Below are 449,398 nucleotides of genomic sequence, written 5' to 3'. Positions count from 1 at the left end.
ATCTATCTCGTCTTCGTCTGCATCCTGCCGGAAATTCTGGTGTCGCAAACCGGCATCCCATTATCCCTTGGTGGCACTTCGCTTTTGATCGTGGTTAGCGTAACTCTCGATACGGTCGCACAGATCCAGGGCCACCTGATCGCGCAGCAGTACGAAGGCCTGATCAAGAAGTCGAAGTTGCGTGGAGGAAAGAGGGGGCGATGAGGCTTATACTTTTAGGACCGCCGGGCGCGGGTAAGGGGACCCAGGCTCAGCGGATCGTGGAGAAGTACGGAATTCCGCAACTCTCCACGGGCGACATGCTCCGTGCAGCCGTCCAGGCAGGCACAGAGGTAGGCAAACGTGCAGACGCATTGATGAAGGCAGGCAAGCTGGTTCCGGACGAGGTGGTGAACGCCATCATCTCCGAGCGGCTCGATCAGCCTGACTGCGCCAAGGGCTTCATTCTCGATGGCTTCCCGCGCACCCTGGTGCAGGCCGATGCCACAGAGGCGATGTTGAAAGACAAGGGCCTCGAGCTCTCCGCGGTCATTCAGGTTGCGGTCGACGATGGAATTCTCGCGCATCGCGTTTCCGGTCGTTATACATGCGCAAACTGTGGCGCCGGGTACCACGACTCAGATAACAAGCCCTCGGTCGAGGGGGTCTGCGATCGTTGCGGATCCACCCACTTCAAGCGTCGTCCAGACGACAATGCCGAGACGGTGGTCACCCGCCTTCAGGCCTATTACAAAGAAACATCTCCTCTGATCGGCTACTACTATGCCAAGGGCAAGTTGCAGTCGGTGGATGGCATGGCCGATATCGATCACGTTACCGGCGAGATCGAAGCGATCCTTTCGAAGCTGTAAGGCTTTGGAAATAAAACTTGGCGGGAGCGGTTGCTTTTGGGCACTGATTCCGCTAAACACCGCGCCAACTCGCGACATATTATGCGATCGGCGCGGACTTCCCATCGGAATTCCGGGTTCGGTCGTGTTGACTTGTTGAGAACCTGAATTGTAATTGCGGCCTTCCCGGGCCGTGTAACGAGACACCACTTGCCGGATGGCAACTGGAACGCAAGGAGAATAGGCGTGGCACGTATCGCTGGCGTCAACATCCCGACTGCAAAGCGCGTTGTTATTGCGCTGACGTATATTCACGGGATTGGCTCGAAATTCGCACAGGAAATCGTCGAGAAGGTCGGTATTCCGCTTGATCGCCGTGTCAATCAGCTCACCGATGCTGAAGTCCTGCAGATCCGCGAAACCATCGACCGCGATTATCAGGTTGAAGGCGACCTGCGTCGCGAAACCTCGATGAACATCAAGCGTCTGATGGACCTGGGCTGCTACCGCGGTCTGCGTCATCGCCGTGGCCTTCCGGTCCGCGGTCAGCGCACGCACACCAATGCACGCACCCGCAAGGGTCCTGCAAAGGCAATCGCTGGTAAGAAGAAGTAATTTCCGGGAAACCGGGGATGAGGGGGCTGGCGGTATTCGCCGGCCTCTTTTGAGTTTCGGGCAGGGCCGCAAGGTCTCGTTCCGGTGTAGCCGCTGGTATTACGGCGGTGCAGAGATCCAAGAAAGGGATTTTAAAAATGGCCAAGGAAGCCGTACGCGTTCGCCGTCGCGAACGTAAAAACATTTCGTCGGGCGTTGCTCACGTCAACTCGACCTTCAACAACACGATGATCACGATCACCGACGCACAGGGCAACACGATTGCCTGGTCGTCTGCTGGCGCCAAGGGCTTCAAGGGCTCGCGCAAGTCGACGCCGTTCGCCGCTCAGATCGCCGCTGAAGATGCTGCCAAGAAGGCGCAGGAACACGGCATGAAGTCGCTGGAAGTTGAAGTTTGCGGTCCGGGTTCGGGTCGTGAATCTGCTCTGCGCGCCCTCCAGGCTGCTGGTTTCATGATCACGTCCATCCGCGACGTGACCCCGATCCCGCACAATGGTTGCCGCCCGCGCAAGAAGCGTCGCGTCTGATCATCGCCACTCACAACACCGGTGAGCGGGTTATCGCTCCCGGTGCTTCTCAAGCTCGGTTGTCACGATTGGATGGTGACAACGAACGGAAGGCAAAAATATGATTCAGAAAAACTGGCAGGAACTGATCAAGCCGAACAAGGTTGAGTTCTCGTCGAGCTCGCGCATCAAGGCAACTCTGGTAGCAGAGCCGCTTGAGCGTGGTTTCGGCCTCACCCTCGGCAACGCGCTTCGCCGCGTTCTGCTCTCCTCGCTGCGCGGTGCTGCAGTGACGGCAGTGCAGATCGATGGCGTGCTGCATGAGTTCTCGTCGATCCCAGGCGTCCGCGAGGACGTGACCGACATCGTTCTCAACATCAAGGAAATCGCCATCAAGATGGATGGCGACGACGCAAAGCGCATGGTCGTGCGTAAGCAGGGTCCTGGCGTTGTAACGGCTGGCGACATTCAGACGGTCGGCGATATCGAAATCCTCAACCCCGAGCATGTGATCTGCACGCTCGACGAGGGTGCCGAAATCCGCATGGAATTCACCGTCAACAACGGCAAGGGCTATGTTCCTGCCGATCGCAATCGTGCGGAAGATGCTCCGATCGGTCTCATCCCGGTCGACAGCCTTTATTCGCCGGTCAAGAAGGTGTCCTACAAGGTTGAAAATACCCGTGAAGGACAGGTTCTCGACTACGACAAGCTGAACATGACCATCGAAACCGATGGTTCGATCACCGGTGAAGATGCCGTCGCTTTCGCGGCTCGCATCCTGCAGGATCAGCTTGGCGTGTTCGTCAACTTCGACGAGCCGCAGAAGGAAACCGAAGAGGAAGCAGTCACCGAACTCGCTTTCAACCCGGCGCTCCTGAAGAAGGTAGACGAGCTCGAACTGTCTGTTCGTTCGGCAAACTGCCTGAAGAACGACAACATCGTCTACATCGGCGACCTCATTCAGAAGACCGAAGCAGAAATGCTCCGCACGCCGAATTTTGGTCGCAAGTCGCTGAACGAAATCAAGGAAGTTCTCGCTTCCATGGGCCTGCACCTCGGCATGGAAGTGCCAGCATGGCCGCCTGAGAACATCGAAGATCTCGCCAAGCGTTACGAAGACCAATACTAACCATCAAACGGCGGGCGAGATGCCTGCATGTGAAGGAGAATAGCCATGCGCCACGGTAAAGCCGGCCGCAAGCTGAATAGAACTGCAAGCCACCGTAAGGCAATGTTTGCCAACATGGCGGCTTCGCTCATCCTGCATGAGCAGATTGTAACGACTTTGCCGAAGGCAAAGGAAATCCGTCCGATCGTTGAAAAGCTCGTCACCCTTGGCAAGCGCGGCGACCTGCATGCTCGTCGTCAGGCGATCTCGCAGATCCGCGACACTGCCATCGTTTCGAAGCTGTTCGACACGATCGCTTCGCGCTACGCAAACCGCCACGGCGGCTACCTGCGTATCATGAAGGCTGGCTACCGCCAGGGCGACAACGCTGCTCTCGCCGTCATCGAATTCGTCGACCGCGACACCTTCGCCAAGGGCGCAGCCGACAAGGCTCGCGTCGAAGCCGAAGCAGCTGCTGCTGAAGCCGCTTAATATTTTCCGGTCCGCCGGAAACAAAACAGCCGGGCTGCAAAGCCCGGCTGTTTTCGTTTGTGGGGTAGGCCATTAAGATGACCGCTTCGGTCATTGACCTGTTTGATTGAATAGCTGGAGTCGAGCGAGCTGCGCGCTCAACGGCGCCACCGAAAGCAGCAGCGGGCCATCTTACCGAAGGCGCCAACCGCAATAGACGCCGCTGACGACATCAGGCGGAGTAGCGGTAACGGATCAGCCCGCAGCCCCCGCGGTACGCGTCCCGCTGCCTCGACGTTCCTGGCTGCGCTTCCTGCTTCGCGCAATCGGCCGATACGAGCGGTAAAGGATCATCAGGATCAGCAGCCCGACATAGATATACTGCTCGAGATCCAGCAGCTTCGTCGAAAGCGCGAAATGCACCGCGCCGCAGGCGGCAACGATGTAGACGAGCTTGTGCAGCCAGATCCACTTCGATCCCATCTTGCGGATCGACAGATTGTTCGACGTTACCGTCAGCGGCACCAGCAAGACCAGCCCGGCCATGCCGAACATGATGAAAGGCCGCTTCAGCACGTCGTCCACCACCGCAGCGACGTCGAGTGCCTGGTCAAGCACCATATAGACCGCGAAATGCATCGCCACGTAGTAGAAACAGAGAAGCCCGAGCGCGCGTCGATAGCGCAGGTAGTTCCAGCCGAGCAGATCACGCGCTGGGCTGACGGCCAGCGTCAGGATCAGGAAGCGGATCGCCCAGAGCCCGAGGAACAGCTCGAAGGTCTTCACTGGATCGGCGCCGAGCCCACCGGTGGCGCCGAGGTAGAAATACCAGGCTGCAGGCGCAAGGCCGACGACATAGAGCAGCCAGACGGACGCCGGCTGCCAGCGCTTCGGCAGGCTGAAGGACGGTATCGCCATCAGAAGTTCGCCTTCAGGTCCATGCCGGTATAAAGGCTTGCCACCTCGTCGGCATAGCCATTGAAGGGGAGCGTCGGATGACGGCTGGCGCCGAAGAAACCGCTTTCGCCGATCCGGCGCTCGGTTGCCTGGCTCCAGCGCGGATGATCGACGGCCGGATTGACGTTGGCGTAGAAGCCGTATTCCTGCGGGTTTGTCACCTGCCAGGTGTTCTTCGGCTCCTTGTCGGTCAGAGTGATGCGGACGATCGACTTGATACCCTTGAACCCGTATTTCCACGGAACGACCAGCCGTATCGGCGCGCCGTTCTGGTTCGGCAGCGTTTCGCCATACAGTCCAACGGCCAGCAGCGCCAGCGGATGGTTGGCTTCATCGATCCGAAGGCCCTCGACATAAGGCCACTCGAGCGACTGGAAGATACCCTTCTGTCCCGGCATCTCTTCCGGGCGCACGACGGTCTCGAAAGCGACGTACTTGGCGCTACCGAGCGGCTCGGCCTTGCTCAGCAGGGACGCCAGGGGAAAGCCTTCCCAGGGGATCACCATTGACCACGCCTCGACGCAACGCATGCGATAGGTCCGGCTTTCGATCGGGAATTCCTTCATCAGCGCCTCCAGATCGAAGGTGCCGGGCTTGTTGACCATGCCATCGACCTTGATCGTCCACGGCATCGGCTTGAAGTCGCCGGAGAGGGCCGCCGGATCTGCCTTGTCGAGGCCGAACTCGTAGAAATTATTATAACTCGTCACGTCCTTCAGTGGCGTCAACTTGTCATCGACGGTATATTTGCTCTCGACAGCGGTGAGCGCAGCGGCACTGGCTTTACCGGCGCCGTAGAGCGCCATGGCGCCGAGCGCTGCAGTTCCGAGGAATTCCCGCCGCCCCATGTAGACCTGGCGTGGCGTGATTTCCGAAGAAGCAATTTTCGGTGGGCGATAGCTTGGCATCCGGAACCTCCTGAGCGGGATCGCTCGGTATGAAACTACAACGCATTGGCAGCGTATTTGGATCACTGTCTATGCCTTGCAATCTACCTGCGAAAAGCCAACTTTTCGTGTACTGACTTGATGGAATAGCCGGTAACAAAGTCCCTGCTGCGTTCGTATAGGCTCGATGGGTCGGTGAGAGCAGGGGCGTACCCGTTTCGGCCTTCCCGGTAGTGACAGTAGATGCCGTTTGGATTAGGACAATTCCAAAAAGCAGCGATTGCCGGCCAGCAGGCATGTCCAACACGGTTTGCGCCACGCATCGCCAATGATTTCCGACAGGTTGAGGAATACACCCATGCCAGCTTATCGTTCCAGAACCACCACCCACGGCCGCAACATGGCAGGCGCACGCGGCCTTTGGCGCGCCACGGGCATGAAGGATTCGGACTTCGGCAAGCCGATTATCGCGGTGGTGAATTCCTTCACCCAGTTCGTGCCCGGTCACGTCCACCTGAAGGACCTCGGCCAGCTCGTCGCCCGCGAGATCGAAGCGGCCGGCGGTGTTGCCAAGGAGTTCAACACCATCGCTGTCGATGACGGCATCGCCATGGGCCATGACGGCATGCTCTACTCGCTGCCTTCGCGCGAGCTGATCGCCGATAGCGTCGAATACATGGTCAATGCCCATTGCGCCGATGCCATGGTCTGCATCTCCAACTGCGACAAGATCACCCCCGGCATGCTGATGGCCTCGCTGCGCCTCAACATTCCGACGGTCTTCGTCTCCGGTGGCCCGATGGAAGCCGGCAAGGTGGTCATGCACGGCAAGAAGGTCTCGCTTGACCTCGTCGATGCCATGGTTGCCGCCGCTGACGACAAGATCAGCGACGAGGACGTCGCCATCATCGAGCGCTCTGCCTGCCCGACCTGCGGTTCCTGCTCCGGCATGTTCACCGCCAACTCGATGAACTGTCTGACCGAAGCGCTCGGCCTGTCGCTACCCGGAAACGGCTCCACGCTCGCCACCCATTCGGATCGCAAGGAACTCTTCCTCGAAGCCGGCCGTCGCGTCGTGGCCTTGGCCAAGCGCTACTACGAGCAGGACGATGAAACGGCTTTGCCGCGCACCATCGCCAGCAAGGGCGCCTTCGAAAACGCCATGGCGCTCGATATTGCCATGGGTGGCTCGACCAACACGGTGCTCCACATTCTGGCGGCAGCCCATGAGGGCGAGATCGATTTCACCATGGACGACATCGATCGTCTGTCGCGTCGCGTTCCCTGCCTGTCGAAGGTGGCACCTGCCAAGTCCGACGTTCACATGGAAGACGTCCACCGCGCCGGCGGCATCATGGCCATTCTCGGCGAACTCGACCGCGCCGGCCTGCTGAACGTCGACTTGCCGACCGTACACGCCCCCACGATGCGCGACGCGCTCGCCCAGTGGGACGTGGCCGTCACCGACAACCAGGCAGCCTTCGACCTGTTCAGCGCCGCTCCCGGTGGCGTCCCGACGCAGGTGGCCTTCAGCCAGAGCTCGCGCTGGGAAGAACTCGATCTCGACCGCGAAAACGGCGTCATCCGCGATGCCCAGCATCCATTCTCCAAGGATGGCGGTCTCGCTGTTTTGAAGGGCAATCTGGCGCTCGACGGCTGCATCGTGAAAACGGCTGGCGTCGATGAATCGATCCTGAAGTTCTCCGGCCCTGCCAAGGTGTTCGAAAGCCAGGACGCATCCGTCAAGGCGATCCTGTCGAACCAGGTGGTCGCCGGCGACGTCGTCGTCATCCGCTACGAAGGCCCGAAGGGCGGCCCCGGCATGCAGGAAATGCTCTATCCGACCAGCTACCTGAAGTCGAAGGGCCTCGGCAAGGCCTGCGCACTGATCACCGATGGCCGCTTCTCCGGCGGCACCTCGGGCCTCTCGATCGGCCACGCCTCGCCGGAAGCGGCCAATGGCGGAACCATCGGTCTGGTGCGCGAAGGCGACATGATCGACATCGACATCCCGAACCGCACGATCAGCCTGCGCGTCGACGATCAGGAACTGGCAACCCGCCGCGCCGAACAGGACGCCAAGGGCTGGCATCCGGCCGAACACCGCAAACGCAACGTCACCAAGGCGCTGAAGGCCTACGCGGCCTTCGCCACAAGTGCTGACCGCGGCGCTGTCCGCGATCTCGGGGATCACTGAACAGCACGCGCTGCTGATTGAAACCTAGTTGTTCAATGAACCGGTCGCCTCAAAGCGGCCGGTTTATGTTTTTGTAGCTCTCGGCCAGTTGCTTCAGCCGTGCGTCATAGGCTGCCTGGATGCAGGCGACATCTGCCGAACATTCCTGGCGCTTTTTCAGCCAGGCCGTCTGCTCGTCCTGCATCGTGCCGCGCGAGCCCATGGCCAGCAGCCCGGAGAGCAGATCGAAGGTGGTCACCATCTTCACGTCGGCATCGTTCAGCGAGCGGTTGTCGCAGATTGCCTTCTCGTCCGGCTTCAGCTCCTTGGCCTCGCAGTCGAAGCTCGCTGCATGGCCGATGCCTGCGGTTGCAAGCAGGAAGGCTGTGGCGGTGAAGAGAAGGGGCTTGCTGTATCGCGTCATGCATTCGTTCCTGTTCGATCTAGCCGGCTCTCGTGAGCGCTGTAGCGACGAAGATGATGCAGCAAAGCCAGATGGCAAGGACGAAGACCAGTCCGGTGCGGCTGGACGGGCGTTTCAGCCGTTTGGCCGCAGCCAGGCGCAGCTCGGCCATCAGCGGCGCCGGAATAAGACTGACGGCCAGCATGATACCGAGAGGCACGATGATCAGGTCGTCGAGATAGCCGAGCACGGGAATGAAATCCGGGATCAGATCGACAGGCGAAAGCGCATAGGCGGCGACGCCACCGGCGACTGCCTTGGCGTACCACGGCACCCGTTTGTCGCGGGCGGCCAGCCACAGCGCCACCACGTCGCGCTTTAGTGATTTTATCAAGCGTTTGGCCTTTGATATCAGTTGCATGCCTGTCGTTCCTGACTCAGTTTGGCAAGTGTCTTCAGCATCGCGTGAGCCGTCTCGTCCGTCCATGCTTCTGCCCTCTTTCCTTTCTAGCGTCCGGCACTACAACACTCTCTCAATATTGTTTCAGAAGGGATTCTCATGCACGACCTGTTGAAGCGCGCTTCACTGCCGCTGCTCGCTCTGGTGCTTGCACTGCCGATCAATGCGAATGCACAAAGTTCCAAGACCGTGCCGCAGAGCCAGATGGAAATGCAGCTGTCCTTTGCGCCGCTGGTCAAGCAGACCGCGGGTGCGGTGGTCAACGTCTACGCCGAAAAGACCATCCGCCGTCAGTCGCCCTTTGCCGGCGATCCTTTCTTCGAGCAATTCTTCGGCCAGCAGATGCCGAACCGCACCGAGAAACAGTCCTCGCTCGGCTCCGGTGTTATCATCGAAGCCAACGGCACGATCGTCACCAACAACCATGTCATCGAGGGTGCCGACGACATCAAGATCGCGCTGTCGGATGGCCGCGAATTCCCTTGCAAGGTCGTCCTCAAGGACGATCGCCTCGATCTCGCCGTGCTGAGGGTCGATACCAAGGAGACCTTTCCGGCGCTCCCGATCGGTAATTCGGATGCCGTCGAAGTCGGCGACCTCGTGCTTGCCATCGGCAACCCCTTCGGCGTCGGCCAGACGGTCACATCAGGCATCGTCTCGGCGCTCGCCCGCAACCAGGTCGTCAAGAACGAGTTCGGCTTCTTCATCCAGACCGACGCCTCGATCAACCCCGGCAACTCCGGCGGCGCGCTGATGAACATGAAGGGCGAGCTGATCGGCATCAACACCGCAATCTTTTCGCGCGGCGGTGGTTCCAACGGTATCGGCTTCGCCATCCCCGCCAATCTCGTCAAGGTCTTCCTCGCAGCCGCAGACGCGGGCGTAAAAACCTTCGAGCGCCCCTATGTCGGCGCCACCTTCGACGCCGTGACATCGGATGTTGCCGATGCGCTTGGTCTCGGCAAGGCCCGTGGCGCTATCGTTGTCAAGGTGACCGAGGATGGCCCCGCAGCAAAAGCGGGCCTCAAGGCCGGTGAGGTCATCACTGCCGTGGATGGCGTGTCGGTCGAACATCCCGACGCGCTGCTCTACCGTCTGACCACGGCTGGCCTCGGCAAGGCTGTCGATCTCGCCGTCATCGACAATGGCAAGGAAGAGCACCTGAGCATCACGCTCGGCAAGGCGCCTGAGACGACACCGCGCGATCAGCGCACCATCGACGGGCGCTCGCCCTTCACCGGCGCCGTGATCGAGAACCTGTCGCCGCGCGTCGCCGACGAGTTGCGCATGACCAGCGAAAGCACCGGCGTCGTGGTCGCCGAACTCAAGGACGGCTCGATTGCCGCCCAGCTCGGCTTCCAGCCCAAGGATATCATCGTCTCGGTCAATGGCGCCGAGGTGAAGACCACCAAGGAGCTGGCCGCCATGGCTGCCAAGGACCCGAGCTTCTGGCGCGTCGAGATCGAGCGCGACGGCCAGCGCATTCGGCAGTTCTTCCGATGAGCAACGATCTCTTCGCGCCGCGTATACCGGAAGGGGTCGCCAACAGGCGGCCGCTTGCCGATCGGCTCCGCCCGCAGACCGTCGCTGAAGTCACCGGACAGGATCACCTGACCGGTGCGGATGGTGTTCTGCGGCGGATGATCGAAAGCGGCTCGTTGGGATCGATGATTTTCTGGGGCCCTCCCGGCACCGGCAAGACCACCGTGGCCCGCCTGCTCTCGGGCGAGGCGGGTCTCGCATTCGAACAGATCTCCGCGATCTTCTCCGGGGTCGCCGATCTGAAGAAGGTCTTCGAATCCGCCCGCCTGCGCCGAATGGACGGCCGCCAGACGCTGCTCTTCGTCGACGAGATCCATCGCTTCAACCGTGCCCAGCAGGACAGCTTCCTGCCTGTTATGGAGGACGGCACCGTCATCCTCGTCGGCGCCACCACCGAAAACCCGTCCTTCGAACTCAACGCCGCTCTTCTGTCACGCGCCCGGGTGCTGACCTTCAAGTCGCATGACGACCAGAGCCTGGCCGAATTGCTGACGCGCGCCGAGGCGATCGAGGAGAAGCAACTGCCGCTGACGCCGGAGGCAAGGATCAGCCTGCTGCGGATGGCCGATGGCGACGGTCGCGCGGTTTTGACGCTGGCCGAAGAGGTCTGGCGCGCCGCCCGCAAGGACGAGATATTCGACACAGAGGGACTGACCCGCATCGTCCAGCGCCGGGCGCCTGTCTATGACAAGGCCCAGGATGGCCACTACAATCTGATCTCTGCCTTGCACAAGTCTGTCCGGGGGTCTGATCCTGATGCAGCGCTTTATTATCTTTGCCGGATGTTCGATGCCGGCGAAGACCCGCTTTATCTCGGCCGACGGTTGGTGCGCATGGCGGTGGAGGATATCGGCCTCGCCGATCCGCAGGCGCTGGTGATCTGCAACGCCGCCAAGGATGCCTACGACTATCTCGGCTCGCCCGAGGGGGAGCTGGCGCTGGCGCAGGCCTGCGTCTATCTCGCGACGGCTCCGAAATCGAACGCCGTCTACACCGCCTTCAAGGCCGCCACCATGGCTGCCAAGCAGAATGGCTCGCTGCTGCCGCCCAAGCACATCCTCAACGCCCCGACCAAACTGATGAAGGACGAGGGCTACAACGAAGGCTATCGCTACGACCACGACGAGCCGGACGCCTTTTCAGGCCAGGATTATTTTCCGGAAAAGATGGGCCGCCAGACGTTTTACGATCCACCCGAGCGCGGCTTCGAGCGCGATATCCGCAAGCGGCTGGACTGGTGGTCGAAGCTCAGGAAAGAGCGCAATCCGCGCTGATCAGGACGCCCGCTTCTGCCCGGCAGGAGCAGCGATGATCTTGACCGAAGACTCCGCCAGCCCGTGATGGCCTTCCATATCGACGACCAGATGCCAATGGCCGCTCTCGGGCACCGGGATGCGTATCGGCGATTTGCGCGCAACGCCGCCGGCATACTTGAAATCGAGAACCTCGGTGAAGCGCTGGAAGTTCGGCGCTGTCATCAGCCGCACGTTGGCAACGGCGTTGAGCGCTACCTCGATCACCGTTCCGGCGCGCTGTTCCTTGAGATCGTAGTGGGTAAAGCGGAAATTCGGTTTCGGCATCGGGTTTTACTCGGGTGTCTATGTGCCGATCATACGAAACGCCAGTTAAGGAACCGTTTGCCACGCCTGCGGGAGCGCCCGGTGGCAGCTCCCGTCTGGGTGGACCAATATCCCATTAATGGACGTTGGTGCTGCTGTCGAGCGGTGCAAAGGGCAGCACCGTGCCGTCGCCGGAGATGACGATCTGGGCAGCATCGTGGTCGCACTCATCGGCTGCGAAGTGGACCGCCGCATGCTCGCTGATGAAAATCCCGCCAACCCGCCCATCGCGATCCTGAACGACCCAGCGCCCCGCCTTGTTGCGACCGATCGTAAAGCGCGGCGAAGGCTCTTGGTTGGCGCGCGCGGTTCGGTTGCGCGGTTGAAGAGAGGGCATGGTCTTTCCTTTCGGGTTGTGTTTGGGGTGTCAGCGTCCGGTAATGGCAAAGGTTGAGGACGTCAGGTCGCCCGTACGACGGCGCTGATGTCGGAAATACCGGTAAGGGCAGCAGACAGCGCTGCTCGCTCAAAAGGTTCAAATGCGACCATCGGCAGACGAACGTCTGCATTTGTGCCCAGCAGCATATGCAGTGCGTATTTGATCGCGGTTGGGTTGCCTGCCAGGGCATCGATCAGCGGATACAAACGGTCCCCAAGCGCCAGCGTTGCGGCGGTATCGCCGTTGCGTGCCGATCGATGAAGCGAGGCAAACAGGTGAGGGTGGACGTTTGCACCGCTGGAGATGACGCCGTCGGCACCGCCGGTGAGGGCGGCGGTCGCGGTCTGGTCATCGCCTGCGAGAAACAGCAGGCGCTGTTGCAGATGTGCGCAAGCAGCGTGTGGCCCGGTGCCTGTCCCCGTTCCGGCGATGCCGATGATCGATGGAATGGCGGACAGCATCTCGATGCTCTCCAATGTGAGGCCGCTGGCGCAGCGGGAAGGGTTATCTTCGATCAGCAACGGCAGACCGGTCGCAGCGGCGACCTCCTCGAAATGGTGGATAATCCCCTTTTGTCCGGGCTTGGAATAGTATGGCACCGTCACCAGCGCTGCCATGGCGCCGAGCTCCTCTGCCTGTCGGGTGAGAGCGATCGTGCTTGCGGTGGCGTTTGTGCCGGTCGCGGCGATCACGGCCACGCGGCCGGCAGAGGCGCGAACGCAGGTGCCGATCACCGCCGCGCGCTCGATCGGTGAGAGTGTCGGGCCTTCGCCCGTTACTGTGCAGACGGCAAGGCCGTCGATGCCCGAACGGATCTGGCGCTCAGCGAACCGCTCCAGTGTCGGCAGATCAACGGCGCCATTGCGAAATGGCGTGACCAGCGCGGTGATCACCGGCCCTGGCGGCAGATGTGGTTGCTCGCGCATCATCGCCTCAGAAGCCGCCGAAGATCACGTAGAGTTCGACGGCGGCCAGCACCAGACCGAAGACGGTCAGCGCCTGTGCGGTTCTTCGTTCGCGGATTTGCCGCTTGAGGGCCGGGCGCTTCTGACGCCCGGTGTGAAGGTTGGAAAACAGGAAGTCTCTCATGGCGTTTGCCTCTGTAGGATAGGCACACGCTACCGCCGAAGAGCGTATGAAATCCATTCGGAGCATTTCCGAAAGAAATAGAGATTGCATAAAGGCAACGCACCACAGCAATGGTGCCCGGCGCCAAGATTCACTCTGAGATCAGCGACTTGGCGCGGCTTTCGGACTCAATTTACGAGGCCGTTGAATCAAAGTGTCAGCCGGAGCGGCCACTTTCCCTTGTCGCCTGCCAACGGTCTGAGCCACACCGCTCCGCAGGGCCTGGGCCGGACAACTGGTCGTCACGGCAGAAAATAAGCGGCCATGTCGGCAAGGCACCTGTTGATCCGCCCTTGCAGCAGAGGCTGATCTTCGCTGCGGTCTTCATCATGGCGCTGGCATTCAAATTCGCCGACATGGCATCGACCGCGACATTCATCGCCGCCGCAGGTTTCCCGTTCTCGCTGTTCCTCGCCTGGGCCTCGGCCTTAGCAGGACCCAAGGATTACGAGGCGAGCATCAGGTCCATGTTCTGCACGGCGGCACCCGAGGCGCCCTTGCCGAGATTGTCGAGCAGGGCGACGAGATTGACCTGCGATGCGCCAGGCGTGCCGAAGACGAACAGCTTCATCGTGTCCTTGCCGGCCAGTTCGACGGCGTCGATGCGGCCAAGCTTGCTGCTATCTGCGAGCGGAACGACGGTGACGATGTCCTGCCCGGCATAATGCGCCGTCAGTGCAGCATGAAGGCTCTCCATCGTAGCGCCGGACGGGAGATCGTCGAGGTGGAGCGGTACCTGCACGATCATCCCCTGTGCGAACTTGCCGACCGATGGCGAGAAGATCGGCGCGCGGTCGAGCAGGCCGTGGATCTTCATTTCGGGCACATGCTTGTGGGTCAGCGGCAGGCCATAGAGGAAGTGTGGGGAGCTGATCGCGTCGTCGCGGCTCTGGTCCTCGATCTGCGCAATCATCTGCTTGCCGCCGCCGGTGTAGCCGGAAACGGCGTTGACCGTGATCGGATAGCCGTCCGGCAGCAGGCCGGCAGCGCGCAGAGGCCGGATCAGCCCGATGGCGCCGGTCGGATAGCAGCCCGGATTGGCGACGAAGCGCGCCGACTTGATCTTGTCGGCCTGTTCCTTGTCCATTTCCGCAAAACCGTATGCCCAGGAAGGATCGACGCGGTAGGCTGTCGAGGTGTCGATCACGCGGACATTGTTGTTGGCCGACACCATCTGCACGGCTTCCTTCGACGCATCGTCGGGCAGGCAGAGGATGGCGATGTCGGCGCTGTTCAGCATGTCCTCGCGGATCGTCGCATTGCGCCGCTCGGCTTCCGGAATGGACAGAAGCTCGACGTCGCGGCGGCCGGCCATGCGCGTGCGGATCTGCAAGCCCGTTGTGCCGTGTTCGCCATCGATGAAGATCTTCGGTGCCATTGTCTTGCTCACACTTTCAATAGGTTAGAAAGAAGTCCGGAATCATTTTGCGAGATGGATAAGTCAGCCGTGCGACGCTGTCGCGCGTCGCTCGGCATGCAGCCCCAGCATATACATTGCGACCGTCGCCCCGGCAATGGCGGTGATATCGGCATGGTCATAGGCAGGCGATACCTCGACGACGTCGGCGCCGCGGATATCGAGCTGATGCAGCCGCTGCAGCACCGAGAGGATTTTCGCGCTCGACGGACCACCCGAAACCGGCGTGCCGGTGCCGGGCGCATAGGCAGGGTCGAGGCAGTCGATGTCGAATGTGAGGTAGGCGGGCGCCCCACGCGTGTGCGAGATGATCGTCGAGGCGATCTCGGCCGCCGTCATGTCCTCGACCTGGTGGCCATAGAGAATGTTGATGCCGAAATCATCAGGCGCATGCGTGCGGATGCCGATCTGGATGGAACGATCGGGGTCGATGATCCCATCGCGTGCGGCGCGTGCCACGAAGGAGCCGTGGTCGATCCGCCTGTTGTCATCGAACCACGTGTCCTGATGCGCGTCGAATTGCACCAGCGCCAGCGGCCCGTGCTTTTCGGCATGCGCCTTGAGGATCGGCCAGGTGACGTAGTGATCGCCGCCGAGCGTCAGCATGAAGGCGCCGCTGTCGATGATCGCTTTCGCCTGCCGCTCGATCGCCTCTGGCGTTTCCTGGTGGTTGCCGTAATCGAGCAGGCAGTCGCCGTAATCGATCACCGCCATCTCGGCGAACAGGTCGCGATTGAACGGATATTGCGGGTCATTGTCGAAGATCGCGGATGCGCGCCGGATCGCCTGCGGCCCGAAGCGCGTGCCCGGCCGGTTGGAGGTGGCGGCATCGAAGGGGATGCCCCAGACCACCGCATCGGCACCGGTCAGATCCTTGGTGAAGCGGCGGCGCATGAAGGATAGTGCGCCGGCGAAGGTGGGATCTGATGCGGCGGAGGTCAGGCTGGTTGCCGTGAAGGCATGGTCGATCGACTTGTTCGCCAAGAGTGTCTCCTCGGAGATGGAAGCAAGGCCGGTACATTAGAACCGGCCACATCGGCTGTCGATGCTAGCCGGGCAGGCGATCTGCCAGCACCTCGGGCATCTTGATCTGCGGCGGTGTCTCGAACAGCTCGTCGGCACGAGCCATCAAGGCAGCTGCCACCTTGCCGTTAAGATGAGCCTGCCGGCCGGCATCATTGTCGAAGGCATCGAAGATTGCGAAGGTGTTGCGATCGAAACGCACCGCAAACCAGACGATGGTCTCAGGTTCTGCCGCCACCAGCGACTGGGCGCTCTTCAGGAATTCTGCAACGTCGTCTTCTTTACCGGATCTGGCTTTGAGTTCGACGTAGAGTGCAAGCTTGGTCATCATCGTCTCCTCTTGTCGGCGGTCGCAGGATATCTACGCTGCGCAACAGGAGTGAGTAACTATGCCAATTCCCCAAAAGAAAAGGCCGGGCAAAAGCCCGGCCTCTCCAAAGTCCGTAGTCCGAAGCGATTAACGCTTGGAGAACTGGAACGAACGGCGGGCCTTGGCCTTACCGTACTTCTTACGTTCAACAACGCGGCTGTCGCGGGTCAGGAAGCCACCCTTCTTCAGAACTGGGCGCAGGCCTGGTTCGAAGTAGGTGAGAGCCTTGGAAACGCCGTGACGAACAGCACCGGCCTGGCCGGAAAGACCGCCACCGGCAACGGTAGCGATGATGTCGAACTGGCCTTCGCGGGCAGCAGCAACGATCGGCTGGCGCAGAATCATCTGCAGAACCGGACGTGCGAAGTATTCCGCCATTTCCTTGCCGTTGACGACGATCTTGCCGGAGCCCGGCTTGACCCATACGCGGGCAACAGCGTTCTTGCGCTTGCCGGTCGCGTAGGAACGGCCAAGCGAATCGACCTTGCGGACGTGAACCGGAGCGGAAGCTTCCGAAGCCGTGCCGAGATCCTTCAGGGAGGAGAGGTCAGCCATTAGGCGCTCCTTACGTTCTTTTTGTTCAGCTTGGCGACGTCGAAAACGACAGGCTGCTGTGCTTCATGAGGATGGTTGGAACCGGTGTAAACACGCAGGTTCTTCATCTGGCGACGACCGAGCGGGCCACGGGGAACCATGCGCTCAACAGCCTTCTCGAGAACGCGCTCCGGGAAGCGGCCTTCGATGATCTGGCGAGCAGTACGTTCCTTGATGCCGCCGGCAAAACCGGTGTGCCAGTAGTAAACCTTGTCGGAATACTTCTTGCCGGTGAATACGACCTTGTCAGCATTGATAACGATGACATTGTCGCCGTCGTCAACGTGAGGCGTGAAGGTAGCCTTGTGCTTGCCACGCAGACGCATAGCGATAACAGAAGCGAGACGACCAACGACAAGCCCTTCGGCGTCGATGATGATCCACTTCTTCTCCACCTCTGCAGGCTTCTGGGAGAAGGTTGCCATAGTAGTTACTCTCTTTTGGATCCCTTGGCCCGAAGGCGAAAGGGCGTTTCTTGTTGCTTGAATTGGCAGCCCGAAGGCACACCAAAAAGAAAGCAGCCGGTAAGGGCTGCGTTCTGGAGGTGTGTATAGAGGCTAAGGCCTGGAGCGTCAATAATGGCGAACGGGCTCACCGCAAAAACAATCAAGCAAAATCAACAGCTTAATTGTGTGGTATTTTGATACCTCAAATTTATCGTGGTGGAATCGAGTAAGTGGCCGTTGCGTGCGCCACCAACGCATCCGGGTCGTCCTGGAAAATCGCCGCCTCGATGACCGCAAGACGCTTGCCCAGCTTCAGAATCCTGCAGGTGCAGGTCGTTGGCTTGAGCTGCGGCAGGCGCAGGAAATTGATGTTGAGACTGGTGGTGACGGCAAGCGCCACTGGGCCGATATGGACGATCACGGCCACATAGGCGGTGACGTCCGCCAGCGCAAACAGGGCAGGGCCGGAGACAGTGCCGCCGGGCCGCAAATGTCGATCGGTGGGGTCGAGCCGCATCGAGACATGTCCGGATGAGATGTCGGTCACGGTCATCACGCGGCCATCGGTATGGATCTGCGGGAAGTCGGTCTCCAGAAACCGGTGGACCTCGTCGATCGTCATCACCGGCTGCATCGCTTCTCCTCGAAATTGCTGATCTGTTGTGGCAGAACTGATAGCACGAAATAGACATGCAGGAGTTAGACCATGGCCGAAGTCCTATCCTTTCGCACCGATGCCAGCAAAGCCCATGGCGGCTCGCTCGTCCTGCGCCAGCTTGCCGATGGCATCTTGCGGCTGACGCTGAACAACCCGCCCGCCAACCTGCTCTCGACCGCGATGCTGGAAACCCTGATGGGTGAGTTGCAGAATGCAGCCGAGGACGAGGCGGTTCGCGTCGTCATCATCGCCTCCACCGGCGACGTCTTCTCCGCCGGCCATGATCTCAAGGAACTGACCGGCCATCGCGCCGATGCCGATGACGGCGAGGCCTTCTTCGAGGAGACGTTTGCGCTGGCAGCCGATCTGATGATGGAAATCACCCGTCTGCCAAAGCCCGTCATCGCCGAGATCGACGGCCTTGCGACCGCGGCCGGTTGCCAGCTCGTGGCCTCCTGCGATCTCGCCATCTGCACCGATACCGCGACCTTCTGCACGCCGGGTGTCAATATCGGTCTGTTCTGCGCCACGCCGATGGTGGCGATCACCCGCGCCGCACACCGCAAGCAGGCAATGGAGATGCTCTTGACCGGTGAGACCATCGACGCCTCGACCGCCAAGGATTTCGGCCTGGTCAACCGCATCGTGCCGAAGCAGTACCTGACGCAGGTCGTCACCAAATACGCCGCCGTCATCGCAAGCAAATCGCCGATGGCACTCAGGATCGGCAAGGAAGCCTTCTATCGCCAGGTCGAAATGCCGCTGGAGGATGCCTATAGCTACGCCGCCGAGGTGATGGTCGACAGCATCATGACCACTGACGCCGAAGAGGGGATCGGTGCCTTCCTCGACAAGCGCATGCCGGATTGGACACGGGAGTAATCAATGGCTCGAATTACTAAGTTTGAACTAGCATCCATGCAGCGGTTTCAACTGCATGACCCGATAGACGCCAAGATATTTACGCATGAATACGATGGACGCCGTCTCGTACAGATATCAACTTACGGAAGGAACAGCCGTCAGGAGCACGGAAAGCTAAGTCAAACCATTCAGCTAGATGAGGAGGCGGCAAGGCAGCTCTTTGAGCTATTGGGCAACCAGTTTGGCTTTAAATAAGCCGGCTACGCCAGCTTCAGCATCAATCCGCCGAGCGCGATAATCACGCCGGCGAGATAGCGCCAGGGGCTGGCCTTCTCCTTCAGGAATACCACCGAGATGATCAGTGCAAACAGGATCGACGTCTCGCGCAGCGCCGCGACCGTCGCGACCGGTGCCTTGGTCATCGCCCACAACGCCAGCCCGTAGGAGCCGATCGAGCCGGCACCACCGATCAATCCGCGCCACCAGTTGACCTTCACATGCATGGCGACGGCATAGAGACCACGCCGCGAGATCGCCCAGCTGAGCAACAAGACCGGCGGCATCTGCGCCATCCACAGCGTATAGGACACCGAATTGCCTGATATACGCGCACCGATCCCATCGACATAGGTGTAGGTGGCAATGACAACGGCATTGGCGAGCGCCAGGCGAATGGCATGCCCGCTGCCGCGCTTGGCCTCGAAGGCGAGCGTCAGGATGCCCCCGCAGATCGTCATGGTTCCGAGAAGTGCGCCACCCGACAGTGTCTCGTTCAGAATGAAGCCGCTTGTCGCCGCCACCAGCAGCGGCGCGCAGCCCCGCATCAGCGGATAGACAAGGCCGATATCGCCCGCCCGATAGGCGCCGGCGACCAGCTGGAAATAGATGAACTGCAGGATGGCCGATGCCGCGATGTAGGGCAGGGATGCCGAGTCCGGGAATGGCATGAATGGCAGAAACGGCAACGCGGTGATCGCCCCACCCGCCGCAATCAGGCTCGCATCGAGCGACTTGTCCGTTCCGGCCTTGATGAGCGCGTTCCAGGTTGCGTGCAGAAGCGCGCCGAAAAGGACCAGCAGGATGACGGTGATGGACAAAAGAACTACCTGACGGTGTAGGGAGGGAACGTCAGCAAGCTTGTTACGCCGTCGCTGGAGAAATGCAATATCAGCGGCATTGGAGTTGCGCCACGCAATGCGATGCTGCTTAATCGATTTTGCAACTTTCAGACGATTTCGACCTTGCGGGGAAAACATGAATATAGGCCGGAAGTTTTAAATCGAATTTCCTCATTCAACTATGAGCTGTTTCTAACATGCCTATGAACAAATGGGGACATAAACAGGATATACAGTGAACATGCTGTTGTTCTTCCGCATACGCTAGTGTTTTTGTGCGCCGCAGCGCAGTCGCGACCGGCCAACCGCCGTCCGCTGCGTGAGCTGAGGGCGTGCTTCAGCGGCATTCACTCAACCGCGTGAACCCGATCGATATCTCGATTACAGCGAATTATCGGGCACGAAAAGCATCCCGTCCAGGTTGTCTATGTTTTGGCAATTGAGAACCCTGCACTTGGGGTTGTCCTTGGTGGGAATGGTGGTCCATTCCGCATATTCATTGCCGTCGCATTGCCGGCTGTTGCGCACGTAACGGTCGAACAGCGTCATGCCGCGGACGCGGGGCGAGGGATAGCGCAGGATGACTGCGCCTTCGTTGTGGATGGCGGCTCGCGCCTTGTCGCAGCTGATCGTCTGCGAATTGTATCGGGAAATTGCCAGGGCCGGCGACGCTGCCAGGAGTGCAGCGACAAAGACAAGCATTTTTCTCACGGCGATACCCTCCTTCGGCATTGCTCATGCCTATATACGACCAGAAGGGCCATTGGTTTCAAACAATTCGAAACAGTCATGGCGCAATCGGGAAAGAAGGTGACATGGATCACGATCACTATGGTGACGATTATATCCTCGATATCTTGCAATCGGTGAAGACCATTGCGCTGACGGGCGCATCGCCAAATCCGGCGAGGCCAAGCAACGGCGTTATGGGCTATCTGCTATCGCGCGGATACCACGTGATCCCCGTCAATCCCGGCCAGGTCGGCAAGCGGATACAGGGGCAGGACGTATTCGGTCATCTTTCCGACGTCCCGGTGCCGGTCGACATGATCGACGTCTTCCGCGCCTCGGCCCATCTGCCCGAAGTCGTGGACGAGGCGCTGGCGATGAACCCGCGCCCGAAGGTGATATGGGCGCAGCTCGGCGTTCGCGACGACGCTGCGGCCGCCAGAGCCGAAGCCGGTGGCATCAAGGTGGTGATGGACCGCTGCCCGGCCATCGAATATCCGCGCCTTGTTGCCTGAAGAGGGGCAAATTTTTCTCCAAACGCGTCTTGGTTGAAACAGTTTGGCGATTAACTTTTGCCGGTCGTCGGTTATGCTCCCCGCCATAAACTTCAAATCAGAACGGGAGGACCTCATGACTGCGAATGATCCGGGTTTCAATACTTTGGCCGTGCACGCTGGCGCAAAGCCTGATCCGGCGACCGGCGCCCGCGCCACGCCGATCTACCAGACCACGGCCTACGTTTTCAACGATGCCGACCATGCCGCCGCCCTGTTCGGCCTGCAGCAGTTCGGCAATATCTATACCCGCATCATGAACCCGACGCAGGCCGTGCTCGAAGAGCGCGTTGCTGCGCTCGAAGGCGGCACGGCAGCGCTCGCGGTTGCTTCCGGTCATGCCGCCCAGATGATCGTCTTCCACACGATCATGCGCCCGGGAGCGAATTTCGTGGCCGCGAGGCAGCTCTACGGCGGCTCGATCAACCAGTTCGGCAATGCCTTCGATAATTTCAACTGGCAGGTCCGCTGGGGCGATGCCGGCGATCCCGCGAGCTTCGAAAGCCAGATCGACGAGAATACCCGTGCCATCTTCATCGAGAGCCTCGCCAATCCCGGCGGCACCTTCGTCGATATCGCGGCGATCGCCGATGTCGCCCACAAGCACGGCCTGCCGCTGATCGTCGACAACACCATGGCAAGCCCCTATCTGATCCGGCCGATCGAGCACGGCGCCGACATCGTCGTCCACTCGCTGACCAAGTTCCTCGGCGGCCACGGCAACTCGATGGGCGGCATCATCGTCGACGGCGGTACCTTCGATTGGTCCAAGTCCGGCAAATACCCGATGCTATCGAGCCCGCGGCCGGAATATAACGGCGTCGTGCTACACTCGACCTTCGGCAACTTCGCCTTCGCCATCGCCTGCCGCGTTCTGGGTCTGCGCGATCTCGGCCCGGCGATCTCGCCCTTCAACGCCTTCCTGATCCTCACCGGCATCGAGACGCTGCCGCTGCGCATGCAGCGCCACAGCGAAAACGCCGCCACCGTCGCCAAATGGCTGAAGGCTCATAGCAAGATCGCCTGGGTCAATTACGCGGGCCTGGACGACGACCCCAACCACGCTTTGCAGCAGCGCTATTCGCCAAAGGGGGCAGGGTCCGTCTTCACCTTCGGCGTCAAGGGCGGCTACGAGGCCGGCAAGTTGCTGGTCGAAAGCCTGCAGCTGTTTTCGCATCTGGCCAATATCGGCGACACCCGCTCGCTGGTCATCCATCCGGCCTCGACCACCCACCGCCAACTGACCGACGACCAGAAGACCGCCGCCGGCGCCGGCCCCGATGTCGTGCGTCTCTCGATCGGCATCGAGGATGTGAAGGACATCATCGCGGATCTCGAACAGTCGCTCTCGAAGGTCTGATGACGTCCGCAACAAACGTCTGCCATTTCGCAAACTACCTTTTTCAGCTGCAACCGATGGGCGATTCGGGTTTTATTCGAGATCAGGCGCGCGTTTTCTCGCTAGAGGGCTAAAAAGCCGCTCAACGGGTAAATTAATCGATGAAATGTTTTGATGTTGTAGCGCGGTAGCATGACAAAATGTCATCCAAATAGGGCGTAACCTCGCTACTACGTAAAAGGTATCTTAAAGAAAACCCCACCGGTGATTTCTCACGGGTGGGGTTTTTTGATTCGTTGTCACTGACAAACGTCGAGTTCGGGGCGCTCTCGGAGGGACCCGTTCACGCCTGCGAGGTCTTTCGGATTAAATGAACTCGTTAATCGCGCGGCGCTCGGCGTCTTAGCCGACCGCCGTCACTTTTGGGGCGGCCAAGATGGTGTCGTCTTCCTTTCCTGCGGCCGCACTCACGATGGCCAAAACCTGCGGGCCGGTCAGATGCCCCACCTGGAGTAGTCTGGTGGCAACCGCCTCGACGGCATCTCGATGTTCAATAAGAAGACTCTGAGTACGCTCGAATTGGTTCGACAGGAGCGCGTCGACGCGATCGGCGAGGTTCTGATTATTCCGTCGCAGCCGCGACAATCGAAGCGGGTCCGTCCCGATCTCGGAGACGAAGCTTCGCCCCATTCCCCACGGCCCCTCGATACAGGTCGCGATATCCGTCGCCATCACCAGATCGGAACCTTCCATTCCGCCAGCGCCGTCCGACCGATCTCCCAGGCAAACCTCCTCTGCCGCGATCCCGCCGAGCATAATGGCGATGCGATCAAAGTAGAAAGACCTCGTTCTCGCAACGTCGTAGGCCGGCTTCATCATCACTGCGCCCAACGTGCGCACAGGGGCTCCGTTGTTGTCCGCTACGCTGACAGCAACGGAGCCGACCTCGGTAGGGCAAAGCAAGACGCCGATCACCGCGTGTCCCGCCTCGTGGATCGCGATCACTCTCCTTGTGGCGGACGAGAGCGCACGGGGCTTCGGCAGGAGATCGGCGAGATCGGTCAACGCCATCTCGCGTGTGCCTCGTCGCGCTACCCTTCGCGCTCCACGGACGATCTGCTCGATGTCCGCGCCCGACAGCCCATCGCTTGCCGCCACCACCGATGCCAGATCGAAGTCTTGCAATTGGCCCCCGAGATGCCATCGGAAGATCGCGCCGCGATCCGTCTCGTCTGGGAGCGGGATTCGGATGTGGCGATCGAGCCTTCCTGGCCGCGTCACAGCGGGGTCGAGAAATTGCGGGAAATTGCATGCGCCCACAATCACGACTCCATCCCGCTCCTCCGAGCCGTCCAGGCATTCCAGAAGTCCGGCGATGACCTGCCGCACATAGTCCGAATTGTGGTCGGATGCGCGCTCTCTATCCCCGAATGCGTCGATCTCATCGATGAACAGAACACACGGCGAAAGACTCCGAGCTTGTGCGAAGGCCCCGCGCATTGCCTTGAGCATGTCGCCCATGTGACCCTTGGCCTGCCAGCTCGCAGCGGAGCCGACAACCAGATCGACACCGCAGGTCTGGGCGAGGGCGGAGGCGAACGTGGTCTTTCCGGAACCCGGCGGACCCGAGAGCAGGATGCCGCGATCCACGTCATCCCACTGGATGCGGCCGGCCTGCCAGTCGGCGAGGTCGCGCGCGAGTTCAAGACCCCAATCCTTGGCTTCGCCGTAGCCGCTGAGGTCTTCGAGCCTCGGTCCGGACACAGGAGCTTCCATCGGTTCGACTGGATGGGCAGGCCGATGGGACCGCAGTCTGTGGATCGCTTGCTCGACCGAACGGTGACGACGGAACGCCAGCTTGATGCGAGACCAAGGCTCGGCAACGAGAAACTCGGCATCCTGCTCGCCGATCGGCGTCTTCAATTTCCATGCCGCCCTGCGGACATGCCTCGCCGTCGGTTGCGGCAGTGATCGCACGATGTCAGCCACCAAACTGACCTCGTTCGTCACGAGGTCAGGGCTCGCGAGGAACATGATCACACGTTTCGCGGATTTCAGCCGACCGAGAGTCGCCGGGAGACCGCTGAGCTTTTCATCGAGGAAGATGACCTCGAGGTCTTCATCGGAGGAATACGACCCTCTTTTGCGACCGAGGATTTCGTCGGCCGCGCGAGTGTAGCTGCTGAGCATGTCCAAATGCGGAAGGATCAAGGCGGCGACGAACGGGCGCGACTTTCGGCGGATGAATGGCCGAAGCGCCGACGCCAGTCCGCAATAGGCGATGAAGTCGGGAACCGAACGAGCGGAGTTCTCAAGCTTGAAGACTTTATATTGCTGCATTGGATAGCCTCGATGGATAGGGAAGACGGCGGGCCGGGGCTGCCGTCACGCTATCCGACGGACTGTGGTCTCAGGACCGATCAGCGCGTCATCGAGTTCGATCTCAACGAAATCGTTCAATACCATGGAGGCGAGAGCCGCCATCGGGTTGCCCTCACGGAATACAGACAAGGAGTCTGCAACGGTCAGCGTTCCGTGCTCGTCAAGCGCCGCGAGCAATCGCACCCGGTCGCCGAGCGGAGTCGTGTATTCGCCGTAGCGAAGGAGGTCACGGGCATTCCTAAGCCGGAACCCGTCGTAGATTTCATCCCTGTCGAAGAGCCTGTAGCGCCAACCCGATCTCTCGGACGCGACTTGGACTTCGCCATCTGGATCGGATCGGTCGCCGGCATCTACAAGGGTGACATCATTGGTGTCGTTGAATACAGCGAAGTCGGGGATATAAGGAGCGCCGTTGACCTGGAGCGTGGTGGGCATGCAGACCCATGACGAGATCGCGTGGTTCATATCGAACAGGCACGCGAGATCACGGGCGGTCTGCGAGCGGAAGAATTTCCTGCCTTGCAGCTTCACCGTGGAATTCGGAGCGAAGAGATGACCGCCTGCGCGGCGACGTGCGAAAGCAATAGCTGCAGCGTCATGCTTGATACCCATGAGACCCTCTCAATACAAAGACGTCAGACACAGCGCCGATTCATTCGGCGCACGGCGTCAACGTATTCGCGATGAGTGGGTCAGGATTTTCTGCATTCGGGAACATATAGAGAACGAATTTGACTCCGGCAAGTGGGGTCCATGATTTTTTCATTAAGAAAATGTCGCTGGAATAAATCGCAAGAAATCCGGAACTCGCTTTCCATAAGGCTGATAGGCGACACCGGAAATCCCGTGCCCTGAAACTGGCCATCCGATTCGTCGCCGGAGCTTGGCTGGCAATCCGGCTCGACGGGGGACTGGTTGTGCGTTGACGCTATCATGCACCCATGACGCGCACATGCATATTAGGGGACCCTAACTAATTCACCTTTTCGTAACGAAGCCACGGCAACCTCGGGACATCGAAAACGCCGAGCACGGCCCACCCCCGAATGTGGGAGCCGCAGCGACCATGAGAGTAAAAACGAAAACGGGCCGCCAGAGGCGACCCGTCGTGGACCAGTCCGAATGATTTGAGCGTCGCGAAGACCGATCCACTCTCCAAAGGATAAGGAGGCTTACAGGATGACCCGCAGAGGTTAACAAAACACCGGCGAAGACCGGATACCAGACCTATGGCGAAAATAATGAGGGCAGGTCCACAAAAAGGACTTGCAACCGATGATCTCGTTCGCTATTTGTTCACGTTATCCGGGAAAGCGTTGAGAAATCCGCGTTCCGGTTGAAACGAGGATAACCGTTATGCGTCAGGTTTTGAAGAAGCTGAGCCGAATATAAATCCCACGCGGGATCGCTCACGCTTGCCTTCTACCGACGCTACCGTTGTTCTCTAACCAGGCAGTCACGCCATGGATCGCATCTCCCCAGCGCTCGAGTTTCGAATAGGACCCTAACGGGTCCTACGCAGTCATACGCATTCACACATCAACTCATGTGACCTCGCCGCGAGCGGGGCAGGAGACCCACGTCATGTTCCTCCGCGATCTCGATCTCAACAAAGCCTATCCAGTCACCGTCTACGATGCTGTCTCCTTCGGCATGCCGGTTTCGACGCTGGCCGACCTCGAAGATGAATTCCCTGACCTGTTCCCAGTCCTGGGCGGCAAAGACACCGAAGGTGTCTACTCGATCTAACCGCTCGACCTCAACAGCGGGTCAGAACTGCCCGACACCCAGTCGGGCAGCTGGCGACGCCTTTCTAAGGAAATATCCCTGTGAAGAAGGAATTGCTTCCCGAAAAGCTCGGGTTCGCCCCCGACCATGTCCCGGTCTTCAAGGTTCCGTGGCGTGCGAAGTTCAAGACGGTCCCGACCGTCTTTCCGACGGCGAAAGCAGCCGGCGGTCATGTCATCGTCAGTAATCCACTGACTGCCGATCTGATGATCCATTTCGACACCGATCCGGCGATCACGAAGATTTCCGCCTATCCCCGAAAGGTCATCTATCCGACGTACGACCGATACGGCCTTTCCGAGGTCAAGGAACACTCGCCGGCCCTGGGCATCCTCGACGAGGACGGTGTCATCACCTACGCGGACTGTATTCCTTATGTCATTCAGAAGGAGCGACCGGGAATCGAGCGGCGAACTGAGGCGTTGCAGACGGCGCTGTGGGACGATTACGGCATTCTCTACACGGTGTTCGACGAACGCGACATCCATATCCAGCCTCGACTCTGGAACCTGCGCCTCATCTGGCGACATCACCGCGACAATGATCCGGAGCATGTCTCGGCTATCCGGCGCGCGTTGGATGTCCTCGAACTGCCCGCCAAAATTGGTCAGGTTCGTGCCGCGGTGTCGTTTCGAACGCCCATTTGGAGAACCTCGACGCCCCAAGGATCGTTCGAAACGCCACTCGACGAGGTCGACCCCGTGTTCTCGGCGCTGATGAGCCTCGCATTCACCGGCTCGATCGAACTCGATACGTCTCGCCGTTTCTCGGACGAGACGATCATCAATCATCGCCAAAAGTGGAGTGACGACTAATGTCCATCCAGAAGCACGGCGCATTCCTCCAACGCGCCAACATGCCGGTCGCAATGAGTGCCTCCGAACTCGATATCCCGCCCGATCCGAAAGATTCTCCTGTTGTCCAAGGGTATCTTCTCCCCGCGCGCAGCCGTTTCCAGATTCTGAATGCGCGGAAGAACAAGATTGGCCACTTTCAAGTTGAATCGTATGCCGACCACGATGGTGTCGGGGGGCGCTTCACCTGCCAGAACGTCATCAGCCAAGGGCTTATGACGCTCTCGAACTGGCAGATCGCTCAGCTGGAGCAGCAGAGCCGCTTTGTCCCGGCGGAGGACGCGCGATCAGGTGCGGTGATCGACAGCGACATCGCGCTGGACGATGTTCGGCGCGCCGCTGCCAAGCGTGCAATGGGTTACGCCATCGCGATTATTGGGGAAAGCGATGACGGTGTTTCGCTCCCGAGCAAACCGATTATCCTTCGAACAGCTGAAAAGCATGCGGCGGCTGTCGGAGAGAAGCGGGCTCCTACCTATGCCACGCTCAAAAAGTATCTTGCCGCGTACCTGAATAATCCGTTCAGCCGCCTTCTGGCTCTGGCTCCAGGCATCACCCGTGGCAACACGGTCAAGAAGTTCTCGATCGCCTTCGAGGAACTGGTGACCGCCGCTGTCCAGAAATCTTATGAGGAGGGTGGCGGTTGGCAGAAAGCTCAAAAGGTCTTCCACGATTATCTCGCCATGCCCGAACACGCGGCACTACGAGCCGAAGCGTGCGACCAAGATGGCAACCTAGTTCGTCCTAGCCCGCGTACGTGGCAGTATCGGCGCGCGGCGGTCGATCACTTCTTGCGTGACCTATGGACACTCGGGCCTGACATTGCCACCCGCAAACACGGCATCCGCTTCCCGCAGATGTTGCCGGACGCTGCGCTCGACGTCGTCGAGATGGACTACACCCAGCTTGATGTTGTCGTCTTCGACAACGTATTCGAGTTCATTTATGGGCGACCATGGATCGGCTTGATGCGGGACCGAAAGACCGGCGTCGTCCTCGGCTTCACGATTTTCTTCGGCAAACCGAAGTTCGAAAATTTCGTCGATCTGCTGAAAACCGCGATTTTGCCCAAGGATTTGTCAGCGTACCCAAACATTCCCAACGACCACATCTGGGGCTGGCCTCTGGTCATCGTGGTTGACTGCGATCCGCATCTTGTAAGTGCACACATGGTCTCGCTATGCGAAGAGTTGGGCATTCAGTTGCGGCCGATGCGACCCGGCGAGCCCAACATGAAGGGCGGTGTCGAACGCCACTTCGGACTCATGCAGAGCAGCACAGTCCACCCCCTGCCGGGAACAACCCTCTCTAATCCCACCCGCCGCAAGGAGCGCAGCGAAGAAGACCAGCTTGGTTTGCCGAAGCTGACCATGCATGAACTGGAGGGGTATCTCCACGGCTTCCTTCATGATTACCACCGCCAGAACCACAAGGGACTGGGCTTCTTGCGGACACTTCCAGATGCGCCTTTGCGCCTGTGGAACAGCCTTGTCAAAGAAACGAAACTTCGCCGCCCAATTGACACTGACATCCTCGCTGAGCGTCAGGGACTTGTCCATTATGCTGTCATCCGCAACGGTTGCTTCGTGTGCGAACACATCACCTATCATCACGAAAGCCTTTTGGCTTTGAGTACCGATCCGGAGAACAACTGGCGTGAAACGGGCGTAGAGACCACCAAATACAAGATCGTCCGGGACGGCTTCGACCTCGGACATGCTTACGTCGTTGTTCCGAAACTCGGCATCAAAATCGAGGCGTTCGCGATCAACGCCGACAGGGACTATGCGAGCAAGCTCACGCTCGTGCAACACCGCAGAATCTTGGCCGAATGGCGGAGGAGGACCAAGGCTCCCCTCAAGCACGTCTCCGAACTGCAGCCATTGCTTGGGCAATACCACAACGACTTGCGAGAACTGTATATCTCTCGGAAACGGCAGCGCGACGGCGAAGCGTTCGCCCAGTTCTACGCTGGCATGGGCAAGCGGACGCGTCGTAGTCAGGTCGTCAATGTGGCGCACAGTGAGGCCGCAAGTTCGGAGCGCATGGACTACGCCAATCCGCGCAAGTCCCGTCCGGTGATGACGCGGTCTCCCAATGACCCGACGCACAATACCGATGACAGCCCAGCATTCCCGCACCTCCGCGATGAGGAGGGCAGGCTTGTCCCTGCCGATCCGCTTCTCCAAGAAAATCCTCATCACAAAAGGGGAAAAGGCAGACCAACGGGCACGGGGAAATCCGCACCCGAGACCGAAACGCGTCCTATCGCAAACGACGTGTACGACGACCCAGACGACATTCAATCCATTATCGACAGATATTCAGGAGACGCCGAATGAGTCCCTTTCCGAAATTTCACACTACCGAATACAATACTCCCGAAGAACGTCTGGCCGTGTCGTTGAGGGACAAACGCGAGCGCCAGGTGATGATCAGGGACTTACTTGTTCCGTATCCGCAATTCCAACGCGTCAAGGACCACGTCGCCAAGTTTCATCTTCCAGTGGCGGGCGGCACGCACGGCATCGGCTGGATCGGTGGCGTCATCGGCTCTTCGCGGACGGGCAAGTCCTTCATTGTCCTATCCCATGCCGTCGAGAACCCGCCTATCCAAACAGAGTTCGGCTTCGATCATCCTGTCGTCTATCTTGAAGCACGTGCTGAATGGGACGCTTCTGAATTCGGCCGGCAAATTTTCGGCAAGACGGGGACACCGGCCCCTCGAATGTCGATCGCGGCACTCAACACCTTGGCTACCGAGCGCGTGAAGCAGACCAACGTCCAACTTCTCATCATCGATGATGCCCAAGTTCTTTTCGAGACATCGGGGCGGCGACAGACGGCGTTCATTTCGTTGATCAAACATCTTGCCGACCAACGCACATGCAACATTCTCCTCGTCGGCAAGCATAGCGTCGAAACGGCGGTCGAAGGCATGCCCGATATCTTGAACAGGGGCGGCTTTCCGCGTTTCCGGGTCAGGGATTTCGACCGCCATACACCAAATGATCGCGGCAGGTTCCGGTTCTTTCTGATCGAAGTCGACAAGAGATTGCCGTTCGCCGAACTCTCCAATTTGGGACGAAAGGAATACGTGGAGGACTTTCTCAACGTCAGCGAAGGATCGATTGGCAAAGTCATGAACATCATCATTTCAGCCGGCAATATGGCAATCGACGAAGGTAGACGCAGTATCTCGGCTCAACATCTTCGCAAAGCCACCGAAATCCGACTGATGAAGGGCGTGAACTACGTTCCGTTCGCAGGCTTGGATGGCAAAGAATGAGGCGGCGAGCCTTTACGCGATGGGATTTCCGCCCCGAACTCGCCGAGCCGGCCCACGGATATTTCCTCCGCCTCGTCCGAGCCCACGGGATCGACACCACACGAACCTTCAACATCTGGAACGGCATCGAAAACGAAAGGATCGATCCCTCGCGCTCTCTTGCCATCATCGAAGATCACCCGCTTCCGGAAGAGTGGAAGACCGCGCTCCGGGGGGCGACACCGATCGTAAACGGAGAATACGTCGAAATCGGCGGCCAAACTGTCTGGAGTGCACAAGTCTCATATTATCCGCGTCGCTGGTGCTCCGCCTGCATTGCGGAGATGCCGTATCATCGTGCCTGGTGGGACCTCGTGCCGATGCGTTGGTGCCCGCTGCATGGCATGGAAATCATCCACGCTGATGGAGAAGGAGGCAAGGTCCCTTGGTCGTGGACGGATTTTCGCGTGTCCCGCCACGGCCTGCCGCTCGGGGCGTTTAAAGAGCGATCCAAGGTCGAAAACAGTTTCGGACACTATGTGCTTGGCAGGTTGGGAGCCGGACCCTTGTTGTCCGTTCCCTTGCTCGACGGAGCTATGCTTGGGGATGCCATCACTTTCTGCGAGACGATCGGCAAGTTCCTTTCCAATTCCCGCTCCATTGCGGTGCCAGACATTCGAGCGGGTGACGCCGAGGCGGGGTATAAGGCTGTCTGCTTGGGGAAAGTTGGTATCGCCGAAGCCCTCAGGAGTTGGATCGGCGACAACAATCCGCATTACAAGACCCGCACGTCACTTGGATGCGTGTTCGGTTGGATCGTCAACAAGGCCTGGGCGATCCGTGACGAGGAATTGAACGCCGTCCTTCGCAGGGCTCTCCACGAGGCGCGCGCCTTTTACCGCACTCCATCGTTGGCAATCACGGACGCGAGCTTCGAGGTTGAGTACATCGCGCCAAAGGTAATGGCGGCGAAGCTAGGCATGGACGTGCTCGGGGTCAAATTGATCGCCCGCGAAATCGGCGTTTATCACGCAGCCAGGCTGAAGCGTAATCTGTCACGGGAAGATGCGGAGGCGATCCAAAGCTTCGCGAGTTCGCTGATGACCCCGAGCGAGACAGAGCGGCAGTTGGGGCTCCCAAGTGACGCCCTTCGCCATCTTGTTCATGCCGGCCACCTCAAAGTTTTTAGAGGGCTCGACAAGGGGCAGCGCAATGGCGCGCGTTTCGATCAGGCCAGGGTAGACAATATCCTGCGCATGATCGAAGCACTTCCCGTCGAGGGCGCGCCGGAATACGGGATCACCTTCAATGTACACCGAGTACGCGAAAGGCTGCCTGTGGGCGAGCTGGCGGTCGACATCCTGAAGGGGAAGGTCGCGATCTCGGAAAAGCGAACGGGCGTCCATGGCTTCAAGGGACTCATGATCCAGACGAAGAAGCCACGGCAACGGGCTGATTTCGGGAGATCGCCGGACTTGGTCAGCATGAAGGAAGCTCAAGCGATCCTCAATCTTTCAAACGTCACTGTTAGGGCACTTCTCAACAAGGGAACGCTCGGGGAGGTGAGGCGAATGCCGCGGTTTGTGCTTCTCGAAAGAGCAGAGGTCGTGGAATTCGGTCGCATGCACGCGAAGATCGCCGACTTTTCGCGGACACTCGATCTTCATCCCATGATCATCCACAAGAGCCTTATGGCCGCAGGGGTCAAGCTTGCCGTCTACCCGGATCACAACCACGATGGACCGAGGTTGGAAAGCGTGGTCGCCAAGGCCGATGTCATGAGGGTGTTTGGTATCGACGAAGACCCGACCGTCCTCCACGACGCCAGGCTCAACGGTTTTTGGACGCGCCTCGTCGCGCACGGCCGGCAGCATTGCCCCTATGTCTACTTCCCGGATCGGCTCCCGGCGGAGGGACAGCGTGTGTGGCAGAGCGCCGGTATCTTTTCGGCGGTCTTCCGCTTCGATCTCGACGAATACATGCTCGATGTCCTGCTTGTTCCCGCGGGTGGGGATCGGCAATCGTTGAAGCTTGCAATCACCGACGACGACCAGGACATCCTCGATCTGATGCTCCTCATGACGAGAACAATTGATGGCGCACTTGCTGAGCTGGCCGAAAAGAAGCGTGCGAGCTACGTCGCCAAGGGGCCGCCTGCGCGGGACGAGCGGGGACGGATCAAGAGGGTGTGATCAACGGCTACTTGACGTGGTGTTCAAATGACGACGTGCGCTGCGATTATTGAAACTTGCTGATCGCAGCGTCCCTATCCCCAAACTCGAACTCGATCCAATCGTCGTTCCCAGTTTCCCCGGTATGGATCACCGAAACTTTGGCCGGCAGTCGGCCGGCTCTGAGTTCCGCGAGAAACTCACGTGTAATTGGGTGTTGCGGCCCAGGTACTTTCCGAACTGCCTCGACGTTTAAAGCACCGCCATCGTCGAAGGTTCGGATGCCAGCAAGAACCTCCATCATCTCTCTTGCGCTGACGCGTATCTTCCCAGAGCCCATCTCATAATCCCCATGGTAGCCTAGATCGAAGCCTTTTTCCGCAGCTCTGAGCGCGCCATTGCTCGATGAATTTACAGGTTCAGGAAAATCAGCGATAGCGTTTTTGAACACCAAGGCAAGCGCGCCTCGCCTTTCATCACCGTCCCGCATCACGAGCTTGGGGTGGAGGCGCACGACCGTGTGGGCTGGTGGCTGTGCACCAATGCCCTCGCGGACCGCTAGGAGGAGGACGAAGTCCACCGAGGTAAATTGCCTCAAGAACTCTTCTGCAATCTTTTCCATTGAGACTGTGTCGCGACCGATTCGGTCGTCCGCGAAAGCCGCACAATCGCCATCGGCTGCGATGACGCCCGTGATCCCGCCTGCCTCTCGCAACTGGGCAGCCTTGGCCTTCAGTGCTTTGTACAGCGGATTTCCGTCTTTGATGGTCGGAGTGCCGTAGGCCGCAAAGCTACCCGAATTAAATTCTCCGCCCGCCGGATCGATTATGATTTCAAGCCCGGCCGTTTCGTCGTCAACCACTACCCTTAGAGGCGAGCCTCCAGCTTGCAGCTGCGCAGCCAGCCGCGGCACGATTTCGCCTCTGATGAACTCATTCAGCCGCTTACGGTGAGGTAGTCTCAACACCGAACGCTTTCCGCGGTTGGATTGGAGAACCTTTCGATAAGGCCGAATATCGAGCCCCCCGCTCGGGAGGCCAAGCTTCTTTTGAACGCGCGTCAGCAATGTTAGCAACTCGAAGAAGGGATTTTCCTCATCCAGACCTTCGTCGGAGACAGAGGTAATGTCCGCGGTAAACGAGATGGCACCATTGTCGAAAAAGACGTCTGGCCGCGATCCGTTGAAAAGAGGCACCTCGTGCGCTAAGCTTCCGTATCCAGCCAGTGCATGGAGGATTACGACCTCCCACATGGCGGCGGTTCGGTCCTTCCCAAGTAGGTTTAGCCGATGAACAAGGTCATCGACGGACTGGTTGTCGATGACCTTGCGCAGACCATCCAGCCTTTGCTGCATCGCGCGCCTGGCGAAAATCATGATTGCTTCCTCTTTGGCCGCAGACGCTTCAATCTGTAACTGCCCGCCAGAACACGCGTGTGCTCGAGCCGACATATGGATATGAAATACCAGATCGAAGTCGACAGTGCTCGCATCTGAAGTGGGGTATCAGCTTTAGGTGAATTAGAGCGAAAGCGACTCCGTTGGAAGCCTATTCGAAGCGGAAGATTGGCGTGCATGTGGGGACGTCATGTATTGTAACATTGGCTCCGCCAAACGGCTGGATTTCACGGTCATTGGTCCGGTGGTAAATATCGCCTCAAGTTTGGAAAGCCTGACCAAAACGATCAATCGCCCGATCCTGCTATCGGCCGACTTGGTCGAGATGGTCGGACGCTCGAGTGAGTTGGTAGACCTGGGGTTTCACAAGCTCAGAGGATTGGATAGGTATGTTCAGGTGTTCTCATGCTCTGATCCAGAGCCGACATAAGCCTGCTTTCAGTCATCGCACGCCGCAACGTCATATAGCACCGGGAGAATGGGTCGATGCCAGTGAAACCATATGAGGTCAGGTTCATCTGCTGGAAATGTAAGGTGGAACAGACAGCGAAGGGCAATGTCACCGTTGGACAGGACATCGGCCTGTTGAATATGCGGGTGAAGCCTTCAGTGACTATCGAATGCAAAAAATGCAAGGCCTCAAATTCTGTGGTGGTTGATGTCTGAAGGCAAAACCACCAAAGGCGAAGGCAAGACGCTTTCCGTTCAAACTGGAACTGAACCACCCGCTGATCCGGAGTTCTTTTTGAAATGGGGACAAGAGAATGCGAAGGAGTTTATCAAAACTGCCAACGCGGCACTAGCACAGCTTCTCACCCTCAGCACAGCGTTGTTCGGAGGCGCGATCGCTCTATGGAACAATATTCCGATACCGACACCCTATCGGATCGTCGTATTGGCTCCACTGCTCTTCACCGTTTTCGTCTGTCTGTTTTCCGCGATGCCAAAAGCGGAATCTATCGATCCGACAGACGCTAAGGGCATTCAAACATACATGGAGAAAGTCTTCGCATACAAACAGAAGCGACTGGCCCTTGCCAAATGGTCGCTTGTGGTTGCAATGGTTTTTATAGTCGCTGCGCTCGTCGCAGCGCAATACCTATTGCCTCCTATCGCCCCCTCACTTCCGAAGCCAACGCCTTGATGCCCGCCTGCCTCTCGGCGGTGGCGGGCATCTAACGGGCAAACAAAAAGCATTTACGATTTGCGCGAGCGCTTCGTGTTTTCTCTGTTTTTCTGAAAAGCTTCGTAGTCCTCGTTCAGTTCCTGGGTCCGACGGTCGGACGCCTCGATCATATCGGCTGACATCGTCTCAGCGAAAACATCATCGGCAGGAATGGACATTGCTTATCTCCTTGAGCTTCCCCCACCGCACGTGAAGGCAGTCTCCGACACCTAACAGGCCAACTGCGCCTGGGAGGCCAGCCTTAGGCGGAGCTGCTGAAAAAGGTAACGCACCGGAGAGCCTGAAGTCAAAAGTTCACGCGATCAGGCGGGTGGAGATAGGTACTCGACCCGGCCCATCGCCTTAGTGGCGCTGTGTGTAACGAGGTCAGCTGTCCCAGTCCGAACCCATGATCGCCTCCGCAAAATTCCAAGGCACGTATGCAGGGTCCATACGGGACAGGCATCCTTAAAGGGAACGTTCGATTGCAGTCGGATCAGCTGATGCGGCCACGAACTACGCTGTATGTCCCGGCCATCCCGCGCGCCGCGGCCGTCATCTTCTCGATGGCCGGTCGAGCGCATGAACACAAGTGCCTGTCCCCGGGGGCGACGTGATCGAACGAAACGAATTCGAAGCCTTGGATGCCGTGACTGTAGCCCTGCGACCGAGGCCCTGGCCGTGGATTGGCGACGTAAGGCTGCTCCAATGCCGGCATCGCGCCCAAGCAGTGAAGCGTGTTAGCGAAGACAGCCGGCGGGATGACGACGTGGTTCAGCCGGATAACGTGGTTGGCCTGACTCTTGAGCCTCTTGGTCGAAAAACGATGGGCTCGGCTTTCGAACCCATAGCTTATCGGCCTCAGCTCAAGGCCGACAGCAACGACGTTCAAATCATCCAGCGCATTCTCGAGCGCGGTCGAGAATGCCAACTCAACGTGCCACGTCGCATATCCATCAATTGCGAGGCGCGCGAGTGTTGCGCCGCGATCAGCGTAGTACATCGCGTGAAGCTTGATGGCGGGAGCCTCGAGCAGCTGCAGGTCCGGCGAGGTCGTGAGGTTTTGGATGAAGGTCTCAGTCAGAAGTTGCTCGACTGCATCGACGGGTCGAACGCCGGGTGTCGAAACCTTTACGGCAAGCGTCTCCGCGAAGGTGTCTAACAATCCGATAGATAAACTGGCAGCCATCGCACCCCGTTTTCTAGAGCGCGTTAGCGACGCTCCTCGCTGTGGGCCTACCCTTCCTCGGTCGCCGAGGAATTGAACATGCCGTCCGACGAATCGCGTAGCGGCGTCTCATTTTGTTCGCCAGAGTCCGAATTTTTATGCATTTACCTACCCTATCAGCCCGTAACTTTGACCGAGGCGATGCAGGACATCAATCGTGTGGTCTATTTGTTCGAAGGAATGCGATTCATTCAGAATAAACCGGAAGCGGACCTCTGAATGCTTCACTACTGGGTAGGCCACGGCAGTGGTAAAAATGCCGTTTTCAAACATATCCTGGCCAAGCTTCAGGAGTGTATCGGAATCACGAACAAATACGGGAATAATCGGGCTCGTACCATTTCCGACATCAAACCCAAGATTGCGAAGCCGACGGCGCATGTAGTCGACTTTACCCCATAGCGACATTAGAAGGTCCGGTCTGCTCTCTATGACATCCATGGCGGCTAGGATCGCGGCGGCGTCAGCGGGAGGGATTGCAGCTTGGAAAAGGTAGGCGTTCGCCTCGACTTGCAACATGGTTTTAAAGGCGTGGTTGCAAGCCACGACGCCGCCGATTGATGCGGTGCTCTTCGACAATGTTGTCATCACAAAATCGACCTGATCAGATAAGCCGAGCTTCGAGCAGAGCGTTCGTTCTTCGTAAAGACCGAAGGAGTGCGCCTCGTCGACGAAAAGCAAAAAATTGTGGTGGCTCTTGAGGTCGCAGATTTCTTGCAGGCACGCTTCCTCACCGGACATTGAGTACACGGACTCAACAATGACCAAGATGTTCTCGAAGCCTGCCGCGTGTTTTTCGAGCTTTCGAGCGAGGTCGCGGGCGTCGTTATGTCGGAAGGGCAGGTACTTGGCACCGGAGAGCTTGATGCCATCAATAATCGATGCGTGACATTCGCGATCAAACAGCACAAAACAGGACGGCCCCTTTGCAAGGCCCGATATTGCGCCGACGTTCGCGCTGTAGCCTGTAGGGAAGAGCAAGGCACTTTCTTTGCCAAGCCAAACCGCGAGTTTTTTCTCAAGTTCCTTGTGAAGACGATTGTGCCCGCCGCTCATTGCGGACGTTCCGCAACCGGTGCCGAATTCTCTAACCGCTTCGATGGCGGCCTCTATGACTTTCGAGTGGCGATTGAGACCAAGGTAGTGGTTGATTGGCCACACGATGCACTCTCGTTCATCGGAGTGAACATCGCTTTTGACGATCCCGGATGAGTTGCTGCCTGCGACGGTGAAATTGTCATAGCACCAGACCTTGGAGGCTGTCTGCTGCTGCTTCAATTCGTGGTACGCGGCGGCAACAGACGCTATATCGCGCACTCCCATTTCGAGGCACTGCTTGCGCACCAAACCAATCTGGCGGTTTGCTCCCGCGAGTTCTGCTTCTAGATTTTCAGATGCTGGAGACAGCGCTGTCACAGATAGATCGTCCACGGAGGTTCCTTTCAACACGTCGGGCGAAGTGTTTGGCTGTGAAAGTCAAGCAACACCCGAAGCTGTTCACCTCGGGCGTCGTTGACTATCTAGCGATCACTTCCGGACGAGTTCTGCCTCAGCCGATCCCCTGTCGGAGCGGTATGAAGCGTGGGCGGTGTTTTTGCCGGTGAGAGTGACCTTCACGGTATATCCCGACCCAAACGAGACGCCGGTCTTGGAGGCTTTCGTGGAGCCGATCTTTTGAGGGCTTCCTTGGTAGTAGTAAGACGTCACCTTGTCTCCGGAGACGCTGACTTTTGCAGAGGCCTTGTCGCCCCATTTGCCCGTCCATGTCCCGTCGAGATCACCCGCAAACGAGGCGGATGCCGAAAGAATTGCTATAGCGGCGATTACCAGTGCGGAAAATCTCATTGCCCAACCCCTTGGCTTTACTGACACGTGAGAGATGTAAGGCAACTCAATGGGTTGGCGCTTCACCCAAATGGGTCAGTTCAGACCCAAGGCTGTTTTACGAGGTCGCTAGTGCCTGTAGGCAGAGCTATCGAGCGTGCACATCACGGCGAGCTAGGGTTTCAAGGACACCGGCAGCACGGTAACGCGCGGACCTACCTCACGACGTTATGAATTCGGAAGCATAGCGCTACAACTTCGCTCTGCCTGCTGCAGCCAGTCTTGGTGAAAATCGTCTTTACATGATGCCGCACGGTCTCGTTGGCAATGCCGAGAGTCGCCCCGATCTCTTGAACCGTCTGCTCTTCACCAAGGAGGGTCATCACAGATGCTTCTCGGTTGGTCAGATCGAATGCCGACTGGAGAACGTCGACGGGTAGCCTCACCTGGGAGTCGAGATCGCTGAACATCAGGATCGCCCCCGTGAACGCGACAACGTCCGAGGCCGTTCGACGCAACGGTGCCGCCGTTACCATCAGGCGACCCTCCTGGTCGGCATTTGACAGGATGAAAGGGCGGAGCTGCGGCATCGCGCTTGTGAAGCTGCTCGCGGCAGCGCAGGCCTCATCGATCAATGTCTGCAGTCGCTTATTGTCCGACAGGTGGGTCGCAATCAGCTTCTGTCGCCGGAGCGATAGGCGTCCACCCAAGAGCGCCTCGGCGGCAGGGTTGATATAGGCGACAATTCCATTCGGCCTGAGGAGGACGGATGGCTGCCGCGCGAGCTGCAATCCCTCCATCAACGCCTTGCCCTTCATGTCTGCCAGTCGACTTGCCAAGACCATACTGGGCTGCAGGCGCGGTAGAAGCCTATTCAGCCCTGAGATTTCCGTAAGTCCGAATGCTCCCTCGCTTGCGTTTCGCTGTAACGAGATTGAGATAGCGTCACTGGTTAACTCGCCCATCAAACGACCTGCTGCAAACCACGGCACGTCGGCGGTACGGGCAAAGTCCTCGTAGTAGTCGCTCTTTGCCATCTCGGCATCGGTGAATAAGGAGTGGTCACTGAAGAAGCCATTGCGCCAGTGATGCGGTTTGACGGCAGAATTGCGAAGATCGCTCTTGTACCAGCCCTGTTCGAAGAACTGCTCGACGGCCTCCCGCAAGCTACTGGTGTGCACCAATCCGCCAGGCACAAAGACCGGCGTTGTCAACAATGCGCCGCGACAACCGACGGCAGCGGACAACGTTTCGAGCGCCTCGGACCACATATCCGGGTTGGCAGCCGCTTCATAGAACTTGCCAATAGCGTCAGTATATTCCAATGGAGGGCCCCGGCTCCTGAAGTGTCTAGCAGGAGCTTACCAATGGTTAAATATAATGCATATCAGCAAATTGGATGTGTCCGTTTAATCTATTTTAACCTTAACCCGGCCGCCCCAATTGGAGCCCTTTACTTGATCGCGGCTGCGCTCGTCGCGTAATCATCGGTGAATGTTCGAATTCGAGGAAGGTCGAATCGAATTGGTCGAATCCCGCACTCGCCAATTAGCGACTCCTCAGTGAAACACCTCACTGTTGGTTTAGCCGTATTTCTGGCCTAGCCCGCCCTTCGGATAGCCGAATCGTTAGCCCGGACGAGCGACATCAGCATTGGACCAGAAGTTGCGCGACGGCATCGGCGATCGAACGCCAGGTGTTGAAACCTTAAAGGCAAGCCTCTTGGCGAACGTGTCGAACAGTCGGATCGAAAGTTTCGCAGCCATTGTGCCTCGTTTTCTGGGAACGCACGCGGCGGCTCTTCGATGTCGGCTCACTCTACCTCGGTCGCCGAAGAATGAAATATGCCGTCGATCCGTTCCCAGCCTGAGAACTCGGGATCAAAGCGCCGGGGTTCGACTACGAACCCTTCACGCTCGGTGTGTGTGATGACGACATAGCTTCCGTCGTTCAGATACCGGTAGTCGCCAGGCGTGGCGCGCTGCCCTTTCTTTTCAACCATAACTTTCTTGTCGAGAGCGCTGACGTTTACGAACCGCTGCCCCCGATAAGTGACATCCTCGAAACGATGGATATGACCGAACAGGCAGAGCGGGACACCCGGAAGGAATGTCTGTGTCCTGGTCAGCCTATAGTGGCTTACGACGATTGCCCTCTCTGGTCGGTGGGCGGCGACGATGGCTGACAGCTTGGCACGCTGGCGGTCAAAATGGAGCTGTCGGGCGGCGGCGATGGCTCCGGGGTCATCTCCCCGATCAACGCCATCCCAATCAGGATCGAGGCCGTCGATCGTTTCGCCGACAATGCTGAGGTCGCCAACCGGGTATGGCGACAGATGTATGTGATGGCAGCGCTCGCCAAAGCTCTCTCGATATCCGAGGCGGCGATCCCAGTTTCCGAAGACATAGAGAACCGGGCAATCGAACGTCTGGAACACTTCGAAAATCTCGCCGGTCTTTTCGCTTCCGATATCGCCCGCCACGATCACGGCGTCGAAGTCGTTCGCTTCTCGAGCCCGCAGCTGCTGGACAGCTTTGACGTTGTTGTGGATATCGGAACAGGCCAGAATTCTCGTCACCCGACGACCTCCGTATTGATGGGTCATTCCTCCCTCGACGGCCGAGACAGGAATAGTGGACGCCAGGTCTTTTCATCCTCCGGAAATCATTCAACAAATCTCGTTGACATGGTCATGTGTTCTTCATATGTTCTCATTGCTGAGGACGAGGTTGATCACCTGTTCGAAGCATGGCACCTCGCCATGATGCACGGTCGGCGGCGCTCGAGCGCAACCGATCTCCCGTCTGCCGCTTCGGGCGTGTCAAAAGAGGCCTACGTGCACGCAATCACTGTGACTGGCCTATGACCTACGGGTCATAGGCCGCTTTCGTACGTGTTTTCTTAATTGGCCTCGAAGAAGCGAGCGTATGTATCTCCAAGTTCGTCGTCCTCAGCCTGATAGGCTGCCGCTCTTCCTTCAAAATGCAGAAGGGTCAGCTCGAATCCGTACTTGTCGGTCTTCATGCACATTTCGACTACAGGCTCTGGGAACCAAACACCGGCGCGCTGTCGAACGCCCGCAAGGGCTTCTTCTGGCTGGACGTCGCTGACTGCAAGCGATTGCGAAGGCATCTCAAATGTTTCCGCCTTCGTCCGTATGTAGCGGCCCGACTTCAGCGCTGCGGCGCTTGGCTTCGCCCATTTGGCGAAACCGTCGTTGGAGGAAATCAGGATTGCTCGAGTGTTGGTGTAGTCGAGCCAGCGTAGGGCCGCCGCCGTCAGGGAGACGCCATACCTAGTCGCCGCGTCGCTAATTCGCTGGAGGTCGGCCAGTTCGTCGGACGGGATCGTCCGGCGAAAGTCGTCAAAGGGCATCAGTAAGTTTGCTGCGAAGTCATTCGCCTCCTTCTCGATGTCACGTCCGACACCGAGTTCCACCGCCTCCTTGGAGCAACGGAAGCCACCGTTGAAATCTGGCTCGTCGTCAACTAGCTGGCGGTGGAGCATGAAGTGCCCCAGTTCGTGTCCAATGGTATACGCACGCCGGCCAGGGTTCTGCTTCTTGTCGAACATGATGCCCCACCTGCGCGGCAAGGTCTCTCCGGGCACGAGCGCGCCTTCGAAACCAACAAGGTCGTAGCCTTCAACACGCTCGATGTAACTGTCCGGGGAGATGCTCCGCGTATATTCCAGAGCAAGCTGTTCGACGTTTACCGGCCCGCGGTCGAACCTGTTCGCTCCGAGCACCTGATTGAGCATGAGCGTGATGTTGTTGGCGACCGCGCGGGGCGACTTGATCATTCCGACGTTTTCCCGCTCAGAATTTTGGCGAATTGCCGTAGCTGGTCGCGGGTTTCTTCGGGCATATTGCTGTACTCGCGGAAGAACGCTTTGTCCTTGGCGTCTTCCAGCGTGACTGCTTCGCGGCCGATAAGGTAGTCGGTGGTAACGCCTAGAACGCTCGCGATCTCAGCAAGCTTTTCAGCGGACGGTCGGGGCGGGTTTTTGTTCTCAAGTTCCCAGATATAGCTCTTGGACGAGCCGGTAGCCGCCGCCAACTGATCGAGCGTCATGCCTTTTTGGGTTCTTAACTCTTTGATGCGGCTTCCAAAATTTACCGTGGCCATGGGGTTTTCCACTTTTTTGTTTTTGTTCGGAGTAGGAGAACTTTAGCCCCCTTGACAGCGAAACGCAATACGCCCATCTTGTTCGGAGTAGCGAGACTTTTAGTAAAAGGCGCGCGAACCTGGAGGGAGCCGTAATGACGAAAGCAACCATGAAGACGATCCTGAAACCACCCTTGAAAGGTAACCTGCATGAACATGAATATTCCGATGGGTATCGACCCGTTCCTTGATCCTGCCGATCGCATCCTCGCTGAGATTGCGGTCTCGATCCAACTTCCCCCCTCGTTGCACGCGAAGGCCGTTGGTCGCTACGAAGCGGTCCGCAAGCACCTCGAAGCGACGGCTTCGTTCTACGGCGACATCGAACATTTCTACCCGCAGGGTTCAATGGCGATCGACGCCACGATCTCGACGCGCGGCACCGACGACGAGTACGACATCGACATTATCGCCCAGGTGGGCGGGCGTTTCCGGACTATGTCTCCGCTTGATGTCCTTCTGACTCTGGAACGCGGGCTCGTGGATTGCCACGGCCTCAAGGTTACTCGGCAAACCCGCTGCATCACTCTGCACTATGCCGACAACATGCATCTCGACATCAGCCCTGTGATCCGGGACTATGGATACCCTGATCGCCAAAGCCACATCATGCATGCTAAGGGTCCGAATGCCTCTAGCGAGGATTGTCGCGTCCCGACCAACGCCTATGCGTTTGTGGAATGGTACAAGCGGAATACGCCGAACGAGACCGTCGTCCGCGATGCCTTTCAGAAGCGCTGGCAGGAGACCATGGGCTTCGCGGCGGACGCAGACGTGGACAACGTTCCCGACCAAACCCATTTTGGCGTGAAGAGCATGGCGACACTTGCTCTGCAACTGGTCAAGCGCTACCGCAACATCCGATACGACGACCCACGCCGAACCGGCCGCATGCCACCATCGGTGATGCTCGCGTACTATGCAGCGAAGACCTCGCGTCCTGGTCAGAAGCTGACCGATGCCTTGATCGGCCTCTGCAATTCCATGGTCGTGGACATCGCGTTCGCTAGTGCGAGGGGTCTCAAACTCCATATGACGAATCCTGAGTATAGCGATGACGTTTTTACGGACCGTTGGCCAGAGAGCGTTCAACAGCAGAATCTGTTTGCGAGCGATCTTCGTGAACTTGTTGGCGAGCTTGAGCTTTTGCGTGCTCACAAGGCTGATCTCAACCAGATGCCGGAATGGCTTCGAAACACATTTGGCGACCGCGTTGTGACATCGGTCATCGATCGCATCGCCAAGACGAACGGTGCGGCAATTAAGACCTCGACACAGCGCTACACGTCAGCGGGCGGGCTGCTGGCAGGGGGTTCGGCGCTCGCCACGCCGGCGATGGCGAAGACATCTTCAATCATCAAGCCGTCATCCCATACCTTCTTCGGTGACAAGCCATGAGCGGGGTCCTTCCATTGACCATCCGCGAGCAGGACGCTGAGCTTCGACAGGACTGGCCGAAATTTCGCACCGTACTCTTCGAACCCAAACGCCAGCGCGTCGTTTGGCGTGGCAACGTCCGACCTGGAATCAACAGCTACCTGATCGAGATCGCATATTCGATGGATAGGGTGATCACAGGTCCGATGGTGCGTGTGGTGTCGCCCAAATTGACAAGGCTTCCGGGTAATTCCGAAGGCAGCCTGCCGCACGTCTATCATCGAGATACCGATCCGTATCTTTGCCTATTTGATCCTCGGCGGGCTGAGTGGACGGGCTGGATGTCGATCTCGAAAAAGATTGTTCCTTGGACCCTGGACTGGCTGGTTTGTTACGAGGACTGGCTGCTGACGGGTGTCTGGCACGGTGGCGGTAACCACGTGACCGAAGCAATCGGAATGTCCTTCAATTTGGAGCAGGCGCAATGAACTACATTCCCCCCAGACGTTCCGATGGAACGATCGAGCATACTCGTGTGAAGCTGCCGTGGCCGAAGGGTCGTCTGTTTCGCATCCTCACGATTGATGGTGGTGGCATCCGAGGCCTTTTTCCGGCGGCATACCTCGCCGAGATCGAGCGCAGGTATCTTGGCGGGGCTTCGATCGCGAGCTATTTCGACCTGGTGGCCGGCACGTCAACGGGTGGCATCATCGCCCTCGGCCTTGCTCACGGCAAAACGGCAAAAGAAATCTCGGCAATCTACGACGAGCGCGGCGAGTTCATCTTTCCGAAGCCACGGAAGATGACGCGATGGTTGAAGTGGTGGCGCTCGATGCGGTCTTCAAAATACGAGCGCGCGACATTGCAAAGCGAGCTTCTCCGGGTCTTCGGTCAGGATGTTCTCGACGGCGCGAAAACGCGGGTCGTCATTCCGTCGTTCGAAGGTGAGTACGGTGAGCCTTTCCTTTACAAGACCCCGCATCATCCCGACTACCAGAAGGACCGGCACAAAGCGCTCGTGGACATCGCCCAGCATACAGCGGCCGCACCCTCGTATTTCGCCGCCGTGGAAAACCATGGCTACCAGATGCTCGACGGCGGCATCTGGGCGAACAATCCGATTATGGAGGCGCTCGTCGATGTTCTTGCCTGCTATGACGTCCCCCGCGAAAATATTCGCATTCTGTCTATAGGCACTGGCGACGAGACGGTTGAGCTTGCGAAACGCCACTTGTCAGGCGGCAAAATCGACTGGGGTGTCTCCACGCAGGTGCCGCTGCTGTTTCGGTTGGCGGCGCGCGCGCAGTCCAAAAACGCCCTCGGCCAAGCCTTTCTGCTCGTCGGCAAGCCGAACGTTATCCGCGTCGATATGGACGAGCGGGAAAAGCACATTGACCTCGACGACGTCACGCGTGCCAAGGCGGAACTGCCCAACTTTGCCCGTGCCCATGCAGAATCCAACGGCCAGCTCATCAAGCAGATGTTCTTGGGCGACCGAGTGGACGAATTTGTCCGCTGCCCTCACCAGTAATTTAGAGACAAACCAATGACAACAAGGGGAATGACGGGATGACCAACCAACTAACTTTCACCGCACCTATCTACCGGGAATTCGCCGCCGAAACGGTATTGGAAGGCGCACAGCGGTTTCTTGAACCCATCGCCGAGGCCGTGCTCGGCTGGGTACGCGGTATGTCAATCGGTGAAGCGGAATGGATTTCATGGAATAGAGGCAAGCACCATCACGATTTCGGTCGTGGCGCGGTCCGATCTCATCCTGGTGAAATTGACGCCCATGATCTGCTTACAGCGTTTCACGATCGCCTAGATCGCATCAGCGACGAAACCCACTGTGAGGAAATCCGCCGCATTTTCGCGCAGATCGTAGGAGTGAAGAAGGTGTGCGACGGCGATATCGTCACACTCTGCGATCTCCTGGAGCTTTACATCCCAATTTTCGCTGACGAGATTGCGCCAGAACACGGTATATCGGCTTGGGAGGCGGAGGCGATCATCCAGCAACGTCTCGATAGCGGTGACCTTCTTGCGTCAAAGCGCATGCAGGGCCTCTACGACCCGAGTTTCGACCTGGGGGACTATACCCGGATCGATGTACGCGATGGCGTTATCCTCGTTAAATGCTCTGATCTCGACCTCGACGCGGAGTTCGGATCATTTCAAGCGAGTTTGCGGGAAACCGGGGTGATGAACAGCATTGTGCACGATGGAGGCCTATTCGATCTTATCAGCATGGCTCCCCGCACTGTAAACGGTGTCCTGACGTCGCACGACGCGCTAAGGTTTGTTCGCCTTCCAAGCGTTGCCTCCACTCTTGTCAGGATGGCTCAAGGCAAAAAGTGCATCGTAGATGAGGAAGTTCGGCTTTTGGCTTTGAAAACCGATCATGATTTCGAGCCGACACCCAACCTGTCGATGCAGACACTACCCCAATTGAGTCAAGGTCCTTCGGCATAGGTTTACGAGCCGTCCGTAAACCTTTGTCAGTCCTGCTACTTTGAGAGCTGCTTGCCGATTGCTCCCAGGCAGCCGGCAAAATCCTCTACGATCTGCTCGCTTCGTTGGCGCTGTCCGTTTTCGTCGGTGGCGACGACATCGAGATCGAGAGGGAGCCTGATGTCGGAGCTGCCACCCATCTGGTTGAAGGCTACCGTAATCTTGCGCGTCTTCATCGATCCGATAACCATCGCCAGCGTTGGATTGATCTGGAAGATCGAAAACAGACCTCCTGGAACGTCCGACTGAGCCGCACTGACAAGGCTGTCCAGATTGGTGGTGTAATCAGGACCAATCAGGTAGGCGCGGGTAGGGGGAGACGGGGTCGAAGCGAGACTACCGTTCGCCTCGGCGATCTCGCTGACCACAACTTTCACTATGGTTCCGATTGGAGTTTCCGGGCCGCCACTGTGCATTACCCCGATCGCGCCGGACACCTTGATGAAACGCCCTTGCCTATAGGAGTAGTCGCGGACCATGGCATCGAATACGAGTTGGCAGCCCGACAGCTTGCCTTCCTTCATATATGGCATGCTCGATACGTCCAGCGTGCCGGCGATCCTGTCCAGCATGACATCGAGCTGCGGGGACTGCGCATGCGCCGGAAAGCCAGCCAGCGTTGCGGCGATCACTAGAACCAAAGAAAGAAGGTCTGCTTTCACGGTCAGGGCTTCTCGGGTGTCTTGAGGTCCATCATCGCCTTGTCGCGCAAAAGGCGCGCCAGCTCCTGCTCGTCGTGGATACCGAACTCGAACCAATCGACCAGCATCCTCGCTGTGACCTGACCTTCGTCACTGCTTTTATCGCAAGAATGCTCCGCGCACCACTCGGAGAGGATGCGGTCGAGTACCTGCATCGTGTCCGCGGTTATAGGCTCTCTCGGCCAGTCGGTCTTTGCCATATCGTACCCCCAGGTGCACTCAACCTATCGGTTGCGGGTCGATGCGCTATAGCGAGAGAGCAACACTCGACGCCAAACGGATCAGGCTTTCGGGGATCGATTGATATGAGGTCGAGCAGAACGGGGTGAAGTCCGAATAACCAGGCGTTTGGCCGCCGGCACGAACCCGATCTTGTCTAGCGCCGCGCCAAGCGAGTTGCCCCCGACCGATTTCGGCGGGGATGACGCTTTGGGGTTTTCGCGATCGCTCTTTTCCATGGCGACGTCATAGCATGGAACCCGCCGACCAGGTACCATTCACCCGGCCTTCTTACGCCCCTTGAGATCGGCTTCGACGCTCTTCCTCAGCGCATCCATGATATTGACGACGTTCGAAGCCGCAGCTTTTTCCGATTTCGCGCCGGTCTTTTTCGGCGGCTTCAGTGCCTTCTTCTTCTCGGCGATGATCTTGAGCAGACTTTCCTGAATCGGGTCTGAGACCATCGTCGGCGACCATTTCGAGGTGTTCTGCTTGATCAGCTGCTGCACGAGCGGCACGAGGTCGGGGTCGGCTTTGTCGTGAATGTCGTCAAAATAGCTTTCCTCGGGCCGTACCTCGTCGCCGAACCGCAACGTCCAGAGGACAATGCCTTCTCCACGTGGTTCCAAAACAACTGCACGCTCGCGCCGACCGATCACCAAGCGTGACACGCCGAGAACGTTATCCGCGGCCATGGCATCACGGATGACAGCGAAAGCCTCGTGGCCGACCGGATCGTCCGGCGTCAGGTAGTGGGGCTTCTCCAGATATACCCACTCGATGCTGTCACGGGGGACGAACTTGTCGATGTCGATGGTCTTGACCGTGTCCAGCGCCACGGCATCCAGATCGTCATCGGTCAGGATGATGTAGTCGTTCTCGCCGCGGGCATAGCCCTTTGCCTCGTTATCGTCCGTCACGGGCTTGCCCGTGACGGAGTCGAAGTACTGGGAGACGACGCGGTTGCCGGTTTCCTTGTTCAGTGTGTGAAAACGGACCTTTTCGCTCTCGCTCGTCGCAGGAGCCATCGCCACGGGGCAGGTGACGAGTGACAGCTTGAGATAGCCTTTCCAGTATGGTCTCGGCATTGTCTATCTCCTCAACCCGCTTTGCGCTGCGGAGCAGCCTTCGAGGAGGCGGCCTTTCCAGCCGCTCCGCGCGCGGCGCGCTGCCTTACCGTGCCAGTATTGGCATTGGCGGCAATGCGTTTTGGTTTAGCAGCGGTTGCCATCATGCCGGCGCTTTCACGAAGAGCCGCGAGCAGGTCGTTCGGCTTGGATACCTTGACCTCCTTGCGCTTGGGCAGCGACTTGCCTTCGATCTTTGCCTTCACCAGGTCGGCGAGCGCGGCCTCGTAGCGATCGTCAAACTCGGCTGGATCGAAAGACCCCTTTTTGGTGGCGATGATATGCTTGGCGAGTTCGAGCATCTCGCCCTTGATACGGAGCTTGGGGATTTCCTCGAATGCCTTCTCAGATGACCGGACTTCGTAGTCGTAGTTCAGGGTCGTGGCGATCAGCCCCTTACCGTGGGGGCGGATCAGCACGCTGCGTACCCGACGAAAGAGGACCGTGCGAGCGATGGCCGCGACCTTAGATTTCTGCATGCCGTCACGCAGGGCGGCGAAGGCGTCACCTGACACCCCGTCGGTTGGGACCAAGTAATACGGCTTGTCGAAATAGACATCGTCGATCTGGGAGCAGGGGATGAAGGTCTCGATCTCAAGCGTCTTGTTGCTCTCGGGTATTGTCGAGGCGACTTCTTCTGGATCGATGATGATGTATTGGCCGTTCTCGATCTCGAAGCCCTTGGTCTGGGCTTCGCGCGACACGGCTTCATCTGTCTCACTATCCACGAAAACGCGATTTACCCGGTTTCCGGTCGCTTTGTTGATCGTGTTGAACGTAATGCGGTCCGACGTGCTTGCCGCAGTGTAGAGACCGACCCCGCACGAAACCTCGCCGAATTTGATGAAGCCTTTCCACTGCGCTCTGTGGGCTGCCATGACGCTGTACTCCGACTCACTGATTCGCGACTCAATCGTTACGGACGCGATTCGTTCCGAGTCGAAACGAATCAATTTTCAACGGGTTGGCCGCACTTCATGAATCACATCGTCAGCCGTGGTTTCGGGTTTCGCACACGACCAGGAACGGTTCTTGCACGGTTTCCATTCTGTAAAGGGATTGGAGGACAGGTGTCATGAATCGGGACAGCTCGCACGAGTTTTCGACGCTGATGTTGGTGCTGGAGGACCGCGAGGCGTACAAGATCAAGACGCTTGATGACATGGCGACGGTCCTACTGAACCTCTGGCCCGACGAAGACGGTGAAGCCTACATTGTGGCGATCAAGGCGTGTCTGGACGCGAAGCTCGGAGAGGTGGCCCCTGAACTCGCTAGGTGGGCGCTCATAAAAGCCGCGGAAGAGGTCGGGGTCGGGGTGATCACGATCGTGCATTGAAGCAGTTTACCCCCGAGCGGAGAGGTCTCTACGAGCGCGCCTTCACTACGGCCGAGCAACGGTCGCCGCCGTCATCGCACCGCATGCGGTCGCACACGCCGACAAGTCCCCGCCTGACGCGCAGGACCGATGCGCTTGCTTTGAAACGCTTGATGATGACTTTGCGATCAACCTACCCGAGGATTTTGCATCGCCGGCACTCGACGATGATGACTGACCCCTTGAGTGACCGCAGGGTCGTTACCTTCGCCTCGTCTGCCATATTCCTGGCCATCCCAACCTTTCGTCATAAGCATTTTAGAATGCCGGCATGAGCATGTTGACTCCGGTGGCTTATCGGAACAAAGAATGAACATCAAGATTATCGAAGGCATTGCCAGCACAATTCCCAAGCGCGAAAGGATCGTGATCGATGACGCATGCTCCCAATCCGGTCCTCGACGATCTTCGTGAGCGCATCGCCAAGATCGAGGGAGAGGCAGTGCGGCGAGCCGGCTGTCTCTCTTTCGGTGTGCCGGAAATTGATAATCGTTTGCCCGGCGGCGGTCTCGCTTATGGGGCTATCCACGAAGTTGCCGGGGGAGGAGCTGGAACGTTGGACGCGGCCGCGCCTGCACTGTTCGTTGCAGGCGTCGCGGCGAGGACGACGGGCAAGATCATTTGGTGTCTGAGCCGACCGGACCTGTTCTTCCCCGCGCTCGTACAGGTCGGCCTACAAGCGGACCGAGTGATCTTCGTCGAAGCTGACAAGGAAGAGGATATCCATGGCGTCCATGGAAGAGGCTCTGTCGTTCGGCGGCCTTGGTGCGGTCGTGGGCGAGCTGGTGCGCCTTCCTATGACAGCGTCACGCCGCCTGCACCTCGCAGCCGAGAAGACCGGCACGATGGGCCTGATCATTCGCCGTTGGCGCAGGCAGACGGAAGCAAACGACTTCGGCAACCCGACCGCAGCGACGACAAGATGGCGGATAAGCGTGCTTCCCTCTGAGCTGCTCCCGGTTGAAGGCGTCGGGCGACATCGCTGGCTGGCCGAGCTGATGCGTGTGAAGGCCGGCGAGAGCGCCGAATGGGAGATCAGCGCGTGTGACGGAAGCGGCCGCGTCGGGATGGCCCGCGCGACCGATGCTTTGTCCATGATCTCGCGGATGGCATAGAGGCTGGCGGACTTTCCCCAGTTCTATATGCTTCGCAGCATGGACAGCGATACTTACCCGAACCCGACATTGCGTGACCTTGCCTGCGAGATCGGGCAGGTCCAAATCTATTGGTGTTTCCTCGAGAACGAGATGCGCCGCCACCTCAAAGAGGCTGGTTTGCAAGAGCAATCGGCCAAAGGGGCCGTGATCACGCATTGGCGATCGTATATGCTCGATATGGCCAGCAAGTCCGAAAACGGCGCGCCTCGCAATTGCCTGCTCGAAGTGGAGGAGGTCGCCAGGGTGCGGAATCTTCTCGCGCACGGCATTCGATCTGTCGCTGCGGACCCGTGGGAAGCCAACACCGCGGCGGCGGCCTGCGTAGGTCCCGATGGTTTACATCATCATCTAAGCGTTGAAACGATACGCGGGCTGGCGGAAGAAATCGACAGGGTTCGGCGGTCGCTGCGCTGGATCAAGCCTGCCTAGGAAATTTCCGCAATTAGGTCGCGTCACCACCAGACTCCTAGCAATCGGGAGCGCATAAGATCGCGACGATCCTGGAGTGGTTCGAGAATGGTTTTTGTTGCGGATGAGTTGAAGCGGAAGCGGGCCGACAGGAAAGATCAGTCCGACGAAAATTTGAGCGGACCTGTAGCCGGATCGTAAATTCCATACACCTCCACGACGCCCTTACTGAAACCGAAGAAGGCGTTATAGTCGCGATAAGAGTAAAATCGTGCACTTCCATCTGGTTTTTCACTCTTGTCCGATGGCTCACCAAGCTTTCCGTTTACCAAACCAAGCCGCGTTCCGTCGGAGAAGCCAAAAGGGTACTCTTTGTTGGGATCGTACCCGCTCGGCGCATAGAATATGTATCGGACTTTGTGATCTCTAAACCCCACTTGATAGGCGGCAATGGAGCGACCGTCCGAGCTATCCTTGATCTCGTATGTCCAAGTTCCGTCTTGCTCCTTCTTGGTGGGCTCGCCTTTCATGAACATTACGTCTTGCTCGGATGACCGGAGCGCAATACCGAAAAAGCTTTCGATTGGCATTGGCTGATCCTGCCATCGAAACACGGCATAGCCAATTCCGGAGACTATAAGCAGGACGACCAACGGCCCGAGAGTTCCCCACAGCGCGACCCGACGCCAATTCCATCGATCTCGCGTCACGGAATAGATTATGACGAGCGACAGCACGAGCGCCGAAAGAAAAATACCCGTACCCAGAGACATGCCATCCTCCATCATTGGCATTTTATTAAATATGATTCTGTTTTCCTGTGGATGGGTTGAATCGATTTCCCAACCGATTGCGTTACTTCCCTGAACAACAAGGGGAACCGAGATGCAGAAGCCAACTCGAATCGTACTCGTCGTAGAAGATGAGCCGCTCATCCGCCTCTTCTTGGCTGACGTACTCGAGGACGCCGGCTTCGCTGTTCTCGAAGCCGGCTCGGTTCTCGAAGCGGTTGGCGTCCTCGGCCTGCGCACCGATATCGACGCGGTCTTCACCGATGTCGATATGCCTGGCGGGCTGTGCGGCATCGACCTCGCCAAGATGGTGGCGAGTACGAGCCCTCACATCGGCATCGTCGTCACGTCGGGTAGGGTGGATGTTGCACGAGGCGAATTGCCCGCGGAAGCGCGGTTCCTGCCGAAGCCCTACAACACGATGACGGCAGTGAGCACCGTCCAGAGCGTTATCCAAGCGACCACCGATGTCCGTGCTGACAGAGCTTCGTGATCAATGTTGATCGACCGCCGCCGGCCTCATAGTTTGAAGGTCGGAGGATAGCCTCTTCCCATGTCAGCGTATGCTTGCTCGCCTTCCGTGTGAACGAACATCAGCGATGACGGCTCCAAGGCGACCGTGGTGTAGAGATCAATCCCGCCGCGGTATTCGGTGAGCCCGAGTTCAGCCATCCGCAGGTCGACCAAGCGGCCAGCGACTGCTGAGGCCGCCATGCCTTTCATGGCGGTGCTGATCGGCATCGCAATCTCCAAGATGCGCGGTCGGCCAATCGTCGGCAATCCCAGAGCCTCTCCGTTATCGCTCAACGTCCATGAAGCAACCTCGCCACCCCAGATCGCGAGCAGACGCTCCACCCCGCTGTTGTCTATCGGCAACGGGAAGGCTGATGTCCAGAATAAGCAATCTCTTGTCCCGTAGGTCTCCCCGGCGTTCAGGGCGCTTTTCGCGAATACCTCATCTGCTTGGATGATATTCAGGTATCCCGCCGCGACAAGTCCATCGACGCGTTGCCGCAAGAATGCTTTGGAGGTCGGGACTATGCCAGCTTGGGAAATCGCCTCAATTTCCTCGTCAATCATCCGTGAATAATGGAAACCCCTGACCTCTTCATTCTCAATAAGGGCAGCCAAGTCGGCTTCCAGTGCGGCCTTTCCGGCGGCGAAAGCATTCGGGCGGCGCTGCCAGAAAACGTGCTCTGTAGGCCGAGAGGCCGCGATTTCGAGTTCATCCGCGCGATAGTCGCGCAAAAGACCGTCTCCTGCGATGAGGAGGTCCCTGGCCGCTCCCGGGAGCGTCTCGTTATCCCAGATGTCTATGACCATGCGAGCCTGTCCGTTGGTTGCCCGCAAGGTAACAATCTGCCCTCAAGATGTCTATTGAGTTGCCCGTCTGCCCTGCCTGGGAATGGCCAACTGGGCAACCTTAGTGCTTGTAGCGTTGCGGCCGGTGAGAAAGACGATGATCCTAGATTCAGCACTGGAGCCGTACATGTCCACTCACTTCTCTTCCATCAAAATCGCAAAGATACTTGTCGAGATGGATGTCGCTCGTGAGATTGGGGCATATGAATCTCTAAGCCGCATGATCGAGATTTTTGGCTCGCGTATACTTGGCACGAACAGTGACGAAAACACCGCAAAACTTCGCGAGCACATGGAAGTTATAGCGGAAGCAAGGCTTCAAGCTCGTTTCAATGGCCGCCACGACATCCGCGAGCGGGGCGGTGCACTACAGCGGCGGAAATTCCACTTCCTGATGGATACGGCGGCAATGGATTATGTTGCCGCTACACTCTATCCGCAGGTGCAAAACACTCCACTGGAAAGCCTTCGCCGATATCACGAGGTTGGAAACGTCGCGGTTGTGAGTGACATCCTCAGCGAGAGTGCGGGGTTTTTCGACCAGCTTGCAGGTGAACCTGCTGTCGAGGTAGAGAAAATCAAACAAGACTTGGAACAGTGGCGGAAAATCGAGGGTGAGCACGGGAAAGGCGCGATGCTAAACCTCGATCACCCGTTGAACGTCATGCTTCAGAGGCTTCACCGGGTTTCCCCGATCATAGACGAGGAAAAATTCGAGAACGCTGCCCGTTACGGCGCAGGACTGTGACCGCCGTCTCGTATGGATCGTTCTAGCTCCTCGGGTGAACTTCTGAGCAGCGGGCTGTCATCGAGGGCGTCGTCCAGACCTACGCGGATCATCTGACTGTTTTCGATATTCATTCGCAGCCGCGTGTTTTCTGCCATCCAGTTCGCGAACAATGTCAACCGAGCTTTAACCTGCGACACAGCTACACCGTCATCGACTGCCACAAGGATTCTGTCTAGCCCGGACTTTCCCACTTCCGACATTTTAGTTCCGTCTGGGAGAACAGCCCAGAAAATGGTTAGATCGCCCAGTTTGTAGGCCCCGATGTCGTAGTTCATGTTCGCTCCTTTTCAAGCGGTAAATGGACTACGACATCGTTCCTTTAATTCGGGTGAACGTTGCGAAAATCGCGAGCGGGAACAGCCTCAGCCCAGCCACAAAAACCATAGTTTTCAAAACGATCCACAGCCGCGACTCTTGGCTGTGGTGGTGTGCAGACGTATGTTGCGAAGGCTGCCGAGATGAACAGCGGTATGCTGCGAAAGTGAACAGCGTATCTTGCGATACGCTCGAAAATTGTGAACAAAATCAACATCTAGCGAACAGACGTTTGCTGCGACCGACATTCACTGTCCTTCGCAGCATACGTTTGCATTTTCGCAAACCGATTTGTACGGGTGCAACCGATGAGCGAGGCGGTCAGTAGCGTCACCGGGGAGAGGGATTTCGGGGAATAAAAGTTGGGAAAGGGCTCTAAACGCCTCAACTTGACGACATGAACGGGCTTGATCTTTCGAGATTGGAAACAGAGATCAGGTTCGGTAAAAAAATCAGTCTACTGACGATCCGTGGAGAAGATATCGACGGCGTTGAGGAGTTTACTGATCCGGCGCTGTTTCTAGATCGGTTGGCGTCGCTTCGGCAGCCCAAGCCAGAATATTGACGCGTTCCGCAGACGGGGCGCTTTGAGCGGCAGCTATTTCATCAGGATCAAACTGTCCATTGCACGTGTCAGCGATTTTCAGCAGCTCGGGCATCTCAACGTTCAAACAGCTTCCAATGCCATATTTTCTCTCGAAGTCTTCCATCACTTCTAGGGAGGCCTGAATCCGTGCAAATTGCAGACGCTCCTCTGTAGCGAATCGTCTATGTTTGTAAGCGACATTCACACGCTCGCGCAACTTCGCAGTGCGCCCGAGGCGTAGAAACGTCATCATCCATCGGATGTCGGTCTCTAGAGATGTTGTAACTCTTTGGCTCATCAAAACGCTTCCTTTTAGAAGAGGATAGCCGACTGAACCACCGGCGCAATTACGGCACCGCAGCATGCGCTATTGCGAAACAGAGAGCCCCTGCAAACCGCAACTTCAGCCTCATACCATCTACAAAAGCCATAGTTCTCAAGTCGAATTCCTTGAGCGTGACCCTTGGTTGTGCGGCAGTACAGACGTATGCTGCGAAGCGGGGGCAGCTGAACAACGGTATGCTACGAAGGTGAGTAAGGTATCTTGCGATCAACTCAAAATTTGTGAACAAAAACAATGGTAATTAAGCAGACGTTTGCTGCGACCGACATCTGATACGTGATGGCAAACCAGCTCATCATCGACATCACAGGCGCCGAGCCGGAGGTCGGCGCCCCTCCGGCGGAGCGGATTATCTCCGGCGACCCGCAGTTCAGGACGTGGAATCTCGAGGAGGCGTCTGGTGGTCTCTATGCCGGCATCTGGGAGGCAACGCCGGGCAAGTGGCGGATCGCCTATGACGAATGGGAGTATTTCAACGTTCTGTCCGGCTACTCCATCGTCACCGAAGATGGCGGCGAGGCGGTGCATTTGCATGCCGGCGACCGGATGATTCTACGACCGGGCTTTAACGGAACCTGGGAGGTTGTTGAAACGACTCGCAAAGATTATGTCGTCAGGCTGTGACGGCACTTGCCTGACCTTGATCAGGTCAGGCGCTCGGCCGCCTTTATTCCTCGACCGGCCGAGCCGCATTGAAGGCTGTGGCAAACGCTGGCGAGGCCAGCAGGTCCATGGTGCGGCGCAGATTGTCCGACGCCTCCTTGCCGAAAGCCGCATCGAAACGCGCCTGTGCGTCCAGCCACAGGCTGTGGGCCTCGTGCCACAGCTGCTCGCCCTTGTCGCTTAACCGCACGCGCTTGACGCGGCGATCGCGGTCGTCGGAGATCAGCTCGACAAGGCCGTCGCGCTGCAGCGGCTTCAGCGTGTGGCCGAGCGCCGAAAGATCCATCACCATCGTCTTGGCAAGCAGCTTCAACGGCGTCGCCCCGCCGAGCTTGATCTGCGTCAGCAGCGCGTATTGTGTGATCGTCAGCCCGCTTGGCGCCAGCACGTCTTTGTAGAGCTGGCTGAGTTGTCGGGAGGCGCGCTTGAGCGCGCTGCTGCTGCAATAGTTCCACGCGCCGAGCGGGCTGGTTTTTTCATTCATGTCGTTTTCTCCGTCGCCAAGTCTTCCGATTGGCGGCGATCAGTCAACCGAGAAAGCACAACTTCTTTCGCGCTCCTCTTGCACACCTCGGAGGACAGCCTAAATATAGCGGCATATACCACTAAGCTGACATCGAAAGGAATGCTGTCATGTCCAACACCTCTCTCGGAACTGCCCTTGTCACCGGAGCCTCTTCCGGCATCGGCGCAACATATGCCGACCGGCTCGCCAAGCGCGGTTATGATCTCGTCCTCGTCGCCCGCGACGCGGCGCGCCTTCAGTCGCTGGCCGATCGGTTGACCAGCGAGACGGGCGTGACGGTCAACATCCTGCCTGCCGATCTCACCCAGAGAGCCGACGTGCGGGCCGTCGAGAAGCGTTTGCGGGAGGACGAAAGCATCACCCTGCTCGTCAACAATGCCGGCATCGGCCCCAAGGGCGCGCTGCTGGATGACGACCTCGATTATCTAGAAACGATGATTGAGCTGAATGTGGTCGCCGCCAATCGGCTGGCTGTTGCCGCAGCCCAGGCTTTGTCGGAGCGGGGCAGGGGTGCGATCGTCAACGTCGCCTCGGTGGTCGCCTACATCCCGGAGAGATTCCACGGCACCTACAGCGCCACCAAGGCATTCGTCCTCAACCTGACGCAGGCCATCCACTCGGAAGTGGCTGATAAAGGCGTCAAGGTGCAGGCGGTTCTGCCCGGATTGACGCGCACGGAAATTTTCGAACGCGCTGGCCGCTCGGTCGATGACCTGCCGCCAGCGATGGTGATGGATGTGAGCGACATGGTCGATGCGGCTCTGGCGGGGCTCGATCAGGGCGAACTGATCACGATCCCGTCGCTGCCGGACAATGCCGACCTGGACGCCGCAAACGCCGCCCGCTACGCGCTCGGCCCGAACCTTTCCCACAACAAGCCGGCGGCACGCTACGGGGTGGCCGCAGCCTGACGTCGGCGAGGCGAACGCCTGAAGCGGGGACCGATGGACGTTGACGCGTCCATCGGATGAAGCTCAGCCACGCTCGTCGTTCGGCGCAAAGTCGGCCCTGACGATGCCATGGCGCTGCAGCTTGTCGTAGAAGGTTTTGCGCGGGATGCCGAGCTCGGCGATCGTCCGTCGAACATCGCCGTCATTGGCATCCAGCACCTCGCGGATGATGCTGGCCTCATACCGGTCAAGCCGATCGGGCAGCGGCAGGTTTTCGCCGCTGCCGTCGTTCTTCGAACTCGACGCTCCCGTGTGAAGTTGTTCAACCCCAAGCACGAAGCGCTCGGCAAAATGCGACAGCTCGCGCACATTGCCGGGCCACTCGTGATCGTGCAGATGCCGGTGAACGGCCGATGACGCGACCGGCATGTCGCGCTTGAAGCGCTTTGCCGCCCGCTCGGCGAAATAGCCGAACAGCAGCGGAATGTCGTCGCGCCGTTCCCGGAGCGGCGGGATGGAGATCGTCACCACGTTCAGCCGGTAATAGAGATCCTCGCGAAACTCTCCACGCTGCCGGGGATCGGCGAGATCGACCTTGGCTGCCGCCACCACGCGCAGATCGACCGGCCGCACCTCGTTGGTTCCGAGCGGCGTCACCTCGCGCATTTCAAGCACTCGCAGCATCTGCACCTGCGTCGATGGCGCCATGCTTTCGATCTCGTCGAGAAACAGCGTGCCGCCGCTCGCGTGCTCGATCCGTCCGACGCGCTTCTTCTGCGCGCCGGTAAAGGCGCCGGGCTCGTGCCCGAACAACTCGCTTTCGATCACCGTTTCCGGCAGTGCGCCGCAGTTTAGCGCCACGAAATTCCCCGATCTCCGCCGGCCCCACTGATGCAGCAGGCTGGCGACGACTTCCTTGCCGCTGCCGGTCTCTCCGGTCACCAGCACATCGACATCGGTGTCGGCGATCTGCCGCAGCGTATGCCGCAGCCGCTCCATGGCCGGCGTCTGGCCGATCAGCGGCAGGTCGTCGCGCACCTGTTCGCTGGCTTTGCGCAACAGGCGGTTCTCCAGAACCAGGCGGCGTTTTTCGACGGCACGCCGTACGCTCTGCACCAGCCGGTCGGCCGGGAAAGGCTTGGTGATGAAGTCGTAGACGCCTTCCTTTATGGCCTTGACCGCCATCGGAATATCGCCGTGGCCGGTCACCAGGATAACCGGTAGGTCACGGTCCTGCCGTTGCACGCGGTCGAACAGTTGCAGACCGTCGATCTGCGGCATGCGGATATCCGAGACGATGATACCCGGAAAATCCGCTGTCAGCGCTGCCAGCGCCTCCAGGGCAGCGGGGAAGGCGGAAACGGCAAAGCCGGCCAATTCCAGCGTCTGCTTGGTCGCCCTCAGCAGATCCTTGTCGTCATCGACAAGGAAGATGGGTGCGGCTGATGTCATGGTTTCGCTCTCACGAGATGGACGATGAAACTGGTGCCGGCGTCGGTGCTGGAGACCTCGATCCGCCCGCCGTAATCGGCAACGATATCCTTGGAGATGACCAGTCCAAGTCCGAGGCCCTTCTCTTTCGAGGTATTGAAAGGCGTAAACAGCGAAGCGAGAATCTCTGCTGGTATCCCCGGGCCGTTATCGGCAACGATGACCTCGACCGCGTCGTCGGTGGCCACGGCCGATATTTCCACCTTCGCATCCGCTCGCCCCTCCAGGGCCTCCAGGGCATTCTGGAACAGATTGATCAATATCTGCTCCAGGCGAACGCGGTTGCCGAGCACCCTGAGGCCGGGCGGCGGCAGCCGGATGACCAGCGCCTGCAACTGCCCGGCAAACCGGCTCTTCAACAGCACGACGGCGCCATCGATGACGTCGCGCAGTTCGACCGGCTCCGGCGCTGTCCGGCCCTTGCGCGCAAAGGCTTTCAGTTCCTCGGTGATCGCCCCGATCCGTTCCGTCAGCGCGGCGATGGCGCCGAGGTTTTCCTTCACCGGTTCGGCTTGATCGCGGTCGAGGAAGACGCGGGCATTGTGGCATAGGCGCGAATGGTTGCCACCGGCTGGTTGATCTCGTGGGCGACGCCGGCAGCGACCTGGCCGAGAATGGCAAGCCGGTTTGCCTGTACCAGTTCCTGCTGCACGACCTGCAGTCTCGATTCGGTGTCGCGATGGTCAGAGATCTCCGCCTGCAGGCGGTCGCGGGCGCGGCTCAGATCTTCGGTACGGGCCACCACCCGCCGCTCCAGCTCCTCGCGCATCGACAGTTCGACCGCAATCCGCATCGCAGCCGCCTGCCGCCGGCGCAGCAGAAAGGCGGCGATGGCCAGAATGGGCACCAGCACGGCAAGCGAGAGCAGCCGCATTTCCCTTACAGACGAGGCGATCGGCGCCTCGGTCGGCACCAGGTATTCGAGCCGCCACGGCGTCGTCGGCACCGACGCGAACAAGCGCAGATATTCCGTTGCTCCATTGCCTGGAAGCACCGCCGAAACCAGCGATGTCTGGGCATCGATGATATCGGGCCGCATGATCGGCAATGGTGTCAGCGACGCATCGCCGAACTGCAGGCTGTCGCGAATGGCCGCAAGGTCTGTCTGCGGCACCGGCGCTGCGGTCATGAAGCGCCAGGAGGGGATGCTGGTGATCAACACCACGCCATGCTCGTCCGTCACGTAGACCGGCCGCCGTGCATCGCGCCAGTCGGTCTCGAGCTGGTCGAACTCCAGCTTTACCACCACCACGCCGAGCGGTGTCTCAGCGCTGCCGACACGCCGCGAGATATAGAGCCCCGGACGCTTGCTGACGCTGCCGAGCGCAAAATGCTCCGCGGTTCCTTTCTGCATCGCCCGCGTGAAATACTCCCGGAACGTATAGTCGTTGCCGACGAAGCTGATCGGCTCGCGCCAGTTGCTCGAGGAAATCGCCAAGCCGTCCTTGCCGATCACATAGAGGACGGCGGCCTGCGTACCCGATACCAGCCGCTCCAGCTTGCGGTTCAGGATGTCGATATCAGTGACACTTTCCGATGACAGCGCGTTCAGAACCTGCTGGTCCTCGGCAAGCAGCAACGGCAAGGCGCGGGGGCGTTCGAGAACGGCGGTCAGCAGCGCCACTTTCAGGCTCGCATCCGTCTGGCTCTGTGCTGCCAGGGCATTGATGGAGGAGCTTCGCCCATAGAGCTCAGCGCCGATCAGGGCGGCGGCCAGCAGCACGGCCGACAACATCACGAAAAGGATCCATCCTCGTTTCGCCTGCCGATCGACGTCGTCAACGGTCTGAAATCCAGCAATCGCTGTTGTGCTTGTCATGGCCCATGATGTGCGAAATTTCGCACGCTCGTCAAATAGATTTGTGCGAAAAGCCGCTCACTTAATTTATTTTAGCGTTCTGATTAAGAAAAAAGCGTTTTAAATCATGGCGATATTGCGGCGAAGGTGAACTGGCATAGGCATTGCTAAGTAGTCTCAAACAGCCGTGTCGCTGTCGATCTAAAACGCAATTGCCCCGGGAGGCCGGACTGGTTTGGGGCTTTATGGAGGACGCCATGAACGTTGCAATTCCAGCCGCCGAGCCGCGCGGCAAACTTCCATTCTATCGGCACCTGTATTTCCAGGTCGTCTGTGCCATCATCGCCGGCATGCTGATCGGCCATTTCTGGCCTGATTTCGGCGCCAGCCTGAAGCCGCTCGGCGATGCCTTCATCCGCCTCGTCAAGATGATCATCGCGCCGGTCATCTTCCTCACCGTCGCCACCGGCATTGCCGGCATGTCGGACCTGAAAAAGGTCGGCCGCGTCGCTGGCAAGGCGATGCTCTATTTCATCATTTTCTCGACGCTGGCGCTGATCGTCGGCCTGATCGTCGGCAATGTCCTGCATCCCGGCGCCGGCATGAACATCGATCCGGCAACGCTCGATGGCAAGGCCGTCGCCACCTACGCCACCAAGGCGCATGAAACGACGATTACCGGCTTCCTGATGAACATCATCCCGGAAACCATCGTCGGTGCGTTTGCTCAGGGCGACATCCTGCAGGTGCTGTTCTTCTCGGTCCTGTTCGGCGTCGCGCTCGGCATGGTCGGCGACAAGGGCAAGCCGGTCACCGACTTCCTGACCGCTCTCACAGCCCCGGTCTTCCGCCTCGTCGCCATCCTGATGAAGGCTGCCCCGATCGGCGCGTTCGGCGCCATGGCCTTCACCATCGGCAAGTACGGGATCGGCTCGGTCGCCAACCTCGCCTACCTCATTCTCACCTTCTACATCACCGCCCTGCTGTTCGTGCTGGTGGTGCTGGGTGCGGTGGCGAAATACAACGGCTTCTCGATCCTGTCGCTGATCCGCTACATCAAGGAAGAGCTGCTGCTCGTCCTCGGTACCTCCTCGTCTGAAGCAGCCCTGCCGGGCCTGATGCAGAAGATGGAACGCGCCGGCTGCAAGCGCTCCGTCGTCGGCCTGGTCATTCCGACCGGCTATTCCTTCAACCTCGACGGCACCAACATCTACATGACGCTGGCCGCCCTGTTCATCGCCCAGGCCACCAATATCGACCTGTCGCTGTCGGACCAGATCCTGCTGCTTCTCGTGGCGATGCTCTCGTCCAAGGGTGCAGCCGGCATCACCGGCGCCGGCTTTATCACGCTGGCCGCGACGCTGTCGGTCGTTCCCTCGGTCCCGGTCGCCGGGATGGCGCTGATCCTTGGCATCGACCGCTTCATGTCGGAATGCCGCGCCCTGACCAACCTGGTCGGCAACGCGGTTGCCACCGTCGTTGTCGCCCGTTGGGAAAACGAACTCGACCAGACACAGTTCGCAGCTGCGATGGCCGGCACGCTGCCGGTAGAGATCGACGCGGCTACCCCGGCTCTGCAGGCGGCAGAATAAAGCGCCAGACAACACGCTCGCCATCCACGCGAGCGGTTTGTATCCTCCCAAGGAGATATCCGCGCTGCCATAGGTAGCGCGGATATTTTTTTGACTACCAGCTGAGTTCCAGCCGGTCCAATCCGTGGAAGTGGTAGACGTCCTTCACCTCGGGCGTCCTCGCCAGCTTCAGGCCGGGCAGGCGCTCGAACAGGATCGGCAGCACCACTTGCAGTTCAAGGCGGGCCAGCGGCGCGCCGATACAGAAATGGATGCCGGCGCCAAAGGACAGGTTCGGCGCCTCGCGACGACCCGGCTGGAAGGTCAACGGGTCGGTGAATTTCAAGGGGTCGAGATTGGCGGCGGCCAGGATCAGGCTGACCTTGTCGCCGCGCTTGAAGGAGATGCCGTCTATCTCGGCCGGCTCAAGTGCCCAGCGTTGGAAGATATGAACAGGCGCGCAGATCCGTAGCGATTCCTCGACCGTCCGCTCCGTGGTTGCTTCATCTCTGAAAAGCTCGGCCGGCGCGTAACCGCTGTCGAGGATCATCCGCACCGAATTGCCGATCTGGTGCACTGTCGCCTCATGGCCGGCGTTCAAAAGCACGATCGTCGTTGAGACCAGCTCGTCCTCGGTCAGATACTGACCCTTGTGCTCGGTGTGGATCATGTGCGTCAGCAAGTCGTCGCGTGGATTGGCACGACGCTCTGCGATGATCGTCTTCACATAATCGGAGAATTCCTTCGACGCCTTCTCCGCGCCGTCCTCGTCTGCCCGCGTGCGGCCAAACAGATACATGCGGATATAGGCATGCGACCACTTCAACAGCTGCGGTCCCATCTCTTCGGGAATGCCGATCATCCGCGCAATCATTGTCACCGGGATGATATCGGCGAAAGCCGACAGCAGCTCGACCTCGCCCTTGTGCGCGAACTGGTCGATCAGCGTGTTGGCGAGTTCGGCAAGCTCCGGCTTCATCTTCTCGACATGGCGGGACACGAAAGCGCGGTTGACAAGGGTCCTGAGGCGCGTGTGTTCCGGCGGCTCCAGTTCCAGCAGGGAATACCGCTCGGCAAGATCGAAATTGGCAACATGCTGGTCGGGCTCGGGCAGGCCGAGTTCTTCGCGGCTGGCGATATGCAGGATCTGCCGGCCGAACCGGCGATCGCGCAGAAGCGCGTTCACATGGTCATAGCCGGTGAAGAACCACTGCTTCTGCTCTTCCCAGTAGAAGGTTGGACAATGCGCGTGTAGCGCCGCGTAGGCGGCGTTGGGGTTGCCGTAGAAGGCGCGATTGCGGGCGTTGAGGGAAACGCGGCGCGTGGCGGGGTCAATGGAGATGTATGGCAATGTGATCATATTTCGAGGCTTAGCGGATTTGCCAAGCCTCGAAAAGAGAGCGCAATCTGTTGTTAGCCTCGACCGAGAGATCCGACGCGTCGAAGAGCGTGGATCTGGTCATCCAGCGTCGGTACCAGTTCGCCGGTGGTGTGATCGGGCTCGACCTTCGGTGGGGCCGCCGCCTCAGCCTCGCCGAAGATCACCGTGCAGTTTCTGCCCGCGCCCTTGGCTGCATAAAGCGCCCGGTCCGCCGCCGAAACCAGCTTGTCCATGTTGGCCTCAAGCGGCGAGGCCAACGCAACGCCAACGCTGACAGTTGCCGGAACGATGGCATCGCCGGTGCTGACAGGAACACGGCAAAATTCGGTTCGGATGGATTCAGCAAGCGCCTCGGCCTCCGTCTGATCGGCAACGCTGGCAAATGCAGCGAATTCCTCGCCACCCATACGGCCGAACACGCCAGATGGCGTAAACTGCCGCGCCATACGGGCAAACACGGTCAAGACGGCATCACCGCCCTGATGGCCGAAGCGGTCGTTGATGCGCTTGAAATTGTCCAGGTCGAACAGCAGCACGGCGACCTGTCGCTTGTCGTCAAAGGCCTTCGTCTGGATTCGCGTGAACTGCGCAAACAGCCCTCGGCGGTTGAGCACGCCGGTCAGCGTATCGGTGATGCTGAGGATGCGAAGCTTCTGTTCGGAGCGCTCCATGATCAACCGGAACGTCAGGGCGCAGGCAAACGTCAACAGGAATGCGGTCCCCATGGCCGCCACGCCCGCAAGGTTGGCTGCGTCCTTGTCACCAGGCGAAATCAAGCCGATCGCGCCTGCCGCGGCAAAACACACGCAGCTCTGAACGATGAAGATGATCGCCAGCTTGGCGCGCGCCGCTTCGCGGTTCAGGCCCGGAGAACTCACGGCCATGGCCAGCGCCGTCGCTCCGGTCGCCGAGGCAAGGTTGTAGAGCGCAACTCGGTTGGGGTAGTCGTCATTCACCCAGGGCAGGAAAATTCCGGCGAGCCAGACGATCGGCGGCAACAGCACCCACCATTCCATCCTGCGCTTGTCCAGCGCCAGATATCCGGCAACCCATGCACTTTGCCCGGCAAGCGCTATGGCATTGCCGGCCTCGATCGACAGAATGTCGGGGATATGGTTGCGCAGAGCCACCATGGCAAAGCCTACGCCACTCAGAAAGAAACCGATACCCCAATAGAAATAAGTCTTATCCCGAACATTATGGCGCCAGGCAATGAACGCGACCAGCGCGAGCGTCATAGCCTCGGAGCACCAAATGGCCAGACCTGTCGTAACATTGAACACGGCAATACCCCTTGTATCGGCGCATACTCGCTAAGAAATCTGGTGACTTCCTTAATCGCCGGCGAGGATGCGATGGTCGCTACCGGATATCTCGCGATAGGCTTTCCACGAGGTAAATGCTGGAGGCGGCATGATGGCCGAATTTAGCATTTCTTCATCTTGCCGAAGAGAAAAGCTGTGCGCGGCGAGTAAGACGCTTCGCCGTTAATGACGGTTTCGAACAATCTCCCTACAGAAAGACTAGGAAAACAGACATGGAACCCCGCCCTCTTAACGTTATCCGTAGGCGCGTCTTGAAGAGGAGGGTAGGGAAGTTCTATGTAGGGATAAGGCATTTTGTTTGATTCCCGGCGTCGGGCCGGAAAGACGTTGACAAAGGACGCACATGAGAAACCCAGTCGATACCGCTATGGCCCTCGTGCCGATGGTTGTGGAACAGACCAATCGCGGTGAACGCTCCTACGACATTTATTCGCGCCTGCTCAAGGAACGCATCATCTTCCTGACGGGGCCAGTCGAGGATCACGTGGCGACGCTCGTCTGCGCCCAGCTGCTTTTCCTTGAGGCCGAAAACCCCAAGAAGGAAATCGCGCTCTACATCAATTCGCCGGGTGGCGTGGTCACCGCCGGCATGGCGATCTACGACACGATGCAGTTCATTCGTCCTGCCGTATCGACGCTTTGCATCGGTCAGGCCGCATCCATGGGCTCGCTGCTTCTCGCCGCCGGCCACAAGGACATGCGGTTCGCAACGCCGAACTCCCGCATCATGGTTCACCAGCCATCTGGCGGCTTCTCCGGCCAGGCGTCCGATATCGAGCGCCATGCCCGCGACATCATCAAGATGAAGCGCCGTCTGAACGAGGTGTACGTCAAGCACACCGGCCGGACTTACGAAGAAGTTGAAAAGACGCTCGACCGTGACCATTTCATGGATGCGGCCGAAGCCAAGGACTGGGGTGTGATCGATAAGGTCCTCACGTCTCGTGCCGAGATGGAAGGCGATGCGCCTAGTCAGAACTAGGGATGGTGTTTTATCCGCCACAGTTCTATCTCATTTGTGATCGAACTAGGGAATAAACCCAGTGGCGGGTGAACCAATCTCAAGTATTAATGCTATGTTGAATTTTTATGACATAGCATTTGGCTTTGAAGGGGAATTCGTTGCCGCCGGGGCCAGGACGGCCTAGTCTTGACCCGGTTCGTACCCTTGAAGGCCTGTAGCTCCACGTGGGGCAGGCCAATGAGTTGACCGTCATTTCACCTTGAAATGCGGCGTGCTGGAAGGAAAGTGATATGAGCAAAGTCAGCGGCAGCAACGGCGGCGACTCTAAGAACACCCTGTACTGCTCCTTCTGCGGAAAGAGCCAGCACGAAGTCCGGAAGCTGATTGCCGGACCGACAGTTTTCATCTGCGATGAATGCGTCGAATTGTGCATGGACATCATCCGCGAGGAAAACAAGTCCTCGATGGTCAAGTCCCGTGATGGCGTCCCCACGCCCCAGGACATCATCAAGGTCCTCGATGAATACGTCATTGGCCAGCGTCAGGCGAAGAAGATCCTGTCCGTTGCCGTTCACAACCATTACAAGCGCCTCGCGCACGCCACCAAGAACGGCGAGATCGAGCTTGCGAAGTCGAACATCATGCTGGTCGGCCCGACCGGTTGCGGCAAGACCTATCTTGCACAGACGCTCGCCCGCATCATCGACGTGCCGTTCACCATGGCTGACGCAACGACGCTGACCGAAGCCGGCTATGTCGGTGAAGACGTCGAAAACATCATCCTGAAGCTTCTGCAGTCTGCGGATTACAACGTCGAACGCGCCCAGCGCGGCATCGTCTATATCGACGAAGTCGACAAGATTTCCCGCAAGTCGGACAACCCTTCGATCACCCGCGACGTGTCGGGCGAGGGTGTGCAGCAGGCGCTGCTGAAGATCATGGAAGGCACGGTTGCCTCGGTACCGCCGCAGGGCGGCCGCAAGCATCCGCAGCAGGAATTCCTGCAGGTCGACACGACGAACATCCTGTTCATCTGCGGCGGCGCATTTGCCGGCCTCGACAAGATCATCTCTGCCCGTGGCGAGAAGACGTCGATCGGCTTCGGTGCTTCGGTCAAGTCGGCTGAAGATCGCCGCGTCGGTGAAGTGCTGCGCGAACTGGAGCCGGAAGACCTGGTCAAGTTCGGCCTGATCCCCGAGTTCATCGGTCGTCTGCCGGTCCTGGCAACGCTCGAAGATCTTGATGAGGATGCGCTGATCCAGATCCTGTCGGAACCGAAGAACGCGCTCATCAAGCAGTATCAGCGGCTGTTCGAGATGGAAGACGTGGAACTCACCTTCCACGAGGACGCCCTTCGCGAAATCGCCAAGAAGGCGATCACCCGCAAGACCGGTGCCCGCGGCCTTCGCTCGATCATGGAAAAGATCCTGCTCGACACGATGTTCGAACTGCCGACGCTGGAAGGTGTTCGCGAAGTGGTCATCTCGGACGAGGTCGTCAGTGGCTCGTCGCGTCCGCTCTACATCTATGCGGATCGCCAGGAGGAAAAGGCCAACGCTTCGGCCTAAGTATCCCTGTGATACGAACCGTGAATTTTAGGGGCTTGCCGTTGGCAGGCCCCTTTCTATTTGCAAAACGGTGTACCACAGCGGTAAATGCCGATAAAACTTGCTGATGAAGCGCGAAACCACGTCCGTTGCCGTTGCGAATTCATTCGCCCTTGGCGATTATGCTATGATTCCGTTGGTGTGTTTCGGTGTTGTATTTTAGCCGGTTCGGAAGTGGTCAGCGCTGGTCCAGCTTGGCGCGCCATAGTGAGGTGTTCCGTTGTAGCATAGCTGTCATGTCCAAGCGGACACGGGCCATGTGGCAGCTTGAAAAGCATAGTCAGAACCTCCACTTGTTACTCAAGTGAGAGTGCAGCCGGTCTTGAAAAGGCTGCGCCAGAAGAGCCCGGAAACGGGACGATGGAAAGGAAATAAAATGACGAAGAAAACGTCAGTTGCGAGCACCGCTTATCCTGTATTGCCCCTGCGCGACATCGTGGTCTTCCCGCATATGATTGTGCCGCTCTTCGTGGGCCGGGAAAAATCAATCCGCGCTCTCGAAGAAGTCATGGGGTCTGACAAGCAGATCATGCTGGTCACACAGATCAATGCCAGCGACGACGATCCCGAACCATCTGCGATCCACAACGTCGGCACCGTCGCCAACGTCCTGCAACTGCTGAAGCTGCCAGACGGCACCGTCAAGGTGCTCGTCGAAGGCCGCGCGCGTGCTGAAATCGACGCCTACACCGACCGCGAGGATTTCTACGAAGCCCTCGGCCATATGCTCGAAGAGCCGAACGACGATCCGGTCGAACTGGAAGCGCTGAGCCGCTCGGTCGTGTCCGAATTCGAGAGCTACGTGAAGCTCAACAAGAAGATCTCGCCGGAAGTCGTTGGCGCTGCCAGCCAGATCGACGACTACTCGAAGCTTGCCGATACGGTTGCGTCGCATCTGTCGATCAAGATCACCGAGAAGCAGGAGATGCTGGAAACCACCAGCGTCAAGGCACGCCTCGAAAAGGCGCTCGGTTTCATGGAAGGCGAAATCTCGGTCCTTCAGGTCGAGAAGCGCATCCGCTCGCGTGTCAAGCGCCAGATGGAAAAGACCCAGCGCGAATACTACCTGAATGAGCAGATGAAGGCGATCCAGAAGGAGCTTGGCGACGGCGAGGAAGGCCGCGACGAGATGGCCGAACTGGAAGAGCGCATCACCAAGACCAAGCTCTCCAAGGAAGGTCGCGAGAAGGCTGATGCCGAGCTGAAGAAGCTGCGGCAGATGAGCCCGATGTCGGCCGAAGCGACCGTTGTCCGCAACTATCTCGATTGGCTGCTCGGCATTCCATGGTCGAAGAAGTCGAAGATCAAGACCGATCTCAACGCGGCCGAACAGGTGCTTGAGAACGATCATTTCGGTCTCGACAAGGTCAAGGAACGCATCGTCGAGTATCTCGCCGTGCAGGCCCGCGCCACCAAGATCAAGGGGCCGATCCTGTGCCTCGTCGGCCCTCCGGGCGTCGGCAAGACCTCGCTTGCCCAGTCGATCGCCAAGGCGACCGGCCGCGAATACGTGCGCATGGCACTCGGCGGCGTCCGTGACGAAGCCGAAATCCGTGGTCACCGCCGCACCTATATCGGTTCGATGCCCGGCAAGGTCATCCAGTCGATGAAGAAGGCGAAGAAGTCCAACCCGCTCTTCCTGCTCGACGAAATCGACAAGATGGGCCAGGATTTCCGTGGTGATCCGTCATCGGCTCTGCTGGAAGTGCTCGATCCGGCCCAGAACTCGACCTTCATGGACCACTATCTGGAAGTCGAGTACGATCTGTCCGACGTGATGTTCATCACCACGGCGAACACGCTCAACATCCCGGGCCCTCTGATGGACCGCATGGAGATCATTCGCATCGCCGGTTACACCGAAGATGAGAAGCGCGAGATCGCCAAGCGTCACCTTCTGCCGAAGGCGATCAAGGAACATGCGCTGCAGCCGCAGGAATTCTCGGTCAGCGACGATGCCCTGATGGCGATCAGCCAGCAGTACACCCGCGAAGCCGGTGTTCGTAGCTTCGAACGCGAACTGATGAAGCTCGCCCGCAAGGCGGTCACCGAAATCATCAAGGGCAAGACGAAGTCGGTTGCGGTCACCGCTGCCAATATTTCGGACTACCTTGGTGTTCCCCGGTTCCGTCACGGCGAAGCCGAAGGCGAAGATCAGGTCGGTGTCGTCACCGGTCTGGCCTGGACCGAAGTCGGCGGCGAGTTGCTGACGATCGAAGGCGTGATGATGCCGGGCAAGGGTCGCATGACCGTGACCGGCAATCTGAAGGAAGTGATGAAGGAATCGATTTCGGCTGCGGCATCCTATGTCCGCTCGCGCGCCGTCGATTTCGGCATCGAGCCTCCGCGCTTCGACAAGTCGGACATCCACGTGCACGTGCCGGAAGGTGCGACGCCGAAGGATGGCCCGTCGGCTGGCGTCGGCATGGCAACCGCGATCGTCTCGATCATGACCGGCATTCCCGTCCGCAAGGATGTGGCAATGACGGGCGAGATCACGCTTCGCGGCCGCGTCCTGCCGATCGGTGGTCTGAAGGAAAAACTGCTCGCCGCACTGCGCGGCGGCATCAAGACGGTTCTGATCCCGGAAGAAAACGCCAAGGATCTGGCGGAGATTCCTGACAACGTGAAGAACAACATGGAGATCATCCCCGTGTCCCGCATGGGCGAGGTGATCAAGCATGCTCTGGTCCGCAGACCAGAGCCGATCGAGTGGGATGGCACGGTGGAAACGCCTGTTGTCGCAACGGTCGAAGGGCTCGACGAAACCGGTGCTGCAATCGCTCATTGAGCCTTGTTTGCCACATTCGTGCCCCATTGCTTAAAAACCCTGAAAAGGCTGGCATTTTTGCCAGCCTTTTTTTGTGAAAACAGCCCGGAGGCGCTTGCTTTTCCTTGATTTGCAGGGTCTTTGGGGGTCGGCGGGCCTGATGCACCATATTCCGTGCCCGGCTTTAGATTTGAGTCGTTTCGAACCATTTAGAAAGGGGTGGAAACATGAACAAGAATGAACTCGTGTCCGCAGTTGCCGAAAAGGCAGGACTCTCGAAGACTGATGCTGCTTCGGCAGTGGACGCTGTATTCGAAGTTGTCCAGGCTGAACTTAAGGGCAAGGGCGACGTTCGCCTCGCTGGTTTCGGTAGCTTCACCGTTTCCCATCGCGCTGCCACCAAGGGCCGCAATCCGTCTACCGGCGCTGAAGTCGATATCGCGGCTCGCAACGTGCCGAAGTTCACGCCCGGCAAGGGCCTGAAGGAAGCTGTTAACAGCTAATCGGATTTGCTTGGCTGCCGGACAACGAGACCGGCAACACAAGTATTCGAAGGGTTCGGCGAAAGCCGGACCCTTTTTTAGTTTATGCTATCCGTCGGCGCGGAAATGTCACCGGCAAAAGATATTGCAGAACCGATCAGGGGGCCGCGTACAAACGGCATCAAGTGGCGAGTAGCACCTGCCTCCGTCATCGTCCGATTGCGTGTAGCATACGCTTGGCAGTTCCCTTTAGGCGGAGAAGATCCTCCGGCGAAAGTGTCGCCTCGATCCACTGCATGCCTTTGTACAGCAGCAGCACCGGGCCAAAATTTGCGATTCCTCGCGCGGTTAGCAGGAGAAAATGGCTTGCACGCTTTGAGGATTGATTGGCCCAACGCTCCTTGTATTCGGATTTCAGCGTCCGCATGTCGAACACGAGTTGCCGCTCAAATCCCCACTGTGCCAAATCCTGTATCATCAGGTTGCCCGGCGAAAAGCGCGAGTATGCTGGGTCGAAGGTGGTTATCTGCATTTCGATAGAGGTACGATCGACCGTACACAGAGCGGCTGCCAGCGGCACCCCGTTCAGCTTCAGCGAGAACAGAGCCATACGGCCAACGTCATCTTTCAGGGTTGCTGCGTCGAGGAGGAATGCGCGGGTTTCGGGTTTGTGAAACCAGTGGTGGGACTTGTCCTTGCGTTCAAGCCACGCTTGTTTCTGATCCAGTATCCAATCGATCACCACGGCTTGGTCTTCGGCGCTTTCCGCCAGCTCGAACGTAAGGATACCCTCTTCGCTCAGGTGCTTGCGGCGACTGCGCAGATTGGCCCTGAACTTGCTCGGATAGGCGCTCATGAAGGCATTCCAGTTCGGCGCGCTGCGGCGATCGGTCTGGAAAGACTCGATCGGAACAGCATGATGGACGCGCCTGGACACTTCTATGGCTTTTTGCATATTGGAGCCCTCCACTAGGAACTGCACATGCAAGATGTCGGACCCGCGCATCAGGGCCTGCAGGATTTGCTTGCAGGTCTCCAGATTGTCTGCGATCGGCGCGAGGAGGGGGTCGGCATATTCCTCGTTCAAGCCGCAGCCTATCGGGTCGAGCCGTCTCGGCTTGCCCGATTTCCGCCGCTGGATAAACGGCCAGACAGCGACCAACTTTTCCTCTTCCCAGGCTGTGACGCAGCGGAGCTTGTCATTCGGGTGTAGCACGCGACGCTCCCACCCCAGACGGCACCAATCATAGGTTTGAGTAAAATGGCAGTCGGGGATTTCCGATGCCAGCTTTCGCCATGCTCCCGCTAGAGCCGTGAAGGTCTGTACGGTTTCTGCTATCTCGATACGCAATGTTATCCTCCCGTCGTTTTTTCGCGCCCGGAAGTTATTGATCCGGACAAGGTTTGCTTCCCGGAACGCAACCGGGCAACAAACATTTAATTTTTCTAAGCAAGTATATAATAATCAATCGGCTGTCCATTAGACTATAAATATATATTTATACGATTTGCGAACGGTGAGTTGTTTGTGGAGAAGCTAGATTTGGCGACTGTACATGCCGATCCTGGCCTCCCAGAAAATCTGATGTTCGTCAGCACTGGCGGCGCGCTTGGTTCGCCTGCGTCGGAGCGGCACCGGACGATCAGCTGCGTTAAAATGTCGTCCTGTCATGCCGCTGTCATAGCCGTCCCGCAAAACGCCCTTGTTCGATTTTCGATACTTTGGGGGACTACATGACAATCTTTTCGCGCAACGCAGCGCTTGCGGCCGTGCTTCTCACATCGGTTGCCCTGCCAGCTGCAGCAGAGCCGGTTTTCAACCGCATCGCATCCTTCCCGGTGGCGTCAAACCTGCCGGCTGACAAGGACAAGCTTTCCACCACCTCGGCAGAGATCATCGCCGCCACCGATGATGGCATGACGCTGATCTACAGCGACAGCCCGCTCGGCGCGATCGGCTTCGTTGATATATCGGACGCCAAGGCGCCGAAGGCCGGTGGCGCATTGATGATGGACGGCGAGCCGACATCGGTCACCTCCGCATCGGGCAAGGCACTGGTCGCGGTCAATACCTCGAAGAGCAAGGCCAAGCCGTCAGGCAGCCTGAGGACCGTCGATATCGCCTCGAAGAAGATCGAGGCCAGCTGCGATCTCGGTGGCCAGCCGGATTCGATCGCGCTGAACAAGGACAAGACGCTCGGTGCCATCGCCATCGAAAACGAGCGTGACGAAGACCTCAACGACGGCAAGCTGCCGCAGATGCCAGCGGGCGATCTCGTGATCTTCCAGCTGAACAACGGCATGGTCGATTGCGGCACCATCAAGCATGTCGATTTGACCGGCATTGCCGGCATTGCGCCGGAGGATCCCGAGCCCGAGTTCGTATCCTTCAACAGCCAGAACGAAATCGCCCTGACGCTGCAGGAAAACAACGAGATCGTCATCATCGATGCGACGACGGCCAAGGTGAAGACCCACTTCACCGCCGGCACCACCGATCTCACCGGCATCGACACAAAGCGCGACGGCGCGTTGAAGTTCACCGGTGAACAGAAGAATGTCGTCCGGGAGCCCGACGCCGTGAAGTGGCTTGACGACGACCGCCTGGTTATCGCCAACGAAGGTGACTACCAGGGCGGGTCGCGCGGCTTCACCATCTTCGACAAGACAGGCAAGCTTCTGTTCGAATCGGGTGCGTCGTTCGAGCATGCCGTGGCAGACATCGGCCACTACCCGGACAAGCGCTCGGGCGCCAAGGGTATCGAGCCAGAGGGCCTCGAGGTCGCGACGTTCGGCGGACAGCGTTATTTCTTCGTGCTGGCCGAGCGTGGCTCGGTGGTCGGTGTTTACAAGGATACCGGTGCCGAGCCTGAACTGACGCAGCTGCTGCCTTCCGGCGTGTCGCCTGAAGGTGCCGTGGCTATTCCGGGTCGCAATCTGCTGGCAACGGCGAACGAGGCTGATTTCGGCGAAGACGGCGGCCCACGATCGCATGTGATGATCTACGCGTTTGCCGAAGGCGAAAAGGCTTATCCGCAGATCGTTGCTGCCGAAAAGGACGGCAATCCAGTCGGCTTCGCAGCGCTCTCCGGCCTGACTGCCGTGCCGCAGAAGCCCGGCCAGCTGTTTGCTGTCAGCGACAGCGTTCTCGGCATGCAGCCGACCATCTACACGATCGACGCCACCAGGAAGCCGGCGGTGATCACCGAGACCCTGACCGTCAAGCGTGATGGACAGCCGGCACAGAAGCTCGATATCGAGGGCGTCGCCGTCGATGAAAAGGGCTGGTTCTGGCTGGCGTCCGAAGGCAACAGCGAAAAGCTGGTGCCGCATGCACTCTACCACGTGAACCCGAAGGGCGAGATCAAGGATGAAATCGCCCTGCCGAAGGAACTGACCGCCAACGAGATCCGCTATGGCTTCGAAGGCGTCACGATCATCGGTTCCGGTGACGATGCCACATTGTGGATGGCCGTTCAGCGCGAATGGAAGGACGACAAGAAGGGCTTCGTCAAGCTCGTCTCCTACAATCCGAAGAGCAAAGAATGGGGCGCCGTCAGCTACCCGCTCGACAAGTCCGAAGCCGGTTGGGTCGGTCTCTCCGAAATCTCCGCGCACGGCGACAGCGTCTACATCATCGAGCGTGACAACCTGGTCGGCGACACAGCCAAGCTGAAGAAGCTCTACAAGGTGGCGATTGCGGACCTCAAGCCAGCCAAGCTCGGCGGCGAACTGCCCGTCGTCAGGAAGGTCGAAGCCCACGACTTCATGAACGACCTGAAGACCGCCACCAACGGCTACGTGTTGGACAAGATCGAAGGCTTCGCTTTCGATGCATCTAGCAAGGCCTTTGCCGTCACCGACAATGACGGTGTCGATGATTCGTCCGGCGAGACATTGTTCTTCCCGGTCGATCTGGTCGGTACCAACTAAGATCGGCCCCCCAAAATGAGAAATGGCCGGGTCAACGCCCGGCCATTTCCGATTCGGTCTCGCGTTGCGCGCCTACCAGCGCTGGTGCACATGCGGTGCGATCAGCCGATCGTAGAGCTCGCGGCTTGCGTCCATCACATCCTGCGACAGTGGCGCAAGGCTGGCGGCCGCAGCATTGGCCTTTGCCTGCTCGCCATTGCGTGCGCCGGGGATGACAACCGTCACCGCATCGCTCATCAAAATCCAGCGCAACGCGAAGGCGGCCATCGTCGCGCCAGCAGGCACCAGCTTGCGAACCTCTTCGACAGCCTGCAGCCCGACCTCGAAGGGAACGCCGGCAAACGTTTCGCCGACATCGAACGCTTGGCCGTTGCGATTGAAATTGCGGTGGTCATCGGTTGCGAACGTCGTGTCGCGGCTGATCTTGCCGGAGAGAAGACCGCTCGCCAGCGGCACGCGTGCAATCACCGCGATATTCTTGCGCCGCGCTTCCTGGAAGAACAGGTGATCCGGCCGCTGCCGAAACATGTTGTAGATGATCTGGATGCTGACGACACCCGGAAACTCGATCGCCTTCAGCGCTTCCTCGACCTTCTCGACGCTGACGCCATAGCCACGGATCTTGCCGGCCTTCTGCAACTCGTTCAGCCCGTCGAACACCTCTGATCGGTAAAGCACCTCCGTCGGCGGGCAGTGCAGCTGCACGAGGTCGAGGCTGTCCACCCGCAGGTTCTGCAGGCTGCGGTCGATGAAGCCCTCGAGATTGGCCTTGGTGTAGCCGTCGGCCACATGCGGATTGAGCCGGCGGCCAGCCTTGGTCGCCACCATCGGGCGCTCTCCGCCGCGGCTCTTCAGCACGTCTGCGATGATCTTTTCCGAACGGCCGTCGCCATAGACGTCGGCGGTGTCGATGAACGTCATGCCGGCATCCAGCGCCGCATTGAGTGCAGCGCGTCCGTCAGCCTCACTGACATCGCCCCAGGCGCCCCCAATCTGCCAGGCACCGAAGCCGATATTGGTGACAGTGTGGGGCAGGTGGCCGAATGAATGCTGCTTCATGAAAAAATCCTCCTCGTGATCCTATGCCCCGGCACTACCAGCGCAGCAGGCAAGGGACAAGCGTTCACCACAGGAGATAGGGCGGCATGCAGCCCGCGTCGCTTCTATTTCTTGGTAAAATCCACCCGCACCTTGGCGATCGGAAAGGCGAACTTGCTGACCCAGGCGGTGTTGAGCAGGGTCCCATCAGGCATCAGACGCAAGGTGTCGTGAAAGCGGACGATATTCTCCTTGGCGCTGGGATCGATATCGACGAGATAGGCGTAGCGCGCCACGTTGCCCTCGACCTTCACCATGGCCTCGCCGACAACGTCCTCGCGCGTACCGGTGTATTGGCCCGGTGCCGTCTTGGTAAACCGCCATGTCTTCCGGTCGCGTTCGCCGTCTGCATAGGCGAAGTCCTCGCGCAACGTCAGCACCTTGCCATTCCAGCGCCCGGTCAGCGCCACCTTGAAGCTTCGATCGACGCCGTTTATCGCCTGGAAGCGTCCCACGGCGACGCTCTTGCCGGCAAAGAAGTCCTCGAGCCGGAAATCGCGCGCCGAGGCCAGGCCTGGCATCATGACGGCGGAGAACAGGGCGCTGGCGATGAACAGATGGCTTTTGCGCATGATCGATTCCTTACTGGGCCCGACGTGGGTTGATGCAAGGCTTACGCTCGATCATGCCGAACAGATCAGTTGTGGCCGAACGCCGAGGCCGTCCCGGCGCTGTTGTGGACATGTTGAGCGCAGGGCCGAAGCGGATTGCGCCACAGGCTCGCGCAAGCGCGGATGCGTCCACAGGCTGGCCATTCCGCCCAACTGCCGCTCAAGGCTGCCTGAGCGCCAGCATGGCTGCGGCAATTGTGTGCAGGTCAGCGTGGGCGCGGATTTAGAGCCGCTTCAGGCAAAAGGAGAAATGCGCGTGTGATTCGACGGTGAGGAATTCGAACTGCCAGCCATAGTCCTTGCAGAACTTGTTGACCGCCTCGACGACGCCATAGACGATCGGCTTCACCGTATTGCCGGTGCAGAAATCATGCCCGGCGATTCTCCCTGTCCGCTTCACCTTCTTTTCGCAGAGCAGAAGCTCCTGCCAGGTGAGTTCGAACGAGTGATCGGTGTCGATATAGGCCCAGTCGAGGAAATCGTCTTCGAATTCCGCCAGCTTTTCCAGAGACGTGCCCTGCATCAGGTGCAACTGTCCGCTTTCGATCTGCTTGCCTAACTGCGTGTGGATCTGGTCAAGGCCGGAGCTGTAGCGATCCATGCTCCACGGATCGATCAGATAGAGTTGCGCCGGGCGATTCTTCTCGAGAATCTCGGCGGTGTATTCGCCAAAGGCCGCACCGATCTCGACCCCGACCCCGCCATTCGGGATTCGATAAAGCAATTCGCCGCGATCAGGCAGAAGGCGCGCGTTCTCCATATGATGCGCTGCAAGCTGTGTCCGCGGCATGCTCGCCCGTTGTGCCTGGCGTTCTTCGCGTGTTTTCATGATGCTATCTCTGCCCTGGGCACAAAAAGGTGCCGTTCGATTTGGCCGGAACCTAATCGCCAAGGCAAAAAATGGCAACCGCAACAAACGCTGTGCCGCTGTAACGATCAATCACTAAATCGGGAAAAATGGTGGGCGATGACGGACTCGAACCGCCGACATCCTCGGTGTAAACGAGGCGCTCTACCAACTGAGCTAATCGCCCGTCCGCTGACCGGATCATGTCCGCCGCGTCGGTGGCCGTGATCTATGCGGATCGCGGGGAAACCGCAAGAGTGTTTGTGAAAGTTTTTTGATTTTTTTGCACCGCAAGCAATCGCGGCCCCGGTTTGCCGGGATTTTCGCGCTGTGGATAAAAAGCCGGGCAGGGCGGGGCCCCGAGGATGAGACCCCGAACTGGGAAAGCGTCATCGGCCCTACATATAAGAGGCGGATTTCGGCTTTGATTTCATTCACCCACAAACAAATCGCAGCCTGTCATCGTTTTGTCTCCAAACCTGCTTGACACTCAAATGCGAACCCCTTAGTTAGCCGCTCATCGAAGCGGCACCGCTGCTTTGACAAGGATGCGAAAGCCTCCGGATTGCTTGAAATGAATGCGGGTGTAGCTCAGTTGGTTAGAGTGCCGGCCTGTCACGCCGGAGGTCGCGGGTTCGAGCCCCGTCACTCGCGCCATTTCAATGCAGATGCTGAAAAGCATGGTCCGGTATCGTATCCATAATGCGCGGGTGTAGCTCAGTCGGTTAGAGTGCCGGCCTGTCACGCCGGAGGTCGCGGGTTCGAGCCCCGTCACTCGCGCCATTTTCAACTCCTCCACTTCACAGAATACGTGGCAAACCGCAATCAGGTCGCATCGCTGTCCTGTTTCGATGATCTTCCGCTCATGGCCGAGCGCACGGTCTTGCTGATGGCATCGATCTCAAAGGAGCGGCGCAACCGCTGCCGACGAATCGCGATGCTGGCGTTCGAACAATCTGCGTCTGGAACAGACGCTGTCATGCCGATTTTGCGGATGCACTGCCCGGTGCCAATCCTCCGTCACCGCGCCCTTGTGAGCGTGTACGGCCCGAGATCCGGCGCGCCGACGTGCGCGCGGCTCCAGATGCTCTCTGCGTCGGCTGTAGGTCGGTCTGATACCGCAACCATTGGCATTGTCGAGCGCCCCTGCTGCCGAAAATGCGCCGGCGCCTTCGATAGGTTCCCGCAGCGCCATGGCCGGTCGGGCAGCGCGTTGAATTGCGAGTCGCGCGCTGTCGTCGGCGAAGAATGTTGCCTGCAAAATGTTCGATATCGGGCCGCTTTGCCTGCGGCATAACAGCTTCACTGACGGCATTATGAGGGGAATTCTCAAGTATGAGATGCGGCCGCCCGTGGGGCGGGTGATTGGCTTGGTCGCCTCAGGCTAAACAGGCAGAGCATGTCCGGACAAATGTTCAGCTCACCCGCGAATCGGAAGTCATGAAATCACCGCACCCGCACCCCGGGTGTTGTACGAGCATAAAAATATCTATGAAAATCAGAATGATAAATCTGATATCACGTCCCGGTCGCGGATGTGCCGGGGTACGACCGCGCCTGTCGCCGCCTCTCGGTGGGTGACTGTCCGGCATTCCAAGGCGCATCGAAATTGCCTCTGTTGAGGCCCGCATTTCCCCCCTGCGACGCTTATCTGGCATGCAACAGGTGACGGGCTGGCATGCAAGATCATGTGTCGTGCGTTGATTTGTCGCAAAAACACTGTGCATGGCTAATAATGTCGCACGCTCACGTTTGGAATTGACACGCTAAAACTCTTGCGCATTGGCTGTGGCTGCGCTAACCACGGCTTGTTGCAACGCACGTTCGCTTGCCGGGCAAATGCCCAAACCGCGCCTCCCGGCGTCGGCGGCAAGCAGGGATGAACCTGATGACTGGACTTCTCAGTTCCTATATTCCGATCGCCATCTTCATAGCCATCGCCCTTGTTATCGGCCTGTCGCTTCTGATCGCGCCATTCGCCGTTGCCTACAAGGCGCCTGATGCGGAAAAGCTTTCGGCTTTCGAATGCGGTTTCAATGCGTTCGATGACGCCCGTATGAAGTTCGACATCCGCTTTTATCTGGTGTCGATTCTCTTCATCATTTTCGACCTCGAAGTCGCCTTTCTGTTCCCGTGGGCCGTTTCATTCGGCGCGATCGGCTGGTTCGGCTTCTGGTCCATGATGGTCTTCCTCGCAGTGCTGACCATCGGCTTTATTTACGAATGGAAAAAGGGAGCCCTGGAATGGGAGTAGCCCCAAGCGACAAGGTGCTCGTCGCGCCACACCCGAAAGGCGTTATCGACCCGGCAACGGGCAAGCCGATCGGCAGCGACAGTGCATTTTTCGGCGAGATCAACGACGAGCTGGCCGACAAGGGCTTTCTTGTCACCTCGACCCGCGACCTGATCACCTGGGCCCGTACCGGCTCGCTGATGTGGATGCAATTCGGTCTGGCCTGCTGCGCCGTCGAAGGCCTGATGCAGGTGTCCGGGCCGCGCTACGACATGGAGCGCTTCGGTGTTGCTCCGCGCGCTTCGCCGCGCCAGTCGGACGTGATGATCGTCGCCGGCACGCTGACCAACAAGATGGCGCCTGCGCTCCGCAAGGTCTATGACCAGATGCCGGAACCGCGTTACGTCATCTCGATGGGCTCGTGTGCCAATGGTGGCGGCTACTATCACTATTCCTATTCGGTGGTGCGCGGATGCGACCGCGTCGTGCCCGTCGATATTTACGTGCCGGGCTGTCCCCCCACGGCCGAAGCGCTGCTCTACGGGGTATTGCTTCTGCAGAAGAAGATCCGTCGTACCGGAACGATCGAACGCTAGGGAACGGCGGGGAGGGCTATCATGAGTGAAGTTTTGAACGAGTTGTCTTCGTATCTTCGTGAGATGCGCGGCGACCTTTTTCTCGATGCATCCATCAGCTACGACGAGCTGAACGTCATTGCGACGCCGGAAACGATTCTGGCGCTGTTGACGTTCCTGCGCGACGACCCACGCTGCGGGTTCATCAGCATGATCGATATTTGCGGTGTCGACTGGCCGCAGCGCGAAAAGCGCTTCGATGTCGTCTATCACCTGATGTCGCCGACCAGGAACCTTCGCATCCGCATCAAGGTCGCTGTGGCCGACGGCGTCGCCGTGCCATCGGCAACCGGCGTATACAAGGGTGCCGAATGGTTCGAGCGTGAAGCCTGGGATATGTACGGCATTCCGTTCTCAGGCCATGCCGACCTGCGCCGCCTGCTGACCGATTACGGTTTCGAAGGCCACCCGCTGCGCAAGGACTTCCCGACGACAGGTTATGTCGAGGTGCGTTACGACGATGCTGCCAAGCGCGTCGTTTACGAACCCGTCGAGCTGAAGCAGGAGTTCCGCAATTTCGATTTCACGTCCCCCTGGGAAGGTACCGACTACGTACTGCCGGGAGACGAGAAGGCTGCGAATTAAGATGAGGCTACTCTGTCCTGAAGCCTCTCTGTTCGCCGTCTCATGCCAATTGCCAGCGCGGAGCGCGTCGCTATGACTGAACATAACGTTCGCAACTTTACGATCAACTTCGGACCGGAACATCCGTCTGCACACGGTGTTCTGCGTCTGGTGCTTGAGCTCGATGGCGAAATCATCGAGCGCGTCGATCCGCATATCGGCCTCCTGCACCGCGGCACCGAAAAGCTGATCGAGACCAAGACCTATCTCCAGGCCGTTCCCTATTTCGATCGCCTCGACTACGTCGCACCGATGAACCAGGAACACGCTTTCGCGCTTGCCGTCGAAAAGATGCTCAAGCTCGAGATTCCGATTCGCGGTCAGCTGATCCGTGTTCTCTATTCTGAAATTGGCAGAATTCTGTCGCACATCATGAACGTGACGACACAGGCCATGGACGTGGGCGCGATGACGCCGCCGGTCTGGGGCTTCGAAGAGCGCGAAAAGCTGATGGTGTTCTACGAGCGCGCCTGTGGCGCCCGCATGCACTCGGCCTATTTCCGTCCGGGTGGCGTTCACCAGGACATCCCGCATGAACTGGTCGAGGATATCGGCAAGTGGTGCGATCCGTTCCTGAAGATCCTCGACGATATCGAAGGCCTTCTGACCAACAACCGCATTTTCAAGCAGCGCAACGTCGATATCGGTGTCGTGTCGCTGGAGGATGCATGGTCGTGGGGCTTCTCGGGCGTCATGGTTCGCGGTTCCGGCGCTGCCTGGGATCTGCGTCGTTCGCAGCCTTACGAGTGCTACAACGACATGGAATTCGACATCGCCATCGGCAAGAACGGCGACTGCTACGATCGCTACCTGATCCGCATGATCGAGATGCGCCAGTCGGTTCGCATCATGAAGCAGTGCGTCAATCGCCTTCTCGGCGATGCCAAGGTCGGCCCTGTGTCGTCGATCGACGGCAAGGTCGTGCCGCCGAAGCGTGGCGAGATGAAGCGCTCGATGGAAGCGCTGATCCACCACTTCAAACTCTACACCGAAGGCTACCACGTGCCGGCCGGCGAAGTGTATGCGGCCGTCGAAGCGCCGAAGGGCGAGTTCGGCGTCTACGTTGTCGCCGACGGTTCCAACAAGCCTTACCGTTGCAAGATCCGCGCCCCGGGCTATGCCCATCTTCAGGCGATGGACTTCCTCTGCAAGGGCCACATGCTGGCCGACGTGACCGCCGTACTCGGTTCGCTCGACATCGTGTTCGGCGAGGTTGACCGCTAATGAAGCTGCCGTCGCTCGTTGCTGTCGTTCTCCTCTCGGCCTCAGGAGCATTTGCTCAGGATGCCGGTGGGTTTGGTCCAAAGTTGGGCCAGGAACCAGTAACGCCGCCGGCAGGCAATGCGTCCATGGGCGATCTTTTGTCCAAGGGTTATCAAATCAAGGCTGCGGTGCCCAACGGAAGCAAGTTCTTCGTTGTGTTTCTGCAGAAAGACCAGTCGGCCTACGCTTGCGAGATGAAGTCTCTGACTGCATCGCAGTGTGGCGCCCTAAACTGACAAGGCGTGAGGAAGAATGTCCGTTCGTCGATTAGCCGAAGATCAATTCCAGCCGGCCGCGTTCGCCTTCAATGACGATAACGCGACCTGGGCGGATAAGACGATCCAGAAATACCCCGAGGGCCGTCAGCAGTCCGCGGTCATTCCGCTGTTGATGCGTGCGCAGGAACAGGACGGCTGGGTCACCCGTGCTGCGATCGAAAAGATCGCCGACATGCTGGACATGGCCTATATCCGCGTTCTCGAGGTTGCGACCTTCTACACGCAGTTCCAGCTCGGCCCGGTCGGCACCCGCGCCCATATCCAGGTCTGTGGCACCACGCCATGCATGCTGCGCGGTTCCGAAGGCCTGATGTCGATCTGCAAGAGCAAGATCCATCACCACCCGTTCGAACGCAATGCCGAGGGCACGCTGTCCTGGGAAGAGGTCGAATGTCTCGGGGCTTGCGTCAACGCGCCCATGGTGATGATCGGCAAGGATACCTACGAAGACCTGACGCCTGAGCGTCTCGGCGAGATCATTGACACGTTCGAAGCCGGCAATGGCGCAAGCGTCACGCCCGGCCCGCAGATCGACCGTCACTTCTCGGCACCCGAAGGCGGCTCCACGACGCTTTTGAGCGAAGAGCCGAAGGCGAAGAAGGCTCCGGCCAAGAAGGTTGTGTCCGATACTGCAACGGCCAAGGTTGACGCCGCACCGGTTCCTCCCTCCGAGGCTGCCCGCCCGAAGAGCACCGACGCCGAAACCAACGCTGCCTTGAAGACGCCGGTCACGGCGCCGAAGGCTGCCGCGAAGAACGCCAAGGCCGTTGAAGAACAGCCAGGTGTCGCTGCACCCGTTCCAGCAACGGCAAAGCCTGCACTGACCGACAAGAACCGTCCGGCCGGCATCGAAAGGCCTGCTGCGATCGACGACCTGAAGCTGATCTCCGGCGTTGGTCTGAAAATCGAAGGCACGCTCCATGAACTCGGCATCTTCACCTTCTCGCAGGTCGCGGGCTGGAAGAAGGCCGAACGCGAATGGGTCGATGGCTATCTGAATTTCAAGGGCCGCATCGAGCGCGACGACTGGGTCAAGCAGGCCAAGGCGCTCGCCAAGGGCGGCGAAGCCGAATACATTAAAGTCTTCGGTAAGAAGCCGCGGTAAGGGGTAAAGCATGTTACAAGATAAAGATCGCATCTTTACCAATATCTACGGCCTCAAGGACAAGTCCCTGAAGGGCGCGATGAGCCGCGGCCACTGGGATGGCACCAAGCAGATCCTCGAAAAGGGTCGTGACTGGATTATCAACGAGATGAAGGCCTCCGGCCTTCGCGGCCGTGGTGGCGCAGGCTTCCCGACCGGTCTCAAGTGGTCCTTCATGCCGAAGGAAAACGACGGCCGTCCGCACTATCTCGTGGTCAACGCCGACGAGTCCGAACCCGGCACCTGCAAGGACCGTGACATCATGCGTCACGATCCACACACGCTGATCGAAGGCTGCGTTATCGCCAGCTTCGCCATGGGTGCGAACGCCGCTTACATCTACGTTCGCGGCGAATACATCCGCGAGCGCGAGGCGCTGCAGGCGGCAATCGACGAGTGCTACGATTTCGGTCTGCTCGGCAAGAGCAACAAGCTCGGCTACCCGATCGACATCTACGTCCATCACGGCGCTGGTGCCTACATCTGCGGCGAAGAAACCGCACTGCTCGAAAGCCTTGAGGGCAAGAAGGGCCAGCCGCGTCTGAAGCCGCCATTCCCGGCCAACATGGGTCTCTACGGCTGCCCGACGACGGTCAACAACGTCGAGTCGATCGCTGTCGCCCCGACAATCCTGCGCCGTGGCGCCGGCTGGTTCTCGGCGCTCGGCCGTCCGAACAATGTCGGCACCAAGCTGTTCATGCTCTCCGGTCACGTCAACAAGCCGTGCACCGTCGAAGAGGAAATGGGCATCACCTTCCGTGAGCTGGTCGACAAGCATGCCGGCGGTATCCGCGGCGGCTGGGACAACCTGCTCGCCGTCATTCCGGGCGGTGCATCGTGCCCGATCGTTCCCGCCAAGGACATGATCGACGTGCCGATGGACTTCGACGGTCTGCGTTCGGTCGGTTCGTCCTTCGGCACGGCTGCATCGATCGTCATGGACAAGTCCACCGACGTCATCAAGGCGATCGCCCGCATCTCGGCCTTCTTCAAGCACGAAAGCTGCGGCCAGTGCACGCCGTGCCGCGAAGGCACAGGCTGGATGTGGCGCGTCATGGAGCGCATGGCCAAGGGCAATGCCCAGAAGCGCGAAATCGACATGCTGTTCGCGGTCACCAAGCAGATCGAAGGCCACACTATCTGTGCGCTCGGCGATGCTGCCGCATGGCCGGTGCAGGGTCTGATCCGTAACTTCCGTCACGAGATCGAAGCGCGCATCGACCAGTATACGGCGAGCGCCATGGATCATGGTGCGGTTCTCGAGGCTGCTGAGTAAGACGATGGCAAATGCATCCGACGGCAAGGACAAGGAAGGGGTCGCCGATTTCTCGGCCGACTTCGGCCGTCTTGCTGCCGAGATGCTGGAAAATGCCCGCGCCTTGCCGCTGCCGCCGCTGATGGTCAATCCGGCCGCAGCGATGGCCGCAGCAACCGCAATCGGCTTCGGCTTCTCCACCCAGATGGCCGGCGCCTTCTTCGGAGCCCTTCAGGGCGCCATGGAAGCGTCGAACAAGCTGGCGGCGGTTCTTGACGAGACGCCGCCGGATGAGGCCAGACCTGAAGTCGATGTGAAGCCGGAAAACGTTCGCCCGACTTCGATTAAGGCGGAACAGGCAAAGCCGGTGCCGACGAAAGTGAAGCTCTCCGTTGCGCCGGCAGCTGAGCCGGTTGGCAAGGCAAAGGCTGCAGCGGCTGCCAAGCCTGCAACACGCGCCCGCAAGGCTGGCGATCTCAAGCAGATCGCCGGCATCGGTCCGAAGCTGGAGCAGGTACTGAATGCCAAGGGCATCCGCACCCTTGCAGAGATTGCCGCATGGACGGACGCGGATATTGCCCGCGTCGATGCGGAGCTTGGTTTCGACGGACGCATCACCCGCGATGGCTGGGTGGCAGAAGCCAGGGCGCTGACGGCCAAGGGTCGAAAGCCGACGTAATGATGTTCGATCGCGCACGGCGGTCGGAGGAGAGACAGGACTGAGCGGCGCGGGGAGGGTCCCAATGCTGCAGATGTCGAGACCGGTTCCCGGGCCACGGGAAGCGGAGACGAGAATTGGGACGACACCGGTGCTAGCGGGATCGAAATCCGGCCTGGCAGTGGAAACGTTGCAGAATAGGTTTGTTTGCCGGCATCCGGTGAACGGAAAACAGGACTGAGTGACGATGGCAAAACTGAAGATTGACGGAAACGAGATCGAAGTCCCGGATCATTACACCCTCATCCAGGCGTGTGAAGAAGCTGGTGCTGAAGTTCCGCGCTTCTGCTTCCACGAACGCCTTTCGGTTGCCGGCAACTGCCGTATGTGCCTCGTCGAGGTCAAGGGTGGCCCGCCGAAGCCGCAGGCATCCTGCGCCATGGGCGTCCGCGACATCCGTGGCGGCCCGAATGGCGAATTGCCGGAGGTCTTCACCAACACGCCGATGGTCAAGAAGGCCCGCGAAGGCGTGATGGAATTCCTGCTCATCAACCATCCGCTGGATTGCCCGATCTGCGACCAGGGTGGTGAGTGCGACCTGCAGGACCAGGCCATGGCCTTCGGTATCGCCGGCTCGCGCTATCAGGAAGACAAGCGCGCCGTCGAGGACAAGTACATCGGGCCGCTCGTCAAGACGGTCATGAACCGCTGCATTCACTGCACGCGCTGCGTTCGCTTCACCACCGAGGTCGCCGGCATTGCCGAGCTTGGCCTGATCGGTCGCGGCGAAGACGCAGAGATCACCACATATCTCGAGCAGGCGATGACATCCGAGCTGCAGGGCAACGTCGTTGACCTTTGCCCGGTCGGCGCGCTGACCTCCAAGCCTTTCGCCTTCACGGCCCGCCCGTGGGAGCTGAACAAGACCGAAACCATCGACGTCATGGACGCTCTCGGTTCGGCGATCCGTGTCGATACGCGTGGCCGCGAAGTCATGCGCGTCATGCCGCGTGTCAACGACCAGATCAACGAAGAGTGGATCTCGGACAAGAGCCGCTTCATCTGGGACGGCCTGAAGACACAGCGCCTCGACAAGCCTTACGTCCGCAAGGATGGCCGCCTGCAGGTCGCAACCTGGCCTGACGCTTTCGCAGCGATCAAGTCGGCCGTTGCCTCGACCTCGGGCGAAAAGATCGGCGCCATCGCCGGCGACCTCGCTTCCGTCGAGGAAATGTACGCGCTGTCCGAGCTGGTCAAGTCGCTCGGTTCCGAGAACCTCGACTGTCGCCAGGATGGGGCGGCACTTGATCCGTCGCTCGGTCGTGCAAGCTATCTCTTCAATGCGACCATCGAAGGCATCGAACAGGCTGACGCGCTGTTGATCATCGGCGCTAACCCGCGCTTCGAAGCAGCCGTCCTCAACGCTCGCATCCGCAAGCGCTGGCGCCGTGGCAACTTCCCGATCGGCGTGATCGGTGAGGCCGGCGAACTGCGTTACAGCTACGACTACCTCGGCTCCGGTCCGGATACGCTGAAGGATCTGGTCGATGGCACCCACAGCTTCGCCAAGGTTCTCGGCGACGCCAAGAAGCCGCTGATCATCATCGGCCAGGGCGCTCTGTCGCGTGCTGATGGTGCCGGCGTTCTCGCCAGCGCTGCCAAGCTTGCCGGCACTGTTGGTGCAGTCGTCGAAGGCTGGAACGGTTTTTCTGTCCTGCACACGGCAGCTGCCCGCGTCGGCGGCCTCGACCTCGGCTTCGTACCGGGTAGCAAGGGCGTCAATGCAGCCGAGATGCTGACCTCGATGGACGTTCTGTTCCTTCTCGGCGCCGACGAAATGAACTTCGATGCCAAGAAGGCGACGTTCACCGTCTACATCGGCTCGCATGGCGACCAAGGCGCACAGAATGCCGACGTCATTCTGCCGGCAGCTGCCTACACCGAAAAGTCGGGCACCTGGGTCAACACCGAAGGTCGCGTGCAGATGGGCAACCGCGCCGGCTTCGCGCCTGGCGACGCCCGTGAAGACTGGGCGATCATTCGTGCGCTGTCCGACGTGCTCGGCAAGAAGCTGCCATTCGATTCACTGAGCCAGTTGCGCGCCAAGCTTTATCAGGCATTCCCGCATTTTGCGGCCATCGACGAGATCGCGGCAAGCGACAGCGCCAAAATTGCTTCAGTTGCCAAGAAAGCTGGCAAGATGAACAAATCCGGCTTTGCTTCGCCGGTGAAAGACTTCTATTTGACGAACCCAATCGCGCGTGCGTCGGCTGTGATGGCCGAGTGCTCGGCATTGGCCCGCAACAACTTCAAAGTCGCGGCAGAGTAAGGGCAGGGGACTATGGAATCGTTTCTTTCAACATACGTCTGGCCAGGCCTTCTCATGGTCGGTCAGTCACTTCTCGTCCTCGTCTGCCTGCTCGTCTTCATCGCCTACATTCTGTTGGCCGACCGCAAGATCTGGGCAGCCGTCCAGCTGCGCCGTGGACCGAATGTGGTGGGTCCGTTCGGCCTTTTCCAGTCCTTCGCCGACCTTTTGAAGTTCGTCTTCAAGGAGCCGGTCATTCCGGCCGGCGCCGACAAGGCCGTCTTCCTGCTTGCGCCGCTGGTGACCGTGCTTCTGGCACTGGCCACCTGGGCCGTCGTGCCGTTCGCCGATGGCTGGGTAATCGCCAACATCAACGTCGGCATTCTCTACATCTTCGCGATCTCGTCGCTGGAAGTCTACGGCGTCATCATGGGCGGCTGGGCCTCGAACTCGAAGTATCCGTTCCTCGGCGCACTGCGCTCGGCGGCGCAGATGGTGTCCTACGAAGTCTCGATCGGCTTCGTCATCGTCACCGTGCTTCTCTGCGTAGGCTCGCTGAACCTGACCGACATCGTCCACGCTCAGCAGAGCGGTATCGGCACACGCATCGGCCTGCCGTCGTCCTTCCTGGACTGGCATTGGCTGGCGCTGTTCCCGATGTTCATCATCTTCTTCATCTCGGCACTGGCTGAAACCAACCGTCCGCCCTTCGACCTTCCGGAAGCTGAATCCGAACTCGTCGCCGGCTTCATGGTCGAGTACGGTTCTGCCCTCTACATGATGTTCATGCTCGGCGAATACGCGGCCATCGTTCTGATGTGCTCGCTGACGACGATCCTGTTCCTCGGAGGCTGGCTGCCGCCGGTTGACGTCTGGTTCCTGAACTGGGTCCCTGGCATCATCTGGTTCATGCTCAAGTCGTGCCTGGTGTTCTTCATGTTCGCGATGGTCAAGGCATTCGTGCCGCGCTACCGCTACGACCAGCTGATGCGCCTCGGCTGGAAGGTCTTCCTTCCGCTGTCGCTCGCCATGGTCATCATTGTTGCATTCGTTCTGAAGCTGATGGGTTCGTGATCATGCCGACCCTCGTTTCAAGCAATTTTGGAGGTTGAAGATGGCAGGCTTGTCCAACGCTGTCAGTTCGTTGTTCCTGAGGGAGTTCATCAGCGCGTTCTGGCTGACCTTCCGCTACATTTTCAAGCAGAAGGCAACGGTCAATTACCCCTTTGAAAAGGGACCGGTTAGCCCGCGCTTCCGCGGCGAACACGCCTTGCGTCGTTATCCCAACGGCGAAGAACGCTGCATCGCCTGCAAGCTGTGTGAGGCCATCTGTCCTGCTCAGGCGATCACCATCGAAGCCGGCCCGCGCCGCAACGATGGCACCCGCCGCACAGTCCGTTACGATATCGACATGGTGAAGTGCATCTATTGCGGCTTCTGCCAGGAGGCATGCCCTGTCGATGCGATCGTCGAAGGCCCGAATTTCGAATTTGCCACGGAAACCCGCGAAGAACTCTACTTCGACAAGGCGCGGCTTCTGGAGAACGGCGACCGTTGGGAGCGTGAAATCGCCCGCAACCTGACGCTCGACGCTCCGTATCGTTGATTGAAATTGAAATGCCGGGCGGTGCCAAGCGCGTCGCCCAGTCAACATGCACCAGCGCTTCGCGGTAAACCAACGCGAGGCTTCATCGGGCGGGGGGAGTTCCCGACAGTCCGGGGGAAGATGAGTAAGGCACGAACATGGCTCTGCAGGCTATATTTTTCTACATTTTCGCCTTTGTCGCGATAGCGTCGGCGTTCATGGTCATCTGGTCGAAGAACCCGGTTCATTCGGTTCTCTTCCTGATCCTGGTATTCTTCAACGCGGCTGGCCTGTTCCTGCTGCTCGGGGCTGAATTCCTGGCGATGATCCTGCTCGTCGTTTATGTCGGCGCCGTGGCGGTTCTCTTCCTCTTCGTGGTGATGATGCTCGACATCGACTTCACCGAATTGCGCTCAGGCGTGCTCGAATATGCGCCGATCGGCGCGCTGATCGGGGTCATCCTCGCGGCTGAGTTGATCGTCGTGGTCGGTGGCACCGTGATTTCGCCTCAGGTTGCCAAGTCGATCGCCATGCCGATCCCGGCGATCACCGAGCGCACCAACACGGCCGCTCTCGGCGACGTGCTCTATACGAATTACGTCTACTTCTTCGAAATTGCGGCGCTCGTACTGCTGGTCGCCATGATCGGGGCAATCGTGCTCACGCTCAGGCACCGCACCTACGTCAAGCGGCAGAACATTGCAGACCAGGTTGCCCGCAACCCGAAGACCGCCGTCGAGGTGATCTCGGTGAAGCCGGGCCAGGGTCTTTGAGGCAGGCGCGAGCTTAAGGAAAAAACACAATGGTTATCGGACTTTCCCATTACCTGACGGTCAGCGCCATCCTCTTCACGCTCGGCGTCTTCGGCATCTTCCTCAACCGGAAGAACATCATCGTTATCCTGATGTCGATCGAGCTCATTCTGCTCGCCGTCAACATCAACATGGTCGCCTTCTCGTCGTTCCTGAACGACATGGCCGGCCAGGTCTTTGCATTGTTCATTCTGACCGTCGCTGCTGCTGAAGCCGCTATCGGTCTCGCAATTCTCGTCGTCTTCTACCGAAACCGCGGTTCCATCGCGGTGGAAGACGTCAATATGATGAAGGGCTGATAAGGCTATGTTTTTATATAAGGCTATCGTCTTTCTTCCCCTGATTGGCGCGATCATTGCCGGCCTTTTCGGCCGCGCGATCGGCGCCAAGGCATCGGAATTTGTGACCACCGGCTTCATGGTGATTGCCGCACTGCTCTCCTGGTATGTTTTCATCACCGTCGGCATGGGCCACGTTGAGGGCGGCCCGATCAAGGTTGAAGTGCTGCGCTGGATCCAGTCCGGCGGCATCGACGTCTCCTGGTCGCTGCGCATCGACACGCTGACCTCGGTCATGCTGATCGTGGTCAACTCGGTCTCGACGCTCGTCCACCTCTATTCGATCGGGTACATGCATCATGACCCGCATCGCCCGCGCTTCTTTGCCTATCTGTCGCTGTTCACCTTTGCCATGTTGATGCTGATCACCTCCGACAACCTTGCCCAGATGTTCTTCGGCTGGGAAGGCGTGGGTCTGGCGTCCTATCTGCTGATCGGTTTCTGGTTCAAGAAGCCGACCGCAAATGCCGCCGCCATGAAGGCCTTCATTGTCAACCGCGTCGGCGACTTCGGCTTCATTCTCGGCATTGCGAGCGTCTTCGTTCTGTTCGGTGCGATCAACTTCGACACCATCTTCGCCAATGCCGCGAGCTTTGCACACGCGGAAGCCGGCGGCGAAAATCACGAGATCGTTCTCAATCTCTTCGGCATGCACCTCGACAAGGCCCACGCGCTGACCGGCGCCTGCCTGCTGTTGTTCATGGGCGCGATGGGCAAGTCGGCGCAGTTCCTGCTGCACACCTGGCTGCCTGACGCCATGGAAGGCCCGACGCCTGTGTCGGCGCTCATCCATGCCGCAACCATGGTCACCGCCGGCGTCTTCCTTGTCGCCCGCATGTCGCCGCTGTTCGAACTGTCGCCAGATGCCTTGACCGTCGTCACCATCATCGGCGCGATCACCGCCTTCTTCGCGGCAACCGTCGGCCTGGTGCAGAACGACATCAAGCGCGTCATCGCCTACTCGACCTGTTCGCAGCTCGGTTACATGTTCGTGGCTCTCGGCGTCGGCGCCTATGGCGCTGCCATCTTCCACCTGTTCACGCACGCCTTCTTCAAGGCCCTGCTGTTCCTTTGCGCCGGCTCGGTCATCCATGCCGTCGATGGTGAGCAGGACATGAGAAACATGGGTGGTCTGCGTCCGCACATCAAGGTCACGTTCCTGATGATGCTGATCGGAACGCTTGCCATCACCGGCGTCGGCATTCCGTTCACGCCATTCGGTTTCGCCGGCTTCTTCTCCAAGGACGTCATCATCGAGGCAACCTACGCGTCGCATTCGCCGGTCGCAGGCTTCGCCTTCGCCATGCTGGTGATCGCGGCTCTGTTCACGAGCTTCTATTCCTGGCGCCTGATGTTCCTCACCTTCTTCAACAAGCCACGCGCTTCACACGAGGTCATGCACCACGTGCATGAATCGCCGCAGGTCATGCTGGTGCCACTTTACCTCCTGGCACTCGGCGCCGTCTTTGCCGGCTGGTTCTTCGAAGGCCATTTCTACGGCGAGGAATATGCCGAGTTCTGGAAGGGCGCGCTGTTCACCTCGGAGCACAATGAACTCGTTCACGAGTTCCATCACGTTCCGGTCTGGGTTGGGCTCAGCCCGTTCATCGCCATGGTCGTCGGTTTCGTCACCGCCTGGTACATGTACATCAAGTCGCCATCGACGCCGGCCGTGCTCGCACGACAGCATCGGGTGCTCTATCAGTTCCTCTTGAACAAGTGGTACTTCGACGAGCTCTACGATTTCCTCTTCGTCCGCTCGGCAAAGGCCCTTGGCCGCTTCCTGTGGAAGAAGGGTGACGTCGGCGTCATCGACACCTACGGCCCGAACGGCGTTGCCGCCCGTGTCGTCGATGTCACCAACCGCGTCGTGCGCCTGCAGACCGGTTACCTCTATCACTACGCGTTTGCCATGCTGATCGGTGTCGCAGCGCTCGTTACCTGGATGATGCTCGGGAGTGCCCTTTGATGACCGATTGGCCTATTCTTTCCACGGTCACCTTCCTGCCGTTCGTCGGCGTGGTGCTCCTGCTGCTGATGAATGAGAACGGCCCCAACGGCCGCCGCAACATCCTCAACATCTCGTTGCTGACGACGGTGGTGACCTTCGTTCTGTCGCTGCTGATCTGGATCGGTTTCGACAATGCGAACCCGGGCTTCCAGATGGTCGAGAAGCACGGCTGGCTCGGCACAGGCATCAGCTATCACCTTGGGGTAGACGGCATCTCGATGCTGTTCGTCATCCTGTCGACCTTCCTCATGCCCTTCTGCATCCTGGCCAGCTGGTTCACGATCGAGAAGCGCCTGAAGCAGTACATGATCGCCTTCCTGGTGCTGGAAGTGATGATGGTCGGCGTCTTCGTGTCGCTCGATATCGTCCTCTTCTACGTGTTCTTCGAAGCCGGCCTGATCCCGATGTTCCTGATCATCGGCATCTGGGGTGGCAAGGATCGCGTCTACGCCAGCTACAAGTTCTTCCTCTACACGCTGCTTGGCTCCGTTCTGATGCTGCTCGCCATCATGGCGATGTACTGGCAGGCCGGCACCACGGATATTCCGGCGCTTCTCGCCTTCAATTTCCCGCCGCAGATGCAGACATGGTTATGGCTGGCCTTCTTCGCCTCGTTTGCGGTCAAGATGCCGATGTGGCCGGTTCACACCTGGCTTCCGGACGCCCACGTTCAGGCGCCAACGGCAGGTTCTGTCATCCTCGCCGGCATCATGCTGAAGCTCGGCGGTTACGGTCTGATCCGTTTCTCGCTCGGCATGTTCCCCGTGGCATCCGACTTTTTCGCACCGATGGTCTTCGCGCTGTCTGTCATTGCCATCATATACACCTCGCTGGTGGCGCTGATGCAGGAAGACATCAAGAAGCTGATCGCCTATTCGTCGGTCGCCCACATGGGCTACGTGACGATGGGTATCTTCGCGGCCAACGAGCAGGGCCTGCAGGGCTCGATCTTCCAGATGCTGTCGCACGGCATCGTCTCCGGCGCGCTCTTCCTCTGCGTCGGCGTTGTCTACGACCGCACCCACACCCGCGAGATCTCGGCCTACGGCGGCCTCGTCAACAACATGCCGAAGTATGCGGTGGCGATGATGATCTTCACCATGGCCAATGTCGGTCTTCCCGGCACCTCCGGCTTCATCGGCGAATTCCTGACGCTGATCGGCGTCTTCCGGGTCAACAGCTGGGTTGCACTCTTTGCCGCGACCGGCGTCATCCTCTCGGCTGCCTATGCACTCTGGCTCTATCGCCGGGTGATCTTCGGCACGCTCGATAAGGAAAAGCTCAAGGCTCTGCTCGACCTGTCGCCCCGTGAACAGCTGATCCTCTATCCGCTGATCGCACTGACAATCTTCTTCGGCGTCTATCCGGCTCCGGTCTTCGATGCGACTGCCGCATCGGTCGACCAGCTGATCCATAGCTATTCGGCCGCAGTCCAGGCAGCGCATGATGTTGCGCTGTCGATGAAATGATGACGGGACTTTTGTGATATGACCTCTGAAACACTACTCGCAAGCCTGCATCTTTCAATTCCGGAACTGATCCTGGCGATCGGTGCCCTGGTTCTGCTGATGATCGGCGTCTTCTCCGGCGAGCGTTCTGGCCGCATGGTCAGTATTCTCGCGATCATCGTGCTGGCGGCGGCAGCGCTCTGGCTGATCTTCATGCCGAGCGAAGGTCTCGCCTATGGCGGCGTCTTCCTTTCGGACGGCTTCGGCCGCTTCATGAAGGTGACGGCGCTGATCGGCTCCATCGTGGCGCTGTTCATGTCGCTCGGCCTTGCCAAGGAGAACCAGCTCGACAAGTTCGAGTTCCCGGTTCTGCTCGTGCTCTGCACGCTCGGCATCCTGCTGATGATTTCGGCCAACGATCTGATCGCGCTCTATCTCGGCCTTGAGCTGCAGTCGCTGGCGATCTACGTCATCGCTGCAATCAATCGTGACAGCGTCAAGTCCACGGAAGCCGGCCTCAAGTACTTCGTGCTCGGCGCGCTGTCCTCGGGCATGCTGCTCTACGGCATGTCGCTGGTCTACGGCTTCACCGGCCACACGCACTTCGGCGACATTGCCCAGGCGCTGATGGTCGATGGCGCCCGTTCGCTCGGCCTGATCTTCGGCCTGGTGTTCATCCTCGCCGGCATCGCCTTCAAGATCTCGGCCGTTCCGTTCCACATGTGGACGCCAGACGTCTATGAAGGCGCGCCGACCCCGGTCACCGCCTTCCTGGCGAGCGCCCCCAAGGTTGCCGCCATGGCGATGATGACGCGTATTGTCATCACTGCCTTCCAGCCCGTGATGGCGGACTGGCAGCAGGTCGTGGTGTTCATCTCGATCGCTTCGATGCTGCTCGGCTCGTTCGCGGCAATCGGCCAGACGAACATCAAGCGACTGATGGCCTATTCGTCGATCGGCCACATGGGCTACGCGCTGGTCGGCCTCGCAGCCGGCACGCAGGTCGGCGTCTCTGGCGTCATGCTCTACATGCTGATCTATATGGTCATGACGCTGGGCAGCTTTGCGATCATCATGTCGATGCGCCGCAAGGATGGCACGGTTGTCGAGAACGTCGCCGATCTGGCCGGTCTTTCGGCCACCAATCCGTTCATGGCAACAGTGCTGACCATCCTGATGTTCTCGCTCGCAGGCATCCCGCCGCTGGCAGGCTTCTTCGGGAAGTACTTTGTCTTCATCGCGGCGATCGAAGCCAAGCTCTATGCGCTCGCCATCATCGGCGTTCTCGCATCCGTTGTCGGCGCCTACTACTATCTGCGCGTCGTCAAGCTGATGTGGTTCGATGATGCCACCGGCGAATTCGCCCGGGTCTCCGGCTCGCTGCGTCTCGTCTTCGGTGTTTCGGGCCTCTTCGTTCTGGGCTACGTCCTGATCGGCGGTCCGATCGGTGGTGCCGCCGAGCTTGCTGCTGCGACACTGTTCTGATGAGCTTCGACCCACGGCGCCGGATATCGCTCGACGATATCCGGCACGAGGCTCTGTCGGAGACATCGTCCACCAATAGCGAATGCCTTGCCAGGGCGCGGGCAGGCGACCGTGGCCTCCTCTGGGTGACGGCGGAAAAACAGACTGGCGGTCGCGGCCGTCGGGGACGTCTGTGGGTCTCGGAACCCGGCAACCTCTACGCGTCCCTTCTGCTGATCGATCCTGCGCCGATGGAGCGCATTTCGTCTTTGCCATTGGCGATTGCCGTGGCCGTCCATCAGGCGGTGCGCATGGTACTGCCGCCGAGTGCGGAGCCGCTCGAGGTCAAGTGGCCGAACGACATCCTGATTGGACGCAAGAAGACCTGCGGCATTCTCGTCGAGGGCGAGACGTTGCCGGATGGCCGTTATGCGCTGGTTGTCGGTATCGGCATCAATGTCGCTTTCATGCCGGATAACCCGCAATATCCGGTGACGTGCCTGCGTGAGCAGGGGAGTGCAGCATCGCCACAGGAACTGTTTGCGCATCTGTTCGCATCGATGGCGGATGTGCTATCAGCCTGGGACCGCGGCCGTGGTATTCGCGAGATCACCGCGCGCTGGCGCGAGGTTGCCTGCGGCATCGGTGAAAAGATAACCGTGAACCTGCCGGACCGGTCGATTTCCGGCCACTTCACCGGAATTGATGATAATGGCCTGTTGCTGCTCGATACTGGGGCAGGCAAAATGATGACGATCGCCGCCGGCGACGTCTTCTTTGGATGATTGGAAAAACAAGCAATATGGCGAAGCAGGACGAACTGGTATTTCTGCCTTTGGGCGGCGTCGGCGAAATCGGTATGAATCTCGCCCTTTATGGCTATGGCCCGCCCGAGCATCGCCAGTGGATCATGGTTGACGTCGGCGTTACCTTCCCGGGCCCCGATCTGCCGGGCGTGGACCTCGTCCTGCCCGACATTCGTTTCCTCGCCAAGGAGCGCAAGAACCTCAAGGCGATCTTCATCACCCACGCGCATGAGGACCACTACGGCGCGCTGGCCGACCTCTGGCCGGGGCTCAATGTCCCCGTCTATGCATCGGCGTTTACAGCCGGCCTGCTGGAAGCCAAGCGCAGCTACGAGAAATCGACAGTCGTCGAAATTCCGATCACCCCGTTCACGGCAGGCACCGTCGTCAATGTCGGCCCCTTCAGCGTCGAGGGCGTGGCCGTCAACCACTCGATCCCCGAGCCGATGTCGCTGATGATCCGCACGCCGCTCGGCAATGTCATCCACACCGGCGACTGGAAGATCGACCATGAGCCGTCGCTCGGTCCTTTGACCGACGAAGCCCGCTTCCGCCAGCTTGGCGACGAAGGCGTGCTGGCGCTGATGTGCGATTCGACCAACGCCCTTCGCGATGGCGTCTCGCCGTCGGAAAAGGATGTGTCCGAGAGCCTTCGCAAGATTATCGAGAATGCCGAGGGCCGCGTCGCCATCACCACGTTCTCCTCTAATGTCGGCCGTATCAAGACCGTTGCGGAAGCGGCAGAAGCCGCTGGCCGCGAAGTGCTGCTGCTCGGCAGCTCGCTGAAGCGCGTCGTCGGCGTATCGCGTGACCTCGGATTGCTCGATGGCGTCAAGCCGTTCATCGCCGAAGACGAATACGGCTATATCCCGCGCGAAAACGTCGTCGTTATCCTGACCGGCAGCCAGGGCGAGCCGCGCGCAGCCCTTGCCAAGCTCTCGCGTGACGAGATGCGCAACGTGGCGCTGTCGGCAGGCGACACCGTGGTGTTCTCCTCGCGCTCCATTCCCGGCAACGAAAAGGCCATCCAGGACATCAAGAATGGCCTGGTTGAACAGGGCGTCCACATCATCACCGACAGCGAGGCGCTGGTTCACGTATCGGGCCATCCCCGTCGCAACGAATTGCAGAAGATGTATGAGATGACCCGGCCGAAGGTCGTGGTTCCCGTGCATGGCGAGCCGACGCACCTGACAGCGCACAAGCTGCTGGCCGAACAGTCCGGCATCTCGATGGTCCCGCGCGTCCGCAACGGCGACATTCTCCGCCTTGCCCCCGGTCCGGTCGAAGTCATCGGCGAGGCCCCACACGGCCGCATCTTCAAGGATGGATCACTGATCGGCGACTTCGAGGAAATGGGCATCGGCGATCGCAAGAAGCTCTCCTATGTCGGTCACGTCGCGCTCAACGTCGTCATCGACGGCCGCTTCGACATCATCGGCGAGCCCGACATGGTGGCGATCGGCCTGCCGATCTATGACGACGAGGGCGATGAGCTCGAAGACACGCTTTACGACGCCGCGATCAGCGCTTTTGAAAGCATCCCGCGCGCCCGCCGCAAGGATCTCGACCTGCTGCAGGAATCGATGCGCCGCGCGGTCCGCTCCACCGCCAACCAGGTGTGGGGCAAAAAGCCGATTGTGACCGTCTTCGTCACCAAGGTGTGACCCGATGCTCGGCCGCGTCAACCACGTTGCCATCGCCGTTCCCGATCTTGTCGCTGCGGTGGCAAGCTATCGGGATACGCTTGGCGCAACGGTATCGGCGCCGCAAGCCTTGCCCGAACACGGCGTCACCGTCGTGTTCGTCGAACTGCCCAATACCAAGGTCGAACTGTTGGAGGCGCTCGGCGACGGTTCGCCCATCGCAGCCTTCCTGGAAAAGAACCCCTCCGGCGGCATGCACCACATCTGCTACGAGGTTGCAGATATCATCGTAGCGCGCGACCGGCTTGTGCAGGCCGGGGCGAGGGTGCTTGGCAACGGCGAGCCCAAGGTCGGCGCCCACGGCAAGCCTGTGCTCTTCCTGCACCCCAAGGATTTCTTCGGAACGCTGATCGAACTCGAACAGGTTTGATCCCGCTGCGGCAGAGTGACCCGAAAGCTGCAAACCGCGTGAAAGCGCGCTGAGGCGGCTTTCCGTCTCTGCCCGTTCCGGCTTATAACAATGTCGGTGGTAGAGGCCACCGGGGTGGAGATCTTATGCTGCAGACATTTCTACAGGGCTTTGCCGTCTACTTCATCGTCTGGTGGATGACGCTCTTTGCCGTGCTTCCGGTCGGCCTGCGCACGCAGGCGGAAGACAACGACATCGTGCTTGGCACCGTGCCCAGCGCCCCGACCCGCTTCCGGCCGGTCTTCGTGTTTACGATGACGACGCTGGTTTCGGCGGTGATCTATGCGCTCTGGTACGTTTCTTCGACTTACTTCGGCTGGGGCTTTGATGCGCTCCCGCAGTTCGGGCCGACATTTTCGAACGTCTGAGGGCGATTGCCCAGCTTTTGGGCAGATGCAGACTGAGGGCTTCATACGGCTGTCATCATCGTCAGGCATGGAGATGCCGTAACGGAATGGCAGCTGACGCTGCGGAAGCTAAAGCGCTTTGAACATGAAGCGGGGAAGCAAAAAGCCAAAAAAAAACAAGGCTAAAAGCCTTGTTTTAAGTATCGCGTGATCCTTAACCGTTGCCGGGGCTGCGACTAGCGCGCCTAAGATCTGATCCTCCCAAGACTTGACCGCGAAATTGGTAGGGATTTGAACTCCCTGCCTGTTTTGTGGGCTAAAACTAGCTCAAAGATTGTGCTTTGTCATCAGGTTTTTTTGCATTTTTGCTACACTCTAGCAATTTTTTTCTGTTGATAAGAATTTCGCGCAAGCCATTATAATTCCGTATTTTTCTTGCTCTTGCTGTTTTCGGGGGCCGAACTTGCTTGTGCGGGAGCCTGTGGAAACCTCTCGCGGGTTTCCTTCCTGCCGCGAAGCAGTTATGAACGCTGCCAATATTGTGATTGCCTTCGATTCCGCAATTTGCGGTGTCTCAACAGCTCTGGAATTCGCCATGCGTCTGTCTCGCTACTTCTTGCCCATCCTCAAGGAAAACCCCAAGGAGGCGGAAATCGTCTCCCACCGGTTGATGCTGCGCGCCGGCATGATCCGCCAGCAGTCGCAGGGGATCTACTCCTGGCTGCCGCTGGGCAAGCGCGTCCTCGACAAGGTCAACAACATCATCCGCGAGGAGCAGAACCGCTCCGGCGCCATCGAGCTGTCGATGCCGACTTTGCAGTCGGCCGAGCTCTGGCAGGAAAGCGGACGCTACGACGCCTATGGCAAGGAGATGCTGCGCATCAAGGACCGCCAGGATCGTCCGATGCTGTATGGCCCGACCAACGAGGAAATGGTGACGGATATTTTCCGCTCATCCGTTAAGTCCTACAAGGACTTGCCGCTCAACCTCTATCATATCCAGCTGAAATTCCGCGACGAGATCCGCCCGCGCTTCGGCACCATGCGCTCACGCGAGTTCATGATGAAGGATGCCTATTCCTTCGACCTGACGCGTGAGGGTGCCGAGCACTCCTACAAGAAGATGTTCGCGGCCTATCTGCGCACCTTCGATCGTCTCGGCCTGCGCGCCATTCCGATGCGTGCCGACACCGGCCCGATCGGCGGCGACCTCAGCCACGAGTTCATCATCCTCGCCGACACCGGCGAATCGGAAGTCTACAGCCACAAGGATTTCGTCAATTTCGACATTCCGTCGGCAGACACCGATTTCGATGACGTCGCTGGTCTCGACGCGATCTTCAGGAAGTGGACGTCCGTTTATGCGGCCACCTCGGAGATGCACGACGAGGCCGCTTTCGACGCCGTTCCGGAAGGTGATCGCCTTTCCGCGCGCGGGATTGAAGTCGGACATATCTTCTACTTCGGCACGAAATATTCCGAGCCGATGGGTGCCAAGGTGCAGGGTCCCGACGGCAAGGAACACGCCGTCCACATGGGATCCTACGGTATCGGCCCGACACGCCTTGTTCCCGCCATCATCGAAGCCTCGCATGACGAGAACGGAATCATCTGGCCGGCCTCTGTCGCGCCGTTCGATGTCGTCGTGATCAACATGAAGGCCGGTGACGCCGCTTGCGACAGCGCCTGCGAAAAGATCTACGCGGAGCTCTCCAAGGCCGGCGTCGATGTGCTTTATGACGACACCGACGATCGCGCCGGAACCAAGTTCGCAACCGCGGATTTGATCGGCGTTCCCGTACAGATCATTGCCGGTCCGCGCGCGGTCGCGAACGGCGAAGTGGAAGTCAAGGACCGCAAGACTGGCGCCCGCGAAACGATGACCATCGAAGCGGCAATCAACAAGCTCTTGGGCTAAGAAAGCGGGAGGCGAAATGGCAGACGCAGCGGTGGGCCAGCGGGGTTCTGAATCCGGCTCGGCTCCGGCCAGCAGGCCATTTTCCGGCTTCGAACGACTTGTGGCGTGGCGCTATCTCCGCGCGCGTCGCAAGGAAGCCTTCATATCGGTGATCGCGGGCTTTTCCTTCATCGGCATCATGCTCGGCGTGGCAACGCTGATCATCGTCATGGCGGTGATGAACGGCTTCCGCACCGAGCTGATCTCGCGCATCCTCGGCATCAACGGTCACATGATCGTTCAGCCGATCGATGGCCCATTTACCGATTACCCGGCACTGACGGACCGGCTCGGCGCCGTTCCTGGCGTCAAGGTGGCGCTGCCGCTGGTCGAAGGCCAGACGCTGGCCTCGGGTGCTGGCGGTGCCGGCACCGGTGCGCTGGTGCGTGGCATCCGTCCCGAAGACCTGACCAAGCTGAAGACCGTCTCCGACAACATCAAGTCCGGCGACATGGTCGGCTTTGCAGCCGGGCAGGGCGTCCTCATCGGTTCGCGCATGGCCGAGCAGCTTGGCCTGCAGGCGGGCGACAACATCACGCTGATATCACCGGAGGGTGACGTCACGCCGATGGGCATCAACCCGCGCGTCAAATCCTACAAGGTCTCGGGCATCTTCGAGATCGGCATGTCGGAATATGATGCGACGATCATCTACATGCCGCTTGAGGAAGCCCAGCTTTATTTCAACGCCGAAGGGCTGGTGCAATCGATCGAACTGTTCGTCGACAATCCCGACGATATCGATCAGCTGCGCCCCAAGGTGGAGGCAGCCGCCGGCCGCCAGATCGCCATCACCGACTGGCGCCAGCGCAACCAGACCTTCTTCTCGGCGCTGCAGGTCGAGCGCAATGTCATGTTCATGATCCTGACGCTGATCGTGTTGGTCGCGGCATTGAACATCATCTCCGGCCTGATCATGCTGGTGAAGGACAAGGGCAGCGACATCGCCATCCTCCGGACCATGGGAGCCACATCGGGCGCCATCATGCGGATATTCTTCATGACGGGCGCTGCGATCGGCCTGGTCGGTACCTTTGCCGGCGTGCTGCTCGGCGTGCTTGTCTGCGTCAACATCGAGAAGATCCGCGAGTTCTTCTCCTGGGTGTCCGGCACCGTGCTCTTCGATCCGCAGCTCTACTTCCTCAGCCAGCTGCCGGCCAAGATGCAGGTCAGCGAGACGGTCTCCGTCGTCGTCATGGCGCTGACGCTCTCCTTCATCGCAACGATCTTCCCTGCATGGCGGGCTTCCAAGCTCGATCCCGTGCAGGCCCTGCGCTACGAATAAGGAATGCTCATTTCATGAAGCGGAATACCGTTCTCAAGCTTTCCGGCGTCGAGCGTCATTATGGCCAGGGGGATACGCAGCTTTCGATCCTGAAAAAGGCCGATCTGACGCTGAACAGCGGCGAGATCGTCGCCCTCGTCGCTCCGTCGGGCACCGGAAAATCGACCCTGCTGCATCTCGCCGGCCTGCTGGAGCATCCTGATAGCGGCGAAGTCAGCATCAACGGCCACGACTGCAATGGCCTGTCCGACGACAAGCGCACGGCGATCCGCCGCAGCGAAATCGGCTTCGTCTATCAGTTCCACCATCTGCTGCCAGAGTTCTCGGCGCTCGAAAACATCATGATGCCGCAGATGATTGCTGGCCTGCCGCGCAACGAAGCCAAGCAGCGCGCCAGTCAGTTGCTCGACTACATGCGCATCGGGCACCGCGGCGCGCACCGTCCCGGGGAACTCTCCGGTGGCGAACAGCAGCGCGTGGCGATTGCCCGGGCCGTTGCCAATGCCCCGAGCCTGCTGCTCGCCGACGAACCGACCGGCAACCTCGACCCGGAAACGGCAAGCTACGTCTTCGAGGCGCTGGAAGCCCTGGTGCGTCAGTCCGGCCTTGCCGCGCTGATTGCCACCCACAACCACGAACTGGCACGCCGCATGGACCGCCGCGTCACCATCGTTGACGGCAAAGTCGTCGATTTCTGAGGGACAATAGCGGCGGCGGTCAGGGCATGATCAGGCCGTCGCGAAATTCCCTGGCTGTAGTAGAAAAATCACTCGTCCTCCCCACAGGCCTTACGACCGACGGCGTCGTCCCAGTCGGTGATTGCGATCGTCTTGCCATCGACCTTTGAAACCTTGCCATCGCGCGAGACCCTGCCTGTCAGCACGTTGTAGTCGCATTGGCCGTTGTCATCGTTGTCGATCGTGTCGTAGTCGCTGTAGGTATAGCCGGCGACCACGAACTGGTCGTTGCGATAGGCAATCGTCAGTGTCTGCTCCCAGCGGTTTCGGCCGATCGCCGAATTCTGCGAGTGCACCGCGATTGACCCGCCCGGCAGCGCCTCGATCGACGGATCCTGGCCATACATCCCATCCAGCCTGCCATTTCCCCAGACCTTGCCGGGCGCTGTCGTTACCAGCCTGAGCAGCGCATGCTCCTTGTCCTGCAGGTAGAGAAAGATGCCGATGTCGTCGCCGGCCTCCGGTGGCGCCACCAGCAGGGCGAGGTCGCTCTCGCCATCGCCGTTCCAGTCGCCGGTCACAGCACGGATGATCGATGCCGGATCGATCCGTTCAGCCGCGGCAGCGCTGGAGACGAGCGTAAGCGCTGCCGTTAGGACAAACTTAATCATGCCTTCCTCCGTTTGATCTCGATCACAAGAGCGGAAAAGAATCCTGTTGACAATAGAACAATAGCGGAACAAATTAGAAACATAACAGCACAGGAGAGCCAAATGACTGATATGATCCGCGATATCGCAGCATTCACCTCCATCGCAATGTTTATTGCCAGTTTCTCGTTGATCTGCATGGCAATGTAAGAATAACGGGGACCGCATGGCTACCATGCGGTCCGATTGCATGCGCCTCTCTGGACATCGTCTCCGTCAAATCCGACAATGCATCCGATTCATGTGAATGCGCGGAAAGGCATATTATGGCGGGGATGGAAAAGGACGGCGCGAGCGACTTCATCGGCGGGACGCCGGGCTTCGTTCATCTGCGTGTCCACTCGGCCTACTCGCTGCTCGAAGGTGCGTTGCCGCTCAAGAAGATCCTCTACAAGGCATCGGGCGACAGCCAGCCGGCCATCGCCATCACCGACACCAACAACCTATTCGTTGCGCTGGAATTTGCGCAGAAGGCGATGGACGACGGCGTACAGCCGATCATCGGCTGCCAGGTGTCCATCGATATGGAAGATGGTGTCGAAACCGAAAGACGCGGTGGCCAGCAGCAGCTGGTGAAGCTGCCCTCGATCGTGTTGCTGTCTGCCACCGACGCCGGCTATGAACGACTGGTCGATCTGGTCAGCCGTGCCTATCTCGGCGACGAGGGTGGTGGTCAGGCTGTACATATCAAAGCCTCCTGGCTGGATGAAATCGGCACCGAAGGCCTGATCGCGCTGACCGGCGCATCGACCGGCCCGATCGACATGGCAATGCGCGATGGCCATCACACGCAGGCGACGGCCCGATTGCTGTCGCTGAAGCAGCGTTTCGGCGACAGGCTCTATATCGAGCTGCAGCGCCAGGGCACCTATGACAAGCGCCACGAGCAGAAGGTCATCGGGCTTGCCTACGAGCACGAGATCCCGCTGGTCGCCACCAACGAAGCCTTCTTCCCGACCCGCGACGACTACGATGCCCACGATGCGCTGATGGCCGTGGCGCACAACGCCATCGTTTCCGACGATACCCGTTTTCGCCTGACGCCGGATCACTATCTGAAAAGCCGCGCCGAAATGGTGAAGCTGTTCGAGGATCTCCCTGAGGCGATCGACAACACGCTGGAGATCGCCCGTCGCTGCTCTTTCGTGTTGCAGACCCGCAAGCCGATCCTGCCGCGCTTTACCGGCGCCAGCGAAGATCCTGATGAGGCAGACCGCGAGGAATCGCTGGAGCTTCGCCGTCAGGCCGTCGAGGGCCTGAACAAGCGCCTGGAGACGCTCGGCATGTCGGCGGGCTATGAGGAAAAGGATTACCGCGACCGGCTGGAATTCGAGCTTAGCGTTATCGAGCGGATGAAATTCCCGGGTTACTTCCTGATCGTTGCCGACTTCATCAAATGGGCGAAGAACCAGGATATTCCGGTTGGTCCGGGCCGTGGTTCGGGTGCGGGTTCGCTGGTCGCCTATGCGCTGACCATCACCGACGTCGATCCGCTGCGCTTCTCGCTGCTCTTCGAGCGCTTCCTCAATCCCGAACGCGTGTCGATGCCCGACTTCGACATCGACTTCTGCCAGGATCGCCGTGAAGAGGTGATCCGGTACGTGCAGAAGAAGTATGGCCGCGAACAGGTGGCGCAGATCATCACCTTCGGTTCGCTGCAGGCCCGTGCAGCCTTGCGCGACGTCGGTCGTGTGCTCGAAATGCCCTATGGCCAGGTCGACAAGATCTGCAAGCTGGTGCCGAACAATCCTGCCGCCCCAACGCCGCTGTCGAAGGCGATCGAGGAGGAGCCGAAGCTGCAGGAAGAGGCGGCCAGGGAGCCGGTCGTCGCCCGCCTGCTTGATATCGCCCAGAAGATCGAGGGTCTCTATCGCCACGCCTCGACCCATGCCGCCGGCATCGTCATCGGCGACCGTCCGCTGTCGAAGCTGGTGCCGATGTACCGCGATCCGCGCTCAGACATGCCGGTCACCCAGTTCAACATGAAATGGGTCGAGCAGGCCGGTCTGGTGAAGTTCGACTTCCTCGGCCTGAAGACACTGACCGTGTTGAAGGTCGCCGTCGATTTCGTCGCCAAGCGCGGCATTTCGGTCGATCTCGCCGCCATCCCGCTCGATGACAAGCCGACCTACGACATGCTGTCGCGCGGCGAAACGGTCGGCGTGTTCCAGGTGGAAAGTGCCGGCATGCGCAAGGCGCTGATCGGCATGCGGCCCGACTGTATCGAGGACATCATTGCGCTGGTCGCCCTCTATCGTCCGGGCCCGATGGAGAACATCCCGACCTACAATGCCCGCAAGCACGGCGAGGAAGAGCTCGAATCCATCCATCCGACGATCGATTATCTCTTGAAGGAAACCCAGGGCGTTATCGTCTACCAGGAGCAGGTGATGCAGATCGCCCAGGTCCTGTCCGGCTATTCGCTCGGCGAAGCCGACCTTCTGCGCCGCGCCATGGGCAAGAAGATCAAGGCGGAGATGGACCAGCAGCGCGAGCGTTTCGTCGATGGTGCCATCAAGAACGGCGTGTCGAAGCCGCAGGCCAACAACATCTTCGAACTTTTGGCGAAGTTCGCCAACTACGGCTTCAACAAATCGCACGCCGCAGCCTACGCCATCGTCTCCTACCAGACCGCCTACATGAAGGCGCATTACCCGGTCGAGTTCCTCGCCGCCTCGATGACGCTCGATATGTCGAACACCGAAAAGGTCAACGACTTCCGCCAGGATGCCAAGCGTCTCGATATCGAGGTCATCGCTCCATCGGTGCAGACCTCGTTCCGCCACTTCCAGACCGGTGAAAGCCGCATCTACTACGCGCTCGCCGCCTTGAAGGGCGTCGGCGAATCGGCTGTCGATCATATCGTCGAGGTGCGCGGCGACGTTCCCTTCGCCAGCCTCGAGGATTTCTGCCTGCGCATCGATCCAAAGCAGGTGAACCGTCGCGTGCTGGAAAGCCTGATTTTTGCCGGTGCCTTCGATTGCTTCGATCTCGATCGCGCGCAGCTCTCCGGCGGCCTCGATCGTGTTCTCGGCTATGCCCAGCGGGCCCAGGAAAACAAGCTCAGCGGCCAGTCGGATATTTTCGGCGGCGCGCTGTCGTCAGGCCCGGAAAAGATCTCGCTACCGGCATTTTCGCCGTGGCTCGCCTCCGAGCGGCTGCTGAAGGAGTTCCAGGTCCTCGGCTTCTACCTGACGGCCCACCCGCTGGATTCCTACAATGCGGTGCTGCAGAAGATGCGCGTCCAGACCTTTGCCGATTTTTCGGCAGCGGTGAAGCAGGGCGCCACCAATGCGCGTCTCGCCGGCACCGTGATCTCCAAGCAGGAGCGCAAGACCCGTACCGGCAACAAGATGGGCATCATCGTCTTCTCCGACTCGTCAGGTCAGTTCGAAGCCGTGCTGTTCTCCGAGATGCTGAACCAGTATCGCGACATGCTCGAGTCGGGAAAATCCTTCGTCATCACCGCCACCGGCGAGGAACGGCCGGAAGGTATCGGCCTGCGCATCCAGACGATCCAGTCGCTGGAGGAGAAATCGCTGCAGATGCAGAAGGCTTTGCGTGTCTACGTCCGCGATTCCGGCCCGTTGCGCGCAGTTGCGGCTCACTTGAATGCCAGGGGCGATGGTCTTGTGTCGTTCATCGTCATCAAGGAAGACGGCAAACGCGAGGTCGAGGTCGAACTGGCGCAAAAATACCGGATCACGCCGGAGATTGCCGCAGCGATGCGGGCAGCCCCCGGTGTCATCGATGTGGAACTTGTCTGAGCCTTAGCCGCGCGTCAGCGTGATGAAATCGGTGCCCTGACCGGTCTCTGGTCCGAGACCGGTGTCGGAGATCGTCAGCGTCGATCCCGGCGTCAGCATCGCGTCGATTTTCCGTCGGGTCTCCTCGGGTATATCGATGCGGCTGAGTGCATTCATGATCGGCGTGCCTGAAACGATCGAGCTTTCCGTGCTGCGGATGCCCAGACGTTTCATTGTCTGGCTGGTCAGCGTGTTCGGCAGCGTCACGCCCAGCCACTCCGTCGTGCCTTCCGTCAGATCGACATCATGGGCGCTGAAGAAATGCGTGCCGAGTGCCAGTTCCGGATTGGCGATGATGACGGGCGCCTCGAACACCGGCCGAAAGCCTTGGCGGAGCATGATCACGCCGTTCGGCGGCTCGCCCTTGCCGGCAGCGGTATAGACCGCTCTCAGAAGCGCGTCACTGAGGAGTGACTTGCTGCTGGCAGCGTCCAGCGGATGCTGGGTCTTGAACGCGCCGATCGCCTGTATCGTCGCCGGCCCGAGATAGCCATCGGCATTGCCGACATCAAATCCCAGCTGTGCGAGGTAGGTCTGCAGGTCGATGATCGTTTCGCGCTGGGTCCGGCGGGTGATCAGCATGCGCACCGGCTCGTCGTTGACAGGCGCCACGATCGGCTGCACCTGCAGCCGCGGCATCGCCGCGACCTCGTTCATCGCCACCTGCACAGGCAGCGCACCGAACGATGGCCGAAGCTCGACGTCGGAAAGCAGCGGCGTCGGCTCGGGCGCCTCCGGACGGAACAGCATCGGATGATCGATCGGCCGTGGCGCCAGTTGTGCCTCGGTGATGATGACGGGCACGCCCATCTCGGTCATCTTGTAGAGCTGCTTTGCAAAGGCGTCGGGCATGCGCACGCAGCCGTGCGAGGCCGGATAGCGTGGCACCGAGTTCGACTGGTGCAGCGCAATGCCTGACCACGTCAGCCGCTGCATGAAGGGCATCGGCGCGCCGGAATAGATGTTTGACTCGTGATAGGTCTGCTTCTCGATCACCGAGAAGATGCCGCTCGGCGTCGTGTGCCCGGATTTACCGCTTGAGATCTTCGATGTGGCGATGACCTCGGTGCCGTCATAGACGGCAAGCTGTTGCTTGTCCTTGGACACGAAGATCTGCAGCATCCGCGCGTCCGTTGCGAACGCAGGATGCACCAGTGCGGTGGCCGACAGCAAGCCGAGCCCGAAGACGAGACGCGAGAACATTGAACCCAACCGATACGCAATACTACGAGACCAAGCGTAAAGCGGGAAACTTAAGGAAGACTTGAAATGGCCGATGGCGAGGCCGGCTCACATATTATTGACCGCGTTTGCCGCCGAATGTGTAGCCTGTCTCCACCGTCCCCTTGCCGAACTTGTCGCGCAATTTGTCCATCGCAGCCTCGGCCGCCGCTCGCCGTCCGGATTGTACGTCGATCAGATCAGGTGGGTCGGCACGCCCTGGGTCGCAAAGGTCAGTGACGCCGATGCCGATCAGCCGGAACCTGGTGCCATCCGTTTCCTTCTGCAGAAGCTCGATGCCGGTGCGGAAGATCCGGTCGGCCAGCTGCGTCGGGTCTTCGAGCTTGCGGTTGCGGGTCCGTGATTTGAAATCGGCGGTCTTCATCTTCAGCACCACCGTATGGCCGGCGATAGCGCCCTTCTTCAGGCGCCAGGCAACCTTTTCGGACAGGTTGCGCAACACGGGCACAAGATCGTCGTAGCGGGAGATATCGTCGAAGAACGTCGTCTCTGCCGAGACACTCTTGGCCGCATCGTTGAGATGGACGTCGCGATCGTCGATGCCGCGTGACAGACGCGAAAGCCTCTGCCCCATAACGCCATAGCGGCGCATCAGGTCGGTCTCGTCCATGCCCTGCAACTGGCTGATGGTGCGGATGCCGTCCGCCTCCAGCGTCGCCGCAAAGGCTTTGCCGACGCCCCAGATGGTCGTCACCGAACGCGGTGCCAGAAACGCCACCGCTTCCTCGCGGCCGATCACCGAGAACCCGCGCGGCTTCTGCAGGTCGGAGGCGACCTTGGCGAGGAACTTGCAATAGGAAAGGCCGACCGAGACGCTGATGCCGATCTCCTTCTCGACGCGTCGGGCGAACTTGGCGAGCGTGCGCGCTGGCGGGTCGTGATGCAGCCGCTCGGTGCCGCCAAGCTCCAGGAACGCCTCGTCGATCGACAGTGGCTGCACCAGCGGTGTCAACTCCTGCATCATCGCCCGCACCTCGCGCCCGACCTTGACGTATTTCTCCATGTCAGGACGGATGACCACCGCCTGCGGGCAGGCTTCCAGCGCCTTGAACATCGGCATCGCCGAGCGCACGCCATGAATGCGGGCGATATAGCAGGCCGTCGAGACCACGCCGCGCTTGCCGCCGCCGATGATGACAGGCTTGTCGGCAAGATCCGGATTGTCGCGTTTTTCCACCGAGGCATAGAAGGCATCGCAATCGATATGCGCCAGTGTCAGATCGTAGAGTTCATTGTGTCGGACGAGGCGGGGACTGCCGCAGGATGCACACCGACGCGTCTCCGCCTTCTGCTCCGCAAGGCAGTCGCGACAGAAGCCGGGTGTTTTGGCGAGTGTGGGGGTCATCGGCGAGAACAAAGGTTGAACATCGCGACATTACGCTCTAAGCTTTGAAGTCTCAAGAGAGTGGCTGCGGTTATGCGCCGGATATCTCGCGCGTATTCCTATCACTCTATGCGAGCGACGTGGCGGTCTTCGATGCCATGGCCGAGAAATGTCCGCGCATCAGGTCGCCGGCGTGGCTCCAGTCTGATGCAGCCAGGATGCCGCTGACGGGTGCCGGCGCAAACGGCTTGAAATCTGCATTGGCCATCATCGTTATCAGCAGGCATTCCGGCACATGATCGGCCACCGAAAGGAGATTGCGTTGGATATCGTCGATAAACGCAACAGGCAGATGTCTTCGGTCGTGCAGCGCAGCGACGATCGGCCCCTTGGGCTGTTCGGAGGCGATCATGTCGAACGACAGGTCGAACCGATCGAGAAGTTTGCGGCGAATACCATGGTGGCGGGGCGGCATCGCTGTCAGGAAAACGATATCGGCCTCGGCAGACAGCGCATGCAGCGTTTCGACGGCGCGTTCCGCCGGCCTCTGCCAGAGATCCTGGCGTTCGAAGAACATGTCCTCGAAGGCATCGAACTGCTCGTGGCTCATCTCGCTGCCGTCAAGCAGCGACACGATGTTGCCGTGCAGACGGAAGGAGCGGGGCAGCAGGTCGTAATTGTGCGAGCGCAGGAAATGGGTGAGGGGCGACAGAAACTCGAGCACCACTTCGTCGATATCGCAGACGATCAGCGGGCGCTCGCCCAGTCGAACCTGGCCGGGATCGGTGACCACACTCATTCTCAATACTGCCCCGAATCGAGGCCGGCAGGCGAAAAATGCTGCCATGCGGCGTTCAGCGCCTCGGGCGCGGTGCCGGTTGCCTGGCAGAAGGCCAAAGCCGTCGGCTCGTGCTGCATCAGGAAATCCATCATGCCGGTGAGGAACCCCGGATCATTGATCGCGTTCCTGACCTGTGCCGGTTCCACCCCCGTGAGTGCCAGGAAACGACTGAACAAATCCGGCTCGTTGGCCAGCCATGCGAGAACAGCGATGGCGATCTCTTGCGGGTCTGTGGCGTGTTGCTTGGAAGTCTTGAAGTTGCTCTGCATTTCTTGCGGTAAATTACCTATTTTTCAACCAAATACCGATAGCTTGCCGCAATCGGTTTCATGGGCTGGTGCGCTCACAGGTGTTTCCTGTGCGGTGAAACGGTTTTCATGACGGACTTAGGATCGCGTTCCATGCCCAAACAAGTGATGATTGTAGAGGATAATGAGCTCAACATGAAGCTCTTTCGCGACCTCATCGAGGCGTCCGGCTACCGGACGATCCAGACCCGCAACGGTATGGAAGCGCTCGATCTTGCCCGCAAGCATCGGCCGGATCTGATCCTGATGGATATCCAGTTGCCGGAAGTGTCGGGCCTTGAAGTCACCAAGTGGCTGAAGGAAGACGATGAGCTTCACGTCATTCCGGTGATTGCGGTCACCGCCTTCGCCATGAAGGGCGACGAGGAGCGTATCCGCCAGGGCGGCTGCGAAGCCTATGTCTCCAAGCCGATCTCTGTTCCGAAGTTCATTGAGACGATCAAGACCTACCTGGGCGATGCCTGATAGATCGGAAAGAAGCCTATGACTGCGCGAATCCTCGTCGTTGATGATATCCCGGCAAACGTGAAGCTGCTCGAGGCGCGGCTGATTGCCGAATACTTCGACGTGCTGACGGCGGCCGACGGCTATCAGGCGCTGGCGATCTGCGATCGGCATCAGGTTGATCTTATTCTGCTCGACATCATGATGCCCGGCATGGACGGCTTCGAGGTCTGCGAGCGGCTGAAGTCCAACCCCAAAACCTCGCATATCCCCGTTGTCATGGTGACGGCCCTCGATCAACCTGCCGACCGCGTACGTGGCCTGAAGGCCGGTGCCGACGATTTCCTGACCAAGCCGGTCAACGACCTGCAGCTGATTGCCCGCGTCAAGAGCTTGTTGCGCCTGAAGACGCTGAGCGACGAGCTGCGTATCCGTGCGCAGACAGCACACAATATGGGCATCGACGAGTTGTTGCGCGCTGACACGCGCGGCGAAGAGGCCGGCCAGATCATGCTGGTCGATGGTCGTGCCAATTCGCAGGAGCGCATCGTCAAGGCGCTGAAGCCGATCGGCAACGTGTTCGCCATCTCGGATGCCCAGGCGGCGATTTTCGAAGCTTCCGAGAACCAGTTCGATCTGGTGATCGTCAATTCCAATATCGACGACTACGATCCGTTGCGGCTGTGCTCGCAGCTCCGCTCGCTGGAGCGCACCCGTTTCCTGCCGATCCTGATCATCACCGAACAGGGCGACGACGAGATGGTGGTCCGCGCGCTGGATCTCGGCGTCAACGACTATATCGTCCGCCCTGTCGATCCGAACGAACTGGTGGCCCGCAGCCTGACCCAGATGCGCCGCAAGAGCTATAACGACCGCTTGCGCGCCAATGTGCAGCAGACGATCGAGCTTGCCGTCACCGACCCGCTGACCGGCCTCAGCAACCGCCGCTATCTCGATAATCACATCAGCACGCTGTTCAACCGCTCGATGGCCCGCGGCCGTCCGTTGTCGGTGCTGATCGCCGATATCGATCGCTTCAAGCAGATCAACGACACCCACGGCCACGACGCCGGCGATGATATCATCCGGGAGTTCGCCAACCGTGTCCGCTCGACCGTGCGCGGCGCCGATCTTGCCTGCCGTTATGGCGGCGAGGAGTTCGTTGTCGTCATGCCCGATACCTCGCCCGAGATCGCCGCCTCTGTCGCCGAGCGTCTGCGAAGCGTCATTGAAACTGTACCCTTCGTGGTGAAGGGCTCGGGTCAGGAGTTGCAGGTGACCGCATCCTTCGGCATCGCCTCGCGCACGCCGCAGGTCATCACGCCGGGGCATCTGATGAAGCAGGCGGATGTCGCGCTTTACGAAGCAAAGAACGCTGGGCGCAACCGAGTCGTCGCCGCGGCCTGACGATGGCGTCCGCCGTCCGCCCTCCGCCCTCCGCCGCCTGCTTGCGGGTCTGCTCATCCACAGAAAGTTTGATATCGCTTTTCCGGCGATGGCGGCTGGCTAGCCCCAAGTAGTAGTGTCGCGGTCGGTGCTGGAACCGGTGGATCGCGGCTGATCGCCCAAGCAGAGCTGCGGCCCGGGCGAACAGAGAATGTGACGCCGCATCATCTTTCTTGGTCTCTGGCCCGGTTTTGGAGGTTTCCAGGCCGTGCCGCCGGCACCGCGGGCCAAAGTTTACTGGCCTATAGTGTCCGTCTATTCTTCGTCTCGGATGTTATTCTAGTCCCAACCGGCTGTCGATTGATCAAAAAGGTGTCCCAAAGCAGGACTTTTAACCATAAAATCAAGCTAATAAATCTTACCATTAAGAATTTGTTGATTTTCTTTCGGTTTCGCGCAAATGATCAATTCATAAAAGACAAGCACTCCACATAGGGGTGCGCTGATACCCCATGATGCTCAGGTCCGCCGCATCTCCTGGGTCGTGGGGTCGGTCGGCTGGTACGCAACATTCGCGGTTCCTCGTGCCGCGTTGCTTGCTGGCCGACCCCCTTTAAATGAAACGCCGTCCTATCCGTTGAAACGGGCAGGGCGGCGTTTCTGTTTGTGCTGCATGGTGGTCACGCCTGATGCCTGCAATCGGCTGCGTCTGGCGTCACTTGGTCACGGAACAACAAAAAAGCGCGCAGCCGGATGGCGCGCGCTTTTTAAGCGGTCTGCAGGATCAAGTGATTACTTGATCTTGGTTTCCTTGAACTCGACGTGCTTGCGCGCAATCGGGTCATACTTGGTCTTTGTCATCTTGTCCGTCATCGTACGGCTGTTCTTCGTCGTGACGTAGAAAGAACCTGTGTCGGCTGTCGACAGCAGCTTGATCTTGATTGTTGTAGCCTTGGCCATGGTCGTCCTGCCTTTAATGAAATGAAAGCCGTAGGAATCCGGATAGGCGCCACGGCTAATTCTGGCGCGAAACTACGAATCTAGCCCGAAAAGTCAACCCCGCTTTCCAATGAAAAGCAGCCTGGCCGATGAAAGCAGGGCATAAACGCCGAAGAATCCCGCAATTGCCCAGGCAAAACCGTTGTTCCCGGCAACGTCGATGGCCGCGCCGATCACCTGCGGACCGGCAACCGTGCCGACCGCATAACAGAAGACGAAGGCGGCATTGGCAGCCGCGAGATCCGAGCCGGTCAATCGTGAACCCAGATGGCTCAAGCCGACCGTATAGAGCCCCGCCACACAGCCGCCCCAGAAGAGCAGCACGCCCGCCATCATCACCCAGCTATGAACCAGGAACGGCAGCATCAGCGAGCCGATAAGGCCCATGAAAGCCATGCCGGCGAGCAACGGTCGCTTGTCTTTCATTCTGTCCGACAGCAGGCCGACCGGAATCTGGAAGATCATGTTGCCGATGCCCATGACTGTCAGCAGAAGCGCCGCCTGGGTTTCGGTGAACGAGGCCCGCACGGCATAGATCGGAAACAGTGCCAGGCCACCTGCTTCCACGGCGCCGAAGATGAACACCGCGGCTGTGGCGCTGGGTACAAGGAAGACATAGCGCATGAAATGCAGCTCCGGCTTCTCGTCGAGTACAGGGCTTTCGTTGCGGGCAATGAAGATCGGTATGGCGGCCAGCAGGATGGCACAGGCGCCGACCGCAAACGGCAGGATGCCATCGCTGCCGAGGATCGAGAACAGCAACGGACCCGCGGCGAAACCGAGCGATAGCACCGTCGCATAGATGCCCAGCACAAACCCGCGTTTGGATGGCGGGGAGGCGGCGTTGATCCAGAACTCGGAGAGAATGAACAGCGTGGTCGTGGCGCCATGAAAGGCAAAGCGCAGCGGGAACCACATCCAGAAATCTTGCGCATAATAAAAGCTGACAGCACTGATCGCCGAAATCACCACCGCCCAGATCATCGTCTGTGCCACGCCGTAGGCGTGAGCGAGCCTGGTCGTGATCGGTGCCGCAACCATGGCCGCGACACCTGCCATCGCCGTGTTGAGGCCGATCAGCGTCGAAGGAATGCCACGTTTCTCGAGAATGATGCTCAGAAGCGGCAATCCCAGCCCGATGGCGATGCCGACGGCGGAGATTGAAGAAACCGCGGCCACCAGGGACGGCCAATGGATTTCTTCGACATCGCCCGGTGTGCCGTTTCGCGGCTGAGACATATATCCACCCCTACAGAACTGCTGCGCAGAATCGCGAACTGCGAGCCAAATGGTGTGGCACATCAGTGCCAAACCCAAGTGACGGGTGTGCTTTACAAGATGAATGGCGCTGGCGGCAATGACCTGATTGCGGTGGAATAGATTCAGTCAAGAAAAGCCTGCCATCTCGCGCGTTTGTTTCGTGCTGTGAACGCAAGGCTCACAGCGCACCCGGCGCTGCTACACGCCAAATATGTCGTGATGGTGAAGGTCGGAAGAAGTCTAGCGGCGACGGCCGGGGATCTCGTACTGATCATGCTCGTCGCTATGCCCGCCGAAGCCATGCATCTTCAAGGCCCACTGCAGCCCGATGACGCCGCCCTTGATCGGTTGGATGATCGCAAGCGTGGCCAGCAGTGTCAGCGGCGTCCAGATCGCAAACGTTAGCCAGAGCGGCATCGGCCATATCAGGTCGGTCATCATGTAGCCGGCGATGATGATATGGCCGACGATGACGATGGTGATGTAGGGCGGAAGGTCGTCGGAGCGGTGGTGATGCATCTCTTCACCGCAGGCGGCACAGTTGTCCACCGGCTTCAGGTAAGCCCTGAACAGCCTGCCGCTGCCACAGGCCGGGCAACGGCAAAGCAGGCCGCGCTTGATCGATCGGCCAAGCGGACGCTTGGTTTCCTCGACATCGCCGTACTGGATCGCCTGGCTGCCTGAAATGTTCGTCATTACAGCACTTCCTTCCGGCGTCCCTACACGCCTATCGACGCCCTCTCGGGGGTCTTGTCCCTGCCTTCTTGCGCGCGTTATTCGCGTCGCGCCGGCCGCCCTTGTGGAACGACCGTGTCGCGGTGGGCATCTTGCGCCCCTCGCTCACCATCTCGAACCGAAGCGCGCCCGCCAGCGGAATGGCTTCCACCAGCTTGACCCGGACACTGTCCCCCAGACGATAACCGAGACCGGTCTTTTCGCCAGACAATGCCTGATGCGCCTCATCATAGATGAAGTAGTCCATTCCCAGTGTAGATATAGGAATGAAACCGTCGGCTCCATAGTCCGGAAGAGCGACAAATAGTCCTGATTTCGTCACACCTCCCACGCGTCCATCGAATTCCTCGCCAACGCGGCCGGCAAGGTGATGGGCGATCAGGCGATCGACGGTCTCGCGCTCGGCCGCCATGGCGCGGCGCTCGAATGTCGAGATCTCGGCAGCGATATCGTCGAGCGTCGCTTCCTCGTCAGGCGTGATGCCGCCTTCGCCGAAGCCGAGCGAGCCGACCAGTGCCCGATGCACGATCAGGTCGGCATACCGGCGGATCGGGGAGGTGAAGTGGGCGTATTTCATCAGGTTGAGGCCGAAGTGCCCGATATTCTCGGGACTGTAGATGGCTTGGCTCTGCGAGCGCAACACCATCTCGCTGACCATCGTTTGATGCGGCGTGCCTTCGGCCTTGGCGAGAATCCCGTTGAAGTTGTTGGCGCGCATGTTGCCGCCCTTGGCAAGCGTGATCTCAAGCGTTGCCAGGAACTCGCGCAGGATCTCCTGCTTGGCCAGCGACGGGCCGTCATGGATGCGGTAGATGAGAGATTGCTTCTTCTTCTCCAGCGTCTCGGCGGCCGCGACGTTGGCCTGGATCATCATTTCTTCGATCAGCTTGTGGGCATCGAGACGCGGCGGCACGATCACCCGATCGACGGTGCCGTCGGGCTTCAGCTGGATCTTGCGCTCCGGCATGTCGAGCTCGAGCGGCTGGCGCCGCTCTCGGCCACGCTTCATCACCTCATAAGCATGCCACAGCGGCTTCAGGATCGGCTCCAGCATCGGTCCGGTCTTGTCGTCGGGATTGCCGTCGATCGCCGCCTGCGCCTGCTGGTAGGAAAGCTTGGCGGCACTCTTCATCATCACTCGATGGAAGGTATGCCCGGCCTTGCGCCCATCCTTGGAAAACACCATCCGCACGGCCAGCGCCGGGCGATCCTGCGCTTCGCGCAGCGAGCAGAGGTCGTTGGAAATCCGCTCCGGCAGCATCGGCACGACGCGGTCGGGGAAATACACCGAGTTGCCGCGCTTCAGCGCTTCGCGGTCGAGCGGCGAGTTCGGGCGGACATAATAGGACACGTCGGCAATCGCGACGGTGACGATGACACCATCCGGATTGTCGGGCGAGGGGTCGAGCTCGGCATAGACAGCGTCGTCGTGGTCCTTGGCGTCGGCAGGGTCGATGGTGATCAGCGGAACGCTGCGCCAGTCCTCGCGATGCGACATGGTCGCGGGCTTGGCATCGTCGGATTCGGCAACGACGGCAGGCGGGAAGATATAGGGAATGCCGTGCGCATGGATGGCGATCATCGAGATCGCCTTTTCGGACGACACCGAGCCGACCACCGACAGCACCTTGGCGCGCGGCAGGCCGAAGCTGCCGAGGCGTGCAACCTCGACTTCGACCAGATCGCCGTCCTTGGCGCTGCCCTTGTAGTCGGGGTCGATCAGCATCTCCTCGCCGCGCCGCTCGATCGGCAGCAGGCGTCCGCCACCACCCGGTGCATCCTTGAAGACGCCGAGAAGCGCACCGCGGCGCTTGTCGAGGATCTTGATGATCCGCGCCGTGTAGGACGGGCCGCCGCGTTCGGTGGCCGGGAAGATCTTCGCGAGAATACGATCGCCCATGCCGGCGACGGGGGCCTTCCCCTTGCCGTTGCGGCCGGCTGGAGACGAGGACTGGCGGATGGCGACGGCGGGTGCGACGCCCATTTCATCCGGCCACTCCGCCGGACGGCCGATCAGTCCGCCATCCTTGTCGCGGGTGGTGATGTCGAGCACCGTCACCGGCGGCAGGGCGCCGGGGCGGATGAGCGACTTGCGCGTCTTCTGCAGCATGCCTTCCTGCTCGAGATCGCGCAGCAACTGCTTGAGCTCCACCCGGCTGTCGCCCTTCAGCCCGAAGGCCTTGGCAAGCTCGCGCTTGGAGGCTTTCTGCGGATGATCGGCAATGAACCTCAGGATCACTTCGCGTGAAGGAAGGGCGCCTTGCTGGATGGCGAGCGGCTCGGCTGTTGGCGCCTTGCCGGGGCGTCCTGATTTCTCGGGACGCTGGCCCATGCCCTTCGAATGGTCACGCGGAATTCTGGTCACTCTTCGCTCTTCTTCTTTTTGGCAGGAGCCTTGGCTTTGGCTTTCGCCTTTGGCTTGGCAGAAGCCTTCGCAGGCTTGTCACCGTCGGCTGCAGCAGCCTTGGCCTTGGCCGGGGCTTTCGCCTTCGCCTTGGCCTTGCCCTTGGCGACAGGCGCCTTGCCGGCCTTGGCCGCGATCAGCACCAGCGCTTCCTCGACGGTCAGCGCCTGCGGATCGGTGCCCTTCGGCAGTGTCGCATTGACCTTGCCCCAGTTGACATAGGGACCATACTTGCCATCGCGCACGGTGATCGCACCGCCACCATCCGGATGATCGCCCAGTTCCTTCAGTGCGGCAGCAGCCGTGCGGCCACGACCGCCGGGACCTTTGCTCGCCTTGTCGGCAATCACCGTCACGGCGCGGTTGAGGCCGATGGTGAACACGTCTTCGACGGTCTCCAGATTGGCATAGCCGCCATCATGCAGCAGGAACGGACCGTAGCGGCCGATGCCCGACGAGATCATCTTGCCGGATTCCGGATGCTTGCCGATATCGCGCGGCAGCGCAATCAGCGCCATCGCCTTCTCGTAGTCGATCTCTTCAGGCTTCCAGCCCTTCGGCAGCGAGGAACGCTTGGCTTCCTTGCCATCGCCACGCTGGACGTAAGGCCCGAAGCGGCCCGAACGCAGCGTCAACTCTTCGCCGGTCACCGGATCGGTGCCGAGAGCCTTCGGCTCGCTCGATGCGCCACCTTCCGCATCCGCACCGCCTTCAGCCGAAAGCTGGCGGGTGAAGTTGCACTCCGGATAGTTCGAGCAGCCGACGAACGCGCCATACTTGCCGAGCTTCAGCGACAGGTTGCCGGTGCCACAGACCTGGCAGATCCGCGGATCGCTGCCGTCTTCGCGCTTCGGAAACACCAGCGGCGCCAGCGATTCGTTGAGCGAATCGAGAACGTTGGTCACCCGCAGTTCCTTGGTGTCTTCGATCTGTGCGAAGAAGTCCTTCCAGAAGTCGCGGAGAACCTGCTTCCAGTTCAGCTCGCCGGCTGAAATCCGGTCGAGTTTCTCTTCGAGGTCGGCCGTGAAGTCGTATTCGACATACTTGGTGAAGAAGCTCTCGAGGAACGCCGTCACCAGACGACCCTTGGAATGCGGGATCAGCTTGCGCTTGTCGATCGTCACATATTCGCGGTCGCGCAGCGTCGCCAGCGTTGCCGCATAGGTGGACGGGCGGCCGATGCCGAGCTCTTCCATCTTCTTGATGAGCGTTGCTTCCGAATAGCGCGGTGGCGGTTCGGTGAAGTGCTGCGTCGAATTGATCTTCTGCTTGGCGAGGTTTTCGCGCGCATTGATCTCCGGCAGGCGGCCATCCTCGTCGCCGTCGTCGCTCTGCTCGCCGTCTTCCTTCTGATCGGTATAGGCGGCAATGAAGCCGTCGAAGCGGATGACCGAACCGGTGGCACGCAGGCCAGCCGTCTCGCCGCCCTTGGACGCGGTGATCTCGGCCGTGGTGCGCTCGATCTCGGCCGACGCCATCTGGCTGGAAATGCCGCGCTTCCAGATCAGGTCGTAGAGACGCAGCTGGTCCGAATCGAGGAACTGGCGAACCTGGTCGGGCGTGCGGTTGAAGTCGGTCGGACGAATGGCTTCGTGCGCTTCCTGGGCATTCTTCGCCTTGGTCGAATAGAGGCGGGCCTTTTCCGGCAGATAGCGCTGGCCGAACTGGTCGACGATGGCGCTGCGCGCCGCATCGATTGCTTCAGGGGCCATCTGCACGCCGTCGGTACGCATATAGGTAATGAGACCGACGGTCTCGCCGCCGATGTCGAAGCCTTCATAGAGCTTCTGCGCTACCTGCATGGTGCGCGATGCCGAGAAGCCGAGCTTCGAGGAAGCGGCCTGCTGCAGCGTCGAGGTTGTGAACGGTGGTCCCGGGTTGCGCTTGACCGGCTTTGCCTCGACGGTATCGACGACATAGGAAGCGCCTTCGAGCAGCGTCTTCAGCTTGCCGGCTTCTTCGCCGTTGCCGATCGCGCGCGGCTGCAACCGCTTGCCATTGGCCGCAACCAGCCGGGCTTCGAATTCGTCACCGCGCGGTGTCTTCAACAGTGCCGAGAGGTTCCAGTATTCTTCCGAGATGAAGCGCTCGATCTCGCCCTCGCGGTCGCAGACCAGGCGCAGCGCCACCGACTGGACGCGGCCGGCCGAACGGGCGCCCGGCAGCTTGCGCCACAGCACCGGCGACAGGTTGAAGCCGACCAGATAGTCGAGTGCGCGGCGTGCCAGATAGGCATCGACCAGCGGGACGTCGATGTCGCGCGGCTCGGCCATGGCGTCGAGCACGGCCTTCTTGGTAATCGCGTTGAAGACAACGCGCTTGACGGTCTTGCCGCCGAGCACGCGCTTCTTGTTCAGCATATCAAGGACATGCCAGGAGATGGCTTCGCCTTCGCGATCAGGGTCGGTCGCGAGGAACAGGGCGTCGGAGGACTTCACCGCATCGGCAATGTCCTTCATGCGCTTGGCCGAGGCCGTATCGACCTCCCAAAGCATTTCGAAATCCTGGTCGGGCAGCACGGAGCCGTCCTTGGCGGGGAGATCGCGGACGTGACCGAAGGAAGCGAGCACCTTGTATCCGGGACCCAGATACTTGTTGATCGTCTTGGCCTTCGAGGGCGATTCCACCACTACAACATTCATGATGATTCTCTAAAAAATGATGCCGGGCGGCCTGTATCAGGGCAGAGGACCTGCCGTGTCACGGTCGCCGGTTCTCCGACATGGACAGGGAATTCGTTTCGGTCAAGTGTTTTGCATGCATTTTTACGCAATGCAACGCGTTGCAACCATTGGACGATGAAAACGATATTGCAATTTCTGATTATTGCGATATCGTTTTTTACGTGTGGTCTAGGCTGCGTTGATCAACCCTTCCCAATCAGGGCGCGAGTGTCTTTATGACGGCTAAGTACGCAAGAAAAGACACCGGCCGATCCGGCTCCCGCGAGAACATCGCCTTCATCCGGCAGATGCTGGCAGAGTTGCGTCAGGTGGCGGAAAAGGAAAAGGCCGATATGCTCTGCTACCTGATCGAGATGGCCTATGTCGAGGCCGGCGATCTTCATTCCCGTATGTAAGCGTTCAGATTTCCATTGCAATGGACACCAGTCCACCGGGATGCCGATGCAGGCGCCCGGCAAGATCCAACTCCAGCAGAACAAGATAAACTGCGGAGGCGCTGAGCCCCGTATGCCTGATAATGTCGTCGATCTCGACCGGCGTCGGTCCGAGCGCATCGACGATCTGCGCCCGGTCCGTTTCGTCAGGCGGCAGCAGCGACGAACCCGCACCGTGTTCCGGCTCCTCCGCCATGGGTGTGCTGAACATGTCGAGTTGCGATAGCGGCGCCAGCGTGACGATCACATCCTCCGGCGAGGTGACGATCATCGCGCCCTCCTTCAGCAGCCCGTTCGTCCCGTGACACCGCGGATCGAGCGGCGATCCCGGGACGGCAAAGACCAGCCTGCCGAACTCTCCGGCAAGCCGCGCGGTGATCAGCGACCCCGAGCGCGTCGCCGCCTCGACCACCACGGTCCCGAGCGAGATACCAGCGATCAGGCGGTTGCGCCTGGGAAAGTCGCGCGCCCGCGGCTCCCAGCCGAACGGCATCTCGCTGACCGCAAGACCATTGCCGTTCCAGATTTCTTCCAGCAGTCCGGCGTTTTCGGGCGGGTAGGGACGGTCCAGCCCGCCAGCCATCGCAGCGATCGTCCCGGTGTCAAGGCTTGCCCGGTGCGCCGCCGTATCGATACCGCGCGCAAGACCGGAAACGATGACATAACCGGCACGTCCGCATTCACGCGCGATCATCGCCGCGAACTTGGCGCCGCTGATCGAGGCATTGCGCGAGCCGACGATGCCGATGGCCGGTTGCGCTGTGGCCGACAGGTTGCCCTTCACCGCCAGCAGCGGCGGCGCGCCGTCGATCTGCTTCAGCGCTTGCGGATACTCGGGCTCGCCAATGCCGACAAAGCGCGCCCCGAACTTGTTCGCAGCGTCCAGCTCCTGCAGGGCTTCGCTCTCCGTGGCGATCCGGATCGAGCGCGTGGCGCCACCGCGGGCCGACAACCCGGGCAGGGCGGCCAGTGCGGCCTCGGCAGAGCCGAAATGATTGATGAGATCGCGAAAGGTGGCAGGCCCGACATTGTCGGAACGGATCAGACGCAGCCAGGCAACACGTTGCCGGTCCGTCAGCGCAATTCCCTTTGGCCTTGCGCTGCGTGCGTCCATCCAGCCTATCCCTTTGCCCCGATCTTGCTTTCCGCGCCGCGCATCAGGCGGGCGATGTTCTCTTTATGCTTCCAGTAGGAGATCACCGTCATCACGGCCATGACAGCTGCAACCTTTTCTGCACCCAGTATCCACAATGCAACCGGAATAACAAGCATGGCTACCAGTGCTGAAAGCGACGAATAGCGCGTGGTGAAAGCGATCGCCAACCAGACGGCGGCAAATGCCAGCACCATCATTGGCGCGACACCGAGCAGCGTGCCGATATAGGTGGCGACACCCTTGCCGCCCTTGAAGCCGATCCAGACAGGAAAGAGGTGGCCGATGAAGGCGAAGAAGCCGGCGATCAGCGAGGCCTCGTAGCCGAAGACGTAGCCGACGATCCAGGCCGCCGCTGCTGCCTTCAGCGCGTCGAGCAGCAGTGTCGCGGCGGCAAGCTTCTTGTTGCCGGTCCGCAGCACGTTGGTGGCGCCGATATTGCCCGAGCCGATGCTGCGCACGTCGCCGAGACCGGCGGCCCGCGTCAGCAGTAGCCCGAAGGGTATGGAGCCCAGCAGGTAGCCGATAACGGCAGCCGCCAGCGCGATCGGCAGGGTGATCTGCCAGGTCATGAGATCAGAGATCATTGCCCCTCCAGGCTTGGTCCGGTCGTCTTCTTATACGGTCTAGCGATTACAAACTGTGCACGCACTGGCCGGCGACATAGGTCGCGACAGCCCGTCCGCTGAAGCGCGCATCCTCGAAAGGCGTGTTCTTCGAGCGTGAGAGAAGCATGTCTTTGGCGACAAGCCAAGGCTCGTCCAGATCGATCAGGGCGATATCCGCCTTGGCGCCCGGCTTCAGCGTGCCGGCATCCAGCCCGAAGATCTGCGCCGGTCGCGTCGACATCGCATCGATCAGCCGCATCAGTGTGACATGGCCGCTGTGATGCAGGCGAAGTGCTGCCGCCAGCATGGTCTCGAGACCGACCGCGCCATCGGCTGCTTCGCCGAACGGCAGGCGCTTGGTATCGACATCCTGCGGATCATGCGAGGAAACGATGATATCGATCGCACCCCGTGCCAGCGCATCGACCATTCCGACACGATCGGCTTCCGAGCGCAGCGGCGGGTAGAGCTTGAAGAAGGTACGGTATTCGCCGATGTCGTTCTCGTTGAGCGCCAGGTTGTTGATCGAGATGCCGCAGGTGACATTGGCACCGCGGCTCTTGGCAAGCTCGATCACCTCGACCGATTCTGGCACCGAGATCATCGCCGCATGGTATTTCCCACGTGTCAGCGCGGCAATGCGCAGGTCGCGCTCCAGCGGGATCAGTTCGGTTTCCTTGGGAATGCCGCCAAGGCCGAGCCAGCTGGCAAACAGCCCCTCATGCATGACGCCGGTGGCGCCGAGATGCTGGTCGCGGGTTTCGCAGGAAATCACCGCGCCGAATTCGCGCGCATAGGTCATCACCCGGCGCAGCACCTGCGCGTCGTGGATACTCGAGCGGCCATCGGTGAAGGCGACGGCCCCGGCTTCCATCAGCATGCCGATCTCGGTCATCTCTTCGCCAGCCAGGCGCCTGGTGATCGCCGCTGCCGGATAGACGTTGATGAGCGCCTTGTCCTTGGCCGTCTTCTTGACGAACTCGACCAGCGCGATGTCGTCGATCACGGGATCGGTATCCGGCATCATGATGATCGAGGTGACACCACCCGCTGCCGCCGCACGGCTGGCCGACGCGATCGTTTCGCGATGTTCGGCACCCGGCTCGCCGATATGCACCCGCGCATCCACCAGGCCCGGTGCCGCGACAAGGCCGGTGCAATCGCGAACGGCAGCACCCGCAGGCACGGCCTCATCAGCGGCATCCTTGCCCGATGCGGCGATCACGCCGTCCTTGACGATGATCGTCCCGACCTCGTCGAGATTGCGCGAGGGATCGACGATGCGAACGTTCTTGAAGACCATCGAGTTGCTCATGCGCCGGCTCCTTCGCTGCGGGGCCCCTGGTTCTGCGAGATCAGCAGCGTCTCCATCACGGCCATGCGCACGGCAACGCCCATCTCGACCTGTTCGGCGATCACGCTCTGCGGTCCGTCGGCAACCTCGGAGGCGATTTCCACCCCGCGGTTCATCGGACCGGGGTGCATCACCATCGCATCCTCTTTCGCCGCCTTCAGCGTTTCCGCGTCGAGGCCGTAGAAGTGGAAATATTCACGCACCGACGGCACGAAGGCGCCGGACATTCGCTCGCGCTGCAGCCGCAGCATCATCACCACGTCGGCGTCCTTCAGCCCTTCCTTCATCGAGTGAAACACCTCGACACCCATGTCGGCAATCCCGGCCGGCAACAGTGTCGCCGGTGCCACGACCCGCACCCGCGCGCCCATCGCGTTGAGAAGCAGAATGTTCGACCGCGCCACCCGCGAATGCAGCACGTCGCCGCAGATCGCCACGATGATGCGCGACAGCTTGCCCTTGGCGCGGCGGATCGTCAGCGCGTCGAGGAGTGCCTGTGTCGGATGCTCGTGCTGGCCATCGCCGGCGTTGACCACCGCGCAGGAGACTTTCTGAGCGAGCAGCGCTGCAGCGCCAGCGCTGGAATGCCGGATCACCAGCACGTCGGGGCGCATCGCGTTCAGCGTCATCGCCGTATCGATCAGCGTCTCGCCCTTTTTCACCGAAGAATTGCCGACCGACATGTTCATCACATCGGCGCCGAGGCGCTTGCCGGCCAGTTCGAATGAGGCCTGCGTGCGCGTCGATGCTTCGAAGAAGAGATTGATCTGCGTCAGGCCTCTCAGGGTCGACGTCTTCTTCTCTCGCTGTCGACTGATCTTCACGGCCTCGTCGGCCTTGTCGAGGAGAAAGGTGATATCCTGCTCTGTGAGCCCTTTGATACCGATGAGGTGGCGGTGGGGAAAGAAGACCATGAACCTGCCTCTAAGCTGTCGTCAGCGGCTCTATAAAGAGTGCATGCGGCGGCGGCAAGCATGGGCTGTGGGCAAAGGGCACTCTCCCCCTGCAATTTTGTCGCAATTCGGCTAAAGCAGGAGCAGCGCGAAATCGAAACTTCCGGTTTCCCTTTGACTGCCTCATGCACTAGAAGCGATTCATGACACCCGCCGAAGAAAAACTCGCCGAACTCAATCAGCCGAGCCTGTGGTCCGGCATCAATGCCTACAGGTCCGATCCGCTGATCGTCGACCTGACCGGCGCCTTGCCGCGCGGCATCCGCGATGATCTCGACAACATCGGCCGCTACGTGACCTCGCCCGAGGCGCAGGAGCTGGCGCGCATGGCAAACCAGGGCGTGCCGCAGCTGCGCACCCATGGCCCGCGCGGCGAGCGGCTCGATGTCGTCGAGTACCATCCGGCCTGGCATGCGCTGATGCGTCGCTCGATGTCGGTGGGGCTGCACTCGTCGGTCTGGGACCCGCAGGCCGATTCCGACGCCAAGGACCAGGCGCACAAGATCCGTGCCGCCCGGTTCTATCTGTCGGCGCAGCTGGAAACCGGTCACCTCTGCCCGATCACCATGACCAGCGCATCGGTTGCCGCGCTCTCCGCGTCGCCGGCGGTCCAGAAGGACTGGGCGCCGAAAATCCTGTCGCGCAAGTATGATTCGTCCAACAAGCCCGCGATGCAGAAATCCGCCGTCACCATCGGCATGGGTATGACCGAAAAGCAGGGCGGCACCGACGTCCGCTCGAATACCACGTCCGCCGAAAAGGTCAGCGACGGCATCTACCGTCTGTCCGGCCACAAGTGGTTCATGTCGGCGCCGATGAGCGACGCCTTCATCATGCTGGCGCAGACCAAGGAGGGCATGGGCTGCTTCCTGGTGCCGCGCCTGCTCGAAGACGGCTCCGCCAACGGCCTGCAGTTCCAGCGCCTGAAGGACAAGGTCGGCAACCGCTCGAATGCGTCTGCCGAAGTCGAGTTCAACGACACCTTCGGCTTTATGCTCGGTGGTCCCGATGCCGGCGTTCGCACCATTCTCGACATGGTCACCCTGACGCGCCTCGATTGCGCGCTGGCATCGTCCGGCATCATGCGCGCCTCGCTCGCCGAAGCCGTGCACCACACCCGCGGCCGCAGCGTGTTCGGCAAGATGCTGGTCAGCCAGCCGATCATGACCCGCGTCCTTGCCGATATGGCGCTCGACGTCGCAGCCGCAACCGCTTTGTCCTTCCGGTTGGCTGATGCATTCGACCGCGCCCGCGGCAGTGCCGAAGAGGCAGCCTATGCCCGCGTGATGACCCCGGTCGCCAAATACTGGTGCTGCAAGATCGCTCCCGCGCTCATCTATGAAGCGATGGAGTGCATCGGCGGCAGCGGCTACATCGAGGAACGTCCGATCGCCCGTCACTACCGCGAAGCGCCTGTGAATGCGATCTGGGAAGGCTCCGGCAATGTCATGGCGCTCGATGTGCTCCGCATTCTCAACCGCGGCAAGGACCTGTTCGAGACCGTCTTCGCTGGCCTCGCCCGCGATCTGGGCCCGGCCGGCAAGAAGACCATCGATGTGCTGCGCGCCGCCATGGCGCTCTGCGAACGTGACGAGGGTGCCGCACGCCTGCTGGTCGAACAACTGGCGCTCGCCGCCGGTGCTGCCGAACTCTACCGGCTGGGGGCAGGGCGCATCGCCGATGCCTTCATCGAAACCCGTCTCGCCGGCGGCTGGCGCTCCACCTATGGCATGCTCGATAGCCGCTTCGATGCTGGCTACATTGTCGACCTCCTCTATCCGCCGGCAAGCTGATGACGATCCTGCGCCCCGCCCATGCCGACGATATCGAGCAGATCTACAACATCTCGCTGGTCACAGGCGATGCCGGCGAGGACGCCTCGCCACTGCACCGCGACGGCAAGCTGATCGGCCACATCTACTCAGCACCCTATGTGGCGCTAAGCCCGGAGACCGCTTTCGTGGCCGAGGATGAAGACGGCGTCGCCGGCTATCTCGTCGGCGTCTACGACACCCGGGCCTTCCAGGCAAAGCTGGAACGCGACTGGTGGCCGAATCTCCGCAGCGCTTATCCCGAACCGCAAGGCGACCCCGAACTCTGGGACGCCGACCAGAAACGCATCGCCGCGATCCACCATCCGGAGATCGCGCAGGCCGCTCTGGTCGAAGCCTTTCCGGCCCACATCCATATGAATCTGCTGTCGCGCTTGCGCGGGCAGGGTATGGGCACCAGGCTGCTCGACATGTGGTTTTCGCAGGCGCGTCGTGATGGCGTGAAAGCCGTGCATCTCGGTGCCAGCGCCACCAACGCCGGTGGCATCGGTTTCTGGAGTTCCCGCGGCTTCACGCGGCTGGAACCGCCGCTGGTCGAGCCGTCCGACCGCACGGTCTGGTTCGGGCAGACGCTTTAAACCGATCCCGGGGCGCTCTCAGGGCGGCGGGCAAAACTATCCACAATCTTTCAAGGGTTTGGCCGTTGCCGGTTGAACGCGGCGTTGTTACTCACCGATGAGTGACAAATAAAACCGAGTCCCTGATGCTGAATGATCCCATGGTCCTGACCCCGATCTCCGACGCCCCGCAGGCCGAACCCGAAAAGCGTGTGCGGGATCGTGGTGCAACGGAAAAGGCCATCCTCAATGCCGCCAAGGCGCTGCTGGCGGAAGAGGGCTTCCAGAATTTCGGCATCAATGCTGTCGCCCGCAAGACCGGCTGCGACAAGCAGCTGATCTATCGCTATTACGGCGGCCTCAATGGCCTGGTCGATGCGATCGGCGCCGATCTCGGCACCTGGGTCAAGGACCGTATTCCGGAAGATACCGGCGGTATGTTCCTGCTCACCTATGGTGACCTGATGGAGCGCCTGTCGCTGCTCTTCCTCCAAGCCTTGCGCGATGACCCGCTGATGCGCCGCATCGTCGCTTGGGAAGTGTCGGAAAACACAGAGCAGGTGAGGCGGCTGTCCGAAGCACGCTCGAAGGCGCTGGCCAACTGGCTGGAGCGCATGCGCGGATCGCTGACACCGCCGAAGGGTGTCGATGCCGTCGCCGTCAATGCGATTCTGATCGCCGCCATCCAGCATATCGTGCTCTCGGCGTCGGCAGGCGGGCAGTGTGCCGGTCTGGCGCTGAAGACGCCGAAGGACTGGGAGAAGGCGGAAACAGCGCTGAAACGCATCGTTCGCGGCGTTTACGGCTGATCGGCCATCCGTGTTTCCACAGGAAGCGGCCATGCTGTTAACCTTAACAAATGGTTTACATTGCGTCGCGAAGGTTAAGGGGTCAGGTTGCCGGACAGTTTCAAAGTTTTGAGTGTCTGGAACCATGGGAACCAAAATCGCGAGAATCATGTTCCTCGTTGCCGCGATGATGTTCTTTGCCGTGCTTGCGCTGGATATCGCGGTGCCGGCCCTGGTTCTCAGTTTGATGGCATTGTCGACATGGCTGGTTTCGCTTGAGCGGCCATTCGCAAAAAGACAAAGAGGGGCGACCGCATGAAGTGGTTCCTGATTTTCTGGGCGGGTCCGATCGTCTTCCTGGCGGGCTGGTACTGGCTTTCCTATTACGACATGAGCTTCGGCATCTTCATGCTGACGCGCCAGGCGCATGACCTGACCTTCCAGGTCTATGCCAATGTTCTCGGCATTCCGCCGGAAGTCATTCCGCCGCTGGTCGCCCGCGCTATCGCTGTCGACAGCTTGGTCGTCTTAGCCATCATGGCTTTCCGCAAACGCAGGAAGATTTTTGCCTGGTGGCAGGCACGTCAGGCGTCCAAGTCGTCGGACGCCGCTCTTGCCAGCGACGAGAGCCTGTCCAGGGCTCCCTGAAGAATGAAACTTGCGGCCGCCGAATCGATGCGTTCGGCCCGCTTGGCGCGCGATACGTCCATCTCCAGCAGCGCCCGTTCGGCAGCCACCGTCGATAGCCGTTCGTCCCAATAGACGAAGGGCAGGGCGGTTTTCTGCTCCATGTTGCGAACAAAGGCGCGAGTCGCCTGCACACGCGGTCCAGCGGAGCCATCCATGTTCATCGGCAGGCCGATGACGAGGGCAGCGACCTTCTCCTTGGCCGCAAACGCCAGCAGCACCTGCGCATCTATGGTGAATTTCTCGCGCTTGATCACCGTTCGCGGCGTCGAGAAGCGTCGCCCGAGATCCGACATCGACAGCCCGATCGTCTTGGTGCCGAGGTCCAGCCCGGCAATGGCTTGTCCCGGCTGAAGGGCTGCCGCCAGTTCTTCGATCGTCAGCACCGTCATCGTCGTTTCATCCCGTCAAAACAAATTGAAGCCGCCACCGCTTTTCTTTGCGGCTGCATCGGATATGTCCATAGCGATCGAAACAGGTTTTTGCATCACATAATACAAGGAGACATTTCATGAAGATCACCTGGCTAGGGCACGCAGCCTTCCGCATCGAGACCGCAAAGGCGACAATTCTTCTCGACCCGTTCCTGACCCACAATCCGAGCTTTGCCGGGCAGGACATCAAGGAAGCGACCAAGGGCGTCACGCACATTCTCCTGACCCACGGCCACGGCGACCATGTCGGCGACACCATCCAGATCGCCAAGGAGACCGGCGCGTCGGTTCTCGCCAATGCCGATCTCTCGGCCTGGCTCGGCCATCGCGGCGTCGAAAAGCTCGAAATGGCCGGCACTGGCGGTACGGTCAGCTTTGACGGCTTCACCGTAACGCTCACCCAGGCGCATCACTCCTCTGCCCAGATCACCGAGGACGGTGTGTCTCATTCGCTCGGCAGTGCCAATGGCCTGATGATGCATTTCGATGGCGAAATGTCGGTCCTGCACATGGGCGACACCGATATCTTCACCGACATGGGCCTGATCAACGAACTGCATCAGCCCGATATCGGCATCGTGCCCGTCGGCGATCGTTTCACCATGGGCGGCGCAGTGGCAGCGCTCTCCTGTCAGCGTTTCTTCAACTTCAAGCAGGTCATTCCCTGCCACTACGGCACGTTCGGGCTGCTCGAGCAGACGCCGGACAAGTTCGTGAAGGGCATGGAAGGCTCCAAGACCGCTGTCGAGGTGATGAAGTCGGGCGGCAGCGTCTCTGTCTGATCAGCCGATCGCAATCGCCCCGATCTGAGGGCGGAAATCTGCGCAATCGAAACGCCATGCCCGTTGCACACAGCGGGCATGGCCTTTATAGCGGGTGGGAAAATCCCATCCGGAGAAGACCATGTCCGTCGATCTTGCCACCGTTAAGCGCGTTGCGCGCCTTGCCCGTATTGCCGTCTCCGAAGACGAGGCAAACCGCATGGTTGGCGAGTTGAACGGTATTCTCGGTTTCGTCGAGCAACTATCGGAAGTGAATGTCGAGGGCGTCGAGGCGATGACCTCGGTCACGCCGATGCTGATGAAGAAGCGCGCCGACGCCGTGACCGATGGCAGCAAGGCTGCCGATATCGTCGCCAATGCGCCGGTCACCGATCAGAATTTCTTCCTGGTGCCCAAAGTCGTCGAATAAGGCCTCTCGCCGCTTTCCGACTCCGTTGCCATTCCAGATTTGAAGCGAAACATCATGAGCGAACTCACCAGCCTGACCATTGCCGAAGCCCGCACCAAGCTGCGCGCCAAGGAAATCAAAGCAACCGAACTGACCGAAGCCTATATCTCGGCGATCGAGACGGCTAACGACAAGCTCAACGCCTATATCAAGGTCACGCCTGAAAAGGCGCTGCAGATGGCGGAAGCCTCCGACGCGCGTCTTGCCGGCGGCAAGGGTGGCGATCTCGAAGGCATTCCGCTCGGCATCAAGGACCTGTTCGCCACCGAAGGCATCCACACCCAGGCCTGCAGCCACATCCTCGACGGCTTCAAGCCGCATTACGAATCGACCGTCACCCAGAACCTCTGGGACGACGGCGCCGTCATGCTCGGCAAGCTCAACATGGACGAGTTCGCCATGGGCTCCTCCAACGAAACCTCGTTCTACGGCCCGGTGATCAACCCGTGGCGCGCTGAAGGTTCCAACCAGCAGCTCGTTCCGGGCGGCTCGTCGGGCGGTTCGGCAGCCGCTGTTGCCGCCCACCTCTGCGCCGGCGCCACCGCCACCGACACCGGCGGCTCGATCCGCCAGCCGGCCGCCTTCACCGGCACCGTCGGCATCAAGCCGACCTATGGCCGTTGCTCGCGCTGGGGCACGGTTGCCTTCGCATCCTCGCTCGACCAGGCCGGCCCGATCGCCCGCGACGTCCGCGATGCCGCGATCCTGCTGCGCTCGATGGCATCGGTCGATGCCAAGGACACCACGTCGGTCGATCTGCCTGTTCCTGACTACGAAGCCGTGCTCGGCCAGTCGCTGAAGGGCATGAAGATCGGCATTCCGAACGAATACCGCGTCGATGGCATGCCTGAGGAAATCGAGACCCTCTGGCAGCAGGGCATCGCCTGGCTGAAGGACGCCGGCGCCGAGATCGTCAACATCTCGCTGCCGCACACCAAATACGCGTTGCCGGCTTATTACATCGTCGCACCCGCCGAAGCCTCGTCCAACCTCGCGCGCTACGACGGCGTTCGCTACGGTCTGCGTGTCGATGGCAAGGACATTGCCGACATGTACGAGAAGACCCGCGCTGCCGGCTTCGGCAAGGAAGTCAAGCGCCGTATCATGATCGGCACCTACGTGCTCTCGGCCGGCTACTACGACGCCTATTACATCCAGGCACAGAAGGTCCGCACGCTGATCAAGCGCGACTTCGACCTCGCCTTCCACGCCGGCGTCGATGCCATCCTGACACCCGCCACCCCGTCGTCTGCGTTCGGCATCGCCGACGAGGATCTGGCCGCCGATCCGGTCAACATGTACCTCAACGACATCTTCACCGTCACCGTCAACATGGCAGGCCTGCCCGGCATCGCCGTCCCGGCCGGCCTCGACCACAAGGGCCTGCCACTTGGCCTGCAGCTGATCGGCAAGCCGTTCGAAGAGGAAACCCTCTTCAAGACGGCCTATGTGATCGAACAGGCAGCCGGCAGGTTCACGCCTGCCAAGTGGTGGTAAGAAACTCACCGTCATCCGCTTGATATGCGGACAGTACCCCGTGCAATTTGCTTGTGGCACTGTCCGCGTTTGCTTGCCGCTGGATTTTGATTTAGCGACCTGTTAGGTGCGTTCAGGTTTTTTAAATGGATCACGCTGTGCCGGCAGGACGAATCTCGATTATCGCTCCGACTTTTAACGAGTCCGGAAATGTCATCCCTTTCATCGAGCGCACCAAGGCTGCGCTTCGCGATGCCGATTGGGAGATCATTTTCGTCGATGACAATTCTGCCGATGGAACCGCGCAGAAGGTTTTCGACTATGTGGTTGACGATCCGCGCGTGCGCATCATCACCCGTCTACAGGATCGTGGCCTGGCAAGATCAAGCATCCAGGGCATGTTGTCGGCAAAGGGCGACCTGCTGTGCGTGATGGATGTCGATGGTCAGCACGACCCGGAGGTCGTCAAGGAAATGGTCGATCGCCTGCAGCAGGGCGATTTCCATATTGTCAGCGCCGCACGCAAGCTTGGCGATGAGCGCCAGGCGGATGCGCTTTCGCCGCTGCGCAACACCCTTTCAAAGGTCGGCAATTGGCTGAGCAGCTTCGTGCTCGGTCGCCGGTTGGTCGATCCCTTGACGGGTTTCTTCATCATTCGCCGCGAGACCTTCCTGAATGTGGCGCCGCGTCTTGGCGATCCCGGTTTCAAGCTGCTGCTCGACATCCTCTACTCCCACAGGGAATTGCGGCACGCAGAGGTGCCTTTCGATTTCGGCGCCCGCCTCAGCGGCGAATCGAAGCTCGATAGCTACGTCATCTGGAAATTCGTGACGTTCCTGCTGAGCAAGATGACCCGCGGCGTGCTGCCGGCCAGTCTGATTTCCTTCCTGTTCGTCGGTGGGTCCGGCCTCTTCATCCATCTGGCGGTGCTCTACACGGCGCTTGCGCTCTCCGTGCCCTTCATCGCGGCGCAGACAGTGGCGACGCTGGTTGCCGCCACCAGCAACTTCCTCCTCAACAACCTGCTGACCTTCCAGGACCGGCGACTGCGTGGCTGGAACAAGTTCTGGGGCTATGTGAAGTTCCTGCTCGTCTCCTCCGTCGGCATCATTGCCAACGTATCGGCTGCAACCATCGCCTATGAACGACTTGTCCATGTGGTCTTCCTCGCAACGCTCGCTGGCATCGCCATTGATACGGTCTGGAAATTCGTGATTGCCAGCAGGTTCATATGGAAGTGAAGCGTACACGGCCAAGCCCGGCCCTCCCTGACGCTACATCCAGTGACGTCGCGAAGCCTCTCTGGATCATTCTCGCAATCGTGGTCTGCCTGCTGGTGATGCGCCAGATGATGCACCAGTCGGTTTTCTTCGACGGTGCTATCTATGCCAGCATAGCGCGCAACCTGTCGGAGGGGACCGGCTCGGCTTGGCAATTGCAATTCTCCAAGACCTTGTTCTCGGTTTTCTCCGAACACCCGCCATTGATGATGTGGCTGGAATCGATCGCCTTCCGTCTCTTCGGTGATACGATCGTCGTCGAGAAATGCTTCTCGTTCGTCACCCTGCTTGCCAGCGGCTTTATCCTGCTGAAAATATGGCAAAGCCTGCACGCCGATGATCCGGAGCTCCGCGCTGCCGGTCCCTTGGCTTTGACCATGGCGCTGGCTGCAGGCCGTGTCAGCTGGGCCTTCACCAATGGGATGATCGAAAACCTCCTGATCGTTTTCACGTCCCTTGCCATCTATTGCATCGTCAAGTCTTACGGCCAATCCGGCGTTCGCAAAGCGGCGTCGCGTTTGATCGTCATGGCGGCGGCAGGGTTTTTGATCGCATTGGCACTGTTGACGAAAGGTCCGGTGGGGCTCTTTCCGCTCGCCATGCCTGCAATCTATTGGATCGCGTTCCGCCGGCCGACCCTGGTAGGCGTGGTGCTCGATACGTTGATCATGACAGTAACCGTCGCTGCTTTCTTTGTTGTGCTCTGGCAATTCGATGGCGCACGGGATGCGATCCAGCGCTATTTGTCGATCCAGTTGCTGCCGAGCCTGAGTGGTCAACGCGGAACTGGGGGCGGCCATTGGGACGCCGTGCGCGCATTCCTGCGCGTCAACGCCTATCCCGCCATCATCACTCTGGTTGTTTTGCTTTGCGACAGGCGTTGGGGAATTGCGGCTGCGAAGGACGAGGCCCGCAGGCGTTTGCGGTTGCGTGCCGCGACCTTTTTGGCGCTTGTCGGATTTTCGGCATCGCTGCCGCTGCTCGTCAGCCCGCGTGTCGCCAGCTTCTATTTCAATCCCTCGCTTGCCTACTTCGCATCGGCGTTCGCGGTCGCCTGCATACCTGCTGTCATGCGGGCCCTGCGCGGGCTCGATGGGGTGGCCCGTCGGCGGCTTTTATCCGGCCTGTACGTCTTGCTTGCGCTTAGCCTCGTGCTTGTCGGTGTGAATGTCGGACGGCCCGGCGTTGACGCAAACACCATCGCCAACGCATCGGCCATCGCCTCCCGCATTTGCACGTCCGCGAATGCATGCGAGGAGATTGTCACGGTCTGCGGCGCCGGCGCCGAGGATTGGGCGCTTTACGGCTATCTCGAGCGCCGCCACAAGGTCAGTCTTGCCGATATCAATTCAAGGACAGGCAGCTACCTGTTGGTCGATGACAGTTGCGCAACTGACATCTCCGGCTACAAGGACACCGGCATCGCCCTGACTAAGTACCGCCTGCTGCAACGCTGACCAAGCGAACCGGCGCCCATGGGGCGCCGGTCCTTGTTCACCGGTTGTCGGGTTGCGACCGCACCAGTCGCAGTCCGCGTTCGGTGATCCGGTATGGCTGGCCGGTTTGCGACCTGATCGCCCTCAACCGTTTGAGCTTGCGAAAGAGTTCGAGGTCGAAGTCCGGGTAGGTCCAGCCGTCGCGGGTAAAGCAGCTGACGACTGCGATCTTTTTTCTGTCGTCTCGTTTGATTTCGATGCGGCCGCCTTGGGCCAACAGGTGCAGAACGCGCTGCTCCGTGCGTGAAATATCCATGGAGATGTTGATCCGGTCTCGCGTCGTTCGAAGACGCACAAAAACTGTCTGGCGCCCGCAGTGGACGTCAGGGCTTCGTTTTTGTCGGGCCCATGCGCGCAAGAAAACTTGCGGGCAGGGCCTCTACCGGGTCTCTGATGACGAGTTCAACATCCGGATTTGATAGTGCTCCACGCCACGGCCGTCAAGCATTCCGCAGCCTGCGCGGTGGGGGATAAGCTGGGCGCTGCGCAACGGAATGCTTTGAAAACGTGCCGATTCGGTGTTTTACTGCCTCCCTGTCCCGGAGGTATGGTTGATCAATATTCGAAATGCCCACGAAGGCGAAGCCGAGGTCTTGAGTGAGATCGGGCTGCGTGCCTGGCAGAAGGCGATGGCGCCGATTGGCGAGGCGGATGCGATGGCGTCTGCGGCCCGCGCCGCTTTCCTGAATTTCGCCGAGACGCGGTGGTTGACGATCACGGTGATCGAGTGGAACGGTCACGTTGCAGGTTGGGCGGCCCGCGAGGATCTTGACGAGACCATTTCCGATTTCTGGATCGATCCGTCCTTCACCGGTCACGGTCTCGGCTCCGCCCTACTCGGATCGATCGAGAAGGAGGTGGCCGAGCAGGGGCTCGACAAGGTGACGATGCACACCCATGCAGAAAACAACGAGGCGATCGGCTTCTTCAAGAAGAACGGCTATGCCATCCACTGGCTCTCCATCGCCTATAATCCCAAGCTTGATCGCGACGTGCCATCGGTGGGCCTGTCGAAGTTGGTGGTATCAGGCGGAGATGACACCTACGGCGCTTTCTAGATCAGCCCGAGTGCTCTGCTCGCGCAGGCGCAGATCAGCGCCACGGCGATCAGCAGATGCAGCACGGCGATGGCGACCAGCATCGATCGAAACGGCTCTTTCTGCGTTTTGTGACGCAGCAGTTGCTGCGCCGCCACCGCGCCTGGGCTTCCCGCAACGAAGGCCAGCGTCAGGAGCGTTTTTTCACTGATCCGCCACTGGCCGTGGCGCGCGGCCCGCTTGTCGAAGAAATAGATCGCGAACACGAATGCGTTCCACGCCATGAGCAGAGCGATGATTTTGATGATATCGTTGGCCAGCATCCGCAGACGCTAACAGGCGCCCGTTAACAACCGAAAAATCGGCGCTGCCGGCCGTGCCGGCACCTCCAACGCGCCGAAACCCTTGCACCGGAAAGCCATTTCCGTTACCTCACCAGTTGAAAAGAATAGCCTCAAAAGAGCATCCCATGACCCTTGTCGACGTTCGCACGCCTGATCCGAAACGCTTCATTCCCGGCGCCACCGGCGATTGGGAAGTCATCATCGGCCTGGAAGTCCATGCGCAGGTGCTGTCCAATTCGAAGCTGTTTTCCGGCGCGTCGACCGAATTCGGCAAGCCGCAGAATTCCAACGTCTCGCTGGTCGATGCCGCCATGCCCGGCATGCTGCCCGTTATCAACGAGGAATGCGTTGCCCAGGCGGTCCGCACCGGTCTCGGCCTGAAGGCGCAGATCAACAAGCGTTCGATCTTCGACCGCAAGAACTACTTCTATCCCGACCTGCCGCAGGGCTACCAGATCTCGCAGTTCAAGGATCCGATCGTCGGCGAGGGCACGATCGTCATCTCGCTCGGACCGGACCGTCAGGGCCAGTTCGAAGACATCGAGATCGGCATCGAGCGGCTGCATCTGGAGCAGGACGCCGGCAAGTCGCTGCACGACCAGCATGCCACCATGTCCTATGTCGATCTGAACCGCTCCGGCGTGGCGCTGATGGAAATCGTTTCCAAGCCCGACATGCGCTCGTCTGACGAGGCGAAGGCCTACGTCACCAAGCTGCGCTCGATCGTCCGCTACCTCGGCACCTGCGATGGCAACATGGACGAAGGCTCGATGCGTGCCGACGTCAACGTCTCCGTGCGCCGTCCGGGCGAAGGCTTCGGCACGCGCTGCGAGATCAAGAACGTCAACTCGATCCGTTTCATGGGTCAGGCGATCGAATACGAAGCCCGTCGCCAGATCGCCATCATCGAAGATGGCGGCACCATCGATCAGGAAACCCGCCTGTATGATGCCGGCAAGGGCGAGACGCGCTCGATGCGGTCCAAGGAAGATGCGCACGACTATCGCTACTTCCCCGATCCCGACCTGCTGCCGCTCGAATTCGACGATGCCTTCGTGGCAGCGCTGAAGGTCGACCTGCCGGAACTGCCTGACGACAAGAAGGAGCGCTTCGTGCGCGAACTCGGCCTGTCGATCTACGACGCCTCGGTTCTGGTGTCGGAGAAGGCGATCGCCGATTACTTCGAAGCCGTTGCCGAAGGCCGCGATGGCAAGATGGCCGCCAACTGGGTCATCAACGACTTGCTGGGCGCATTGAACAGGGTCGGCAAAGATATTGAAACGACTCCGGTTTCTGCTGCCCAGCTCGGCGGCATCATCGATCTCATAAAGGCCGAGACCATCTCCGGCAAGATCGCCAAGGACGTCTTCGAAATCGTCCTGACCGAGGGCGGCGATCCGGCCGAGATCGTCGAATCCCGCGGCATGAAGCAGGTTACCGACACCGGCGCCATCGAGACGGCTGTCGACGAGATCATCGCCGCCAATCCGGATCAGGTGGCCAAGGTGCTGGCCAAGCCCGCTCTTGCCGGCTGGTTCGTCGGTCAGGTGATGAAATCGACCGGCGGCAAGGCCAACCCGCAGACCGTCCAGGCGCTGGTCAAGGCCAAGCTCGGCATCGTCGAGGAATAGGCCTTGTATTTCGTCCGCACCGCCAGCGAGCGCGATCTCGACAAGGTTCGCGCTCTTCTGACCGAGACCTTTCATGCGACCTACGACGCGCTGCTCGGCGCGCCGAAGGTTGCGGAACTGGTGGCGACGCTGTTTTCGCAGGCGGCGCTGAAGACGCGTCTCGCCAACAAGAACGCCGAATTCCTCGTTGCCGACGACGGCAAGGAGATTGGCGGCGTCGGCTATGCGGCGATGTCCGGCGAAATGACCAAGACGGCCACGCTGCATCTGCTCTACGTCCGCCCATCGCTGCAGCGTCAAGGCATCGGCCGCGATATCTTCGCCGAGCTCGAGACCTGTTTTCCCGCAGCGGAGATCATGCGGCTCGAGGTCGAGCCGCGCAACGAGCCGGCGATCACCTTCTACCGCAGGCTTGGTTTCGCCGATGTCGGCAAGAGCGACAACAATGGCCCGGGTCAGTCCGGCATTGCGGCGCTGATCCTTGAGAAGCCGCTCACCAGCTACTGAGGCGATCGTCATGCCGGCCGAGATCATCATCCGCCAAGCCCGCAGGGACGATCTTGCCGCCTTGATCGCGATGTTCGCTGCCGATGATATCGGCGGTCACGGCGATACGGTCGCTGCCGACGCGCTGCCAGATTATCTCAGGGCCTTCGATACGATTGCAGCATCGCCCGATCAGACGCTCTTCGTGGCGGACTTGGCCGGCGAGGTGGTCGGCACCTTCCAGACATCGATCACCACCACGCTGGCCGGCCGCGGCGCCTCGTTCATGATCATCGAGGCGGTGCAGACGCGGGGTGACATGCGCGGCAGGGGCATCGGTGCGCAGATGATCGAATTCTGCATTGCCGAGGCGAGGCGCCGTGGAATGCCGCGCGTGCAGCTCATCTCCAATGCCAAACGCAAGGATGCCCACCGCTTCTATCAGCGGCTTGGTTTCGAGCCGTCGCATCTCGGCTTCAAGATGGCACTGAAATGAGCCGCTGTGGCTCTGGAATCACTGGACAATGCGCTCCGCTGGCGGCATAAGCGAAGGATCAAATTCTGGTCCCGCTCGCCATCCGGCAAGCTCAAGGAAAAGACATGAAAACTCTCCTCCTGCAAATCTTCACCTGGTGGAACGGTCAGACGATCGGCACACGTTTTGCGACCTGGCGTTTCGGCAAGCGCGTCGGCGAAGATGAATTGGGCAACGTCTATTATGAAGGCGGCACCACCTCGTTTGGCCTGCCGCGTCGTTGGGTGATCTACAAGGGCTATGCGGACGCCTCGGCGATCGCGCCCGGCTGGCACGGCTGGATGCACTATCGCACCGACGTTCCGCCATCCAAGGAAGACTACGTTGCCAAGGAATGGCAGATTGCCCACCGTGCCAATCCGACCGGTTCGGCACAGGCTTACCGTCCGCCGGGTTCGCTGGCCGTTGCAGGCGAACGCCCGCGCGTTACCGGTGACTACGACGCCTGGACACCGGGCAACTGATCGGGCCGTCCGGCCCCGTTTTTAGCCACATTTGACCTATACCCGCAGGATGGCCGCAGACACTGCGGCCTTCGATTTTGAGATGCGGTGGAGACGGAAGATATGAAGCTTTTCACGCGGAACCCAGTCCTGCGTGCCGCCGGGATCGCCCTGGCGCTTGGCTCGTCCTTCCTGCCGCAGACGGTCCTTGCCGCCCGGATCGACAACCCCGTTGCCGTGTTTTCCGGCCTCGACAAGATCACCGGCCGCATCACCACATTCGATGTTTATGTCAACGAGACCGTCCAGTTCGGCGCGCTGCAGGTGACGCCGAAGGCGTGTTACTCCCGCGACCAGACCGAAGTGCAGAAGATCGACGGCTTCGTTGAAGTCGACGAGATCACGCTGGATCGCAAGATCCGCCGCATCTTCACCGGCTGGATGTTTGCCGACAGTCCCGGCCTCAATGCCGTGGAGCATCCGATCTACGACGTCTGGCTGAAGGATTGCAAGGCGACATCGGACGTACCGGCACCCGACAAGGCCGCCAAATAATTTCAGAATTTGAGATGCGGCGAATCCATCGCTGCTGCGAGCATATGCTCGTACTCGTCCTTCGGCACGTCGATGGCGCCGAATGTCTTCAGATGCTCTGTCGTGAACTGGGTGTCGAGAAGGGTAAAGCCGCTGGCCCGTAGCCGATCGACCAGGTGCACGAGGCAGATCTTCGAGGCATCGGTGCGCCGCGAGAACATGCTCTCGCCGAAGAACGCCGAGCCGAGCGAGACCCCGTAGAGCCCACCGACCAGCTGATCGCCATCCCAGGCTTCGACCGTGTGCGCATGACCCATCTGGTGCAGCGTCGAATAGAGCCCTTTGATCGTCTGATTGATCCAGGTGCTGGGTCGCCCCTGTGTTTCCTCGCCGCAGGCCGCGATGATCGCATCGAAATCATGATCGAAGCGGATCTCGAACGGTTGTCGCCGGACGGTCTTGGCCAGGCTCTTGGAAATATGAAAATCATCGAGCGGCAGGACGCCGCGAAGGTCGGGCTCGACCCAGAAAATTTCAGGGTCGTCTGCCGACTCGGCCATCGGGAACAGCCCGATAGAATAGGCGCGCAGGAGAATTTCCGGTGTGATGCCTGGAGATTTCCTGCGCGACCCTGCCATCTCGGTTAAGCCGGCTTGCTGGCCAGATACTCTTCCAGCCAGTGGATGTCGTAATCGCCGTTGGCGATGTCCTGATTATCGACCAGATCCTGGAACAGCGGCAGCGTCGTCTTGATGCCATCGACCACGAACTCGTCAAGCGCACGGCGAAGACGCATCATGCATTCGACGCGGGTGCGCCCATGCACGATCAGCTTGCCGATCAGGCTGTCGTAGTAGGGTGGGATCTTGTAGCCCTGATAGACGCCCGAATCGATACGGACGCCAAGGCCACCCGGCGCATGGAAATGCGTGATGGTGCCGGGCGAGGGCACGAAGGTGCGTGCGTCCTCGGCATTGATGCGGCATTCGATGGCGTGGCCATGAAAGTGCACCTCGTCCTGCGTCACCGAAAGACCGCCGCCGGAGGCAACGCGGATCTGTTCGTGCACGAGGTCGATGCCGGTGATTGCTTCGGTGATCGGATGCTCGACCTGAAGACGGGTGTTCATTTCGATGAAATAGAACTCGCCGTTTTCATAGAGGAACTCGATCGTGCCGGCGCCGCGATACTTCAGCTTGCGCATCGCATCGGCGCAGACTTCGCCGATCTTCATGCGCTGCTCGACGTTGAGTGCCGGCGAGTTGGCTTCTTCCCAGACCTTCTGGTGGCGGCGCTGCAGCGAGCAGTCGCGTTCACCAAGATGGATGGCATTGCCTTCGCCGTCACCGAACACCTGAATTTCGATGTGGCGCGGCTTGCCGAGATATTTTTCCATGTAGACGGCTTCGTTCCCGAAAGCGGCAGCCGCTTCGGTACGCGCCGTCGACCAGGCTTCGATCACGTCCGCCTCGGACTTGGCAACCTTCATGCCGCGTCCGCCGCCGCCGGCAGTCGCCTTGATCAGCACCGGGTAGCCGATTTCGGCCGCCGTCGTCAGCGCTTCTTCTTCGGTCTTCACTTCGCCGTCGGAGCCGGGAACGACGGGGATGCCGAGTTCCTGCGCCGTCGTCTTGGCCGTGATCTTGTCGCCCATGATGCGGATATGTTCCGCAGTCGGGCCGATGAAGGTGATGCCGTGGGCTTCGAGGATTTCCGCAAACTTGGCGTTCTCGGAGAGAAAGCCGTAGCCCGGATGCACAGCGTCGGCACCGGTAATTTCGCAGGCAGCAACGATCTGGTGAATGTTCAGATAGCTGTCGCGCGAAGGCGGCGGGCCGATGCAAACGCTTTCGTCGGCAAGCCGCACATGCATGGCATCGGCGTCTGCGGTCGAGTGAACGACGACGCAGGGAATGCCGAGCTCCTTGCAGGCGCGAAGCACGCGAAGGGCAATTTCCCCTCGGTTGGCAATGAGGATTTTCGAGACCATGACGTCCGCCTTATTCGACGACCACGAGAGCTTGGCCGTATTCGACGGGGCTGCCGTCCTCGACAAGAATTTCGACGACCTTGCCCGACTTCGGCGCAGGGATCTGGTTCATCGTTTTCATGGCTTCGATGATCAGCAGCGTCTGGCCTTCCTTGACCGTCGCGCCGACTTCGATGAAGGCGCGAGCACCCGGCGCAGGCGCCATGTAGACGGTGCCGACCATCGGCGCGCTGATCGTGTTGGCCGGGTTGCGGACCGGTGCAGCCGGAGCAGCAGCAACAGGTGCGGCAGCTGCTGCTGCCGGAGCAGGCGCGTAGCCCTGTGCCATCGGCGCCTGGACATACTGCACGTTGCCGGCGCGTGAAACGCGGATGCGCAGATCGTCCTGCTCGACTTCAATTTCAGTCAGGTCCGTGTCGTTGAGGATGTTCGCGAGATCGCGGATCAGTGCCTGATCGATACCGTTTTTCTTCTCAGCCATGAGTGTTTGCCCTGTCTTCTTTTTATGCCGTGATGTTCTTAAGCGCATGCAGCGCCAGAATGTAGCTATATGGTCCGAAGCCGCAGATGACGCCCTTAACCGCAGGCGCAATCATCGACTTGTGGCGAAATTCTTCCCGCGCATGCACGTTGGATATATGGAGCTCGACCACGGGAATGGAAATGGCGCGGATCGCATCATGTAGCGCAACGGATGTATGCGTGTAGGCGCCGGCATTGATAGCGACACCGATTGCCTTGTCGCCGGCTTCGTGGAGCCAGTCGACCAGCACGCCTTCATGGTTGCTCTGACGGAAGTCGATGTCGATACCGAGCTCGCGCCCGGCCGACTTGCACTCCGTCTCGATGTCCTGAAGCGTCTTGCCGCCGTATATGCCAGGCTCTCTTTTGCCGAGCATATTCAGGTTAGGCCCGTTCAGGACGAAAATGGTTTGCGTCATCGAGTGTTCCGTCAAATGTGCGAGGGCAACCTATAGACTCACCAAAGGACTAAAGAAAGCCCTTTGGATAAGGCATCAGGAATAGCGCCGCATTTGTCCACATGGCTGAAACACGTCGATTTTGGCGATTTGATGGGTGGTGCCTCAGCAGCTCGTCTTGCCGCAGCTGCGCATGTTCTTGACCTTGGTTTCCAGGTCGTCGAAGCCAACGGCGCCCTGCACCAGTTCATTGCCGATCACGTAGGAGGGCGTGCCCGTGATGCCGAGGTTCTGGGCGAGCGAATAGGTCTCCTGAACGGACGCATCACTCGGGCTCTTGGCCATTTCGGCGCGGATCTGCTTTTCGGTGACGCCGAGCGATTGCGCAGCTTCGATGGCGCTCGCTTCGTCGGCGCGGCCGTCGCTCGTCAGGAGCGCGACGTGGAACTTGCTGTACTTTTCAGGTGCAAGCTTGCGGAAGGCGTCGGATACCTTGTGGGCCGCGACCGACTCCGGTCCGAGGATGGGGAATTCCTTGAGCACGAAGCGGACGTTCTGGTCCTTCTGCAGCATGGTCTGCATGTCGGTCAGCGCGTGGCGGCAATAGCCGCAATTGTAATCGAAGAACTCGACGATGGTGACGTCGCCCTTGGGGTTGCCGATCTGCATGTCGTACTTGGAATCGAAGATCGTCGCTTTGTTGTCCGCGATCGTGGCGTTGGCCTTCACCAGCCGCGCCGACTCCTGCTTCTTCTGCAGCGCTTCCTGTACATCGAGCATGATCTCGGGGTTCTCGATCAGGTACTGCTTGATGAACTCGCCGAACTCCTTCTTCTGCGCGTCGTCGAGTGCTGCGGCCGGCTGCGCGGAGGCAACAGAGGCAGTCAGCGCCAGCGCTGTGAAGATTTTCGGGAGAAGGGCCATGATATCCTCGTCTTTTACAGATGATGTCGGTCGTTCGGTGCTTCGGATATCACACTCTCCGGAAGGAGACGCAATGCGAAGCGCCAAAATACGGTGCGTCGCGCCGTGTTGAAACAGGAATTTTCGCATCCGTGATGTGATCGCGGGATTGTGAAGACCTCACCAATGCGGCAATTGTCGGGCCGCTAACCGAGCCGAAAGAGAAGAGATCCGTGTTTTCCATTTCCAAACGCAGCGAAGTCGAGCCCTTTCACGCCATGGATGTCCTGGCGGAAGCGACGAAGCGACGCGCAAGCGGCAGGCCGGTGATCTCCATGGCTGTCGGACAGCCATCCCATTCGGCACCGCAGGCAGCCCTTGAGGCGGCAAGGGCCGCTCTTGCTGAAGGCAAGATCGGCTACACGGATGCGCTCGGAACGGCGCGACTGAAGCATGCGCTTGCCTGGCATTACCGGGACAGGCATGGCCTGGAGATCGATCCTGCGCGTATTGCGATCACGACAGGATCGTCTGCCGGGTTCAATCTCGCATTCCTGTCATTGTTCGATGCGGGCGATGCCGTGGCGATCGCCCGGCCGGGTTATCCCGCCTATCGCAACATATTGGGTGCGCTGGGGCTCCAGGTTCTGGAAGTTCCGGTGACCGCGGAAACGCAGTTCACCCTGACGCCCGAGAGCCTTGAAGCCGCACAGAACGACAGCGGCATTCGTCTCAAGGGCGTGTTGCTGGCAAGCCCGGCAAACCCGACCGGGACAGTGACCGGCCGCAAGGCGCTGACGGCACTTGCCGACTACTGTTCGGCAAATTCGATCGCCTTCATCTCAGACGAGATCTACCACGGCCTGACTTTTGCCGGCGAAGAAACCAGTGTGCTCGAACTGACCGACGAGGCGATCGTCATCAATTCCTTCTCCAAATATTATTGCATGACCGGCTGGCGGATCGGCTGGATGGTGCTGCCGGAGCGTGTCGTTCGCACGATCGAGCGCGTTGCCCAGAGCCTCTACATCTCGCCGCCCGAACTCTCGCAGATCGCGGCGACCGCGGCACTCGGCGCTGCCGCCGAACTCGACGTCTACAAGGCAAGCTATGCCGCCAACCGGGACTTCCTGATGCGCCGCCTGCCGGAGATGGGCCTGTCGATTGCCTCGCCGATGGACGGCGCTTTCTACGCCTATGTCGATGTCACGCGTTTCACCAATGACAGCATGGCATTCGCCAGGCGGATGCTGGCCGAGATCGACGTCGCCGCGACGCCGGGCCTCGATTTTGATCCGCTGGAAGGTCATCGCTCGATGCGCATCTCCTATGCGGGCTCTGAAGCCGAGATCGTCGAGGCGGTCGATCGAATGGGCAGCTGGCTGAAGTAAGTCCTATTTTTTCAAGGCACTGAAGGCGTTTCCGGACTCATTTTCTGAGCGTCTTGAATCAGATCGGCAGGATTGGACATAGTGTAGGCAGCCGCGATGATCAGCGGTCGCAGAAATCAGGATGCCGGCTTGCAGTTTTCGCGATCGAGCTGTGAGACCATCGCGAGCAGGGTTTCCGACACCGGTGTCGCAACCGACGTCAGTCTGCCGAGCGCGACCAGCATGCCGACCAGCGGCGTGATCTCCAGCGATTTGCGGGCGAGGAGATCCTGCAGCATCGAGGTCCGGACCGGGCCGATCTGCTTGGATTGTTCCAGGCGATCCTCCACCGACATGCCGACATTGGCGCCCAGTGCTTCTCCAACCGCCTTGACCTCCCTCATCACCTTGCCGATCTGGTCGCTGACGGCGGGATCGGCCATCAGCTCCGCCATCGACGAACGGGTGAGCGCGCTGATCGGGTTGAACGAAGCGTTCCCCATCAGCTTGTTCCAGATGTCGTCGCGGATCCGCGATGACAGCGTCACGTTGATGTCTGCCTGCTGAAGCAGCGCCTGGATAGCCTGGAGGTCGGCACTGATCTCGCCCGACGGCTCTCCAAGGATGAAGCGCCCCCTGTTGCTCAGCCTGATCTCGCCGGGCTGGCTGACTTCCGCGCCCTGATGCGCGACGCAGCCGATCACGCGTTGCGGGCCAATGAGGCTCCAGAGCGCACCGCCCGCATCGAGCTCCTCGAACTGCAGCTCGGCAAATTCCGGGTGTTCGTCGCGGTGGAAATACCACCATGGAATCCCGTTCAGGATCATCACGACGCGGGTCTCTTGCTTCAATAATTTTGCCATCCCTTTCGCGGCCGGGCTGAGTTGATGGCCTTTGAGCCCTGTGATCACCAGATCCTGCGGCGGTAGGTCGGCAGGATTATCGGTTGCCGTTACCTTCACGTTGATCGGCGCCTCGGCACCAGCCTCATGCAGCGTCAGCCCATGGCGAACGATGGCCTCCAGATGAGCGCCGCGCGCAATCACCGACACAGTGACATCATCGCCGAGCGACGACGCGATCTTGGCTGCGATGGCACCGCCAAGCGCACCCGCACCGAAAACGCAAATATTCTTGATGGACATGAAAAAAACAGCTCCGCAATCACCAGACCGCGGTAGAGATAGGCCATCTCGCTTTCAAGGCGAATGATTTTTTATTGACCCGGCGTCTCAGTGGTGGTCCGGGATAAGCTCACTGCGGCGCAGTTGGTCGATGGCGCTCACTGCGTCTTCGGCCGACCAGCCGGCCTGTAGCGCTGCCGCAACCATCCGCAACTCGGCTTCCGCCTCGATCTGCAGGAACAGCGGCTCGAGCGCCTCCTGAGCGGTCAGAATGTGGTCTTTTGGAGGGGCGATGGACTGGTGTGCTGCGAGCATAGGCATCTGCGCGGTACTCCTCTCGTTGGGCAGGCTTGTTCTTTATTGCTGAGGGCTTGAATCAACCTAATGCATCGATATCAAAAAAGGTTCCGGATAAACTTTAGAAAAGCCTGCATCTTGTTCTTTCGCCCCGGCTCTGCCTTCTTGCGCCCTTAGGCTGATGCGCGATTCGGGACCCGACAGATCGGCGAGCCGACAGCAGACAAGCGCACGAAGGAGATTGCGATGACGAACGCCAAGAACGGGATTTCCGAAATGCGGCCAAGAATTACGGTGATCGGCGTCGGTGGCGGCGGCGGCAACGCTATCAACAACATGATCGCGGAAAGCCTCGAAGGCGTTGAATTCATTGCGGCCAATACCGATGCGCAGGTGCTTGCCACCTCCAAGGCCTCGCGCCGCATCCAGCTCGGCGCCCAGGTGACCGAAGGCCTCGGCGCCGGCTCGCTGCCGGAAATCGGCCGCGCTGCTGCCGAGGAATCGATCGACGAGATCATGGATCACCTGGCAGGGTCGCACATGTGCTTCGTCACTGCCGGCATGGGCGGCGGCACCGGAACAGGTGCGGCACCGGTGATTGCACAGGCGGCCCGCAATGCCGGCATCCTGACCGTTGGTGTCGTCACCAAGCCCTTCACTTTCGAGGGCAACCGTCGCATGAAGACGGCCGATGCCGGCATCGAGGCGCTGCGTCAGGCTGCCGATACGGTCATCGTCATCCCGAACCAGAACCTCTTCCGCATCGCCGACGCCAAGACCACCTTTGCCGATGCCTTCATGACCGCCGACCGCGTGCTGTTTGCCGGCGTCGGCTGCATCACCGACCTGATCGTCAAGGAAGGCCTGATCAACCTCGACTTCGCCGACGTGAAGTCGGTCATGCGCGGCATGGGTCGGGCGATGATGGGCACCGGGGAGGCATCCGGCGAAGAGCGCGCGATGAAGGCTGCGGAAGCAGCCATCGCCAACCCGCTGCTCGACGACATCTCGATGCGCGGCGCCAGGGGCGTGCTGATCTCGATCTCCGGCGGCTCCGACATGACGCTGTTCGAAGTCGATGAAGCCGCAAGCCGCATTCGCGACGAAGTGCAGGACGATGCGGATATCGTCGTCGGTGCGATCTTCGACCGCAATCTGGATGGCAAGTTCCGTGTCTCCGTCGTCGCGACCGGCCTTGACGGGCCGGAAGCCGGTACGGGGGCTGTCCAGCCGGGCGCGCAGATGGCGCAGGGCCTGCCACCCCGCACACTGCAGTAGGCCAACCCTCCGATCCGGTTGACCTGATCTTGGTCGATCATTTTGAGCCGCGTGCTTTCACGAGCGCGCGGCTTTTCATGTGCGCAGGTCCCTGGAGCGGTGCGTCATCGTCATCGTCATCGCGGTTGAAGGTCGATGATGATCCCGGCGCTTGCGTGATCCGTACAGATCGGCAAGGATTGCGCAGGAGTGAGTGATATGGCGAAATTGGTGTATGGCCTGGCGGGGCTGCTGGTCTTGATCGGTTTGATCTGGATGGGGCAGGGCAGCGGTTACTTTCCCTATCCGGCAGAGAGTTTCATGATCGACCAGACACCGTGGATCTACTGGGGCGCCCTGGCTGTCGTGGCAGGGCTGGTCATCATCGTCGTGACGCGGAGCATGCGCGGCAGATCATGATGGCTGCGGCAACGCGGAAACACCCATTGTAAGGCCGCCTGAAACAGTTTCGCCGGCGGGGGCATGGAGTGCCTCACCAACCGGCGAATGTAGAAGGTTCAGGATAGGCTCAGGCGCGGCGCAGACGCTGCTCCGGCATCTCGGGGCGGGTGCCATCAGGCGCGCGCAGGCCGCGATGCTTGCTGGTGAAAATCCATTCGACATTGCCGGGCTCGAAAGGACGGCGCGGATTGACCAGTGCCAGACGGCGTTCTGCGAGGCTGCGCGGCAGCGTGTCCATCATGTCGTTGATGAACGTATCCATGCTGTCTTTCCAGCGGGGTGCGACAGAAACATCGACGCCGCCGTAGCGATTGAAATCCGGGTGTTTGCGGGAATAGCATGCGCCGAGCATCCAGGCATGCTGCTGTTTCAAAAAACGTTCTTTAATGGTCATTCGCAGTCTTTTTCATTCCTTGGCGTCAACGACGACATGGGCGTCGGAGCGATCGTCTTGGGCCGATCATTCCGTTGTCCAGGTGCCGTCTGCACGCTGATATATTGTTCGCAACCTGGCTGCCGAGCTGTACGCTCTGCGGCAATTTAGCCGCTGCCAGTGCCTCTACACGAGTAGGGAAGGTGGCCGGCCAGATATCATCGAAGCGGTAAACTTCGACGCCATCATGTTCGGCGACGTGCTACCTAGTCGACATTGATTGTTCCTTCAAGGATTTTTCGCAACAATCTGCACGGCGATGCCACGCAGGCCCCAAATAGCCAGCATCGCCCGCAACCGCTTGTTCCAAGACGGTTTGTTGTCGGCTGGCTGGCCTGAAGCTGTATTGGTTGTGGCAGGCGCGAGCGAATGTGCCGATTGAGCTTGCGCCGGAGTGGAACGCTTCATAGGGTTGTCGCGTTGATGGATTCGTTCAACGCATTTCAGTAGGAATCATATGCGCGCTCAGTCGAAGCCGTTCGTTGTTGAAATCAAGTCATCCCGCCGTACAGATCGCAGCCAGCCGAAATCAATTTGGGGAAATCTCGATCTCGCTGCCGTTGCAGAACAGGTCGCTGATGACGTGCCGTCGCCGGCAACCGCTGCGCCCGCTGACGAGAAGACTGCTCTTTAGCAGGCTCCATAGAGCGCGAAGCTTTATGCGGTCGCGCTCTATTGAAGACCTAGGCTGGATTACAGGTCATGCCGTTGCGTCGTGCATTGTCGATGCAGTCGCTTCGGTTGGAATAGCCTTGGAGCGACGCTCCGACAATGCGCCCGTTCGATGCTGTGCATCGCCAACGCCAGCCGTCGGTTCCGCTGTAGATTTCCCATTTGTCACCATTACTCGCGAAGCAACTCGCCATTTCGCTCTCTCCCATTGGTGTTGACGAAAAAGCGCTAGGCGATTCGCAGAACATGCTCCACGAATTGGCTGCAATCTGCAGGCGGTGGAAATCGGATTTCCGGTTGCATTGATCTCATCGCCGGCAAAACTCATTGCGAACCATCTGCCAGTTGAGACGTTCTCTTTTCAGCAAACGTTGAAGGAGAACCGCAATGGCTATGGATGACGACCGAAGGAAATCCCTGTCGCGCGAAGAGGATTACCGCGACTTCGAGGAGCGCAACACCGATGAAGGCTGGCCCTATTCGGATGCAGGCTCTGACGCAAAGGCAGCCGCTGCAAATCCCGGTTACGGTGAAACACCCGCAAATTTTGACAGTGACGACAACTCGGGCTTTCGCCTTGATGGGATCGACCGAGATGGCAACGAGAACGGCCTGCGGGATTCTCTTCGCCCCGACACGATCGACCGCGATGAAAGCGACGATCTGGAGGCACGCGTCTCCGACAACATCGAGAACGTCCCCGAAGTCGATATGAACAGCATTGACGTCCACGCAGACGGCCACACCGTCACCGTAGAAGGTTCGGTGGAAACCATCGGCATTGCCCGCAAGGTCGAACTCGCCATTGCCTCCGTCGATGGCGTCCGCAACGTCAGGAACCTGCTGCACACCACGGGTGTCGATGCCCACTGACAATGCGTGCGTGGGAAATGCAGTCAACCTATGGCGTCTGCCCAGCAACGGAAAAGGCCGCCCGCTCTGATGAGCGGACGGCCTTGCTTTTATCGGGTCTCTTCAGAGGCTGATCAGCTGCAACCGCTGGTCGCGCCACAAGTGTCGCACTTTTCGCAAGTGCCGTTGCGCACCATCGTGAAGTTCTGGCACTCCGAGCAAATGTTGCCCGTATAGCCCTGCATGATCGAGCGCGCCCGGCGTTCGGTCTCCAGCTTCTTGGCTTCCGTCTTGGCCGATGCGGCGTCTGCTGCGGCCTTGTCGGAGAACAGAGCCGTTGCCTGCTGCAGGCCTTCGGTGGTGATCTCTTCCGTTACTTCCACGGCGATCTCTTCCGCCAGTTCCTTGGCGCGTTCTTCGTATTCGCGCTTGAAGGAGACGATCTCGGAGGTCGAGATGGCAACGGTCGGCTCGATCTTGCGGGCGGCAGCGCCTGCAAAGGAGGTGACCGTCGCACCGGAAGAGGCGCGGGCAGGGGCAGCCGTTGCCGAACCCTTCGGCTCGCTGGATGCCTGGCGTTCGTTGTCGGAGACCAGCGTCGGCTTGTAGCCGCGTGTCCAGCCTGTCGAAACGAGGTTGGTCTTGCCTTCCTGGATGCCCTTGCCGAGGGCTGTCTGCGAGAAGTCCGACGTATCGACATGGGCGAGGTCGTGGCGGCCGAGGTAGGAGACGGCCAGTTCGCGGAACACGTAGTCCAGGATCGACGTGGCGTTCTTGATCGCATCGTTGCCGATGACCATGCCTGCCGGTTCGAACTTGGTGAAGGTGAAGGCCTCCACATATTCTTCGAGCGGCACGCCGTACTGCAGGCCAAGCGAGATGGCGATGGCGAAGTTGTTCATCATCGCACGGAAAGCAGCGCCTTCCTTGTGCATGTCGATAAAGATCTCGCCGATACGGCCATCGCCGAATTCGCCGGTGCGCAGATACACCTTGTGTCCGCCGACGGCAGCCTTCTGGGTGTAGCCCTGGCGGCGGTTCGGGAGTTTCTCACGCTCGCGGGTAACGCGTTCGACCACACGCTCGATGATTTTCTCGGTGATGGTGACGGCCTGGGCTGCGACCGGCTGCTGCAGCAGATCGTCGAGTGCATCCTCATCGTTCTCGTCTTCGATCAGCGAGGCGTTCAGCGGCTGCGACAGCTTGGAGCCGTCACGATAGAGCGCGTTTGCCTTGAGGCCGAGCTTCCACGAGAGCATGTAGGCGCTCTTGCAATCGTCGACCGTCGCATCGTTCGGCATGTTGATCGTCTTGGAGATCGCGCCCGAGATGAACGGCTGTGCCGCTGCCATCATGCGGATGTGGCTATCGACCGAGAGATAACGCTTGCCGATCTTGCCGCATGGGTTGGCGCAATCGAACACGGCGAGGTGCTCGTTCTTCAGGAACGGCGCGCCTTCCAGCGTCATCGCTCCGCAAACGTGAACGTTTGCAGCTTCGATGTCCTTACGAGAGAAGCCGAGGTGGTCAAGCAGGTTGAAGCTCATGTCGCCGAGCTGTTCGTCGGAAACCTTCAGGACCGTCTTCAGGAAGTCGGTGCCGAGCGTCCACTGGTTGAACACGAACTTGATGTCGAAGGCCTGCTTCAGCGCGCCGTTGACAGCTTCGATCTTCTCGTCGGTGAAGCCCTTGGCCTTCAGCGAGCCTGGGTTGATCGCCGGTGCCTGGTTCAGGTTGCCGTGGCCGACAGCGTAAGCTTCGATCTCGGCGATCTGGCTTTCGGAATAGCCGAGCGTGCGCATGGCTTCCGGAACCGCGCGGTTGATGATCTTGAAGTAGCCGCCACCAGCAAGCTTCTTGAACTTCACCAGCGCGAAGTCAGGCTCGATGCCTGTTGTGTCGCAATCCATGACGAGACCGATCGTGCCTGTCGGCGCGATGACGGTTGCCTGGGCGTTGCGGTAGCCGTGCTTTTCGCCGAGTTCGATTGCCTTGTCCCAGGCGCTCTTGGCATGGGCCACGAGGGTCTGGTCTGGATTTTCGGAGTGGATCAGCGCAACCGGGTTGATCGACAGGCCTTCATAGCCCGTGGTCTCGCCATAAGCCGCACGGCGATGGTTGCGCATGACGCGCAGCATGTTGTCGCGGTTCGGTGCGAAGTTCTTGAACGGGCCGAGCTCGGAGGCCATTTCGGCCGACGTCGCATAGGCGATACCGGTCATGATCGCGGTCAGCGAGCCGGCAATCGCACGGGCTTCGTCGCTGTCGTAAGGAATGCCCGACGACATCAGCAGGCCGCCGATGTTGGCATAGCCGAGGCCGAGCGTGCGGTATTCGTAGGAGCGTTCGGCGATCTGGCGCGATGGGAACTGCGCCATCATCACGGACACTTCGAGAACGACGGTCCACAGGCGAACGGCGTGTTCGTAGTCGGTGATGTCGATGCGCTTGGTGGCCGCATCCTTGAACTGGATGAGGTTCAGCGAGGCAAGGTTGCAGGCCGTGTCGTCGAGGAACATGTATTCCGAGCACGGGTTGGAGGCGCGGATCGGGCCTTCAGCCGGGCTGGTGTGCCAGTCGTTCATCGTCGTGTTGAAGTGCAGGCCCGGATCGGCCGATGCCCATGCGGCGTAGGAGATCGATTCCCACAGGTCGCGTGCCTTCAGCGTCTTCATGACCCTGCCGTCCTTGCGGGCGGTCAGGTTCCAGTCGCCGTCGTTTTCGACTGCGCGCAGGAAGTCGTCCTTGATCGAGACCGAGTTGTTGGAGTTCTGGCCTGAAACCGTGAGGTACGCTTCCGAATCCCAGTCGGTGTCGTAGGTCTTGAACTGCAGGTCCTTGTAGCCCTGGCGGGCGAACTGGATGACGCGGCCGATGTAGTTTTCCGGAACCTGGTCCTTCTTGGCAGCGCGCACTTCGCGCTTCAGGGCAGGGTTCTTGTTCGGGTCGTAGCAATCGTCATTGTCGCCTTCGCAATTGACGCAGGCCTTCATGATCGCCTTGAGGTGGCGATTGACGATCTTCGAGCCGGTCACAAGGGCTGCAACCTTCTGTTCTTCCTTGACCTTCCAGTTGATGTACTCCTCGATATCGGGGTGATCGATGTCGACCACCACCATCTTCGCCGCACGGCGCGTCGTGCCGCCCGACTTGATCGCACCGGCTGCCCGGTCGCCGATCTTCAGGAAGCTCATCAGGCCTGACGAACGGCCGCCGCCGGAAAGCTTTTCGCCTTCGCCGCGCAGATAGGAGAAGTTGGAGCCGGTGCCGGAGCCGTACTTGAACAGGCGTGCTTCGCGAACCCAAAGGTCCATGATGCCGCCTTCGTTGACGAGATCGTCTTCAACCGACTGGATGAAGCAGGCATGCGGCTGCGGATGTTCGTAAGCCGACTTCGACTTGGTCAGCTTGCCGGTGAAAGGATCGACATAGAAGTGGCCCTGGCCGGGGCCGTCGATGCCGTAGGCCCAGTGCATGCCGGTGTTGAACCACTGCGGCGAGTTCGGGGCAACGCGCTGAGTTGCCAACATGTAGGCAAGTTCGTCGCGGAAAGCAGAGGCATCTTCCTCTGATGTGAAATAGCCGCCCTTCCAGCCCCAGTAGGTCCAGGTGCCGGCAAGACGGTCGAAGACCTGGCGCGCATCGGTTTCAGAACCGTACTGCTCGTCCTTGGGAAGTTCCTTCAGCGCCGCTTCGTCGGCAACAGAACGCCACAGGAAGGAAGGAACGTCGTTTTCCTCAACCTTCTTGAGGCGAGCGGGAACGCCTGCCTTGCGGAAATACTTCTGTGCCAGAATGTCGGCGGCAACCTGCGAAAACTGCGCAGGAACGTCGATGTTCTCGAGGCGGAATACGATCGACCCGTCCGGGTTCTTGATTTCGCTGGTCGCCTTGCGGAATTCGATAGCCGCGTAAGCGCCCTGATCTGCCTTCGTAAATCGGCGTTCTATGCGCATGTGCCTTAACCTCTAGATCGCGCGCCCCGTCCTCGTAGACCAAGGCGCAAGTTTCCTCGTCCGGTCGCGCCGGTAGGAGCGCAGCCAGTTCTCGTTTCCGTACCGTCACAGGAGTGTCATCCGGAGATGTGCTTCCTGTATCTTGTGGTGATGGTGGCTGCAATCACTAAATATAGTGTTAACAGCTTATTATCGCCAGCCCCGGATGCCAATTTTTCGTGCGGCAAATCGCGCAAACAACCCACACGGCGACTTACCCCTCATAGGTACAACGCCCTGATCACATGCTCGATTTTTGATGAGAACCGGCCTCGTTACGTCCGGTTCAGTTGCCGCCGCAACATCGAAGCCCATTAAGTTGAAAACAGGCGATTCCGTCAAGGGGTTGTTCTTAATGAAGTGTTCACCACAAGATATTGTGGATCGGCCTGTGGAGACTGGGGAAAAGCCAGTTGGGCAAGCTTTTCAATGGCTTGCTGCCGGATGCGCAAGGTAATTGCCAAAACGAGATAAAAATCACGGTTTTTTGAGATTTGGTGGTGGCATTTGGAGCGCAAATGAGCCTTGCGATTCGTCGGCCCTGAAACACTCTCAAAGTGCGTCGATGGCGATGGTCACCGTCGCTGTGCCGATGGCTTCTCCGCCTTCATCCCGAACGATAAAGCTTGCCTGCGTCTGCAGCAATTGTGTCGCATCGTCACGATCGGCACGGTCGATGAATATCTCGTCGGTGTTCCTGCCGAAGGTCCTCAGGAACTTGCTTTCGTCGCCCTGCCAGTAATCGTTCGTCACCGTGCTCTGGCCGACGTTGAGGCCGTGGCGGTCGGTCACAAAGATTTCCACAATCGTTCCTTGCGAATCATCCTGCTCGGATTTGAGGTAGCGTGACACGGGATTGTTGAGCAGTCGTGACACCATCTGCCATTGGCCGCTCTTGATTTCGCTTCGGTAGGTATTGTCGAGCACCTGGATATCCATGCTGCTGACGTCGCTGAACTTGGCGTTCTGCTCCTTGATCGCCGCGCGAATCATCGGCTTGGCGATCATTGGCCTGACGAGGCTGTCCACATACTCGCGCACGACGGACATATAGGCGGGCTCCGCCGATACGGCACACGGATACGAAGTCAAGCACAGCCCGAGAGCCGCGATCACGCCGATGAACCGCCAACGATGCATATTCGTTCCAGTGTCGCGCCCGCGACCGCCTCAGACCCAATCATCACGCTGCGCCCTTGCCGCCTGATGTGGTGCCCATGATACGGCGGACGGCGAGGGTCTGACAGCGAATTTCGTGATGTTAGTAAACAAAGATTGGAACAATTTAAAGTTGTTTCTGGCTTTGGTCTATCAGGCGCGCGAGAAATCAGCCGCGGCTGTTCTTGGCAATCGGCTCCTGGTAGCTGAATCCCATATCCCACGGGAAGTAGATCCAGGTGTCCTGGCTCACTTCGGTGACGAAGGTATCGATCGTCGGTACACCCTGTGGTTTGGCATAGACGCAGGCGAAATGCGCTTTCGGTAGCAGCGTACGCACCTCCGAAGCGGTCTTGCCGGTGTCTGTCAGATCGTCGACCACAAGCACGCTTTCGCCGCCATCCGTGAGAAGTTCGGCCGCAATGCCCTTGAGCAGCATCATCTCTCCCTGGTTCACATAGTCATGGTAAGAGGCGACGCAGACGGTCTCGATCAGGCGGATGTTCAGTTCGCGCGAGATGATGGCCGCAGGGACCAGACCGCCACGCGTGATGCAGACGATCGCCTTGAAATCACGGTTGAGGCCGGCAAGCCGCCAGGCGAGCGCCCGGGCGTCACGGTGGAACTGATCCCAGGAAACGGGAAAGGCTTTATCGGGAAGGGACATTGGCTCGCTCCGAGGCATGAATGATGACACGCCGTTTGCCGGCGGCCGGACGCTTTTCCGTTCATCTGGTCAAACGCAAATCGCGCAGCCGAGACTGCGCGATGGAAGGACCGAAGCCGGAGCTCGTCGTCGGTCGTGGCAATTAGCGGAATTTGGTCGCAAAACGCAAGCCCCCGCGTGCCCCCGCGTGCCATTGCCTCCTCTGAGCGGGAGCGCTTACCGCGAAAGCAGCGTCATTGCTGTCATCGATTGCAGCAGCGACTTGGTAGTCCCGCCGAAGATCATCTGCCAGAGCCTCGAATGGGTGTAGGCGCCCATGACCAGCAGGTCGATGCTGCTGTCCGACAGGCGGTTCTCGATCAGGGCTGAAATATTCTTGTCCGGCGTGGTCGCCATCGTCGCAAGCGTCACCTTGACGCCGTGGCGTGCAAGCGTCGCAGCAATCTCGGCGCCGGACATCGACGCGGACTGCAGCCCGTTATCCACCGGATCGACGGAGAAAACCTCGACTTCGTCAGCAGTCTTCAGAAACGGCAGTGCATCGAAGGTCGCACGCGCGGCCTCCTTGGAGCCGTTCCATGCGATCAGCACACGTTTTATCGGCTTAGGCTGACGGATGATAAAGGGGATCATCAGCACCGGCCGGCCGCTTTCCAGCAGGAAGCTGTCTACATCCACGTGGCTGTCGGATGGTCTGCTGGGGTCTGCCTGCGATGCAATCAGAAGGTCGGCGCTGCGTGCGCTTTCGATGATCGTTGCAGAGCCATATCCCGCCGAGGATGTGAAGCTGCGCCATTCGAACGAAGCCCCTTCCGCCTCTGCCTTGCCGCACACGATCCGTGCGACCTCGAGCGTTTCGGCGTGCGCCATATCCTGCAATGCCTGTACCGCGATGGGATCAGGGATCTCCATCGGCGCCACAAGCGGGACCACGGCGATCGTTTCAGCATGAATGCCGATGACGTGGGCATCGTTTTGCGCGGCGATCATAAACGCGAACTCGGCCACAGCGGCGCAATTGTCAGCAGTATCGAGAACGGCAACAATGGTTTTATATGACATCTCTATCTCCCTGCGCGGGTAAAATGGTCCGTAAGCTATGCAATGCACGCGGTGGCTGTTTGTTTCCTTGATCTATGTCACGGCCCCAAGAGCTGGGCAGTTTTCGCTAGGCTTCCGCCGAATGGTTTTCCGCCACATCGCGTTCGCATCGAATGGTCTCGATCATCGCTTCCACATCGGCACCTGCGGCATCGATGACGTCTTGCGCGCGACCGCGGACGACGATCTCGGTCGAGAATTTCTGGCCGACGTACCGCGGGTAGGAGCCGATGCTTGTGTCGGGATGAGCCTTCTGGATCGCCGCCAGCGGCGTGCCGATATCACCTTCGCCATAGGGGCACGAGACCGCCAGAGACAGAACCGGCGTTCCGCTGCGAAGGGTAGGGATCACCGCATCCACCATGGCCTGGAAGACCTGCGGCACGCCGGCCATGACGTAGACATTGCCAACGACGAAGCCGGGTGCTGTGGAAACCGGATTGGGGATGTGGGTCGCGCCAACAGGCATCCGCGCCATCCTCTTGCGGGCATCGGTGAACTCCAACTCGCGGCGCTTGTACATGTCGGCGAGCATGACCATCGCCTTTTCGTCGTGGTGGCAGGCGACGCCGAACGCCTTGGAAACGGCGTCGGCGGTAATGTCGTCGTGGGTCGGTCCGATGCCGCCCGAGGTGAAGACGTAGTCGTATTTCGCCCGCATCGCATTGAGCGCCTCGACGATCGCGTCTTCCTCGTCCGCAACGATCCGAACTTCCTTCAGGTCGATGCCGGCCAGAAGCAGCATGTCGGCGAGATGGCCGATATTCTTGTCCTTGGTGCGTCCAGAAAGAAGCTCGTCGCCGATCGCCAGTATGGCTGCTGTCACAATCTGTTGGTTCATTGCAGGTCTCTGTCGTTTCTCATTGTTTGGCATCGAACTTATACCAAATAGGGCAGACGGGAAGCCCGTGCGTTGGCTTACGGAAAAGTGAATGCAAGCCGAAAACATGCGATAAGATTGAACAGTCCGTTTCCGATGGCGTGGCTGGCACCTGACGTGCGCATGCAATAGCTATGGGGCATACGCACCATGCGTTGCGAGGCATTCTTTATGTTACCCGAGTTCATCAAACGGATTCTGTTCGGCGCGCCAAACCCGGCGCCCGTGGCATCCCAGCAAGAGGAAACTGCTAAAATGGCTAAGGTTCTGGTACTTTACTATTCGTCTTACGGCCACATCGAGACCATGGCCTATGCCGTTGCCGAAGGCGCAAAGTCGGCCGGTGCCGAAGTCACCGTCAAGCGCGTGCCGGAACTGGTGCCGGAAGAGGTCGCCAAGGCCTCGCATTTCAAGGTCGATCAGGCTGCACCCGTCGCCACGCCGGACGAACTGGCAGATTACGATGCGATCATCGTTGGCGCCGGCACCCGCTTCGGCACCGTTGCCTCGCAGATGCGCAATTTCTGGGATCAGACGGGCGGCCTCTGGTTCGCCGGCAAGCTTGTCGGCAAGCTTGGCTCGGTCTTCACCTCGTCTGCCACGCAGCACGGTGGCCAGGAATCCACCATCCTCGGCTTCATCCCGACCTTCCTTCACCAGGGCATGGTCGTAGCTGGTCTGCCCTATGCTTTTCAGGGTCAGATGGGCGTTGACGAGATCAAGGGCGGTTCGCCTTACGGCGCTTCGACCATCACCGACGGTGACGGTTCGCGCCAGCCTTCGGCTGTCGAACTGGAAGCTGCAAAGTTCCAGGGCGCACACATTGCCAAGCTTGCTGCCAAGCTCGCCTGATCAAGCAAATTTATCGCTAGAAAGCGCGGCCACCGGCCGCGCTTTTCCCGTTTCTGGCGTCGGAAACGCCGTTTTGAATAATCAGAAGTTGTTGTCTGTCCGATTTGGTAATTCGCTCAGCCGTAGAGCCCATGAAGCTTGGCTGTGTAAACGAACAGCGGTACCCCAAATACCGCAAGTCCAATCAAGAATGCCGTGCCTGCACGAAACAGTCTGAGGCGCCGAGTTCTAGCGCCATCCCAGTCGTAAACCATCGTCTTACTCCCACAACAAGACAAGCTTTACAAATACACGCCCAGAAGCCGTAGCTTTACTGACGAAGACATAGAAACACATTCTAGCGTTGCAAGAAAGACGCTTGTTAATGGGTTTGTAATATGTATTCAATTGTGGCCGATTCGCATCACGTAGGCCTATACGCGGCGCCGGAAGCACTTGACTGAATCGCTGCAGTCGTTGATTGAGGTGCCTATTGCGGGCGTGGCGAAACTGGTAGACGCAAGGGACTTAAAATCCCTCGGCCTTGGCTGTGCGGGTTCGACCCCCGCCGCCCGCACCAGCCGCCAAAAACTTAGCCTTCGCTCGGTTTTGCTGGACGGAACCGGTTGACGAGCGTGCCGGCGAATACCCCGAGACATGCACCGGCAGCCTTCACACCGGCATCGTGCAGGCGCGCATGCCGGCTTGGCGAGAGATACTGCATATATTCGATAGCCACGGCTCCGACGACCAGCAGGCCCGCCACCACGAGCCAGTGCCTGGGATAAGCAACGGCGAAGGCCAGGCCGACGACCAGATAGGCAAGCGCCCTGTCAATGTTGACCGAGGTGATCGTGTGCGGCCGCAGGCCGATCGGAGAGACCGTCACGAAGATAATGCCCGCGAGAAGCAGCCAGGCGAGCGGCTTGGAAAATTTGTCAGCTGTCATAAAACCTACAATAACGATGTCACCGGGCGTTTCCAGCGCACAACTGCGTTATCGCCGCGATTTTCCGCAAGCGCCGGTGAGACGCTTTTGCCGGCCGAACGGTTGTGGTCGAAAATGGGCTTCTTTCGATGGGCCGCCTATGGCATAGCGTGGAGCGAGAACACAAGGGACCGAGACCGTGACCAGACAGAATGTCGAAGCTGCCGAGGAGGCCTTGCGCAGCCTATTCCCGGCAACGCCGCTGCAACTCAACGAACATTTGTCCGCCCGCTACGGCGCCGATATCTGGTTGAAACGCGAAGATCTGTCGCCGGTTCGTTCCTACAAGATCCGCGGCGCCTTCAACTTCTTCCGCAAACGCATCGCTGAAGGTGCTTCCGACAAGATTTTCGTATGCGCCTCTGCCGGCAATCACGCCCAGGGCTTTGCCTTCGTCTGCCGCCATTTCGGCGTACATGGCGTCGTCTTCATGCCGGTGACCACGCCGCAGCAGAAGATCGACAAGACCCGTATCTTCGGCGGCGAATTCATCACCATCAAGCTGACCGGCGACTTCTTCGACCAGTGCTACAAGGCGGCGCGCGATTATGTCGAAACCATCGACGGCGTCATGGTGCCTCCCTTCGATCATGCCGACATCATCGAGGGCCAGTCGACGGTTGCTTCCGAGATCATGCAGCAATTGCCTGAGGGCACCGTGCCTGATCTCGTCGTCATGCCGGTCGGCGGCGGCGGGCTTGCGGCGGGCACCAGCGGCTTCCTGAAAGACATCGTGCCGAGCACGGGCTTTGTCTTCGTCGAACCGGCCGGTGCACCAAGCCTCAAGCGCAGCCTCGAGGCCGGCGAGGTGGTCACTCTCTCAAAGGTCGACAATTTCGTTGATGGTGCCGCCGTGGCGCGGATCGGCGACCTGAATTTCGCGGCCCTCAAGGCCTTTCCGACCGATCAGGTCATGTTGATGCCGGAGAACGCCATCTGCGTCACCATCAACGAGATGCTCAACGTCGAGGGCGTCGTTCTGGAACCTGCCGGCGCGTTGTCGCTGACGGCGATCGCTGCCATGGATCCGGAGGCGATCCGCGGCAAGACGATCATTGCCATCGTCTCGGGTGGCAATTTCGACTTCGAACGTCTGCCTGACGTAAAGGAGAGGGCCATGCGCTATGCGGGACTGAAGAAATACTTCATCCTGCGTCTGCCGCAGCGCCCCGGCGCCCTGCGCGACTTCCTCAATCTGCTCGGCCCCGAGGACGATATTGCCCGTTTCGAATATCTGAAGAAAACGGCGCGCAACTTCGGCTCCGTGCTGATCGGCATCGAAACGAAGTCGCCGGAGAATTTCGCCGATCTCTTCGCCAATTTCGAGACGGCTGGCATCGGTTTCGAGGACATCACCGAAAATGAGATCCTGGCCAACCTCATCATTTAACTTTGGCTGAAACGGCCCTATTTACCGATGACGGCATCGGCCCTCATGACAAAGGCGTATCATGGCTTCGATTTTCTCCAGTATTCTCTCCATGTTCTCGGGCGGCGCAAAGCAGCCTGGCGCATCGGCATCCGTTGCATCCGATCCGCAGCCCTATGCCGATTGCACGATCTATGCCGCGCCGCAGAAGGAAGGCGGCCAGTACCGCCTTGCAGGCCGCATCGAGAAGGTTGTCGGCGAAGAGGTGCTGGTGCGCAATTTCATCCGAGCCGACATGTTCTCATCGACCGATGATGCGATCGAATGCACCGTGCGCAAGGCGCAGCAGATCATCGACCAGAACGGTCCATCCCTGTTCAGCGACGGCGCCAAACAGCGCCAGGTCTGAGATTTTCAGACTGTGCCATAATGCTGTTCCTTGGCCCGGCTACCACAGCCGTCCGCTCACGCTATTTTAAAGTATTCCGGCGATGTTGCGGTTAGCAGATTTTGCAGGATCGTCGCGTGCTTCATAACACTGGCAGACCGACCGCCATACCTCTCGCAGACAAGCGGGACGCAACGACATATGGTCATGCCGTCCACTCTGCCACCCGGTCGTGTCTTCCAGGCACGCGGCGGTGTGGTTGATGGCAAACATCAATCTCCTGCTGTTCGTCATCGAAGCCATCAGCTATTTCACGCTCATGGTGATGCTGCTGCATTTCCGCCATCGCATCGGCCTCGGGATGTTTTTGACCGCGCTTGGCGTCATGCACTTCATGGAGACCTATCTCGCAGCGGTCTTCTATGTCGAAGTGCCCTTCGGCATCGTGTCGCCGGGATCGTCGGTATTCTTCACCGGCAAGCTGATGATGATCCTGATGCTCTACCTTCAGGAAGACGCCGCGGTCGTGCGTCAGCCGATTTACGGCCTGTTTCTCGGCAATCTCCTGACGGTCGGTATTGCCTGGCTGTTGCAGTGGCATGTTCCGGTCGAACTTTCCCCGAGCCGCGCTCCCAGCGATGAATTCCTGCAAGAGATGGGCTGGCTGATGATCTGGGGAACGGCCATCCTCTATCTCGACGCGATCGGCATCATTCTGCTCTACGAGCGGCTTGGCCGCTATCTGAAGCACAAGATCGTCCTGCGCTTCATGATCTGCGGATTTGTGCTGCTCACCTTTGATCAGATCGCCTTCTTCGGCGCACTCCATTACGTCGTCGGCGTGCCGCTGGCCGCCTTCTGGGGCGGCTGGAAGGCCAAGATGTTTGCGGTCTGCATCTATACGGCGCTGTTCGCCATCTACGAGCTATGGATCGGCCGCGCCGTCGTCACACCGAACGCCCGCCCGATCAGCGACATCTTCAGTGATTTGACGTTTCGCGAGCGTTACAACGATCTTCTCAGCCGCACCGGCAGAGACGTGCTGACCGGCCTTTACGATCGCACGCGCATGGAACTCGAGGCGCCGATCATGATCCGGGAATCGCTGCGCCAGGGACAGTACGCCACGGTGATGATCATGGACGCCGATCACTTCAAGGGCGTCAACGATCAGTTCGGCCATCTGCAAGGCGATGAGGTGCTCAGGGCAATCGCGCTTCGGCTGGGCACCATACTGCGGGCGGCCGATCGAATGTACCGCTTTGGCGGCGAAGAGTTCGTCGCCATATGCCCGGCGACGGATCATGGCGAAGCGCTTCGGTTGGCGGAGCGGTTGCGCTGGACCATCGAGACCAGTGTGATGACACCGGATGCCAGGCCGGTGACGATCAGCATCGGCGTCGCGACTGTCGGTGAGGATGGCGACGACTTTACGTCATTGCTGACGGTTGCCGACCAGCGGCTGTATCAGGCCAAAAAGAACGGTCGCAACTGTATCGTCGGCGGCCCTGCCATCGACGATATCGCCGCCGCACACTGATCCAACTCTCACCCCACAAAAAAACGGCCGGCAAGCCGACCGTCCTTTTTAGTCGGATTGGCCTCGATTAAGCGGCGAGCGCCAGTTCTTCAGCACGCGCCTTGGCAGCACCGACCGCCTTTTCGGCAGCTTCAGGACCAAATGCCAGGCCTTCGACATAGATGGTTTCGATGTCGCTGATACCCATGAAGCCGAGAACGGTCTTCAGGTAGGGCACGGCATGGTTCATGCCGGCGGCAGGACCCTGCGAGTAGACGCCGCCGGACGCCAGAACCACGTAGACCTTCTTGCCGGTGGCGAGGCCGACAGGGCCGCTTTCGGTGTACTTGAATGTCAGGCCGGCGCGCGCAACGTTGTCGATCCAGCTCTTCAGCGAGGAGTAGATGTTGAAGTTGATCAGGCCGGTGCCGATGACGATTGTGTCGGCAGCGAGCAGTTCGTTGACGAGTTCGTCGGAAATCTTTGCAGCCGCATTTTCTTCGGCTGTGCGTGCGTCGGCCGGCTTGCGGATGGCGATGGAGAACAGGTCGTCCATATGCGGGAGCGGGTTGGCGGCGAGGTCACGGCGAACCAGCACGCTGCCCGGCTGCTGTGCCTGAAGCTTGGCTGCGAGGTCTGAAGCGATATCGGTCGACAGAGATTCAGCGCGCGGGCTGGAGGTCAGAAGCAGGATGGACGACATGATTGTTATTCCTCTGGTATTGGCATTGCCGGGATCATCGGGAGTATCGAACCACGGCTTCAGGGAGAGAAATAGATCTGGCGGCCTATCGAAAAAACTGGGATAATGTAGATCGAAACTATCGATGGATTGGATGGATGTGATGTTGCCGAACCCGACACTGGACCAGTTGCAGGTGTTCCTGACCGTTGCTGAAACCGGCAGCTTCTCGGCGGCCTCCCGTGCGCTCAATCGCGCCCAATCGGTGGTCAGCTACACCATCGCCAATCTCGAAGCGCAGCTTGAAATGCAACTGTTCGAACGCTCCGGCGCCCGCCAGCCGAAGCTGACCGAGGCGGGCAAGGCGATGCTGGAGGATGCGCGCCGGCTGATGACAGATCTGCAGGTGATGCGCGCCCGGGTTAAGAGCCTTAAAGAAGGGCTGGAGGCCGAAGTCGCGGTGGCGATCAGCGTCATGGTGCCGCCGCAGGCAGTCGTCGCAGTGCTGCGTGAGTTTCGCGACCGGTTTCCGTCCGTGACACTGAACCTGAGCGCTGGCGAACTCGGCATGGTCATGGAGGCGGTGCTGTCTGGCAAAGCGACGATCGGCATTGGCGGTGCCGTGCTGAAGCAGGACGATGCGATCACTGTCGAGAAGATCGGCCACTCCTTCATGATCCCCGTCGCGTCCAGCACCCATCCCCTTGGAGAACTGGGTCGGCCGCTCACCCTGGCAGATGTCCGTGAGGAGGTGCAGCTGGTGGTCACCGACGCATCGGGCCTGACCAAGGGGCGCGATTTCAACGTGCTGTCCTACAAGACCTGGCGCGTCAGCGACATCGCCACCAAGCATGCGCTGATCCGCGGCGGCCTCGGTTGGGGTGGTTTGCCGGCATCGATCATTCGCGAGGATCTGGCAAACGGCACGCTCGTTCATCTCGATCTGCAGGCCTACGAGCAGGGCGAATACCCGATCTACGCAATGCGCCGCATTTCCAATCCGCCCGGACCAGCCGCCGCATGGATGATCGAGGCGTTCCACAGGCTGCTTTCGGCCTGCCCGAACCATGCCGATTTTACAGCATCACTGGACGATATCCGCCGGCCGGATATGCCGCTTGCCGCGGAGTAGGCGAGGCGCTTGCGCCTCGCCATTGTCGATGATCAGAGCACCAGCCTGAATTTCGCGAAGCCGTCGGTGCCTTCGCCGGCATCCTCGATCTTCGCGCCTTTCACCTCGGCGATGAACTGCTTCGCCTTCGGCCCGCTCTGGAACGTGGCGGTCGCGCCGTCCACCGGCTTGAAGGTCCAGTTGCCGTCGGCCGATGGATTGATCGTACCCTGTTCGTGGACGTAGCGCACGATCACGTCGCGGTTGGTATCCGGCGCCTGGAATACCACCTTGTCGGCCGCGATCTCGGGGAACTTGCCACCACCGCCGGCGCGATAGTTGTTGGTCACCACCACGAACTTCTGCTTCGGATCGATCGGTTTTCCATCGAACTGCAGGTTCTGGATGCGGCTCACATCGGCATTGATCGCCATGCCGTCATTGTCGTATTTGCGCGGCTGGGCGAGGTCGATCTGATAGGTGACGCCATCGATAACGTCGAAATTATAGGACGGGAAGTCGCTGTTCAGCAGTTCGGCATCCTTGGTTCCGGGCTTCACCTCGTTGAACATCCCGGCCGACATTTCCAGCCAGTTCTTCACCTGCTCGCCATTGATGACGACGGCCTGCACCGTGTTCGGGTAGAGATAGAGATCGGCGATGTTCTTGATGGCGAGATCGCCAGCCGGAACATCGGTGTAATAATCGGCACCACCGCGACCGCCTGACTTGAACGGCGCCGCAGCCGACAGCACCGGCAGATCCTTGAACTCGGTATCGGCGAGCATCTGCTTGATGTACCAACTCTGCGCCTGGCTGACGATCTGCACCGAGGGATCGTCGGCAACGAGAGCGAAGTAGGAATAGAGCGGCGCCGATGTCTTGCCGACGGGCGTTCTGACATAGGCGAGCGTCGCCTCGTGCTCGGCCTTGGCGGCGTCGATCACGTCCTTCTTGTCGGCAACATCGGCCACGACCTTCTTCTTGTCGTCGCGGTGATAGATTGGCCGGGCTTCCGATGTGAAGTCGACGATCTTCCAACTCTTGCCGTCTTTTTCGAGCAGAAGGTCGATCAGCCCGAGATGAGAGCCCCAGAAGCCGGCCATGACGGCTGGTTTTCCGTGCAGCGTGCCCTTGACCGGATCGGCATTCTGGATGCCGTCCCAGGTCTTCGGACCGGGAAACACCAGATGCTGGTGGCCGGTAAAGATCGCATCGATGCCATCGACGGCGGCCAGATGCAGCGATGCGTTTTCCATTTTTTCGGAAGGGGCGGTTCCATCGATGCCTGAATGAGACAGCGCAATCACGATATCCGCACCTGCCTCCTTCATCGCAGGCACCCAGGCCTTGGCCGCTTCGACGATATCGCGGGTCTGCGCCTTGCCTTCCAGGTTCTTGATATCCCACTGCATGATCTGCGGCGGCACGAAGCCGATGAAGCCGATTTTCACCGGGCTTTCGTTGCCCGAACCGTCCTTGATCATTTTCTCGACGATGATGTAGGGCTTGAAGAACAGATCGTCCTGCTTCGGATCGGAGGCGAGCTGTCCCTTCGTCAGGTTGGCGCAGACGAACGGGAAGTTGGCGCCGTGAACCACCTTGAACATGAAGTCGAGGCCGTAATTGAATTCGTGATTGCCGAGCGTGCCGACGGTGTAGCCGAGCGTGTTCATCGCCTTGATAACGGGGTGAACATCGCCATCCTTCAGGCCGCGCTGATAGGCCATGTAGTCGCCCATCGGATTGCCCTGCAGCACGTCGCCATTGTCGATCAGCAGCGAGTTGGTGGCTTCCGCACGAATGTTGTCGATGATCGTCGCGGTGCGCGCCAATCCCATCGTGTCGTTCGGCTTGTCTGCATAATAGTCATACGGGAAGACGTTGACGTGAATATCCGTCGTCTCCATCAGCCGCAGATGCGCCTGGTTGGCGCTAGCGCGTGCGGCAAAGGGATGAAGCAGAACCAGCGCAGAGGTGGCAGCAATTCCCGTGAGCAGGGAACGCCGGCTCATCGGTGGCAGATCAAAAGTGGAAGACATGAACACTCCTTCGAAAATCACGCGTCGCCTCGCCCGATGGCGAGACTAGGATGATTTGCGAAGGAGTAAACCCCGAAAATGACAGGGGAATATACGATTGATGTCGTGGCGAGGTTGAAGCGGTTACCGCGCCAGCACGGGCTTCACATCCTTGTGGAAGAACCTGAAATACGATGACACCTGCGCGCGGGCGTTGGAGTTCGGATCGAACTGGATGCCGACGCGACCGTTATGGCTCCATCGGATAACGCCGTGCAGCACGCCGAGGTCGTCGGCGAGAATCTGGACGCGGCTGCCGGAGGCCGCATGCAACGGAGAGCGGACTTCAAGTGCAATGCCGTTGATCGACATATCGAGGATGCGCGCATCCACTTCTTTTGTCAGGTAACGAACCTTGCCAAACATCCGGCACGGCTTCCTATCGGCCTTGCGGGTGACGATGTTGAGATTGTGCATCTAAGCGTGTCCCAATTTGAACATGAGACGAGCATATCGAGCACAGATTGAAATGCTTTTATGGTTTTCGTTAAAATTGCAGGCGGATGCTTTACTGTCTGGTTGCTTGCCTGCGCCCGACCACATGCTCACGCCATATCGTGAATATCCCGGAAGCGACGACGATCATCGAGCCGATAATCGTATTGAGGCTGAGTGTTTCATTGTAGATCGTCACGCCGATGATCGAGGCATAGACAAGTTGCAGATAGGTCAGCGGCTGCACGGCCGCGGCATCCAGCATGTCGTAGGCGCGGATCAGGAAATAGTGGCTCGATATGCTGGTGATGCAGACGAGCGCCATCCAGCCCCAGTCGCCCGCAGACATCCACGTCCAATAAAACGGGCCGACAAGCGTCATCGCGGCGGCGCCGACAACGCCGGTATAGAAGAAGCTGGTCATCGACGAATCGTCGCGGCTGACCAGCCGCGTGGCGATCACGTAGAAGGCGAACAGGAAGCAGGACAGGATTGCCAGCAGCAGCTTGTAGTCGAACATTCCCCCATCGGGCTTCAGGATCAGCAGCACGCCGATGAGGCCGGCGCAGATTGCCGTCCATCGCCGCCAGCCGACGCGCTCGCCGAGCAGCGGCATGGAGAGCAGCGCAATGAGAATGGGTGTGGCAGAGAAGATCGCCTGCGAATGCGCCAGGCCGATCACCGCAAAGCAACTGATGACGGCGACCACCTGCGAAGCCAGCAGCAGCCCGCGGATCACCTGCAGCACCGGCCGCTTGGTGCGTGCCGTGGCCATCAGGCCGCCGCGCATTTTCGACGCCAGCAGGATCGTGAACAGGCCGAAGGCCCAATAACGGATCATCGTCACGAAGACAGGCGGATAGGCACTGCCGAGATGCTTCGAGATTCCGTCCTGCAGCGAGAAGATGGTGATCGCCAGAAGGACGAAAATATAGCCTTGAGTCTTCGGTTTCATGATCTCGTCTTATCGTGCAGGTCTGGCCGGTGCCATCGAAACTTCCGCCAGGAAGGCATCAATTCCGGCCCGCACTCACAGGCCGACATTCGGCCGGTCGATCACCTCGCGCAATGCGAAGCTCGAGTTGATCTTCACCACATGCGGAAGGGCCGAAAGCCAGTCGCGGTGGATGCGCTCGTAGTCCTCAAGATCGCGGGCGGCAACGCGCAGGATGTAGTCGTATTCGCCTGACATCAGATAGCAGACCAGCACATTCGGACAGAGTTTCACCGCGATCTCGAATTCCGTCAGCGTCTTGGCGAACTGGCCGGACAGCGAAATATGCACGATGGCGATCATCTTGTAGTCGAGCGCCTTCGGAGAAACATGCGCGTGGTAACCGAGGATGACGCCGCTGCGGTCCAGTATGTCGAGGCGCCTGGAGCAGGCGGATGCCGACAGCCCGACCTTTGCGGCGAGGTCGGCATTGGTCATCCGTGCGTTGGATTGCAAGGCCTTCAAAATCGCATGATCGATGGCGTCGAGATCGGACATTCGAAGAACTTTCGATTATTTTCCTATATACGCAATAGTCGTCGAAAAATGCCGTCCATGCAAATCCTCTTTGCAAGGACATTTCGTCCGTCAGGTGATTGGATTCCTCTTGCAAACACTCCGCTGGACGGAGCTGAAAAAACAAAAGAGAGGAACGCTCAAATGCGTGTCGGTTGCCCGAAGGAAATCAAGAACCACGAATACCGTGTCGGTCTGACGCCTGCGTCCGTTCGCGAATATGTCGCTCACGGACATGAAGTCTGGGTCGAGACGAAGGCTGGTTCGGGCATCGGCGCGGATGATTCCGCCTATGCCGCAGCCGGCGCCAGGATCGCGGCGTCCGCCAGGGACATTTTCGAAAAGTGCGACATGATCGTCAAGGTCAAGGAGCCGCAGCCGTCGGAATGGGCGCAGCTTCGCGACGGCCAGATCCTCTACACCTATCTGCATCTGGCGCCGGACCCGGAACAGACCAAGGGTCTTCTTGCCTCGGGCGTGACTGCAATCGCCTACGAGACGGTGACCGATGAGCGCGGCGGCCTGCCGCTACTGGCGCCGATGTCGGAGGTTGCCGGCCGCCTGTCGATCCAGGCCGGCGCGACAGCTCTGCAGAAGGCCAATGGCGGCCTCGGCATTCTTCTCGGCGGCGTGCCCGGAGTCTTGCCGGCCAAGGTCACCATTATCGGTGGCGGCGTGGTCGGCCTTCATGCCGCCAAGATCGCGGCTGGCCTCGGCGCCGATGTCAGCATCCTCGACAAGTCCCTCCCACGCCTGCGCCAGCTCGACGATATCTTCGCAAGCCGCATCCACACCCGCTATTCCAGCATCCAGGCGCTCGAAGACGAAGTGTTCTCCGCCGATCTCGTCATCGGTGCCGTGTTGATCCCGGGTGCCGCAGCCCCCAAGCTTGTTACCCGCGAAATGCTGTCCGGCATGAAGAAGGGCGCCGTCATCGTGGACGTCGCCATCGATCAGGGCGGCTGCTTCGAGACATCGCATGCGACGACACATTCCGATCCGACCTTTGAGGTCGATGGCGTCGTGCATTATTGCGTGGCCAACATGCCGGGCGCAGTGCCGGTCACCTCGGCGCATGCGCTCAACAATGCAACGCTGGTCTACGGCCTCGCTCTGGCCGATCGCGGCCTGCGCGCCATCGCCGAGGACAAGCATCTGCGCAATGGTCTCAATGTCCACAAAGGCCGGGTCACCAACAAGGCCGTCGCCGAAGCGCTGGGTTACGAACCTTACGCTGCGGAAAGCGTTTTGAATGTAGCCTGAAGCGCGTAACGCAACGTCAGTTGAAGCCGGTCGCGGACGTTGCAGCCGGCTTCTTGCGTCGCTATCCGTCGATTCGGCACTGATAGCAGTTGTTGCGCGCCGAGCGCACATGCACATAGGAGACGTCGGGCCGCTGCAGCAGCGTTGCGGCATAGGCCGGAATTTCCGCAACCGAAGTCACCGAACCGGTGCCGTAGACGATCCTGTTGTTTTCGCCGTAGCCGCGCAGGATGAAGTCGGGGCTGGTGATGAGGACCGGCGGCATGATCTCTTCGGCGGCATAGCGTTCGCAACGCCGCTTGTGCAGGAACACGGGTCCTGTCTCGGCATAGGGCTGCAGTTCGGCAAAAGGCCGGTAGGCGAAGACATAAAGCTCTTCGTCCGCGTCGATATTGCCGAGGCAATGGCGGCAGGGATGGCCGGGGCCATCTGATACCATCGTCTCTGGCGGATTGTCGTAAGCGTCGCGCCCGCCGTTCCAGATGTGGTCGGAGTCAGCGGCTGGCATGGCAGTGAAATGAAGGGTTGGCATGGCAAGTCTCCTTTACGAGCCTGCCTTGAATGCCTCGTCAACAGCCTTTGAACCACCCGATCCTTGCGGGCTACGTTCTTTTTGCGAACTCCAGCAGTTCCTTGTCGCTGAGCGGACGGACGATCGCCGTCCCCGTGGAGACGGGAGAGAAGCCGAACATCTGGTAAAGCTGCAATGCGCGCGGATGATCGAGATTATTGGTGGTCGTCGTCACGCGCATCGGGCTCTGCGTCCAGATCGCATAGAGCGCCTGCAGCAGGAACCACTTGCCGATGCCCAGCCCGAGCGCATGCTCGATCAGCCCGAAATGGCTGAGCTCGACCGTGTCTTCGTCGATCGTCAGATACTCGTAGAAGCCGGCAGGTGCGCCGTTGACATAGAGAACGCTGATTGTGTTGCGCTTGTCGTAGAGCGCTGCGGTTAGTTCTTCGTCGCTCATTCGCAGCCGATCCACCCACTGCCATCGGGCGCCGACCTGGCGGTAGAGGTAGCGATAGAACGGCAGCGGAATCTCCGGCGTACGCATGATCGCCGTCTGGATGTTGACGGGCACCGGAAGACTGGTCTTCGGCGGCGCCGTCATCTCGAGATGGGTCACGTGGGCCTGGAGTGAGGAGGGTGCTTTTGCCATGATCACGCTTTAACCGATTCTGCCGGGCCGGTCACAACGGGCGTGTCTTCCCGGCTACCCCATTCGCTCCACGAGCCATCGTAAAGCGCGTTGTCGTCGTGGCCGACCGTCGCCAGCGCCAGCATGATGACGGCAGCCGTCACGCCCGAGCCGCAGCTGGTCACGACAGGCTTCGAAAGGTCGATACCGGCGTCGGCAATCATCGTCTTCAGCGTTGCCACATCCTTGAAGTGGCCATTGGCCGAGAGGCTGGTCGCAGGCAGGTTGCGGGCACCCGGCATATGACCGGAGCGCATGCCGGCGCGGGGCTCGGCTTCCTCGCCTGTGAAGCGACCGGCGCCACGCGCATCGGCCACCTGTGCGGAGCCATCATCAACGATGCCGCGCATCGCCTCGAACGAGATCACCTTGTCGGCACGAAACGTCGGGGTGAACACCGCTGCCTGCGGTGTCGCAGTGCCGCTCTCGGTCGCACGTCCCTCGGCCTTCCAGCCATCCAGCCCGCCATCGAGAAGATAGACCTCCTTGGCGCCCATCGTCCTCAGCATCCACCAGACCCGCGGTGCCGAGAAGAAGCCCATGCCGTCATAGACGACGATGGTGTCGCTCTCCGCAATGCCGAGCTTGCCGACTTCGGATGCAAACAGTTCAGGCGAGGGCAGGGAATGCGGCAGGCCGGTCGAGTGATCGGCAATGGCGTCCTGATCGAAGAACACGGCGCCGGGGAGATGGCCCGCCACATACTCATCCTTGGCGATGCGCTTGTGCGCAGGAAGATACCAGGAGGCATCTACCACCGTGAATCCCGGCGTGCCCAGCTGCTTTTCGACCCAATCGGCCGAAACGACGAAGCGGCTCGTGGTCTCGCTCATGCTGCTCTCTCCAATCAATGCTTATGCTTCGGCAATGCTTATGCGTCGTCGCCGGGAGCGCCGAAACGGATACGGAAGCGGCGGTTTTCCTTGCCCTTCTTCTCGATCTTGGCGATGTGAATCTGTCCGACATCCTTGGTTTGCGACACATGTGTGCCGCCGCAGGGCTGGCTGTCAATCGCTGAGTTTTCGCCGATGCAGACGAGGCTGACGCGTCCGAGGCCAACAGGCGGACGCACATTCTTGGATTTCACGATGCCGGGATTGGCTGCCAGCTCCTCGTCGGTTATCCATTGCAGATAGACCGGATGGTTCTGCTCGACCAGCGCCATCAGCTTGGTCGTCACCTCGTCCTTGTCGATCGTATCGGTCATGTCGAAATCGACGCGGCTCTCGTCTTCGCCGACGGCGGCACCGGTGATCGGATAGGAGCAGACGACGGACAGAAGGTGGCAGGCTGTATGCATCCGCATCAGCTTGTGGCGACGCTCCCAATCGAGATGCATCACCAGCTTTTCGCCGACAGCAGGCTGTGCCTGTCCCTCGATCGGCACGTGGATGATGATATCCTTTGCAGCGCCATGCCTGGTCTGCCCAAGCGTGATCTTGCTGCCATCGGCGCGTTCCAGAAAGCCCGTATCGCCCGGTTGCCCGCCTGATGTGGCATAGAAGCAGGTCTGGTCGAGCTCTATGCCACCGTCGTCGTGAATGGCCGTGACGACGGCCTCTGTTGTCGAGAGATAGAAGTCGTCACGGTAAAGGGCATTGACGGGCATTTGGCCTCACGCAGCGGGTTCGTAGGGGATGTTGACATCCACCGGCGACGTCAGCCATGCCGGAACCGGGAGGGCCTTGGACGTCAGGAAATCGGGGTTGAAAAGCTTCGACTGGTAGCGGTTGCCGTAGTCGCAGAGGATGGTCACCACCGTGTGGCCCGGGCCGAGATCCTTGGCCAGGCGAACCGCGCCGGCAATGTTGATCGCCGACGAACCGCCGAGGCAAAGACCTTCGTGCTCGACCAGTTCGAAAACATAGGGCAGGGCTTCCGCATCCGAGATGTTATAGGCGAACTCGGGGGTGAACCCCTCCAGGTTGGCGGTGATGCGACCCTGGCCGATGCCTTCGGTGATCGACGAGCCAGAAGATTTCAGCTCGCCGTTCTTGTAGAATTCGTAGAGTGCTGCACCATCCGGATCGGCGATGCCGATCTTGATATTCTTGTTGAAGCTCTTCAGGCCCATCGCCGTGCCGGCAAGCGTGCCGCCCGAGCCGACCGAGCAGATGAAGCCATCGACCTTGCCGTCGGTATCGGCCCAGATTTCCCGGGCCGTGGTCTCGATATGCGCCTGCCGGTTGGCAACGTTGTCGAACTGGTTGGCCCAGATTGCGCCGTTCGGCTCGGTCCTGGCCAGCTGTTCGGCCAGACGTCCGGAGACCTTCACGTAATTGTTCGGGTTCTTGTAGGGAACAGCAGGCACTTCGACGACTTCGGCGCCGAGCAGCTTCAGCGCGTCCTTCTTTTCCTGGCTCTGCGTCTCCGGGATGACGATGACGGTGCGATAGCCGAGTGCCTTGGCAACCAGCGTCAGTCCGATCCCGGTGTTGCCGGCCGTGCCTTCGACGATGACGCCGCCCGGCCGCAGCAAGCCCTTCTTCTCGGCGTCGCGGATGATGTAGAGCGCCGCACGATCCTTCACCGACTGGCCGGGATTGAGAAATTCCGCCTTGCCGAGAATGGTGCAACCGGTTGCATCCGACGCACCCTTGAGCTTGATCAGGGGCGTGTTGCCGATGGCTTCTAGGACGGAAGGATAGACGGTCATGGAATCTGCCTCTTTGGAACACTTAGTTTAGGAACGGTCTTTTCTCTTCACAAGGCTAGGTTGGCAAGAAATGCTATTCCATGCCTTTGGCCGCGGCGATAAAATTAGACTTTATCTCTCAGAATATCCGCCGGCGCCCGGATCGAGCCGCGTCGGGTGATCTGAAGATTGACTTTCATCGTATGGACGATGACAAAGCAATCACCGAAAGCGGAAACGACCGAAACCATTATGGTTCACGAGCATGTCGACACGGTCGATGCATTGATGGCACATTACGTTGCAGGCTCTCTTCCTGAGCCGGCACGGGTGCTTGTCGAATCGCATCTCGAAATGAAGCCGGATCACCGCCTGTTGGTGCAGGATCTGGAGCTGCTGGCCGGTCAGGCGCTGGAGCAGACACCCGAAACCGAAATCGACGACCGCAATGCGCGGCTGTCGCAGATCTTTTCATCGTCTCCGCCTGCCGAACGTATTTTGCCGGTCGCAGCGGAGCAAAGGAAGAGCGTCTTTCCAAGCGCGCTCCGCAGCCTCGTCGGTTTCGACGCCGATACCGTGCCGTGGAAAACCAAGCTTCCCGGCTTCAAGGAGTACTCGATCGACATCGACGGCTGTGAAGTCAGCCTGATGTGGATCAAGGCAGGCCGCGCACTGCCGGCGCATACCCACAAGGGCATGGAGCTGACACTCATCCTCGACGGCGCCTTCAACGACAATCGCGGCCGCTTCGGGCCTGGCGACATCTCCGTGGCCGACGAGACCATCGACCATCGGCCGGTCGCCGAAAAAGATCGCCCCTGCATTGCATTTTCCGTTCTCGACGCACCGGTCAAGCTCACCGGTTCGTTCCGCCAGCTGATCGGCGACCTGATCGGCTGAAAGCAGCCACAATAGCGTGATAGAGACATTATCCCGGAAGCTCCTGAGGAACTTCCGGGCCTGTTTCGACGTTTCTGATACAACCGGAGGAATTGCGCCATGCAAGATTTTGTCGCCCGTCCCGAACATGGAATTGCATGGATTTCAGGCGCAAGCTCGGGCATTGGCAGGGCTCTGGCGCTCAAGCTTGCCGGTGAAGGTTACAAGGTGGCCGTTACCGCCCGCGATCACGAAAAACTCGCTGAACTGCAGGCCGAGGCCAATGGTCTTGGCAGTGGTCTTGGGGGCAGCATCATCGTGCTTGATGGCGATGTCACCAATGCCGAAGACATGGAGCATGTGCTCGCATCGATCGAATATGAGCACGGTGCGCTGGCGCTTGCGGTCTTCAACGCTGGTGTCTACCTGCCTGTTCATGCGGAAGAACTGCGGCGCGAAGATTTCGAGCAGAGCTTTGCCGTCAATCTGCAGGGCGTCGTCAATTGCCTCGTGCCTGCCGTTCGCCACATGAAGCACAAAGGGCAGGGCCAGATCGCCATCGTCTCATCCGTGACTGGCTACGGCGGCCTGCCGACTGGGGCTGCCTACGGCGCCACCAAGGCGGCGTTGATCAACATGGCCGAGAGCCTGAAATTCGACCTCGACAAGATGGGCATCCGCATCCAACTGATCAATCCCGGCTTCGTCGATACGCCAGCCACCCGCAAGAACGAATTCCCGATGCCCTCTCTGGTATCGGTGGAGGAAGCTGCGGCGCAGATTTCAGCCGGCCTCAAGCAGCAAAGCTTCGAAATCACTTTCCCGAAGCGCTTCACCTTCGCGCTGAAGGCCCTGAATCTCCTGCCATACAGCCTGTATTTCTGGCTGGTGAACCGGGCGACCGGCTGGCAGGAGCGGCCACGCGCCGATCATCACCGCCCGGTGACGCCGCATCCCGCTGAATAGCTATTGCGCTCGGATGCGCATCTGCAGCGCTTTCTGCGCGGATTCATCCAGCGGGAAATTCCACATCAACCCGACGGCGCAAAGTTTCAGTGCGATCGGTATCCATGCATAGGTGACGGCAAGCGCCGTCAAGGCAGCGGGTGCGTTCTGCGTTCCCTCAGAGGCTTCGAAACCGAAGGCCGCAAGGATCGGAAATACCAGCCCGACGCCGGCCGCAAGCGATGCCTTCGTTGCGAGCCCCCAAGCAGCGAAATAGAGACCGCCGCGCGCTTCGCCCGATGCCGCCGTATCCACGTCGATGACGTCTGCTTGAATGGATGGCGGCAGCGCCAGATCGAAGCCCAGCATCAATCCGGTGAACACGCAGATTGCGCCGAATGCGTAAAGCGAACCAGGCGCGAGCAGCGGCGCAAGCGCAAACGCCGCGCACGCCGCTAGCATTGCCCAGCACCAGGCGCGGTGCTTGCCGAGCCGGCCCGCCACCCATGTCGCCAGCGGGATACCCGCAATGCCGGATAGGAAATAGACGAACAGCAACGGCCCGCGTGTCTCTGGAAGCCCCAGGCGGTCGGAGACGAAATAGAGGAACAGCGTCGCCGGAATGCCATTGGCAAAGCCATTGAGGAAAAAAGCGGTCAGCAATCGGCGAAAAGGACGGTTGCCGGCCAATAGCCGCATGCCCGCGCCAAACGCTATCTGTGTGGCGGAATGCTGCTTCGGTTCGGGCACCTTCCAGATTGCCAGCAGCCCTGTCAGCGGCAGGGCGATCGCCACGAACACGCCGAGAAACCCGAGGCCAGGTAGACTGGTGCCGGCTCGCGCCCCGACGGCAAATGGCAGCACGATGGCGACAAGCGTTCCGATAAGTGTCAGCGCTTCGCGCAATGCCGCAAGCGAGGTGCGGCCGCGATAGTCCGCGATCAGCTCGGCGCCCCAGGCGGAGTAGGGTACGACCGCCAGTGTGAAACCGAGCGATAGCACTGTGCCCCAGAGCCCGAGCCAGAGCGTCGTCGCATCGTCAGGCGGCGCATAGAGCATGATCGCGGCAATGGCGGCGACCGGCAGCGACAGGCCGAACCAGAACTTTCGCCGCCCGATGCGCGGCCGGATGCGGTCGGCAAGCACGCCGACGACAGGATCGCAAACGGCATCGAACAGCCGCACGATCAGCAACGTGAAGCCGACCGCGGCCAGCGGCAGCCCGAGCGTCTCGGTGTAATAGGTCGGGACGAATGCGTAGAGCGGAAGCCCGAGAGCGGCCAGCGGCGCCGCGGGCAGCGAATAGACGAGGCGGATGGCGACCGGGACAGGAGGTCTACTGTCTGGTTCCGCCATCCGCTCTCGTCAGCTCCGCGAAAAGACGACCTGACGGACGTCGATGTTTCGGGCGCGGAAACCTGCTTCACAGTAAAATAAATAGAATTCCCAGAGCCGCTTGAAGCGCTCGTCGAAGCCCAAAGGGCGAACTCGTTCCCACACGGACCAGAAACGCTCTCGCCATTCGGCAAGAGTACGAGCGTAGTCTAACCCGAAACCAAAGTCCCTGACCAGTGACAAATTCACTTTTCGGCCAAGTTCGGCAAGATGCTCGCGGGTGGGTAGCATTCCACCTGGGAAAACGTACTTCTGGATGAAGTCGGGATTGTTCCGGTATTGCTCGAAGGATTCCGGCCGAATCGTTATGATCTGCAGACCGGCGCTGCCGCCCGGTTTCAGGCATTGCTCGAGCTTGGAGAAATAGGCCGGCCAGTATTTCTCGCCGACCGCCTCGAACATCTCGATCGAGACGATCTTGTCGTAGACGCCGGTTTCGTCGCGATAGTCCTGGAAGCGGAAATCCACCTTGTCGCTGAGACCCGCCTTGCGGATGCGCTCCTCGGCGAATGCCAGCTGCTCGCGACTGATGGTGAGACCGGTGACGCGGCAGTTCAGTTCGCTGGCGGCAAACTCGGCAAATCCGCCCCAGCCACAGCCGATCTCCAGCACGTGGTCGCCGGGCTTGATCCCGGTCGCCTCGGCCAATGCTCGATATTTGGCATTCTGTGCCGACTGCAGATCGTTGGCGCCGGTCGAATAGAGCGCCGACGAATAGGTCATCGTCGGATCGAGCCACTGCTTGTAGAAATCGTTGCCGAGGTCGTAATGCGCCGAGATGTTGCGCTGAGAACCCTTCTTGGTGTTGGTGTTCATCCAGTGGCGGACGCGCTCGACAATTCGGGTGATGCCGCCCTTGCCGTTGGCGTATTCCTGGATCGCTTCATCGTTGACGAGGAACAGTTCCAGGAAGGCAGCAATATCGGGGCTGTCCCAGTCGCCGTCCATGTAGGTTTCGGCAACACCGATCGTGCCGCTGGAAAGCGCCCGATAGCAGATGTTCCAGTTCTTCAGGTGGATCTCGGCAGATTGTCCGGGAACGTTGCCGGTGACCAGCACCACGCGGCTGTCCGGCAGCACGATCTTCAACGATCCGTGCTGCATCCGAAGCATCGCCCGCAGCGCCAGCTTGGCGCGCAACGGCAATCCCTTCGAAACCTTGCCGATATTCTCGTGCGTCAGCTGGATCGCCTCGCGCGCCGAAGTGGTCAAGTCTCTAGCATCACTCATTGTTCTCTCCTCCGGCAATCTTTGGCCGGCTCAGGACGACGATGCGCTGAAACACTCCGCCCCCCGGCGATTGGCTTGAACGCTATCTTAAAAATTGGAAAATCCAAGCGAATTTCCAGTGCTGTCTTGTGCGCAATCGAACCAATGCCCGGTCATTCCGCGGCCTCGGCCATCTCGCGCGGCACCACCACGCTGACAGGCGCAGGCGGCTCCGGTCGCGATATGTATTTGGCGCCCTTCAGCCACAGCTTCAGAGCCTCCCAGTGAATGCCGCCGACGATCTTGATCGGAAGGAGCGGGATGGCGGCTGTCAGCCGGGCCAGGGTCGCCGTACTCAGGCTGACCTGCCGACCGGAAAAGGTCGCGGCCAGCAGCGGTCCGCTCGCATCGGTTTCGAGAATCCGCCAGCGAATTTCGTCACCCGGCGGCAGCATCCGGAAATTGTAGCGCATGCCCATGCCGATGAATGGCGACACATGGAAGACCTTGTCGCAGCTCTGGCGCACGCCGGCTTCGCAGATCTCGTCGGCACCAACAGGGCAGACATAGGTATGGCGCTCGCCGAACGTATTGCGCACTTCGTAGATCATCGCGGTCAAAGCGTCGTCTTCGCCATAGGCATAGTAGACCGACAGCGGATTGAACACGTAGCCGAGGATACGGGGATAGCAGACCAGCACGATGCGCTTGGCGTGCAGCCCGGCTTGCGCCAGCAGTGCGTCCGCATGCGCCCTGACACTCTTGTCGCCACCGTGATCGCGCTCATAGAACGACACTGCGTTGCGCCTGTTGACGGAAAAGAGCATTGACAGCCCGTTCGCCTCTTCCAGCCGGTCGAGATCGATCGCCATCGAAAATACCCGGTAGCGAAAGCGATGGCCGAACGGCTTCATCCGCTGATGCATGACGTCGCCGACATAGAGCACAGCCGCAGCCTCGGGCGGTGGCCCGTTGCTCGTCATGCTGACACCCTGTCGTCCGCGTCGTTGCTTCATGCGACGGCATCCAGCTCCGGTTCGATGTCTTCGGAGCCGATCGTGCTCCACGGCAGCACAGCGCCGAGCGCCGTTGCAGCCTTCAGGCCGGACGAAAGTCCGTCCTCGTGGAAACCATAGCCCGTCCAGGCTCCCGCAAAGTAGCAGTTGTTGCGTCCCTGCATATTGGCCAAAGCACCTTGCGCCTGCACGCTCTCGGCCGAAAACTGCGGGTGGTCGTAGCTGAATTCGGCAAATACCTTGCGCGGGTCCGGCTCGCGATCCGGGTTCAGTGTCACGAACAGCGGGAACCGGTCGTCGATCGCCTGCAGCCGGTTCATCCAGTAGGTGACGGCCACGTCGGCATTGCCGTCCTCGGAACTGGAACGCAGATAGTTCCACGAGGCCCAGACCTTCCGGCGCTGCGGCATCAGCTTCGGGTCGCGGTGCAGCACGACCCGGTTTGGCTGATAGGGAACGGCTGCAAGAAGCCTCTGCTCCTGATCGGTCGCATCGGCGAGCATATGGCGGGTCTGATCGCTGTGCGCGGCAAAGATCACCTTGTCGAAATGGGTTTCCTCACCGCTGTCGTCGATAACAGTCACGCCCGCCTGGCTGCGGACCACGCTGCGCACGCCAAGCCCGAGCTTCAGCCTGTCGCCGAGCGGCGCCAGCAGCTTGTCGAGATAGGTGCGGCTACCGCCGGTGACCGTGCGCCACTGATGCTGCCTGCTATAGATCAGCCGGTGATTGTCGAAGAAGTTGACGAAATGCTCGGCCGGGAATTGCATCATCTTCGCCGCCGGCGTCGACCATATCGCCGCTGCCATCGGCACCAGGTAATTGTTGGTGAAGCCGGGCGAAAAACCGCGCCAGTCGAGATAGTCACCGATCGAGCGCGAGGCGAGGTGGCCCGCGGCACGATCGAGCAGGCATGTCTTGTTGAAGCGCAGGATCTCGCGGATCATCAGCAGGAAGGAGGGCCGCAGAAGATTGCGCTTCTGCGCGAAGATCGAAGACAGACCAGCACCGCTCCATTCCAGCTTGCCGTGATCGAGCGACAGGGAAAAGCTCATGTCGCTGGCATGCGTGGCAACGCCGAGTTCGGAAAACAGCGCCGTCAGGTTCGGGTAGTTCGGCTCGTTGTAGACGATGAATCCGGTATCCACGGGAATGCTGAGGCCGTCATAATCGACATCCACGGTGGCAGTATGCCCACCGGCACGGCTTTCCTTTTCGTAGAGCGTGACGTCATGCAGCGGGTTGAGCGCCCAGGCGGCGGATGTCCCCGACACGCCGGAACCGATGATCGCGATCTTCAGGCGGCGATGCGGGTGAGGGAAGTGCGCGTTCATGCTGCGTCCTTTACGGCGTTGTAGGCTTTCAACGCCCGGTCCCGGGCGGCTGCGTGGTCGACGATCGGCTTCGGATAGGTTTCACCCAGTTCGATGCCGGCCTTGTCGAGCACGCTCGGAGGGGCAGCGAAGGGTTTGTGGATGTATTTGTTGTCAAGGTCGGCAAGCTCGGGAACGAACTCGCGCACATAGTCGCCGTCGCGATCGAACTTTTCGCCTTGAAGGATGGGATTGAAGATCCGGAAGAATGGCGACGCATCGGCACCGCAGCCGGCGACCCACTGCCAGCTTGCGGCATTGCTGGCCGGATCGGCATCGATAAGCGTGTCGCGGAACCATGTCTCGCCGCGCCGCCAGTCGATCATCAGGTCCTTGATCAGGAACGAGGCGGCGATCATCCGCACCCGGTTGTGCATGAACCCATGCTGCCACAGCTGCCGCATCCCGGCATCGACGATCGGGTAGCCGGTCATCCCGCGCGTCCAGGCGTTGAATTGCGCGCTGTCATTGTTCCAGCCGAAACCGTCGAAACGGCCGTTCCAGTTTTCGTAGGGCAGCTTTGGGAAATGATAGAGCAGGTGGTAGGAGAACTCGCGCCAGGCGAGTTCCTTGCGGAAATGCACGAGATCATCCGCGGGAACATCAAGGCCGCGTGTCTCTTCCCATATGCGGCCGGGCGATATCACGCCGAGCGCCAGATAGGGCGATAGCATCGACGTCGTCTGCTTGGCGGGAAAATCACGATTGGTCTTGTAACCGGAAAGGCTCTGGTCGAGGAAATCGGAAAGCTTTTCGCGCGCGGCGTCTTCCCCGGCATGCCAGACCTGCGAAAAATCTTGCGCCCAATCCGGTTTGGTCGGCAACAGGCCCCAGGAGCCGAGCGTCTCGCTCGTGTCGAGAACCGGAGCAAATCGAACGGCATCGGGTGCGTCGAGCGGACGAGGCGGCTCGCCGGCATTTTCAAGTGCGCGCCAGAATGGCGTATAGACGCGATACGGCGTGCCGCCACCTGTCTTCAGCCGCGATGGTTCGTGCAGCAACTGCCCTGCAAAACTTTTGGCTTTGATACCCTGCAGTTCCAGCTCGCGCTTGATGCGGGTGTCGATGGCAATACCGGCCGGATCGTATCGGCGGTTCCACATCACGGTATCGGCGCCGCTGCTCTTGATCAGGCCGACGAGCACATCCAGCGCATCGCCGCTCGCAAGGTTGAGCGACCCGCCAAGCGCTTCGAGCGATGCGCTCAAGGACACGACGGAGTGGTGCAGCCACCAGGCCTGGGCACCGCCGAGCGGGCCGGTTCCAGCGGAAGAAGGCTCGCGAACGAACACCGGAATGATCGGCCGTCCAGTTGCGCACGCGCCATCCAGTGCATGATTGTCGTCAAGGCGAAGATCCTTGCGAAACCAAAGGATAAGCGGCTTTTCTGCATCGTCCGACAATGAACACGGTCCCCGTTTTTCTTTTGTGCTTCTGTTACGAAACTACGAGGGAGGTGGATCAAAAGTTTCGGCATCTGTGCAGATTTAAAACAGGCATTGCGCAGCGAGGAACTGGGGTGAGCGGACACTGCCTTGTCGCGCTCTGATTGCGGGCGCCGCGCGGCGCGCACATTCGGAATTTTTTACCCTTTCATCCAAGCGTGGTCGGTCATTCCTTTAATCTACTAAAAATATAGACAATACTGCCCCATGAGATGGCCGCTATCGAAAGACGGCTACACAGGAGCGGACGACCATGAGCATCATGCGGCATTTCGATCGCCTTTGCACCCTCAGGGATCAGCTGGAATCCAGGCTGGAACTCCACGAAGCCAGATACTGCTTCGGCAGCGAGGACATCGACGATGGTACAGGGTCCGAGTTGCGCGAGCGGATCACGCAGATGACAGACTAGATATCGGCACTTCTGCACAGCCCGCGTCACTCCGGCTTTTAAGGATAGGGTGATGACGGCAACATTGATCATCCCCGGCCTCAACGGATCGCAGGAGGGCCATTGGCAGCGCTTCTGGCTCCAGGACGATCCGGACAGCGTCCTTGTTGAGCAGGAGGATTGGACCAACCCGCTGGTCGATCGATGGGCGGACCGGCTCGAGGCCGCTCTTTTGCAGCACGGCGAAGCCTATATCGTCGCGCACAGCCTTGGATGCCTGCTGGCGGCCAAGTTCGCCGACCGGCCGTCGGCGCGCCGGATCAAGGGTGCGCTGCTCGTTGCCCCCTGCGACCTGCGCCCGACTGAAAAGCGCCATCCCGACACCATCCGCTTCGGACCGATGCCAACGCGGGCGCTTCCCTTTCCAAGCATCACTGTCGGCAGCCTGAATGATCACTACATGGAACTCGACCGTCTGACGCTCTATGCCCATCTATGGAAGACGGAGCTTCGAAATATCGGCCTCGCCGGACACATCAACATATCAAGTGGCTTCGGCCGGTGGACCGGCGGCTCTGCTCTGCTCGATAGCGTCAAGCAGAAGGCAAAGGCACCGCGGCGCTACGCGTAGAGACATCAGCCAAACGGTGAAGCGCGGTTGCCGTCGCAATGTTGTATTGTATGTGGCATCGATAGCATGTGACGGATGGGAGGCCGGTTATGTGGTATGATGTTGCCTTGGCCATGACGCTTTTGGCGGTTGCCCTGACCAGTTGTCAGACGGTGGTGAGAAACATGCCGACGCAGGTGTCGCAAGCGAAGCTGACATGCGATCCCGCCACCAATCGCTGCCAGACGCCGGAATTCGGCCTTCGCGAGAAGGCCAGACAGGGCCAGCGGGTCTCATGGAGACTGGAAACCCCGGCAGGCTGGCAACTGACCGGCAATCCGAATGCTGTCTTCGCCGGCAAGGGCGTCAATGATGTCAGCGTGACGGCGTGGGATGCCAATTCCCTGACCTGCCAGTGGCACGCGGAGGGCAATGCCAAGCTGTTTGCGCAAGGCGGATGGGTTGCGGGCTACTGCTATGCCGAAGCCGCGCTGATACCGCCGCCAAAGCCGACCAAGGTACGCCCTGCCGGCAAGAAAAAATGACCTTCCCGATTGGATCGCCGCCGCTCCATTGACGAGGCGCGTCGATCACTCCTGCGTGTTCTAGCCGGAGCGAACGGAAAACGGTCCTGCTGCAGTTGACAAGGACATCCGTCCGGGCGGAAACCGTTGCAGCAACAACCCTCAGGGGTACGCTGTCGATGGCGTGCCGGACAGTCTTCTCCCATGGATAATTATAGAGTTCAGCAGGATAGCGTCCTCCGCCATCCAGGCTATCTGAATTTCGCAGGCTCGCGCGTTTTCTCCTCACTGTCATTTCAGTGCGTCGCCATCGCAATGGGCTGGATGATCTACGATCAGACCCACAGCGCGTTCGCGCTGGCACTGGTGGGCCTCTGCCAGTTTCTGCCGATGGTCGTTCTCACCTTCATTGTCGGGCACGTCGCGGATCGCTTTGACCGGCGGCGCATCGGCCTTGTCTGCCAATTGATCCTCGCAACCGTATCGGCAGTGCTGGCCGTTGCCACCTGGCAGAACTGGCTGACGCCGGCGGGCATATTGGTTGCTGTTACCATCATGGGAGCAACCGTCGCCTTCGAGCGGCCGACCATGGCAGCGCTGCTGCCAAGCATCATGCCCGCTTCCATGCTGCAGCGTGCGGTGGCTACATCGACGTCGATGATGCAGACGGCCCTGATCGTCGGACCATCGCTTGGCGGTATTCTTTACGGCGTCGATCCCGTCGCCCCGTTTGCCGTCGCCGCCGTCCTGTTTGCGGCGGCAAGCCTCAACGTCATCTCGATCAAGATGAAATGGACGCCGACGAAGCGCGAGCCGGTGACGCTGGCCTCCGTCTTCGCCGGCGTCTCCTTCATCAAGAGCCGCCCGGTCATGCTTGGCACCATCTCGCTCGACCTGTTCGCTGTTCTGCTGGGCGGCGCAACGGCACTCCTGCCGATGTTTGCGAGCGATATCCTGCACGCCGGCCCCTGGGGACTCGGCCTGCTGCGCGCAGCACCGGCAATTGGTGCACTCACCATGTCGATCGTTCTGGCAAGGCGTCCGCTGACAAGCCAGGTCGGTGCCAAGATGTTGGTCGCCGTTGCGGTCTTCGGCGTAGCGACGATCGTCTTCGCTTTGTCCACCAACATTGCGCTGTCGATCGCCGCTTTGCTGGTCGTCGGCGCTTCCGATACGGTCAGCGTCGTGGTGCGCAGTTCACTGGTTCAGCTTCTGACCCCTGATACGATGCGTGGCCGCGTCAATGCGGTCAATTCGCTGTTCATCGGCACCTCGAACCAGCTGGGCGAATTCGAATCCGGCATGCTGGCCGGCGTCATGGGCCCGGTGGCAGCCGGTGTTATCGGTGGGGTCGGGACGATCGTCGTGGTTCTGCTCTGGGCGCGGCTGTTCCCCGATCTCCGCAAGGTCAACAGTCTCCAGGGATGAGGCAGGTGGTTATGGCGTGAAGCCGCAAGCCCGCGCCATAACGGCCCTGTTCGCCCGAAAGTCTTGCATTATATTATCCATTGCTGCCTTTAGCGCTCAACAGTCTGTGCTTTGGGCTTGCTGCAAATGATGCTTCCATCGAGAGATGGGATGATTGTTTGCATTCCATGGGCCGTTTCAGGGAGAATTACGGATGAACCGCTTTTTTACGCTTTTGACGGCGGCAGCGCTGATCAGCCTTTCGGCGATCTCATCAGGCTGTAACAGCGTCCCGACGTCGAGGGGTTCCGCATCCGGCTACGTTCCGGGTGACTCCATGAACCGGGCCTGCTCGGACGGCTTCAGGCCCAGCAACGGCCGCTCCTGCGCCTATTGATAGAGCCGGGTCATTCCCGCTCTGCCCGGCCTGAGGCCGGCAGGAACCGGTCGATGATACGATTACCCGACATCGGTCGTGATCAATAGTATCGCTTTGATTTCGGAAAAGAAAAAGGCCTGCATTTTTCAATGCAGACCTTTTAGAATTTGGCTCCCCGGGCCGGATTCGAACCGGCGACCTGTCGATTAACAGTCGAATGCTCTACCGCTGAGCTACCAGGGATCACCGCTTGCCGCGGTGTGAGTGGGCTAATACAAATGCTTGCTCGATTTGCCAAGCGGTTTTTTCAAAAAAATGACATCTACTTGCAATCATTCAGGTTATCCCCATCTCATAAGGATGACTGAAAGCCACGATAATACCGCAAAACCAGGCGTTAGGCGCTTTGGCATCGATCATTCGACCGGCCACATTATTATGGGCCCAACACGCATCCGCCTGCCTAAATCCCGCGCGGCCCGCCTTTCGATCGGCGGACTTCTGGTTTTTGGCGGTTTTCTGGGGTTTCTGCCGATTCTCGGCTTCTGGATGGTTCCGCTCGGCGTGCTGGTCCTGTCGCACGATCTGCACATCGCGCGGCGGATGAGGCGTCGATTTGCGGTGTGGTGGCACAGGAGGCGGAAGCCCGCCTCCTGATCAGGCCCTTGGTCGGGCCGGTCGGTCGTCGATCAGGCGAAGATATCGGCGATCCAGTAGAACGCCGCGGAAATCAGCGCTGCGGCGGGCAGGGTGACCACCCAGGCGATCACGATATTGCCCGCAAGCCCCCAGCGCACCGCAGACAGCCGCTTGGCGGCGCCGACGCCGATGATCGCGCCTGTGATCGTATGCGTCGTCGATACCGGGATGCCGAGCCAGGTCGCGCCGAACAGCGTCAGCGCCCCGCCGGTTTCCGCGCAAAACCCCTGCATCGGGTTCAGCCGTGTGATCTTCGAGCCCATCGTGTGCACAATGCGCCAGCCACCGAACAGCGTGCCGAGCGCCATCGCCGACTGGCAGGACAGCACCACCCATAGCGGCACATGGAAGCTGCCGCCGAGATAGCCCTGCGAATAGAGAAGAATGGCGATGATACCCATCGTCTTCTGCGCATCATTGCCGCCATGTCCCAGCGAATAGAGCGACGCCGATGCGAACTGCATGATGCGGAAGGTGCGATCGACCGCGAATGGCGTCTGCCGCACGAAAATCCACGACACGCAGAGCACGAGAAACAGCGCCAGCAGGAAACCGATCATCGGCGACATGACGATGGCGCCCGCCGTCTTCAGGAGGCCGCTCCAGACGATCGAGCTGAAGCCCACCTTGGCGAGACCTGCGCCGACGAGACCGCCGACCAGCGCATGCGACGAACTTGACGGAATACCGAACACCCAGGTGACGATATTCCAGATGATGGCGCCCATCAGTGCCGCGAAGATGACCATCGGCGAAACGATGGCGGGATCGATGATCCCCGTGCCCAGCGTCTCGGCCACATGCAGGCCGAAGAACAGGAAAGCGATGAAGTTGAAGAAGGCCGCCCAGGCAACGGCATATTGTGGCCGCAGCACGCGCGTCGACACGATTGTCGCGATCGAATTGGCGGCATCGTGAAGGCCGTTCAGGAAGTCGAAGAACAGCGCGACCGCTATCAGCCCGGCAAGCAGCGGGAAGGCGAGGGTGGCATCCATCAGACGTTCTCGATCACGATGCCGCTGATCTCGTTGGCGACGTCCTCGAACCGATCGACAACCTTCTCAAGTTCACCGTAGATCTCGCTACCGATGATATAGGCCATCGGATTGGATGCGCCATGCCTGCGGAACAGATCCTTCAGTCCCCGGTCGTGCAACTCGTCGGAGCGGCCTTCGACGCGGGTCACGGCTTCTGCGATGGCGGTCAGGCGCGGAGCGTTGGTGTTGATCCGGTCGAGCAGCGGAATGGCCTCGGCCACCAGATTGGCGGCTTCCACGATCGTCTTGCCCATCTCCTGCATGATCGGGTCGAAGCTCTTCTGCTCGAATAGCCGAATGGTCTTCACCGTCTTGTGCATCATGTCGATCGCATCATCCATCGACTGGATGAGATCCTTGATATCGACGCGGTCGAAGGGGGTGATGAAGCTGCGGCGCACGGCAAGCAGAACTTCCCGGGTGATATCGTCCGCCTCGTTCTCGAGCGTCACGATGCGCGCGCAATGGACCTCGGTGTCATTTCCGGAAAGCAACGCGTCGAGCGCTTCGGCAGCACCGACGACAGTGCGCGAGTGCTGGGCAAACAGATCGAAGAACCGGTCTTCGCGTGGCATAAGTTTTCGAAACCAGCTCAGCATGGTGTCCATCCGTTGAAAGCGATTGTCATGCGGCTGTCATAAAGCAGCTGCGAAACCAAAGGAAGTGTGGGCGAGCGCATTTGATGAAGCTGACAAAAGGATTGAAAAGACTGCGATATCCTCTGCAGAATGCGCAATAAAACCAATTGATTGGAACGAATAGGGTGCGACTGCGTTTTGAATTCACAAGATCAAAGATGATGATCTGTCTGAATTGTGAGGTTCCTGCCATGAAGAAATTGGCGATTGTCGCCTTGGCGCTTATGACGTGTTTGGGGAGCATTGCTCCGGCAAGCGCGTTCGATGTGCGTTACCCCCGGGGCAAGGCGGTGGATGGACTGACCGGATTGCCGAACACGCCAAAGGGCGGTCATGTGGATCGGTGCGGCCCTTACAGGAACTGCAACGGTGACCGGAACAGATACCGCTACAGTGATCGGGACCGTGATCGTTATCGCTACGACCGTCGCGACTATCGCCGACATAGTGATAACACCGGCGCCATCATTGGTGGGCTCGCAGCTGGCGCGCTCATCGGCGGTGTCTTGGCATCGCAGCCGCGTGCGCAGTCCGGCGACAGCCATATAGACTACTGCTACAGCCGCTACCGGTCATATCGCGCATCCGATAACACCTATCAGCCAAACTCCGGCCCACGCCGGCAGTGCGCCGGCCCCTGATTGCAGGCTGTCACTTTTTCTCTGAGTTCCACGTTGCGACCGTCCTGCCTTTGATCGGGCAGGACGGTCGATTGCGTATGGAATGGCGGCAAGTCGGCGGACGCACCGGCGCGCATCGTGAAATAACGACGGATCTGCCATCAGAGGCAACAATGTGAACTTTAGGTAGGAAAGGGTTGCCGCCCGGCAGGGCATGCTGGCGTCGCTCTATTCAGGCTGACAGCTCAGGATAAAGAAACGTTTGGAGGCCTCGCCCGGAATTGAACCGGGGTACGAGGATTTGCAGTCCTCTGCGTCACCACTCCGCCACGAGGCCTCACAACGCTTACGCTTTCGAAGCGTTGGCGGGGATTTAGAATGAATAGAAATCGAGCGCAAGGGGGTTGTTTAAAAACCTGCCCGATTTCAAACAACAAATATTCAAGTAAAAGCTTTGGTTCAACAATCGCTCCGCTGCGCGGGAAACGCGAGCCTCACAGCCGGCAGGATCAGACGAGATTTGCGGAAACGCCAGCAGGCAGGCCTGAGCCGATAGCAAGGCGATGTGGGCGATTTAACACAGATTGAGTTGCCGGACAGAATTGATCTGGCTGGGGGCGATCAGTTGATCCGCTGCAAGGACACCATCGGTGAAAGGCCGTTGGTCGCAACGCCCGGAGCGCTGGCATGCACCAGCGGTATCATCACAACGATAGCCAAGAGGCCGCCGATAAAGAGCCCGCCTAAAAGAGCCGATCTATTCAATGAATTCCGCCCGTCAAATCATCATCGACGAAAATCATCGCCTAACAAGCTGACACCAACCTGAATGGGCCCGATTTGGTTAGAGACTTAACCGACGTCGCCGTTCAACTTGCCTCGCTGCCGAGAAATCCGCAGCACACGATGCCAAGCAATGCTGCGACGATGAAAAAATCGAACAGCGAGAAATATTCAGCTATGAATGACATGGTCTTCTCCTCCTTATTCCTCCGGTTGCAATATTATCACATGCTTATGGTTTGTTCCATTGATTATTGGAGACGACTGGGCCGCGACGTCAGGGCGGTCCGAATTCTTGCTGCAGTCGCTCAGGAAGCCTTGAAAGCCTGTTGCCCTGCGATTAAGACACGATGAGCTATAAGCGCTTTTCATTGGGCGAGAGGACACTATGAATTTCGATACGGCACGCGCCAACATGGTCGATAACCAGATCCGCACCACGGATGTCACCTCGCATTCCGTGCAGGCGGCATTTCTCGCCGTACCGCGCGAGGCTTTCGTCCCGGAAAAGTCGAAGGCAATTTCCTATGTCGACAGCGATGTCGAAATCTGTCCTGCTGCACCCGGCAAGCCGCCGCGCTTCCTGATGCAGCCATCGCCGCTCGCCAAGCTTCTGCAGCTTGCTGCCATCAACAAGAACGACGTGGTTCTCGATGTCGGCTGCGGCACAGGTTATGTCTCGGCACTCCTCTCCATGCTGGCCGGATCGGTCGTCGCTCTGGAAGAGGACGAGGCTCTTGTCGCAGCGGCGACTGCCAATCTCGCAGCTTATGCCAACGTCTCAGTGGTCAATGGATCTCTGGAAGCTGGCAGCACGACGGGTGCACCCTACGACCTGATTTTCGTCAACGGCGCGGTCGAAGACGTTCCTTCAGCGCTGTTCGCGCAGCTTCGCGAGGGCGGGCGCCTGGTGACGGTGCAGGGATATGGCGGCTCGGCACGCGCGAAGGTGTTCGTCAGCGAGCGTGGTGCAGTCTCCGAGAACGAGTTCTTCAACGCCTCTGTGAAGCCGCTGCCGGGCTTTGCCAAGGCCCGAGAATTCGTCTTCTGAGCAAGCTGGCCCGGACGGTTTTTTTTGAATGCGGGCGCTCATGGCGCCCGTTTTCTTTGGTGGGATGTCGACTGGCGATTGACCTTGGAGAAAACTGTGCACAGCAGCATTCATTTGATTCGCGATGATTTTTTTCCCCGATCGGCTATCCTACAGTCTGGGTGATTCGGATGCCGACACCACGCAATCCGGTCGTTGTTTGTGAATAACGGGGATAGATATGGCTCAGCCAAGCGTAGCGCGTGAACCGTCCATGGAAGAAATCCTGGCTTCGATCCGCCAGATCATCGAAAGCAATGAGCCGGGCGCGGGCAGGGCACTTTCCGCTTCGCTGCCGCCTGTTTACGGTGATGATGACGAAGACGATCACGGCTCCGAGATTCAGTTGACGGTCGATCAGGCCTATGCCGGCGTGGAGTTCCCCGATCCCGCGCCGCAGTCGGACCCGCGTTTCGTTGCCGCCAATTCGGCTGGCTCCGCGCCCGCACAGGAAGCACCTGCGCGTGCCATGTCGCTGGCCGATGTCGCAGCCCGCGTCCGCGCCGCCTCCGAACGCAACACCGTCGCGCCGCAGCGCGAGCCGCCACAGGAATTCCGCCAGCAGCCGACCCCGGCGCACCTTCTGGAAGGGCAGCAGGTCTTGGCCGAGGCGCAGCGCCCTGTCGCCCAGCAGCCAGCGCCGGCCCCGCAACTGGTGCCCGAGCCGGTTGTCATGGAAGAGCCCGCTGAAATCCACTTCGAAACGCCGAGCCATGCATCTGTCGCTGAGGCCGATGTCATCAGGATCGCGCAAGCGCCTTTGGAGGCTCCGGTTTCCGTTGCGGCCCCGATGTCCGAGCGCCTGCTGCCGAGCCTGATGGAAGAGACCCAGCAGTCACTTCTGTCCCAGGATGCCGGCCTCCAGATCGCCCGCTCATTCGAAGAACTGGCCGCCGCCATCGATGGTGCCGAGCGCCGTTCGCTGGATGAGATCGCCGAGGATATGCTGCGCCCCATGCTGCGCGACTGGCTTGACGACAACCTGCCGACGCTGGTCGAACGTCTCGTGCGTGAAGAGATCGAACGCGTCGCCCGCGGCCCGCGCCGCTGATCGGATCTGCCTTGTCTGACAAGCCGCTCCGGTCTCCGGGGCGGCTTTTTTATTGACTTGCTGGCAGGCATCCTATTTACAACCCATCATCATAAAACCTCCAGATCTGGTCCCCAAATGCTCGAAAAGACCTACGATTCCACCGCTGTTGAACCGAAAATCGCCGCGAAATGGGATGAGGCGGATGCTTTCCGCGCGGGCGCCAATGCCAAGCCGGGCGCAGACAGCTTCACCATCGTCATTCCGCCGCCGAACGTGACGGGCTCGCTGCACATGGGCCACGCGCTGAACAACACGTTGCAGGACATCATGGTCCGCTTCGAGCGCATGCGCGGCAAGGACGTGCTGTGGCAGCCCGGCATGGACCACGCCGGCATCGCCACGCAGATGGTTGTCGAGCGCAAGCTGATGGAACAGCAGCTGCCGGGCCGTCGCGAGATGGGCCGCGAAGCCTTCATCGACAAGGTCTGGGAGTGGAAGAACGAGTCCGGCGGCCTGATCTTCAACCAGTTGAAGCGCCTCGGCGCCTCCTGTGACTGGTCGCGCGAGCGCTTCACCATGGACGAGGGCCTGTCTGAGGCCGTTCTCGAAGTCTTCGTCACCCTCTACAAGCAGAGCCTGATCTACAAGGACAAGCGCCTGGTCAACTGGGACCCGAAGCTGCTGACCGCGATTTCCGATCTCGAAGTCGAGCAGATCGAGGTCAAGGGCAATCTCTGGCATCTGCGCTACCCGCTGGAAAAGGGCGTCACCTACGAGCATCCCGTCGCTTTCGACGAAGACGGCAAGCCGACGGAATGGGAAACCCGCGACTATCTGGTCGTCGCCACCACCCGCCCGGAAACCATGCTCGGCGACACCGGTATTGCGGTCAATCCTGACGATGAGCGCTATAAGGGCATCATCGGCAAGCATGTCATCCTGCCGATCGTCGGACGCCGTATTCCTGTTGTTGCTGACAGCTATGCCGACCCGAGCACGGGAACCGGCGCCGTCAAGCTCACGCCCGCGCATGATTTCAACGACTTCGACGTCGGCAAGCGCACCGGCTTGCGCGCCATCAATATCCTCAACATCGATGGCACCATCACCATCAAGGAAAACGAGGACTTCCTCGAAGGCCTCGACAACCCGGCAGCCCTGCACGGCGCCTGGGATCGTCTCGAAGGCCAGGACCGTTTCACCGCCCGCAAGATGATCGTCGAGATCTTCGAGGAAGCCGGTCTGCTCGACAAGATCGAGCCGCACAAGCACATGGTCCCGCATGGCGACCGTGGCGGCGTGCCGATCGAGCCGCGCCTGACCGAGCAATGGTATGTCGATGCAAAGACACTCGCCGAACCGGCGATCGCCTCGGTTCGCGAAGGTCGTACCAACTTCGTTCCGAAGAACTGGGACAAGACCTATTACGAGTGGATGGAAAACATCCAGCCGTGGTGCATTTCCCGCCAGCTCTGGTGGGGACACCAGATCCCGGCATGGTACGGCCCCGATGGTCAGGTCTTCGTCGAGAAGACCGAGGAAGAGGCGCTGCAGGCTGCCATTCAGCATTACCTCTCGCACGAAGGTCCATGGAAGGCCTGGGTCGAGGAAAAGCTGGAGAACTTCCAGCCCGGCGAAATCCTGACGCGCGACGAGGACGTGCTGGACACCTGGTTCTCGTCGGCGCTGTGGCCATTCTCGACGCTCGGCTGGCCTGACAACACACCGGAACTGGCACGCTACTATCCGACGAATGTCCTGGTCACCGGCTTCGACATCATCTTCTTCTGGGTTGCCCGCATGATGATGATGGGCCTTCACTTCATGAAGGACGAAGACGGCGTTCCGGTGGAGCCGTTCAACACGGTCTACGTTCACGCGCTGGTTCGCGACAAGAACGGCCAGAAGATGTCGAAGTCCAAGGGCAACGTCATCGATCCGCTGGACCTGATCGAAGAATACGGTGCCGACGCGCTACGCTTCACGCTGGCGATCATGGCGGCGCAGGGCCGTGACGTGAAGCTCGATCCGTCGCGCATCGCCGGCTACCGCAACTTTGGCACCAAGCTCTGGAACGCGACGCGTTTTGCCGAGATGAACGGTGTCACCAACGACCCGCACTTCATTCCGGAAGCCGCCGAACTCACGGTCAACCGTTGGATCCTGACCGAACTCGCACGGACGGAGCGCGACGTCACCGAAGCGATCGAAGCCTATCGTTTCAACGATGCCGCCAGCCTGCTCTATCGTTTCGTCTGGAACCAGGTCTGTGACTGGTACCTCGAATTGCTGAAGCCGATCTTTATCGGCACGGACGAGGGCGCCAAGAAGGAGGCTCAGGCCTGCGTCGCTTATGTTCTCGAAGAGATCTACAAGCTGCTGCATCCCTTCATGCCGTTCATGACCGAAGAGCTATGGGCGCACACGGCAGCCGAAGGCACAGAGCGCGATGGACTTGTCTGCCACGCCGATTGGCCGTCGCCGTCCTATGCCGATGATGCGGCTGCCGACGAAATCAACTGGCTGATCGACCTTGTCTCCGGCATACGCTCGGTTCGCTCCGAGATGAACGTGCCGCCTGCGGCACTGGCGCCGCTCGTTCTCGTCAATGCCAACAGCCTGACGCGTGAGCGTGTGGCACGCCACGACGCCGCCATCAAGCGGCTGGCGCGTGTCGATGGCATCTCGCTCGCAGCCCAGGCGCCGAAGGGTGCTGCGCAGATCATCGCCGGCGAAGCCACGGCTTGCCTGCCGCTCGGGACGCTGATCGATCTCGGTGCGGAAAAGGCCCGTCTCGAGAAGGCGATTGCCAAGGCACAGGCTGAAATGGACAGGATCAACGGTAAGCTGTCGAACGAAAAGTTCGTTGCCAATGCCAATCCCGAGGTCGTTGCGGCCGAGCGCGATCGTCTCGAAGAGCTGACGAACCAGCTTGCGAGCCTTCGAACGGCGCTCTCGCGTGTAGCCGAAGCGGAATAAGATCAACGCTTGGTAGTATTAAATTCCAAGGCGCCTGATGAGGAATCAGGCGCCTTTTTTAGGTCCGTGATCGCATCTAAGGTGTTTTGGAGCAAAATTGGGTCGTCGAAATGGTTGTTTTCGGTGATGTCACAGATTTTTCACGGCACACCGGCGAAAATTTGGACTGTTGTTTCAAGGTTACAGAGACGTGATCTCATAGAAATATCGCGCTCCCATTCGCCGTTTTTCGTGGGAGTCGTAGATTCTTTTTCTAAACCCGTAAAATATTGACGTGTCCGTCAATATTTTACGTAAATCATCCGTTAGCTCACTTTTCAATCGCACCCCTTCACGAAGTTGCCATTTTAACTTCTCGTCGTCACAGTCCCGCCATCGCAATTGCCTCAGTGGGGGAGACACATTGGCATCTCGTAAGTTTTTGGCAGCATCCCTGCCGCTTGTTACGCTTTCAACGCTCGTCCAGCCGGCCTTCGCAGGTGGCCTCGATCGTGGCGGCTACAATATCGATCAGCTGTTCGATGCATCGCAGTTCTCGATTCAGTCAGGGGTGATCTATTTCATTCCGCAGCGGAAATTGAAGAATGCGAAGGACACTGACGCGACCGACGGACGTGGCAGCAACGGTATCGGTGGTGGGACAACCACGGCGGATGAGACCGAGAACTACGCAATTCCGTATGGCGGCATCAAGGCTGGATTCGGGGACGTCGATTGCTTGGTCGATTATTCCGAGCCTTTCGGTGCCCATACAAATCCAGGCGCCAACTGGGTTGGTGCCCAGAACAACATCGAGACGAAGGTCACGAGCCGCAACTACGGTGGCACCTGCTCCTACAAGTTCGACGTCGGTCCTGGACAACTGCGCCTGATCGGCGGCGGTTTCTATCAGGAGATTGAAGGTTCCAAGGAGCGGCTTGTGTTGGCGCCAGCAGTGATGGGGGCCCTCAATCCCGCGCTTGCTGCCTACACCGGTATCGGCCGGCTTGATCTGGAAGACAGCGCCTGGGGTTGGCGCGCTGGCGTGGCCTATGAGATCCCCGAATACGGCCTGCGCGCAAGCCTCGTCTATAACAGCCGCGTCAAATACGACAACTTGACGGGCACCGTGGACCTGACCCAGGCACCGATCGGTGCTGCGCCATACAGCGGCAAGGTCACCAACGTTTACGGGGCAGCGGAAGCGCCAGATTCGCTCGAGTTGAAATTGCAGAGCGGCATAGCCCCGGATTGGCTGGCCTTCGGCTCGGTCAAGTGGACGAATTGGAGCGTGCTGCAGTCGATCGCCCTGTGTCCGACCGCGACTCGTGGCACCAGCTGCACCTCGAAGAACCAGCTGACCTCTCTGGATCTGCTCTATCAGGATGGCTGGACCGTCACCGGCGGTATCGGTCACAAGTTCAATGATCAGTGGAGCGGCGCCGTCAGCGTCACTTGGGACCGCGGCACCAGCCATGGTTACGGTTCGCAGACGGATACCTGGCTGCTTGGCGTTGGCGCTGCCTATAGCCCCACCGAAAATATCGAATGGCGCCTGGCCGGTGCGGTCGGCATCCTGACCAGCGGCTCTTCGGGCGTTGTGACACAAAACGGCGTAACCTACGGTGACGACGTATCCTACGACTTCGGCAATGATCTGGTGGCGGCCATCTCCACCAGCATCAAGGTCAAGTTCTGAAACGCCAAGATCAGCACAAGTGAAAAGCCTGGCGAAATGCCGGGCTTTTCTTTGCCTTGGTGGCGTTAAGCATGCTCTCGCCACGTGTCATTTTGTGACGATTCAGCAACAGTTTTTTTCCAGTGTTCGCGTACGATCAGCTGTGAGGCAATTTGTCCATTTCCCGCCACAAACTAGGCGCAGCGGTAACCTCGGGCAAGGGAATGGCAGGCGTAAGGTGCGTGTAAAAGAGTAAGATGGGTCGTTTTTCGTTGGGTGTAGAAAAGACGGACTTTGGGGGCGGCAGTATTGGTGCTGCTTCGCTGGTTTCGCCTTTGTTGCAGGGTGTTTCAGCCGAAAGACGTCGTTTGAACGTAGCGTTCTCAAGCCTTTCATTCTCTTCACTTTCGCTGCTGATGCGGATGCCTGGAAAGGCTTTCGGTAACGTTCGCTCGGCTTTTGTCACAATTGGTGACTACGTATTTTCTGAAGGCGAAAAGCCGCTCCGCGGGTTCGCAGCAATGAGACGGATAGCATCGCAGACAAGCCGCGCCGGCAAGCGGGTGGTGGAGTTCGATGCGCTTGGAATGACTGCTTTCCCAGGAGAGCAAAAGGCTGGATGCGACGCGGGCAAAGGGGTCTTTGAACTCACCGCGGGATCGCTCGCCGAAGGGATTTTATCTGCGGGCCGCAGGGACAGGATGTCCACAACGGCTCGCATGGGTGGAAACGAAAGAAATCGAGTGAAATGCTGACGTTTGAGTTCAGACCTTTCAGATTGATGCTTATGGGGCTTTCCGTCGCTTGCTTTGCGGCGATCAGCTGTCCGGCGGGCGCGTTCGACATCAAGTCGGGCGTCAGCAAGGAATCCGGTCCCTTCGACCTCTTCAAGTTCGGTTTCAAGGCCTACAAGAACGGCCAGAAGGAAGAGGCTGTCGAAGCCTATAAATACGCCGCGGAAAAGGGCCACACCGGTTCGCGCTGGGCTCTTGCGAACATGTATGCGGATGGCGACGGCGTTGCCCAGGATGATTTCGAAGCTTTCAAGATTTACAGCGAGATCGCGCAGCAGGGCGTCGAGCCAGGCTCCGAAGACACGGGCTTCTTCGTCAACGCGCTGCTGTCTCTGGCAAGCTACTACAAGCACGGTATTCCCGGCAGCCCGGTGAAGACGGATCTGAACCAGGCGCGCCAGCTCTATTTCCAGGTGGCTTCCACGTTCGGCATACCGGAAGCGCAATTCCAGCTGGCACAGATGATGCTTGCCGGCGATGGCGGCGCCACCAGCACGCAGCAGGCAAAGAAGTGGTTGAACCAGGCCCGTAAGGCCGGCCACCCCGGCGCCATGGCCGTGTTCGGCAATATCCTGTTCCAGGAAGGTCAGTCGGCCAATGGTCTGGCGCTGATGACGGCAGCGCTCGATCGCTGCAAGCCGAAGGATTGCAACTGGATGGAATCGCTGCAGGAGCAGGCGTTTTCCGTGGCCAGCGAAAGTGATCGCCGCAGCGCGGTCACGCTGTCGCACAAGATCGGCACCAGCAACACCGATTGAGAACCGATGTCGCAGTCCCGTGGGACCCGACATCGATCGGGTTCGGTCAGGCCGCGAAGTCGAAATAGGCAACCACGGGCACGTGGTCAGACGGCTTTTCCCACGCACGCACATGCTTTTCGATCGCGGTCGAGGTCATCTTGTCGACAGCCTCCGGCGACAGCATCAGGTGGTCGATGCGAATGCCGTTGTTCTTCGGCCATGCGCCGGCCTGATAGTCCCAGAATGTGTAGGCAGGAACCGCATCCGTCGTGGCGCGCACGGCGTCCGTCAGCCCCAGGCTCTCCAGACGGCGAAAGGCCTGGCGCGTCTGCGGCAGGAACAACGCGTCGTTCTCCCAGACCTTGGGGTCGAAGCAGTCATGCGGCTCGGGAATGACATTGTAGTCGCCGGCGAGAATGAGGATTTCCTCAAAGGCAAGGCGCTCGGCCGCAAATTTGCGCAGCCGCTCCATCCAGGCGAGCTTGTAGGTGTATTTCTCGGTATCGATGGGGTTGCCGTTCGGCAGATAGAGGCAGCAGACCCGCACCACGCGGTTGCCGGGGATCGAAAACACCGCCTCGATAAAGCGGGATTGCTCGTCGAGCGGATCGCCGGGCAGCCCCCGGGTCACTTCGTCGGGCTTGGTCTTCGACAGGATCGCAACGCCGTTGAAGCCCTTCTGTCCATGCGTTTCCACATGGTAGCCGAGGGCCTCGATCTCCAGCCGCGGAAAACCCTCATCGACCGACTTGATCTCCTGTAGGCAGGCAATGTCAGGGCTGGAATCCTTCAGCCATTGCGTGAGATTGTCGATGCGCGCCTTGACGCCGTTGATGTTCCAGGTCGCGATCTTCATGGCAATATCCCGTTCCGCTTTGACGCCTTCTTCTACCGCGCTCTTTGAAGGCGCGACAAGACGATAAACCGGCCGGAAGCTAATCTTCGGCCGGTTCGATGTGGATAGACGAGCGGGTGGGGTTTAGATCGAGAAGCTGGTGCCGCAGCCGCAGCTGGCGACCGCGTTGGGGTTCTTGATCTGGAACGACTGGCCGAGAAGGTTGTCGACGAAATCGATCTCCGATCCGGCCATGTAGATCAGCGACATGCTGTCGATCAGCACCTTGGCGTCATGCTTTTCGACGATCACATCATCGTCCTGCACGCCGTCGGTCAGGTCGAACTTGTAGGAAAATCCCGAACAGCCGCCGCCTTCGACGGACACGCGGAGCGCGCTCTTGCCGGGGTCGGTGCCGACGATCGCCGCGATTCGTTTTGCCGCCGCGTCGGAAAGGGTTACACTTGGTTCAGTCATATCTGCTCCTGCCGGGGTCAAGATCCGGAGAGAATAGTTGTCCAGCCATCAATACAAGCGGCTGTTTTCAAAGGCACTTGCGCCTTATATCACGACAAGGCGGCTTTCGGCAAAGCGGATGAAATGTCGTCTCTTTGCCGTTTACGCTCTCTATAGGTATGAAGAGCAGATAGCGGCGTCAATGGGCAGCTGCCGCGACATGATGAGTGACGGTGAAGAATGACGATCGATAGGCGTGCATTAGGCTTCGGCAACAGCGACAGGGCGATCTATGCGGCTGACCCGTGGACCACGCGTGGCCGGCTCTACCCCGAAAATTCCAGCCCGACCCGCTCAGACTTCCAGCGTGACCGCGACCGCATCGTCCACACGACCGCCTTCCGTCGCCTGAAGCACAAGACGCAGGTTTTCATTGCCCAGGACGGCGATCACTATCGCACCCGCCTGACCCACACGATCGAAGTGGCACAAATCGCCCGCGCGCTGGCGAGAGCCCTGAAGCTCGATGAGGATCTGGCGGAAGGCGTGGCGCTGGTCCACGATTTCGGCCACACGCCCTTCGGCCACACCGGCGAGGATGCGCTGCACGAAATGCTGCTGCCCTATGGCGGCTTCGATCACAACGCCCAGTCGCTGCGCATCGTCACCAAGCTGGAACGTCGCTATGCCGAATTCGACGGTATCAACCTGACATGGGAGAGCCTCGAGGGGCTGGTCAAGCACAACGGTCCGCTGCTCACGAAGGATGGAGTCGGAACGCACGGCCCCGTGCCGCAGCCCATCCTCGACTATTGCGAGATCCATGACCTTGAGCTTGTCACCTTCGCCAGCCTCGAAGCCCAGGTGGCGGCGATCGCCGACGACATTGCCTATAATACCCATGACATCGACGACGGTCTGCGCTCCGGCTACCTGACCTTTGAGATGCTGGAGGAAATCCCGTTCCTGGCCGGCTTGATGGAAGAGGTGAGGGCGCGCTATCCCGGTCTGGAAGCCAGCCGCTTCACCCACGAGATCATGCGCCGGCAGATCACCCGCATGGTGGAGGACGTCATTTCGGTGGCGCAGGAGCGTCTGTCCGAGGTCAAGCCGCAGAGTGCTGATGACGTCAGGCATGCCAGCCGCGTGATTGCGACGTTCTCCGAGGCGATGGCCGAAACCGACAAGCAGATCAAGGCGATGCTGTTCAAGCGTATCTATCGCCATCCCGAGATCATGCGCATCCGCGCTGGTGCAGCCCAGATCGTCACCGATCTGTTCGGAGCCTACATGGTCAACCCGAAAGAGATGCAGAGCCACTACTGGGTCGATCACATTGCCGGCCTTGCCGAAGCGCCCAAGGCGCGCCACGTTGGCGATTATCTCGCAGGCATGACCGATACATACGCAATCAGTGCCCACAGGCGATTGTTTGACCAGACTCCGGATTTGCGCTAGGCAGCGGTCGCTCGGCATAGGCCGGGACAATGCCGTGTGGCACAGCATATGCATGGAAGAGTGCGATGAACCTTTTTACCGATTTCGAAGCCAGGATTAAAACCGCCCTTGAACAGATTGATCTGGTCAAGGAAAAGCGATCCGAGCTTGATTTCGACCGCATCGCCATCGAACCGCCGCGCGATCCGAGCCATGGCGATGTCGCCACCAATGCCGCCATGGTGCTGGCAAAGCCGTTGGGCACCAACCCGCGGGCGCTGGCCGACATTATCGCTGCAAAGCTCAAGGAAGACCCTGACGTTGCCGACGTCTCGGTTGCCGGCCCGGGCTTCATCAACCTCAAGATTGCCGTCGGCTACTGGCAGCGTCTGCTCGCCTCGATGATCGAAAGCGGCACTGATTACGGCCGTTCGACGCTCGGCTCCGGCCGCAAGGTCAACGTCGAATACGTCTCGGCCAATCCGACCGGCCCGATGCATGTCGGCCATTGCCGTGGCGCCGTTGTCGGCGACGCACTGGCCAACCTATTGTCCTTTGCCGGTTTCGACGTGGTCAAGGAATACTACATCAACGACGCCGGCTCGCAGATCGACGTGCTGGCGCGTTCGGTGTTCCTGCGTTACCGCGAAGCGCTGGGCGAAAAGATCGGCGACATCCCGGCCGGCCTCTATCCCGGCGACTATCTCGTTCCAGTCGGCGAGTCACTGGCGCGTGACTACGGCGTCCGGCTGCACAATATGCCCGAGGATCAGTGGATGCCGATCGTCAAGGATCGGACCATCGATGCCATGATGGTGATGATCCGCGAGGATCTGGATGCCCTCAATGTCCATCACGATGTCTTCTTCTCAGAGCGCACGCTGCACGCCAACGGCGCTGCCGCCATCCGTACGGCGATCAACGACCTGACCTTCAAGGGCCACGTCTACAAGGGCACGTTGCCGCCCCCGAAGGGCCAGTTGCCGGAAGATTGGGAAGATCGCGAGCAGACGCTGTTCCGCTCGACGGAGGTCGGCGACGACATGGATCGTCCGCTGATCAAGTCCGACGGCTCCTACACCTATTTCGCCGCCGACGTTGCCTACTTCAAGAACAAGTACGACCGCGGCTTCAACGAGATGATCTACGTGCTCGGCGCCGATCATGGCGGCTACGTCAAGCGCCTGGAAGCGGTTGCGCGGGGCGTCTCGGAAGGCAAGGCAAAGCTTACCGTTCTGTTGTGCCAGCTCGTCAAGCTGTTCCGCGACGGCGAACCGGTCAAGATGTCGAAGCGCTCCGGCGACTTCGTCACGCTGCGTGACGTAGTCGAAGAGGTGGGTCGCGATTCGGTGCGGTTCATGATGCTATATCGGAAGAGTTCCGAGCCGTTAGACTTCGATTTTGCCAAAGTAACGGAGCAATCGAAAGATAATCCGGTGTTCTACGTACAGTATGCGCATGCGCGTTGCATGTCGGTATTCCGCCAGGCGAAAGAAGCGTTCCCCAACCTGGACGTGTCGCCGCAGGCCCTTGCCAAGGCAGCCTCCGGCATCTCGGATCCGGCTGAATTGCAGCTGATTGCCAAGGTTGCCGAGTTCCCGCGGCTGGTCGATGCTGCTGCCCAGTCGCAGGAGCCGCATCGCGTCGCGTTCTACCTCTACGATCTGGCCAGCTCATTCCACGCGCATTGGAATAAGGGCAAGGATCAGGTAGACTTACGATTTATTAACGATAAGAGCCGAGAATCGAGTATTACCAGACTAGGGCTGGTGTACGCCGTTGCGTCCGTTTTGAAGTCGGGTCTTGCCATTGCAGGGACGGCAGCGCCGGAAGAGATGCGGTAGGCGTCACCATTTACCCACAATGCGCTGGCACGAAACCTTTGCATTTGCGAGTGGATGAGTATGGCAGATAAACAGCGAGCGTATGATACGCGTGACAATGCGAACCTCTTCGCTGACGACGATCCCCTTGCAGAACTTGCACGTATCGTCGGCTTCGAGCCTCGCGTAGCGGCAAATACTGTCGATACGGCGCCACGGCAGGAGCCGGCTTTCAATCTGGAAGACGAATTGCTGCGCGAGTTCGAGCGTTACGACGCTCCGACTGCGCCGGCGATCGTCGATCATCCGGTGGAGGCGGCATTCGTGGAGCCGGTCTCTTACGCTGAGCCGGAACCCGTTGCTTACGCCGAGCCAGAGCCGCATCACGAAGCCACGCCTCACTACGAAGTCGAAGCTGTCCAGTACGAAGCACCCGTTGTTCCGGAGCAGGCCGTCGATTATCGGGCGCCTGCTGCCGAGCAGCACGACGCCAGCTCCATTCTGCCGTCAAGCGATTGGGCGTCGGGCGTTTCCAGGCCTGCCGAGCCCGTCTCCGGCGGTGCCCGCGACCTGATCGAGGAGCTTGAGCTGTCCATCAGCGCCGCACCGGCGCCGTTGCAGCCTGCAAAGGCGCCGCAGTGGTCCGCCGCAAGCATCCGGTTGCCGATCGCCAATTTCCATCCTTCGCGCCGCGACCAGCCTGTTGCTGCTGCACCGGTGCCGGAGCCGGTTGCTGTGGCTGCCGCCGAACTGCTTTTGCCTCAGCCTGAGGTCGAGTTCGAGATGCCAGCCGCTGCCAGCTTCCCGGCCGAGATCGATCGTCATGAGCCGGCTTTCGTCGCCGAAGCACCAGTCGTGGAGCCGGTCGCTGACCCGACCGTCGATCACAGCGCTTTCGATCTGGCGGCTGCTGCAAAAGACGGTGACATCAAGGCTGATGCGGCTCTGACCGAAGCTGTGCCAGAATTCGACGATATCGCCTTCGATATCGATGATCTGCTCGCAGACGTGTCGCAGTATCCCGTTGCCGGACGCGAGCCCGCACCTGTGCCAGCGGAGCCATCTGCTCCGGCCTACGTGCCGGAGGCACCCGTCGCCGTTGCCGCGCCCCTGTATGTGCCTGAGCCGCAGCCGGTCGTCGCCAAGGCAGCGCCCGAGGCGGAAGACCCGTTTGCGGGCCATGATTTCGAACTGGACCTCGAAGGTATCGAGCTTGAGCTCGCAGACCTCGATTTCGTTGAGCCTGTCGTCGCGCAGGAGATCGAACAACCGAAGCCAGTAATACCTGCTGCCGTCACCTATCAGCCCGCAGCTTACCAGCCTGAGCCGGCTCCGCGTCCGACGCCAGCGCCAGTGTATCAGGCCCCTGTCTATCAAGCCCCTGTCCATCAGGCGCCAGCACCGGTCTACCGGTCGCCGGAGCCCGTTGCTGTCGCCGCACCTGCGGCCCCGGCCTACAGGGCGCCGGCGTTCGTCGGCGACACGGCAGAAGAGCTTCCTTTCGACCCGTCGATGATCTCGGACGCCGAATATCAGATGGAAGCCGTCGAGATGCATGTCCCGACGCTGCCGCCGGTCGAAAAGCATGAGCCGGTTGCCGCCATGTCCGACTTCGATTTCGACGTCGATTCTGAAATCGCCAATCTGCTGGCGCCTGCCAAGCCTGCCGAAGCATCGGCAAAGCCATCCGCCGAGGAATGGCGTGCGCGCAGCCAGGCCGCCGTGGCGTCGACCGCAGCTGTTTCCATGCAGCAGCCGTCGCAGCCGCAGGCCCAGAGCTTCGATGAGTTCGAGCGCGCGCTGGAAGAAGATTTCCGCCGCAGCGTCAACGAGCCCGTGCAGCAGCGTCGCGAGACGGTGTCCGAAGTTCAGATCCAGTCGGCGAGCGATGCCGAGGACATGAGCCGTGCCCGCTCGATGAAGCGCATGCTGGCCGGCGCTGTTGCCGTCGTCATTCTGGGCGGTGTTGCCTCTGCCGGTTATTCGTTCCTGGCCCGCGATGGCGGCCTCGGCATTGCCTCCGGCGAGCCGCGCGTCATCGTTGCAGACAAGGACCCGGTCAAGGTCGTTCCGGAAAATCCGGGCGGCAAGACGGTTCCGAACCAGGACAAGGCTGTCTACGACAGCGTTGGTGGCGCCGCCGCCGAAGCACCGAAGCAGAAGGCGCTGGTCTCGAGCGATGAGCAGCCTGTTGACGTTGTCCAGCGCACGCTGACCCCGGAAACGCTTCCCGAAGACAATGATGCGCCGATGCCATCCATGGCAACGCCGGTTGGCGATACCCAGGACCCGCGCTTGCTGCCGACCAACACCGCGAATGATACGGCCGTTGCCGACACGTCGGACGCTGATCGCTCGCCATCGGTCTCGGCCCGCAAGGTTCGTACCATGATCGTCAGGCCGGACGGCACGCTCGTCGCCCGCGACGAGCCGGCACCGGAAGCTGCAGCGTCTTCGCTGCCGAAGCCGACCTCGGTTCAGACGCAGAAGATTACGGCAGGATCTGCAGCAGCACCGACGATCGAACAGTTGGCATCGGCCGACATTCGATCGACACCGGTGGAGGGCACTACGCCTTCGCCGCAGCAGGCGTCCGAAAACGTCCTTGCGAAGGCCGCCGCGGCAACGCCTGAAAGCGTCAACCCGCCGGTCAGAGCCGTGACCAGCACCAAGACCGACACCGCTCCGGTTCCGGCCGCTCGTCCGACGGCTGCCGCACCACTGGCACCTGCTGCACAGACACCGAAAGTACCGCAGGCATCGAAGGAAGTGGCTGCGGTCTCACCGGCGGCAACGCAGGCACAGCCGACGACAGCCGCTGCGGGCGGCTATGGCGTCCAGATCGCCTCGCTGCCGTCCGAAGCCGAAGCCAAGAAGTCCTATGCCAGCCTGTCGAAGAAGTTCGCGGGCGTGCTGAGCGGTCGTTCCTACGAAATCCGCAAGGCCGACATTGCAGGCAAGGGCACCTTTTATCGTGTCCGTATCCCGGCAAGCTCCAAGGATGAAGCTGCGGCGATCTGCGAAAAGTATCGCTCTGCCGGTGGCTCCTGCCTGATCTCGAAGTAAGCTTCGAAGACCAATCGATCCGAGAGCGGCGGGCACAATGTCCGCCGCTCTTTTTTGTGCCCGCACTTCTTTTTTGTGCCCGCACTTCTTTTTTGTGAATGGCAATTGACGCTGCTCGCATTTCGCCGGGGCGCCTCTATGATTCGGGTATGACCGAATCAAAAGCAATGATCCTGGGCTGTAGCGGCCTGTCCCTGACGCCCGAAGAAAAGGCCTTCTACAGGGCCGAGCGCCCCTGGGGCTTCATTCTCTTCGGCCGCAATATTTCCGAGCCGCAGCAGATCACCGATCTTGTTGCCGAAATGCGCGAGAGCGTCGGCTGGCATGCGCCGGTGCTGATCGATCAGGAGGGGGGTCGCGTTCAGCGCATCCGCCCGCCGATCCTGCAGCACTATCCCTCAGGCCAGCAGCTCGGCGATCTCTATCGCCAGGACAAGGGCAGGGGCAAGCGCGCCGCCTGGCTGATGTCGCGCCTGCATGCTTTCGATCTCTCGAGGTTCGGCATCAACGTCGATTGCCTGCCCGTTCTCGACGTGCCCGTCGAAGGCAGCAGCAACGTCATCGGCAACCGCGCCTATGGCGCCGATCCGGTGACCGTCACCGAAATGGGCATGGCGGCGTCCGAGGGCCTGAAGGCTGGCGGCGTGCTGTCTGTCATGAAGCATATGCCGGGCCACGGTCGCGGTTTTGCCGATTCCCACCACGAACTGCCGGTCGTCACCGTCTCGCGCGAAGAGCTCGAAGCCCACGATTTTCCGCCCTTCATCGCCATGAAGGACGAGCTGATGGCGATGACCTGCCATCTGGTCTTCACGGCGATCGATCCGGACAATCCGGCGACCACGTCGCGCAAGGTCATCGACGGCATCATTCGCGAACAGATCGGTTTTACCGGCCTGTTGCTGTCGGATGACAGCTCGATGAACGCTTTGGCGGGGACAATCGGCGAGCGAGCCGCAAATATCATTGCGGGCGGCTGCGATATCGTGCTGCATTGCAATGGACATATGGACGAGATGCAGCAGGTCGTTGCCAACGTGCCGCTGCTGCAGGGCAAGCCGCTGGAACGCGCAAGGCGTGTGGAGCAGGGCTTCCCAATGCCTGACGCCGCCGACGAGGCTGCCATCAGGGCCGAATTCGATGCGATGTTTGCGACGGTCTGATCGCGAAAGGAACAAGACGGGGTGAACACGATAAAGGCTCAGGATCGGCCACATCAGGCGGGAACGCCGATGGACAAGCTGTGGCAGGATACAGGCGCCGAGCGCGCCTCCAATGATCCGGCATTGCTGATCGATGTCGCCGGCTTCGAAGGCCCGCTCGATCTGCTGCTTCATCTCGCCCGCACCCAGAAAGTCGATCTGTCGCGCATCTCGGTGCTGGCACTGGCCGAACAGTATCTGCTGTTCATCGACAGCGCCCGCCGCATCCGCATCGAGCTTGCAGCCGACTACCTCGTCATGGCGGCATGGCTTGCCTATCTCAAATCACGCCTGCTCATTCCGCAGCAGGCCAAGGACGACGGTCCTTCCGGCGAGGAGATGGCCGCATCGCTGGCATTCCGCCTGAAGCGCCTGGAAGCGATGCGCGAGGCGGCTGGCGGCCTTGTCAATCGCAACCGTCTTGGCCGGGATGTTCTCGCCCGTGGCGCCCCGGAGCATATCCCCGATCGCAGGCAGTCTGCCTATGACGCCAGCCTCTATGACCTGCTGACCGCCTATGCATCGCTGCGTCAGCGCCAGGCTGTCACCCAGGTCACCATCGCGCGCCGTACCGTCTGGTCGCTAACCGACGCGCGTGAACTGTTGACCCGCCTGATCGGCGAGGTGGTCGATTGGACGGCGCTTGAGCAGCATCTGCTTGCCTATATGGTTTCGCCGGAAGAGAGGGTGACGGCGATTGCCAGCGCCTTTGCCGCTTCCCTCGAGCTGGTGCGCGAAGGCAAGATCGAGATTCGCCAGGAAGGTGTGTTCGAACCGATCTATATGCGGCGCGGCCCAAACCACGCGACACTGCAGGTGGTCGAACAGGAGCTGCCGGCTTGAGCGATCTGGAAGACGACGACATCGAGCGCGACGAGGAACCGACGGCAGACGAAGATCTGCGCGACGAGACCGAAGCCACCCGCATTGCCGAGGCGCTGGTATTTGCCTCGGCTCAGCCGGTGTCCGAAGGCTTCATCGCGGATCGCCTGCCGAGAGCGTTCGACGTTCATGCCATCATGCTGCGCCTGCAGGAGCAATATGCCCACCGTGGCGTCAATCTGATCAAGGTCGACGATGCCTGGGCGTTCCGCACCGCCGCCGACCTGTCTTTCGTCATTCGCCGCGATGAGAACGAAGTCCGCAAGCTGTCGCGCGCAGCGCTCGAAGTGCTGGCGATCATTGCCTATCACCAGCCGGTGACGCGCGCCGAGATCGAAGACATCAGAGGCGTGCAGACCTCGCGTGGTACGCTGGACGTGCTGATGGAGGCGGGCTGGGTCCGTTTCCGTGGCCGCCGACGCACACCGGGACGCCCCGTGACGCTCGGCACCACCCGCGACTTCCTCGATCATTTTGGTCTGGAGGAGCTGCGTGACCTGCCGGGTCTGGAAGAGTTGAAGGGGGCAGGGCTGCTGTCCGGCCGCATTCCGGCGAATTTCAACATCCCGTCGCCGCTGATGAGCGACGAATTGACTGAGGACGAGGATCCGATCACGCAGATGGATCTGGAGGAACTGGGCCTTCTGGCGCCGGGCGGCGCGTCGGATGAATAGTAGTTCCGTGTCTTTGTTTCGCCACTCCAAGCGAAAACAATGCTGATCACGACTTTTCGATTGCGGGATGACTTGTCACAACGGTCAAACCCGTGACATTAAGCGTCAATCCAAGGGGAATTTAGATGTTGGATTTGGTGTTGGGCATTCTTACATCAATAGACATCACAACAGGGAGTTAGCGTAATGGGTTCTTTTAGCATGTGGCACTGGCTGATCGTTCTGGTCATCGTGCTGTTGCTCTTCGGTCGTGGCAAGATTCCGGAACTGATGGGCGATGTTGCCAAGGGCATCAAGAGCTTCAAGAAGGGCATCACCGAAGACGATGCTCCTGAGGCGACGACCACCACCACCACGCCAGTTGGCAAGACCGTCGATCACAAGGCCGACGAAACGAAGTAATCACGTCCGGGCAGCGCAGCCCCCGCGTTTCCCGTTCAGGAGCCTTGAATGTTCGATATTGGCTGGACCGAGCTGCTTGTCATCGCGGTCGTATTGATTGTTGTGGTCGGTCCCAAGGATCTGCCGCCGATGCTTCGCGCCTTCGGCAAGATGACGCAGCGTGCCAAAAAGGTCGCTGGCGAGTTCCGCGCCCAGTTCGACGAGGCGCTTCGCGAAGCCGACCTCGACGATGTGCGCCAGACATTGAGTGACGCGCAGAAGCTCAACCCCGTCAACTCGCTGCGCGAGGCGATGAACCCGCTTCGGCAGATGGGCAACGACATCAAGGCCGATCTGCAGAGATCGACCTCGGTTGAAACCAAGACCGAAGTGCCGCCTGCTGTCATGGAGGCCCCGGTTCCTGCGATGAGCCTATCGGAAACGCCGCCAGTCATGGCGCCGCCGACACCGGAGCCTGCTGTTTCCGCTGTCATGCCAGGCACGCCGGTTGCTGAAAAGGCCAAGGCTGCTCGCAAGCCGCGCGCCAAGGCCGCCGATAAGGCAGACGCCGTTGCTGCGATTGCTGTGACCCCGGCACCGGCCGAGAAACCCAAGCGCGCTGCAGCCAAGCCTGCGACGCCCAAGGTCGCCTCCGCCAAGCCCGCCGGCGTGAAGGCCGCAACGGCCAAGCCAGTGCCTGCACAGTCAGCGCCTGCAAAGCCTGCCGCTGTCGAAACGCCGACGCTCGTGGCAACCGAGACGATCGCCGCTCCGAAGAAGCCGGCAGCGAAGAAAAAGAAAGATGAAGCATGAGCGGTGATATAGAAGACAAGCCGCAGCCCTTGATCGAGCACCTGATGGAGCTGCGCACGCGGCTGATGTGGGCGATCGGTGCGTTCTTCGTTGCCTTCATCGGTTGCTTCGTCGTTGCCAAGCATCTCTTCAACGTTCTGGTCTACCCGTATAAATGGGCGGTCCAGTGGGCGCATCTCGATGTGTCCAAGGCCCAGCTGATCTACACAGCACCCCAGGAATTCTTCTTTACCCAGGTGAAGGTCGCGATGTTCGGCGGCCTGGTGATCGCCTTTCCGATCATTGCCGCGCAGATCTACAAGTTCGTGGCTCCCGGCCTCTACAAGAACGAGCGCTCCGCCTTCCTGCCGTTCCTGATTGCCTCGCCGATCCTGTTTCTGATGGGCGCGGCTCTCGTCTACTTCTTCTTCACGCCGATGGTCATGTGGTTCTTCCTGACCATGCAGCAGGCGCCTGGCGAGGGCGATATCGCCATTTCGCTGATGCCGAAGGTCTCGGAATATCTCAGCCTCATCATGACGCTGGTGTTTTCCTTCGGCCTGGTGTTCCAGCTCCCCGTGATCACCACGCTCCTGGCCCGCGTCGGCCTGCTGACGTCACAATGGCTGCGCGAGAAGCGCAAGTTCGCGATCGTGCTGGCCTTTGTCGTCGCAGCCGTCCTGACGCCGCCCGATCCGATGTCCCAGATCGGTCTTGCGCTGCCGACTATCATTCTCTACGAGATTGCCATCTACGCGGCACGACTCGTGGAACGCAAGCGCGCCAGCGAAGCGGTCAAAGAGGCTGATGGGTCCGCAGACGTTGCCAAGACGGACAACGTCTGAGCGATCACTAAAATCCCTCGATGAACGTTTTCGAATATCCGGTCGAGGCCCGGTCAGGCTTTGGCCGGGTCATCCCTTTTGCAACGACCTGGAACGACGATGCTCGATATCAAATGGATCCGTGAGAATCCCGAAGCCCTCGACGCGGCACTTGCCAAGCGTGGTGCTGAGCCTTTGTCCGAAAGCCTGATCGCGCTTGACGAAAAGCGCCGCGCAGCCGTCCAGAAGGTCCAGGACATGCAGTCCCGCCGCAACACCGCCTCCAAGGAGATCGGTGCGGCGATGGCGCAGAAGAACGCCGCGCTTGCCGAAAAGCTGAAGGCCGAGGTCGCCGATCTCAAGGTGCTGATGCCGGCTGCCGAAGAAGATGATCGCACGCTTTCCGAACAGCTGACCGACGCGCTGTCGCGCATTCCGAACATCCCGCATGACGATGTTCCCGTCGGCAAGGACGAGCACGACAATGTCGTAACACGCATGAGCGGCGAGAAGCCGCGCTGGAACCATGCGCCGAAGGAACACTTCGAAATCGGCGAAGCGCTCGGCTACATGAGTTTTGAAACGGCAGCCAAGCTCTCCGGTTCGCGCTTCACGGTGCTGACAGGTCCGCTTGCACGTCTCGAACGTGCGCTTGGCCAGTTCATGATCGACCTGCACACCAGCGAGCACGGCTATACCGAAGTCAGCTCACCCCTGATGGTGCGCGCCGAGGCGCTGTTCGGGACCGGCAACCTGCCGAAGTTCGAAGAAGACCTCTTCAAGACGACCGATGGCCGTTATCTGATCCCGACCGCTGAAGTCACGCTCACCAACCTCGTGCGCGAAGAAATCCTCGATCAGGAAAAGCTGCCGCTGCGCTTCACCGCGCTGACGCCGTCGTTCCGCTCGGAAGCAGGATCGGCCGGTCGCGACACCCGCGGCATGCTGCGCCAGCACCAGTTCTGGAAGTGTGAGCTCGTCTCGATCACCGACGCTGAAAGCTCGATCGCCGAGCACGAGCGCATGACTGCCTGCGCCGAGGAAGTGCTGAAGCGTCTTGGCCTGCATTTCCGTACGCTGACGCTCTGCACCGGCGACATGGGCTTCGGCTCGCGCAAGACCTACGATCTCGAGGTCTGGCTGCCCGGACAGGACACCTACCGCGAAATCTCGTCCTGCTCGGTCTGCGGCGATTTCCAGGCGCGGCGCATGAACAGCCGCTACCGCGGCAAGGAAGACAAGGCGACGAAGTTCGTTCACACGCTGAACGGCTCCGGTACCGCTGTCGGCCGCTGCCTGATCGCGGTTCTGGAAAACTATCTGAACGAGGACGGCTCGGTGACGATCCCGGACGTTCTGCTGCCTTATATGGGCGGTCTCACGAAAATCGAACGGGCGGCTTGAAACCATGCGCATTCTGCTCACCAACGACGACGGCATTCACGCGGAAGGCCTTGCGGCGCTGGAGCGGATTGCGCGCACGCTCTCCGACGACGTCTGGATCGTCGCGCCCGAAACCGACCAGAGCGGCCTTGCCCATTCGCTGAGCCTGTCGGAGCCGCTGCGCCTGCGCAAGATCTCCGACAAGCACTTCGCCCTGCGCGGCACGCCGACCGATTGCGTGATCATGGGCATCAAGCAGGTGATGGACCTCAAGCCTGATCTCGTTCTGTCAGGCGTCAATGCCGGCTCGAACGTCGCCGACGACGTCACCTATTCCGGCACCATTGCCGGCGCCATCGAGGGCACCATGCAGGGCGTGCGCTCGTTTGCGCTGAGCCAGGCCTATATCCGCGAGGGTGACCAGCGCATCCTCCCCTGGGAGGTCTGCGAGACCCATGCCCCGGCGCTTCTGGGTAAGCTGATGTCGATCGATCTGCCCGAGGGCACTTTCCTCAATCTGAACTTCCCGAACTGCGCGCCTGAAGAGGTCGAGGGAACGGAAGTGACGGCGCAGGGCAAGCTTGCCTTCAATCTCGACGTCGATGCCCGTGCCGATGGCCGCGGCTTTCCCTACTACTGGCTGAAGTTTGGCGAGCGCGCCGGTGCCTTTGTCGAGGGTACGGATGTCAACGCACTCAAGAATCGAAAGATTTCGGTAACGCCTTTGAAACTGGATCTGACTGATTATTCCGTACAGGACCGCGTAGCGCGGGCGCTTTCGGGTACGGAGTAAATCGCATTGACGTCACGTCTGGTGGAGAAGGAAGAGTTTGCGGCACTCGTTTTACGGCTGCGGGCTGAAGGCGTGTCCGATCTCGACCTGCTGACTGCGGTCGAGCAGGCGCCACGATCGCTGTTCGTGCCGCCGCAATTTTCCGAGCAGGCCTATTCCAGCCGCACCATTCCGATCGAATGCGGCTCCTTCCTCGAAGGCGTCGATTTCGCCGTTCGCGTTTTGCATCAATTGAAGGTCAAGCCCGGCCAGCGTGTGCTTGAAGTCGGCACCGGCAGCGGTTTCATGACCGCAGTCATCGCCCGCATGGCCGAGCGCGTGCTCAGTATCGACCGTTACAAGACCCTGACAACGAACGCCCAGAAACGCCTTGAGACGCTCGGCATCCGCAATGTCATCATCCGTCAGGCGGATGGCAGTGCCGGTCTGCAGGGCGAGGGTACATTCGACCGCATTCTGGTGACGGCGGCTTTCGAAAATATGCCGCGCTTCTACGCCGACCAGCTGGTCTCTGGCGGGTCGATGATCGCGCCGTTGATGATTTCCGAAACCGAATGCCGCCTTGTGCGTCTGACAAAGACCGGCAGCCGCTTCGAGCGTGAAGAGTTATTCAACTCCCCATACCTGCCGATTGTTCCGCGCGTCGCTTCGCAGCTCTGAGCGAAACACGCGCTATGGTTAGCAATTTCTCAAAAAAATAGCGCGGGTTCCGCTGCCTTAACCGGGTGGTAATACTAACGCGCTTTAATAATCCCCACAAATGGTTGCGTTATTAGTGGGTCGAGTCATGCATTTCAGTCTTTCGCCAAAGTTCGGGAAGTCGGCCGGTAATGCCCTGGTTGTGGCTCTACTGGCGAGTGCCGCGTCAGGCTGCAGTTCCGATGTGACACGTTTCGGTGGTCTGTTTTCATCGTCCGGTCAGGATCAGGTGACGACCAATTCCATTCCTCGCCGGAACATGAGCGGTCTCCGCGCTGATCCTGTGCCGCAGGCAGACATGCAGGGCGGCGCGATGCAGCCCAACTATGCCAGCAACAATCAGGCGATGAACCAGCCATATCCGGCGCAGCAGCCGAACTATGGCTCGACCGCCCGCATGGCGTCGGCTCCGGTCTCTATCCAGCGTTCCGAACTCGCAGCGCCTGGCGCCGTGTCGCAGGCGCCAATGTCGCCGGCCCGCGAAAAGCAGGTGGCCCTCGCTCAGCCATTCCCGGCAGCCGCCGCGCCGCAGCACTCGGCTCAGGTCCTGACGCTGCCGAAGCGCGATGCGGACGCAATCGTAACAGGCTCGACACCAAAGGTTTCCGGCTGGTCCGCAAACAATGCGCCATCGGTCACCATGCGCCCCGGCGAAAGCATTGCCATTCTCGCCAACCGCTACGGTGTTCCCGAGAAGGAAGTGCTGCGCGCCAACGGCCTGAAGACCGCTTCTGCGGCAAAGCCCGGCCAGGTCATCCTCATTCCGACCTACAATGGCGGCAATGCAGCAAAGGCATCGGCACAGAGCAACGATCTCGCCAAGGGTGGCCAGGCGCCGCAGCCGGGCAAGCCGCAGGAACAGAATCTCGCCGTCATCCCGGGCTCCAACGCTGCCCGCGACAAGCAGATGGCGAGCGCCGATCAGGCCGGCAAGGCACCTATGGGTGCCGGCAAGGGTCCGAAGGGTGCCGGCGGCAGCTATGTGGTCAAGTCGGGCGACTCGCTCGCCAAGATCGCCAAGGCGACCGGCAACAGCGTCGATGACATCAAGGCGGCCAACAACCTGACAGCCGGCTCGATCCGCATCGGCCAGGAACTTCACATCCCGAATGGCGCCGGCGCTGCCGACACCATGAAGACCGCATCGATCCAGCCAAAGGCCGAGCCAAAGCCAGTCGCCCAGCCGGTCTCTGCACCAGCAACGGCTGCCGCACAGCCCGCCACCTACAAGGCGCCAGACGCGACCGAAAGCGTAAGCGATGCCGCCAAGAAGCAGGTGGCATCTGCGGCACCCGAAGCAACCGGCATCGGCAAGTATCGCTGGCCGGTCCGTGGTGCTGTGATCGCTGCCTATGGTGCCAACGTCAACGGCAGCCGCAACGACGGCATCGATATCTCGGTACCGCAGGGCACGGCGATCAAGGCCGCTGAAAACGGCGTGGTCATCTATGCCGGCAACGGCCTCAAGGAACTCGGCAACACCGTTCTCGTCCGTCACGACGATGGCACAGTCACTGTCTACGGCAACGCCGACACGCTGAGCGTCACCCGCGGCCAGAAAATCCAGCGCGGCCAGACCGTGGCGGTTTCAGGCATGAGCGGCAACGTCAAGCAGCCGCAGGTTCACTTCGAAGTCCGCAAGGACGCGACACCGGTAAACCCGATCACGTTCCTCGAATAGATCCCGATTTCCTCGATCAGGTCCAGATTTCCTCGAACAGGTAGTGCGTCTCGAGGACCACGCAAAAGCCCGGCTGAACGCCGGGCTTTTGTCGTTTCAGGCTATATGGTCCGAGCCTGTCAGGCACGATCGAGATGAATGCGCATCCGGCCCGCGAAATCCTGGATATATTGCCACGCGACGCGACCCGAACGCGCACCGCGGGTGGTCGCCCATTCGAGCGCTTCGGCATGCATCTTCTGGCGGTCCAGCGTCAGCTTGAAGTGATCGGCATAGCCGTCGATCATTGTCAGATAGTCTTCCTGGCTGCACTTGTGGAAGCCGAGCCACAGGCCGAAACGGTCCGACAGCGACACCTTCTCCTCGACCGCTTCAGACGGATTGATCGCCGTCGATTGCTCGTTCTCCATCATGTGGCGCGGCAAGAGGTGACGGCGGTTCGAGGTCGCGTAGAACAGGACGTTGTCCGGTCGTCCCTCGACGCCGCCGTCGAGCGCTGCCTTCAAGGACTTGTAGGCGGTGTCGTCATGGTCGAAGGAGAGGTCGTCGCAGAATACGATGACGCGGTGCGGTGTGTCTTTCAGGAGGTCGAGCAGAACAGGCAGGCTGGCAATATCCTCGCGGTGAACCTCGACAAGCTTCAGCGAGGCGCTGCTTTCCACTCTGACATCTTCGTGAACGGCTTTGACCAGCGACGATTTCCCCATGCCGCGGGCGCCCCAAAGCAGTACGTTGTTGGCTTCAAAGCCTTCCGCGAAGCGAACCGTGTTTTCATGCAAAATGTCGCGCACCCGATCGACGCCACGGATCAGGGTCAGGGCGACGCGATTGGGCCGCGCCACCGGCTGCAGATGCTGGCGGGCAGGGGACCACACGAAACAGTCCGCAGCCTCCCAGTCGTTGACGGCGGGGGCAGGTCCGGCGAGCCGTTCGACGGCGTCGGCCAGACGTCGAAGTTCGCTCAGAATGCTGCTGTTGAAGTCTTCGGCCATGGCGTGTCCTCCTTCAGGCGCTTGCGGCTGTGTGCCATTCGCTTTTCGCAGCGGGGTAGCATGGCCTTTTGCTCACGGAAAGGTTATGAGGCAGCGGAATCGGTACGGTTTTCGGCTGTTTCTGTTGCAATCGCAAAGACCATAATTATAGTCCGGCCACCGAGAAAAAGGCGACGTTTCGCCTCCGGAAAAGTTTTGAGGAGACTAACATGTTCATCACCCCGGCATTCGCCCAGGCTGCAACCGACACTGCGGCATCGCCCTTTGGTTCGGGCTTCGAAATGATCATCCTGTTCGTGCCGCTGATGGTCGTCTGGTATTTCCTGCTGATCCGTCCGCAGCGCGCCCAGGCCAAGAAGCGCGACGAAGCCCTGAAGGCAATTCGTCGTGGCGACCAGGTCGTCACATCGGGCGGTCTCGTCGGCAAGGTTACCAAGGTCATTGACGAAAAAGAAGTCGAAGTCGAAATTGCTGACGGCGTTCGCGTTCGTATCGTCCGCACCGGCGTTGCCGAAATCCGCGTCAAGGGCGAGCCCGTCAAGGCAGACGCCGCGTAGTCATCAAGCCGATACCCCCGCGAACCGGATCGCCCGGATCTGACATAGTCGAGAGAAAATGCTTCATTTTTCCCGCTGGAAGACCCTTCTGATCTGGTTCGTGGTGCTGGTGGCCGTGTTGATCGCGGCCCCCAATTTTATGCCGGGCAATTGGTTCTCCGCCTTGCCGTCCTGGCTGGCGGACAATCGCGTGGTGCTCGGTCCCGATCTCCGGGGTGGCACGCATGCGGTCTTCCAGATCGAGCGCGCCGATATTTCAAGGCAACAACTGGTCGCAACGGTCGGCGATATCAGCCGCACACTGCGCCAGGCCAATATCCGCTACACCGGTCTCACCGGCAACGACCAGACCGTCACCGTCAAGATCACCGATCCCAACCAGGTTCAAGCGGCCGTGGCCGCGCTGCAGGATATCACCGCCAGCACCAGGAGCGGCCTGTTCGGCAGTACGACACAGAATGTCACGCTGAAGCAGAGCGACAGCGGCGAACTGACGCTCGAAATCCTGGATGCGGCCATCGACCGCGCAATATCGGTCGCGCAAGCCCAGTCCGTCGATATCGTCAGCCGTCGCATCGCCGGCCTTGGCAATCCCGACTTCACCGTCAGGACGGAAGGGGCCGATCGCATCGACGTCCAGGTCTTTGGCACCGTGGATGCCGAGCGGCTGAAGGGCATTCTCAACGAACCGGCCAAGCTCTCCGTCCGCATGATCGACGGGAGCATGTCCGGGCAAGAAGCGATCAACGGCCGCTGGCCTGCCAGCTCCGAGGTTCTCTATTCGCTTGACGATCCGCCGGTGCCCTATCTCGTCGATCGCACCGACTTCATCACCAGCAACAATATCACCGATGTTCAGTCGTCAGCGGATGCGCAGGCCGATACCGTCTCGATCACCTACAAGCTCGACGCCGAAGGCACAAAGCGGCTGGCGGAGAAGACCCAGCAGAATATCGGGCGCCATCTGGCGATCATCTTTGATGATCAGGTTATGGCATCGCTGCCGATCACGGCGCCAAACCTCGACGGGACAGGTGTCATCCCTGTCGCCTATACCGAAGACGGCGCCAGGGATCTCGCTTTGATGCTGCGCGCCGGCGCTCTGCCTGCCACGCTCACCACAGTCGAGGAGCGCACCGTCAGCCCGTCTCTCGGCGCGGAATCAAAAAGGGCAGGGCTTGTCGCCGGGATCGTTGCCGCGATCCTGGTCATCGGCCTGATGTTCGGCTTCTACCGCGGCCTCGGCATCATCGCGGCACTGTCGCTGCTGCTGAACCTGATCCTGATCCTTGCGGTGCTGAGCCTGATCGGTGCCACGCTGACCTTGCCCGGCATCGCCGGCATCGTGCTGATCATGGGCATGGCGGTTGATGCAAATGTGCTGATCTACGAGCGCATCCGCGACGAGGCGAAGACCGGCCGACCGTTCTTCGAGGCGATCGACTACGGCTTCTCCCGGGCAATCATGACGATCCTCGACGCCAACGTCACGATCTTCATTGCCGCCGTCATCCTCTATTTCCTCGGCAACGACGCGGTGCGCGGTTTTGCCGTGACGCTTGCTGCGGGCATCCTCACGACCGTGTTCACGGCCGTCACGCTGACCCGCTGGATCGTCGTCACCTGGCTGCACCGGCGCCACCCGAAGCACTTGCCCAAGGATGTCCAGACCGGCATTTTCGACCGCGCCAACATCCGCTTCATGGGCATCCGCCGATACACCTTCACCGCCTCCGCAGCCGTCTGTATCGCCGCGATGATCGGCTTTGCCACGGTCGGCCTGCATCTCGGCGTCGATTTCGCCGGCGGCTCGATCGTCGAGGTCAAGGCCAGGCAGGGCGCCGCCGACCCCGAGGATATTCGCGCGCGTCTCGGCGATCTGAACCTTGGCGACGTTGCCGCCCGCCGCTTGATCGATCCCGCAAGTGCGCTGATCCAGCTTGAATCGCAAGGTGGCGGCGAGAACGCCGAGCAATCGGCGATCACGCTGGTGCGCGATGAACTCGGCAACGACTACGATTTCCGCCGCGTCGAGGTGGTCGGTCCGGCCATCTCAGGCGAACTGACGCGCGCCGCCACGCTCGGCGTGCTGGCATCGCTGGTGGTGATCCTCGTCTACATCTGGAGCCGTTTCGCATGGCAGTTCGCCGTCGGCGCCATCGTGGCGGCGCTGCACGACATCATCCTGATCCTCGGGCTCTTTGTGCTGACGGGCATTGAGTTCAACCTGACCAGCGTCGCAGCACTGCTGACCATCATCGGCTACTCCCTGAACGATACCGTCGTGGTCTATGACCGCATGCGCGAAAACCTGAAGCGCTATCGCAAGATGCCGCTGCCGATCCTGATCGATGCGTCGATCAACCAGACGCTGTCGCGCACCGTCCTGACGGCCGCGACCACGATGCTGGCGCTGGCGGCGCTTGCGCTGTTCGGCGGCGAGGTTATTCGCTCCTTCGCCTTCATCATGCTGGCAGGTGTTGCCGTCGGCACGTTTTCCTCCATCTACATCGCAGCGCCGGTGCTGATCGTCTTCAAGCTCCGCCCCGATGCGCTCAACAACGACAAGAAAGCAGCGGAACCGGAAACCCCAACCGGCAATCCGGCAGTGTGAGAATATGGCCAGAGGCATTGAGATCCGCGAAGCGCACTTCCCCGGACGCGCTCCGCTCGACACCTACGGGAATGGCGGCTTCCGCTTCGCCGACATGTCGCATCGCGGCTCTATCCTGTGCTTGCCGTCGGGCATTCACGGCTGGGAGATGGATGAGACCATGCCGCTGTCGATCGACAATCTGCAGCGTGTCATCAACGAGGCCTCGGAAATCGAGTTCCTGCTGCTCGGCACCGGTGTCGATATGCGTCCGATCCCGGCCGATCTCAAGGCAGCGCTGAAGGCCGCCGGCATTTCGTCGGATTCGATGGGCACCGGTGCTGCTGTCCGAACCTTCAATATCATGTTGCTGGAATCCCGCGCGGTCGCAGCGGCGCTGATCGCGGTCTGAAGCATGGCTGATACCACCTCGACCAACCAGGACATCTGCCTGGCGATGCTGCGCGACAGCGATCGTGATCGCTACCTCGCATGCCTCCTGTCTCCCGAAGACAAGCGCGGCGCGCTGGCGGCACTCTATGCCTTCAACGCTGAGCTTGCCCGCATCCGTGATCTCGTGCACGAGCCGCTTCCCGGCGAAGTGCGCATGCAATACTGGCGCGATCTGCTCGACGGCAATGCTCACGGCTCGACCGAAGCCAACCCGCTTGCGGCAGCGCTGCTGTCGGCCATCGAGACGCACCGCTTGCCACGCGAGACCTTCGCCAACATGATCGACGCCCGGATCTTCGATCTCTACGACGATCCGATGGAAACGCGCGGCTCACTCGAAGGCTATGCCGGTGAAACGGCTTCGGCGCTGATCCAGCTGGCAAGCCTGATCCTGTCGCCGGAAGAGGCCACGAGATCCGCCGAGGCCGCAGGTCACGCCGGCGTGGCGCAGGCGATCGCCGGATTGCTGTTGCTGATGCCGCTCCACCGTCACCGCGGCCAGCTCTATATCCCGCTGGAAATTCTTGCCGCCACCGGCCTTGACCGCGACACGTTCCTGGCCGGCGCGGACAAGACCCGGATATCGGCCGCGATCGAGGCTTTTGCCGGGCTCGGGCGAGATCATCTTGCCAAGGCACGGACGGTTCCGATTGCGCAGACTGTCTTTCCGGCCTACCTGCCCGCCGCGCTCACCGGTTCCGTCCTGGCCGGGGGCCAGAAAGCCGGCGCTGCACTGTTTGATAAATCGGTTCAGCCGCCGCAATGGCGCCGGCAGATCAGCATGACGCTGGCTCTTATGCGCAGGAAAATCTGAATCCGTCCAAACTCGCGCAAGCCTTATGCGCTATACCTGTCTTCATTGCTTGTTTTGAACGGAGAGTGACGTGAGCATTATGGTCTGGGCGGCTCTTTTCGCCATGCTCGTCATCATTGCCTTTATCGCCGTGCGCATGGCTGCCAAGCACGAGGAAGACGGCTTGCACGATACGGGGCTCGCCATCATCGAGTTCAACCGTGCCTTCCCGAAGGAAGCCATCCGGGCGCTGCAGGCGACAGCCGATGGTCAGGTGGTGTTCGTGCGCCTGCACGACAACAAGGCCGGCTTCATGCGCAACATGCAACGGCATTATTCCTGCCAGGTTATCCAGCCGGGCAGGGTACGCGTCTTGAGTTCGCAAAGCGGCAAGGGGCTGGTGATCGAGTTCCTCGATGCGGCCCATCAGAACGGCACCTTCGAGTTCGCCTCGCCGAAGGAAGCCTCGGAAGTGGCGCTGTGGCTGCTTGGCAATTACGTCGCCGAGCCGGACCGTGAACTTCCGGTTGCCGATCCGACAGCCGCCAATCAACGTTAGTATCTCCAAGCTATCCGGCTTGTTTGAAGCCCGGCGGGCAGCTGGGCCCCAGCCGTTTGCAGATTGCATCTGCAACGCCATTTCGTATTGCCTAATGCATCAAACTGGAGCATGTTTCGCGCATTCAGCGAATTCTATGATTTTTTGTTGCAACTTATTGGGAGTGTACGACAGTGCTTGCGATCAATGACATTGCCCCGGATTTCGAAGCGCAGACGACGGAAGGGACCATCGGTTTCCATGACTGGATCGGTAGTTCCTGGGCCGTTCTGTTCTCGCACCCGAAGGATTTCACTCCTGTCTGCACGACCGAGCTTGGCTACATGGCCAAGATCAAGCCGGAGTTCGACAGGCGCGGCGTGAAGATTATCGGCCTCTCCGTCGATCCGCTGGAGCGCCACGATGGCTGGATGAACGATATCGAGGAGACGCAGGGCACACGGCCGAACTATCCGATGATCGCCGATGTCGATTTCAACGTGTCGAAGCTCTACCACATGCTGCCGGCCGCGATATCAGGCGATCCCACGGTGCGCACCGCCGCCGACAACCAGACGGTCCGCAATGTCTTCGTTGTCGGCCCCGACAAGAAGATCAAGCTGATTCTGGTCTATCCCATGACCACCGGCCGAAACTTCGACGAAGTGCTGCGGGTCATCGATTCCCTGCAGTTGACGGCAAAGCATAAGGTGGCGACGCCCGCAAACTGGCAGATCGGCGGCGACGTGATCATTGCCGGATCGGTTTCCGACGAGGACGCGAAGAAGCAATACCCGGATGGTTGGAAGGCACCGAAGCCCTATATCCGCATCGTGCCGCAACCCGGCGAGTAGCCGATTACACCGAACGTCCGATTTTGGCTGGAAGCAGGAGGCGAAGATGATCTTCCGTCAGCTTTTTGATCCCGTATCGAGCACCTACTCCTATCTGATGGCGAGCCGGCGCGGCGGCGAGGCATTGATCATCGATCCGGTGTTGGAGAAGGTCGATCGCTACCTGCAACTGGTTCATGAGCTTGACCTCAAGCTGGTCAAGGCTGTCGATACGCATCTGCATGCCGATCATATCACCGGCCTCGGGGCGCTGCGTGACAAGACTCACTGCGTCACCGTCATGGGCGAGCAGACCAAGGCCGACGTCGTTTCGATGCGGCTCTCCGACAACGACCGGCTGACGATCGAGGGCCTGTCCCTCGACGTCATCTACACGCCCGGCCATACCGACGATTCCTACAGCTTCGTGCTGCCCGACCGGGTGTTCACCGGCGACACGCTGCTGATCCGCGGGACCGGCCGCACCGATTTCCAGAACGGCGATCCGCGTGCCCAGTTCGAATCGATCTTCGGCCGCCTGCTGAAACTGCCGGACACGACGCTGGTTTATCCCGCCCACGACTACAAGGGCGACACCGTCTCCACCATCGGCGAGGAGAGGGCTTTCAATCCGCGCCTGCAGGTCGGCTCTGCCGACGAATATGCTGACCTGATGAACAATCTGAAGCTCGCCAACCCGAAGATGATGGACGTCGCCGTCCCCGCCAATATGAGGGTCGGCATGGATCAGCATGATGTCGATAGCCACGGTTGGGGCCTCAGCGTAAAGCAGGCCTTCGAATTGCTGGGCAGGCCGGATATTGCGCTGATCGATCTACGTGAAAACAGCGAGCGACAGAAACACGGCACCATCCCCGGATCGCTCCACGTTCCTTATCCGTCGTTGGAGGAGAGCATTGACGCGGGTGGCATGCTGCATGAACTGGCGATGTCGACGACCAAGCGCCTGGTGTTCTATTGCGCCTTCGGCGAGCGCTCGGCGATGGCGGTCCAGGCCTCGCACGATGCAGGTCTGGCATCTGCATGTCACATCAACGGCGGTATCGACGCCTGGAAGAAGGCGAATGGTCCGGTGACGCACTGAGAGCCAGGCAGGCGCGCAAGCGCCCACCTGCTGCCATCACACAGTCTCAGCCTCAGCCTCGATCACCGGCACGCTCTGCGCGAGCCACTCGGCACAGGCGGCAAGCGCCCGCTTGGCGACCAGCTGCCGCTTCATGATCGTCTTGTCCTTGCCGCGAAAGCGCTTCACGCCCTCAGGCTTGACGATCGAGCCCGGCTCAAGCTCGGGAAATAGCCCGAAATTGATGTTCATCGGCTGGAACGAGCGCTTGCCCGGCTCCTCGTCTGTCACCAGATGGCCACCGGTGATATGTCCGAGCAGCGCGCCAAGCGCCGTCGTTGCCGGCGGCAGCGACACTGCTTCGCCCTTGCGCTCGGCAGCGGCGAACCGGCCGGCCAGCAAGCCGATGCTGGCGCTTTCGACATAGCCTTCGCAGCCGGTGATCTGGCCGGCGAAGCGCAGGCCGGGGCGCGATTTCAGCGTCAGCGAGTGGTCGAGCAGCGTCGGTGAATTGATATAGGTGTTGCGATGCAGCCCGCCGAGACGCGCGAATTCGGCATTCTGCAGCCCTGGGATCATCCGGAAGATATCCGCCTGCGCGCCATATTTCAGCTTCGTCTGGAAGCCGACCATGTTGTAGAGCGTGCCCAGCGCATTGTCCTGGCGCAACTGCACGACCGCATAGGCCTTCACCGTCGGGTTATGTTCGTTGGTCAGGCCCATCGGCTTCATCGGACCGTGGCGCAAAGTTTCGCGGCCGCGCTCGGCCATGATTTCGATCGGCAGGCAGCCGTCGAAATAGGGCGTGCCTTCCCATTCCTTGAAGCCGACCGTATCGCCATCGATCAGGGCGCTGACAAAGGCGTTGTACTGCGCCTCGTCCATCGGGCAGTTGATGTAGTCCTTGCCGGTGCCGCCAGGCCCGACCTTGTCGTAGCGCGACTGATACCAGCAGATATCCATGTCGATGCTCTCGCGGTAGACGATCGGCGCGATGGCGTCGAAGAAGGCGAGCGCATCGGCGCCGGTCTCGGCCTGGATCGCCGTTGCCAGATCGGGCGCCGTCAGCGGGCCGGTGGCGACGATTGCCAGATCCCATTCCTTCGGCGGCAGACCGGTGACTTCCTCGCGAACAACCGTGATCAGCGGATGATTGTCGATCTCCTTGGTCACCGCAGCGGAAAACCCGTCGCGATCGACCGCTAGCGCGCCACCGGCCGGCACCTGATGCCGGTCGGCGCAAGCCATGATCAGCGAGCCGGCCATGCGCATCTCGGCATGGATGACGCCGACGGCATTGGCGGTGGCGTCGTCCGAGCGGAACGAATTCGAACAGACAAGCTCGGCCAGATGGTCGGTCTTGTGCGCATCGGTACCGCGGACGCCGCGCATCTCGTGCAGGATGACGGGGACGCCGGCGCTGGCGATCTGCCAGGCGGCCTCCGAGCCGGCGAGCCCGCCGCCGACGATGTGGATGGGGGAGTGGGAAGAGGTCTTGTTCATGCGCGGCTGATTATCATGCCGCGCCGAGACAGGAAACCGGAGATTTGCGTTGCACGGGTCAGATCCTGCCCGCGCCCAACGCGTCTAGAGATCAAGCTCTAGCCGCGTGTCGCCTGCCGCCGGAACCGAACAGCAGATCAGCGCCTCGTCGTCGGCAACTGCAGCTGTCGGCGTTCTCGTATAGGCAACAGCGCCGGAGAGAACCTTGGTGCGGCAACTGCCGCAATTGCCGAGCCGACAACTGAACTCCGGCTGTAGGCCGCGCGCTTCCGCCAATTCCAGCAATGTTCCGGCACCGGGTTCCCAACGCGCTTCCTTGGCCGATCGCATGAAATAGACAGGAACCGCCACCTCCGCCGCTGGGTGGGATGGAACCGCGGCGGCAACGCCATCGCCTGACCGCGCAATCGAGGCCACGCCGAATGCTTCGGCATGGATTCTGGTATCCGCCACGTTCAGCCCGCGCAATCCGTCATAGACCGATTGCATGAATCCGGGCGGGCCGCAGAGATAGAAGTCGTAGTCGTTGAACGGCAGCACGCTGCTCAACAGCCCCATGTCGATCCGTCCCTGCCGCTCATAATCCTCGCCTGTTGCAGCCCCTGAAACATCACCAAGCAGCCGCACCAGCCGGATCACGCCGCCGGAAGCCGCCACGAGCGCCTGGATTTCTGCGTCGAAGGCGCGCTCCGCCTTGCTGTGGGCGGAGTAGAACAGCCATGTCGGCCGCATCCGCCGCTTGCGAAATCCCTCGTAGACGACATGCCGGAGCATGGCGAGCAGCGGCGTGATGCCGATTCCCGCTGCCAGCATTACCGCCGGCCGAGCCTCCGCCTCGTCGATGGTGAAGGTGCCGTCCGGCGCGCGGGCCTCGACGATGTCGCCGATGCGGAAGGCGTCGTGCAGATGCGAGGAAACAAGGCCCTCGCGCTTGACGCTGATCCGGTAGCTTCCGTCCGACGGTGCCGCCGATAGCGTATATGTCCTGATCACCGGCGTGTCCGCGCCCGGTATAGTGAGGCGGATTGGCAGGTACTGGCCGGCGCGATGCGGGACCAGCCCGCTGCCATCCGCAGGCTCCAGATGAAAAGAGCGGATGTTGGTGCTTTCATCGGTGATCCCTGTCACCCGCAGCGGCCGCCAGCTGCGCGACAGCTCGGCAGCGCTGATCCGCCCGGCCGCCTCTTGCCAATCGCCGGTCATCTGTGAATTCGGCGATTGCCCGTCGATGCGCGCCTGCCACCGGAGCGGCAGCGCATCGGCGCGGTAGACAACTTGCCGCGGCCGAAAACGCCACAGCCGCTCGGCACCCTGAAAGGCCGCGATCTCGGGCGAAGCGAGGATCACGTCGGCTTCGCCCGATAGCTGCAGCAGATCTCCGCTCTCGAAATCGGCGAACACCAATCCGGCCCGCCGGTTGGTCAGGATGTTGCCAAGCGTGTTGAAGAACAGGTTGCCGGCGAAATCGGGAATGGTCAGAACGCCGTCGTCACCAATGCGCACGAACCCCGGCTTGCCGCCGCGGTGCGATACATCGACCTGCCGTTCGCCATTGTCGCGATCGACATAGGAGGCGACGAAGAACGTATCCGCCTTGGCGATCAGTGCCTTGGCCCAGTCGTCTAGGCCGTCCAGCACCACGGAAGGCTGCGCTGGCGGCTGTTCTGCTTCACGGGCAAAGCCGAAATCGCGCAGCTGGATATATTGCGGGCAATTGCCATAGGACTGGCCGACGATCACATCGAAGCCATCGGCGGTCCGGTGTGCGATCTTGCCGTTCAGCCGGTTGCGCCGGCGCGTCTGCAGCTCGATCCCGAGCATGCCGATGGCATCGCCCTCGTTCATGCCGTTGTCAGCGGGATCGCCAGTCTCGCGCGAAAGGCGGACGCTGAGGCGGTGCGGATCGGGGCTATGCAAGAAGCCCGGATAATTGGCCCGCAGCGTCGCCCACGCATGGCCGTCGCCGTCCACCGTGCCCAGCACGATGAACGGCAGCTGCGGGTAGAACTGCCGATGCTGATCGATCAGGTAATCGCGCAGCACGCGAGCACCCACATCCTTCATCCGTGCTGCAACGCCCGCCTTCTGCTGAAGGATGATCTCCCCGGCGTGCCAGGGAGAGTTCCTGGTTGCCTGCTCTGCCATGTCTGCCTGCTGTTGATCCAACATGACGTTCTCCTTCGCGGATGCTTGATCCGCTTGCGTTTTGCAGCTGTTCCGTCAGGCGGCGTCGGCAATGCCGATTGCCGTCTTCTGGAATGGATAGAAACCCGGCAGGCTTTCGACCCGCTTCAGCCACGCTGTGATGTTGCCATACTGGGCGCGATCGACATTCCCCTCTGGTGCACGGGCAATGTAGCTGTAGAGCGCCACATCAGCGATCGTCGGCCGATCTGCGGCAATCCAGTTCCTGCCCGCCAGCTGTGCGTCGATCAGCGCCAGAATACGGTGCGCCCGCGCGATCACTTCCTCGGTATCGAATTTCGCGCCGAACACCGTGACAAGCCTTGCCGCACAGGGCCCGTAGGCGATCTCTCCCGACGACACCGACAACCAGCGCTGAACCGCAGCGGCTCCGGCCGCGTCTTCCGGCAGCCATTCAGGCGCATGCTTCTTTGCGAGGTAGACGAGGATGGCATTCGAATCCGCGATCACCAGCCCATCATCCTCAAGCACCGGAATCTGGCCGAAAGGGTTGAGCGCCAGGAAAGCAGGCTTCTTGTGTTCGCCGCCGGCCAGATCGACATCGACGATCTCGGCATCGACGCCGACCAGCGATGCGAAAAGTCTGGCGCGGTGGGCATGGCCGGAAAGGGGATGAAAATAGAGCTTCATGGGTCTGATCTCCGTTGCAATTGACGAGACGATAATTGTTTCTGATTTTGTATAGAATTACGATTATTGAAAAGAGACTGTTTCTCTGGCTGGAATAAGAGGCGATTATGGATCGGCTTCAATGCATGAAGGTATTCGTCCGGGTTGCCGAGACAGCGAGCTTTGCCGAGGCATCGCGCCAGCTCCACATGAGCCCTCCGGCCGTCACGCGTGCCATCGCCTTTCTGGAGGACGCCACCGGCGCAAGGCTGTTCGTGAGATCGACCCGCTCGGTCAATCTCACCGCGGCAGGGCAGCGCTACGCCGACGATTGCAGGCGGATCCTGTCGGAGATCGACGAAGCCGAGGCATCGGCCGGAGGACAGCACGCCACGCCGTCGGGCATGCTGACCATCACCGCCCCCGTGCAGTTCGGGCAACTCCATCTCATACCCGTCCTGACCGCGTTTCTGGAGATGCATCCGGGTGTGACCGGCCGTATCCTGTTGTTTGACAGGATCGTCAGCCTGGTGGAGGAGGGGATCGATGTGGCGATCCGCATCGGCCGGCTGCAGGATTCCGATCAGACGGCCATCAGGGTGGGCAGTGTCCGCCGGGTTGTCTGCGGCGCCCCATCCTATTTTGAGCGTCATGGCGAGCCGCAGGTGCCGGGCGATCTTGCTGCCCACGCAACCATTGTCAACACCGGCTCATCGGCACCGCTGGATTGGCATTTCGGGCCTGACAATGCTGCAGCGACGCTTCACCCGCGCCTCTATTGCAACACGCTCGAAGCATCCATTACGGCTTCGATGACCGGCTGGGGGCTGTCCCGACCATTGTCGTATCAGGTTAGCAGCCATGTTGCCGCTGGCCGCCTGCGTCTGGTGCTGGAAGCCTATGAGGGAGAGCCACTGCCGATCCACGTCGTTCACACGGAAGGGCGGCACGTATCGGCCAAGACCCGCGCGTTCGTGGATTTTGCTGTCGATAGCTTGCGAAGGCTGTCACTGTAGGCAGTGCTTCAATGCCGTCCCGCGCCAGGTCTTATCTCTGGCTGGCCTGATGCGTCATGGACGCCATCCGGGATACTTCAGGAAACGGCAGCACTACCTGCGGCGACGATCGCGCAATGCATCGATCAAGCGATGCACCTTCTCCGTCGCATAAACGATGTCCTCTCGGGGCAGGTGCACCGTGATTTCGATCTCTTCCCAACGCCCGCCATGATCTTTCGCGTAGCGGACGGCGGCTTTGAGTGAGTTGAATTCAACGGCGGGAGCATCGGCGATCCAGAACTGCACGGTGCATTTCGCTTCACCGTAGTCAGACAGGGCTTTGATTGGGTCTAGGGCCATGCGCGAGCTTTACACCGTCGGTTATTGCTTGGCTACTGCCGGCGCGGCGCCTGCACAGCCAATCCTGTCAGGTCCGTCCATCTTGATGAAAATGAAAAAGCCCGGTGCGGACTAAACCGTCGCCGGGCTTCTTGAGGATGGCATTGGGCGATGCATCCAGGGTGCAACATGGATTTCAAGGCGTTGCGATGGTTAAACCGCCAGCCTCGCTGTTCGTTCCATCACTATCGCCGATTTCTTTCGGCGAATGACCAGCCTGTCAGCCAGCCAATCAGATGGTCAACAATGCCTGGCAAACACATAAGCAGGCAAATTCAGGCGTCCAAACGCGAAAACGGCGCCATCATGGCGCCGTTTTGGATGCCTGACGCGGTCCGCTATTAGCGGAAAGCGCGCGAAGCGATGTTGCGAATCTGGTAGCGGTTTACACCGATGTCAGCCAGCGTCTGGTTGGACAGGCTGCCAAGTTCGCTAAGGGTACGGCGGTAGCTGAGCCAGCTCTTTGCAATGCGGATCGGGTTCATGATGGTATTCCTCAGAATGATCTTAGTGAGCGGCGCGATTGCCGTCTCAGTGATTGACCCTGATATAAGCGATCCCTGTCATATTGTGCAGTGCAATTATTAGGCGCCTGCCATGCAATTGTGCACTACGATGCACAGAGAAGATGCATCCGTTATTTTTTGAGCAGAGATCGCAGTGCGGAATCTGAGGCTGTCAAAAGCGCCATTGCAGCGCTTCGGACAAAAGAAAACGCCCGCTGCCAAAGGCACCGGGCGTTTTGTGTAAGCGTTCGCTTGGGAGGAGGCGGACCGCCTGAATATTAACGGGTTGCTTCGCGAGCAACGCGATGGATGTCCGAACGGTCGATGCCGAGGTCATGCAGTTCGCGGTTGGTCATGCGTCCGAGTTCAGTGATCGTCTGACGATACTTGCGCCAATTGTTGAACGAGCGAGAAATGTTCATGTCGGTCCCCTTTCCGAGGGTTGTATCTGCCAGCTGCCGTCCATCGGCGCTGAGCTCTATCTGATGGGCTGAATATATATTGCAGTGCGAAGAGCTAGCAGACACAAGATTTCAACGCACCTATGCGTAAATTGCATCTCTCAAGCTGTAAATTACACAGTTCAGCCACCTTCTGGTCAATCTATAGGCAGAATGGGCAGACTGCTGGCCACCTCGGCAATAAAGCAAGGCTTGGCTTGATCGCCTGAGTGCGACAGATGGGCCGGCACGTCTTCCGCGGGGCGTCCGGCTGGCGGCATTGTTGCCGGCGGCTCATGTGTGATGCAGTCCACTTGTCGCGAACAAGTCCCTGCCGGCAGGCAAGGCAGCACCGGCCTAAGTCATTGTATTAGTGAGATTGCATGCCTGTATCGGGCGTACGGTCAGGATGTGAAAACGCCCACCGGAGGAGGCTCCGGTGGGCGTCGCATGTGTCTGACTGGCAACCGGGAGGAGGATGTTGTCAGTCGGCCGAAGGCGCGCCGGGAGGATAAGTGCGTGTCTTCGAATTTTATCGACGGAAATCATGTCCGAAACCCCGGTAAACCGGGCAGGGTACATCCCCTGGTCTGCTCGTATATCTAACGGAACTGATGGAAATCCTGCAACGCAATATCGTGATGTTGTCCATGCGAAATATGCATGGCTCCTCACATGTTATCGTGTAAGTCTTGAATATTCGTGAATGCTGGCGATCCGGCTATGCCGCCAGGAACTTGCGCCACACCATTTCCTCAATCGTCAATCCGCGTCTATAAGGTTGAAAACTCAGGCGCAACGTTGCGCATATTGCGGGGTAGGGCATGTATCGAGGCCGTCTGGAGAGGGATTTGTCGCTGTGGGTCGGCAAGGGGCTGCTCACCGAGCAGACCGCCGGTTCGTTGCTGCAGGAATACGACAAGCGCCCGGCGAGCTTCAGCCTCGGCAATGTACTGATGATCCTGGCCGGCATCTTGCTGGCTGCGGCCATCCTGCTGGTCGTCGCATCGAATTGGGAAGCCATCCCGCGCCTCGTCAGGATGTTCTTTATCCTTGCGCTGATCTGGGCCGTGCATCTCGGCGCCGCCGGCATGCTGGTCCGTGGTGCAATCGCCTCCGCCAATGCGCTGCTGGTCATAGGCACGCTCTCCTTCGGCGGCGCGATCTCGCTGGTCGGTCAGATGTATCACCTGTCCGGAGACGAGCAGACGGTGATGTATCTGTGGTTTGCGCTGGCGGTAATCTCGGCTGTGTTGTTCCGTTCCGGTGTCGTGGCCGGCGTCGCCGGGTTTCTCTCCTGGGCAAGTTTTGCCGTCTATCTTGAAAATTCCAACATGCAGTGGCTGACCCTGGATGCATGGATGGTGCCGGTGATGGCGCTGGTGGTCATCGCACTGGTTCGCTACACCGGCGCCGATCGTGTCCGCCATCTCGCCTATCTGCTGATCCTCGGCTGGTTCGCATGGCTCTACACGCTGCACGCCGATCTCAGGCTGGCATTGGTCTATGCGATCGCCGGCATGGCGGCCTTCCTCCTCGTCAGCCTGCCCGTGGCGCGGCTATCGACCTTTGTAAAAGGCGCCGGCGCCGCTCCGGCCTTCTATTCCTTCCTGCTCGCCGCCATCGGTCTCTTCTTGCTGCACATCGATATTGATCAGGGCATCCGCATGATCGTCCTTGGCGTCGTCACGCTGGCGGCATCGGTTCTGGCGATTGCGTTGCAGGGACGCGACAATGGTGCCGTCCGCTATCTCGCCTACACCGTCTTTGCCGTCGAGATGCTCTATCTGGCCTCGGTGACGGTCGGCTCCATTCTCGGCACGTCGGGCCTCTTCCTCTGCTCCGGCCTGTTCGTGGCCCTTGTTGCCTGGGTCGTCATCCGCCTGGAACGGCGCTTCTCCCACAAGGCAGAGGAGGTCGCGTCGTGAGCATCTTTTCCTTCAAGGGCTATTCGAAGCGCCGTTGTGTCACCGCGGCCGTCACCGTCGCGCTGCTGCAGACGGCTGTCCTCGGCTATATTGTCCAGAGCCGCGCCTCTATCCTGCAGAACGGAACGCAGGTGCTGCTGAAGACTGCACCCGTCGATCCGCGAGACTTCCTGCGCGGCGATTACGTGGTGCTGAACTACGATATCTCCTCGGTTCCGGTCGTGTCGATATCAGGCGGCGTTCCCAAGGAAGCGGCCGAGCGTAGTCTCTGGGTGCGGCTGAAGCCGGGTGAGGGCGGCTTCTGGCAGATTGCCGAATCATCCTTCGAGATGCTCCCGCAGGCGGAAGGCTCTGTCGTTATGCACAGCCAGCCCTTCTACAGCTACGGTTCGACCTACCAGGCCGACACCATCCATGTCGAATACGGCATCGAGCGCTATTACGTGCCGGAGGGTACCGGACGAGCACTCGAGCAGGCGCGGCAGGATGGCGAAGTGTCAATTGCCGCAAGCGTTGGCGCCAATGGCACGCCGCAGATCAAAAGCCTGCTGGTGGACGGTAAGCCCGCCTATGAGGAGCCGCTTTACTGAGTTTGGCAGGCAGGTGGCGCAAGCTGGCGCAGGCGCAGGAAAAATCGCTGTCATCGGACCTTCATTTTTCCTTTGCCTCCTCCAAATCGGGTGATATAGAGACGCCGCGCTCCGGAAGGCCTCATGTGCAGGCATATGCATGCGGTTTTTGAGAACGCGGGTATGGTGAAATTGGTAGACACGCCAGATTTAGGTTCTGGTGCCGCAAGGCGTGGGAGTTCAAGTCTCTCTACCCGCACCAAAGCTGGCTTGCAGGCGAGGGACCGGAACCGGTGCCCCTCGATTACCCGGCAGCAAGCGCCGTTCCGCTTAAGGCAGAACGAACAAGAATTGAGAACAGGCCACGCCCGGCAACTTTCCGGCGTCGTGCTCATCGAAACGAACGGCGTCTGGGCACGGCCGCCACGAATTGAAGGTAGGAACAATGCAGGTTATCGAAACGCTCGCTGAAGGGCTGAAGCGCGAAATCAAGGTCGTAATCCCGGCCAAGGACATGGAAGTCAAGATGAACGAGCGTCTTGCCGACGTGAAGGACAAGGTCCGTATCAACGGCTTTCGTCCTGGCAAGGTGCCTGCTGCACACCTGAAGAAGGTTTACGGCAAGTCCATCATGGCTGATCTCGTCAACGAGATCGTCCGCGAACAGCCGACCGCCATTCTGGCCGAGCGCGGCGAAAAGTCCGCTACCCAGCCTGAAGTCGCGATGACTGAGGACAAGGACGAAGCGGACAAGATCCTCGCTGCAGAGCAGGATTTCGAATTCACGCTCTCCTACGAAGTTCTGCCGCCCATCGAGCTGAAGTCCGTCAAGGGCGTCAAGATCGTCCGCGAAGTCGTTGATATCTCCGACGAGGAAGTCAACGAACAGGTTCTGAAGGTCGCCGAAAGCGCGCGCACTTACGAAGCCAAGAAGGGCAAGGCCGCCGACGGCGACTGCATCACCATGGACTACGTCGGCAAGGTTGACGGCGTTGCCTTCGAAGGCGGCACCGATCAGGGCGCCGAACTGGTTCTCGGTTCCGGCCGCTTTATCCCGGGCTTCGAAGAACAGCTCCTCGGCACCAAGGCTGGCGACGAAAAGACCATCAACGTGACGTTCCCGGCGGATTACCCGGCCAAGAACCTCGCAGGTGCAGAAGCCACCTTCGACGTCACCGTCAAGGAAGTTGCTGCTCCTGCCGAAGTCGAAATCAACGACGAACTCGCCAAGAAGCTCGGCCTCGAATCGGCTGACCGTCTGAAGGAAATCGTTCGCGGCCAGATCGAATCGCAGTACGGCTCGATGACCCGTCAGAAGGTCAAGCGTCAGATCCTCGACCAGCTCGACGAAATGTACAAGTTCGAGACCCCGTCCTCGCTCGTAGAAGCCGAATATAACGGCATCTGGAACCAGGTCGCCAACGATCTCGCCCAGTCCGGCAAGACCTTCGCAGACGAAGACACGACGGAAGAAGAAGCCCGCGAAGAATACAAGAAGCTCGCTGAGCGTCGTGTTCGCCTCGGTCTCGTTCTCTCCGAAATCGGCGAAAAGGCCGGCGTCGAAGTCAGCGAAGACGAAATGCAGCGCGCCATTTATGAGCAGCTGCGTCAGTATCCTGGCCAGGAAAAGCAGATCCTCGAATTCTTCCGCAGCCAGCCGGGTGCAGCCGCTTCGATCCGCGCGCCGATCTTCGAAGAGAAGGTCATCGACCATCTGCTGACCGAACTCGACGTCACCGACAAGAAGGTCACCAAGGAAGAGCTGCTCGCCGAAGAAGAAGGCGAAGCCTCCGAGAACGAAGCCAAGAAGGCTCCGAAGAAGAAGGCTGCCAAGGCCGAAGTTGCTGAAGGCGAAGAAGCCGCAGCACCGAAGAAGAAGGCCGCTCCGAAGAAGAAGGCTTCCGAGGAAGGCGCCGAGTAATCTCCGGCCATTCGATGTTACTGAAAACCCCGCTTCGAGCGGGGTTTTTTGTGTCTGGTGTTCAGCTTGATCGAAAACGTCCGCGGCTGATCAGACAGCCCGGTGCGCATGCGTCAGCGCGTTGACCTTCTTGATATGCGACACCGCCGCCTGTCCGCCCGCCGTCTTGGTGAACAGCTCCAGCGTTTCGTCCTCATGGTCACCGACCGGTGTCAGCGCCTGATCCATGTAGCCCTTGGCGTTCTTGTCGCGGGCGATGAAGAACGCGCTGATCGCCAGCTTGGCGATCGTGCTGCCGAGCGACAGGTGCTTGACGACGGTCTCGCCGACGAAGCGCGGCCAGAAGGTGAGGGCGCTTTCCCTCGGCAGGTCCGGCCGCCGCTCCGACGGGTGTTTGAGCCTCAGCAGCCCGCTCTGCAGCGGGTGCACGTTTTCCAGCGGCACGGTGGTCGCAAACGACACGAGGATCTTGACGAGGCTCGCCAGCGGCACGCCGGTGGCCACCGCCCGGCGTAGCAGCGTCTTCATATGCGCCGGCGAATAATAGAGCGACCACGCCTCGTGATAGATGCTCTCCCATTCCTGCTTGCTCATCTTCGGATGGCCGGTGCAGACGTGCTCGACATCGTAGATGTTGAGATCGGCGTCCATCTCGACGCCTTTCTTCCACAGGGTCTGGTGGTCCTCCGAGCCCGGTAGCGGCGTCAGCACGAAGAACTCGATGACATCGACTGGCAGCTCGTGCTGGATGATCGCGATGTCGCGGCGGATCGATTCCGGCGTATCGGCCGGGAAGCCGAGGATGTATCCGGCCAGCGTCATGATCCCCTGCGCCTTCCAGGCGAGCAGCATCTTGCGATATTCGGTGATCTTGTTCTGGTTCTTCTTGGCCGCCGTCAGATTGTCGGGGTTGACGTTCTCCAGCCCGATGAACACCCGGGTCACCCCGGCGCGCTTCGATTTCTCGATGAAGTTGGGGATCTTGTGGCACAGCGTATCCACCTGGATCATCAGCCCGAGCGGAATGCCATCCCTCTCGCGCAACTGGATCAACCGGTCGTAAATCGCCTCCCAGTCCTTGTTGCGGGCGAAATTGTCGTCGGTGATGAAGAACTTGTGGATGCCCTGTGCCCAGTTCATCCGCACGAGCTTCTCGACATCGTCGGCAGTCCGGAACCGCGACTTGCGACCCTGCACGTTGATGATCGTGCAGAACGAACACTGGTAGGGACAGCCGCGCCCGGCATCGAAGCTGGTGCTCAGCCCCAGCGTCTGCGCGACGTTGCTCTTGGGCAGGAACGGCACCGACGCGCCCTCGATGCTCGGCAGGTCGTTCATGAAATTGTAGAGCGGTTCCAGCGTGCCGTAGGCCGCATCCTGCAGCACCTTTTCCAGCCGCCCCTCGACTTCGCCTGCGAACATCGAGATCCCCATCAATCGGCAGGCGTCGAGCCCGACGGCCTTGCCGTCGAGCATGGAGAGACAGCCCGAGACGTGAAAGCCGCCGATCGCCACCGGGACGCCGGCGTCACGGAACGGCTTGGCAATATGCAGTGCGCGCGGGTACTGGTTCGATTGCACGCCGACCAGCGCCACCATGCCGAAATTGTCGTGCGCCTTGAGCAGGCTGAGCAGCGACGGAACGTTGACACGGGTATTGGTCTCGTCGATCACGGTGATGTCGATGCCGATATTCGGCCCGAGTACCTGCCGCGTGGCGCAATCGGCAGCAATTCCGTAGAGCGCTGCGAGCGAATTCGACGGGATCATCGCCCGCCACCAGCGGATGACATAGCCATCGTCGTCATAATGCGACGGCTTGATGAGGATGAGCTGGAAATTCCGGTCAGTCGTTTCGGATAAATCGCGCACGGTCACTCGCTGCAAGAGAGAACCCCATAGGGAACGCTATCAGACGCAGCCGATTATACAAGCAAAGGTTTGCAGGGGGATTTTCGAACGAAGTGGTCGCAGTTCGGCATCGTTGTGAGCGCATCGATGCCGTTGTTTTCATGGACGATATCGACCGGCTGCGCTGGCGTAGCCGGTCGAGCGCAGTGTTAAAGTTCCGACTTGATATCGCCCATCCGGTTGCCGGCATCGAGACCGGCAATCTTATAGGCCTCGGCGAGAGTCGGGTAGTTGAAGGTGTTCTCGACGAAGTATTCGACGGTACCCTTGAGGTTGAGAACGGCCTGGCCGATATGCACCAGCTCGGTTGCACCTTCGCCGACGATGTGGACGCCGAGCAGGCGCCGCGTCTTCAGTGAGAAGATCAGCTTCAACAGGCCGGTATCGAGACCCATGATATGGCCGCGCGACGTCTCGCGGAAGCGGGCGATGCCGCATTCGTAGGGAATGCCGCGTTCCTTCATTTCCTCTTCGGTCAGGCCGCAGGTGGAAATTTCAGGCACGGCGTAGATGCCGTAGGGGAAGTATTTCGGCGGCTCCTTGGCCACCGCGCCGATGGCGACGCGTGCCGCGATGCGGCCCTGTTCCATCGAGGTCGAGGCAAGGCTCGGGAAGCCGACCACGTCACCGGCGGCATAGATGTTCGGCACCGAGGTCTGGAAGGTCTCCGGATTGACCTTGAGGCGACCGCGGCTGTCGGCTTCGAGGCCCGCAGCCTTGAGATTGAGCGCATCGGTCGCGCCCATGCGGCCGGCGGCAAACAGCACCATGTCGGTCACCAGTCGGCGACCATTGTCGAGGATCAGCTCGACCTTGCCGTCGTCGAGCTTCGTCACCTTGTCGGCCTTGGTGCCGAGCATGATCTTCATGTTGCGATCACGCAGCTGGTAGGTGAAGTCCTCGACGATTTCCTTGTCGATGAAATCGAGCATCGTCGATTTCGGATCGATCAGGGTGACGGCGGTGTCCAACGCGCTGAAGATCGTCGCATATTCGATACCGATGACGCCGGCACCGATGACCACCATCGAGCGCGGCAGCTCTTCGATCTCCAGCAGCTCGTCGCTGTCGAGAACCGTCTTGTGGTCGAAGGGAATGTAATCCGGGCGAAACGGCTTGGTGCCGACGGCAAGCAGGATGCTCGCCGCGGTGATCTTGACGAGCTCGCCATCGTCCTTGACCACCTCGAGCGTCGACGCATCGACGAAGCTCGCCTTGCCGCGCATATGCTGGACGCGGTTGCGGGCGAACTGGTGTTCGAGAACCTCGACTTCATGATCGAGGGTGATCAGCAGGCGGCGGCGCAGATCCTCGGCGCTGATCTCCTGCTTGACGCGGTAAGCCTTGCCGTAGAAGCCGCGCTCGCGCCAGCCCGACAGATTGAGTGCCGTTTCGCGCAGTGTCTTCGAAGGAATGGTGCCGGTATGCACCGAGACGCCGCCGACCCGTTTGCCCTGCTCGATGACGAGCACCTTCTTGCCGAGCTTGGCGGCCTGAATGGCGCCGCGGCGACCGGCAGGGCCGCTCCCCACAACAACGAGATCGTATTGAAACATTGAGTCTGGCCCCGGTTGAAAAGCTGGAATCATTTTGCGATGCAAAATGGCGCTATCACGGGTATCTGGTCAATGTTGCAGATTGATTTACGGCCGAATATTAGGAATCAGGGAAGCCAAGTACGGGTTCCATCATCTCGAAGGTGCGATCCATGGCGAACGCGGCAGAGAGCGGCAATCCGAGATGGCCGTAGAGGATCGACATCTGGCCTTCCGCCGTCTTCTCGCTCGTCTTGGCAATCGCCGCGAGATAGAGCGCCGAAGCAAGGCCGGTGCGATCGGCACCGGAACGGCAATGAATGAGGATCGGCTTTGGCGCGTCGCGCATGATCCTGATCAGCGCCTCGGCCTTCTCCTGCGTCAGCTGCTTGGCGGCCGACATGCCGAAGTCGATATGGGTGATGCCCAGTGCCTTGGCTTGCGCCACTTCCTCGTCATACCATTGCGGCTTGCCGGAATCGCCGCGCAGATTGAGGATCGTCTTGATCCCGTAGCGCTTCTCGATATCGGCAATCGTCTCTGCCGATGGCTGCGACGAGCGGTATACCTCGCCGGGAACGACAGTGTGGAAGTTGTCGGTCGCCGCGAGATAGGACGAATAACCGCCAACGATGAGAAAGAGCATGCCGGCTGAGCATAAGGCCATTTTACGGGAGCGGGTAAGTTTAAGCGCGGCAAGTTTCTTCAGCATCGAAAGGTCCTGGGCAGGAGTGTTTCAGTGACTGCGCTTTGACACCGAATCCTGACGGGCACCTGAAAATGGGAAATGCTCTCAGATCAGCCGCAAGCCCTTGAGGCTGGCATGGCCATCCTTGCCGATGATGATGTGGTCGTGCACCGTGATGCCGAGCGGCTTGGCGGTATCGATGATCATCTTGGTCATGTCGATATCGGCCCGCGATGGCGTCGGGTCACCGGAGGGGTGGTTATGGACGAGGATCAGCGCTGTCGCAGAAAGCTCAAGTGCCCGCTTGACCACCTCGCGGGGATAGACCGGCGTGTGATCGACGGTGCCCAGCCCCTGCACCTCGTCGGCAATCAGCGCGTTGCGCTTGTCGAGAAACAGGATACGGAACTGCTCGCGGGTCTCGTGCGCCATCGCCGCGTGGCAGTACTCGATCACCGACGACCATGAGGACAGAACCTGCTTGCCGCGCAGTTCGCTTTTCAGCGTTCGGTGCGCGACGGTCGAGATCAGCTTGAGATCGAGCGCCACGGCCTCGCCGACGCCCTTCACCTCCTGCAGCAGGCCTGTGGGGGCACCGAAGACGGCAGCGAGCGACCCGAAGCGGTCGAGCAGCGCCTTGGCGATCGGCTTGGTATCGCGGCGCGGTATCAGCCGGAACAGCAACAGCTCCAGCAATTCGTAATCGGCCAGCGCCGTATCGCCGTGGTCGCGGAAACGCTGCCGCAGCCGCTCGCGATGGCCGTGATAATGCTCTTCCTTGGCCGGATGGGCATGCAGCGGATTGGATTTCCCTGCCTGCTCGGCAAAGAAGGACCGCTCGTCCACGCCGCTGTCCTCGGCCACCGCAAATGGCAGCTGTTGGTCTTCGGAGTGCGGAGCGGGGCCTTTTGTCATCGGCGGCTCATCGGGTCAGGGGCGGCAGCCCCGGCCGGTCGAGCCCGCCCGGAGACAGCGTGAAGATCTCGCATCCATCGGCGGTAACACCGACCGTATGCTCGTATTGCGCCGATAGCGACCGGTCGCGGGTGACGGCGGTCCAGCCATCGGCCAGCACCTTCACATGCGGACGTCCGAGATTGATCATCGGCTCGATGGTGAAGATCATCCCCTCGCGCATCTCCGGTCCTTCGCTGGCGCGGCCGTAATGCAGGATATTCGGCGAATCGTGGAACAGCGCACCAACCCCGTGGCCGCAGAAATCACGCACCACCGAGCAGCGCTCGGCCTCGGCATAGGTCTGGATCGCCTCGCCGATGGCACCGGTCCGGGCACCGGGGCGCACCGCGGCAATGCCGCGCAGCAGCGATTCATAGGTGACCTCGAGCAACCGCTCGGCCGCCCGCTTGACGGTGCCGACCGTATACATCCGGCTGGAATCGCCATGCCAGCCATCGACCACATAGGTAACGTCGATATTGACGATATCGCCCTCGCGCATCGGCTTGGCATCCGGGATGCCGTGGCAGACGACGTGGTTGATCGACGTACAGGTCGATTTGGTATAGCCGCGATAATTCAGCGTCGCCGGCACGGCGCCGTTCGCAAGCCCGAAATCGAACACGAAGCGGTCGATCGCATCGGTGGTGACGCCCGGCTGGACGATGTCGGCCAGTGCATCGAGGCAGCGCGCGGTCACCTGGCACGCCTTGCGCATGCCCGCGAACGCATCCGCGTCGTACAGCCTGATGGCACCGGTGTTCTTCGACGGTGCGGAGGAGGCTTCGATGTAATTTACCATTGCAGGGCCTTAGCAGAAATTGTCTTTATCGTTCATAATGCAGCTATGCCGGGTTCGTCCATTGCGATCAATGGGGGATATGGATTTTGGGGTGAGGGACGTATCGCCATCGCTGGCGATCCTGCTATGCGACTCCGCTGACGTCGTACCGTGTTGCCCCCTCATCCGCCTGCCGGCACCTTCTCCCCGCTGGGGAGAAGAGATGTGCTGCGGCGTCGCGGCGATCTCCCTTCGCCCCGACGGGGAGAAGTGCCCGAAGGGTCGGATGAGGGGCGACTCGGCACGACTTTTCTATAGACACACCAAAACCCCACGCAGTCCGAAAACCCGTGATCCAACCATGCCATTTCACTCGGACGGGGCACTGGAAATTGCCGCGATAGAGTAGAATGTATATGGCGCTTCCCAGCGCCCCGTTCGGCGGTTTATGCCCGCAACTCAGGGTCTCTCTGCATCCACACCCAACTTCGCGATGGGGCCTTGTGTGCCGCACAGGCACGTCCGGAGCTCAACTCGGGGCTATGCGCCCTGCCGTCTCCAGAGGGGACCATTTCTGCGAACCCCGGATGAGTGGACTTGCGTCTTTCCCAAACACCCGGCGCCGATCCCGTCTCGCCGCAATCGCCTCGCGGTGTATCCGATGACGGGACGAGATATTTTAGGCATGATGGAGAGGACGGGGAAAATTCGCGTAAAGATTTCTCGTAAGCTGTTGTTTTTAAGCGAAACGGCCGACCCCAATTTCCCTCATTCCTCTGCTAGGCTACGCCTGAGCGATGTCAAAGGAATCCAGCGCACCCAAGTCCTTGGTTGCAGACGATACGTCACCCGAAGCGAAGTGCGTCATTCACGGCGCAGACGCGCCGTGGCTGGATCCCGCCACAAGGGCGAGGATGAGGGTGGGGAGGGGTGCGGCACGTCGGCGCGTTGGGAGCTGCTTTTGCGGCCGATCGTTCACTGCCAGCCGCAAAGCCTCCGCGTCCATCACAAAACGCGCGCAGCATGTTGCATCGCAACGGATATGGCGGATATAACAGCCTTACTCACCACGGACCCGGTGAAACTCCGGGTGGCTCTTCTGGCCGCCGATCCGCCAGACAACGCAAAACCTGCACGCCATCGATGAACCGCTCGACCGGGCGCGTTCGGCCACGCTTTGCGAAAGACCTCAACACATGCACGTATCCTCCATCCGCAGGGATTGGTTCGCCAGTCCGACGCGCGAAATGCTCGCCGGCGCCGTCGCCACCTTCGCGCTGATCCCGGAAGTCATCGCCTTCTCCTTCGTCGCCGGCGTCGATCCGCAGGTCGGCCTGTTCGCCTCCTTCGTCATCGGCATCGTCATCGCCTTCACAGGCGGCCGCCCGGCGATGATTTCGGCGGCTGCCGGCTCCGTGGCGCTGGTCGCGGCACCCTTGGTGCACGCCCACGGGCTGCCCTATCTCTTCGCCGCCGGTCTGCTTGCCGGCGTCATCCAGATCGTCTTCGGCCTGCTCAGGCTCGGCGTCCTGATGCGCTTCGTCTCGAAATCGGTACGCACCGGCTTCGTCAACGCGCTGGCGATCCTGATCTTCGGCGCCCAGCTGCCGCACATCATCGGCGGCGACTGGATCGCCTACGCAATGCTCGCAGCCGGTCTCGCGGTGATCTACATAACCCCGCGCATCACCACCGCCATCCCGTCGCCGCTGATCTGCATCCTGCTCTTGACCATCGTTTCGGTCGGCCTGCACCTGCCGGTGCTGACCGTTGCCGATCTCGGCAAGCTGCCGGAAACGCTGCCGGTGTTCGGCTCGCCGTCGGTGCCGCTCAATCTCGACACGTTGAAGATCATCGCCGGCCCGGCGCTGGCGATCGCCATGGTCGGCCTGCTGGAATCGATGATGACGGCGAGTGTCGTCGACGATCTTACCGACACCACGAGCAACAAGAACCGCGAATGCACCGGCCTCGGCATCGCCAATGCCGCCGCCAGCCTGTTCGGCGGCATTGCCGGTTGCGGCATGATCGGCCAGACCGTCAGCAACGTGAAGTATGGCGGCCGTGGCCGTCTCTCGACGCTGTTTGCCGGCGCGCTGCTGCTGATCCTGATGGTGCTGCTGAAGCCCTGGGTGTCGCAGGTGCCGGTTGCCGCCCTGGTGGCGATCATGGTCATGGTCTCGATCGATACCTTCGACTGGTCGTCGCTGAAGACGATGGTGGTGCACCCGAAGATGTCGAGCATCGTCATGCTGGTCACCGTCGTCGTCACCGTCTTCAGCGCCAACCTGGCGCTCGGCGTCACCGTCGGCGTGCTGTTGAGCGGTGTGTTCTTCACCTTCAAGGTCGCCAAGCTGCTGACCATCAGCACCGAGACGGACGAGGCGGAAAATCGCGTCACCTACCGGGTTTCCGGCCAGGTGTTCTTCGCCTCGGCCGATGTCTTCATCGAGGCCTTCGATATCGCAGAGGCGCAGGGCATGGCGGTGACGATCGACGTTTCGCAGGCGCATTTCTGGGACATCACCGCTGTCGCAGCGCTGGAGCGCGTGGTGCAGCGCTTCAAGGCGCATGGCGTCGCGGTCGAGGTGATCGGGCTCAACGAAGCCAGCGCGACCCTGATCGGCCGGCTCGACAACGCCAGCCCTCTCAAGGAGATCTGAGCGGCCGCACAAGCAAGAAGGCCAGCCGTGGTTCACACGGCTGGCCTTGATGAAGAGATTGTTTCGCTCGGGCTTAAGAGCGCGACGAGAACAGCGACGCGAAGGTCGACTTCGGCTTGTCCGGCATGCTGGTGACGACCACCAGCTGGCGGATGTCGCCGCGCTTGAAGGCGGCGAGGAAGCGCTTGTAATCCTTGAACGACACGCAGCCGTTGGAATCGCCGCGGGCACCGAGCATATAGGTGTGGGCGAGCAGGCCGACGCGGTTATAAATGTTGCCGGCGCCGCCGAGCGGGTTGAGGCGGATCGCCTCGACGCCGTGGAACAGGCTTTCTCGCATCGTCAGCTGATAGGTGTGCGGTGGTGTCGGGCCACGGTTCTTCTCATGCACGAAGCGTGGATTGTCGCGCATCTTGCCAAGGCCGGAATGCGCTTCCAGACGCTCGCCGTTCGGCAGGTAGACGATGTTGGCGGAGATGTCGTAGATGGCAACGCCGTTGCGCGCGACCGGGCTTGCCTGGCGCTTCGGCACGACAGGGATCTCGCCCTCGTCATCGCCGACATCGGGGCTTGCATAGGCGAGAGCCGGCTCAGCCGGGCGGGCGGCGCGATCGTTTACCGGTGCGCGCTTGCTCATCCCGTCGGGACGCGCCATCGGCAGCGGCACGGAGGCGTCGTTGTCGTTGAGCACCAGGCCGAACGGCTGCCTGTTGTCGTCGCTGTTCGCATCGGCCCCGATCGCAACACTGGCGACCTCGACGGCAGCCTGCCTGGCGGGAATGGCGGCGGCGCGGTTTGGCTCGGTCGGCGACGGGACGGCAGTGCTTGGCATAACGGTGCTGGGCGTGGCAGTGCTGGGAATGGCAGTGGTGGGCATGGCAGCGAGTGCCAGCAGGGCAGGGCCCTCGACCGCCGCGATCTCGGCCTTTGACGGAATGATGATGCGGTCAGTGGCGGCAGCGTTGGCGATGTTGGCTGCGGTCGGCACGGTGTCGTTCCTGGCGCGGGCAGGCGCCGCGTTGGCCACGATAGTCGCAGCAGGCGCCGGTGTCGCATCGGCAACCAGCGGCCCGGATTGACCGACCAGCGCTTTCGCCAGCGCCGAATGCGCATTGGCGCGGCCGCGCTCGGCGATCACCTGCAGATCTTCGGCTGACGGCGTTCCCAGTCGCGAAAACTTCGCGATGTGGATGTTGCGCTCTTTCGCAGGCGCCACGGCGGCAAACCTCGATGTCAGCGCGATGTCGCGGATGGCGCTCTGATAGGGGGACGGTGCGATCGCATGCATCGTTGCCACCGTCGTGACGACCCACGCCGAAGCGGCAAAGCCGGCACCAATGAGACCTGCAGCCGATATAAGGCGGGCATTCGAGATAAGGCGGAATGAGCGACTGAAACGAGATATGGACGTACCTATTGGCCTGGTATTGGCAAACACATCGACCGCAAACGCCATAACACTCGTCTTTCACAACTCGTTACTAGGCCGGCGGTACTGACAGATGGATACTTCTTCGCCGGGGCCGGTAATGCAGCAACCGGGCCAAAATGCGGCCCGGGCGTCATTTCCGATTGGTTCCTACAATGCCGAATTATGGTAACCAATTTCTTTACATGAGCGATTGCTGTGCCGGAAAATGTCGGCTCGGTCGCTAACCCCCTTGATGTTCTTGGGGTTTTTGTCCGGCGCATTTTCCGCCAGAGACCAGATCGCCGCGCGGTCGATTTGAAATAAATATTAGCAAGTAATTACATTCAAGTTCTGCTATGGATGGCGGCACCGGTTTTTGACGGGCCAACCGCTGTTCGGGGGAGATGTCCGATGGCTGCCGTACAAAGTGCATCCAGCACCGAGATTTCTCCGGCGCTTTTGGTCGATGCCATGTTCGCCGTCCGCAAGACGGCGGCAATCAAGGCGGCGATCGAGCTCGACCTGTTCACGATGATCGGCAGCGGCCGAACGGCGAAGGTGCTCGCTGCGGAAGCAGGCTGCGCCGAGCGCGGTGTGCGCATCATCTGCGACTATCTGGTGGTCGCCGGCTTCCTGACCAAGAGCGGCGAGACCTATGTCCTGACGCCGTCGAGCGCAGTCTTCCTCGACAGTCGCTCTCCCGCCTATATGGGGGCTGCGATCGAATTCATCGCAGCGCCTGAAATGATGTCGCTCTTGTTGCAGGGCGCCACCGAATCCGTGCGCAATGGCGGCGCCACCGGGCTCGCCAATATCGCGCCCGACAATCCGGTCTGGGTGAAGTTCGCCCGTGCCATGGGCGCCTTCACCGGCAGCGCCGCGCGTGTGCTGGCCGCCGAGGTGGCGGCATGGTCCAATCCGCCGCACAAGGTGCTCGATATCGCTGCCGGTCCTGGTTATTTCGGCATCGAAATCGCCAGGATCATCCCGTCGGCCAATATCGTGGCGCTCGACTGGACATCGGTGCTGGAACTGACGAAGCAAAATGCCGCGGCATCTGGCGTTGCCTCCCGCTACAGCTTCATCGCCGGCAGCGCCTTCGAGGTCGATTGGGGCAAGGACTACGATCTGGTGATGCTGCCGAATTTCCTGCATCACTTCGACATGGAAGGCTGCGTCGCGCTTCTGAGGAAGGCGCGATCCAGCCTGACGGCCAACGGCAAGCTGATCGCCGTCGATTTTGTTCCGAACGAGGATCGCGTCTCGCCGCCTTTCCCGGCCGCCTTCGCCTTCGAAATGCTGGCGACGACGCCGAAGGGCGATGCCTACACGGCAAGCGAGCTTGGCGAAATGGCGAGGCAGTCCGGATTTCGACAGGCCGCCGTCACGGCCCTGCCGCCGACGCCGGCAAGCCTGATCGTGTTTGTCTGATCAAATCGCCGGACTGTCGACGGATAGCCGCTCAGGCCCGCTCGAGCACGTAGCTTCCCGGGGCTTCCTCGATGGCGTTCAGCGCTTCTCCGCCCGGCTTGCGGGCCGGCACGCGTCGGCCGTCCTTGGCCTCGATCCACGCCTGCCAATGCGGCCACCACGAGCCTGCGGTTTCCTCGGCGTGGCTGAGCCAGTCATCATACTCGCCCTTCACGGGGCCGCCGGTCCAGTATTGGTATTTGTTCCTGTCGGGCGGGTTGACGACACCGGCGATGTGGCCGGAGCCGGCCAGCACGAAATCCACCTTGCCGCCGAAGAACTGGCTGCCGAGGAACACCGATTTTGCCGGCGCGATATGGTCCTCGCGGGTGGCGAGATTGTAGATCGGGATCTTGACGCTCTTCAGTGATACCGTCTGCCCGTCGAGCACCATCTCGCCCTTGGTCAGCGCGTTCTTCAGATAGCAATTGCGCAGGTAGAAGGCGTGGTTGGCGGCGGCCATCCGGGTCGAATCGGCGTTCCAGAACAGCAGGTCGAAGGGCATCGGCTCCTGGCCCTTCAGGTAGTTGTTGACCACATACGGCCAGATCAACTCGGAGGCGCGCAGCATGTTGAAAGCGGTGGCCATCTTCGAGCCGTCGAGATAGCCGATCGCATCCATGTGCGTTTCAAGCCGCGCCAACTGCTCCTCGTCGACGAACACCTTGAGGTCGCCGGCATGGGTGAAGTCTACCTGCGTGGTGAACAGCGTTGCCGTCCTGATCCGCTTGTTCTTCTCCTTGGCGTGCAGCGCCAGCGTTGCCGATAGCAGCGTGCCGCCGACGCAGTAGCCGATGGCGTTGACATCGGTCTCGCCGGTGGACTTCTCGATCGTGTCGAGCGCGAAATCGATGCCCTCGCGGGCATAGGCCGCCCAATCCTTGCCGGCATGGCGCGCATCGGGATTGACCCAGGAGATCACGAACACCGTCTGCCCCTGATCCACGCACCACTTGATGAAGCTCTTCTGCGGGTTGAGGTCGAGGATGTAGAACTTGTTGATCCATGGCGGGCAGATCAGCAGCGGGCGCTTCAGCACTGTCTCGGTGGCCGCCTCGTACTGGATGATCTGGCAGATCTCGTTCTGGGCGATCACCTTGCCCGGCGTCAGCGCCATGTCGCGGCCGACGGCGAATTTTGTCATGTCGGTCTGCCGCAGTTTCAGATCGCCATGCCCGGCCATGATGTCTTCGGCCAGCATCTTCATGCCGCGCACCAGGTTTTCGCCGCTGCTGGCAATGGTTTCGCGATAGAGTTGCGGATTGGTGGCGATGAAATTGGTCGGCGAGATCGCCGCGGTGATCTGCTTGACGTAGAAATTCGCCTTCTGGCGGGTGTGCTCGTCCAGCCCCTCGGTCTCGGTGACCAGCTTTTCGGCCCAGTCGGCGGTGATGAAATAGGCCTGCTTCAGGAATTCGAAGAACGGGTTCTTCTCCCAGTCCTGGTCGGCAAAGCGCTTGTCCTTGCGCACCGGCTCGGCTTCAGGAGATTCGCCCTGCATGCGCTGCGCCGAACGCATCCACATCCCGAAAAAGCTGGTCATCAGTTTGGTCTGCGCGTCGAAGGCGCGGCGCGAGTCGGAGATCCAGTATTCGCTGACCTTGGAGAGCGTCTTGACCATGTCGGTCATCGGATCAACCGCATTTGCGCTGATCTCGCCGCTTTCGCGCGGCGCCAGCCAGGCGGACGCCGCTTTTCCCATGTTTTCCAGGGCGCGCGCGACATTCATCGCCATCGCCTCCGGATCCTTCAACACGTAGGGATCGAAGTCATTTGCGTCGAAGCCCGGGGCTTGCGCCTTGTCGCCATTCTCCTGCTTGCTGTCGGTCACGCGGTTCCTCCGGCGGCAGCATGTTTCTCCAAATCAAGTTGTACATCCGGTCAGATCAATAAAACAAGTTCTGCAGACAAGGCTTCATGCTATTGCTTTGTGCAGGCTGCGAATTTAACAAGTCGGAGCAGCTTAAGGATTTGGAACCTCTGGCATGATCAACACAGGCATTCGCACTATCGCAAACGTGACCCGCATCGCGCTGATTGGCGCCGCCGCGGCCATGGCGCTTGCCGGATGCATGCGGACGCCCGAGGAAAAGGCCGAGATCGCTGCCAGACGCGCAGCGCCGACCGCCGTGGTCATGGGCGCCACCAAGGGCGAGGCGCCTGTCGAGGGTGGTTTGTCGCATTACCGCGACGGCTACCCGGACTTCGGTTCGCCGCTGACGGCCGCCAACGTCCAGATGAGTGACGAGGAAGCCGCCAACCTGCAGCAGAAGTTGACAGCGCTCAGCACCCAGCGTCACGCGGGGACGATTTCCGAAGCCGAATATCAGCGCCGCGTTGCGGAATACCGCAAGCTTGCCGCGGATCACGGCCCCGAAACGCTGTCCGAAATCACCAAATAAGGCCTTGCCTTCGCAGCGATTTGGAAGCAAAGGCTTCCGCCAGAGTAGCGGAAGATGAAATTTTCCTGATAATGCTCAGCCTGTCCGGCGTTCTGTCAAAGAATCGCCGTGCGTTATAAGTCTGATGAATACGGCGCTGGCGATTCTGAAGTTCGTATCGCAGGCAGTCGGAGTTAGGACGAACTTCAATTGGCGGTCATGGTGGCCGTATTTCCGTGGGGAAAGAGATGGAAGAGTTTCACAAAGTCCGGCGTTTGCCGCCTTACGTTTTCGAACAGGTCAACCGTTTGAAAGCCAGCGCGCGAGCGGGTGGGGCCGACATTATCGACCTCGGCATGGGAAACCCCGATCTTCCGACCCCGAAGGCCATCGTCGACAAGCTGTGCGAAGTGGTCCAGGACCCGCGCACCCATCGCTATTCCTCGTCGAAGGGTATTCCCGGCCTGCGCCGTGCCCAGGCGGCGTATTACGCCCGCCGTTTCGGCGTTAAGCTCAATCCGGACACCCAGGTCGTTGCGACCCTGGGCTCCAAGGAGGGCTTCGCCAACATGGCGCAGGCGATCACCGCACCCGGCGATGTCATCCTCTGCCCGAACCCGACCTATCCGATCCACGCCTTCGGCTTCCTGATGGCCGGCGGCGTGATCCGCTCGATGTCGGTTGAGCCGGACGAAAGCTTCTTCCCGCCGCTGGAGCGCGCCGTGAAGCACTCGATTCCGAAGCCGATCGCGCTGATCCTCAACTACCCGTCGAACCCGACGGCCTATGTCGCGACCCTCGATTTCTACAAGGACGTCATCGCATTCGCCAAGAAGCACGACATCATCGTGCTCTCGGATCTGGCCTATTCGGAAATCTACTTCGACGACAACGCCCCGCCGCCATCGGTTCTGGAAGTGCCGGGTGCCATGGATGTCGCCGTCGAATTCACCTCGATGTCGAAGACCTTCTCCATGCCCGGCTGGCGCATGGGCTTTGCCGTCGGCAACGAGCGCCTGATCGCAGCGCTGACGCGGGTCAAATCCTACCTCGACTACGGCGCCTTCACGCCGATCCAGGTGGCAGCGACGCATGCGCTGAACGGCGACGGCACCGACATTGCCGAAGTCCGCAGCGTCTACAAGCGCCGCCGCGACGTGATGGTCGACAGCTTCGGCAAGGCCGGCTTCGAAGTGCCACCGCCGGCGGCGACGATGTTCGCCTGGGCGAAGATCCCGGAAAAGTTCCGCCATCTCGGCTCGCTGGAATTCTCCAAGCTGCTGGTCGAAAAGGCAGACGTGGCAGTTGCCCCGGGTATCGGCTTCGGCGAGATGGGCGATGACTACGTCCGTCTGGCACTGGTCGAAAACGAACACCGCATTCGCCAGGCGGCCCGCAACATCAAGAAGTTCATGTCGACGGCCGATGCGACGATGCACAACGTCGTCTCGCTGAACGCACACCGTTGATATAATTCAATCTCTCGATGGCAGCCGCTTCGGTGGCTGCCTTTCATGACACATTTCAGGATCGATCCATGGCAGATGCCCTTAAAATCGGCGTTGCGGGCTTGGGTACCGTTGGTGCTTCTCTCGTCCGTATCATTCAAGAGCGCAGCGACGTGCTGGCAGCGACCTGCGGCCGGCCGATCCTGATTACCGGCGTCTCTGCCCGTGACAAGACCAAGGACCGCGGCATCAATGTCGGCGGCATCGAATGGTTCGACCGTCCCGAAGATCTGGCCGCCAAGGGCGATATCGACGTTTTCGTCGAACTCATCGGCGGTGCCGAAGGCCCGGCAAATCTCGCCGTCCACACGGCGCTCAACCGTGGTCTCCACGTGGTGACAGCCAACAAGGCGCTGCTGGCCTATCACGGCGTCGCGCTGGCGAAGATCGCCGAGGAGAAGGGCGCGCTGCTCAACTTCGAAGCGGCCGTTGCCGGCGGCATCCCCGTCATCAAGGCGCTGCGTGAATCGCTGACGGGCAATACGATTTCCCGCGTCTACGGCATCATGAACGGCACCTGCAACTACATCTTGACCAAGATGGAGAAGGAGGGCCTGTCGTTTGCCGAGTGCCTGAAGGAAGCCCAGCGCCTTGGCTATGCCGAAGCCGATCCGGCCTTCGACATCGAAGGTAACGACACGGCCCACAAGCTGTCGATCCTGACGACGCTTGCCTTCGGCAACCAGATCGCCGTCGACGACATCTATCTCGAGGGCATCACCAACATCTCGATCGAGGACATTCATGCGGCCGCCGACCTCGGCTACCGCATCAAGCTGCTCGGCGTTGCCCAGCGCACCGATACCGGCATCGAACAGCGCGTCCACCCGACCATGGTGCCGGTTGATTCCGTCATCGCCCAGGTCGATGGCGTCACCAATGCGGTGGCGATCGAATCCGACATTCTCGGCGAACTTCTGATGGTCGGCCCCGGCGCCGGCGGCAATGCCACGGCATCGTCGGTGCTCGGCGACATCGCCGACATCGCCAAGACCCGCCCCGGCGTCCAGCAGGTGCCGGTGCTCGGCCACCCCGCCAAGTCGCTGGAACCCTATCGCAAGGCGCAGATGCAGAGCCACGAAGGCGGCTATTTCATCCGCCTGACGGTGCTCGACCGCACCGGCGTCTTCGCCAGCGTTGCCACGCGCATGGCCGAAAACCACATCTCGCTCGAATCCATCGTTCAGCGCTCCAAGCAGCACCTGGCGCCGTCGCACCACCAGACCATCATCCTCGTCACCCACGCGACCACCGAGGAGTCCGTCCGCAAGGCAGTTGCCGCCATCAAGGGCGAAGGCTATCTCGTCGGCGAACCGCAGGTGATCCGCATCGAGCGCCCCAAGGAAGACTGATTTTCGGGTTTTCCCCGGCGCGCGACAAGGCGGCGGTCAACCCAATTGGTTGCCCTCATGCCTGTGCTCGTCACAGGCATCCAGCAGGCCCAAGTCTCTGGGCTGAAAAGAGTTTTCTCACCACGCAGACGCGTGAGGGCTCTATTCCCGCCACAGGGGCGAGAATGAGGGAAGAGACGATGGTCACCGTATGGTGATCTATTCTGTGGGCGGCGGAGCGCGGATGTGCTTCGCCGTCTTTCGTTTGGGCTTCCGGCTCTGTAGAACCGCCTGATAGTGGCAGCGGAGTTTGACATGGTGGACATTCCCGCCGATCCGGTACAGCGCGCCTTTCTGGGCGTGGAGAAGTCCGTCCTCGACAACCGCTGGATCTCGCGGCTCGACCAGGCCGGGCAGAACCGTGCGCTGGCCATGTCGCAAACCCACGGATTGCCGGACCTGATCGCCCGCGTGCTCGCCGGTCGCGGCGTCGCCGTCGATGAGGCCGTCGAATTCCTTGACCCGACGTTGCGCAACCTGATGCCAGACCCTTACAAGCTGACCGATTGCGAAAAGGCCGCCAAGCGGCTGGCCGATGCCATCAAGACGCGCCAGCAGGTGGCGATCTTCGGCGACTATGACGTCGATGGCGCTTCGTCCTCGGCGCTGATGTACCGCTTCCTCACCCATTTCGGCGTCAAGTCGGAGATCTATATCCCCGACCGCGTCTTTGAAGGCTACGGCCCCAATCCCGCGGCGATCGATCAGCTGATCGACAACGGTGCCCGCCTGATCGTCACCGTCGATTGCGGTTCGACCAGCCACGAGGCGCTGGCCGCCGCCGCCAAGCGCCATGTCGATGTCGTCGTCATCGATCACCACCAGGTGACACATGACCTGCCGCCCTGCCACGCGCTGGTCAATCCGAACCGCGAGGACGATCTTTCGGGGCAGGGCCATCTCTGCGCTGCGGGCGTCGTCTTCCTCGTGCTGGTCGCGACGCTGCGGCTGCTGCGCGAGGCCGGCGACCCCCGTGCCCGCACCATCGACCTGCTGCAATGGCTGGATATCGTGGCGCTCGCCACCGTCTGCGATGTCGTGCCTCTCAAGGGCCTCAACCGCGCCTATGTCGTCAAGGGCCTGATCGCCGCCCGCCACCAGGGCAATGCCGGTCTCTCGGCGCTGTTTCGCAAGGCGGGCCTTGCCGGTCCCGTGACGCCGTATCACTTCGGCTTCCTGATCGGCCCGCGCATCAATGCCGGCGGCCGCATCAGCGATGCAGCACTCGGTAGCCGCCTGCTGACACTCAAGGACCCGAACGAAGCCGACGCCATTGCCGAGCGTCTCGACGAGCTCAACCGCGACCGCCAGGTGATGGAAGCCGCGATGCTGCAGCAGGCCGAGGCAGAGGCCTTGGCCGAATATGGCGACGGCACCGGCGCGTCCGTCATCGTCACCGCCCATGAAAAATGGCACCCCGGCATCGTCGGCCTGATCGCCGCCCGGCTGAAGGAAAAGTTCAAGCGCCCGGCCTTCGCCATCGCCTTCGACCCGTCAGGCAGGGGCACCGGCTCCGGCCGCTCGATCAACGGTTTCGACATGGGCAAGATGGTCCGCGCCGCCGTCGATGAAGGCCTGCTGGTCAAGGGCGGCGGCCATGCGATGGCGGCGGGCCTCACCGTCGAGCGCGACAAGCTCGGCCGCCTGCGCGGCTTCTTCACCGAGCGCGCCGAAAAGACCGTGGCGACGCTGGTTGCCAACGAGACGCTGAAGATCGACGGCGCCATCGGCGCCAGCGGTGCCACCATCGAGCTGATCGACCGGCTGGAGACGGCCGGCCCCTATGGCTCCGGCCATTCGCAGCCGATCTTCGCGATCCCCGCCCACCGCGTCCGTGACGTCAGGATCGTCGGCGAAAAGCATGTGAAGGTGACGCTGGAGGCGATGGATGGCGCCCGCCTCGACGGCATTGCCTTCCGCGCCGCCGACACCCAGCTTGGAAACCTGCTGCTCAATTCGCGCGGCGCCAACCTGCATGTGGCAGGCACGCTCGGCGACAATCACTACCAGGGTTCGCGCCGCGTCCAGCTGCGTGTGATCGACGGCGCCCCGGCGCGCTGAGCAGGCCCGATCAGAGCGGCACGGACAGCGTTGACTTGACGTTGTCCATGGCAACGAAGGTCCTGAATTTCTTCACGTTGCCGCTGTCGAAGAACAGCCGCCGGGTCAGCCGCTCGTAATGCGCCATGTCAGGCACCAGCACGACAAGCACGAAATCGGCCTCGCCGGTGACGTAGTAGCACTGCTGCACCTCTGGCGCGCCGGCAAAGCTCTGCTTCAGCGCGTCGATCAAGTCGGCGCGCTCGCTTTCCACCTCGACCTCGATGAAGATGGTGATCGGCTGACCGACCTTGGCGGGATCGAGCAGCGCCGAATTCTGGCGGATGACGCCGCTCTGCTCCATCCGCTTGATCCGCCGCTGCACCGCCGGTGCCGACAGGTTCACGGCCTCGCCGATCGTGCGCTGCGGCGTCGTATTGTCCTGCTGCAGAATGCGCAGGATGGCGATATCGAAGGCATCGAGGGCCGCGCGGTCGGATGGCATAAGGCACTCCACGAAACAAACTTGCAAAACAGGGGCGCAATTGCAGCGCCTTTTTCGCGACACCTGCAATATATCCTTGTCTACAGGAGCGATAGACATGTTTTTGCGAAATACCCACGGTGACCACAACACGGCGCTTCTGCCCGCGGACGCCGCAGCGCTCGGCCCAGCGGCAGCCGCAAGCGTCGAACGCTATCTCGGCCATCGTCCGAACCACGCGCCGACGCCGCTGCACAGCCTGCCGTCGCTGTCGCGCCACCTCGGCGTCGCATCCATCCACGTGAAGGACGAAGGCCACCGGCTCGGCCTTGGCAGTTTCAAGGCGCTCGGCGGCGCCTATGCGGTCGCCCGTCTCGTGCTCGACGAGGCTTCTATGCGGTTGGGCCGCACCGTCGATATCGGCGAGTTGCAGACGCCGGAGGTGAGGGCAATTGCCGCCACCATGACCTTTGCCTGTGCCACCGATGGCAATCACGGGCGCTCCGTGGCCCAGGGAGTGCAACTGGTCGGCGCCCGCTCGGTGATCTCGGTTCATTCGGGCGTCAGCGCCGGACGCATTGCTGCCATCGCCCGCTTCGGTGCCGAGATCGTGCATGTCGAGGGCACCTATGACGATTCGGTGGCGCAAGCTGCCCGCGTGGCGACGGACAATGGCTGGACGATCGTCTCGGACACAGCCTGGGAGGGTTATGAGCAAATCCCTGCGCTGGTGATGCAGGGCTACACGGCGCTGGTCCGCGAGGCGCTGCACCAGCTTCCGGCACTCCCGACCCACGTGTTCGTGCAATGCGGCGTCGGTGGCGTTGCCGCTGCCGTTGCCGCCCATCTGGCACTTGTGCTTGGAGATCTCAGGCCGGTTTTCATCGTCGTCGATCCAGCCCGCGCCGCCTGCATGTTCGAGGCGGCGCGGGCCGGGCAGCCGGTGAAGATCCCCCACGGCGAGCCGACGGTGATGGCGATGCTCGAATGCTACGCCCCGTCGCCGCTTGCCTGGCGCATTCTCTCCCGCGTCGCCGATGCCTTCATGACCGTCGAGGACGAGGACGCCGTCGCGGTGATGAACCGGCTGGGGCGTCCCGAGGCTGGCGATCCGGCGATCGTCGCAGGCGAAAGCGGCGGCGCCGGCCTTGCCGGCCTGATCCGGGCGCTGGCCGATCCCTCGGCAAAGGCGGTGCTTGGCTTGAACGGCCAGTCGCGGATATTCGTCATAAACACCGAGGGCGCCACCGATCCGCAGCGCTATCGGGAACTCGTCGGGATGGCGCCTGAGGATGTTGCAAGTCACCGCACGGAGACATCGATATGATCACGGTGCTCGCAATCAACGGCAGAGCTCGCCAATATCGAGCCGGCAGGGATGTGGCCATGCCTGCAAGGATGTGGGCCGATACCAATCGTAAGCTGATCCGGCTGACAGGCGCCGTACCCCGGCAGTGCGATCTGGAGACGCAGGGATGATGGACCTGGCAACGCTTGAACAAGAGATGACGGCTTGGCGGCATGACCTGCATGCCCATCCCGAATTCGGCTTCGAGGAAACCAGAACGGCAGCCTTCGTCGCCGCCAAATTGCGCGAATTCGGACTGGATGTGGCCGAAGGGATCGGTGGCACCGGCGTTGTCGGCACGCTGACGCGCGGCTCCGGCAACCGCTCCATCGCGCTCCGGGCCGACATGGATGCCCTGCGCATCGCCGAGCAGGGACATCGGGACTATATCTCGCAAACGCCGGGCACGATGCACGCCTGCGGCCATGACGGGCACGTGGCGATGCTGCTCGGCGCCGCAAGGATGCTGGCAGAGGAGGGCGGCTTCGATGGCACCGTGCGCTTCCTGTTTCAGCCGGCGGAAGAATGGGGCAAGGGCGCGCTCGCCATGCTCGATGACGGGCTGATGCAGCGTTTTCCTTTCGACGAAATTTATGGCCTGCACAATATGCCCGGTCTGGCGATCGGCCGGTTCGAAACGCGTGCCGGTCCGGTGATGTCGGCGGAGGATAATTTCGAGATTGTGCTCAAGGGGCTGGGCGGCCACGCCGCGCGCCCGCAGGCCGGCAACGAGGTGCTGGTCGCCGCCTGCGCGCTGGTCACCAACCTGCAGACCATCGTCTCGCGCCGCTTGAGCCCTGCCGATATCGCCGTGGTCTCGGTCACCGAACTGATCACCGACGGCACCCGCAACGCGCTGCCGGGGCTCGCCCGCGTGCTCGGCGATGCCCGCAGCTTTCGCCCCGAGGTGAGCGCCGATATCGAACGGCAGATGCGCACCATCACGCAGGGCACGGCGCTGGCCTACAACCTCACCGCAGAGGTGAACTACACCAGGGAATTCGTGCCGCTTAACAACGACGCCGCATTGGTGGAAGAGGCCTTCGCCGCAGCGCGCACGGTGTTCGGCGACGACAGCGTGCGGATCGCTCCCGAGCCGATGACGGCGTCCGAGGATTTCGCGCGCTTTCTGGAGCATGTGCCCGGCTGCTTCGTCTTCATCGGCAATGGCGAGGGCTCGGCACCGCTGCACAATCCGAATTTTGATTTCAACGATGCTGGTCTTCTGCCGGGAGCCCGCTACCATGCGGCCATTGTTCGCCGCCGCCTGCCGGTTGCCTGACCGGTGGCCGGATCAATTGCCTGAAACCTGACAAAAAATGCCTTGGAGTATAGATATGGCGCATTCCCTCAACACATCATCCACCGCAACCGACCGCTCCGGCCCGAACCAGCCGGATCTCGATGGCGAGGAAGTCTGGCAGGCCCGCGCCGATCTGGCGGCCTGTTTCCGCATGGCGGCGCGCTATGGGCTGGAGGAGGGGATCTGCAATCACTTCTCGGCGCTGGTGCCCGGCTATGACGATCTCTTCATCGTCAATCCCTACGGCTATGCTTTCCGCGAGTTGACGGCATCGAAGTTGCTGATCTGCGATTTTCACGGCAATGTCGTCGCCGGCGAAGGTGCGCCCGAGGCAACCGCCTTCTACATCCATGCCCGCATCCACAAGCAGGTGCCACGCGCCCGCGTCGCTTTCCACACCCACATGCCCTACGCCACGGCGCTGTCGATGACCGAAGGCGACCCGCTGATCTTCGCCGGCCAGACCGCACTGAAATTCTACGGCCGCACTGCCTACGACCGCAATTACAACGGCCTGGCGCTGGACGAGCGCGAGGGCGACCGCATTGCCGCTGCCATCGGCGATGCCGACATCGTCTTCATGAAGCACCACGGCGTCATGGTGCTGGCCCCGAATATCGCAGAAGCCTGGGACGACCTCTACTACCTCGAACGCGCCTGCCACGTGCAGACCCTGGCACTGTCCACCGGCCGCCAGGTGCTGCCGGTCGCGTCCGAGATTGCCGAGGCCGCTTACCAGCAGATGCGCGAAGGCGACCCCGAATCGGCGCGGCTGCATCTGGAGGCGATCAAGCGGATGCTGGATGCCGAGGAGCCGCACTATCGGGATTGAGTGGTTTATGTATGAAACAGAGGCGCAGGCGCGACAGCGACTGCGTCTATACGGGTTGGTACGCCCTAGCAGGCTGTTGAAGAAGTCTCTGGTTTGGCCTTCAGCACGGCCTCGTCGCCATTGTGGTACGCGAAAGTGATCTCGATCGAGTCATCGTCGAGCAGTTCGGCATGACCGTCACCGGAGACCTCGTCCATTTCGTCAAATCCGGACCATGTGAAAGAGACCACGGACTTGTTGTATCCGAGATCGAGCGTCGCTTGCATCGCGCCGAAGGCGATTTCGCCATGACCGTCGAGCCCGATGGTGATTGCGGCAGGCTCAACCAGGTCGAGATAATCCCGATCCCATAGATCGGCCTCGACGATCCGCCAGCGGCCAATCAGGCGGCAGTTTGAAGCCGCGCTCATGACGACACCGTCATCAGTTTCGGTAACCGCACCAGATCATAAGCGGCGGCCGCGAAGGTGAAGGCCCATCCGACGCGGTCGCGGCCACGGAACTTCGTCTTGTCCTGCCCCGCGACGGTCTTGATCCAGCCGAACGCCTCCTCGATGCGCTTGCGGATGCGCAAACTGACCCCATAGCCAGAATGGCGCGTCGTGCGCCCGTCAATGGCCGAGCGGCGACCATTGACGTTCTGCGCCACATGGGGCGTCACCTTCATCGACCGCAAATCTTTGACGAAGTCTCTTGTGTCATAGGCCTTGTCGGCACCCAGAGTGATCGCTTGTGATCGGTCAGCAAAGGGTTCGATCATGTGCAGCGCCGCTACCCGTTCAGCATATCCGCTGGCCTCTGTCAGATGGGCATCGACCAGCAGGCCATGGCGGTTTTCCATCAGCCCGTGCCCCATGAAGCACAGCTTGGCCTCCTTGCCTTTACCCTTCTTATAAAGCCTTGCATCCGGGTCGGTCGTTGAAGCATGCGTCTCGTTGGAACGCCTTTCGCCATGAAAGTCTGCTTCCACATTCCGACCGCCGCCATCCGATGGTGGTTCGCCCGAGCTGTCCTTCGGCTTGAAGCTCTTCATCGACGCCCAGGCTTCGATCAGCGTGCCATCGACAGAGAAGTGGTCCGTTGACAACAGCCGCTTTACCTTGGGCTGCGAAAGGATCGCACCCAGGAACTTCGCGGCGATGTCGCCTTCCAGCAACCGGTCGCGGTTCTTCGAAAACACCGAATGGTTCCAAGCTGGATCGTCAATGCCAATGTCCACAAACCAGCGGAACAGAAGGTCGTATTCCAGCCGTTCCATCAAAAGCCGCTCAGAACGGATCGAATAGAAGGCTTGCAAAAGCATGGCGCGCAGAAGCTTCTCAGGCGCGATCGATGGCCGCCCGATCGGTGAATAGAGCGCTGCAAACTCCCGTTCCAGCAAAACGAGCGCGTCGTTCACGATCTGCCGGATTGCCCGCAGCGGATGATCACGACGAACACGATCCTCCAGATCGACATAGCTGAAGAGTTGACCCGTCCTCACATCGCCGCCGCGCATCCATCAACTCCGAATCTAGACAAAGCCAGTGAATCACGACCAAAGTCTTGACGCCAGGGCCTTTTTCAACAGCCTGCTAGGGGAGTTGAACCCCTCTTTACAGAATGAGAATCTGTCGTCCTGACCGATAGACGAAGGGCGCGTCGCACATCCTTAAATAGGGACAAACGATCAGCTCGGCAATGTCATGATGTCAGGGAAAATTGAGAGAAGTGGTACGCCCTAGGGGAGTCGAACCCCTCTTCCCAGAATGAAAATCTGGTGTCCTAACCGATAGACGAAGGGCGCTTCCTTCGTGGTGGCGCCCTTATAATCAGGCCTTTGAAATCCCGCAAGCGGCAAAACGAAGAAAAGTCACGATGTGCTGATGTTTTCCCTATCATGTTGATAGTTCATTGGTATTTTCATCGTTATTGACGTGTTTCCGGTTCGCGAAACGCCTGATATCGCCGTCTGTTCAAGCGCGTACTTCAAACACCATGTTGAACGGTGTCTCGGTGGCGCGGTGGAAATGCGTGAACCCGGCATCGAGCGCCACCTTGCGCAACCGGGTTTCGCCGGCCTGCGCGCCGAGGGCCAGCCCGACTTCCTGCGACATCGAGGCGGGCGTGCAGATCATCGTCGAGGCCCCGTAATAGACCCGCCCGACCGGATTGAGATTGTCCTGCAACTTGTCGTGCGCGAACGGCTCGACGATCATCCAGGTACCGTCAGGCGCCAATGCCTCTTTCACATGCTTTCCGGCACCGACAGGATCGCCCATGTCATGCAGGCAGTCGAACATGGCGATCAGGTCGTAACGTCGCCCGGCCGGGAAGCTTGCGGCCGTGGCCTGCTCGAAGCTGACGCGATCGGAAACACCGGCCTCCTTGGCGGCGGCCCTGGCGCGTTCGATCGACGGCATGTGATAGTCGTAGCCGACGAAAGACGAGGCCGGGTAGGCCTTGGCCATCAGGATGGTCGAACTGCCGTGTCCGCAGCCGACGTCGGCAACCTTGGCGCCGGCCTTCAGCCTGGCCTCCACACCCTTCAGCGCCGGAATCCACTCGGAAACCAGGCTGTTGTTGTAGCCGGTGCGGAAGAAGCGCTCGGTGCCGCGAAACAGGCACTTGCTGTGCTCGTGCCAGCCGAGGCCGTTGCCGGTGCGAAAGGCCTCGGCCACCTTGGGCTCGTCGGTCCACATCGCCTGCACCAGCTGGAACGCGCCGGTGAAGAAGGCGGGGCTGTCCTCTTCGGCAAACACCAGCGCCTGCTCCGGCGACAGGTGGAAGCGGTCGGTCTTTTCGTCGTAGGTGAGGTAGTCGGCAGCCGCGAGCGCCGAGAGCCATTCGCGAAGATATCGCTCCTTGACGGCGGTGGTCCGGGAGAGCTCGGCGGCGGTCACGGGCTTGCCGTCGGCCATCGCCTTGAACAGGCCGACGTCGTCGCCGAGCACCACGAGGGAGCCGGATACGGCGGCGCCGATATCGCCGACCAGTCGGCCGACGAGGGCATCCACTTTTTGCATGTCGGGTTGGCGCATGTCGTCCTCCATTAAAATGCAGGGAAGAACCAGCAGCCGGGACCATACACCCGGTGGCGACGGGACGGAAGGACAATAGGGGATCGCAGCCGGGCTGCCGCGCCGACGTTGCGCGCGACCGTGCGGGGCGATAGGCCGCGAAGAATTATGCAGCGCCACCCGAAATGCCGCGTTGACAACAAAATTGCCGGGAATAATAGTGCCTTAGCCTGCATATTAGGCGTTGGAGGAATGGCCATGATCAAGCATTTGACACTTCTTGCTTCCGTTTCGCTGCTGGGCGCTCTGGCCTTCGCAACGCCCTCCGCGGCACTCACGATGAAAGAGTGCAGCGCCAAGTACAAATCGGCGCAGGCCGACGGATCGGCCAAGGATCTGAAGTGGAACGATTTCCGCAAGGCACAGTGCGGCGCCGATGCGACCGCCGAGCCTGATGTGACGATGGCGACCGGCGAAGAACCGGAAAAGCCGACGATGACGGCACCGAAGGGCGTCACCTTCCCGGCGGCGATTGCGCCGAAATACGCCAAGGAAACCCCCGGCAAGGGCCGCATGCACACCTGCGTCGATTCCTACCACGTCAACAAGGATGCCAACACGCTGAACGGCCTGAAGTGGATCCAGAAGGGCGGCGGTTTCTACAGCCTCTGCAACGCCAAGCTGAAGATTTGATCGGTCTCCGTGTTCGACCATTACGAGGGCCTCGCATCAGCGGGGCCTTTTTCGTCTGGAGTGGTGCCTTGTCGTTGTTAGGTAGGCGCCATGCGTGATGATTGATCTTCCGACGGCTCGACACCGTTGCAAACGGCCTCCAGGTGATGGCCGTCCGGGTCTATGACGAAGGCGGCAAAATAGTTCGGTCCGTAATGCACGCGCAGATCCGGGCTGCCATTGTCGGACCCTCCGTGAGCGATGCCGGCTTCATGAAAGCTGACGACGGCACGCCTGTTTGGAGCTGCAAGGGCGAGATGAAAGCCGGGGCCCGGTGGTCTTTGTTCTACCGGGCAGAGCTTGATAGCGAACTTGTCGCCACCACCTGGCAAGCCATAGCCGACAGCCTGATCTGCTTCTCCTGGCCGGATATCCTCCCAAACGCGCGCATAACCGAGGGCCGACAGAACGGCATCGTAGAATGATGCCGAGCGCTCGATGTCTGTCACCCCAAACGAGACATGATGGAGCATGCGTTCATAACCTCCGGCTTCACAAGGCCTGTATGAATTGGCGATAGTGTAGCATCGATATCAAACGAAGACTGCTCGCGGCCAGTGGCAACGAGCAGTTAATTTCAGATCAAACTCTGCAACCCAGCGGCCGCCGATGGGCACCAAAATCCTAGTGCAGGATCTGGCTGAGGAACAGTTTGGTGCGCTCGTGCTGCGGATTGTCGAAGAATTCGGCCGGCGAATTCTGCTCGACGATCTGGCCCTGGTCCATGAAGATGACGCGGTTGGCGACTTGGCGGGCAAAGCCCATTTCGTGGGTCACGCACAGCATTGTCATGCCCTCTTCGGCAAGACCGACCATGGTGTCGAGCACTTCCTTGATCATTTCAGGATCGAGCGCCGAGGTCGGCTCGTCGAACAGCATGATCTTCGGGTTCATGCACAGCGAGCGGGCAATCGCCACGCGCTGCTGCTGGCCGCCGGAAAGCTGGCCCGGATACTTGTTGGCCTGCTCGGGAATCTTGACGCGCTTGAGGAAATGCATGGCGACTTCTTCCGCCTGCTTCTTCGGCATCTTGCGCACCCAGATCGGCGCCAGCGTGCAGTTCTCCAGGATCGTCAGATGCGGGAACAGGTTGAAGTGCTGGAACACCATGCCAACTTCGCGACGGACTTCGTCGATCTTCTTCAGGTCGTTCGTCAATTCCGTGCCATCGACCAGGATATGTCCCTTCTGGTGCTCTTCCAGACGGTTGATGCAGCGGATCATCGTCGACTTGCCTGAGCCGGAGGGGCCGGCGATGACGATGCGCTCGCCGTTCATCACTTTGAGGTTGATGTCGCGCAGAACGTGGAAATCGCCGTACCACTTGTTCATGTTGACGATCTCGATCGCGACTTCCGTTGCGGAGACGTTGAGTTTTTTGGGCTCAGCCATGTTTATGTCCTCACTTTTATCGTTTGTGGCCGGTATCGAGATGGCGTTCCATGAAGCCTGAATAGCGCGACATGCCGAAGCAGAACAGCCAGAACACGAAGCCGGCGAAGATCAGCCCGGTCAGCGGCGTCACGGCGCTGGCCCAGTTGGCGTCGGAGAAGTTGAGGCGGACGATACCGAGCAGGTCGAACATGCCGATGATCGACACCAGCGAGGTATCCTTGAAGGTGCCGATAAAGGTGTTGACGATGCTTGGAATGACCAGCTTGATCGCCTGCGGCATGATGATCAGCCGCGTCTTCTGCCAGTAGCCGAGACCGAGCGAATCCGCTCCTTCGAACTGGCCCTTCGGAATGGCCTGCAGGCCGCCGCGGATGACTTCCGCCATATAGGCCGAGGTGAAGATCGACACCCCGATCAGGGCGCGCAGCAGCTTGTCGACGGTCCAGCCGGTCGGCAGGAACAGCGGCAGCATGACGCTGGCCATGAACAGAACGGTGATCAGCGGCACGCCACGGATGATCTCGATGAACGAGACGCAGACCATGCGGATGACGGGCATCTTCGAACGCCGTCCCAGCGCCAGCATGATGCCGAAGGGGAACGAGACCGCAATGGCCACGAAGGACAGGATCAGGGTGACCATCAGGCCGCCCCAGAGCGATGTTTCGACCACTTCCAGACCCAGGCCGCCGTAAAGCAGCCAGAAGGCCACGAACGGCAGGACGAGGAACAAAAGGATGCCGTTCAGGCCCTTGCGTGGTGCCGACGGGATCAGCATCGGAACCAGCAACAGCACGAACAGGATGCCGACGATGGTCGGGCGCCAGCGCTCTGTGAGTGGAAAGCGGCCGAACAGGAACTGGTCGTACTTGGCGCTCACGAACGCCCAGCAGGCGCCGCTCCAGCCATCCGGTTGAATGCCGCCCTGAACGGTGGTGGCGCAGAAGGTGCGGTCGGGACCGGACCAGACCGCCTGGATAAACAGCCAGTTGACGATATGCGGCACCGACCAGACGAGCAGGGCCAGCGCCAGGACCGTCAGCACGACGTCCTTGGGGGTGGCCAGCAGGTTCTTTCGAATCCAGGCGTTCGCGCCCTTTTCGCCTGCGGGAGCAGGTTCGGGAGCCAGAATTTCGGTTCTGACGAAGGAATGATTGGATACCGACATCTTATCTCTCCACCAGTGCCATCTTGGCGTTGAACCAGTTCATGAACAGCGAGGTGAGAATGCTGAGACTGAGATAGACGATGCCCCAGATGCAGACGATCTCGATTGCCTGGCCGCTCTGGTTCATGATCGTGCCGCCGACGGCGACCAGATCGGAGAAGCCGATGGCGATCGCCAGCGACGAATTTTTCGTCAGGTTGAGATATTGGCTCGTCAGCGGCGGAATGATGATGCGCATCGCTTGCGGCACGATCACCAGCCGCGTGACGCTGGAAGGGTGCAGGCCGAGCGCGCCGGCAGCCTCCGACTGTCCCTTGGCAACGCCGCGAATACCGCCACGAACAATCTCGGCGATGAACGATGCGGTGTAGAAGGACAATGCCAAAAAGAGCGACATGAATTCCGGGCCGATGACGGAGCCGCCGGTCAGGTTGAACTTGCCGGCAACCGGCACGTCGAACGACATCGGCATGCCGGTCACCAGGAATGCCAGCAACGGCAGGCCGATGAGAATACCGATCGATACCCAGATGGTGTGGAACGGCTGACCGGTCGCCATCTGCCGCTTGTGGGCCCAGCGCGCCGTGAAGACCACGGCGACGATGGCGACGACCAATGCGATGAGAACAGCCAGCATGCCGCTCTCGAACACCGGCCGCGGGAAGGCGAGGCCGCGGTTGTTGAGGAACATGTCGAATGGCAGATGCAGCGATTCACGCGGCTGCGGCAACACGGCGAGAACGCCGGAATACCAGAAGAAGATGACCAGCAGCGGCGGAATGTTGCGAAACACTTCGACGTAGACCTGGCAGAGCTTTGCGATCAGCCAGTTGTGCGACAGGCGGCCGATGCCGACGATGAAGCCGATGATGGTGGCCGTGATGATGCCGGTGACTGCCACCAGCAACGTGTTCAGGATGCCGACGACGAGTGCGCGGGAATAGGTCGAATCGCTGGAATACGGAATGAGCGACTGGCCGACTTCAAAACCCGCGCGACCGCGCAGGAAGCCGAAGCCGGATGCCGTGTTGCTGCGTGCCAGATTGGCCGCGGTATTGTGGGCAACCCACCAGACGAGGCCGACGAGGACCACGATGGTCAGGGCCTGGAAGAATATGCCCCGATATTTCGGGTCGTACAGTGCCGACCGGAAGTTCCAGCCGCTTTCAGATATAGGTGTGGTGTGAGCCGCCTCTTGCGCCATGCCGAGCCATTCCCCTTGTACCCGTTTTCGGGCTTTCTTTTTTGGAAGAGGGAAAGGCGGTTTGACCGCCTTTCCGGGCTTTCGTGCGGGGTTCGATTAACGAACCGGAGGTGCGTACTGGATGCCGCCCTTGTTCCACAGCGAATTCAGGCCGCGTGCGATCTTGAGCGGGCTTCCCTGACCGATGTTGCGTTCGAAGATTTCGCCGTAGTTGCCGACGCCCTTGACGACGTTTGCAGCCCAATCGTTGGTCAGGCCGAGATCGGTACCGATCTTGGTGTCCGTTTCAGAGCCGAGGAAGCGCTTCACGTCAGGGTTCGGCGAGTTCTTCATCTCATCGACGTTGGCCTGGGTGATGCCGAACTCTTCAGCATTGATCAGCGCGTAGAACGTCCAGGAAACGATGTCGAACCACTGGTCGTCGCCCTGGCGAACGGCCGGGCCGAGCGGCTCCTTGGAGATGATCTCCGGAAGGATGATGTGCTCGTCTGGGTTCTTCAGGGTCAGGCGCAGCGAGTAGAGGCCCGACTGGTCGGTGGTGTAGACGTCGCAACGGCCGGAATCATAGGCAGCGTTGACTTCTTCGAGCTTTTCGAAAACCACCGGATTGTACTGGAGGTTGTTGGCCTTGAAGTAGTCTGCGAGGTTGAGTTCGGTCGTGGTGCCCGACTGGACGCAAATCGCGGCGCCGGAGAGTTCGAGAGCCGACTTCACGTTCAGGCCCTTGCGGACCATGAAGCCCTGACCGTCGTAATAGGTGATCGGGCGGAAGTTGAAGCCGAGTGCGGTGTCGCGGTTGATCGTCCATGTCGTGTTACGCGACAGAAGGTCGATTTCGCCGGACTGCAGCGCCGTGAAGCGCTCCTTGGCGTTGGTCGGCGTGTACTTTACCTTGGTCGGATCGCCGAAAACGGCAGATGCAACGGCTTTGCAGAAATCGACGTCGAAACCGGCCCAGTTGCCGGAAGCGTCAGGGGCCGCAAAACCGGTGAGACCGGTGTTGACGCCGCACTGAACGAAACCCTTTGCTTTTACGTCTCCGAGCGTCGTCGCCGAAGCAGCCGAAGCGCCAAGTGCGAAAACTGCTGCGCCAATGGCGACCGACAGAAGCTTAATCTTCATTTTTCCCAACCTTTTTCCGTTGTCTTATCTTTTATTGTGGGAGCGCCGGCAGAAGCATGCAGACCCCCCAAAAGACCCGGCACCCTCCCGGCGCGAGTGGTTCTATCACAGTCGGAAATGTCACTATGGTCAAGTGTCGCGCGGAAAGATTGCGTGATATTTCGGCAATTTGCTGAGCGCGGCTCACAAAATGAGCAGATGATCACCCAAAAGGCAGTGCTTGGCGAAAAAATCGCGGAATCTCACTGATATATCTGGATAATTGCCGTTGTTCCCATGGACGGCCAGTCACACTGGCCTCCCAGCAGGGTTGACCCCGCCCGGAGACCGGTTCAAGAGTTTCGCCAAGAGCGTTCATTCCAAAGGCTTATTTAGACATGAAAGACAGAGACGGCCTGCTGCAGAATGCGGGCATCAATACCCGCCTTTCCCACCTTGGCAACGATCCCGCCGACTATCATGGCTTCGTCAATCCGCCCGTCGTCCATGCCTCGACCGTGCTGTTTCCGAATGCCAGGGCGATGGAGACACGGGCACAGAAATACACCTACGGAACACGCGGAACGCCGACCACCGACGCGCTCTGCGAAGCGATCGATGCGCTGGAAGGCTCTGCCGGCACGATCCTCGTGCCCTCGGGTCTGGCAGCCGTCACCGTACCGTTTCTGGCATTCCTGTCGTCCGGCGATCATGCGCTGGTGGTCGATTCGGTCTATGGTCCGACCCGGATTTTCTGCGACACCATGCTGAAGCGCCTTGGCGTCACGGTCGATTACTACGATCCGACCATCGGCGCCGCCATCGAGACACTGATCAAGCCGAACACCAGGCTGGTCCACACCGAAGCGCCGGGCTCCAACACATTCGAAATGCAGGACATTCCGGCCATTGCCGCCATCGCCCACAAGCATGGCGCGGTGGTGACGATGGATAATACCTGGGCGACGCCGGTCTATTTCCGGCCGCTCGATTTCGGTGTCGATATCTCGATCCATGCGGCAACCAAATACCCTTCCGGCCACTCCGACATCCTGATGGGCACGGTTTCGGCCAACGCCAGGCACTGGCAGCAGTTGCACGAGGCCAACATCACGCTGGGCATCTGCGGCGCACCGGACGATGCCTATCAGGTGCTGCGCGGCCTGCGCACCATGGGCGTGCGTCTGGAGCGTCACTACGAAAGCGCGCTGACGATCGCCAAATGGCTTGAGGGCAGGGACGATGTCGCCGCCGTCCTGCATCCGGCGCTGCCGAGCTTCCCCGGTCACGATCTGTGGAAGCGCGACTTCAAGGGTGCCAGCGGCATCTTCTCCTTCGTGCTGAAAGCCGACACTGCAGCGGCGTTCAAGCCGAAGGCTCATGCCTTCCTCGACGCGCTGCAGATCTTCGGCCTCGGCTGGTCCTGGGGTGGCTTCGAAAGCCTCGCCGTTCACGTCGGTCTCAGCGACCGCCGCGTCACCAAGGCGCCGACCGAGGGACCGGTCATTCGCCTGCAGATCGGGCTTGAGGACGTTGCCGATATCAAGCTCGATATCGAGCGCGGTTTCGCGGCCGCAAAACTGGTCTGATCAGTCGATGGCCCGATAGCCATAGATCCAGTCGAGATCCGCCGCGAGACTTTGCGGCGGCTTCAGAGACAGGACGATATCGCGCCCGATCCGCAATGGACCACGGGCGTGATAGACGAACTGGTTGAACGCGCCGCGCTGGCGCAAACGGTTGATGCGTGGCACCCGGTGCGCCTCAAACAACGGCAGCGCTTCCGCCGCCGGACGCTTTGCCAGGAACGATGCCAGCTCGTAGGCATCCTCGATCGCCATCGCCGCCCCTTGGGCTGCAAATGGCATCATCGCATGCGCCGCATCGCCGATCAGCACCGTATCGCGCCCATTCTGCCACTTGCCCCGTGTTGCCTCGTAGAGCGGCCAAAAGGTCATTTCACCGGACTTGTCGAAGAGCGACAGAAGCGAGGCGTTCCATCGGGAAAACCGTGACATCAGCTGCTGCCGTTGCGCTTGCGTCGGCTGGCCGAGCCATTCGCGCGACGAAGCATGGCCTGTGGTGATCGCCACGATGTTGAAGCAGTCCTTCTCCCGCAACGGATAGCATACCAGATGTGCCGATGGGCCGAGGAAGGCCGAGACGCTGTTGCCGTCGAGAATGCCCCGCGCATCGGCGGCAGAAACGGTGAAGCGATAGGCGATATTGCCGGAAAAGCGGGAAGAGGGGCTGTCGGCGATCAGATCGCGCGCCTTCGACCAGACGCCATCGGCACCGATGATCACCTCAGCCTTGCGCGACATCACGGAGAGATCGCCGCCGTCTATGCGGGCGCCAAGATTGAGCGTGCAGAGCGGGTCATTCCGGACTGCGTCGAGCAGCGCATCCTGCAGGCTGGTGCGGTGCAGCACGCCATAGGGCGCATCCCAGCGTGCACGCGCAGCCCGCCCGGATGGCACCGCTGCCAGTTCATGCATCGACGTGCCGGAGATCAGCCGGATGGTTTGCGGTTCGAGCCAGATCGCCGTCAGTTGATCGAGTATGCCGAGCCTGTCGAGGATGCGCGCCGCGTTCGGCGAAATCTGCAGGCCGGCGCCCACTTCGGTCAGCGCCGGTGCCTGTTCGAAAATCTCTGAACTGATGCCATGCCTGGCCAGCGCCAACGCAGCCGTCAGGCCTGCGACGCCCGCACCGATGATGGCGGCATGTTCGACCAACATGGTCGATCCAATCTGTGCTTTGGGTGGTTTAAGCGACCTGGAAGTGGAAGACGCAACCGGCCGGATTGGTCTGTGTTGCCTTCAGCGCACCGTTGAAGCGGTACAGCGTCGAGCAATACGAACAGACCTTTTCGTCTTCGTCGCCCATATCGATGAAGATATGCGGATGGTCGAAGGGGCTGGAGGCGCCCGTGCACATGAATTCCTTCACGCCGACTTCGATGACGCGGTGACCGCCGTCGTTCTGGAAGTGGGGAATGTTGTGACCGGCCATGAGGGATCTCCGAATGCCTTTGAAAACGTGCGCACCTTATAGTGCGTCGTCCGAAATGTGTCGAGCCAAAGAGAGCCGTGCCGCAGAGTTTTTGGTCGGGGCAGGGGTTCCCGTCGGCCGGCCGATAAAATATGGTCCCGACAAAACAGGACTGCCCCGATGAACTTGAATACGCCCACCTTTTCCACCTTCACCCATGACGGTCTCACCCTTTCCTATTTCGACGAGGGCGATCCGAGCGGCGTGCCGGTGCTGCTGATCCACGGCTTTGCCTCGACTGCCAGCGTCAACTGGGTCTATCCGGGCTGGCTGAAAACGCTCGGCGAAGCCGGCTACCGGGTGATTGCCATGGACAACAGAGGGCACGGCGCCAGCGACAAGCCGCATGATTCCGAAGCCTATCGCCCCTGGATCATGGCTGGCGATTCGATCGCGCTGCTCGATCATCTCGGCATCGCTGAAGCCAATCTCATCGGCTACTCCATGGGCGCGCGGATCTCGGTGTTCGCCGCGCTCAATCATCCCGATCGCGTCCGCTCGCTGGTGCTCGGTGGCCTCGGCATCGGCATGACCGATGGCGTCGGCGACTGGGACCCGATCGCCGATGCGCTGCTTGCGCCCTCGATCGATGATTTGACGCATGCCCGCGGCCGGATGTTCCGCGCTTTTGCCGAGCAGACGAAGAGCGACCGCGAGGCGCTTGCCGCCTGTATCAGGGGCTCGCGCGATCTGGTCGAGCGAAGCGATATGGCCAGGATCGAGGCGCCGACGCTGGTCGCGGTCGGCACCAAGGACGACATCGCAGGCTCGGCCGAGGAACTGGCGGCCTTGATGCCTGACGCCAGCGCGCTTGATATACCGGGCCGCGACCACATGTTGGCGGTGGGCGACAAGGTGTTCAAGTCAGCCGTCCTCGACTTCTACGACAGGGTCGCTGATCGGTGATACCCATGGGTGCATGAAATAAGCCGCGTCGAGGATGATTGTTCACCACTGCGTGCAAATAGCGGAAACCTGTTTCCTCAGGCCCATTTATATCAGTTGGATTTTGCCCTATATAGGGTGACATTCAGACGAGTACACGGACGGGACACCTGAGCGGGAGACCCGGACCGGAGAAGGAGGCCTTGCATGGTCGCAAAGACAGACATTCGTTCTCTCGAGACGCAAAGCTCGCTCAAGGCGATGGACCCGATCTGGGATAGCCTGCGCGAAGAAGCGCGCCTTGCCGCCGAAAGCGACCCGGTGCTGGCGGCGTTCCTCTATTCGACCGTGCTCAATCACCGTTCGCTCGAGGAATGCGTGATCTACCGCATCTGCGAGCGCCTCGATCATGCCGACATGCAGGCGATCCTGCTGCGCCAGACCTTCGACCAGATGCTGGAAGACTGGCCGGAATGGGGCGCCATCCTGCGCGTCGACATCCAGGCCATCTACGATCGCGATCCGGCATGCCTGCGCTTCATGGAGGCTGTGCTCTATTTCAAGGGCTTCCACGCCCTGCAGACCCACCGGCTGGCTCACTGGCTTCTCAACCGTGGTCGCCGCGATCTTGCGCTCTATCTGCAGAGCCGCTCGTCGAGCGTGTTCCAGACCGACATCAACCCGGCGGCCCGCATCGGCCGCGGCATCTTCCTCGATCATGCGACCGGCCTCGTCGTCGGCGAAACGGCTGTCATCGGCGATAATGTCTCGATCCTGCATGGGGTGACGCTGGGCGGCACCGGCAAGGAGGGTGCGGACCGGCATCCGAAGATTGCCAGCGGCGTGCTGATCGGCGCCGGCGCCAAGATTCTCGGCAATATCGAGATCGGCCAGTGCTCGCGCATCGCCGCAGGCTCGGTCGTGCTGAAGCCCGTGCCGCCGAAAACCACGGTGGCAGGCGTGCCCGCCAAGGTGGTCGGAACCGCCGGCTGTTCGGAGCCATCGAGGCTCATGGACCAGGTGATCATGGAGCAGGTGATCGGCGCCGACATCTAGGCGTTTTCGCGTCGCCTCCAGCGACATCACGGCCCCAACAACGGCGGGGAAAGCGGCCTTGCATCCGTCCCTCCGCCTTTACAGGGCCGTCTTTCCCATGCAACAAGCGGCCATTGAGACCGCGCAGGAGATGCAGTGTGAAGCCCGAAGAAATCAAGAAACTCGACGCCTACTTCAAACGCACGTTCAACCCGGAAATGATCGTCAAGGCACGTCCGCGCAAGAACGATTCCGCTGAAGTCTACATGGGCGAGGAATTTCTGGGCGTCGTCTACATCGACGACGAAGACGGCGACCGCTCCTACAATTTCTCGATGGCGATCCTCGACGTCGATCTGACCTGATTTCGATGCCGCTGTGGCACGAGGCTCTGCCTCGTGTCCGTGATGACCGCCGAACGGATCCAGGCCGCAATTGTGCGGCTTGAAGCGGGGCTGGCACAGCTGTCCGGCAGGCCCTTGGTGGATCTGCCCGACGTATTGTGACTATCCCGAAGCGCGCCGCCTTCCCGTGAAGTCACGACACCTTCCTGTGAAGTCCCGGCACGTCCTGTGAAGTCTATGTGAATACTGACGGAAAATGGCCAGCCCGGTCTGGACCGCCCGGCCTTCTGCTCCATCTTGCTTGGTGAGCATGTGCTCAAACGCCATCAAGGGGACGTTGAGAATGGGTATTTTCGATAAGATCAAGCATGCCATCTGGGGTGAAGCGCAGGCTGCGGAAGCAACGCCCGCCGCAACGCCGAAGATAGAGCCGGCCCAGGCCCCCATTTCGCCCTCCGCCGCGCCAGCCGCGGCACCACCGGTCGCTTCCACCTCGCCGGCGACATCGGCACCGGCTGCGGCCGTCGATATCGTGCCGTTGCTCGATGCCGCCGTGAAGAAGAGCGGCCAGAAGCTCGACTGGCGCCGCTCGATCGTTGACCTGATGAAGGCCGTCGGAATGGATGCGAGCCTCGCCGAGCGCAAGGAACTGGCAGCCGAACTGGGATATAGCGGCGACACTCACGACAGCGCGGCGATGAACATGTTCCTGCACAAGGCGCTGATGAAAAAACTGTCGGAGAACGGCGGCAAGGTCCCCGCCGATCTTCTCGACTAGCGTTCAGCGGCCGCAACCGGAATTTTACACAAAGCCTCCGGTTGCGGTCATCTGATATATTTTAGCAAAATCAATTAAAGACGTACGTCGCTCGAAAACATAGCAAAGCCTGCATCCGTTTGCGCAACCAAAGATTGTTTTGCGCTGCACAAGAGTGCTTGACTTCGCGTGCAGTGCAGCTAACCTCCGCCCATACGCACGGCAAGGAGGAACGTCATGCTGAACTTTGAGGACACGAATCGCAAGAGCAAGGAAGCCATGGACACGGTGCTGAAAAGCTACTCGGACACGGCCAAGGGATTGCAGGCAATTGCGACCGAAGCCACCGAATATTCCAAAAAATCATTCCAGGACGCTGTTTCGCATGTCGAGACGCTGTCCGGCGCGCGCAGCTTCGAAGCCGTCTTCGAACTGCAGAGCGGCTATGTGAAATCGGCATATGAGAGCTTCATGGCGGAGGCGACCAAGTTGACGGAGATGTATTCGGACATCGCCAAGAGCGCCTACAAGCCTTACGACGCACCGGTTGCAGCCGCCACCAAGGCAACGAAGCCAGCATCGGTAGCGACGTCGGCGGCAGCCTAGCATCGAGTGCGAAAGCCTCATACCTCTTGAAAAACCAGGACCGGCTACGCATCTGCAGCCGGTCTTTTTGTTTTTCCCTCAGAGCCATCTCGCAGCTGCGTGCTATTTTTTGTGTCTTTGGTCGATTAGCGGGCGAATTGTGATTGCAGTGTGAAGCAAGGGGCTTAAAATCGCTCTATTATGAACTAAGTTAGTATTCAGACTTTCGGCGGGTAAAGCACATCTCCCATGCACCGCCGGATTGATCGAGGAATGAATGGATATGATCGTAAAACCGGTCCGGATGCAAAATGACGGCGAAAGGAACGGGGACAACGGAAACCGCGGAACCTCGGTCATTACGCGCACCAAATCGAAGACCAAGAAGCCCAACCTGTACCGTGTGCTTATCCTGAACGACGACTACACGCCGATGGAATTTGTCATCCATATTCTGGAGCGTTTTTTTCAGAAGGATCGTGAAAGTGCCACACGCGTCATGCTCCATGTTCACAATCATGGTGTCGGCGAATGCGGAACATTTACATACGAGGTGGCGGAGACCAAGGTGAGCCAGGTGATGGACTTCGCCCGACAGCACCAGCATCCGCTGCAATGCGTCATGGAAAAGAAGTGAGGATCTGAACGTGCCAACATTTTCGCCTAGTCTTGAGAAGGCGCTCCATCAGGCACTGACCTTTGCCAACGAGCGGCATCACGAATATGCCACGCTCGAGCATCTGTTGCTCGCCCTGATCGACGATGCCGATGCGGCCGCGGTCATGGGTGCCTGCAACGTCGACCTCGTCGCGCTTCGCAAGACGCTCGTCGAATACGTCGATAACGAACTCTCCAACCTGATCACCGGTTACGATGAGGACTCCAAGCCGACCTCCGGCTTCCAGCGGGTCATTCAGCGTGCGGTGATCCATGTGCAGTCGTCCGGCCGTGAAGAAGTGACCGGCGCCAACGTGCTCGTCGCCATCTTTGCCGAGCGCGAGAGCCATGCAGCCTACTTCCTGCAGGAGCAGGAAATGACCCGCTACGACGCGGTCAACTACATCTCCCACGGCATCGGAAAGCGCGCCGGAACGTCTGAAGCCCGCACTCCGCGCGGTGCCGAGGATGGCGAACCGGAAAGCAAGCCAAGCAGCGCATCGCGCGGCGGCGAGGAAGAAGGCGGTACCAAGAAGCAGCAGGATGCCCTGAAGGCCTATTGCGTCAACCTCAACGAAAAGGCCAAGACCGGCAAGATCGACCCGTTGATCGGTCGTCATGCCGAGGTCAACCGGACGATCCAGATCCTGTGCCGTCGCTCCAAGAACAATCCGCTCTACGTCGGTGATCCGGGTGTCGGCAAGACGGCGATTGCCGAAGGTCTGGCCAAGCGCATCGTCGAGGGCAAGGTGCCGGAAGCGCTGGCTGACGCCACGATCTTCTCGCTCGACATGGGTACGCTGCTGGCCGGCACCCGCTATCGCGGCGATTTCGAAGAGCGTTTGAAGCAGGTCGTCAAGGAACTCGAGGAGTATCCGGGCGCCGTGCTGTTCATCGACGAAATCCACACGGTGATCGGCGCTGGCGCCACATCGGGCGGCGCGATGGATGCATCGAACCTGTTGAAGCCGGCCTTGTCGTCGGGTGCAATCCGTTGCATCGGCTCGACCACCTACAAGGAATATCGCCAGTTCTTCGAGAAGGACCGGGCGCTGGTCCGTCGCTTCCAGAAGATCGATGTGGCAGAACCGTCGATCGAAGACGCGATCGCCATCATGAAGGGCCTCAAGCCCTATTTCGAAGAGTACCACCACCTGCGCTACTCGAACGACGCCATCAAGACGGCGGTCGAGTTGTCGGCCCGCTACATCTCCGACCGGAAGCTGCCGGACAAGGCGATCGACGTGATCGACGAAACCGGTGCGGCCCAGATGCTGCTGCCGCCGTCCAAGCGCCGCAAGCTGATCACCGAGAAGGAAATCGAGGCGACCATCGCCACGATGGCCCGCATCCCGCCAAAGAGCGTGTCGAAGGACGACGAAGCCGTCCTCGCCAATCTGGAGAAGGAACTGCGTTCGGTCGTCTACGGCCAGGACATCGCCATCGAAGCGCTGTCGACCTCGATCAAGCTGGCCCGTGCTGGCCTGCGCGAGCCGAACAAGCCGATCGGCTCCTACGTCTTCTCCGGCCCGACCGGCGTCGGCAAGACGGAAGTCGCCAAGCAGCTTGCCTCGTCCCTCGGCGTCGAGCTCCTGCGCTTCGACATGTCGGAATACATGGAGCGGCACACGGTCTCGCGGCTGCTCGGTGCACCTCCCGGCTATGTCGGCTTCGACCAGGGCGGTCTGTTGACCGATGGCGTCGATCAGCATCCGCATTGCGTGGTTCTGCTCGACGAAATCGAAAAGGCCCATCCAGATATCTACAACATCCTGTTGCAGGTCATGGATCACGGCACGCTGACCGACCATAACGGCAAGAAGATCGACTTCCGCAACGTCATCCTGATCATGACGACCAATGCGGGCGCGTCGGAAATGGCCAAGGCTGCCTTCGGTTTCGGTTCGTCCAAGCGGACGGGCGAAGACGAGGAAGCGCTGAACCGCATCTTCACGCCGGAATTCCGCAACCGTCTCGACGCGGTCATCCCGTTCGCGCCGCTGCCGACCATTGTCATTCACAAGGTCGTGCAGAAGTTCATCATGCAGCTCGAAGCCCAGCTTTCCGAAAGGAACGTCACCTTCGACCTGCACGAGGATGCGATCTCCTGGCTGGCGGAAAAGGGTTACGACGAAAAGATGGGCGCCCGCCCGCTGGCGCGCGTCATCCAGGATGTCATCAAGAAGCCGCTGGCCAACGAAATCCTCTTTGGCAAGCTGAAGAAGGGCGGCGTCGTCAGCGTGACCGTCGGACCGAAGGAAGACGGCGTGCCTGGCATCATCCTCGAATCGGTATCGGAAACGGCGCCGATCAAGCCGAAGCCGGAAGCCGAAGTCGTGCACCCCGAGGGTGACGACCATGATGACGGCGAACTGAAGACCAAGGCTCGTGCCAAGAAGGCGACCGCCACGGTCAAGAAGGCCAAGGCGGCAGTCGCCGAGCCCGAGGTGAAGAGCGCACCGAAAAAAAGCGGTGCGGTGCCAAGGGTGCCGAAGAAGTAAAGTTGAAGCAAAAAAGGCGGCCCTCGGGTCGCCTTTTTCATATCTGCGATACTCTCGCCGCAGAACGTCCTATTCGGTCGCGCATCGAGCCATCTGCCGACCGGCAGAACGCTTCAATATAACCCGGAAAGGCTCTAAAGCTCTGCTTTGATCTTCTCGGCATTGGCGGCCAGCACCGCGCCGTCTTCCATCTGCCCGGAATGCGGCTTCAGCGCCGCGCCGTCATGACGCGGGATGATGTGGAAGTGCAGGTGAAACACCGTCTGTCCCGCAGCCGGTTCGTTGAACTGGCAGACGAAGACGCCATCGGCGTCGAAGGCGTCTTTCACCGCATTGGCGATCTTCTGGACGACAGGAATGGCCTGCATCAGTGCGGCGGGATCGGCATCGAGCAGATTGCGCGATGCCGCCTTGGGCACCACCAGCACATGCCCAGGCGCCTGCGGCATCACATCCATGAACGCCAGCGTATGCTCGTCCTCGTAAACCTTGTGCGACGGGATTTCGCCGCGCAGGATCTTTGCGAAGATGTTGTTGCCGTCGTAAGCCGCGCTGGTCATGGGTAAATCTCCTGATGCTCTTCTGTTCGCGTAACGCGATCGAGGCGAGCGCGTCAATCCTCGTGCTGTAGCCGCTCGCCTTTGCGGAAGGGACTGTGTTCTGTGAGCACCTCGTTCATATGCTCGACATCGTCACGCTCGCGCTCGAGATAATCGCCGATCGCCCGGCGCAGGCCGGCATGGGCGACATAGTGTGCCGAATGCGTTGTCACCGGCAGGTAGCCGCGCGCCAGCTTGTGCTCTCCCTGGGCGCCGGCCTCGACCCGCTTCAGGCCCTTGGCCAGCGCGAAATCGATTGCCTGATGGTAGCAGACCTCGAAATGCAGGAATGGATGATCCTCGATGCAGCCCCAGTGGCGGCCGTAGAGGGTCTCGCCACCGATGAAGTTGATCGCACCGGCGACATAGCGGCCATTGTGCCTGGCCATGACGAGCAGGATATCCTCGGGCATCCGCTCGCCGATCAGCGAGTAGAATTTCCGGGTTAGGTAAGGACGGCCCCATTTGCGGCTGCCGGTATCCATGTAGAAGGTGAAGAACTGGTCCCAGACCTCTTCGGTGAGATCGCTGCCGGTCAGCCAGTCGATGCTGATGCCATTCTCCAGTGCCGCGCGCCGTTCCTTGCGTAGCGCCTTGCGCTTGCGCGACGCCAGCGTCTCGAGGAACGCCTCGTGGTTGGCATAGCCGTCGTTGATGAAATGGAACTGCTGGTCGGTGCGGTGCAGATAGCCCTCCGTCTCCAGCACGCCGACCTCTTCGCCGGGCACGAACGTAATGTGAGCCGAGGAGACGCCGAGCCGGCGCACGACCTCCTTCAGGCTCTCGGCCATGGCGTCCTGCACCGGCAATCGCTCGTAACCGTCGGCAACGAGAAGCCGCGGGCCGGTGGCCGGCGTGAACGGGATGGAGCACTGCAGCTTCGGATAATAACGGCCGCCGGCACGCTCGAAGGCATCGGCCCAGCCGTGGTCGAAGACATATTCGCCCTGGCTGTGGTTCTTGAGATAGCCGGGCAGGGCGCCGACAAGACGCCCGTCGTTGGTCTCAAGCAGCATGTGGTGCCCAAGCCAGCCGGTCTCGGCCGTTGCCGAGCCTGATTCTTCCAGCGAAGACAGGTAGGCGTGCGAGACGAACGGATTGTAGGCCAGCGTGCCGCCTGACCGGGAGGCCCCGGATAGCTGTGACCAGTTGTCCGGCGAGATCGCGGTGAAGGACTGTTCGATTCGGATGGAGAGTTCGTCTGTCATGAAGCGAATGCGAGACCGATTGGGAGGTGAGGGGCTCCCAACCAGTCTGAGCATGATCTTGTCGAAAAAGCGAGCATCAAACCGATGCGCGCGGATCGAAGCCTTCGAAGGTCATCTGGTCGGCATTTTCGAAGCTGTGCTTCACCGCCTTCTCGTCCCGAACCGTCCAGGTGATGACCGTGATACCCTTCTCGCGCTCTGCCGTGATGAACGGGTTGGGCAGGTCCGCATAGAAATAGGAAATGAAGTCGAGACCGAGTTTCATCGCCTTTTCATGGGCTTGGAACTCCTCCGGCTTGTTTCCGCCAGCTGTCAGCCCAAGCGGATAGGGCGCCTTCAGCGCCTTCAGTTCGCGCAGCAGCCAATGGTCGAAGCTCATCAGCGCTACCTCGCCCTGGTATCCCTCCAGCACCTCGAGCACCGCTTCCACAAAGCCGGAATCGTCCTTTTCCCGGCCCTTGAGTTCGATCACGAGAGGGACCTTGCCCTTCACAACTTCGAGAAGTTGCTTCAGCGTCGGGATCTTGTCTGCCGTGCCGCCGACCGACAGCAGTCCGAGTTCCTGCGAGGTGCGCTCGCGAACGTCGCCCTTCAGGTTGCACAGGCGCTTGAGATCCTCGTCGTGGAAAACCACGGGAACGCCGTCGGATGCGTAGTGCAGGTCGCACTCGATCGCGAAGCCTGCTTCGGCTGCGCGGGAGAATGCCGAGAGGGTGTTTTCCCAGACCAGCTTGTTCTGGTCGTGATAGCCGCGATGTGCGACCGGGCGGTCTTTAAGCCATGCTGCAGAGGTCATTACGCAATTTCCATGATGGCATCGATTTCGACGGCGGCGTTCATCGGCAGGGCTGCCATGCCGACGGCGGCGCGCGCATGCTTGCCGGCGTCGCCGAGAACACCGGCGATCAGGTTCGATGCGCCGTTGATGACGAGGTGCTGTTCAACAAACTCGGGCACGGAGGCCACAAAGCCGTTCAGCTTGATCACGCGCCTGATGCGGCCGAGATCGCCGCAGAGAGCGGCGCTTGCCTGCGCCAGGATGTTGATAGCGCAGAGTTCCGCAGCGCGCTGGCCGGTCGCAACATCGACGTTTTTGCCGAGGTGGCCGGTGACCGCGATCTTGCCGCCTTCGAGCGGAAGCTGACCTGAAATGTGGAGAACGTTGCCTGATATGACGTAGGGCACGTAGTTTGCAGCGGGTGCCGCAGCCTCAGGCAGGGATATCCCCATCTCTTTGAGGCGAGCAACGATTTGGTTGGACATTTTCCTCTCCGCTTTTGTTGTGAATAGTTCTAAAACTATGCATCAAGGCTTGAATCAATTTTGTGACATGTTCGAGCCTCGATTTAGCCGGATGCGTTCTTATAACATCGTTGGTGAGTCCAACAGGAGATTATCAATGGTCCGTTCGAGCCTTGCCGCACTCTTCCTAGCAGGCGTTTCGGCAAACGCTTATGCCGCGGCACCTGTCGCCGGCGCGGCCATGGCCACGGGGCTGATTGCGCACCGGGCGATCTATGATCTGGAACTGAAGGATGCGTCGGATCGATCCGGCATCTCGGGCATGTCCGGCCGCATGGTCTATGAGTTCGACGGTGACTATTGCACCGGCTACACCACCAACTTCCGCTTCGTGACGCAGATCGATACCGGCGATGCCGTGCGTGTCAGCGATCAGCAGACCAAGACCTTCGAAAACCTGAAGGACGGCAAGTTCACCTTCGACACCAAGTCGTTCACCGACGATCAGCTCGACAAGGAAGTGAATGGCGCAGCCCAGGATCAGGCCGAGGGCACCAAGGTCGATCTGAAGCAGCCCTCCAGCAAGGAACTGCAGCTGGCTGCCAGCCGCTTTCCAACCGAGCACATGATCGAGGTCATCAAGAACGCCAAGGCCGGCAATCGACTGTTCGAAGCCCGCGTCTTCGATGGCTCCGACGATGGCGACAAGGCGCTGGTGACGACAACGGTCGTCGGCAAATCGGTGACGCCGATGAAGGATGAGGCCGATGCAGGCAATGCCGGCGCATTTGCCAAGACCGCTTTCTGGCCCGTCACGATTTCCTACTTCAACGAAAACACCAAAAGCGACGCCCTTCCGGTCTATCGCATGTCGTTCAAGCTCTACGAGAACGGCATCACCCGTGATCTGACGATGGACTATGGCGACTTCGTTCTCTCCGGCAAGCTGTCGAAGCTCGAGCTCCTTGACGCCAAATCTGTTGCCTGTAAGTAATTGCACACGTTGAGCGATTTCGCAGTGCCAGTCTGACGCAGTATGCAAAGGGATGTGCTTTGTGCTACGGATCGCTGGACGATTGAGCGTTGACGGCGAATGGAGTGCATATCTTGTCAGCCTATAGTGTGTCGATCATGGCCCTGGCGGGTTTGGCTGTCGCGGTGCTGGCGACAGCCTCCACGGGAGCGGTCTCTGCCGCAGATTGCGGCTCGACAGCCGTCGCAGGGATCGATTGGGGTGGTTGCACTAAGAAGAACCTGATGCTGCAGGGCGGCGATTTCCAGAAGGGGAATCTTGCCGATGCGGACTTCACGCTGACCAATCTCAGCCACGCCAATCTTGCTTCGGCCAATCTCGAAAAGGCAACGCTGGTGCGTGCCTGGTTTACCGGCTCCGATCTGACCAAGGCCAACTTCTCCAAGGTCGAAGCCTATCGCTCCGGCTTCGAAGGCGTCAACGCCGAGGGTGCGACCTTTGCCGGTGCCGAACTGCAGCGCGCCAATTTCAATAGTGCCGTGCTGAAAGGCGCGAACTTCGAAAAGGCTGAACTCGGCCGCGTGACATTCAACAAGGCCGATCTGACCGGCGCCAATTTTTCGCTGACCAATCTGTCGCGCGCTGACCTCAGCGGCGCCAAGTTTACCGGGCCGATTTCGTTCGATCGCGCTTTCATGTTCCTGACGAGAATTAGCGGCCTCGATCTGTCTCAGGCGACAGGGCTCGATGAGGCGCAGGTCTCTCTTGCCTGCGGCGATTCGAACACCAAGCTGCCGGCAGGTATGGCGACGCCAACCAGCTGGCCCTGCGACGCGGACTGACCGCCTGCAACCCATTGCGATACCGTTCCGTCCTATCTAGCGGCCTTCAACGGCAATTTTGCCGATAAGGCTTGATTTTCCGGGACGGGGAGGGTATGGCCACCCGCATTCCACACGTAAGGCTTGGGATTGTCCGGGAGAAATCCGGATCGTTCCGCCCGGTGGCATTCTCGAAGAGAGTGCTGTTCGCCTTGCGGAGGTTCAACCGGAAAAGGATAACTAGGCATGGCATTGCCCGATTTTTCTATGCGCCAGCTTCTCGAAGCCGGCATCCACTTCGGCCACCAGACTCACCGCTGGAACCCGAAGATGAAGCCGTACATTTTCGGCGATCGTAACAACATCCACATCATCGACCTTGCACAGACGGTTCCGCTTCTGTCGCGCGCGCTGCAGGTTGTTTCCGACACCGTAGCCCGTGGCGGCCGCGTTCTGTTCGTTGGCACCAAGCGCCAGGCTTCCGAGCTCATCGCTGACTCGGCCAAGCGTTCCGCTCAGTACTACGTCAACTCGCGTTGGCTCGGCGGCATGATGACCAACTGGAAGACGATCTCCAACTCGATCCAGCGTCTGCGCAAGCTCGACGAAATCCTCAACGGCGACGCCCAGGGCTTCACCAAGAAGGAACGTCTGAACCTTGAGCGCGAACGCGAAAAGCTCGACAAGGCTCTCGGTGGTATCAAGGACATGGGCGGCACGCCTGACCTGATGTTCATCATCGACACCAACAAGGAAAAGATCGCGATCGACGAAGCCAAGCGCCTCGGCATCCCGGTTGTCGCCATCATCGACTCGAACTGCGATCCGGATCTCATCGATTACCCGATCCCGGGCAACGACGACGCTTCGCGCGCCATCGCTCTGTACTGCGACCTGATCGCACGCGCTGCCATCGACGGCATCGCTCGTCAGCAGGGCGCTTCGGGCCGCGACATGGGTGCTTCGATCGAAGCCATGGTCGAGCCGGCTCTCGAAGGCGAAGCCGAAGCCTGATAAAGAAGCAGGCGGGCTGCAAGGTCCGTCATGCTTTCCAGAGATTGGGAAAGGCCGCTCGTGACTCTCAGAAGTTCGGCGGCCTTGACCGTTTCAGGCGAGGGCTCCTGGCCCGTCGCCAAACAAGTTTCGTTATGACGCGTCTTTCATCACGCTGTCATACATACAGGTACATTTCGTGCCTCAATCCGGTGCCGCGCCGCCTTTTGCGGCCCACCGTTTGAACCGACAAGAGGAAGCTTATGACCGAGATTACGGCTGCACTGGTGAAGGAACTGCGCGAGAAGTCTGGCGCTGGCATGATGGACTGCAAGAAGGCGCTGGTCGAAAACAACGGCGACATCGAAGCGTCGATCGACTGGCTGCGCGCCAAGGGCATCTCCAAGGCTGATAAGAAGTCGGGCCGTACGGCTGCTGAAGGCCTGATCGCCATCGGCGGCGCCGGCCACAAGGCTGTTGTCATCGAGCTCAACTCCGAAACCGACTTCGTTGCCCGTAACGACGCTTTCCAGGATCTGGCTCGCGGCATCGCTTCCGTTGCCCTGACCACCGACGGCACTGTTGAAGCCATTTCGGCTGCGACCTACCCTGCATCCGGCAAGCCGGTTGCCGACACCATCAAGGACGCGATCGCCACCATCGGCGAGAACATGACGCTCCGTCGTGCCGTCAAGCTGGAAGTCGAACACGGCGTTGTTGCGACCTACATCCACAACGCTGCCGGCGATGGCATCGGCAAGCTCGGCGTTCTCGTTGCCCTGAAGTCTGTCGGCGACAAGGCCGTCCTGACATCGATCGGCCGCCAGGTTGCCATGCACATCGCGGCGACCAACCCGCTCGCCATCCGTTCTGAAGAAGTCGATGCTGCTGTCGCCGAGCGCGAACGCAACGTCTTCATCGAACAGGCGCGCGAATCCGGCAAGCCGGAAGCCATCATCGAAAAGATGGTCGATGGCCGCATGCGCAAGTTCTTCGAAGAAGTTGCTCTTCTCTCGCAGGCCTTCGTGATCAACCCTGACCTGACGGTCGGCGCTGCGATCAAGGAAGCTGAGAAGGAAGCCGGCGCATCGATTGAAGTGGTCGGCATGGCCCGTCTGCTCCTCGGAGAAGGCGTCGAGAAGGAAGAGTCTGATTTCGCTGCAGAAGTCGCTGCAGTCGCCAAGGGCTGATCGAGCTATATATGTGAAAACAGGAGGGCATCGCGTGACAACGCGATGCCCTTCGTGTATCCGGGCCTCAGCGGTGATAAACGAGGAGCCAAGATGTCGTCAGAGCCTGTCTACAAACGCGTTCTACTTAAGGCTTCCGGCGAAGCCCTTATGGGCAGCCAGGGATTTGGAATCGATGTAGCGGTGGCCGACCGCATTGCGGCTGACATTGCCGAAGCGCGGCATATGGGTGTGGAAGTCGGCGTCGTCGTCGGCGGCGGCAACATCTTCCGCGGCGTCGCCGTTGCCTCAAAGGGCGGCGATCGTGTCACGGGCGACCACATGGGTATGCTCGCGACCGTCATCAACGCGCTGGCGCTGGCGACTTCGCTGCGCAAGCTGAGCATCGATACCGTCGTCCTGTCGGCGATTGCCATGCCGGAAATCTGCGAGAGCTTCTCGCAGCGTGCCACGCTCTACCACCTGTCGTTGGGCCGTGTGGTCATCTTCGCAGGTGGCACCGGCAACCCGTTCTTCACCACCGACTCGGCTGCAGCCCTGCGCGCCGCCGAAATCGGCGCTGAGGCGATCTTCAAGGGCACGCAGGTCGACGGCATCTATTCCGCCGACCCGAAGAAGGTGCCGGACGCGACCCGCTTCGACCACCTGACCCACAAGGAAGTCCTCGACAAGGGACTGGCCGTCATGGACGTGGCGGCGGTTGCCCTGGCACGCGAAAATTCCATTCCGATCATCGTCTTCTCGATCCACGAGAAGGGCGGTTTTGCTGAAATCCTCAGGGGCGGCGGTCTGAAGACCGTGGTCACCGACAACTGACAGAGTGGCGGCATGGCTATGCCGCAGCTTCTACCGAGACGGGAGCACTGACATGAGTGAAGGCATCGAAATCAAGGAAATCAAGCGTCGCATGGACGGCGCCATTTCCTCTTTCAAAAGCGATATCGCATCGCTGCGCACCGGCCGCGCGTCGGCAAACATTCTCGACCCGATCACGGTCGAAGCCTATGGTTCACGCGTACCGTTGAACCAGGTGGCCAACATCACCGTTCCGGAGCCGCGTATGTTGTCCGTGTCTGTCTGGGACAAGACGATGGTGTCGGCAACCGAGCGCGCGATCCGCGAATCGAGCCTCGGCCTCAACCCGATCATCGACGGCCAGAATCTGCGCATCCCGCTGCCGGAGCTCAACGAAGAGCGCCGCAAGTCTCTCGTCAAGGTCGCCCACGACTATGCCGAGAAAAGCAAGGTTGCGATTCGCCATGTACGCCGTGACGGCATGGACGGCCTTAAGAAAGCCGAAAAGGACGGTGTCATAGGGCAGGACGTCAGCCGCGCGCAGTCGGATCGTGTGCAGAAGATGACGGATGAGACGATTTCTGAGATCGACCGCTTGCTTGGCGATAAGGAAAAGGAAATCATGCAGGTCTAGGGTGCTTTGCGCCTGCGCCTTGGACTGTAAAAACCGGACGGGAAATGTTGGAACGAACATTTGTGACTGTACCAGAACACGTTGCCATCATCATGGATGGCAACGGTCGATGGGCAAAGCAGCGGGGGTTGCCGCGCACCATGGGACACCGCAAGGGCGTTGACGCCGTGCGAGAGACCGTGCGTGCGGCTGGCGACATCGGGGTCAAGTATCTTACGCTTTTCGCGTTCTCTTCGGAAAACTGGCGTCGCCCGGAAACGGAAGTTTCCGATCTGCTGGGCTTGCTGAAGGCCTTCATCCGCCGCGATCTGTCGGAATTGCACCGGCAGAACGTGCGGGTAAAGATCATTGGTGACCGGCACGGCCTGCAGAACGACATTCTCGATCTGTTGATCGATGCCGAGGAAACCACCAAGGGCAATACGGCACTGACGCTGGTCATTGCCTTCAACTACGGCTCCCGCGACGAGATCGCCCGCGCCATGGTCAGCCTGGCGCGCGATGTCGAGGATGGCCGGTTGCGCGCGATGGATATAACGCCGGCGCTTATCAACGCCCGGCTGGACACGGCCGGCATCCCGGATCCGGATCTCATCATCCGCACCAGCGGCGAAGAGCGGCTGTCGAATTTTCTTCTGTGGCAGGCTGCCTACTCGGAATTTATCTTCATTCCGGATTACTGGCCTGATTTCAGCCGCGAGACGTTCTATTCCGCGCTTGAGACGTTCGCGTCGCGCAATCGCCGCTTCGGTGGCCTGGTTGCCGAGACGGCCGCGGCAGTGGGAAGCTGATGCCACGCGAATTGCAGCTTCGTATTGTTTCGGGACTGATCCTTGCCGTCATCGTGCTTGCCGCCACATGGTCTGGTGGTCTGGCATTCAGCATTCTCTCTGCCCTTATCGGTCTGCTGATCTACTATGAATGGTCGACCATCACGCGGCTCAATACGGAGCAGCCCGTCGCCAATACAATAGGCTGGATCGGGCAGGCGGCGATTGCCGTTGCTGTGGTCGCCGGCACGGTTGGCTATTCTGTCGTTCTTCTCCTGCTGTTTTTCGCCATTGCCGTCGGCTTCGTCGTCATCCGTGGTGTCTCGCGCTGGTTTCCTGCGGGCATGATCTATGCCGGCCTCACCGGGATCGCGCTGTCGAGCATCCGTGGCGCCGACAGTGTCGGTCTGCATGCCATGCTCTACGTCTTCGCCGTTGTCTGGGCCACGGATATCCTGGCCTATTTCATCGGCCGTGCGATCGGCGGGCCCAAGCTTGCGCCGAAGATCTCGCCCGGCAAAACCTGGTCGGGCGCCATTGGTGGCGCCGTCTGCGCGGTGATCGCCGGTGGCTTGGTCGCCTATGTGGTATCTCCGCAAAGCGTGGCATTGGCGGCACTGGTCGCCTTCGTCCTGTCGGTTTGCAGCCAGGCAGGCGATCTGTTCGAATCCTTCATCAAGCGCCGCTTCGGCGTGAAAGACTCAAGCCGTCTTATTCCGGGTCATGGCGGCGTCATGGACCGGGTTGACGGGCTCATTTTCGCCTGTTTTGCGGCGTTCTTGCTAGCCGGGCTTTTTTCGCTGATAAAGGGCGGAGAAATGGCGTCGTTAGGCGCAGTTCTGTTCGGCGTTTGATGCCAGAACAGGCTGGTGGAAGGATCTTATGGCAGGCTTGACCGGAATTTTTGGGTTTCTGACGGGATATATCGTTCCTTTCGTGCTCGTGCTTTCGCTTTTGGTGTTCATCCACGAGATGGGGCACTATCTGGTCGGCCGCTGGAGCGGCATCCGCATCCTGGCGTTCTCCGTCGGTTTCGGTCCCGAGCTCGTCGGCTTCACCGACAGTCACGGAACGCGTTGGAAACTCTCGCTAATCCCGCTCGGCGGTTATGTCCGATTCTTCGGCGACGAAGATGCTTCCAGCAAGCCCGATGAGGGCAAGCTTGCCGAAATGTCGGCAGAGGATCGGGCCCGATCCTTTGCCGGCGCCAAGCTCTGGAAGCGGGCCGCCACGGTCGCAGCCGGCCCGATCGCCAATTTCATCCTGGCGATCGCGATCTTCACCGTGCTCTTCACGATTTACGGCCGCGCCGTCGCCGATCCCGTTGTCGCCGAGGTCAAGCCGGGCAGTGTTGCAGCCGAAGCTGGCGTCGTCCCGGGCGACCTTCTGGTCGCTATCGATGGCTCCAAGGTCCAGACATTCGACGATGTGCGCCGCTACGTCAGCATTCGTCCGATGCAGAAGATCGTCGTGACGATTGAGCGCAATGGCCAGAAGCTCGACGTGCCGATGGTGCCGGCGCGCACCGATATGACCGACCAGTTCGGCAACAAGATAGAGATCGGTCTGATCGGTATCGTCACCAATCAGGAAGTCGGACATTTCCGCCAGCAGACCTACACGCCGCTGCAGGCGCTCCACGAGGGAACGCTCCAGACCTGGCATATCGTCACCGGCACCTTCAAATATATTGGCAATCTGCTGTCGGGCTACATGAAGCCGGACCAGCTGGGTGGGCCCATACGCGTGGCGCAAGCTTCAGGGCAGATGGCGACCCTGGGCGTTGCAGCTTTGCTTCAGCTGGCAGCTGTCTTGTCGGTTTCTATCGGATTACTCAACCTGATGCCGGTTCCGGTACTTGATGGCGGCCATCTGATGTTCTATGCGATTGAAGCTATAAGGGGAAAGCCGTTAGGCTCGTCGGCCCAGGAGATTGCGTTTCGCATTGGACTGGCCATGGTTTTGAGCCTGATGGTGTTTGCCACCTGGAACGACATAAGTGCACTGATCGGCTGATTGCAGGACGAGGAAAAATAACGGTTTATTTACGATGTTTCAAAGCTGTAGTGGCCAAAGCGTCACGCTTTGAAATGAAGTAAACAGAAATTAACTTGCTCCCTTGCTTGTATATCAAAAGCGGGTAAAACGACACACGTGACCGGAATCGGGGGACGCCTGAAGCTGGGGACGAGAAAAAAGGTAATGGGTGAAATGAAGGCTGGTTCAAGATTTTTGAACGCAGTATCGGCGGTTGCGCTGTCTGCAGGTATTGTTGCGTCGGGAGCGGGTGCAACAATGTTGATCTCGGCAACTGCTGCTGAGGCTGCGACTATTCAGCGTATCGATGTGCGCGGTGCAAACCGCGTCGGCGCCGAGGCTGTTCGGTCCAACCTGACGATCCAACCGGGTGCAAGCTTCTCCAACACCGATATCGATGACTCGGTGAAGCAGCTGTACGACACGGGTTACTTCTCAGACGTCAAGATTTCTGTTTCCGGCAGCACGTTGCTTGTCACAGTTGAGGAAGCTCAGCTGGTCAATCAGGTCGTGTTCAACGGCAACCGCAAGATCAAGGATGACAAGCTCGCCGCTGCGGTCAAGACCCAGCCATCGGGCCCTTACAGCGAAGCCCAGGTTCAGGCCGACATTCAGACGATCAAGGACGCCTATGCTGCGACCGGTCGTAACGAGATCGAAGTGACGACGCAGGTCGTGCCGCTCGGTCAAGGTCGCGTCAACCTCGCCTTCGTCATCAACGAAGGTGATCGCACGAAGATCGACTCGATCAACTTCGTCGGCAACAACGCCTACAGCTCCGGCCGTCTGGCATCGGTGATCGCCACCAAGCGAAGCAACTTCCTGTCCTTCCTGACGCGCAAGGACGTGTACAGCGACGACAAGCTGCATGCAGACGAGGAAGCGCTCCGCCAGTTCTATTACAACCGCGGTTACGCCGATTTCCGGATCGTGTCGTCGGATGCTGCATTCGATGAAGCAACCAACAAGTACACACTGACCTTCAATGTTGAAGAAGGTCCGCGCTACGATTTCGGCGCCGTCTCGGTTCAGTCCACCGTTCAGGGCATCGATGGCGCTGAGCTGCAGAAGCTCGTGCGGACGCATGAAGGCGAAGTTTACAACGCCAAGGAAGTTCAGAAGTCGATGGAAGCGATTTCGGATCAGGTGGCATCTGCCGGCTATCCGTTCGCCCGCGTCACGCCACGTGGCAACCGCGATCTGAACAACAACACCATCGGTGTCGAATACCTCGTCGATCAGGGCGAGCGCGCCTACGTCGAGCGTATCGAAATCCGCGGCAACAGCCGTACACGCGATTTCGTTATCCGCCGCGAATTCGACATGAGCGAAGGCGACGCCTTCAATCAGCAGATGATCACCAGAGCCAAGCGTCGCCTTGAAGCTCTTGGCTACTTCTCGACCGTCAACATCACCACGCAGCCTGGCAGCTCGCCGGATCGCGTCGTGGTCATCGTCGATGTTCAGGATCAGTCCACCGGTTCGTTCGGTATCGGCGCAGGCTATGCTGCCGGCGGCGACGGTCTGCTGCTCGAAGCCTCGATCGAAGAAAAGAACTTCCTCGGACGTGGCCAGTACATCAAGGTATCGGCCGGCGGTGGTCAGGAAGGGTCCCGGACCTACGGCCTGAACTTCACCGAGCCTTACTTCCTCGGCTATCGTCTTGCTGTCGGCTTCGATCTCAACCACAGTGAGACGTCGAGCAACGACAATTACGACTACGAAGAAAACAACGTCGTCCTGCGCGCCACCGCGCCGATCACCGAAGATCTGGCGACCACGTTCCGCTATAACTACAAGCAGATGAAGTACGATCCGTCAGGTTCGCTGTCTGATCTGTCGACACCGTACCAGGACCTCGTCAACAACAGCCCGTGGGTCAAGTCGTCCGTTTCGCAGACGCTGACCTACAACACGCTGGATGACATGATCCTGCCGCGTGAAGGTATCTACGCCAGTGCCACGCACGAAATCGCCGGCCTCGGTGGTGATTCGCAGTTCTACAAGATCTACGGCAAGGCACGTTACTATCACCTGCTCGCAGACGATGCCGACATCATCGGTTCGGTTGCCGGCTCTGCCGGTTACGTCGTCGGCTTCGGCAAGGACCTTCACGTATTCGATCAGTTCACGCTGACGAACGGCGATATTCGCGGCTTCGAAAACAAGGGTATCGGCCCACGCGTTGGCGGTGGTCCCGATGATCCCTTGGGTGGCACGACCTACTTCACGGTTTCTGCAGAAGCCAGCTTCCCGCTTCCGGCATTCCCGCGTGACTTCGGTCTTCGTGGTGCGGTGTTTGCCGACGCAGGTACGCTCTTCGGCAACAAGGTCGGCGTGAGTGGCAGTGAGTTTGTCAACGGCGAAGATGCGGCTCTGCGCGCCTCTGTCGGTATCGGCCTCGTCTGGAACTCGCCGTTCGGCGCCCTGCGCGTCGATTACGCGATCCCGGTTCTCAAGGAAGACTACGACAAGGTTCAGCACTTCAAGTTTGGCATCAACAACCAATTCTGATATCGGCAGTCCGGAACCGTACAATCGAATTCCGTTCTGGAGATTTGCCGATGGAGCAAACTTGTTTCTTTCTGCCCCATGATGGCGTGAAGCTTTCCGAGCTGGCGCAGTTTCTTGGGGCAGACCTTGCCGACCCCAAACATGCCGATGTCATGATCAAATCCGTTTCGCCCGTTAGCCGGGCGAAAGCGGGCGATCTCTGCTACGTCATCTCGAAGAGAAGCAAGGATGAGCTCGTCACGTGCGAGGCGTCCGCGGTTCTCTGCAGCTCAGCGCTTCAATCGATCGTGCCTGCTCATGTGCCGGTTCTTGTGTCGAAGAACGCCCATGCTGCCTTCGCAATGGCTGGCGGGCTTCTCTATCCGACGGCATTACAGCCGCTGACGCTGATGTCGGATGGTTCAGGCGTTTCCGACCGGGCCGCGGTCGATCCGACAGCCAAGCTTGAGAGCAACGTGGCAGTCGAGCCGTTTGCAGCGATCGGTGCGCATGCCGAGATCGGCGAGGGCACCCGTATCGGCGCTGGCGCCATCATCGGCCCAGGCGTCAAGATCGGCCGCAACTGCTCGATTGCCGCTGGAGCCAGCGTGCTCTGCGCTCTGGTTGGAAACGGCGTCATCATCCACAATGGTGCGCGTATCGGCCAGGACGGCTTCGGCTATGCGCCTGGACCGCGCGGAATGATCAAGATCGTCCAGATCGGCCGCGTCATCCTGCAGGATAATGTCGAGGTCGGGGCCAACACCACGATCGACCGCGGTACCATGGATGACACGGTGATCGGCGAAGGCACCAAGATCGATAATCTGGTCCAGATCGGCCACAACGTCCGCATCGGTCGCCATTGCGCCATCGTCTCGCAGGTCGGCATCGCCGGCAGCGCTGTGATCGGCGACGGCGTGCAGATCGGTGGTCATACCGGAATCAAGGGCCATATAACCATTAGTGATGGCGTCCAGATCGCCGCGATGAGCGGCGTCATCTCGGATATCCCCGCTGGGGAACGCTACGGAGGCATCCCTGCGCGGCCGGTACATGATTTTCTGCGCGAAGTCGCGACAGTCATGATGCGGTCGACAGGTGCCAAGAAAACGGGAGAAAAGAATGACTGAAGAAGTCAAAAAAACGCTTTTTTCGGCAGATATCATTGAAATCATGAAGCTTCTGCCGCATCGCTATCCTTTCTTGTTGGTCGACAGGATCATCGAGATCGATGGCGACGATTCAGCGATCGGCATCAAGAACGTGACCGCCAACGAGCCGCATTTCACCGGGCACTTCCCGGAATCCCCGATCATGCCGGGCGTGCTGCTGGTGGAGGGCATGGCCCAGACAGCCGGGGCGATCTGTGCGAAGAAGGACGGCGAGACCGGTAATCTGGTTTACTTCATGACCATCGACAATGCCCGCTTCCGCAAGCCGGTGATTCCTGGTGATCGTGTCGAATTTCACGTGAAGAAGCACAAGCAGCGCGGTAATATCTGGAAGTTCCATTGCGATGCCAAGGTTGATGGAGCGCTCGTCGCAGAAGCCGATATCGGCGCGATGATCGTTCGCAAGGATAAAGCATGAGCACGATTGCATCCAGCGCAAGCATTCATCCGATGGCCGTCGTCGAAGATGGCGCCATCATTGGCGAGAACGTCAAGATCGGCCCCTTCTGCCATGTCGGCCCCAGGGTCGTTCTCGGCGATGACGTCGAACTGCTGGCTCACTCGGTGGTGATGGGCATCACGACGATCGGCAAGGGCACGAAAATCTTCCCGATGGCTGTCATCGGTGGCGATCCGCAGAGTGTGCACCATGGCGGCGAGGAAACCACGCTTTCGATCGGTGACAACTGCACGATGCGCGAAGGCGTGACGATCAACACCGGCACTGCCGATTTCGGTGGCAAGACCATTGTCGGCAACAACAATCTCTTCCTGGCAAATTCGCACGTCGCCCATGATTGCCGCGTCGGCAACAATGTCATCATGTCGAACAACGTCATGTTGGCCGGTCACGTGGTCATCGAGGATCGCGTCATTCTTGGCGGCGGTTGCGCCGTGCATCAGTTCACCCGCGTCGGCAGGCATGCCTTCGTCGGCGGCCTCTCGGCTGTCAGCTACGATGTCATTCCCTACGGTATGCTGAATGGCAATCCCGGCCTGCTGGGTGGCCTCAATGTCGTCGGCATGACACGCGCCGGCGTTGACCGCGCAACGATCCACGTCGTCCGTCGCGCCTACAAGGCGATCTTCGAGGGCGAAGGCAACGTGCGCGACAATGCAGCCGCCATCCGCGAAGAATTCGCCGATTGCGAGCAGGCCGTGCAGATCCTTGATTTCATTGCTGCAGACAGCGATCGCGCTCTTTCCTCTCCGACCCGGGGACAGAAGGGGTGATCCTTGTCTCCGGTCAGTGATACGACAAAAGGCCGCCTGGCAATCATCGCCGGAAGCGGCTTTCTGCCGTCCTACGTTGCCGAGGCAGCCAGGAGTGCGGGCGAAAACCCGCTGATCATCGCGCTCAAGAACGAGACCGACCGGTCGTGGGAAGGCTTCGAGCATGCCATCGTCGGCGTCGGCGATTTCGCTGCCATCGACCGGATGCTCGAGAGCAACCGCATCGAGCGCGTCGTGATGTCGGGTGCCGTTCGTCGCCGTCCGGAATGGCGCGAGGTGCGTCCGACGCTGAAGACGCTTGCCACCATCCCCTCGACCATCCGCACGCTGCTGTCGGGCGGTGACGATACCGTGCTGCGCATGGTGATCGGGCTGATCGAGAAGAATGGACGGCGGGTCATCGGCGTGCAGGAAATCGCTCCCGATCTGCTGGCCGCCGTTGGTCCGCTCGGTGCCGTGACCCCCACGGGTGATGACATCAAGGACATCGCCAAGGCCGGTGCCGCAGCCGACGCGCTTGGTCGGCTGGATGTCGGGCAGGGTGCCGTGTCCGTCGGTGGCCGCATTGTCGCACTGGAAGGCGTCGAGGGCACCGACAGCATGCTGGAGCGGGTTGCCGCGCTGCGCGCAGCCGGACGCATCTCGACGCGCCGCCGCGGGGTGTTGGTGAAGCTCTGCAAGCCGCAGCAGGATCTGCGCGCCGATCTGCCCTCCATCGGAATTTCGACCATCGAGAACGCCCGCAAGGCAGGTCTCGCAGGCGTGGCGATCGAAGCCGGCCGAGCGCTGATCCTCGATCGTCCGGCTGTCATTGCAGCCGCCAAGGAGGCCGGTCTGTTCGTCTGCGGTCTGGACCGGGGATTGCCGTCCTGGGGGCTTGAATGAATGAGCGTGCGTTGAAGGTGGCAATCATTGCCGGCGAAGTTTCCGGCGATCTGCTGGCGGCTGACCTGATCTCCGCCCTGAAAGAGCAGCATGAAGGCCCGGTGGAATTGATCGGTGTTGGCGGCGAGGGGCTGCAGGCGCAGGGCCTCACATCGCTGTTCGACTTCTCCGAACTGTCGATCATGGGCATCACCCAGGTGCTCGGCAAGCTGCCGCTACTGGTCAGGCGCATCCGCCAGACGGCAGCGGCGGTTATCGCGGCAAGGCCCGACGTGCTTGTTATCGTCGATAGCCCGGATTTCACCCACCGCGTTGCCAGGCGCGTACGCATGGCGCTGCCTGATCTGCCTGTCGTCAACTACGTCTGTCCCAGCGTCTGGGCCTGGAAGGAATACCGGGCGAAGCGGATGCTGCCCTATATCGACCATGTGCTGGCCGTCCTTCCCTTCGAGCCCGAAGTCATGCGCAGGCTCGGCGGCCCGCCGACAACCTATGTCGGCCATCGCCTGACAGCGGATAGCAATGTGCTCGCCACCCGGCATGCCAGGGCGGCGAGCAAGCCGCGTGGCCCCGATGAGCGCAAGACGATCATGCTGCTTCCCGGCTCGCGCAGCTCCGAGATCACCAAGCTGCTGCCCTATTTCGGAGACGCCGTGAACGAGCTCTCCGCCCGCAACGCCAACCTCCGTTTCATCCTGCCGACCATGCCGCGCCGCGAGGCGATGGTGCGCGAGCTCATCAAGGACTGGCCCCTGCAGCCGGAGATCGTCACCGGCGTCGATCAGAAGTGGCTGGCCTTTGCAGAAGCCGATGCCGCGATGGCTGCTTCAGGCACGGTGATCCTCGAACTGGCGCTTTCGGGCGTCCCTTGCGTGTCGGCCTACAAGACCGACTGGATCATCAAGATGATGTACAAACGCATCAAGATCTGGACGGCGGCGATCCCGAACCTGATTGCCGACTATGCCATCATTCCCGAATACATCAACGAAGTCATCCGCGGCGCCAGCCTGGTTCGCTGGGTCGAGAAGCTGTCGTCCGACACCTTGCCGCGCCGCGCCATGATCGAAGGCTATGACCTTGTCTGGGAGCGGATGCAGACGGAAAAGCCGCCTGGCGTGCATGCCGCCGAGGTCGTGCTCGATGTGCTGAGACAAAAAAAACCCGGTCAGTTCTGACCGGGTTTTTTGTTGGCTCTATAGCGTCGATTAACGCTTGGAAACCGGCAGGTAATCGCGCTGTGGTTCGCCGATGTAGAGCTGGCGCGGGCGACCGATGCGCTGCTGCGGATCTTCGATCATTTCGTTCCACTGTGCGATCCAGCCGACGGTGCGGGCAAGAGCGAACAGAACGGTGAACATGGTCGTGGGGAAGCCCAGAGCCTTCAGCGTGATGCCGGAGTAGAAGTCGATGTTCGGATAGAGCTTCTTCTCGATGAAGTATGGGTCCGTCAGCGCAATGCGCTCCAGTTCCATCGCCACGTCGAGCAAAGGATCATCCTTGATGCCGAGTTCGCCGAGCACTTCATGGCAGGTCTTCTGCATGATCTTGGCGCGCGGATCGTAGTTCTTGTAGACGCGGTGACCGAAGCCCATCAGACGGAACGGATCATTCTTGTCCTTGGCGCGGGCGATGTATTCAGGAATACGATCGACGGAGCCGATCTCGGTCAGCATGTTGAGCGCTGCTTCGTTGGCGCCGCCATGAGCCGGGCCCCAGAGGCAGGCAATGCCGGCCGCGATGCAGGCGAAGGGGTTGGCGCCCGAGGAACCGGCCAGACGAACGGTCGAAGTCGAGGCGTTCTGCTCGTGATCGGCGTGCAGGATGAAGATGCGGTCCATGGCGCGGGCAAGCACCGGATTGGCCACATACTCCTCGCAGGGAACCGCAAAGCACATGCGCAGGAAGTTCGACGCATAGTCCAGATCGTTCTTCGGATAAACGAAGGGCTGGCCGATGTGGTACTTGTAGGCCATCGCGGCCAGCGTCGGCATCTTGGCGATCATTCGCAGCGAAGCGACCATGCGCTGGTGCGGATCCGTGATGTCGGTCGAGTCGTGATAGAAGGCAGAGAGAGCGCCGACGCAGCCGCACATGACGGCCATCGGGTGCGCATCGCGGCGGAAGCCGGTGAAGAAGCGCGACATCTGCTCGTGCACCATGGTGTGGTGCGTGACGCGATGATCGAAATCCTTCTTCTGCGCTGCTGTCGGCAGTTCGCCGTAGAGAAGCAGGTAGCAGACTTCGAGGAAGTCGCCCTGTTCGGCAAGCTGCTCGATGGGGTAACCGCGATGGAGCAGAACGCCCTCGTCGCCGTCGATGTAAGTGATTTTCGATTCACAGGAAGCGGTCGAGGTGAAACCAGGATCGTACGTGAAGGAAGCCGTGTTTTTGTAGAGGGCGCCGATATCGATGACATCTGGTCCGATCGTGCCGCTTTTTACAGCTAGCTCGACTGTCTTGTCACCGAGTTTCAGTGTTGCGCTTTGATCCGTCATTCTGATCCTCCAAACTGGCGGGTGGCGCCATAAAAGCGCCATAGGGTTAAGCGTCGTCTGCGATAGCTATATGATCGCGCGCCTAATGCCAAGTTACCGTGACGCCATTTTGTGCATCGCAGTATCAACTTTTAAGCACTCCAGCGATGTCGTTCGCGCATAGCGGAAGCCGATGATAAACCTGACCTTTTTGATGGTTTTATTTCCCGTTTGAATTCAATCGATTATTGTTGATTGTTGCCTCTTCAGGCTGCATTTTGGTTGCAGGTTAGGGTGGCTTGCGAGTGTCGTTGCATGCCGGAGTTGAAAACCAGTAACGCTGTTTTGACGACACCTGATGTGGCGCACATGGCCGATGTGCCTGCTATTTCAGGACTGGATAACCATGCCATAGTGACGCGCGCGGCTTTGACGCAGCAGACCTCCCGTTTTTCGAGTCGGGCAAGACGCGGAATCGAAAGGTATGCGGCAGCGGGCCAAATGGCTCTTGCTGCCGAATTCGACCATGGGCGTTTCTTCCTGGCCTCTCCTGTCTTGCTTGGCGCAGGCGCCATCGCGTGGTTCAGGCTTGCCACCGATGTCGAGCTCACGAGGCTGTTGGCCTGGGCCGCCGTGCTTGCGCTGGTATTCTTGCTGGCAGGCGTTGAGCGCGTTGCCGTGCGCCGGACGGTGCTGGCCGGCCTCCTTGTCGTAGTAGGGATGTTCGCTGCCCAGCTGGAAACATGGCGCGCTGCAACGGTCATTCTCGACTCACCCGTCACCACCACGCTGACCGGCCGCGTCGAGCGTCGCGAGGGCGACGACCATGGCCGGTGGCGCTACATCGTCCGGGTGACCGGTACCGACACGCCCGTCCTGAAGCGTCCGCCTGAGCATGTCTCGCTGGTCGCCCGCAGCGGCGCGCCTGTCGAGGTCGGTGGCTGGCTGAGCGGCCGCGTCCGCTTGACGCCACCGGCGGGACCGGCACTGCCCGGCCTCAACGACTTCGGCTTCTCTGCCTATTTCGACGGCATCGGCGCCAATGGCTTCTTCTACGGAAATCCGCAGCCTGCACCGTCTCCGACCGGCGGAGCCAATCTCTCAGCCGGCGATCTCACGCTGCAGTGGCTCTACGGCCTGCGCAGCCGCGTCGGCGACCGGATCCGCGACATTTTGCCTGGTGACACCGGCGCCTTCGCCGCCTCGCTGGTGACCGACGAGCGGCGCGCAATTTCGAATGAAACGACGGAAGCGCTGCGCCAATCCGGTCTCGCGCATATCGTCGCCATCTCCGGCCTCAACATGGCGCTTTCCGCCGGCATCTTCTTCGTCGGCCTGCGCTCTGCGTTCGGCTTGTTTCCGGGCTTCGCCCAGGCCCATCCGACCAAGAAGATCGCAGCCGCCGGCGCGCTGATAGCGCTGACCGCCTATTACATGATCTCCGGCTTCGCCGTCTCGGCCGAGCGCGCCTTCATCATGATGGCGATCATGCTGATTGCCGCACTTTTCGACCGGCCGTCGATCAGCCTGCGCAACATTGCGCTGTCGGCGCTGCTGATCCTCCTGACATCGCCATCCGAAGCGCTCGGCCCCAGCTTCCAGATGTCGTTTGCCGCAACGCTGGCGCTGGTGGCAGGCTACGCGATCTGGACCAAGCGCCCGCACCGCGACGGCATCATCCTCAGCCATCCCGCCATGAAGCCGGTCGTCACTGTCCTGCGCTTCTTCGGCGGCATTGCGCTGACATCGATGATCGGCGGCTTCTCGACGGCGCTGTTTTCGATCGAGCATTTTCACCGGCTGAGCGGCTATGGCCTGCCGGCCAATCTGCTGGCGATGCCCATCATCTCCTTCATCGTTATGCCGATGGGGATGCTGGCGATGCTGCTGACGCCGTTCGGCCTCGACGTGCTGCCATGGAAGGTGGCCGGCTTCGGTCTGGATCTGGTCATTGATATCTCGAAGATGGTCTCGGCCTGGGGCGGCACCGTCGATGTCGGCCGCATTCCCGAGTGGTATTTCGCGGTCGCCGTCCTCGGATTCCTGATGACATCTCTGATGCTCACGCGTCTGCGCTACATCGGCGCCGCAATCGCTGCCACGGCAACGCTTGTTGTTGTCACGCTGCCCTCGGCGCCGCCTGCCGCGTTGGTCGTCGCCGACGATGGCAGTGTGGTTGCGGCGATCAAGGGCGATGTTCTGGCAAGCAACCGCGAAAAGCCGCCCGACTTCATCTTCGGCCAGTGGCAAAGAGCACTGGCGATTGAAAATCATCAGCCCCCTGACATGCTGGAAGGCGAGGCGCTGGCAATTCCCAAAAAAGGAGAGGCGCGCCGGAGGCTGACACCACGGCAGCAGCGCGAAGCCCGCGGCATGATGCGCAACGCGGCAGTCTCTGCGGCCGAGAGTGGCTTCCTGTGCCTGAAGACGGCGTGGTGCGTAACGTCGCTCGACAGCGGTTACGTCGTGGTGACGCTTGAGAACGCAGCCTATCTCGGCCCCGCCTGCGATACGGCTGACATCGTCATCACGCCCATACGCCTGCGACGGGCCGAATGCCGCTCCGGCGCAATGTTGCTGACGGGCGAAACGCTACGCCGCTCCGGCGCTCTCGAAATCCGGATCGACGAGCAGGGCAAACCGGTCGTTACCGCAGCCTATGACGGGCTGGACCGCCCGTGGATGCACCATCGCGCCTATGACTGGCGCAATGCCGCGTTCACGGAAGTGTCGTTACCGGTCAGTGATAGCGGCGAATGAGGCCGACGAGCTTGCCCTGGACCTTGACGCGGTCAGGCCCGAAAATGCGTGTTTCGTAAGCCGGGTTGGCGGCTTCGAGCGCGATGGAGGCGCCCTTGCGGCGGAACCGCTTCAGCGTCGCTTCCTCGTCATCGACGAGCGCCACGACGATATCGCCTGGATTGGCAGTGTTGCTGTTGCGGATGATCACGGTGTCGCCGTCGAAGATGCCGGCCTCGATCATCGAGTCGCCCTTGACCTCCAGCGCGTAATGTTCGCCGGCGCCGAGCATGTCGGCGGGAACGGTGATGTCGTGGGTGTTGTTCTGGATCGCCGAGATCGGCACACCGGCAGCGATCCGGCCCATCACCGGGACGGTCGCCGAATTGCCGTTGTCGGCGCTGGGCGCCGGCTTCGGGGCAGGGGCGGCAACCAGCTGCGGCTTTCCGAGGCTGCCCTCGATGACGCTCGGTGAGAAGCCGCGGCGTGGCTGCAGGCTCGGATTATAGGCTTCCGGCAGCTTGATCACCTCGAGCGCGCGCGCCCTGTTCGGCAGCCGGCGAATGAAGCCGCGCTCTTCAAGTGCGGTGATCAGCCGGTGGATGCCGGATTTCGACGCGAGGTCGAGTGCATCCTTCATCTCGTCGAAAGAAGGGGGAACGCCCGACTCTTTCATCCGTTCGTGAATGAACAGAAGTAGTTCCTGTTGCTTGCGTGTCAGCATCGAAATGAACCCCAGAGTCGTGAAACAAAGCCAGAACGGACACTATATGTTCCATATGTGTTCCGCAAGTGCCTAAATTTTCGTAAAACTTGGCTCGGAATTGTCGTGTTTTTACACTTCATTCGATTGAAGCCGCAGGCAGCTCTTGCATTGTGGCAAAAGCCAGCGCACATCACTGCCGAATTCAGGAAGGATTTGCCGATGAGTGAGCCCCATCCTCTGGACCACGTCGTCCTGCCTGTTGCCAGCATCGGGCTGGCCCGCGAGCGTCTCGGCAAGCTGGGCTTCACCGTGGCGGCCGATGCCACGCACCCGTTCGGTACCCAGAATGCCTGCATCTTCTTTGCCGACAAAACATATCTCGAGCCGCTCGGCGTGGCCAGCGTCGCAGCCTATGAAGCGTCCGCCAGCAAGGGAAACGTCTTCACGGCACGCGACCGCGCCTTTCGCTTCCGCTGTGGCGAAGACGGTCTCTCGGCCATCGTCTTCGGCACGCCGGATGCAGATGGGGATCATGCGCGCTTCAGAGCCGACAAGCTCAGCGGCGGCGACATGCTGGAATTTGCCCGCCCGATGAAAATGCCGGATGGGTCTGAGACCACAGCGGCCTTCCGGCTGGCCTTTGCGGCTGATTTGCGTGCCCCCGATTTCTTCGTCTTCACCTGCCAGCGCGTCAATCCGCTGCCGAGCGACCGCAAGGCGCTGGAAACCCATGCCAACGGCGTGACAGGCATTGCCGAAATCGTGCTGTCAGCAGCCGATCCGAAGGCCTTCGGACCGCTCCTGCGCCTTGTATCATCCGCAGCCAACTCGCGGGACGACGCCTTCGGCATCAGTCTCGACGCCGGCAATGCCCGGATCAGCGTTCTGTCGCCGGATGGATTGAGCGCTTATTTCGACCTGACCGAACCCACCGCCGATCGCGGCCTGCGCGGCGTCGCCCTGGTCTTCACGGTTGCCGATCTCGCCGTGACAGAAGCGCATTTGGCTGCTAACGGGATGACCTACACGCGCAAGAACAATCGAATTCTGGTGAAAGCGGCGTCCGGGCAGGGCGCACTGTTTGCCTTCGAGGAGAGAAGATGACTGAGACGAATTCCGAAGTGGCTGTGGGCGAAGGCACCGGCCGGGTGGTGTTTTCCAACACCGGCAAGCTGTCGCTGATTGCCGGCCCATGCCAGATGGAAAGCCGCGGCCACGCCTTCATGATCGCCGGCACGCTGAAGGAACTCTGCGACAAGCTCGGCATCGGCCTCGTCTACAAGTCCTCCTTCGACAAGGCGAACCGAACATCGCTGTCCGCCCAGCGCGGCATCGGCCTTGAAACGGCGCTCGAGGTCTTTGCCGATCTCAAGAAGGAATACGGCTTTCCTGTCCTCACCGACATCCACAACGAAGAACAGTGCGCGCAAGTCGCTCCTGTTGTCGATATTCTGCAGATCCCGGCCTTCCTCAGCCGCCAGACCGACCTTCTGGTCGCTGCCGCCAAGACCGGCCGCGCCATCAACGTCAAGAAGGGCCAGTTCCTGGCACCCTGGGACATGAAGAATGTTCTGGCCAAGCTGAATGACAGCGGCAATCCGAACATCATGCTCTGCGAGCGCGGCGCCTCCTTCGGCTATAACACGCTGGTCTCCGACATGCGGTCGCTGCCGATCATGGGCGCCCTCGGCGCGCCTGTTGTGTTCGACGCCACGCATTCGGTGCAGCAGCCGGGCGGGCAGGGCGGCTCGAGTGGCGGCCAGCGTGAATTCGTCGAAACCTTGGCGCGGGCGGCCGTTGCCGTCGGCGTTGCCGGCGTGTTCGTCGAGACGCACGAAGATCCCGACAACGCGCCGTCCGATGGCCCCAACATGGTCTATCTCAAGGACATGCCGCGGCTTCTCGAAAAGCTTCTGGCCTTCGACGCCATCGCAAAAGGCTGACGTTCAAAAGACTGACACGTTCGTGTAATAGGCCACGGACGACATCGCCAAGAAGCATGCGCAAACTGCCCCAGACGGCCCCAAGCGGCCATTGTAATTTGCGCATCTTCGATTAAGACGGATTTCAAACGATTTATCCACCCTCAAGCAGGAAGAGCCGATGACCGCTATTACCGATATTATCGCCCGCGAGATTCTCGACAGCCGTGGCAACCCCACCGTCGAAGTCGATGTCTACCTGGAAGATGGCAGCATGGGCCGCGCGGCTGTTCCGTCGGGCGCGTCGACCGGCGCGCACGAAGCCGTTGAAGTTCGCGATGGTGGCACGCGCTACCTCGGCAAGGGTGTCGAAAAGGCTGTCGAAGCCGTCAACACCGAAATCTTCGATGCCATTGGCGGTATCGACGCTGAAAACCAGATCCAGATCGACAGCATCATGATCGAGCTGGACGGCACCCAGAACAAGTCGCGCCTCGGCGCAAACGCCATCCTCGGCGTCTCGCTCGCCGTTGCCAAGGCTGCCGCCGAAGCCTCCGGCCTGCCGCTCTACCGCTACGTCGGTGGTGCCAGCGCCCACCTGCTGCCGGTTCCGATGATGAACATCATCAACGGCGGCGCGCATGCCGACAACCCGATCGACTTCCAGGAGTTCATGATCCTGCCGGTTGGCGCCGACTCGATCCGCGAAGCCGTTCGCATGGGCTCGGAAGTCTTCCACGTTCTGAAGAAGGAACTGTCGGCTCAGGGTCACAACACCAATGTCGGCGACGAAGGCGGTTTTGCACCGGGCCTGAAGAGCGCCCCTGAAGCCCTCGATTTCATCATGAAGTCGATCGAGAAAGCCGGCTACAAGCCAGGCGAAGACATCTACCTCGGCCTCGACTGCGCCGCGACCGAATTCTTCAAGGACGGCAAGTACGTTCTCGAAGGCGAAGGCCGCACGCTGGAATCCGGCGCGATGGCCGAATACCTCGCGCAGCTGGCAGCCCAGTACCCGATCCTGTCGATCGAAGACGGTATGGCTGAAGACGATTGGGACGGCTGGAAGGCCCTGACCGATCTGGCCGGCAAGAGCGTTCAGCTGGTTGGCGACGATCTCTTCGTCACCAACTCCGAGCGTCTGCGCGACGGTATCAAGATGGGCGTTGCCAATTCCATCCTCGTCAAGGTCAACCAGATCGGCTCGCTGACGGAAACGCTCGACGCCGTCAACACCGCGCACAAGGCAGCCTACACCGCCGTCATGTCGCACCGCTCGGGCGAAACCGAAGACTCGACAATTGCCGATCTGGCCGTTGCCACGAACTGCGGTCAGATCAAGACCGGCTCGCTGTCGCGCTCCGACCGTCTGGCCAAGTACAACCAGCTGATCCGCATCGAAGAAGGCCTCGGCCCGCAGGCCCGCTACGCCGGCCGTTCGATCATCCGCGGCTAATACCCGATAAATTCAAGCAGTTGAAACCCGCGCCCTGATCCGGCGCGGGTTTTTTGTTGCGCCGCGTTCAGAGTCAACGGACGGTTAATCTCTGCTCGGTAGTGTTGTGGCCAAGGGTAATGCGTTTCGAGAATCCGTGTATGTGGACCAAGCATCATAAGAAGAAGAAGATCGGCCGTTTCGTCATTCCGGCGATGGCGGTCGCGTTTCTTTCCTATTTCGGCTATCATTGCATCCATGGCGATTACGGCCTGCGCGCCACCGAAGTGTTCGAGCGCCAGCGGATCACCAAGGAGCGCGAGCTTGCTGTGCTCAAGGGCAAGCGCGAGCATCTGGAGAACCAGGTGGCGCTATTGAGCGATGGTTCGATGGACAAGGACATGCTGGATGAAAAAGCCAGGATGCAGTTGAATTTCTCCCGCGCCGACGAAATCGTCATATTCAACCATTATTCGAATTAACCGAAATCAAGTTAATCGAAATAAACTGATATTTATCAATAATTTAACGCCGAATACGAGCCATGCATTTATGGCATTGCTGTGGCTAAATTTCTTCCCTATGGTGCGCGTCACCCAAGAACCGATAAACCCATAGGGAGGGTTGAATGGCTCCGCGAAAAAACGCGACCGTTTCCAGCCGCAAGACCAGCGCAAAGCCCGCAGCCAAAGCATCGAATGGTGGCCCAGTCGCCGATTTCGATCGTGACGAGGAGATCAAGGCCTATCGCGAGATGCTTCTTATCCGCCGCTTCGAAGAGAAGGCGGGTCAGTTGTACGGCATGGGCTTCATCGGCGGTTTCTGTCACCTCTATATCGGCCAGGAAGCTGTCGTTGTCGGCATGCAGATGGCGCAGAAGGAAGGCGATCAGGTCATCACCGCCTATCGCGACCACGGCCACATGCTGGCAACCGGCATGAGCGCCCGCGGCGTCATGGCCGAGCTGACTGGACGCATCGACGGCTATTCCCGTGGCAAGGGTGGCTCGATGCACATGTTTTCCAAGGAAAAGCATTTCTACGGCGGCCACGGCATCGTTGGCGCGCAGGTGTCGCTCGGCACCGGTCTGGCCTTCGCCAACCGCTACCGCGGCAATGACAGCGTCTCGATCGCCTATTTCGGCGACGGTGCTGCCAACCAGGGCCAGGTCTACGAGAGCTTCAACATGGCAGCCCTCTGGAAGTTGCCGATCATCTACATCATCGAGAACAACCGCTACGCCATGGGCACCTCCACGGCGCGCGCCACCGCACAGTCGAACTACTCGCTGCGCGGCTCCGGCTTCGGCATCCCGGGCGTCCAGGTTGACGGCATGGACGTTCGCGCCGTCAAGGCTGCGGCCGACGAGGCGCTCGAGCATTGCCGTTCCGGCAAGGGCCCGATCATTCTCGAAATGCTGACCTATCGCTATCGCGGCCACTCCATGTCCGACCCTGCGAAGTATCGTTCCAAGGAAGAAGTGCAGAAGATGCGCTCCGAGCAGGACCCGATCGAACAGGTCAAGGCGCGCCTCGTCGAAAAGGGCTGGGCCAGCGAAGACGACCTGAAGGCGATCGACAAGGACGTCCGCGACATCGTCGCAGACTCGGCCGATTTCGCCCAGGCCGCTCCCGAGCCGGATGCGTCCGAGCTCTACACCGACATTCTGCTTTAAGCGGGGAGGGCAACAATGCCTATCGATATCCTTATGCCAGCCCTCTCTCCGACAATGGAAGAAGGCACGTTGTCCAAGTGGTTGAAGCAGGAAGGTGACAAGGTCACTTCCGGCGACGTCATTTGCGAAATTGAAACCGACAAGGCGACGATGGAAGTCGAAGCCGTCGATGAAGGCGTGATCGGCAAGCTGCTGGTGGAAGCCGGCACCGAAGGCGTCAAGGTCAACGCCAAGATCGCCATCCTGCTGCAGGACGGCGAGTCCGCCTCCGACATCTCAGCTGCTGCGCCTGCCGCTGCACCGGCTGCCGCCGAAGCGCCGAAGGCCGAAGAAAAGCCTGCTGCCGCCTCTGCACCGGTCCCGGCCGAGGCGAAGGCACATGTGCCGAACGATCCGGAAATTCCTGCCGGCACCGAAATGGTCTCGACCACCGTTCGCGAGGCCCTTCGCGACGCCATGGCCGAAGAAATGCGCGCCGATGACAACGTCTTCGTCATGGGCGAAGAGGTTGCCGAATATCAGGGCGCCTATAAGATCACCCAAGGCCTGCTGCAGGAATTCGGCGCACGCCGCGTCATCGACACACCGATCACCGAGCACGGCTTTGCCGGCGTCGGCGTCGGCGCTGCCATGGCCGGTCTGAAGCCGATCGTCGAGTTCATGACCTTCAACTTCGCCATGCAGGCGATCGACCAGATCATCAACTCGGCTGCTAAGACGCTCTACATGTCCGGCGGCCAGATGGGCGCTCCGATCGTGTTCCGCGGCCCGAACGGCGCTGCTGCCCGCGTCGGCGCCCAGCACAGCCAGGACTACTCGTCCTGGTACAGCCAGATCCCGGGCCTCAAGGTGATCATGCCGTACACGGCAGCCGACGCCAAGGGCCTGCTGAAGGCTGCGATCCGCGATCCGAACCCCGTGGTGTTCCTCGAAAACGAAATTCTCTACGGCCAGCATTTCGATGTACCGAAGATGGACAATTTCGTCCTGCCGATCGGCAAGGCGCGCATCCATCGTCCTGGCAAGGACGTGACGATCGTGTCCTTCGGTATCGGCATGAGCTATGCGGTCAAGGCTGTCGCCGAACTCGAGAAGATCGGCATCGATGTCGAACTGATCGATCTGCGCACGCTGCGCCCGATGGACCTTCCGACCGTGATCGAATCGGTCAAGAAGACCGGCCGTCTGGTCACCGTCGAGGAAGGCTATCCGCAGAACTCGGTCGGCACCGAAATCGCCACCCGCGTCATGCAGCAGGCCTTCGATTATCTCGATGCGCCGGTTCTGACGATCGCCGGCAAGGACGTTCCGATGCCTTACGCCGCCAACCTCGAAAAGCTCGCGCTTCCGAATGTCGACGAAGTCGTCCAGGCGGTGAAAGCCGTCTGCTACAAGTAACAAGGGGAGGGTATTTCGATGCCTATCAACATCACGATGCCTGCCCTGTCTCCAACCATGGAAGAGGGAAACCTCGCCAAGTGGCTGGTCAAGGAAGGCGATACGGTTAAGTCTGGCGATGTGCTCGCCGAGATCGAAACCGACAAGGCGACGATGGAGGTCGAAGCCATCGACGAGGGCGTCGTTGCCAAGCTCGTCGTCCCCGCCGGCACCGAAGGCGTCAAGGTCAATGCCCTGATCGCCATTCTGGCTGCCGATGGCGAGGACGTTGCGGCTGCTGCCAGTGGTGCAGGCTCTGCGCCCGCTCCGAAGGCTGCTGCTGCCGAAGCCCCGAAGGCCGAAGTTGCTGCTCCGGCTCCTGCCGCCCAGGCAGCTGCTACCGCCGCTCCGGCCGCTGTATCCGCAGCCGCCCCGGCAACTGGCGACCGCCCGTTCTCCTCGCCGCTCGCACGTCGTCTGGCGAAGGAAGCCGGTATCGATCTGTCGGCCATCGCCGGCTCCGGCCCGCATGGCCGCGTCGTCAAGAGCGACGTCGAAGCGGCTGCCGCAGGTGGTGGTGCGAAGGCCGCTCCTGCCGCTGCTGCACCGCAGGCTGCTGCATCGGCCCCGGCCGCGGCTGCGAAGGGTGCGTCGGACGAAAGCGTATTGAAGCTGTTCGAGCAGGGCTCCTACGAGCTCGTGCCGCATGACGGCATGCGCAAGATCATCGCCAAGCGCCTCGTCGAATCCAAGCAGACCGTGCCGCATTTCTACGTCACCGTCGATTGCGAACTCGATGCGCTGATGGCACTGCGTGCCCAGCTCAACGATGCCGCACCCCGCAAGGATGGCGGCGCCGCCTACAAGATCTCCGTCAACGACATGGTCATCAAGGCCATGGCCTTGGCGCTGCGCGATGTTCCGGATGCCAACGTCTCCTGGACCGAAGCCAACATGGTCAAGCACAAGCACGCCGATGTCGGCGTGGCTGTCTCGATCCCCGGCGGCCTGATCACTCCGATCATTCGCAAGGCCGAGGAAAAGACGCTGTCGGTCATCTCCAACGAGATGCGCGACCTCGGCAAGCGCGCCAAGGATCGCAAGCTGAAGCCGGAAGAGTTCCAGGGCGGCACGACGTCGGTCTCGAACATGGGCATGATGGGCGTGAAGAACTTCTCGGCTGTCATCAACCCGCCGCATGCCACGATCCTCGCGGTCGGTGCCGGCGAGCAGCGTGTGATCGTCCGCAAGGGCGAAATGGTCATCGCCACGGTGATGAGCGTCACGCTGTCGACCGACCATCGCTGCGTCGATGGCGCGCTCGGTGCGGAGCTGTTGCAGGCGTTCAAGGGCTACATCGAAAATCCGATGGGCATGCTCGTCTAGGACAAAAGCGGAGACGGAAATGACGAAGACCGTTCTTTGCTATGGTGACTCTTTGACCTGGGGTTATGACGCCGCATCCATCGGCCGTCATGACTTCAAGGATCGGTGGCCGAGTGCGCTGCAGGCGGCACTCGGCAGCGAGGCGAGGATCATTGCAGAGGGCCTGAACGGTCGAACGACCGCATTCGACGATCATCTCGCCGATTGCGATCGCAACGGTGCCCGCATTCTGCCGACCATCCTGCAGACGCATGCGCCGCTTGATCTCGTCATTCTCCTGCTCGGCACCAACGACATGAAGCCGGTCGTCGCAGGATCGGCTTTCGCCGCCTGCCAGGGCATCGCCCGCCTGGTTCGGCTGATCCGCAATCATGCCTGGCCGTTCGAGTTCGACGTGCCCGACATCCTGATCGTCGCGCCCCCGAAGATCCGTGAAACCGCCAACGTGGCGTTTGCGGCCTCTTTCGTCGGCGGCATCGAGGAATCGGCGATGCTGGCGACGCTCTACCGCGATCTCGCCGATGAACTCGGCTGCGGCTTCTTCGACGGCAATTCGGTTGCGAAAACCACGCCGCTCGATGGCATCCATCTCGATGCCGACAATACCCGCGCTCTCGGGCGCGGCATGGAATCGACGGTGCGGATGATGTTGGGCCTGTGAGCACCGGCTCTTTCGTGACGCTCCGTTCCGCGACGCGGGAGGATGCGGCCGAACTGGCGATCCTGGCAGACATCGCCTCGCACGGCTTTGCCTCCTGGCTCTGGCTGGGAGAACTGGCCGGCAATGGCGGCGACACGCCGATGGAGCTCGGTCGGCTGAAGATGCGCCGCAACGACGGCTACGGCAGCTGGCGCCACGCGGTGCTGGCCGAGGCGTACGGCGAAACGGCGGGAGCGGCCATCGGCTACGCGCTGGGCGAGGACGTGAGAGATATCGAGGTCGATCGGGTGGCTCTGCAGCCGGTGATCGATCTGCAGAAGACGGTGATCGGCACCTGGTTCATTGCAACGCTCGGCGTCTATAGCCATCTGCGCGGCATAGGGATCGGCAAAGGCATGCTGGAAGATCAGATCGAACGGGCAGGGACACTGCCGGTCAGCCTGATCACGGCGAGTGATAACGAAGCGGCTCTGGCGCTTTACAAGAACAATGGTTTTTCGGAGCGGGCGCGTCGTCAGGCGATGTCGGTTTTCGAAAGCAGCAGGAAACACGAGTGGGTGCTACTCACCCGCGACGCCCGGTAACAAAGGCAGGAAAACATGGCTGAGAATTACGACGTCATCATCATCGGCTCCGGTCCCGGCGGCTATGTCGCCGCTGTGCGCGCCAGCCAGCTGGGCCTCAAGACCGCGATCGTCGAGCGCGAGCATCTGGGCGGCATCTGCCTGAACTGGGGATGCATTCCGACCAAGGCGCTGCTGCGCTCGGCCGAAGTGCTCGACCACGCCAATCATTTCAAGGATTTCGGCCTCGTTCTTGAAGGCACCGTCAAGCCTGACGTAACGGCAGTCGTCGCCCGCTCGCGCGGCGTCTCGGCCCGCCTCAATGGCGGCGTCGGCTTCCTGATGAAGAAGAACAAGGTTGACGTCATCTGGGGCGAAGCCAAGATCACCAAGCCCGGCGAAATCGTCGTCGCCAAGTCCTCCAAGCCGGTCGTCGAGCCGCAGAACCCGGTTCCGAAGAACGTCAAGAGCGAGGGCACCTACACCGCCAAGCACATCATCGTCGCGACCGGCGCCCGCCCGCGCGCACTGCCGGGCATCGAGCCGGATGGCAAGTTGATCTGGACCTACTTCGAAGCGATGAAGCCGGCAGCCCTGCCGAAGTCGCTGATCGTCATGGGCTCGGGCGCCATCGGCATCGAGTTCGCCAGCTTCTACCGCTCGATGGGCGTCGATGTCACGGTCGTCGAAGTGATGGCCACCATCATGCCGGTCGAGGATGTTGAAGTCACCGCGATTGCCCGCAAGCAGCTCGAGAAGCGCGGCATGAAGATCATCACCAGCGCCAAGATCACCAAGGTCGAGAAGGCTGCCGACAGCATCACTGCGCATGTCGAGACCGCTGACGGCAAGGTCCAGCAGATCGTCGCCGACCGGATGATTTCGGCAGTCGGCGTTCAGGGCAATATCGAAAACCTCGGCCTCGAAGCTGTGGGCGTCAAGACCGACCGCGGTTGCGTCGTCATCGACGGCTACGGCAAGACCAATATCGCCGGCATCTATGCCATCGGCGACGTTGCCGGCCCGCCGATGCTCGCTCACAAGGCCGAGCATGAGGGCGTCGTCTGCGTCGAGAAGATCGCCGGCCTGCCGAACGTTCACGCCACCGACAAGAGCAAGGTCCCGGGCTGCACCTACTGCAACCCGCAGGTCGCCTCTGTCGGCCTCACGGAAGCCAAGGCCAAGGACGCCGGCCGCGACATCCGCGTCGGCCGGTTCTCGTTTGCCGCCAACGGCAAGGCGATTGCGCTCGGCGAAGACCAGGGCATGTGCAAGGTGATCTTCGACAAGAAGACCGGCGAACTGCTTGGCGCCCACATGGTCGGTGCGGAAGTCACCGAACTGATCCAGGGCTTCGTCGTCGCCATGAACCTGGAGACGACCGAAGAAGAACTGATGCACACCATCTTCCCGCATCCGACGGTGTCCGAAACCATGAAGGAAGCGGTTCTGGATGCATATGGTCGCGCCCTGAACGCTTGATAATTTCCTTTTGCGCCCTTTATCCCGGGATGGCTCTGGCTTTCCCGCCAAAGGGTGGAAAAAACGAAAGGAAATCATCATGTCTATGGGTACGCAGGCATTGCTCATCTTTCTCCTGATCGGTCTGGTCGCGGGGTTCCTCGCCAGTCTGGTCGTCGGTGGAGGCGGATTGATACGATGCCTGCTGAGCGGCATCATCGGCGCGTTCGTCGGGGGCTTCCTGTTCAACGCGCTGGGCATCAACATGGGAATTGACAGTGCCATCGTGGTGCAGATCATTCACGCCACCGTCGGCGCCATCATCGTGGTGCTGATCGCAAGGGCGATAGCGTAAGGACAGGGGCAGGATGGCAGGCGTAGGCTGGATTGCGGCAATCATCATCGGCGGTCTCGCGGGCTGGCTCGCGGGCAAGCTGATGGAGGCGCGCTACGGCATATTGCTGAACATCGTGCTCGGCATTGTCGGCTCGGTGGTGGCGACGGCCATCCTTGCGCAGTTTCATATCGAAGTGGCCGGCGGCAGGCTCGGCTATTTCGTCACGGGTTTTCTTGGCGCCTGCTTGCTGATATTCCTCGCGCGGCTCGTGCGCCGCTAGAGAGCCTTGGCCGCATGGAGCGGCGGAGAGTTGGACGACAATGGTAACTATTCTCGACAGGATCAATCCCGACGCTGAAAAGCGCGTGCGCCACCCGGAAAAGGCTCATCGCCCGGACCAGGAAGTGCTGCGCAAGCCGGACTGGATCCGCGTCAAGGCGCCGACCTCCAAGGGCTACGCCGAAACCCGCGCGATCGTGAAGGAGCACAAGCTCGTCACCGTCTGCGAAGAGGCTGGCTGCCCGAATATCGGCGAGTGCTGGGACAAGAAGCACGCCACCTTCATGATCATGGGCGAGATCTGTACGCGCGCCTGTGCCTTCTGCAATGTCTCGACAGGCAAGCCGAAGGCGCTCGACATGGCCGAGCCGGAAAGCGTCGCCAAGGCGGTGAAGGAAATGGGTCTGTCCCACGTCGTCATCACCTCGGTCGATCGCGACGACCTTGCCGATGGCGGCGCCGAACATTTCGAGAAGGTGATCTGGGCGATCCGCGCCGCGTCGCCTGATACCACGATCGAAATCCTCACCCCGGACTTCCTGAAGAAGCCGGGCGCGCTGGAACGCGTCGTTGCTGCCAAGCCGGACGTCTTCAACCACAACATGGAGACGGTGCCCGGCAACTACCTGACGGTTCGCCCCGGCGCCCGCTATTTCCACTCGGTTCGCCTGCTGCAGCGCGTCAAGGAGCTCGACCCGACGATGTTCACCAAGTCGGGCATCATGGTCGGCCTCGGAGAGGAGCGCAACGAAGTGCTGCAGCTGATGGACGACCTGCGCACGGCCGACGTCGATTTCCTGACCATCGGCCAGTACCTGCAGCCGACCAAGAAGCACCACGCGGTCATGAGCTTCGTCACCCCTGACGAGTTCAAGTCTTACGAGACGGTCGCCTACACCAAGGGCTTCCTGATGGTCGCCTCCAGCCCGCTGACCCGCTCCTCGCACCACGCCGGCGACGACTTCGCCCGGCTACGCGCAGCACGCGAGAAGAAGCAGCTGATCGCTGCCGAGTGAGATAGTTCTCACACGTGGCTTGCTGTGGCATGATGGTTTTCGACCAACGTAGGAGAGGACCGCGCCATGCCTGTTGTGACTGTGACCGTGCCCGATCCGATGAAGGCCTGGCTGGATAGCCAGGCGGAGACGGGCCGTTATGTCGATGCGGCCGACTATGTGCGCGACCTCATCCGCCGTGACCAGGAGCGGGCGGCAAAAATCTCAAACATGCAAATGCTTGTCGATGAAGGTCTCGCCAGCGGCACGAGCGACGAAATGATGGATGATATCCTGAAATCCCTTCACGAGGCGGCGGAATAACAAAGATGGCGTACCGCCTGACACGCCAGGCCGCCGATGACATCCGCAAGATATACGCCACCGGGCGCCGGTTGTTCGGCAAGCATCAGGCCGATCAATATCATCTCCATCTTCGCGATCTTTTCGAGATGCTTGGCGACAGTCCGAGAATTGCTCGACTTCGGCCGGAGATCGTTCCTCCAGTGAGAGTTCACCCGTACGGTTCTCATTTGATCATCTATCGCGAAGCGGAGATTGGCGGCATTCTGATTGTTCGCGCCCGGCATGGTCACGAAAATTGGCAAGCATGAGCCTTGCAGGCACGCATGGCGATCAACCATATCGACAAGAAGAAGCAGCCGATCGCTGCCGAGCAGGGCACGAAGTGCACGGTCGGCATTGATACTTGTATCGTTTTCCGATACGTATATGCGATGATCGTTGGCTTTCGCAACAAGCAGACGGAGGGCCTGTTCCTGCGACGTGATGCACGCCACTTTCCGGCTGACGTCATAGAGCGGGCGCGACGGAAATTGATGGCTCTCGACGCTGCCATCGGCCTTGATGATTTGCGCGTGCCGCCCAGCAACCGTCTTGAGGCGTTGAAGGGCAGTCGTGCAGGTCAGCATTCCATGCGCGTCAACGATCAGTGGCGAATCTGTTTTGTCTGGAAAGACGGAAATGCCGATCAAGTCGAATTCTGCGACTATCACTAGGAGATGCGGATGCAGATCATTCCTGTCGATCCTGTTCACCCCGGCGAAATCCTCAAGGAGGATTTCCTGCAGGAATATGGGATATCCGCTTACAGGGCGGCAGTGGATATGGGCATTCCCCGGACCCGCATCGAAAGAGTTTTGCGCGGCGAGAACGGCATCACCGCCGATACAGCGCTGCGTCTTTCCCGCTATTTCGCCAACAGTCCGGAATTCTGGCTCAATCTGCAACGCACCTACGATCTTTCGGTCGCTAGGCGTGCTGCCGGTGATCTGAGCGCGATCACGCCTGTTCAGGCGGCCTGATCGTTTAACAGCAATCGGGCAGAGGCGTTGGTGTCGGAAACTGACTATCACAAATTCCATCGACCTCGAGCGCACAAGAAGAAGCAGTTGATCGCTGCCGAGTAGGGCTGTTGTTTGATCTCTGAAGTTGTGTAAATTGCGCGGCTCCAATTCAGGAGCTCGCAGATGCAGAACACGATCTCAACCATCGAGGAAGCAGCCGACCTGCTGCGAACAGCGCAACGGATTCTGGTGATCGGCTGCTCCGGTGGTGGCAAGACCACGCTTTCGCGCGAGCTTGGTCAGCGGCTTGGTCTGGAGCACATCTCGATGGATCGTGATTTCTACTGGCTACCGGGCTGGGTAAAGCGCCCAAAGGCCGAGGAGCGACAGATGATTGCTGTTGCCGTGGCAAACGATCGGTGGCTGATGGATGGCACCGGTCCATCGACTTTCGATCTGCGGCTGCCGCGCACAGATATCGTTCTATGGGTGCGCATGCCGCGCCTGTTGTGCATCTGGGGTGCCGTCAGCCGCTGGGTCAAATGGATCGGGCGGACACGACCGGAGATGGCGCCCGGGTGCAGGGAAAGGGTCGATGCCGAGTTCATACGCTATATCTGGACGTTCGAGACGCATTTCGCGCCGATCGTCGAGGCTGCCATCGCGACACACGGCCCCAACGTGCCGGTTTTTCAGCTGAAAAGCCGCCGCGAAATGCGTCACCTTCTTGATCTTCTCGGCTCCGCCGATTAACTGCCGATCATGCCTAAGTTTGAAACGCATCGCCCCGTCCCGCACTCAGCCGAACAGATGTTCGATCTCGTCGCCGACGTCGAGAGATACCCGGAATTTCTGCCGCTTTGCGACGGCCTGACCATCCGCAGCCGCAAGGAGCGGGATGGCAAGATCCTGCTGGTCGCTGATATGACGGTTGGCTACAAGGCGATCCGCGAGACGTTTGCCACGCAAGTCCTGCTCAACAAGGCCGAGCGCATCATCGACGTCAAATACATCGATGGGCCGTTCAAGTATCTCGACAACCGCTGGCGCTTCGAAGACACGGCAACGGGTAGCGACGTGCACTTCTTCATCGATTATGAGTTCAAGAGCCGCATCCTTGGCGCTCTGATGGGCACGATGTTCGATCGCGCCTTCCGCATGTTTACGGAAGCATTCGAGACGCGTGCCGACAAGATCTATCGCTGAGGCGGATTTATAGCTGGGCCAGCTGGCGAATCATCGCCAGCGCGGTCTTTACCGTCGCAAGCCGCACCTCGCCGCGGCCGATATCGCCGTAGAGCATCTTCCGGCAAATGATGTCACCGCTGCGCGACCTGGCGGCAAGGTGAACCAGCCCGACCGGCTTCTCCGCAGAGCCGCCGCCCGGACCGGCAATGCCGGTCACCGCAACTGCAATGGAAGCATTCGAGCGGAACAACGCGCCATGCACCATCTGCCGCGCTGTCTCTTCGGAGACCGCACCAAACCGGGCAAGCGTTGCCTCCTGAACGCCCAGCATCTCCATCTTCGCGGTGTTCGTGTAGGTCACGAAGCCACGATCGACCACCGCCGACGATCCGGAGATTTCGGTAAGCGCGCCCACGATCAGCCCGCCGGTGCATGATTCCGCCGTCGAGACCATCAGGCCGGCCGCGCTGAACGTCCGAATGATCGCTTCGGCTTCGGCCAGGATATCGGCGGGGAACAGGCTCATGGCTTGATGTCCTGATAGACCACAGTGGCCGTGGCAATCGCTGCAATGCCCTCGCGGCGGCCGACGAAGCCGATCGTCTCGTTGGTGGTCGCTTTCACCGAGCAGCGGTCGATCGAGATGCCGACGAATTCCGAAAGCTTGGCACGCATCGCGTCGCGATGTGGCCCGACCTTCGGCGCCTCGGCAATCAGCGTCACGTCGGCATTCATGATGGTGCCGCCGCGCTCGCGCACGATCTTCGCCGCATGCTCGATGAAGATCCGCGACGGCGCACCCTTCCATTGCGGATCGGATGGCGGGAAATGATCGCCGATGTCGCCGGCGCCGCATGTGGCAAGCAGGGCGTCGGTCAGCGCATGCAGCGCCACGTCGGCGTCGGAATGGCCCTTGAGCCTCTGGTCGTGCAGAATGAACACGCCGCACAGCGTCACGCCGTCGCCGGGCTCGAGCTGGTGCACGTCATAGCCGTTGCCGGTGCGCACATCGGGAAGCCCGATGCTGGAAAGTCTCTGGTCCGCCATTGCGATATCGCGCCTCACTGTCAGCTTTACATTGTCGGCCATGCCCTCGACGATCGTCACCGGATAGCCTGCCCATTCGGCAATCGCCGCATCATCGGTAAAATCCGTCAACGCCGCCGCCGCCGCCTTCTCGTGGGCGGCGAGAATGATGTCGAAGGCGAAGGATTGCGGTGTCTGTGCCGCGTAGAGATGCGCCCGCGACACTGTTTCGGTCACGGTACCGGACGCATCGGCCCGTTTCAACGTGTCCGCGACCGGCATCGCCGGCAACACGGCGGCTGCGCCATCGGCCAGCGCCTCTGCAACACGGTCCAGCAGCTCGTGGTCGAAGAACGGTCGCACCGCATCATGGATCAGGACATGCGTGATGCCGGTGTCCTGCAGATGCCGCAGGCCTGCAAGCACCGATTGCTGCCGCTTGGCGCCGCCGTGAACAGAAAGGATCTCGTTCCGGGAGGACATACCCGATGCCGCCTTGGCAAACAGCGTTTCGTCGTCTGGGTGAATGACCACGACGATGTGAGCAGCCCGATGCCATGACGCGAATGTTTCCAGCGTATGCGCAATCACCGGCCTGCCGCCGATGATGCGATATTGCTTCGGGCCCTCTTCGGAAGCGCCGGCGCGCTCGCCACGTCCGGCGGCGACGACGATAATTCCGATCGATATCGGTTGCTTTTGATGCATTTGCGGCATAAATCCCCAAAAAGCAGAATTTGTAGAGGTGCTCTAACGGCTTGGCGCATCGAATTCCAGCATCTGCCCGAAAAATATCAATTCGGGCCTTTCCCCCTTGGCAAGTCTTTTAAACATGTCTAAAAATAGTGCACCTGCTTAGCGTGCCTGAAAGATAATCAATTGTCTGACGTACACCTCGCATCTCCTTTGCGCATCGGAACCGTCGCGGTGCGCAACCGCGTCGTGCTGGCGCCGATGTCCGGCGTGACGGATATGCCGTTTCGGCAATTGGCCTGGCGTCACGGTGCCGGCCTTGTCGTGACCGAGATGGTGGCGAGCCGTGAACTCGTCAACGACACGGCCGAATCATGGTCCCGTCTGAAGACTGCAGGTTTCCAGCCTCATATGGTGCAGCTCGCGGGCCGCGACGCGCACTGGATGGCGGAAGGTGCAAAGATCGCGGCCGATCACGGTGCCGATATCATCGATATCAACATGGGGTGTCCGGCCAAGAAGGTGATCGACGGCTATTCCGGTTCTGCGCTGATGCGCGATCCTGATCACGCGCTCGGCCTGATCGAGGCAACCGTCAAGGCGGTCGATGTTCCGGTCACGCTGAAGATGCGCCTCGGCTGGGACGAAAATTCCATCAATGCGCCCGAGATCGCCAAACGTGCCGAACAGGCGGGCATTCAGCTGGTGACGATCCATGGCCGCACCCGCATGCAGTTCTATGAGGGACGCGCCGACTGGGACGCGATCCGTGCCGTTCGGGATGTGCTGACCATTCCCCTGGTCGCCAATGGCGACGTCGAGACCGTCGAGGACGCAGAAGACATTCTGCGCCGCTCCGGTGCCGATGCGGTGATGATCGGCCGTGGTTGCCAGGGGCGCCCGTGGCATGCCGGCGTGCTGGCCGGGGCTGAAGCGCCCAAGGCATGGGAAATTCCCGAGATCGCTGTCGAGCATTACCGGATGATGCTGGAGTTTTATGGCGAGATGGTCGGCGTCCGTCATGCCCGCAAGCATCTCGGCTGGTATATCGAGCGCTTCGCGCCGTCGATGCCGACTGCCGACAGGGCAGCCATCATGACCGCACGCGATCCCCGCGAGGTCTCCGAACGATTCTACGATGCCCTCACGGCGGCGGCATCGAATAGAGATACCCGGGAGGCCGCATGACAAACGATGTGCCGCTAACACCAGGCCATGCCGGCAGCGCTGTTGCCATGGCGGTGCTCAACGCCATTCAGAACCCTGTCGTCATGGTCAACGAGGCCGGTCTCGTGGCCTTCGCCAATTGGGAGGCGGAGGCTTTTTTCGGCGCCAGTGCGTCGCACCTGGCCCGCTACAAGATCTCCACCTTCATTCCCTTCGGCAGCCCGCTTCTGGCGTTGATCGATCAGGTGCGCGAGCGCCGCGCCCCGATCAACGAGTACCGCGTCGATCTGAGTTCGCCGCGGCTTGGCCAGGACAAGCTCGTCGATATCTATGTGGCGCCTGTCACCAGCGAGCCGGGTTCGGTCGTTATCGTCTTCCAGGAACGCTCGATGGCCGACAAGATCGACCGGCAGCTGACGCATCGCGCCGCCGCCCGCTCTGTCACCGGCCTCGCATCGATGCTGGCGCATGAGATCAAGAACCCGCTATCGGGCATCCGCGGCGCCGCCCAGTTGCTGGAGCACGCGGCAAGCGATGAGGATCGCGCGCTGACCCGGCTGATCTGCGACGAGACCGATCGTATCGTCTCGCTTGTCGATCGCATGGAGGTCTTCTCCGACGAGCGGCCGGTCGATCGCGTGCCGGTCAACATCCATTCGGTGCTCGATCACGTGAAGGCCGTGGCAAGGGCGGGATTTGCCCGCCACATCAGGATTACCGAGAGCTACGATCCCTCGCTGCCGTCGGTCTATGCAAACCGCGACCAGCTGGTTCAGGTCTTCCTCAATCTCGTCAAGAACGCTGCCGAAGCGATCGGCGACAAGCCGGAGGGCGAGATCGTGCTGACGACGGCTTATCGCCCCGGTATTCGCCTGTCGGTGGCAGGCAGCCGAGAAAAGATTTCGTTGCCGCTCGAGTTCTGTGTTCAGGACAACGGCCCCGGCGTTCCATCCGACCTCGTCCCGCATCTGTTTGATCCGTTCATCACCACCAAGACCAACGGCAGCGGCCTCGGTCTTGCATTGGTGGCCAAGATCATTGGCGATCATGGCGGCATCATCGAATGCGACAGCCAGACCAACAAAACAACATTCCGTGTTCTCATGCCTGCCTCCAAGGATGCATCGCTTGAAGACGCCACCATAACCCCCACAGGACCTTCTCGATGACAGCAACGATCCTCGTCGCAGATGATGATGCGGCAATTCGTACCGTGCTTAATCAGGCCTTGAGCCGTGCCGGATATGACGTGCGTATCACCTCCAACGCCGCGACCCTGTGGCGCTGGGTTTCAGCCGGCGAGGGCGACCTCGTGGTCACCGACGTCGTCATGCCTGACGAGAATGCCTTCGATCTGCTGCCACGCATCAAGAAGGCCCGTCCTGACCTGCCGGTCTTGGTCATGAGCGCGCAGAACACTTTCATGACAGCGATCAAGGCCTCGGAGAAGGGCGCCTACGACTACCTGCCGAAGCCCTTCGACCTGACCGAACTGATCGGCATCATCGGCCGCGCGCTGTCGGAGCCCAAGCGCAAGCCGGTCAAGATCGAAGACGACATGCAGGACGGCATGCCACTGGTCGGACGGTCTGCCGCGATGCAGGAAATCTACCGCGTTCTGGCCCGCCTGATGCTGACCGACCTGACGCTGATGATCACCGGTGAATCCGGCACCGGCAAGGAACTCGTCGCCCGCGCGCTGCATGATTACGGCAAGCGCCGCAACGGTCCCTTCGTCGCCATCAATATGGCTGCCATCCCGCGCGACCTGATCGAATCGGAATTGTTCGGCCACGAGAAGGGCGCCTTCACCGGTGCCCAGACGCGCTCGACCGGTCGCTTCGAGCAGGCAGAAGGCGGCACGCTGTTCCTCGACGAAATCGGCGACATGCCGATGGATGCGCAGACCCGGCTGCTGCGCGTGCTGCAGCAGGGCGAGTACACCACCGTCGGCGGCCGCACCCCGATCCGCACCGATGTGCGCATCGTTGCCGCCACCAACAAAGATCTGAAGCAGGCGATCAACCAGGGCCTGTTCCGCGAGGATCTGTATTACCGCCTCAACGTCGTGCCGCTGCGCCTGCCGCCGCTGCGCGACCGCGCCGAGGATATCCCCGATCTCGTCCGCCACTTCATCCAGCAGGCTGAAAAGGAAGGGCTTGGCACCAAGCGCTTCGACCAGGAAGCGCTGGACCTGATGAAGGCCTATGCCTGGCCGGGCAACGTGCGCGAGCTGGAAAACCTGATCCGCCGCCTGATGGCGCTTTATCCACAGGATGTGATCACCCGCGAGATCATCGAGTCCGAGCTGCGTTCCGACGTGCCGGACAGCCCGATCGAGAAGGGGCCGATGCGCAGCGGCAACATGACCATTGCCCAGGCCGTCGAAGAAAACATGCGGTCCTATTTCGCCACATTCGGTGATAACCTGCCACCGCCGGGCCTGTATGATCGGGTTCTGACGGAAATGGAGTACCCGCTGATCCTGGCGGCCCTCACGGCAACGCGTGGCAACCAGATCAAGGCAGCCGATCTGCTCGGTCTCAACCGCAATACGCTGCGCAAGAAGATCAGGGAACTCGGAGTATCCGTGTACAGAAGCTCCCGCACGGCTTGACAATGTGAGGGGATGCGTTGCATTTTCGCCACAATGCGTTGCCAATAAGTCACGCAAGGGGTTTGTGTTCCTGCGGTCAGTTCTGCGTCCGATGATCTTGCTCAGCGACAGATGAGCGGAAATCGAACGCAGTTTTCAGACTGACCCGTGGGCAGCGGCAGAATTCATTTTGCCGCGTGGAGAGTTAAGCGAATGAAGCAGGATGCGTTGCCGGCGGCGGCGGAAGGCGAAGCGGTTACCATGGTAACTGATCGCCGCGCGCTGTTTGCACTGCCCGGCCTCGTGCTTGCCGGGGGCGCGCTTCTCTGTGCGACGATGACGCTGTTCGTGCTGCTCGGCCTGACGCCGATTGCGCCGACATCACCTGTCGTCATCACCTCTGTCGTCGTCAACTCCTTCTTCGTGCTCGGCCTGATGGCGCTGATCGGCCGCGAGGTCTCGCGGCTGCTCAAGGCCCGCAAGCGCGGGCGCGCCGCAGCTAGACTGCATATCCGCATCGTCGTGCTGTTCTCGATCGTGGCGATTACGCCGGCGATCCTGGTGGCGCTGTTTGCCAGTATCACGCTGAACGCCGGTCTCGACCGCTGGTTTGCGCTGAGGACCCAGTCGATCGTCAGTTCCTCCCGCAATATCGGGCAGGCCTACATGATGGAAAATGCCAGCTACCTGCAAGGGCAGACCGTTTCCATGGCAAACGATCTCGAACGCAATCGCCAGCTGTTCAGCCTCGATCGCACCGGTTTTGCCGAATTGATGACCCGGCAGGCGCGGGGACGCGGTCTGCTGGGTGCCTTCCTGGTGCAGGCCGACGGTACGGTGATGACGCAGGCCGACATCAAGACCGAAAAGCCGCTGCCGGCCATTCCGCAGGATGCTTTGAACAAGGCGTCAGCCGGTCAGCCGACGCTCATTCCGCCGGGTGTGACCAATCTGGTCGGTGCCATCATCAAGCTGGAGGCAATCGACGGCGCTTTTCTCTACACGGTTCGCGCGGTCGATCCCAAGGTCATGACCGCGATGCGGATGATGGAGGAGAACGCCACCGAATATAAGTCGATGGAGGCGGGGCGCTTCTCGCTGCAGATCGCCTTCGCCATCCTTTACGTCGGCTTCGCGCTGATCGTACTGCTGGCCGCCATCTGGACCGCCATTGCGGTGGCCGACCGTATCGTCCGCCCGATCCGGCTGCTGATCACGGCTGCCGACAGCGTTGCCTCGGGCAACATGGATATTGTCGTTCCGGTGCACGCCGTCGATGGCGACGTCGCCAACCTGTCGCGCACCTTCAACAAGATGATCTCCGAAATCCGCACCCAGCGCGACGAGATCCTCGAGGCCAAGGACGAGGTGGACGACCGCCGCCGCTTCATCGAAGCGGTGCTGTCTGGCGTTACCGCCGCCGTCATCGGCGTCGAGCATGATCGTAGTGTGACCATCGTCAACAGCTCCGCCGAAACGCTGATGGCGCTCGACGCCGTGGATATGCTCGGCAAGCAACTCTCCGAAATCGCCCCCGAGGTCGATCAGGTCCTGACCGAGGCAGCGGCACGCTATCGCGGTGATTTCCGCAAGCAGATCGCGCTGGTCCGCGCCGGCACCGTCCGGACGCTCAGCGTCCAGGTGACGCGCGAGGAAGTGCGCGACATGAGCGAGTCCTACGTCATCACGCTCGACGACATCACCGACCTCGTGATTGCCCAGCGCTCGACCGCCTGGGGTGACGTGGCGCGCCGTATCGCCCACGAGATCAAGAACCCGCTGACCCCGATCCAGCTCTCGGCCGAGCGCATCCAGCGCCGCTATGGCAAGCAGATCAACCAGGATGACCGCGGCGTCTTCGACCAGTGTACGGAAACGATCATCCGTCAGGTCGGCGATATCGGCCGCATGGTCGATGAATTCTCGTCCTTTGCCCGGATGCCGAAGCCGATCAAGGAGCCGAGCGATCTGCGCAAGATCCTCCACGATGCGGTTTTCCTGCGCGAGATGGGCAACAGCCACGTGGCCTTTCTGCAGGAACTCGGCGAAACGCCGCTTGAGGGCCAGTTCGACAGCCGCATGCTCGGCCAGGCGTTCGGCAACCTGATCAAGAACGCGGTCGAATCGATCGAGGCCGTGCCGGCTGACGAGCGCGAGGACCGCAGGGTGCTGGTCAGGGCATCGCTCGACCAGTCGCGCGATCGCTTCACTGTTGACGTGATCGACAACGGCCGCGGCCTGCCGGTCGAGAACCGGCACAGTATTCTGGAACCCTATATGACGATGCGCGACAAGGGGACCGGTCTCGGCCTCGCCATCGTGAAGAAGATTATTGAAGAACATGGCGGGCAGCTCGAACTGCATGATGCACCCGCTGATTTTGACCAGGGAAGAGGGGCCATGATCCGCGTGCACTTGCCACGCCAGGAAATGACGCCCCTTGCCTCGGCTGCAAGTGACAAGGAAAATGCATATGGCCTCTGATATTCTGGTCGTCGATGACGAACACGACATCCGCGAGATTGTCTCCGGCATTCTCTCCGACGAGGGCCACGAGACCCGCACTGCGCACGACAGCGACAGCGCGCTGGCAGCCATTTCCGACCGCGCACCACGGCTGATCTTCCTCGACATTTGGATGCAGGGCAGCAAGCTCGACGGTCTGGCGCTGCTGGATGAAATCAAGACCCGTCACCCTGATATCCCGGTGGTGATGATCTCCGGCCACGGCAATGTCGAAACGGCCGTCTCCGCCATCAAGCGCGGCGCCTTCGATTTCATCGAGAAGCCATTCAAGGCCGACCGCCTGATCCTGATTGCCGAGCGCGCGCTGGAAAACTCCAAGCTGAAGCGCGAAGTCTCCGAGCTGAAGCGCAAGGCCGGCGATCCCGTCGAGCTGATCGGCACTTCGGTCGCGGTCTCGCAGCTGCGCCAGACGATCGAGAAGGTGTCGCCGACCAACAGCCGCATCATGATCCTCGGCTCGTCGGGCTCCGGCAAGGAGCTTGTGGCGCGGATGATCCACAAGAAATCGACGCGTGCCAACGGCCCGTTCGTCGCCATCAATGCCGCCAACATCACGCCCGACCGGATGGAAGTGGCGCTGTTCGGAACCGAGGGTTCGCCGGGCCAGGCGCGCAAGATCGGCGCGCTGGAAGAAGCCCATCGCGGCATTCTCTATCTCGATGAAGTTGGCGAAATGCCGCGCGAAACGCAGAACAAGATTCTGCGCGTGCTGGTCGATCAGCAGTTCGAGCGCGTTGGCGGCTCCAAGCGGGTGAAGGTCGATGTCCGCATCGTGTCCTCAACCGCTTATAATCTCGAAAGCCGCATTGCCGAAGGCTGGTTCCGAGAGGACCTCTATCACCGCCTGGCCGTCGTGCCGGTCAAGGTGCCTGCGCTGGCCGAGCGCCGCGAGGACATTCCGTTCCTGGTCGATCAGCTGATGCGCCAGATTTCCGAACAGGCCGGCATTCGTCCGCGCCGCATCGGCGACGACGCCATGGCCGTGTTGCAGGCGCATGACTGGCCGGGCAATATCCGCCAGCTGCGCAACAACATCGAGCGCCTGATGATTCTCGCCCGCTCAGACGGTCCTGATGCGCCGATCACCGCCGATATGCTGCCGACCGATCTTGGCGACATGCTGCCGAAGGTATCGGCCAAGAACGACTATCACATCATGACGTTGCCGCTGCGCGAGGCACGAGAAATGTTCGAGAAGGACTATCTCATCGCCCAGATCAACCGCTTCGGTGGCAATATCTCGCGCACCGCAGAGTTCGTCGGCATGGAACGCTCGGCCCTTCACCGCAAGCTGAAGTCGCTCGGCGTCTGATCAATCGAGGGCGGCGCAACGCGCCGTCCGGCAGCCACACCCAAGCCAGAACCAGGTTTACCATGCCCAGAATAGCCTATGTGAACGGTCGGTATGTCAGGCATTCCAATGCCATGGTCCATATCGAGGATCGCGGCTACCAGTTCGCCGATGGCGTTTATGAGGTCTGCGAGATTCGCCACGGCTATATCGTCGATCTCACCCGACACCTCAATCGGTTGGACCGATCTCTCAGCGAGTTGCGCATCGCATGGCCGATGAGCCGCAATGCTTTGACAACGGTCATTCGCGAGACGCTCCGCCGCAACCATGTGCGCAACGGCCTGTTCTACCTGCAGGTCACCCGCGGCGTTGCCAGGCGCGATCATGTGTTCCCGGTCGAAGGCACGCCGCCGTCGCTGGTGGTGACCGCCAAGAGCACCGATCCGAAGGTCATCGCCGGCAAGAATGCCAATGGCATCAAGGCGATTACCGTCCCCGACAACCGCTGGGACCGCGTCGATATCAAGTCCGTCGGCCTGCTGCCGAATGCAATGGCCCGCCAGCAGGCCAAGGAAGCCGGCGCCCAGGAAGCGATCTACATCGATGCCGAGGGGATGGTGAAGGAGGGGGCTGCCACCAACGTCTGGATCGTCGATGGTGACGGCACGCTGGTCACCCGCCCGGCCGATCACGGCATTCTCAAGGGCATTACCCGCACCACGCTGATCGATATCGGCGCCCGGCTCGGCCTGAAGATCGAGGAGCGCAAATTTTCGGTGACAGAGATGCTGAATGCGCGCGAAGTCTTCATCACCGCGGCAACCAGCATATGCTTCCCGGTCGTTTCGATCGACGGGCAAACGATTGCAAATGGCCATCCAGGCAGTGTCTCCCATAAAATCCGGGAGGTCTTTTTCGACGTTGCGGAAAAGATTGCGATTTGATACCAAGGGCTTTCCGGGCAGCAGGGATGAGGGTTGTCGGCTGCCTGATGGAAAAATAAGAAGTATCACCGGCACGTGAAGGCCGGCAATAAAGAAAGAATCGGCGCGATGGCGGAACGTTCTCAGAACCTGCAGGACTTATTTCTCAATACTGTTCGCAAGCAAAAGATTTCCCTGACAATTTTTCTCATTAACGGCGTCAAGCTGACGGGCGTTGTTACCTCGTTTGACAACTTCTGCGTTCTGCTTCGCCGTGACGGTCATTCGCAACTCGTGTATAAGCACGCGATCTCCACCATCATGCCGGGCCAGCCGATGCAGATGTTCGAGAGCGAAGAATCCGCTTCCTAACAGGACATCAGTTATCTCGACACGCGATACCAAGAATGAATCGATCATCCCGGAAGCTGTCATGCACCGGGATGACATGCGCGCGACTGTGATCGTGCCTGTGCTCAAGCAGGCACGCAGCAGCCGCAATAGTGCCGAGGGCGCCACTGTCACCCGCACGCCGGAAAGCCGCCTCGAAGAGGCGACAGGTCTGGCGCAGGCGATTGATCTCGACGTGGTCAAGGGCATGATCGTTGCTGTCAACGATCCGCGCCCGGCAACGTTGATGGGCACCGGCAAGATCCAGGAAATCAAGGACAGTCTCGAAGAAAACGATTCGGGCCTTGTGATCGTCGATCATCCGCTGACGCCCGTTCAGCAGCGCAATCTCGAGAAGGAATGGAACGCCAAGGTCATCGACCGCACCGGCCTCATTCTCGAAATCTTTGGCCGCCGCGCCTCCACCAAGGAAGGCACGCTGCAGGTCGATCTTGCGCATCTTAACTACCAGAAGGGCCGTCTGGTTCGCAGCTGGACCCACCTGGAGCGTCAACGCGGTGGTGGCGGCTTCATGGGTGGTCCGGGTGAAACCCAGATCGAAGCCGACCGTCGCATGCTGCAGGATCGCATCATCAAGCTGGAGCGCGAGCTCGAGCAGGTGGTCCGCACCCGCCAGCTGCACCGCGCCAAGCGCCGCAAGGTGCCGCACCCGATCGTGGCGCTGGTCGGCTATACCAATGCCGGCAAGTCGACGCTGTTCAACCGCATCACCGGCGCCGGCGTGCTCGCCGAAGATATGCTGTTTGCAACGCTCGATCCGACGCTGCGCCGGATGAAGCTTCCGCACGGCCGCACCGTCATTCTTTCCGATACCGTCGGCTTCATCTCCGACCTTCCGACCCATCTGGTCGCCGCCTTCCGCGCAACGCTGGAAGAGGTGCTGGAAGCCGACCTCGTTCTCCATGTCCGCGACATGGCCGACGACGACAACCAGGTGCAAAGCGCCGACGTGATGCGCATCCTCAAGGATCTCGGCATCGACGAGGCCGAGGGCGAAAAGCGCATCATCGAGGTCTGGAACAAGATCGACCGACTGGAACCGGAATTCCACGAGGCCATGGTCCAGAAGGCCGAGGGCGCCAAAAACGTCGTTGCCGTCTCTGCCGTGACCGGCGAGGGTGTCGATACGCTGATGGAGGAGATCAGCCGCAGACTGTCAGGCGTTCTCACCGAAGCAACGGTGACGCTGCCGGTCGACAAGCTGGCGCTGCTCCCCTGGCTTTATGATCACGCGATCATCGACAGCCGCGAGGACAATGAGGACGGATCGGTCACGCTCGACCTGCGCCTCTCCGAGACGGAAGCCACCGAACTCGAGCGCCGTCTGGGCAATGGCCCGAAGGCGAAGGAAGACTGGGAGCGCTGAGCAATATCGTCCTGCTTGCGTCGATTGGCAAAGCACTGGAGGCTTGCCATCGTCGTGCTGCTGACCGCCGCCGGTTACTGCTAATTTGACCAGCAGTTTTCCGCGCTCGGCTAAACCAACGCACTCTGATTTTTCGAAGCGAAGTCTTCAGCTTGCGCAAGTCGTTCCAGTGCAATGCGGCCGACCGGATCCAGCAGCTCTCCCGTTACCAGCGTCGTGATCAGGCTGCGAACGATGGGCAGCTTGGTTGCCGGTCCGATCAGCATGTCGCGGCTGAACGGCAGGATTGTGCTGTCGGATTGATAGAAGGGTGTCAGGACCCGGCTGAGCAACTGGTAGAATCGGATGTGCAAACGGCGCTGCGCCAAATGCAGCGCGATGGCGTCGTCAATCGTCGCTTCATGGCAGAGCGCCGATGCCAGCGAGGCGGCGTCGAGCAGCGCCATATTGGCACCCTGGCCAAGCTGCGGGCTGGTTGCATGCCAGGCGTCGCCGATCTTCACCGTGTTCAGTCCGGCAATGGGTGTTCGCGTCAGATGCCGGTAGCGGGCATGCACCGGCTCGGCGATAACGGCAAGCATCTCCGCCTCCGGCCAGAAAGATCGCACCGCATCGATCCAGGACTCGCGTCCGGCCGTGCGCCACGCGTCGAAATCGCTGTTGCGGATACTCCAGAAGAACGTCGCCATCGGCATCGCGCCATCATTCGCCGTGCCGACGGGTAGAACGCCGGCCATCTGGCTCGCGCGTCGATAGCGCTGTTCCAGTTCATCGGCGCGGAAGCGGCCATCCTGGGGCCAGGGAACCGTCGCCCACAACGCGCCGTAGCCAAGCTCGGTCGCGGTTTTTGCCGCGATCGGTGAATTGGCGCCCATGGCATCGATCACGAGATCGGCAGCCGCTGTCTTGATGCCATTCTCAAGCACAAGCCGTGGGCTGCTGCCTGCATCGATGCCGACGACCCGCGACGACGTCTCGAACCGCACCCCGGTACCGATGGCTGATTCCAGCAGCAGGTCGAAGAGCGCACCACGCTGGATGGCGATGCCGTAGGCGCCCGGGCGATAGCCGACGTCGAGCACAGTTCGGCCGTTGCCGGACAGGCGCCCGTGCATGCGGCTGATCCGGGCGCCGCGCGCCTTCACACGGTCGAGCAGGCCCATGCGGGAGAGGATCGCGGCCCCGGTCGGCTGCAACACGAAGCCGGAGCCGACCGGCTGCGGCGCGCTCATCTGGTCATGGATCGTCACCTTGGCGCCGCGGCGCGCCAGAAGTGCGGCAAGCGACAATCCGCCGATGCCGGCGCCTGCAATCGCAATGTCGAGCGTTTCAAGCTTCATGACGCTCTGTCAACCAAGCTGCCGCTCGATCGCCTTTGCCGCCTGCCACAGATCTTCCATCCGTTCCAGCGTTGCCGCCTGCAGCGTCTCGCCTTCGGCCGCGAGCGTTGTTTCGATGTGGCCGAAACGGCGGCGGAATTTCGTGTTGGTGCCGCGCAGCGACTGTTCCGGATCGGCCTTCACATGCCGGCCAATATTGACGACGGCAAAGATCAGGTCGCCGAGCTCGTCGCTGACCTTGGCCTGATCGCCTGATTTCAACGCCTCGCGCAACTCGCCAATCTCTTCCTCGATCTTGTCGAGGATCGGTTCCGGCGCCGACCAGTCGAAGCCGACCTTGGCGGCGCGCTCCTGCAGCTTCAACGCCTCGGTCAGGGCCGGGAAGCTGCGCTGCACCGAGCCCAGAAAGCCGGCCTTGAAATCCTCGGTGATGCCTCGGACGGCGCGGCGTTCGGCGCGCTCGCGCTTTTCCGCCTGCTTGATCTCGTCCCACTGGATCTTGACCGCATCTGGCGTGTCGGCGTCCGAGCGGGCAAACACGTGAGGATGTCGGCGGATCATCTTTTTGGTGATCGCCTCGACCACGTCGCCGAACGAGAAATCGCCGGCTTCCTCGGCCATCCTTGCATGGAACACCACCTGCAGCAGAAGATCGCCGAGTTCGTCGCAAAGGTCGTCCATGTCGTTGCGCTCGATCGCGTCGGATACCTCATAGGCCTCCTCGATCGTATAGGGCTTGATCGTCTCGAAGGTCTGGACGATGTCCCAGGGGCAACCGGTTTCAGGGTTGCGGAGCGCTGCCATGATCTCGATCAGGCGCGAAATATCCTTTGAAGCTTCCATGATCTCTCGGTTCACGCTCGGTCAGTTCAGCGGAATGTCGTTGTCGCCCTTGGACGACTGGTAGTCTGTCGAGAGTGCATCGTAGCGCGCCTTGATCCGCACCGTCTGCGCCTTCAGATCGGCCTTGACCTTGTCCTCTTCGGTCTCGACCAGATCGGCAATCGCGAAGCTGTTCCAGAAGGCGTTCTGGCGGCGGTAGCCGCCGGGCTCCAGTCCGAAGACCTCCTTGAGGATCTTCAGGTCGTGCGGGATCGCAAAGGCGTCGCGCGAATCCTCGTGGCTGAAGAAATAATAGAAATTGTCGAAGCCCGCCCAGGTGATCGCCGACATGCACATGGTGCAGGGTTCGTGCGTGGAGAGAAAGATCAGATCCTTGGTGGCAAGCTTTTCGCCCAGCTCGTAGAACCGCTTCAGCGTGTGCACCTCGCCGTGCCAGAGCGGGTTTTCCAGCTCGTTGTTGGTCTCGGCCACGACCAGCGACAGATCCGACTTGCGCAGGATGGCAGCGCCGAAAACCTTGTTGCCGGCGCCGACACCCTGTTCGGTCAGCGGCAGGATATCCCGCTCGATAACGTCGAGCAGGCGGGCGGCAATGGTGGTGTCGGACATGGCGTTCTCCTTGATTTCAGCACTTTATCCTCTGCAACTCCCGAGGCAAACGAGGATTCCGCATGAAGACCGGATTTGCCACAGGCTTTCTGCTGCGCTGCGGCAGGTCGGGGTGTGCCTGCAGCGCCTCACCGGTGAGTTTTGCTCAAATCATTGACAAGCCGGGTAAAACAATACGCGGCTGGACTGCCTTTGGAATTTCTGTTTCTTCATTTGATTGGCGGGACGGTGCATATTCCGTCAACTTAGAAATGGATTGATGATGCCTTCCAAGAGTGAGCAACTGTCGGTGTTTCCTGCCTTCTTCCGCGTCGAAGGCAAGATTGCGGCCGTCTTCGGCAATGGCGACGAAGCCTTTGCCAAGGTGCGCCTGCTGTTGAACACCCGGGCGCGTGTCATAGCTTACACGGATCGCCCCGAGGCCGATTATCATTCCTACCTGATCGCCAACCGCATCGAGACCGTGCGCGCAGGCTTCGCCGCCGAGCAACTGCGCGACGCCGTGTTGGTGTTCGCCGCCACTGGCGACGGTGCGCAGGACCGCGCCATCGTTGACGCCGCGCGCGCCGAAAAGATCCCGGCCAATGCCGTCGATCAGCCTGAATATTGCGATTTCTATACGCCGGCGCTGGTCAATCGCGCGCCTGTCGCCGTTGCCATCGGCACCGAAGGGGCAGGGCCTGTCCTCGCCCAGATGATCCGTGCCCAGGTCGATCAGCTGCTGGCGCCTTCGCTCGGTCGCTTGGCAGAGCTTGCGGTCAGCTATCGCAAGACAGTCGAGCAGCGTGTGCCTAGGGGTGCCGCGCGCCGCGTGTTCTGGCGCCGCTTCTTCTCCGGCCCTGTTGCCGATGCCGTTGCCAATGAAAACCTGCCGCAGGCACGACGCCTCGCCAATGGCTTGCTTGAAACCGCCGACAAGGTCGAAGGCCGTGTCTGGCTCGTCGGCGCTGGTCCCGGTGCCGTCGATCTGCTGACATTGCGCGCCCAGCGCGTGATGATGGAAGCCGATGTCATCGTCTACGATGCGCTGGTGCCGCAGGAAATCGTCGATATGGGGCGCCGCGATGCCGAGCGCCTGTCGGTCGGCAAGCGCAAGGGTTGCCATTCCAAGTCGCAGGAAGAGATCAACGACCTGCTCGTCTATCTCGGCCGTGAAGGCAAGCGCGTCGTGCGTCTGAAGTCAGGCGATCCGCTGGTCTATGGCCGCGCCGGTGAGGAAATGGCCGCGTTGCGCGCCGCCGGCATCGCCTATGAGGTCGTGCCCGGCATCACTTCCGCTTTTGCCGCCGCTGCCGATTTCGAGCTGCCGCTGACATTGCGCGGTGTCGCCTCGTCGCTGGTGTTCACCACCGGCCATGATCTCACCGGCGACGTCCTGCCGGATTGGGCGAGCCTTGCTGTCTCAGGCGCCACGATTGCCGTCTACATGGGTCGCACGGTTGCTGCCTCGGTTGCCGAGCGGTTGATGCAGGCTGGCATTGCCCCGGATACCACCGTTGCCGTCATCGAGAATGCCAGCCGCGCCGATCGCCGCCTGTTGCACGGTACGCTGCGCGATCTCCCCGACCTGCAGCATCGCGATGAACTGACGGGCCCCGTCATGGTCATCATCGGCGATGCCGTTGCAGGCGCCAATTTCGAACTGTCCGAACCGCTGGTGCGTGTACGCGCCCGGTCCGAGGAACTTGCAAGGAGCTGACTATGGTAGACAAGGTTCTGACCGCCAACAGGCTGACGGACGGCATTGCCGTATGGCTGGATGCGAACGGCGCGTGGGTCACCGGCCTGCAGGATGCGCTCGTCGCCCGCCACGCCGAGGCCGTCACCGCACTTGAGGCGATCGGCAAGAAGTCCTATGCCGATAATCTGGTCGTTGACGTCGCTGTCGTCGATGTTCAGGAAACTGATGGTGTTCTCTGGCCGCTGCGCCTTCGCGAGCGCATCCGCGCTCAGGGCCCGACCATGGAATATGCGCCGGGCTACAAGCCGGCCGATCCCGCATTCATTGCAGTCTGAGGAAGCCGATGTACCGTTACGACGAATTTGACCACGCCTTTGTCGCCGAGCGCGTCGCGCAATTCCGCGATCAGGTCGAGCGCCGCCTGTCCGGCGAGCTTGCCGAGGATGCGTTCAAGCCGCTGCGCCTGATGAACGGCGTCTATCTCCAGCTGCACGCCTACATGCTGCGCATCGCCATTCCCTATGGCACGCTGAGCGCCAAGCAGATGCGGATGCTCGCCCACGTCGCGCGCACCTACGACCGCGGCTATGGCCACTTCACTACCCGCCAGAACCTGCAGTTCAACTGGCCGAAGCTGTCTGACATGCCCGACGTGCTGGCCGAGCTTGCCACCGTCGAGATGCACGCCATCCAGACGTCGGGCAACTGCATCAGAAACGTCACCGCCGACCACTTTGCCGGTGCTGCTGCCGATGAAATCGCAGATCCGCGTCCCTATGCCGAAATTCTGCGCCAGTGGTCTTCCGTGCATCCGGAATTCTCTTTCCTGCCGCGCAAGTTCAAGATCGCCGTGACAGGTGCCGAGCGCGACCGCGCCGCCATTCAGGTCCACGACATCGGCCTGCACCTGAAGAAGAACGACAAGGGCGAGATCGGCTTTGCCGTCTACGTCGGTGGCGGCCAGGGCCGCACGCCGATGATCGCCAAGCTGATCAAGGACTTCCTGCCGGAAGAGGATCTGCTGTCCTACACCACCGCCGTGATGCGCGTGTATAACCTGCACGGCCGCCGCGACAACAAGTACAAGGCCCGCATCAAGATCCTCGTCCACGAAACCGGCGCCGAGGAGCTGGCGCGTCAGGTCGAAGTCGAATTCGCAGAACTGAAGGACACCGAGCTGAAGCTGCCGGAGACCGACGTGCAGGCGATCACCGCCTATTTCGCACCACCGGCGCTGCCTGAGCGCGCCGAAGGCTGGGAAAACCTCGCCCGCTGGAAGAAGGCCGATCCGGACTTCGCCCGCTGGGTGCAGCAGAACGTGCAGCCGCACAAGAACCCCGATTACGGCATGGTGACGATCTCGCTGAAGCCGATCGGCGGCATTCCGGGCGACGCCTCCGACAGCCAGATGGATTCGATTGCCGATATCGCCGAGGAATACGCCTTCGACGAAATCCGCGTCAGCCATGAACAGAACCTGATCCTGCCGCATGTGGCGCTGGCCGATCTCGAATCGGTCTATCGCGGCCTCGTCGCCATCGGTCTTGCCGAAGCCAATGCCGGGCTGATCACGGACATTATTGCCTGTCCCGGCTTGGACTACTGCGCGCTCGCCAATGCGCGCTCCATCCCTCTGGCGCAGGAGATTTCCCGTCGTTTCGGCGATGCCGATCGCCAGGCCGAGATCGGCGAGCTGAAGATCAAGATCTCCGGCTGCATCAACGCCTGCGGCCACCACCATGTCGGCCACATCGGCCTACTGGGCGTGGAGAAGAAGGGTGCCGAACTCTATCAGATCACCCTTGGTGGTTCCGGTGACGAGCACACCTCTATCGGCGAAATCATCGGCCGCGGCTTCGAGCCCGAGAAGGTGACGGATGCCATCGAGAAGATCGTCGATACCTATCTCGGTCTGCGCAACGATCCGTCGGAAATCTTCCTCGATGCCTATCGTCGCGTCGGACCGCAGCCTTTCAAGGATGCGCTCTATGGCGACGCCAAGGCGGAGGCTGCGTGATGACCAGGATCTGGAGAGAAGCCGGCTTCGTCGAGAACGATCCGTGGGTCATCGAGACCGAAGAGCTCAAGGCTGACGAGGGGCAGAAGCCGATCCTCAGCCTCGAAGAGCTGATCGTCAAGGCGGACGAAAGCAACGACGTCGGCTTCGGTGTGCTGATCCAGCCCGCCGACGATGTGCGCAAGCTGGAGCCCTATCTGTACCGGCTGGAGCTGGTGGCGGTGGCGTTCCCGGCCTTCAACGACGGCCGCGCCTTCAGCCACGCCTCGCTGCTGCGCGACCGCCTCGGCTATACCAACGAGCTGCGTGCCGTCGGCGATGTGCTGATCGATCAGGTGCCGCTGATGCTGCGCTGCGGTATCGACAGCTTCGCCGTCACCAACGAGACTGCGATAAAGCGTCTCACCGAGAAGCGCCTGCCGGAGATTCCGCATTATTATCAGCCGGCTGCCCGTGACGCGGAGCCGGGCAAGAGCTATAGTTGGCGCCGTCAGGCGAAGCCGGCGGCATAAAGCCGGCTCGCCGTTTCAGAATTGACGGAACGGTGCAATGAAGACTTTCGAAATAGCGGTGATCGGTGGCGGACTGGCCGGCATGATCGCCGCAGTTGCTCTTGGACGCGGCGGCCGCAACGTCGCACTGATTGCGCCGCCAGCGCCAAGGCAAGACCGGCGCACCACCGCGCTGATGGACCAGTCGATCCGCTTTCTCGACCGGCTGACGCTCTGGGACAAGCTGAAACCCGCGGCCGCGCCGCTGGCGACCATGCGCATCATCGACGGCACAAACCGCTTGCTGCGCGCGCCCACCACCACCTTCCGTTCCGCTGAAGTCGGCCTCGAAGCCTTCGGCTATAATTTTCCGAACAAGGCTCTGATGGAGGTGCTCGAGGCTGCGGTATCGGCTGAAGGCAACATTACCCGCTTCACGGCTTTTGCTGCGGCGATCGAGGTCAGCGCCGATATCGTCGCGATCACCCTTGCCGATGGGGAGACGCTGGCCGCCGAGTTCGCCATCGGCGCCGATGGCCGCAAATCGATGCTGCGCGAGACGGTCGGGATCGATACCCGCAACTGGTCCTATCCGCAGACGGCGATGGTGCTGAACTTCGCCCATTCGCTGCCGCACGAAAATATCTCCACCGAGTTCCACACCGAAAACGGCCCCTTTACCCAGGTGCCGCTGCCCGGCAATCGTTCCAGCCTCGTCTGGGTGCAGAACCCGTCGGATGCGCAGGCGCGCAGCGAGATGTCGCTGGCCGCGTTGAGCAATGTCGTCGAGGAGCGTATGCAGTCGCTGCTCGGCAAGGTCACCGTCGAGGAGGGCGTGCAGATATGGCCGCTCTCCGGCATGATGGCACATCGCTCCGGCAAGGGCCGCGTGGCCCTGATTGGGGAAGCCGCCCACGTCTTTCCGCCGATCGGTGCACAGGGGCTGAACCTCAGCCTGCGTGACGTCATGGCGCTCAGCGACATTCTCTGCGGTCGCCCGGAACTGCCGGTACCGGCCGATGCCGGCAATCAGTTCGATCGCAAGCGCCGCGCCGATATCATGACGCGCACAGCAAGTGTCGACGTCCTCAATCGCTCTCTGCTGTCCGATTTCCTGCCGGTGCAGGTGATGCGCGCCGCGGGCCTTCACATCCTTGCGGCACTGCCGCCGCTGCGCAATCTCGTCATGCGCGAAGGCATCGAGCCCGGCGGCGGCCTGCGGGATATTCCGGCTGCGATCAGGGACAGGCTACGTCGGAAGAAAGCCTGATTTTATCGCCACCAGAAAGATCGATACCGTCACCACGGAGAGCGCCGTGGTGATCAGGATCGTCGCCGATGCCCGTTCCTGCCAGACGCCATATTGCTGACCGATGACGAAGACATTGGTTGCCGTCGGCAGCGTGGCGAGCAACACCGCTGCATAGATCCATACCGGCTCGAACCCGCCGACTGCCGTCAGCGCGAGATAGACGACAATCGGGTGGATGATCAGTTTTGCAGGAACGATGTAGCCGATCTCTGCCGGAATGCGTTTGATCGGCCGGAGCGCCAGTGTCACGCCCATTGCAAACAGCGCGCAGGGCGCTGCCGCCTGCGCGAGATAATCGACGAAACGCTGAAATGCCAGGGGCTGCTGCACGTTTAAGCCCGCAGCAACGAAGCCGAGCACCGTTGACAGGATGAACGGATGCAACGCAACCTTTCGTGCGATGTCGAAGGCCAATTGTCGGCGAGAGCGCTTGTCGTCGCCGGCCGCTGCCATCATCGCCGGTGCGACGATGAAGTGGAACGCATTCTCGATACAGACGATCAGCGCCACCGGCACGGCTGCGCCATCGCCGAGCGCAATCAGCGCCAGTCCCGGGCCCATATAGCCGATATTGCCATAGGCGCCGGCAAACGACTGGATCGTGCTGTCAGCCAGTGAATTGCGCCGGATCCAGCGGCCGATCACAAACAGTGCGACGAAGATCGAGTAGGTCGCGGCCAGATCCGTCGCGATGAAATCGATCCGGGTGAGATCCTCGAACGGCGTACGGGAGACCAGCTTGAAGAACAATGCGGGCAGGGCGGCGTAGATGATGAACGTGTTCAGCCATCCCATCGCCTCGGCGGGCTGCTTGGTTACTCTGGCAGCAATATAACCAATAAGGATCAGACCGAAGAACGGCAGGAGAAGACTGACGATGTCGGCCAATGTTTATTCCAATGCGGGCAGGTCGGCGGGAGGACCTCAGGCTTAACCGATTTTCATCAGGATTGGAAAGGTCTGCTGGAACCATATTGCCGCATCGCTGACAAAGCCGAACATGAAGGCCAGACCGGTGAGGATGAGGAACACGCCCATGACCTTCTCGACGGTGCCGAGATGTCGGCGAAAGCGCGAGAGAAAGCCCATGAAGGTGCCGGAAAAGCCGGCGGCAATCCAGAACGGAATAGCCAGACCGAGCGAATAGACGGCAAGCAGCCCGGCACCCGAGCCAACCGTTTCACGCGACGCCGCAACACCGAGGATGGCGCCAAGCACCGGCCCGATGCACGGAGTCCAGCCGAAGGCGAAGGCCAGACCCATCACATAGGCGCCCGTCAGCGTTGCGGGCTTGCCGCCGCTCTGGAACCTTGCTTCGCGTGCAAGCACCCCGATGCGGAAGAGACCGAGAAAGTTCAGGCCCATGATGACGATGATCAGCCCGCCGATCTTTGCCAGCAGATCGAGATGCTGACGCAGCACCATGCCGATGCTCGAGGCCCCGGCGCCGAGTGCCACAAACACCGTGGCAAACCCAAGCGTGAAGAACAGCGCCGAAAGCAGCACTCCCCGCCTGACGGCAGGGGCCACCACGACCGCACCGCCACCACGAAACTGATCAACGGAAATCCCGGCCATGTAGCAGAGATAGGGCGGCACCAGCGGCAGCACGCAGGGCGACAGAAACGACAGCGCGCCGGCAAACAGAGCGCTCAACAGGGAAATATCGGCAATCGACACGCAGTCTCTCCGGCAGCAGGCTTTGGAGCGCAGTCCTACCGCAGCACACCCGGTCTCGCCAATCACCTTTTCGCGTCTCAGTCTTCGTGTCTGAGGTCAACGGCCAAATGCACACAAAGTGCAAGCTGGGCACCACGTCTGCCACGTTGAAACGCGGCGCGCAAACGCATGCGCGCCGCGACTGCTGTGAACTGCGTTACTTCGTGGCCGCGTGGCCGACGCGGTTACCGGCATTCTGCGTGGCATCGACGGTGTTTGCAGCATCCTTGCCCATCCCGCGGATCGTATTGCCGCACGAGCTCAGTGCAAGCATGACGCAAAGAGCGGCTGCAACCTTGGTGGTAACGGAGAATGTCATTTTACTATCCTTTTTGTGAGATCAGTTGATGAACGCGCGATTGACATAACGCGCGAACGGCCAAGTGGTTGCATTCTATGGCTGCTCGCGCATTCCAGGCGTCGCCTCGCGCTGTTCGGCATCCTCCAGATCCGTCTTCACGATGAATGCATCCGTATGCTGTCTGGCAGCTTCGCGCAGCACCTCGAGGTTCGGCAGGTCGTCACCTTCAAGCTGGTCGCCGGCATGGCTGATCTCGTGCTCAGCCTGCGTCCAATGATCCTGATGCTTTCCTTCCGGCTTGCCCTCGCGTTCCCAAATGGCATGCGCGCGTTCACGGACGTCGTTTTCATGGTCTGACATAGCTCTATCCAATGTTTCCACCGTATGAACTGCCAGAGATATGAAATGTTCCGCAGAGAATGGGGAATTGGGGGCAGCCGGAGATATGTCGCGGCTATACGGCGTGAGCGATCACGCCACGCAAAACTCCGTGGGCTCACCACGGAGATCGAAATCTGTTCTATCTAAACTATTGATTTATATGGTGAGAGCGTCGGGGTTCGAACCCGAGACCTACTGATTAAAAGTCAGTTGCTCTACCAGCTGAGCTACGCTCTCCCTTTGCTCCAAAGCATCCTTGAATGCCCCGGCTGGAAGTGCGCGGAACATATGCAGACGACCCATTGCGGTCAACTGAAAAATCTACCTTTCCTGTGCATTAGGCACATTTCTTGCGGTGAAGCGGTAGCGGAAACCGGAAATCCACGCATGGCACTGCCGCTTGGACAGGTGACCTTCGGAAACGGGTGCTTGAACGGTGCAAGGGTCGCCCGGACCATCTCGCGCGATTCTACCAGTGAGAGATCTCAGCCGGTTGCGCTCGAATGCGCGAACCGCAACATTGTTCCCGATAAATATTTAGGAAAATCAATCTGTTCGGCAGCGTCAGGCGGTTAACAAAGGCGCCGCGCGCCCTAAGTACCTCTTTACAACAAGGAGATTGCAATGACCGACGTCATCGAACACGGCACCACCCGCAAGGTTCTGCGTGGCCGCGCCTATAGCTTGACCGAGTTTTCCCGCAAGTACAGACTTGATCAGGACGAGGCAACGCGCCTGTTTGACAAGTTTGGTCCATCTGCCACGGAACTCGACCTCCTTATGGCCGCAAAACGCCGCCCGCCTGTTTCGCTGGAAGCTCTGGGCGCCTGACATCGTCTGGCAATATTTCGATGCCAGCATTCTGTCGAGGTGCAAAGCTCTGAGCGCTGTTGCATGGTTTGCATGCCATGACATCGCGGCAGCAACACGCAAAGCCGACGCCACGTCACCCCGACGGCGGATTTCGGCCGGAGTCGGCGGGTAAATCTCGACTTTCATTACCAAGATTTCATTTCCTTTTGGCGCTGGCGCGTGCCAATGCGGTCCTTTGCTAATCCTGCGTTCAGCTTCACATGGTTATTTCGAAGTTGGCAGCCGCATTGGCTGTATCTGATCGAGGCCAGCATGGACGACATGACCACACCGAGCCAAACAAAGACCACGGCAAGCGCCGATCTTGCTGCTGTTCTGTCCGCCTCGCGGCAGAAGAATAAGGGGCGTTGGTTCAAGCGTCTTTTGCTGCTGGTGCTGGTTGCCGCCGTCGTGGCTGGGGCTGCCTATTTCTATTCGCGCCGCGGCGGTACCGAGGTGAGCTACACCACGCAACCGGTGAAAAACGGCGATCTGACAGTGCTGGTCACGGCGACCGGTTCGGTTCAGCCAACCGAGCAGGTGGACATCTCGAGCGAGCTCTCCGGCACGGTGCGCGATGTCAATGTCGATTACAACAGCGAGGTCAAGGCAGGCGAAGTGCTGGCCGTGCTCGACACCGTCAAGGTCGAGGCAGATGTCAAGAGCACCCAGGCCAAGCTCGATTCGGCCAAGGCAAACGTCATCAAGGCCAACGCGGATCTGCAGTCGGCGCAGAGTTCCTACGAGCGCTATCGCAACCTCGTGCAGAACAATGTGACCACCCAGCAGAGCCTGGAGGACGCGCGCTACAAATATGATTCGGCGGTCGCCACCAAGCAGATCAACGAGGCAGCCGTGCTGTCGGCCGAAGCCGATCTGCAACTGGCCGACGTCAATCTCGCCAAGTCCAAGATAATCTCGCCAATCGACGGCGTGATTTTGACACGTTCGGTCGATCCGGGCGCCACGGTTGCAGCGTCGCTATCGGCACCTGTGCTGTTCGTCATCGGCGGTGACCTGCGCCAGATGGAGCTGCAGGTCGATGTCGACGAGGCTGATGTCGGCCAGATCGCGGTTGGCCAGAAAGCCTCGTTCACCGTCGATGCCTATCCCGACCGGACCTTTCCCGCCGAAATCAAGCAGATCCGCTTTGCGTCGGAGACCACCAACAATGTCGTCACCTATAAGGCGATCCTGTCGGTCGATAATGCCGATCTGCTTCTTCGCCCTGGCATGACGGCCACTGCCGACGTCACGGTCGAAGCCGTCAAGAGCACGCTGATGGTTCCGAATGCCGCCCTTCGCTATGCACCGCCTGCTGCCGAGGGCGGGCGCAATCGCGGTCTGTTCGGCATGTTCGGGCCACCGCGCATGGGGCCGCGCCCGACCAATCAGGGCGGCGGCGAAACGCTGACCGGCAACAAGCGCCGGGTATGGGTGCTGAAAGCGGGCAAGCCATCGCCCGTCATCATCCAGGTCGGCTCCTCGGACGGACAGTTCACCCAGGTCGTCTCCGGCGAACTGAAGGAAAACGATCCGATCGTCACCGATTCGACCGAGCAGTCGAAATAGGCGGCCGCGGGATGACGACGCCGCCACTCATCGAGTTCAGCAAGGTCTCCAAGATCTATGGTCGCGGCGAAGCAGCGATCCGTGCGCTCGATCATGTCGATCTCTCGATCCGCGAGCATGAATTCGTCGCCATCATGGGGCCGTCGGGCTCCGGCAAATCGACGGCCATGAACATTCTCGGCTGTCTCGACGTGCCAAGTGCCGGCGACTATCTGTTTCAGGGCATCTCGACCAGCGGCTTCGACCGCGCGCAACTGACCATGCTGCGCCGGCACATGCTGGGCTTCGTCTTCCAGGGCTTCAATCTGCTGCCGCGCACATCTGCGGTCGAGAATGTCGAGCTGCCATTGATCTACCGCGGCATGCCGGGCGCCGAGCGTCACCGCCTCGCGAAGGAGGCACTCGGTCTCGTCGGCCTCGGCGGTCGCGAGCATCACAAGACCCAGGAACTCTCCGGCGGCCAGCAGCAGCGCGTCGCCATCGCCCGTGCCATTGTCACAAGGCCGTCGCTGCTTCTGGCCGACGAGCCGACCGGCAATCTCGACACCAGGACCAGCGTCGAGATCATGGACCTGATGACGCGGCTCAACCGGGAGCAGGGCATCACCATCGTCATGGTGACCCACGAGCCTGACATCGCCGCCTATGCGCAGCGCCTGCTGCGCTTCGTCGATGGCAAGCTGGAGGTAGAGACTGCGCATAAGGGGAGGGCCGGGGATGTTCTTTGAGACGCTCAAGCTCGCATTGCGCGCCATCAGCCGCAACATGCTGCGGTCCTTCCTGACGGTGCTGGGCGTCGTCATCGGCGTTGCCGCCGTCATCGCGCTGGTAACGATCGGCAACGGCACCACCGCGCAGGTGACCTCGGAGCTGTCGCGCCTTGGAACCAACATGCTGTTTGCCCGCCCCGGCCAGTTCGGCCCCGGCCGCGCCAGCACGGACGCCCGCCGCTTCACCGTGGCCGATGTCGATGCGATCAGCGATCAGGTCGGCGGTCTCCGGGCGGTCGCGCCGCTGAACCAGGCGACCGCGACGGTCATCTATGGTGGTCAGAGCCACTCGACGACGGTGATGGGCACCACCAACGACTATTTCATCGCCCAGGATTGGGATCTGGCGTCGGGGCGCACCTTCGACGCCGCCGAAGAACGGGGACGGGCGCGCTGCGTGCTTGGCGAGACGGTCCGCTCGCAGCTGTTCGGTTCGGCCGATCCGATTGGCCAGCAGATCCGCGTCGGCAAACTGTCGTGCGGCGTCATTGGGGTACTTGCCAAGCGCGGCCAGTCCGGCATGGGCACCGATCAGGACGATGTCGTCATCGTCCCGATCAAGGTTTACCAGCGCCGCATCGGCGGCAAGGCCAATGCCAACGTCTCGATGATCCTGATTTCGGCCCGCGATGGCGTCGCCACCTCGAAGGTGCAGTCGGAGACCGAAAACCTTTTGCGCGAGCGGCGAAAAATCATCCCCGGCCGCGAGGACGATTTCAACGTCAACGACATGACCCAGATCGCTGCCGCGATGACCGGCACGACGACGTTGCTGACCAGCCTGCTGGGAGCAGTGGCGGCGATCAGTCTGCTGGTGGGCGGTATCGGCATCATGAACATCATGCTGGTGTCGGTGACCGAGCGCACGCGCGAGATCGGCATCAGGCTGGCGATCGGGGCGCTCGAAAGCCAGGTTCTGCTGCAGTTCCTTGTGGAAGCGGTGGCGCTGTCGATATTCGGCGGGATGAGCGGCATTCTGCTGGGCCTGGGGCTCGGCTTCGGGGCGGTCACGCTGCTGAAGGTGCCATTCGTCGTCAGCCCGATGATGATCGGGGTCGCGTTTGTCTTCTCTGCTGCCATCGGCATGATCTTTGGCTATTTCCCGGCAAGGCGCGCCGCTCAGCTCAACCCCATCGATGCCCTGCGACATGAGTAAGCGCCTGTGACGTAACGATTGCCGTGTCGCTCTAATATATCACGGCAACCTGCCATTGCATTCGGCGGTGCGCGTCTTATGATATATCAGATCGAATCACGGATCCGCGATGCCGAACTCATCACAGAGCCATCTGGCCTACCTGGCACTGGAACATGCGATCGTGACGTTGGCCTTGCAGCCCGGCGCGCTGGTCAATGAGAAGCAGCTGATCGATTTATCCGGTCACGGTCGCACGCCGGTGCGCGAGGCAATCCAGAAATTGGCATGGCAGGGGCTGGTCGTGGTGAAGCCGCGGGTGGGACTGCAGATCGCCGAAATCAAGCCCACAGACCATGCCCATGTCATGCAGGTTCGCCGCGAGCTGGAACCGATTGCCGCTTCGCTGGTCGCAGACCATGCGACCGAAGGGCAGCGCAACCAGCTTGTCGAATGCGCGCGTGCGATGAGCGACTGCGCGGTCAGTGGCGATCTGGCGGCCTTCTTTGCCGCGGACAAGGCGTTCGACGAAATCCTCGAGGATGCTTGTCCAAACGCCTTCATCACCTCGGCACTGGCTCCGGTTCAGACGCACTCGCGGCGTCTCTGGTATTCGAAGGCCAATCCGGAGCGCATGGATCGATCGATCTCGCTGCATGTCGCGGTCATTCGCGCCATCCAGCAGGGCAAGGCCGGCGAAGCGCGCAAGGCGATGACGGCGCTGATCGACTATCTCGGCCACAAATGAAAACGGCGCCGTTTCCGGCGCCGTGATCTCGACGAATATCGTGGACGATCAGCCGACGAAAGCGCGCTCGATGACGAATTGCGCAGGCCTGCTGTTGGCGCCTTCTTCAAGGCCGGCCTTTTCCAGCAGGTCCTTGGTGTCTTTCAGCATGGCCGAGGAGCCGCAGATCATGCCGCGGTCGATTTCCGGGTCGAGCGGCGGAACGCCGAGATCGGTAAACAGCTTGCCGGATGAGATCAGGTCGGTGATGCGGCCGCGATATTCGAATTCTTCGCGGGTGACCGTCGCGTAGTGCAGCAGCTTGTCGCCGACCACTTCCTGCAGCAGTTCGTCGTTCCTGATTTCATCGACCAGGTCGAAGCCGTATTTCAGTTCGGCCACATCACGGGTGGTGTGGGTCAGGATCACCTGCTCGAACTTCTCATAGGTCTCGGGATCGCGGATCAGGCTGGCGAAAGGGGCAATGCCTGTGCCGGTCGAGAACATGTAGAGGCGGCGGCCTGGCGTCAGGGCGTCCAGCACCAGCGTGCCTGTCGGCTTCTTGCGCATCAGCACCTGATCGCCCGGCTTGATCGCTTGCAGATGCGACGTCAGCGGACCATCCGGAACCTTGATCGAAAAGAACTCGAGTTCTTCGGCCCATGCGGGGCTGGCGATCGAGTAGGCACGGAAGATCGGCTTGCCCTCGACCATGAGGCCGATCATTGCAAATTCGCCGGAGCGGAAACGGAATCCTTCCGGACGGGTCATCGTGAAGCGGAACAGGTGGTCCGTATAGTGCGTGACGCTGAGCACGGTTTCAGCGAAGACGCCGGCAGGAATAGCGGCTGCGAATTCTTCAGTCTTGGCAGGGGCGTTCATTGCGGTATCGGATCCCGTATTTCGTCATCATCACTTCGATGACAGCCAGATATTACAAATAGGCGGCGGATTAAAGGTATTCCATTCTTTCCAGAGGGACTTGCGCGAAATATGCATGTTATCGTCAGGTTTGGAGGGGGCGGTGTCCATCTTTCGCTTTTGCTCTGGCGAAGCGAGGCAAAGGATGCATATTAGGCCAAAATCGCGCCTCGGGGGTGCGGAAGCGGTGATCTGCTCGGGGAAACATGAAGATTTTCAATTACAAGCGTGTGCCCTATGCGGAAATGCGCGCATTTTCCGTCCACATCCTGACGGCCTCCGGTTCCTTTCTGGCCTTCCTCGGCGTCGTCGCTGCCGCAGAGCATCGCTTCGTCGATATGTTCTGGTGGCTGGGTCTGGCGCTGCTTGTCGATGGCATCGACGGTCCGATTGCCCGCAAGGTCAAGGTCAAGGAAGTTCTGCCGAACTGGTCCGGCGACACGCTCGATAACATCATCGATTACGTCACCTACGTCCTGCTGCCGGCGTTTGCCCTCTATCAGAGCGGCATGATCGGCGAGCCATGGTCCTTCGTGGCGGCCGGCATGATCGTGGTCTCGAGCGCGATCTATTATGCCGACATGGGCATGAAGACCGACGAATATTTCTTCTCGGGCTTTCCCGTGGTCTGGAACATGATCGTCTTCACGCTGTTCGTCATGGATGCGAGCGCGACGACGGCACTGGCAGTCGTCACCGTCTCCGTGGTGCTGACCTTCCTGCCGATCAGCTTCCTGCATCCGGTGCGCGTCAAGCGGCTGCGGCCGGTCAATCTCGGCATCTTCTTCCTGTGGTCTGCGCTTGGCATGTATGCGCTGCTGATGCACTTCGTGGTGCCGCAATGGGCGCTCGTTCTGTTCATTTTGAGCGGTCTCTATCTCTATTGCATCGGTGCCGTCCTGCAGTTCGTCCCGTCTCTGGGCCGCAACGGCTGAGCAGGCCAGGCACGATCAGGCAGTCGCTCCGCGATCTGAAGTGGCGGCCACCGCTCGCCTCCTCAGCATCACCGTCTGCAACGGTTGAAATTTTCGCGCTGGCGTTGTCGAGCGGCAATGCTGCGCTGCTGCCGGGGCGGCAGACCTGTTTCCTGTAAATCGTTGAGCGATCTGCGCTAACGGATTGTGCAAACGTATTATTTGATGTTGTTTTGAGCAACAAATTGCGTATCAATATCATCCAAACATATCCGTCGGCGAGGTTGGGCGAGCCCACGCGGATCTGGAGGATGGAAAAGCTACCGGAACGACGCTGCCGATCCCAGAATGATCCTGAATAGGGGCAGGTCGGCAGGGGGAAATGAGGGAACGTGTCGTCAACGACTGTGCCGGCTCCCGGCGCGTTACTGTCGGTTCAGAAACTGACAAAGCTGTTCGGCAGCTTCGCTGCCTGCAATCACATAGATCTCGATATTGCGCCGGGTGAAATCCATGCGCTGCTCGGCGAGAACGGCGCGGGTAAATCCACGCTGGTCAAGATGCTGTTCGGCGTCCTGGAGCCCAGCGAGGGACAGATCGTCTGGGAGGGCCGTCCTGTTGCGATCGGCTCGCCCGGCAATGCGCGCAAGCTCGGCATCGGCATGGTGTTCCAGCATTTCTCGCTGTTCGAGGCGCTGACGGTTGCTGAAAACATCGCGCTGTCGCTGGATGACAAGATCCCGATCGGCAAGATCGCCGAAGAGGCACGGGCGCTGTCGCTGGCCTATGGCCTGCCGCTCGATCCGCACGCCCATGTCGCCGATCTCTCCGTCGGTGAACGCCAGCGCATCGAGATCGTCCGCGCCCTGCTGCAGAACCCGAAGCTCATCATCCTTGACGAGCCGACCTCGGTGCTGACGCCACAGGAAGCCGACAAGCTGTTCGAGACCCTGTTCAAGCTGAAGGCCGAAGGCCGCTCGGTTCTCTACATCAGCCACCGCCTCGAAGAGGTGCAGCGCATCTGCGACCGCGCCACCGTGCTGCGACACGGCAAGGTCACCGGTGCCTGCGTTCCTGCCGAGGAGACACCCGCCTCGCTCGCCCGGATGATGGTCGGCAACGATGTCGCCAGCGTCACCCATCCGGACCGAGGCAGCAAAGGCGACGTCCAGCTGGCTGTGTCAGCCCTCTCGGTCGCGCCCCGCACACCCTTTGCCATGCCGCTGAAGGATGTGTCGCTGACCGTCTGTTCCGGGCAGATCCTGGCGATCGCCGGCGTCGCCGGAAACGGCCAGGGCGAGTTGTTCGACGCGCTCTCGGGCGAGTATCCGGTCTCGACGCCGGAAGCGGTCGTCATCCGCAACAAGCCGGTCGGCACGCTCGGCATAACCGCGCGCCGCCTGATCGGTGCCGGCTTCGTGCCTGAGGAGCGCCACGGCCATGCCACCGTCTCCGCCATGAAACTGTCCGACAATCTCGTGCTCGCCCGCAGCCAGTCGGACCGCAAGGCATTCCTCGCCGGTGGTTTTCTGAAGATCATCCGCCGCAGCGCGGTCATGAACGCCGCCAGGCGCATCTCCGAGGAGATGGATGTGCGCAAGAGCGGCGACGACCCGGCCGCAGGCTCGCTTTCCGGCGGCAATCTGCAGAAGTTTATCGTCGGCCGCGAGCTTGATCGGCAGCCCGCCGTTCTCGTCGTCAACCAGCCGACCTGGGGTGTGGATGCCGGTGCCGCCAGCCGCATCCGCCAGGCGCTGGTCGATCTGGCCCGCAACGGCTCTGCCGTCGTCGTCATCAGCCAGGATCTGGACGAAATCTTCGAGGTCGCGACCGAAATCGCCGTCATCTCCGAGGGTCGTCTGTCGTCGCCTTTCCCGGCCGGCGAACTGACGCGTGAAAAGATCGGCCTGTTGATGGGCGGTCTGCATGAAAGCAAGACCGCGTCGGAGACGCCCCATGCGCATTGAACTCGAAAAACGCCCGCAGGCGTCAAAGCTTTACGGCCTTCTGTCGCCCCTGCTGGCGCTGCTGCTGACGCTGATTGCGGGCGTCATCATGTTCGCGCTGCTCGGCAAGGATCCGGTCGAGGCGCTGAGCGCCTTCTTCGTCGAGCCTTTGCTGGAGGTCTGGTCGCTGCACGAGCTGGCGATCAAGGCGGCACCGCTGATCCTGATCGCCGTCGGTCTCTCGGTCTGTTATCGCTCCAACAACTGGAACATCGGCGCCGAAGGCCAGTTCACCATGGGCGCGATAACAGGCTCGATCCTGCCGATCGTCTTCTACGACTGGCACTCGCCGCTGGTGCTGCCGCTGATGCTGATCATGGGTGCCATAGGCGGCGCCATGTTCGCTGCCATCCCGGCGCTGCTCAAGGCGCATTTCAACACCAACGAGATCCTGACTTCGCTGATGCTGGTCTATATCGCCCAGCTGTTTCTCGACTGGCTGATCCGTGGCGCCTGGCGCGATCCGGCAGGCATGAACTTCCCGGTCTCGCGAGACTATCCCGTCGAAGCCGTTCTCCCGGCCATCTGGGAAGAATCCGGCCGCGCCCACTGGGCCTTCGTCTTTGCGATCGTTGCGGCCGTACTTGTCTGGTTCATGATGAAATACACGCTGCGCGGTTTCGAGATCGTCGTCATCGGCCAGTCGGAACGGGCAGGGCGCTTCGCCGGTTTCTCGTCGAAGAAGATGATATGGTTCAGCTTCCTGTTTTCGGGCGCCCTAGCGGGCCTTGCCGGCATTTCCGAAGTATCGGGCTCGATTGGCCACCTGCAGCCGGCGATCTCGCCGGGGTATGGTTTCACGGCAATCATCGTCGCCTTCCTCGGTCGCCTCAATCCGCTCGGCATCATCGCATCCGGTCTGGTGCTGGCGCTGACCTATCTCGGCGGCGAGGCGGCTCAATTGTCGATCGGCGTCTCCGACAAGGTTACCCGGGTTTTCCAGGGGTTGCTTTTGTTCTTCGTCCTGTCCTGCGACACGCTGATCGCCTACAAGATCCGGATCATCTGGTCGCGCGTTCGCGGAGGCGCCGCATGAGTATCTTCGAAGCGATCCTGCTGACCGTCATCACCGCCTCCACGCCTCTCGTCATCGCCGCCCTCGGCGAACTGGTGACGGAGCGAGCTGGCGTTCTCAATCTCGGCGTCGAGGGCATGATGGTGATGGGTGCCGTCGGCGCCTTCATCGGCGCGCAGGAGACCGGCAGTCCCTATGTCGGCATCCTCTGCGGCATCGCGGCCGGCGCGCTGTTCTCGCTGCTGTTCGGCTTCCTGACGCTGACGCTGGTCGCCAACCAGGTCGCCACCGGCCTGGCGCTGACCATCCTCGGGCTTGGCGCGTCCGGGATGATCGGCGAAGCCTATGTCGGCCTGCCCGGTATCCGGCTGATGCCGATCGAGATCCCGGTTCTCAAGGATATCCCGGTTATCGGTGCGGCACTCTTCAAGCAGGACCTGATCTTTTACCTGTCGATCGCGCTCGTCATCGGCGTCAACTGGTTCCTGTTCAAGAGCCGCACCGGCCTGAAGATCCGGGCCATCGGCGACAATCACGGTTCGGCGCATGCGCTCGGCATCAACGTTATCCGCACCCGCTATCTGGCGGTGATGTTCGGCGGTGCCTGTGCCGGTCTCGCCGGCGCCCAGCTGTCGCTTATCTACACGCCGCAGTGGACGGAAAACATGTCGGGTGGTCGCGGCTGGATCGCGCTGGCGCTGGTTGTCTTCGCATCATGGCGCCCCTGGCGCATCCTGGCCGGCGGCTACCTCTTCGGTGCCGTCACCATCCTGCAATTGCATGCCCAGGCCTTCGGTATCGGCATCCCCTCGCAGTTTCTGTCGATGCTTCCCTACGCAGCGACAGTTGTGGTCCTGGTGATCATCTCCCATAATCGGCGCACCACGCTGATCAACACACCGGCATCGCTCGGCAAGGCATTCGTGCCCGACCGATAACGGACAAGAACAACACGGTTTTCAACTTCCAACCAACAGGGGTTACAATGAAGAAATTGACACTGGCATTGGCAGCGACCGCTGCCATGGTCCTGAGCATCGGCTCAGGCGCTGAGGCTGCCGACAAGACCAAGGTGTGCTTCGTTTACGTCGGTGCCCGCACCGACGGTGGCTGGACACAGGCGCATGAAAATGGCCGCCTGCAGGTCCAGAAGGAATTCGGCGACAAGATCGAGACCCCGTTCCTTGAGAACGTTCCTGAGGGTCCGGACGCCGAACGCGCCATCGAGCGCATGGCGCGCTCGGGTTGCTCGCTGATCTTCACCACCTCGTTCGGCTTCATGGACGCGACAGTTGCCGTTGCCAAGAAGTTCCCGAAGGTGAAGTTCGAGCACGCAACCGGCTTCAAGTCGTCTGCGAACATGGGCACCTACAACTCGCGCTTCTATGAAGGCCGCTACATCGCTGGCCAGATCGCCGGCAAGGTCTCCAAGAAGGGCGAAGCAGGCTACATCGCCACCTTCCCGATCCCGGAAGTGGTGATGGGCATCAATGCGTTCGAGCTCGGCGCCAAGTCGGTCAACCCTGATTTCAAGATGAAGGTCATCTGGGTCAACACCTGGTTCGACCCGGGCAAGGAAGCCGATGCTGCCAAGGCGCTGATCGACCAGGGCGTCGATGTCCTGACACAGCACACCGACACCACCGCTCCGATGCAGGTTGCCGAACAGCGTGGCGTCAAGGCCTTCGGCCAGGCCTCCGACATGATCAAGGCAGGCCCCAACGTCCAGATGACGGCGATTGTCGATACCTGGGGCAACTACTACGTCAAGCGCGTCAAGGCGCTGCTGGATGGCAACTGGAAGGCCGAGCAGGATTTTGACGGCCTCAAGGACGGCATCCTGACGATGGCGCCCTATACCAACATGCCTGACGACGTGAAGAAGATGGCCGAGGAAACCGAAGCCAAGATCAAGTCGGGTGAACTGCACCCCTTCACCGGCCCGATCAACAAGCAGGACGGCACCCCCTGGCTGAAGGCTGGCGAGAAGGCTGAAGACGGCGCTCTGCTCGGCATGAACTTCTACGTCGAGGGCATCGACGACAAGCTTCCGAAGTGAGGCTTGCCTGCCGTTAGCAGTTGCGAAAGGGCGCCCGTATACGGCGCCCTTTTTGCTGCACTGCATGCCAGAATGTCCATTTACAAAAGTAATACTATATGATTTTCCTAGTGCGTGCCGCGAGGAGGCGGCTTTTGGAGGAAATCATGAAATTGAAGACTGCACTCATGAGTGCCACGGTTTTTGCTGCCTGCATGTTCGGTTCGGCCCAGGCCGCCGAACTCGTTGTCGGCTTCTCGCAGATCGGCTCTGAATCGGGCTGGCGCGCGGCTGAAACGACCGTGACGAAGGAAGAAGCCAAGAAGCGCGGTATTGATCTGAAGTTTGCCGATGCCCAGCAGAAGCAGGAAAACCAGATCAAGGCGATCCGCTCCTTCATCGCGCAGGGCGTCAACGCAATCCTGCTCGCCCCGGTCGTTGAAACCGGCTGGGACGCAGTGTTGAAGGAAGCCAAGGAAGCCGATATTCCGGTCATCCTGCTTGACCGCAACATCAAGGCACCTGAAGACCTCTACCTGACCGCTGTCACCTCCGATCAGGTCCATGAAGGCAAGGTTGCCGGCGACTGGCTGGTGAAGACGGTTGCCGACAAGAAGTGCAACATCGTCGAACTTCAGGGCACCACCGGTTCTTCGCCGGCGATCGCTCGCAAGAAGGGCTTCGAGGAAGCCATTGCCGGCAAGTCGAACTTCAAGATCGTTCGCAGCCAGACCGGCGACTTTACCCGCACCAAGGGCAAGGAAGTCATGGAAAGCTTCCTGAAGGCTGAGAACGGCGGCAAGGACATCTGCGCCCTCTACGCCCATAACGACGACATGGCCGTTGGTGGCATCCAGGCGATCAAGGAAGCCGGGCTGAAGCCAGGCAAGGATATCCTCGTCGTCTCCATCGATTCCGTGCCCGATATCTTCAAGGCCATGGAAGCCGGCGAAGCCAATGCGACCGTCGAACTGACGCCGAACATGGCGGGCCCTGCGTTCGACGCTCTCGACGCCTACCTGAAGGACAAGAAGGCTCCGGCCAAGTGGATCCAGACCGAATCGAAGCTCTACACCCAGGCTGACGATCCGAAGAAGGTCTACGAGTCCAAGAAGGGCCTCGGCTATTGATCTGATGCATTGAACCGCACCGGCCCATCATGGGCCGGTGCGGAACTGCCGCGATGGCTGCCAGACATCATGTCGGGTTGCGATCAGGCAAGATCGGTCAATATCAGGAAAATTTGCCTTCATGATTCACGATTTCGAGAACGTCCTTGCCGCATCCGGCATATCGAAATTCTTCCCCGGCGCTGTTGCCCTCGACAAGGTCGATTTCACCCTTCGCAAGGGCGAGGTGCACGCGCTGCTGGGTGAAAACGGCGCCGGAAAATCGACGCTGATCAAATGCATCACCGGTGCCTATCGCCGCGACGAAGGCAGCCTCACGCTTGAAGGCGCCGAGATCGATCCGGCCGATACGCTGGCCGCTCAGAAGCTGGGCATCGGCACCGTCTACCAGGAGGTCAACCTCCTTTCCAATTTGAGTGTTGCGGAAAACCTCTTCCTCGGCCGTCAGCCGAAACGATTCGGCATGATTGACGTCGCCTCGATGAACCGGCAGGCCCGCGCACTGCTGCAGCAATATGGAATGCAGATCGACGTCACCGCACAGCTCGACCGCTTCTCGGTCGCTGTCCAGCAGGTCGTCGCCATCGCCCGCGCCGTCGATCTGTCCGGCAAGGTGCTGATTCTTGACGAGCCGACAGCCAGCCTCGACGCCCAGGAAGTGGCGATGCTCTTCGGCATCCTGCGCGACCTGAAGAAGCGTGGACTCGGCATCGTCTTCATCACCCATTTCCTTGAGCAGGTCTACGACATCAGCGACCGCATTACCGTGTTGCGCAATGGCAAGCTGGTCGGTACGCGCGACAAGGCCGACCTTCCCCGACAGGCATTGATATCGATGATGCTCGGCCACGAACTGGCCCACGCCGAAGCCGCCGTGAAGGAGCGCGCCGTCGCCGCCGGACCGATCAAGTATAGCTTCGAAGGCTACGGCAAGCGCGGCAAGGTCAAGCCCTTCGATCTCAACGTCCGCGTCGGCGAGGTGGTCGGCATCGCCGGACTGCTCGGCTCCGGCCGGACGGAAACCGCGGAACTTCTGTTCGGTATCGAAAATGCCGATAGCGGCACCGCCAAAATTGACGGCAAGCCCGTAGCCCTCTCCAGCCCGCGCGCCGCCATCCGCGCCGGCTTCGGCTTCTGCCCCGAAGACCGCAAGACCGACGGAATCATCGGCGACCTGTCGATCCGCGAGAATATCGCCTTGGCGCTGCAGGCACGCCGAGGGTGGGCAAGGCCGCTGTCGCGCGGCGAGCAGAACACGCTTGCCGATCACTACATCGAGGCGCTGGATATCCGCACCACCGACCGCGAAAAGCCGATCCGGCTGCTGTCTGGCGGCAACCAGCAGAAGGCCATCCTGGCCCGCTGGCTGGCCACCAATCCCGACTTCCTGATCCTCGACGAACCGACCCGCGGCATCGACGTCGGCGCCCACGCCGAAATTATCCGGTTGATCGAGGAGCTCTGTGAAAAGGGCATGTCCCTGATCGTTATTTCATCGGAATTAGAAGAGCTTATCGCCTATAGTTCACGTATTTTGGTATTGCGTGACCGGGAACATGTGGCGGAACTGACCGGCGAGAATGTCAGCACCTCGCGCATCGTGCAGGCGATTGCCGCCGTGCAGAAAAAAACGGAGGACGCATGACGTCGTCACAGAAGGCGCTGCTGATCCGCCTGGCGCCGCAATTGATTGCCTTGGGTGCAATTCTTTTATTGAATTTCATCATGTTCCCGCAGTTTTTTAACGTAACAATTCAAAACGGCCGGTTCTATGGCAGTTTCATTGACGTCCTGAACCGCGGCGCGCCTGTCGCCTTGCTGGCAACCGGCATGACACTGGTCATCGCCACCAAGGGGATCGACCTCTCGGTCGGCGCTGTCATCGCCATCTGCGGTGCCGTCGCGGCCTCGTCGATCGTCTCCGGCAATTCGCTCGCCTGGACGCTGCTGTTGACGCTGCTGGTCGGTCTTGCCTGCGGCGTCTGGAACGGCTTCCTGGTCGCCATCCTCAACATCCAGCCGATCATCGCCACGCTGGTGCTGATGGTCGCCGGACGCGGCATAGCCCAACTGATCACCGAAGGCGTGATCATGACTTTCAACGATGACGGCCTGATCTACTTCGGTAGTGGCTCCTTCGCCTTCATGCCGATGCCCGTGGTCATCTGGCTGGTCGTCGGCGCGCTGGTGACGCTGCTGGTCCGCCGCACGGCGCTCGGCATGCTGATCGAGGCAACCGGCATCAACCGTCATGCCAGCAAGCTCTCGGGCGTTCGCACGCCAGTGCTGCTGATGGCCGTCTACATGCTGAGCGGTCTCTGTGCCGCCATCGCCGGCATCATCGTCGCCGCCGACATCAAGGGCGCCGACGCCAACAATGCCGGCCTGTGGCTGGAGCTCGATGCGATCCTGGCGGTCGTCGTCGGCGGCAATTCGCTGCTCGGCGGACGCTTCAGCATCGTCGGCTCGCTGATCGGCGCGATGATCATTCAGGCTGTCAACACAGGCATCCTGCTCTCGGGCTTCCCGCCGGAGTTCAACCTGATCATCAAGGCGGTCATCGTGCTGGTCATCCTCGTCATTCAGTCGCCGGCCGTGCAGTCGGCAGCGATCTTCATGGGGCGCCGCTCCGGCCCGAGAGGGGAACTGCAGAAATGAACTCGAAATACCTGCCGCTGCTGGCGACGATCGTTATCTTCATCCTGTCTTACGCCGTCTGCGCCATGCAGTACCCGAACATGCTGTCGACGCGCGTTGTCGGCAATCTCCTGACGGACAACGCCTTCCTCGGCATCGCTGCCGTCGGCATGACCTTCGTGATCATTTCGGGCGGCATCGACCTGTCGATCGGCTCGGTGATTGCCTTTACCGGCGTCTTCCTCGCCGTCATCCTGCAGAACACCAGCATCCACCCGCTGCTGGCCTTCGCGCTGGTGCTCGTCATCACCACGGCCTTTGGCGCGGCGATGGGCGCTGTCATCCACTACCTGCAGATGCCGGCCTTCATCGTCACGCTGGCCGGCATGTTCCTCGCCCGCGGCATGGCTTTCGTGCTGTCGATCGACAGCATCCCGATCGGCCACGACTATTACACGACGCTTTCGGGGCTCTATTACAAGCTGCCGGGCGGTGGTCGCCTGACGCTGATCGGCGCCATCATGCTGCTGGTGTTTGCGGCCGGAATCTTCATCGCCCACCGCACCCGCTTCGGCACCAATGTCTATGCATTGGGTGGCGGCGCGCAGACAGCCCAGCTGATGGGTGTGCCGGTTGGTCGCACCACAATACAGATTTATGCGCTGTCAGGCTTCCTCGCCGGCCTGTCGGGAATCGTTTTTTCTCTTTATACGTCCGCCGGCTATTCCTTGGCGGCAGTCGGTGTCGAACTCGATGCCATTGCGGCAGTTGTCATTGGGGGCACACTGCTGACGGGTGGAGCGGGATTTGTGGCGGGAACCTTCATCGGGCTCCTGATCCAGGGGTTGATTCAGACCTACATCACCTTCGACGGAACACTTTCCAGTTGGTGGACGAAGATACTGATCGGCCTGCTGCTTTTTGCATTCATTCTGATGCAGAAGGCGATCCTGTTCCTCTCCAGTCTGAACAAGAGGTATGCCTGACAGGGGGCTGTTAATTGCGCAATCGAATGCTCGACACCGGGAAGGCACAGCGGAGATCTCGCACCAGCCATGCGCAGGTGGTGGATGAACTCGGCCGGGCGATCGTGGCCGGAACCTATCCGGTTGGCAGCATTCTTCCCGGCGACGTCGAGCTGGCCCAACGTTTCAAGGTCTCTCGCACCGTCCTGCGCGAAACCATGAAGACGCTGGCTGCCAAGGGCATGATCGTCGCCAAGGCGCGTGTCGGTACAAGGGTGACCGAGAAGAACCAGTGGAACATGTTCGACAGCGAGGTCATCGCCTGGCATTTTGATGACGATGTGACCGAGGAATTTCTGCTGCAGCTCTACGATATCCGTTTGGCCGTCGAGCCGTTTGCGGCCGGCTTGGCTGCCGAGCGTGCCACGCCTGAGGATATCGAGCTGCTGATGAGCCTCGCGGGCGAGATGGCCGCGCCTGATCATACGACGGAAAGCCTGGCGCTGGCCGACCTGCAGTTCCATCTGGCCATTGCCGATGCTGCGCACAATCCGTTCATGCATACGCTTGGTAGCCTGATCGAGGCAGCACTTGTCGGCATGTTCCGGATCAGCACCCCGCCGTCGCAGAACGGCTTCACCACCATCGCCCAGACCCACATGCGCATCGTCAATGCTATCACCGCAGGCGATGTCCAGGCCGCACGAACCGCCATGGAGGCGGTGATCATCGAAGGCCGTGACCATGTGCACGAAGCCTATGCCGGCATGGCGAAGGTTCTTGCCTGATCCATTTTGATCTTTGTCCCTTCTCCGTGTTGCTGCTATGAGGCGGCAACGCGCCTTTATCGGATTCTCGGGAGCAAACCATGGAACGCACTTGCCTTGCCGTCATTCTCGCAGCCGGTGACAGCACGCGAATGAAATCGTCGAAGTCGAAGGTTCTGCATCCGGTCGCGAACCGTCCGATGATCGCCCATGTCGTCGAAGCCGTCGCCCATACCGATATTTCGTCGGTGGCGCTTGTGCTCGGGCGCGATGCCGAGGCGGTGGCGAAGGCAGCGAGCATCGATGGCGTCGAGATCGAAACCTACCTGCAGACGGAACGCAAGGGCACCGGCCACGCGGTTCTCGCAGCCCGCGAGGCCATCGCCCGCGGCTATGACGACATCATCGTCACCTATGGCGACGTTCCCCTGCAGACCGACGCACCCTTGAAGGCTGCACGCCAGGCGCTGGCTGATGGCAGCGATGTCGTCGTCATCGGCTTTCACAGCGACAAGCCCACCGGTTACGGCCGCCTGTTGGTCAAGGACGGCGAGTTGATCGCCATCCGCGAAGAGAAGGACGCCACGGACGCCGAGCGTACCGTGACCTGGTGTAACAGCGGCCTGATGGCGATCAATGGCGCCAAGGCGCTGGATCTGCTGTCGCGCATCGGCAACAGCAATGCCAAGGGCGAATACTACCTGACCGATGTTGTCGAGATCGCCCGTTCGCTCGGCGCCCGCGTGACGGCCGTCGATGCGCCTGAGGTCGAGATGACAGGTGCCAACACCCGCGCCGAACTCGCCGTCATCGAACGCCTCTGGCAGGAACGCCGCCGTCACGCGCTGATGATTTCGGGTGTGACGATGATCGCGCCGGAAACGGTTTTCCTGTCCTACGACACCGTGATTGGCCAAGATGCGCTGATCGAGCCGAACGTCGTCTTCGGCCCGGGCGCCGTCATCGATGGCGGTGCGATCATCCATGCCTTTTGCCATATCGAAGGCGCGCATGTCAGTGCCGGTGCGACGGTCGGGCCGTTTGCGCGGCTGCGGCCGGGTGCCGATCTTGCCGAAGGCTCGAAGGTCGGCAATTTCTGCGAAGTGAAGAACGCCAGGGTCGGCGAGGGCGCCAAGATCAACCATCTGACCTATGTCGGCGACGCCAGGATCGGCGCCGGTGCCAATCTCGGTGCAGGCACGATCACCTGCAACTATGACGGCGTCAACAAGAGCGAGACCGTCATCGGCGCCCATGCCTTCGTCGGCTCGAATTCGTCGCTGGTTGCACCTGTCAGCATCGGCGACAACGCCTATGTCGCGTCGGGCAGTGTCATCACCGAAGACGTCCCGGCCGATGCGCTGGCCTTCGGCCGGGCGCGGCAGGAGACGAAGCCCGGTCGGGCGACCGGTTTGCGCGAACGCGCGCTGGCCATCAAGGCAGCGAAAAAGGCGAAGGGCTGACAGTCCTTCGTAACGGCCGGTCACCGAAAGTGACCATCTGGCCGATTGAGAAAAAAGAGAAAATTGTTACGACTGCCGGCAATTGTCGGTCTTGGGGATTTTTTATATGTGCGGAATTGTTGGTATCGTTGGAAATAGTCCGGTTGCGGTGCGTCTGGTCGATGCGCTGAAGCGGCTGGAATATCGCGGTTACGATTCCGCCGGCGTCGCCACGATCCACAACGGCGTGATGGAACGCCGCCGTGCCGAAGGAAAACTCTTCAACCTCGAAAAGCGCCTCGACGCCGAGCCTTTGGCCGGCACCACAGGTATTGCCCACACCCGCTGGGCCACCCATGGCGTTCCCAACGAGACCAACGCCCACCCGCATTTCGTCAAGGGCGTCGCCGTCGTCCACAACGGCATCATCGAGAATTTTTCCGAGCTGCGCGATGAACTGACCGCCGAAGGTGCGGTCTTCGAAACCCAGACCGACACCGAAGTCGTCGCCCACCTGATGGCCAGGTATCTCGGCGAGGGGCTCAAGCCGCGCGCCGCGATGATGACGATGCTTAACCGCGTCACCGGCGCCTATGCGCTCGCCGTGATGCTGCAGAGCGATCCCGACACGATCATGGCAGCCCGCTCCGGCCCGCCATTGGCGATCGGCTACGGCAAGGGCGAGATGTTCCTCGGCTCCGACGCCATCGCGCTGTCGCCCTTCACCAACGAGATCACCTATCTGGTCGATGGCGACTGGGCGGTCCTGACCAGGGACGGCGCGACCATCCTCGACTTCGCCGGCAACGAGATCAAGCGCCCGCGCCAGATCTCCCAGACCACGGCCTATGTCGTCGACAAGGGCAACCACCGCCATTTCATGGAAAAGGAAATCTACGAGCAGCCCGAGGTCATCTCCCATGCGCTCGGCCACTACGTGGATTTCGCCAGCAACACGGTCAGCGCCAACGTCGCCGCCATCGATTTCAAGTCGGTGACCGGTCTCGCTATCTCGGCCTGCGGCACCGCCTATCTCGCCGGCCTCGTCGGCAAGTACTGGTTCGAGCGCTATGCACGCCTGCCTGTCGAGATCGATGTGGCGTCGGAATTCCGCTATCGCGAAATGCCGCTGTCGCCGACCCAGGCAGCACTCTTCATCTCGCAATCAGGCGAGACCGCCGATACGCTGGCATCGCTGCGCTACTGCAAGGACAACGGGCTGCAGATCGGCGCCGTTGTCAACGTCCGGGAATCGACCATCGCCCGCGAATCGGACGCCGTCTTCCCGATCATGGCCGGCCCTGAGATCGGCGTCGCCTCGACCAAGGCCTTCACCTGCCAGCTTGCCGTCCTAGCGTCGCTGGCAATCGGCGCCGGCAAGGCGAGGGGAACGGTCAGCCCCGAGCAGGAAAAGGAACTGGTGCGCCACCTGGCCGAAATGCCGCGCATCATGAGCCGCGTGCTGAACGCCATCCAGCCGCAGATGGAAACACTGTCGCGCGAGCTGTCGAAATGCCGCGACGTGCTCTATCTCGGTCGCGGTACCAGCTATCCGCTGGCCATGGAAGGCGCGCTGAAGCTCAAGGAGATTTCCTACATCCACGCGGAGGGTTACGCTGCGGGTGAGCTGAAGCATGGCCCTATCGCGCTGATCGACGAAAACATGCCCGTCATCGTCATCGCGCCATACGATCGCTTCTTCGAAAAGACCGTGTCGAACATGCAGGAAGTCGCAGCCCGCGGCGGCCGGATCATCTTCATCACCGACGAGGCGGGAGCGGCGGCCTCGAAGCTGCCGACGATGGCGACGATCGTCCTGCCTGTTGTCGATGAAATCATCGCGCCGATGATCTTCTCGCTGCCGATCCAGCTGCTCGCCTATCACACGGCAGTGTTCATGGGCACCGATGTCGATCAGCCGCGCAATCTGGCAAAGTCGGTCACGGTCGAGTGACCGCTGGCTGACAAAGGCTTGTGCGACGCGGCAAAGTCTGGCAGTTTTTGCCCCGGAAAGCACGGGGGCACTGATTTCCGATTGCCGGTATGCTGAACGGAGTTCATCCGCAAACGATGACGGAAAAACTGCCCCGACTGTCGATCGCCGCGCGCATCAGAAACAACTTTCTGGCGGGCATCATCATCTGTGCGCCGATCGCCATTACGCTGTGGCTGACATGGTCGGTGGTCCGCTGGGCCGATAGCTGGGTGAAGCCTTATCTTCCGGCCCGCTACGATCCCGACAACTATCTGAATTTCGCGGTTCCCGGCTCCGGCCTGCTGATCGGCCTGATCATCATCACCCTGATCGGCTTTCTCGGCAAGAACCTGATCGGCCAGTCGATCGTCCGGTTCAGCGAATCGCTGGTCCGCCGCGTGCCGCTGGTCCGCGTCATCTACAAGAGCGTGAAGCAGATATTCGAGACGGTTCTGAAGGAGCGCAGCAATTCCTTCAAGAAGGTCGGGCTGATCGAGTATCCGAGCCCCGGCCTGTGGTCGATGGTGTTCATCGCCACCGATGCCAAGGGCGAGATCGCTTCGAAGTTCAACGCCATGGGTCACGACATGGTCAGCGTCTTCCTGCCGCCGACCCCGGTGCCGACGGCCGGCTTCCTGATTTTCGTGCCGCGCGAAAAGATCGTGCTCCTCGACATGTCGCCGGAGGACGCCGCCAAGCTGCTGATCTCGGGCGGTCTCGTGACGCCCGAGGAACTGGCCTCGCATGCGCCGGCTGCCGAAGTGACGAAGCCGCAGTTGCACGCCCCGGTTGAGATGTAAGGCAAGGGCAGGGATCAGCCGCCCGCCTTGTCCCATTTCTTCACCAGCCGGTCACGCTTCAGCTTCGAGAGACGCTGTAGCCAGAAGATCCCGTCGAGCTGGTCGATCTCGTGCTGGATGCAGATGGCGAGAAAGCCTTCGGCGTCCTCCTCGTGCGCGACGCCGTCGAGATCGCGATACCGAAACCGGATTGCACCAGGTCTGACGATCTCATCGGTGATCCCTGGCATCGAGACGCTGCCCTCGGTGTTGCGGCTTTCCACCGCAGCCGACGAAACAACCTCCGGATTGACGTATGTCCGCACTCCGTCCTCGCGACTGAGCTCGATCACCGTCACCCGCTGAAACACCCCGATATGCGCTGCCGTGATGCCGACGCCGGGGGCGGCGCGCATGGTATCCAGCAGGTCTAGCGCGAGCGCGCGAAGTTCATCACCGAACACGGTGACGGCTTCGCATCGGGTTTTCAGGCCAGGGTGGGGGAAGCGCAAAATGGGGCGGACGACCAAGAAAACCTCTCCTGATTCATGATCGGCCGAAACTATCGGCAGACTGGCGAATTGTCATCTACATGAACGGTTTAACGCTGGACGCGCCAATGGCTTTCCGTTAGCACGGATTGAATTCCGGCGTATCGAAGTCTGCTAAAACTTCGAGAGAGATGCGAGGGCGGCAGGGGATGACGAACGAAGCAGAAGAGCTCGTCCGCGCACGTCCGGATGACAGCGAAGCCGACCTCTACGACGAGAACGGCAACGTCCGCAGCGATTTCCTGGCGCTTGTCGGCGCAGCCATTGCCGACCGCGACACCATCTTCCTGCGCCAGCACGTCGCCCGCCTGCATGAATCCGAACTGGGCGATCTGCTGGAATCGATTCAGCCGGAGCAGCGCTTTGCGCTTATCCGCCTGCTCGGCGACCAGTTCGACATGACGGCGCTGACCGAGGTCGACGAGGCGATCCGCCGCGAGATCGTCGATCAGATGCCGAACGACCAGATCGCCGCTGCGATCGGCGATCTCGATTCGGACGATGCCGTCTACATTCTCGAAGATCTCGACAAGGAAGACCGCGAAGAGATCCTGGCGCAGCTGCCGTTCACCGAGCGCGTGCGCCTGCGCCGTGCGCTGGATTATCCCGAAAGTTCGGCCGGCCGCCGCATGCAGACGGAATTCGTCGCCGTGCCGCCGTTCTGGACGGTCGGACAGACGATCGACTACATGCGCGACGAGGAAAACCTGCCCTATTCCTTCTCGCAGATCTTCGTCATCGATCCGACGTTCAAGCTGCTCGGCGCCATCGATCTCGACAAGATCCTGCGCACCAAGCGGCAGAACAAGATCGAAACGATCATGCGCGCCACCAACCACCCGATTCCGGCGGAGATGGACCAGGAAGAGGCGGCGCAGCTGTTCGAGCAGTACGACCTTCTCTCCGCCGCCGTCGTCGATGAGAACGATCGGCTGGTCGGCGTGCTGACCATCGACGACGTCGTCGATGTCATCCACGAAGAGGCCGACGAGGACATCAAGCGCCTCGGCGGTGTCGGCGATGAGGAGCTGTCGGACAATGTCTTCTCGACGGTGAAGTCGCGCTTCCTCTGGCTATTGATCAACCTCGGCACAGCACTTCTGTCGGCCAGCGTCATCGGCCTGTTCGATGGCTCGATCGAAAAAATGATCGCGCTCGCCGTGCTGATGCCGATCGTCGCGTCGATGGGCGGCAATGCCGGTACCCAGACGATGACGGTGACGGTGCGAGCCCTTGCCACCGGCGATCTCGATATCTACAACGCCGGCCGTGTCATCCGCAGGGAAGTGGCCGTCGGTATTGCCAATGGCGCGATGTTCTCGGTGATCATGGGCACCATCGCAGGCTTGTGGTTCCACGACTACCAGCTCGGCTGCGTCATCGGCGCGGCGATGATCATCAATCTGTTCGCTGCTGCCGTCGCCGGCATTCTTTTACCGTTGTTGCTGGATAAGGTCGGCGCGGATCCGGCTATTGCCTCGTCGGTTTTCGTGACGACCGTCACCGACTGCACCGGCTTTTTTGCCTTCCTCGGCATCGCCACGTGGTGGTTTGGAATATAATCAACTCTAAAGCGAGTTGCGCAAATTGACTATTACGTAAAAGTCAATATTATGGGTTCCTGAAAATCGAGGGATCCATGCCGGTAAGTAAGTACTATAGCATCACTGAATTGACGCGTGAATTCGGAGTTTCGACGCGCACGCTTCGCTTTTATGAGGACGAGGGACTGATCCATCCCGAGCGCCGCGGTCGCACAAGGTTGTTCCGCCCGACCGATCGTCGCCTGATCCAGGAAATCCTGCGTGGCCGGCGTATCGGTTTCACCATCGCAGAAATCCGCGAAATCATCCAGGTCTACAAGGAGCCGCCGGGCGAACTCGGCCAGCTCAAGCTGTTGATGAAGCGCATCGACGAGAAGCGCGATGACCTGCGCCAGAAGCGCAAGGACATCGAAGATACCTTGACCGAACTTGACAATATCGAGGAAGCCTGCCTCGGGCGTCTCGCGGAAATCGGCGTCGGCACCTGATCTATTGCGGTGCCACGCTGCATTCGCTGGCGAGCCCGAGAATGCGCTCGTCGTCTGACCTGATCTCACCTGACTGAAACGGCGTGAACAGCTTCTGTGTCTGCAGCTTTTCGAGCGTGCACTGGCAGAAGCTGCGGCACAGCGCTTCACCTTCCTGCAGACTGCAGGAGGTGTTGCACTGCTGCAGGTATGTCTGAACCGGATCGGGCTTCGCTGGCGGCACGATATAGGCCAATCCGAAGGCGATCGCGATCAGCACGGGTTGGTGGATGAGGTAGAAGGCAAGGCTGTGCCGTCCGGCCTTTGCGAGCAGGCTCGAGCCGGTGCCGAGCCTTGCAAGCCTGGCGGGCAGGTTGGTCTTCAGTGCGATCGATGCGCTGGTCAGCCCGAGCAGGAACGGCACCATCCAGGGAAACAGCGGCACATAGTCGTTCGACCGCTGCGGCATCTCGGCAAAGCCGATCCAGGCCAGATAGCGCGGATTGAACAGCTCCCAACGCAGCACACCAGGCGAAATCCAGGTATCGGCGAGCCAGGCGACGGTGGCGGCAGCCGTGATCGCGATGATCGCCGCCTGGGGAAGCCGTACCAGCAGCACACCGACAATGCTGAGGATGGCGATGCAGTGCAGGATGCCGAAGAAGATCCATTCGCCCGGCATCAGGAAGAAGGTTGCAGCCGAAATCAACACCGATGCCGCTGCAATCATCCCGAACCGCTTCCAGAACGACGTCCAGCGGGTCTCCGGCGTATTGGCCAGTACCAGGCTGATGCCGACGATGAACAGGAAGGTCGAGGCGATGGCGCGGGCGTAAAGCTTCAACCAGCCGGTTTCCGCTGTCCCGGGCGTGAGATACCCCACGAATTCCATGTCCCAGGTAAAGTGATAGGTCGCCATCGCGATCAGCGCCGCGCCGCGCGCCGTATCGAGCAAGCCGATCCGCGGCGGCCTTGCGCCCGCTGCAGCTTCCGTTGCCGGAACAGTCATTCACAATCCCCCGGATGAGTCGTTTCCGTCGGCCGACGGATTGCTCGGGGGAATAGGAGAAAGGTGGAGATTTGATGGCGGCGCGGCATCCATGATCGCCAGGCGCGCCTCCGAGAAGAACTGCCGCCGCGTCAGAACCACGATCACCGTCGTCGTCGTCGCCATGAATACATAGGGGTTGATGAACCAGCCGAGATAGCCGATCGACAGGAAGATCGCCCTCAGCCCTTCGTTGAAATGACCGCCGGCGATGATGTTCATGCGGATCACCCGCTCGGCGGCGCGCTCTGCCGCAATGATGTCGCGCTCCGTGTCACGCATCATCGGGATCGCGCCGAACAGGATGGTGCAGTAGTTGAACAGACGGTACGACCAGCCAAACTTGAAGAAGGCATAGCCGAACAGCCCCGCCAGCCCGCCGACCTTCATTTCGAACACGGCGTGGCCGCTGTGCAGCACGAAGGGCAGGTCAGCGAACACCGCATCGACCTTTTCGGTGGCGCCCAGCAGCGCAAAGCAGCTGCCGACCGCAAAGATCGACGTCGAGGCGAAGAAGGCGGTGCCGTTCTGCAGGCCGGCCATGATCTGCGTATCGATCATCTTCAGGTCGCGGCGCAGCGAGTTATAGATCCACTCCCGTCGTCGCTCGATCATCGCATGCGTCAGGCTGGTGCGCCCGAACAGGTTGGCGCCGCGCAGCAGCCTGGAATAGCCGAACCAGATGAGCGCGAAGAAGCCCAGTGCGATGTAATCTGCCGTCGTCATCATTATGTTGATTCAGTCCCCTCTAGACGCTGTCAGTCTATAGACAGAAGCGCGGACCGCACAACGGGTCGATATCGAACCTTTCACAGGATGATGTCGCAGCCATGAAATGCTATGTCGGTGCATCGAATGGATCACAAGCCGCACTGGCGTAGCTTGGATCAGCAAATTCTAAACAGGACGCACGCATGTTCCTCTCTGTCTTCGACGTATTCAAGATCGGCGTCGGCCCTTCGAGCTCGCATACGATGGGCCCGATGACGGCGGCCAACCGCTTTCTCGATCTGATTCTGTCGGACGAATGGCCACGCCCTTCCTCCGGTGCCCAGGTGGCGTCGATCAAGGTCAGCCTGCACGGTTCGCTCGCCCATACCGGCATTGGCCATGGAACGGGCAGGGCCGTCATCCTCGGCCTGATGGGTGAACTGCCCGACAGCGTCGATCCTGATAAGATGGACGGCATTATCGAGCGCGTTGACCGCTCAGGCCGGATCACGCCCGAGGGCCATCCGGCTTATCAGTTCCAGCCGAAGATCGATCTGGTGTTCGACAAGAAGCAGCCGCTTCCGGGCCACGCCAACGGCATGTCGTTTTCTGCCTTCGACAAGGACGGTCGCATGCTCGTCCGCCGCGTCTATTATTCGGTCGGCGGCGGCTTCGTCGTTACCGACACCGAGCTAGAGAGCATGCGGGCCAAGAAGAAGATGCCGTCCGATGCCGCCAAAGTGCCGTATCCCTTTTCCACCGCCAAGCAGATGCTCGAAATGGCGGCGCGCTCCGGTATCTCGATTGCCCAGATGAAGCGGGCCAACGAGGAAAGCCAACGCAGCCGCGAAGAGCTCGACGAAGGCCTCGACCGGATTTGGGATGCGATGCGCTCCTGCATCGAACGCGGGCTGAAGGTTGACGGCATCATGCCCGGTGGACTGAATGTGCGCCGCCGCGCCCGCGCCATCCACGACAAGCTCGAGGAGGAATGGCGCAGCAACCGCATCAATCCGCTGCTCGCCAACGACTGGCTGAGCGTCTATGCGATGGCCGTCAACGAGGAGAATGCCGCGGGCGGCCGTGTTGTGACCGCACCCACCAATGGCGCCGCCGGCGTCATCCCGGCCACCATCCGCTACTACGAGCATTTTCACGACGACTGGGACCAGAACGGCATCCGCGACTACCTGCTGACGGCGGCTGCCGTTGGCGGCATCATCAAGCACAACGCCTCGATCTCGGGCGCCGAAGTCGGCTGTCAGGGCGAGGTCGGCTCGGCTGCCGCTATGGCAGCGGCCGGGCTTGCTGCGGTCATGGGCGGTACGCCCGAGCAGATCGAGAATGCTGCGGAGATCGCGCTGGAGCATCACCTCGGCATGAGCTGCGATCCGGTCGCCGGCCTCGTCCAGGTCCCCTGCATCGAGCGCAACGCGCTTGGCGCCGTCAAGGCGGTGACGGCGGCCTCGCTGGCGCTCAAGGGCGATGGCAGGCATTTCGTGCCGCTCGACGCCTGCATCGAGACCATGCGCCAGACCGGCTACGACATGAACGAAAAGTACAAGGAAACCTCGACCGGCGGCCTTGCCGTCAATGTCGTCGAATGTTGAAAGCTGAACACCCCGGCGTTTGGCCGGGGTGTTCGGTTGCCTTGGTCGCAGACGGTGGAAAATTGTTGCACACTGCTGTCAGCGGCTTGTTGTCCGCTTGACGCTGCCCGGCAAAAGGATTTCAACGGCAGCATGGCATTGCATCTTATCAAATTGTGCGTCGGCGCCGACTCGATCGACGATCTGCGCGAATGGGTGGCGGAACGCTCCTTGCGGGCGATTGCAGCCGGCCTCGAGCCTCACTCCGTCCACACCACGCGCATGGCCCCGAAGCGGGCCGACGAACTGCTGGACGGCGGATCGCTTTACTGGGTGATCAAGGGCCAGGTGCAGGCGCGCCAGAAGTTGCTCGATATCCAGACGTTCACCGATGGCGAGGGCATTGGTCGCTGCCATCTGGTGCTCGGCCCCGAGGTCATCGAGACCTCCGTACAGCCGAAGCGCGCCTTTCAGGGCTGGCGCTACTATCCCGAGGACGACACGCCGCGTGACCTGCATACGCTCGGCGAAGGCATCGCCGAAATGCCCGCGGACCTGCGCCGCGAGCTTTCGGAACTCGGTCTTCTCTGACAGGTCTTTGCTCTGTCAGAATGCCGGATCAGCGAAGCCGGAGCTTCACCGGCGCCCGGCCTTCCGGGTTGGTGACGTGCAGGTGGATGCTCGCTTCCGGCTGCGAATACCGCCAGGCGCGCGCGCCGTGCGATAAGAGCATATTGATCAGATCCTTGGTCTTTGCCGTCTTCGACTTCGGCCGCGGCATGCCGATCTCGGCAAGGCGCATGGCCGCTTCGTGCAGTGGATGAAGCACAGAGCGAGGATTTCTCCCCGTCAACCGACCTTCAGACGGAAATTCCGGAACATTCTCGTTGATCGCCATAGTTATCCCCGTACGCAATACACATCAGGTCTAAGAAGTCCGGCCAGATCGCGAACACCGATCAAGGCCGTATTCCGGTCTGCCGCCTGAACACGATAGGCGGCAGTCTTGGTCATCACTGGGCTGCGGCCCAGCATTTCACGCCGGCACGCTTCAGCGAGTTGCAGGCGTTGACGGCATCCTTCTGGTCATCGAAGCCGCCGAAACGAGCGCGATAGCTGCCGGCATAGGCAATGGCGAAAGGCTTGGCGGAACGCAGCGCCTTGCCGCCCTTGGTCTTGGCACCGTCGAGCAGATCCATCGCTGCTTCACGGCTGGCGGAAACGCCGATCTGGACGACCCAGCCACTCGGCTGAACTTCCTTGGTCGAAGCGGTGGTCACAGTGTCGATCGAAGTGTCACCCTGTTCCGGCGGCATATAGGCTGGCGCAGGCGTCGGCACGGCAACGGAAGCCTGCTTGACCGGCTGCGTCTTCACCCGCGTCGGCTGCGGCATTTCCTGGAGCAGCGGATTGTCGGACTTCGCCGACGACGTATCGGCATAGGCGACCTGCGCCGATGCCACCTGGTCACGCGCGGTCGGAGCCGGATGACTGCGCGGCAACTCGACGGCCGCCGCGACGGAAGCGATTTCCTGCTTCGGAACGGTGACCGGGATAACGGTCTCGGTGGAAATCTTCGGTGCCTGAGCCACGAGGCTGGACGAGCCACCCCGGCTGGATGCCTTCGGGAGATAAGAGGCAATCAAATTGCGCATCTGGTTGTCACGGGCAGGCGTGGACGCGCCACCGAGCACGACACCGACGATCGACTTGCCATCGACCTGGACCGAACTGACCAGATTGAAGCCGGCTGCACGGGTGTAGCCGGTTTTGATGCCGTCGACGCCGCGCACGGAACCGACAAGGCGGTTATGGCTGCGGATGATGCGATTGCCGAACTTGAAGCTCTGGGTGGAGAAATAGCCGAAATACTGTGGGAAATGCTGGCGCAGCGCGATTCCCAGACGGGCCTGGTCGCGGGCGGTGGTCATCTGCGCCGTGTTCGGCAGGCCGTTGGCATTGCGGTAGGTGGTGCGGGTCATGCCGAGCGCGTGCGCCTTGGCGGTCATGATCTGTGCGAAGCGGTCTTCGTTGCCGCCGAGAAGTTCGCCGAGGGCCGTTGCTGCATCGTTGGCCGAAAGCGTCACGAGACCGAGCATCGCCTGCTCGACCGAAATCGTGCCGCCCGGGCGAACGCCGAGCTTGGTTGGGGCCTGGCCGGAAGCGTGAGCCGAAAAGGGGACAGCGGTGTCGAGACGGATACGACCCTGCTCCAGGGCCTCGAACGTCAGATACAGTGTCATCATCTTCGTCAGCGAAGCCGGATATTGCAAGCGGTCGGCATTTTCGCTGTAGAGGACATTGCCGGTATTGGCGTCAACGACGATCCCGGCATATCTGGAATTGGCAGCCTTTGCTTCGGCATCAGCTGCATTCGTGCCGATCATTCCAACTGCCATGGACAGCGCAACGATCGCCTTGATCAGGAAATTGCTGGAGCGGGATGGGGATGCGGAAGAAGCTGACCTTGACACTATTTCACTCTTTGCTTGCAGTTTGGAAAGAACCGGGATCGCGCATGTCCCGCACGATCAACCTCATTGAAGGTAGCCGTCCCGGGTTACCAATACGTTTATGATTAATCGTTTGTTTCGCCGTTTCGGACCATTCTACCGGCTTGTCGCGGAATGGTTCACGAGGCGCGTTTCCACAAATTGCGCAATAGCGGCATCAATATGGTCCCACTCCGCCAAATGACGGCTGGAGAACCGATAAAGCACACTTAAATCGCGACCGATCTTGATGTCGCGCTGGCAATCGCCGCTGGTGGCAGCCTCAGCTGCAGCAGGAAGAACGCAGCGCACCACGTAGTCGGGCTGGCCCTTGCGCGGTGCCGTCAGCAGCACCTCGTCGCCATATCCGGCATCGGCACGAAGCCGGTGCAGCGTCATTCCGTTGGCGAACGGTTGAGGGTCCGTTTCGATCAGGTGCGAGTAGATCGGCTCGAATCGGCCCGACATATCTCGCGACATCGTCGCTTGGGTGATCTGCAGGAAAACCAGATCGGCCGATTCGGCGACATTGTCGAAACGGTCGCGGTTTTCCTTGGTGTAGCCCTGCATCTGCGGCCAGGCGAGGTACAGGTCGGCGCGCTCGGAAGTGCCGCTACGCCTTTGGCTCGGGAAGCGAAGGGTGTTTTCAGGCAGTTGCAGCGTGTCGCGGCCGATCGTCAGTGTGACGGGCATTGTGCTGTCGGTGTTTCCGGCCAGCGATACCCGCGCTCCGAACCAGCGGCCCCCGATGCTGATCGCAATCGTCAGGACGGCCAGCAGCGCAATCGCCGCGGTGACACGAATGAGAAATCCTGTCGAAAGGAGAGGGGCTTCCTCAACGCTCTTGGCAGTCTGGATGGCCTGATGCATGACGGCTTTCGGATATCTGACCGTCGCAGGAAAAACGTGAGCCGCCGGTATCGCTGATGTCTGGTGTCATGATCCGGCTATCGTGGTTAATTAAACGTTAATCAGGGCGCTCTGCCCCATAAAAAACGAGCCGCTCCTGGGACAGCAGGAGCGGCTCTGAAGACGCCGGTCGGGACGGGGATGCGGGGACGGACCGGTCGCCTTGCCTTGGCCGCCGGATTGCTCCGGCGGGTAGGATTACTTGACGCTGCCGACAGCCACGGCGCGGCCGTCCTGCAGCTTGACCCAGCGCGCCGGATCATCGGCCGACTGACGCTTGAGGTAGGTGTATTCGGTATCTGCCCAGAGCATCACCTTGTTGCGCATGTTGTCGAGAATGAAGTCTCCACGATCGGTGCGCACGGTCAGGACCGCATGGCCGTCGCCGTTCGGCTGCAATACGACGGTCATCAGCAGATCGGAAGGCGAAAAGCCCGCATCGATCAGCATCTTGCGCTTCAGCAGCGCGTAGTCTTCACAGTCGCCGACGGTGCGCGGATAGGCCCAGCGCTCTTCGACGCCGTAGATCTCCATGTCGGTCATCGGCGTGATCGACGAGTTGACCTGATAGTTGATCTTCAAGATGGCTTTCCAGCTGTCCTGGGTCAGCACCATGGCGCCCTCATCGCCGGCAGGGTTGCTGCAGTCCGCCGGAATTTCCTTGCAGAACTGATAGGCGCCGATCGGCGGGCTGGTGTTGCCCAGAACGGTCATGCTCTGGTAGGCGGCCTGTCCAGCACCTGCCATCGTCATGACCATCGCAGCAGCGGCGAGGCCGCCCTTGATGAAATTTGCTATCGTCATTTTGTATGTCCCCGTTTGTGAGGAGACATTGCCAGACGTGTTTTTATTCGGCGCAAAATTCACTAGCAAAATTAAAGGCTTAGTTGATTCAAAAGCGCATCGAATTTGCCTAAAATCAACATCGAATTTGACGAAAATTCGAACCAGGTTTTCGCTAAATTTAGTTCAAATTGTAGCTTTTCCGAAAAGCCCCGAAGCCCTCAAATGGCTCGTTTCGGCGCAAAAGATTAACGCCGGAGCCGGGTTTGCATTTTTGCTAACATTCTCTTCATTATGTCCGTCCCGCCGTTTTCATGGCATTGCGGCCGCTCATCGGTCGAAACCAGCCTCAAATTCAGCCTCTGCAGCCGCTTTTCAGCGCAGGGCGCCAAAGATTATTTTTGGAAAAAATTCGCAAAACGCCCGGTCGCACCAATGATTGCGCGCGCCATGCCATCATGATCGGGCGAATGGGCGGCATTTTCGACGATCACCAACTCGCTCCCCGGCCACGCTTTGGCCAATTCCCAGGCCGTGGTCAGCGGCGCTTCGAGGTCGAGGCGACCTTGAACAAGAACTCCGGGGATCGGGGCGAGCTTCCAGGCGTCCCGTAACAGCACACCGTCTTCCAGCCAGGCGGCGTGGCTGAAGTAGTGTGTCACGATCCGGGCGCGTGCCAGCATGTAGTTCGCATCGCGCCAGCGCCGCGGAAATCCACCGGGGTTGGCAAGCAGAATGGATGCCGCTTCCCAATCATGCCAATTGCGGGCAGCCTCAAGGCGCGTTTCCAGATCCGGCCCATTGAGAAGCTGGCGATAGCCCTCGAGCACGCCGATGGCTTTCATGTCACCGGGCAGTGAATCGTTGAGCCGCTGCCATTCTGCAGGAAACAGTGCCGCCATGCCACGCGTCAGCCATTCAATTTCCGAGCGGCGCGTCGTCGTCACGCCGGAAAGCACCATTGCCACGACGCGATCCGGGTGCGACTGCGCATAGGCAAGGGCAAGCGTCGATCCCCAGGATATCCCAAACAGGACCCATTCTTCCACCTGGAGATGACGTCGGAGTTTCTCGATGTCTTCGATCAGGTGCCACGTCGTGTTCGCGGACAGATCGGTCTCCATGTCGGCTGCACTCGGCAGGCTGCGGCCGCAGTTGCGCTGGTCGAACAGGATGATCCGACATTCGGCAGGATCGAAATAGCGTGCGGCTGATGGCGACGAGCCGGAGCCCGGTCCGCCGTGCAGGTAAAGCGCTGGCCGACCAAGGGGATTGCCGTAGGTCTCCCAATAGATCTGCTGGCCATCCCCGACATCGAGGAATCCGTGCTCATAGGCTGCAATCTCAGGAAAAAGAATCGACATGCAGGCACCTCGTTACGGCAACCTGCATCTATCAGCTTTATGAAGCCGACGTGACGGTGATCAGAGAAATTCGCGCAGCGTGTCGCGCGACTGCAGCGACAGGAACTCGATGGCGACGCCTTCGACGAAATGGCGCACGACGCGGCCGCGCATGTTTCCGAGACGCAGCGGCGTTCCGATGGGAGGGCGAACATCGACATCGACGGCCGCACCAGAAAGCGACAAGTCCATGATGCGGCACATATAAAGCGTGCCGTCCTCGAGCGTCATTTCCGTCTGGGTTTCGCGCGGGGTCAGACGGTCGTGGCGACGATCTTCCGGCAGCCCGAGTTCGTGCTTGTTGGCAAGCCAGGTCAGCTGCGCGGCAAGCTTCTCGCGCTTGCGCTCGGTCGCATGGATCGACATGCTGAAGCCGCGGGTATCTATGGTCTGCACATAGCCTTCGACGCGGCCGAGATGATCGATATAGGCAACCACGCGCTCATTGGCACGCGGACGGCCCTGACAGGTCACATACATGTCGCCGGGCGACATATCGATGACCAGGCACTCGAATTCCTCGTAATTGGAAAGCATCAGGCGGCCCTGCATATTAATGGGCACGCGCTGAAATGCACCTTGTTCAAGGCGAGGCGCAGTCCGTTGCGTCTGAGCTTGCGCGAATGCGTGCATTAAAGGGCTTCTTTGAAAAATCGCTTAGCGTCGATCAATACGCCCAATCCATTAACAGAAGGTTGTCCCGACAGGTGTGATTTACCGCTATCGGTAGTGTCTGGATGGTGCGTCCTGGTTGGCGGGTTCATCGATCAGGCTGGACATAATCCGACGCAGCGTGTCGGCGATCGAACCGCTGCCTGAAGTTGCGGGATTGAGGTCTGCTGCAGCGGTCTGCTCGGCGATTGCCGACGGCTCCAGCTGTTCATGCAGCAGGCGGCTGCGATCAAGGGCGAGGAACTGCAGCGGCACCACCTGCAGCCAACTGGCAACGGCCGCCGGCGCAATAGCGCCAATGAGCTTGTCACAGTCGCCCTCGTTGGACCGGAGCGGCAGAAGGATGATCTCGAAGGCGGCACGGTGGCCGGCCGTGCTGTATCCGGTGGCGTTCAGCAGCGCCGGGATACCGTGCTCCATGACGCCGATGGCCGTCTTCTCGATGTCCTCATGGCCATGTGCCCAGAGATCAGACAGGCAACTGCCGCCAAGGTCATGTCCGAAGAGGTCGCAGATCCGTGTTCCGGCGAGCCGGAACGTGATGCGGCCTGCCGCGGTCGTTTCGAGCATGAAAAGGCTGGACAGGATCTGGCGCACATCACCCGGCTCCACCTGCGACCGCAGGGGCGCGATCTCGCTGCCGCGCAGCTTGTTCCAGTAATCGAAGAGCTGGATGGTGGTATTGAGACGCATATGCCTGCCGATCTGTTTCATTTCGGATCAAACGGCGACCATCATGGCCGCCTTGTCGCTGTCTATGCGGGTTTCATGCCAGACCGGACCGGTTAAGGTTAAGAAAGAGTTTCGATTGTGCCTGCGGCATCGGCGTGGCACTGTTTGCTCATCGCTTCCTGCTTTGGGAAGTTCAGCACAGACTGTCCGGGCACGGGTTCATTCCCGGGGGCGCTCGACAAGCCGTTCGGTTCATTGCCGAACGGCTTTTTTTTTGACCTTCCCTCCTGTAAGCCAGTGTTCCCGTGTCGAATGAGGATTGAAATGGACGATTCAGTCGAGCCGCATCAGGCCATTGAGCCAAGAGCGAAGCCGCCGCGCACGCCCGTTTTCAATCTCCCGGGTGTTGTGCTTGCGACGCTCGCCTTGCTCGCTGCCATCTACGCCGTTCAGGCGCTGATCCTGTCCGACAGCGGTATCGATGAGCTGTTCTTCGATTTCGGCTTCATTCCGCTTCGCTATGCAACATCGCTATCGGAGCAGGGGCCGCAACTCTTCTGGACGCCGCTGACCTATTCGCTGCTGCATGGCAATCTCGAACACATCCTGTTCAATGGCCTCTGGCTGATGGCCTTCGGCGCTCCGGTTGCCCGCCGGATCGGCTGGGTTCGCTACCTGGTTTTCTGGGTGCTGGCATCCGCGGCATCCGCGGCCCTTCATGTTGCATTGAACTGGGGGGATCCGACCGTGTTGATCGGGGCGTCCGGCGTCGTGTCGGCGCTGATGGGGGCCGCCTGCCGCTTTGCCTTCCCGTCGGAGCGCCGGGTGGCTTTGCCGACGCATCTGAACCCGCGGCTGTCGATCGCCGAGACATTTCGCAGCCGCACCGTCGTCATGTTCATGCTGTTCTGGTTCGTCGGCAATATCCTGATCGCGGTCGGCATTCCACTGATCGGCGATGCCGGCCAGCCGATCGCATGGGATGCACACATCGGCGGCTTCATCTTCGGCTTCCTGCTGTTCTCGCTATTCGACCGGCCACTGCCCGAGGTGCCCGATAGTTCAGACAAATCGGATATATTGCAATCCTGATGATTGAAGTGCACCATTCGAACTGATCCGCGTTGGGAGGAGAGACCGCCGCGGATGCCTGTGATCAGCTGAAGTGTCTCACTTTCGACATAGGAGGTTCAAATGTCCAATACAGTCAAAGCCATACTGGATGCCAAAGGCAGAGATGTCGTCACGGCCGGGCCGAATACGACCGTTTCCGAGGCGGCAGCGATTCTCGCGAAGAAGAAGATCGGTGCCATTGTCATCGTCGGGATGGAAAACAAGATTTCCGGCATTTTCACCGAGCGCGATGTCGTCCACGCCATCGCTAAATCGGGGTCGGGCTGTCTCGATAACCCGGTGGCAACGGCGATGACATCAAAGGTCTATCGCTGCAACGAGGCGACGACCGTCAACGAACTGATGGAACTGATGACCAGCCGGCGCTTCCGCCACGTACCGGTCGAAATGTCGGGAAAGCTTGTCGGCATCATTTCGATCGGTGACGTCGTCAAGACCCGCATCGCCCAGGTCGAGCGTGAGGCCGAGGAAATCAAGGCCTATATCGCCGGCTGACCGGAGAGCCGGACAGGTCAAAGAAATCACGCCGGCTTTCTCAGCTGGAGCCGGCGAACAGCTCCTGCATCCGCTTCAGTTCGGGAAGCCGCGCCGTGGCTTCCTGATAGCCGCGTTCGATCGCTTCGCCGGCCCGGTGAAACTCCGACAGGCCGATATCGCTCAGCCGCGGCTGCAGCGAAATGTCAGGCGGATCGCCGGCAAGCCGGGCACGGGCAATCCTGTCCTGGATGATGTTGAACGCCTGCACCATCACCCCGGTCATGCCGAGCTTGGCATAGGGGGCATGTTCCTGCTTCTGCACCTCAGATGGCGTCAGGCTGGCGGTATGGCGTACCACCGCCGAGCGGCCGTAGAGGTCATAGTTGAGGTTGACGGCGACGACGAGCGGCTGTTCGTAGGCGCGGCAGACGGAAACCGGAACGGGATTGACCAGCGCCCCATCGACCAGCGTCCGATGATTGCTGCGAACCGGCTCGAAAATGCCGGGGAGCGCATAGGATGCCCTGAGTGCTGTGATCAGCGAGCCGCTGGCGATCCAGACCTCATGGCCGGTGTTGACTTCCGCGGAGACCGCCACGAAAGGCCGGTCGAGATCCTCGACGTTGAGCCCTTCCAGATGCTCCTGCATCCGCTTGGTCAGCCGCATGCCGCCGAACAGCCCGCTGCCGCCGATGGTGAGATCAAGCAGGCTGGCGATCCGGCGCATGGTCAGTGACCGCGCGAACGTCTCCAGCTCGTCGAGCTTGCCGGCAAGATAGCAGCCGCCGACCAGTGCGCCGATCGAGGTTCCGGCGATCATGCCGATCTCGATGCCGGCCTCGTCGAGCGCCCGCAGTACGCCGATATGCGCCCAGCCGCGCGCAGCACCGCCGCCAAGGGCAAGCGCGAGTTTCGGCTTGTTGGGAAGTGGAACGGGCAGCTTGATCTCGGAGGCCGTGGAGATGCCAGCATCGGACGTGCCTGCTTCGGAGCCTTGACGGATCAAACTCCAGCTCACCATCGCACGCCTCCTCACTGGCAGAACACTCGGATCAATATAAGTGTCCCGTCACCCTTTCAAATTGGTGTATGGCCAACACTCTTGGTTCAAAAAGATACGGTTTTCAGTGTTTAGGGCTCTTTTCCGTAAACCTCATGCGGATTGAACTGGCGTTCGTCATCGACGATCTCAAGCATCGGCTTGCCGTCTTCGAGGTTGACCGTCCGATAGAAGCATGACCGGCGACCAGTGTGGCAGGTCGCATCATGGCCCGCAACTTCGACCTTTAGCCAAATTGCGTCCTGATCGCAGTCGGTGCGGATTTCCTTCACCGTCTGGATGTTTCCGGATGTTTCGCCCTTCAGCCACAGTTTGCCACGCGAGCGGCTGAAGTAATGCGCCTGCTTCGTCTGGATGGTCAGTGCCAGCGCCTTCGCATTCATATGCGCCACCATCAGCAACTCACCGTCATGGGCGTCGGTGACGATCGCGGTGATGAGGCCGCGGTCGTCAAACCGCGGCGTGAAATCGCCGGCATCCTCAAGCTCGGATTTATCGTCGGACGGCGCATTGAAGGCAAATGGCATCATCGCGGCTTTCGTAAGCGAAGCCGGTCAGCGGCTCCGCACCATGGAAATGAAGCGGGCTTGATCAGCCGGCTCAGTTTTAAATGTGCCGGTGAAGGTTGTCGTCAATGTGGTCGAGCCCTGTTTCTGCACACCGCGCATCGCCATGCACATATGCTCGGCTTCGATCATCACGGCAACGCCGCGCGGCGCCAGCGTTTCGTCGATCGAGCGGGCAATCTGGGCCGTCATGGTTTCCTGCGTCTGCAGGCGACGGCCGTAGATATCCACCACGCGGGCGATCTTCGAAAGGCCGAGGACCCTCCCGTCTGGCATGTAGGCGACGTGCGCCTTGCCGATGATCGGAACCATGTGATGTTCGCAGTGCGAGAAGAACGGAATGTCCTTGACCAGCACCATGTCATCATAGCCGGCAACCTCTTCGAAGGTGCGGCCAAGTACGTCTTCGGCGTCCATCTCGTAGCCGGCGAAGAGTTCGCGGTACGACTTGGCGACCCGAGCCGGCGTGTCGAGCAGGCCTTCGCGCGAGGGATCGTCACCGGCCCAGCGCAGCAGGGTGCGAACAGCATCCTCCGCTTCCTTCTGGCTCGGACGATCTGATTCAAGCGCGGTCTGCGGAAAATTCTTTACGACGGCGTCCATCTGCAACTGTCTCCTGGTCCGCATCGCGGACCGTATTTCGGACTAGCCACTGGCAATCCCATTTCCGGGAATAGTGCACCTTTGGCAGGCTCCGGGGCTTTCAGGGCCATAAATTCACGCCCATCCGGCACGGTTTCCCAATCAAACTTACACGAGGCCATTGCATTTTTATGGCCTTCGAACGACATACATATAGGAAAACGGCATCGCTATGTAAGTCTTCCAGCGCGACACGGTGTGTTTTTGTTTTTGCTACAATAGGCAATCACACACCGATCCGCATCAAATATGGAGCGGAATTCCTGATGGACGACATTTACAACAGCAAAATCCTCGAATTTGCCGGTAACATTCCGCTGATCGGCACATTGGCGGATTCCGACGCCAGCGCCCAGGCGCACTCGAAACTCTGCGGCTCCAAGGTCAGGATCTGGCTGAAGATGGACGGCGACACCGTCTCGGCCTTCGCCCATGACGTCAAGGCCTGCGCTCTCGGCCAGGCCTCGTCCTCGATCATGGCCAGCCACATCGTCGGCGCAACGACGCAAGAATTGCGCAAGGCCCGCGAAGACATGCTCGCCATGCTGAAGGCAGACGGCGAGGGTCCCGAGGGCCGCTTCGAGGAGATGCGCTACCTGCGTCCCGTGAGGGAATACAAGGCACGCCACGCCTCGACGATGCTGACCTTCGATGCAGTTGTCGATGCGATTGGCCAGATCGAAGCCAAACGCACCGAGACCGTGGGCGCCTGAGCAAACTGCCATGTGCCAATTCTGCTCCCTCAACCATGATCACGACGAAGACGAAGGCGGCGCTGCTCCCGCACCGCGCAAGAACCCGCTGCAGCGCTCGCGCAATTATGCCGGCCCGTTCCGCAAAACGCCCGATCGGCTGCTCGGCATGGGCCTCATCCGCCTCTACCAGCTGACGCTCTCCGGCTTCATCGGCAATTCCTGCCGCCACATCCCCACCTGCTCGGAATACGGCTACGAGGCGGTGGCCCGCCACGGCCTGTGGAGCGGCGGCTGGATGACGCTGTTCCGCGTCGGCCGCTGCGGCCCGGGCGGCACCAGCGGTCTCGATCAGGTGCCGGCAGAACTCGGCGCGCGCTTGCACTGGTGGACGCCGTGGCGCTACCTCACTGTCGGCCGCAAAACCGCATGACCACCTACGTCGCGCTGCTCCACAGCATTGTCCTTGCGCCCGGTCGCCGGGTGGTGATGTCCGACCTGCGCGACATGGCGTCATCGCTCGGCTATCAAGATCCACGCACGCTTGTCTCGACCGGCAATATCGTCTTCGAGGCCGCAGAGACACCGGTCGGTGACATCGAGGCGAGGCTTGAACAAGCCTTTCAAGCCAGATTCGCCAAGCCGGTCGATATCATCGTCCGCAAGGGCACCGACTGGCGGAAGCTGGCGGATGCCAATCCGTTTGCGAATGGCGATGGCGCCCAGGTGATCGTCCGCGTCACGCGCAAGCCGCTCCAGCGCTCCGCCCTCGATGCGCTGCAGGGCTACATCCAGCCGAACCAGCGTCTTGCCCTGACCGGTGGCGATCTGTGGATCGATTTCGCCGGCAAGCCGAGCGAGTGGAAGCTGCTCTCGGCGCTGACCACCAAGCGCATGGGAGCAGGCACCTTGCGCAACTGGAACACGGTTCGCGGCCTTGCCGAAATGCTCGGCTAATCCGTCTTTTTCTTTACTAGAGCGGCAAATCTGGCTATCAGGCCTCGGCGTCTTCGTGGTGACGAAACGCATCATTGCAACCACCCGCATTCGTTGGCGGGACTGGACAAGGAGAATTTAGAATGTCCCAATCCGTTTCCCTGACATTTCCCGACGGTTCGGTGCGCAGCTACGATGCTGGCGCAACCGGCAGGGATGTCGCAGAATCCATTTCCAAGTCGCTTGCCAAGAAGGCTGTCGCCATTGCGATCGACGGCACCGTGCGCGACCTGTCCGATCCCGTCATCGACGGCAAGATCGAGATCATCACCCGTACCGATGGGCGCGCGCTGGAATTGATCCGGCATGACGCTGCCCACGTGATGGCTGAAGCCGTGCAGGAAATCTGGCCCGGCACGCAGGTGACGATCGGCCCTGTGATCGAGAACGGCTTCTATTACGACTTCGCCAAGAACGAGCCGTTCACGCCCGAAGACCTTCCCGTCATCGAAAAGAAGATGAAGGAAATCATCGCCCGCAACGCCGCCTTCACCAAGCAGGTCTGGTCGCGCGAAAAGGCCAAGGAAGTGTTCGCTGCCAAGGGCGAGCAGTACAAGGTCGAGCTTGTCGATGCGATTCCTGAAGGCCAGGATCTGAAGATCTATTATCAGGGCGACTGGTTCGACCTCTGCCGTGGGCCACACATGGCCTCCACCGGCCAGATCGGTACTGCCTTCAAGCTGATGAAGGTGGCCGGTGCCTATTGGCGTGGCGACAGCAACAACCCGATGCTGACCCGCATCTACGGCACGGCCTTTGCCGAGCAGTCCGAACTCGACAACTACCTCCACATCCTCGCCGAAGCCGAAAAGCGCGATCACCGCAAGCTCGGCCGCGAAATGGACCTGTTCCATTTCCAGGAAGAGGGTCCAGGCGTGGTGTTCTGGCACGGCAAGGGCTGGCGGATGTTCCAGACCCTGACCGCCTACATGCGCCGCCGTCTGGCCGGCACCTACGAAGAGGTCAACGCGCCGCAGGTGCTCGATTCTTCGCTCTGGGAAACCTCCGGCCACTGGGGCTGGTATCAGGAAAACATGTTCGCGGTGAAGTCGGCCTACGCCTTCACGCATCCTGACGACAAGGAAGCGGACAACCGCGTCTTCGCCCTGAAGCCGATGAACTGCCCCGGTCACGTACAGATCTTCAAGCATGGCCTGAAGTCCTATCGCGAGCTGCCGATCCGTCTGGCCGAATTCGGTCTCGTCCATCGTTACGAAGCCTCCGGCGCGCTGCATGGCCTCATGCGCGTGCGCGGCTTCACGCAGGACGACGCGCATGTGTTCTGCACCGATGAGCAGATGGCCGCCGAATGCCTCAGGATCAACGACCTGATCCTGTCGGTTTATCAGGACTTCGGTTTCAAGGAGATCGTTGTCAAGCTCTCGACCCGTCCGGAAAAGCGCGTCGGCACAGATGCACTCTGGGATCGCGCCGAAAGCGTGATGACCGATGTGCTTCATACGATCGAGGCGCAGTCGGAAGGCCGCATCAAGACCGGCATCCTGCCGGGCGAGGGCGCTTTCTACGGTCCGAAGTTCGAATATACGCTGAAGGACGCCATCGGTCGTGAATGGCAGTGCGGTACCACGCAGGTTGACTTCAACCTGCCGGAACGCTTCGGCGCCTTCTACATCGACAGCAACTCGGAAAAGACCCAGCCGGTGATGATCCACCGCGCCATCTGCGGCTCGATGGAGCGCTTCCTCGGCATCCTGATCGAGAACTTCGCCGGCCACATGCCGCTGTGGATCTCGCCGCAGCAGATCGTCGTGGCAACGATTACCTCGGAAGCCGATAGCTACGGCGCAGAAGTGGCCGAAGCCCTGCGCGACGCCGGCCTCACCGTCGAGACCGACTTCCGCAACGAGAAGATCAACTACAAGGTCCGCGAGCACTCGGTCACCAAGGTTCCCGTGATCATCGTCTGCGGCAAGAAGGAAGCCGAGGAGCGCACGGTGAACATCCGTCGTCTCGGCAGCCAGCAGCAGACCTCGATGTCGCTGGAAGAGGCGATTGCCAGCCTGACGCTCGAAGCAACGCCGCCGGATGTGATCCGCAAGGCCGAGGCCCGTAAGGCAAAGGCGCAGGCAAGAGCTATCGCCTGAGCATTTGGCACCTGACACTGCAATCAAGAACGCCCGGTCTGCAAAGACCGGGCGTTTTTCATCGATAGGGATAGAGGAAATCGTTAGTCGGAGTCTTCACCGTTTCCGCTGGCTCCACCCTGCAACTGTTCGAACGAGGGCAGGGGCTGCTGCGGTTGCGCCAGCGTCGATTGCGCCTGGCCCTGCTGTTCCGGCGGAAGTTGCTGCAGCGTCGTGGCGGCCGGCCCCTGTTCCGGCTGCACGTCCTGCATTAGCACCTCGACATCGGTATTCTTGCCGGCTTCCACCTTGAAATCGCGCTGGTAGATCTTGTCCTTGTTACGGGCAACGGCGGAATACTCGCCTTCGGCCAGAACCATGGTCGGAAAGGCGCTGACGCTTTCGCCGACGCTGTCGCCCGCCGCCGTCAGGATCGACCATGCGGTATCGGCAATCGCCTCGCCACCCTTGTCGGAGACCAGCTTGAAATTGATCTGCGCCGCCTTGTGCTGGATCGTCGCCTCGGTGAGCTTGCCGGCTTCCACCTGGATATCGGCGCGCACCGACGCATTGGTGTCGCCATATTCCGAGACGACATGATAGGTGCCGGCATTCAGCCGCACCACGGTGTTCGGCGGCACATCGGCCATGACAAGGCCGCGCTCGCCGTCATCGCGGACATCGGCGGAATAGATCGAAAAGCTGAGCTGGTCGGGCCTGATCCGCACGTCTGAGCCCGACACCGCATTGAGCAGCAACCCGCCGGCCTCGAGCACCATCGTCTGTTTCTCGACGGCACCGTCCTCGGGAACCGACAGCTTGCGGGTGACGCCGGCGCGCCCGAACGAGACATTGACGAAATAGTCGCCGGGAGCGAGCTGGAAGTCGGCAGAGCCACCCTGTGAGCTGGCAATCAACGGCAGCTTGCCATCGCTGCCGGCCACCGGGCTGAACACGTACCAGGACAACCCGTCCTGCACGGCATCGCCTGCCGCGGTCAGCTTGGCCTCGAGCGCCACCGAATGCAACTTCGTGCCCTCTGGCGCGGTGCCGGGGGCGATGAACGCATTGAGCTTCGGCATCTTCGCCGTGGTGTCGAGCTGCTTGAACTCCTTGAAGGCGTCCTGCGCACCGGCGCCGGCGGGCATCAAGGCGATGAGGGCGGCGGCAAGACCCGAGCGTGCGTATGGCAAAATGCCGAGCATGTGTTTTGCGAACCAATTGACAACTGAAATGACAGAGGTCACTTCAAGACCAACGCGATGGCAAATTCAAGACCCATCCCCGATACTGTGATGAAAATGAGAGTTTCCTGCCTATGAGATCCGATATCAAGCTGATCGACTACCTCGGCGTCCGCCGCTCCATCCCCGCTTTCCAGATGTCGGAGCCTGGTCCCGACAAGCCCGAGATCGAGGAAATCCTGCGGTTGGCGTCGCGTGTGCCCGATCACGGCAAGCTCGCGCCCTGGCGCTTCATCGTCTATCGCGGCGAGGATCGTGCCCGCATCGGCGAGGAACTGCTGAAGCTTGCTCTGGAAAAGAAGCCCGATCTGTCGGACGAAATGATTGCGGTCGAGCGTGCCCGTTTCACCCGCGCGCCCGTGGTTGTCGCCGTTGTCAGCAAGGCCGGCCCGCACATCAAGGTCCCCGAGTGGGAACAACTGATGTCGGCAGGTGCCGTCTGCCTCAACATCATCTTCGCCGCCAATGCTCACGGCTGGGTCGCCAACTGGCTGACCGAATGGTTCGCTTATGACGAGCGCGCCTATCCGCTGCTCGGCGTAGAGCCCGGCGAAAAAGTTGCCGGCTTCATTCACATGGGCTCGACGAGCTTCCCGGCCATCGAGCGCCCGCGTCCGGAGCTCTCCCAGACCGTCAGCTGGGTCGGCGGGGAAGACTGATGTTCTACACCACCGATCAGAACCAGCACGGCCTCGCACACGATCCCTTCAAGGCGATCGTCTCGCCACGGCCGATCGGCTGGATCGGCAGCAAGGGCAGGGACGGCTCGCTCAACCTTGCGCCGTACTCCTTTTTCAACGCCGTGTCTGATCGGCCCAAGCTGGTGATGTTCTCCTCGAGCGGTCGCAAGCACAGTTTTCGCAATGCCAGCGAAACCGGTGAATTCACCTGCAACTTCGTCAGCCGTCATCTGATCGACAAGATGAATATGTCATCGGCCGCCGTTGCCTACGAGGTCGATGAATTCGCGCTGTCGGGCCTGACCGCCAAGACCGGCGAACTGGTGGATGCGCCCTATGTCGCCGAAGCCTTTGCCGTGCTCGAATGCAGGGTCACCGAGATCATCGAGCCGAAGTCGCTGTCCGGCGAGGCCTCCGAGAATGTCATGGTGTTCGGCCAGGTTGTCGGCATCCATATCGACGAGGCGATCCTGCGCGACGGCCGGATCGATATGGGGTTGGCCCGGCCGGTCGCGCGTCTCGGCTATATGGACTATAGCGAGAGCAGCGACGTCTTCGAACTGTTCCGGCCCAAGGTTTGAGGCGCCGTTTGGCCCGTGAGCAAGCGTTAATGTATATGGTGAACCAATCATAAACTTTTAGCCGCTACCGTCATACTCAACACTTGGGGTGCGAGAGAATCGCACTTGAGGATTGGGGTTCGCAGTGATCGTAGAGGCATTTCTTCGTTGGGTTGAGACAGCCAAGGCCGGAGACAGGGCCAAGGCTGCCAGTGCGCTCGGTCGGGCTTATCTGCAGTCGGAGATGTCTCGCGACGAGCGCAACGCCGCCGAAATGGCGATGACCTTCCTGCTCGACGATCCGTCGCCGAAGGTGCGTCTTGCCATTGCCGAAGCGATTGCCTGGTCGCCGGATGCGCCGCGCGCCATCGTTCTGTCACTGGCCGGTGATCAGGCCGAAATTGCCTGCCACGCCATTACCTGTTCTCCCGTTCTTTCCGATGCCGACCTGGTCGATCTTGCCGCGCGCGGCAGTGCCGTCACCCGCATGTTGATCGCGGCGCGCTCGATCGTTTCGCGCCCGGTTTCAGCCGCTTTGGCCGAGATCGGCGAGGAGGAGGACGTGCTCTGCCTGCTGGAGAACGAAGGTGCCGCGATAGCGCCGCATTCGCTGAAACGGATTGCCGAACGACTGGGCGACTGCTGCGAGGTTCGCAATCTCTTGGCTGACCGCGTCGATCTGCCGGCAGACGCCCGCCAACTGCTGACCCAGCATGTCAGCAATGCTCTGATCAATCTACCGCTGGCGCAGGCTGCAATCGGCAGCAGCCGTCTGCAGCGTGTGGCCCGTGAAGCGACGGAATCAGCGATCGTTTCGATCGCCGGCGAGATTGCGCCGCGTGAGGTTGCAGATCTGGTCGAGCATCTCCGTGTCAGCGGACGGCTGACGCCGTCTTTCCTGATGCATACACTCTGCTCCGGCAAGATCGAATTCTTCGCTGGCGCCATCGTCAATCTGAGTGGCTGCGACGAGCGGCGCGTGCGATCCATACTGGCGACCGGCCGGATGCATGCCGTGCGCGCGCTCTACGAATCAGCCGGCCTTGCCCGCGATATCAGCGTGACCTTCGTCGAGGCGACGCTGCTATGGCGCGAGGCATGCCGAACCAATTCCGGAACCATGCTCTCCAACGTCTGCGGTCGTCTGCTGCAGACCTTCCGCAGCCGCGATGCGACCCATGGTGCGGTGCAGGAACTGCTGGAGATGGTGGAAAAGCTGCATGTCGCCGAACAGCGGCAATCGGCCCGCGGCTATGCCTACATGACGGCGCTGGCTGCGGCTTAGTTGGTCAGGCGCTTGACGACCCAGGAATAGCTTCCCGACACGAAATGCACAGGTGTCGCAAGCGCGGATTTCATCGAATGGCCAGAGGGAAGGTGCGTGCGTACCTCTGCTGCCATTCTGGATGCCAGACCTGTAACGCCGGACGGAGCGGCCTGCTCTGTTACGGCAGGTGCAGCTATTGCCGGCGCTGTTGCAACGATCTTCGGCTCGGCTGGCAAGGGCGGGTGCGGCGGCTCGCAGACGGCGATCACCGTCGGGTAGCTGATGCTGGTATAATGCCGCAGTTGCCTCTCGGATTCCGCATCGCACATCGCCACCGTCTGCCAATGCTTCTCGACTGTCGCCACGTAATTGCACTGCGTGACGGAGTCGTTGCATCCGAGGATGGTCATGGCGATGAGAACGGCTTGCATATCAGGGCCTTTGCAACATTTGAACTGAGACGCTTAGACGCAGCAATTTCAGCCAAATGAAGGCCGCTTTCCGGCCAAGCCTGAGAACAGCACGGCATTTCGAAGATGTTTGCGCCCCAATGTAACGAAATGTTGCTGACAAGGCCGGGCGTCTTGGCGAACCTCGCCTGATCAGCCTTCGGCAGTGCGATGTACGGGAGGTGGCAGCGGCTCTTCGATCATCACCTGTGGACCAGCATCGACATGCTCGGAGGTCCGGACTTCATGCATCCACTCACGCCAGATGGCCACCAGCAGTGCCATCAGTACAGGGCCGATGAACAGACCCAGGAAGCCCATGGTCTTCACGCCGCCGATCAGGCCGAAGAAGGTCGGAAGGAACGGCAGCTTGATAGGGCCGCCGACGAGCTTTGGGCGCAGCGTCTTATCGACGATGAAGAGCTCAACCGTGCCCCAGACGAACAGGCTGACACCAGCAACTTGCGAGCCGCTGGCCAAGAGATAGATCGAGACAAGCGTGAACGACAGCGGCGCACCGCCTGGAATCAGCGCCATGATGCCGGTGAGGACGCCGAGCGTCACGGGCGAGGGCACACCGGCCACCCAATAGGCGACACCGAGCACGATGCCTTCGCCGATGGCGATCAGCGTCATGCCCATGACGGTCGAGCTGATCGTGGCAGGCACCACCCGCGAAATGCGCTCCCATCGGTTCGGCAGGATGCGCTCGCCGAGCATGTCGATCTGGCGCGAAAAGGATGCGCCGTCGCGATAGACGAAGAACAGCGCGATCAGCATGAACAGCAGCGTCAGAAGCAGATGGAAGGCACCGCCGCCGGCTGCCAGCACGGCGCGGTAGATATTGCCGATATGGGCGCCGCTGACGGCCTGGATGACCTCGCCCATGGTGCCGGGGCTGCCGATATACTGGACCCAGAGATCATCGAGATAGGGGCCGGCGAACGGCAGAGAGGATATCCACAGCGGCGTGGGCTCACCGAAACGGTTGGCATGGATCAGCCAGGCGACCCAGTCGCGCACTTCGCCCGTCGTATAGGTCACGGCGAACACGATCGGCGTGATCAGGAAGGTGACGATGAGGATGATGGCGATGGTCGCGGCAACAGTCGTATTGCCGCCGACGCGCCCAAGCAGACGGCGGTAGAGCGGCCAGCTTGCAAAACCGATTACCAGCGCCGCCAGCACCGGCACGACAAATCCGTAGAAGAAATAGACACCGGCCGCGACGACAAGGATCAGAAGCCAGCGCGCGGCCGAGATCGAGGGGATCAGAGGCGTGCGCGCAGGAGTGGATGGACCGATCCATCGCGACTCTCGCTGGAGATTATTGTTGTTGGGAAGGCTCACGTCGTCTTTTTCCCCGATTATGCCTATGGATATGGGCCATGCGCCTTCTGCACGCAAGCGCCATCGCCGATTTATGCGAGCCAGCGCCCCCGCTGACCCCGATTGATCCATCAGCACGTTTGATAAGCTGACATCACGCAAACAATAAGACAGAAACCCTTCAACATCGTTTTCAGGGATGATGTTGAACGTCGGCTGGCGATCTTTGTCATGGCCAAACACCTCTGCCACCAATAGTTTGGATCGGCGATGCAGGCGAAATTATCCACATGCTTCGAGGTGATATCGGCGAGGTGCTGCTGGCGCAGCTGATCTGCAAGGGAGACGAGCGATGACGACGTTTACCGCCAAGGTGGCCTGGACGCGCGGCGAGGGGAGTTTCACCGATGGACGCTACAGCCGCGGCCACAGCTGGAGCTTCGACGGCGGCGCCACGATTGCAGCCTCCGCTTCGCCGCACAATGTGCCGCTGCCCTATGCCATTGCTGAGAACGTCGATCCGGAGGAAGCCTATGTCGCAGCACTTTCGAGCTGCCACATGCTGTTCTACCTCTGGATCGCCTCGAAGAAGCGGATCGGCATCGACAGCTATGTCGATGACGCGGTCGGCGTCATGGAAAAGGTCGATGGCAAGATGATGGTCAGCCGCGTCGAGCTGAGACCGCAGGTGGTCTACACCGCCGAGATGCCGAGCCGCGAGGCGCAGGAGAAGATGCACCACCAGGCGCACGAGCTCTGCTTCCTCGCAAACTCGGTGAAGACAGCGATCGATATCCGGCCCGCCTGGTTCCAGGATTCCGCCTGATGTTATAAAATCGCCTGCGTCTCAGATATCGAGGTTTTCGGCAAACGCTGCCCGATCCTGGATGAAGCGGAAGCGGGCTTCCGGCTTCGTTCCCATCAGGTCATCGACCGCCGTGCGCGTGCCCTCGAAATCCACCTCGTCGATCAGCACGCGCAGCATGGTGCGCTTCTTCGGATCCATGGTGGTTTCCTTGAGCTGCGCCGGCAGCATTTCGCCGAGACCTTTGAAGCGGCTGATCTCAACCTTGGTCTTGCTCTTGAACTCCGTCTCCATCAGTTCGGCACGGTGGCGGTCGTCGCGGGCATAGGCGGATTTCGCCCCTTGGGTGATCTTGTAGAGCGGCGGCACGGCGAGGAACAGATGTCCACCGCGTACCAGCTCCGGCATCTCCTGATAGAAGAAGGTGATCAGCAGCGATGCGATATGGGCGCCATCGACGTCGGCATCGGTCATGACGATGACGCGCTCGTAGCGAAGGTCTTCCTCGCGATATTTCGAGCGCGTGCCGCAGCCGAGCGCCTGCACCAGATCGGACAGCTGCTGGTTGGCGCTGAGCTTTTCGCGGCCGGCGCTGGCGACGTTGAGGATCTTGCCGCGCAAAGGCAGGATCGCCTGGTTGGAGCGGTTGCGCGCCTGCTTGGCAGAACCACCGGCCGAATCACCTTCGACGATGAAAAGCTCAGCGCCGGCAGCGGTGTTCTGCGAGCAGTCGGCAAGCTTGCCCGGAAGGCGCAGCTTGCGCACTGCGGTCTTGCGGTTGACTTCCTTTTCCTTGCGGCGACGAAGGCGCTCTTCAGCGCGCTCGATCACCCAGTCGAGCAGCTTGGCCGTCTCGTTCGGATTGTCGGCAAGGTAGTGGTCGAACGGGTCGCGCAGCGCATTTTCGACGATACGCTGGGCCTCGACGGTGGCCAGCTTGTCCTTGGTCTGGCCAACGAATTCCGGTTCGCGAATGAACACAGACATCATGCCGACGGCGGAAATCATCACGTCGTCGGTGGTGATTTGCGCGGCTCGCTTGTTCTGCGTCAGTTCGCCGTAGCTCTTCAGGCCCTTGGTCAGCGCAATGCGCAAGCCGGCCTCATGGGTGCCGCCTTCAGGCGTCGGAATGGTGTTGCAATAGGAATGCAGCTGCGGATCGCCGCCATACCAGGTGATCGCCCATTCGAGCGAGCCGTGGCCGCTGGTCTTCTCCGTCTTGCCGGCGAAGATCTCGCGGGTCACGGTGAATTCCTTGCCCATCGTCGCCTGCAGGTAATCCTTCAGGCCGCCGGGGAAGTGGAACACCGCCTTGTCGGGAATGTCGGAGCCCGGCTGCAGCACGCCTTCCTCGCAGCTCCAGCGGATTTCGACGCCGCCGAACAGATAGGCCTTGGAGCGCGCCATGCGAAACACCCGTCCGGCCTCGAACTTGGCGTGATCGCCAAAAATCTGCGGATCGGGGTGGAAGCGAACGCGGGTGCCGCGGCGATTGTGCACGTCGCCGAGTTCTTCCAGCCCCCCCTGCGGAATGCCGCGGGAAAAGCGTTGGCGGTAGAGCTTGCGATTGCGCGCCACTTCGACTTCGAGCACGTCGGACAGCGCGTTGACGACCGAGACGCCGACGCCGTGCAGACCGCCCGACGTCTCGTAGGCCTTGCCGTCGAATTTGCCGCCGGCATGCAGCTTGGTCATGATCACTTCGAGCGTCGACTTGCCCGGAACCTGCGGATGGTTCTCGACCGGGATGCCGCGGCCGTTGTCGCTGACGGTGATGTAGCCCTGCAGGTCGAGATGGACCTCGATGAAGTTGGCGTGGCCGGCCACCGCTTCGTCCATCGAGTTGTCGATGACTTCGGCAAACAGGTGGTGCAGCGCCTTTTCGTCGGTGCCGCCAATGTACATGCCGGGGCGCATCCGCACCGGCTCCAGGCCCTCAAGAACGCGGATCGATGAGGCACCGTAGTCCTCCGACGTCGAACTGGCCGGCGTCGGCCGCGACATCGCGTTCTGGGACGGGGACGAGGCAGCAGCAGGGACAGCCGCCGGCGCACTCGCGGCCGCAGGTGCTGCGTCTGCGGCCTTCGGGGCGTCTTCCTGTTTTTTGGTCAGGGGCACTGCTGAAAAGAGGTCGTTGCTATCGGCCATGGGGCTATTCAGATCTTCATCTTGTCGTGGGAAGGCCGCTTGCGCTCGAGCCTGACCCAAAATCACCGCATTTCATGTCACGTTTGCGAATCAGGCAGAGTCTGCCAGAAAGCACCTCGATACGCGACGCCGCCTTATTGGGCGGACTTTCTATTAAAATGATTTGCGTTGCGGGGCGCGGAATGGCAAGCGGCCAGACGCTTCAGGGAACCATACGCATGCTGATGTCCACAAGTCATTGCACCACTATCGCTGCGATTGCGGCCTTTTTCATGCTGACGGCCGGCCATAGCCTTGCCGCCGACACGCTGCCGCCATTCAACGACGCGCTGTTTTCTACCCAGACAACGCTTGAGACCAGCCATGACGGCGCCTACGATGTCATCGATTACGACGAGATGCGCGATATCAACGGCCGCGACCAGATCCCGGAAAAGCGCGCCCAGCGAAAATACGTCTCGCTCGGCATCCGCAAGCTGCAGGCCGACGAAACGCTGTCGCTGGATGGCACCAGGCTCGATGTCACCAGGGTGGGACCAAGTACCGGCGCTGCCTTCACGGTGATTTTCATCCATGGCCGCAATGGCGATCGTCGCCTCGGCGCCAACGACTACACCTTCGGCGGCAATTTCAACCGGCTGAAGAACCTCGTGGCGGGCAATGGCGGTGTCTATTACTCGCCATCGGTCAAGACTTTCGATAGCGACAGCGTCGCCGCCATCGCCGGGCTGATCCGCTACGCCAGCCAGCAATCGCCGGGCAGGCCCGTGATCCTGACCTGCGCGTCGATGGGCAGCCAGATCTGCTGGGGCGCGACCCGCGATCCGGAGACCGTCAAGCGGCTGAAGGGCATGGTGATCATGAGCGGCGTCACCGATCCTGATTTCATCAAGAGCCCTTTCTACAAGGCCAAGCTGCCGCTGTGGTTCGCCCATGGCAGCCGCGACCCGACATATGCCGCTGCCGATCAGCAGGGCCTTTTCGAAAAGTTGTTCAAGGCCGGCTACCCCACGCACTTCACGCTCTATCAGACCGGCAACCACGGAACACCGATCCGGATGATCGACTGGCGCCGCGTTCTGAATTGGGTCTTGGCCTCCTGAAATTGAGGGCATAGCCAGACTTTAGGCAACGGCGCTGTCAAATTTTAAGCATTTGCGCCGCAAATCGCCCTAATTTCCCTTACGTAAGCGTCCAAAAGCTTTTCATTTCCGTATGCTTTTGCTAAGGCCCGTGCATACGGAGAAATGGGGAAGGCTGGCATGACACCTGACGTGCGCCCGCTTGTGGCGGGAAACTGGAAAATGAACGGCACGCGTGCCTCGCTCGATCAGATCAAAGCGATCGCGGCAGGTGTGCAAGGCCCTCTTTCCGCCAAGGTGGACGCGCTGATTTGCCCGCCTGCAACGTTGCTGTACGTGGCAACCGCGCTGTGCACTGATAGCCCGCTTGCCATCGGCGCGCAGGATTGCCACCAGAATCCCGAAGGTGCCCATACAGGCGATCTTTCCGCCGAGATGATTGCCGATTGCTTCGGCACCTATGTCATCGTCGGCCATTCCGAACGCCGCACCGACCATGCTGAGACCGATCATCTGGTGCGCGCCAAGGCCGAAGCCGCGGCCGCCGCTGATCTCACGGCAATCGTCTGCATCGGCGAGACCGCTGCCGAGCGCCAGGCAGGGCAGGCGCTCGACATCATCAAGCGGCAGCTGTCTGCCTCCGTGCCGGAGAGCGCCACGCCTGAGACGACGGTCATTGCCTATGAACCCGTATGGGCGATCGGCACCGGTGTGACGCCGACCGTACAGGATGTCGAGAAGGCGCATGCCTTCATGCGCTCCGAACTGGTTGCCCGGTTTGGCGCCAGCGGCAGCAAGTTCCGGTTGCTCTACGGCGGTTCGGTCAAGCCGAGCAACGCCAGGGAACTGATGGGCGTTGCCAATGTCGATGGTGCATTGATCGGCGGCGCGAGCTTGAAAGCGGCCGATTTCCTCGCCATCTACGGCGCATACGAGGCGTTGCTCGCTTAGAGGCGTGTATATTCCGGGCCGAAGGGCTTGGAATAGCCGACTACCTCATGTAAAGAGCCCCAGAATTTTACTTTATGCCCGCTTTGCGTGGGCAGGACTGGACCCATGCAGACCGTATTGATTGTCATTCATCTCATGATCGTGCTGGCGCTTGTCGGCGTCGTGCTTATCCAGCGCTCGGAAGGCGGCGGTCTCGGCATCGGCGGCGGTTCGGGCTTCATGTCTGCGCGCGGCACGGCCAATGTGCTGACCCGCGCCACCGCGATCCTGGCGACGCTGTTCTTCATCACCTCGCTCGGCCTCGGCGTGCTCAACCGCTACGAAGCCCGCCCGACGGATATCCTCAACCGCATTCCGGCAACGGGCGGCCAGGGCAACGGCATCCTTGATTCGCTCGGCGGCCAGAACGGCGCCGCGGCTCCTGCTGCACCGGCGGCCCCTGCCGGCAATGGCGTTCCGACCGGCGGTGACGCGCCTGCTGCGCCGGCGGCAACCGCTCCGGCTGCACCAGCAGCGACGGCGCCGGCAGCTCCTGCTGCAACGGCACCCACAGCCACTGAAACGGCCCCGGCAGCACCGCAGGCGACCACGCCGGCTGCTCCGGCTCCGGCAGCACCCGCGACCGCCCCCAGCGGGCAGTAAGCGGCAACAAGCATAAACCGCCGGCAGGCCCCAGGGTCTGCCGGTTTTCTTTTGTTCAGATGTCACCACGCAGCCCGTCGCGTCCAGGACGCCGGAAGAATGCTGTGAAAACTAAAGCCCTAAAATTCCGGAAATGAATTTTAGGGCTGGTGGAATCGTTTTTGAAAAGGTAACCGGTAGCTCCCATGGCGCGATACGTATTCATCACTGGCGGCGTGGTTTCCTCTCTCGGTAAAGGAATTGCGGCCGCTGCTCTCGGAGCGTTGCTGCAGGCCCGTGGTTATCGGGTGCGGCTCCGCAAGCTCGACCCCTATTTGAACGTGGATCCGGGCACCATGAGCCCGACCCAGCACGGCGAAGTCTTCGTCACCGACGACGGCGCGGAAACCGATCTCGATCTCGGCCACTACGAGCGCTTCACCGGGCGTTCGGCGACCAAGACCGACAACATCACCACCGGCCGTATCTACAAGAACATCATCGACAAGGAACGCCGCGGCGATTATCTTGGCGCGACCGTACAGGTCATTCCGCACGTCACCAACGAGATCAAGGATTTCGTCATCGAAGGCAATGACGAGTACGACTTTGTCATCTGCGAAATCGGCGGCACCGTCGGCGATATCGAGGCGATGCCGTTCATGGAAGCGATCCGCCAGCTCGGCAACGATCTGCCGCGCGGGACCGCCGTCTACGTCCACCTGACGCTGATGCCGTATATTCCCGCCGCCGGCGAGTTGAAGACCAAGCCGACCCAGCATTCCGTCAAGGAACTGCAGGCGCTCGGTATTCACCCCGATATCCTGCTGGTGCGTGCTGACCGCGAAATTCCGGAAGCCGAGCGTCGCAAGCTCTCGCTGTTCTGCAACGTCCGCCAGTCCGCCGTCATCCAGGCGCTCGACGTTGCCAACATCTACGACGTGCCGATTGCCTACCACAAGGAAGGCCTCGACAACGAAGTTCTGGCCGCCTTCGGCATCGAACCGGCGCCAAAGCCGCGCCTAGACGCATGGGAAGAGGTCTGCAACCGCATCCACACGCCGGAAGGCGAGGTCACGATCGCCATCGTCGGCAAGTACACCGGCCTCAAGGATGCCTACAAGTCGCTGATCGAAGCGCTGCACCACGGTGGCATCGCCAACCGGGTGAAGGTCAATCTCGAGTGGATCGAATCGGAAGTCTTCGAAAAGGAAGATCCGGCGCCCTATCTCGAAAAAGTCCACGGCATCCTCGTTCCCGGCGGTTTCGGTGAACGCGGCTCTGAAGGCAAGATCCTGGCGGCGCAGTTCGCCCGTGAACGCAAGGTGCCGTATTTCGGCATCTGCTTCGGCATGCAGATGGCGGTTGTCGAAGCCGCCCGGCATCTGGCAGGCGTCGAACAGGCGTCCTCGACCGAGTTTGGCCCGACCAAGGAACCGGTCGTTGGCCTGATGACCGAGTGGGTTAAGGGCAACGAGCTGCAGAAGCGCAACTCGGCCGGCGATCTCGGCGGCACCATGCGTCTCGGCGCCTACAAGGCAGCCCTGAAGAAGGGTACGAAGATCGCCGACATCTACGGATCGACGGATATCTCCGAGCGCCATCGCCACCGCTACGAGGTCAATGTCGATTACAAGGACCGGCTGGAAAACTGCGGCCTGGTGTTCTCCGGCATGTCGCCGGATGGCGTACTGCCCGAAACCGTCGAATACGCCGATCATCCATGGTTCATCGGTGTCCAGTACCACCCGGAACTGAAGTCGCGCCCGCTTGAGCCGCATCCGCTGTTCAAGAGCTTCATCGAAGCCGCGACCGAGCAGAGCCGTCTGGTCTGAGAATTGTCGTTTTAGGATTATGGAAGGCCGCTTTGAAGAGCGGCCTTCTTGCATTTCAGGGGACGCGTCCGCTCCACGAGGAGGGCTGTTCTTGCCCAGGGACTTCAGGCATCGGGGCGCCCCCATGGCTGAGCTGCCGGGAGATGCAGGGCCTGCGTCGGTGGAGTGATCGTGCCACCTCGATTGCCCTTGCCCTTGCCAATGCCGCCGCGTCCGCCGTGTTTCCCGCATGACCTCGATAGAGCGGTCTCCAACGCCTGCGTATGTCGTGTCTTAGGCTTATGCGGCCCTGGGCAGAGGGCCGACATAGACCGATCGCGGGCGGATCAGCCGCCCGTTCAATGCCTGCTCACGCGCATGTGCAATCCAGCCCACCGTTCGGCCGATGGCAAAGACGCCGGTAAAGGCGTCGCGCGGGAAGCCGAGCGTGTCGAGCAGCAGCGCCGTATAGAATTCGACGTTGACGTCGAGCGGCCGGTCCGGCTTGCGCTCCTTCAGGATGGTCAGCGCCGCCTGCTCGACCGCTTCGGCAAGCGCGATGCGGGCGCTATCGACCTGGCCTGTCTGTACCAGCGGCCTCAACGCACCCTTCAGGGCGTCGGCGCGCGGATCACGCACCCGGTAGATGCGATGGCCGAAGCCCATCAGCCGCTCGCCGCGATCGAGCGCTGCGCCGAGCCAGGGGCGGGCGTTCGCCTGGCTGCCGATCGCATCGAACATATCGAGCACCGGACCCGGCGCGCCGCCATGCAGCGGCCCCTTGAGCGCGCTGATCGCCGCCAGCACCGAGGAGGTCAGGCCTGCTCCGGTCGAGGCGATGACCCGCGAGGCGAAGGTCGAGGCGTTCAGCCCATGATCGGAGATCGTCACCAGATAGGCGTCCAGCGCCGCCGTCTGCTCGGCACTCGGCAGGCGCCCTGTCAGCATGCGCAGCATATCGGCTGCCTGCGTCAAGCTCGCATCCGGTTCCACTGGCGCTGTGCCCGCCTGCAGCCGCAGGATCGCCGGCAGGAACACGGCGGGGGCCGCCATCAGGCGTAACGCCGTGTCGAAATCCTCGCCATCCGGCAGACGGGCGATCAGCGCCCGCATGGCATCGACCGGCGGCAGCGCCAGCACAGATCTATCGGCAGCTGCGACATGGGCAAAAACCGCCGTCCGTGCCTGACCCAGCAGGGCCTGCAAGCTGTCGCCATCGACGCGTCGATCCAGCAATCCGTCGAGCAGCAGCGCTGCCACGCTTTCATAGGTTTGCGCGCCGACCAGATCATCCAGCGACACGCCGCGGATCACCAGCCGGCCGCGCTCTCCATCCACATCAGAGAGCTGCGTTTCCGCCGCGATCACATCTTCCAAGCCGTTCTTCATGGTATTTCTCCTTTACGCAAACATAGATCGGACCTAGATTGATTGACGTCAATCTTGACGGAATAGATCAATGTAAGAGGTTCGGATGGCGTGGCTGACAGCGGAGCAGGCACTCGAAAAACTGGGCACCAAGCCGCAGACGCTTTACGCCAATGTCAGCCGCGGCCGCATCCGTGCCCGGCCCGACACGGTCGACAGTCGCCGCAGCCTCTACCACGCCGACGACGTTGCCCGTCTGGCGGAACGCCATGCCGGCAGGCGCAAGGCGGAGACGGTTGCGGCCGAGGCGATCGACTGGGGCAACCCCGTCATGTCGTCGGCCATTTCGACGATCATCGACAGCCGTCTCTACTATCGCGGCAGGGATGCCGCTGATCTGGCAGCGCATGCGACGCTCGAACAGGCGGCAGCACTGCTGTGGGACACAGCATCGGTCGTGGTCCCACCGTCCACCAATGAGATGCAATCACCCTCGATGGCGCATGCCTTTGTTGCGCTTGCCGCCCGCGTCGGTGATGATCTGCCGACGCTCTGGCGCTCACCCAATGCGCTTAAAGCAGAGGCCTGCTCGGTTCTGGCGACGGTGGCCGGCGCCCTTGCTCCAGCAACGGATGACGTGCCGCTGCATCAGCGTCTGGCGGCAGGTTGGGGCAGGGCGGACGCTGCAGACGTCATCCGCCGCGCGCTCGTCTTGCTCGCCGATCACGAGCTGAATGCCTCGACCTTCGCTGCCCGGGTGACCGTATCCTCCGGCGCCTCGCTGTCGGCAGCAGTCCTGTCAGGTCTGGCAACGCTGACCGGACCGCTGCACGGCGGCGCATGGCGCGGCATCACAACGCTGGCCTCCGGCGCACGGCGTCTGGGGGCTGCTCAGGTGATCAGGCAGGCATTGGCCGAAGCAAGCCCGCTGACGGCCTTCGGTCATCCGCTCTACCCCGACGGCGATATCCGCGCCAAGGCGCTGCTTGCGCACTTCGAAGTGCCGCGACATTACGCCGAGCTGGCGATTGAAGGCGAGGCGATGGTCGGCGAGCAGGTCAATGTCGATTTCGCGCTGAGCGCCATGGCGGCCGCCTTCGATCTGCCAGACGATGCGCCGTCAGTTGTCTTTGCGCTCGCCCGTAGCGTTGGCTGGCTCGCCCATGCCGTGGAACAGGCCGGCAGCGGACATCTGATCAGGCCCAGAGCGCGCTACATCGGCCTGCCGATTGGGGGCGAGACGGCATAGATGGCGATTCTCGCTGTGGGCGAGTGATGTTTTGGGGCATACCTTGCATAGCAAACAGAGTATGTTGCATCGCGCGTTTCTGCATTGATGTCACGGGGGACAGGCATTGCATATCATCAGATCGATTTCCTTCGCCGTCGCGGCTGGATTTTTGGCGACATTGCCGTTGGCCGCGGGGGTCGCATCGGCACAGTCGGCCGGTTGTGCGCTCGAGCGGATATCGGGCACGTCGCGCCAGGTGATGCGCTGTGCAGATGGCGTCACGGTCACCGCCGAAGGTGGCGCGCGCTTCAATCTTGTCGACCGGAATGGTGATGGTCGTGCGGATGCCGTTTCGCTCCGCAACAAGGCCGTTCTCGTCGATGTCGACAGCGGCAAGCGCGCCGGCGGCTTCCAGGTGGTGACGCCACAGGCAATCGCTGCGGTGCGCGGCACGCGCTGGGCGGTCGATGTCAAGAACGGCACGACATCCGTCTTTGTCGTCCGCGGCCGCGTTGCGGTCGGGCGTCCAACGTCACGACCCACCGTCGTGCTTTCGCCGGGTGAGGGCGTCGATGTCACGGCTGGAACAGGTGCCTTGACCGTTCGTCGCTGGCCGCCGGCGCGCGCCGCGGCCCTTCTTGCCCGCCTCGGCCAGTAATCGCGCATGCGGGCCAGACGGCTTCTGATCACACTATCGCTGCTGGTTGCCGCCTTGTGGGGTGGCGCCCTCGGATATCTGCATATGCAGGGCAGCACCAGCTTCCTGGAACGCATGGAGGCGTCGCTGGCCGATCTGCGCAGCCAAGCGCTGGGCGTCAGCGCTCCACCCCCGATCGTCAGCATTGTCGCCATCGATGATCGCACAGCGGCCGCCAACGGCTATCCGCTCAACCGCGCCACGCTGGCGCGCCTGGTCGAAACGATCAGCGCCTTGAAGCCGAAAGTCGTGGCGCTCGATCTGCTCCTGATCGATCCGGGCCCCGAAGAGGGTGACCTTGCCCTTGCCGCCGCTTTGAAGGAGATGCCAAGCGTCATCGCGGCTGCCGGTATCTTTCCGCAAAGTGTCCAGCCGGTGACACCAAGCGCCGACGATCCGCTGGCAACGATCCCCGTCGCAACCGAGATGCTGTTGCCGAATGCCCGCTTTGCCGATGTCGCCGCTATCGGCGTCGTCAATGTGGCGACCGACCAGACCGGCACGCCCCGCTATATTCCGCTGATCTCGCGTGGCGCCGATCGCGTCGATGCCTCGTTCCCGCTGCGTGTCGCCTCGCTGGCGCTGGGGGCAAACCCGGCCTTCACGCCGGCAATGCTGGCACTTGGCGAGCGCCGCCTTGCGACCGATGTCGGCCAGCGGTTGCCGCTGACTTTCTATGGCGCGCGCGGGACGATCCCCACCTACAGCGCCGCCGATGTGCTGGCCGGCAAGCTCGACGCCAAGGCGGTGGAGGACAAGGTCGTCGTCATAGGCTCGACGGTCACAGGTGGTGGCGATGTCTTTCCCACGCCTTTCGATGCCGTGTTGCCCGGCGTCGAGGTGATGTCGACGGCGATTACCCGGCTGATCTCGGGAGACAGCATGGTGCGCGACAGCAATGTGCGTTCCTTCGATGCCTTGCTTGCGGTCGCGCTGCCGGTTCTCATCATCAGCCTGCTCGGCTGGCGCCGCAGCGCCGTGGCCTATGCGGCAATCGCGGCCGTGGCTCTGGTCTGGGTGACCTTCAACATCCTCGCCTTCGCCCACGGCTACTGGTTCAGCGCAGCACTGCCGATTGCCGCTACCTTGCCGCCCGTCCTGCTGTTCGGTGCCATGGAAATCTGGCTCGACCGCCGGCGCGTCACACATTTCGCAGCCCAGAGCGATCTGCTGCAGCGAATCGAAGCGCCCGGCCTTGGCGAATGGCTGGCGCGCGATCCATCCTTCCTGTTGCGCCCGGTGCGTCAGGAGGCCGCGGTCGTCTTTGTCGATCTCTCCGGCTTCACAGGGCTGAGCGAGACGATCGGCGCCGCCCGTGTGCAGGAAGTGCTGAGCGGCTTCTTCGAACTGGTGGATGGCGAGGCACGCGCCCATGGCGGGGCGATCACCAGCTTCATGGGCGATGGTGCAATGATCCTCTTCGGTCTGCCGCAGCCGGCCGAAGACGACGCCCAGCGGGCTGCTGCCTGCGCCGTCGGGCTCTGCAATCGGCTGCGCGGCTGGCTTGCCAGCGATCCGGTGCTGGCAGGTTGCGAGATCGGCTTCAAGATCGGCGCCCATTGCGGCACCGTGGTCGCCTCGCGCCTCGGCACCGGCACCCGCCAGCAGATCACCGCAACCGGGGATACGGTGAACGTCGCAAGCCGGCTGATGGAGGTTGCAGCCGGGCGCGGCGTCGAACTGGCGCTCAGCGCCGCTTTGGTGGTCGCGGCGGGGCCCGAAGCGGCGCCGTTCCAGGCCGGCCAGCTCGGCGGCCCGGTCTCCGCGAAGATAAGGGGAAGGGCCGAAAGCATCGATGTCTGGCTGTGGCGGGGACATCTGCTTTGACATTTGCCCTCTGACGCAGTAGGAACAGCCCAACTTTTCAACCGGCATGCTCCGGACGGCGCGCCATGCGCCTGACAATTCCGAAAGACAGACAAGATGACAGATATCAGCGGCGTCGTTCCGGCGATCGGCAAGGCATTGGCGAAGCGCGGTTATTCCGAGCTGACGCCAGTTCAGCTATCCATGCTCGATCCGGCGCTCGTTACGTCAGACGCACTCGTCTCCGCACAGACCGGCTCCGGCAAGACCGTGGCCTTCGGTCTGGCATTGGCGCCGACATTGCTCGGCGACGACGAACGCTTCGGACAGGCAGGCGCACCGTTGGCACTGGTCATCGCGCCGACCCGCGAACTGGCCCTGCAGGTCACCCGCGAACTCGAATGGCTCTATGAACTGACCGGCGCCGTGATCACCAGCTGCGTCGGCGGCATGGACATCCGCAGCGAGCGCCGTGCGCTGGAGCGTGGTGCCCATATCGTCGTCGGCACGCCGGGCCGCCTCTGCGACCACATTCGCCGCCGCGCCCTCGACATGTCGGAATTGAAGGCTGCCGTCCTCGACGAAGCCGACGAAATGCTCGACCTCGGCTTCCGCGAAGACCTGGAATTCATTCTCGACGCCGCACCGGCCGAGCGCCGCACACTGATGTTCTCGGCAACCGTGCCGCCTGCCATTGCCAAGCTCGCCAAGAGCTACCAGAAGAACGCGGTGCGCATCGCCACCACGACGGAAGAAAAGCAGCACGTCGATATCGAATACCGTGCGCTGGCCGTCGCCCCGAGCGACCGCGAGAACGCCATCATCAACGTTCTGCGCTACTACGAATCGACCAACGCCATCGTGTTCTGCTCGACGCGTGCAGCCGTCAATCATCTGACCGCCCGCTTCCATAACCGCAATTTCGACGTCGTGGCACTGTCGGGCGAACTGACACAGAACGAGCGCAGCCACGCGCTGCAGGCCATGCGCGACGGTCGCGCCCGCGTCTGCATCGCCACCGACGTCGCTGCCCGCGGCATCGACCTGCCTGGCCTCGACCTCGTCATCCACGCCGACCTGCCGACCAACCCGGAAACCCTGCTGCACCGCTCGGGCCGTACCGGCCGTGCCGGACGCAAGGGCGTCAGCGCCATGATCGTGCCGATCAACGCCCGCCGCAAGGCCGAGCGTCTGCTCGACAATGCCGGCATTTCCGCCACCTGGGCGCTGCCTCCGTCTGCCGAAGAGGTGACAGCGCGCGACGAGGAACGTCTGCTGGCCGATCCAATCTTCAACGAAGCGCCGCGCGAAGAGGCGCAGGATATCGTCAGCCGCCTGCTCGCCGCCCATGGCCCCGAGAAGCTCGCCAACGCTTTCGTCAACCTCTACCGCTCTAACCAGTCGGCACCTGAAGACCTGCTGGAAATCACCCTGCAGGCAGGCCCGCGCAAGGCCCGCGACAATGCGGAAGGCCCGCGCGACACCAGCCCACGCGGTCCGCGCGACGATTTCGGCGCCAGCGTCTGGTTCTCGCTGAATGTCGGCCGCAAGCAGAATGCCGAGCCACGCTGGCTGATCCCGATGATCTGCCGCAACGGCAACCTGACAAAGCGCGAAATCGGCGCCATTAAGATGCAGCCGGAAGAAACATTCGTCGAGATTTCCGCCGATAGCGCCGAGGCGTTCCTGGCTGCAACCGGCCCGAACAAGACCATGGAACGCGGCATCCGCGTTACCCGTCTCACCGGCACGCCGGATTTTGGCGGTCGCCAGGAATACAGCAAGCCCGATTTCAACAAGTCCGGCCCGGCCAAGCCTTATGCCGCCAAGAAGAGCTACGACGACCGCCCGAAGGAGGGTGGCTTCAAGAAGGGCCCGCGCAGCGATGCAGCCCCTTCAGGCGACCGCGACAGCAAGCCGTGGAGCAAGCCCGGCAAGCCGAAGTTCGAGGGTAAGCCGAAATACGAAGGCAAGCCGAAATTTGATGGCAAGCCCGGCGACGGCCCGAAGCCGAAGTTCACCAAGAAGAAGGGCTGAAGCCTTTCGCTGATGTGACGGTGGGGAGGATATGATGGCAGACGCACTGGTTCTGACGGTTCCGATCTTCAGCACGCTGTGCAACGAAGCCTTCAAGCTCCGCCGCGCCGTCTTCATCACCGAGCAGAAGGTGCCGCTGGAGGAGGAATTCGATCACGATGACCTCACGGCACACCATCTCGTCGCCATCATCGGCGGCGAGGTCTGCGGCACGTTGCGCGTCATCACCATGGACGAACACATCAAGATCGGCCGCGTTGCCGTCAGCGTTGCTGCACGCGGACACGGCATCGCCAGCCTGATGATCAGCCAGGCGATGAAGGATCACGGCGCCACCCGTGGCAACCGATTCTATCTGACCGCGCAGACCGACAAGGTCGGGCTCTACGAGCGCTTCGGCTTCAAGGCCTATGGCGATGAGTTTCTGGATGGCGGCATGCCGCATCTGGCGATGAAGACCTATTGAGCGTGCCGGGTGACGCGATGACGACGCTGCCGACAGCCGAAAGCGAAGAACCGCGTCTTTCGCGACGATCATCCTTCGATATCACCGCCTTCATCACCCGAAATCTCCGTCTGCAGCCGGCGCCGGCGCTTGCCGACATCCTTCTCTACACCGCTCATCCTGCAAGCCGTCTCTCCCGCCTCGGCGGCACAGACCCCGACGCGCCGGCACCCTACTGGGCCTATGGCTGGGCCGGCGGCACCGTGCTTGCCCGCCATGTGCTCGCCAATCCAGCAATTGTCTGCGGACGCCGCGTTCTCGACCTCGGTGCCGGCTCCGGCATTGTCGCGATTGCGGCGGCGAAGGCGGGTGCTGCAAGTGTCGTCGCGGCGGACACCGATCCGAACGCCATTGCCGCCATTGCACTGAACGCGGACGCCAATGGCGTTGCTGTCGGCGTGCTGCATGCCGATTTGCTGGCCGAGCCCCCGCCCGATGTCGATGTGGTTCTCGTGGGTGATCTGTTCTACGAGGAAGAACTGGCGAAACGGGCTCTGGTCTATCTCACGACCTGCCGCGCCGCTGGCATCGACGTGCTGATCGGCGACCCATTCAGGGCGCCATTGCCGACCGAAAGCCTGCGTTGCATTGCCGCGTATCCGGTCCCCGATTTCGGGGACGGCATCGGCCGGGGCGAGACCCGTGCCGGCGTCTTCACCATCGATCCGGCGGCCTGACGCGTCGACCACTCAGGTGGATGCGGCCTGCAGATCCATCAGCACCTGCATCGCCATATCGGCCATATCGGCTGGAACGAAGACATGATCGTGGTGATAGGCGGCAACCATGTTGCACGGGATGCCATGCCGGGTGAGGGCCGTGGACACCGCCGCCGTCAGCCCGATGCCCTCCAGCGACGAGAATACGGTGAGCGTGATCCGCCGCATGGAAAGCGCTGCGTTGAAACCGAGATGATTCGCCTGATTGGCGGAGAGAATGAGCGACATGCCTTCGTCCTCGCGAAACCAGCCGAGCGCAAGAGGCGCGGCCTGCTCTGCGAGAGCGTTGTCGTTCGTCGTGCAGAACAGATACTCGGTCGCGTCGAGGCTGGGTGTCATGCCGGCCAGCATTGCCCGGGTGTCGCGGATCGGTTCTGTGGTCATGGCGTGGCCTTTTCAGTGGTACCGGGGACCGTGTCACGATGAGATGCCCGCTTCGCGACCCTTGTGGCCAGAGGAGCGTGTCAGCTCAAAAAGCTCGCCATCACCCAACCAGATCAGGCCGGATCAGCATCACCTCGCAAGCCGCACCGGCCGGGAGTTCAGGCACGTGCGGCGGCCGGATGATCAGGCAGTCGGCGGCAGCGAAAATCTTCATCATCGACGAATCCTGCTTGCCGAACGGCGTCGCCGCCAGCGCCCCGGCTGCCGATCGCGTCAACCGCGCGCGAACATAATCCTGACGCTGGTCGTTGGCCTTTAGCGCCACCGCAGCCTCTGCCGTCGCAATACGATTGATAGCCGGCAAAGAGGCCAGCTTGCGGATCAGCGGCTCGAGGAACAGCAGGCCGCAGACCAGGCTCGAAACCGGGTTGCCGGGCAGGCCGAGCACATGCGTTTCGCCGAAGCTGCCGACCATCAGCGGCTTTCCCGGCCGCATGGCGATGCGCCAGAAATCCAGCTCCATCCCCGCTGCCAGCAATGTTGCCTGCACCAGATCGTGATCGCCGACCGAGGCCCCGCCGAGTGTCACGATCACATCGACATTGGCGTGGCGCGCCCGCTCGATGGCTGCGGTGATCGCGGCCGTGTCGTCGGGCACGATACCGAGATCGAGCACCTCGGCGCCGGCCTTGCGGGCGAGTGCTGCGATCCCGAAGGTGCTGGAGGCGATGATCTGCGAAGGCCCCGGCTGGTGTCCCGGCGCCACCAGTTCGTCGCCGGTCGCCAGTACCGCGACTACGGGCCTGCGCAACACATCAAGCGTCGCGTGGTTCATCGCAGCGGCGACCGTCAGCCGCGAGAAGTCGACATTGGTCCCTGCTGGCAGAACGGCCTCGCCCTCCAGGAAATCCTGGCCGCGCGGCCGCACATGCTGGCCAGGGCGAACGGGGAAGGTCGTGCGGATGCCGCCGTCAATCTTGTCCGCGTCCTCCTGCAGCAAGACGCTGTCTGCGCCTTCCGGAACGGGAGCGCCGGTGAAGATACGAACGGTCTCGCCCACGCCGACGGAGCCGTCGAAGGAATGACCGGCCGCCGAGGTGCCGATCAGTTTCAGCGTTGTGCCCGGCTGTGGCGCGTCTTTCCCGCGTAATGCATATCCGTCCATCGCAGAGGCGTTGAACGGCGGCTGCGTCAGCCTGGCCGTCACATCGCTGGACAGAACCCGGCCATCGGCCTCGGCAAGCGCAACGCCTTCGGATGCCGCGACAGGCCGCGCCCGAGACAACAGGCGCCCTTGCGCTTCGGCAACCGTCAGCATGCTCATTTCAAATGCTCCGGATGCTTATAGTCACCGGACTTGCCGCCCGATTTTTCCAGCAGCCGGATACCGCCGATCTCCATCGCCTTGTCGGCGGCCTTCGCCATGTCGTAGATCGTCAGGCAGGCAACCGAAACGGCCGTCAGCGCCTCCATCTCGACGCCGGTCTTGCCTGTCAGTTTGGCGGTCGCGGTGACGCGCAGGCCGGGCAGGGCGGTGTCTTCCGATATCTCGACCGCGATCTTGGTCAGCATCAGCGGATGGCAGAGCGGAATGAGATTGCTGGTCTGCTTGGCGGCCATGATACCGGCCAGCCGCGCCGTGCCGATCACGTCGCCCTTCTTGGCGTTGCCATCAAGGATCAGTTGCAGCGTCGCCGGCGCCATCGTTACGTGGCCCTCGGCGGTGGCGATGCGTGTGGTCTCTGCCTTGTCGCCGACATCGACCATATGCGCTTCGCCACTGGCATCGATATGGGTGAGGCCGCTCGTGCCGCTCATATTACTCGGCCGCCAGTGCAGCGTCGCCAAACAGCAGCGCGCGTGTCGCTGCCGTCACATCGTCCTTGCGCATCAGGCTTTCGCCGACCAGAAAGGTGTTGATGCCGAAGGCCTCGAGCCGCTTGCAATCCTCATGGGTGAAGACGCCGCTTTCGCCGACCAGCAACCGATCATCAGGCACCATCGCCGACAGCGTCTCGCTGACGGTCAGGCTGACCTCGAAGGTCCTGAGATTGCGGTTGTTGATGCCGACCAGCGGCGAGGAGAGTTTCAGCGCCCGCTCCATCTCTTCGGCATCGTGCACTTCGACCAGAACATCCATGCCGAGGCCGAACGCCTCGTCCTGCAGCCGCTCGGCATCGCTATCGGTCAAGGACGCCATGATCAACAGGATGCAGTCTGCACCCCAGGCGCGGGCTTCGTGAACCTGGTAGGTCTCGAACATGAAATCCTTGCGCAAGGCCGGCAGGTCGCAAGCCGCACGCGCCGCCATCAGAAACTCCGGCGCCCCTTGAAAACTCGGCCTATCCGTCAGGACAGACAGGCAGGCGGCGCCACCGAGTTCATAGGCCTTGGCCAGCGCGGGAGGGTCGAAATCCGGGCGAATCAGGCCTTTGGATGGGCTGGCCTTCTTGATCTCGGCGATCAGCCCATAGTTGCCGGCATCGCGCTTTGCGGTCAATGCCTTGTAGAAACCGCGCGGTGCGGATTGTTCCGCCTGCATCGCCTTCAGATCGGCAAGCGAGACGCTCGCCTTGGCAGCGGCGATCTCTTCGCGCTTGTAGAGTTCGATCTTCTGCAGAATGTCGGTCATATCGCTATCCTAGTCGATGTCGTTGGACACGGCGACGAGTTTGTCGAGCGCGGCTGCCGTCGCGCCGCTGTCAAGCGACTGGGCGGCAATCCGCATGCCGTCGCGCAGTGTCTCGGCCTTGCCAGAGATCACGAGCGAGGCTGCCGCATTGGCAAGCGAGATGTCGCGGTAGGCGTTCCTGGCGCCGCTCAGCACCTCGCGCAGCGCCGCCGCGTTGACAGTGCCATCGCCACCCTTGATCGCCTGCAGCTCGACCGGCTCGACGCCGAAATCGGCAGGTGACAGCTCGAATGTGCGGATCTTGCCGTCTTCGAGTGCCGCCACGCTGGTCATGCCTGTCGTGGTGATCTCGTCCAGACCGTTCCCATGCACGACCCAGACGCTTTCAGAGCCGAGATCGCGCATCACTTCGGCGATCGGCACAACCAGCTGCGGCGAGTAGACGCCGAGCAGCTGGCGGCGGACGCCGGCCGGATTGGAGAGCGGGCCGAGCACGTTGAAGATTGTGCGGGTGCCGAGCTCGACACGCGACGGGCCGACATGGCGCATGGCCGAATGGTGCTGCTGGGCAAACATGAAGCCGACGCCGGCCTCGCGGATGCAGCGTGAAATCACTTCGGGGGTGACGTCGAGCTTGACGCCCAATGCCGCAAGGCTGTCTGCCGCACCGGATTTGGAGCTGAGTGCCCGGTTGCCGTGCTTGGCGACGGGCACACCGGCACCGGCGACGATCAGCGCCGCCAGTGTCGAGATGTTGTAGGTGCCGCTGGCGTCGCCACCGGTGCCGACGATGTCGATGGCGTCGGCGGGAGCCTCGACCGTCAGCATCTTCGAGCGCATCGTGGTGACGGCGCCGACGATCTCATCGACGGTTTCGCCGCGAACGCGAAGGGCCATCAGGAAGCCGCCGATCTGCGAAGGTGTCGCCTGGCCGGACATCAGGATGTGGAAGGCCTCGCGGGCCTCCTCACGTGTCAGCGGCTCGCGGCTTGCGGCCTTTGCCAGGAGAGGCTTCAGATCGGTCATGCTTCCCGCCCCCTTAGCGTGCGGCTGCCTGTTCGGCGAGCGGCTGGTTTATCGAGGCGCCGTACTGCGTCTGCAGCAGCGCCACCATCTGGTCCAGGATATCGTCGCCGGCGGCCTTGGCCATGGCGGTGATCTGCTGGTCCTGGTTGGCGAGTACATCGCCCGTCGGCTCGGTGTTGACCTCGTTGACCTTCATCAGGATCTGCGTCGTCGGGTCTGCACCAACGGCCGTGGCAACGGTGTCGATCGGGCCGGTGAAGGCCGCGTTGACGCCTGACGTGCCCAGCACCGCGTCGTCCATGCCGCGGGTGATGCCGCTCTTGCTCTGGACTTCGATGCCGAGCGGTGCTGCGATATCGGCAAGCGACGTGCCCTTGATTGCCTGCTGCTTCAGCTCGTCGGCTTTCTTGGCAAGTTCGGCCTTCTGCTGCTCGGCCGTCCAGTCGGCAACCGCCTTGTCCTTGACTTCGGCAAGCGGACGATCCCGCTGCGGGGTGATGTCGCCAAGCGCAAACCACAGATAGCCGTCCGTGCCGATCGACAGCGATGGAACATCGGCACCGACTTCGGCGCGGAACACGGCGCTCAGAACCTGCTGCTTGGCCGGGATGTCCTTGACCTCGTTGCCGGCCTTGTCGAGGCCGGTGGCATCGACGGCGTCGATGGTTACGGCCTTGAGCTTCAGCTGCGAGGCGATCTGGTCAAGCGTCGAGCCGGAGCTGCGCATGTCCTCGATCTGGTCGTGAACACTGACCATCTGCTGCGAGGCGTTGGAAACCGCAAGTTCCTTGCGGATGTCTTCCCTGACCTCATCCAGCGTCTTGGCACTCTCAGGCTTGATGTTGCTGATGCGCAGGATAACCGGCCCGAAGCTGCCCTCGACAACAGGTGTCGTTCCGCCATTCTTGGAAACCGCGAACGCAGCTTCGGCAACGGACTGATCCGGAACCTTGTCCTTGGCGAATTCGCCGAGCATGACGTCATTGGCCGTCTTGCCCTGGTCGGTGACCAGCTGGTCGAACGTCGTGCCGGTCTTCAGTGCATTGACGGCAGCGTTGGCGAGGTCCTTGTTCTGGAAGGTCAGCTGTTCGATTGTCCGGCTCTCGGGCGTCGTGAAGCTTTCCTTGCGCTTTTCGAAATCTTCGCGAATCTGATCGTCGGTCACCGATGCGGCATCGGCGATATCGTCCGGCTGCAGCTTGAGATAGGTGACCTTGCGATATTCAGGTGCGCGGTAGCGTGGCTTGGCACCTTCGAACCACTTGGCGAGGACATCCTCGGCCGGCGCCTTGATCGGCTCGATATTGGCGTTGGTCAACAGCAGGTAGTCGATCCCGCGGCTTTCCTGATGATAGAGCTTCAGCGCATCGACAAGCGTCTTCGGTGGCGTAAAGCCATTGGACACGGCATCGACGATCTGGCTGCGAACCGCGACGTTGCTGCGTTCCTTGATATAGTCATCCTCGCGAATGCCGGCATTGCGCAGGCGCGAGGTGAACAGCGCGCGGTCGAACTGGCCATTGACTGCCTTGAACGCCGGATCGTCGCCGATCAGCTGTGCCAGTCGATCCTCGGACAGGCCGAGATTCATGTCGGCGGCGAGCTGGTCGAGCGAAGCGCCGGCGACCAGCTGCGACAGCACCTGCTGCTCGACACCGAATGCGCGTGCCTGTTCGGGCGTCAGACGCATGCCGAACTGCTGGCTGAGGTTGGCGACCTGGCGCTGGTAGGCGAGCCGGTACTCGTTCACGTCAACCTGTTGATCGCCAACGGTCACAACAGTCGTGCTGTTGCTGCCGGTCAACAGGGAGTGAGACACACCCCAAATGCCGAAAGAGGCGACCAGGAGCAGCATCAGGAGCTTGGCGGCCCAGGTATGGGCAGCTCTACGCAGAAGATCGAACATCGAAACGCAAACCTCGCATTATATTCGCCCGTTCGCGGGCAAAGCATTGGACGTTCCTTAGAGCAAACTCATCGGGAATTGAAGGCTTATCGCGCGAAAACATCTGCGCTATATCTGCCTCGGTTCGCGATCCGGGTGCACGACAAAATATGCCGTGTTGCGGAACCTTTGACCGGGGTATTTCGTTGAGCAGCATCCCGATGAAACAGGAGCAGACTATGGCCGACATGAAAACCGCCTCCGCACAGTCCACAGCCGCGCGCGTCAAGGCGGAGATTGCAACAGATGATCTTTCCGCACAGGTTGCCGCATTGCGCGACGACCTCGCGCGCCTGTCAGAAAGCGTTGTCGCGCTGGGGCAGGGTGCAAAGACCGCCGTTGCCGATGAGGCCTCCGTATTGACCGAACGCGTGCGCGATAAGGTGCGCGAAGAGCCGATTTTTGCAATCGCGGTCGCCGCTGGTGTCGCCTATCTTTTCGGCTTGATGAGCCGCAGGTAAGCCATATCTCTTGATGGCGAGTGAAAAAGAGGCCGGGCGCTTGAACGCCCGGCCTCTTTTGTGTTCCGTTGCCGCGCTTGCGATCAGCGGCGGATCAGTCGCCCGACAGCGATGAGAATGCAGGCGCCCACGAAGCCGGCGATGAGATAGCCGATCCAACCTCCCAGCACGACACCAAAGCCCGCCAGAATTGCATTTGCCACGATGGCACCGACGATCCCAAGAATGATGTTCATGAAGATGCCCATGTTGCTGTTCATGAACTTCTCCGCCAGCCAGCCGGCCAAACCGCCGATCACTATGGCTGCAATCCAACCAACGCCTGCACTTTCCATATTTCTATATCCTTTCAGGAAACGATAACCTTCAAACCGAACGCATGAATGGTGTGCAGGATATTGACGCAGCACTGCATCTGATCACGCACCCAAAGCTAGATAGGCGACAACGCCGTTCGAGCAAGGCGAAGGGCCGAACAGTTGGGCCATCGAACGCGGCGACGAGACCGAAACCGGCCTCAGCCGTGTCTGATCGGGCGGTCGCGCCGATCACACGAATGTGAGATGCAACCAATGGACGATATTCATGAAATTACTCGACGCTGTGTCGAGTGAATGGCAGAACGTCGTCGGTGGGTAGCCATGCGCTATCGCAGTCACGGCGCCTGTGGATAACAATGGAATTAAGCCCGGTGGTGATGCCCCAGAATAAATCAACTTTTGCAAGAAATTAGTTATCGTTCAAATATCAAATAGCAACTGAATACAAATTCAGAATCTCCAGTAAAATTGATTGAGATAAAGCGAAAATATACTTGGATAAACTGTCTAAGGCTTCAATTTTATGCTTGAGTGTGATTTGTATGTTTAAATATAGTCTTTATTTTTCAATGATGTATCGCCGACTATGGATCGTATTTGTCAGTTTGGCGTGCGGTGCAGCAGCGCGGATCGGGAGAAGATTTCCTCCTGCCGGTGTAGTGCAAAAACCTCAGAAGCCCTCAAAGTCGATGTTTTCATCAGTGGCCACTTGCTCAACCTGCAATCTATGTCATGGTACACTCTTCGACATGAGGGGTAACAGAGATGATCAATCTTCAGTCAGCTCGCAGCGATACCACCCACGATCAGCGTTTGCTCGATTGCCGCGCCGAAGTGGAACCTGCACTTCATCAGATTATCCGCGAGGCGCAGCAGAATGGCTGGGCCGCGGCCGAGGTCGCAATGGCGATAGCCGATGCGGCAGACGACTACATTCTTCTGCTGGCAAATCGCAAGACCACAGCTCACTAACAGTGCTTGGAGCCGCTCAACCGGTTCAGCCTATGGCTATTTCGTCCGCTCTTGCGCGCGAACATATGCAAAGACGTCAGAGGGCCGGTTGACGGTGCCGAGGAAGCGGCTATAAAGCCTTCCAAACCTGATTTGACGGCAATCAAAGCAGGCCTCTTGTTTGGGGCGCGGCTGAAGGCTGTAAAATCGACGCGATGGAAGAGTGTCCGAGTGGTTTAAGGAACCGGTCTTGAAAACCGGCGTGCGGGAGACCGTACCGTGGGTTCGAATCCCACCTCTTCCGCCACGCGCGTTGTTTTTGTTGGTTTTTTGCGATTTTCGTCTAAATTGTCGGCGGTTGTCATAACTGGCCGATCAGGCCTTTGCCTGCAAAATCACGGGAACGGCGCCTTGTGCTTGGCGCTGGCGGCGCCGTGGCTGCTGCCGATTTGACTGCGATCCTGGCGCTTGTGATATTCAGCGGTCCTTTCGCTCTTGCGATCGACGCGTGACGCCCCGCACCTATCCGCGGGTTGGTGTGCCGATCGGCAGCGTGAGCCGACCCAGGACCGACGTCAGCGCCAACACCGTTAATCCGGCTGTTTCGTTTCATTCCTGATGACGCCTGACGGCCATCTGCGATGCGGCTCCATGTGCTGCATTGCTTCGTTAAATTAGTGATCTATTAACCACGTTAATTAGAATTGTTCCTATCTCGCCGAAAGCTTTCGCAAAATTGCCATGAAAGCCGCATGATTAAAGTCTCGTTAGGTTGATGGCAGTAGGGGTTGTCTTGCCTGTAAGGGCGGATTTCTTAACCATAACGGTCTTGAGCGGCGTGGGACATATGAGACGAGTTTTCGGGGCGGCGTCATTCGCAACACCTGTTCGGTGGGTTGGCTTGTCGCTGATCTGTGCGACGGTGACAGCCTGCGGCACGACACACACCACGACCGCCAAGCGCACCCATGGCAAGGAATACTTCTCCGAGAAGGAATATGGCGTAAAGGCCAGTCCGCGTGTTGCCGACGGCAACAACATTCCAAAGGGCGGCGGCCGCTACCTTGTCGGCAATCCCTATGTCGTCAAAGGCAAGATGTACTACCCGAAGGAGGATTTCTCCTACAACAAGGTCGGCATCGCTTCCTGGTACGGATCTGCTTTTCACGGTCGCCTGACCGCCAATGGCGAAGTCTACGACCAGATGCACATTTCGGCCGCGCATCCGACATTTCCGCTGCCGAGCTATGCGCGCGTCACCAATGTCGAAAACGGCTCGTCCGTCATCGTGCGCGTCAACGATCGCGGCCCCTATCACGAAGGCCGCATCATCGATCTGTCGAACAAGAGCGCCGACATGCTCGACCTGCAGCACAGCGGCACTGGCAAGGTGCGCGTGCAATATGTCGGCAAGGCCCGCATGGACGGCCACGACATGCCATACCTGATGGCCTCCTATGTGCCGAAGGGCAGCCGCATCCCCGGCATCAATCCGGGCGAGGGCCAGATTGCCAGCGGCGTGATGGTCGCCTCCAACAGCAAGCGCATCACGCGCGACGAGATCCAGAGTTTTGGCGGCTTCACGCCGCCGTCGCCGGACAGCGTGCCGGTTCCAATGTCCGCCACCTCCTATGCCGGATTGACCCCGAGCGCGCCCTACAACGCCGCTCGGGTCCCAACGCCGCTAAGAGCGCCATCCTTCGACAACGCCGCGCCTGAGGCGTTCGGGGAGATGGTCGTGCTGCCCGAGATCGGCCCTTACCCCTATGAGCGTCCCTATGGATGGCAGAAGGGGTCGTTGGCCATGGGTTACCAGGAAGAGGGCGTGAAGACGGTGACTGTCGATCTCGCTTTCGACGCTGTCATGGTCCGCAATGACGGATTGACCGAAGATTCCATCCTGGCATCGTTCAAGCGTCAGAAGGCAGCCAGGCCTGCCTTGAAGTAATGTTTCCATGGCCTTTCGGGCCGGATCGATGAGGGTTTCGATGCTGAAACATATGCTTCGCATCTGGATATGCCTGCTGCCCCTGGCCGGTGCAGGCGTTGCGATTGCCGCTCCCGCCGAGACCAGTGCAGGATTTGTCACCAAGGCGGGGCAGGCCTACATGGTCGAAGCCTCGACCGGCACGGTCCTGCTTGCCAAGAATGAAAACCAGGGCTTTTCGCCGGCTTCGCTTGCCAAGCTGATGACGGTCGAACTGGTCTTCGACGCGCTGAAGAACAACCAGCTGACGCTCGACACCCAATATCCGGTTTCCGAATTTGCCTGGCGCACCGGCGGCGCTCCATCTCGCACGGCCACGATGTTCGCGGCGCTGAAATCCAATGTCCGGGTCGAGGATCTGATCAAGGGCATCGCCATCCAGGGCGCCAATGACAGCTGCATCATCCTGGCTGAAGGCATGAGCGGCGGCGAGCCGGCCTTTGCCGAAAACATGACGCGCCGCGCCAGGACGCTCGGCATGCAGCGCTCGCTGTTTGCCAATTCCACCGGGCTTCCCGATGGCAAGAGCGCCACGACCGCCTTCGACATGGTGATGCTGGCGCAGCACCTGCAACAGAGCTATCCGAACTACTATCCGTATTTCGCTCAGCCGGATTTCGAGTGGAACAAGATCTTCCAGCGCAACCGCAACCCGTTGCTCGGCTTCGGTCTCGGCGTCGATGGCCTGGCGACCGGCTTTGCCGAAGGCGAGGGCTATTCGATCGTGGCCTCTGCCGAACGCAACGGTCGCCGCCTGTTCATGACGCTGGGTGGCATCGCGTCCGACAAGGAGCGCACCGAAGAGGCCAAGCGGGTGCTCGAATGGGGCCTCAGCGCCTTCGAGATCCGCCAGTTGTTTGCCGAAGGCGAAGTGGTCGGTACCGCAAGTGTTTATGGCGGCGCGTCGCGCAGCATCGAGCTCGTCGCCAGGAGCCCGATCAGCGTCTACATCCCGGTCAACAATCCGGATCGTCTGGCCGCCCGCATCGTCTATCACTGGCCGCTGGCAGCCCCTGTCGCGGCGGATCGCGAAATCGGCACGCTGCGTCTCTTCGCCGGCAGCCGGCTGTTGCGCGAGGTCCCGCTCTACAGCAAGGCCGCCGTCGAACAGGGTTCACTCGGCAGCCGCGCCGTCGATGCCGTACTCGAACTGGGCGAGACGCTGCTGTTCTCCTGGCTCTGGGACAAGCCGGCTGAGCCCACCTGACGCCATATTTTCGCGTCACCCTGTGACAAAGCTGGGAGTTCGGCGCGAAACGGTTCCGCTCGCCATCATCTTCGGCTAGATGTACGGCGGTGGCGCCACGCTGGCGCCGACGCATTGCAGGGCCAGACCGCAGGGTCAGATCGCAGGAACGTGTTGTTGTCATCCGCTACGGGATTGTTCGTTACATTTGAAGGCGGTGAAGGGGCGGGAAAGTCCACCCAGATCCGCCGGCTTGCCGATGCTCTGCGCGCGAAGGGGCACGACGTGCTGGTGACCCGCGAACCGGGCGGTTCGCCGGGCGCCGAAGCGGTGCGCCACGTGCTGCTGTCGGGGGCTGCCGAAGCCTACGGGACGCGCATGGAGGCGATCCTGTTTGCCGCCGCCCGCAACGATCATGTCGAGGAAGTCATCCGCCCGGCGCTCGGCAAGGGCAAGGTCGTGCTCTGCGACCGCTTCATGGATTCCTCGCGCGTCTATCAGGGTGTGACAGGCAATCTCGAAGCCGATTTCATCGAAACCCTGCAGCGCGTTGCCGTCGATGGCGTCGTGCCGGACTGCACCCTCATTCTCGACCTGCCGGCCAAGGCTGGCCTCGAACGGGCAAGAAGGCGTGGCGCGGCTGTCGCCACCGCGCCGGATCGGTTCGAGAAGGAAGAGCTCGAAACCCACGAGAAGCGCCGGGAGGCTTTCCTCGATATCGCCTCGCGCGAACCGGAACGCTGCCACGTCGTCAACGCCATGCAGACCGAGGAGGCGATTGCCGACGAGGTCGTCTCGATCGTCGATCAGCTGCTGGCGCCGATCGACGCGTTGAAAATGGTGGAACCCGCCCATGAGTGACGAACATCCGAGCCTGCTCGATGGCGCCATCTGGCCGCCTGAAAACACCAGGCTGTTCGGCCACGACGATGCCGAAGCGTTTTTGGCGCAGTCCTATCGCTCCGGCAAGGGCCACCATGCCTTGCTGATGGAAGGTCCATCCGGCATTGGCAAGGCAACGCTCGCCTTCCGCTTCGCCAACCACGTGCTGTCGCATCCGGACCCCGAAACTGCGCCTGAGTTTCTCTCTGACCCCGATCCCGCATCGTCCGTCAGCCGTCAGATCAACTCCGGCGCCTCGCACAATCTGCTGCATCTGGCCCGCCCGGTGGACGAGAAGACCGGCAAGATGAAATCGGCGATCACCGTCGATGAGGTTCGCCGCGCCGGGCGCTTCTTCTCGCAGACATCCGGCACCGGCAACTGGCGCATCGTCATCATCGATCCCGCCGACGACATGAACCGCAGCGCCGCCAACGCCATCCTGAAGATCCTCGAGGAGCCGCCGAAGCGGGCGCTGTTCCTGCTGATTTCGCACGCGCCGGGCAAGCTGCTGCCGACCATCCGCTCGCGCTGCCTGCCGCTGAAATTATCACCGCTCGGTGACGACGCGCTGAAATCGGCATTGACCCATCTCGGCGTCGATGCCGGCGATCCGGCTCTGCTGGCCTCGGCCAACGGCAGCGTCGGCGAGGCGCTGAAGCTGGTCAACTACGGTGGTGGCGATATCGTCGCGGCCTATAACGAGGTCCTGTCGCTGCATGGGCCTTCGGCCCGCAAGGCGATGCACCGGCTGGCCGATGCCTTGACGGGCAAGGACAACGACACGATCTTCGAGTTCTTCTCGACCCATCTCGGCGACGATCTGATGGGCAGGGCGCGTGCCGCGGCCATGGCGGGGCAGGTGGCCCAGGCCGAGCGGCTGTCGCGGCTTCACAGCGACATCATCGAGCGCCTGACGGTGTCGGATGCCTACAACCTCGATCGCAAGCAGACGATCCTCGGCATTCTCGGCGATATCAAGCAGCCGGGCCCGTGATCAGGCCGTCAGCAGCTTGAAGGCTACGACAGCAAGCGTTCCCGCCAGCACCAGCCGGATCGTTCGCTCGTGCAGCTTCGGCGCCAGCAGGCTGCCGGCGATGATGCCAGGGATCGAGCCGACCAGCAGCGCAAACAGCATGCCCCAGTCGATCTCGCCGATCATCCAGTAGCCCATGCCGCCGATCAGCGTCAGCGGCACCGCATGGACGATGTCGGAGCCGACGATTTCGCGCACGTCGAGGCGCGGATAAAGCACCAGCAGGATTGTGACGCCGAGGGCACCTGCACCGACCGACGTCAGCGTCACCAGGATGCCGAGTGCCAGGCCGAGCACCACGGTGAGCGCCACCAGAGTGGCCGGCCGCATCGGCCGACGCTCGCCCATGGAGCGCTGCGCCATCGCCATCACCTGCTTGCGGAACACCAGCATGAAGGCGGTCATCACCAGCAGCCAGCCCAGCGCGGTGGTGATTGTATGCGCCACCTCGATGCTCTTGCGATCGACGCCCGAGAGCAACCAGAGCATCACCAGCGCTGCCGGCACGCTGCCGGCGGCAAGACAGCCGACGATGCGCCAGTTGATCCGTCCGTGCATGCCGTGAACCGCAGTACCCGCACTCTTGGTCACCGCAGCGTAAAGCAGATCGGTGCCGACGGCGGTGGCCGGATGGACGCCGAACAGCAGCACCAGCAGCGGCGTCATCAGCGAGCCGCCGCCGACACCTGTGATGCCGACCAGTGCCCCGACGAAGAAACCGGAGAGCGAATAGAGCGGATCGAAGCCGGATAGGGTCAATGCGCAGGCCTCTGGCCTGCATGGAAAACGTTGCTGCGGAGCCCGTCTGATGTCACGTTTGCTTAACCCTGTTCTCTGTGCCCCTTGCGTAGAGCGCGGAAAAAAACGAGTCAAGCGCAGGCCTACGCAGATGATTGAATCCACATGCCTTGCGGGCGTCGCTTTCCAAACTTAGTGTTTCGCTTCGCCGCCACATGCGCTAAGGAGCGGCATATAAATTTCAAAGAATAAGCCGCACGAGAATGACCGCCATGACCGACAAGACACCCTTTTACATCACCACCGCGATTTCATACCCGAACGGCAAGCCGCATATCGGCCATGCCTACGAATTGATCGCGACCGATGTCATGGCGCGCTACCAGCGCCTCGACGGCAAGGATGTCTTCTTCCTCACCGGCACCGACGAGCACGGCCAGAAGATGCAGCAGACGGCACGTGCCGAAGGCATCACCGCGCAGGAGCTTGCCGACCGCAATTCCGGCGAGTTCGAGGCGATGGCGAAGCTTTTGAATGCGTCCAACGACGACTTCATCCGCACCACCCAGGAGCGTCACCACGAGACGTCCAGGAACATCTGGAACCGGATGGCCGAGAGCGGCGACATCTACAAGGATAGCTACGCCGGCTGGTATTCGGTGCGCGACGAAGCCTATTACCAGGAAGAAGAGACCGAGGTTCGCGCCGATGGCGTGCGCTACGGGCCGCAGGGTACGCCGGTCGAGTGGGTGGAAGAGGCGAGCTACTTCTTCAAGCTCTCCGAATACCAGGACAAGCTGCTGGCGCTCTACGAAGCCAATCCCGATTTCATCGGTCCGGCCGAGCGTCGCAACGAGATCATCTCCTTCGTCAAGTCGGGCCTGCGCGACCTGTCGATCTCGCGCACCACCTTCGACTGGGGCATCAAGGTTCCGAACGATCCCGAACATGTGATGTATGTGTGGGTCGATGCGCTGACCAACTACATCACCGCCACCGGCTACATCGAAGACCCGAACGGCCCGCGGGCGAAGTACTGGCCGGCCGACGTTCACATCATCGGCAAGGACATCATCCGCTTCCATGCGGTCTACTGGCCCGCCTTTCTGATGTCGGCCAAGCTGCCGCTGCCAAAGCGCGTCTTCGCGCATGGCTTCGTCTTGAACAACGGCGAGAAGATGTCGAAGTCGCTCGGCAACGTGGTCGATCCCTACGAGATTGTCGAAAAATTCGGTACCGACTATGTGCGCTATTTCTTTTGCCGGGAGCTCTCGTTCGGCCAGGATGGCAACGCCAACGACGCGTTGATCGCCACGCGATGCAATGCCGACCTCGCCAATGGCATCGGCAATCTTGCCAGCCGTTCGCTGTCTATGATCGCCAAGAACTGCGATGGCCGCATCCCGACGCCCGGCCCGCTGACCGAGGCCGACGAGGCGATCCTGAAGATTGCCGACGATGCCATTACCATCTGCCGCGAGGAGATGGACAAACAGCAGATCCACAAGGCGGTTGCAGCCATCATCAACATCGTCTCCGAGGCCGACCGCTATTTTGCCGGCCAGGCGCCGTGGGTGCTGAAAAAGACCGATGAAGCGCGCATGGGCACGGTGCTTTATGTCACCGCCGAAGTCGTGCGCCAGATCGCCATCCTGTTGCAGCCTTTCGTGCCTCAATCGGCCGACAAGCTGCTTGATCTGGTGGCCGCGGCTGCCGACAAGCGTGACTTCACCGCGCTGGGCGAAGCGGGCCGTCTGGTTCCGGGCACGCTGCTCGAAGCGCCGACGCCGGTGTTCCCGCGTTACGTCGCGCCGGAGGCGTGAGGCCGAGATGCTGATCGATACGCACTGCCATCTGGATTTCGCCGATTTCGATGCGGAGCGCGACGAGATCGTCAAGCGCGCCCATGACAGTGGCGTCAAGCAGATGGTGACGATCTGCACCCGCGTCCGCAAGCTGGACGGGCTTCTTGCCATCACCGAGACATACCCGTCGGTGTTCTGCTCGGTCGGCACCCATCCGAACAGCGCCAACGAGGAACTCGACATCCAGACCGAGGATCTCGTTCGACTGGCCATGAGCCACGAGAAGATCGTCGCTATAGGTGAGGCCGGCCTCGATTATTTCTACGATACACAGACGCCTGAGGACCAGAAGACCGGCTTCCTGCGCCATATCGCGGCGGCGCGCGAAACCAAGCTTCCCTTGGTCATCCATAGCCGGAGCGCCGACGACGACATGGCGGCGATCCTGACCGAGGAGACGGGGAAGGGTGCTTTCCCCTTCATCCTGCATTGCTTCTCGGCCGGCCCGGAACTGGCCAAGACCGGCGTCGATCTCGGCGGCTACATCTCGTTTTCCGGTATCCTGACCTTCCCGAAGTCGGAAGAACTGCGCGATATCGCCAGGACGATCCCGCATGACCGCCTGCTGGTCGAGACCGACGCACCATATCTGGCGCCGAAGCGCTGGCGCGGCAAGCGCAACGAGCCGTCCTACGTAGTCAACACCGCAGAGGTCCTGGCTGATACGCTCGGCCTCAGCTATGCCGAGATGGCCGCCCTCACCACCGACAATGCCTTCCGCTGCTTCTCCAAGATGCCGAGGATATGACACGGTGGGTTACCTCAGGCGCTTCACCATTCTCGGCTGCGGTTCATCGCCAGGCGTACCGCGCATAACCGGCGACTGGGGCGCCTGCGACCCTGCAAACCCGAAGAATCGCCGGACCCGCGCATCGTTCATGGTGCAGCAGTTCGACGACAATGGCGGCGTCACCACTGTCGTCGTTGATACAGGGCCGGATTTTCGCGAACAGATGATTGCCGCCAAGGTCGGTCATATCGATGCGGTGATGTACACCCACGCCCATGCCGACCATATCCACGGCCTCGACGATCTGCGTGGCTACTATTTCGGCTCGCAGCAACGCGTGCCGATCTATGCCGACCAGGTGACCATGGACCGCATCCGCCAGGGTTTTGGCTATTGCATCGACACGCCGCCCGGCAGCAATTACCCGCCGATCGTCGAAGCACGGTTGATCACCGATCTCGACCAGCCGATCCGCATCACCGGCGCCGGCGGCACCATCACACTGCGCCCGCACCTACAGCAGCACGGCGACATCACCTCGCTCGGTTTTCGCATCGGCGACGTCGCCTATTGCAGCGACATCAGCGATTTCCCCCTGCAAACGCCGCCGAAGCTTGAAGGCCTGGATGTGCTCATCATCGATGCCCTGCAGTATCGCTACCATCCGAGCCATCTCTCGCTGGAACAGTCGCTGGACTGGATCGCCAGACTGGCGCCGAAGCACGCGGTCCTGACGCACATGCACACGCCGCTCGACTATGACACGGTCATGGCGGAGACGCCGGAGCATATTGCCCCGGCCTATGATCAGATGAGTTTCGAGGTCGAGCTGGCAGAACTCGAAGGCTCCGAGTAGGCGGCTCCGCGCCGTGGTTTCTCCGCGGTGCCCGGTCCTCGTCGCCTCCAGCGCTCAGCTGGCACCGCTGATCCGTTGCGTCGCAGCGTCCGCGACGTAGCTCCGCCAGCCGCCATAGGCGGTAATATCGGCCGCTCCGACGATCGCCGCCGCCTCGACCAGGAACCCCTTGACGCTCGTCCCGTCCGACAGAGCGATGGTCCCGATGCCGAGCGGCGAGGGGATGGCTGCGACAAACGACCCGAAGGCCGCAGGCGTCAAGCGCCACACCTCGACATCCACCGCGCCGCCCTGGCCGGGCTCGACACGGATCAGCCCCGGTTTGGCTGGCAGCTGACCCGCCAGTGCGTAGAGCCGGTAGGCATCCGACGTCTGCGCCTCGCGCACGAATTTCGCATCCAGATCGCGAAGCTGAACGTTGAGCGGCATCCCCGACAGATGCGCCCCGACCACGACGATCTCGATCATCGTCGGTTCGACGATCACGTCAGCGGCCGCACTGTCCGGCAAAGCCCACCCGGTTGCCCCAAGCGCCAAGCCCGAAGCCTTGTGGACCTCGCGCGCCAGCGATGCCGTCAACCCATCCTTGCTGAAGGGTGCGAGCAGCGTCACGCTCGCCGGCAGTCCATCGCTGCGCTTGCCCGTCGGCACTGCGATGCCGCACATGTCGAGCAGATTGACGAAATTGGTGTAGGTCCCCAGCCGCGAGTTCTCGCGGATCGGCTCGGCCACAAGATCGGCGAGCGTATAGTGCGACGGTGCGGTCGGCACGCAGAACAGATCGACGGAGGCAATCACCGGCGCCAGCGTCTGTTTCAGCGCCTGCAGCGCATAAAGGCCCTTGAAGGCATCGGCCGCCGTCAGGTCCTTTGCCGCGCCATAGATCTTGCGCGTCACCGGATGAAAGCTTGTTTCATGGCTGTCGAAGAACGCCTCGACCGCCGCGTAGCGCTCCGCCACCCAGGCACCTTCGTAGAGCAGATTGGCGACACGGTAGAAATCGCCGAATGGGATCTCGACGATCTTGTGGCCGAAACCTTCCAGCATCGTCAGCGCATCTTCATAGGAGGCTTCCATCACGGTGTCGCCGAAGAACAGCCGATCCGCTTTGGCGGGCACGCCGACCGTCAGCACCGGCGGGAGGGCGACGTCGCCGCTCGCCTTGACCGGCCGCGAATAGGCGTCTGTCGTATCCTCGCGCGCCGCAACGCCGAACACAGCCCACGCGTCATCGACGGTCAGCGCAAACACCGAGACGCAGTCGAGCGTCCGGCACGCGGGTATCACACCCGTGGTCGAGAACGCCCCGACGCTCGGCTTCAGCCCGACGATATTGTTGAGCCCGGCCGGAATGCGCCCGGAACCGGCCGTATCTGTCCCCAGCGCGAAACTGACGATCCCCTGCGCTGTGGCCACCGCCGACCCGGAACTGGAACCACCCGGCACCAGCGTCGGGTCGATGGCATTGCGCGGGATCGGGTAGGGCGAGCGGACACCCACGAGGCCGGTGGCGAACTGGTCGAGATTGGTCTTGCCGATCACCAGCGCGCCGGCCTCTCTCAGCAGCCGCACGATGGTCGCATCGTCTTTTGCCATATAGGCGTAGTCGGGGCAGGCGGCCGTGGTCGGCATGCGCCGGACATCGATGTTGTCCTTGACCGCAAAGGGGATGCCCCATAGCGGCTTGCCCACCGGATCGAAGGTCCCGAGCGCACTCGCTTCGGAAAGCAGCGCCTGCCGGTCGGCGATATGCAGAAAGATGCCGGGATCATCGACCGCGTCGATCCGTGCGAATACCTGATCGATGATCTCGGCGACAGTCCCACCGGCACCATAGAAGGCGTGCAGCGATGCGATATCGAAGGCGGGCGCGCTCGTCATGCCGCTTCCTCCTCGAGGATCGTCACCGGCCGGTCCCACTGGATCAGCACGACACAGCCGCTATCGCTCCACACCGAGTGCTCGGTGCCGATGGCGTTGACGATATAGCTGCCAACGGCGTAATCGCCGGTCTCGTCGGACTGCACGCCGTCCAGCACCAGAATGGTCTCCAGACCCTCATGGCGATGCCGAGGCACCGACGCGCCGGGCTCGTATTTGAGCAGTGCCACGCCCGGCTGGTCGCCGTCGAAGGGCTTGATCCAGTGGATCGTCACGTCCTTGCGAAAGGGGCCGAATGATAGCTCTTTCCAGCCGCCCGAGGTCAGCAGTTCACGTGTTGTTTCAGGCATGGCTGATGCTCTCCAATATGTCGTCTACATGCGCCGTCCAGCCGACGATCGCGCCCTGGGCGCGGATCATCGCGATGGCGGCGTCCTTGAATTCGGGGAAATAGCTCTCCGTCGCCTCTTCGGCGAGCAGGCATTCGTAGCCGCGGTCATTGGCCTCGCGCATCGTCGTCTGCACGCAGACCTCGGTGGTGACGCCGGCAAACACCAGCTGGCTGATACCCCTGGCCTTCAGCACCTCGCCAAGTTCGGTGGCGTAGAACGCACCTTTTCCCGGCTTCTCGATGACGATCTCGCCATCGATGGGGGCCAGCTCCGGCAGGATCGCCGTGCCGGGTTCACCGACGATCAGCACCCGCCCCATCGGCCCTTCGTCACCGATCCTGAGACTTGGATTGCCGCGATTGCGCTTGGCCGACGGCAGGTCGGAGAGGTCGGGCCTGTGGCACTCCATCGTGTGGATCACAGGCAGCCCGGCATCGCGAAACCCCTGGATCAGCCGCTTGACGTCGGGCACGATTTTGGTGATCCGCCCGACATCATTGCCGAGGCTGGCGCCGAAGCCGCCGGGCTCCGCGAAATCGCGCTGCATGTCGATGACGATGAGCGCCAGTTGATCCGGCCTGGCGGGAAATGCGAAGGGTTGAGCCCGGATCTCGACCATCAGTGATGCCCCGCCATGTGAGAGCCGATCACCGAGATATCGGCGGCCAGCGCCGGTGTCTCGTAGACCAGCTTGCCCTCGGAGATCACCATGATCCGGTCGGACATCTCCAGCAACTCGTCAAGATCTTCCGACAGCAGCAGCACCGCCGCCCCGGAATTGCGCGCCCGCATGATGCGCGCCCGGATTTCGGCCACCGCCGAGAAATCGAGCCCGAAGCAGGGGTTGGAGACGATCAGCAGATCGACCTCGCCGGTCAGTTCACGTGCCAGCACCGCGCGCTGCACATTGCCACCGGAGAGTGCCGCGATCGGCGAGGCGGAGGAGGCGGTCTTCACCTTGAAATCGGCGATCAGATCGCCGGCCCGCTTCTTCATCTTGCCCTTGCTCAGCCAGATCGCATCCTTGCCGTCGGCCTTCAGGTCGAAGGTGCGGAAGGCGAGGTTTTCGCTCACCGTCATCCTAGGGGCGCAGGCGTTCTGCAGCGGCTCCTCGGGAATGAAGCGGACGTGGTTCCTGCGGGTTTCCTGCCGCGTGGCGCCATAGCTGCCGCCGTTGACCTCGACGGTGCCTGTATCCGTCGGACGCTGGCCGGCGAGGATCTCGGTGAGTTCCTTCTGGCCGTTCCCCGAAATACCGGCAATGCCAACGATCTCACCGGAGCGCACCGTCAGGTTCTCGATCTCGATGGTCTTCAACCCCGACCGATCCGGCGCCTTGACCTTCTCGACCTTGAGCACCGATTTCGCCGTCGAGGACACCGGCACGCGCGTATCGAGCTCGGCAAGCTTGACGTCGCCGATCATCATCGACGCCATCTCGGCCGTGGAAAGCTCTCCGACCTTACCGCCGCCGACCAGCTTGCCGCGGCGCAGGATCGAAACGGCATCGGCAAATTTCGTCACCTCGTGGAACTTGTGCGAGATCATCAGCACCGTCAGTTCGCCGCGCTCGGTCATACCCCTGACAAGGCCGAGCATCTCGTCGGCTTCGGCGGGCGTCAGCACCGAGGTCGGCTCGTCCAGCACCAGGAAGGAGCGGCCGAGATAGAGTTGCTTGACGATCTCGAGCTTCTGCTTTTCGCCTGCTGCCAGTTCGCTGACGGGCCGATCCAGCGGGATCTTGAACGGCATCCGCTCCATGAAGGCTGAGAGATCTCTGCGTTCCTTGGCCCAGTTGATCACTGCCGGCACCACAGCGCGGCTGATGACAAGGTTCTCGGCGCCGGTCAGCGACGGTACCAGCGTAAAATGCTGGTAGACCATGCCCAGCCCATAGGCGGCGGCATCCTTCGGTGAGCCGACGGCCACCTCGCGGCCATCCACCGACAGCGACCCTGATGTCTGGTGGTAGAAACCCATGATGCATTTCACCAGCGTCGACTTGCCGGCGCCGTTTTCGCCGAGCAGCGCATGAAACGTGCCGGCCGGGATATCGACCGATACATTGTCGAGCGCCGTGAAGCCGCCGAAGCGCATGGTCATGCCGATGGTCTGGATGCCGACGGCCTTGCCGGCCTGGGGAAGAGGCGTGTCGCGGATGGTGCTCACTTCAGGTCTCCTGTTCGACGATGATTGCCACGGGCCCGCCGCCGGGCGGCCCCTGATGCTCGGCGCCGCCCGAGACGTAGAGATCGGTCATGCCGAACACACCGGCCAGCACACCACCGACAAAGGCGCGCGCATGCCGGGTGCCTGCAATGTCGGAATCGCCGAGCATCGTGTGCCGGTTGCCACGGACGTCGCCGGATGGATCCGGCTCAGCCTTGGCCAGCACCGCTTTCAACTGGCCATTGGCGGGAAGACGCTCACGGGCCGCCCTTACGGATTGCGTATCGATTGCGTCCTTCATCACGGCATGATCGATGGAGAGCGGCCCGGACCACTTGGCGCTCATGCCGAGGACGACGATCTCGTGGTCCAATAGCTCGACACCCGCCGACGCCGAAGCGCGACCCGAAAACAGCGCATGGCGGGTGCCGATATCGGCATCGGAAATCTCCGAAGCCTCAACCTCGCCCAACGCCACCGCGACGCCAAGCGCCGATGCACCACGCGAAAGCCCCATGGATTTCAGCGTGTCGCGCGTGGCAACGGTCTTGCCGGATGCTTCCGCCCTGGCGATCCGCTGGGTGGTCAGCAACGGGCATTTGATCTGCACGAAATGCACGTCGGCGATATCCTCGATGCCGGCATCGGCAATCGCCGCCGTCACAGCATCCGCAACCGACAGCACCTGCTCGCGCCGGCCGAGATGCTCGGCGGGCAGATCAGCCGTCCTGGCCACACCGATTGCCAGGGCCCGTTCGCCCGGCGCATCGACCCGCTCGCGGGCGAACACCGTCCAGTGCGGCGATAGCGCGCCTTCGGTGCCACCGGACATGACGATCGACACACCCTCGACATCGTGTTTCGCAAACAGCGTCTCGAAACTCGTTGTCGCATAGCCACGGGTGAAATCGTTGACGCAGCCGTTGCCCTCGGTCTTGCCGAGAATGGCGACGACATCGCGCGGCTTCAGGCCATCGGCAAACAGCGCCTCGACCCGGGAGATGTCATCCGGGCCGTCGGCGGCAACGCGAAACACATGGGCACGCAGGGATGGCATCAGGGCAGGGCCTCGACAAGATCGGTGGAATTGGAGACCGAGCCGAACACGCCACCCTGCATCTTCACCATGTTGATGGCGGCGAGGTGGTTGTTGTAGTCGGTGGCGCCGCAGCAGTCTTCCAGCAGCAGGCATTCGAAGCCGCGGTCATTGGCCTCGCGCATCGTGGTGGAAACGCAGACATCGGTGGTGATGCCGGTCAGGATGATGTTCTCGATGCGCTTCTGGTTGAGGATCAATTCGAGATCGGTGGCGCAGAACGAACCCTTCCCCGGCTTGTCGATGATCACCTCGCCTGCGAGCGGATAGAGCTCGGGAATGATGTCCCAGCCCGGCTCGCCGCGCACCAGGATGCGGCCGCACGGGCCGGCGTCGCCGATACCGGCGCCGATCCGCTGCGAGCGCCAGCGCTTGTTGGCGGGCAGGTCGGCGAGATCGGGGCGATGTCCCTCGCGGGTGTGGATGATGTGGTAGCCCTTGGCGCGCATCGCCGTCAGCACCGTCTTGATCGGCTCGATCGGCGCCTGCACTAGCGACAGGTCGTAGCCCATATGATCGACATAACCGCCCTTGCCGCAGAAATCGGTCTGCATGTCGATGATGATCAAAGCGGTGTTGTCGGGCCTGAGCGCGCCGTTATAGGGCCAGGGATAGGGATCGGCCTTGACATAGTGCTCTTTGGTTTCGGTCGTCACGTCCATCGTCTGTCTCCTCTATTCGCCCGCAAGCTTGAAGGTGTCGCCATAGCGCCTGACCGGTTTGTCGAAGCCGCAGGAGGTGCCGTCGGTGACCTTGATCTGGCCTTCCCAGGGCAGCTCGTATTGGCCGGCGATCAGGTCGTGCATGTAGGTATAGGGCGCGTCACCCGCGCCGCCTGCGACCGCGACATAGCCGCGGTGGCCGAACTGGTAGATGTTGTTCTCGACGCCCCAGCCGAGCCGCGCCTCGCGCACCAGATCGGGCCGCACCTCGGCGGTGATGATCTCGTTGACCCGGCCGGATGTGCCATGCGCGATGATCGCGCCGTCGAAGTTACAGATCATCCCTTCGCCCATGCTGTCGAAGGTGCCGTCGGAGCCGCACATGCAGATGCTCGCCGTCACCATCAGGTTGCAGAAGGCATTCGACTGGTTGGTGAACTTCCAGCTGTCGCGGATCGGTGCGGTGTAGCCTGCCGTGCGGATCATGATCTCCGCACCCTTGTAGGCACACTCCCGCGCCATCTCCGGGAACATGCCGTCATGGCAGATGATCAGCGCCAGCTTGGCGCCGCGCGGACCGACGATGACGGGAATGCCGAGATTGCCCGGCTCCCACGGTTCCACCGGCACCCAGGGGTGCATCTTGCGATAATAGAGCTTCAGCTCGCCGGTATCGTCGATGACGATGCCGGAATTATACGGCATCCCTTCTGGGTTAAACTCCATGATCGAGAAGCAGCCCCAGATCCGATTGTCGCTGCATGCCTTCTTGAAGGCCGCGACCTCCGGCCCGTCCATCCGGCACATGATCTCCGGGTTGATGTCCATCGACAGCCCGTGCAGCGCATACTCAGGAAATACCACCAGATCCATACCCGGCTGGTTGCGCCGCGCCTTGGCGACCAGATCGACGATCACCTGCGTCTGTCGCGCCAGATCGTCCCTGGTGATCGTCACCGGGAGCTGCAGCTGCACTAGCCCGATGCCGACGCCGTGTTCCGACTTGTTGAGCCCGCCAAGACCATTCATGGCCAATCTCCTTCATTTCATGAGTGGCAATTATTTGGTTAGCGAAAGCGCGCCCGGCGCGCCTGACAGCGAGCGGGTGGGCGAGGAGGTGGCAATCAGGATGGCGAGCGTCAGCACGTAAGGGGCTGCGTAGAACAGGTAGTAGCCCTGCGTGACGCCGACCGATTGCAGCGCCGGGCCGAGCGCCCCGGCACCGCCGAACAGCAGCGCCGCAAGGAAGCAGCCGATCGGGTTCCAGCGCGCGAAAATCACCAGCGCCACCGCCATCAGGCCCTGACCGGAGGAAATCCCTTCGTTCCATGAGCCCGGATAATAGAGCGACAGATAGGCCCCGCCGACCGCTGCCAGCGATCCACCGACGGCGGTGGCCAGCAGCCGCACCCGATCCGGATTGATGCCCATCGCACGGGCCGCATCGGTGCTGTCGCCGACGACGCGCAGCACCAGGCCGATGCGGGTGTTCTTGAACGCCCACCAGAGCACCACCGCCAGCAGCGCGCCGAGGATGAACAGCACGTTGATATTCAGCGCCGCCTGAATCTGCGGCATGGCGGACCATGTGCCGAGCGGGATCGACGGGAGGTGTGGCGCCACCGGCTTGATGAACGGCTTGCCGAGGAAGAAGGCGAGGCCGAGGCCGAACTGCATCATGGCGATGCCGATGGCGATGTCGTTGACCTTCGGCCACTTGCAGATCCAGCCGTGGATCAGCCCCAGCGCGGCGCCGGTGCCCATCGCCGCCAGCACGCCGAGCCATGCCGAGCCGCTCATCACGGCGACGGCGTAGGCGGTCATCGCGCCGAACACCAGCGTGCCCTCGAGCCCGAGATTGATGCGGCCGGAGCGCTCGGTGATCGTCTCGCCGAGGCTGACGAAGATGAACGGGGTGGAGACGCGGATGGCGCCTGCGAAAATGGCCAGGGGAACGCCCCAGATGCCGATGCCGGTGTCGTCCATCATGCTTTCCTTTCGAAAAGGCCTGGCCTCTTCCAGAGGTCGGGATTGAAGATCTTGAAGCGGCCGTAGAAGGTCTCGCAAAACAGGATGACGACGAACAACGTCCCCTGCAGCACCAGCACGGTGGCATCCGGCAGGCCCATGCGCCGCTGGATCAATCCGCCCGAGGCATCGATGCCGCCAAGCAGGATGGCGACCGGAATGATCGCCAGCGGATTGTGTCGGGCGAGGAAGGCAACGAGGATGCCGGTGTAGCCGTATCCGGCGGCAAGCGACGCATTGGCGCTGCCCTGCACGGCGGCCACCTCGATCATCCCGGCGAGCCCGGCAAAGCTGCCGGCAATCGCGGTGAAGCCGACGATCAGGCGTCCGACCGGCAGACCCTGGATCTGCGCGGCGCGGACATTGCCGCCGGCGATGCGGGCGGCAAAGCCGTAGCTCGTCACCTCGATCAGCACCCAGGAGATGATGCAGGCGACGATGCCGATGGCGAGCCCCCAGTGGACATCCATGCCGGGGATCTTGCCGAGCATGTACTCGGCCGGCAGCGGCGTGGTCGAAGGCTTGTTGAGGCTGGCCGGATCACGCAGCGGTCCCTCGACGAACTGGTTCATCAGGGCGATGGCGATATAGGCGAGCAGCAGCGAGGAGATGGTCTCGTTGACGCCGCGGTAGTGGCGCAGGAAGCCGGCAAAGCCGATCCAGAGACCACCGACCACCATGGCGGCAGCCGCCATCAGGATCAGCACCAGGAACGGCGGCAGCGTGCCGACGAAGGGGAGTGCCGCCGCCGCCGCCGCGACGCCGCCAAGCACCACCGCTCCCTCGCCGCCGATGATGGTCAGGCCGAGGCGGGCGGGCAGGGCGACGCAGAGCGCCGTCAGAAGCAGGGGGGCAGAACGGCTGAGGCTGTTCTGCACCGAGAACCAGCTGCCGAAGCCGCCGGTGTACATCAGCTGGAAAAGCACGGCCGGCGATTTGCCGACCGCCATGATGAAGAGCGAGAAGAGCGCCAGACCGATCAGGATCGCGCCGAGGCTGATGACGATGGGCTCCGCCCGTCGCGCCAGCCATTCCAGCACCGGCCCGAGCATGGAACGCTCGGGCACGGCTGATATGGAGATTGCGGGATTGTTCGCCTCGACTGTCATGACGCTTCTCCCTTGTGGCTCAGGCCGTGGAACCGACGACGCCCTCGACCAGATAGCTCATGCTTTCGAGCTCAATCGCATCTTCGGCATAGGCCTTGCCGGCCTCGACGATGACGTTGCCCTTGTTGTCCTTCATCGGTCCCTTGAAGACCGAGAACTTGCCGGTCATCATCTCGGCATGGGTGGCTTCGAACTTGGTGCGGGCTTCGGCAGAAACGCCTGGGCCGAGCGGGCTCATCTTGACGAAGCCGTCCTTCAGGCCGCCGCGCACGAAGTTGCCGAGCTTCTCGCCCGCCTGCGCCTGCTTGATGAAGTCGGTGTAGACGTTGCCCCAGGCCCATTCGGCACCGGTCAGGTACTTCTCGGGCGCCAGCGGGCTCTGGTTGGCGTGGTAACCGCAGACGAAGGCGCCGCGGCCGGCAGCGGTCTCGACCACCACCTTCGGGCTATCGACGTGGCAGGTGATGACATCTGCCCCCTGATCGACCAGCGCATTGGTGGCTTCCGCCTCCTTCACGGCCAGCGACCACTCGCCGGTGAAGATCACCTGGCAGGTAATGGCAGGATCGACGGAGCGGGCGCCGAGCAGGAAGGAGTTGATGTTCTGCAGCACCTGCGGGATCGGCTTGGCGGCGACGAAGCCGATCTTCTTGCTCTTCGAGGCATAGCCGGCGGCGATGCCGTTCAGATACTGGCCCTGGCCGATATAGCCGAAATAGGAGCCGGTGTTCATCGGGTTCTTGCCCTCCTGCCACAGGCCGCCGCAGTGGCGGAACTGGATGTCGGGATACTTTGCGGCCATAGCCAGCATGTGCGGGTCGAAATAGCCGAAGGAGGTCGGGAAGATCACGGTCGCGCCGTCGAGGTTGATCATCGATTCCATCGTCTTCTGGACATCGACGGTCTCGGGCACGTTTTCTTCTTCGACGACGGTGATGCCGGGCATGGCCTTGAGGACAGCGGCACCCTCGGCATGTGCCTGGTTATAGCCGTAGTCGTCCTTCGGGCCGACATAGATGAAGCCGACGGTCAGAGCCGTTTGGGCGAAAGCGCTTCTCGACAGCAGGCCGGGCGACATGCCGAGCGCGCCGGCTGCGGAAGCCTGGAGGAAATGGCGGCGATTCATGGAAAGGAGTTTGGTCATTGAGATGCTCCCTGCGGCAAGGGCCGGTTCAAACAAAACGTTACGGGAAAGTGTATGCAATGACCGTGCCAGATTTTAATCCGTTGTTTTTATTAACATATATCTTATCAGCATTTCTCGCTGTGCAAACTGTATGCAGATTGATCTTCGTCATTGCGTAAAAAATCATCTGTGATTTTTAATTGTGCCTAATTACTTGAAATAGCGGCGAAATCGCTGCACCAATATCTGCACATGATCATCTAACGCACTGCAAAAACGAAATTATTTGACTTATGCTGTGCCCCGATCCATCTGTATGCAGTCGAAAGGGCAGAGTTTCAACGTGAAGCAGATCAGGCGCAGACAGATCATCCGGACCGGAACCACCGTCGAGCAGATGGTGCGCGGTATCGCCGACATGATCGTCACCGGCGTCATCTCTCCGGGTGAGCGACTGGACGAAATCTCGCTGGCTGTGCGGTTCGATGTATCGCGCACCCCGGTGCGCGAGGCGCTGCGCGAGCTCGGCGCCATGGGGCTGGTCGATCGAGAACCCAACCGCAGCGCTGTCGTCGCCAATGTCACTGAAGCCTATCTGCACTCGATGTTCGAGGCGATGTCCGAGCTCGAGGCGATCTGCGCCCGGCTCTCGGCAGAGCGCATGACGGTCGACGAGCGCCACGCGCTGGAACTCGATCACCGCGCCTCCGCAAGGCTGGTGCACGCCAATGCGCAGGAGGACTACTCCGCCCACAACACCGAGTTCCACACGCGGCTTTATCGCGGTGCCCACAATGATCATATCTACGAGATGGTGACGCAGACGCGGGCGCGACTGGCGCCGTTTCGGCGTGCCCAGTTCCGGCTGCCCGGGCGTCTGGCGAAGTCCTACGACGAGCACGATGTCATCGTTACGGCAATCATGCGCGGCGATACGGTGGCGGCCAGCCAGGCCGCTTACGGACATGTTGCCATCGTCAGCGATGCCAGTATTGTATTCGCATCCGACAAGGTCGGCTGATCCTCGATTAGGATATTAGAAAACAGTCGTAAAATATTGCTATATATAGGCTTTTCATGAAGACGTCTTTCAATCCACCTTCCGTCCGCAAGCCGTTCGGAAACTACAATCACGGCCTGCTGGCGCCTGCCGGCGCATCGTTGCTGGTCACGTCAGGCCAGCTCGGCATTGCGCTTGACGACACCATCCCCGAGGATGTCACAGCGCAGGCCGAACTCTGTTTCCAGGCGATCGGCGCGATCCTCGAAGAGGCCGGCATGAATTTCGCCGACGTCATCCGCATCTCGGGCTTCGTGACCAGACGCGAGGACTTCGCGGCCTACATGGCGGTGCGCGACCGCTACACGCTCGACCCCAAGCCGGTCTCGACGCTGATCATCGTCAGCGGCTTCACAAGGCCGGAGTTTCTGGTCGAGGTGGAGGTGACTGCCGCCCGGGTGATGACACCATAGGGAGGACGATCCTTGACTGTGCAGCTGGCAGGCATCGTGATCTATGCCAACGACCTTGAAACGACCGTCTCGTTTTACGAAAAGAATTTTTGTTCAAGGCATTGCGTTCGGAAGATGACAGAATAGTCGAACTCATCAACGAGACCGGCGGCAGCCGTATCATGGTGCATCAGGCGGCCAAGGCAGTGAAGCAGGGGCAGTCCACCGTCAAGCTGGTTTTCGCGGTCGAGGACGTCGCCGGCTTCTGCGCAGCGCGCGCTGCGGATGGACTGGACTTCGGTCCGTTGCATCAGGCCGACGGCTATGTCTACGCCAATGCCCGCGACCCATCAGGCAATCCAATCTCCGTCTCCAGTCGCGTTTTCCGCAAGGCCTGACAGCAGCGGGGCAGGGTGATCAGAACCGCTCCATCCCGACCTTCACCTTGCCGAGAAACCTTTCCCGCGATTGCGCGGTGCAATTGTTCATGTCGTAATGGGCAAGGAAGGTCACCGGCCGCAGCGGATTGATCTGCGCCCGCAGCACCCGCTTGACGATCTTCCTCGGCGGGTCGCCGGCAACAAAGGCGCGGAACGGCGTGGCGCCGTAGGTCAGCACCGCGCCGAGCTTGCGGATCTGTCGCAGCCGCGATTCCACCTTACCATCGACAAGTTCGAACGACACGCCGGGCAGCCACACCCGGTCGAAGTAACCCTTGAGGATCGCCGGAAAACCGAAGTTCCAGATGGGGGTGACGATGACAAGTCCTTCCGCCCGTTTCAGCCGCTCGACATGGTCCTTCACCAGTTCGGTATTCTCCGGGTAGTCATGATAGACCAGCCGGTCTTGGCGCGACAGCACCGGGTCGAATTCTTCGGCATAGAGGTCGCAGCCGTCGACCTCGTGCCCTGCCGTCTTCAGGCTCTCCAGCGTCTGTCGGTAGAGCGCCTTGCCATAGCTCGATTCCACCGGATGCGAGTGAAGGACCAGAACCCTCATGCGTCCTCCATCACCGATGCCAGGCCCGGGAACAGATAGTTCTCGCCGGCCGAGAAGTCGAAATCGGGGTTCTCCCAGGCGATCATCTTGCCGGGATTGAGCAGGCCCTTCGGATCGGTCTCATGCTTGAAGGCCAGCTGTATCTTGTCCGTCTGCTTCATGCCGCCTTCTTCGAGCGTGTAACGGTGCGGGTTGAAGATGAAGCAGCCGTTGTCCTGATGGATCCTGATGATCTCCTCGAGCCGCTCCTCGGTGGTGTAGCGCACCAGCGGCAGGCCCGAGCACTGGATCTGCCCGTTGAACTTGATGAATTCCAGATGGCCCGGCACCTCATCGCCGAAGATCTCGACCATCTTGGCGACCTTGGCCACATGGTCTGGACCGGGATACTGGACCTGCAGGTAGGTGAATTCGGGATCGACCTTCAGCGCCCGCAGCGTCGTGTGGTTCCAGGCGAGCTCATAGGCATGCGGAATGCCCTTCATGCTCTCCACCTTGTCGGAGCGGAAGATCACTTCGCCCTTTTGCGATGCCGTGAACGCGCTGAAAGCATCGATCGAATGCGGCGCCACCATCAGCACCACCACCGACTGTCCCTCGCGGATATACGACTTGTGGCGGGTGAAATAGCTGTAGGGGATGGGGGCGGCGATCGGGGCGATTTCCTTGACGAGGATGCCGTTGCACTTCGCCAATGCGTCCGCATAGCGCACGCCGTCCATGAAGTCGTCGTAACCGACCAGCACGTCCACCCAGTCATAGGCAGGCGCCAGCGGCATCTCGATCTCGGTGATGATGCCGTTGGTGCCATAGGCATGGCTAACCTTCTGCAGGTCCCAGCCGGTCAGGTCGAGCACCCGTGGCTCGGCTTCCATGGTGACGACACGCAGCCGGATGATGTTGCCGATATCGCGAAGCCCGCCCCAGGTGATAGAGCCGACGCCACCCGAACCGCCGGCAATGAAGCCGCCGATCGTCGCCGTCTGTGCGGTCGAGGGGTGGAAGCGCAGCTCCTGTCCGGAATGCGCCCGGGTCTGCTTGTCGAGCTGGGCGATGACGATGCCCGGCTCGCAGATCACCCGGCCGGGATGGATTTCCTTGATCTGGTCCATCGCCGCAAGGTTCAGCACGATGCCGCCCGACAGCGGCATGGCCTGGCCGTAATTGCCGGTCCCGGCGCCGCGTGGCGTTACCGGAACGCCGTGGGCGAACGCCACCTTCAGCGTCCGGATCACCTCGGCCTCGTTCTTCGGTGTCACCACAAGATCGGCCGTCACGCCGTCGAGCTGCGCCTTCAGGATCGGCGAATACCAATAGAAGTCGCGGCTCTTCTGGCGCACCAGCGCCGGATTGTCCTCAGTGGCGATGCCTTCGAGTTCCTGTTTGATTTTCTGGTAGTCCGGCATGTCAGGCTCCAACGACGCTATCGAGTTCACGGTAATCAGGCAGGCTCCGGTCGATGACCTTGCCGCGGCGTAGCACCACGCGGTCAGCCTGCGGACGGGATAGAAATTCGCTCCAGCGCCGGGCGCTGAAGAGGACGAGATCGGCAGGGCGGCCGACGGCGATGCGACCCATGTCAGGGCGCCCGGCGATGGAAGCGGGCGAGGTGGTGACCACGCGGGCGGCGGTATCCAGCGGATGATCGAGCTGCAGGATGCGCACCGCCTCGCGGAACACCTCGACGGCATCGAGATCGCCATAGGCGTAGAACGGGTCGCGGGTGTTGTCGGAGGCAACGGCGGTGGCGACGCCGGCCGCGGCCAACTCCTTGAACAGCGTCACCCCCCGCCAGCGCGGCGTCCGGCCGGGGGTTCGGTCCTGAAGGTACATGTTGCACATCGGCAGAGAAATGATTGAAATCCCTGCCTTTTCGACCAGCTCCACCGTCCGCTTGGCGGTGTCGTCATCTTGGCGCGCCAGCGAGCAGCAGTGGCCGGCGGTGACCTTGCCGGCAAAGCCGTTGCGCAGCACCGCCTCGGCAATCGCCTTCAGCGTCTCGGCACCGGGATCATCGGTCTCGTCGACATGCAGATCGACATCGAGCCCATTGTCCGCCGCAGCCCGCAGCAGCGTATCGAGTTGCCATGTCAGATCAGGGCTCATCTTGGTGACGCCACCAAGCAGGCAGCCGGTGTTGCGAACGATCGAAACCAGCTCGGCGAAATAGGCCTCGTTGACCATGTCGTCCATCGGAAACAGCGCCGCCGCCTGCAGCGCGATCCTGTCCTTCCAGGCATCGCGCACCTCGGCAAACACCTCGAAGGATATCCGGTGCTGCGGGGCGGGGGAATCCAGATGCGTGCGGATCAGGCTGGTGCCGTGGGCATAGGCGGAGCGCAGCGAGAACTCCATCCGCTTGCGCACATCCTCGCCATTCCAATGCGCCGCACGGTCGGCGCCAACAGATGTCAGCGCGCCCATGAAGGTGCCATCGGGATTGCTGTTGCGGGCCCAGATATGACCCTTGTCGAGATGGGTGTGGATATCGGCAAAGCACGGCCAGACCATGCCGTCGCGCAGATCCGACTTGGCAAGCTCCTGCGGCGCGCTGCCGGCCGGCAGGATCGCCGAGACCAGACCATCCTCGATGACGAGATCGGCCCGCACCAGCCCTTCGCTGGCGACAGCACCGTAGCCCTCGACGGCAACCGCCGGCAGCGTTGCGTTGCTGAGCACGAAGCGGGCAGCGTTCGGGGGGGACATGAAGGAATAGGTCATCAGTTTTCCCGCTTCAGGCTGCTCTCGTGCCAGCGGTGCAGGCTGAGCCAGGAGATGAATGAGGTGATGGCGAAGATCGCCACGCCGAGCAGCGACAGCATCAGCAGTGCGGCAAACAGGCGGGGGATGTTCATCCGGTATTGCGCCTCGAGCAGCCGGAAGGCGAGGCCCGATCCGGCGCCGGCAGAGCCTGCCGCAAACTCGGCAACGACGGCGGCAATCAGCGCCAGCCCGCCGCCGATCCTGAGACCGGTCATGAAATAGGGCTGGGCGGCCGGCAGCTTCAGGTAGAACAGCGTCTGCCAGCGCGAGGCGCCGTAGAGCTCGAACAGGTTGATCAGGTTGTGATCGACGCTCTTCAGCCCCTGCACCATGTTGGAGAGGATCGGGAAGAAGGCGACGAGGAAGGCGCAGATCAACAGCGCCACCTGCGTCGATGGCGCATAGATCAGGATCAGCGGCGAGATCGCCACGACGGGCGTCACCTGCAGGATCACCGCCAGCGGATAGAAGGCGATCTCGATCCAGCGCGACTGCACCAGAAACACGGCAAAGCCGACCCCGCCGATCAGCGCCAGCAACAGCGACAGGAAGGTGATCTTGGTGGTGACCCACAGGGCAGGGGCGAGCGTCCCCCAGTCGTTGACGAAAGCGCCCGCGACAGCCACCGGGCCGGGCAGGATATAGGGTGGCACGCCCGACAGTTTCACATAGAGCCACCAGATGAACACGAGCGCCGCCACGGTGACGACGGGCACGATGATCCTCAGCGCCAGATCGCGGCGCTTGGCCGTCAGCGGATTGGCAATGACAGGGCCGGGGGCGGGTGTCTCGACGATGTCGGTGCTCATCGGTCTTCCTTTGCGGCATTGATCGCGCCGATCAGCGATCGGGACACGGTCTCGCAGGCTTGCCGGTATTCTTCCGACGTGCGGTAATGCGCGTCGCGTTCCAGGCTGGTGACAAGCGGGATGTCGCCATGCACCCGTCCTGGCCGGGCCTTCATGACGACGATGCGGTTGGAGAGATAGGCGGATTCGAATACCGAATGCGTCACGAAGATCACGGTAATGCCGGTCTCCTTCCAGAGCCGGAGCACATCGTCGTTGAGCTTCTGCCGGGTGATTTCGTCGAGTGCGGCAAACGGCTCGTCCATCAGCAACAGCTTCGGCTTGGTCACCAGAGCGCGCGCGATCGACACCCGCATCTTCATGCCGCCCGACAGCTCGCGGGGATAGGCCTCAGCGAAATCCTGCAATCCCACGGTCGCAAGGACGGCCATGATCTCCTCGCGCGCTGCAGCCTTCGATACACCGCGCAGCCTGAGCGGCAGGTACACATTGTCAAGCACGTTCTTCCACGGCATCAGCGTCGGCTCCTGGAACACGAAGCTGATATCGCCCTCCGGCAGGCCCTTGGAATTGATCCGCGAGCTCGGCCAGTCGATCCTGCCAGACGACACGTCGCCGAGGCCGGCAATGATCCGCAACGCCGTCGATTTGCCACAGCCTGACGGCCCGAGCAGGCTGATGAACTCGCCGCTCTCGACCGTCAGCGACATTCCCGACAGCGCGACCGTGCCGCTGGAGAACATTTTCGAGACCTGTTCCATGACAACGAGCGGCCGCTTGCGGGCCTGGGTTGGGACTGAAGACATGGAGGGCTGCGATGCTGTCATGACGTCTTTCATATCTTGGTATCTCGCCACTTGCCGTTTTCTCCCGATCGGGAAGACCGTGCCGGCAGGCGGTTGAGGGGCCGCAACGCGTGCAGCCGCCGGAGTGATCCTAGGCCGCCCCTCATCCGACCCCTTCGGGGCCACCTTCTCCCCCAGGGGAGAAGGGACGGTTGTTCTACTTCTTCAGCGCCATGCCGACGCCCTTGCAAACGTATTTCGTGGTGAAGGCCTTGGTGTAGTCGGTATCGGCCTTGAACACCTTGATGCCGACCATCTCGTCGAAGAACTTCTTGTAATGCGCATCGGTCATGCAGCCGATGCCCTTGTCCAGTGCCTCGCCCGACTCGACGATGCCGTATTCCTTCATCTTTGCGATGGAGTATTCGATCTGGCCATCGGTCATTTCAGGATTGTCGGTCTTTATCAGCGCGTTGGCCTTGCTGTTGTCGCCGTAGAGGTAGTTGTACCATCCCTCGATCGAAGCATCGACGAAGCGCTGGACGATATCCGACTTGGTATCGATCATCGTCTGCGTCGTGGTGATCGCCGTGGAGTAGGGGGTGTAGCCGTTGTCGGCGAGCAGGAACACCTTCGGCGTCCAGCCAGTCTGCTTCTGGATTTCGTAGGGTTCCGATGTCAGGTAGCCCTGCTGTGCCGATTGCTTGTCGGCGATAAAGGGACCGGGATTGAAATTATACGGCTTGTACTGCTCGTCCTTGAAGCCGGAATAATTGGCCTTCATCCACTCGAAAAAGGTCAGGTAGCCGTCCTTGCCGAGGAACAGCGCATTGAGCTTTGCCAGGTCCTCGAATTTCTCGACGCCGGCATCGGGATGGGCGATCAGAACCTGCGGATCCTTCTGGAAGATCGCCGCCACATCGACCAGCGGAATACCCTGTTCGACAGCCGTCAGCTCGCCCTGGGAGCCGCCCATGTAGAAATCGATCTTGCCGGAGATGAGCAGTGCGCTGTTGGCTGCGTTCGGGCCACCCTGCACGATCGTCACGTCGAGGCCGTGCTTGGCGTAGGTGCCATCGGCCACCGCCTGGTAGAAGCCGCCATGCTCCGCCTGCGCCAGCCAGTTGGTGCCGTAGCTCACCTTGTCCAGCGCGTAGCCGGGCGCAGTCGTCGCAAGCGCGGTCCCGAGGCCCAGCAGTGCCGTAAAAGCCATGCTCTTCAATGTATTGGACATATCAGCCGTTCCCCTTTGAGGCCCAGAAGCGTCTTCGACAGCGCTCCATTTGTTTTATTTGAGCGGTTGCGTTGCTGTTTGAAAAGCATCAAAATTCGTGCGCAACGATGCCTTTTTGGCATCCCACAGGCCGCCTGTTCCTAATTTGTGCGCGGCGCTTAAAATAGATGCAACGAGGGCCGGATGCTGCATTCCAGGAAGCTTCAATATATCGACGAGATCGCCCGTTCCGGCTCGATCCGCAAGGCCGCCGCCCGGCTCAACGTCGCGTCCTCGGCGATCAACCGGCAGATTCTCGCGCTTGAAGAGGAGATCGGCGCACCGCTGTTCGAGCGCCTGCCGCGCGGGCTGAGGCTGACGGCTGCCGGTGAGCTCTGCATCGAGCATATTCGCGAGGTTCTGAAAAATTACGACCGCCTCGAAGGCCGCATCCGCAGCCTCAAGATGCAGCAGGCCGGCAAGGTCAGGCTGGTGACGACCGTGGGTCTGGCATCAGGGCCGCTGGCCGAAATCATCGCCCGCTTCCAGTCCGAGCATCCGCGCGTCTATTTCCAGATCCGCAACGACGCCGGCACCACGACCGTCGGCCCGGTGCTCTCAGGCGACGTCGATATCGGCCTCGGCTTCAACATTCCGGCCACACCCGGCATCCGCTCGCTCGGCAATTTCGACATTCCGATCGGCGTCGTGCTGCCGCCCGGCCATAGGCTGATCGGCGATGGCCCGATCAATCTCGCCGATGTCGTTCAGGAGCGCCTGCTTCTGGCACAGCAAGGCACCAGCCTTCGCGACGTCATCAACCTGGCGCTGGCGCGGCTCGATGTCTCGGTCGAACCGGTACTGGAAAGCAATGCGTCGGAGATGCTGAAGAAACTGGTGAAGTGCGGGGCAGGGCTCACCATGCTCAATCCGCTCGACGTCGTCACCGAATGCCGTGCCGGCGAACTGGTGTTCCGCCCGATCGCCGAGCCGCATGCAAGGCATCAGCCGATGAAGCTGTTTGCCCGCGCCCGTGCGCCGCTCGATGCCGCCACCAGTCTGTTCGTCGAATATCTGCTGGCCGAACTTGCCGGGCTGGTGCAGGAATTGCAGGAGAAGGGCCACATCGCGCCGGACAAACCGGCCGGCGCCTGAGCCTCTATCGGCGCCTTATTGCGTATAGAGATTGCCGAGCGAATAGTCCTTGAGATCGTAAAGCATCTCGACGAAGCCCTTGACCTGATGCTTGCAGATCGCCTCGCCCTTCTCGGCAGTGCCCAGCGAGGCGTCGCCGACCACACCGTTCGGGTTGAGATCGTGGGCGATCCAGGCCAGCGAATGCGGCGGCAAAGGCTGGATGTATTTCGACTTTTCACGCATCGATTCCGCCTTCGAGATGAAGTTCTCGGCCTTGTCCATCCGCACCAGATCCGGCCGGAAATGCAGCATCAGTGAGGTCTCGACCTCGCCACCATGGATGCCGTATCTCGTCTCGTGCTCGCTGATCATCCCGTCGGGATTGCCGAAGCGGCCCCATTGGGTGGAGACGACGGCCATCTGGTAGCGCACCCTGAGCTCGCGCGCGACAATGCTCATGATATCGACATTGCCGCCATGCGAGTTGACGATCACCATCTTGCGCAGACCGGCTTCCGCCACCTTGGCGCCGATCGCCGTCCACACGGGAATCAACAGCTCGGCGCTGAGCGACAGCGTGCCCGGACCATAGACATGCTCATTGGCCTTGCCGATTTCCTGCGTCGGCAGAACCAGAATGTCGAGATCGTCCTTTCGCTGCCGGCGCAGTTCCGCCAGCATGCCGGTGGCAATGGCGACGTCGGTCGCCACCGGCAGATGCGGCCCGTGCTGCTCGGTGGACGCAATCGGCAGAATGGCGATGGTGGTGTCGGCGCAGAGCCCGGCAAAGTCGTAGGTGTTGAGCTCGTTCCAGTAGAATGGGGTTGCCATCGCCGTGATCCTCTTGAAGCTGGTCACCATTGACTAGGCAGTAAGCCGCCATGCGAAAAGCATCAATTTGCGTCCATGCCGATGCCTTTTTGAGAGAGATTGGCGCGCCGGCTGCTGGACGGGACGCCTGTTTGTGGAGTCATCGTCGTGACAAACCTTGCGACATGTCCTGCAGCGTCTGTGCCGATGCAACCCCACTGAGCGCCTCCGACTGCGAGACAGGAGGCAGAGCAGACCCGGAACGCTGACGTTCAGTCACTCCGAACTAACTTTAGCAGGAGCAGCTATCGAGGTTCGCGGCCCTCAATCACGATATCGAACGCTTATGTTCCATAATCTATCTTATCCGATCTTTGTGTGTGGCCGGGTACATTCTATTTCCAAGTGCGACATGCAATAGATCCCAATGGGTTATCTCTTGCACGCAACGTGAGACGAAGCGCGCCTACTCCCGCTTCATATCAAGTAAATTCCGCAAGATCGCGTGCTGGCAACGGCCGGCATCCTGCTTCGGTAAGTTGACACAACGGGTAAACTTTTGCAGGAACGTCGAAGCGATCCTGTTTTCAGGATCGAGCCACCTGCCAGCTGGAGCCGCCGCCATGTCCGCCGAATTCCTCACCCTGTCGCAGATCCGCTACGAAGCCGGCAAGAAGCAGATTCTGCGCGGCGTCGATCTGACGCTCGAGGCCGCGCGTGTCTACGGGCTCGTCGGGCAGAACGGCTCGGGCAAGAGTTCGCTGTTGAAGATCATTGCCCGCCAGGTCGATCCGACGTCCGGCGCCGTCCAGCTGCAGGGCAAGCCTGCAGCGAGCTGGAGTGGTCGCGCCTTTGCCCGTGAGATCGCCTACATGCCGCAGTTCACCCCCGCCACCGATGGCATGACGGTGCGCGAGCTTGTGGCGCTCGGCCGTTTCCCGTGGCACGGCACGCTTGGGCGCTTCACCAGAATGGATCGCGACCTGGTCGAGGATGCGATCAGGCGTACCGATCTTGAAAGGTTCGCCGGCAGCCTTGTCGCCAACATGTCGGGTGGCGAACGCCAGCGGGCCTGGATCGCCATGATGCTGGCGCAGAACGCCAGTTGCCTGTTGCTCGACGAACCGACCTCGGCGCTTGACCTTGCGCATCAGGCGGGCGTGCTGTCGCTGCTGCGCGAACTCAGCCACGAGCGCGGCCTGACCATCGTCGTCGTGCTCCACGACATCAACCTCGCCTCGCGCTACTGCGATGAACTGGTGGCGCTTAACGACGGGAGGGTCTCGGCCCGTGGCGCACCTGTCGATATCGTCCAGTCGGATGTGCTGAAATCGGTCTTCGGCGTCGATATGGGCGTTTTCCCGCACCCTGTGAGCAACGAGCCGGTCAGCTATCTGCTTTAGGAGTGATGACAAGACCTGCTGGCCGCGCGCAACCCGAAATGTTCAGCCGCTATCAGGATTGCCGGCTAAACATCTGATTGCACGACGGAACGTGTGTGCTCACGTAACGCAAGCCATCGCCAACCTCACGTTACGCCAGCTTCTTCGTATCCGGCTCATCGCCATCGACAGGCACCATCGTCTGCTGTGCCATCTGCAACCGCCTGTAGGGGCCGGCGCGGCGCAGCAGTTCGCGGTGGCTGCCCTCTTCCACTACCCTGCCCTTGTCGATCACACAGATCCGGTCGGCTTCGGTAATCGTCGCCAGACGATGCGCGATGACAAGCGTCGTGCGGCCCTCGGACAGTTCGGCGAGAGACTGCTGGATCGCCCGTTCGGTCTCGGTGTCGAGCGCCGAGGTGGCTTCGTCGAGGATCAGGATCGGCGGGTTCTTCAGGAAGATGCGGGCGATCGCCAGCCGCTGCTTCTGGCCGCCGGAGAGCTTGACGCCGCGCTCGCCGATGATGGTGTCGAGGCCGGCAGGCAGTCCGGCAATCACCTCGTCCAGACGCGCGCGCCGGGCCGCATCGAGGATCTCGCCCTCGGCGGCGTCCAGCCTGCCATAGGCAATGTTCTCGCGCATCGTGCCGGCAAACAGGAAGACGTCCTGCTGGACGATGCCGATGCTGGAGCGCAGCGACGCCAGCGTCATCTCTCTGACATCGACACCATCGATGGAGATGCTGCCGGCCACCACATCGTAGAAGCGCGGCAGCAGCGAACAGACCGTCGTCTTGCCGGCGCCCGATGGCCCGACGAAGGCGATGGTCTCACCCGCCTTGATGGTCAGATCCAGTCCGTCGAGGATCGGCTTGTTCGCCTGATATTCGAAGCGGACGGCATGATAGGCGATATCGCCCTGCAGCCGCGGCATGGTCTTCGCGCCCGGCCGGTCGGCGATATCCGGCTCGGTATCGAGAAAGGCGGTGTAGCGCTGGAAGCCGGCAATGCCCTTCGGATAGGTTTCGATGACCGAGTTGATCTTGTCGATCGGCCGGAAGAACACGCCGACCAGCAGCAGGAACCCGACAAAACCGCCGGCTGTCAACTCGCCCCTGGTCACGTACCAGGCACCGACAAGCATGACGACAACCTGCACGAAGCGCATCGACAGGTAGGACAGCGAGGTTGACGCCGCCATCGCCCAGTAGGCCTGCAGCTTGGTCGAGAGATAGCCGGCATTGTTGACGGCAAACAGCTGGCGCTCGTGTTCCTCGTTGGCGAAGGCCTGTACCACGCGGATACCGCCGACCGTCTCTTCGATGCGGGCGTTGAAATCGGCCACCCGGCCGTAGAGCGCGTGCCAGGTCTTCGTCATCCGCCGGCCGTAGCGCGTCGTCACCCAGGCGGTGACGGGCACGATCAGCGCCGTGACGATGGCCAGCGGCGGGTGTTCCCACCACATCAGCAGGAACGCGCCGATCAGCGTCATGATGGCGATGAACACGTCTTCGGGACCATGATGCGCGACCTCGCCTATCTCTTCCAGATCCTTGGTCAGGCGCGCCACCAGATGGCCGGTCTTCTGGTTGTCGAAATAGGAGAAGGACAGCTTCTGCAGGTGGTCGAACGCCCTCGCCCGCATCTCCGTCTCGATGTTCAGGCCGAGCATATGGCCCCAATAGGTGACGATCATCTGCAGGCCGGCATTGACGACGTAGATCAGCAGCAACCCAAGGGCTGCAAGCCCGATCAGCCCGAGTTGGCCGGTTGGCAGCAGCCGGTCGATGAACAGCGTCACGGCAACGGGAAAGGCAAGCTCCAGCAGGCCAGCCGTCACCGCGCTGCCGAAATCGAGCACGAACAGCCCGCGATGCGGACGATAATAGGCGGCGAAGCGCTTCAGCAGCGACGATGTGCTCATCCTCGAGCCTTTCCTGATCCAGGAGATATAGGGTTGCGATGCGTCTGTCGGCTCTGGTGGTGGAGTGTGGGCAAACGGGCGCCCGAGCCTGCTATCAGTCGCATCAAAGATCTGAACCCGATATCCAAATCCGGCATCAAAAAGTCAAGTTACTTTCGCGTCAGCAAACGCCAGCAGGATCGGATCGGCACGAAATGCCGAGCGGCGAATGTCTTTGGCGCCGTATCGGGCAGTGTTGCCTGCTGGCAAAAAATTGGGCAGCGCTGTCCGGTTTTTCGGCATGAAATTTACCGTTCGATAAATTTTTGACCAAACGATAAATAAATGTCGCCACCGGTATATCTTCCCCATTGATTTTATTGGCTTTTGTCAACTTGGCACGCAACCTGCATTCAAAATGCCGAACCAGGCCCTTGGCCACGCTGCCTCAACAGGAGAGCAAATATGGAAGTCGGTGTTTTTATTCCGATCGGAAACAACGGTTGGCTGCTGTCTGAAAACGCGCCGCAGTACAAGCCGAGCTTTGAGCTCAACAAGGACATCACCCTGAAGGCCGAGAAATACGGCTTCGACTTTGCGCTGTCGATGATCAAGCTGCGCGGCTTTGGCGGCAAGACGGAGTTCTGGGATTACAATCTCGAATCCTTCACCCTGATGGCTGGCCTTGCCGCCGTGACCTCGAAGATCAAGCTGTTCGGCACCACAGCCACGCTCGTCATGCCGCCGGCCGTCGTCGCGCGCATGGCGACCACGATCGATTCCATCTCCGGCGGTCGCTTCGGCATCAACCTCGTCACCGGCTGGCAGCGTCCGGAATACAGCCAGATGGGCCTCTGGCCCGGCGATGATTATTTCGGCGACCGATACGAGTATCTTTCCGAGTACACCACCGTCCTCAAGGATCTGCTGACATCAGGCCAGTCCGATCTCAAGGGCAAGTTCTTCCAGATGGACGACTGCCGGATGAAGCCGGTTCCGGAAGGCGACGTGAAACTTGTCTGCGCCGGCTCGTCGGACAAGGGGCTCGCCTTCTCCGCCAAGTTCGCAGACTACAGCTTCTGCTTCGGTGTCGGTGTCAACACGCCGACGGCCTTTGCCTCGACCAACGAGCGCCTGCTGGCCGCGACGGAAAAATCCGGGCGCGACGTGCGCTCCTTCGTGCTGATGATGATCCTTGCCGAGGAGGACTCGAGCGATGCCTGGGCGAAATGGGAGCACTATAAGGCGGGCGCCGACCATGAGGCGATCAAATGGCTCGGCGTCCAGGGCGCTGCCGACACCAAATCGGGCTCCGACACCAACGTCCGCCACATGGCAAACCCGGTCTCCGCGGTCAATATCAACATGGGCACGCTGATCGGCTCCTACGCGGAGGTTGCCGCGATGCTGGACGAGATGGCGGCGGTGCCGGGCACCGGCGGCGTCATGCTGACCTTCGACGATTTCGTCGCGGGTGTCGAAAAGTTCGGCAAGTATGTTCAACCGCTGATGAAGTCCCGCCGACACGTGACCGAGATGCTGGAGGCCGCCGAATGAGCGCCGTTGCATCAGCCGGATACGTCGCACCGAAGGAACGCAGCCAGAGCGTCACCCTCCCCGCCCGTCCCGAACCGATCACCCTGAAGCCCAGCGAAACGGCTGTTGTCGTCGTTGACATGCAGAACGCCTATTCGACCGAAGGCGGTTACGTCGATCTCGCCGGCTTCGATATCGAAGGCGCCAAGGGCACGATCTCGAACATCAAGAAGACGCTGGATGCGGCGCGTGCGGCCGGCGTCCAGGTGATCTACTTCCAGAACGGCTGGGACAAGGATTATGTCGAGGCAGGCGGTCCGGGATCGCCGAACTGGCATAAATCCAATGCCTTGAAGCATATGCGCGCCAATCCCAAGCTGCAGGGCCAGCTGCTTGCCAAGGGCACCTGGGACTACGCCATCGTCGACGAGCTGCAGCCGCAGCCGGGCGATATCCTGGTGCCGAAGACCCGCTACAGCGGCTTCTTCAACACCAATATGGACAGCGTGCTACGCGCCCGCGGCATCCGCAATCTGGTGTTCGTCGGCATCGCCACCAATGTCTGCGTCGAAAGCTCGCTGCGCGATGCCTTCCACCTCGAATATTTCGGCGTCATGCTCGAGGACGCCACCCATCATCTCGGACCCGACTTCATCCAGCAGGCGACGGTCTATAACGTCGAGAAATTCTTCGGCTGGGTCGCCACCGTCAATGATTTCTGCGGTGTCATCAGCCAAGCCGCCCCCACCGAAGCCTGATCCAGACATCAGAGGATATCCCATGCCCAAATCTATCGTCGTGCCCGTCGGAACACAGAAGCCGCTGGCCCCCTATTCGCCGGGCACCTATGCCGACGGCATCGTCTATGTTTCCGGCACCCTGCCCTTCGACAAGAACAACGATGTCGTCCATGTCGGCGACGCCGGCGCCCAGACCCGCCATGTGCTCGAAACCATCAAGTCGGTGATCGAAACCGCCGGCGGCACCATGGAAGACGTGACGATGAACCATATCTTCGTCACCGACTGGGCCAACTATCAGGCCGTCAACACCGTCTATGCGGAATATTTCCCTGGCGATAAGCCGGCCCGCTATTGCGTTCTGTGCGGATTGGTGAAACCGGACGCACTGGTGGAAATCGCAACCGTTGCCCACATCGGCAGGAAGTAATCAGCATGCACTTCGACATTCACGGGCTCGACAGTGCCGACTCCAGGACCATCATCCTGTCATCAGGCCTCGGTGGCTCCGGCAGCTATTGGGCGCCTCAGATCGAGGCGCTCTCCAGGGATTTCCGCATTGTCACCTATGACCACCGCGGCACCGGCCGCACCGGTGGCGAAGCGGCGGAGACCGGCGGCATCGCCGCCATGGCCGACGACGTGCTGGAGATCGCGCTTGAACTCGGGCTCGAACGCTTCGATTTCATGGGCCACGCGCTCGGCGGCCTTGTCGGCCTCGACATCGCGCTGCGCCGTCCTGATCTGATCGGCCAGCTGATCCTCGTCAATGCCTGGAGCACGGCCGATCCGCATTCCGGCCGCTGCTTCGATGTCCGCATCGAGCTGCTGGAGCGCTCCGGTGTCGAAATGTTCGTCAAGGCGCAGCCGCTGTTTCTCTATCCTGCCGTGTGGATGTCCGAGAATGCCGAGCGCATGGCAGCCGACGAGCGCCACGGCGTCGCCCATTTCCAGGGCAAGACCAATGTGCTCCGCCGCATTGCCGCCCTGCGCGCATTCGATCTCGACGATCGCCTGTCCGAAATCGCCGCGCCGACACTGGTGGTCGGCACCCGCGACGATCTTCTCGTCCCCTACACACGCTCGGTTCGCCTGGCAGACGGTCTGCCGAATGCCGAGCTGGTCCTGACCGATTTCGGTGGCCATGCGGTCAACATTGTCGAGGCGGACGACTTCAACACCACGATGCTGCGCTTCCTGCGTGATTCGAGACCTGAAATCCGGTAAGGAGCAGACATGCAAGCCTCATCAAAGGCAACCGCCGCCGCGCCGCCGGTTGCATCAAAAGACGACCGTAAACTGGAATACCGCAACGCCATGGCGCGGCTGGGAGCGGCCGTCAATATCGTCACGTCCGACGGTCCGGGCGGCCTGGCAGGCTTTGCCGCCACCGCCGTCTGCAGCGTTACCGACGATCCGCCGACGCTGCTCGTCTGCCTCAACCGCGGCTCCTCCGCCTACCCCGCCGTCAGCGCTAACCAGGTGCTCTGCGTCAACACGCTGTCGCACAGCCACGAGGATCTGAGCCGCCTGTTCGGCGGCAAGACCCCGGTCAAGGAGCGCTTCGAAGGTGCCAGCTGGTCGGTTCTGGAAACGGGAGCACCAGCGCTGGACGACGCGCTGATTTCGCTCGACTGCAGGGTGAAGACCATCTCCGACGGCGGCACCCACGACATCCTGATCTGCGAGGTCGTCGCCATCAGGGAGAACGAGGGTGGCCAGGCGCTGATCTATTTCGACCGGCGCTATCACCGGATCTAGAGCCCGTGGTGCATTGCGGAACAATAACTTAGCCCGCGCGTTTTAACGCGGGGTTCTGGGTCATCACGTTGCGTAACAGCCGGTTGCGCCGCCAGAATTTCGCTCTGGAGATACCAATGCCCTGGATTGCCTTTATCATTCACTTCTTCGCCGCCGCCATCATGACCAACGGCATTCCGCATTTCGTCAACGGCGTCTGCGGCCGGCCGTTTCGCACGCCGTTCTCGAGAACCTCGGGTGGCGCGGAGAGCTCTGCGGAGCTCAATGTCGTCTGGGGCTGGGCGAATTTCGTCGTCGCATTTCTGCTGTTTGCCAATATCGGCCCGCTTTATATCGGCACGCCGATCGACACCATCTTCGTCGCCGCGGGCGTGCTGGTAGCCGGGCTGCTGCTGTCGCGCATATTTGCCCGCGGCCGGCTCTGATCCAGCGCCTTTCCTTGCGCGTAGAAAGCCCTACAATTCCGGGGGAGAACAATCCCTCGGGAGAGTTGGAGATTTGCCCATGCGCGCCTTCTTCGCAGTCCTCGTCCTCTGTGTCGCCTCTCTCTGGTCGCTGTCGCCGGCACGTGCCGAAGATCCGGTCGATACGACGCGGTCAATGATCGAGGGCCAGATCAACGCCTTTCTCCACGACGATCCTGAGGCCGCCTATTCTTACGCGGCTCCCGGCATCAAGGCCGCCTACCCCGACAAGAACCTCTTCTTCGCCATGGTCAAGAAAAGTTACGAGCCGGTCTTCCATCCCGGCAACTACGCCTTCGGGCGCAGCCGCTCGATCGACAACGGCGCACTGATCTACCACGAGGTTCTGATTTCCGGCCGCGACGGCAAGGACTGGACGGCGATCTATCAGGTCATCCGCCAGCCCGACAGCAGCTACAAGATCGGTGGTGTGCAGATCCTGCCGGATACCGAGAGCAAGGGCATCTGAGGTAGCGGCTCAGGCCGCCTTGTTCCATGGCATGCGGCCGAGCAGGATCGCCATACCGCACCATCCTGACATGCCGGCAAGGGCCAGTGCCGCGCCGAACAATCCGGCGATGACGAAGCCGGCAGGGTTGAGCAGAAATCCGCCGAGAACCGAGAGCAGCACAAGCGTGCCGACAACGATCTGAACCTGGCGGAAGATCGACATGCCAGGCGAAGCGCTTGCGACGACGGGCAGCCCCTAGGCCTTCCATGCGGTGATGCCGCCTTCCAGGTTGAACACCTCGTGGCCGCTCCTCTGCGCCGCACCAAGACGCTCGCAGGCCTGCTGCCCGCGGCCGCCCTTCAGGCACTGGGAGACAATTTTTTACCCTCCGGAACAGACATTACCTTCGCCATGTTGCCGACCTCAGCCAGCGGCAGCGACAGAGCAGCAGCGATATGCTCGCCGCGAAACTCGTCCGGTTCGCGCACGTCGATCAGTACAGCCTCGCCGGACGCGATCCAGTCGCTGGCCTGCCGGGCGGTGATGGTGTTCGTGGTCATGTCAATCTTTCCTGCAGAAGCGGTTATAGAGAATTTCCATGATCTCCAGCGCCGCCGGATCGCTGATGGCATAATAGAGGGTGCGATGGTCCCGCCGGAAATCGACCAGGCCTTCCTTCTTCAGTTTGGCGAGGTGCTGGGACATCGATGTCTGGCCGATACCTGTTTCCTCGACCAGAGCGCCGACGCTCTTCTCCCCGCTGGCGAGCAGACAGAGGACCAGCAGGCGGTGCGGGCTCGCAAGTCCACTCAGGAACTCGGCTGCCCCATCCGCCTTGCCCTTCATCTCCTGCATGAAATCAGTCATTGGCATCTTCCACATTTCATATTTTATTAATATCATACTTACGTGAAATGAAAAGGGCGATACCGAGACTGACGATAAGGGACGACACGACGCGCCAAGACGCTGACGGAGCTTGGCGCCGTCAGGGGTGAAGTCGTCGGAGAACCGGCGAGGCATTTGTGTATGGCAGGCTGGGGCGGATCGTTTGCTGATCCGTTTCATCGACCTGCGGTATGCCTGTGATCAGGCAGCGGCCGTCTGATGCCAATCAGACGGGATCGATATCGCCGCGTGCCCATTCTTCCTGCGTCTCCGCCATGAAGTCGGCAAACCGACCTTCCTCGATCGCCTTGCGGATGCCCTGCATCAGCTCCTGATAATAGGAGAGATTGTTCCAGGAGAGCAGCATGCCGCCGAGCGCCTCGTTGGAGCGCACCAGATGGTGCAGATAGGCCCGCGAATAGTCGCGCGATGCCACGCAGTTGGACTGGTCGTCGAGCGGGCGCATGTCCTCGGCGTGGCGGGCGTTGCGAACATTGACCTTGCCACGGCGGGTGAAGGCCAGGCCATGACGGCCGGAGCGGGTCGGCATCACGCAGTCGAACATGTCGATGCCGCGCGCCACCGAGCGCAGGATATCTTCGGGCGTGCCGACGCCCATCAAATAGCGCGGCTTTTCGGTCGGCAGCACCGGCAGTGTCTCTTCCAGCATCTTCAGCATCACGGCCTGCGGCTCGCCGACGGCAAGCCCGCCGACTGCGTAGCCCTTGAGGTCGAGTTCGGCCAAGGCTGCGGCGGAGCGCACCCGCAGTGCTGGAATGTCGCCGCCCTGAACGATGCCGAACATCGCCTTGCCCGGCTGGGTGCCGAAGGCGACCCTGCAGCGCTCGGCCCAGCGCAGCGACATTTCCATGGCGCGCTCGATCTCGCGGGCTTCGTTCGGAAGCGCCACGCATTCGTCGAGCTGCATCTGGATATCGCTGCCGAGCAGCCCCTGGATCTCGATCGAGCGCTCCGGCGACATGTGGTGCAGGCTGCCGTCGATATGCGACTTGAAGGTGACGCCCTGCTCGTCAAGCTTGCGCAGGCCGGAAAGCGACATCACCTGGAAACCACCCGAATCCGTCAGGATCGGACCCTTCCAGCCAATCAGCTTGTGCAGGCCGCCAAGACGCGCGACGCGCTCGGCTGTCGGCCGCAGCATCAGGTGGTAGGTGTTGCCGAGAATGATATCGGCGCCGCCGTCGCGCACCTGGTCGAGATACATCGCCTTGACGGTGCCGACGGTGCCGACCGGCATGAAAGCCGGTGTGCGGATCGTGCCGCGCGGCATGGAGACTTCGCCAAGACGGGCGCCGGCATCGGTCTTCTTCAGGGTGAACTGGAAATTCTCGGTCATCTAGTCTTTCCGGAAAAGAAGGCTGGAATCGCCGTAGGAATAGAAGCGATAGCCTGTGGCAATGGCGTGGCTGTAGGCGGCATGCATGGTCTCGAAGCCGGCAAAGGCCGAAACCAGCATGAACAGCGTCGAGCGCGGCAGGTGGAAATTGGTCATCAGCACATCGACCGCCTTGAAGCGGTAGCCCGGCGTGATGAAGATACCGGTGGCGCCGGCCCAGCCGCGGATTTCACCGCTGTCCTGGGCGGCACTCTCGATCAGCCGCAGCGAGGTGGTGCCGACGCAGACGATCCGCCCGCCGCGTGCCCTGACGGCATTGAGCTTGGCGGCGATCTCCGAGCTGACATAGCCGCTTTCGAGATGCATCTTGTGATCGTCGGTATCATCGACCTTCATCGGCAGGAAGGTGCCGGCGCCGACATGCAGCGTCACGAAATGCCGCTCGATGCCGGCCTTGTCGAGCGCTGCAAACAGCTCCGGCGTGAAATGCAGCCCGGCCGTGGGCGCGGCAACGGCGCCCTCCTCGCGGGCATAGATTGTCTGGTAGTCGGCACGGTCGCGCGCATCTTCGGCGCGTTTGGCGGCGATATAGGGCGGCAGCGGGATATGGCCGACGGAATGGATGACTTCATCGAGCGCCGGGCCGGAGAGGTCGAAGCAGAGCGTCACTTCGCCGCCATCGCCCTTGTCCTCGACGGTGCAGTCGAGCGTGCCGAGAAGGCAGCTCTCGCCGTCATGGCCAAAGGAGATCCGGTCGCCGATCTTGATGCGCTTGCCGGGCTTGGCAAACGCCTTCCAGCGGTTGGCGCCGACCCGCATGTGCAGCGTCGCGGACACCTGCTGGCCGCCGGCACCGTCGCGGTGGCGGATGCCTTCGAGTTGCGCCGGGATGACCTTGGTATCGTTGAAGACAAGCGCGTCCCCTGCCCGCAGGAATGATGGCAGATCGCCGACATGGTGGTCGGAAAGCACAGTTTCACCATGGGGATCGACGACGAGCAGCCGTGCGCTGTCGCGCGGCTCGGCAGGGCGGAGCGCGATGCGTTCTTCAGGCAGGTCGAAATCGAAAAGGTCTACGCGCATAAGGGCAGTTCCGGGAAGGCAGGTCCAGGCAAAGCGAAACCCGCCCCGCGCTTTCGCGCAAGGGCGGGTTTCTGCAGAAATCACAATCAGACGTCAGCGGCAACCCGCATCGAGACGATCGAATCCGGGTCGACCACTGGTTCGCCCTTCTTGATCTTGTCGATGTTGTCCATGCCTTCGATGACCTGACCCCAGACCGAGTACTGCTTGTTCAGCCACGGAGAATCCGTGAAGCAGATGAAGAACTGCGAGTTGGCGGAGTTCGGGCTCTGCGAACGCGCCATCGAGCAGGTGCCGCGGATGTGGCTGATGGCCGAGAATTCAGCCTTCAGATCAGGCTTTTCGGAACCGCCCATGCCGGCGCGGCCAGGGTTGAAGCTTTCGCCGCCCTTCTTGCCGAACTTCACGTCGCCGGTCTGCGCCATGAAATCGTTGATGACGCGGTGGAAGACGACGCCGTCATAGGCCTTCTCGCGGGCGAGTTCCTTGATGCGGGCAACGTGTTCCGGTGCCACTTCCGGCAGCAGCTGGATGACAACCTTGCCCTTGGTGGTTTCCAGGATGATGGTGTTTTCGGGATCCTTGATCTCGGCCATTCTTCTTCTCCTACTTGTCTTGAAACTTACTTCTTGCCGATGGTGACTTTGACCATCCGGTCTGGATCGGTGACTTCGCCGTTCTGGCCTTCACCCTTCTTGATCTTGTCGACGTTCTCCATGCCCGAGATGACCTTGCCGACAACCGTGTACTGGTTGTTCAGGAACGAGCCGTCAGCGAACATGATGAAGAACTGCGAGTTGGCTGAGTTCGGGTCCTGCGAGCGGGCCATGCCGACCGTGCCGCGCACGAAAGGCGTCTTGGAAAACTCGGCCTGGATATCAGGCATATCGGACCCACCGGTGCCGACCTGCGCCTTGTCGAAGCCCTTTTCCATGTTGCCGAACTTGACGTCGCCGGTCTGGGCCATGAAGCCGTCGATGACGCGGTGGAAGGCAACGTTGTCGTAGGCGCCCTTCTTGGCGAGCGCTTCGATCTGGGCGACGTGCTTCGGCGCAACGTCGGATGCCAGCTCGATCACCACAGGGCCGGTCTTCAGCTGGATCGTCATCGTGTCGGCCGCAAAGGCGTCCCCGGCAAACGAAGCGAGATAGAGCACGCCGGCAAATGCGAGATAAAACAGTTTCATGTGAGCTCCGTTGCGGCGAATTCGCCTGGGATGTGCGCTTGGCTACGACTTGCGCTTGGATTGAAGGGCTTTCAAGACGGCTGCAGGCACGAATGCACTGACATCGCCTCCCATGCCGGCGATTTGACGGACCAATGTGGCAGTTATGGGCCGCGAGGCCGTACCGGCAGGCAAAAACACGGTCTGTATGTCAGGCGCCATCTGCCTGTTCATCCCGGCCATCTGCATTTCATAGTCGAGATCGGTCCCATCGCGCAGACCGCGGATCAGCAGCGACGCTCCATGGCTCCGCGCTGCATCGACCACCAGATTGTCGAACGACACGACGGAAATATTGCCGCCGCTTTCGGGCAGCACTTCGGCCAGCGACGTCAGGATCAGATCGGCCTTCTCCTCGAACGAGAAAAGCGGCGTCTTTCCCGGGTGGATGCCGATCGCGACAATCACCTTGGAAGCGACGTTCAGCGCCTGGACGAGCACGTCCACATGTCCGTTCGTGATCGGGTCGAAGGACCCCGGATAAAAAGCTGTCGTCATCGGTCCGGCCGTTTGTTTCGACGCCTTTTGTCATGGATAAAGCCTTGCCGCAAGTCATTTGCCCCCGATCGGATTGTGGCGACTGAATGCCGGATGAACGGCCCATTCAAGGCCGCTTCAGCCGCCATGCTTA

The 449,398-nt window shown here is 60.7% G+C and carries 445 protein-coding genes, 11 tRNA genes, 7 pseudogenes and 1 other annotated feature (1 of these 464 cut by a window edge); of the genes and pseudogenes, 266 read left to right on the top strand and 197 right to left on the bottom strand.

From position 1 onward, the window contains the following. From secY to rplQ, 6 genes are all read left to right on the top strand, one after another. Positions 1–204: the 3' portion of a preprotein translocase subunit SecY gene (gene secY / locus GVL52_RS05990; RefSeq protein WP_160004816.1), read on the top strand. Its footprint begins 1,137 nt before the window's first position; 204 of the gene's 1,341 nt are visible here — the last part of the coding sequence; its start codon lies beyond the left edge, outside the window; it ends in the stop codon at positions 202–204. Further along, complete coding sequence (locus GVL52_RS05985) at positions 201–851, top strand: adenylate kinase (protein WP_160004814.1); 651 nt, start codon at positions 201–203, stop codon at positions 849–851. Before secY ends, GVL52_RS05985 begins: the two co-directional genes overlap by 4 nt. Before the next feature lie 225 nt (positions 852–1,076). Further along, complete coding sequence (rpsM, locus tag GVL52_RS05980; protein WP_160004812.1) at positions 1,077–1,445, top strand: 30S ribosomal protein S13; 369 nt, start codon at positions 1,077–1,079, stop codon at positions 1,443–1,445. A 137-nt stretch (positions 1,446–1,582) separates the two neighbouring features. Next, a complete protein-coding gene (gene rpsK, locus GVL52_RS05975; RefSeq protein ID WP_160004809.1) occupies positions 1,583–1,972 on the top strand; it encodes a 30S ribosomal protein S11 in 390 nt (129 codons plus the stop codon). A gap of 100 nt (positions 1,973–2,072) precedes the next feature. Beyond that, the gene (locus GVL52_RS05970) at positions 2,073–3,083 is read left to right on the top strand and encodes a DNA-directed RNA polymerase subunit alpha (protein ID WP_037063320.1); all 1,011 of its coding nucleotides are present in this window, start codon (positions 2,073–2,075) and stop codon (positions 3,081–3,083) included. A gap of 45 nt (positions 3,084–3,128) precedes the next feature. Next, positions 3,129–3,554, top strand: coding sequence for a 50S ribosomal protein L17 (gene rplQ, locus GVL52_RS05965; RefSeq protein WP_160004807.1), 426 nt, complete (start codon positions 3,129–3,131; stop codon positions 3,552–3,554). A gap of 234 nt (positions 3,555–3,788) precedes the next feature. Here the strand turns inward: rplQ and msrQ are convergent, their stop codons facing one another. Together msrQ and msrP are read right to left on the bottom strand one after the other, a co-directional pair. Further along, a complete protein-coding gene (gene msrQ / locus GVL52_RS05960; RefSeq protein WP_160004805.1) occupies positions 3,789–4,451 on the bottom strand; it encodes a protein-methionine-sulfoxide reductase heme-binding subunit MsrQ in 663 nt (220 codons plus the stop codon). Beyond that, a complete protein-coding gene (gene msrP / locus GVL52_RS05955) occupies positions 4,451–5,398 on the bottom strand; it encodes a protein-methionine-sulfoxide reductase catalytic subunit MsrP (protein ID WP_160004803.1) in 948 nt (315 codons plus the stop codon). The genes msrQ and msrP overlap by 1 nt, the downstream gene beginning before the upstream one ends. 337 nt (positions 5,399–5,735) lie before the next feature. Here msrP and ilvD point away from each other — a divergent pair, with 337 nt between their 5' ends. Further along, the gene (gene ilvD, locus GVL52_RS05950; RefSeq protein ID WP_160004801.1) at positions 5,736–7,574 is read left to right on the top strand and encodes a dihydroxy-acid dehydratase; all 1,839 of its coding nucleotides are present in this window, start codon (positions 5,736–5,738) and stop codon (positions 7,572–7,574) included. A gap of 49 nt (positions 7,575–7,623) precedes the next feature. Here the strand turns inward: ilvD and GVL52_RS05945 are convergent, their stop codons facing one another. Together GVL52_RS05945 and GVL52_RS05940 are read right to left on the bottom strand one after the other, a co-directional pair. Continuing rightward, the gene (locus tag GVL52_RS05945) at positions 7,624–7,977 is read right to left on the bottom strand and encodes a lysozyme inhibitor LprI family protein (protein WP_160004799.1); all 354 of its coding nucleotides are present in this window, start codon (positions 7,975–7,977) and stop codon (positions 7,624–7,626) included. 19 nt (positions 7,978–7,996) lie between these two features. After that, entirely contained in the window at positions 7,997–8,377 is a 381-nt protein-coding gene (locus GVL52_RS05940; RefSeq protein WP_160004797.1) for a YkvA family protein, read from the bottom strand. Between the two features lie 138 nt (positions 8,378–8,515). Between GVL52_RS05940 and GVL52_RS05935 the strand changes: the two genes are divergently transcribed. Both GVL52_RS05935 and GVL52_RS05930 read left to right on the top strand, forming a co-directional pair. After that, positions 8,516–9,919 carry a DegQ family serine endoprotease gene (locus tag GVL52_RS05935; protein WP_160004795.1) on the top strand — a complete coding sequence of 468 codons (1,404 nt, stop codon included), beginning with the start codon at positions 8,516–8,518 and terminating at the stop codon, positions 9,917–9,919. Further along, a complete protein-coding gene (locus GVL52_RS05930) occupies positions 9,916–11,232 on the top strand; it encodes a replication-associated recombination protein A (RefSeq protein WP_160004793.1) in 1,317 nt (438 codons plus the stop codon). Before GVL52_RS05935 ends, GVL52_RS05930 begins: the two co-directional genes overlap by 4 nt. Here GVL52_RS05930 and GVL52_RS05925 read toward each other — a convergent pair whose 3' ends face one another. From GVL52_RS05925 to GVL52_RS05910, 4 genes are all read right to left on the bottom strand, one after another. Then, a complete protein-coding gene (locus tag GVL52_RS05925) occupies positions 11,233–11,538 on the bottom strand; it encodes a DUF1883 domain-containing protein (protein ID WP_160004791.1) in 306 nt (101 codons plus the stop codon). Between the two features lie 115 nt (positions 11,539–11,653). Continuing rightward, on the bottom strand, positions 11,654–11,914 hold the full coding sequence (locus GVL52_RS05920; protein WP_160004789.1) for a hypothetical protein: 261 nt from the start codon (positions 11,912–11,914) through the stop codon (positions 11,654–11,656). Positions 11,915–11,976: 62 nt separating this feature from the next. Beyond that, positions 11,977–12,882 carry a 4-hydroxy-tetrahydrodipicolinate synthase gene (gene dapA / locus GVL52_RS05915; RefSeq protein ID WP_160004787.1) on the bottom strand — a complete coding sequence of 302 codons (906 nt, stop codon included), beginning with the start codon at positions 12,880–12,882 and terminating at the stop codon, positions 11,977–11,979. 7 nt (positions 12,883–12,889) lie between these two features. After that, a complete protein-coding gene (locus GVL52_RS05910; RefSeq protein WP_160004785.1) occupies positions 12,890–13,045 on the bottom strand; it encodes a hypothetical protein in 156 nt (51 codons plus the stop codon). A 368-nt stretch (positions 13,046–13,413) separates the two neighbouring features. On the opposite strand from GVL52_RS05910, the pseudogene GVL52_RS30785 reads away from it, so the two are divergent. Further along, positions 13,414–13,515 (top strand): annotated as a pseudogene (locus GVL52_RS30785) (DoxX family protein); the annotation flags it as partial. Positions 13,516–13,529: 14 nt separating this feature from the next. On the opposite strand, the gene argC reads toward GVL52_RS30785, so the two are convergent. The 6 genes from argC to GVL52_RS05880 all read right to left on the bottom strand — a co-directional run bounded on the left by argC (position 13,530) and on the right by GVL52_RS05880 (position 17,568). Then, on the bottom strand, positions 13,530–14,462 hold the full coding sequence (gene argC / locus GVL52_RS05905; RefSeq protein ID WP_160004783.1) for an N-acetyl-gamma-glutamyl-phosphate reductase: 933 nt from the start codon (positions 14,460–14,462) through the stop codon (positions 13,530–13,532). Positions 14,463–14,525: 63 nt separating this feature from the next. Then, complete coding sequence (gene speB / locus GVL52_RS05900; protein ID WP_160004781.1) at positions 14,526–15,485, bottom strand: agmatinase; 960 nt, start codon at positions 15,483–15,485, stop codon at positions 14,526–14,528. A gap of 64 nt (positions 15,486–15,549) precedes the next feature. Then, a complete protein-coding gene (locus GVL52_RS05895) occupies positions 15,550–15,852 on the bottom strand; it encodes a putative quinol monooxygenase (protein WP_160004779.1) in 303 nt (100 codons plus the stop codon). A gap of 129 nt (positions 15,853–15,981) precedes the next feature. Further along, a complete protein-coding gene (rpsI, locus tag GVL52_RS05890) occupies positions 15,982–16,449 on the bottom strand; it encodes a 30S ribosomal protein S9 (protein ID WP_160004777.1) in 468 nt (155 codons plus the stop codon). Next, on the bottom strand, positions 16,449–16,913 hold the full coding sequence (gene rplM, locus GVL52_RS05885) for a 50S ribosomal protein L13 (RefSeq protein WP_160004775.1): 465 nt from the start codon (positions 16,911–16,913) through the stop codon (positions 16,449–16,451). Before rplM ends, rpsI begins: the two co-directional genes overlap by 1 nt. 229 nt (positions 16,914–17,142) lie before the next feature. Next, positions 17,143–17,568, bottom strand: a complete 426-nt coding sequence (locus tag GVL52_RS05880) for a PaaI family thioesterase (protein ID WP_160004774.1) — start codon at positions 17,566–17,568, stop codon at positions 17,143–17,145. 72 nt (positions 17,569–17,640) lie between these two features. Between GVL52_RS05880 and GVL52_RS05875 the strand changes: the two genes are divergently transcribed. Both GVL52_RS05875 and GVL52_RS05870 read left to right on the top strand, forming a co-directional pair. Beyond that, positions 17,641–18,474 carry an enoyl-CoA hydratase gene (locus tag GVL52_RS05875; protein ID WP_160004773.1) on the top strand — a complete coding sequence of 278 codons (834 nt, stop codon included), beginning with the start codon at positions 17,641–17,643 and terminating at the stop codon, positions 18,472–18,474. Positions 18,475–18,477: 3 nt separating this feature from the next. Continuing rightward, positions 18,478–18,711: a methionyl-tRNA formyltransferase gene (locus GVL52_RS05870; RefSeq protein WP_160004772.1), complete on the top strand. Its 234-nt coding sequence runs from the start codon at positions 18,478–18,480 to the stop codon at positions 18,709–18,711. Positions 18,712–18,716: 5 nt separating this feature from the next. Here GVL52_RS05870 and GVL52_RS05865 read toward each other — a convergent pair whose 3' ends face one another. Next, positions 18,717–19,553 (bottom strand): DMT family transporter, encoded by an 837-nt coding sequence (locus GVL52_RS05865; protein ID WP_160004771.1) that lies wholly within the window; start codon positions 19,551–19,553, stop codon positions 18,717–18,719. Positions 19,554–19,955: 402 nt separating this feature from the next. Beyond that, positions 19,956–20,285 (bottom strand): hypothetical protein, encoded by a 330-nt coding sequence (locus GVL52_RS05860; RefSeq protein WP_160004770.1) that lies wholly within the window; start codon positions 20,283–20,285, stop codon positions 19,956–19,958. A gap of 104 nt (positions 20,286–20,389) precedes the next feature. Here GVL52_RS05860 and GVL52_RS05855 point away from each other — a divergent pair, with 104 nt between their 5' ends. Both GVL52_RS05855 and GVL52_RS05850 read left to right on the top strand, forming a co-directional pair. Beyond that, entirely contained in the window at positions 20,390–20,818 is a 429-nt protein-coding gene (locus GVL52_RS05855) for a CoA-binding protein (protein WP_160004769.1), read from the top strand. Between the two features lie 115 nt (positions 20,819–20,933). After that, on the top strand, positions 20,934–22,217 hold the full coding sequence (locus GVL52_RS05850; protein ID WP_160004768.1) for an O-acetylhomoserine aminocarboxypropyltransferase: 1,284 nt from the start codon (positions 20,934–20,936) through the stop codon (positions 22,215–22,217). Positions 22,218–22,598: 381 nt separating this feature from the next. Here GVL52_RS05850 and GVL52_RS05845 read toward each other — a convergent pair whose 3' ends face one another. Then, a complete protein-coding gene (locus GVL52_RS05845; RefSeq protein ID WP_160004767.1) occupies positions 22,599–24,536 on the bottom strand; it encodes an AAA family ATPase in 1,938 nt (645 codons plus the stop codon). 45 nt (positions 24,537–24,581) lie between these two features. Further along, complete coding sequence (locus GVL52_RS05840) at positions 24,582–25,190, bottom strand: hypothetical protein (protein ID WP_160004766.1); 609 nt, start codon at positions 25,188–25,190, stop codon at positions 24,582–24,584. 972 nt (positions 25,191–26,162) lie between these two features. Here GVL52_RS05840 and GVL52_RS05835 point away from each other — a divergent pair. From GVL52_RS05835 to GVL52_RS05815, 5 genes are all read left to right on the top strand, one after another. Next, positions 26,163–26,327, top strand: coding sequence for a hypothetical protein (locus tag GVL52_RS05835; protein ID WP_160004765.1), 165 nt, complete (start codon positions 26,163–26,165; stop codon positions 26,325–26,327). Between the two features lie 92 nt (positions 26,328–26,419). Next, positions 26,420–27,181, top strand: coding sequence for a hypothetical protein (locus tag GVL52_RS05830; RefSeq protein WP_160004764.1), 762 nt, complete (start codon positions 26,420–26,422; stop codon positions 27,179–27,181). Next, complete coding sequence (locus GVL52_RS05825; protein ID WP_160004763.1) at positions 27,181–29,562, top strand: DDE-type integrase/transposase/recombinase; 2,382 nt, start codon at positions 27,181–27,183, stop codon at positions 29,560–29,562. The genes GVL52_RS05830 and GVL52_RS05825 overlap by 1 nt, the downstream gene beginning before the upstream one ends. Then, on the top strand, positions 29,559–30,509 hold the full coding sequence (locus tag GVL52_RS05820) for a TniB family NTP-binding protein (protein WP_160004762.1): 951 nt from the start codon (positions 29,559–29,561) through the stop codon (positions 30,507–30,509). Before GVL52_RS05825 ends, GVL52_RS05820 begins: the two co-directional genes overlap by 4 nt. Beyond that, positions 30,506–32,680 carry a TniQ family protein gene (locus tag GVL52_RS05815; RefSeq protein WP_160004761.1) on the top strand — a complete coding sequence of 725 codons (2,175 nt, stop codon included), beginning with the start codon at positions 30,506–30,508 and terminating at the stop codon, positions 32,678–32,680. The genes GVL52_RS05820 and GVL52_RS05815 overlap by 4 nt, the downstream gene beginning before the upstream one ends. Before the next feature lie 46 nt (positions 32,681–32,726). Here GVL52_RS05815 and GVL52_RS05810 read toward each other — a convergent pair whose 3' ends face one another. Beyond that, positions 32,727–34,034 carry a hypothetical protein gene (locus tag GVL52_RS05810; protein WP_160004760.1) on the bottom strand — a complete coding sequence of 436 codons (1,308 nt, stop codon included), beginning with the start codon at positions 34,032–34,034 and terminating at the stop codon, positions 32,727–32,729. Positions 34,035–34,222: 188 nt separating this feature from the next. On the opposite strand from GVL52_RS05810, the pseudogene GVL52_RS05805 reads away from it, so the two are divergent. From GVL52_RS05805 to GVL52_RS05800, 3 genes and pseudogenes are all read left to right on the top strand, one after another. Further along, a pseudogene (locus tag GVL52_RS05805) lies at positions 34,223–34,485 on the top strand (adenylate/guanylate cyclase domain-containing protein); the annotation flags it as partial. 104 nt (positions 34,486–34,589) lie between these two features. After that, complete coding sequence (locus tag GVL52_RS31150) at positions 34,590–34,721, top strand: hypothetical protein (RefSeq protein WP_280179092.1); 132 nt, start codon at positions 34,590–34,592, stop codon at positions 34,719–34,721. Further along, a complete protein-coding gene (locus GVL52_RS05800; protein ID WP_160004757.1) occupies positions 34,714–35,199 on the top strand; it encodes a hypothetical protein in 486 nt (161 codons plus the stop codon). Before GVL52_RS31150 ends, GVL52_RS05800 begins: the two co-directional genes overlap by 8 nt. A 53-nt stretch (positions 35,200–35,252) precedes the next feature. Here the strand turns inward: GVL52_RS05800 and GVL52_RS05795 are convergent, their stop codons facing one another. The 8 genes from GVL52_RS05795 to GVL52_RS05760 all read right to left on the bottom strand — a co-directional run bounded on the left by GVL52_RS05795 (position 35,253) and on the right by GVL52_RS05760 (position 42,399). Then, on the bottom strand, positions 35,253–35,399 hold the full coding sequence (locus GVL52_RS05795) for a hypothetical protein (protein WP_160004755.1): 147 nt from the start codon (positions 35,397–35,399) through the stop codon (positions 35,253–35,255). Positions 35,400–35,716: 317 nt separating this feature from the next. Next, the gene (locus GVL52_RS05790) at positions 35,717–36,409 is read right to left on the bottom strand and encodes a hypothetical protein (protein WP_160004753.1); all 693 of its coding nucleotides are present in this window, start codon (positions 36,407–36,409) and stop codon (positions 35,717–35,719) included. A 147-nt stretch (positions 36,410–36,556) separates the two neighbouring features. Continuing rightward, on the bottom strand, positions 36,557–37,879 hold the full coding sequence (locus GVL52_RS05785; protein WP_244619097.1) for an aminotransferase class I/II-fold pyridoxal phosphate-dependent enzyme: 1,323 nt from the start codon (positions 37,877–37,879) through the stop codon (positions 36,557–36,559). 96 nt (positions 37,880–37,975) lie between these two features. After that, positions 37,976–38,293: a hypothetical protein gene (locus tag GVL52_RS05780; protein WP_160004751.1), complete on the bottom strand. Its 318-nt coding sequence runs from the start codon at positions 38,291–38,293 to the stop codon at positions 37,976–37,978. Positions 38,294–38,487: 194 nt separating this feature from the next. Next, the gene (locus GVL52_RS05775; RefSeq protein ID WP_160004749.1) at positions 38,488–39,597 is read right to left on the bottom strand and encodes a helix-turn-helix transcriptional regulator; all 1,110 of its coding nucleotides are present in this window, start codon (positions 39,595–39,597) and stop codon (positions 38,488–38,490) included. A 488-nt stretch (positions 39,598–40,085) separates the two neighbouring features. Then, complete coding sequence (locus GVL52_RS05770) at positions 40,086–40,877, bottom strand: metallophosphoesterase family protein (RefSeq protein WP_160004747.1); 792 nt, start codon at positions 40,875–40,877, stop codon at positions 40,086–40,088. A 296-nt stretch (positions 40,878–41,173) separates the two neighbouring features. Beyond that, positions 41,174–42,073: an ImmA/IrrE family metallo-endopeptidase gene (locus GVL52_RS05765; RefSeq protein ID WP_160004745.1), complete on the bottom strand. Its 900-nt coding sequence runs from the start codon at positions 42,071–42,073 to the stop codon at positions 41,174–41,176. Next, the gene (locus tag GVL52_RS05760; protein ID WP_130710763.1) at positions 42,070–42,399 is read right to left on the bottom strand and encodes a helix-turn-helix domain-containing protein; all 330 of its coding nucleotides are present in this window, start codon (positions 42,397–42,399) and stop codon (positions 42,070–42,072) included. The genes GVL52_RS05765 and GVL52_RS05760 overlap by 4 nt, the downstream gene beginning before the upstream one ends. A gap of 189 nt (positions 42,400–42,588) precedes the next feature. Here GVL52_RS05760 and GVL52_RS05755 point away from each other — a divergent pair, with 189 nt between their 5' ends. From GVL52_RS05755 to GVL52_RS05740, 4 genes are read left to right on the top strand one after another with little or no spacing between them, the layout of a single operon-like run. Next, positions 42,589–43,836 carry a nucleotidyltransferase gene (locus GVL52_RS05755; RefSeq protein ID WP_160004743.1) on the top strand — a complete coding sequence of 416 codons (1,248 nt, stop codon included), beginning with the start codon at positions 42,589–42,591 and terminating at the stop codon, positions 43,834–43,836. Further along, positions 43,833–44,303 (top strand): hypothetical protein, encoded by a 471-nt coding sequence (locus GVL52_RS05750; RefSeq protein WP_160004741.1) that lies wholly within the window; start codon positions 43,833–43,835, stop codon positions 44,301–44,303. Before GVL52_RS05755 ends, GVL52_RS05750 begins: the two co-directional genes overlap by 4 nt. Continuing rightward, positions 44,300–45,346 carry a CBASS cGAMP-activated phospholipase gene (locus GVL52_RS05745; protein WP_160004740.1) on the top strand — a complete coding sequence of 349 codons (1,047 nt, stop codon included), beginning with the start codon at positions 44,300–44,302 and terminating at the stop codon, positions 45,344–45,346. The genes GVL52_RS05750 and GVL52_RS05745 overlap by 4 nt, the downstream gene beginning before the upstream one ends. Before the next feature lie 38 nt (positions 45,347–45,384). Beyond that, positions 45,385–46,290, top strand: a complete 906-nt coding sequence (locus GVL52_RS05740; protein WP_160004738.1) for a hypothetical protein — start codon at positions 45,385–45,387, stop codon at positions 46,288–46,290. Positions 46,291–46,325: 35 nt separating this feature from the next. Here the strand turns inward: GVL52_RS05740 and GVL52_RS05735 are convergent, their stop codons facing one another. The 4 genes from GVL52_RS05735 to GVL52_RS05720 all read right to left on the bottom strand — a co-directional run bounded on the left by GVL52_RS05735 (position 46,326) and on the right by GVL52_RS05720 (position 49,254). Then, positions 46,326–46,991, bottom strand: a complete 666-nt coding sequence (locus GVL52_RS05735; RefSeq protein WP_160004736.1) for a hypothetical protein — start codon at positions 46,989–46,991, stop codon at positions 46,326–46,328. 2 nt (positions 46,992–46,993) lie between these two features. Continuing rightward, on the bottom strand, positions 46,994–47,230 hold the full coding sequence (locus tag GVL52_RS05730; RefSeq protein ID WP_160004734.1) for a hypothetical protein: 237 nt from the start codon (positions 47,228–47,230) through the stop codon (positions 46,994–46,996). Between the two features lie 297 nt (positions 47,231–47,527). Then, positions 47,528–48,337 carry a Ku protein gene (locus tag GVL52_RS05725; protein WP_160004732.1) on the bottom strand — a complete coding sequence of 270 codons (810 nt, stop codon included), beginning with the start codon at positions 48,335–48,337 and terminating at the stop codon, positions 47,528–47,530. Positions 48,338–48,348: 11 nt separating this feature from the next. Further along, positions 48,349–49,254, bottom strand: a complete 906-nt coding sequence (locus tag GVL52_RS05720) for a Ku protein (protein WP_160004928.1) — start codon at positions 49,252–49,254, stop codon at positions 48,349–48,351. A 197-nt stretch (positions 49,255–49,451) separates the two neighbouring features. Here GVL52_RS05720 and GVL52_RS05715 point away from each other — a divergent pair, with 197 nt between their 5' ends. From GVL52_RS05715 to GVL52_RS05705, 3 genes and pseudogenes are all read left to right on the top strand, one after another. Next, the gene (locus GVL52_RS05715; protein WP_160004730.1) at positions 49,452–49,712 is read left to right on the top strand and encodes a DUF982 domain-containing protein; all 261 of its coding nucleotides are present in this window, start codon (positions 49,452–49,454) and stop codon (positions 49,710–49,712) included. 412 nt (positions 49,713–50,124) lie between these two features. Beyond that, positions 50,125–50,866, top strand: a pseudogene (locus GVL52_RS05710) (ImuA family protein). Positions 50,867–50,905: 39 nt separating this feature from the next. Continuing rightward, positions 50,906–51,337, top strand: coding sequence for a hypothetical protein (locus GVL52_RS05705; protein WP_160004728.1), 432 nt, complete (start codon positions 50,906–50,908; stop codon positions 51,335–51,337). A gap of 137 nt (positions 51,338–51,474) precedes the next feature. Here the strand turns inward: GVL52_RS05705 and GVL52_RS05700 are convergent, their stop codons facing one another. Further along, the gene (locus GVL52_RS05700) at positions 51,475–52,089 is read right to left on the bottom strand and encodes a DUF2530 domain-containing protein (protein WP_244619096.1); all 615 of its coding nucleotides are present in this window, start codon (positions 52,087–52,089) and stop codon (positions 51,475–51,477) included. 112 nt (positions 52,090–52,201) lie between these two features. On the opposite strand from GVL52_RS05700, the gene GVL52_RS05695 reads away from it, so the two are divergent. Next, positions 52,202–52,600 carry a response regulator gene (locus GVL52_RS05695; protein ID WP_160004726.1) on the top strand — a complete coding sequence of 133 codons (399 nt, stop codon included), beginning with the start codon at positions 52,202–52,204 and terminating at the stop codon, positions 52,598–52,600. Positions 52,601–52,626: 26 nt separating this feature from the next. On the opposite strand, the gene GVL52_RS05690 is transcribed toward GVL52_RS05695, so the two are convergent. Beyond that, entirely contained in the window at positions 52,627–53,430 is an 804-nt protein-coding gene (locus tag GVL52_RS05690; RefSeq protein ID WP_160004724.1) for a hypothetical protein, read from the bottom strand. A gap of 166 nt (positions 53,431–53,596) precedes the next feature. Here GVL52_RS05690 and GVL52_RS05685 point away from each other — a divergent pair, with 166 nt between their 5' ends. After that, positions 53,597–54,217, top strand: coding sequence for a hypothetical protein (locus GVL52_RS05685; protein WP_160004722.1), 621 nt, complete (start codon positions 53,597–53,599; stop codon positions 54,215–54,217). On the opposite strand, the gene GVL52_RS05680 is transcribed toward GVL52_RS05685, so the two are convergent. After that, complete coding sequence (locus tag GVL52_RS05680) at positions 54,199–54,534, bottom strand: hypothetical protein (protein ID WP_160004720.1); 336 nt, start codon at positions 54,532–54,534, stop codon at positions 54,199–54,201. The two genes, GVL52_RS05685 and GVL52_RS05680, sit on opposite strands and share 19 nt — an antisense overlap. A 540-nt stretch (positions 54,535–55,074) precedes the next feature. Next, positions 55,075–55,458: a hypothetical protein gene (locus GVL52_RS05675; RefSeq protein WP_160004718.1), complete on the bottom strand. Its 384-nt coding sequence runs from the start codon at positions 55,456–55,458 to the stop codon at positions 55,075–55,077. Positions 55,459–55,782: 324 nt separating this feature from the next. Here GVL52_RS05675 and GVL52_RS05670 point away from each other — a divergent pair, with 324 nt between their 5' ends. Then, positions 55,783–56,127, top strand: coding sequence for a cupin domain-containing protein (locus GVL52_RS05670; RefSeq protein WP_160004716.1), 345 nt, complete (start codon positions 55,783–55,785; stop codon positions 56,125–56,127). Between the two features lie 43 nt (positions 56,128–56,170). Here GVL52_RS05670 and GVL52_RS05665 read toward each other — a convergent pair whose 3' ends face one another. Continuing rightward, positions 56,171–56,650, bottom strand: coding sequence for a MarR family winged helix-turn-helix transcriptional regulator (locus tag GVL52_RS05665; RefSeq protein ID WP_160004714.1), 480 nt, complete (start codon positions 56,648–56,650; stop codon positions 56,171–56,173). A gap of 149 nt (positions 56,651–56,799) precedes the next feature. On the opposite strand from GVL52_RS05665, the gene GVL52_RS05660 reads away from it, so the two are divergent. Beyond that, entirely contained in the window at positions 56,800–57,603 is an 804-nt protein-coding gene (locus GVL52_RS05660; RefSeq protein ID WP_160004712.1) for an SDR family oxidoreductase, read from the top strand. A gap of 63 nt (positions 57,604–57,666) precedes the next feature. Here GVL52_RS05660 and GVL52_RS05655 read toward each other — a convergent pair whose 3' ends face one another. Further along, positions 57,667–59,034, bottom strand: coding sequence for a sigma-54 dependent transcriptional regulator (locus GVL52_RS05655; protein WP_160004710.1), 1,368 nt, complete (start codon positions 59,032–59,034; stop codon positions 57,667–57,669). After that, positions 59,031–60,892, bottom strand: a pseudogene (locus GVL52_RS05650) (ATP-binding protein). Before GVL52_RS05650 ends, GVL52_RS05655 begins: the two are co-directional and overlap by 4 nt. A gap of 236 nt (positions 60,893–61,128) precedes the next feature. Between GVL52_RS05650 and GVL52_RS05645 the strand changes: the two are divergent. Further along, a complete protein-coding gene (locus GVL52_RS05645) occupies positions 61,129–62,463 on the top strand; it encodes a dicarboxylate/amino acid:cation symporter (RefSeq protein WP_200847771.1) in 1,335 nt (444 codons plus the stop codon). Positions 62,464–62,557: 94 nt separating this feature from the next. Here the strand turns inward: GVL52_RS05645 and GVL52_RS05640 are convergent, their stop codons facing one another. Further along, a complete protein-coding gene (locus GVL52_RS05640; RefSeq protein WP_160004706.1) occupies positions 62,558–63,802 on the bottom strand; it encodes a cytochrome P450 in 1,245 nt (414 codons plus the stop codon). A gap of 53 nt (positions 63,803–63,855) precedes the next feature. Beyond that, positions 63,856–65,106: a GGDEF domain-containing protein gene (locus GVL52_RS05635; protein WP_200847770.1), complete on the bottom strand. Its 1,251-nt coding sequence runs from the start codon at positions 65,104–65,106 to the stop codon at positions 63,856–63,858. 385 nt (positions 65,107–65,491) lie between these two features. Here GVL52_RS05635 and clpP point away from each other — a divergent pair, with 385 nt between their 5' ends. The 4 genes from clpP (at position 65,492) to GVL52_RS05615 (ending at position 70,992) form a co-directional block, all read left to right on the top strand. After that, positions 65,492–66,130, top strand: coding sequence for an ATP-dependent Clp endopeptidase proteolytic subunit ClpP (gene clpP, locus GVL52_RS05630; protein ID WP_160004704.1), 639 nt, complete (start codon positions 65,492–65,494; stop codon positions 66,128–66,130). 272 nt (positions 66,131–66,402) lie between these two features. Further along, positions 66,403–67,680, top strand: a complete 1,278-nt coding sequence (gene clpX, locus GVL52_RS05625; RefSeq protein ID WP_160004702.1) for an ATP-dependent Clp protease ATP-binding subunit ClpX — start codon at positions 66,403–66,405, stop codon at positions 67,678–67,680. Between the two features lie 415 nt (positions 67,681–68,095). Continuing rightward, entirely contained in the window at positions 68,096–70,510 is a 2,415-nt protein-coding gene (gene lon / locus GVL52_RS05620; RefSeq protein ID WP_160004700.1) for an endopeptidase La, read from the top strand. A gap of 206 nt (positions 70,511–70,716) precedes the next feature. Continuing rightward, positions 70,717–70,992: an HU family DNA-binding protein gene (locus GVL52_RS05615; RefSeq protein WP_160004698.1), complete on the top strand. Its 276-nt coding sequence runs from the start codon at positions 70,717–70,719 to the stop codon at positions 70,990–70,992. A 187-nt stretch (positions 70,993–71,179) separates the two neighbouring features. On the opposite strand, the gene GVL52_RS05610 is transcribed toward GVL52_RS05615, so the two are convergent. Beyond that, on the bottom strand, positions 71,180–72,322 hold the full coding sequence (locus GVL52_RS05610; RefSeq protein ID WP_160004696.1) for a GNAT family N-acetyltransferase: 1,143 nt from the start codon (positions 72,320–72,322) through the stop codon (positions 71,180–71,182). 383 nt (positions 72,323–72,705) lie between these two features. Between GVL52_RS05610 and GVL52_RS05605 the strand changes: the two genes are divergently transcribed. Next, a complete protein-coding gene (locus GVL52_RS05605; RefSeq protein ID WP_160004694.1) occupies positions 72,706–74,904 on the top strand; it encodes an esterase-like activity of phytase family protein in 2,199 nt (732 codons plus the stop codon). Between the two features lie 72 nt (positions 74,905–74,976). On the opposite strand, the gene GVL52_RS05600 is transcribed toward GVL52_RS05605, so the two are convergent. The 4 genes from GVL52_RS05600 to GVL52_RS05585 form a co-directional block, all read right to left on the bottom strand. Further along, positions 74,977–75,963: an aldo/keto reductase gene (locus GVL52_RS05600; protein WP_160004692.1), complete on the bottom strand. Its 987-nt coding sequence runs from the start codon at positions 75,961–75,963 to the stop codon at positions 74,977–74,979. Positions 75,964–76,067: 104 nt separating this feature from the next. Then, positions 76,068–76,574 carry a DUF3833 family protein gene (locus GVL52_RS05595; RefSeq protein WP_160004690.1) on the bottom strand — a complete coding sequence of 169 codons (507 nt, stop codon included), beginning with the start codon at positions 76,572–76,574 and terminating at the stop codon, positions 76,068–76,070. Between the two features lie 262 nt (positions 76,575–76,836). Continuing rightward, positions 76,837–77,442, bottom strand: a complete 606-nt coding sequence (locus tag GVL52_RS05590; RefSeq protein WP_160004688.1) for a class I SAM-dependent methyltransferase — start codon at positions 77,440–77,442, stop codon at positions 76,837–76,839. Positions 77,443–77,571: 129 nt separating this feature from the next. After that, positions 77,572–77,647: transfer RNA gene (locus GVL52_RS05585), tRNA-Val, on the bottom strand. Between the two features lie 393 nt (positions 77,648–78,040). On the opposite strand from GVL52_RS05585, the gene GVL52_RS05580 reads away from it, so the two are divergent. The 25 genes from GVL52_RS05580 (at position 78,041) to GVL52_RS05460 (ending at position 102,724) form a co-directional block, all read left to right on the top strand. Continuing rightward, a tRNA-Asp gene (locus GVL52_RS05580) sits at positions 78,041–78,117 on the top strand. 49 nt (positions 78,118–78,166) lie between these two features. Further along, positions 78,167–78,243: transfer RNA gene (locus GVL52_RS05575), tRNA-Asp, on the top strand. Between the two features lie 1,105 nt (positions 78,244–79,348). After that, entirely contained in the window at positions 79,349–79,714 is a 366-nt protein-coding gene (locus tag GVL52_RS05570) for an NADH-quinone oxidoreductase subunit A (protein ID WP_160004686.1), read from the top strand. Next, positions 79,705–80,289 (top strand): NADH-quinone oxidoreductase subunit B family protein, encoded by a 585-nt coding sequence (locus tag GVL52_RS05565; RefSeq protein WP_160004684.1) that lies wholly within the window; start codon positions 79,705–79,707, stop codon positions 80,287–80,289. The genes GVL52_RS05570 and GVL52_RS05565 overlap by 10 nt, the downstream gene beginning before the upstream one ends. 21 nt (positions 80,290–80,310) lie before the next feature. Beyond that, on the top strand, positions 80,311–80,913 hold the full coding sequence (locus tag GVL52_RS05560) for an NADH-quinone oxidoreductase subunit C (protein WP_160004682.1): 603 nt from the start codon (positions 80,311–80,313) through the stop codon (positions 80,911–80,913). Positions 80,914–80,985: 72 nt separating this feature from the next. Then, positions 80,986–82,176 carry an NADH-quinone oxidoreductase subunit D gene (locus tag GVL52_RS05555; protein WP_160004680.1) on the top strand — a complete coding sequence of 397 codons (1,191 nt, stop codon included), beginning with the start codon at positions 80,986–80,988 and terminating at the stop codon, positions 82,174–82,176. Next, the gene (locus tag GVL52_RS05550; RefSeq protein WP_160004678.1) at positions 82,176–82,451 is read left to right on the top strand and encodes a hypothetical protein; all 276 of its coding nucleotides are present in this window, start codon (positions 82,176–82,178) and stop codon (positions 82,449–82,451) included. The genes GVL52_RS05555 and GVL52_RS05550 overlap by 1 nt, the downstream gene beginning before the upstream one ends. A gap of 16 nt (positions 82,452–82,467) precedes the next feature. Beyond that, positions 82,468–83,598 carry an NADH-quinone oxidoreductase subunit E gene (locus tag GVL52_RS05545; RefSeq protein ID WP_160004676.1) on the top strand — a complete coding sequence of 377 codons (1,131 nt, stop codon included), beginning with the start codon at positions 82,468–82,470 and terminating at the stop codon, positions 83,596–83,598. 10 nt (positions 83,599–83,608) lie between these two features. Beyond that, the gene (nuoF, locus tag GVL52_RS05540) at positions 83,609–84,913 is read left to right on the top strand and encodes an NADH-quinone oxidoreductase subunit NuoF (RefSeq protein ID WP_160004674.1); all 1,305 of its coding nucleotides are present in this window, start codon (positions 83,609–83,611) and stop codon (positions 84,911–84,913) included. Positions 84,914–84,917: 4 nt separating this feature from the next. After that, positions 84,918–85,571 (top strand): helix-hairpin-helix domain-containing protein, encoded by a 654-nt coding sequence (locus tag GVL52_RS05535; RefSeq protein ID WP_160004672.1) that lies wholly within the window; start codon positions 84,918–84,920, stop codon positions 85,569–85,571. 226 nt (positions 85,572–85,797) lie between these two features. Continuing rightward, a complete protein-coding gene (gene nuoG / locus GVL52_RS05530; RefSeq protein ID WP_160004670.1) occupies positions 85,798–87,879 on the top strand; it encodes an NADH-quinone oxidoreductase subunit NuoG in 2,082 nt (693 codons plus the stop codon). Between the two features lie 12 nt (positions 87,880–87,891). Beyond that, the gene (nuoH, locus tag GVL52_RS05525; protein ID WP_160004668.1) at positions 87,892–88,932 is read left to right on the top strand and encodes an NADH-quinone oxidoreductase subunit NuoH; all 1,041 of its coding nucleotides are present in this window, start codon (positions 87,892–87,894) and stop codon (positions 88,930–88,932) included. A gap of 40 nt (positions 88,933–88,972) precedes the next feature. After that, complete coding sequence (gene nuoI / locus GVL52_RS05520) at positions 88,973–89,464, top strand: NADH-quinone oxidoreductase subunit NuoI (protein WP_160004666.1); 492 nt, start codon at positions 88,973–88,975, stop codon at positions 89,462–89,464. Positions 89,465–89,601: 137 nt separating this feature from the next. Then, a complete protein-coding gene (locus GVL52_RS05515) occupies positions 89,602–90,216 on the top strand; it encodes an NADH-quinone oxidoreductase subunit J (RefSeq protein ID WP_160004664.1) in 615 nt (204 codons plus the stop codon). Between the two features lie 29 nt (positions 90,217–90,245). Then, positions 90,246–90,554 carry an NADH-quinone oxidoreductase subunit NuoK gene (gene nuoK / locus GVL52_RS05510; protein ID WP_160004662.1) on the top strand — a complete coding sequence of 103 codons (309 nt, stop codon included), beginning with the start codon at positions 90,246–90,248 and terminating at the stop codon, positions 90,552–90,554. A gap of 7 nt (positions 90,555–90,561) precedes the next feature. After that, positions 90,562–92,562, top strand: a complete 2,001-nt coding sequence (nuoL, locus tag GVL52_RS05505) for an NADH-quinone oxidoreductase subunit L (RefSeq protein ID WP_160004660.1) — start codon at positions 90,562–90,564, stop codon at positions 92,560–92,562. Beyond that, the gene (locus tag GVL52_RS05500; protein WP_160004641.1) at positions 92,562–94,073 is read left to right on the top strand and encodes an NADH-quinone oxidoreductase subunit M; all 1,512 of its coding nucleotides are present in this window, start codon (positions 92,562–92,564) and stop codon (positions 94,071–94,073) included. Before nuoL ends, GVL52_RS05500 begins: the two co-directional genes overlap by 1 nt. 18 nt (positions 94,074–94,091) lie before the next feature. Continuing rightward, positions 94,092–95,537 (top strand): NADH-quinone oxidoreductase subunit NuoN, encoded by a 1,446-nt coding sequence (gene nuoN, locus GVL52_RS05495; protein WP_160004639.1) that lies wholly within the window; start codon positions 94,092–94,094, stop codon positions 95,535–95,537. Further along, positions 95,537–96,301: a biotin--[acetyl-CoA-carboxylase] ligase gene (locus tag GVL52_RS05490; RefSeq protein WP_160004637.1), complete on the top strand. Its 765-nt coding sequence runs from the start codon at positions 95,537–95,539 to the stop codon at positions 96,299–96,301. The genes nuoN and GVL52_RS05490 overlap by 1 nt, the downstream gene beginning before the upstream one ends. 17 nt (positions 96,302–96,318) lie before the next feature. After that, a complete protein-coding gene (locus tag GVL52_RS05485; RefSeq protein ID WP_160004635.1) occupies positions 96,319–97,989 on the top strand; it encodes a ribonuclease J in 1,671 nt (556 codons plus the stop codon). A 4-nt stretch (positions 97,990–97,993) separates the two neighbouring features. Continuing rightward, a complete protein-coding gene (gene mce / locus GVL52_RS05480; RefSeq protein ID WP_160004633.1) occupies positions 97,994–98,398 on the top strand; it encodes a methylmalonyl-CoA epimerase in 405 nt (134 codons plus the stop codon). A gap of 125 nt (positions 98,399–98,523) precedes the next feature. After that, positions 98,524–98,805, top strand: coding sequence for a DUF1467 family protein (locus tag GVL52_RS05475; protein ID WP_160004631.1), 282 nt, complete (start codon positions 98,524–98,526; stop codon positions 98,803–98,805). Between the two features lie 574 nt (positions 98,806–99,379). Continuing rightward, on the top strand, positions 99,380–100,702 hold the full coding sequence (gene proS, locus GVL52_RS05470; RefSeq protein WP_160004629.1) for a proline--tRNA ligase: 1,323 nt from the start codon (positions 99,380–99,382) through the stop codon (positions 100,700–100,702). Between the two features lie 16 nt (positions 100,703–100,718). Further along, positions 100,719–102,026: a lipoprotein-releasing ABC transporter permease subunit gene (locus GVL52_RS05465; protein ID WP_160004627.1), complete on the top strand. Its 1,308-nt coding sequence runs from the start codon at positions 100,719–100,721 to the stop codon at positions 102,024–102,026. 14 nt (positions 102,027–102,040) lie between these two features. Next, positions 102,041–102,724 (top strand): ABC transporter ATP-binding protein, encoded by a 684-nt coding sequence (locus GVL52_RS05460; RefSeq protein ID WP_160004625.1) that lies wholly within the window; start codon positions 102,041–102,043, stop codon positions 102,722–102,724. A gap of 68 nt (positions 102,725–102,792) precedes the next feature. Here the strand turns inward: GVL52_RS05460 and GVL52_RS05455 are convergent, their stop codons facing one another. Beyond that, positions 102,793–103,374: a hypothetical protein gene (locus GVL52_RS05455; protein ID WP_160004623.1), complete on the bottom strand. Its 582-nt coding sequence runs from the start codon at positions 103,372–103,374 to the stop codon at positions 102,793–102,795. Between the two features lie 305 nt (positions 103,375–103,679). Between GVL52_RS05455 and dnaE the strand changes: the two genes are divergently transcribed. Then, positions 103,680–107,180 (top strand): DNA polymerase III subunit alpha, encoded by a 3,501-nt coding sequence (gene dnaE / locus GVL52_RS05450; RefSeq protein ID WP_160004621.1) that lies wholly within the window; start codon positions 103,680–103,682, stop codon positions 107,178–107,180. A 3-nt stretch (positions 107,181–107,183) separates the two neighbouring features. On the opposite strand, the gene GVL52_RS05445 is transcribed toward dnaE, so the two are convergent. From GVL52_RS05445 to GVL52_RS05430, 4 genes are all read right to left on the bottom strand, one after another. Then, positions 107,184–108,422 (bottom strand): L,D-transpeptidase family protein, encoded by a 1,239-nt coding sequence (locus GVL52_RS05445; protein WP_160004619.1) that lies wholly within the window; start codon positions 108,420–108,422, stop codon positions 107,184–107,186. A gap of 94 nt (positions 108,423–108,516) precedes the next feature. After that, complete coding sequence (locus tag GVL52_RS05440; RefSeq protein WP_160004617.1) at positions 108,517–109,806, bottom strand: DNA polymerase IV; 1,290 nt, start codon at positions 109,804–109,806, stop codon at positions 108,517–108,519. 106 nt (positions 109,807–109,912) lie between these two features. Further along, on the bottom strand, positions 109,913–110,584 hold the full coding sequence (locus GVL52_RS05435; RefSeq protein ID WP_160004615.1) for a hypothetical protein: 672 nt from the start codon (positions 110,582–110,584) through the stop codon (positions 109,913–109,915). 2 nt (positions 110,585–110,586) lie between these two features. Further along, complete coding sequence (locus tag GVL52_RS05430) at positions 110,587–110,895, bottom strand: DUF3572 domain-containing protein (RefSeq protein WP_160004613.1); 309 nt, start codon at positions 110,893–110,895, stop codon at positions 110,587–110,589. Between the two features lie 132 nt (positions 110,896–111,027). Here GVL52_RS05430 and GVL52_RS05425 point away from each other — a divergent pair, with 132 nt between their 5' ends. After that, positions 111,028–111,399, top strand: coding sequence for a response regulator (locus GVL52_RS05425; RefSeq protein ID WP_018900184.1), 372 nt, complete (start codon positions 111,028–111,030; stop codon positions 111,397–111,399). 18 nt (positions 111,400–111,417) lie between these two features. Beyond that, the gene (locus GVL52_RS05420) at positions 111,418–112,785 is read left to right on the top strand and encodes a PleD family two-component system response regulator (protein ID WP_160004611.1); all 1,368 of its coding nucleotides are present in this window, start codon (positions 111,418–111,420) and stop codon (positions 112,783–112,785) included. Positions 112,786–113,556: 771 nt separating this feature from the next. Here the strand turns inward: GVL52_RS05420 and rpmG are convergent. From rpmG to topA, 5 genes are all read right to left on the bottom strand, one after another. Continuing rightward, positions 113,557–113,724, bottom strand: coding sequence for a 50S ribosomal protein L33 (gene rpmG / locus GVL52_RS05415; RefSeq protein ID WP_018900182.1), 168 nt, complete (start codon positions 113,722–113,724; stop codon positions 113,557–113,559). Between the two features lie 93 nt (positions 113,725–113,817). Then, entirely contained in the window at positions 113,818–115,002 is a 1,185-nt protein-coding gene (locus GVL52_RS05410; RefSeq protein ID WP_160004609.1) for an MFS transporter, read from the bottom strand. Between the two features lie 261 nt (positions 115,003–115,263). Further along, positions 115,264–115,719 carry a DUF983 domain-containing protein gene (locus GVL52_RS05405; protein ID WP_160004607.1) on the bottom strand — a complete coding sequence of 152 codons (456 nt, stop codon included), beginning with the start codon at positions 115,717–115,719 and terminating at the stop codon, positions 115,264–115,266. A gap of 31 nt (positions 115,720–115,750) precedes the next feature. Beyond that, positions 115,751–118,123 (bottom strand): ribonuclease R, encoded by a 2,373-nt coding sequence (rnr, locus tag GVL52_RS05400; RefSeq protein WP_200847769.1) that lies wholly within the window; start codon positions 118,121–118,123, stop codon positions 115,751–115,753. After that, positions 118,120–120,804 carry a type I DNA topoisomerase gene (gene topA / locus GVL52_RS05395; RefSeq protein ID WP_160004605.1) on the bottom strand — a complete coding sequence of 895 codons (2,685 nt, stop codon included), beginning with the start codon at positions 120,802–120,804 and terminating at the stop codon, positions 118,120–118,122. Before topA ends, rnr begins: the two co-directional genes overlap by 4 nt. A 257-nt stretch (positions 120,805–121,061) precedes the next feature. On the opposite strand from topA, the gene GVL52_RS05390 reads away from it, so the two are divergent. After that, positions 121,062–121,241 (top strand): hypothetical protein, encoded by a 180-nt coding sequence (locus GVL52_RS05390; RefSeq protein WP_160004603.1) that lies wholly within the window; start codon positions 121,062–121,064, stop codon positions 121,239–121,241. Positions 121,242–121,245: 4 nt separating this feature from the next. Here GVL52_RS05390 and dprA read toward each other — a convergent pair whose 3' ends face one another. The 4 genes from dprA to GVL52_RS05370 are packed head-to-tail and all read right to left on the bottom strand — an operon-like array spanning position 121,246 to position 125,309. Then, positions 121,246–122,394 carry a DNA-processing protein DprA gene (gene dprA, locus GVL52_RS05385; protein WP_160004601.1) on the bottom strand — a complete coding sequence of 383 codons (1,149 nt, stop codon included), beginning with the start codon at positions 122,392–122,394 and terminating at the stop codon, positions 121,246–121,248. Between the two features lie 5 nt (positions 122,395–122,399). Further along, positions 122,400–123,020 carry a glycerol-3-phosphate 1-O-acyltransferase PlsY gene (plsY, locus tag GVL52_RS05380; RefSeq protein ID WP_160004599.1) on the bottom strand — a complete coding sequence of 207 codons (621 nt, stop codon included), beginning with the start codon at positions 123,018–123,020 and terminating at the stop codon, positions 122,400–122,402. A 46-nt stretch (positions 123,021–123,066) separates the two neighbouring features. Continuing rightward, positions 123,067–124,356: a dihydroorotase gene (locus GVL52_RS05375; protein ID WP_160004597.1), complete on the bottom strand. Its 1,290-nt coding sequence runs from the start codon at positions 124,354–124,356 to the stop codon at positions 123,067–123,069. Next, entirely contained in the window at positions 124,353–125,309 is a 957-nt protein-coding gene (locus GVL52_RS05370; RefSeq protein ID WP_160004595.1) for an aspartate carbamoyltransferase catalytic subunit, read from the bottom strand. Before GVL52_RS05370 ends, GVL52_RS05375 begins: the two co-directional genes overlap by 4 nt. Positions 125,310–125,491: 182 nt before the next feature. On the opposite strand from GVL52_RS05370, the gene GVL52_RS05365 reads away from it, so the two are divergent. From GVL52_RS05365 to GVL52_RS05350, 4 genes are all read left to right on the top strand, one after another. Beyond that, positions 125,492–127,141 (top strand): acyl-CoA dehydrogenase family protein, encoded by a 1,650-nt coding sequence (locus tag GVL52_RS05365; RefSeq protein ID WP_160004593.1) that lies wholly within the window; start codon positions 125,492–125,494, stop codon positions 127,139–127,141. Beyond that, on the top strand, positions 127,141–127,758 hold the full coding sequence (locus GVL52_RS05360) for a GNAT family N-acetyltransferase (protein ID WP_160004591.1): 618 nt from the start codon (positions 127,141–127,143) through the stop codon (positions 127,756–127,758). The genes GVL52_RS05365 and GVL52_RS05360 overlap by 1 nt, the downstream gene beginning before the upstream one ends. 125 nt (positions 127,759–127,883) lie before the next feature. Next, positions 127,884–128,546 (top strand): TetR/AcrR family transcriptional regulator, encoded by a 663-nt coding sequence (locus tag GVL52_RS05355; RefSeq protein WP_160004589.1) that lies wholly within the window; start codon positions 127,884–127,886, stop codon positions 128,544–128,546. Between the two features lie 294 nt (positions 128,547–128,840). Next, positions 128,841–129,173, top strand: coding sequence for a DUF6105 family protein (locus GVL52_RS05350; protein WP_160004587.1), 333 nt, complete (start codon positions 128,841–128,843; stop codon positions 129,171–129,173). On the opposite strand, the gene ruvX is transcribed toward GVL52_RS05350, so the two are convergent. Then, positions 129,110–129,604, bottom strand: coding sequence for a Holliday junction resolvase RuvX (gene ruvX, locus GVL52_RS05345; protein ID WP_160004585.1), 495 nt, complete (start codon positions 129,602–129,604; stop codon positions 129,110–129,112). The genes GVL52_RS05350 and ruvX overlap by 64 nt on opposite strands. A 119-nt stretch (positions 129,605–129,723) precedes the next feature. Here ruvX and GVL52_RS05340 point away from each other — a divergent pair, with 119 nt between their 5' ends. The 5 genes from GVL52_RS05340 (at position 129,724) to GVL52_RS05320 (ending at position 135,089) form a co-directional block, all read left to right on the top strand. Continuing rightward, entirely contained in the window at positions 129,724–130,428 is a 705-nt protein-coding gene (locus GVL52_RS05340; RefSeq protein ID WP_160004583.1) for a metal-dependent hydrolase, read from the top strand. Between the two features lie 121 nt (positions 130,429–130,549). Beyond that, positions 130,550–130,837: an Asp-tRNA(Asn)/Glu-tRNA(Gln) amidotransferase subunit GatC gene (gene gatC / locus GVL52_RS05335; protein ID WP_160004581.1), complete on the top strand. Its 288-nt coding sequence runs from the start codon at positions 130,550–130,552 to the stop codon at positions 130,835–130,837. A gap of 54 nt (positions 130,838–130,891) precedes the next feature. Then, positions 130,892–132,373, top strand: a complete 1,482-nt coding sequence (gatA, locus tag GVL52_RS05330; protein WP_160004579.1) for an Asp-tRNA(Asn)/Glu-tRNA(Gln) amidotransferase subunit GatA — start codon at positions 130,892–130,894, stop codon at positions 132,371–132,373. Positions 132,374–132,498: 125 nt separating this feature from the next. Then, a complete protein-coding gene (locus GVL52_RS05325) occupies positions 132,499–133,593 on the top strand; it encodes a glycosyltransferase (RefSeq protein WP_160004577.1) in 1,095 nt (364 codons plus the stop codon). Then, positions 133,584–135,089, top strand: a complete 1,506-nt coding sequence (locus tag GVL52_RS05320; RefSeq protein WP_160004575.1) for a glycosyltransferase family 39 protein — start codon at positions 133,584–133,586, stop codon at positions 135,087–135,089. The genes GVL52_RS05325 and GVL52_RS05320 overlap by 10 nt, the downstream gene beginning before the upstream one ends. 37 nt (positions 135,090–135,126) lie before the next feature. Here the strand turns inward: GVL52_RS05320 and GVL52_RS05315 are convergent, their stop codons facing one another. Then, the gene (locus GVL52_RS05315; RefSeq protein ID WP_160004573.1) at positions 135,127–135,384 is read right to left on the bottom strand and encodes a YjhX family toxin; all 258 of its coding nucleotides are present in this window, start codon (positions 135,382–135,384) and stop codon (positions 135,127–135,129) included. Positions 135,385–135,679: 295 nt separating this feature from the next. Between GVL52_RS05315 and GVL52_RS05310 the strand changes: the two genes are divergently transcribed. Continuing rightward, positions 135,680–136,186: a GNAT family N-acetyltransferase gene (locus GVL52_RS05310; protein WP_160004571.1), complete on the top strand. Its 507-nt coding sequence runs from the start codon at positions 135,680–135,682 to the stop codon at positions 136,184–136,186. Here GVL52_RS05310 and GVL52_RS05305 read toward each other — a convergent pair. After that, positions 136,183–136,488, bottom strand: a complete 306-nt coding sequence (locus tag GVL52_RS05305; protein ID WP_160004569.1) for a DUF1294 domain-containing protein — start codon at positions 136,486–136,488, stop codon at positions 136,183–136,185. The genes GVL52_RS05310 and GVL52_RS05305 overlap by 4 nt on opposite strands. Before the next feature lie 146 nt (positions 136,489–136,634). Between GVL52_RS05305 and gatB the strand changes: the two genes are divergently transcribed. The 5 genes from gatB (at position 136,635) to GVL52_RS05280 (ending at position 140,159) form a co-directional block, all read left to right on the top strand. Then, the gene (gene gatB, locus GVL52_RS05300; protein WP_160004567.1) at positions 136,635–138,140 is read left to right on the top strand and encodes an Asp-tRNA(Asn)/Glu-tRNA(Gln) amidotransferase subunit GatB; all 1,506 of its coding nucleotides are present in this window, start codon (positions 136,635–136,637) and stop codon (positions 138,138–138,140) included. Positions 138,141–138,143: 3 nt separating this feature from the next. Next, complete coding sequence (locus GVL52_RS05295) at positions 138,144–138,647, top strand: GNAT family N-acetyltransferase (RefSeq protein ID WP_160004565.1); 504 nt, start codon at positions 138,144–138,146, stop codon at positions 138,645–138,647. A gap of 10 nt (positions 138,648–138,657) precedes the next feature. Then, positions 138,658–139,122 (top strand): GNAT family N-acetyltransferase, encoded by a 465-nt coding sequence (locus GVL52_RS05290; RefSeq protein ID WP_160004563.1) that lies wholly within the window; start codon positions 138,658–138,660, stop codon positions 139,120–139,122. A gap of 104 nt (positions 139,123–139,226) precedes the next feature. Further along, on the top strand, positions 139,227–139,625 hold the full coding sequence (locus GVL52_RS05285; RefSeq protein WP_160004561.1) for an NADH:ubiquinone oxidoreductase subunit NDUFA12: 399 nt from the start codon (positions 139,227–139,229) through the stop codon (positions 139,623–139,625). 102 nt (positions 139,626–139,727) lie between these two features. After that, positions 139,728–140,159 carry a DUF2155 domain-containing protein gene (locus tag GVL52_RS05280; protein ID WP_160004559.1) on the top strand — a complete coding sequence of 144 codons (432 nt, stop codon included), beginning with the start codon at positions 139,728–139,730 and terminating at the stop codon, positions 140,157–140,159. Positions 140,160–140,161: 2 nt separating this feature from the next. On the opposite strand, the gene aat is transcribed toward GVL52_RS05280, so the two are convergent. From aat to GVL52_RS05255, 5 genes are all read right to left on the bottom strand, one after another. Then, entirely contained in the window at positions 140,162–140,776 is a 615-nt protein-coding gene (gene aat, locus GVL52_RS05275; protein WP_160004557.1) for a leucyl/phenylalanyl-tRNA--protein transferase, read from the bottom strand. A gap of 5 nt (positions 140,777–140,781) precedes the next feature. Further along, positions 140,782–142,128, bottom strand: coding sequence for an acetyl-CoA carboxylase biotin carboxylase subunit (gene accC, locus GVL52_RS05270; RefSeq protein ID WP_160004555.1), 1,347 nt, complete (start codon positions 142,126–142,128; stop codon positions 140,782–140,784). A gap of 10 nt (positions 142,129–142,138) precedes the next feature. After that, positions 142,139–142,609: an acetyl-CoA carboxylase biotin carboxyl carrier protein gene (gene accB / locus GVL52_RS05265; RefSeq protein ID WP_160004553.1), complete on the bottom strand. Its 471-nt coding sequence runs from the start codon at positions 142,607–142,609 to the stop codon at positions 142,139–142,141. Positions 142,610–142,631: 22 nt separating this feature from the next. After that, a complete protein-coding gene (gene aroQ / locus GVL52_RS05260; RefSeq protein WP_160004551.1) occupies positions 142,632–143,069 on the bottom strand; it encodes a type II 3-dehydroquinate dehydratase in 438 nt (145 codons plus the stop codon). Between the two features lie 144 nt (positions 143,070–143,213). After that, a complete protein-coding gene (locus GVL52_RS05255) occupies positions 143,214–143,972 on the bottom strand; it encodes a DsbA family protein (RefSeq protein WP_160004549.1) in 759 nt (252 codons plus the stop codon). Positions 143,973–144,184: 212 nt separating this feature from the next. Here GVL52_RS05255 and GVL52_RS05250 point away from each other — a divergent pair, with 212 nt between their 5' ends. Then, entirely contained in the window at positions 144,185–145,342 is a 1,158-nt protein-coding gene (locus tag GVL52_RS05250) for a pyridoxal phosphate-dependent aminotransferase (RefSeq protein ID WP_160004547.1), read from the top strand. A 116-nt stretch (positions 145,343–145,458) separates the two neighbouring features. Here GVL52_RS05250 and GVL52_RS05245 read toward each other — a convergent pair whose 3' ends face one another. Beyond that, positions 145,459–146,466, bottom strand: a complete 1,008-nt coding sequence (locus GVL52_RS05245; RefSeq protein WP_160004545.1) for a ketopantoate reductase family protein — start codon at positions 146,464–146,466, stop codon at positions 145,459–145,461. Positions 146,467–146,553: 87 nt separating this feature from the next. Then, positions 146,554–146,760, bottom strand: a complete 207-nt coding sequence (locus GVL52_RS05240; RefSeq protein ID WP_160004920.1) for a hypothetical protein — start codon at positions 146,758–146,760, stop codon at positions 146,554–146,556. A gap of 228 nt (positions 146,761–146,988) precedes the next feature. Here GVL52_RS05240 and ftsZ point away from each other — a divergent pair, with 228 nt between their 5' ends. Together ftsZ and GVL52_RS05230 are read left to right on the top strand one after the other, a co-directional pair. After that, positions 146,989–148,020: a cell division protein FtsZ gene (gene ftsZ, locus GVL52_RS05235; RefSeq protein WP_160004543.1), complete on the top strand. Its 1,032-nt coding sequence runs from the start codon at positions 146,989–146,991 to the stop codon at positions 148,018–148,020. Between the two features lie 198 nt (positions 148,021–148,218). Further along, positions 148,219–148,419: a hypothetical protein gene (locus GVL52_RS05230; RefSeq protein WP_160004541.1), complete on the top strand. Its 201-nt coding sequence runs from the start codon at positions 148,219–148,221 to the stop codon at positions 148,417–148,419. 109 nt (positions 148,420–148,528) lie between these two features. Here the strand turns inward: GVL52_RS05230 and GVL52_RS05225 are convergent, their stop codons facing one another. From GVL52_RS05225 to GVL52_RS05215, 3 genes are all read right to left on the bottom strand, one after another. Further along, the gene (locus GVL52_RS05225) at positions 148,529–148,855 is read right to left on the bottom strand and encodes a hypothetical protein (protein ID WP_160004539.1); all 327 of its coding nucleotides are present in this window, start codon (positions 148,853–148,855) and stop codon (positions 148,529–148,531) included. A 267-nt stretch (positions 148,856–149,122) separates the two neighbouring features. Next, entirely contained in the window at positions 149,123–149,302 is a 180-nt protein-coding gene (locus tag GVL52_RS05220) for a hypothetical protein (protein ID WP_160004537.1), read from the bottom strand. 275 nt (positions 149,303–149,577) lie between these two features. Further along, entirely contained in the window at positions 149,578–149,760 is a 183-nt protein-coding gene (locus GVL52_RS05215) for a DUF1508 domain-containing protein (RefSeq protein ID WP_160004535.1), read from the bottom strand. A 193-nt stretch (positions 149,761–149,953) separates the two neighbouring features. Here GVL52_RS05215 and GVL52_RS05210 point away from each other — a divergent pair, with 193 nt between their 5' ends. Then, entirely contained in the window at positions 149,954–150,439 is a 486-nt protein-coding gene (locus GVL52_RS05210) for a BON domain-containing protein (RefSeq protein WP_160004533.1), read from the top strand. Between the two features lie 113 nt (positions 150,440–150,552). Here GVL52_RS05210 and GVL52_RS05205 read toward each other — a convergent pair whose 3' ends face one another. From GVL52_RS05205 to GVL52_RS05185, 5 genes are all read right to left on the bottom strand, one after another. After that, positions 150,553–154,374 (bottom strand): vitamin B12-dependent ribonucleotide reductase, encoded by a 3,822-nt coding sequence (locus GVL52_RS05205; protein WP_160004531.1) that lies wholly within the window; start codon positions 154,372–154,374, stop codon positions 150,553–150,555. A gap of 591 nt (positions 154,375–154,965) precedes the next feature. Next, positions 154,966–155,553, bottom strand: a complete 588-nt coding sequence (locus GVL52_RS05200) for a hypothetical protein (RefSeq protein WP_160004529.1) — start codon at positions 155,551–155,553, stop codon at positions 154,966–154,968. 187 nt (positions 155,554–155,740) lie between these two features. Beyond that, positions 155,741–156,238: a xanthine phosphoribosyltransferase gene (gpt, locus tag GVL52_RS05195; protein WP_160004527.1), complete on the bottom strand. Its 498-nt coding sequence runs from the start codon at positions 156,236–156,238 to the stop codon at positions 155,741–155,743. A 216-nt stretch (positions 156,239–156,454) separates the two neighbouring features. Next, entirely contained in the window at positions 156,455–157,300 is an 846-nt protein-coding gene (locus tag GVL52_RS05190) for a universal stress protein (RefSeq protein ID WP_160004525.1), read from the bottom strand. A 106-nt stretch (positions 157,301–157,406) separates the two neighbouring features. After that, positions 157,407–158,180: a competence/damage-inducible protein A gene (locus GVL52_RS05185; protein ID WP_160004523.1), complete on the bottom strand. Its 774-nt coding sequence runs from the start codon at positions 158,178–158,180 to the stop codon at positions 157,407–157,409. Positions 158,181–158,474: 294 nt separating this feature from the next. Between GVL52_RS05185 and wrbA the strand changes: the two genes are divergently transcribed. Next, a complete protein-coding gene (gene wrbA, locus GVL52_RS05180; protein WP_160004521.1) occupies positions 158,475–159,071 on the top strand; it encodes an NAD(P)H:quinone oxidoreductase type IV in 597 nt (198 codons plus the stop codon). A gap of 474 nt (positions 159,072–159,545) precedes the next feature. After that, positions 159,546–159,630 (top strand) — tRNA-Leu (locus tag GVL52_RS05175). 12 nt (positions 159,631–159,642) lie between these two features. Here GVL52_RS05175 and GVL52_RS05170 read toward each other — a convergent pair. Continuing rightward, positions 159,643–159,999, bottom strand: a complete 357-nt coding sequence (locus GVL52_RS05170) for a VanZ family protein (RefSeq protein WP_160004519.1) — start codon at positions 159,997–159,999, stop codon at positions 159,643–159,645. A gap of 178 nt (positions 160,000–160,177) precedes the next feature. Between GVL52_RS05170 and ilvA the strand changes: the two genes are divergently transcribed. From ilvA to GVL52_RS05155, 3 genes are all read left to right on the top strand, one after another. After that, the gene (gene ilvA / locus GVL52_RS05165) at positions 160,178–161,428 is read left to right on the top strand and encodes a threonine ammonia-lyase (RefSeq protein ID WP_160004517.1); all 1,251 of its coding nucleotides are present in this window, start codon (positions 160,178–160,180) and stop codon (positions 161,426–161,428) included. 61 nt (positions 161,429–161,489) lie between these two features. After that, a complete protein-coding gene (locus GVL52_RS05160; protein ID WP_160004515.1) occupies positions 161,490–161,816 on the top strand; it encodes an HlyU family transcriptional regulator in 327 nt (108 codons plus the stop codon). A gap of 238 nt (positions 161,817–162,054) precedes the next feature. Beyond that, complete coding sequence (locus GVL52_RS05155) at positions 162,055–163,335, top strand: diguanylate cyclase (RefSeq protein WP_200847775.1); 1,281 nt, start codon at positions 162,055–162,057, stop codon at positions 163,333–163,335. A 67-nt stretch (positions 163,336–163,402) separates the two neighbouring features. Here GVL52_RS05155 and GVL52_RS05150 read toward each other — a convergent pair whose 3' ends face one another. After that, entirely contained in the window at positions 163,403–164,017 is a 615-nt protein-coding gene (locus GVL52_RS05150) for an FMN-dependent NADH-azoreductase (protein WP_160004511.1), read from the bottom strand. A gap of 142 nt (positions 164,018–164,159) precedes the next feature. Between GVL52_RS05150 and GVL52_RS05145 the strand changes: the two genes are divergently transcribed. Continuing rightward, on the top strand, positions 164,160–165,128 hold the full coding sequence (locus tag GVL52_RS05145; RefSeq protein WP_160004918.1) for a LysR family transcriptional regulator: 969 nt from the start codon (positions 164,160–164,162) through the stop codon (positions 165,126–165,128). 32 nt (positions 165,129–165,160) lie between these two features. Here the strand turns inward: GVL52_RS05145 and GVL52_RS05140 are convergent, their stop codons facing one another. From GVL52_RS05140 to GVL52_RS05125, 4 genes are all read right to left on the bottom strand, one after another. Continuing rightward, on the bottom strand, positions 165,161–167,149 hold the full coding sequence (locus GVL52_RS05140; protein ID WP_160004509.1) for a bifunctional 2',3'-cyclic-nucleotide 2'-phosphodiesterase/3'-nucleotidase: 1,989 nt from the start codon (positions 167,147–167,149) through the stop codon (positions 165,161–165,163). A 123-nt stretch (positions 167,150–167,272) separates the two neighbouring features. After that, positions 167,273–167,605 carry a PilZ domain-containing protein gene (locus GVL52_RS05135; RefSeq protein WP_160004507.1) on the bottom strand — a complete coding sequence of 111 codons (333 nt, stop codon included), beginning with the start codon at positions 167,603–167,605 and terminating at the stop codon, positions 167,273–167,275. 91 nt (positions 167,606–167,696) lie between these two features. Next, positions 167,697–168,578 carry a DMT family transporter gene (locus GVL52_RS05130; protein WP_160004505.1) on the bottom strand — a complete coding sequence of 294 codons (882 nt, stop codon included), beginning with the start codon at positions 168,576–168,578 and terminating at the stop codon, positions 167,697–167,699. 75 nt (positions 168,579–168,653) lie between these two features. After that, on the bottom strand, positions 168,654–169,115 hold the full coding sequence (locus GVL52_RS05125; RefSeq protein ID WP_160004503.1) for an Lrp/AsnC family transcriptional regulator: 462 nt from the start codon (positions 169,113–169,115) through the stop codon (positions 168,654–168,656). Between the two features lie 162 nt (positions 169,116–169,277). On the opposite strand from GVL52_RS05125, the gene ald reads away from it, so the two are divergent. Next, complete coding sequence (gene ald / locus GVL52_RS05120; protein ID WP_160004501.1) at positions 169,278–170,396, top strand: alanine dehydrogenase; 1,119 nt, start codon at positions 169,278–169,280, stop codon at positions 170,394–170,396. Between the two features lie 61 nt (positions 170,397–170,457). Here ald and GVL52_RS05115 read toward each other — a convergent pair whose 3' ends face one another. The 5 genes from GVL52_RS05115 to GVL52_RS05095 all read right to left on the bottom strand — a co-directional run bounded on the left by GVL52_RS05115 (position 170,458) and on the right by GVL52_RS05095 (position 174,254). After that, a complete protein-coding gene (locus GVL52_RS05115) occupies positions 170,458–170,928 on the bottom strand; it encodes a DUF1203 domain-containing protein (protein ID WP_160004499.1) in 471 nt (156 codons plus the stop codon). 70 nt (positions 170,929–170,998) lie between these two features. Then, a complete protein-coding gene (locus GVL52_RS05110) occupies positions 170,999–171,559 on the bottom strand; it encodes a GNAT family N-acetyltransferase (protein WP_160004497.1) in 561 nt (186 codons plus the stop codon). A gap of 2 nt (positions 171,560–171,561) precedes the next feature. Then, positions 171,562–172,431 (bottom strand): 3-mercaptopyruvate sulfurtransferase, encoded by an 870-nt coding sequence (gene sseA / locus GVL52_RS05105; RefSeq protein ID WP_160004495.1) that lies wholly within the window; start codon positions 172,429–172,431, stop codon positions 171,562–171,564. A 38-nt stretch (positions 172,432–172,469) separates the two neighbouring features. Then, positions 172,470–173,207: an alanyl-tRNA editing protein gene (locus GVL52_RS05100; protein ID WP_160004493.1), complete on the bottom strand. Its 738-nt coding sequence runs from the start codon at positions 173,205–173,207 to the stop codon at positions 172,470–172,472. A gap of 6 nt (positions 173,208–173,213) precedes the next feature. Then, entirely contained in the window at positions 173,214–174,254 is a 1,041-nt protein-coding gene (locus GVL52_RS05095) for a cysteine synthase A (RefSeq protein ID WP_160004491.1), read from the bottom strand. Between the two features lie 231 nt (positions 174,255–174,485). Between GVL52_RS05095 and GVL52_RS05090 the strand changes: the two genes are divergently transcribed. Both GVL52_RS05090 and GVL52_RS05085 read left to right on the top strand, forming a co-directional pair. Then, a complete protein-coding gene (locus GVL52_RS05090; protein WP_160004916.1) occupies positions 174,486–175,133 on the top strand; it encodes a ChrR family anti-sigma-E factor in 648 nt (215 codons plus the stop codon). Between the two features lie 99 nt (positions 175,134–175,232). Next, entirely contained in the window at positions 175,233–176,078 is an 846-nt protein-coding gene (locus GVL52_RS05085; RefSeq protein ID WP_160004489.1) for an SDR family NAD(P)-dependent oxidoreductase, read from the top strand. On the opposite strand, the gene GVL52_RS05080 is transcribed toward GVL52_RS05085, so the two are convergent. From GVL52_RS05080 to GVL52_RS05060, 5 genes are all read right to left on the bottom strand, one after another. After that, a complete protein-coding gene (locus GVL52_RS05080) occupies positions 176,079–177,413 on the bottom strand; it encodes an MFS transporter (RefSeq protein ID WP_160004487.1) in 1,335 nt (444 codons plus the stop codon). It lies immediately after the preceding gene. Between the two features lie 9 nt (positions 177,414–177,422). After that, positions 177,423–178,682, bottom strand: coding sequence for a cyclopropane-fatty-acyl-phospholipid synthase family protein (locus GVL52_RS05075; RefSeq protein WP_160004485.1), 1,260 nt, complete (start codon positions 178,680–178,682; stop codon positions 177,423–177,425). Between the two features lie 152 nt (positions 178,683–178,834). After that, positions 178,835–179,677, bottom strand: a complete 843-nt coding sequence (locus tag GVL52_RS05070; protein ID WP_160004483.1) for a DUF1365 domain-containing protein — start codon at positions 179,675–179,677, stop codon at positions 178,835–178,837. Then, complete coding sequence (locus GVL52_RS05065) at positions 179,674–181,011, bottom strand: NAD(P)/FAD-dependent oxidoreductase (RefSeq protein ID WP_160004481.1); 1,338 nt, start codon at positions 181,009–181,011, stop codon at positions 179,674–179,676. The genes GVL52_RS05070 and GVL52_RS05065 overlap by 4 nt, the downstream gene beginning before the upstream one ends. Further along, positions 181,008–182,453, bottom strand: a complete 1,446-nt coding sequence (locus GVL52_RS05060) for a deoxyribodipyrimidine photo-lyase (RefSeq protein WP_160004479.1) — start codon at positions 182,451–182,453, stop codon at positions 181,008–181,010. The genes GVL52_RS05065 and GVL52_RS05060 overlap by 4 nt, the downstream gene beginning before the upstream one ends. Before the next feature lie 295 nt (positions 182,454–182,748). Here GVL52_RS05060 and GVL52_RS30325 point away from each other — a divergent pair, with 295 nt between their 5' ends. From GVL52_RS30325 to GVL52_RS05040, 5 genes are all read left to right on the top strand, one after another. Then, positions 182,749–182,907, top strand: a complete 159-nt coding sequence (locus GVL52_RS30325; RefSeq protein ID WP_200847768.1) for a hypothetical protein — start codon at positions 182,749–182,751, stop codon at positions 182,905–182,907. A gap of 52 nt (positions 182,908–182,959) precedes the next feature. Beyond that, entirely contained in the window at positions 182,960–183,517 is a 558-nt protein-coding gene (locus tag GVL52_RS05055) for an alpha/beta hydrolase (RefSeq protein ID WP_160004477.1), read from the top strand. 89 nt (positions 183,518–183,606) lie between these two features. Continuing rightward, positions 183,607–184,041, top strand: a complete 435-nt coding sequence (locus GVL52_RS05050) for a hypothetical protein (RefSeq protein ID WP_160004475.1) — start codon at positions 183,607–183,609, stop codon at positions 184,039–184,041. Positions 184,042–184,224: 183 nt separating this feature from the next. Next, positions 184,225–185,448, top strand: a complete 1,224-nt coding sequence (locus GVL52_RS05045) for an MFS transporter (protein WP_160004473.1) — start codon at positions 184,225–184,227, stop codon at positions 185,446–185,448. Positions 185,449–185,641: 193 nt separating this feature from the next. Then, positions 185,642–185,824 carry a hypothetical protein gene (locus tag GVL52_RS05040; RefSeq protein ID WP_160004471.1) on the top strand — a complete coding sequence of 61 codons (183 nt, stop codon included), beginning with the start codon at positions 185,642–185,644 and terminating at the stop codon, positions 185,822–185,824. Between the two features lie 150 nt (positions 185,825–185,974). Here the strand turns inward: GVL52_RS05040 and GVL52_RS05035 are convergent. Next, a tRNA-Asn gene (locus tag GVL52_RS05035) sits at positions 185,975–186,049 on the bottom strand. A 117-nt stretch (positions 186,050–186,166) separates the two neighbouring features. Here GVL52_RS05035 and GVL52_RS05030 point away from each other — a divergent pair. Beyond that, complete coding sequence (locus GVL52_RS05030; RefSeq protein ID WP_160004914.1) at positions 186,167–186,463, top strand: hypothetical protein; 297 nt, start codon at positions 186,167–186,169, stop codon at positions 186,461–186,463. Positions 186,464–186,495: 32 nt separating this feature from the next. Here the strand turns inward: GVL52_RS05030 and GVL52_RS05025 are convergent, their stop codons facing one another. Next, positions 186,496–187,500, bottom strand: a complete 1,005-nt coding sequence (locus GVL52_RS05025) for an inorganic phosphate transporter (protein ID WP_160004469.1) — start codon at positions 187,498–187,500, stop codon at positions 186,496–186,498. Beyond that, positions 187,500–188,141 carry a DUF47 domain-containing protein gene (locus GVL52_RS05020; protein ID WP_160004467.1) on the bottom strand — a complete coding sequence of 214 codons (642 nt, stop codon included), beginning with the start codon at positions 188,139–188,141 and terminating at the stop codon, positions 187,500–187,502. Before GVL52_RS05020 ends, GVL52_RS05025 begins: the two co-directional genes overlap by 1 nt. A gap of 230 nt (positions 188,142–188,371) precedes the next feature. Here GVL52_RS05020 and GVL52_RS05015 point away from each other — a divergent pair, with 230 nt between their 5' ends. Next, complete coding sequence (locus tag GVL52_RS05015; RefSeq protein WP_160004465.1) at positions 188,372–188,821, top strand: BA14K family protein; 450 nt, start codon at positions 188,372–188,374, stop codon at positions 188,819–188,821. A gap of 242 nt (positions 188,822–189,063) precedes the next feature. Here the strand turns inward: GVL52_RS05015 and GVL52_RS05010 are convergent. Beyond that, positions 189,064–189,137 (bottom strand) — tRNA-Cys (locus tag GVL52_RS05010). Positions 189,138–189,971: 834 nt separating this feature from the next. On the opposite strand from GVL52_RS05010, the gene GVL52_RS05005 reads away from it, so the two are divergent. The 6 genes from GVL52_RS05005 (at position 189,972) to exoR (ending at position 197,894) form a co-directional block, all read left to right on the top strand. Next, positions 189,972–190,634, top strand: a complete 663-nt coding sequence (locus GVL52_RS05005; RefSeq protein WP_160004463.1) for a protein-L-isoaspartate O-methyltransferase — start codon at positions 189,972–189,974, stop codon at positions 190,632–190,634. 220 nt (positions 190,635–190,854) lie between these two features. Next, entirely contained in the window at positions 190,855–191,724 is an 870-nt protein-coding gene (locus GVL52_RS05000) for a PopZ family protein (protein ID WP_160004461.1), read from the top strand. Between the two features lie 117 nt (positions 191,725–191,841). After that, on the top strand, positions 191,842–194,685 hold the full coding sequence (locus GVL52_RS04995) for a valine--tRNA ligase (protein ID WP_160004458.1): 2,844 nt from the start codon (positions 191,842–191,844) through the stop codon (positions 194,683–194,685). 403 nt (positions 194,686–195,088) lie between these two features. Next, entirely contained in the window at positions 195,089–196,363 is a 1,275-nt protein-coding gene (locus tag GVL52_RS04990) for an OmpP1/FadL family transporter (RefSeq protein ID WP_160004456.1), read from the top strand. 236 nt (positions 196,364–196,599) lie between these two features. Further along, positions 196,600–197,097, top strand: coding sequence for a hypothetical protein (locus GVL52_RS04985; protein ID WP_160004454.1), 498 nt, complete (start codon positions 196,600–196,602; stop codon positions 197,095–197,097). Continuing rightward, on the top strand, positions 197,091–197,894 hold the full coding sequence (gene exoR / locus GVL52_RS04980) for an exopolysaccharide production regulator ExoR (RefSeq protein ID WP_160004452.1): 804 nt from the start codon (positions 197,091–197,093) through the stop codon (positions 197,892–197,894). Before GVL52_RS04985 ends, exoR begins: the two co-directional genes overlap by 7 nt. 46 nt (positions 197,895–197,940) lie before the next feature. Here exoR and xth read toward each other — a convergent pair whose 3' ends face one another. Both xth and erpA read right to left on the bottom strand, forming a co-directional pair. Continuing rightward, positions 197,941–198,732, bottom strand: coding sequence for an exodeoxyribonuclease III (gene xth / locus GVL52_RS04975; RefSeq protein ID WP_160004450.1), 792 nt, complete (start codon positions 198,730–198,732; stop codon positions 197,941–197,943). 123 nt (positions 198,733–198,855) lie between these two features. Further along, positions 198,856–199,188: an iron-sulfur cluster insertion protein ErpA gene (gene erpA, locus GVL52_RS04970; protein ID WP_160004448.1), complete on the bottom strand. Its 333-nt coding sequence runs from the start codon at positions 199,186–199,188 to the stop codon at positions 198,856–198,858. A gap of 219 nt (positions 199,189–199,407) precedes the next feature. Between erpA and GVL52_RS04965 the strand changes: the two genes are divergently transcribed. From GVL52_RS04965 to GVL52_RS04905, 13 genes and pseudogenes are all read left to right on the top strand, one after another. Continuing rightward, positions 199,408–200,625 carry a deoxyguanosinetriphosphate triphosphohydrolase gene (locus tag GVL52_RS04965; protein WP_160004446.1) on the top strand — a complete coding sequence of 406 codons (1,218 nt, stop codon included), beginning with the start codon at positions 199,408–199,410 and terminating at the stop codon, positions 200,623–200,625. Positions 200,626–200,690: 65 nt separating this feature from the next. Then, entirely contained in the window at positions 200,691–202,448 is a 1,758-nt protein-coding gene (gene argS, locus GVL52_RS04960; protein WP_160004444.1) for an arginine--tRNA ligase, read from the top strand. Between the two features lie 60 nt (positions 202,449–202,508). Next, positions 202,509–205,493, top strand: a complete 2,985-nt coding sequence (locus tag GVL52_RS04955; RefSeq protein WP_160004442.1) for an SPOR domain-containing protein — start codon at positions 202,509–202,511, stop codon at positions 205,491–205,493. 149 nt (positions 205,494–205,642) lie between these two features. After that, entirely contained in the window at positions 205,643–206,656 is a 1,014-nt protein-coding gene (nagZ, locus tag GVL52_RS04950) for a beta-N-acetylhexosaminidase (protein WP_160004440.1), read from the top strand. Positions 206,657–206,677: 21 nt separating this feature from the next. Next, positions 206,678–207,538, top strand: a complete 861-nt coding sequence (locus GVL52_RS04945) for a ScpA family protein (protein ID WP_160004438.1) — start codon at positions 206,678–206,680, stop codon at positions 207,536–207,538. Further along, positions 207,535–208,251, top strand: coding sequence for an SMC-Scp complex subunit ScpB (gene scpB, locus GVL52_RS04940; protein ID WP_160004436.1), 717 nt, complete (start codon positions 207,535–207,537; stop codon positions 208,249–208,251). Before GVL52_RS04945 ends, scpB begins: the two co-directional genes overlap by 4 nt. Before the next feature lie 186 nt (positions 208,252–208,437). Continuing rightward, positions 208,438–208,653, top strand: a complete 216-nt coding sequence (locus GVL52_RS04935) for a twin-arginine translocase TatA/TatE family subunit (protein ID WP_160004434.1) — start codon at positions 208,438–208,440, stop codon at positions 208,651–208,653. Between the two features lie 48 nt (positions 208,654–208,701). Further along, positions 208,702–209,277, top strand: a pseudogene (gene tatB / locus GVL52_RS04930) (Sec-independent protein translocase protein TatB); the annotation flags it as partial. A gap of 164 nt (positions 209,278–209,441) precedes the next feature. After that, the gene (tatC, locus tag GVL52_RS04925; RefSeq protein WP_160004430.1) at positions 209,442–210,269 is read left to right on the top strand and encodes a twin-arginine translocase subunit TatC; all 828 of its coding nucleotides are present in this window, start codon (positions 209,442–209,444) and stop codon (positions 210,267–210,269) included. 99 nt (positions 210,270–210,368) lie between these two features. Then, positions 210,369–211,652, top strand: a complete 1,284-nt coding sequence (gene serS, locus GVL52_RS04920; protein ID WP_160004428.1) for a serine--tRNA ligase — start codon at positions 210,369–210,371, stop codon at positions 211,650–211,652. Between the two features lie 4 nt (positions 211,653–211,656). Then, entirely contained in the window at positions 211,657–212,424 is a 768-nt protein-coding gene (surE, locus tag GVL52_RS04915) for a 5'/3'-nucleotidase SurE (protein WP_160004426.1), read from the top strand. Positions 212,425–212,430: 6 nt separating this feature from the next. Continuing rightward, positions 212,431–213,084: a protein-L-isoaspartate(D-aspartate) O-methyltransferase gene (locus GVL52_RS04910; protein ID WP_160004424.1), complete on the top strand. Its 654-nt coding sequence runs from the start codon at positions 212,431–212,433 to the stop codon at positions 213,082–213,084. A gap of 100 nt (positions 213,085–213,184) precedes the next feature. Beyond that, positions 213,185–214,804 (top strand): LysM peptidoglycan-binding domain-containing M23 family metallopeptidase, encoded by a 1,620-nt coding sequence (locus GVL52_RS04905; protein WP_244619095.1) that lies wholly within the window; start codon positions 213,185–213,187, stop codon positions 214,802–214,804. A 119-nt stretch (positions 214,805–214,923) separates the two neighbouring features. On the opposite strand, the gene GVL52_RS04900 is transcribed toward GVL52_RS04905, so the two are convergent. Next, positions 214,924–215,796 (bottom strand): ATP-binding protein, encoded by an 873-nt coding sequence (locus GVL52_RS04900; RefSeq protein ID WP_160004420.1) that lies wholly within the window; start codon positions 215,794–215,796, stop codon positions 214,924–214,926. A 209-nt stretch (positions 215,797–216,005) separates the two neighbouring features. Between GVL52_RS04900 and yajC the strand changes: the two genes are divergently transcribed. The 7 genes from yajC (at position 216,006) to GVL52_RS04865 (ending at position 222,668) form a co-directional block, all read left to right on the top strand. Beyond that, positions 216,006–216,353, top strand: a complete 348-nt coding sequence (gene yajC / locus GVL52_RS04895; protein ID WP_160004418.1) for a preprotein translocase subunit YajC — start codon at positions 216,006–216,008, stop codon at positions 216,351–216,353. A 58-nt stretch (positions 216,354–216,411) separates the two neighbouring features. After that, positions 216,412–218,967 carry a protein translocase subunit SecDF gene (secDF, locus tag GVL52_RS04890; RefSeq protein ID WP_160004416.1) on the top strand — a complete coding sequence of 852 codons (2,556 nt, stop codon included), beginning with the start codon at positions 216,412–216,414 and terminating at the stop codon, positions 218,965–218,967. A 4-nt stretch (positions 218,968–218,971) separates the two neighbouring features. After that, positions 218,972–219,358: an Mth938-like domain-containing protein gene (locus GVL52_RS04885; protein WP_160004414.1), complete on the top strand. Its 387-nt coding sequence runs from the start codon at positions 218,972–218,974 to the stop codon at positions 219,356–219,358. Positions 219,359–219,361: 3 nt separating this feature from the next. Further along, a complete protein-coding gene (locus GVL52_RS04880) occupies positions 219,362–220,213 on the top strand; it encodes a phytoene/squalene synthase family protein (RefSeq protein ID WP_160004412.1) in 852 nt (283 codons plus the stop codon). A gap of 70 nt (positions 220,214–220,283) precedes the next feature. Next, positions 220,284–220,751 carry a hypothetical protein gene (locus GVL52_RS04875; protein WP_160004410.1) on the top strand — a complete coding sequence of 156 codons (468 nt, stop codon included), beginning with the start codon at positions 220,284–220,286 and terminating at the stop codon, positions 220,749–220,751. 173 nt (positions 220,752–220,924) lie between these two features. After that, positions 220,925–221,584 (top strand): peroxiredoxin, encoded by a 660-nt coding sequence (locus GVL52_RS04870; protein ID WP_160004408.1) that lies wholly within the window; start codon positions 220,925–220,927, stop codon positions 221,582–221,584. Positions 221,585–221,630: 46 nt separating this feature from the next. Beyond that, positions 221,631–222,668, top strand: coding sequence for an MBL fold metallo-hydrolase (locus GVL52_RS04865; RefSeq protein ID WP_160004406.1), 1,038 nt, complete (start codon positions 221,631–221,633; stop codon positions 222,666–222,668). A gap of 36 nt (positions 222,669–222,704) precedes the next feature. On the opposite strand, the gene trmFO is transcribed toward GVL52_RS04865, so the two are convergent. The 3 genes from trmFO to GVL52_RS04850 form a co-directional block, all read right to left on the bottom strand. Then, positions 222,705–224,150 carry a methylenetetrahydrofolate--tRNA-(uracil(54)-C(5))-methyltransferase (FADH(2)-oxidizing) TrmFO gene (gene trmFO / locus GVL52_RS04860; protein ID WP_160004404.1) on the bottom strand — a complete coding sequence of 482 codons (1,446 nt, stop codon included), beginning with the start codon at positions 224,148–224,150 and terminating at the stop codon, positions 222,705–222,707. 84 nt (positions 224,151–224,234) lie between these two features. Next, positions 224,235–226,295, bottom strand: coding sequence for a pyridoxamine 5'-phosphate oxidase family protein (locus GVL52_RS04855; RefSeq protein WP_160004912.1), 2,061 nt, complete (start codon positions 226,293–226,295; stop codon positions 224,235–224,237). A gap of 75 nt (positions 226,296–226,370) precedes the next feature. Continuing rightward, positions 226,371–226,985, bottom strand: coding sequence for a glutathione S-transferase family protein (locus GVL52_RS04850; RefSeq protein WP_160004402.1), 615 nt, complete (start codon positions 226,983–226,985; stop codon positions 226,371–226,373). A 107-nt stretch (positions 226,986–227,092) separates the two neighbouring features. Between GVL52_RS04850 and GVL52_RS04845 the strand changes: the two genes are divergently transcribed. Next, on the top strand, positions 227,093–227,980 hold the full coding sequence (locus GVL52_RS04845; RefSeq protein ID WP_160004400.1) for a LysR family transcriptional regulator: 888 nt from the start codon (positions 227,093–227,095) through the stop codon (positions 227,978–227,980). Positions 227,981–228,073: 93 nt separating this feature from the next. Here GVL52_RS04845 and GVL52_RS04840 read toward each other — a convergent pair whose 3' ends face one another. From GVL52_RS04840 to GVL52_RS04830, 3 genes are all read right to left on the bottom strand, one after another. Then, positions 228,074–228,322 (bottom strand): hypothetical protein, encoded by a 249-nt coding sequence (locus tag GVL52_RS04840; protein WP_160004398.1) that lies wholly within the window; start codon positions 228,320–228,322, stop codon positions 228,074–228,076. 380 nt (positions 228,323–228,702) lie between these two features. Then, positions 228,703–228,846, bottom strand: coding sequence for a DUF1127 domain-containing protein (locus tag GVL52_RS04835; RefSeq protein ID WP_148184528.1), 144 nt, complete (start codon positions 228,844–228,846; stop codon positions 228,703–228,705). Between the two features lie 299 nt (positions 228,847–229,145). Continuing rightward, positions 229,146–229,289, bottom strand: a complete 144-nt coding sequence (locus tag GVL52_RS04830; protein WP_148184527.1) for a DUF1127 domain-containing protein — start codon at positions 229,287–229,289, stop codon at positions 229,146–229,148. 842 nt (positions 229,290–230,131) lie between these two features. Here GVL52_RS04830 and GVL52_RS04825 point away from each other — a divergent pair. From GVL52_RS04825 to tig, 4 genes are all read left to right on the top strand, one after another. Next, positions 230,132–231,235 carry a DUF2157 domain-containing protein gene (locus GVL52_RS04825; RefSeq protein ID WP_160004396.1) on the top strand — a complete coding sequence of 368 codons (1,104 nt, stop codon included), beginning with the start codon at positions 230,132–230,134 and terminating at the stop codon, positions 231,233–231,235. Next, positions 231,232–231,825, top strand: a complete 594-nt coding sequence (locus tag GVL52_RS04820) for a GDYXXLXY domain-containing protein (RefSeq protein WP_160004394.1) — start codon at positions 231,232–231,234, stop codon at positions 231,823–231,825. The genes GVL52_RS04825 and GVL52_RS04820 overlap by 4 nt, the downstream gene beginning before the upstream one ends. Before the next feature lie 156 nt (positions 231,826–231,981). After that, positions 231,982–232,066: transfer RNA gene (locus GVL52_RS04815), tRNA-Leu, on the top strand. Between the two features lie 183 nt (positions 232,067–232,249). Then, complete coding sequence (tig, locus tag GVL52_RS04810) at positions 232,250–233,725, top strand: trigger factor (protein WP_160004392.1); 1,476 nt, start codon at positions 232,250–232,252, stop codon at positions 233,723–233,725. A 90-nt stretch (positions 233,726–233,815) separates the two neighbouring features. On the opposite strand, the gene GVL52_RS04805 is transcribed toward tig, so the two are convergent. From GVL52_RS04805 to map, 5 genes are all read right to left on the bottom strand, one after another. Further along, positions 233,816–235,597 carry a radical SAM protein gene (locus GVL52_RS04805; protein WP_200847774.1) on the bottom strand — a complete coding sequence of 594 codons (1,782 nt, stop codon included), beginning with the start codon at positions 235,595–235,597 and terminating at the stop codon, positions 233,816–233,818. A gap of 188 nt (positions 235,598–235,785) precedes the next feature. After that, complete coding sequence (gene sthA, locus GVL52_RS04800; protein ID WP_160004390.1) at positions 235,786–237,192, bottom strand: Si-specific NAD(P)(+) transhydrogenase; 1,407 nt, start codon at positions 237,190–237,192, stop codon at positions 235,786–235,788. Positions 237,193–237,292: 100 nt separating this feature from the next. After that, positions 237,293–237,883, bottom strand: coding sequence for a dual specificity protein phosphatase family protein (locus GVL52_RS04795; protein ID WP_160004388.1), 591 nt, complete (start codon positions 237,881–237,883; stop codon positions 237,293–237,295). Between the two features lie 81 nt (positions 237,884–237,964). Next, positions 237,965–238,774 (bottom strand): DNA repair protein RadC, encoded by an 810-nt coding sequence (gene radC / locus GVL52_RS04790; RefSeq protein ID WP_160004386.1) that lies wholly within the window; start codon positions 238,772–238,774, stop codon positions 237,965–237,967. 7 nt (positions 238,775–238,781) lie between these two features. After that, positions 238,782–239,618 (bottom strand): type I methionyl aminopeptidase, encoded by an 837-nt coding sequence (map, locus tag GVL52_RS04785; protein WP_160004384.1) that lies wholly within the window; start codon positions 239,616–239,618, stop codon positions 238,782–238,784. Positions 239,619–240,665: 1,047 nt separating this feature from the next. Continuing rightward, positions 240,666–240,721 (top strand) — a sequence feature (sul1 is cis-regulatory element that is thought to sense ions involved in sulfur or methionine metabolism; They are found in Alphaproteobacteria). A 72-nt stretch (positions 240,722–240,793) separates the two neighbouring features. Here map and GVL52_RS04780 point away from each other — a divergent pair. Then, the gene (locus tag GVL52_RS04780; RefSeq protein ID WP_160004382.1) at positions 240,794–242,260 is read left to right on the top strand and encodes a SulP family inorganic anion transporter; all 1,467 of its coding nucleotides are present in this window, start codon (positions 240,794–240,796) and stop codon (positions 242,258–242,260) included. 73 nt (positions 242,261–242,333) lie between these two features. On the opposite strand, the gene GVL52_RS04775 is transcribed toward GVL52_RS04780, so the two are convergent. Next, positions 242,334–243,716 carry a DUF2778 domain-containing protein gene (locus GVL52_RS04775; RefSeq protein WP_160004380.1) on the bottom strand — a complete coding sequence of 461 codons (1,383 nt, stop codon included), beginning with the start codon at positions 243,714–243,716 and terminating at the stop codon, positions 242,334–242,336. 366 nt (positions 243,717–244,082) lie between these two features. Between GVL52_RS04775 and GVL52_RS04770 the strand changes: the two genes are divergently transcribed. After that, positions 244,083–245,102, top strand: a complete 1,020-nt coding sequence (locus tag GVL52_RS04770; protein WP_160004378.1) for a class I SAM-dependent methyltransferase — start codon at positions 244,083–244,085, stop codon at positions 245,100–245,102. Positions 245,103–245,133: 31 nt separating this feature from the next. Here GVL52_RS04770 and GVL52_RS04765 read toward each other — a convergent pair whose 3' ends face one another. Beyond that, positions 245,134–246,972: an alpha/beta hydrolase gene (locus tag GVL52_RS04765; RefSeq protein ID WP_160004376.1), complete on the bottom strand. Its 1,839-nt coding sequence runs from the start codon at positions 246,970–246,972 to the stop codon at positions 245,134–245,136. Positions 246,973–247,126: 154 nt separating this feature from the next. Here GVL52_RS04765 and GVL52_RS04760 point away from each other — a divergent pair, with 154 nt between their 5' ends. The 4 genes from GVL52_RS04760 to recJ all read left to right on the top strand — a co-directional run bounded on the left by GVL52_RS04760 (position 247,127) and on the right by recJ (position 252,482). Continuing rightward, positions 247,127–247,543, top strand: coding sequence for a hypothetical protein (locus GVL52_RS04760; RefSeq protein WP_160004374.1), 417 nt, complete (start codon positions 247,127–247,129; stop codon positions 247,541–247,543). A 227-nt stretch (positions 247,544–247,770) separates the two neighbouring features. Then, positions 247,771–248,991: an LL-diaminopimelate aminotransferase gene (locus GVL52_RS04755; RefSeq protein WP_160004372.1), complete on the top strand. Its 1,221-nt coding sequence runs from the start codon at positions 247,771–247,773 to the stop codon at positions 248,989–248,991. A gap of 68 nt (positions 248,992–249,059) precedes the next feature. After that, the gene (locus GVL52_RS04750; protein ID WP_160004370.1) at positions 249,060–250,382 is read left to right on the top strand and encodes a homoserine dehydrogenase; all 1,323 of its coding nucleotides are present in this window, start codon (positions 249,060–249,062) and stop codon (positions 250,380–250,382) included. A gap of 294 nt (positions 250,383–250,676) precedes the next feature. After that, positions 250,677–252,482 (top strand): single-stranded-DNA-specific exonuclease RecJ, encoded by a 1,806-nt coding sequence (gene recJ / locus GVL52_RS04745; RefSeq protein ID WP_160004368.1) that lies wholly within the window; start codon positions 250,677–250,679, stop codon positions 252,480–252,482. A 10-nt stretch (positions 252,483–252,492) separates the two neighbouring features. On the opposite strand, the gene GVL52_RS04740 is transcribed toward recJ, so the two are convergent. Then, positions 252,493–252,966: an Lrp/AsnC family transcriptional regulator gene (locus GVL52_RS04740; RefSeq protein WP_160004366.1), complete on the bottom strand. Its 474-nt coding sequence runs from the start codon at positions 252,964–252,966 to the stop codon at positions 252,493–252,495. Positions 252,967–253,063: 97 nt separating this feature from the next. On the opposite strand from GVL52_RS04740, the gene GVL52_RS04735 reads away from it, so the two are divergent. From GVL52_RS04735 to GVL52_RS04725, 3 genes are all read left to right on the top strand, one after another. After that, entirely contained in the window at positions 253,064–254,272 is a 1,209-nt protein-coding gene (locus GVL52_RS04735; protein ID WP_160004364.1) for a diaminopropionate ammonia-lyase, read from the top strand. A gap of 148 nt (positions 254,273–254,420) precedes the next feature. Beyond that, a complete protein-coding gene (locus tag GVL52_RS04730) occupies positions 254,421–255,575 on the top strand; it encodes a M20 aminoacylase family protein (protein WP_160004362.1) in 1,155 nt (384 codons plus the stop codon). Between the two features lie 55 nt (positions 255,576–255,630). Continuing rightward, entirely contained in the window at positions 255,631–256,428 is a 798-nt protein-coding gene (locus GVL52_RS04725; protein ID WP_160004360.1) for an aldolase, read from the top strand. A 65-nt stretch (positions 256,429–256,493) separates the two neighbouring features. On the opposite strand, the gene GVL52_RS04720 is transcribed toward GVL52_RS04725, so the two are convergent. From GVL52_RS04720 to GVL52_RS04700, 5 genes are all read right to left on the bottom strand, one after another. Beyond that, on the bottom strand, positions 256,494–256,838 hold the full coding sequence (locus GVL52_RS04720; protein WP_160004358.1) for a hypothetical protein: 345 nt from the start codon (positions 256,836–256,838) through the stop codon (positions 256,494–256,496). Further along, positions 256,835–257,926: an IS5 family transposase gene (locus tag GVL52_RS04715; RefSeq protein ID WP_160004356.1), complete on the bottom strand. Its 1,092-nt coding sequence runs from the start codon at positions 257,924–257,926 to the stop codon at positions 256,835–256,837. The genes GVL52_RS04720 and GVL52_RS04715 overlap by 4 nt, the downstream gene beginning before the upstream one ends. Positions 257,927–257,996: 70 nt before the next feature. Further along, positions 257,997–258,066 (bottom strand) — tRNA-Glu (locus GVL52_RS04710). 73 nt (positions 258,067–258,139) lie between these two features. After that, a tRNA-Glu gene (locus GVL52_RS04705) sits at positions 258,140–258,214 on the bottom strand. Between the two features lie 169 nt (positions 258,215–258,383). Beyond that, positions 258,384–259,448, bottom strand: a complete 1,065-nt coding sequence (locus GVL52_RS04700) for a trans-aconitate 2-methyltransferase (RefSeq protein WP_160004354.1) — start codon at positions 259,446–259,448, stop codon at positions 258,384–258,386. 237 nt (positions 259,449–259,685) lie between these two features. Between GVL52_RS04700 and GVL52_RS04695 the strand changes: the two genes are divergently transcribed. Further along, positions 259,686–260,120 carry a hypothetical protein gene (locus GVL52_RS04695; RefSeq protein ID WP_160004352.1) on the top strand — a complete coding sequence of 145 codons (435 nt, stop codon included), beginning with the start codon at positions 259,686–259,688 and terminating at the stop codon, positions 260,118–260,120. A gap of 77 nt (positions 260,121–260,197) precedes the next feature. Here the strand turns inward: GVL52_RS04695 and GVL52_RS04690 are convergent, their stop codons facing one another. From GVL52_RS04690 to GVL52_RS04670, 5 genes are all read right to left on the bottom strand, one after another. Continuing rightward, positions 260,198–260,632: a VOC family protein gene (locus GVL52_RS04690; RefSeq protein WP_160004350.1), complete on the bottom strand. Its 435-nt coding sequence runs from the start codon at positions 260,630–260,632 to the stop codon at positions 260,198–260,200. Positions 260,633–260,783: 151 nt separating this feature from the next. Continuing rightward, complete coding sequence (locus GVL52_RS04685) at positions 260,784–261,551, bottom strand: amino acid ABC transporter ATP-binding protein (protein WP_160004348.1); 768 nt, start codon at positions 261,549–261,551, stop codon at positions 260,784–260,786. 16 nt (positions 261,552–261,567) lie between these two features. Then, positions 261,568–262,722: an amino acid ABC transporter permease gene (locus GVL52_RS04680; protein ID WP_160004346.1), complete on the bottom strand. Its 1,155-nt coding sequence runs from the start codon at positions 262,720–262,722 to the stop codon at positions 261,568–261,570. A gap of 1 nt (position 262,723) precedes the next feature. Further along, the gene (locus tag GVL52_RS04675) at positions 262,724–263,926 is read right to left on the bottom strand and encodes an amino acid ABC transporter permease (RefSeq protein ID WP_160004345.1); all 1,203 of its coding nucleotides are present in this window, start codon (positions 263,924–263,926) and stop codon (positions 262,724–262,726) included. A 96-nt stretch (positions 263,927–264,022) separates the two neighbouring features. Further along, positions 264,023–265,048 (bottom strand): amino acid ABC transporter substrate-binding protein, encoded by a 1,026-nt coding sequence (locus GVL52_RS04670; protein ID WP_160004343.1) that lies wholly within the window; start codon positions 265,046–265,048, stop codon positions 264,023–264,025. 377 nt (positions 265,049–265,425) lie between these two features. Here GVL52_RS04670 and GVL52_RS04665 point away from each other — a divergent pair, with 377 nt between their 5' ends. Continuing rightward, positions 265,426–266,616 carry a cystathionine beta-lyase gene (locus GVL52_RS04665; protein WP_160004341.1) on the top strand — a complete coding sequence of 397 codons (1,191 nt, stop codon included), beginning with the start codon at positions 265,426–265,428 and terminating at the stop codon, positions 266,614–266,616. On the opposite strand, the gene GVL52_RS04660 is transcribed toward GVL52_RS04665, so the two are convergent. Together GVL52_RS04660 and GVL52_RS04655 are read right to left on the bottom strand one after the other, a co-directional pair. Beyond that, positions 266,617–267,768 (bottom strand): FAD-dependent monooxygenase, encoded by a 1,152-nt coding sequence (locus tag GVL52_RS04660; protein ID WP_160004339.1) that lies wholly within the window; start codon positions 267,766–267,768, stop codon positions 266,617–266,619. It lies immediately after the preceding gene. A 28-nt stretch (positions 267,769–267,796) separates the two neighbouring features. Beyond that, complete coding sequence (locus GVL52_RS04655) at positions 267,797–268,042, bottom strand: zinc-finger domain-containing protein (RefSeq protein WP_160004337.1); 246 nt, start codon at positions 268,040–268,042, stop codon at positions 267,797–267,799. Positions 268,043–268,201: 159 nt separating this feature from the next. Between GVL52_RS04655 and GVL52_RS04650 the strand changes: the two genes are divergently transcribed. The 7 genes from GVL52_RS04650 (at position 268,202) to clpA (ending at position 274,845) form a co-directional block, all read left to right on the top strand. Next, positions 268,202–268,987 (top strand): alpha/beta fold hydrolase, encoded by a 786-nt coding sequence (locus tag GVL52_RS04650; protein ID WP_160004335.1) that lies wholly within the window; start codon positions 268,202–268,204, stop codon positions 268,985–268,987. A gap of 186 nt (positions 268,988–269,173) precedes the next feature. Beyond that, entirely contained in the window at positions 269,174–270,022 is an 849-nt protein-coding gene (gene cysE, locus GVL52_RS04645) for a serine O-acetyltransferase (protein WP_160004333.1), read from the top strand. Positions 270,023–270,159: 137 nt separating this feature from the next. Then, positions 270,160–270,366, top strand: coding sequence for a DUF3126 family protein (locus GVL52_RS04640; RefSeq protein ID WP_160004331.1), 207 nt, complete (start codon positions 270,160–270,162; stop codon positions 270,364–270,366). 322 nt (positions 270,367–270,688) lie between these two features. Further along, positions 270,689–271,123 carry a DUF3597 domain-containing protein gene (locus GVL52_RS04635; protein ID WP_160004329.1) on the top strand — a complete coding sequence of 145 codons (435 nt, stop codon included), beginning with the start codon at positions 270,689–270,691 and terminating at the stop codon, positions 271,121–271,123. A gap of 216 nt (positions 271,124–271,339) precedes the next feature. Then, entirely contained in the window at positions 271,340–271,708 is a 369-nt protein-coding gene (locus GVL52_RS04630; RefSeq protein ID WP_160004327.1) for a phasin family protein, read from the top strand. Between the two features lie 262 nt (positions 271,709–271,970). Further along, positions 271,971–272,324, top strand: coding sequence for an ATP-dependent Clp protease adapter ClpS (clpS, locus tag GVL52_RS04625; protein WP_160004908.1), 354 nt, complete (start codon positions 271,971–271,973; stop codon positions 272,322–272,324). A 10-nt stretch (positions 272,325–272,334) separates the two neighbouring features. Then, on the top strand, positions 272,335–274,845 hold the full coding sequence (clpA, locus tag GVL52_RS04620) for an ATP-dependent Clp protease ATP-binding subunit ClpA (protein WP_160004325.1): 2,511 nt from the start codon (positions 272,335–272,337) through the stop codon (positions 274,843–274,845). Positions 274,846–274,979: 134 nt separating this feature from the next. On the opposite strand, the gene GVL52_RS04615 is transcribed toward clpA, so the two are convergent. The 4 genes from GVL52_RS04615 to GVL52_RS04600 all read right to left on the bottom strand — a co-directional run bounded on the left by GVL52_RS04615 (position 274,980) and on the right by GVL52_RS04600 (position 277,915). After that, positions 274,980–275,405: an HIT family protein gene (locus tag GVL52_RS04615; protein WP_160004323.1), complete on the bottom strand. Its 426-nt coding sequence runs from the start codon at positions 275,403–275,405 to the stop codon at positions 274,980–274,982. A gap of 53 nt (positions 275,406–275,458) precedes the next feature. Further along, complete coding sequence (locus tag GVL52_RS04610) at positions 275,459–276,652, bottom strand: GNAT family N-acetyltransferase (protein ID WP_160004321.1); 1,194 nt, start codon at positions 276,650–276,652, stop codon at positions 275,459–275,461. 76 nt (positions 276,653–276,728) lie between these two features. Then, positions 276,729–277,448 (bottom strand): glycerophosphodiester phosphodiesterase, encoded by a 720-nt coding sequence (locus GVL52_RS04605; protein WP_160004319.1) that lies wholly within the window; start codon positions 277,446–277,448, stop codon positions 276,729–276,731. Further along, a complete protein-coding gene (locus GVL52_RS04600) occupies positions 277,448–277,915 on the bottom strand; it encodes a RidA family protein (RefSeq protein WP_160004317.1) in 468 nt (155 codons plus the stop codon). Before GVL52_RS04600 ends, GVL52_RS04605 begins: the two co-directional genes overlap by 1 nt. Positions 277,916–278,051: 136 nt before the next feature. Here GVL52_RS04600 and GVL52_RS04595 point away from each other — a divergent pair, with 136 nt between their 5' ends. The 15 genes from GVL52_RS04595 (at position 278,052) to lpxB (ending at position 293,071) form a co-directional block, all read left to right on the top strand. Then, complete coding sequence (locus GVL52_RS04595; protein WP_160004315.1) at positions 278,052–278,888, top strand: cell envelope integrity EipB family protein; 837 nt, start codon at positions 278,052–278,054, stop codon at positions 278,886–278,888. Positions 278,889–279,025: 137 nt separating this feature from the next. Beyond that, entirely contained in the window at positions 279,026–279,709 is a 684-nt protein-coding gene (locus tag GVL52_RS04590; RefSeq protein ID WP_244619101.1) for a pentapeptide repeat-containing protein, read from the top strand. 225 nt (positions 279,710–279,934) lie between these two features. Further along, positions 279,935–280,702, top strand: coding sequence for a 30S ribosomal protein S2 (gene rpsB, locus GVL52_RS04585; protein WP_160004313.1), 768 nt, complete (start codon positions 279,935–279,937; stop codon positions 280,700–280,702). 242 nt (positions 280,703–280,944) lie between these two features. Continuing rightward, positions 280,945–281,871, top strand: coding sequence for a translation elongation factor Ts (tsf, locus tag GVL52_RS04580; protein ID WP_160004311.1), 927 nt, complete (start codon positions 280,945–280,947; stop codon positions 281,869–281,871). A 93-nt stretch (positions 281,872–281,964) separates the two neighbouring features. Further along, positions 281,965–282,687 (top strand): UMP kinase, encoded by a 723-nt coding sequence (gene pyrH / locus GVL52_RS04575; RefSeq protein WP_160004309.1) that lies wholly within the window; start codon positions 281,965–281,967, stop codon positions 282,685–282,687. Positions 282,688–282,739: 52 nt separating this feature from the next. Then, the gene (gene frr, locus GVL52_RS04570; protein WP_160004307.1) at positions 282,740–283,300 is read left to right on the top strand and encodes a ribosome recycling factor; all 561 of its coding nucleotides are present in this window, start codon (positions 282,740–282,742) and stop codon (positions 283,298–283,300) included. A 44-nt stretch (positions 283,301–283,344) separates the two neighbouring features. Beyond that, entirely contained in the window at positions 283,345–284,091 is a 747-nt protein-coding gene (locus GVL52_RS04565) for an isoprenyl transferase (protein WP_160004305.1), read from the top strand. Then, the gene (locus GVL52_RS04560; protein ID WP_160004303.1) at positions 284,091–284,924 is read left to right on the top strand and encodes a phosphatidate cytidylyltransferase; all 834 of its coding nucleotides are present in this window, start codon (positions 284,091–284,093) and stop codon (positions 284,922–284,924) included. The genes GVL52_RS04565 and GVL52_RS04560 overlap by 1 nt, the downstream gene beginning before the upstream one ends. A 28-nt stretch (positions 284,925–284,952) precedes the next feature. Beyond that, positions 284,953–286,086, top strand: coding sequence for an RIP metalloprotease RseP (rseP, locus tag GVL52_RS04555; protein ID WP_160004301.1), 1,134 nt, complete (start codon positions 284,953–284,955; stop codon positions 286,084–286,086). 195 nt (positions 286,087–286,281) lie between these two features. Next, a complete protein-coding gene (gene bamA, locus GVL52_RS04550; RefSeq protein WP_160004904.1) occupies positions 286,282–288,621 on the top strand; it encodes an outer membrane protein assembly factor BamA in 2,340 nt (779 codons plus the stop codon). A gap of 50 nt (positions 288,622–288,671) precedes the next feature. Further along, a complete protein-coding gene (gene lpxD / locus GVL52_RS04545; RefSeq protein WP_160004299.1) occupies positions 288,672–289,733 on the top strand; it encodes a UDP-3-O-(3-hydroxymyristoyl)glucosamine N-acyltransferase in 1,062 nt (353 codons plus the stop codon). Then, the gene (gene fabZ, locus GVL52_RS04540) at positions 289,726–290,193 is read left to right on the top strand and encodes a 3-hydroxyacyl-ACP dehydratase FabZ (RefSeq protein ID WP_160004297.1); all 468 of its coding nucleotides are present in this window, start codon (positions 289,726–289,728) and stop codon (positions 290,191–290,193) included. Before lpxD ends, fabZ begins: the two co-directional genes overlap by 8 nt. Next, entirely contained in the window at positions 290,190–291,008 is an 819-nt protein-coding gene (lpxA, locus tag GVL52_RS04535) for an acyl-ACP--UDP-N-acetylglucosamine O-acyltransferase (protein ID WP_160004295.1), read from the top strand. The genes fabZ and lpxA overlap by 4 nt, the downstream gene beginning before the upstream one ends. 3 nt (positions 291,009–291,011) lie before the next feature. Continuing rightward, positions 291,012–291,893: an LpxI family protein gene (locus GVL52_RS04530; protein WP_160004293.1), complete on the top strand. Its 882-nt coding sequence runs from the start codon at positions 291,012–291,014 to the stop codon at positions 291,891–291,893. Next, a complete protein-coding gene (gene lpxB / locus GVL52_RS04525; RefSeq protein ID WP_160004291.1) occupies positions 291,890–293,071 on the top strand; it encodes a lipid-A-disaccharide synthase in 1,182 nt (393 codons plus the stop codon). The genes GVL52_RS04530 and lpxB overlap by 4 nt, the downstream gene beginning before the upstream one ends. A 30-nt stretch (positions 293,072–293,101) precedes the next feature. Here lpxB and gltA read toward each other — a convergent pair whose 3' ends face one another. Next, positions 293,102–294,391 carry a citrate synthase gene (gltA, locus tag GVL52_RS04520; RefSeq protein ID WP_160004290.1) on the bottom strand — a complete coding sequence of 430 codons (1,290 nt, stop codon included), beginning with the start codon at positions 294,389–294,391 and terminating at the stop codon, positions 293,102–293,104. Positions 294,392–294,871: 480 nt separating this feature from the next. Here gltA and GVL52_RS04515 point away from each other — a divergent pair, with 480 nt between their 5' ends. Beyond that, positions 294,872–297,130: a ComEC/Rec2 family competence protein gene (locus GVL52_RS04515; RefSeq protein WP_244619094.1), complete on the top strand. Its 2,259-nt coding sequence runs from the start codon at positions 294,872–294,874 to the stop codon at positions 297,128–297,130. On the opposite strand, the gene lexA is transcribed toward GVL52_RS04515, so the two are convergent. Beyond that, positions 297,111–297,833: a transcriptional repressor LexA gene (gene lexA / locus GVL52_RS04510; RefSeq protein WP_160004289.1), complete on the bottom strand. Its 723-nt coding sequence runs from the start codon at positions 297,831–297,833 to the stop codon at positions 297,111–297,113. The two genes, GVL52_RS04515 and lexA, sit on opposite strands and share 20 nt — an antisense overlap. Positions 297,834–298,034: 201 nt before the next feature. On the opposite strand from lexA, the gene GVL52_RS04505 reads away from it, so the two are divergent. The 19 genes from GVL52_RS04505 (at position 298,035) to GVL52_RS04415 (ending at position 312,419) form a co-directional block, all read left to right on the top strand. After that, entirely contained in the window at positions 298,035–298,919 is an 885-nt protein-coding gene (locus GVL52_RS04505) for a VOC family protein (RefSeq protein WP_160004288.1), read from the top strand. Next, complete coding sequence (kdsA, locus tag GVL52_RS04500; RefSeq protein WP_160004287.1) at positions 298,916–299,758, top strand: 3-deoxy-8-phosphooctulonate synthase; 843 nt, start codon at positions 298,916–298,918, stop codon at positions 299,756–299,758. The genes GVL52_RS04505 and kdsA overlap by 4 nt, the downstream gene beginning before the upstream one ends. Before the next feature lie 160 nt (positions 299,759–299,918). Next, on the top strand, positions 299,919–301,193 hold the full coding sequence (gene eno / locus GVL52_RS04495; RefSeq protein ID WP_160004286.1) for a phosphopyruvate hydratase: 1,275 nt from the start codon (positions 299,919–299,921) through the stop codon (positions 301,191–301,193). A gap of 140 nt (positions 301,194–301,333) precedes the next feature. Then, positions 301,334–301,654 (top strand): septum formation initiator family protein, encoded by a 321-nt coding sequence (locus tag GVL52_RS04490; RefSeq protein WP_160004285.1) that lies wholly within the window; start codon positions 301,334–301,336, stop codon positions 301,652–301,654. Between the two features lie 146 nt (positions 301,655–301,800). Then, on the top strand, positions 301,801–302,847 hold the full coding sequence (pdhA, locus tag GVL52_RS04485; RefSeq protein ID WP_160004284.1) for a pyruvate dehydrogenase (acetyl-transferring) E1 component subunit alpha: 1,047 nt from the start codon (positions 301,801–301,803) through the stop codon (positions 302,845–302,847). Positions 302,848–302,862: 15 nt separating this feature from the next. Further along, positions 302,863–304,245, top strand: a complete 1,383-nt coding sequence (locus GVL52_RS04480) for a pyruvate dehydrogenase complex E1 component subunit beta (protein ID WP_160004283.1) — start codon at positions 302,863–302,865, stop codon at positions 304,243–304,245. An 18-nt stretch (positions 304,246–304,263) separates the two neighbouring features. After that, positions 304,264–305,610 carry a pyruvate dehydrogenase complex dihydrolipoamide acetyltransferase gene (locus tag GVL52_RS04475; protein WP_160004281.1) on the top strand — a complete coding sequence of 449 codons (1,347 nt, stop codon included), beginning with the start codon at positions 304,264–304,266 and terminating at the stop codon, positions 305,608–305,610. Positions 305,611–305,629: 19 nt separating this feature from the next. Next, the gene (locus GVL52_RS04470; RefSeq protein ID WP_160004279.1) at positions 305,630–306,271 is read left to right on the top strand and encodes an SGNH/GDSL hydrolase family protein; all 642 of its coding nucleotides are present in this window, start codon (positions 305,630–305,632) and stop codon (positions 306,269–306,271) included. Continuing rightward, positions 306,268–306,855, top strand: a complete 588-nt coding sequence (locus GVL52_RS04465; RefSeq protein ID WP_160004277.1) for a GNAT family N-acetyltransferase — start codon at positions 306,268–306,270, stop codon at positions 306,853–306,855. The genes GVL52_RS04470 and GVL52_RS04465 overlap by 4 nt, the downstream gene beginning before the upstream one ends. A gap of 15 nt (positions 306,856–306,870) precedes the next feature. Beyond that, complete coding sequence (gene lpdA, locus GVL52_RS04460) at positions 306,871–308,316, top strand: dihydrolipoyl dehydrogenase (RefSeq protein WP_160004275.1); 1,446 nt, start codon at positions 306,871–306,873, stop codon at positions 308,314–308,316. Positions 308,317–308,395: 79 nt separating this feature from the next. Continuing rightward, positions 308,396–308,650, top strand: coding sequence for a GlsB/YeaQ/YmgE family stress response membrane protein (locus GVL52_RS04455; RefSeq protein ID WP_160004273.1), 255 nt, complete (start codon positions 308,396–308,398; stop codon positions 308,648–308,650). A 13-nt stretch (positions 308,651–308,663) separates the two neighbouring features. Next, positions 308,664–308,912 (top strand): GlsB/YeaQ/YmgE family stress response membrane protein, encoded by a 249-nt coding sequence (locus GVL52_RS04450; protein WP_160004271.1) that lies wholly within the window; start codon positions 308,664–308,666, stop codon positions 308,910–308,912. 40 nt (positions 308,913–308,952) lie between these two features. Next, entirely contained in the window at positions 308,953–309,927 is a 975-nt protein-coding gene (lipA, locus tag GVL52_RS04445; RefSeq protein ID WP_160004269.1) for a lipoyl synthase, read from the top strand. 66 nt (positions 309,928–309,993) lie between these two features. Further along, the gene (locus GVL52_RS04440; protein ID WP_160004267.1) at positions 309,994–310,230 is read left to right on the top strand and encodes a type II toxin-antitoxin system ParD family antitoxin; all 237 of its coding nucleotides are present in this window, start codon (positions 309,994–309,996) and stop codon (positions 310,228–310,230) included. A gap of 5 nt (positions 310,231–310,235) precedes the next feature. Continuing rightward, on the top strand, positions 310,236–310,520 hold the full coding sequence (locus tag GVL52_RS04435; RefSeq protein ID WP_160004264.1) for a type II toxin-antitoxin system RelE/ParE family toxin: 285 nt from the start codon (positions 310,236–310,238) through the stop codon (positions 310,518–310,520). 15 nt (positions 310,521–310,535) lie between these two features. Then, positions 310,536–310,925, top strand: a complete 390-nt coding sequence (locus GVL52_RS04430) for a type II toxin-antitoxin system RelE/ParE family toxin (RefSeq protein WP_306440347.1) — start codon at positions 310,536–310,538, stop codon at positions 310,923–310,925. Between the two features lie 9 nt (positions 310,926–310,934). Next, positions 310,935–311,231, top strand: coding sequence for a HigA family addiction module antitoxin (locus GVL52_RS04425; protein WP_160004262.1), 297 nt, complete (start codon positions 310,935–310,937; stop codon positions 311,229–311,231). 165 nt (positions 311,232–311,396) lie between these two features. Next, positions 311,397–311,966, top strand: coding sequence for an AAA family ATPase (locus GVL52_RS04420; RefSeq protein WP_160004260.1), 570 nt, complete (start codon positions 311,397–311,399; stop codon positions 311,964–311,966). A gap of 9 nt (positions 311,967–311,975) precedes the next feature. Beyond that, positions 311,976–312,419 (top strand): type II toxin-antitoxin system RatA family toxin, encoded by a 444-nt coding sequence (locus GVL52_RS04415; RefSeq protein ID WP_160004258.1) that lies wholly within the window; start codon positions 311,976–311,978, stop codon positions 312,417–312,419. A gap of 7 nt (positions 312,420–312,426) precedes the next feature. On the opposite strand, the gene GVL52_RS04410 is transcribed toward GVL52_RS04415, so the two are convergent. Continuing rightward, a complete protein-coding gene (locus tag GVL52_RS04410) occupies positions 312,427–312,927 on the bottom strand; it encodes a CinA family protein (RefSeq protein ID WP_160004256.1) in 501 nt (166 codons plus the stop codon). Beyond that, the gene (locus GVL52_RS04405; RefSeq protein ID WP_160004254.1) at positions 312,924–314,144 is read right to left on the bottom strand and encodes a bifunctional 2-C-methyl-D-erythritol 4-phosphate cytidylyltransferase/2-C-methyl-D-erythritol 2,4-cyclodiphosphate synthase; all 1,221 of its coding nucleotides are present in this window, start codon (positions 314,142–314,144) and stop codon (positions 312,924–312,926) included. Before GVL52_RS04405 ends, GVL52_RS04410 begins: the two co-directional genes overlap by 4 nt. A 162-nt stretch (positions 314,145–314,306) precedes the next feature. Here GVL52_RS04405 and dusB point away from each other — a divergent pair, with 162 nt between their 5' ends. From dusB to hflX, 8 genes are all read left to right on the top strand, one after another. Then, on the top strand, positions 314,307–315,308 hold the full coding sequence (dusB, locus tag GVL52_RS04400) for a tRNA dihydrouridine synthase DusB (RefSeq protein WP_280179091.1): 1,002 nt from the start codon (positions 314,307–314,309) through the stop codon (positions 315,306–315,308). After that, the gene (locus tag GVL52_RS04395; RefSeq protein WP_160004252.1) at positions 315,305–316,456 is read left to right on the top strand and encodes a nitrogen regulation protein NR(II); all 1,152 of its coding nucleotides are present in this window, start codon (positions 315,305–315,307) and stop codon (positions 316,454–316,456) included. The genes dusB and GVL52_RS04395 overlap by 4 nt, the downstream gene beginning before the upstream one ends. Further along, positions 316,453–317,904, top strand: a complete 1,452-nt coding sequence (gene ntrC, locus GVL52_RS04390; RefSeq protein ID WP_160004250.1) for a nitrogen regulation protein NR(I) — start codon at positions 316,453–316,455, stop codon at positions 317,902–317,904. Before GVL52_RS04395 ends, ntrC begins: the two co-directional genes overlap by 4 nt. A 192-nt stretch (positions 317,905–318,096) precedes the next feature. Then, entirely contained in the window at positions 318,097–320,367 is a 2,271-nt protein-coding gene (locus GVL52_RS04385; RefSeq protein ID WP_160004248.1) for a PAS domain-containing sensor histidine kinase, read from the top strand. Next, a complete protein-coding gene (locus GVL52_RS04380) occupies positions 320,357–321,721 on the top strand; it encodes a sigma-54 dependent transcriptional regulator (protein WP_160004246.1) in 1,365 nt (454 codons plus the stop codon). Before GVL52_RS04385 ends, GVL52_RS04380 begins: the two co-directional genes overlap by 11 nt. A gap of 62 nt (positions 321,722–321,783) precedes the next feature. Next, positions 321,784–322,647, top strand: a complete 864-nt coding sequence (locus tag GVL52_RS04375; RefSeq protein WP_160004244.1) for a D-amino-acid transaminase — start codon at positions 321,784–321,786, stop codon at positions 322,645–322,647. Positions 322,648–322,755: 108 nt separating this feature from the next. Further along, positions 322,756–322,998: an RNA chaperone Hfq gene (gene hfq, locus GVL52_RS04370; RefSeq protein WP_018325164.1), complete on the top strand. Its 243-nt coding sequence runs from the start codon at positions 322,756–322,758 to the stop codon at positions 322,996–322,998. A 76-nt stretch (positions 322,999–323,074) separates the two neighbouring features. Beyond that, the gene (gene hflX / locus GVL52_RS04365; RefSeq protein WP_160004896.1) at positions 323,075–324,403 is read left to right on the top strand and encodes a GTPase HflX; all 1,329 of its coding nucleotides are present in this window, start codon (positions 323,075–323,077) and stop codon (positions 324,401–324,403) included. Positions 324,404–324,513: 110 nt separating this feature from the next. Here the strand turns inward: hflX and GVL52_RS04360 are convergent, their stop codons facing one another. From GVL52_RS04360 to GVL52_RS04350, 3 genes are read right to left on the bottom strand one after another with little or no spacing between them, the layout of a single operon-like run. After that, complete coding sequence (locus tag GVL52_RS04360; RefSeq protein ID WP_160004242.1) at positions 324,514–325,743, bottom strand: NAD(P)/FAD-dependent oxidoreductase; 1,230 nt, start codon at positions 325,741–325,743, stop codon at positions 324,514–324,516. Between the two features lie 9 nt (positions 325,744–325,752). Continuing rightward, complete coding sequence (gene mazG, locus GVL52_RS04355) at positions 325,753–326,586, bottom strand: nucleoside triphosphate pyrophosphohydrolase (RefSeq protein ID WP_160004240.1); 834 nt, start codon at positions 326,584–326,586, stop codon at positions 325,753–325,755. A gap of 21 nt (positions 326,587–326,607) precedes the next feature. After that, entirely contained in the window at positions 326,608–327,195 is a 588-nt protein-coding gene (locus GVL52_RS04350) for a deaminase (RefSeq protein WP_160004237.1), read from the bottom strand. A 62-nt stretch (positions 327,196–327,257) separates the two neighbouring features. On the opposite strand from GVL52_RS04350, the gene GVL52_RS04345 reads away from it, so the two are divergent. From GVL52_RS04345 to GVL52_RS04320, 6 genes are read left to right on the top strand one after another with little or no spacing between them, the layout of a single operon-like run. Further along, the gene (locus GVL52_RS04345) at positions 327,258–327,455 is read left to right on the top strand and encodes a hypothetical protein (protein ID WP_160004235.1); all 198 of its coding nucleotides are present in this window, start codon (positions 327,258–327,260) and stop codon (positions 327,453–327,455) included. 2 nt (positions 327,456–327,457) lie between these two features. Beyond that, on the top strand, positions 327,458–328,894 hold the full coding sequence (gene cysG / locus GVL52_RS04340) for a siroheme synthase CysG (RefSeq protein WP_160004233.1): 1,437 nt from the start codon (positions 327,458–327,460) through the stop codon (positions 328,892–328,894). 2 nt (positions 328,895–328,896) lie between these two features. Beyond that, positions 328,897–329,211 (top strand): DUF2849 domain-containing protein, encoded by a 315-nt coding sequence (locus tag GVL52_RS04335; RefSeq protein WP_160004231.1) that lies wholly within the window; start codon positions 328,897–328,899, stop codon positions 329,209–329,211. Positions 329,212–329,219: 8 nt separating this feature from the next. Then, a complete protein-coding gene (locus GVL52_RS04330) occupies positions 329,220–330,893 on the top strand; it encodes a nitrite/sulfite reductase (protein ID WP_160004229.1) in 1,674 nt (557 codons plus the stop codon). Further along, positions 330,893–331,405 carry a DUF934 domain-containing protein gene (locus GVL52_RS04325; protein ID WP_160004227.1) on the top strand — a complete coding sequence of 171 codons (513 nt, stop codon included), beginning with the start codon at positions 330,893–330,895 and terminating at the stop codon, positions 331,403–331,405. Before GVL52_RS04330 ends, GVL52_RS04325 begins: the two co-directional genes overlap by 1 nt. 37 nt (positions 331,406–331,442) lie before the next feature. Further along, positions 331,443–332,654, top strand: coding sequence for a UbiH/UbiF family hydroxylase (locus GVL52_RS04320; protein WP_160004225.1), 1,212 nt, complete (start codon positions 331,443–331,445; stop codon positions 332,652–332,654). Here the strand turns inward: GVL52_RS04320 and GVL52_RS04315 are convergent. The 5 genes from GVL52_RS04315 to GVL52_RS04295 all read right to left on the bottom strand — a co-directional run bounded on the left by GVL52_RS04315 (position 332,634) and on the right by GVL52_RS04295 (position 335,334). Then, on the bottom strand, positions 332,634–333,584 hold the full coding sequence (locus GVL52_RS04315) for an AEC family transporter (RefSeq protein ID WP_160004223.1): 951 nt from the start codon (positions 333,582–333,584) through the stop codon (positions 332,634–332,636). The two genes, GVL52_RS04320 and GVL52_RS04315, sit on opposite strands and share 21 nt — an antisense overlap. Positions 333,585–333,626: 42 nt before the next feature. After that, the gene (locus GVL52_RS04310) at positions 333,627–334,376 is read right to left on the bottom strand and encodes a cytochrome c biogenesis CcdA family protein (RefSeq protein WP_160004222.1); all 750 of its coding nucleotides are present in this window, start codon (positions 334,374–334,376) and stop codon (positions 333,627–333,629) included. Positions 334,377–334,572: 196 nt separating this feature from the next. Continuing rightward, positions 334,573–334,734, bottom strand: coding sequence for an entericidin (locus GVL52_RS04305; protein WP_160004221.1), 162 nt, complete (start codon positions 334,732–334,734; stop codon positions 334,573–334,575). Positions 334,735–334,809: 75 nt separating this feature from the next. After that, positions 334,810–335,076 carry a DUF2934 domain-containing protein gene (locus GVL52_RS04300; protein WP_160004220.1) on the bottom strand — a complete coding sequence of 89 codons (267 nt, stop codon included), beginning with the start codon at positions 335,074–335,076 and terminating at the stop codon, positions 334,810–334,812. Between the two features lie 182 nt (positions 335,077–335,258). Further along, positions 335,259–335,334: transfer RNA gene (locus GVL52_RS04295), tRNA-Lys, on the bottom strand. 387 nt (positions 335,335–335,721) lie between these two features. On the opposite strand from GVL52_RS04295, the gene GVL52_RS04290 reads away from it, so the two are divergent. The 5 genes from GVL52_RS04290 (at position 335,722) to GVL52_RS04270 (ending at position 340,174) form a co-directional block, all read left to right on the top strand. Further along, complete coding sequence (locus GVL52_RS04290) at positions 335,722–335,928, top strand: hypothetical protein (protein ID WP_160004219.1); 207 nt, start codon at positions 335,722–335,724, stop codon at positions 335,926–335,928. A gap of 294 nt (positions 335,929–336,222) precedes the next feature. Next, positions 336,223–337,521, top strand: coding sequence for an efflux RND transporter periplasmic adaptor subunit (locus GVL52_RS04285; RefSeq protein ID WP_160004218.1), 1,299 nt, complete (start codon positions 336,223–336,225; stop codon positions 337,519–337,521). 11 nt (positions 337,522–337,532) lie between these two features. Next, complete coding sequence (locus GVL52_RS04280) at positions 337,533–338,249, top strand: ABC transporter ATP-binding protein (RefSeq protein ID WP_160004217.1); 717 nt, start codon at positions 337,533–337,535, stop codon at positions 338,247–338,249. Then, a complete protein-coding gene (locus GVL52_RS04275) occupies positions 338,239–339,447 on the top strand; it encodes an ABC transporter permease (RefSeq protein WP_160004216.1) in 1,209 nt (402 codons plus the stop codon). Before GVL52_RS04280 ends, GVL52_RS04275 begins: the two co-directional genes overlap by 11 nt. 109 nt (positions 339,448–339,556) lie before the next feature. After that, on the top strand, positions 339,557–340,174 hold the full coding sequence (locus tag GVL52_RS04270) for a GntR family transcriptional regulator (protein WP_160004215.1): 618 nt from the start codon (positions 339,557–339,559) through the stop codon (positions 340,172–340,174). 48 nt (positions 340,175–340,222) lie between these two features. On the opposite strand, the gene GVL52_RS04265 is transcribed toward GVL52_RS04270, so the two are convergent. After that, the gene (locus GVL52_RS04265; protein ID WP_160004214.1) at positions 340,223–341,035 is read right to left on the bottom strand and encodes a ferredoxin--NADP reductase; all 813 of its coding nucleotides are present in this window, start codon (positions 341,033–341,035) and stop codon (positions 340,223–340,225) included. 245 nt (positions 341,036–341,280) lie between these two features. Here GVL52_RS04265 and pcsA point away from each other — a divergent pair, with 245 nt between their 5' ends. The 14 genes and pseudogenes from pcsA (at position 341,281) to GVL52_RS04195 (ending at position 356,763) form a co-directional block, all read left to right on the top strand. Next, entirely contained in the window at positions 341,281–342,009 is a 729-nt protein-coding gene (gene pcsA / locus GVL52_RS04260) for a phosphatidylcholine synthase (RefSeq protein WP_160004212.1), read from the top strand. A 197-nt stretch (positions 342,010–342,206) separates the two neighbouring features. Beyond that, a pseudogene (locus tag GVL52_RS04255) lies at positions 342,207–342,340 on the top strand (quinone oxidoreductase); the annotation flags it as partial. A gap of 40 nt (positions 342,341–342,380) precedes the next feature. Continuing rightward, complete coding sequence (locus GVL52_RS04250) at positions 342,381–343,955, top strand: ABC transporter ATP-binding protein (RefSeq protein ID WP_160004210.1); 1,575 nt, start codon at positions 342,381–342,383, stop codon at positions 343,953–343,955. Further along, entirely contained in the window at positions 343,945–345,030 is a 1,086-nt protein-coding gene (locus GVL52_RS04245; protein ID WP_160004208.1) for an ABC transporter permease, read from the top strand. Before GVL52_RS04250 ends, GVL52_RS04245 begins: the two co-directional genes overlap by 11 nt. After that, positions 345,027–345,947, top strand: a complete 921-nt coding sequence (locus GVL52_RS04240) for an ABC transporter permease (protein WP_160004206.1) — start codon at positions 345,027–345,029, stop codon at positions 345,945–345,947. The genes GVL52_RS04245 and GVL52_RS04240 overlap by 4 nt, the downstream gene beginning before the upstream one ends. A 47-nt stretch (positions 345,948–345,994) precedes the next feature. Next, on the top strand, positions 345,995–347,068 hold the full coding sequence (locus tag GVL52_RS04235; protein WP_160004203.1) for a BMP family ABC transporter substrate-binding protein: 1,074 nt from the start codon (positions 345,995–345,997) through the stop codon (positions 347,066–347,068). Between the two features lie 146 nt (positions 347,069–347,214). Next, on the top strand, positions 347,215–348,177 hold the full coding sequence (gene ytfQ / locus GVL52_RS04230) for a galactofuranose ABC transporter, galactofuranose-binding protein YtfQ (protein ID WP_160004201.1): 963 nt from the start codon (positions 347,215–347,217) through the stop codon (positions 348,175–348,177). Between the two features lie 121 nt (positions 348,178–348,298). Then, entirely contained in the window at positions 348,299–349,822 is a 1,524-nt protein-coding gene (gene ytfR / locus GVL52_RS04225; protein ID WP_160004199.1) for a galactofuranose ABC transporter, ATP-binding protein YtfR, read from the top strand. Further along, positions 349,819–350,835, top strand: coding sequence for an ABC transporter permease (locus GVL52_RS04220; protein WP_160004197.1), 1,017 nt, complete (start codon positions 349,819–349,821; stop codon positions 350,833–350,835). The genes ytfR and GVL52_RS04220 overlap by 4 nt, the downstream gene beginning before the upstream one ends. Beyond that, positions 350,832–351,800, top strand: coding sequence for a galactofuranose ABC transporter, permease protein YjfF (gene yjfF, locus GVL52_RS04215; protein WP_160004195.1), 969 nt, complete (start codon positions 350,832–350,834; stop codon positions 351,798–351,800). The genes GVL52_RS04220 and yjfF overlap by 4 nt, the downstream gene beginning before the upstream one ends. A 14-nt stretch (positions 351,801–351,814) precedes the next feature. Next, complete coding sequence (locus tag GVL52_RS04210; protein ID WP_160004193.1) at positions 351,815–352,567, top strand: FadR/GntR family transcriptional regulator; 753 nt, start codon at positions 351,815–351,817, stop codon at positions 352,565–352,567. A gap of 80 nt (positions 352,568–352,647) precedes the next feature. Then, positions 352,648–354,009, top strand: coding sequence for a bifunctional UDP-N-acetylglucosamine diphosphorylase/glucosamine-1-phosphate N-acetyltransferase GlmU (glmU, locus tag GVL52_RS04205; protein ID WP_160004191.1), 1,362 nt, complete (start codon positions 352,648–352,650; stop codon positions 354,007–354,009). A gap of 106 nt (positions 354,010–354,115) precedes the next feature. Beyond that, positions 354,116–355,942 carry a glutamine--fructose-6-phosphate transaminase (isomerizing) gene (gene glmS / locus GVL52_RS04200; protein ID WP_160004189.1) on the top strand — a complete coding sequence of 609 codons (1,827 nt, stop codon included), beginning with the start codon at positions 354,116–354,118 and terminating at the stop codon, positions 355,940–355,942. A gap of 116 nt (positions 355,943–356,058) precedes the next feature. Then, the gene (locus GVL52_RS04195; RefSeq protein ID WP_160004188.1) at positions 356,059–356,763 is read left to right on the top strand and encodes a DUF502 domain-containing protein; all 705 of its coding nucleotides are present in this window, start codon (positions 356,059–356,061) and stop codon (positions 356,761–356,763) included. A 14-nt stretch (positions 356,764–356,777) separates the two neighbouring features. Here the strand turns inward: GVL52_RS04195 and GVL52_RS04190 are convergent, their stop codons facing one another. Beyond that, the gene (locus GVL52_RS04190; RefSeq protein WP_160004187.1) at positions 356,778–357,272 is read right to left on the bottom strand and encodes a peptide deformylase; all 495 of its coding nucleotides are present in this window, start codon (positions 357,270–357,272) and stop codon (positions 356,778–356,780) included. A gap of 170 nt (positions 357,273–357,442) precedes the next feature. On the opposite strand from GVL52_RS04190, the gene mgtE reads away from it, so the two are divergent. Then, the gene (mgtE, locus tag GVL52_RS04185) at positions 357,443–358,855 is read left to right on the top strand and encodes a magnesium transporter (RefSeq protein WP_160004186.1); all 1,413 of its coding nucleotides are present in this window, start codon (positions 357,443–357,445) and stop codon (positions 358,853–358,855) included. 77 nt (positions 358,856–358,932) lie between these two features. Continuing rightward, positions 358,933–359,325: a MerR family DNA-binding transcriptional regulator gene (locus GVL52_RS04180; protein ID WP_160004185.1), complete on the top strand. Its 393-nt coding sequence runs from the start codon at positions 358,933–358,935 to the stop codon at positions 359,323–359,325. Position 359,326: 1 nt separating this feature from the next. Here the strand turns inward: GVL52_RS04180 and GVL52_RS04175 are convergent, their stop codons facing one another. Together GVL52_RS04175 and GVL52_RS04170 are read right to left on the bottom strand one after the other, a co-directional pair. Next, positions 359,327–360,313 (bottom strand): heparan-alpha-glucosaminide N-acetyltransferase, encoded by a 987-nt coding sequence (locus GVL52_RS04175; RefSeq protein ID WP_160004184.1) that lies wholly within the window; start codon positions 360,311–360,313, stop codon positions 359,327–359,329. After that, entirely contained in the window at positions 360,314–361,078 is a 765-nt protein-coding gene (locus GVL52_RS04170) for a DUF599 domain-containing protein (protein WP_160004894.1), read from the bottom strand. Positions 361,079–361,266: 188 nt separating this feature from the next. On the opposite strand from GVL52_RS04170, the gene GVL52_RS04165 reads away from it, so the two are divergent. Together GVL52_RS04165 and GVL52_RS04160 are read left to right on the top strand one after the other, a co-directional pair. Next, positions 361,267–362,673 (top strand): L-serine ammonia-lyase, encoded by a 1,407-nt coding sequence (locus GVL52_RS04165; protein ID WP_160004183.1) that lies wholly within the window; start codon positions 361,267–361,269, stop codon positions 362,671–362,673. 132 nt (positions 362,674–362,805) lie between these two features. Then, positions 362,806–363,243, top strand: coding sequence for a DUF1489 family protein (locus GVL52_RS04160; RefSeq protein WP_160004182.1), 438 nt, complete (start codon positions 362,806–362,808; stop codon positions 363,241–363,243). Between the two features lie 28 nt (positions 363,244–363,271). Here the strand turns inward: GVL52_RS04160 and GVL52_RS04155 are convergent, their stop codons facing one another. From GVL52_RS04155 to GVL52_RS04125, 7 genes are all read right to left on the bottom strand, one after another. Then, complete coding sequence (locus tag GVL52_RS04155; RefSeq protein ID WP_160004181.1) at positions 363,272–363,550, bottom strand: hypothetical protein; 279 nt, start codon at positions 363,548–363,550, stop codon at positions 363,272–363,274. Positions 363,551–363,665: 115 nt separating this feature from the next. Then, on the bottom strand, positions 363,666–365,147 hold the full coding sequence (locus GVL52_RS04150; protein ID WP_200847773.1) for a serine hydrolase: 1,482 nt from the start codon (positions 365,145–365,147) through the stop codon (positions 363,666–363,668). 114 nt (positions 365,148–365,261) lie between these two features. Beyond that, a complete protein-coding gene (locus tag GVL52_RS04145) occupies positions 365,262–366,014 on the bottom strand; it encodes a hypothetical protein (RefSeq protein ID WP_160004180.1) in 753 nt (250 codons plus the stop codon). 237 nt (positions 366,015–366,251) lie between these two features. Then, entirely contained in the window at positions 366,252–366,857 is a 606-nt protein-coding gene (locus GVL52_RS04140) for a transglutaminase-like cysteine peptidase (protein ID WP_160004179.1), read from the bottom strand. 374 nt (positions 366,858–367,231) lie between these two features. Next, complete coding sequence (gene pip / locus GVL52_RS04135; RefSeq protein WP_160004178.1) at positions 367,232–368,200, bottom strand: prolyl aminopeptidase; 969 nt, start codon at positions 368,198–368,200, stop codon at positions 367,232–367,234. Between the two features lie 60 nt (positions 368,201–368,260). Next, entirely contained in the window at positions 368,261–368,872 is a 612-nt protein-coding gene (locus tag GVL52_RS04130; protein WP_160004176.1) for a PilZ domain-containing protein, read from the bottom strand. Positions 368,873–368,959: 87 nt separating this feature from the next. After that, the gene (locus GVL52_RS04125) at positions 368,960–369,604 is read right to left on the bottom strand and encodes a PAS domain-containing protein (RefSeq protein ID WP_160004174.1); all 645 of its coding nucleotides are present in this window, start codon (positions 369,602–369,604) and stop codon (positions 368,960–368,962) included. A 303-nt stretch (positions 369,605–369,907) separates the two neighbouring features. Between GVL52_RS04125 and GVL52_RS04120 the strand changes: the two genes are divergently transcribed. Both GVL52_RS04120 and GVL52_RS04115 read left to right on the top strand, forming a co-directional pair. After that, the gene (locus GVL52_RS04120; protein ID WP_160004172.1) at positions 369,908–370,675 is read left to right on the top strand and encodes a rhomboid family intramembrane serine protease; all 768 of its coding nucleotides are present in this window, start codon (positions 369,908–369,910) and stop codon (positions 370,673–370,675) included. Positions 370,676–370,777: 102 nt separating this feature from the next. After that, the gene (locus tag GVL52_RS04115; RefSeq protein WP_160004170.1) at positions 370,778–371,212 is read left to right on the top strand and encodes a CBS domain-containing protein; all 435 of its coding nucleotides are present in this window, start codon (positions 370,778–370,780) and stop codon (positions 371,210–371,212) included. A 40-nt stretch (positions 371,213–371,252) separates the two neighbouring features. Here GVL52_RS04115 and GVL52_RS04110 read toward each other — a convergent pair whose 3' ends face one another. From GVL52_RS04110 to folE, 3 genes are all read right to left on the bottom strand, one after another. Next, positions 371,253–372,215 carry a patatin-like phospholipase family protein gene (locus tag GVL52_RS04110; RefSeq protein WP_160004168.1) on the bottom strand — a complete coding sequence of 321 codons (963 nt, stop codon included), beginning with the start codon at positions 372,213–372,215 and terminating at the stop codon, positions 371,253–371,255. A 110-nt stretch (positions 372,216–372,325) separates the two neighbouring features. Continuing rightward, positions 372,326–372,784, bottom strand: coding sequence for a phosphoribosyl-AMP cyclohydrolase (gene hisI / locus GVL52_RS04105; protein ID WP_160004166.1), 459 nt, complete (start codon positions 372,782–372,784; stop codon positions 372,326–372,328). Between the two features lie 24 nt (positions 372,785–372,808). Further along, positions 372,809–373,423 (bottom strand): GTP cyclohydrolase I FolE, encoded by a 615-nt coding sequence (gene folE / locus GVL52_RS04100; protein ID WP_160004164.1) that lies wholly within the window; start codon positions 373,421–373,423, stop codon positions 372,809–372,811. A gap of 305 nt (positions 373,424–373,728) precedes the next feature. Here folE and GVL52_RS04095 point away from each other — a divergent pair, with 305 nt between their 5' ends. The 4 genes from GVL52_RS04095 (at position 373,729) to thrS (ending at position 377,255) form a co-directional block, all read left to right on the top strand. Next, entirely contained in the window at positions 373,729–374,175 is a 447-nt protein-coding gene (locus GVL52_RS04095) for an iron-sulfur cluster assembly scaffold protein (RefSeq protein WP_160004162.1), read from the top strand. A 10-nt stretch (positions 374,176–374,185) separates the two neighbouring features. Then, positions 374,186–374,587 (top strand): membrane protein insertion efficiency factor YidD, encoded by a 402-nt coding sequence (gene yidD, locus GVL52_RS04090; protein WP_160004159.1) that lies wholly within the window; start codon positions 374,186–374,188, stop codon positions 374,585–374,587. Further along, the gene (locus tag GVL52_RS04085) at positions 374,584–375,111 is read left to right on the top strand and encodes a DUF1697 domain-containing protein (RefSeq protein WP_160004157.1); all 528 of its coding nucleotides are present in this window, start codon (positions 374,584–374,586) and stop codon (positions 375,109–375,111) included. Before yidD ends, GVL52_RS04085 begins: the two co-directional genes overlap by 4 nt. 122 nt (positions 375,112–375,233) lie before the next feature. Then, positions 375,234–377,255: a threonine--tRNA ligase gene (gene thrS, locus GVL52_RS04080; protein ID WP_160004155.1), complete on the top strand. Its 2,022-nt coding sequence runs from the start codon at positions 375,234–375,236 to the stop codon at positions 377,253–377,255. Positions 377,256–377,338: 83 nt separating this feature from the next. Here thrS and GVL52_RS04075 read toward each other — a convergent pair whose 3' ends face one another. Then, entirely contained in the window at positions 377,339–378,439 is a 1,101-nt protein-coding gene (locus GVL52_RS04075) for a hypothetical protein (protein ID WP_200847767.1), read from the bottom strand. Positions 378,440–378,552: 113 nt separating this feature from the next. Between GVL52_RS04075 and GVL52_RS04070 the strand changes: the two genes are divergently transcribed. From GVL52_RS04070 to GVL52_RS04060, 3 genes are all read left to right on the top strand, one after another. Next, complete coding sequence (locus GVL52_RS04070; protein WP_160004151.1) at positions 378,553–379,137, top strand: nitroreductase; 585 nt, start codon at positions 378,553–378,555, stop codon at positions 379,135–379,137. Beyond that, positions 379,137–379,739, top strand: a complete 603-nt coding sequence (locus GVL52_RS04065) for a flavin reductase family protein (RefSeq protein WP_160004149.1) — start codon at positions 379,137–379,139, stop codon at positions 379,737–379,739. The genes GVL52_RS04070 and GVL52_RS04065 overlap by 1 nt, the downstream gene beginning before the upstream one ends. Positions 379,740–379,863: 124 nt before the next feature. Further along, a complete protein-coding gene (locus GVL52_RS04060; RefSeq protein ID WP_160004147.1) occupies positions 379,864–381,003 on the top strand; it encodes a DUF2336 domain-containing protein in 1,140 nt (379 codons plus the stop codon). Here GVL52_RS04060 and GVL52_RS04055 read toward each other — a convergent pair. Both GVL52_RS04055 and GVL52_RS04050 read right to left on the bottom strand, forming a co-directional pair. Continuing rightward, on the bottom strand, positions 381,000–381,416 hold the full coding sequence (locus GVL52_RS04055) for a hypothetical protein (protein WP_160004145.1): 417 nt from the start codon (positions 381,414–381,416) through the stop codon (positions 381,000–381,002). The two genes, GVL52_RS04060 and GVL52_RS04055, sit on opposite strands and share 4 nt — an antisense overlap. Before the next feature lie 171 nt (positions 381,417–381,587). Continuing rightward, complete coding sequence (locus tag GVL52_RS04050) at positions 381,588–382,739, bottom strand: AI-2E family transporter (RefSeq protein ID WP_244619099.1); 1,152 nt, start codon at positions 382,737–382,739, stop codon at positions 381,588–381,590. Positions 382,740–383,115: 376 nt separating this feature from the next. Here GVL52_RS04050 and GVL52_RS04045 point away from each other — a divergent pair, with 376 nt between their 5' ends. After that, entirely contained in the window at positions 383,116–383,589 is a 474-nt protein-coding gene (locus GVL52_RS04045) for an OsmC family protein (RefSeq protein ID WP_160004141.1), read from the top strand. A 21-nt stretch (positions 383,590–383,610) separates the two neighbouring features. Here GVL52_RS04045 and parE read toward each other — a convergent pair whose 3' ends face one another. Next, complete coding sequence (parE, locus tag GVL52_RS04040; RefSeq protein ID WP_160004139.1) at positions 383,611–385,716, bottom strand: DNA topoisomerase IV subunit B; 2,106 nt, start codon at positions 385,714–385,716, stop codon at positions 383,611–383,613. 218 nt (positions 385,717–385,934) lie between these two features. Here parE and GVL52_RS04035 point away from each other — a divergent pair, with 218 nt between their 5' ends. From GVL52_RS04035 to GVL52_RS04020, 4 genes are all read left to right on the top strand, one after another. Beyond that, on the top strand, positions 385,935–386,819 hold the full coding sequence (locus tag GVL52_RS04035; protein WP_160004137.1) for an alpha/beta hydrolase: 885 nt from the start codon (positions 385,935–385,937) through the stop codon (positions 386,817–386,819). Positions 386,820–386,978: 159 nt separating this feature from the next. Further along, positions 386,979–387,749 (top strand): triose-phosphate isomerase, encoded by a 771-nt coding sequence (gene tpiA / locus GVL52_RS04030; protein WP_160004135.1) that lies wholly within the window; start codon positions 386,979–386,981, stop codon positions 387,747–387,749. A gap of 105 nt (positions 387,750–387,854) precedes the next feature. Further along, positions 387,855–388,391 (top strand): preprotein translocase subunit SecG, encoded by a 537-nt coding sequence (gene secG / locus GVL52_RS04025; protein WP_160004133.1) that lies wholly within the window; start codon positions 387,855–387,857, stop codon positions 388,389–388,391. A gap of 185 nt (positions 388,392–388,576) precedes the next feature. Continuing rightward, the gene (locus GVL52_RS04020) at positions 388,577–390,205 is read left to right on the top strand and encodes a CTP synthase (protein ID WP_160004131.1); all 1,629 of its coding nucleotides are present in this window, start codon (positions 388,577–388,579) and stop codon (positions 390,203–390,205) included. 279 nt (positions 390,206–390,484) lie between these two features. Here the strand turns inward: GVL52_RS04020 and GVL52_RS04015 are convergent, their stop codons facing one another. After that, positions 390,485–391,573 carry a citrate synthase/methylcitrate synthase gene (locus GVL52_RS04015; RefSeq protein ID WP_160004129.1) on the bottom strand — a complete coding sequence of 363 codons (1,089 nt, stop codon included), beginning with the start codon at positions 391,571–391,573 and terminating at the stop codon, positions 390,485–390,487. Positions 391,574–391,658: 85 nt separating this feature from the next. Between GVL52_RS04015 and GVL52_RS04010 the strand changes: the two genes are divergently transcribed. From GVL52_RS04010 to GVL52_RS03985, 6 genes are all read left to right on the top strand, one after another. Continuing rightward, positions 391,659–392,801 (top strand): citrate/2-methylcitrate synthase, encoded by a 1,143-nt coding sequence (locus GVL52_RS04010; RefSeq protein WP_160004127.1) that lies wholly within the window; start codon positions 391,659–391,661, stop codon positions 392,799–392,801. Positions 392,802–392,925: 124 nt separating this feature from the next. Beyond that, positions 392,926–393,441 (top strand): FecR domain-containing protein, encoded by a 516-nt coding sequence (locus GVL52_RS04005; RefSeq protein ID WP_244619098.1) that lies wholly within the window; start codon positions 392,926–392,928, stop codon positions 393,439–393,441. Positions 393,442–393,447: 6 nt separating this feature from the next. Further along, a complete protein-coding gene (locus GVL52_RS04000; protein ID WP_160004125.1) occupies positions 393,448–395,307 on the top strand; it encodes a CHASE2 domain-containing protein in 1,860 nt (619 codons plus the stop codon). A gap of 96 nt (positions 395,308–395,403) precedes the next feature. Then, positions 395,404–397,323 (top strand): DEAD/DEAH box helicase, encoded by a 1,920-nt coding sequence (locus tag GVL52_RS03995; protein WP_160004123.1) that lies wholly within the window; start codon positions 395,404–395,406, stop codon positions 397,321–397,323. A 31-nt stretch (positions 397,324–397,354) separates the two neighbouring features. Beyond that, positions 397,355–397,789, top strand: coding sequence for a GNAT family N-acetyltransferase (locus tag GVL52_RS03990; RefSeq protein ID WP_200847766.1), 435 nt, complete (start codon positions 397,355–397,357; stop codon positions 397,787–397,789). Next, on the top strand, positions 397,786–398,505 hold the full coding sequence (locus GVL52_RS03985; protein WP_244619093.1) for a methyltransferase: 720 nt from the start codon (positions 397,786–397,788) through the stop codon (positions 398,503–398,505). The genes GVL52_RS03990 and GVL52_RS03985 overlap by 4 nt, the downstream gene beginning before the upstream one ends. A 12-nt stretch (positions 398,506–398,517) precedes the next feature. On the opposite strand, the gene GVL52_RS03980 is transcribed toward GVL52_RS03985, so the two are convergent. The 6 genes from GVL52_RS03980 to GVL52_RS03955 all read right to left on the bottom strand — a co-directional run bounded on the left by GVL52_RS03980 (position 398,518) and on the right by GVL52_RS03955 (position 404,495). Further along, the gene (locus GVL52_RS03980; RefSeq protein WP_160004119.1) at positions 398,518–398,931 is read right to left on the bottom strand and encodes an ACT domain-containing protein; all 414 of its coding nucleotides are present in this window, start codon (positions 398,929–398,931) and stop codon (positions 398,518–398,520) included. Positions 398,932–399,031: 100 nt separating this feature from the next. Continuing rightward, positions 399,032–400,255: a gephyrin-like molybdotransferase Glp gene (glp, locus tag GVL52_RS03975; protein ID WP_160004117.1), complete on the bottom strand. Its 1,224-nt coding sequence runs from the start codon at positions 400,253–400,255 to the stop codon at positions 399,032–399,034. Continuing rightward, positions 400,252–400,749 (bottom strand): cyclic pyranopterin monophosphate synthase MoaC, encoded by a 498-nt coding sequence (gene moaC / locus GVL52_RS03970; protein WP_160004115.1) that lies wholly within the window; start codon positions 400,747–400,749, stop codon positions 400,252–400,254. Before moaC ends, glp begins: the two co-directional genes overlap by 4 nt. A 1-nt stretch (position 400,750) precedes the next feature. Continuing rightward, complete coding sequence (trpC, locus tag GVL52_RS03965; protein WP_160004113.1) at positions 400,751–401,563, bottom strand: indole-3-glycerol phosphate synthase TrpC; 813 nt, start codon at positions 401,561–401,563, stop codon at positions 400,751–400,753. Positions 401,564–401,572: 9 nt separating this feature from the next. Further along, on the bottom strand, positions 401,573–402,589 hold the full coding sequence (gene trpD / locus GVL52_RS03960; RefSeq protein WP_160004111.1) for an anthranilate phosphoribosyltransferase: 1,017 nt from the start codon (positions 402,587–402,589) through the stop codon (positions 401,573–401,575). 13 nt (positions 402,590–402,602) lie between these two features. Beyond that, complete coding sequence (locus GVL52_RS03955; protein ID WP_160004109.1) at positions 402,603–404,495, bottom strand: peptidylprolyl isomerase; 1,893 nt, start codon at positions 404,493–404,495, stop codon at positions 402,603–402,605. A gap of 218 nt (positions 404,496–404,713) precedes the next feature. Here GVL52_RS03955 and GVL52_RS03950 point away from each other — a divergent pair, with 218 nt between their 5' ends. Next, entirely contained in the window at positions 404,714–404,995 is a 282-nt protein-coding gene (locus GVL52_RS03950; protein WP_160004886.1) for a hypothetical protein, read from the top strand. 83 nt (positions 404,996–405,078) lie between these two features. Here the strand turns inward: GVL52_RS03950 and GVL52_RS03945 are convergent, their stop codons facing one another. After that, entirely contained in the window at positions 405,079–405,330 is a 252-nt protein-coding gene (locus tag GVL52_RS03945; RefSeq protein ID WP_160004107.1) for a GlsB/YeaQ/YmgE family stress response membrane protein, read from the bottom strand. Between the two features lie 750 nt (positions 405,331–406,080). Here GVL52_RS03945 and GVL52_RS03940 point away from each other — a divergent pair. The 6 genes from GVL52_RS03940 (at position 406,081) to GVL52_RS03915 (ending at position 411,318) form a co-directional block, all read left to right on the top strand. Next, positions 406,081–406,287: a hypothetical protein gene (locus tag GVL52_RS03940; protein WP_160004105.1), complete on the top strand. Its 207-nt coding sequence runs from the start codon at positions 406,081–406,083 to the stop codon at positions 406,285–406,287. A 196-nt stretch (positions 406,288–406,483) separates the two neighbouring features. Then, a tRNA-Ser gene (locus tag GVL52_RS03935) sits at positions 406,484–406,573 on the top strand. A 540-nt stretch (positions 406,574–407,113) separates the two neighbouring features. Next, entirely contained in the window at positions 407,114–408,214 is a 1,101-nt protein-coding gene (locus GVL52_RS03930) for a septal ring lytic transglycosylase RlpA family protein (RefSeq protein WP_160004103.1), read from the top strand. A 40-nt stretch (positions 408,215–408,254) separates the two neighbouring features. Beyond that, entirely contained in the window at positions 408,255–409,460 is a 1,206-nt protein-coding gene (locus GVL52_RS03925) for a D-alanyl-D-alanine carboxypeptidase family protein (RefSeq protein ID WP_160004101.1), read from the top strand. A 156-nt stretch (positions 409,461–409,616) separates the two neighbouring features. Further along, positions 409,617–410,300 (top strand): dTMP kinase, encoded by a 684-nt coding sequence (tmk, locus tag GVL52_RS03920; RefSeq protein WP_160004099.1) that lies wholly within the window; start codon positions 409,617–409,619, stop codon positions 410,298–410,300. Then, the gene (locus GVL52_RS03915) at positions 410,293–411,318 is read left to right on the top strand and encodes a DNA polymerase III subunit delta' (RefSeq protein ID WP_160004097.1); all 1,026 of its coding nucleotides are present in this window, start codon (positions 410,293–410,295) and stop codon (positions 411,316–411,318) included. Before tmk ends, GVL52_RS03915 begins: the two co-directional genes overlap by 8 nt. Here the strand turns inward: GVL52_RS03915 and GVL52_RS03910 are convergent, their stop codons facing one another. Next, positions 411,319–412,116: a sulfite exporter TauE/SafE family protein gene (locus GVL52_RS03910; protein ID WP_160004095.1), complete on the bottom strand. Its 798-nt coding sequence runs from the start codon at positions 412,114–412,116 to the stop codon at positions 411,319–411,321. A 251-nt stretch (positions 412,117–412,367) separates the two neighbouring features. Between GVL52_RS03910 and metG the strand changes: the two genes are divergently transcribed. From metG to GVL52_RS03895, 3 genes are read left to right on the top strand one after another with little or no spacing between them, the layout of a single operon-like run. Further along, a complete protein-coding gene (gene metG / locus GVL52_RS03905; RefSeq protein WP_160004093.1) occupies positions 412,368–413,918 on the top strand; it encodes a methionine--tRNA ligase in 1,551 nt (516 codons plus the stop codon). A gap of 7 nt (positions 413,919–413,925) precedes the next feature. After that, positions 413,926–414,708: a TatD family hydrolase gene (locus GVL52_RS03900; protein ID WP_160004091.1), complete on the top strand. Its 783-nt coding sequence runs from the start codon at positions 413,926–413,928 to the stop codon at positions 414,706–414,708. Positions 414,709–414,712: 4 nt separating this feature from the next. Continuing rightward, positions 414,713–415,546, top strand: coding sequence for an MBL fold metallo-hydrolase (locus GVL52_RS03895; RefSeq protein WP_160004089.1), 834 nt, complete (start codon positions 414,713–414,715; stop codon positions 415,544–415,546). Positions 415,547–415,600: 54 nt separating this feature from the next. On the opposite strand, the gene atzF is transcribed toward GVL52_RS03895, so the two are convergent. Genes atzF through GVL52_RS03845 form a run of 10 tightly spaced genes read right to left on the bottom strand, consistent with a single transcriptional unit; the run spans position 415,601 to position 426,027 of the window. Continuing rightward, positions 415,601–417,427: an allophanate hydrolase gene (gene atzF, locus GVL52_RS03890; protein WP_160004088.1), complete on the bottom strand. Its 1,827-nt coding sequence runs from the start codon at positions 417,425–417,427 to the stop codon at positions 415,601–415,603. Further along, positions 417,424–417,777, bottom strand: coding sequence for a cupin domain-containing protein (locus tag GVL52_RS03885; RefSeq protein ID WP_160004087.1), 354 nt, complete (start codon positions 417,775–417,777; stop codon positions 417,424–417,426). Before GVL52_RS03885 ends, atzF begins: the two co-directional genes overlap by 4 nt. Further along, a complete protein-coding gene (locus tag GVL52_RS03880) occupies positions 417,770–418,438 on the bottom strand; it encodes a cysteine hydrolase family protein (protein WP_160004086.1) in 669 nt (222 codons plus the stop codon). The genes GVL52_RS03885 and GVL52_RS03880 overlap by 8 nt, the downstream gene beginning before the upstream one ends. Beyond that, entirely contained in the window at positions 418,438–419,988 is a 1,551-nt protein-coding gene (locus GVL52_RS03875) for an ABC transporter ATP-binding protein (RefSeq protein WP_160004085.1), read from the bottom strand. Before GVL52_RS03875 ends, GVL52_RS03880 begins: the two co-directional genes overlap by 1 nt. A gap of 1 nt (position 419,989) precedes the next feature. Continuing rightward, positions 419,990–421,045 (bottom strand): ring-opening amidohydrolase, encoded by a 1,056-nt coding sequence (locus GVL52_RS03870; protein ID WP_160004084.1) that lies wholly within the window; start codon positions 421,043–421,045, stop codon positions 419,990–419,992. Beyond that, entirely contained in the window at positions 421,045–421,746 is a 702-nt protein-coding gene (locus GVL52_RS03865) for a cysteine hydrolase family protein (protein ID WP_160004083.1), read from the bottom strand. Before GVL52_RS03865 ends, GVL52_RS03870 begins: the two co-directional genes overlap by 1 nt. 12 nt (positions 421,747–421,758) lie before the next feature. After that, on the bottom strand, positions 421,759–422,775 hold the full coding sequence (locus GVL52_RS03860; RefSeq protein WP_160004082.1) for a formamidase: 1,017 nt from the start codon (positions 422,773–422,775) through the stop codon (positions 421,759–421,761). Positions 422,776–422,805: 30 nt separating this feature from the next. Next, on the bottom strand, positions 422,806–423,732 hold the full coding sequence (locus tag GVL52_RS03855) for an ABC transporter permease (RefSeq protein WP_160004081.1): 927 nt from the start codon (positions 423,730–423,732) through the stop codon (positions 422,806–422,808). Further along, entirely contained in the window at positions 423,732–424,883 is a 1,152-nt protein-coding gene (locus tag GVL52_RS03850; protein WP_160004080.1) for an ABC transporter permease, read from the bottom strand. Before GVL52_RS03850 ends, GVL52_RS03855 begins: the two co-directional genes overlap by 1 nt. Before the next feature lie 19 nt (positions 424,884–424,902). After that, positions 424,903–426,027: a BMP family ABC transporter substrate-binding protein gene (locus GVL52_RS03845; protein WP_160004079.1), complete on the bottom strand. Its 1,125-nt coding sequence runs from the start codon at positions 426,025–426,027 to the stop codon at positions 424,903–424,905. A 325-nt stretch (positions 426,028–426,352) separates the two neighbouring features. On the opposite strand from GVL52_RS03845, the gene GVL52_RS03840 reads away from it, so the two are divergent. The 3 genes and pseudogenes from GVL52_RS03840 to GVL52_RS03830 all read left to right on the top strand — a co-directional run bounded on the left by GVL52_RS03840 (position 426,353) and on the right by GVL52_RS03830 (position 427,859). Then, positions 426,353–427,030 carry a GntR family transcriptional regulator gene (locus GVL52_RS03840; RefSeq protein WP_160004078.1) on the top strand — a complete coding sequence of 226 codons (678 nt, stop codon included), beginning with the start codon at positions 426,353–426,355 and terminating at the stop codon, positions 427,028–427,030. A gap of 56 nt (positions 427,031–427,086) precedes the next feature. Next, positions 427,087–427,482, top strand: a complete 396-nt coding sequence (locus GVL52_RS03835) for a RidA family protein (protein WP_160004077.1) — start codon at positions 427,087–427,089, stop codon at positions 427,480–427,482. Between the two features lie 18 nt (positions 427,483–427,500). Further along, a pseudogene (locus GVL52_RS03830) lies at positions 427,501–427,859 on the top strand (VOC family protein). Positions 427,860–427,878: 19 nt separating this feature from the next. Here GVL52_RS03830 and GVL52_RS03825 read toward each other — a convergent pair. From GVL52_RS03825 to GVL52_RS03800, 6 genes are all read right to left on the bottom strand, one after another. Then, complete coding sequence (locus tag GVL52_RS03825; RefSeq protein WP_160004076.1) at positions 427,879–428,460, bottom strand: NAD(P)H-dependent oxidoreductase; 582 nt, start codon at positions 428,458–428,460, stop codon at positions 427,879–427,881. Next, positions 428,457–429,866, bottom strand: a complete 1,410-nt coding sequence (locus GVL52_RS03820; RefSeq protein WP_160004075.1) for an FAD-binding oxidoreductase — start codon at positions 429,864–429,866, stop codon at positions 428,457–428,459. The genes GVL52_RS03825 and GVL52_RS03820 overlap by 4 nt, the downstream gene beginning before the upstream one ends. A gap of 1 nt (position 429,867) precedes the next feature. Further along, complete coding sequence (locus GVL52_RS03815; RefSeq protein WP_160004074.1) at positions 429,868–431,181, bottom strand: cytosine deaminase; 1,314 nt, start codon at positions 431,179–431,181, stop codon at positions 429,868–429,870. Then, on the bottom strand, positions 431,181–432,032 hold the full coding sequence (locus tag GVL52_RS03810) for an ABC transporter permease (protein ID WP_160004073.1): 852 nt from the start codon (positions 432,030–432,032) through the stop codon (positions 431,181–431,183). Before GVL52_RS03810 ends, GVL52_RS03815 begins: the two co-directional genes overlap by 1 nt. After that, complete coding sequence (locus GVL52_RS03805; RefSeq protein WP_200847765.1) at positions 432,029–432,859, bottom strand: ABC transporter ATP-binding protein; 831 nt, start codon at positions 432,857–432,859, stop codon at positions 432,029–432,031. Before GVL52_RS03805 ends, GVL52_RS03810 begins: the two co-directional genes overlap by 4 nt. A gap of 175 nt (positions 432,860–433,034) precedes the next feature. After that, on the bottom strand, positions 433,035–434,051 hold the full coding sequence (locus GVL52_RS03800; protein WP_160004071.1) for an ABC transporter substrate-binding protein: 1,017 nt from the start codon (positions 434,049–434,051) through the stop codon (positions 433,035–433,037). 183 nt (positions 434,052–434,234) lie between these two features. Here GVL52_RS03800 and GVL52_RS03795 point away from each other — a divergent pair, with 183 nt between their 5' ends. Continuing rightward, on the top strand, positions 434,235–435,185 hold the full coding sequence (locus GVL52_RS03795; RefSeq protein WP_160004070.1) for a LysR family transcriptional regulator: 951 nt from the start codon (positions 434,235–434,237) through the stop codon (positions 435,183–435,185). Between the two features lie 15 nt (positions 435,186–435,200). Here the strand turns inward: GVL52_RS03795 and GVL52_RS03790 are convergent, their stop codons facing one another. Beyond that, the gene (locus GVL52_RS03790; RefSeq protein ID WP_160004069.1) at positions 435,201–435,998 is read right to left on the bottom strand and encodes a creatininase family protein; all 798 of its coding nucleotides are present in this window, start codon (positions 435,996–435,998) and stop codon (positions 435,201–435,203) included. A gap of 602 nt (positions 435,999–436,600) precedes the next feature. Between GVL52_RS03790 and GVL52_RS03785 the strand changes: the two genes are divergently transcribed. Beyond that, positions 436,601–437,380 (top strand): ABC transporter ATP-binding protein, encoded by a 780-nt coding sequence (locus GVL52_RS03785; RefSeq protein ID WP_160004068.1) that lies wholly within the window; start codon positions 436,601–436,603, stop codon positions 437,378–437,380. Between the two features lie 130 nt (positions 437,381–437,510). Here the strand turns inward: GVL52_RS03785 and GVL52_RS03780 are convergent, their stop codons facing one another. Both GVL52_RS03780 and GVL52_RS03775 read right to left on the bottom strand, forming a co-directional pair. Next, positions 437,511–439,283 carry an ABC transporter ATP-binding protein gene (locus tag GVL52_RS03780; RefSeq protein ID WP_160004067.1) on the bottom strand — a complete coding sequence of 591 codons (1,773 nt, stop codon included), beginning with the start codon at positions 439,281–439,283 and terminating at the stop codon, positions 437,511–437,513. Positions 439,284–439,443: 160 nt separating this feature from the next. Next, positions 439,444–439,704, bottom strand: a complete 261-nt coding sequence (locus GVL52_RS03775) for a hypothetical protein (RefSeq protein ID WP_160004066.1) — start codon at positions 439,702–439,704, stop codon at positions 439,444–439,446. Positions 439,705–439,727: 23 nt separating this feature from the next. On the opposite strand from GVL52_RS03775, the gene rutA reads away from it, so the two are divergent. The 7 genes from rutA to GVL52_RS03740 all read left to right on the top strand — a co-directional run bounded on the left by rutA (position 439,728) and on the right by GVL52_RS03740 (position 444,232). Continuing rightward, positions 439,728–440,819, top strand: a complete 1,092-nt coding sequence (gene rutA, locus GVL52_RS03770) for a pyrimidine utilization protein A (protein ID WP_160004065.1) — start codon at positions 439,728–439,730, stop codon at positions 440,817–440,819. Further along, positions 440,816–441,556 carry a pyrimidine utilization protein B gene (gene rutB / locus GVL52_RS03765; RefSeq protein ID WP_160004064.1) on the top strand — a complete coding sequence of 247 codons (741 nt, stop codon included), beginning with the start codon at positions 440,816–440,818 and terminating at the stop codon, positions 441,554–441,556. Before rutA ends, rutB begins: the two co-directional genes overlap by 4 nt. Before the next feature lie 22 nt (positions 441,557–441,578). Continuing rightward, entirely contained in the window at positions 441,579–441,968 is a 390-nt protein-coding gene (rutC, locus tag GVL52_RS03760) for a pyrimidine utilization protein C (protein ID WP_160004063.1), read from the top strand. A gap of 5 nt (positions 441,969–441,973) precedes the next feature. Continuing rightward, positions 441,974–442,765: a pyrimidine utilization protein D gene (gene rutD / locus GVL52_RS03755; protein ID WP_160004062.1), complete on the top strand. Its 792-nt coding sequence runs from the start codon at positions 441,974–441,976 to the stop codon at positions 442,763–442,765. Positions 442,766–442,774: 9 nt separating this feature from the next. Then, positions 442,775–443,299, top strand: a complete 525-nt coding sequence (locus GVL52_RS03750) for a flavin reductase (RefSeq protein ID WP_160004061.1) — start codon at positions 442,775–442,777, stop codon at positions 443,297–443,299. Between the two features lie 116 nt (positions 443,300–443,415). After that, complete coding sequence (locus GVL52_RS03745) at positions 443,416–443,724, top strand: hypothetical protein (RefSeq protein WP_160004060.1); 309 nt, start codon at positions 443,416–443,418, stop codon at positions 443,722–443,724. Positions 443,725–443,803: 79 nt separating this feature from the next. Beyond that, positions 443,804–444,232 carry a DUF4864 domain-containing protein gene (locus GVL52_RS03740; RefSeq protein ID WP_160004059.1) on the top strand — a complete coding sequence of 143 codons (429 nt, stop codon included), beginning with the start codon at positions 443,804–443,806 and terminating at the stop codon, positions 444,230–444,232. A 9-nt stretch (positions 444,233–444,241) separates the two neighbouring features. Here GVL52_RS03740 and GVL52_RS30780 read toward each other — a convergent pair whose 3' ends face one another. The 9 genes from GVL52_RS30780 to coaD form a co-directional block, all read right to left on the bottom strand. Beyond that, complete coding sequence (locus tag GVL52_RS30780; protein WP_244619092.1) at positions 444,242–444,436, bottom strand: YgaP-like transmembrane domain; 195 nt, start codon at positions 444,434–444,436, stop codon at positions 444,242–444,244. Positions 444,437–444,469: 33 nt separating this feature from the next. After that, positions 444,470–444,577 carry a hypothetical protein gene (locus tag GVL52_RS31310; RefSeq protein ID WP_368735327.1) on the bottom strand — a complete coding sequence of 36 codons (108 nt, stop codon included), beginning with the start codon at positions 444,575–444,577 and terminating at the stop codon, positions 444,470–444,472. Next, positions 444,574–444,774, bottom strand: coding sequence for a rhodanese-like domain-containing protein (locus GVL52_RS30775; protein WP_244619091.1), 201 nt, complete (start codon positions 444,772–444,774; stop codon positions 444,574–444,576). The genes GVL52_RS31310 and GVL52_RS30775 overlap by 4 nt, the downstream gene beginning before the upstream one ends. 1 nt (position 444,775) lies before the next feature. Next, on the bottom strand, positions 444,776–445,081 hold the full coding sequence (locus GVL52_RS03730; protein ID WP_160004058.1) for a helix-turn-helix transcriptional regulator: 306 nt from the start codon (positions 445,079–445,081) through the stop codon (positions 444,776–444,778). A 247-nt stretch (positions 445,082–445,328) separates the two neighbouring features. Then, on the bottom strand, positions 445,329–446,459 hold the full coding sequence (gene tgt, locus GVL52_RS03725) for a tRNA guanosine(34) transglycosylase Tgt (RefSeq protein WP_160004057.1): 1,131 nt from the start codon (positions 446,457–446,459) through the stop codon (positions 445,329–445,331). Further along, on the bottom strand, positions 446,460–447,542 hold the full coding sequence (gene queA / locus GVL52_RS03720) for a tRNA preQ1(34) S-adenosylmethionine ribosyltransferase-isomerase QueA (RefSeq protein WP_160004056.1): 1,083 nt from the start codon (positions 447,540–447,542) through the stop codon (positions 446,460–446,462). Between the two features lie 86 nt (positions 447,543–447,628). Beyond that, the gene (locus GVL52_RS03715) at positions 447,629–448,138 is read right to left on the bottom strand and encodes a peptidylprolyl isomerase (RefSeq protein ID WP_160004055.1); all 510 of its coding nucleotides are present in this window, start codon (positions 448,136–448,138) and stop codon (positions 447,629–447,631) included. A gap of 26 nt (positions 448,139–448,164) precedes the next feature. Beyond that, positions 448,165–448,728: a peptidylprolyl isomerase gene (locus GVL52_RS03710; RefSeq protein ID WP_160004054.1), complete on the bottom strand. Its 564-nt coding sequence runs from the start codon at positions 448,726–448,728 to the stop codon at positions 448,165–448,167. A 42-nt stretch (positions 448,729–448,770) separates the two neighbouring features. Further along, positions 448,771–449,265, bottom strand: coding sequence for a pantetheine-phosphate adenylyltransferase (gene coaD / locus GVL52_RS03705; RefSeq protein WP_160004053.1), 495 nt, complete (start codon positions 449,263–449,265; stop codon positions 448,771–448,773). Positions 449,266–449,398 lie beyond the last annotated feature (133 nt).

This window comes from Rhizobium sp. 18055, assembly GCF_902706285.1.
Classification (GTDB): Bacteria; Pseudomonadota; Alphaproteobacteria; order Rhizobiales; family Rhizobiaceae; genus Rhizobium.
Note: the sequence above shows the minus strand (reverse complement) of the source record. Positions and strands in the feature narration are given on the sequence as shown.

Coding starts and splice junctions, on each gene's coding strand:
- rseP (WP_160004301.1), top strand. CDS start 284,953: ATGGCAGGCTTGACCGGAATTTTTGGGTTTCTGACGGGATATATCGTT.
- GVL52_RS05430 (WP_160004613.1), bottom strand. CDS start 110,895: ATGCAGAGCAACTTCAAGACTTCCAAGCAACACGCCACAGACCCGCAA.
- GVL52_RS04840 (WP_160004398.1), bottom strand. CDS start 228,322: ATGGCCCTAGACCCAATCAAAGCCCTGTCTGACTACGGTGAAGCGAAA.
- GVL52_RS04415 (WP_160004258.1), top strand. CDS start 311,976: ATGCCTAAGTTTGAAACGCATCGCCCCGTCCCGCACTCAGCCGAACAG.
- aat (WP_160004557.1), bottom strand. CDS start 140,776: ATGGCAGGGTCGCGCAGGAAATCTCCAGGCATCACACCGGAAATTCTC.
- GVL52_RS05355 (WP_160004589.1), top strand. CDS start 127,884: ATGCTGAATGATCCCATGGTCCTGACCCCGATCTCCGACGCCCCGCAG.
- GVL52_RS04755 (WP_160004372.1), top strand. CDS start 247,771: ATGGAAGAGTTTCACAAAGTCCGGCGTTTGCCGCCTTACGTTTTCGAA.
- hisI (WP_160004166.1), bottom strand. CDS start 372,784: ATGATGCCATTTGCCTTCAATGCGCCGTCCGACGATAAATCCGAGCTT.
- GVL52_RS04470 (WP_160004279.1), top strand. CDS start 305,630: ATGACGAAGACCGTTCTTTGCTATGGTGACTCTTTGACCTGGGGTTAT.
- rutB (WP_160004064.1), top strand. CDS start 440,816: ATGAGCGCCGTTGCATCAGCCGGATACGTCGCACCGAAGGAACGCAGC.
- GVL52_RS05320 (WP_160004575.1), top strand. CDS start 133,584: ATGGAAGTGAAGCGTACACGGCCAAGCCCGGCCCTCCCTGACGCTACA.
- GVL52_RS05340 (WP_160004583.1), top strand. CDS start 129,724: ATGAAGATCACCTGGCTAGGGCACGCAGCCTTCCGCATCGAGACCGCA.
- GVL52_RS05795 (WP_160004755.1), bottom strand. CDS start 35,399: ATGTCCATTCCTGCCGATGATGTTTTCGCTGAGACGATGTCAGCCGAT.
- thrS (WP_160004155.1), top strand. CDS start 375,234: ATGTCCCAATCCGTTTCCCTGACATTTCCCGACGGTTCGGTGCGCAGC.
- GVL52_RS04145 (WP_160004180.1), bottom strand. CDS start 366,014: ATGCATCAGGCCATCCAGACTGCCAAGAGCGTTGAGGAAGCCCCTCTC.
- GVL52_RS05050 (WP_160004475.1), top strand. CDS start 183,607: ATGTGGTATGATGTTGCCTTGGCCATGACGCTTTTGGCGGTTGCCCTG.
- GVL52_RS05920 (WP_160004789.1), bottom strand. CDS start 11,914: ATGCCCTCTCTTCAACCGCGCAACCGAACCGCGCGCGCCAACCAAGAG.
- GVL52_RS04965 (WP_160004446.1), top strand. CDS start 199,408: ATGACGATCGATAGGCGTGCATTAGGCTTCGGCAACAGCGACAGGGCG.
- GVL52_RS05760 (WP_130710763.1), bottom strand. CDS start 42,399: ATGGCCACGGTAAATTTTGGAAGCCGCATCAAAGAGTTAAGAACCCAA.
- GVL52_RS04610 (WP_160004321.1), bottom strand. CDS start 276,652: ATGACAGACGAACTCTCCATCCGAATCGAACAGTCCTTCACCGCGATC.
- GVL52_RS05025 (WP_160004469.1), bottom strand. CDS start 187,500: ATGGATGCCACCCTCGCCTTCCCGCTGCTTGCCGGGCTGATAGCGGTC.
- glp (WP_160004117.1), bottom strand. CDS start 400,255: ATGAGCATGCTGACGGTTGCCGAAGCGCAAGGGCGCCTGTTGTCTCGG.
- rpsB (WP_160004313.1), top strand. CDS start 279,935: ATGGCATTGCCCGATTTTTCTATGCGCCAGCTTCTCGAAGCCGGCATC.
- msrP (WP_160004803.1), bottom strand. CDS start 5,398: ATGCCAAGCTATCGCCCACCGAAAATTGCTTCTTCGGAAATCACGCCA.
- moaC (WP_160004115.1), bottom strand. CDS start 400,749: ATGAGCGGCACGAGCGGCCTCACCCATATCGATGCCAGTGGCGAAGCG.
- GVL52_RS05820 (WP_160004762.1), top strand. CDS start 29,559: ATGAGTCCCTTTCCGAAATTTCACACTACCGAATACAATACTCCCGAA.
- GVL52_RS05845 (WP_160004767.1), bottom strand. CDS start 24,536: ATGCAGCAATATAAAGTCTTCAAGCTTGAGAACTCCGCTCGTTCGGTT.
- GVL52_RS05725 (WP_160004732.1), bottom strand. CDS start 48,337: ATGCCGAGACCATACTGGAAAGGCTATCTCAAGCTGTCACTCGTCACC.
- GVL52_RS05085 (WP_160004489.1), top strand. CDS start 175,233: ATGCAAGATTTTGTCGCCCGTCCCGAACATGGAATTGCATGGATTTCA.
- GVL52_RS05220 (WP_160004537.1), bottom strand. CDS start 149,302: ATGAAGCGTTCCACTCCGGCGCAAGCTCAATCGGCACATTCGCTCGCG.
- GVL52_RS04165 (WP_160004183.1), top strand. CDS start 361,267: ATGTTCCTCTCTGTCTTCGACGTATTCAAGATCGGCGTCGGCCCTTCG.
- accB (WP_160004553.1), bottom strand. CDS start 142,609: ATGGCTGAGAAGAAAAACGGTATCGATCAGGCACTGATCCGCGATCTC.
- ytfR (WP_160004199.1), top strand. CDS start 348,299: ATGATTCACGATTTCGAGAACGTCCTTGCCGCATCCGGCATATCGAAA.
- gatB (WP_160004567.1), top strand. CDS start 136,635: ATGACCCTTGTCGACGTTCGCACGCCTGATCCGAAACGCTTCATTCCC.
- GVL52_RS04180 (WP_160004185.1), top strand. CDS start 358,933: ATGCCGGTAAGTAAGTACTATAGCATCACTGAATTGACGCGTGAATTC.
- queA (WP_160004056.1), bottom strand. CDS start 447,542: ATGCGCGTAGACCTTTTCGATTTCGACCTGCCTGAAGAACGCATCGCG.
- nuoG (WP_160004670.1), top strand. CDS start 85,798: ATGGCAAAACTGAAGATTGACGGAAACGAGATCGAAGTCCCGGATCAT.
- GVL52_RS05655 (WP_160004710.1), bottom strand. CDS start 59,034: ATGACATCAGCCGCACCCATCTTCCTTGTCGATGACGACAAGGATCTG.
- rpsI (WP_160004777.1), bottom strand. CDS start 16,449: ATGGCTGACCTCTCCTCCCTGAAGGATCTCGGCACGGCTTCGGAAGCT.
- GVL52_RS05460 (WP_160004625.1), top strand. CDS start 102,041: ATGAAGCGGAATACCGTTCTCAAGCTTTCCGGCGTCGAGCGTCATTAT.
- GVL52_RS05125 (WP_160004503.1), bottom strand. CDS start 169,115: ATGTCCGATCTCGACGCCATCGATCATGCGATTTTGAAGGCCTTGCAA.
- GVL52_RS05870 (WP_160004772.1), top strand. CDS start 18,478: ATGGCTCGAATTACTAAGTTTGAACTAGCATCCATGCAGCGGTTTCAA.
- glmU (WP_160004191.1), top strand. CDS start 352,648: ATGGAACGCACTTGCCTTGCCGTCATTCTCGCAGCCGGTGACAGCACG.
- GVL52_RS05190 (WP_160004525.1), bottom strand. CDS start 157,300: ATGTCATATAAAACCATTGTTGCCGTTCTCGATACTGCTGACAATTGC.
- GVL52_RS30325 (WP_200847768.1), top strand. CDS start 182,749: ATGAGCATCATGCGGCATTTCGATCGCCTTTGCACCCTCAGGGATCAG.
- GVL52_RS05435 (WP_160004615.1), bottom strand. CDS start 110,584: ATGAGTGTGGTCACCGATCCCGGCCAGGTTCGACTGGGCGAGCGCCCG.
- GVL52_RS05040 (WP_160004471.1), top strand. CDS start 185,642: ATGAACCGCTTTTTTACGCTTTTGACGGCGGCAGCGCTGATCAGCCTT.
- GVL52_RS04475 (WP_160004281.1), top strand. CDS start 304,264: ATGCCTATCAACATCACGATGCCTGCCCTGTCTCCAACCATGGAAGAG.
- GVL52_RS05225 (WP_160004539.1), bottom strand. CDS start 148,855: ATGACCATTAAAGAACGTTTTTTGAAACAGCAGCATGCCTGGATGCTC.
- GVL52_RS05255 (WP_160004549.1), bottom strand. CDS start 143,972: ATGGCCCTTCTCCCGAAAATCTTCACAGCGCTGGCGCTGACTGCCTCT.
- GVL52_RS03780 (WP_160004067.1), bottom strand. CDS start 439,283: ATGAGCACATCGTCGCTGCTGAAGCGCTTCGCCGCCTATTATCGTCCG.
- GVL52_RS05880 (WP_160004774.1), bottom strand. CDS start 17,568: ATGCAGCCGGTGATGACGATCGACGAGGTCCACCGGTTTCTGGAGACC.
- GVL52_RS05020 (WP_160004467.1), bottom strand. CDS start 188,141: ATGCTGAGCTGGTTTCGAAAACTTATGCCACGCGAAGACCGGTTCTTC.
- GVL52_RS05570 (WP_160004686.1), top strand. CDS start 79,349: ATGACTGGACTTCTCAGTTCCTATATTCCGATCGCCATCTTCATAGCC.
- GVL52_RS05645 (WP_200847771.1), top strand. CDS start 61,129: ATGAACGTTGCAATTCCAGCCGCCGAGCCGCGCGGCAAACTTCCATTC.
- GVL52_RS04660 (WP_160004339.1), bottom strand. CDS start 267,768: ATGTTGGTCGAACATGCCGCCATCATCGGTGCGGGCGTCGCAGGCCTG.
- metG (WP_160004093.1), top strand. CDS start 412,368: ATGACCGACAAGACACCCTTTTACATCACCACCGCGATTTCATACCCG.
- GVL52_RS04405 (WP_160004254.1), bottom strand. CDS start 314,144: ATGCCGCAAATGCATCAAAAGCAACCGATATCGATCGGAATTATCGTC.
- GVL52_RS04055 (WP_160004145.1), bottom strand. CDS start 381,416: ATGCAAGCCGTTCTCATCGCCATGACCATCCTCGGATGCAACGACTCC.
- GVL52_RS04300 (WP_160004220.1), bottom strand. CDS start 335,076: ATGTCAGACCATGAAAACGACGTCCGTGAACGCGCGCATGCCATTTGG.
- GVL52_RS05140 (WP_160004509.1), bottom strand. CDS start 167,149: ATGTCTTCCACTTTTGATCTGCCACCGATGAGCCGGCGTTCCCTGCTC.
- folE (WP_160004164.1), bottom strand. CDS start 373,423: ATGGACGCCGTCGTAAAGAATTTTCCGCAGACCGCGCTTGAATCAGAT.
- GVL52_RS05110 (WP_160004497.1), bottom strand. CDS start 171,559: ATGGCAAAAGCACCCTCCTCACTCCAGGCCCACGTGACCCATCTCGAG.
- GVL52_RS04635 (WP_160004329.1), top strand. CDS start 270,689: ATGGGTATTTTCGATAAGATCAAGCATGCCATCTGGGGTGAAGCGCAG.
- GVL52_RS05500 (WP_160004641.1), top strand. CDS start 92,562: ATGACCGATTGGCCTATTCTTTCCACGGTCACCTTCCTGCCGTTCGTC.
- tgt (WP_160004057.1), bottom strand. CDS start 446,459: ATGACCGAGAATTTCCAGTTCACCCTGAAGAAGACCGATGCCGGCGCC.
- GVL52_RS04375 (WP_160004244.1), top strand. CDS start 321,784: ATGCCCAGAATAGCCTATGTGAACGGTCGGTATGTCAGGCATTCCAAT.
- bamA (WP_160004904.1), top strand. CDS start 286,282: ATGAAGGCTGGTTCAAGATTTTTGAACGCAGTATCGGCGGTTGCGCTG.
- GVL52_RS05090 (WP_160004916.1), top strand. CDS start 174,486: ATGGTTCACGAGCATGTCGACACGGTCGATGCATTGATGGCACATTAC.
- GVL52_RS03785 (WP_160004068.1), top strand. CDS start 436,601: ATGTCCGCCGAATTCCTCACCCTGTCGCAGATCCGCTACGAAGCCGGC.
- aroQ (WP_160004551.1), bottom strand. CDS start 143,069: ATGACGCAAACCATTTTCGTCCTGAACGGGCCTAACCTGAATATGCTC.
- GVL52_RS04900 (WP_160004420.1), bottom strand. CDS start 215,796: ATGGCCGAAGACTTCAACAGCAGCATTCTGAGCGAACTTCGACGTCTG.
- wrbA (WP_160004521.1), top strand. CDS start 158,475: ATGGCTAAGGTTCTGGTACTTTACTATTCGTCTTACGGCCACATCGAG.
- GVL52_RS05360 (WP_160004591.1), top strand. CDS start 127,141: ATGACGATCCTGCGCCCCGCCCATGCCGACGATATCGAGCAGATCTAC.
- erpA (WP_160004448.1), bottom strand. CDS start 199,188: ATGACTGAACCAAGTGTAACCCTTTCCGACGCGGCGGCAAAACGAATC.
- GVL52_RS03710 (WP_160004054.1), bottom strand. CDS start 448,728: ATGAAACTGTTTTATCTCGCATTTGCCGGCGTGCTCTATCTCGCTTCG.
- GVL52_RS05170 (WP_160004519.1), bottom strand. CDS start 159,999: ATGACAGCTGACAAATTTTCCAAGCCGCTCGCCTGGCTGCTTCTCGCG.
- frr (WP_160004307.1), top strand. CDS start 282,740: ATGAGTGAAGGCATCGAAATCAAGGAAATCAAGCGTCGCATGGACGGC.
- GVL52_RS05940 (WP_160004797.1), bottom strand. CDS start 8,377: ATGCAACTGATATCAAAGGCCAAACGCTTGATAAAATCACTAAAGCGC.
- GVL52_RS05605 (WP_160004694.1), top strand. CDS start 72,706: ATGACAATCTTTTCGCGCAACGCAGCGCTTGCGGCCGTGCTTCTCACA.
- GVL52_RS05765 (WP_160004745.1), bottom strand. CDS start 42,073: ATGATCAAGTCGCCCCGCGCGGTCGCCAACAACATCACGCTCATGCTC.
- GVL52_RS05740 (WP_160004738.1), top strand. CDS start 45,385: ATGACCAACCAACTAACTTTCACCGCACCTATCTACCGGGAATTCGCC.
- lexA (WP_160004289.1), bottom strand. CDS start 297,833: ATGCTGACACGCAAGCAACAGGAACTACTTCTGTTCATTCACGAACGG.
- GVL52_RS05475 (WP_160004631.1), top strand. CDS start 98,524: ATGCTGCAGACATTTCTACAGGGCTTTGCCGTCTACTTCATCGTCTGG.
- GVL52_RS05515 (WP_160004664.1), top strand. CDS start 89,602: ATGGCTCTGCAGGCTATATTTTTCTACATTTTCGCCTTTGTCGCGATA.
- rpsK (WP_160004809.1), top strand. CDS start 1,583: ATGGCCAAGGAAGCCGTACGCGTTCGCCGTCGCGAACGTAAAAACATT.
- GVL52_RS05985 (WP_160004814.1), top strand. CDS start 201: ATGAGGCTTATACTTTTAGGACCGCCGGGCGCGGGTAAGGGGACCCAG.
- GVL52_RS04760 (WP_160004374.1), top strand. CDS start 247,127: ATGATCAACACAGGCATTCGCACTATCGCAAACGTGACCCGCATCGCG.
- GVL52_RS03730 (WP_160004058.1), bottom strand. CDS start 445,081: ATGACTGATTTCATGCAGGAGATGAAGGGCAAGGCGGATGGGGCAGCC.
- GVL52_RS04595 (WP_160004315.1), top strand. CDS start 278,052: ATGGTCCGTTCGAGCCTTGCCGCACTCTTCCTAGCAGGCGTTTCGGCA.
- GVL52_RS04130 (WP_160004176.1), bottom strand. CDS start 368,872: ATGCACGCATTCGCGCAAGCTCAGACGCAACGGACTGCGCCTCGCCTT.
- GVL52_RS03950 (WP_160004886.1), top strand. CDS start 404,714: ATGGCCGACATGAAAACCGCCTCCGCACAGTCCACAGCCGCGCGCGTC.
- ald (WP_160004501.1), top strand. CDS start 169,278: ATGCGTGTCGGTTGCCCGAAGGAAATCAAGAACCACGAATACCGTGTC.
- GVL52_RS03750 (WP_160004061.1), top strand. CDS start 442,775: ATGCAAGCCTCATCAAAGGCAACCGCCGCCGCGCCGCCGGTTGCATCA.
- tatC (WP_160004430.1), top strand. CDS start 209,442: ATGAGCGGTGATATAGAAGACAAGCCGCAGCCCTTGATCGAGCACCTG.
- GVL52_RS04515 (WP_244619094.1), top strand. CDS start 294,872: ATGGCTCTTGCTGCCGAATTCGACCATGGGCGTTTCTTCCTGGCCTCT.
- GVL52_RS04275 (WP_160004216.1), top strand. CDS start 338,239: ATGTTCTTTGAGACGCTCAAGCTCGCATTGCGCGCCATCAGCCGCAAC.
- GVL52_RS03835 (WP_160004077.1), top strand. CDS start 427,087: ATGAAGACGTCTTTCAATCCACCTTCCGTCCGCAAGCCGTTCGGAAAC.
- GVL52_RS04270 (WP_160004215.1), top strand. CDS start 339,557: ATGCCGAACTCATCACAGAGCCATCTGGCCTACCTGGCACTGGAACAT.
- GVL52_RS04245 (WP_160004208.1), top strand. CDS start 343,945: ATGCGCATTGAACTCGAAAAACGCCCGCAGGCGTCAAAGCTTTACGGC.
- GVL52_RS05455 (WP_160004623.1), bottom strand. CDS start 103,374: ATGATTAAGTTTGTCCTAACGGCAGCGCTTACGCTCGTCTCCAGCGCT.
- GVL52_RS04220 (WP_160004197.1), top strand. CDS start 349,819: ATGACGTCGTCACAGAAGGCGCTGCTGATCCGCCTGGCGCCGCAATTG.
- GVL52_RS05535 (WP_160004672.1), top strand. CDS start 84,918: ATGGCAAATGCATCCGACGGCAAGGACAAGGAAGGGGTCGCCGATTTC.
- gatA (WP_160004579.1), top strand. CDS start 130,892: ATGAGCGAACTCACCAGCCTGACCATTGCCGAAGCCCGCACCAAGCTG.
- xth (WP_160004450.1), bottom strand. CDS start 198,732: ATGAAGATCGCGACCTGGAACATCAACGGCGTCAAGGCGCGCATCGAC.
- GVL52_RS03865 (WP_160004083.1), bottom strand. CDS start 421,746: ATGGACGTGACGACCGAAACCAAAGAGCACTATGTCAAGGCCGATCCC.
- GVL52_RS05560 (WP_160004682.1), top strand. CDS start 80,311: ATGAGTGAAGTTTTGAACGAGTTGTCTTCGTATCTTCGTGAGATGCGC.
- lipA (WP_160004269.1), top strand. CDS start 308,953: ATGGTAACTATTCTCGACAGGATCAATCCCGACGCTGAAAAGCGCGTG.
- GVL52_RS03745 (WP_160004060.1), top strand. CDS start 443,416: ATGCCCTGGATTGCCTTTATCATTCACTTCTTCGCCGCCGCCATCATG.
- rutC (WP_160004063.1), top strand. CDS start 441,579: ATGCCCAAATCTATCGTCGTGCCCGTCGGAACACAGAAGCCGCTGGCC.
- GVL52_RS05800 (WP_160004757.1), top strand. CDS start 34,714: ATGTCTGAAGGCAAAACCACCAAAGGCGAAGGCAAGACGCTTTCCGTT.
- GVL52_RS03850 (WP_160004080.1), bottom strand. CDS start 424,883: ATGACAGTCGAGGCGAACAATCCCGCAATCTCCATATCAGCCGTGCCC.
- GVL52_RS04330 (WP_160004229.1), top strand. CDS start 329,220: ATGTACCGTTACGACGAATTTGACCACGCCTTTGTCGCCGAGCGCGTC.
- GVL52_RS04045 (WP_160004141.1), top strand. CDS start 383,116: ATGACGACGTTTACCGCCAAGGTGGCCTGGACGCGCGGCGAGGGGAGT.
- GVL52_RS05550 (WP_160004678.1), top strand. CDS start 82,176: ATGAAGCTGCCGTCGCTCGTTGCTGTCGTTCTCCTCTCGGCCTCAGGA.
- GVL52_RS04750 (WP_160004370.1), top strand. CDS start 249,060: ATGGCAGATGCCCTTAAAATCGGCGTTGCGGGCTTGGGTACCGTTGGT.
- GVL52_RS04490 (WP_160004285.1), top strand. CDS start 301,334: ATGTGGACCAAGCATCATAAGAAGAAGAAGATCGGCCGTTTCGTCATT.
- GVL52_RS05490 (WP_160004637.1), top strand. CDS start 95,537: ATGAGCTTCGACCCACGGCGCCGGATATCGCTCGACGATATCCGGCAC.
- GVL52_RS04935 (WP_160004434.1), top strand. CDS start 208,438: ATGGGTTCTTTTAGCATGTGGCACTGGCTGATCGTTCTGGTCATCGTG.
- yajC (WP_160004418.1), top strand. CDS start 216,006: ATGTTCATCACCCCGGCATTCGCCCAGGCTGCAACCGACACTGCGGCA.
- clpP (WP_160004704.1), top strand. CDS start 65,492: ATGAGAAACCCAGTCGATACCGCTATGGCCCTCGTGCCGATGGTTGTG.
- GVL52_RS04695 (WP_160004352.1), top strand. CDS start 259,686: ATGATCAAGCATTTGACACTTCTTGCTTCCGTTTCGCTGCTGGGCGCT.
- sseA (WP_160004495.1), bottom strand. CDS start 172,431: ATGAGCGAGACCACGAGCCGCTTCGTCGTTTCGGCCGATTGGGTCGAA.
- GVL52_RS04855 (WP_160004912.1), bottom strand. CDS start 226,295: ATGGCAGAGCAGGCAACCAGGAACTCTCCCTGGCACGCCGGGGAGATC.
- GVL52_RS04410 (WP_160004256.1), bottom strand. CDS start 312,927: ATGAGCCTGTTCCCCGCCGATATCCTGGCCGAAGCCGAAGCGATCATT.
- GVL52_RS04010 (WP_160004127.1), top strand. CDS start 391,659: ATGGCGTGGCTGACAGCGGAGCAGGCACTCGAAAAACTGGGCACCAAG.
- GVL52_RS05055 (WP_160004477.1), top strand. CDS start 182,960: ATGACGGCAACATTGATCATCCCCGGCCTCAACGGATCGCAGGAGGGC.
- GVL52_RS04780 (WP_160004382.1), top strand. CDS start 240,794: ATGCACGTATCCTCCATCCGCAGGGATTGGTTCGCCAGTCCGACGCGC.
- GVL52_RS04285 (WP_160004218.1), top strand. CDS start 336,223: ATGGACGACATGACCACACCGAGCCAAACAAAGACCACGGCAAGCGCC.
- GVL52_RS04985 (WP_160004454.1), top strand. CDS start 196,600: ATGGGTCGTTTTTCGTTGGGTGTAGAAAAGACGGACTTTGGGGGCGGC.
- GVL52_RS04795 (WP_160004388.1), bottom strand. CDS start 237,883: ATGCTGAAGAAACTTGCCGCGCTTAAACTTACCCGCTCCCGTAAAATG.
- GVL52_RS05285 (WP_160004561.1), top strand. CDS start 139,227: ATGAAAACTCTCCTCCTGCAAATCTTCACCTGGTGGAACGGTCAGACG.
- GVL52_RS03790 (WP_160004069.1), bottom strand. CDS start 435,998: ATGGCAACCCCATTCTACTGGAACGAGCTCAACACCTACGACTTTGCC.
- GVL52_RS04615 (WP_160004323.1), bottom strand. CDS start 275,405: ATGACCAGCGCGGCTTACGACGGCAACAACATCTTCGCAAAGATCCTG.
- GVL52_RS05290 (WP_160004563.1), top strand. CDS start 138,658: ATGCCGGCCGAGATCATCATCCGCCAAGCCCGCAGGGACGATCTTGCC.
- yjfF (WP_160004195.1), top strand. CDS start 350,832: ATGAACTCGAAATACCTGCCGCTGCTGGCGACGATCGTTATCTTCATC.
- cysG (WP_160004233.1), top strand. CDS start 327,458: ATGCCTTCCAAGAGTGAGCAACTGTCGGTGTTTCCTGCCTTCTTCCGC.
- GVL52_RS03915 (WP_160004097.1), top strand. CDS start 410,293: ATGAGTGACGAACATCCGAGCCTGCTCGATGGCGCCATCTGGCCGCCT.
- mgtE (WP_160004186.1), top strand. CDS start 357,443: ATGACGAACGAAGCAGAAGAGCTCGTCCGCGCACGTCCGGATGACAGC.
- GVL52_RS03860 (WP_160004082.1), bottom strand. CDS start 422,775: ATGAATGGTCTTGGCGGGCTCAACAAGTCGGAACACGGCGTCGGCATC.
- rplM (WP_160004775.1), bottom strand. CDS start 16,913: ATGGCAACCTTCTCCCAGAAGCCTGCAGAGGTGGAGAAGAAGTGGATC.
- GVL52_RS04075 (WP_200847767.1), bottom strand. CDS start 378,439: ATGCTCGGCATTTTGCCATACGCACGCTCGGGTCTTGCCGCCGCCCTC.
- GVL52_RS05930 (WP_160004793.1), top strand. CDS start 9,916: ATGAGCAACGATCTCTTCGCGCCGCGTATACCGGAAGGGGTCGCCAAC.
- GVL52_RS05115 (WP_160004499.1), bottom strand. CDS start 170,928: ATGCCAACCCTTCATTTCACTGCCATGCCAGCCGCTGACTCCGACCAC.
- GVL52_RS05075 (WP_160004485.1), bottom strand. CDS start 178,682: ATGAGTGATGCTAGAGACTTGACCACTTCGGCGCGCGAGGCGATCCAG.
- exoR (WP_160004452.1), top strand. CDS start 197,091: ATGCTGACGTTTGAGTTCAGACCTTTCAGATTGATGCTTATGGGGCTT.
- GVL52_RS04735 (WP_160004364.1), top strand. CDS start 253,064: ATGTTTTTGCGAAATACCCACGGTGACCACAACACGGCGCTTCTGCCC.
- GVL52_RS04560 (WP_160004303.1), top strand. CDS start 284,091: ATGCCACGCGAATTGCAGCTTCGTATTGTTTCGGGACTGATCCTTGCC.
- GVL52_RS05850 (WP_160004768.1), top strand. CDS start 20,934: ATGACTGCGAATGATCCGGGTTTCAATACTTTGGCCGTGCACGCTGGC.
- GVL52_RS04565 (WP_160004305.1), top strand. CDS start 283,345: ATGTTGGAACGAACATTTGTGACTGTACCAGAACACGTTGCCATCATC.
- GVL52_RS04675 (WP_160004345.1), bottom strand. CDS start 263,926: ATGGCGCAAGAGGCGGCTCACACCACACCTATATCTGAAAGCGGCTGG.
- GVL52_RS04880 (WP_160004412.1), top strand. CDS start 219,362: ATGGCTGATACCACCTCGACCAACCAGGACATCTGCCTGGCGATGCTG.
- GVL52_RS05305 (WP_160004569.1), bottom strand. CDS start 136,488: ATGCTGGCCAACGATATCATCAAAATCATCGCTCTGCTCATGGCGTGG.
- GVL52_RS04480 (WP_160004283.1), top strand. CDS start 302,863: ATGCCTATCGATATCCTTATGCCAGCCCTCTCTCCGACAATGGAAGAA.
- GVL52_RS05425 (WP_018900184.1), top strand. CDS start 111,028: ATGCCCAAACAAGTGATGATTGTAGAGGATAATGAGCTCAACATGAAG.
- GVL52_RS04070 (WP_160004151.1), top strand. CDS start 378,553: ATGAGATCCGATATCAAGCTGATCGACTACCTCGGCGTCCGCCGCTCC.
- GVL52_RS03820 (WP_160004075.1), bottom strand. CDS start 429,866: ATGCCGGACTACCAGAAAATCAAACAGGAACTCGAAGGCATCGCCACT.
- GVL52_RS04830 (WP_148184527.1), bottom strand. CDS start 229,289: ATGAACATTTCTCGCTCGTTCAACAATTGGCGCAAGTATCGTCAGACG.
- GVL52_RS05810 (WP_160004760.1), bottom strand. CDS start 34,034: ATGATTTTCGCCAGGCGCGCGATGCAGCAAAGGCTGGATGGTCTGCGC.
- serS (WP_160004428.1), top strand. CDS start 210,369: ATGCTCGATATCAAATGGATCCGTGAGAATCCCGAAGCCCTCGACGCG.
- trpC (WP_160004113.1), bottom strand. CDS start 401,563: ATGACCGACATTCTGCAGAAGATCGAACTCTACAAGCGCGAAGAGATC.
- GVL52_RS04775 (WP_160004380.1), bottom strand. CDS start 243,716: ATGGCGTTTGCGGTCGATGTGTTTGCCAATACCAGGCCAATAGGTACG.
- GVL52_RS05690 (WP_160004724.1), bottom strand. CDS start 53,430: ATGGTCATAGACATCTGGGATAACGAGACGCTCCCGGGAGCGGCCAGG.
- GVL52_RS05390 (WP_160004603.1), top strand. CDS start 121,062: ATGACGGCTAAGTACGCAAGAAAAGACACCGGCCGATCCGGCTCCCGC.
- GVL52_RS05745 (WP_160004740.1), top strand. CDS start 44,300: ATGAACTACATTCCCCCCAGACGTTCCGATGGAACGATCGAGCATACT.
- GVL52_RS05565 (WP_160004684.1), top strand. CDS start 79,705: ATGGGAGTAGCCCCAAGCGACAAGGTGCTCGTCGCGCCACACCCGAAA.
- nuoH (WP_160004668.1), top strand. CDS start 87,892: ATGGAATCGTTTCTTTCAACATACGTCTGGCCAGGCCTTCTCATGGTC.
- GVL52_RS05005 (WP_160004463.1), top strand. CDS start 189,972: ATGAATTTCGATACGGCACGCGCCAACATGGTCGATAACCAGATCCGC.
- GVL52_RS04265 (WP_160004214.1), bottom strand. CDS start 341,035: ATGAACGCCCCTGCCAAGACTGAAGAATTCGCAGCCGCTATTCCTGCC.
- GVL52_RS03955 (WP_160004109.1), bottom strand. CDS start 404,495: ATGTTCGATCTTCTGCGTAGAGCTGCCCATACCTGGGCCGCCAAGCTC.
- rplQ (WP_160004807.1), top strand. CDS start 3,129: ATGCGCCACGGTAAAGCCGGCCGCAAGCTGAATAGAACTGCAAGCCAC.
- GVL52_RS04995 (WP_160004458.1), top strand. CDS start 191,842: ATGCTCGAAAAGACCTACGATTCCACCGCTGTTGAACCGAAAATCGCC.
- GVL52_RS05755 (WP_160004743.1), top strand. CDS start 42,589: ATGAACATGAATATTCCGATGGGTATCGACCCGTTCCTTGATCCTGCC.
- GVL52_RS05070 (WP_160004483.1), bottom strand. CDS start 179,677: ATGAAGCAACGACGCGGACGACAGGGTGTCAGCATGACGAGCAACGGG.
- GVL52_RS05080 (WP_160004487.1), bottom strand. CDS start 177,413: ATGGCGGAACCAGACAGTAGACCTCCTGTCCCGGTCGCCATCCGCCTC.
- GVL52_RS05325 (WP_160004577.1), top strand. CDS start 132,499: ATGGATCACGCTGTGCCGGCAGGACGAATCTCGATTATCGCTCCGACT.
- GVL52_RS04450 (WP_160004271.1), top strand. CDS start 308,664: ATGGCAGGCGTAGGCTGGATTGCGGCAATCATCATCGGCGGTCTCGCG.
- cysE (WP_160004333.1), top strand. CDS start 269,174: ATGGTCGCAAAGACAGACATTCGTTCTCTCGAGACGCAAAGCTCGCTC.
- GVL52_RS05150 (WP_160004511.1), bottom strand. CDS start 164,017: ATGTCGTCCATCCTGCTTCTGACCTCCAGCCCGCGCGCTGAATCTCTG.
- GVL52_RS04700 (WP_160004354.1), bottom strand. CDS start 259,448: ATGCGCCAACCCGACATGCAAAAAGTGGATGCCCTCGTCGGCCGACTG.
- tpiA (WP_160004135.1), top strand. CDS start 386,979: ATGACACCTGACGTGCGCCCGCTTGTGGCGGGAAACTGGAAAATGAAC.
- GVL52_RS05485 (WP_160004635.1), top strand. CDS start 96,319: ATGGCGAAGCAGGACGAACTGGTATTTCTGCCTTTGGGCGGCGTCGGC.
- tsf (WP_160004311.1), top strand. CDS start 280,945: ATGACCGAGATTACGGCTGCACTGGTGAAGGAACTGCGCGAGAAGTCT.
- secG (WP_160004133.1), top strand. CDS start 387,855: ATGCAGACCGTATTGATTGTCATTCATCTCATGATCGTGCTGGCGCTT.
- GVL52_RS04240 (WP_160004206.1), top strand. CDS start 345,027: ATGAGTATCTTCGAAGCGATCCTGCTGACCGTCATCACCGCCTCCACG.
- GVL52_RS03995 (WP_160004123.1), top strand. CDS start 395,404: ATGACAGATATCAGCGGCGTCGTTCCGGCGATCGGCAAGGCATTGGCG.
- GVL52_RS04110 (WP_160004168.1), bottom strand. CDS start 372,215: ATGGTGAGCTGGAGTTTGATCCGTCAAGGCTCCGAAGCAGGCACGTCC.
- GVL52_RS04665 (WP_160004341.1), top strand. CDS start 265,426: ATGAAAGACAGAGACGGCCTGCTGCAGAATGCGGGCATCAATACCCGC.
- GVL52_RS04325 (WP_160004227.1), top strand. CDS start 330,893: ATGACCAGGATCTGGAGAGAAGCCGGCTTCGTCGAGAACGATCCGTGG.
- GVL52_RS04685 (WP_160004348.1), bottom strand. CDS start 261,551: ATGGCTGAGCCCAAAAAACTCAACGTCTCCGCAACGGAAGTCGCGATC.
- GVL52_RS04020 (WP_160004131.1), top strand. CDS start 388,577: ATGGCGCGATACGTATTCATCACTGGCGGCGTGGTTTCCTCTCTCGGT.
- GVL52_RS03715 (WP_160004055.1), bottom strand. CDS start 448,138: ATGGCCGAGATCAAGGATCCCGAAAACACCATCATCCTGGAAACCACC.
- GVL52_RS05910 (WP_160004785.1), bottom strand. CDS start 13,045: ATGAGAGACTTCCTGTTTTCCAACCTTCACACCGGGCGTCAGAAGCGC.
- GVL52_RS05660 (WP_160004712.1), top strand. CDS start 56,800: ATGTCCAACACCTCTCTCGGAACTGCCCTTGTCACCGGAGCCTCTTCC.
- mazG (WP_160004240.1), bottom strand. CDS start 326,586: ATGGAAGCTTCAAAGGATATTTCGCGCCTGATCGAGATCATGGCAGCG.
- GVL52_RS04690 (WP_160004350.1), bottom strand. CDS start 260,632: ATGCTCCATCATGTCTCGTTTGGGGTGACAGACATCGAGCGCTCGGCA.
- GVL52_RS04770 (WP_160004378.1), top strand. CDS start 244,083: ATGGCTGCCGTACAAAGTGCATCCAGCACCGAGATTTCTCCGGCGCTT.
- pyrH (WP_160004309.1), top strand. CDS start 281,965: ATGTCGTCAGAGCCTGTCTACAAACGCGTTCTACTTAAGGCTTCCGGC.
- rutD (WP_160004062.1), top strand. CDS start 441,974: ATGCACTTCGACATTCACGGGCTCGACAGTGCCGACTCCAGGACCATC.
- GVL52_RS05230 (WP_160004541.1), top strand. CDS start 148,219: ATGGCGAAATTGGTGTATGGCCTGGCGGGGCTGCTGGTCTTGATCGGT.
- GVL52_RS04115 (WP_160004170.1), top strand. CDS start 370,778: ATGTCCAATACAGTCAAAGCCATACTGGATGCCAAAGGCAGAGATGTC.
- GVL52_RS05350 (WP_160004587.1), top strand. CDS start 128,841: ATGAAGTGGTTCCTGATTTTCTGGGCGGGTCCGATCGTCTTCCTGGCG.
- GVL52_RS05680 (WP_160004720.1), bottom strand. CDS start 54,534: ATGAACTACGACATCGGGGCCTACAAACTGGGCGATCTAACCATTTTC.
- GVL52_RS04590 (WP_244619101.1), top strand. CDS start 279,026: ATGGCCCTGGCGGGTTTGGCTGTCGCGGTGCTGGCGACAGCCTCCACG.
- GVL52_RS03990 (WP_200847766.1), top strand. CDS start 397,355: ATGATGGCAGACGCACTGGTTCTGACGGTTCCGATCTTCAGCACGCTG.
- topA (WP_160004605.1), bottom strand. CDS start 120,804: ATGAATGTTGTAGTGGTGGAATCGCCCTCGAAGGCCAAGACGATCAAC.
- pdhA (WP_160004284.1), top strand. CDS start 301,801: ATGGCTCCGCGAAAAAACGCGACCGTTTCCAGCCGCAAGACCAGCGCA.
- GVL52_RS04740 (WP_160004366.1), bottom strand. CDS start 252,966: ATGCCATCCGACCGCGCGGCCCTCGATGCCTTCGATATCGCCATCCTG.
- GVL52_RS04345 (WP_160004235.1), top strand. CDS start 327,258: ATGAAGACCGGATTTGCCACAGGCTTTCTGCTGCGCTGCGGCAGGTCG.
- GVL52_RS05705 (WP_160004728.1), top strand. CDS start 50,906: ATGGACAGCGATACTTACCCGAACCCGACATTGCGTGACCTTGCCTGC.
- GVL52_RS04290 (WP_160004219.1), top strand. CDS start 335,722: ATGACCGACGTCATCGAACACGGCACCACCCGCAAGGTTCTGCGTGGC.
- GVL52_RS05240 (WP_160004920.1), bottom strand. CDS start 146,760: ATGCTCGCAGCACACCAGTCCATCGCCCCTCCAAAAGACCACATTCTG.
- GVL52_RS05600 (WP_160004692.1), bottom strand. CDS start 75,963: ATGAAGCAGCATTCATTCGGCCACCTGCCCCACACTGTCACCAATATC.
- ruvX (WP_160004585.1), bottom strand. CDS start 129,604: ATGACGGTGCTGACGATCGAAGAACTGGCGGCAGCCCTTCAGCCGGGA.
- GVL52_RS04380 (WP_160004246.1), top strand. CDS start 320,357: ATGGCCTCTGATATTCTGGTCGTCGATGACGAACACGACATCCGCGAG.
- GVL52_RS04160 (WP_160004182.1), top strand. CDS start 362,806: ATGGCATTGCATCTTATCAAATTGTGCGTCGGCGCCGACTCGATCGAC.
- GVL52_RS04015 (WP_160004129.1), bottom strand. CDS start 391,573: ATGAAGAACGGCTTGGAAGATGTGATCGCGGCGGAAACGCAGCTCTCT.
- surE (WP_160004426.1), top strand. CDS start 211,657: ATGCGCATTCTGCTCACCAACGACGACGGCATTCACGCGGAAGGCCTT.
- GVL52_RS05145 (WP_160004918.1), top strand. CDS start 164,160: ATGTTGCCGAACCCGACACTGGACCAGTTGCAGGTGTTCCTGACCGTT.
- lpxD (WP_160004299.1), top strand. CDS start 288,672: ATGGAGCAAACTTGTTTCTTTCTGCCCCATGATGGCGTGAAGCTTTCC.
- GVL52_RS05640 (WP_160004706.1), bottom strand. CDS start 63,802: ATGATCACATTGCCATACATCTCCATTGACCCCGCCACGCGCCGCGTT.
- GVL52_RS04395 (WP_160004252.1), top strand. CDS start 315,305: ATGACAAACGATGTGCCGCTAACACCAGGCCATGCCGGCAGCGCTGTT.
- nuoF (WP_160004674.1), top strand. CDS start 83,609: ATGTTACAAGATAAAGATCGCATCTTTACCAATATCTACGGCCTCAAG.
- GVL52_RS05545 (WP_160004676.1), top strand. CDS start 82,468: ATGTCCGTTCGTCGATTAGCCGAAGATCAATTCCAGCCGGCCGCGTTC.
- GVL52_RS04885 (WP_160004414.1), top strand. CDS start 218,972: ATGGCCAGAGGCATTGAGATCCGCGAAGCGCACTTCCCCGGACGCGCT.
- GVL52_RS05185 (WP_160004523.1), bottom strand. CDS start 158,180: ATGAACCAACAGATTGTGACAGCAGCCATACTGGCGATCGGCGACGAG.
- GVL52_RS03815 (WP_160004074.1), bottom strand. CDS start 431,181: ATGACCTATTCCTTCATGTCCCCCCCGAACGCTGCCCGCTTCGTGCTC.
- lpxB (WP_160004291.1), top strand. CDS start 291,890: ATGAATGAGCGTGCGTTGAAGGTGGCAATCATTGCCGGCGAAGTTTCC.
- nuoK (WP_160004662.1), top strand. CDS start 90,246: ATGGTTATCGGACTTTCCCATTACCTGACGGTCAGCGCCATCCTCTTC.
- GVL52_RS05895 (WP_160004779.1), bottom strand. CDS start 15,852: ATGACCAAGCTTGCACTCTACGTCGAACTCAAAGCCAGATCCGGTAAA.
- GVL52_RS03945 (WP_160004107.1), bottom strand. CDS start 405,330: ATGGAAAGTGCAGGCGTTGGTTGGATTGCAGCCATAGTGATCGGCGGT.
- map (WP_160004384.1), bottom strand. CDS start 239,618: ATGGTAAATTACATCGAAGCCTCCTCCGCACCGTCGAAGAACACCGGT.
- GVL52_RS05840 (WP_160004766.1), bottom strand. CDS start 25,190: ATGGGTATCAAGCATGACGCTGCAGCTATTGCTTTCGCACGTCGCCGC.
- rutA (WP_160004065.1), top strand. CDS start 439,728: ATGGAAGTCGGTGTTTTTATTCCGATCGGAAACAACGGTTGGCTGCTG.
- clpX (WP_160004702.1), top strand. CDS start 66,403: ATGAGCAAAGTCAGCGGCAGCAACGGCGGCGACTCTAAGAACACCCTG.
- recJ (WP_160004368.1), top strand. CDS start 250,677: ATGGTGGACATTCCCGCCGATCCGGTACAGCGCGCCTTTCTGGGCGTG.
- GVL52_RS05130 (WP_160004505.1), bottom strand. CDS start 168,578: ATGAAACCGAAGACTCAAGGCTATATTTTCGTCCTTCTGGCGATCACC.
- gpt (WP_160004527.1), bottom strand. CDS start 156,238: ATGTCCCTTCCCGATAAAGCCTTTCCCGTTTCCTGGGATCAGTTCCAC.
- GVL52_RS05160 (WP_160004515.1), top strand. CDS start 161,490: ATGGCTTCGATTTTCTCCAGTATTCTCTCCATGTTCTCGGGCGGCGCA.
- GVL52_RS04085 (WP_160004157.1), top strand. CDS start 374,584: ATGACCACCTACGTCGCGCTGCTCCACAGCATTGTCCTTGCGCCCGGT.
- GVL52_RS03805 (WP_200847765.1), bottom strand. CDS start 432,859: ATGACAGCATCGCAGCCCTCCATGTCTTCAGTCCCAACCCAGGCCCGC.
- GVL52_RS05280 (WP_160004559.1), top strand. CDS start 139,728: ATGAAGCTTTTCACGCGGAACCCAGTCCTGCGTGCCGCCGGGATCGCC.
- ntrC (WP_160004250.1), top strand. CDS start 316,453: ATGACAGCAACGATCCTCGTCGCAGATGATGATGCGGCAATTCGTACC.
- GVL52_RS04350 (WP_160004237.1), bottom strand. CDS start 327,195: ATGTCCGACACCACCATTGCCGCCCGCCTGCTCGACGTTATCGAGCGG.
- trpD (WP_160004111.1), bottom strand. CDS start 402,589: ATGACCGATCTGAAGCCTCTCCTGGCAAAGGCCGCAAGCCGCGAGCCG.
- kdsA (WP_160004287.1), top strand. CDS start 298,916: ATGACTGAGACGAATTCCGAAGTGGCTGTGGGCGAAGGCACCGGCCGG.
- GVL52_RS05665 (WP_160004714.1), bottom strand. CDS start 56,650: ATGAATGAAAAAACCAGCCCGCTCGGCGCGTGGAACTATTGCAGCAGC.
- GVL52_RS05825 (WP_160004763.1), top strand. CDS start 27,181: ATGTCCATCCAGAAGCACGGCGCATTCCTCCAACGCGCCAACATGCCG.
- GVL52_RS03810 (WP_160004073.1), bottom strand. CDS start 432,032: ATGAGCACCGACATCGTCGAGACACCCGCCCCCGGCCCTGTCATTGCC.
- GVL52_RS05770 (WP_160004747.1), bottom strand. CDS start 40,877: ATGACCCATCAATACGGAGGTCGTCGGGTGACGAGAATTCTGGCCTGT.
- msrQ (WP_160004805.1), bottom strand. CDS start 4,451: ATGGCGATACCGTCCTTCAGCCTGCCGAAGCGCTGGCAGCCGGCGTCC.
- GVL52_RS05215 (WP_160004535.1), bottom strand. CDS start 149,760: ATGGCGAGTTGCTTCGCGAGTAATGGTGACAAATGGGAAATCTACAGC.
- GVL52_RS04850 (WP_160004402.1), bottom strand. CDS start 226,985: ATGAAGCTCTATTTTCATCCCCTTTCCGGCCATGCCCACCGCGCCAGA.
- GVL52_RS04605 (WP_160004319.1), bottom strand. CDS start 277,448: ATGACCTCTGCAGCATGGCTTAAAGACCGCCCGGTCGCACATCGCGGC.
- GVL52_RS04385 (WP_160004248.1), top strand. CDS start 318,097: ATGAAGCAGGATGCGTTGCCGGCGGCGGCGGAAGGCGAAGCGGTTACC.
- GVL52_RS04835 (WP_148184528.1), bottom strand. CDS start 228,846: ATGAACCCGATCCGCATTGCAAAGAGCTGGCTCAGCTACCGCCGTACC.
- lpdA (WP_160004275.1), top strand. CDS start 306,871: ATGGCTGAGAATTACGACGTCATCATCATCGGCTCCGGTCCCGGCGGC.
- GVL52_RS05780 (WP_160004751.1), bottom strand. CDS start 38,293: ATGAGATTTTCCGCACTGGTAATCGCCGCTATAGCAATTCTTTCGGCA.
- GVL52_RS05065 (WP_160004481.1), bottom strand. CDS start 181,011: ATGAACGCGCACTTCCCTCACCCGCATCGCCGCCTGAAGATCGCGATC.
- nuoN (WP_160004639.1), top strand. CDS start 94,092: ATGACCTCTGAAACACTACTCGCAAGCCTGCATCTTTCAATTCCGGAA.
- plsY (WP_160004599.1), bottom strand. CDS start 123,020: ATGATCTCTGATCTCATGACCTGGCAGATCACCCTGCCGATCGCGCTG.
- GVL52_RS04170 (WP_160004894.1), bottom strand. CDS start 361,078: ATGACGACGGCAGATTACATCGCACTGGGCTTCTTCGCGCTCATCTGG.
- GVL52_RS05095 (WP_160004491.1), bottom strand. CDS start 174,254: ATGACCGTCTATCCTTCCGTCCTAGAAGCCATCGGCAACACGCCCCTG.
- lon (WP_160004700.1), top strand. CDS start 68,096: ATGACGAAGAAAACGTCAGTTGCGAGCACCGCTTATCCTGTATTGCCC.
- lpxA (WP_160004295.1), top strand. CDS start 290,190: ATGAGCACGATTGCATCCAGCGCAAGCATTCATCCGATGGCCGTCGTC.
- GVL52_RS03940 (WP_160004105.1), top strand. CDS start 406,081: ATGATCAATCTTCAGTCAGCTCGCAGCGATACCACCCACGATCAGCGT.
- fabZ (WP_160004297.1), top strand. CDS start 289,726: ATGACTGAAGAAGTCAAAAAAACGCTTTTTTCGGCAGATATCATTGAA.
- GVL52_RS04670 (WP_160004343.1), bottom strand. CDS start 265,048: ATGAAGATTAAGCTTCTGTCGGTCGCCATTGGCGCAGCAGTTTTCGCA.
- GVL52_RS05790 (WP_160004753.1), bottom strand. CDS start 36,409: ATGGCTGCCAGTTTATCTATCGGATTGTTAGACACCTTCGCGGAGACG.
- GVL52_RS04630 (WP_160004327.1), top strand. CDS start 271,340: ATGCTGAACTTTGAGGACACGAATCGCAAGAGCAAGGAAGCCATGGAC.
- accC (WP_160004555.1), bottom strand. CDS start 142,128: ATGGTCTCGAAAATCCTCATTGCCAACCGAGGGGAAATTGCCCTTCGC.
- GVL52_RS05100 (WP_160004493.1), bottom strand. CDS start 173,207: ATGCCCGTCAATGCCCTTTACCGTGACGACTTCTATCTCTCGACAACA.
- GVL52_RS04825 (WP_160004396.1), top strand. CDS start 230,132: ATGTATCGAGGCCGTCTGGAGAGGGATTTGTCGCTGTGGGTCGGCAAG.
- GVL52_RS04680 (WP_160004346.1), bottom strand. CDS start 262,722: ATGTCGGTATCCAATCATTCCTTCGTCAGAACCGAAATTCTGGCTCCC.
- GVL52_RS03795 (WP_160004070.1), top strand. CDS start 434,235: ATGCTGCATTCCAGGAAGCTTCAATATATCGACGAGATCGCCCGTTCC.
- dnaE (WP_160004621.1), top strand. CDS start 103,680: ATGGCGGGGATGGAAAAGGACGGCGCGAGCGACTTCATCGGCGGGACG.
- ytfQ (WP_160004201.1), top strand. CDS start 347,215: ATGAAATTGAAGACTGCACTCATGAGTGCCACGGTTTTTGCTGCCTGC.
- mce (WP_160004633.1), top strand. CDS start 97,994: ATGCTCGGCCGCGTCAACCACGTTGCCATCGCCGTTCCCGATCTTGTC.
- nuoL (WP_160004660.1), top strand. CDS start 90,562: ATGTTTTTATATAAGGCTATCGTCTTTCTTCCCCTGATTGGCGCGATC.
- GVL52_RS05695 (WP_160004726.1), top strand. CDS start 52,202: ATGCAGAAGCCAACTCGAATCGTACTCGTCGTAGAAGATGAGCCGCTC.
- GVL52_RS05245 (WP_160004545.1), bottom strand. CDS start 146,466: ATGTCCATCAAGAATATTTGCGTTTTCGGTGCGGGTGCGCTTGGCGGT.
- GVL52_RS05730 (WP_160004734.1), bottom strand. CDS start 47,230: ATGGCAAAGACCGACTGGCCGAGAGAGCCTATAACCGCGGACACGATG.
- GVL52_RS04235 (WP_160004203.1), top strand. CDS start 345,995: ATGAAGAAATTGACACTGGCATTGGCAGCGACCGCTGCCATGGTCCTG.
- GVL52_RS05030 (WP_160004914.1), top strand. CDS start 186,167: ATGACTGAAAGCCACGATAATACCGCAAAACCAGGCGTTAGGCGCTTT.
- proS (WP_160004629.1), top strand. CDS start 99,380: ATGCGTCTGTCTCGCTACTTCTTGCCCATCCTCAAGGAAAACCCCAAG.
- GVL52_RS05855 (WP_160004769.1), top strand. CDS start 20,390: ATGGATCACGATCACTATGGTGACGATTATATCCTCGATATCTTGCAA.
- GVL52_RS03845 (WP_160004079.1), bottom strand. CDS start 426,027: ATGACCAAACTCCTTTCCATGAATCGCCGCCATTTCCTCCAGGCTTCC.
- GVL52_RS04140 (WP_160004179.1), bottom strand. CDS start 366,857: ATGACGATAGCAAATTTCATCAAGGGCGGCCTCGCCGCTGCTGCGATG.
- clpS (WP_160004908.1), top strand. CDS start 271,971: ATGATCGTAAAACCGGTCCGGATGCAAAATGACGGCGAAAGGAACGGG.
- GVL52_RS05675 (WP_160004718.1), bottom strand. CDS start 55,458: ATGAGCCAAAGAGTTACAACATCTCTAGAGACCGACATCCGATGGATG.
- GVL52_RS05135 (WP_160004507.1), bottom strand. CDS start 167,605: ATGCACAATCTCAACATCGTCACCCGCAAGGCCGATAGGAAGCCGTGC.
- GVL52_RS05000 (WP_160004461.1), top strand. CDS start 190,855: ATGGCTCAGCCAAGCGTAGCGCGTGAACCGTCCATGGAAGAAATCCTG.
- GVL52_RS04095 (WP_160004162.1), top strand. CDS start 373,729: ATGGACGACATTTACAACAGCAAAATCCTCGAATTTGCCGGTAACATT.
- GVL52_RS04905 (WP_244619095.1), top strand. CDS start 213,185: ATGGTTGCGTTATTAGTGGGTCGAGTCATGCATTTCAGTCTTTCGCCA.
- GVL52_RS05935 (WP_160004795.1), top strand. CDS start 8,516: ATGCACGACCTGTTGAAGCGCGCTTCACTGCCGCTGCTCGCTCTGGTG.
- trmFO (WP_160004404.1), bottom strand. CDS start 224,150: ATGAACAAGACCTCTTCCCACTCCCCCATCCACATCGTCGGCGGCGGG.
- pip (WP_160004178.1), bottom strand. CDS start 368,200: ATGTCGATTCTTTTTCCTGAGATTGCAGCCTATGAGCACGGATTCCTC.
- argS (WP_160004444.1), top strand. CDS start 200,691: ATGAACCTTTTTACCGATTTCGAAGCCAGGATTAAAACCGCCCTTGAA.
- GVL52_RS03825 (WP_160004076.1), bottom strand. CDS start 428,460: ATGAGGGTTCTGGTCCTTCACTCGCATCCGGTGGAATCGAGCTATGGC.
- GVL52_RS04845 (WP_160004400.1), top strand. CDS start 227,093: ATGGATCGGCTTCAATGCATGAAGGTATTCGTCCGGGTTGCCGAGACA.
- yidD (WP_160004159.1), top strand. CDS start 374,186: ATGTGCCAATTCTGCTCCCTCAACCATGATCACGACGAAGACGAAGGC.
- GVL52_RS04725 (WP_160004360.1), top strand. CDS start 255,631: ATGGCGCATTCCCTCAACACATCATCCACCGCAACCGACCGCTCCGGC.
- GVL52_RS04280 (WP_160004217.1), top strand. CDS start 337,533: ATGACGACGCCGCCACTCATCGAGTTCAGCAAGGTCTCCAAGATCTAT.
- GVL52_RS05615 (WP_160004698.1), top strand. CDS start 70,717: ATGAACAAGAATGAACTCGTGTCCGCAGTTGCCGAAAAGGCAGGACTC.
- GVL52_RS04035 (WP_160004137.1), top strand. CDS start 385,935: ATGCTGATGTCCACAAGTCATTGCACCACTATCGCTGCGATTGCGGCC.
- GVL52_RS03925 (WP_160004101.1), top strand. CDS start 408,255: ATGCTGAAACATATGCTTCGCATCTGGATATGCCTGCTGCCCCTGGCC.
- hflX (WP_160004896.1), top strand. CDS start 323,075: ATGCGCGCGACTGTGATCGTGCCTGTGCTCAAGCAGGCACGCAGCAGC.
- GVL52_RS04650 (WP_160004335.1), top strand. CDS start 268,202: ATGAACTTGAATACGCCCACCTTTTCCACCTTCACCCATGACGGTCTC.
- GVL52_RS05440 (WP_160004617.1), bottom strand. CDS start 109,806: ATGACCCCCACACTCGCCAAAACACCCGGCTTCTGTCGCGACTGCCTT.
- GVL52_RS05405 (WP_160004607.1), bottom strand. CDS start 115,719: ATGACGAACATTTCAGGCAGCCAGGCGATCCAGTACGGCGATGTCGAG.
- GVL52_RS03800 (WP_160004071.1), bottom strand. CDS start 434,051: ATGTCCAATACATTGAAGAGCATGGCTTTTACGGCACTGCTGGGCCTC.
- dapA (WP_160004787.1), bottom strand. CDS start 12,882: ATGCGCGAGCAACCACATCTGCCGCCAGGGCCGGTGATCACCGCGCTG.
- GVL52_RS03980 (WP_160004119.1), bottom strand. CDS start 398,931: ATGACCACAGAACCGATCCGCGACACCCGGGCAATGCTGGCCGGCATG.
- nuoI (WP_160004666.1), top strand. CDS start 88,973: ATGGCAGGCTTGTCCAACGCTGTCAGTTCGTTGTTCCTGAGGGAGTTC.
- coaD (WP_160004053.1), bottom strand. CDS start 449,265: ATGACGACAGCTTTTTATCCGGGGTCCTTCGACCCGATCACGAACGGA.
- GVL52_RS04655 (WP_160004337.1), bottom strand. CDS start 268,042: ATGGCCGGTCACAACATTCCCCACTTCCAGAACGACGGCGGTCACCGC.
- GVL52_RS05015 (WP_160004465.1), top strand. CDS start 188,372: ATGAAGAAATTGGCGATTGTCGCCTTGGCGCTTATGACGTGTTTGGGG.
- GVL52_RS05815 (WP_160004761.1), top strand. CDS start 30,506: ATGAGGCGGCGAGCCTTTACGCGATGGGATTTCCGCCCCGAACTCGCC.
- GVL52_RS05670 (WP_160004716.1), top strand. CDS start 55,783: ATGGCAAACCAGCTCATCATCGACATCACAGGCGCCGAGCCGGAGGTC.
- GVL52_RS04420 (WP_160004260.1), top strand. CDS start 311,397: ATGCAGAACACGATCTCAACCATCGAGGAAGCAGCCGACCTGCTGCGA.
- ilvD (WP_160004801.1), top strand. CDS start 5,736: ATGCCAGCTTATCGTTCCAGAACCACCACCCACGGCCGCAACATGGCA.
- GVL52_RS05205 (WP_160004531.1), bottom strand. CDS start 154,374: ATGCGCATAGAACGCCGATTTACGAAGGCAGATCAGGGCGCTTACGCG.
- GVL52_RS05750 (WP_160004741.1), top strand. CDS start 43,833: ATGAGCGGGGTCCTTCCATTGACCATCCGCGAGCAGGACGCTGAGCTT.
- GVL52_RS30780 (WP_244619092.1), bottom strand. CDS start 444,436: ATGTCGATCTTCCGCCAGGTTCAGATCGTTGTCGGCACGCTTGTGCTG.
- GVL52_RS04155 (WP_160004181.1), bottom strand. CDS start 363,550: ATGGCGATCAACGAGAATGTTCCGGAATTTCCGTCTGAAGGTCGGTTG.
- rpmG (WP_018900182.1), bottom strand. CDS start 113,724: ATGGCCAAGGCTACAACAATCAAGATCAAGCTGCTGTCGACAGCCGAC.
- GVL52_RS05835 (WP_160004765.1), top strand. CDS start 26,163: ATGTTCCTCCGCGATCTCGATCTCAACAAAGCCTATCCAGTCACCGTC.
- GVL52_RS05465 (WP_160004627.1), top strand. CDS start 100,719: ATGGCAGACGCAGCGGTGGGCCAGCGGGGTTCTGAATCCGGCTCGGCT.
- tig (WP_160004392.1), top strand. CDS start 232,250: ATGCAGGTTATCGAAACGCTCGCTGAAGGGCTGAAGCGCGAAATCAAG.
- GVL52_RS04195 (WP_160004188.1), top strand. CDS start 356,059: ATGACGGAAAAACTGCCCCGACTGTCGATCGCCGCGCGCATCAGAAAC.
- GVL52_RS05925 (WP_160004791.1), bottom strand. CDS start 11,538: ATGCCGAAACCGAATTTCCGCTTTACCCACTACGATCTCAAGGAACAG.
- GVL52_RS05410 (WP_160004609.1), bottom strand. CDS start 115,002: ATGTCTCAGCCGCGAAACGGCACACCGGGCGATGTCGAAGAAATCCAT.
- GVL52_RS03885 (WP_160004087.1), bottom strand. CDS start 417,777: ATGCCTGAAACAACACGTGAACTGCTGACCTCGGGCGGCTGGAAAGAG.
- GVL52_RS05700 (WP_244619096.1), bottom strand. CDS start 52,089: ATGTCTCTGGGTACGGGTATTTTTCTTTCGGCGCTCGTGCTGTCGCTC.
- GVL52_RS05945 (WP_160004799.1), bottom strand. CDS start 7,977: ATGACGCGATACAGCAAGCCCCTTCTCTTCACCGCCACAGCCTTCCTG.
- dprA (WP_160004601.1), bottom strand. CDS start 122,394: ATGGACGCACGCAGCGCAAGGCCAAAGGGAATTGCGCTGACGGACCGG.
- atzF (WP_160004088.1), bottom strand. CDS start 417,427: ATGACGAGCGCGCCCGCCTTCGATATCGCATCGCTGCACGCCTTCTAT.
- GVL52_RS05375 (WP_160004597.1), bottom strand. CDS start 124,356: ATGAGCAACTCGATGGTCTTCAAGAACGTTCGCATCGTCGATCCCTCG.
- GVL52_RS05970 (WP_037063320.1), top strand. CDS start 2,073: ATGATTCAGAAAAACTGGCAGGAACTGATCAAGCCGAACAAGGTTGAG.
- GVL52_RS04120 (WP_160004172.1), top strand. CDS start 369,908: ATGGACGATTCAGTCGAGCCGCATCAGGCCATTGAGCCAAGAGCGAAG.
- GVL52_RS04320 (WP_160004225.1), top strand. CDS start 331,443: ATGAAGACTTTCGAAATAGCGGTGATCGGTGGCGGACTGGCCGGCATG.
- GVL52_RS04955 (WP_160004442.1), top strand. CDS start 202,509: ATGGCAGATAAACAGCGAGCGTATGATACGCGTGACAATGCGAACCTC.
- GVL52_RS04360 (WP_160004242.1), bottom strand. CDS start 325,743: ATGAAGCTTGAAACGCTCGACATTGCGATTGCAGGCGCCGGCATCGGC.
- GVL52_RS03880 (WP_160004086.1), bottom strand. CDS start 418,438: ATGGTCGAGATCCGGGCTCAACCCTTCGCATTTCCCGCCAGGCCGGAT.
- GVL52_RS05200 (WP_160004529.1), bottom strand. CDS start 155,553: ATGCATCGTTGGCGGTTCATCGGCGTGATCGCGGCTCTCGGGCTGTGC.
- secDF (WP_160004416.1), top strand. CDS start 216,412: ATGCTTCATTTTTCCCGCTGGAAGACCCTTCTGATCTGGTTCGTGGTG.
- GVL52_RS04865 (WP_160004406.1), top strand. CDS start 221,631: ATGATCTTCCGTCAGCTTTTTGATCCCGTATCGAGCACCTACTCCTAT.
- GVL52_RS04715 (WP_160004356.1), bottom strand. CDS start 257,926: ATGCGCGGCGGCGATGTGAGGACGGGTCAACTCTTCAGCTATGTCGAT.
- GVL52_RS05445 (WP_160004619.1), bottom strand. CDS start 108,422: ATGTTCTCGCGTCTCGTCTTCGGGCTCGGCTTGCTGTCGGCCACCGCA.
- GVL52_RS04125 (WP_160004174.1), bottom strand. CDS start 369,604: ATGCGTCTCAATACCACCATCCAGCTCTTCGATTACTGGAACAAGCTG.
- GVL52_RS05590 (WP_160004688.1), bottom strand. CDS start 77,442: ATGAAAACACGCGAAGAACGCCAGGCACAACGGGCGAGCATGCCGCGG.
- GVL52_RS03900 (WP_160004091.1), top strand. CDS start 413,926: ATGCTGATCGATACGCACTGCCATCTGGATTTCGCCGATTTCGATGCG.
- pcsA (WP_160004212.1), top strand. CDS start 341,281: ATGAAGATTTTCAATTACAAGCGTGTGCCCTATGCGGAAATGCGCGCA.
- nagZ (WP_160004440.1), top strand. CDS start 205,643: ATGACCGAATCAAAAGCAATGATCCTGGGCTGTAGCGGCCTGTCCCTG.
- eno (WP_160004286.1), top strand. CDS start 299,919: ATGACCGCTATTACCGATATTATCGCCCGCGAGATTCTCGACAGCCGT.
- GVL52_RS03930 (WP_160004103.1), top strand. CDS start 407,114: ATGAGACGAGTTTTCGGGGCGGCGTCATTCGCAACACCTGTTCGGTGG.
- GVL52_RS04440 (WP_160004267.1), top strand. CDS start 309,994: ATGCCTGTTGTGACTGTGACCGTGCCCGATCCGATGAAGGCCTGGCTG.
- GVL52_RS05685 (WP_160004722.1), top strand. CDS start 53,597: ATGTCCACTCACTTCTCTTCCATCAAAATCGCAAAGATACTTGTCGAG.
- GVL52_RS04505 (WP_160004288.1), top strand. CDS start 298,035: ATGAGTGAGCCCCATCCTCTGGACCACGTCGTCCTGCCTGTTGCCAGC.
- sthA (WP_160004390.1), bottom strand. CDS start 237,192: ATGTTTCAATACGATCTCGTTGTTGTGGGGAGCGGCCCTGCCGGTCGC.
- GVL52_RS04600 (WP_160004317.1), bottom strand. CDS start 277,915: ATGTCCAACCAAATCGTTGCTCGCCTCAAAGAGATGGGGATATCCCTG.
- gltA (WP_160004290.1), bottom strand. CDS start 294,391: ATGACGGATCAAAGCGCAACACTGAAACTCGGTGACAAGACAGTCGAG.
- parE (WP_160004139.1), bottom strand. CDS start 385,716: ATGGCCGATAGCAACGACCTCTTTTCAGCAGTGCCCCTGACCAAAAAA.
- GVL52_RS05555 (WP_160004680.1), top strand. CDS start 80,986: ATGACTGAACATAACGTTCGCAACTTTACGATCAACTTCGGACCGGAA.
- GVL52_RS03855 (WP_160004081.1), bottom strand. CDS start 423,732: ATGGACGACACCGGCATCGGCATCTGGGGCGTTCCCCTGGCCATTTTC.
- argC (WP_160004783.1), bottom strand. CDS start 14,462: ATGGCACCGAAGATCTTCATCGATGGCGAACACGGCACAACGGGCTTG.
- GVL52_RS04425 (WP_160004262.1), top strand. CDS start 310,935: ATGCAGATCATTCCTGTCGATCCTGTTCACCCCGGCGAAATCCTCAAG.
- GVL52_RS05315 (WP_160004573.1), bottom strand. CDS start 135,384: ATGGATATTTCACGCACGGAGCAGCGCGTTCTGCACCTGTTGGCCCAA.
- GVL52_RS05595 (WP_160004690.1), bottom strand. CDS start 76,574: ATGCGCAAAAGCCATCTGTTCATCGCCAGCGCCCTGTTCTCCGCCGTC.
- GVL52_RS04065 (WP_160004149.1), top strand. CDS start 379,137: ATGTTCTACACCACCGATCAGAACCAGCACGGCCTCGCACACGATCCC.
- GVL52_RS04305 (WP_160004221.1), bottom strand. CDS start 334,734: ATGACATTCTCCGTTACCACCAAGGTTGCAGCCGCTCTTTGCGTCATG.
- GVL52_RS05365 (WP_160004593.1), top strand. CDS start 125,492: ATGACACCCGCCGAAGAAAAACTCGCCGAACTCAATCAGCCGAGCCTG.
- GVL52_RS04335 (WP_160004231.1), top strand. CDS start 328,897: ATGGTAGACAAGGTTCTGACCGCCAACAGGCTGACGGACGGCATTGCC.
- GVL52_RS04455 (WP_160004273.1), top strand. CDS start 308,396: ATGTCTATGGGTACGCAGGCATTGCTCATCTTTCTCCTGATCGGTCTG.
- hfq (WP_018325164.1), top strand. CDS start 322,756: ATGGCGGAACGTTCTCAGAACCTGCAGGACTTATTTCTCAATACTGTT.
- GVL52_RS04000 (WP_160004125.1), top strand. CDS start 393,448: ATGCGGGCCAGACGGCTTCTGATCACACTATCGCTGCTGGTTGCCGCC.
- GVL52_RS04430 (WP_306440347.1), top strand. CDS start 310,536: ATGGCGATCAACCATATCGACAAGAAGAAGCAGCCGATCGCTGCCGAG.
- GVL52_RS04730 (WP_160004362.1), top strand. CDS start 254,421: ATGATGGACCTGGCAACGCTTGAACAAGAGATGACGGCTTGGCGGCAT.
- GVL52_RS03740 (WP_160004059.1), top strand. CDS start 443,804: ATGCGCGCCTTCTTCGCAGTCCTCGTCCTCTGTGTCGCCTCTCTCTGG.
- GVL52_RS04175 (WP_160004184.1), bottom strand. CDS start 360,313: ATGACTGTTCCGGCAACGGAAGCTGCAGCGGGCGCAAGGCCGCCGCGG.
- GVL52_RS04720 (WP_160004358.1), bottom strand. CDS start 256,838: ATGAGCGCGGCTTCAAACTGCCGCCTGATTGGCCGCTGGCGGATCGTC.
- GVL52_RS05045 (WP_160004473.1), top strand. CDS start 184,225: ATGGATAATTATAGAGTTCAGCAGGATAGCGTCCTCCGCCATCCAGGC.
- GVL52_RS05210 (WP_160004533.1), top strand. CDS start 149,954: ATGGCTATGGATGACGACCGAAGGAAATCCCTGTCGCGCGAAGAGGAT.
- GVL52_RS05875 (WP_160004773.1), top strand. CDS start 17,641: ATGGCCGAAGTCCTATCCTTTCGCACCGATGCCAGCAAAGCCCATGGC.
- glmS (WP_160004189.1), top strand. CDS start 354,116: ATGTGCGGAATTGTTGGTATCGTTGGAAATAGTCCGGTTGCGGTGCGT.
- GVL52_RS30775 (WP_244619091.1), bottom strand. CDS start 444,774: ATGACCACGAACACCATCACCGCCCGGCAGGCCAGCGACTGGATCGCG.
- GVL52_RS05370 (WP_160004595.1), bottom strand. CDS start 125,309: ATGGTCTTCTTTCCCCACCGCCACCTCATCGGTATCAAAGGGCTCACA.
- GVL52_RS03870 (WP_160004084.1), bottom strand. CDS start 421,045: ATGCCATCCCTGCGTGCCCATGTGTTTCGCGTTGCCGCCGACGGCCCG.
- GVL52_RS04435 (WP_160004264.1), top strand. CDS start 310,236: ATGGCGTACCGCCTGACACGCCAGGCCGCCGATGACATCCGCAAGATA.
- ftsZ (WP_160004543.1), top strand. CDS start 146,989: ATGACGAACGCCAAGAACGGGATTTCCGAAATGCGGCCAAGAATTACG.
- gatC (WP_160004581.1), top strand. CDS start 130,550: ATGTCCGTCGATCTTGCCACCGTTAAGCGCGTTGCGCGCCTTGCCCGT.
- GVL52_RS05420 (WP_160004611.1), top strand. CDS start 111,418: ATGACTGCGCGAATCCTCGTCGTTGATGATATCCCGGCAAACGTGAAG.
- GVL52_RS05720 (WP_160004928.1), bottom strand. CDS start 49,254: ATGGCAGCCCACAGAGCGCAGTGGAAAGGCTTCATCAAATTCGGCGAG.
- GVL52_RS05715 (WP_160004730.1), top strand. CDS start 49,452: ATGAATCGGGACAGCTCGCACGAGTTTTCGACGCTGATGTTGGTGCTG.
- radC (WP_160004386.1), bottom strand. CDS start 238,774: ATGACAAAAGGCCCCGCTCCGCACTCCGAAGACCAACAGCTGCCATTT.